Below are 458,525 nucleotides of genomic sequence, written 5' to 3'. Positions count from 1 at the left end.
GGGGTCGCGGATCGCGCGGGCGAGCGCCTGCTGCCAGGCCGGGGTGGTGTCCCCCGTGTGGGTTCGGTCGCTCGGCTGGGTTCCCCGCGGCGTGCGCGTTATCATGATGGGCTTTGTGGGCATGGCGGACTCGTTAGTGGGCGGTCATGTCCGCGCCACGCAATCGCTTGAGGACTGACGCGCAATGGCAACCTACAGTACCAACGAATTCAAGGCCGGTCTCAAACTCCTGCTGGATGGCGACCCGCAGGCCATCGTCGAGAACGAATTCGTCAAGCCAGGCAAGGGCCAGGCCTTCAACCGCGTCAAGCTGCGCAACCTGCGCACGGGGCGGGTGCTGGAAAAGACCTTCAAGTCCGGTGAGTCGGTCGAGGCGGCCGATGTCATGGATACCGAGATGCAGTACCTCTACAACGATGGCGAGTTCTGGCATTTCATGGTGCCGGACACCTTCGAGCAGTACGCGGTCGGCGAGGCCGCGCTCGGTGGCTGCGGTCAATGGCTGAAGGAGCAGGACGTCTGCACCGTAACCCTGTGGAACGGCGAACCGCTGTCGGTGGTGCCGCCGTCCTTTGTCGAGATGAAGATTACCCAGTGCGACCCGGGCGTGCGCGGTGATACCGCCCAGGGCGGCACCAAGCCCGCAACGCTCGAGAGCGGTGCGGTGGTCAAGGTCCCGCTGTTCGTCGAGGAAGGCGAGACGGTCAAGGTCGACACCCGCTCCGGCGAGTACGTCTCGCGCGTCTGATCGTCGCGGGCGGCCGGGCATGACTGACTGGCGACCGGGCGCCGCGGCGGCCCGGGAGGCGCGCGCGCGGCTGCTGGCCGGCCTGCGCGGGTTCTTTGCCGCACGCAATGTGCTCGAGGTGGAGACCCCGATACTGAGCCGTGGCGCGCCTCTGGATCCGATGGTCGAGAGCTGGACTGCAACCAGCCCGGACGGCGCCAGTGGCTATCTGCAGACCTCGCCGGAATACCCGATGAAACGCCTGCTGGCGGATGGCGCACCGGACATCTACCAGCTCGCGCGCGTCTTTCGCGGTGGCGAATCGGGGCCCCGTCACAATCCCGAATTCACACTGCTGGAATGGTACCGCCACGGGATGGATCATCACCGTCTGGCGCGCGAGGTGGTGGCCCTGATCATGAACCAGGCGGCGCTGGATACGCGCTGGAGGCGTCCGGCCCGCCTGCGCGAGATCTCGTATCAGGCGTTGTTTCAGGAGCATCTGGGTGTGGATCCGCTGGTGGCGGATGCCGACGAACTGCAGGCCGTCGCGGCACGGCAGGGGCTGGATATCGAGGGCGAGCTGGATCGTGATGCCTGGCTGGATCTCCTGATCAGTCTGGCGATTGCACCGGCGTTTCCGGGCGACCGGCTCACCGTGGTGCGCGACTACCCGGAGAGCCAGGCGGTGCTGGCTCGCCCCTGTGAACATGATGCCCGGCTCGCGGCGCGCTTCGAGGTGTACTGGGGTGCGCTGGAACTGGCCAACGGCTACCACGAGTTGAGCGACCTCGCCCAGTTTCGCGAACGTCGCGATCGCGACCAGGCGCTGCGCAGGCAGCGTGGCCAGGTCCTGCCCCAGCCCGATGCCCATCTGGAGGCCGCGCTGGCGTCGGGGCTGCCCGAGTGTGCCGGGGTGGCACTGGGGGTCGATCGTCTGCTGATGCGGCTGCTGGGGGTGGAGCGTATCGAGCAGGTGATCGATTTCCCGTTCGAGTCCGCCTGAGGCGGTTTGCGGGTTTGTCCGGCAGGGCCGGCGTTGCGCCGATCCGGGGCTTGTCAGTCCCCCCGTTGCGGGTGACTATTGTGGCGTCGATCCGGTGTCTGCTTCGGGATGGTAGCTTCGATGCGCAAGTGTTTTTTCTGGTTCTCCCGACGGTCGTTCCGCCGGGCCTTGTCTCCCTGGACGCTGTGTGTCGCGCTGTTGCTGGCCGTGCAGCCGGCGCAGGCGCAGTTCGAACACCTGCCTGCGCCACTACAGCGGGCAATCCAGGCCCAGGGGCTGTCCCCCGACTCAGTGGGTCTCTGGGTGCAGCGGGTCCCGGACGGGGCCGTGCTGGCCCGGCTGAATGCCGATACCCCCTATAACCCGGCCTCCACGGTCAAGCTGGCCACCTCGCTGGCGGCCCTGCACGAACTCGGCCCCAACTACACATGGACGACCGAGATCTGGGCCACCCGCCCGATCCAGGACGGTGTACTGCGTGGGGACCTGGTGATCCGCGGGACTGGCGATCCGGGTATGGTGAGCGAGGAGTACTGGCGCATGATCGGCGAGCTGCGCCGAACCGGGCTCAAGCGCATCGAGGGCGATGTGATCCTGGATGCCAGCCACTTCCAGCTCCCGAATGGGAACCCTGGAGACTTCAACCGTCAGCCACTGCGGGCGTACAACCAGCTGCCGTATGCCCTGCACGTGAATTCCAATTCCCAGCGCTTCCACGTGCGTCCCGAGCGCCGCGGCAACGGCATCGACGTGGTGGTCGATCCGCCGCTGCCCGGGCTCGAGGTCGTCAACCGTCTGCAGCCGACCCGAGGGGGGTGTGGCGAGTGGCAGCGGGGTATCCAGTTCAATGTCGATCAGGACGCCCAGCGGGTGACCTTTTCCGGTCAGTACCCGGTGAATTGTGGCAACTACGAGATGTTGCGCTCGGTACTCTCGCCGGAGGCCAATCATGCCGAGATGTTTCGCATGGCCTGGGATCAATGGGGCGGCGAACTGACGGGCAGGGTGCGTACCGGCGTGCTGCCCGTGCTGCATGACGAGCCGATTGTGCGCCATCGCTCGCGGCCCCTGTCCGATCTGATCCGGGTGTCCAACAAGTGGAGCTCGAATGTCATGAGCGATCACTTGCTGCTGACCCTGGGGGCGCGCAAGAACGGCCCGCCCGCGACGATGGATAAGGGGCGCGAGGCCCTGGTCGACTCACTGCGCGATCTGGGGGTGGATGTCGGCGGTATGGTGGTCGACAACGGTTCGGGCCTCAGCCGCGATGCCCGCATGACCGCGCGCCAGCTCGGCGAGATCCTCGAGGCGGGCTGGAAGCACCCGCATCGGCCCGAGTTCCAGTCGTCCCTGGCCCTGTCGGGGCTGGACGGTACCCTGCGCAACCGTTTCCGCAATGGCGACCTGCGCGGGCAGATGCACCTGAAGACCGGGCACATCAACGAGGTCTCGGCGGTGGCGGGCTATGTCCGCACGTCCAGCGGCGATGACGTGATCGTCACAGTGCTGGTGAATGGGCCGCGTGCGCATATCGGGCATGGGCGCAATCTCCAGGATGCGGTCCTGGAGTGGGCGCACGGGCTCTAGGGAAACACCGATCTCAGGGTTTCCCTGGTTTAGCGGGTTTCGACCTGCCAGTTCGAGAGCACCGGTTTCTTCGATACCTCGACGTCCAGGCTCTCCAGCCACTGGGCGACCACGCGGTTCGAGTTGTGGCGCAGGGTGTAGGCATCCGGATGGTGGACGAAGCTCATGCCCCAGGCCGCGGAGTCGACGCGCTCGTCGGCCCCTTCTTCCCATATGGCCTCCAGCTTTTCGATCAGCGCCTGCGCCCGCGAGGCGGGGACCTCGATGTGGTGGATGTCCTCCAGCGGGACCCGCAGACCCCCGCGCACGGCAGTGTTCAGGTCGGCGCCCTCAAGTTCCTGGCGCCCCAGTGCTGCACGGGTCGAGGCGAAGACGGCCGCGAGCATCGCGCCCGGTCCGGTATTGCGTTCGACATAGAACGACCAGTCGCCATAGGAATAGCGCAGCCAGTGCCCGGGCGGCTCGGTCGGCAGCACCAGGCTGGAGTGGCGGCCATGGTCGAGTACGGCCACGGTCACCGGGTCTTCGGGCTCCGCCGGGGCCTTGAGTGTGGTCGGGGCGCAGCCGGACAGCAGCCCGGCCAGGCCGATGCCCAGGATCAGGTATAGCCAGTGTGTGGTCTGCCTTGGGCGCATGGTTCGGGGGCCTTTGGCTGTGTGTGTCGACGATCGCGACAGCCGATCGCATCGTTGTCCGTCACCCGTTCGGGCGGGTTCCATTGACGCGGTTCGCGTTGAGCGAGATTAGCATGGCCGGGAATGGGGGCGGCGAGTGCGTTCGCGACGGTCGTACGGCACAATGGCGACCGTGTTTCCTCGCGGAAGGTGACAGTGGAAGATCAAACGGCAGTCGGGCTGTGGACGGCCCTCGGGATTCTGGCAATCGTGGTGGCCGGTCTGGTGGGCTTCTGGGTCGGCCGCGTGACCAGTGACGAACGCAAACTGATCCGCGAGCTGGAGGAAGAGCTGGATCGGCGCATGCAGGAGCTGACGCGCTATCGCGGTCAGGTCAACGATCACTTCGATCGCACCGCTACCCTGTTCGCCACCATGGCCGGTTCCTATCGCGACCTCTACCACCACCTCGCCCAGAGTGCGGAGGAGTTGGCGGACAAGCCGACCCGGGACCGTCTGGAGGATCGTGCAGGACGTCTGTTGTCGAACGTGCCGAATCGTGATTACGGCGACAGTCCGAGTGAGGGCCGCGGTCACCGTGAACGCGACTCGGAGCCGGAGGGCGATGCACCCGACCGGCGCTACGAGAGCGACTACCGCGAGTCCTCCGACACCGAGCAGTCGCCGTCGCGTCCGCGGGTCGATTAGGCGGGCGAATACTCCTTCCGCTGGCGAGGTGTAATCGCGGGAGCGGACGAAAGAAAGGCCGGGCGTATGCCCGGCCTTTCTGTTTGTCGGGGTGGCTATACGGGGGTAACGGGATTAGAGCGCCGAGATTTCCGCGCGGATCTGGTTGTCCAGATTCTGCACCCAGTTGTTGTAGTTCGGGTGAATGCGGCCATCCTCGTAGTCGAGGTTCGAGCTGTCCTTGTAGCGGATGCTGTACGCCCCGTCGCTGTAGGGGATCTCGACCACTGCAATATGGTCGCGCAGCGACAGCCGACCTTCGAGCAGGCCGGGCTCGGTTTCGCTCATCTGCCAGCCCAGTGCCGCGCCGGCATTGCGGATCGCCTGTTGCATCTGCTCAGCGTTCGGGCGCTCGCCGTGCACATCGGTGACTGTGGTGTCGCTGACATCATGCACCGGTGCGGTACCGCGGCAGCCCGCGAGTACGAGTACGCTGGCCACGAGCAGGATCAGCAGGAGTCTTGCAGACATTGGTGTCGTCCTTGATGGTGGATGATCACCTCGCAGTGTAGGCAGCGTGACCGCGAATTGCCATTCCCGCCCTGGAAAAAGGTTTGTGAATCCGACCCTTGCGGTGATTTTCAGGGTCTGCGCAGCAGTCCCAGGTGCCTCAATAGACCGAGCGGGTGCAGGCCACGTGCCAGCAGGCGCAGGGCGACCATCTGGATAATGCGCAGGGTGTCGGTGGCGGCCCGAAAATGGCTGGCGCGGTGCTGGTCCGGATAGATGCAGCGCACGGGCACCAGGGTGACCGGGAAGCCCAGGCGTTCGGCCTCGATCAGGGCCTCGCTCTCGAATACGAAGCTGCGGCGCGCGCCATGGGGTAGTTGCAGTTGCTGCAGCAGTGCTGCCGGATACAGACGAAAGCCGGACTGCGAATCGCGCAGGGGTTGCCCCGAGGCCCAGCCTATCCAGAAGTCGGCGGTGCGGTTGCCGAACAGGCGCAGAGGGGGCGTTGTTTCCCGGCCCTTGAGCCGTGCCCCGATCACCAGATGATGGGGATGAGCGTGCCCGGCGGCGATCAGGTTCGGGATCTCCGAGGCATCGTGCTGGCCGTCCGCATCCAGCGTGATGATGGCATCCGCTCCCTGTTCCAGGGCGTACTGCATGCCCGTCCACAGCGCGTTCGCCTTGCCACGGTTTTCCGGCAGCCGCAGGACTTCAATCACCCCGGGTTCGGTTGGGACGCGGTCGGCAGTGCCGTCTCGCGAGCCGTCGTCGACCACGATTACCCGGTCGACATGGGCTCGCGTGGCCGCGACGACCGCGGCGATCGTGGGGGCCTCGTTATGGGCCGGTATCAGTGCGTGGACGGCCGCCATCGTCTCGGGTCAGGCCAGCGCGCCATTGATGCCGATCACCTGGCCGGAGACATAGCCGGCCTGCTCGGAGGCCAGATACGCCACCAGTCCGGCGACCTCCTCGGGGCGTCCGGCGCGCTGCGCGGGCACCATGCGCCTGATCGTCTCGGCGTCGAAGCTGGACTCGCTCATCGCGGTCTCGATAATCCCCGGCGCGACCGCATTGGCCGTGATGCCGCGCGACCCGACCTCCTGCGCCAGCGAGCGGATGGCCCCGTGCAGTCCCGACTTGGCCGCGGCGTAGTTGGCCTGGCCGCGGTTGCCGACCACGCCGGCCACCGAGGAGATCGCAATCACGCGCCCCCAGCGGGTCGTGATCATCGGCAGCAGCAGTGGCTGGGCCACGTTATAGAACCCGTTCAGCGCGACATCGATCGGGCGGGCCCATTGTTCCGGGCTCATGCCGGCCAGCGGGGCGTCGTCGTGCACGCCCGCGTTGTGCACCAGGATCTGCACCGGCTGCGCAGCCGCGACGGGCTCCAGCTGCGCCCGCGCGGCATCGGCGTCGGTGATGTCGAAGACCAGGACATCCGCCTGACCGCCGTCGGAGTGAATCTGTTCGGCCAGATCCCAGGCGGGGCCCGGGTTGCGGTGTGCGTGCAGCAGGACCTCGCAGCCGCTATCGGCCAGAGCCCGCGCGATGGCCTGGCCGATGGCGCCGCTGGCGCCGGTGATCAGTGCGCGATGGCTCATGTCGGGGTGTCCTCGGTTTGCAGGATCACGGTCGCGCGCGCGGACAGGACGGGCTCGCCGTCGGCCGATACCTCGAGATCATAGATGGAGCTGTTGCGATCCGACATCACGCTGTGGGCTGTGATGTCGAGGTCCGCGTTCAGGTCGTCCAGCAGAGTCCGGTGCACGCGCAGGTTGCGGACCGCGGCCAGGAAGCCGGCCTTGGGTGGTCCGGCATCGGCCAGCAGGGCTCCATGCACGGCCATCGCCTGGGCGCCGTACTCCAGCGCCGACAGGGCCGGGAGCCCGGTGGTGTTGCGCAAGGGATTTTCGGGAGCGCGGTGGCTGATGGCGCGGCAACGGATCGCCTGTTCGTCCCATTCGACCACGGCCTCCAGCAGGCACATCGCGCCTGCATGCGGCAGCAGGCGGCAGATTGCCTCGTGGTTCAGTTGGGGGCTGGCGGCCTTCATGCGGGATCGTCCTGATCCGTTGTTAATGCGAGAGGCGAACCACCGGGAGATCAGGGCGTGACGCGGATCTCCAGTGATCGTCCCAGCGGCGCGGCAAGCGTAACATGACCGCCTTCGCCGCGCGCGAGCACCTCCAGCAGGGGCAGGGCGCGGGCGGCGGGGTTGGTGCCGCGCAGGGCCTCGAGTGAATCCTGGCGGCAGGGGGTGGGATCGCCGCCTTCTCCCAGCGCCAGCTCGAGTGTGGGCCGCCCGGCGCCCGCGGGACTCAGGCGCAGGCCGACGGCAAACGGCTCGGTGATGGGGCGTACACGCCGGAATGTGACCATGGATGCGACATCGTAGGCGGCCAGCAGGACGTCGCCACCCTCGGCCTGCAGTAGCGTGGCGGCCTCCAGCAGCCCTGCCGCCAGCGTCGCATTAAACCCGGAGATGGCCGTTGCCGGGGCCGGATTCGCGGTCGCGATCGACCAGTTGCCGGCCGGTGCGTTGTGGACCGAGTTATGGAACTGCACGGGCGAGACCATGGGCTCCGCCTGTGTCAGGGCCTCGCAGATACGGTCGATGATATCCATATCTCCAGAGGACGAGGCGAACACCGAGCGCAGCTGGCTGCGGTCGCAGTCGGTCGTGGCCTCCTCCGCGACCTTCAGCGCCAGGCGAATCGTGTCCGTCGTGCGGCGGCGCTCGTTGGCCGGCAGCAGGGTGGTCGGCGGGATGGCCACCGGCGCCCGCTCATGGGGTTCCTGCCCGGCGAGGATGTGGCGCGCCGAGGCGAAATCGGCCAGCCCCGGGCCCAGCAGGCCGATGGCCGCAATACCAACCTTCATGCGGCCTCCAGCAGCAGGCTGCAGTTGTTGCCGCCAAAGCCGAATGCGTTCACCAGTACGTGCCGGATGTCGCGTTCCTCAGCGGCCCCTCGGGCGTCCAGTTCAAGCCCCGGGTCCAGGTGGTCGAGCCCCGCCGTAGCGGGCACGAAGCCCCGCTCCAGGCTGGCCAGTGCCTGCGCGACCCCGACGGCGCCGGCCGCCCCGAGGGTATGGCCGGTCAGGCCCTTGGTGCCGGTGGCGCGGCTCTTTGCGCCAAACAGGCGCGCCAGGGCGCGCGCCTCGGAGCGGTCGTTGGCCGGGGTCGCGGTGGCATGCATGAGCACATAGTCGATGGCCTCGGCGGACCGCTGTGCCCGCGCGAGGGCCTGCTCCATCGCGCGCGCTGCACCGAGTCCTTCCGGATGCGGGGCAGACATATGGTGGGCATCGCTGGATTCGCCGTGGCCGACCAGTCGAGGGCCGGCGGCGTGGCTGTCGGCCCTCTCCAGCAGGAAGAATCCGGCGGCCTCGCCGATCGAGATGCCGGCGCGTTCGGCATGCAGCGGGCGGCAGGGTCCCGGTGCCACGAGTTGCAGCGCGTTGAACCCGTGCAGCGTCATCCCGCAGAGGGTGTCGACACCGCCGACCACCGCGGCATCGCAGAGCCCGGCCGCAATAAAGCGTTCGGCATCGGCAAAGACCTTGGCGCTGGACGAGCAGGCCGTGGAGACCACCATCGCTGGTCCCCGCAGTCCGAGCCGGGTGCCGACGAAATCGGTCAGCGAGAACATATTCTGGGTGTGCTGGTAGTCGTAGTCCGGTGGCAGGTCCCCGGTGTCCGGGTCGCGGCGGTGGTAGGCCTGCTCCGTCGCGGCGATCCCCGAGGTGCTGGTCCCCATCAAGACCGCAATGCGTCCGGCACCGTAGCGTTCGCGCGCGATCTCGACGGCCTCGATGAAGCCATCCTGGCGCAGCCCCAGCTCGGCCAGCTGGTGGTTGCGGCACTGGAATGGGGCCAGGTGATCCGTCAGCACGATGTCCTCCACACCCGCCACGCGCCCGATGTGGGTGTCCAGCTGTACGGAGTTCAGGTCGCAGGCGCGCAGCCCGCTATGCCCTTTTTGCAGTGCGTCGGCATTGGCCTGGCGGCCAGTTCCGGTGGCGGCGGTCAGGGTGTGGGCGGAGATTACGAGTGGATTCATTCGGCGGGCTGCGATTGGCGGGACTGTTGGCGGTGGGGTCAGGGATTGTTAGTGCCTACTGTACGGCGCGACAGGGGGGGCTGCGCCAGAAGCGCGGCTGCGAGAAAGGAAAATACCACGCCCAACACCACGGTGAGCCCCATGGCCCGCAATACCGGAAGACTGGAAAGGGCCAGCAGGCCAAACACGGCCACGGTGGACAATGCGCAGATGCTGACCGAAGCGGCCGTGTTCTGCCGTGCCTTCAGGTCTCTCAGCGGGCGGCTGAAAAATACGGCGTAGTCCAGGCACAGGCCAACGATCAGCAGCAGCGCGATCAGATGGAAAAGGGACAAGGGAATCCCGAGCAGGATCAGCGCAGCCACGGTCAGGACCAGCCCGCTCCCTACCGCGGTCAGGATGCGCAGGCTGCGCCCGGGTGCGCGGGTGACCAGCAGCAGCAACAGGGCGACGGCCACCACGCCGAGGGCCAGCCGCTCCAGTGCCTGATCGCGGAATCCGCTGACCAGGTCCTCCGAGGCGCGCAGGAAATCCACGTGCTGCACGCCCACATCGGCCAGGGCGGGCAGGTCCGCTAGCGGCTCCCGCTGCAGCCACTGCCTCACCGCGGTTGCATCCTCCATGCCGCTTAGCCGTACCCAGGCCATCCAGTCGCCGCGGGCCTCGTCCGGCATCAGCAGGGTGCCTGTCGTCTGACGCAGCGGGCCGTCGGGCAGTGTGCCCGGGCTCAGCGGCTCCAGGTCACGGGTCCGGGCTACATCCTCCAGAAAGGGATCGAAGGCATCCGTGCGAAAGCCCAGCCCGTCGACGGCGGTATCCAGCCGTTCGCGCAGGGTGTCCGTGGCGGGCAGGGAACCCTGGCGTGCGCGCTGCAGTGCCTGGCTCGGCAGGGCCTGGGCCGCATGGTCGTAGGCGGTCAGCGCCCCCTGGTTGCGCAGATCTTCAAGGCCCGGGGTCAGTGCCTCGGCGGCCTGCAGCGCCCGTTCGGGGTCGGGTGCGGTGATCAGCAGGGCATGGCGGATATCCGGAAGCCCCAGGGCGTGGCGCAGTTCGCGGTCGCGGTCGATGTGTTCCTGCGGCACCGGATGCAGTGCGCCCAGGTTGTCCTCCCAGGGGAACGGGTCGGCGCTGGCGATAACCACCAGGGCCCCCAGCACGGAGGCGGCCAGGAGCCAGCGCGCCGTCACTGGCGGCTGCGTCAGAGCGGTCGGTATCGGCAGGCGGGCCGGGGGTACCCCGTCACGCTGCAGCGCCTGCGGCATCAGGCGGGGCAGTACCCAGCGCGTGGTGATCGCGGCCACGCCGACGCCGGTCAGCACGAACAGCCCGAGCTGGGCCATGCCGGAAAACCCCGTGATCGCCATCAGCGCGTAGACCAGTGCCGTGCTCCCGGCACCCAGGCCAATCGCCGGCCACAGCTCGCGCGCCACGCCGCGCATCCCGTCACTCGGGGGCTGCCGGCTGTGCGCGAACAGGTGCAATGGGTAGTCGAGCGCGATGCCCAGCACGGTAATGCCGAACGCCAGTGCGATCCCGTGCAGGTGGCCGAATACCACGGTCACGACCGCCGCCCCGGCCAGGATGCCGGTGGCCAGCGGAACGGCCGCGAGCCAGACCGGGTGGGGGTGGCGGAATACGACCAGCAGGAGTGTGGCCAGGGCCAGGCTGGCGGCCAGGCTGAAGGTGGTGATCTCGCCGCGGATGCGCCCGCGTGATTCGACCGCAATCACCGCGGGCCCCGCGACGAGCAGGTCCAGATCGTCCGTGTAGTCGGCAAAGGCCTCGTCCAGTGCCTTCAGGAGCGACTCCTGACCGTCCAGGTCCATGCCTTCGGCCGCGCTGTGCAGGACCAGCAGGGCCCGATCGCGCTCGGGGTCGACCCAGACGCCGTGGCTGTCGCGTTCGCCCCCGCCACCGGCCTGTCCCAACTGCTCGAGCACCACCAGTGATTCGCCCGTGGGGTCGCGGCCGATCAGTTCCCGGGGCATCAGCGGGGCGGCACTACTGAGGTCCTCCCGGCGTTCCCCGAGCCGGTCGCGCAGGGTGTCGACCGAGAAGCGCTCCGGGGTGACCTCGGGGCTCAGGAGATAGCGGTGCTCAAGCAGGAAATCCAGGGCGGGGTCATCCGGGTCGAGACGCCCGTTGTGGATCTCCGCGACCGCGGGGTGGTCGCGCAGCGCCTGGACCAGATGGTCGCTGGCATCCGCGCGTGCCTGGCTGTTCCCGCCTTCGATGCCCAGCAGCAGGACCTGTCCGGCCGGGCCGCCCCCGGGGTCCAGCGCAATCCCGGTCTCGGTGACCGGCTCCGGGGTGAAGCCCTGGAGGTCGGTGACCAGTTCGCCCCGCCACAGCAGGATGCTGGCTGCCACCAGCAGCCCGATCAGCCAGAGTGCCGGTCCCGGTGACAGGGGGAAGCGATTCGGCACCAATCAGTCGCCGTCTTGCGGATCGAGCTGCATGCGGCTGTGGCGCCCTCCGGATTCCTCGGTGTCCAGACGCAGGAGGGCACCGCCCTCGCCCTGGAGGTCGAGTCCGAGGATCATGCGACGAAGGGCGCGGTCACGCGGGGTGAGTTCCAGCCTCCAGGCCTCCAGGTCGCCTTCGGTCTCGACCTCGAAGTGTTCTTCCAGTCCCTCGCGTTCCCCCTTGGCGAGGGAGCGGAACAAGGCGGCAAACGCGGCCAGGCCCGGCTGCTCGTCCAGGTCCACCTCGCGGCTGGAGCCTCGGCGCTCCACGATCACCTGGCGTCCCTCGATCCGCACGCGTTCGCCGCCGTCGCCATCCATCCGGCGCTCCAGGGTGTCCGGTGGCTCGAACACCAGCGTGCCGGTCCGGGTCTCCGGGAATTCGAGCAGGGGGTCCTGGCGGGTTTCGCGAAAGTCGATACGTGAAGGCGGATTGTCGGCCAGTGCCTCCAGGATCTGGTCCAGTGTGTCGCCGGAGGTCTCCGCCTGTGCGAACAGCGGGCAAGTCAGCAGGAGCACCGCCAGGGCCAGTGCCCGGACCCCGGGCAGTTGCCGGAAGCAAGGCTTAGCGAGACGAGTCATTCCAGAAATCATAGAAGTTGAACCAGTTGTACGGGGCCTCGCGCACGCGTGCCTCGAGGCGATCGGCGTAGCGTTGCACCCATTCGGCCAGGGCCTCTTCGCGTCGGCCGCGGGGCGCCTCGATGATGTCGGCAAAGCGTTCAAAGACGATATCGTAGCGATTGCCGCCGCGATAGAGGCCGAAGCACAGGATGACCGGGACCTTCAGAACGGCGGCCATTAGCAGGGGGCCCTGGGGAAAAAAGGCCCGTCCCCCGAGGAAACGACATTCGACCATCTTGTCGCTCTCGGCCACGCGATCGGCCAGGGTGGCCACAATCCCCCCTTGTTCCAGGCAGTCGCGTGCGTGCAGCAGGGTCTCGGTATCGCCCAGGGGGATGACCGTCGCGGCGATCTCGGGGTTGAGCGCCTCCAGCAGTTGGGTGATGCGCTGATTGTGATTGCGGTACATCAGCACGCGAACGGGAAAGTCGTTTTTGCCGACCGCGAGTACCCGCAGGGCTTCGAAACTGCCCAGGTGTGCCCCCAGCAGCAGGGCCCCGTGGCCACTTTCGACATGTTCGAGGAAGATCTCGCGATCGTGAACCTGAAGATCCAGGCACTCGTCCTTGCCGGCCAGCAGGAAGACGCGGTCCAGGATCACGGCCGCGAAGCTGTGGAAGTGCCGGGCAATCTCGCGCAGGCGCGGTTCGCGTCCGAGCACGCGGCGCAGGTAGTCCCGGCTGGACCCCCGGGACTTGGGAGCGAACAGAAGAAAATAGGCGGTTATCGGGTACAGCAGTACGCGCCCGGCCGGTCGCCCGAGATGCAAGGCAACCCACAAGATGATGCGCAGCGCCAGGGGGGACCCTCGCTCCCCCTGGCTGAACCACCCCCGGCTCACGCCGGTTGTCCGGCGTCGTGCAGTTTCAGTTGCCCGCTACACAGGAGTTCGGGGGGCTCCGTACCGTCGCGGATAACGCGGAATGCGCGCAGGCCGCTGGTACCAGGGGGGTCAATCTCCACCCGGAAATCGACCTCCGGGAGCAATGGCGCCAGGAACTTGGCCCGTGGCAGGGCGGCCACCGGCCCCAGGCCGCTTGCGCGCGCGACGGCGACCACTGTGTCCAGGATGACCACGCCCGGTACGACCGGCTGACCGGGGAAATGCCCGGGCAGTGAGGGGTGGCTGGCCGGGATGCGGCGCGTGGCAATGATTGGGGCCATTGTTCAGGCGCACTGACCGTGCTGATCCAGCAGGTCCAGCAGGACCTGGCGCGGGAGCTTGCCCGTCGCGCTGCGGGGGAGGGCATCCACCATCACCAGGGGGCGCGGAAGGAACAGCGGGTCCGTGGTTTCGGCCAGGGCCGCCAGGATCTCGGCCTCGGAGCGCTCCGGGGCGACCACGATCGCAGCCAGACGGGCAGTCCCGCTGTCCTGTCCGGGGTTGGGCGGGATGAACACGCCGTCCAGTACGCCGGGGATGGCGTTCAGGCGCCGGTTCAGCTCGGCAAGAGAGGCGCGCTTGCCGGCGATATTAAGCTGATCCGCCAGGCGCCCGCGCATGCGGAAGCGCCGGGCATCTTCCCGTTCGATGCGGTCGGGCAGGGGGACTGGTGCCGGGTGCTGGGGCCCCTGTACTGCCACCCGGTCGCTGTCCTGGGTTGTCAGGGCAATCCCGTCATAGACCGTCCACAGGGGCTCCCGGGCCGTCTCGCGGCTGGCGATGGCCCCGGCCTCGGTGCAGCCGTAGATCTCGCGGACGGTCGTGCCAAACAGTGTTTCCGCGGCCCGTGCCCGGTCTTGTTCCAGTGGGGCGGTGGCGCTGAGGATGCGCGCCGCTCTGGGCCAGGTCAGCCCCGCCCGCAGGCAGGCGTCCAGGTGAAACGGGGTCGTGACGAGGTTTGCCGGGGCATGCTCGGCCAGGGCCTGGCGGATATCGTCCGGGAAGAACGGGCGCTCGGCCAGCAGCGTGCAGGGGCCGAGCAGGGCATACAGCACCGTGGACTCCAGGCCGTACATGTGTTGTGCGGGGACCGTTCCCACCAGTGTTCCCCCGTCGGCATCCAGTCCGAAGCGGCGCAGGGCCTGTGCGGTCACGACGTGAAGGCTGTTCCAGCTCCTGCTGTGGGCAGTGGGCTGTCCGGTGCTGCCCGAGGTATAGGCATGCACCGCCATCTGATTCGACGGGATCTCGGGGGTCGCACCCGCATTGTGGGCGTGCCCTGTCCCGTCCGCGGTGACGGGAATGACGGGGATGGTGACACTGAGGTCGCGCTCGTCCACCAGTGCGTGCGCGCCGGGATGACGCTCGGCGATCTCGCTCAGGGTCGTCCGGGCGCGGTTCGGGGGGAGGATGTTAGTGCCCCCGCGCAGCAGGATCGCGGCAAACGCGACGGCAAAGCGATAGCGATCCTCGCACAGGTTGAAGTGGGCTCCACCGGCCGGGATTCGCCGGGCGAGGGCGCGGACATCCGCCAGAAACGCGGTCCGCGAGACACAGCGTCCTGCCACCCAGGCCAGTGGCGTTGGGTGGTCGGCAATCAGCGCTTGCGTGTTCGAGTCCCTCATCGTTGTCTCAGGATGTGGCGGTGGTCGGCGCGTGCCAGCGCGGCGAGGTAGGGCAGGAAACCCGCCCGTGGTTCGTCGCACAGGAGCCAGCGCCGTAACGGATATTCCAGCATGAACAGCGCCGCCAGGAACAGATAGTTGATCCCATTTGCGAACAAGGCCCAGGTGGTGGTGGATACCGCCACCGCCAGTACCGCCGACAACAGGGCGAGTCCACCGCACAGCAGGGCCCAGGCGGCCGTCAGCCGCCGCGTATAGCGATGCACCGGCGTGCTGTCGGAGGCGCCCATGGCCAGCGCATACCGGGTGATCAGGGGTGTGGAACCCGGGCGCAGAGAGCGGGCAAACAGCCATGCCAGGCCCCCCTGGATAAGCACCGGTACTGCATAGATCAGCCATTTTCCGGCCGGCTCGGTACCCAGAAGCAACACTAGCACGGCCAGCACCAGGGCTATCACCCCCCGGCCGAGCACGGGCAGGGCCGGCCAGGCGAGGACCAGTATGAGCAGCGCCAGCCACGCCAGTGGCAGTCGCGGCAGCTCCAGGAAGCTGCCCGCGATCACGGCCACCGGGTAGCCCAGGGCTACCACGGCGGCGAGACGGGTACTCACGACGTGGCTCGGTGCGCCTCGATATGGGCGGTCAGGGCCCGCAAGGATGCGAAGATCTGGCGGTTGTTCTCGTCATCGGAGCGGATCTGCACGCCATAGGCACGCGAGATGGCCAGCGCCAGCTCCAGTGCATCGATCGAGTCCAGCCCAAGCCCCTCGCGGAACAAGGGGGCCTCCGGCTCGATGTCCTCGGGGCTGACCTCTTCGAGATTCAGACTGTCGACGATCAGCCTGGCGACTTCCTGTTCCATTGCGGTTTGTGCTGCCACGTCTCTCCCCTAAATAGCGGCGTAATCCGAAATCGGCTCTCCCTGTGCGAAGGTGCTGGGCTTCCCGCGCACCTTCCAGCCCGGGGCCGATGATACGCAACCCCAAGGGGGCGTGGTACCCTCCAAATGCAGGGAACAAGCGGTTTTGCGGGGCGGGCCGGCAGAGTGGGCGCTCTCATGGGATGAGACGACTCGGCCGCCAGCGAGCCGCCAGGGGGGGATATGGAGGGCAAGTCGTGATCGGCGGCCGAGTAGGACTGCGGCGCGTCGGGCCGGATGGGCTGCTGACGTTTGGGTTGTCCAATCTGGTCATTGTGCTGACGGCGGGGCTTAGCTGGCTCGCGCTGTGGGGTCGCATGCAGCTCTGGGTGCGCGGTCTGCACTGTCCGGGGCGGGCACCCTGGATCATTGTCTTGGGGCAGCAGTTACAAGAGGGGCGTCCTGGGCCGGGTTACCGGCTGCGCCTGTTGCGGGCCCTGCGCTTGCTGCGGCGCGACCCGGAGGCCCGCGTTCTGCTGTTGGGGGGGTATACCTCGCCGGAGGGGCCCAGCGAGTCAGCCGCAGGGGCGGCCTTCCTGCGCCAGCGCGGCATCCGGGCCTCTCGCATCTTCTGTGAAGAGGACTCGCGGCACACCCTGGAGAACCTGCAAAACGCCCGCGACCTGCTCGCCCAGCGTACCGGCGGCAGCCTGCCGAGCTGCGTGCTCGTGACCAGTCGCTTCCATCTGCCCCGGGCGGTGGCCATCGCGCGCGGGGTGGGACTCGAGGTCTGTCCCTGCCCTGCCGAGCACTCGCCGCGAGTGCCGCAGCTGCGGCTGGCACGCGAGATCTGGATGTTGCACTGGTACCACACCGGGCGGCTGTTCGCCCGGCTGATCCGCCATCAGGGGATGCTCGACCGGATCAGCTGACCCGCCCTTTGCAGTAGCGGTCGCAGCCGCTACATCGCGCGGATGCGTTCGCGCTGGGCGGCGAGCTGGTCGCGGGTGGCCTGCATCTCGGCGACGCGGTCGCGTTCCTTCTGCACGACCTCGGCCGGGGCGCGGTCGACGAAGCTCGCGTTGGCAAGGCGCTTTTCGCTCTGCTCGAGGTTCTTGTCGAGCTTGCCGATCTCCTTGTCCAGGCGGGCCAGCTCGGCATCCTTGTCGATCAGCCCGGCCAGCGGGATCAGCAGCTGCATCTCGTCGACTAGGGCCATCGCCGATTCCGGGGCCTCGTCGGCGGCGTCCAGCCAGGTGACGCTCTCGGGTTTCGCGAGGAACTCCAGCAGGCCGCGGTGGCGCGTGTAGCGCTCCTGGTCGGCCTCGCTCCAGTTCTTCACCAGCACCGGCAGCGGCTTGCCCGGGGCGATGTCCATCTCCGCGCGGATGCGGCGCAGCCCGGTGATGAAGTCCTTGACCCAGTCGAGCTCGGCGGTGGCGGTGGCGTCATTCGGGAAGCCGTCCTGCGCCGGCCAGCGGCACTGCACCAGGAACTCGATGTCATCGCCGATCCCCGCATGCGGCTTTACATTGGTCCAGATCGACTCGGTGATGAACGGCATAACCGGGTGCAGCAGGCGCAACAGGGCCTCGAGCACAGTGACCAGCGTATTGCGCGTGGCGCGCTTGACTGCATCCGGGGTGGTGTCGTCGTTCAGTACCGGCTTGGTCAGCTCCAGGTACCAGTCGCAGTAGTCGTGCCAGGTGAATTCGTACAGCGTCTGCGCGGCGAGGTCGAAGCGGTAGGCATCGAGCTGCTGCGTGGCGGTCGCGGCGGTGGCGGCCAGGCGGTCGAGGATCCAGCGATCGGCCAGGGTGCGGTGTTCCGCCGTGTCGGTGGCCGCCGAGCAGTCGTGGCCCTCGACGTTCATCAGCACGAAGCGCGAGGCGTTCCACAGCTTGTTGCAGAAGTTGCGGTAGCCCTCGATGCGGCCGAGGTCGAACTTGATGTCGCGCCCGGTGGTGGCCAGTGCCGCCAGGGTGAAACGCAGGGCGTCGGTGCCGAAGGCGGGGAAGCCGTCGGGGAAGGCCTTGCGCGTGGTCTTCTCGATCTTCGCGGCCATCTGCGGCTGCATCAGGCCCCGGGTGCGCTTGGCCACCAGGTCGTCGGCGCTGATGCCGTCGATCAGGTCAATCGGGTCGATCACGTTACCCTTGGACTTGGACATCTTCTGGCCTTCCGAGTCACGGATCAGGCCGGTGACGTAGACCTCGCGGAAGGGCACGTCGCCCATGAAGTGCTCGCCCATCATGATCATGCGGGCGACCCAGAAGAAGATGATGTCGAAGCCGGTGACCAGCACGCTGGTCGGGTAGAAGGCGCGCAGCTCCGGCGTCTCCTGCGGCCAGCCGAGGGTGGAGAACGGCCACAGCGCGGAGGAGAACCAGGTGTCCAGTACGTCCTCGTCCTGTTCCAGCGCCACCTCGGCGCCCAGGCCGTGCTTCTCGCGCACCTCGTCCTCGGAACGCCCGACGTACACGTTGCCATCGCTGTCGTACCAGGCCGGGATGCGGTGGCCCCACCAGATCTGGCGCGAGATGCACCAGTCCTCGATGTTGCGCATCCACTCGAAGTAGGTCTTCGACCAGTTCTCCGGCACGAAGCGGATGCGCCCGTCTTCCACCGCCTTGATCGCCGGCGCGGCCAGCGGGCCGGCCTTCACGTACCACTGGTCGGTCAGATAGGGCTCGACCACGGTGCCGGAGCGGTCGCCGCGCGGGACCATCAGCTTGTGGTCGTCGATCTTCTCCAGCAGCCCCAGGGCGTCCAGGTCGTCGACGACCTTCTGCCGCGCCTGGTAGCGGTCCAGGCCGCGATAGGCCTCGGGTACGTTGTCGTTCAGGCAGGCGTCGATGGTCAGGATGTTGATCACCGGCAGGTCGTGACGCTGGCCCATCGCGTAGTCGTTGAAGTCATGCGCCGGGGTGATCTTTACGCAGCCGGAGCCGAACTCGGCCTCGACGTAGTCATCGGCGATGATCGGGATCTCGCGCCCGACCAGCGGCAGCTTGATCGTCTGGCCGATCAGGTGGCGGTAGCGCTCGTCCTCCGGGTGCACCGCGACGGCGGTATCGCCCAGCATCGTCTCGGGGCGCGTGGTCGCGACGGTCAGGTGCCCGGAGCCGTCGGCCAGCGGGTAGCGGAAGTGCCACAGGTGGCCGTTTTCCTCCTCCGACAGCACCTCGAGGTCGGACAGCGCGGTGTGCAGCACCGGGTCCCAGTTGACCAGGCGCTTGCCGCGGTAGATCAGGCCCTCTTCATGCAGGCGCACGAAGACCTCGCGCACCGCCGCGGACAGCCCGTCGTCCATGGTGAAGCGCTCGCGCGACCAGTCCACCGAGTCGCCCAGGCGACGCATCTGGCGGGTGATGGTGCCGCCGGACTGGTCCTTCCAGTCCCAGACCGCCTCGAGAAACTTCTCGCGTCCGAGGTCGTGGCGGCCCTTGCCGTCGGCGGAGAGCTGGCGCTCGACCACCATCTGGGTGGCGATCCCGGCGTGGTCGGTGCCGCCCTGCCACAGCGTTCGGTCGCCGTGCATGCGCCGATAGCGGATCAGGGTGTCCATCAGGGTGTGCTGGAACGCATGCCCCATGTGCAGGGTGCCAGTCACGTTCGGCGGCGGCAGCAGGATGCAGTAGCTGGCTTCGCCCGATTCCGGCGGCGCGAAGATGTTCGCGGCCTCCCAGCGTTCGTACTGGGTCTGCTCGATGCTTTTGGGGTCGAAGCTCTTGTCCATGATCGCGGGCGCGCTCGGGTCGGAATGGGCGAAAGCCGCGCATTATAACGGCGCGGCGCGCGCGCCGCCCGGTGCCCGCTCATGTGTTTACATTGGTTTTGTCTGGCCGCCTGCCCAGTAGTGGCTGGGCCTGGTTCGGCCTCGGGTGTTTACGGTGCTTTCGTCCGGCCGCCTGCCTGCGCTGTCTCGGCAGCGCGCCCCGAGTTACTTCTTTGCTCGTGCAAAGAAGTAACCAAGAAACACGCCCGGGATTCGCCCGGGAACCTTGCTCCGGACGCGTCAGGCCGGCGGCGCTGAAACTCGCTACGCTCAGACAGTCAGCGCCTTCTCCCGGCCTGTCACGCCCTCCACAAGGGGCTCATATCGGGAGGGAAGGTCAAAACCGACGGTGTTCCCGCACCTGTCATGAGCCCAAGGCTGTAGGGTGCGTTGAGCGCAGCGAAACGCACCATGCCAACGTCGGGGCAACCCTGATGCGATTCGCTGCGCTCATCAGCATCCTACCTGCCCCCTGGCGCCCGCTCGCGGGCGCGGCACGCCAGGGCCGTAGGCCGCGCGTGCCAAGATGTTGGAACATCTTGCCTCCATCCACTCGCACGAACCTCTGGATCGCCGTTGTCTTGACCTTCTCCCCCCGTATGAAGCCCCTTGCGGAAGGGTCCTCGGGACGGACGATTCAAAATAGAAACGGGGGCGCTGACTGTCTGAGCGAAGCGAGTTTCAGCGCCGCCGGCCCGAGGGCCCTGGAGCAAGGTCCCCGGGCGGAATCCGGGTGCCCTTCTTTGGGTACTTTCTTGGGCAAGCAAGAAAGTACCTCGGGGTGCGCTGCCGAGACAGCGCTTGGCAGGCGGCCGGACGAAGGCACTCGGAACACCCGAGGGCGAACCAGGCCCAGCCTGAAAGCGGTGAGAGCTTGGCTCAGGTGGTGGCGAGCCGGTGGAGCAGCTCGCGATAGCCGGTGCGGTAGTCGGGGTAGCGCAGGCGATACCCGCTGGCATGCAGTCGCCCGTTGCGGCAGCGCTTGCCGCGGACGTCGCCGGCCGGCATCGGCGGCGTCCCCGGCGGATCGAGCTCCATCTCCTGCGCCAGCCAGCCGAGCAGCTCGTGGCGCAGGGCCGGTTCGTCATCGACGCCCAGATAAAGCGGCTCGGGGTCGTCCAGATGAAACAGGTGGGTCAGCAGGCCCACGCAGTCCTCACGGTGGATGCGGTTGGTCCAGACCGGTGCTTCGTGCTGGCCACGCACGCCCTCGCGGACCTTGCGCAGGTGGTACTCGCGCCCCGGACCATAGATGCCGCCAAAGCGCACGACCACGCCGGCAAACGGGCTGTCGGCCAGCAACTGCTCGGCCTCCAGCAGGCAGTGCCCGGAGAAACGGGTGGGCTCGGCCGGGCTGGTCTCGTCCACCCAGCGCCCGTCGTCGGCGCCAAAGACCGAGGTGCTGGAGACGAACGCGATGCGGCGCGGATTTTGTTTGGCCTGCTCCAGAGCGGCCAGAGTGTTGCGCAGGCCGTCGACATAGGCGCGGCGGTATGCGGCCTCGGTGAACTCGCCCGGGGTGGCGATGAAATAGACGGTGTCCAGAGCCGCGGGGAGCGGCGGCAGCGCGTCCGCGCGGGCGAAGTCGCCGGCCAGCGGCTGGATCGGTTCCGGGATGCGCTCTGGCTGACGGCGCAGGCCCCAGACCGCGTGCCCGGCTGCGGCGAGCTGTTCTCCGACGCCGCCGCCGAGATCGCCGCAGCCCATGATCAGGATGTTGGCCATGAATCAGCATCTCTCTGGGTGCTTTCGCAACCTAACGTTTCGGCGTACGGAAGACCAGTCCCAAAGTATGGGTTCGACCCGGGGCAATGGCTCGTGCATGCTGGCGGCGACGTCGATCAGGGGAGGTATCGCTTGGGCAAGGCCAGCCGCAGGAAGGGGAATATATGCGCCTGTGGATCCGGGCTGGACCGGGCGGCCTGCTGCGGGCAGTACCTGGACGGCGCGGCTGCGGCCCCGACGGCGCAGGCGCTGATGCGCTCGCGCTATGCCGCCTTCGTGGAGGGGCGCGAGGACTATCTGCTGGCCACCTGGGCCGCCGCGACGCGACCGGAATCCCTGGTGCTGGAGCCGGGCCAGCGCTGGCTCGGTCTGGCGATCCGCGCGACCGAGGCGGGCGGGCCGGAGGATCAGGAGGGCTGGGTCGAGTTCGTCGCCCGCTCGCGGGTACGCGGCCAGGGGGTGCGCCTGCACGAGCGCAGCCGCTTTCGCCGCGAGGACGGGCGCTGGGTCTATGTGGACGGCGAGTTCCCGGGCGCATGATCGATGGGGATCGCCCAGCCGGTTCGCCGGTGGATACGGCACTGCTGGAGCGGGTGCTGGAGGCGCTGCGCGGACATCCGTGCGGATGTACGGAGCATGCGCTGATTGCGCAGCTGCGCGATCTGGAAGTGGAGCCGTTCGCCGCGGCGCGCCTGCAGGAGCCGTTGAGCCTGTTCCAGACCCACTTTGTGCTGTTCCACTGTCTTTACCGGCTGCGCGACATGCTCGCGGGGCAGGGCGAGTGGCTGCGTATCCATTGCCTGGGTATCGGGATCGAGCCGCTACAGGCGGCGGACATGGGGTCGGACCTGCCGGCGCGGGGTGATCCACTGCGGGCCTACTACCTGGATCTGACGCGGCTGGAGGGGATGGATGCGGCCGCGGTGGAGGCGCTACTGGGCGAGTTCTGGGCGCATCTGGCGCGTGACGAGCGGCGCGAGCAGGCGCTCGAGGTGCTGGGGCTGGAGGATCCGGTTGATGCGGCGGCGATCCGGCAGCAGTACCGGCGTCTGGCGCAGCGTCACCACCCCGACCGGGGTGGTGACACAGCCGTCCTGCAGCGGATCAACGCGGCCCGCTGGGTGCTGCTGGCTCAGGGCAGTTAGTCGTCCGAGTCGGACATCGTGGTCACGAAGGCCTGTTCCACGGTGAAGTTGCCGACCCCCTTGTAGTTGGTCTGGGTCCAGCCGTGGTCGACCAGCCACTCGCTCATCTCGCGGTTCATCGCCGGATTGCCGCAGAGCATCACGCGGTCGTGCTCCGGATCCGCCGGGGGCAGGTTCAGGATCTGAAACAGCTCGCCGGAGCGGAACATGTCGGCGCCGCGCTGGTTGTTGTCGTACGGCTGCTGCGCGATCGGGCAGGCGAAGTCGTGGTTCTCGCGGGTCACCGTCGGCACGTAGCGCAAGCGATTGCTGATGCGCGACTCGATCTCCTGGCGGTAGGCCAGCTCCTCGACGGTGCGCACGCTGTGCACCAGTACCGCGTTCTCGAAGTGCTCGAACAGCTCCGGGCTGCGGATCAGCGAGATGAACGGGGCCAGACCCGTGCCGGTGGCCAGCATGTACAGGGTCCGCCCGGGCTGCACGTAGTCGAAGGTCAGTGAACCGGTGACCTTGGTGTTGATCCAGATCGAGTCGCCGGGGCCGACCTGGGCCAGGCGACTGGTCAGCGCGCCGTCGGGAACGTGGATGCTCAGGAACTCCAGTTCCTCGGCCTCGGGTTCGGAGACGATCGAGTAGGCGCGCGGGATCAGTTTGCCCTCGGGGCGCAGACCCAGCGTGACGAACTGCCCGTTCTTGAACTGCAGGCCTTCGGGGCGCGTGGTCTTGAAGCTGAAGGTCTTGTCCGACCAGCGATGGGTCGAGGTGATCTGTTCTTCCGAATACGGCATGGGGTCCCACGGTTGATCAGTTGAGATGGGCCGCACGCTAACAGCTTGCCGCTGGCAAGGCGAAAGCGTCGGCTATCTCAAGGGTTGAGGCGCGCGAGCCGGGATTCAAGCCTGATCAGCGGCCGGCAATTTCCGCGAGGTAGTCGGCCAGCGGAATCGGCCTGGCCAGGTGATAGCCCTGGACGAAGTCGAGCCCGATCTCGCGCAGGTGGTGCATGGTCTCCTCGGATTCCACGCACTCGGCGATGGTGCGCAGCCCGAGCACATGGCCGACGCGGTGGATCGCGGTGACCATCGCCGCATCGACCGCGTTGGTCGCGATGTCGCGCACGAAACTGCCGTCCACCTTGAGGAAGTCGACCGGCAGGTTCTTCAGGTAGCCGAACGAGGACAGCCCGCTGCCGAAGTCGTCCAGGGAGAAGCGGCAGCCCATGTAGCGCAGCGCGCGGATCAGGCCCTGTGCGCGGTCGTGATGACTGATCGCGGCGGTCTCGGTGATCTCGAAAATGATCTGCTGCGCCTGAATGCGGAACTGGCTCATGCGGCTGGTGATGAATTCGAGCATCCCGTCCTGCGCCAGCGACTGCCCGGACAGATTGATCGACACCACGACTGGGGCATGATCCGGGTTCTGGTCCCGGTGATCGGCCAGCTGGCGGAACACGAGTTCGACCACATGGCGATCGATCTCGGGCATCAGGTGGTAGCGTTCGGCAGCCGGGATAAAGGCGCCCGGGGTGATCAGGGTTCCGTCTTCCCCGTGCAGGCGCAGCAGGATCTCGACATGGTCCAGCGGCAGATCGGCGCCGTTCAGGGGCTTGACCGGCTGGGCATAGGCGACAAAACGGGCATCCTCCAGGGCCGCACGCAGACGGCCGACCCATTCCATCTCGCCATGGCGTCGGCGCAGGATCTGGTCGGAGGGCTTCCAGGTATAGAGCCGGTTGCGCCCGAGATCCTTGGCCACGTAGCAAGCGGAATCCGCCTGGCTGAGGACCTCCGGAAGGTTCCGGCCAGGGCCCTCGATCGGGACCAGGCCGATGCTCATGCCCACATCAAAGCGGCGGCCCTCCCAGGAGAAGCGCAGACCCTGGGCCGTGGCCAGTAGTTTCTTGCCGATGGCCTCCGCGCGTTCCACCGGGCAATGCGTCAGTAGCAGGCCGAACTCGTCACCACCGAGACGCGCCAGGGTGTCGCTGTCGCGAATATGGGCGGGCAGCAGGTCGGCCAGTTCGCGCAGTAGCGCGTCCCCGGCCTGATGGCCGCAGGTATCGTTGATGATCTTGAACTGGTCCAGGTCCATATAGAACAGCGCGTGGGGCGTGTCGCCCTCCTCCAGGGTGCGCAGGGCCTCGTCCAGGCGCCGTTCGAACTCGCGGCGGTTGCACAGGCCGGTGAGCTCGTCGTGGGTGGCCTGGTGGTTCAGTTGCTGGGTCATGCGCCACAGCTCGGTGTGGTCATGCAGCACGACCACGACCCCCTCGCTGTGGTGGTCCGGTCGCCGCAGGGGCGAGACCAGCAGGCGGACCACGCGGGCCGCACCGTCCGGGCGGCGCAGCACGCGCTCCGGCGACTCCAGCGTCATACCCGTCTCCAGGCACTGCGTGACCGGGTTCATGACCCGGTGGCCGGTATGCGTGTCCTCGAGCTCTAGCACCTCGTCGAGACGCTGGCCCTGGACCGCCGTGGCGTCCACGCCCAGCAGGTCGCGCGCCGACGGGTTGAGATAGGTCAGGCGCCCGGTGGTGTCCGCGGTCAGCACGCCGTCGCTGATGGAGTGCAGCGTGGTCAGGAGTCGGTCGCGCTCCGAGGCCGTGGTCGCCTCGGCCGCGCGCAGCGATGTGATGTCCCAGGCGACGCCGAGCACGCCCGGCTGAAGTGACTGGGCAATCTCCGACGGCATCCATGAGATGGAGAAGTGGCTGTCGCCGACCTTGACCTCGGTTTGAAAGCGCTCTCCGGCGAGTGCGCGATCGATTGCAGACAGGATGGCCGGGTGGTCGGCGTACAGCCGGCGTGCGTCCTGCCCGACGACCTCGCCGGGTTGCAGCCCCAGGCTGTGCAGTGCAGCCCCCTCGGACAGGGTGAAAACACCATCCGGCCCCAGCCCGAACAGGATCAGCGGCGCGTGGCGGATCGTGGCCGAGAGCTGGGTCTCCAGCTCGTGCAGGGCCTGCTCGGATTGCTGCTGTCGGGTGATGTCGCGGACCGTAGTCAGGACCTCGATATCCTCCCCGGTATGAATCGCGTTGATATTGATCTCGGCCGGAAATTCGCCCCCGTCTCGTCGGCGGTAGCGCGTTTCAAAGCGGGCCGGCAGGCGCTCGTCGGGCTGGCCGTGAGCATGGTCGACGTCGGCTTGCGTGGCCTCGAGGTCGATCGCGGTGATGTGGATGCCGTCGGTCAGTTCGCCTTGGGCGTAGCCGAGCAGGCGCGATGCGGCTTGGTTTGCCGCGACGACATGGCCCGCTCGATTGAGCACCAGCTGCGCCTCCGGTGCCTGGTCAAACAGGCGCTGAAAGCGGGTGCTGTCCGGATGATCGGGCATGGCGACAGGATGAGTCCTTTCTTAGGGTGCCGGGGTCGCAAGTGGGTCCGCTCCCGAGTGTCACCTGTCGCGTGGGTGCTGGCAAGCGCTGGTCGCCGGTTATTGTCCGGGGGCCTGTGTGAGACGGGAGGTGTGGTCCGCGGGCGGCGATGACGCGGGACTGCGCAATCGTTCGAGGGCCCAGCCGACGTGTTCGCGTACCAGGGCGGAGGGGTGGTCGGCGCGGGCGCGAAGGGCCGTCTCGGCCTCCGCGGAAGCCGGGCCATTGCCCAGGGCGACCGCCAGATTGCGCAGCCACTGCTCGTGGCCGATACGGCGGATGGCCATGCCCTCGGTGCGTTGCAGGAAGGTGGTCTCGTCCCAGCCGAACAGTTCCACCAGACTAGCGGCATCCAGTCCGTGGCGGGCGACGAAGTCGGGTTCCGCGGAGACCTCGGCAAAGCGATTCCACGGGCAGACCAGCTGGCAGTCGTCGCAGCCGTAAATACGGTTGCCGATCAGCGGGCGCAGCTCTTCGGGGATCGACCCCTTCAGCTCGATGGTCAGGTAGGAGATGCAGCGCCGGGCATCCAGGTCGTAGGGCCCGCGAAAGGCCTGCGTCGGGCAGATGTCGAGGCAGGCGGTACATGCCCCGCAGTGTTCGCCAACCGGGTCGTCCATCGGTAGCGGCAGGTCCGTAAACAGCTCGCCCAGAAAGAACCAGGATCCACTCTCGCGGGCGAGCAGGTTGGTGTTCTTGCCGATCCAGCCGAGCCCGGCACGGGCGGCCAGGGCCTTTTCCAGAATGGGTGCGCTGTCGGTGAAGGCACGATAGCCGTGCGGTCCTGCTGCGGCCTCGATGCGCCGGCCCAGTTCGGTCAGGCGCTTGCGGATCAGCTTGTGGTAGTCGCGGCCGAGGGCGTAGCGGGAGACATAGGCGCGGTCCCGTTCGGCCAGCTGGATCGCCGGGCGCCGGGTGCGCGGAGGAAAGTAGTCCATGCGCACGCTGATCACGCGTTGTACGCCCGGCATCAGTTGTGCGGGATCGTGGCGCAGTGCGGCGCGTTCGGCCATCCAGCCCATCTCGCCGTGCGAGCCTTTCTGCAGCCAGCGGTCCAGGTGCTGGCGGTCCACCTCCGGGACCGTGGCCGGCGCGATGCGCAGGGCCTGGAAGCCCAGCTCGCGGCCCCAGGCCCGAATCTGTTCGGCCAGCGCGTCACATTGGCGTGGATCGAGAGGCTCAGGCACGATTTCGGCAATCATACGATCGGGGCAAGAAACGTGAATGATGGACCCGGGGTGATCCCCCTGACCAGCGCGCTCTACGACAGCGAGGGCATGCGGGCCCTGGATGCGGCCGGCATGGCCCTGCCGGAGATCGCGCCCGGGGAATTGATGGAGCGCGCCGGGGCGGCCCTGCTGGCGGCTGTCAGGGCCCACTGGCCCGAGGTGCGCCGGCTCGGCATCCTCTGCGGCCCCGGCAACAACGGGGGCGACGGCTATGTGCTGGCGCGACTGGCGGCACAGGCCGGCCTCGATGTGCGGCTCCACGGCGGCCCGTCGCGCGCGCGCCCGGAGTCGGACGGCCGTCAGGCGCATCGACGCTGGATCGAGCACGGGGGGGCGATGGCGCCGCTCGAGGCCTTCGACCCGGCGGACGCCGAGCTGTGGGTCGACTGCCTGTTCGGTATCGGGCTGGAGCGCCCGCTGCACGATGCCTATGGCGAGGTGGTTGAACGCCTGAATGCCTCCGGGCGGCCCGTGCTGGCCGCGGACATCCCCTCGGGCGTCAATGCCGATACCGGCGCGGTGCCGGGACCCGCGGTGCGCGCCCGGCATACCGTGACCATGATTGCCGACAAGCTGGGGCTGCACACCGGCGCGGGCGTGGACTACGCGGGCACCGTCGAGGTGGCGCGGCTGGATCTGCCCGAGCAGATTGCCCGGGGCGTGATGCCGCGGGCCCGGCATCTGGGCCCGGAGGACTGGCAGGATCGTCTTCCGGCCCGCCGGCCGGGGGCGCACAAGGGTAACGCCGGACATGTGCTGGTCGTCGGGGGCGCGCCGGGATTCTCCGGGGCGGCCCGCCTGACGGCGCTCGCGGCCCTGCGTGCCGGGGCCGGGCGGGTGACGCTGGCCACGCACGAGGACCATGCGGCCTGGGCCAATGCCGACCGGCCCGAGATCATGGTGCGGGCGGTGCGCGAGCCGACCGATCTGTTACGCCTGGCCCGTCAGGTGGATGTGATCGCGGCAGGCCCGGGTCTGGGCACGGAGGAGTGGGGGCGCCGCCTGTGGCACGCGGTCGCGGATGCGGGGGTGCCCCTGGTGGTGGATGCCGATGCCCTGAACCTGCTGGCCGCGACGCCCCGTCAGATGGATTCCTGGATCCTGACTCCGCATCCAGGCGAGGCCGGCCGCCTGCTGAATCGTCCGGCGGCGGAGGTGGAGGCAAATCGACCGGCGGCCGTGCTCGAGCTGGCGCAGCGCTTCGGCGGCGTGTCGCTGCTCAAGGGGGCCGGGACGCTGGTCGCCGACGCCGATCCCGGTGTTGAGGTCGGGCCACTGACCTGTGTGACCGGGGGCCACGCCGGCATGGCGGTCCCCGGGAGCGGGGACGTGCTTACGGGGATTATCGTCGCGCTGCGGGCGCAGGGGCTCGAGGCACGCGCCGCGGCCGAGATCGGGGCAGCCTGGCATTGTGCCGCTGGTCGGGTCCTGCGCGCGCGGCTCGGCAGCTGGCGCGGGCTGCTGGCGGGCGAGCTGGCGGATGTGCTGCCGGCCGCCGCCGGGGAGGAGGGGGTGTGAACGAGGGGATCCGGCTACCGGACGCCGCGGCTACAGAGCGGGCCGGTGCGGCCCTTGCGGGGATGGAAGGCCTGCAGATCGTCTCCCTGGAGGGGGATCTCGGCGCGGGCAAGACGACCTGGGCGCGTGGCCTCCTGCAGGCGCTGGGTCATGCGGGCAACGTGCGCAGCCCCACTTACACGCTGGTGGAGTCCTACGAACTCCAGGGACGCAGCGTGCTGCACTTCGATCTGTATCGCCTGGCGGACCCGGAGGAGCTGGAGTATCTGGGGGTGCGCGAGGCCTTTGGCGGGCAAGCGCTCTGGCTGGTGGAGTGGCCGGAGCGCGGGGCCGGCTGGCTGCCGGAGCCGGATCTTCGGGTGCGGCTGGAGCCGTGCGAGCCGGACGGGCGCATGCTCTACGTGTCCGGGCCGGCCGCCGGCGACTATCGCACGCGCCTCCAGCGAAACGCCCCACCCTGATAACCCAATGAAAAGCCGGAATAAATCCAGCCCCCAAGAGGGATTGCGGTTCTTGTGGGGCGAGGTATCAGTTGCAATGCCACACACAAAAACCTCGATATCTCGCTCATAAAGAAAGAATTTTGCTATTGCTTTTCCAGAAAAAGCGTCCACAATGGAGTCAGACCCCCTGAATTAAAAGGGATTCGCCGTGGGCCAAAGCACGATTCCGGATATGCGCCGCCGCCAGGTGCTGCGCGCTCTGACTGCCCTGGGGCTGGTCGGGCTGCCGCTGCCCGCACTGGCGCGCACGGGTGTCGAGCGGGTGCGCATGTCCGTGGATGGTGACACCACGCGCCTGGTCTTCGACATGGATGGCGATGCCGAGTACTCGATGTTCAAGCTCGAGTCGCCCGATCGCCTGGTGGTGGATATCAAGAACGCTCGCGCGGTGGACGAGCTGAAGCTCAGCTCCAATCCGCGTTCGGTCGTGGAGTCGATCCGTCACGCCCCGCGCGACGGCGGTGATCTGCGCGTGGTGTTCGACCTGCGCAAGCCGATCGAGCCGCGCAGCTTCAAGTTGATGCCGGCCCAGGATTCCCCGCATCGTCTGGTGCTCGACCTGACCAGCCGCGAGGGTGCCCCCACGCAGTCGGCCCGGGAGGAATCCCGCGACAACGGCGAACCTCGCCGAGGCCGCTCGCAGGAGGATCTGCGTGATGTGGTGGTGGCCATCGACGCTGGCCATGGCGGGCATGACCCGGGCGCGATTGGCCCTGGTGGTACCCGCGAGAAGGACGTGGTCCTGCAGATCTCCAAGCGGCTGGCCGAGCGCGTCGACAACGAGCGCGGCATGAAGGCGGTGATGATCCGCACCGGCGATTACTTCCTGCCCCTGCGCGAGCGCATCGAGCGTGCCCGCGAGGCGGACGCTGACGTCTTTGTGTCGATTCACGCCGACGCGATCGCCAACCGCAACGTGCAGGGTTCCTCGGTATACATGCTCTCCGAACGCGGGGCCTCCAGCGAGGCCGCCCGTTTTCTGGCGCAGCGAGAGAACCAGGCCGACCTGCGGCTGGGCGGTGTACCGATCAACGGCAAGGATGACTCCCTGACCAACGTGCTGCTGGATCTGGCTCAGAGCGGCAGTCTCGAGGCGAGCAACACCCTGGCCGAGCGCATGATTTCCGAACTGCACCGGGTGGGCAAGGTGCGCAAGCCGGAGGTCGAGCGGGCGAACTTCGCGGTGCTGCGCTCGCCCGATGTCCCGTCCATCCTGGTCGAGGCCGCGTTCATCTCCAACCCGTCCGAGGAGCGCAAGCTGCGCAGCACGGACTTCCAGAATTCTCTTGCGGATGCCCTGCTGACCGGGCTGCGGTCCTATTTCTCGACGCATGCCCGCCCGGGCACGCTGATCGCCGATGGTCAGCCGGACCAGCACATTATTCGCCCCGGCGAGACCTTGTCCGGGATCGCCGATCGTTACAGCCTGTCGCTGGCCGATCTGCGCTCGGCGAACGATGTCAGCGACGATCGCATCTACGCCGGCCAGGTCCTGCGCATCCCGCGCGATTCCTGACGCCCATCGGCGCCTGCCCGTCCCGGAACGGGTGCCCGTCACGGATTCGGACTTTGTACCCACCGCGGTCTGTGCAGGGGCGCCCACCGGCGCGTGCAAATCGAGCTGCGTTTCCCTAGGCTTGTGGACCCATTCCGGCCCATGGATTCGCGTGTGTCCATCGAGAAACTCTCCGAGCAACTGATCAACCAGATCGCAGCAGGCGAGGTGGTCGAGCGCCCGGCCTCGGTGGTCAAGGAGCTGGTGGAGAATGCCCTGGACGCGGGTTCGACCCGCATCGAGATCCGTCTGGAGCAGGGCGGCATCCGTCTGATCCAGATCAGCGACAATGGTTGCGGCATCCATCGCGACGAGCTCCCGCTGGCACTGTCACGCCACGCGACCAGCAAGATCCGCTCGATGGAGGACCTCGAGGCCCTGCACACCCTCGGCTTTCGTGGCGAGGCACTGCCGTCGATCGCATCCGTCTCGCGCCTGTCCATGACCTCGGCGGTGGAGGGCGAGCGCAATGGCTGGCGTCTGACCGGGGATGGTTCGGATGTCTTTCGCGAGGCGGCCCCTGCCGCGCACCCGGTGGGCACGACGGTCGAGGTGCGGGACCTGTTCTTCAATGTCCCCGCAAGGCGCAAGTTCGTGCGCACCGAGCGCACCGAGTTCAACCACTGCGAGACCGTCATCCGTACCCAGGCGGCGGCCTGCCCGGAGGTCGCCTTCATCCTGCGCCACAACGATCGTGTGGTGTTGGACCTGCCCGCCGCAGCGGACCCTGCCCAGCGCGTGCGTGCCCTGCTGGGCGAGGCCTTTATGGACGCGGCGACGCCGGTGGACGAGCAGCGCGCCGGCCTCAAGCTTTCGGGCTGGCTGGGCGCCCCGACCCAGTCCCGGGCCCAGCCCGATCAGCAGTTCTTCTTCGTTAATGGCCGCGCGATTCGCGACCGCGTGCTGGCGGCAGCCGTGCGCAAGGCCTATCAGGACGTGCTCTACCACGGGCGTCACCCGATGTTCGTGCTGGAGCTCGAACTGGACCCCGTGCAGGTCGACGTGAACGCCCACCCCACCAAGCAGGAGGTGCGTTTTCGCGAGTCGCGGATGGTGCACGACTTCATCTTTCATGCCCTGCACAAGGCGCTGGCGGATGTGCGTCCCGGGGATGGCGGGATGCCCGGGCATCTGCCGCCCGTGACCGGGGCCGCGCGGCCGTCACAGGAGCAGGCTGCGCCGGGGTTCCCACGCGAGCGGGCGCTGAGCGGACTGGGGGTGCCCGAGTACCGCGCCGAAGCCCGGTCGCCTGCGGCCGGGTCGGGTGACCGCCGCGAGTATGCGTCTGGAACATCATCGGAGTATGCGGCAGCCTGGGCCGAGTTCCGCGGGCCAGCCGCGGTGGCCGAGCCCGCGCCCCGGGCATTCGAGGCGGCCGCCCGCGCGGATGAGGACGCTGGCACGGAAGGCACGCCCCCGCTGGGCTTCGCGCTGGGGCAGGTCGCGGAGACCTTTATCCTCGCGGAGAATGCAAGCGGCCTGATCGTGGTCGACATGCATGCGGCCCACGAGCGCATTACCTACGAGCGGCTCAAGCGCGAATGGGGTTCGCAGGGCATTACCTCGCAACCCCTGCTGGTACCGGAGACGCTGGACGTGACGCCCACCGAGGCCGCGCTGGCCGAAGAGCATGCCGGTGTGCTGGGTGCTTTGGGTTTCGAACTGGATCGGTCGGGGCCGGAGGCGCTGACCCTGCGCGCGGCCCCGGCGCTGCTGCGCGGGCGTGACACGGCCCAGCTGGTGCGCGATGTGCTCGCGGACCTCGCGGCCGTCGGCTACAGCCACCGCGCCGAGGGCGAGATGAATGCCGTGCTCGGCACCATGGCCTGCCACGGCTCGGTGCGCGCCGGGCGTCGTCTGACGCTCCCGGAGATGAACCAGCTGCTGCGCGACATGGAGGCGACCGAACGCTCCGGGCAATGCAATCATGGCCGCCCGACCTGGGTGGAGCTCGATCACCAGGCGCTGGATCGCTTGTTTCTGCGAGGCCGCTAGCGATCAATGGACGCATTCGGACCCGGCCGCCCGCCGGTGGTGATCCTGGCCGGACCGACGGCCTCGGGCAAGACCGCTTTGTCGCTGGCGCTTGCCGAGGCGCTGGAGGGCGAGATCGTCAGCGTCGACTCCGCGCTGGTCTATCGCGGCATGGATATCGGCACCGCGAAACCGACTGCGGAGGAGCGCGCCCGCGTGCCGCACCATCTGCTGGATATCCGCGATCCGGAGGACACTTACAGTGCCGCCGACTTCGCGCGCGACGCCCGGGAGGCGATCGCCGGGATCCACGCGCGTGGCCGGGTGGCGCTGCTGGTGGGTGGCACGCTGTTGTACCTGCGTGCTCTGCTGGATGGTTTCGACGAGATCCCCGAGGTACCGGATGCGGTGCGCGAACGGGTGCGGGCGCGCCTGGACGTGGAGGGTGGCCTGGCCTTGCATCGCGAACTCGTCAAGGTGGATCCCGAGGCGGCGGCGCGTATTCACCCGAACGACCCGCAGCGCATCCTGCGGGCACTGGAGGTCTTTGAGGCGACCGGGCGGCCGTTGTCCAGCTTCCAGCAGGGTGCGGCGGCCCGCGTGCCGGATGGCTGGGTATCGCTGGCCCTGTGGCCGGAGGATCGCGACGTCCTGCGCGACCGGATCGCCCGTCGCTTCGACGCGATGCTGGAGGCCGGGTTTGTCGACGAACTGATGGCCCTGCAGCAGCGCCCCGGGCTGACGGCGGAGCATCCCTCCCAGCGCGCGGTGGGCTACCGTCAGGGCTGGCAGTGGCTGGCGGGAGAGCTCGACTTTGCGCAGTTCCGCGAGCGGGCGATCGCTGCGACGCGGCAACTGGCCAAGCGCCAGCTGACGGGCTTGCGGCGATTCCCGCTGCATGCGCGATTGAACGCGGCCACGATCGATCGGTCGGAAGTGTTGAACGTGATTCGCCGCGCAGACTTCCAGTAGTGATGTGCTACTCTCTGAGAAGGCGCCGCCGGGGCTTGGTGGAGGAGCTTTTGGCGTGTGGCGAGATGAAGAATAACAACCAAGGAACGCACTGATGGCCAAAGGGCAAATGCTGCAGGAACCCTTCCTGAACGCGCTGCGTCGGGACCGTGTGCCGGTCTCGATCTATCTGGTCAACGGCATCAAGCTGCAGGGGCAGATCGAGTCCTTCGATCAGTTCGTGGTGCTGCTGCGCAGTACCGTTTCGCAGATGGTGTACAAGCATGCGATCTCGACCATCGTCCCGTCCCGCCAGGTGCGCATGAATACCGAGGGCGAAGAGGTCACCACCGCTGAGGCGGAGGCTTGAGCGTGCGCGGGAGGTTCGTCTTTTTTGTTTGAGCGTCCCGACAGCGCCGGCGATCGCGCCGTGCTGGTGGCACTGGCCATCGGCGAAAACCCCGATATCGAGGCCCAGGTCCAGGAGTTCGACGAACTGGTCCGCTCCGCCGGCGCGGATGTCCTGGAACTCGTCCGTGGTTCACGCGACCGCCCGCATCCCCGCTTGTTCGTAGGCGCCGGCAAGGCCGACGAGATTCGTGCCGCGGTCGAGGCCCATGGCGCCGATGTGGTGATCTTCAACCACGCCCTCTCGCCCAGTCAGGAACGTAACCTCGAACGTCAGCTGCAATGCCGTGTGCTGGACCGTGCGGGGCTGATCCTCGACATCTTCGCCCAGCGCGCGCGTTCGCACGAAGGCAAGCTGCAGGTCGAGCTGGCCCAGTTGCGGCACATGGCCACGCGGCTGGTGCGCGGCTGGACTCACCTGGAACGGCAGAAGGGCGGGATTGGTCTGCGCGGCCCGGGGGAAACCCAGCTCGAAACCGACCGCCGCTTGCTGGCGGCGCGCATCAAGCACATCGAACGGCGTCTGGAGAAGGTCGAGCGCACCCGCGAGCAGGGGCGTCAGGCGCGCCTGCGCAACGAGATCCCGACCGTGTCCCTGGTGGGCTATACCAACGCCGGCAAGTCCACGCTGTTTAACCGCCTGACGCACTCGGATGTGTACGAGGCGGATCAGCTGTTCGCGACCCTGGACCCGACCCTGCGGCGGCTGGACCTGGCCCCGCACCAGTCGCTGATCCTGGCGGACACGGTCGGGTTCGTGCGCGACCTGCCGCACGAACTGGTGGCGGCCTTTAAAGCGACCCTGACCGAGACCCGCGAGGCCGCGCTGCTGCTGCACGTGATCGACGCCGCCGATCCCGAACGCGAGGCGCGCATCCGCCAGGTCGATGCGGTGCTGGAGGAGATCGGCGCGCAGGATGTCCCCTGCTGGCGGGTCTACAACAAGATCGACCGACTGGAGTCGGCCCCGGATGCCGCCGAGGCCCGCTTCGGCTCCGGCGATGACGTCTTCTGGGTGTCCGCGTATACGGGCGAGGGGATCGCCACGCTGGAAGAGCGCCTGGCCGAGACCTTTACCGAGTCGATGATGCGGGGCTGGGTGGAACTGCCGGCCAGTGCCGGCCGTTTGCGCGCCCAGCTGTACGAGGAGAAGGCCGTGGAGGCGGAGCAGACCACCGCGGACGGTCAGATCCAGCTGCGCTTGAGTCTGCCGCAACGGCGCTTCCAGCAACTGGTGCGCGATGCCGGTCTGAATCCGGAGCAGATCGAGGTCGTATTCGACGCGCCCTCATCGGCCGCGGTGGGACAGTAGGTACCCGGACGGGCGCGCGGCATCAGGGGCCGCGAGCGCCGGCGCGTCAGGCGTCGCGGGCTCGCGCAATGGCCTCTTCGTCGGCCTCGGCCACGTAGAGCGTCAGGGTCTCCCCCGCGCGGATGCCGTCGCCATTGAGCGAGTTCCAGCGGCGCAGGTCGCTTACCGAGACCTGGAACTGACGGGCAATGCTGGACAGGGAATCCCCAGGCTGGACTTCGTAGGCCACGCTGCGGCCGCTATCCGACGCGCTCCCCCCATTGGCTTGGGCGACCTGCAACGTGTCGCCCGGACGCAGGATGGCGTCGCGCTCCAGCTCGTTCGCCGCGCGCAGTTCGCTGATGGTCATGCCCGTACGTTCGCTGATGGTCCACAGGCTGTCGCCTTCCTGGATCTCGTAGGTGTCGAGCTCGCCCGCCTCGGCAGCGGCCGCGACCTGGATCTCGGCGTCTTCCTGTCCGGTTACCGGCAGTTTCAGCGTCTGTCCGGCGCGGATGTTGTCGCCGTTGAGACCATTCATTTCGCGCAGCACGGCCACGCGGGTACCGGCGCGCTGGGCGATGGAACCGAGGTTGTCACCACTGGCCACGGTGTATTCGCGGAAGCGGATCAGCGGGTCGTCGCCGTGTTCGGCCAGGGCGACTTCCAGGGTCTCGGCCGCATCGTGCGGAATGAACAGGTGCTGGGCATGAGCCGGATGGGTGGCGTGGCGCTGATACCCCGGGTTCAGGCGCTTCAGGTCATCCGCCTCGAGCCCGATCATCTCGGCGATCAGGGCGAGATCGGCCTGGCGACCGGGCTCGATCCGCTCCAGCGCCGGTTCGTTGGCGATCGGGGTGATCTGTGTCCCGTGTTCGTCGGGCTTCAGAAACAGCTCGCGCAGGGCCAGGAGACGGGGCACGTAGGCGGTCGCCTCGGCCGAGAGTTCGAGGCTCCAGTAGTCGGTCGGCTCCCCGCGCGCGGCGTTGCGTTCCATTGCCCGCGTCACGTTGCCCTGGCCGAAGTTGTAGGCGGCCAGGGCCAGGTACCAGTCATCGAAGCGCTGATACAGCGCCTCCAGGTAGTCCAGCGCGGCGAGGGTGGACTGATAGACATCGCGGCGCCCGTCGTACCAGTGGTCGCGCGTCAGGTCGAAATGGTCGCCAGTCGCCGGGATGAACTGCCAGATGCCGGCTGCACGACCGCTGGAGGTCGCCTCGGCGGCAAAGCCACTCTCCACGATCGGCAGCAGTAGCAGCTCGGTTGGCATGTCGCGCTGTTCGATCTCCGAGAGGATGAAGTACGCAAACGGCTCGGCGCGCTCGGTCGAGAGCTGGATGATGCGCGGGTTGGCGCGGTAGTGCTCGATGTACTGCTCCACGCGCTCGTGGTGCAGGTCATCTTCAAAGCCGAAGCCCAAGCGGGTGCGCTCCCACAGGTCGTCGGTCTCCGCGGCCTGGTCGGCGGCCTCGAGGGCCTGCCGCTCCATGGCGGCCTGGACGTCGGCCTGGGTCGGACCCTCCACCACGGGCTTGTCGACCTGGGAGGTATCCAGTGCGCGTTCGGAGTCGTGTAGGCTACAGGCAGAGGCCAGCAGGGTCGCCAGGCCCAGGATAATGCCAAGCGGCAGTCGGGAGCGGGGTCGGATCATCATGGCGCTGAAGGATAAACCACACTCGGAGTATCACCAAGACCCTTTTTTGCGCTGGCTTTCTCACTGGTACGAGAAGCCGCAGGGCCGGCGCGTTCGCGAGCGGCTTTTGCAACGGATTCGACAGCACGCCGCCCCCGGCCCGGGGGAGGTCGCGATCGAGCTCTCCCCGGTCCCGATGCTGGAAGATTCCGACACCCTGGGCGGTCCAGTCGTGCGCATGGACTCCTCGCGTCCAGGCCTGTTGATGGAGCCGGAATCCTGGCCACTGGAGTCGGATTGCGCGCGCCGCATCGTGCTGGCCCATCCCTGCTCTTACAGCGATCTGCCCGCCGCCGTGGTCGCCGAGGCCGCGCGCGTGCTGGAGCCGGAGGGCATGGTCTTCATGCTCGAGGGCAACCGCCTGCAACTGGGCGATCAGGGTGGGGTGCGCGTGTCTCCGCTGCCGGAGGGGCTCCGGCGTCGCCAGTACCGCGAGTTCATGGAATCGGCCGACCTGGAGGTGCTGGAGCAGTGGAGCCTCAGCCTGCTGCCGCCCGGACTGTCCGAGGCCTGGCAGCAAAGGTTGGCCCCGGTGGACGCCTGGACCCGCCGGGGGCTGCCGCCGCTGGCCAGCGTGATCCTGACCGTTGCCCACAAGCGCGTGGATCTGCCCTTGCGCCCGGCGCCGCAATATCGCTTCGCCACCCCGGGTCCCCGCCTGCGGCCCGGACTGGTATCCTCGCGCTCCCCTCATTCCGGAGTCCGCCGAGCGCATGGCTGACGAACGCGTGTACATCTATACCGACGGCGCCTGTCGCGGTAACCCGGGCCCTGGTGGCTGGGGCGCAATCCTGCGTTACCAGGGCACTGAGCGGGAGTTGTACGGGGCAGAGGCCGAGACCACCAATAACCGCATGGAGATGACCGCCGCAATCCGCGCCCTGGAGACGCTCAAACGCCCCTGCAAAGTGGAACTGGTCACGGATTCGAAATACGTCAAGCAGGGGGTGACCGACTGGCTGCCCGGCTGGAAACGGCGTAACTGGAAATCCGCCAGCGGCTCCCCGGTGAAGAACCGCGACCTGTGGGAGGCCCTGGACGCCCAGGCCGCGCGTCACGACATCGAGTGGTACTGGGTGCGTGGGCACAGCGGTCACCCGGAGAACGAGCGCGCCGACCAGCTGGCCAATGCGGGGATCGACGCCCTGCTGGCGGGCGAGCTGACGGAGAACTGAAATGCGACAGATCGTGCTGGATACCGAGACCACCGGCCTGGAGCCGGCCGAGGGGCACCGCATCATCGAGATCGGTTGCCTGGAGCTGGATAACCGCCGGCCGACCGGACGCAAGCTGCACGAGTACCTGCAGCCGGATCGCGAGATCGATGCCGGCGCGATCGAGGTCCATGGAATTACCAACGATTTCCTCGCGGACAAGCCGCGTTTCGCCGATGTGGTCGGCCAATTCATCGAGTTCGTGCGCGGCGCCGAGCTGATCATCCACAATGCCCCGTTCGATGTCGGCTTCATCAATCATGAGTTGCGTCTGCTGGGTGCCGCCGCGCCGGTGACGGAGCTGGCGGAGGCCTGCACCGTGCTGGATTCGCTGGTGATGGCGCGGCGCATGCACCCGGGGACACGCAATTCGCTGGACGCGCTGTGCAAGCGCTACGAGATCGATGCCTCCGGGCGCACGCTGCACGGCGCGCTGCTCGATGCCGAGCTGCTGGCGGATGTCTATCTGGCGATGACCGGTGGTCAGGTTGCCCTGGGCCTGGACGCCGAGGGCGAGGGCGGTGCCGAGGCCGGTGCCCCGGTGCGCGCGCAGCGCTCCGGCAAGCCCCTGCCGGTGATCGAACCGAATGCCGACGAACAGGCCGCGCACGAGACCCTGTTGCGCACGCTGGACGAGGCCGCGGGCGGGGCCTGTCGCTGGCGCGCGACCTCGTCCTGACGTAGGGAAACACTGATCAATGTACACACTCGCGTTGGCACCCCAGGTTTTCCGAGACAAGGCGCGTCGTGCAGCGGGTAGTGGTTCTACCCGCAAGGGGCGCAACGCAGAATCGGGGAACCTGGGGTGCCAACCCCTACAAGCTACTGAGAGACGGGGCTCGGCCGCTTTTGCGCGCGCACGGCGTTGCGGTTCCCTTGTGCAGAATGACTGCACGGCAGTCACCGCGCCTTGTTCGCACGCAAAAGCGACTCGAGCGCGAGCGTGTACATTGATCCGTGTTTCCCTTTGGCCTTCCGGCGCGGCCGGTCGCGGTCAGAAGATCAGATTGATCACCACCAGCGAGACGACCATGAACAGCAGGGTCATCAGCGCGCCGGCGCGCAGGTAGTCGGCTACGCGGTAGCCGCCCGGGTCCATGATCAGGGCATTCACCTGGTGGGTGGGTAGCAGGAACGAGTTGGACGCGGCAATCGCGACGATCAGGGCGAATACCCGCGGGTCGGCGTCGATGCCCACGCCCTGGGCGACGGTGGCGAAGCTGACGGCCAGTGGCACCAGCAGCACGGTGGCCCCCACGTTCGACATCACCAGTGTGAAGAAGGTGGTCAGCAGGAACACCGCGACCTGCAGGACCCAGACCGGCATCCCCTCCAGCTGCGCCATGCCGTTGGCCGCGATCCACTCGCCGGCCCCGGAGTTCTCCACCGCGAGCCCCAGCGGGATCAGCGAGGCCAGCAGAAACACCGTCTTCCAGCTGATGCCCCGGTAGGCCTCGTCCATCGCGATCACGCCGGTCAAGATCATCCCCAGCGCGCCCCCCAGCAAGGCCAGCGCCAGTGGCAGATCGGTGAACAGCACCAGCCCCAGGCCCAGCGCCAGCGAGCCGAGGGCCGCCAGTGGCCGGTGAGTCGCGGGCTCCTCGCGCCGGCGGCGCGGGTAGCGGCTGGTGACCACCACGAAGTCGCGGTCGTCCTCCAGCGCCTGCAGGTTCTCCCATGGGGTGTGCACGACCAGGGTGTCGCCGGCCTTGAGTGGGGTCTCCGGGACCTCGTCGACGATGCGGTCGTCCCCGCGCTGGATACGCAGCACCGAGATCCCGTAGGTACGGCGCATGCCCTTGTCGCGCACGGTCTGGCCGATCAGGTCGGAGCCGGGTGGGATGATCACCTCGGCAATCCCGCCGTAACGGGCCGACATCGCACGCGCGAACACGTCCAGTTCGTCCTTGAGGATCGTGCCGGTGCCGTCGCAGGTCTTCTCGATGGTGGTGACCGGACCGAGGATCGCCAGATGCGCGCCGCGTTCCAGTTCGATCTCGCGGTTCGGTTCGATGCGCGTCTCGTCACCGGTGGTCACCCCCACCACATGCACCCCGAAGGCCGCCTCGAAATCCCCCACCCGCATACCGGCCAGAGAGCTGTCCTCGCCCAGGCGCGCCTCGCGCACGCCGAAATCCATGCCGTATACATCACGAAACCAGGCCGAGGTGGTCTGCACCCGGCTCTCGTCCGGGTCCTCGGCCTGTGGATCGCGGGCCGGCAGGACCCAGTGCCCGAGAATCGCGAAGTAGAGGATCAGGGTGGCCAGCAGCGCCAGCCCGATCGGGGTCACGTCGAACAGCCCGAAGTCGTCCAGATGCCCGGGCATCAGGTCATTGAGCAGGATCAGCGGGCTGGAGGCGACCAGCGTCAGGGTGCCGCCGACGATCGCGGCAAAGCCCATGGGCATCAGCAGCCGCGAGCGCGGGATGCGCGCGGCCGCGCCGATGCGGTTAATCACGGGCATGAACAGGGCGGCGGCCCCGATGTTCTGCATGAAGCTGGTGATCACCCCCACCGCGCCGGAGGTTGTGGCCATCACCCGGCGTTCGGTCTGACCGCCAAAGCGCAGGATCAGGTCCGCCAGGCGGTTCATGACGCCGGAACGGTCGAGGCCCGCGCCGATGATCATCACCGCGATGATCGCGATCACCGCGTTCGAGGCAAAGCCCGAGAACAGTTCGTCGCCCTCGACGATCGGGGCCACGCCCGGTACCAGCGCCACCATGCCGAGCAGGAACAGCACGCTCAGCGCCGCCAGGTCGATCCGGATGATCTCGGTGACGAACAGCAGGATCGTCAGGCCAAGCAGGCCGAACACGATCCCCATCTCCAGGGTGAAGGCGACCTCGTCCATCGTGGTCGCCCGGGTTCAGCCGAGCAAGCGCTCGCGCAGGGCGTCGAGCAGGCCGTCCATCGGGAGGTGTTCGGCTTCGCTGGAGGTGCGCGCCTGGTATTCGAGTTCGCCGGCGTCGAGGCCGCGTTCGCCGATGACCAGGCGGTGCGGGATGCCGATCAGCTCCATGTCGGCGAACATCACGCCGGGGCGCTGTTCGCGATCATCCAGCAGGACCTGGAAGCCGGCGGCCTCCAGCTCGTCGTGCAGTCTCTCCGCGGCCTCGCGCACGCGCTGAGACTTCTTTGCGCCGATCGGGCACAGGGCGATGTCGAAGGGGGCGATCGCCGTGGGCCAGCAGATGCCGCGCTCGTCGGAGTTCTGCTCGATTGCGGCCGCGACCACGCGCGAGACGCCAATGCCGTAGCAGCCCATCGTTACCACCTGTTCGCGGCCGTCCTCGTCCAGTACGCGGGCGCCCAGGGCCTGCGAATACTTGTCGCCGAGCTGGAAGATGTGGCCGACCTCGATACCGCGGCGGATCTCGATCGGGCCGGAGCCGTCCGGGGCCGGTTCGCCCTCGGTGATGTTGCGCAGGTCGGCGCTCTCCGGCTGCGGCAGGTCGCGTTCCCAGTTCACGTGCTTCAGGTGGTGGCCGTCCTCGTTGGCCCCGACCACCATGTCCGCCATGCCCAGCACGGCCTGATCGGCCAGCACGGGAATCGGGCTGTCCACCGGCCCCAGCGAGCCGGGCTCGGCGCCGAAGGCGGTACGGATCTCGGCCGCCTCGGCCATGCGCAGGGGGTCGGCTACCCATGGGTGCTTCTCGGCCTTCACCGCATTGAGTTCGTGGTCCCCGCGCAGGACCAGCGCGACCAGATCGGCATCGATCGCGTCGGAGGCGGCCACGACCAGGGTCTTGACGGTCTGTGGGGCCGGGATGTCGAGGAAGTTCGCCAGATCCTCGATGGTATGCACCCCGGGGGTGGCAATTTTTTCCATGGCACCGCTGGGGGGCGGGGCCTGGGCCGGCTGCGGACACATGGCCAGCTCGACATTGGCGGCATAGCCGCCCGGGGAGAAGGCGATCGCGTCCTCGCCGGAGCTCGCGAGCACGTGGAACTCGTGCGAGGCGTTGCCGCCGATCGCGCCGGTGTCGGCCTCCACCGCGCGGAAGTCCAGGCCGCAGCGCTCGAAGATGCGGCAGTAGGCGTCGTGCATTTGCTGGTAGGTCTGCCCCAGCGACTCGGCATCCAGGTGGAAGGAGTAGGCATCCTTCATCAGGAACTCGCGGGCGCGCATCACGCCGAAGCGCGGGCGGCGCTCGTCCCGGAATTTGGTCTGGATCTGGTAGTAGTTGACCGGCAGTTGGCGGTAGCTACGGATCTCGCGGCGCACGAGATCCGTGATGACCTCCTCGTGGGTCGGGCCGAAGCAGAAGTCGCGTTCGTGGCGATCCTTCAGGCGCAGCAGCTCGGCCCCGTAGAAGTCCCAGCGACCGGACTCCTGCCACAACTCGGCCGGCTGCACTGCCGGCATCAGCACCTCCAGCGCTCCGGCACGGTTCATCTCTTCGCGAACGATGTTTTCCACCCGGCGCAGCACACGCAGCCCCAGCGGCAGCCAGGTGTACAGCCCGGCGGCCAGGCGCCGGACATAGCCGGCGCGCAGCATCAGCTGGTGGGAGATGATCTCGGCGTCGGCCGGGGTTTCTTTCAGGGTGTTCAGCGGGAATTGCGAGACGCGCATCGGGGCAGTCCGTTATCAAGTGCGTGAGAGAAGTGACGGCCCACCGGGCCGCGATGATTCAGAACGTCGTGCTGTTGGTGCCCCAGAAGTGGCGCGGGGCGTCGGAGAATTCGATATAGACCCGGGCTGGGTCCAGGCCCAGCTCGGTTTGCAGGGCGTCGCAGAGTTTGCGTGACAGCTCGCGGGTCAGCCCCTCGGGCAGGTCGATGCTTTTCAACTCGCAGTAGGCGAGTGGGTCGGTGCTGCCGGCGAAGCACATCGCCGGGTTGTGCGTGCAGGTGACCATCACGTAGCCCTCGGACTTGCCCAGCCAGTCGGCCACCTGTGCGGACAGGTGCTGGCACAGCCCCGAAGGATCGTCGGGCAGGACGGTGTTGGTCTCGACTCGCAGCAGCGGCATCTCGGTTCCCCATCGGTTAGCTACGGCGCCACATGATACGGCCAGCGGACGGACCGTGCAGTCCGGGGTGCGTTGGCTGACGATATAGCTATACTCACCGCAAGGTATTTCCGGGCGTCGGCGTTGCCGTCGGCGCGCAATCGGCGTATAAATTAGAAAACGCTAATATATGTCGAACCCGCTTGATCCCGACCCAATGGGCTCGATAGCACGCAAGGAACCGAAGCCGATGACACTCAAGTGGATGCGCCCGGCCCTCTGGGGTCTGTTGTTGTTGCCATTTTCCGCCCAGGCGGACTTCCCGTTCGACACGGCGACCGCGGAGCGACAGACGCTCGCGCAGGAGCGCATCCTGGATGGCCGAGTCGAGGCCGTTCAGCGTTCCACGATCTCGGCGCAGACCTCCGGCCGGGTGCGCGAGATCTACGTCGACGTAGACGACTTCGTCGAGGCGGACGAGCTGCTGTTGCGCATTAGCGATTCGGAGCAGCAGGCGCGTGTGAGTCAGGCCGAGGGCGATCTGGCCGAGGCCCGTGCCCGCTTTGGCGAAGCACGCTCCGAGTTCAATCGTATCCAGGACGTATTCGATCGCGGCGTGGTATCGCGTTCGGAGTTCGAGCGCGCGGAGGCCGAGCTGGAATCGGCCCGGGCGCGTTTGCGCTCGGCCGAGGCCCGCGTCGAGGAGGCTCGCGAGCAGCTCGGTTACACCGAGGTGTTCGCGCCGTTTTCCGGAATCGTTACCGAGCGCCACGTGGAGTTCGGGGAGTCGGTCAGCCCCGGCTCGCCGCTGCTCTCGGGGATTAGCCTGGACCGTCTGCGCGTAGAGGTGGATATCCCGCAGCGGCTGATCCACGCGGTACGCGAGCGCCGCGAGGCCGAGGTGCTGCTGAATGACGACCGTCGCCTGGCGGCCGAGAGCCTGACCATCTTCCCCTATGCCGATCCGGCGAGCTCCACCTTCCGTATCCGCGTGAATCTGCCGGAGCAGGAGGACCTGGGGCTGTTCCCCGGCATGTTCGTGAAGACGGCGTTCTTCCTGGATGACGTCGAGCGCCTGACGGTCCCGCGCGAGGCCGTCGTCTATCGCAGTGAGGTCACCGCTGTGTACGTGATCGACGACGAGGACCGGGTACGTTTCCGTCAGGTCCGTGTCGGGCGCACGCATGACGGATACATTGAGATCCTCGGTGGCCTGAGCGAGGGCGAGCGCGTGGCGCTGGACCCGGTGCATGCGGCGATCTACCTGAAGGAACATCAGCAGGTGGGCGCCGATGAGTGATGCCAGCACGGACGCGGCATCCGGCCGCATGGGGATCTCCGGGCGTATCGCCAAGGCTTTTCTGACCACCCAGATCACGCCGCTGCTGGCCCTGGTGGGGCTTCTGCTGGGGCTGTTCGCGATCCTCGTGACCCCACGCGAGGAAGAGCCGCAGATCAACGTGACCATGGCGGATGTGTTCATCCCGTTCCCCGGGGCGAGCGCCGAGGAGGTCGCGCAACTGGTGGCGACACCGGCCGAGCAGGTGCTCTCGGAGATCGAGGGCATCGACGACATCTATTCCACCTCGCGCCCGAACATGGCGCAGGTCACCATCCAGTTCGAGGTCGGCGAGGACCGCACCGCGGCGCTCGTGCGCCTGTACAACCAGGTGTTCTCCAACCAGGACTGGTTGCCCGAGGGCCTGGGGGTCGGCGAGCCGATCATCAAGCCGATGGGCATCGACGACGTGCCGATCGTCAACGTGACGCTGTGGACCGAGGACGGGGATCGCGGCGGTCATGACCTGCTGCGCGTGGCACATGCGCTGGAATCGGAACTCAAGCGCGTCCCCGGGACCCGTGATATCTATACCGTCGGTGGTCCGGATCATGTAGTGCACGTACGCTTCAAGCCGGAGACGCTGGCGGCCTACAACCTGTCGGTGGACGACCTGCGCGACAGCCTGCAGGCCTCGAATTTCTCGCGCGATGCCGGCCGGCTCTACCAGGACGACCAGGAGATCCTGATCCAGGCCGGCGATTTCATCACCGAACCAGAGGCCTTCGCTGGCCTGGTGGTCGGGATGCACGACGACCGCCCGGTCTACCTGTCCGATGTCGCCGAGGTGATACAGGGCCCGGCATATGCGACCGAGCATGTGCGCTTTGCCCATGGCGCGGCGGCCGGGGATCACGCGCGTGTCGGCGAGAGCCACCCGGCGGTCACCGTGGCGATCGCCAAGCAGCCGGGCACCAACGCCCCGGACATCGCCGATGCCCTGATCGAGCGGCTCGAGCAGCTGCGCGGGACGTACATCCCCGACGGCATCGAGACCACGATCACCCGCAACTATGGCGCGACCGCCGACGACAAGGCGAACACCCTGATCCAGAAGCTGATCCTCGCGACGGCCTCGGTCGTGATCCTGGTCTGGATCGCGCTCGGCTGGCGCGAGGCCTTCATCGTTGGCGTGGCGGTGGTGATCACGCTGGCGATCACGCTGTTCGCCTCCTGGGCCTACGGCTTCACGCTCAACCGCGTGTCGCTGTTCGCGCTGATCTTCTCCATCGGGATCCTCGTGGACGACGCGATAGTGGTGGTGGAGAACATCCACCGGCACATGGTCCAGGGCGGCAAGAAGTTCCTCGAGGCGATCCCCCATGCGGTCGACGAGGTGGGCGGGCCGACGATCCTCGCCACCTTCACCGTGATCGCGGCGCTGTTGCCGATGGCCTTCGTCACCGGTCTGATGGGGCCGTACATGAGCCCGATCCCGATCAACGCCTCGATGGGGATGATCATCTCGCTGGCCGTGGCTTATGTGGTCACGCCGTGGCTAACCTACAAGGTCTTGCGGCGCCAGGCCGAGCAGTATGAACACGCGGCCCCGGCCGCCGGCGGCCACGCCGCGCAGGGCGAGAGCGCCTCCGCCGGGCTAATGAAGATCTTCAACACCCTGCTGCTGCCGTTCCTGGGGACCGGTGGGCGCAAGAAGGCCAATCGTCTCGCGCTGTGGGTCGGCACGCTGGTGCTGATCCTGGGCTCCGTCTCGCTGGCGTACTTCCAGCTGGTGGTGATGAAGATGCTGCCCTTCGACGACAAGTCGGAGTTCCAGGTGGTGCTGGACATGCCGGAAGGGACCAGCCTGGAGCGCACCTCCATGGTGCTGTCCGAGATGGCCGACTACCTCAAGACCGTGCCCGAGGTCGACAACGTGCAGACCTATGCGGGTACGGCCGCACCGATCAACTTCAACGGCCTGGTACGGCAGTACTACCTGCGCGAGGGTTCACATGTCGGGGACATCCAGGTGAACCTGACCCATGAGTCCGAGCGCTCGCGCAAGAGCCACGACATTGCTCTCGGCGTGCGCGAGGCGATCAACGCGATCGCCGACCGCCACGACGCGGCGGTGAAGGTGGTCGAGGTGCCGCCGGGGCCACCGGTGATGTCGCCGATCGTGGCCGAGATCTACGGCCCGGACTATGCGGGCCAGATCGAGGTCGCCAAAAAGGTGCGCGAGTTATTCGAGAACACCGAGGGCATCACCGACATCGACGACTCGGTGGAATACCCGGGGCCGAAGAAGATCCTGCAGGTGGACCGCGAGCGGGCTGCACGCCTGGGCGTGTCGCAGCAGGCGGTGGTCAAGGCGATCGAGACTGCGCTGTCCGGCGAGGACGTGACCTACCTCTACGGTTCCAACGTGAAGTACGCGGTCCCCGTGCGGCTCGAGTTCGAGCAGGCCGAGAAGGGCAGCCTGGACCCGGTGCTGGGGCTCAAGGTGCGCTCGCGCGACGGCGCCCTGGTGCCACTGTCCGAGGTCGTCAACGTGGTGGACTCGACCCTCGAGCACTCGATCCACCACAAGAACCTGCTGCCGGTGGTCTACGTGATGGGCGACCTGGCCGGCGGGCTGGACAGCCCGTTGTACGGCATGTTCGACATGTTCTTCGGCCTGCGCGACACGCCGATGGCCTACGACGAGCCGCTGGAACAGCTGTTCATCAACCAGCCGGACAACCCGTACAACTTTTCGCTGAAGTGGGATGGCGAGTGGCAGGTGACCTACGAGACCTTCCGCGACATGGGTATCGCCTACTCGGTGGGTCTGATCCTGATCTACCTGCTGGTGGTCGCGCAGTTCCGTTCGTACATGGTGCCGCTGATCATCATGGCGCCGATCCCGCTGACGGTGATCGGGGTGATGCCGGGCCATGCGTTCATGGATGCCTTCTTCATGGACGCCAAGTTCACCGCGACCTCGATGATCGGGATGATTGCGCTGGCCGGGATCATTGTGCGCAACTCGATCCTGCTGGTGGACTTCATCAACGACGAGATCCGCCGTGGCGTGGAGGTGATCGAGGCGGTGGTGCACGCGGGTGCGGTGCGCGCCAAGCCGATCATCCTGACCGGGCTGGCGGCGATGGTCGGCGCCGGGTTTATCCTCGACGACCCGATCTTCTCGGGCCTGGCGATCTCGCTGATCTTCGGCGTGTTCGTCTCGACCCTGCTGACGCTGGTGATCATCCCGGTGCTGTACTACCTGTACGTGCGCAACCGGGTCGATCTGATCCGCGCCCAGACGGCGTAGGCCAAACCTGTCATTGCGAGGAGCCGAAGGCGACGAAGCAATCGCTGTCCAGAACCAGCGGATGTGACCGGGTTCGACGTCGCGATGGCCCTGCGAGATTGCTTCGTCGCTACGCTCCTCGCAATGACGGGGTTCCGGTCCGGTGTTTTCGCCGTGCGCCGGCGTGCGGCTACAATCGGTGCCACTTGAACGAATCGGAGACGCTCGATGGATGTCGAGATGGGAGAAGAGGGCCTGAACGTCCTCGGGATCAGCCGCGAGCAATGCGCAACGCTGGTCGAGGTGCTGAAGGCCAGCGAGGACCAGCGCTTCATGGACGATCCGGAGCTGCGCAAGCTGTTCAAGCTGCTGGCCGTGCTGCAGAGCGACCTGTGGGACGACATGACCGCCGGGCAGTTCGACTTCGCCCCCTACAAGAAACAGTAGCGACTCGCGCGCTGCCCCCTCAGGAGCCTCGAATGTCCGACAACGGATCCCGCCGTCCCTCGAACTTCGTAATCGGCAATATCTTCCTCGGCGCGGCCGCGCTGATGCTGTTCTTCTTCGTCACCCTGTGGGAGATCCTGGGCGTGGTGGCCCTGGTCCTGTGGATGGCGCTGGCGGCCATCGGGGTCTACTTCATCGTGAAGGACAAGGACATCAATCCCGGCGGCCCGCCCAATTAGGGAAACACTGATTTCAGTGTTTCCCAAGGGGAACCTGCTTCCCTGGGAAGGTGACCGCCATGCCCGTCCGTTTCGGTACGGGATGTGATTCGGCCGGTGGCTGTGCCCGGCGTCCGACCTCCCGTCAACCGGGTATGTGACCCGACCACCGAGGACAGCCGCCATGAACCTGCGTGAGCAGCACCCGACCGGCGCGCGCCTGCAGGCCGAGTTTTTGCAATCCCTTCCGGAACACGTCACCCGCCTGCGCGAACTTGCCCGGAACCTGGAGGAAGCCGCTTCGCCGGCCCAGGCACGCGACCTACTGGGGCAGCGGATCAGCGAGCTCCGGCACTCGGCCGAGGTGTTCGGGATTCCGGTGGTCGGGGCAGCGGTGGCAACCCTGGCCGACTCGCTCGATGCCTCCACCGGAGACTCGGATCTGGTCGATCGTGACCAATGGGACAACGCCCTGGACCGGCTCGCGGCGATTGCCGCCCAGCATGCGCGTGGCGACGCCCTCGCCATCGCCAGCCGGGTGCAGCCGTTGTCCGGCGCGCGTGCGGACGGGCGGGTGCTGGTCGTCGTGGATGATGACGCCCTGGCGCGCGATATCGTGCTGATGCTCCAGGACCACGGGTTCCGGACGGACCAGATCCCGGTCCGTGATTCGCAGGCCCCGCAGCCCCCCGACGACGACCCCTACACCGCGGTCGTCCTCTGCGCCGGTGTGGTGATGCCCGGCACCGTGATTACGAATGATTTTGCTGGGTGCCTGGCGCCGGGGCACGCGCGCCTTCCGGTGCTGGCGGTAGCGCGGGAATGGAATCCCGGTGCACGGCTGGATGCCGTGCGCCAGGGGGTGGCCCGCTGCCTGGATTATCCACTCGACGGGGATACCCTGATCGAGCAGTTGGTCCAGATCGGGGGTGTGATAACCGAGAGCGACTACCGGGTCCTGTTAATCGCCGGTGCCGAACAAGAAGGCGTGGAGCGCACGCTGCTCGATGCAGGCTATCGTGTGGAGCGGGCGGAAGAGCCGGACCGCCTGGTGGAGGTCATGGACGAGCTCGACCCCGAGGTGGCCATCCTTGATGTCGAATCCCTGGACTGCTCGGCGCTCGAGGTGGCCGCGGTTCTGCGGACCCGGCAGAGCGGGGGCTCGATTCCACTGGTGATCCTGACCGCGGATGCCTCGCGTACCAATGCCCTGATGACGCTTCATCCGGGCGTGTGCGGTGTACTCCTGAAGCCGCTGGAGGCCAGTCGGGTCCTCGCGGTGGTGACCAATCGGGCGCGCCAGTTGCGCGAGATGGACAGTGTCAGCCGTTCCTACCGCGAAACCCTCTACGAGCGCGAACGGGAGCATCTCGCCGTCAACGAGCATGCCCTCGTCAGCATTGCCGATGCCCGGGGCGACATCATTTATGCCAACAGGCGGTTCGCCGAGGTCAGCGGATACATGGTCGAAGAGCTGCTCGGGCAAAATCATCGAGTGGTGAAGTCCGGGCAGCATCCGCCGCACTTCTACACCCGCATGTGGGAGACCATCACGGCGGGCCAGGTCTGGCAGGACGAGATCTGCAATCGGGCACGTGACGGTTCGCTGTACTGGGTCGACACCACGATCGTGCCGTACCTGGATGCCGAAGGCGTGCCCTATCAGTTCGTGTCCATCCGCACGGAGATCACCACGGTCAAGCGCCAGGAACAGCGCCAACGCTCGAGCCAGATCTTCGCCAATATGGGCACTTGGGAATGGACGCCCGACCAGGAGCGCCTCGAATGGTCCGAGCGGATTCCACCGCTGCTGGGTTACCGCGACGGTGCGGTCGAACCGACGGTTACCAACTTCATGCACGCCGTGCATCCGGAGGATCGCGATCGGATGCGCAACGCCATCTCGAGCAGCCTGCGTCGGGGCGCGCACTTCGAACTGGAGCACCGGGTGCTGTGGCCCGACGGCTCCGAACACTGGCTGCTACAACGGGGCGACGCCGTTCGGGACGCCGATGGCAGCGTGCTGTACATGCTGGGCGTGATGCAGGACATCACCAAACGCAAGCACTCCGAGCTGGCGCTGTCGGAGCTGTCGACACGGTTGCTGGAGGCACAGCGACTGGCCCGGCTCGGTCACTGGGAATACGAAGTGCGCAGCGACCGACTGACCTGGTCGAAGGTGATTTACGAGATGTTCGAGATGATCGCCGGGAACGGCCATCTCGCCCGGGATGACTATCAACGCCTAGTGCATCCGGACGACCGCGAGCGGGTGCAGGCATTCGAGGCCGGTCTGGCCGACTCCGGACACGGCGAGATCACCCATCGCGTGCAGCTCCCGGACGGCATGGTCCGCTACGTTCATCAGATCGCTACGGCTACGTTCGACGACGGCGGTGAGGTGGTCCGCCTCTCGGGCACGCTCCAGGATCTGACCGAATTGCACGAGGCTCAGGATCGGCTGACCCTGTTCGGGCGAATCATCGAATCAGCCGAACAGGGCGTTGCGGTGGTGGACCGGGAAGGTTGTTTCGTGTACGTCAATCCGGCAGCGCTGGATCTGGTCGGTTATCGCCTGGATGAGATGGTCGGCCGCAGCTTCCGCGCAATGGGCATTATCCCCGAGGAGGCGCGCGAGGAGGCTCAGGAGATCGATCGGGTGCTGGCGGAGGGCGGGGTATGGACTGGGCTGTTGCCTCACCGCTGCGCCAACGGGGCCGTATTCGTCACCGCAAGCACCATCAGTGTTGTGCGCGACGAGCACGGTGATCCGCAGTATGGCTTCAATATCTTCAGTGATTACACCGATGAGTTGCGGCGGCGCGAAGAGCTCCGTCAGGCGCGTGATGCCTCAGAGCGTGCGAACCGGGCGAAGTCGGAATTCCTGTCCAGCATGAGTCACGAGCTGCGCACGCCAATGAATGCCGTGCTCGGCTTCGCCCAGTTGCTGGAGCGCGACCCCGGACTGGGCGAGCGCCAGCATTCGCATGCGACCGAGATCCGCCGCGCCGGCTCGCACCTGCTGGACCTGATCAACGAGGTCCTGGATCTGGCCCGGATCGAGGCCGGGCGGCTGAAGATCGACCTGCAGCCGGTCTTCGTGGCGCCGGTGGTCACCGACTGCCTGTCCCTGACCCGTGCCCTGGTCGATGAACATGCGGTGCACTGCGAGGCCGAAGTGGCTGATGATGTGCAGGTGCAGGCGGACCCCCTGCGCCTGAAGCAGGTCCTGCTGAACCTGGTGGGCAACGCGATCAAGTACAACCGCCGCGGCGGCGAAGTCCGTGTCGGTGTCACGCCGCAGCGGGATGTCGTCGAGATCGCGGTAAGCGATAGCGGACCCGGGATCGCGCTGGAGGATCAGGCGCGGCTGTTCGAACCCTTTGAGCGGCTGCATGCCGATGGCGGTCGCGTCGAGGGTGCGGGCGTCGGACTCGCGGTCTCGAACAGCCTGGTCAAAATGATGGGGGGCGAGCTTGCGGTGGAATCGGAGCCGGGTGTCGGCAGCCGCTTCTGGTTCCGGCTGCCGCGTGCCGGGGCGGAGCCCCACGTGATGGATGACTCAACCGTCGAGTCCGGCGTGGACAAGGACCCGCATGTCCTGTTGATCGAGGCCGACCCCGAACACCTCGCGAGGCTCCAGACCATGTTCGAGGGGCAGGTGGGGCTGCAGCCGTTGTGCGCGACCTCGGCGGTGGAGGGTCTGGACCTGGCGCTGCGCCATGTGCCGGCCCTGGTGGTGCTGGCACTGGACCTGCCGGTGATGGATGGCTTCCAGGTCCTGCGCGCGCTGCAGGCGGACCCCGCCCTGGCGCCAATCCCTGTAGTTGCGGTCGGGGGGGGCGAGGATTCAGAGAGGACTGAACGCGCCCGCCATGCACCCTTCCGGCGCGTGCTGACCCGGCCGGTGTCGGCGGACGATCTGGCCGCGTTGCTGGACGATCTCGCGATCTGTCAGAGGTAGAGGAAGCCGACGATCGCGACCGCCGCGATCACGGCCACCGCATCGGCGCTCAGCGCCGCGGCCAGGGTGTGGCGTACGCGCTTGACGCCGATCGCGCCGAAGTACACGGCGAGCACGTAGAAGGTCGTCTCGGTCGAGCCCTGCAGGGTGGAGACCAGGATGCCGACATGGGTGTCCGGGCCGGTGGCCGGGTCCTGCATGATGCCGGCCATGATGCCGTAGGCGCCGGAGCCGGACAGCGGACGCAGCAGGGCCATCGGCAGGGCCTCGGCCGGCAGGCCGAACGGGGTCGTCAGTGGCCCGACCAGCCCGACGAACATGCCCAGCGCACCACTCTCGCGCAGCATCCCCACCGCGACCAGGATCGCCACCAGATAGGGGATGATGCGCAGGGCCACGTTGAAGCCCTCCTTGGCCCCCTCGACGAAGACCTCGTAGACCGGCACCCCGCGGATCACCCCGTAGGACAGGAACCCCACCACCAGCCCGGGGATGATCCAGGGGGCGATTGCCTGGCCGTACACGATCGTCAGCGGGATGATCGCCAGCACCCCCAGCAGGACCAGGATCGAGACCCAGGCCGGGTAGCCCTCGGTGGGGACCTCGATGTTCATCGGCTGCTGATCGGGCTGGGCGCTGTCCTGCTCGCGATTCTCGGCCTTCGCCGGTTCGGTGCTGTCCTGGCTCGCTTCCCGGATCGTGTCTTCCAGTTCGTCGGAGCCGGCGGAGGCATCCGCGTCGATCGAGCGGGTGGGGGCCGGGCTGCGGAAATAGCGCTGCAGGATCAGGGCACTGGTGATGCCGGCGATGGTCGCGAACAGCGTGGCGAACAGCGTGGTCGGCAGGATCGCCGCCGGGGCCTCGGAGCCGAGCGAGGCACGCAGCGCGATCACCCCGGTGGGCAGCAGCGTAATGCTGGAGGTGTTGATTGCCAGGAACAGCGCCATCGCATTGGTCGCGGTGCCCGGGTGCGGATTCAGCTTCTCCAGCTCCTGCATCGCGCGGATGCCGAACGGGGTCGCGGCGTTGCCCAGCCCCAGGATGTTGGCGGAGAAGTTCAGGATCATCGCGCCCATCGCCGGGTGCTCCGGCGGGACCGACGGAAACAGGCGGGTCATCAGCGGGCGCAGCAGGCGGGCGAGCACGGTCAGCAGGCCGCCGGCCTCGGCGATCTTCATCAGCCCGAGGAACAGCGCCATTACCCCGACCAGCCCCAGCGCCAGTTCGACCGCCGAGCCGGCGGCATCGATCGCGCCCTCGGACAGGGCCTGCATCGGCTGTTCGTCGGGGTCGGTGGACTGGAACTCGCGGATCGCGGCCGTAGCCACGGCGATCACGATCAGCGCGAGAAAGATCAGATTCATGCGGCGCCCGCCCCTGGCCGCGCGCGCATCAGCGGTTCTCCCCGCGCGATACCCCGCGCAGCACGGCGTCCATCGCGCGCGCCGGCAGCAGCCACTTCAGGAAGGCGAACAACTTGGTCGGGAAGGTGATGCGGTAGCGCACCCGCGGGCGGCGGGCCTCCAGGGCATGCATCACGCAGCGGGTGACGGCCTCCGGGCCGAGGGTGAACGGGGCATCGGACTCGGCATTGGCCATGCGCGCCTCGGCCGCGCGGTAGGTCTCGGCCCAGGGGCTGTGCTCGCGGTGGATGTGGCGGCGGAAGGCCTTCAGGGCGTTGGCGCGGAAGGCACTGCGGATCGGGCCGGGCTCGACCAGGCTCACATGGATGCCCGTGCCGTGCAGCTCCTGGCGCAGGGTGTCGCTCATGCCCTCGATCGCGAACTTGGACGTCACATAGGCCCCGCGCAGGCGCAGGGCGGCAAAGCCCAGCACCGAGGAGTTCTGGATGATTCGTCCCTCCCCGGCACGGCGCATCGCGGGCAGTACCGCATTGGTCAGCTCCAGCCAGCCGAGTACGTTGGTCTCGAGTTGGGCGCGCAGGGTGGCGCGCGAGAGGTCCTCCACCGCGCCGGGCTGGCCATAGGCGCCGTTGTTGAACAGGCCGTAGAGATGCCCGTCGGTGCGGTGCAGGATCTCGGTGACCGCGCTGTGGATGCTGGCGGAGTCGTCCAGATCCAGCTGCAGGGCCTCGAAGCCCTCCTTCTTCAGGCGCGCAACATCCTCGCCGCGACGGGCGGTAGGGAACACGCGGTAGCCGCGCTCGCGCAGCGCACGGGCGGCGTGCAGCCCGATCCCGCTGGAGCAGCCGGTAATCAGGACGGCACGGGGCCAGGACTCGCTCACCGGTCGCGGCTCAGTAGGTCAGGGTGGCCACATCGTCCTCGACCACCTCGCCGATAAAGGCGCCTCCGCCGCGCATGCCGTCCAGTTCGGGGATCGCGTTGTCCAGGGTCAGGCCGTTCTCGTCCATCGCCCCGGCGCAGGCGTAGAAGCGGCAGCCGGCCTCGTGGGCATCCTGCATGAAGCTGTAGACCGATTTCTCCTTCGCCTCGCCGGGGTAGATCTTGTCCGCCACGCCCTGGCGCAACAGGCGCGTGGTGCCGGCGGCGAAGTACATCTCGACTTCCAGATCCATCGCGGCGGCGACGGTCGCCTGGAAGAACGGGGCCCCCAGCGTGCCGGGGCGGTCCAGGTCCAGGTTCAGCAGCATGATCACGATCTTTTCGGCCATGACGGGTCCTTGCGGGCAGTACGTTCGGGTATGGGGCGAATGATCGGCGCTGCGGCCTCGCGGCGCAAACACGGATTGCCACCGGGGAAAGCCTTTTATTCCCGGGAAACGCCCGCATAATACGCCTCGAACCGTTTTGTTGCGGCCGTTGTCGCGGACGCGAAGCCTGAGGAATACACGCATGCCCATTTACGAGTATCAGTGCAAGGACTGTGGCGAGATTTCCGAGATCCTGCAGAAGATCTCCGATCCGCCGGCCACCACCTGTCCCGAATGTGGCGCCGAGGCCCTGACCAAGCAGGTCTCCGCTGCCGGCTTTCGCCTGGCGGGGGGCGGCTGGTACGAGACTGACTTCAAGAAAGACGGCAAGCGCAATCTGAAGGATGGCGGTGGTGCTGGCAGCGGTTCCGGCAAGGGCGATTCCACGGCGACCTCGAAAGCGGCAGCGACCGGAACCTGATCGATGCTGGTCTCCCTGCGCCGCTACCTGATTGCAGGGCTGCTGGTCTGGCTGCCGCTGATCGTCACCGGCTTCGTTATCAAGCTGCTGGTCGATCTGCTGGACTTCACCATTCTCCTCCTGCCGCCGGCCTGGCGGCCGGAGGCCTTGCTTGGCTTTTCGATCCCCGGTGCCGGGATCGTGGTCGCGATCGTGGTTGTGTTCGTCACCGGCGTGATCGTGGCCAATATTGTCGGGCGCAAGCTGGTCTCGGTGGGCGAATCCATCGTGCACCGCATCCCGCTGGTCAGCTCGATCTACGGGGCGGTGAAGAAGGTCACCGAGACGGTGCTGACCGATGGTGGCCAGGCCTTTCGCAAGGTCGTGATGATCGAGTACCCGCGTCGCGGGCTGTGGTCGGTCGGTTTCATGACCGGCGTTGGTTACGGCGAGGTGCAGGAGCGTACCGAGCGCGAGGTGATTACCGTGTTCGTCCCCACCACCCCCAACCCTACCTCCGGCTTTGTGCTGCTGGTTCCGCGCGACGAGGCGGTCGAGCTCGACATGACGGTGGAGGACGGGCTCAAGTTCGTGATGTCCATGGGCGTGGTCACGCCGCTGTCGAGCCCGTCCGAGGCCCCGGCTCCGGTTGCGCGAGAGCAGGGCAAATCGTAAGATTTCCGGCCTTTTCGCGGGCGCAGGCGCGACGTTTGCCCCGTTTTCCCGACTAACCGTGCAGGCCCTTTCGGGCGTGCCCTTCGGCTGGAACAGCGTAATGCGAACTCATCTGTGTGGACGTGTCACCGAGAACGAACTCGACTCGGAGGTGACCCTTTGCGGCTGGGTGAATCGCCGGCGTGACCACGGGGGCGTGATATTCGTCGACCTGCGCGACCACACGGGGCGGGTGCAGGTGGTGTTCGACCCCGACCGCGAGGACGTCTTCGCCCGCGCCGAGCAGCTGCGTAGCGAGTTCGTGATCCGCATGACCGGCCGCGTGCGCCGCCGCCCCGAGGGCACCGAGAACCCCGACCTGTCCACCGGCGCGGTGGAGATCCTGGGTCTGGAGCTCGAGGTCCTGAACGCCGCGAAGACCCCGCCGTTCCCGTTGGACGACGAGGACGTCGGCGAGGACACCCGCCTGCGCTATCGCTACGTGGACCTGCGCCGCCCGGTTATGCAGGAGCGCCTGCGCCTGCGTGCGAAGGTCTCCGCGGCCATGCGCCGCTTCCTCGAGGAGCGCGACTTCCTCGACCTCGAAACCCCGATGCTGACCAAGGCCACGCCGGAGGGCGCACGCGACTACCTGGTGCCCAGCCGTACGCATCCGGGCAGCTTCTTTGCCCTGCCGCAGTCGCCGCAGCTGTTCAAGCAGCTGCTGATGATGTCCGGCATGGACCGCTACTACCAGATCACCCGCTGCTTCCGCGACGAGGACCTGCGCGCCGATCGCCAGCCGGAGTTCACCCAGCTGGATATGGAGATGGCCTTTGTCGACGAGGCCGACGTGATGGACGTGACCGAGGGCCTGATCCGCCACCTGTTCCGCGAGGTGCAGGGTGTCGAGTTGCCCGATCCGTTCCCGCGCATGGCCTACGCCGAGGCGATGGCCCGCTTCGGGTCGGACAAGCCCGATCTGCGCATCCCGCTGGAGTTCACCGAGCTGACCGAGGTGATGCAGGCGGTGGAGTTCAAGGTGTTCAACGGCCCGGCGAACGACCCCGAGGGCCGCGTGGCCGCGCTGCGCGTGCCGGGCGGGGCGAAACTGACGCGCAAGGAGATTGACGTCTACACCGAGTACGTCGGTCGCTACGGCGCGAAGGGCCTGGCCTACATCAAGGTCAACGACCCGGCGGACCTCGAGGGCGGGCTGCAGTCGCCGATCCTGAAATTCCTGCCGGAGGATGTGACCCGGCAGATCCTGGAGAAGACCGCGGCCGCCGCCGGCGACCTGATCTTCTTCGGTGCGGACAAGGCCTCGGTGGTCAACGAGGCGATCGGCGCGCTGCGTGTGAAGCTCGGCCACGACCTCGAGCTGGTCGAGGCGGGCTGGCAGCCGCTGTGGGTGGTCGACTTCCCGATGTTCGAGTACGACGACGAGGACAAGCGCCTGTACGCCCTGCATCACCCGTTCACCGCCCCGGCGGTGGACAGCCCGGACGCGCTGCGCAATAACCCGCGCGAGGCCCTGTCCCGTGCCTACGACATGGTGCTCAACGGCACCGAGGTGGGCGGTGGCTCCATCCGTATCCACAACCCCGAGATGCAGCAGGCCGCGTTTGAGGCCCTGGGCATCGGCGAGGACGAGGCGCGCGAGAAGTTCGGCTTCCTGCTGGATGCGCTGGAGTTCGGTGCCCCGCCGCACGGTGGCCTGGCCTTTGGCCTGGACCGCCTGGTGATGCTGATGAGCGGCGCCCACTCCATTCGCGACGTAATGGCCTTCCCCAAGACCCAGACGGCCGCCTGCCTGCTGACCGACGCCCCGGCGCCGGTCGGCGAGAAGCAGCTGCGCGAGCTGGGCATCCGTCTGCGCGCCAGCGCCACACAACAGGCCGGGTAGGCAACGGGCCGGTCGTTCACCATGGCCGGCATGCGCGCCAGCGTTGTTACGGTCCATGGCTGGCATATGCCGGGCCTGGAGCTGGCGCTGCTGGAACGCCGGCTGCGTGCGGCCGGGCTGGAGGTCTATCGCTTCCACTATGCCTCGCGCCGCCAGACCCCGGAACAGGCGGCGCGCGCCCTGGCCGCCTTCATTGAGGCAGTGCCCGGCGACCTGGTGCACCTTGTGGCCCACAGCCTCGGCGGCATCATCGTCCGCCATCTGTTCACCGTGGCCCCGGTCCAGCGCCCCGGTCGGATCGTGATGCTGGGTTCGCCGCTGGCGGGCAGCCGGGTGGCCGCGCGCCTGGCACGCAACCGGCTTGGCCGCTGGTGGTTGGGGGCCGCGCTGGACCGCGGTCTGCTGGGGGGCAGCCCCGTCTTGCGCGGACGCGAAATCGGGATGATCGCCGGCAGCCGCCCACTGGGTCCGGCACCGCTGTTCGCGCAGATGCCGCCCCCGCATGACGGTTTCGTCGCCGTCGACGAGACACGCGGCCCGGATGTCACGCGCCACCTGACACTGCCGATCTCGCATACGGGGATGCTGTTCGATGCCACGGTGGCCCGCGAGACCCTGCACTTCCTCGATCGCGGCGACTTCCTTCCCTGAGCGGCCCCGTTCAGCGTTTCCCTCAGGCGGCGCCTCGCCGGGTCTCCAGCAGTTCTTCGATCTGACGCCGCCATTGCGGTTCCACCCTCTTGCTGTGCCACTGGCCGATATCGGGGACGGGCGGTCGCGCGCCGGTCAGCCATGCGCCGAGACGCGTGGCCAGTGCTTGGGTATCACCGGCGGGGTAACGGCAGGTGGCCGGGTATTGCTCGGGGTATACCAGGGCATCCGGCACCAGTGGCAGTACGCCCGCGCGGGTGGCCTCCAGCAGCGAAAGACCCTGGAACTCGTGGCGGGCAGTGCTGACCACGATCCCCGCCCGGCACAGCCAGTATTCGTATTCCTCGCGCGAGCACTTGGCGTCCACGATGATGCGGTCAGCCAGATGCGTGCGGAGTCGTGTGAGGGCGTCCGGAATCCTGGCGGGCCGAGGGCCGAGCAGGGCCAGTCGGAAATCGATTCCCTCACGGGCCAGTTGCAGCAAGGCTTCCGCGAAGTCGTCCGGGGCCTTGTCGTACTCCCAGCGGTGATTCCACAAAATCAGGTTCGGGTCGCGCTCTGCGTGGTCGGTGGTGGTGATGGCCTGGATCGGAACCGGCAGGATCTCGCTGCGCTCGTCGAGCGTCGTGCGCAGACCCGGGGGTACCTTGTCTGGCATACGTGCAAGCAGGCGGTCGACGCCGTCGAGAAAGGTATCGCGGTTGTAGTGCGAGTTGAACGCGATGCGGTCGGCCGCCAGGGCGCCGTAGAGCTGGACCATCTGCGGATCCACCGAGGGGTTCTGGCCGGGGCTGGTCGGGTAGGCGAACTGGTTTTCGTGGAAGTAGTACAGCGCAGGTGATTGCGCGAGTGCCGGGTGCAGGCCGCGCAGTGTGGCGAGATCGACCATGGAGGTCGCAACCATGGCGTCGGGTTGGGCGTCGCCGAGGCTGCGGAGCCAGGAGAGCGGGTTGCCCCGTATGCGCCAGCGGAAGTGGCGCCCCGGTAATTCCCGGCGATCCCAGTCGAACTCGGGGAATTGCCGGGTCAGCCAGTCGGCCCAGGCGGCATGGCTGTCCGCACGGTAGGCGGACAGTAGCAGGATGCGGGGTGCCGCGGGCTGCACACCTACGGGGCCCGGTCCGGCGGGAAGTCCGGCGAGGGGCGATTCAGATGGTAGCCCTGGACCATGTCGACCCCCAGGTCGGCCAGCATCGCAAGGGTGTCGCCGTCTTCGACGCACTCGGCCACGGTCCATTTTTCCAGTCCGCGAGCGACGTCGACCATCGCGCGGATGAATGCCTGGTTGTCGCGGTTGTTCGGCAGATCCCGCACGAACATGCCGTCGATTTTGAGCACCTGTACGCCCAGGTACTTGAGGTAGGCAAAGGTGGAGAAGCCGGAGCCAAAATCGTCCAGGCAGACGAGGCAGCCGGCCTGCTGCAACGCTTCGATGAAGCGCTGGGCGTCCTGCATCTCGGAGACGGCTGCCGTTTCGGTCAGTTCGATGATCAGCCGCCGGGGATTGACACCCTGCTGGCTCAGCTCGTTGGTGATGTATTGCGGCAGCCCGGGTTCGTCGAAGCTGCGACCGGAGATGTTGATCGCGATCCCCGGGAGTTCAGGGTGGCCGGCCAGGTGCGCGATGCTCTCGCGGATCACCCAGCGGTCGATATCGAGGATCTGCCCGGTCTTCTCGGCCACAGGGATGAACTGCCCTGGCATCACGACCTCGTCGGACGTCAGCGGGTCGCGCATGCGGACCAGGGCCTCCATGTGATTGAGCGCCCCGCTGTCCAACTGGTAGATCCCCTGGAAATGCAGCTCGAACTGCCCGCCCTCCAGCGCGTTGCCAATGCGCTGGCTCCAGCTCATTCGCTCGAGCATGCGTTCGGCGGTGTTGCGGCTGGCGTCGAATACCGCCCAGGTGTTTTTGCCCGAGTCCTTGGCCTGGTACATCGCGGCATCGGCATGCGCCACCAGGTCTTCGACGTTGTCACCGTGCTCGGGGTAGCGCGCGATCCCGATGCTCGCGGTCAGGCGGTAGTTTTGGCCGCGGAAGCGGAACGGAATCGCGGAGATCGCGCGGGCCACGCGTTCAGCCAGCCCTTCAGGTTCCCGTTCGGATGCCTGGTCGACGAGGATCGCGAACTCGTCGCCGCCAAGGCGGGCAAAGATCTCCTCCTCGCGTACGAGGCTTGCGATCTCGCCCGCCGCGCGTACCAGGACCGTGTCCCCGGCGCGGTGGCCGAAGGTGTCGTTGATGGTCTTGAACTCATCGAGGTCGAAGTAGATCAACGCGAGCTGGGTCTCGCGGCGGCGGGCGTTGTGGATCGCATGCTCCAGCTGGCGCTGGAAGCGGTGGCGGTTGTACAGGCCCGTGAGCGGGTCGTGCTCGGCCAGATAGACCAGCTGCTGGGCGGTCTGGCGCTCGTGGGTGACGTCCTCGTACAGCCACAGCCGACCAATAGAGCGCTCGTCGGCATCGTGTACCGGATAGGACAGCTGCGTGAGGATCCGGCCGTCGTAGAGATCCACCTCGAAGCGTTCGCTGATCTCGTGGGTGTCGAGGACGTGCAGCACGTGCCTCGAGGCATGGTCGGGCCGGGCAAAGCGGTGAGTGGAATGTTCCAGCACGGCACGTGAGGGCTGGCCGACCAGGTCGATTTCGTCGGCGATCGCCCACATGCGGCGAAATGCCGGGTTCACGTACTCGATGTACCCCTCGCGATCCTCGAACAGGATGCCGATGCTCATGGCCGACAGCAGCGAGGCCATGCGTCCCTGCTCGCGCCGCGTAAGTTCCAGCAGCCGGGCCTGCTCGTCGCGCGAGGTCTCCAGGCTTTCCAGTGCCTCCAGAAGTGCTTCTTCATTGCGCCTGCGCTGGCTGATGTCGTGCACGATGGCGACATAGCGCGGGCGTTCACCCCGGGGGGCGACCAGCTGCAGGGAGATGTGTACGGGGATCAGATGGCCGGCGATGTGCTGGTGCGTGGTCTCGAACAGCAACTGGTCGCGCTCCCCTCGCCGCAGGGGTTCCAGCATGCTGCGGAAACGGGTCTCGGGGAACTCCGGTTTGATGTCGTAAGGGTGCAGTTGCAAGAGCTCGTCGCGAGTACGCCCGGTCTGGTCCATTGCGCCCTGGTTGACATAGATGAACTGCAGGCTGTCCACGTCGAACAGGAAGACGCCATCCAGCGTCAGGTCCAGCGTGCTGCGAAAGGCCTCGAGCTCCTCGCTGCGGCGTTCGAGTTCGTGGGAGGTGGTGACCAGCTCGTGGGCGTCGATCACGTGACCCTGAAGATAGATGAGCCGCCCGTGTGCGTCGTACACGCCGGTCCCGCGTTCGAAGACCCAGCGCAAAGATCCGTCCCGGTTTACCGCTCGATACTGGATCTGATAACTGCCGTCTCGCTTGAGCCCTTCCTGCACGCCCTCCCAGGTATAGTCGGTATCGTCCGGGTGGACCCAGGCGGCGAAGGTGATGTCGCCACGATAGAAGTCGCGGGCCTCGTAGCCGGTCAGCTCATGCACCCCACCGTCGACGAAGATCACGTCCCACTGCGGGTTGTTGCGGCAGCGGTAGACAAAGCCATTGACCGTGTCCAGCACCCGTAGCAGGTCGTCGCTGTGCTGCGCGCCGAGACTGCGTGCGAGGCTGATCAGCGCCAGGGTGAAGAGCATCGCGGCACCGGTGCGCAGTGACTGGATCGGGACCCCGGTTGCGGCCAGGAAATCGCCCTGCGTGGGCAGCCATGGGGGGAGGCCGAAATCAACCTGTGCCGGGAAAGGCAGAAACGCGGCATAGGCCAGGAACGCGAAGGCTGCGATCCCCAGCGCCGGGATATGCCGCTGCATCTCCGGCTGCGCCTCCGGGGGGCGAACGTGCAGCAGGAACGCGAGCCCTGTGAGGAGCGCGCCGGGGAATCCGATCAGGTAGCGGGCGCCATTGGCGAGGCCCGTTGCCGGCTCAACGACGACCAGGAGCATTGTGCTCAGGCCGATAGCGAGACCCCCGTATATCCCCCAGGCTGGCAGGTGCAGGCCGGGGCGGATATCGAGCAGCGCGCGCCGACCGAACTCCAGCAGGGGCAGATAGGAGATCGCGAGCCAGGTGGCCATGAACCAGCGATCGGACACTATGCCCAGTTCGTGATGCAGGCCGATCGCGTTGAGGAAACCATAGGTCCCGTGCAGAAGACCGAACGGCACCAGCCACCCGACATGAGCGGCGAAAGGTACAAACCGTTCGCGGCGCGGCAGCATCAGCGCCACGATGCCGAGGGTGAAGAACGCGAGCCCGTTGAGCGCGTACAGCAGCGTCAGTGGCGTGGTGTCCAGGCCCACTGGCTAGAGGGGGGCTCTGATTGGAGAACGATGTTGCTCGGGGCCGGGGCAGGCGCTCGAACGGGAGTGGGGCACGCGGAGCTCCTTAAACGGGCGGTTCATCGTCCGATAACGTCCAGAAGGCCAAAAATTTGAGGCGCTGCGGCGTAAGCGTGACCGGTTTGTGACCCAGTCCGCAAGTCGTACCGTTCAATTGCGGAGGCCATAAACGCGAACACCGCCCGGAGGCGGTGTTCGCAGGTGCCGTCAGGCGGAGTGGTGATCAGCCGCCACGGACATGGGCATCGCACCAGCCGTCGGCGTTGACCAGGACGTCCTGGAAGGCCTGGTGGTGGCAGCCACCCCAGCCGTTGTCCTCTTCGCCCGCCCAGAAGGCGCAGTTGTCGCACACGGCACCGTCTTCGTAGGCGTCGTGGCCGGATGCGTCGGACGCATCGTTCACGTAGTCATGGGCGTGACCGTCTTCGGCCTTCGGCTTGGCATAGGCAACGCCGAAGGTGGTCAGACTTGCGAGCGGGACGGCTGCCACAGCCATGGAGGCGCGGCGGAGAAAGGCTCGGCGGTTCGCGTTCGGTTGATCGGACATGGAGTGACCTCCGTAGATCATATGAATTTTTTAGCGCTTAATTTGACCCGAGGCATGGTTGAAGCATGCCGGACGGATCGCTGGATTAGAGCGAGGGAATATCCAGATGTTCCCGTGGTGGGCAACTTCTGCCTGATTCAAAGACACGCTCCGCACCCTTCGATGCATCGGGCGGCGAAAAAATTCCGTTCCCTGGTGGCCCGCCCCGGTTTCTATGGGCTCGGGGATCAACTAATATCAGTAGGTGCTGAAGTTCCTGCTGGCGGTGGCGGCACGACGCGCCAGCGGGGCTTCAGGTCCCCGTCAATGACTCACTGGAGGTGTCCCATGCTCAAGCTACGTACGTCCCTTGCTATGTTGGCCGCTGGTTCTCTTGCGCTGGCCGGAACGACGGTCCAGGCGCAGGAACGCGTGGGCATGGAACCCAGTATCGCCGTCATGCTCGGCTCGGTCTCGCCGGACGCGTCGGGGGCCTCGACGGACTGGGGCTATGGCATCGAGCTGGGTGCAAATTGCCAGCTGCTCCAGCCGCGCACCGGTGTCCTGCGCCACCAGCTGAGCGTTTCCCGATACTCCGAGAGCCCGCTGCGCATGACCAGCACCGAGCTGAATACCCACTGGATGTTCGAGACCGCACCGAACCTCGAGCTGGGTTTCGGTCCCGGCCTGGGCTATGTGCGTGCGGAATTGGGTGATGACACCAACGGCCTGTGGGCGGCTCAGTTCGGCGGCAGCCTGAAGTACACGATGGACAACAATATGTTTCTTGGCGTCGAGGCCCGCTATCAGTTCACGGAGAGTGATCGCTTCCGTAGCGGCCGCGGTCGCGAGGACGTCGACAATCTGCGGGTGATGGCCAAGCTGGGCGTGCATTTCTAGCCGGCCACAGGCTAGCCGACCATCGGCTGAACGGCGGGGCTGAATCAGGCCCCGCGACCTGCCCGCCGAGGCTTGCCGGTCGCGGGGTCTTGTTCGAGGATGGGGGTTCATCTCTCGGCACCGATACCGAATGGACGAATCGCAAAACGCGCAGTCCCCCAGGGACGAGACCATCGCCTGGCATGCCTTTGATCCCGATGCCGCCCTGAGCGAGCGCAACAGTCGCCGCGAGGGGCTGTCCACTGACGCGGCCCGGGAACGCCTGGACCAGTACGGCAGGAACCAGCTGCGCCCGCCGGAGCAGGCGGGCCTGATCCGGCGTTTCTTTCGCCATTTCCACAACATCCTGATTTACATTCTGCTGGCCGCGGCGGCCGGTACGGCCCTGCTCGGTCACTGGGTCGACACCGGCGTGATCCTGGCCGTGGTCCTGATCAACACGCTGATCGGCTTTGTCCAGGAGGGCAAGGCGGAAAAGGCGCTGGATGCGATCCGCAAGATGCTCTCGCCGCACGCGCTGGCCCTGCGCGATGGGCACCGGCGCGAGATTCCGGCCGAGGAGCTGGTCCCGGGCGATATCGTCTATCTGCAGGCGGGCGACCGTGTGCCGGCGGACCTGCGCCTGCTCGAGGTCAAGAACCTGCGGGTCGAGGAGGCGGTGCTGACCGGGGAGTCGGTCGCGGTGGAAAAATCCCCCGAAGCCGTGGACCGCGAGGCGGACCTGGGGGACCGCACCGGCATGGCCTTTTCCGGCACGCTGGTCGCCTTCGGGCGCGGGCACGGCGTGGTGGTGGCCACCGGCGAGCACACCGAGATCGGTCGCATATCTTCGATGCTGGGCGAGGTCGAAAGCCTGCAGACGCCGCTGGTACGCCAGATGGAGCAGTTCGGCCGCTGGCTGGCCGGCGTCGTCGTGGTTATCTCCGCTGCGACGTTCGCCTTTGGCTACTGGGTGCGCAGTTACCCGCTGGACGAGATGTTCCTGGCAGCGGCCAGTCTGGCGGTCTCCTCCATCCCCGAGGGTCTGCCGGCGATCATGACCATCGCCCTGGCGATCGGCGTGCAGAAGATGGCGCGGCGCAATGCCATCATCCGTCGCCTGCCGGCGGTGGAGACGCTGGGCTCGGTCTCCACGATCTGCTCCGACAAGACCGGCACGCTGACCCGCAACGAGATGACGGTGCAGACCGTGTGCACGGCGGGCGAAGAGTACGGCGTCTCCGGCGTGGGCTATGCCCCGCACGGGCATTTCTCCGTGGGCCAGCAGGAAGTGGAGGCCGACGAGCAGCCGGCGCTGCTGGAGGTGCTGCGCGCGGGCCTTTTGTGCAACGACGCCCAGGTGTTCGAACGCGAGGGCGAGTGGGTGATGGAGGGCGACCCGACCGAGGGGGCGCTGGTGGTGGCCGCGCGCAAGGCGGGGCTCGACCCGCACCTGGAGGCGGAGCGGCTTCCGCGTGCCGATGTGATCCCGTTCGAGTCCGATCATCGCTACATGGCGACCCTGCACCATGATCACGACGGGCATGCGCAGATCTTTCTGAAGGGGGCCCCGGAGCGGGTGCTGGAGCTGTGCGACCGGGTGCGTGCGGGTGAGGATACCGATGACCTTGACCGCGAAGCCTGGCACCAGTCGCTGGAAGCCATCGCGGCTCGCGGCCAGCGCCTGCTGGCCATTGCGACCCGCGAGGTGGAGCCTGATCAGCGCGAACTGAATTTCGATCATGTCGAGCAGGGCGGGTTCGCCCTGCTCGCCCTGGTGGGGATTATCGACCCGCCGCGGGAAGAGGCAATTCAGGCCGTGGCCGAGTGCCGGGAGGCCGGTATTCGCGTGAAGATGATCACCGGGGACCACCTGGCGACCGCGCGGGCCATCGGCGAGCAACTGGGACTGGGGCGCGATGCCGAGGCGCACGCGGGACACGAGCTGGATGATGTAGACGACGAGCGCCTGGCGCAGATGGCCGAGGCCACCGATGTGTTCGCACGCACCTCGCCCGAGCACAAGCTGCGTCTGGTGCGGGCCCTGCAGGGCCGCGGTCGGATCGTTGCCATGACCGGGGACGGGGTGAACGACGCCCCGGCACTCAAGCGCGCGGATGTCGGCGTCGCGATGGGCGGCAAGGGCACGGAGGCCGCCAAGGAGGCGTCGGAGATGGTGCTCGCGGACGACAACTTCGCCTCGATCGCCCACGCGGTCGAGGAGGGGCGCACGGTCTACGACAACATCCGCAAGGCCATCCTGCACATGCTGCCGACCAACGCCGGGCAGTCGCTGACTATCATGATGGCGATCCTGATGGGGCTGGCCCTGCCGCTGACACCGGTGCAGGTACTGTGGGTGAACATGGTGACCTCGGTGACCCTGGCGATGGCGCTGGCCTTCGAACGTGCCGAGCCGGGGGTGATGCAGCGTCCGCCGCGTGCCCCGGATCAGCCGCTCCTGTCCGGGTTCCTGTTGTGGCGCATCCCGTTTGTTGCGGTCCTGCTGTGGCTCGGGACCTTCGGACATTTCGTCTACATGGAGACGGTGGTCGGCGTAAACGAGGAGCTGGCGCGTACCATTGCGATCAATACCCTGGTGGCCGGGCAGGCCTTTTATCTCCTGAATCTGCGCCTGATCCACCAGCCGGTGCTGCCGGGATTCGAGCTGTTTCGCTCGCACAGCATGTGGATCGCGATTGGGGTCCTGATCCTGCTTCAACTGGCCTTCACCTATGCCCCGGTGATGCACACCCTGTTCGGCACGACCACGATCGGCCTGGGCGACTGGCTGCGCATCCTGGCCTTCGGCCTTGCGGTGTTCGTGATCGTGGAGCTGGAGAAACTGGTGGTGCGCCAGGTGCTGGCCCGCCGTCGAGGAATTGCCCCGACGGCGGTGTAGCCTCCAGGCCGGCCGCTGGGCTCAGGTGGTGACCAGCGGGAGCTGATCGGCAACCAGGAGGTCGCCGGCCCGGTCGGCGGGTACGGGGCGGGAGTAGTAGTACCCTTGGGCTCGGGTGCACCCCAGTGCGCGCAAGGTGGCCGCGTGGGTATTGCTCTCGACGCCCTCGGCGACCGCCTCCAGGCCGAGGTTGCGCGCCATGTTGATCACGGTCTGCACCAGGCGCTGGCTGTATTCGTCGCGGTCCAGCCCGGCCACGAAGGCGCGATCGATCTTCAGGATATCCAGCGGCAGGCGGTGAAGATAACTGAGCGACGAGTAGCCCGTGCCGAAGTCATCCATCGCCAGACTGACGCCGAGGGCCTTCAGTCCCTTCAGGGTGGCGATCAGTTCTTCGAGGTTGCCCAGCGTTGCGGTCTCGGTGATCTCCAGGCGCAGTTGTTCCGGCGGGGTGTCGGTACCGCACAGGATCGTGGCGACCTCGTCCACCAGCTCGGGGCGGGTGAGCTGCCGCGCGGAGAGGTTGGTGCTGATCGTCAGCGGCGGGCCGCTGCGTTGTGCATTCCAGGCTTGTAGCTGGCAGCACGCGGTATACAGCACCTGCATGTCGATCAGGTGGACCAGCCCGGCATCCTCCGCGATCGGGATGAAGCGATCCGGGGGCAGGAGTTCGCCTTCCCGTTCCCAGCGCACCAGGGCCTCGAACCCGGTAATGCGATTGTCCGCCAGGGACATGATCGGCTGGTAATGCACGACAAAGGCATTGCGCTCCACCGACTCGCGCAGGCTGGTCTCCAGACGCAGGCTCTCGAGCGCCTGCGTCTGCATGCCCGGGTCGCAGAACTCGCAGCGGGCCTTGCCGAGCGATTTGGCGCGATACATCGCCATATCCGCCTCGCGCATCAGATCCTCGGCACAGCTCGGGCCGTCCTGATCGGCACTGGCGACTGGGCAGGCCTGGCCATCGGGGCGCGTGGCGATGCCGATACTGACCGTGACATACACCGTCTGGCCGGCGACCGCGAAGGGCTCGTGCAGGACGGCCTGCAGGCGCTCGGCGACGCGCAGCGCATCCACCGGTTCGTGCAGGCCCTCCAGCAGGATCGTGAATTCGTCACCGCCCAGTCGGGCGAGGGTGTCGTCCGGTCGCGCATTGTGGTCAACGCCGGGACGAGAAACCGTGTCGTTCTGGCGTAGCGTCGTCAGCAGACGCTGGCCGACCTGGGCCAGCAGCTCGTCCCCGGCCGTGTGGCCGAGGCTGTCGTTGACGAGCTTGAAGCGGTCGAGATCGACGAACAGCACGGCGAACAGTGACTCCGGCTCGCGCGCATAGCGCGCGATCGCGTGCTCCAGGCGGTCGTGAAAGAGCCGCCGGTTCGGCAGGCCCGTCAGCGGATCATGGGAGGCGTGGTGGATCAGCCGTTCGGCGTGGCGGTTGCGCTCGACCACGCGCCCCAGTTGCACACCGGCCTGTGCCAGCAGGGCCAGTACCTCCGGCTGCTCGGGCGTGGTCTCGGCGGCGAAAAATTCCAGTACGCAGGCGACCTCGTGCCCGACCATGACCGGGAAGGCGAAGCCCGAGCGCAGGCCGCTCAAGGCCGCTGCCGCGCGCCGGGGGAAATGGGGGTCCTGATCCAGGTGCTCGATCCACACCGGGGCACGCTGTTCGAGAACGCGGCCGGGCAGGCCCTGGCCGGAACGGAAGATCGTGTCTTCCGTACATTCACGAAAGGCCTCGACCGGGTCGAGTGTCCGCAGGTGCCAGATGCCCGTCGGGCCCAGCTCCAGTTCGCCATCTGAACTCTTGCGCGCAAGGTAGGCATGGCCGACCGGCCAGTCGAGAAACTCCCCGATGGCATTCAGGGCCGTGCGCAGGACTTCGGCGATGGAGTCGGACTGATTGGCTGCGAAGGCAATCGTGTTGAGCAGTTCGATCTGCTGCTGCTTCGCGTAGAGGTCCTGCAGGCGGGTGTCGGCCAGGGATTCTGCATGTCGTCGGGCCTCGCGTTCCTCGCGAATCAGGCCCTCGAGGCGCGCGCGCTCCTCGTCCGGGAGGACGTCGCTACGGCGGCGATTCATTGGTGGTTTCCGTGTTCGCGGCGACCACTGGCTGCGTCATGCATGGGCTTCCCCGGTCTTCCATACCCTGGGTGTGAACGCGGCGGATCATAACCCGTTTGAGGCTTGCTATCTCGGCAGACGCCGTGGCGCTAGCGGCTATTCCCGCGTGGGCGTAATTCCTGGGGGCGGTGTGGCTTGCGTGAGGTCCCGGTTGAGCACTGTTTAGTGATGTTCGTGCCCGGTCGAAGGGTTGCGCGGATCGGATACGTGAGTGACCCAGGGCTCGCCCATCGCTTCCTCCCAGGCCTCCTGGGTCGGGTGGTTCTGGTCGTAGCGGATCCATGCCTCGAAGATCTCGTCGGGCCACTGCGCCTGTATGAAGGCGATGATCGCTTCTACGTCGTCGTAGGACAGGGTGTCCTCGAAACTGGGCATGGCCCCGCCGCGCGCTTCGGCGCCGTAGCGGATCATGTCCTTGAGCTGCCAGTAGGGGTGGTGCCAGGTGTGGGCGCTGCCATCCAGGGGCGGGGGCGGCATGTAGCCGTCCGCGTCGCGCTGGCGCCAGTTCTCCGCGCCCTCGCGATTCTCGCCGTGGCATACCGCGCAGTTCTGCATGTACAGCCGTTCGCCGTATTGCAGGGTCTCGTTGTCCCAGTCGCGCTGGTGGTGTTCCGGGGTCGCGTCCAGGCCTGGCAGACCGTCGCAACCGACCAGGACCGCGCCGGCGAGCAGCGCGGCCAGGGCCGGAAGGAACATGACGGGCCGGCGTCCGTGTCGGCTTGGCTTCATTCAACCCTCATTGTGACGAGTACCATTTCAGTCCGTCCGTTGGTTCAATCCGTCTGCATGGCCGGGTCGTCCGGGTCCGCGGGATTTTCCTGCGTGCCCGGTTCGCCTTGCTCGGCCGGCGGGCGATCCCCGCGGACGGCATCACGAACGGAGCCCCAGGCCTTGCGCGAGCCATCGCGAACGCCACCCCAGGCATCGCGGGCGCCTTCGCGCACACCCTGCCAGGCACCGGAGGAACGTTCGCGGGTCTCGGCGGACCATTCGGCCAGGTTGTCGCGTTCGCGTACCAGTCCGTCGTAGGCCCGTTCTCGGCGCTCGCGGGTGGCATCGCTCAGGTCATCCCAGCCCTCGCGCGTGCGTTCGCGCAGGGTGGTGAGCTGCTGGTCCATTGCATCCAGGGTTTCGCGGGTGCGCGAGCGGGTTGCTTCGTCGTCGCGTTCGGCATCGGCCTGGATTTCTTCGCGGGTCTGCGCCCAGTCGTCGCGCAGCTCTTCCATTTCGGTTGCGGTTTCGTCCTCGGCGGCCTGCTCCTCGGCCAGCACGAGCGGCGCACTGAGTGCCAGCGCGGCCGCGGCCACCAGGGCGAGTCCTGTCGTGCGGATGTGGTCCATCATCGTATCCCCCGTGGGAATGGGCTTGTGGTCATGTGATGATAAGACGTTCGTGCGGTGGAATTTGTTGCAGTGGATGATGGATTTGCGACGCGAGACACGTGATGGGGTACCAGCCATGATAGACAGACGACTAATCGGGGCGCTTCTGCTGGGCGGGCTGCTGGCGGGTTGTGCGCCATTCCCCTCTGAGCAAAAGCGAGCGACGGACGTGTTCCAGCCGCAGCCGACCGAGCGCAAGACGCTCGAGATCCCGGAGCTCGAACCGGCCGCCACGCCGGGGGGCGCGGTGATGGACTGGGTGGAGGCCAGCGGCTGGCGCGAGGGCCTGGGTACGGACTACTCCAGTCTGGAGATCCACCATCAGCGCCGCGAGCGGGCCGAGGTCTTCGTCAAGAACCTGCGCGATGACGCCGTGCGCGACCATGAATACCGGCTGACACTTCGTGAACGCGACGATGGCTGGGCGGTGACCGGGGTGGAGCGGCGCGTGATCTGTCGCCGGGGGTTGTCTGGCGACGGGCTTTGTCGCTGATCGCCTGATTCGCGCGCGGCCTGACGATCAGCGGCGGCGCGCCAGGGACAGGCCGTCACCAATCGGTACCAGCGAGAGGTCGATGCGCTCGTCGCGATGCAGCGCCTGGTTGAAGTCGCGGATGGCCCGGGTGTCTTCGTCATCGCAGTCGCGGTCGGCCACCTGACCATGCCAGAGGGTGTTGTCCACCATGATCAGTCCGCCCGGGCGGACCAGGCGCAGGCAGGCCTCGAAGTACTCCGGGTAACCGGTCTTGTCGGCGTCGATGAACGCAAGATCGAAGCGATCGCTCTGTCCTTCAGCCTCCAGCTGGCGCAGGCTGGCGCGCGCATCGCCCAGGCGCAGGTTCATGCGCGCGGCCAGACCGGCCCGGTCCCAGTAGCGCCTGGCGATCGCGGTCCAGGCCTCGCTGTGATCCAGGCAGACCACCTCGCCGTCGTCGGGGAGAGCTTGCCCCACCGCCAGCGCGCTGTAGCCGGTAAAGGTGCCGACTTCCAGGTAGCGCCGGGCCCCGACCAGGCGCGCCAGCAGGGCCATGAACTGTCCCTGTTCGGGGGCGATCTGCATGTTGTGCTCCGGCAGCCCCGCGGTCTCGGCGCGCAGCTCCGCAAGCAGGCTGGACTCGCGCAGCGAGCGATCCAGTACATAGGCCTGAAGGCGGTCATCGAGCCCGATTGAACGGTTGGACATCACGGCTCCTTAGGCATGGGCAGGCAGGCGCCAGCGTAGCGGATGCAGGGCGAGCACCACCAGCACGGCCAGCGCCACCCATTCGACGGTGGGCGGTATCCATTCGGTGGCCTTGCCCGGGGTGATCGCGGGGCTCAACCCGCTCATGCCCAGTCCGGCATCCAGTGCCAGCCCGAGCGCCACGGTGCTGGCGCCGATCCCCAATAGATAAAGACTCAGGGCCGCGTTGCCCAGTTCCCGCCGGAACACCCCCAGGGTCGCCAGGCTGGTGATCGGGGCGGCCAGCAGGAACACCAGCACGGCGCCAGGAGAAACTCCAGCCGCCAGCAGGGCGACCGCGATGGGGGTGGCCGCGGTCGCACACAGGTACATCGGGATGCCGATCACGGCGAGCAGCAGCATTGCCGGCAGCCCGCTGCCATATTCCGCCAGTGCGGCCGGTGGCACCAGGGCCAGCAGCGCCCCGGCAACGAACAGTCCGATCACCAGCCAGAGACGGATGTCATCCAGCACGTCGCCGAATGCGTAGCGCTGGCCCTCCAGCAGGCGCGTCCATGGGCCCGGCGCCGTGGCGGATGGTGAGCCCCCTCCATCGCAGGAAGCCGCGGTGCAGCAGTCTTGTGACGTCCGCGTATTGTCCGCATGCGCCGCGGGAGCGCGCGTGCGCCCGACCAGCAGGCCCGTGGCGATGGCCGTCACCACGGCGCCGGCGACCCGGGCGACGGTCATCAGGGGGCCGAGCAGGGCATAGCTGATCGCCACCGAGTCGACGCCCACGCCCGGGGTACCGATCAGGAACGCCGTGGTCGGGCCCCGTCCGGCGCCGCCCCGGTGCAGTGCCAGGGCGGTCGGGATCGCCCCGCAGGAGCAAAGCGGCAAGGGTGCCCCGGCAATGGCGGCGCGGGCGGTCGGTGCCAGACCCGTGCCGCCCAGCCAGCGCTGCAGCACCGCCTCTGGCAGGAAGGCCTTGACCAGTCCGGCCGCGGCCAGGCCCAGCAGCAGCCACGGGGCGGCCGTCAGGGCGAGTTCCAGCGTAGCGCTCAGGATCGCGGCGATCATTGGTCGATCGTCGTCTTGGGACGTCGCCGCTGCAAGAGTCCGCGAGGGCAGCGCCGGATGGTGACTGGCGAGACAGGGGTCGGCAGAGTCCGCTGTGCCCGGCTACACTGCGCCACGGAATCATCCGAAACGGACAAGGAGCGGAATATGGAAGGGTATGCACTGGCCACCGTGGTGCACGTGCTGGCGGTCGTGATCTGGGTTGGCGGGATGTTCTTCGCCTGGATGTTCCTGCGGCCGACGGCGGCACGGCAGCTCGACGGCATGGCGCGGCTGCGCCTGTGGGAAGAGGTGTTCCAGCGCTTCTTCCCCTGGGTATGGGCGGCCGTCGTGGCGCTGCTGATCACCGGCTTCCACATGATCTTCCTGGTGTTTGGCGGCATGGACAGCGTGCATCCCAGTGTGCACACGATGCTGGCGCTGGGCCTCATCATGATGGCGATCTTCGCCCATGTGGTATTCGCCCCGTACCGCCGTATGCGCCAGGCGATCGCGGCCAGTGATACCGCGGAAGGCCTGCGCCGTCTGGGCCAGATCCGCCGGCTGGTGGGTATCAACACCCTGATCGGGCTGGTCACCATCATCGTGGCCTCCGGTGGTCCGCTGATGCCGCAGTAGGGTCATTGCCGGTCGGGCAGTCGGGAGCGGCCGGGGCTCAGCCGGCCGATCGCAGGGCCGGGTGCCAGACCAGACGCGACGTGCCGGGAGGTTCGATTACCACAGCCGCGTTCTGGTCGAACCCGACCATCCAGGTATCCAGCTCGGCGGCGCCCATCCCCAGCACACAGCAGCCGGGTTCGTCGGGCCAGCGGCCGGCCGGGTCCCGGTGGACCGTGGGCCAGCAGCGCCAGCCGGCCTGCGCCAGCTCGCGCTCGAGACGGGCCTGGCGTGCGCGGTTCTCCGGTTCCGGCAGGGGGTCGCTGCGCGGGTTCCATGCGGTCAGCAAGCTGGCCTGCTTCACCCCCTGTGCCTGCACGGCGGCCTCGAGACGCGGATCGCGCTGACCGATGCGCAGGAGCAACGTCTGCCCGGGGGCCTCGATGCAATAGTGCGTGGCAGTGTAGGCCCGGGACAGCGCCGCCCGGGTCTCGGGGTTATCGATGGGTGTCCCGTCCCCTCTTGAGTTTGGCGCCATCCCGGGGCACTCTCGCGTGTGGTCGTGCGGACTCACGATCACACAGGGAGACAGCATGCGCGTCAAGGACTGGACTCAGACCTGCCGGACGGTCGGTGACGATCCGACGATCACGCGGGCGAAGGCACTGGCAGCCGGAAGGTCGGTGGGCTGATCGTGTCCGTCGATCGCCCGCGTGTCCCGGGAATCACCAGCGTGTTTGCGCTGGTGATTCTGCTGGTCGCGGCGATCGCGGTGTTCAGTTGGCTGCGGGTGCAACACCTGCAGCAGGATATCCAGAACCTCACCGAAGAACACATCCAGAGGGTTGATCATGTCCACCGCATGCGCAGCCTGGTGCGCGAGCGTGTGCTGCGCGCATCGCTGGTGGTGAGCGCGGAGGACACCGCCCTGCAGGAGCGCTATCACCGGGAGTTTCGCGACCTCGCGCCCCAGTTCGTGGAGACACTGGCGGCGGCGGAGGCCCAGACCACCGAGACCGCGGAGCGCCAGCGCATGCAGGAATTGCGCGAGCTGACTTCCATCGGCGCCCCGCTTCTGGAAGACATCGTCGATCTCGCCCTGGTCGGGGACCGTAACGAGGCCCTGGGCATGCTGTATGCCGACTTGATGCCGGTGCAGGAAGAAGTCCTGGGTCAGATGGAGCGCATACTGGAGGCTTTCCACCGGGACAATACGCGTGCGATCGAGGTCATGGCGCAACGCCATGAACAAAGCCAGGAATGGATGCTGTGGGCCACCGGTCTGGCGGCGTTGCTGATCATGCTGCTGGGGGCTCGCGTACGCCACCGCCTGCAGCGCAATCACCAGGCACTACAGGACGAGTTGCGCGAGCGCGAACGAGTGGAGGCGCGCCTGCGCGAGACCCAGGGGGGTCTCGAGGCCGCCGTGGCGCGTCGAACGGCGGAGCTCGAGGAGACCACGGCGCGCCTGGAGGAGGCGCAGCGCAGTGCGGGCGCAGGGTTCTGGGACTGGGACATACGCAATGGGCAGCTGAACTGGTCCGCTCATGTGTTCGAGCTGTTCGGGCTGGACCCCGGGTTGGACGAGGCGGGTTTCGAGTCCTACATCCACGCCGTGCACCCGGATGACCGCACCCGCGTGCGCCGGACCATCAACCAGGCCCTTGCCAGCGAAGCGGTCTATCGTGTCGATCACCGGGTCGTGCGGCCGGATGGCGGGGTGCGCCATGTGCGCGTGGAAGGCGAGATCGCCCGTGACGACACCGGCCGCCCCCTGCAGGTCCTGGGGATGGTGCGGGATGTCACCCTGGAAAAGGCCTCGGAGGAGCGCCTGTGGCATCAGGCCCATCATGACTCGCTGACCGGGCTGGCCAATCGCAGTCTCTTTAACGAGCACCTGTGCCATGCGCTGCGCCGTGCCCAGCGCAACAACACGGGGCTGGCCCTGGTGGTCTGCGATCTGGACGGGTTCAAGCCAATCAATGACCGGCTTGGCCATGACGCGGGCGATGTGGTGCTGGTGACGGTGGCCGGGCGTCTGCGCGAGGGGGTGCGCGAGTGCGATGTGGTCGCCCGCATGGGGGGAGACGAGTTCGTGATTCTGCTGGAAAACATGGATGGCCCGGATGCCTTGCTCGGGGTCGGTCTGAAGCTGATCGAACGCTTTGCCGAGCCCATCGAGGTCAACCACGAGGCCGTGCAGGTGGGCTTGAGCATGGGAGCAGCTCTGTACCCGCATGACAGTGCCGACGCGGAAGGTCTGCTGCTGCAGGCGGATCGTGCGATGTATGCGGCCAAGGAGGCCGGGGGCGGCGGGATCGTGTTGTACGAGCAGGTCGATACCAGCCTCGCCAGCCGGTCGAACACACGGCATCGGCGGCGCGGGCCGCTGGGCTGCGGTCTTGGGCTGGAAGCCCCGTAGTCAGCGCTGGGTCAGCTCTGGCGTTGCGCTGCCGGGCTGGAGTTTCGTTCCAGCCAGGCCGGGAACTCGTCTTCCGCGATCGGCTGGCCGTAGAGAAATCCCTGGAAATGCGTGCAACCCAGTGCCAGGAGCCGCTGGCGCTGGGTCTGTTGGGCCACGCCCTCGGCGATCACGCGCAGGCCCATGTTGTGGCCGATATCGAGGATGTTCTCGATGAGCATCTGCTCGCCCTTGTCCACGAGTTCATCGATGAACGACTTGTCGATCTTGAGTTCGTCCAGTGGCAGATCGCGCAGGTAGGCCAGAGACGAATACCCCGTGCCGAAGTCATCCAGTGCCACCTGGACGCCGAACTCGCGCAGCACCCGAAGTTTCCCAATGGCATCGGACAGGTCACGCAGCAGTCCCGACTCGGTCACTTCCAGGGTGATGCGGCTGGGTTCCAGGTCGGCGGCCTGCACGCGCTCCCTGAGCTGCTCGACGAAATCGGGGCGGGCCAGCTGCCAGGGCGAGATATTGATGGCCACGTGGGGCGGAAGCGGCAGACCCCGCGCGCGCCAGTCCCGCAGATTTTCCAGTACATGTTCGACCACCCAGGTCCCGATAGGGTGGATCAGCCCGGTCTCCTCGGCGATCGGGATGAACAGCGCCGGCCCGACCGAGCCCAGCTCGGGGTGTGTCCAGCGCAGCAGCGCCTCGGCACCGATCATGTTCTCCTGGGCATCGAACTGCGGCTGGTAACTCAGGTGCATCTCGTGATTCGCCAGGGCCTGGCGCAGCCCCTCCTCGATCTGCAGCCGTGCACGGGCCTCGTCCTGCAGGGCATGGCGGTAGAACTGCACCCCGCCGCGTCCGGCCCGTTTCGCCTGGTACAGCGCGATGTCGGCATGGCGCAAGGCATCCGATGAGGTCTGCCCCGCGTCCGGGAACAGCACGCAGCCCAGGCTGGCGCCGACACTGAAGGTGCGCTCTCCCACCACGATCGGGTGCTGCAGGGCATCCAGCAGCCGTTGGGCCGCGTCGTTGACCGTCGCCTCGATCGCCTGGCGCGATGCGCGCCGGGGATGGATCAGGGTGGCGAACTCGTCCCCGCCCAGGCGCACCACCAGGGCCTGGACGGGCGCGTTCTGTCGCAGGCGGTCGGCGACCGCGGCCAGCACGGTGTCACCGACCGCGTGCCCCAGGGCATCGTTGATCGTCTTGAAATGGTCCAGGTCGATCAGGATGAGCCCGCCATGCTGGCCCCCGTAATGTGCCAGGTCCAGATCCTGGGTTAGGGCGTCGTGCAACTGGATCCGATTGGCCAGTCCGGTCAGCGGATCGTGATAGGCGAGCCGCCGGATGTGCTCCTCACCTTCCAGTCGCTCGAGTTCGGCCGCTGCCCGGTCGGCAAAGATCTCGAGGATGCCTGCTGCCTGTTCGGTTTCGTCCAGCGGGTAGCGGTTCAGGACCGCGATGTGTCCGAGTTCGCGTCCCTGACTGTCGAGCATGGGGGCCCCGAGATAGCTGCGTGCCTCCATCTCGACGAGGAGGTGGTCGTGTGGGAACAGTTCCTGAACGCCATCCGGGTAGACGCACAGACCGCTCGTTAGTGTTTCATCGCAAGGGGTGTTGGCCAGGGCATAGTGGATGTTCTGCCCGAGTTCTCCATCTTGGGAAAGCGCGACGGTTTCGACGTAACCGGGCCTGTCCGCCATGTTGATGCCCACCAGGGCATAGTTGGCGCGAAAGACCTCGCTTAGCCGAAGCACAAGGTTCTGGAAGAAGCTCTCCCGGTCGTGGGCGCGAAAACCCTGAGCGATCACGCGCAGGGCATCTTCGCTGCGGCGCGCCAGTGTGATGTCTTCCTGCATCACCACGATGTCCTGTACCTCACCCCGGTGATTCTTCAGGGGATACACGCACCCCTTCAGCCAGCGGCTGCCCGCCTGCTTCGTCGCGGGATCGGCCCCCATGTAGCAGGCGAAGGGTTCGATCAACTGACGCTGGCCCTGTGCAGCCGCCCTGATGGCATCGGTGATGCGTCCATCGATGGGGTCGGGACGGTGCAGCACGCTGGAATCGCGCACGCGCTCGCCGTCACGTCTATGAAGAGATTCCCAGGCGGCGTTCACCTGGCGCACCCGGCCCTCGGGCGTGAGAACCGCCACGGCCATCGGGGCCTGTTGCACCAGATCACGAAAGCGGTGTTCGGACTCGCGGATGCGCTCCTGGGTTTCCCGGTGCAGTACCAGGCTCATCACCAGGATCATGCCCAGATAACCGAATACCGACAGTGGAACCGAGTCGAGTACGCCGAGGCGCACCAGTGCGCCCTGGGCGGTGGCTGCGAGGAAGACCGCCATGGCGGCGAAAAGGACCAGCGGGCCGCTGCCACCTTCGCGACGCCACTGGCGTAGCAGGGCCCAAATCGCGAAGCCGAACACCAGTAGCAGTCCGGCCAGGCCCAGCAGAAACCATGGGCTGGGGGTTCCCGTCGCGAGCGCCAGCGTCTCGCCCCAGGGAAGGGTCACCGTGCGCAGTTCGGTGACCTCGCCCAGTTGCAGCCCGTGTGGTTGCTGCGCATTGGCAACCCACATGGCAACCGTCAATATCGCCAGTGCCGCGAGCAGGCCCCGGGCAGGCGTTTGGGTATAGCGGGCGATGAACGCCGCGAACAGCAAATAGAGGGGGGCGATCAGGGCGTAGTACGCCTTGATGGGACCGGTATAGGCCTCGAGGGACGGTGCCTGATAGGAAAGGGCAATGCTGATCGCGGCGCCCGTTATCAGCAGGCACATGGCGGCGAACAACAGATGTTCCATGCGCCTCAGGCTATGGGTGGCATACAACAGGTGGCTGGCTGTGGCGTACACACACAGCCCGGCAAGCAAGTAGAGCGCTGCGATCAGTGGACCATTCACCATCGACCCCCTGAAATGGCGGAAATCCCTTTCTCTGTGTTCGAGTTAAGCACAAGCAGCGTCGGGTTGCGCGCGCTGGGGCATCTAGAGGTACGGCGTCAGCAGCCGCGCGGCCCCGTCGCGCAGACGAGCGGGCAAGGGGCGGGCGTGGACATCCTCCAGGGTCAGTCGATGGGAGCGCGAGCGCAGATCCTCGGCCCAGTCGGCCAGCTGTTGCCCCAGGTCGCGGTCCACGCATTCCAGGTTGCACTCGAAGTTGAGGCGCAGGCTGCGCGGGTCCCAGTTGGCCGATCCCACCAGGGCCCATTCCCCGTCGACGAGCATCAGCTTGGAGTGATTGAACGGGGGCGGCGTCAACCAGATGCGGCAGCCGCGGGTCAGGAGTTCGCCGTGCAGCGGACGGGCGGCCCACTCGACCAGGCGCAGGTTGTTGCGTTCCGGCAGCAGTAGATCGACCTCGATGCCGCGCAGGGCCGCGGCCTTGAGCGCCCCCAGCAGTTCCAGGTCAGGCAGGAAGTAGGGCGTGACCACGGTAACGTGCTCGCGCGCCTCCGCGATCGCGGCCAGCAGGGTGAACTTGAGCACCTCGAAGTCTTCATCGGGGCCGTCCGGCAGGGCGCGGCACAACTGGGCACCTGCCAGGCGCGTCTCCTCCGGGAACCAGGGCGGGCCCTCCAGCGCCTCCTGCGTGCTGAACTGCCAGTCTTCCGCGAACACCCGCTGCAACTGCAGGCAGATCGGACCGCGGACCTCGAAGTGCAGGTCCTGAATCGGGTGTGGGCCCGGGTCGCTCGCGCTGTGGCCGCGACGGATATTCATGCCCCCGGTAAAGCCGTGCTCGCCATCCACCAGCAGCATCTTGCGGTGATTGCGCAGATTGAATGCCGCGAGCGTCCGCGGCAGGTGGTGTACGGGCATGAAGGCGGCGGCCGGGATGCCGGCCCGCTTGAGGAAGCGCAGGGTGTTGCGGCGGCTGTAGCGGGCGCCGATCCCATCGATCAGGACGCGCACCTCGACGCCGCGGTCGCGGGCGGCGTTCAGGTGGCGCACGAATCGCTGCCCGACCACGTCGTAGTCAAAGATATAGGTCGCCAGGGTGATGCTGCGGGACGCGCGGTCGATTGCCTCGAGCATCGCCGCATAGGCCTGGTCCCCATCGGTCAGCGGTCGGACCGAATTGCCGGCGCTGGCGCGAAACGGCGCGAGCCGGTCGCCACAGCCCAGCAGGCGACTCCAGCGGGGCGGAATGCCCGGGCCGTCGGCGTCGCGCGCCGCGGGGTCGACCAGCAGATGGCCCTCGCGCAGGGCGTGGGCGCGGCGGCGGATGCGGTTGACCCCGAACATCCAGTACAGGATCGAGCCCCCCACCGGCAGCAGTACGATCAGCCCGACCCAGGCGATCACGGTCCCGGTCTCGCGGCGCTGGAGCAATGCGTGCATCACACTGGCGGCGGCCAGTGCAAAGGCGGCGACGGCAGTGATACTGGCAATCCAGCCGGTACCCAGCACGGCATTCTCCCCGGGAATGGAATGGTGGCGGTGTGATCGCTACAGTACGCGGGCCGGGCGAGCGGTAAAAGGCCGCCATGGTGATCCATTCGCCCTTCGAGAGAGCCGATGACCGATATCGAGACCCCCAGCCTGTTCGCCAACAGTGGCGAGCAGCTGCCGCTGAAGGACTTCACCGAGAAGGCGTACCTGGACTACTCCATGTACGTGATCCTGGACCGTGCGCTACCGCACATCGGCGATGGGCTCAAGCCCGTGCAGCGCCGCATCATCTACGCGATGAGCGAGCTGGGGCTCTCGGCCACGGCCAAATACAAGAAGTCCGCGCGCACCGTAGGTGACGTCCTCGGCAAGTTCCATCCGCACGGCGACTCGGCCTGCTATGAGGCGATGGTGCTGATGGCGCAGCCCTTCTCCTACCGCTACCCGTTCGTCGACGGGCAGGGCAACTGGGGCTCGCCGGACGATCCCAAGTCCTTCGCCGCGATGCGTTACACCGAATCGCGCCTGTCGCGCTATGCGCAGCTGCTGCTCTCGGAGCTGGGGCAGGGCACGGTGGACTGGGTGCCGAACTTCGACGGCGCGCTGGACGAGCCGAAGGTGCTGCCGGCCCGGCTGCCCAACGTGCTGCTCAATGGCGGCTCCGGGATCGCCGTGGGCATGGCCACCGACATCCCGCCGCACAACCTGCGCGAGGTGGCCGCGGCCTGCGTGCATCTGCTGGAGCACCCGAAGGCGACTGTCGCGGAGCTGTGCGAGCATCTGCCGGCGCCGGACTTTCCCACCGAGGCCGAGATCATCTCCCCGCCCGCCGAACTGAGCCGGGTCTACGAGACCGGCCAGGGCTCGATCCGCGCGCGGGCGCGCTATGAACGCGAAGGTGACGACATCGTGGTGACCGCGCTGCCGCATCAGGTCTCCGGGGCCAAGCTGCTGGAGCAGATCGCCAGCCAGATCCGCGCGAAGAAGCTGCCGATGGTCGAGGACCTGCGAGACGAGTCCGACCACGAGCACCCGACCCGCCTGGTGATCACCCCGCGCTCGAACCGCGTGGACGTCGAGGCGCTGATGGCGCATCTGTTCGCGACCACGGACCTGGAAAAGACCTACCGCGTAAACATGAACGTGATCGGCCTCGACGGGCGCCCGCAGGTGCGCGACCTGGCCGGGCTGCTGGGCGAATGGCTGACCTTCCGCATCGAGACCGTGCGCCGGCGCCTGCAGTGGCGCCTGGAAAAGGTGCAGGTGCGGCTGCATGTGCTGGAAGGCCTGCTGATCGCGTATCTCAATATCGACGAGGTGATCGCGATCATCCGCGAGTACGACCAGCCCAAGCCCGAGCTGATGAGCCGCTTTGGCCTGTCGGACATCCAGGCCGAGGCGATCCTGGAGCTGAAGCTGCGCCACCTGGCCAAGCTCGAGGAGATGAAGATCCGCGGCGAGCAGGACGAACTGGCGAAGGAGCGCGACCAGCTGGAGAAGACCCTCGGGTCCGAGCGCCGCCTGCGCACCCAGGTGCGCCGCGAGATTGAGAAGGACGCCGCGGACTACGGCGACGAGCGTCGCTCGCCGCTGGTTCAGCGCGCCGCCGCGCAGGCCCTGGACGAGTCCGCGCTGGTGCCCACCGAGCCGCTGACCATTGTGCTGTCGGAGAAGGGCTGGGCACGCGCGGCCAAGGGTCACGACGTGGATGCCCAGGGGCTCAGCTACAAGGCCGGGGATGCCTTCCAGGCCGCGGTCACCGGGCGCAGCAACCAGCCGGTCGCGTTCATCGACTCCACCGGCCGCACCTATACCATCCCCGCTCACACCCTGCCGTCCGCGCGCGGGCGGGGCGAGCCGCTGTCCGGCCGTGTGAACCCGCCGGAGGGCGCGCGCTTTGTCGGCCTGGCCACCGGGGCGGAGGAAGATCGCTGGCTGCTGGGTTCGGATCACGGCTACGGCTTCGTCGCGAAGCTGGGTGATCTGCTGGGCCGGCAGAAGGCGGGCAAGAACGTGCTGACCGTGCCTGACGGGGCCGCCGTGCTGCAGCCGGCCTCGGTGCGCAACCCGCACGAGGATCACATCGCCGTCGTCACCACGCGTGGCTACCTGCTGCTGTTCCCGGCCACCGAGCTGCCGGAACTGGCGCGCGGCAAGGGCAACAAGCTGATTGGCATCCCGTCCGCCGCCCTCAAGGACGGCTCCGAGCGGGTGCTCGGCGTGGCCGTGCTGGGCCCGCAGGACACCCTGGTCGTGCATGCCGGCAAGCGCTTCAAGGCGCTGGCCCCGACGGAGTGGGCGGAGTACGTGGGCGAGCGCGCCCGGCGCGGGCGCCAGCTGCCGCGCGGCTACCAGAACGCCGATCGCCTGGAAGTGCGCAGCGCCTGATTGGCAAGCGTGGCCGTCTACCGCCAAGCGCGGGGGAGCGGCTGGATGTCAGGCGCAGGCTCGGCCCAGCAGACCGCTTGCGTCCGTCTCGGCGAGCGGGCGGTGGTAGAGATATCCTTGGCCAATCGGGCATCCGAGCTTCGCCAGGTGTCGTGCGTCGGCCTCGGTCTCGATGCCCTCGGCGACGGTGGTCAGGCCGAACCCGCGCCCCACCGACAGGATGGCGCGGGCCAGAGTGTCCATGCTCGGGTTCGCGGATACGCCGTCTATCAGGCTGCGGTCGATCTTGATGGCCGTAACCGGCAGGCGACGCAGGTACGCCAGCGATGAGTAGCCGGTACCGAAGTCATCAATCGCGATCGATACCCCGAGGGCCCTAAGGGCCCGAAGTTCCTCTACTGCCGCGTCCACGTCGTGCATTACCGCAGTCTCGGTAATCTCGATCTCCAGTGCGCTGCCGTTCAGGCCGTTGGCCTTCAGCGCGCTTTCCACTGCATCCACCAGCGATCTGCCGGATCGGGTCAGGGCGGCGAATTGCTGGGTGGAGACATTGACCGCGATCGGCGGGCAGTGCCCGCTGGCCTCGCGCCAGCGGCGGGCGGCGGCCAGTGCCTCGTGCAGGGCCCATTCTCCCAGCTCGGCGATACGCCCGGTGTTCTCCGCCAGCGGGATGAACTCCGCCGGCGAGATGAGCCCAAGACGCGGATGCTCCCAGCGCATCAGGGCCTCGAACCCGACCAGGCAGCCGCTGGCGAGCTCGATCTTTGGCTGGTAAAGCAGGTGGAACTGGTCTTGCTCGCGGGCGACCGTCAGACCGTATTCCAGTTGGTGGCGTCGGCGTGCAGCCTGCTCCAGTACGGGGTCGAAGCTGAGCCACTCGCTCCCGCGGCGTTCGCCCTTGGCCAGGGTCAGCGAGACCCGGCGGATCAGTTCCTCAGTGTCGCGACCATGATCGGGGGCCCGGACGTGTCCGGCGGAGGCACTGGGGGTGATCTCGTAGCGCCCCAGGCGCAGGTGCGCCATCGAGGCATCCAGGCAGTCCTGCAGGGTGCTGGTGGCAATGCTCTCGCTGCTGGCCACGGCGAGCAGCAATGTGGAACTGCCCCAGATGCCGCACAGTACTCGCCCCGGGGTCTGATCTTCCAGGGCCAGGCGCAGCCGCTGGCCGATCTCGCGCAGCATCAGGTCGGCCGCGGCATAGCCCTCAAGACGTTCCACTGCCTCGTGACCACGGACGTGCACCATGACCAGGTCCAGGGCGCTGCCGGTCTCGATGGTCCCGTCAATGAAACGCAGCAGTGAATGCCGGTTTGGCAGGCCGGTAGCCGGGTCGTGGTGGGCCAGGTGCTCGAGGTCCTGTTCGGTGCGTTGCAGGGTGCGCACACGGTCGGCCAGGCTGCGCGACAGGTCTTCGGCGCGATCGTGGGCGGCGTTGTGCAGCGCCCGGACCCGCAGGAGATTGTCGATCCGCTGCACCACCTCGGTGGTGTTGAACGGCTTGGTAATGAAATCCAGCGCCCCGGCGGCGAGGGCCTGTTCCCGGGTCTGGGGGTCGATCTGCGCGGTCAGGACGATGACCGGCAGCCAGTCGCCCTCCGCCAGGTCGCCGTTCAGTTGGCGCATCACCTCGTGGCCGTCGATACCGGGCATGCGGATGTCCAGCAGCACCAGGTCGAAGGGTTCTTCGCGCCAGCGCTCCACCGCGCGTTCCCCGCTGGTTTCGCTGGCGACATCCCGGAACCCGGCCCCCTCGAGGATGGCCCCGAGCAGATCCACGTTCATCCGGTTGTCGTCCACGATCAGAATGCGGGCATCGCGGGGGCTGTCAGCGGGTGTAATCATCGGCGTCCGTGCGACTCGCGGAAGGCTCGAGCAGTGGGTCGAGGGCCGCGAGGAACCGCGCTATATCCAAGGGCTTCGTGAAGTAAGTCACAAAATCCGGGTTTTGGTTCCCGTCATCGACGGCCTCACGCGTGGCATCGGCACTCAGGGCGATGATCGGGACCTCCCGGGTCTCCGGACGCGCGCGCAGGAGGCGGGCGGCCGCGGTCCCGCTCATCCCGGGCAGGTGGATGTCCATGATCACCAGATCCGGGGGGTTCTCCCGGGCGAGCATCAGGCCCTCCTCAGCGCTTCCCGCCGTCTGTAGTTCGATCCCGTCGCGAAGCGCCAGGATCTCTTGCATCAGGCTGACATTGGCTGGATTGTCCTCGACATACAGCACCCGCCGGCACAAGTCCGTTCTCGGTGCATCGTCGAGCGACCGGGTTGTGTGTTCCTGGGTCGCTGGACGCTCGGCGGCGCTGGTCATGGGCAGGGTGAAGAAGAATTCCGTGCCTTCGCCCTCCTGGCTTCGGTATTCGAGTTCGCCACCCATGTGTCGCACCAGCTCCCGAGTGATGACCAGTCCGATTCCGGAGCCCTGGATGGCGCCGGTCTCGTGCCCGAGGCGGCTGAAGGGCCGGAACAGTTCGGCGCGGCGGTCTTCGGGGATCCCCAGGCCGGTGTCCCGGACACGGAATTCCACGCGTCCGTCGGGCATGGGGGTCACGTGGACGCGCACGATGCCCTCGTCGCGGTTGTACTTGATCGCATTGCTGAACAGGTTCAGCAGTACCTGCTTGAGCCGTGTGCGGTCGGCCTGTACGGCGGGCAGGGCGGGTTCCGGAGGCGGAAAGTCCAGCTGGATGCCCCGTTCGCTGGCCGCGCCCTCGATCATGCCGCGGCACTCCGCGAGGGTCATGGCGGGATCCGTAGGCTCCAGTGACAACGCGATTTGCCCGGCCTCGATGCGGGACAGGTCCAGGATGTCATTGATAAGGGCCAGAAGGTGGTGTCCGCTGCGCTCGATGTGCTCGACCTGGCGCTGCTGGCGCTCGGGCAGTGGGTGGGCCCGGTCGGCCCGCATCAGCTGGGAGAACCCCAGGATGGAGTTCAGTGGGGTGCGCAGCTCGTGGGACATGTTTGAGAGAAACTCGGACTTGGCACGATTGGCCCGTTCGGCCTCCGCCAGTTCGCGGCGCTGGCTCTCGCGCAGGTCGGTGAGGTCCGTGACGATACCGATGTAGTGGGGCTGCTCTTCGATTCGAACCTCGCTGACCGCGAGCTGCATCGGAAAGGTGGAACCGTCGCGGCGCAGCCCTTCGACCTCGCGCCCGCTGCCGATCACCCGCGCTTGCCCCGTTTCGCGGTAGTGACGCAGGTAGTCGTCGTGTTCGTGGGCCCAGCGTGACGGCATCAGCATGGATACGTTGTGCCCGAGGACTTGATCCGCCGGGTAATCGAACAGTCGTTCGGCCGCCGAATTGAACTGCTCGATATGGCCAGTGTGGTCGATCTGGATGATGCCGGCCGCGGCCGTTTCGAGTACGGCGGCGAGACGCTGGCCCTGAGCATCCAGTGCGCTGCGGCTGTGCCCCAGGTCGCGGCGCGCGAGGTACTCGCGCAGCAACGAGGTGGCGATTTCGCCGAATTCGCGCAGATCCGTCGCCTCCTCTGAACGGAAGCGGCGTGGTTGCGTGTCGATGATGCACAGATTGCCGACTGCAAGCCCGGGCTCGGGTGTCAGCGGGATCCCGGCGTAGAAGCGGATGCCGGGCTCGTCGAGGACCAGCGGGTTGTCGGTAAAACGCGGGTCTGCGGTGGCATCCTCGATGATCAGCAGTTCATCCGGCCGGGCCAGAGCGTGTGCACAAAAGGAGATGCTGCGCTCCGTGCCGGCCCCGAGCGGACCCTGTGGCGCGATGAAGCACTGGCATTGCTCGTCGACCAGCGTGACCGTGGCCATGGGGACGTCGAAGTGGCGCGCGACGAGCCGCGTCAGCGGCCGAAACAGGTCGTGGTCGCTGGTTTCCAGGGGCAGGCGGTGCACTGCCTCCAGACGTGCCTGCTCGTTTTCGGGCAAGGGTGCGGAGGGCATCGGCCGGGACCGTAGGAATGGCCTGGCAGTATGCGGGAAGAATGGCGTTGATGGGAGGGGGCCGGCAGGGTTGGGGGCTGGGAACCGCAGCGCCGGAATGTGGTCCTTAAGGAAATACTGATGAATATACACGCTCGCTGCTTCGTCGCTTTTGCGTGCGAACAAGGCGCGGTGACTGCCGTGCAGTCATTCTGCACAAAGGAGGCGCAACGCCGCTGTTCCCACGCTTCGGGGTTGGCACCCCAGGTTCCCCGATCCTGCGTTGCGCCCCGAATCAATCAAAAGCGGGCGGGTAGAACCACTACCCGCTGCACGACGCGCCTTGTCTCGGAAAACCTGGGGTACCAACGCGAGCGTGTATATTCATCAGTGTTTCCTTAAAGCGGCGCGGTATCCCGCCGGTGGTGATGAAATACCGCCGGCGAGCCTTGAATTCCGGCGCGTGGCAACCATTTAATACGCATCCACCGATTCCGACTGATGGGGTACAGGAAGGCTTCATGAAACGTATTGCGCTGTTTCTGGCGACAAACTTCGCCATCATCATCGTGCTCAGTATCACCCTGCGCCTGCTGGGTGTGGAGCGCATTCTCGACGAGGAGGGGGTCCACCTCGACCTCAATGCGCTTCTGATCTTTGCCGCGGTGTTCGGCTTTGGCGGGTCCTTTATCTCGCTGGCCATCTCCAAGTGGATGGCCAAGAAGACCATGAAGGTCCACGTCATCGACAAGCCGCGCAATGCCACCGAGCAGTGGTTGCTGGAGACCGTTCAGCGCCAGGCCCGTGAGGCCGGGATCGGCATGCCGGAGGTGGGCATCTATGACTCGCCGGACCCGAATGCCTTCGCCACTGGCATGAGCAAGAACAATGCGCTGGTTGCGGTCAGCACCGGGCTGATGCAAAGCATGGGTCAGGGCGAGGTCGAGGCGGTGCTGGGCCACGAGGTCGGGCACGTGGCCAACGGCGACATGGTCACGCTGGCGCTGATCCAGGGCGTGGTGAATACCTTCGTGATCTTCCTGGCGCGTGTGGCTGGGCATTTCGTCGACCGCGTGGTTTTCAAGAACGAGTCCGGTCATGGCCCGGCGTTCTGGATTACCACCATCGTGACGGAGATCATCCTGGCGATCCTGGCCTCGATCATCGTCATGTGGTTCTCGCGCCAGCGCGAGTTCCGGGCCGACGAGGCGGGAGCGAAGCTGGCCGGACGCGAAAAAATGATCGGTGCACTGGAGTCGCTGGCGCGCGCCTCCGGGCGCCAGGTGGACATGCCCGATCAGATGGCGGCCTTTGGCATTCGCGGGGGCATGGCCCAGGGGCTGAAGAAGCTGTTCATGAGCCACCCGCCGATCGAGGAGCGCATCGCGTCGCTGCGTGCGAACAGCTGATTCACCTCCAGCACCAGGGGCAGGAACGCGGAAGGCCGCCGACAGGGCGGCCTTCTTCGTTGGGAGGCTGGTTACTCGTAGGATGCGTTGAGCGCAGCGAGACGCATCAATAATAGCGTCCGCGCCCGGGCTGACCGCCAGCAGCGAGAGCGGCATCGCCCACAAAAGGGTTGCTGCGGCGCTCTTCCCCGAACGTTGACTCCGGGCCGTGGCCGGGCACAAAGCGCACATCGTCGCCCAGCGGCCAGAGGCGCCGGGTGATGGATTCGATCAGTTGCGGCCCGTTGCCGCGCGGGAAGTCGCTGCGGCCGATGGCGCCATGGAACAGGACATCGCCCACCAGGGCGAGGCGGCTCTCGCGGTCGAAGAACACGATATGACCCGGGGTGTGCCCCGGGCAGTGCAGCACCTCGAGCGTGACCTCGCCCAGCTGCAGATTCTCGCCGTCGTGCAGCCAGCGATCCGGAACCAGCGCAGGCATCTCGGGAAAACCGAACATCTGGCACTGCATCGGCAGCTGATCGAGCCAGAAGGCATCTTCAACCTGAGGGCCCAGGATCGGGATATTGCAGCGGCGCGCCATCTCGGCGGCGGCCCCGACATGATCGAGGTGGCCATGGGTCAGCAGGATGCAGTCCAGCCGGACATCCTGCCGTCGTGCGATCTCGATCAGCGTGTCGGCCTCGGCGCCGGGGTCTACCCAGGCGGCGGCGCGGGTCTGGTCGCACCAGATCAAGGTGGCGTTCTGCGCGAGTGCGGTAATGGGGTGGCTCAGGTGCTGGAGCATATGGGCTGTGAAGATCGGTGACGAGAACGCGGATTGTGCCCGTTTTTGATTCGTGACGGGAATTCGGGAATAGAACGCGCGCGCCTGCGTCTTAAAGGGTGTGCAGATCTTTAGAAAAAGCGGTCGAGCGGAGCAGCCCAAGAGTACGACCCCCTGCGTACGAGGCTGCTTGACAAGAAGATCGCTATATTAGAAGATTTGCATATGCTGATTGCTACCCCCCCTGGTAGCGTCAGCAGACTCCTCCATCCTCCTTTGGTGGTTTTCTTGGCGCGGGCTTCGACCCGCGCTTTTTTTTGCCCGGAATTCGCATCCCGACAAAGCCCTGCCTAACATGACGGCGATGTCCGGATCCCCGAACGCCTGATGCCCACACGTCTGAACAGTTTGCGCAATGCGGTGTTGCTGTTTGTCCTGCTGCCCCTGTTGCTGGTGGTCGGCGGCACGGTGACGCTCGGGCTGCAGGAGTTCCAGACGCAGATGGAAAATCGCATGCAGGCCGATATCGAGCTGGTTGCGCGTTCCATTCGCCTGCCTGTGGCCACCGCGATGATTGACCAGGACGTGACCACGGTGCAGCAGTCGCTGGACTCGTTGTTCCAGATCGATCAGGTGTTCGGCGTCTACGTCTACGACGCCCAGGGCGACATGGTCGCCACCAGCGGGCCGCCCAGCCCCACCATTCGCCACCCGGGCGAGGCCCAGGCGATCAGCGAGACGGGCAGCCTTGGCGCCTTCGACGAACATCAGGGGCGCGAGGTCTTCTCGTTCTTCCTGCCACTGTCGGATTCCGCCGGGCGGATCGTCGGCCTGTTGCAGGTGACGCGTGACGTCTCGCCGTTCCGGGCCTATGTGTCGCAGCTGCGCTGGCAGGGGGGCATGGTGATGCTGGCGGTCAGCGTGCTGTTCTTGCTGGTGGTCCTGATTGGTCACCATCGAGCGGTCGGGCGTCATGTGGCGCGCCTGATCGGTGCCATGCGAGATATTGGCGACGGGCAGCGGGGGCTGCGCGCCCCGGAGAAGGGACCCTGGGAACTGCGCCGTCTGGCGATCACGATGAACGGGATGCTGGAGCGCCGCGAGGCCTCAGAGGCGGCATTGCAGGCGCAGCGCGAGGAGCAGGCACGGCTCGAGGAAAAGCTGCGCCACTCGGAAAAGCTGGCTGCCATTGGTCAACTGGCGGCCGGGGTCGCGCATGAGCTGGGGACACCTCTGGGTATTATCGCCGGCCGGGCCCAGCGTGCCGCGCGGCGCTTGCCCGCGGACGACCCCGCGCACAAGGAGATGAAGGAGCTGCAGGCGGAGCTCGAGCGCGTGGAGACCATCGTCCGCCAGCTCCTGGATTTCGCGCGCCGGAATCCGTTGCAGCAGCGCCCGCTGGAGCTGCAGGGCCTGGTCCGCGAGATCGTGGCGCGCGTACAGGAACGTGGCAAAGGGCGCGAACAGGTGCGCTTTGATCTGGATGGCGGGGCGTTGACGGTGGCGGCGGACCGGTTGCGTCTGGGGCAGGCGCTGGAGAATCTGATCGACAACGCTGCGCAGGCTGCTGCCGAATGTGTGCGGGTGAGTTGGCGCTGCCAGGGCGACACGCTCGAATGTGTGATTGCGGACGATGCCCCGCGCGCGGGGCGCGGAATCTCCGATGAGCAGGCTGAGCGCCTGTTCGAGCCCTTTTTTACGACCAAGCCGACGGGCGAGGGGACCGGCCTGGGGCTGGCGGTCGCACAAGTGGCGCTGGAGGACCATGGTGGCCAGGTAAGGCTGGATCGCAACGATCCGCAGCTCACGCGTTTTGTGGTCACGCTCCCGCTCGCGTCCGGCGCCTGTCGCGACAGGCAATCGGAACCGTCCGGGGCGGAGTCGGTCCAGGACGGGCACGCAACAGGTGGAGGAGCGGAATGAGCATGGCCCGGGGTGACGAGCTGAACAATCGCGTGCTGGTCGTCGAAGACGACCGGGGCCATCGCGAGCTCCTGGCCGAAGAACTGGCCGAAGTGGGCTACGCGGTCACTGCGGTGGAGACGGCCGAGGAGGCCGAGCAGGTCCTGCGGCAGCAAACGGTTTCCCTGGTGGTCAGCGATCTGCGACTGCCCGGTGCCGATGGCTTCCATGTGCTGGAGGTGGCGCGCGACACGGTGCCGGTGCCCGGGTTCATCATGCTCACGGGCTTCGGCACGATCGATCAGGCCGTGACGGCGCTGAAGGCGGGTGCGGACGACTTCCTGACCAAGCCCGTCGATCTGGAGCATCTGCGTCTGGCGGCCGAACGGGTGGCCGAGGCCCGCCGCCTTCGGGCCGAGGTACGCCAGTATCGCGAGGTCCTTGCGGGCGACGAGAGCTTTCATGGCATGCAGGGCAAGAGCCCGGCGATGCTCAAGCTGCATGACCTGATCCGTCGGATCGCCGCGGCCGATGGCAGCGTACTCATCACCGGCGAATCGGGGACGGGCAAGGAGCTGGTGGCCCGCGCGCTGCATGCGGAGAGTGCCCGCGCCGATGGCCCATTCATCGCGCTGAACTGTGCGGGCATCCCGGAGACCTTGCTGGAGTCGGAGTTGTTGGGGCATGTCGCCGGGGCGTTCAGTGGCGCCAAGGGCGCGCGGCGTGGCCTGTTTACCGAGGCCGACGGCGGCACACTGTTCCTCGACGAGATCGCCGAGATGCCGGTGGCCATGCAGAGCAAGCTGCTGCGTTTGCTGCAGGACGGGCGTGTCCGGCCGGTGGGTTCCAACGAGGAGATCGAGACGGACGTGCGCATCGTGGCCGCCACCCACCAGGATCTGCAGGAGCGTATTCGTCACGAGCAGTTCCGCGAGGACCTCTATTACCGTCTCGAGACCTTTCGTATCGAGATCCCGCCCCTGCGCGATCGCGGTGATGACATCGAGCGCCTGGCGCAGCAGTTCCTGCGCGAGCAGGCGCTGGCGCGCGGGCTGCCCGTGCGCGAACTCAGCCCGGAGGCCATGCGTGCCCTGCTGCGCTACGGCTTCCCCGGGAACGTCCGCGAACTGGCCAGCCTGATGGAACGCGCGGCGACGCTCGCATCCGGGGAGGTGATCGAGCTACGCGATCTGCCCGAGCGTGTGCGCCAGTCCGGGGCCGCTAGCGGCTCGGGTGAATCGTCCGGGAATGTCTCTGGAGCCGACCTGCCGATACCCGGCACCGGTGATGACAGCCACTGGCCCAGCCTCGCCGAGGTGGAGCAGGCCTATCTGCATCGGGTCCTGGAGCATGTCGAGGGCAACAAGCAGCGCGCCGCGCGTATCCTGGGGATCGGCCGCAAGACGCTTTATCGCAAGCTGGGCGAGAGCGAGTCGGATTCCTGACCGGCGTTATCTGCTGCGCACCGCGCCTGGTCTCGGAAAACCTGGGGTACCAACGCGAGTGTGTACATTAATCAGTGTTTGCCGAGTCCCTCTGCTCGGCGCCTCTCCACCGTTCACGGTCGGCTGTATCGTGACCCATTTCACCCCTCTCAGCCCCTGATGGGCCGTACTGACCCGGGTCGCCCTGACCCATGTGTCGTTTTGACCCGCATCTCATTGTGACCCAGGCCCACCTGCAGGCCCTTTGGGTATTCGTAAAGCCTTGATTATTAGTTTGTTGTTCTTTTTGGGTCGTTTTTGGCACGGCTTCTGCTAACTCCTTGGGTGCAGTCAACCGAAAGCCAATCGAGCCGTTCCGTTGACTGTGCTGAAACCTTAAATGAAGGAGAGAAGCACAATGTCGACTTTTCGTAAATCTGCTCTAGCAATCGCGATGAGTTCCCTTTTTGCCCTCGGTGGTCTGAGCGCCGCCCAAGCCATGGGCGAAGGTGCCGAGGCGCCGGATGAAGAAGAGGCGCAGGAAGAACAGGGTGGTATGCCGCCCCAGATGATGGTCCAGGCGGGTGAGCCTGCCGCGCCGCCGGCCGATGATGACGACGAGGATCGTGAGGGTGGTGGCATGCCTCCGCAAATGGCCCAGGCCGGTGAGCCGGCTGCTCCGCCCGCGGATGACGACGAGGACGAGGGCAACGGCGGTATGCCTCCGCAGATGACTCAGGCCGGTGAGCCGGCTGCCCCGCCCGCGGACGATGATGATGACGACCGCGAAGGCGGTATGCCGCAGATGGCCCAGGCGGGCGGCGCTGAAGCCCCGGCTGGCGATGATGACGACGACGAAGACGACGCCCCGGATTGGTAATAAGGGGCTAACGGGCAAGCCGGGCAGTGTTCGTCTGCCCGGCCCCCATCTCTGAGGCAGGAGCCTCGAGTTTTTTCACCCAGAGGAAGAGGTAGACATTATGAGCTTTCGCAAGACCGCACTCGCATTTGCTTTGACTTCCATGTTCGCGATCGGTGGCGTGGCGACCGCGCAGACCGGCGACATGGGTGGTGGTGCCCAGGGTGGCGCCGAAGGTGCCCCGCCGCAGGGTGGTGCCGAAGGTGCGCCTCCGCAGGGTGGCCAGCCGCCGGAAGGTGGTGCCCAGGGTGGTCAGCCGCCTGAAGGTGGCGCTCCGCCGGAAGGTGGTGCTGCTGGTGCGCCGCCCGCTCAGCAGGCCCCTGAAGTGGACCTGAGCGAAGAAGATATCGACACGTTCGTGGGTGCCTTTGTGGCCGTCCAGGAAGTGCGCGAAGACTTCGCCAACCGCCTGCAGGAAGCCGAGGATGAAACCGAGGCCCAGTCCATGCAGCAGGAAGCCCAGGACGAAATGGTCAGCGCTGTTGAAGACGCCGGCATGTCCGTCGAGGAATACAACGAAGTGGCCATGGCTCTGCAGAACGATCCCGAGTTGATGCAGGAAGTCCAGGAGCGCGCCGAAGCGGAGATGTAATCCATCCCCGCTCCGGACCCCGGGCCTCGCGCCCGGGTCCAGAAAGGGCCGGCCTTCGTGCCGGCCTTTTTATTGTTTTCTATTACGGGATATCTCATGGGTGTGATCGCGCACAGGTTCTCGTGGGGCGTGCAGATTAATCCGCGCGCCGCTTGAATCAGACGCCGGGAAGCGCTATTCTTGCGCGCTTTCTGAATCGCCCCGACATCGGAGCATCAAGACATGAGCACCATCAGCGCCAAGCCGGCTGAAGTCGAACGCGACTGGTTCCTGGTCGACGCCGCGGACAAGACCCTCGGCCGCCTCGCCACGGAAATCGCGCGTCGCCTGCGCGGGAAGCACAAGCCCGTCTACACGCCGCACGTGGACACTGGCGATTACATCGTCGTGATCAACGCGGAAAAAATTCGCGTGTCCGGCAACAAGGCCAGCGACAAAATGTACTTCCGCCATACCGGCTACCCGGGTGGTATCAAGGAAGCCAATTTCAACCAGATGATTGACCGTCATCCGGAGAAGGTGCTCGAGCTCGCCGTGAAGGGCATGCTGCCGCGCAACCCGCTGGGCCGCGCCATGTTCAAGAAGCTCAAGGTGTACTCCGGTACCGAGCATCGCCACACCGCGCAGCAGCCGCAGCCGCTCGACATCTGACGGCTCAACAGCAAGGGAAATCGATCCGTATGGCTACCAATCAATACTACGGCACTGGCCGTCGCAAGACCTCCTCGGCCCGCGTGTTCCTGCGCCCGGGTACGGGCAACATCACGGTCAACGACAAGCCGCTGGACGAGTTCTTCGGCCGTCAGACCTCGCGCATGGTCGTGCGTCAGCCGCTGGAGGCCACCGAGTCCACCGAGAACTTCGACGTGATCGCGACCGTGGAAGGCGGGGGTGGCAACGGCCAGGCCGGCGCCATTCGTCTGGGCATCGCTCGTGCGCTGGTGCAGTACAACGAAGAGATGCGCCCGTCGCTGCGTCGTGGGGGTCATCTGACCCGTGACGCCCGCGAGGTCGAGCGCAAGAAGGTCGGCCTGCGCAAGGCTCGCCGCGCGACCCAGTACTCGAAGCGCTAAACTGCGCTCGAGTGCCGGCGCGTACGGCACCCGGTTCACTGGGGGATCGTCTAGCGGTAGGACTACGGACTCTGACTCCGTCAACCCAGGTTCGAATCCTGGTCCCCCAGCCATCCATAGAGAAGGGCCCCCTCGCGGGGCCCTTTTCTATGGATATTTGAGCGAGTCCAGGGTTCGAACCTGGAAGGTTCGGCGCAGCGAAGCGGAGCACTGCACGCGCGCTGCGCGTGCAGCCCCGAAGGGGTGAGGCGGCGCAGCCGCCGAATCATCCTGGTCCCCCAGCCATGGCGGTGTGCCCCTCGACGGGGCTCACCGCCATTTGCTTTGGACTGGTCGTTACTTCAGGGAAGGGCCCCCTCGCGGGGCCCTTTTCTATGGATATTTGAGCGAGTCCAGGGTTCGAACCTGGAAGGTTCGGCGCAGCGAAGCGGAGCACTGCACGCGCGCTGCGCGTGCAGCCCCGAAGGGGTGAGGCGGCGTAGCCGCCGAATCATCCTGGTCCCCCAGCCATCCCCGCCTGGATCCGCAATGGGCCCTTGCGGGGCGAGCATGGCGATGCGGCGATCTCTGCCGCTGGCTTTCCCTCCCCGCGTCCCAAACTCGCTACACTCCCCTGATCGGCGCCCCGCCACCCGCATCCAGCGGGAATTCTTGCGGCCCCTCTGCGTCGAACCCTTCAGGAATGGCGCGAACGTCGACTCGATGTGCGCCAGACAAAACCAAAAAAACAGGAGAGGAGAGAGTCCATGTCGGTACCTGACAACCCCTACGAGCCGGTCAGCGTCGATACCACCGCCCACGAGGTCGAGGGCGCGGATACCTGGTACATGATCGGGATATCCGGAATCCCGGACCCGGACAACGAGGGGCATACCTCGAACGCCGGCTTTGTGGTGACGGACGAGGGTGTGGTGGTCTACGACGCCCTGGGGACGCCGCCGCTCGGGTTCGAGATGATCCGGCGGATCAAGGAGGTAACGGATCAGCCGATCAAGTACGTGATTGCCGGGCATTACCACGCGGATCACATCTATGGCCTGCAGGCCTTCGCCGATCACACGGACGCGAAGATCATCGGCCAGTCGCGCGCGCAGGACTATCTTGACAGCCCCGGGGCCTCCGCACGGCTCGAGCAGCGCCGAGGTGTGCTGGCTCCCTGGGTCGACGAGGACACCCAGATCATCCCGCCGGACGAGTTCTTCGATGACGAGTACGTGATCAAGCTGGGCGGCAAGACGTTTCGTTGCGTGCACGCAGGCCCGGCCCATTCGCCGGATGACATCATCATGGTGGTGGAGGAGACCGGCGTGGTCTTTGCCGGCGATATCGTGTTCGACGGCCGCATCCCGTTCATGGGTGATGACGCGCTGGACTCGGAAAACTGGGTCAAACGTCTGGAAGAACTGATGGAGATGGACCTGAAGTTCCTGGTCCCGGGGCATGGCGACGCCACCGACGAGGCAGCTCGCGCGGTGAAGTTCACCCGTGACTATATCGCGTATCTGCGTGAACACATGGGCGCGGCAGTCGAGAATATGGATTCCTTCGACGAGGCCTATGCGGCGATGGACTGGTCCGACTATGAGGACCTGCCGGCCTTCGAGCAGACCAATCGCAGCAACGCCAATGCCGTTTATCTGGAGATGGAAGAAAAACTCTTCTGATCTCGATCACTCGCGGTATGCCGGGCCGTCGAGCCCGGCAAAGGAGCATCCGCATGACGCTGCATATTGACCCCGGCCTGCTGACGGCCATCCTCTCGCTGGGTGCGGGCATCCTGATTCTGGTTTGGCCCCGGCTGCTGAACTATATCGTGGCGATCTACCTGATCGTAATCGGTGCGGTGGGGCTGCTGACCTACCTGTAACGCCGGGTAACCAGAAGCCGGGTACCGAACGGCGCGGGGATCGGCAGGTACTTTGGTGCCCAAAAGCATGGACGAAGAGTGCGACTTCGTGCGCATCCCGCACGGAGCCGTTACTCTTTGCGCTCATTCTGATCGGGGGGCCAAGCCTCAATGACCGCCGAACGCGTTCGAGAAATACCCTATAACTACACTTCATTCTCCGACCGCGAAATTGTCATCCGCTTCCTGGGTTCCGATACCTGGGACCTCCTCAACGAACTGCGTGGGGAACGCCAGACGGGTGTCTCTGCGCGCATGCTGTTCGAGGTGCTCGGCGACATGTGGGTGGTCGCCCGCAACCCGTATATCCAGGACGACCTGCTGGACGACAAGAAGCGCCGCAAGTCGCTGATCGATGCGATGCAGCATCGCCTGGACCAGATTCGCAAGCGTGCCGACGGCAACGAGAAGGCGCTGACGCTGGCGCGCCGTGCCCAGGCCGCGGTCACCGCATTTGCCGACGAGTTCCAGCAGACGCTGGAGCTGCGCGAGCGTGTGCGCAAACGCCTGAAGGGCCTGACGCACAAGGACAACATCCAGTTCGGTGGTCTGGCCCGCGTCTCCCACGTCACCGACGCCACCGACTGGCGCGTGGAACTGCCGTTCGTCGTGCTGACGCCGGATTCCGAGGACGAAATGGGGCCGCTGGTCGCCGCCTGTATCGAACTCGGCCTGACCGTGATCCCGCGTGGTGGTGGTACCGGCTATACCGGCAGTGCGGTGCCGCTGTCCAAGCGTTCCGCCGTGATCAATACCGAAAAGCTCGAAGGGATCGGTCCGGTCGAGCGACGTCCGCTCCCGGGTGTCGATCAGGACGTGGCTGTCGTGCGTGTGGAGGCCGGCGTGGTGACCAAGCGCGTCTCCGAGCTGGCCGCCGAGAATGGACTCGTGTTCGCGGTGGATCCCACTTCGCAGGACGCCTCCACCATCGGCGGCAACGTCGCCATGAACGCGGGGGGCAAGAAGGCCGTGCTCTGGGGGACCGCGCTGGACAACCTCGCCTCCTGGACGATGGTCACCCCCGAGGCCGACTGGATGCGGGTCGAGCGCCTGGACCACAACCTCGGCAAGATCCATGATGCCGAGACCGTGCGCTTTCGCATTACACGTTTTGGCCCCGACGGTCGCACCCCCAGGGGCGAACCCGAGACGCTGGAGATGCCGGGTGCACGCTTCCGCAAGCTCGGTCTGGGCAAGGACGTGACCGACAAGACCCTGATGGGCGTGCCGGGCATCCAGAAGGAGGGCTGTGACGGCCTGATCACCTCGGCCGAGTTCATCCTGCACCGGATGCCGGACAACATCCGCACCGTCTGCCTGGAGTTCTACGGGACCGACCTGCATCAGGCGGTTCCGGCGATCGTCGAAATCAAGGATGCGGTGGATGCCGAGGACGACGTCCTGCTGGCGGGACTGGAACACCTGGACGAGCGCTATGTGCGCGCCGTCAAGTACACCCCCAAGGGCGCCCGTGGCGAGCAGCCGAAGATGGTGCTGATCGCCGACATCGTCTCCGACAACGAGGATGCCCTGGGCAAGCTCGCCGCCAAGATGGTGCGCGCGGCCAACGCCCGCAACGGCGAGGGCTTCATCGCCGTGAGCCCGGAGGCACGCAAGCGTTTCTGGGCCGATCGCGCGCGCACTGCCGCGATCGCCCACCACACCAACGCGTTCAAGATCAACGAGGACGTGGTGATCCCGCTGGAGCGGCTCGCCGAGTACACCGAGGGGATCGAGACCCTGAACGTGCGCGAATCGCTGAAGAACAAGCTGGCGATGATCGACGAGGTGCTGGAGTGCATGCGCGGCGACCACCCCGAGCTGCGCGAGCTACTGGAGGACACCGGTGGCGAAGGGCAGCAGTGGTTCGAGGCCAAGCGCGAACGCGCGGTCGAGAAGCTCGAGGCGGTGCAGAAGCGCTGGAAGGCGATCGCGGACAACTACTTTACGCTGGCCTCCGAGTGCGACGAGCTGCTGGACGAACCCGCCCGCGCCGATCGCCGTGACCACGACAAGCTGATCAACCTGCTACTGCGACGCAGCCTGCGCATCTCCTATCGTGCGGAGGTGGAGCGCCCGCTGTTCGAGATCTTCGACGGTCACCAGATGGAGTCGGTGCGCAAGCGCCTGGGCGCGATCCACGACCGCGTGCTGACCAGCCGGTTGTTCATCGCCCTGCACATGCACGCCGGGGATGGCAACGTGCACACCAACATCCCGGTCAACTCCAACGACTACCAGATGATGCACCAGGCCGAGCGTCTGGTGGATGACGTGATGCGCCTGGCGCGCGAGCTGAATGGCGTGATCTCCGGCGAGCACGGGATCGGGCTGACCAAAATGCAGTATCTCGAGCCCGAACGCATCGAGTCGTTCGCGAAGTACAAAAAGCAGGTCGACCCCAATGGCGTGTTCAACGCCGGCAAGCTGCTCGAGGGCTCCGGGCTGTCCAACGCCTATACGCCGTCCCTGCGCCTGGTGAAGCAGGAGGCACTGATCCTGGAGCAGAGCGAGCTGGGCGATCTCAATGACGAGATCAAGGACTGCCTGCGCTGCGGCAAGTGCAAGCCGGAGTGCAACACGCATGTCCCGCGCGCGAACCTGCTCTACTCGCCGCGCAACAAGATCCTGGCCACCGGGCTGATCGTCGAGGCCTTCCTCTACGAGGAGCAGACCCGGCGCGGGCTGTCGCTGCACCACTTCGACGAGATGAACGATGTGGCCGACCACTGCACGATCTGCCACAAGTGCCTGAATCCGTGCCCGGTCGACATCGACTTCGGCGACGTGACCATGCACATGCGCTCGATCCTGAAGAAGAAGGGCAAGCGCAAGGCCACGCCGGCGACGATGATGTCCATGGCCTTCCTGAACACCAAGGATCCGTCCAAGATCAAGGGCATCCGCAAGGGGGCGATCCAGATGGGCTATGCCGCCCAGCGCCTCGGCCACTACGCGTTCAAGAAGCTCAACCTGACCGGCGAGGGCAAGCGCCCGCGCTCGACCACCGGCAAGGCCCCGATGCACGAACAGGTCGTGCACTTCGTGAAAAAGCCGATGCCGGCCGGTCTGCCGAGCCAGACCACCCGCCAGATGCTCGGGCTCGAGGATTCGCGCTATGTGCCAATCCTGCGCGACCCGGTGAAGACCGATCTCGATTCCGACGCGGTGTTCTATTTCCCCGGCTGTGGGTCCGAGCGCCTGTTCAGTCAGGTCGGGCTGGCGACCCTGGCTATGCTCTACGACGTCGGCGCACAGACCGTGCTGCCACCGGGCTACCTGTGCTGCGGCTATCCGCAGAACTCCAATGGCGACTTCGACAAGGGCTCGCAGATCACCACCGAAAACCGGGTGCTGTTCCACCGCGTGGCGACCACGCTGAACTACCTGGACATCAAGACCGTGGTGGTCTCCTGCGGCACCTGCATGGATCAGCTGCTCAAATACGAGTTCGAGCGCATCTTCCCGGGCTGCCGACTGCTCGACATCCACGAATACCTGATGGAGAAGGGCGTGAAGCTGGAGGGGCTCAACGGGGTGCAGTACATGTACCACGACCCCTGCCACTCGCCGATGAAGTCGCACAAGCCGACCGATGTGGCCGCCAAGCTGCTGGGGCAGGAGGTGCTGCAGTCCAACCGCTGCTGCGGCGAGGCGGGCACGTTCGCGGTCAGCCGTCCGGATATCGCGACCCAGGTACGCTTCCGCAAGCAGGAAGAACTGCACAAGGGGATTCGCCAGCTTACCGGCGAGGACAAGGCCGAAAACGGCAACGTGAAGCTGCTGACCTCCTGCCCGGCCTGCCAGCAGGGCCTGTCGCGCTACCGCGAGGACACCGGCATGGATACCGACTACATCGTGGTCGAGATGGCCAATCGCCTGATGGGCGACGGCTGGCAGAAGGACTTCATCGACCGGGCGCGCGAGGGCGGCATCGAGAAGGTTCTCCTGTAGGGGCGACGCTGCGGCGCCAGGACGGGCGGCAAGGCCCGCGCCTGGAAAGCCGCGTATGGTTGGCTACAATCGGGGCAACCGGGTACCCTGCCAAAACGTGCATCGTGCGATGTGCGTTCCGGGTCGGGACCCGGAGGGCTAAAGGGGCGATTCGTGGGCCGCAGTTCGCGGACGCCCATCGTCAACCAAGGGAGTTCGCATGATCGTTCGTTTCGCTCGCCCCCGAGTGGCCCTGGTGGCCCTGTGCCTGAGTCTGGCCGGAGCGCCCATCGTGGCCTCGGCCCAGCAACCTTTTGTGGAATTCCCTGGCCGCCCGCTCTATGAGCGCTTTGGGGTCGAGGCGGTGGATCTGTTCGACCTGCGCGGCCAGTTGTCGGGGTCCACCGTGGTCGACGTTCGCCCCCGGCTGGAATACGACATCCTGCATATCGAGGGCGCTCATCACGTCGATCTCGACAGCGAAGACTTCGATCAGCAGATCCTGGCGCTGGAAGAGGAACATGGCAGCCCACTGGTGTTCTACTGCAACGGACGCCAGAGCTACGCCGGCTATCGTGCCGCCGCGCGCGCCAACGAGCTCGGCGTGGCTTCGGCCCAGGCCTATGACGCCGGGATGCAGGACTGGGTCGAGCGCTACCCAGGGCTGGCTCGTTTCCGTGGTGAGCCGGCCAACGAGGCCGAGGACGAACTGATCAGCGGGGACGACTTCGAGGCCCGCGTGCTGGCGGCCGACGCCTTCTCCCGGCGCGCCCGCCAGGGTGAGGATGTCGTGGTCGTGGATATCCGCAGCCGCGGCGAACGCGACGAGATCTCGCTGTTTGGTGGCCGCGAGGTCGGCGCGCCCTTGTCGGACATCAGCGCCCTGGACCGTATCGTGGACCAGGCCCGGCGCAACGAGCAGACCCTGCTGATCTTCGACCAGTACGGGCAGCAGGCTCGCTGGCTGCAGTACCACCTGGAAGAACGCGGGGTGGATGACTACTACTTCCTGGAAGGCGGCCTGCAGCGCTTCTACGACGAGGTCATGGCGCGCTAGCGACTGTGGCCGAGAGCCGCTTTGCATGGCTCTCACAAACAAAAGGGCCGGGGACATCCCCGGCCTTTTTGTTGCGTGGCTAACGCCGAAACAGTGCGAGAATAATCGAGATCACCACGCTTACGATGATCATCGTCGTGATCGGGAAATAGAAGCGGGCATTTTCGCGTTCGATCACGATGTCGCCCGGCAGACGACCCCAGGGGACCTTGCCCAGCCAGGGCCACAGCAGGCCGATCAGAACGATCAGCCCGCCGATGACGATCAGCCACTTGCCGGTTTCGCTCACTAGGCGGTCATTTCCTCGACGCCAGAGGGCGAGCCGACCAGCATCACGTCCGCCGGGCGGCGGGCGAACAGGCCGTTGGTGACCACGCCGGCGATGTGGTCCAGCTCGGACTCCAGTTCCACCGGGTTCATGATGCGCAGGTTGTGCACGTCCAGGATGACGTTGCCGTTATCGGTCTTGAAGCCCTCGCGCAGCTCCGGATTGCCGCCCAGCTTCGAAAGCGCACGGGCCACGTGGCTGCGCGCCATCGGAATCACCTCGACCGGCAGCGGGAATGCGCCGAGGTAATCCACGACCTTCGTCTCGTCGACGACGCAGACGAAGGTCTTCGAGGCCGCCGCGACGATCTTCTCGCGGGTCAGCGCGCCGCCCCCACCCTTGGTCAGGTGCAGGTGGCGCGTCGCCTCGTCGGCCCCGTCGACGTAGATGGGCAGCGGGCCGGCGGAGTTCAGATCCAGGACCTCGATCCCGTGGCCGCGCAGGCGCTCTGCACTGGCCTCGCTGGAGGCTACAGCGCCGTCGATCTTGCCCTTGATACCGGCCAGGGCATCGATGAAGTAATTCGCGGTCGAGCCGGTGCCGACCCCCACGATCCAGCCACTTTCGATGCGCTCGAGCGCGGCCTCGGCGACCGCCTTCTTCATTTCGTCCTGAGTCATTACGCTGTCTCGTCTTTGATGTCTATAACCCGCCGAGGATACCGACTGGCGCGCAAGCGAGACAAGCATGATTCGCGCCGTGCTATCGTTCCGGCCATGACAGTCCCCTACCTCGAGAAGATCCTCACGGCGCGTGTCTACGATGTCGCGCGCGAGACGCCGCTGGAGCCGATGCCGACGCTGTCGCAGCGCCTGGGGTCCAGCATCTGGCTCAAGCGCGAGGACCTGCAGCCGGTGTTCTCGTTCAAGCTGCGCGGGGCCTACAACAAGATCGCGCAGCTTACGCCCGAGCAGCGCAAGAAAGGCGTGATTGCCGCCTCCGCAGGTAACCATGCCCAGGGGGTGGCGTTGGGCGCGGCCCATCTGGGGATCAAGGCGGTGATCGTGATGCCGGTGACCACGCCGTCGATCAAGATCGCGGCCGTGCGCCGTTATGGCGGGAAGGCGGTATTGCACGGCGATTCTTTCGACGAGGCGGCCGCGCATGCGCGGACCTTGCAGGAAAAGCACGGCTATACGTTTATCCACCCGTTCGACGATCCGGACGTAATCGCCGGCCAGGGTACCGTGGCGATGGAACTGTTGCGCCAGCACTCCGCGCCGCTGGATGCGGTGTTCGTCTGCATCGGTGGCGGAGGTCTGGCGGCGGGCATGGCCGCCTACATCAAGCGCCTGCGTCCGGAGATCAAGGTAATCGGGGTCGAGCCGGACGACGCCCCGTCCATGTACAAGGCGCTGCAGCAGAATCGTCGCGTCACGCTGAAGCAGGTCGGGATCTTTGCCGACGGCGCCGCCGTGCGCCAGGTGGGCAAGGAGACCTTTCGCCTGGTGCGCGAGCTGGTCGACGAGGTCCTGCTGGTGGATACCGACTCGATCTGCGCCGCGATCAAGGATGTGTTCGACGACACCCGCGTACTGGCGGAGCCGGCGGGCGCGCTGGCGGTGGCCGGGATGAAGCAGTACATCGCGCGCGAAGGGATCACGGGGGGCGACTTCGCCGCCGTGCTGAGCGGTGCCAACATCAATTTCGACCGTCTGCGCCACGTGGCCGAGCGCGCCGAGATCGGCGAGCACCGCGAGGCCCTGTTCGCGGTGACCATCCCCGAGCGCCCGGGGAGCTTTCGCCAGTTCTGCCAGGCCATCGGCAAGCGGGGCATCACGGAGTTCAACTACCGCTACGCGGACGACGAGCGTGCGCACGTGTTTGCCGGCATCAAGCTGGAAGGCGGCGACAGCGAACGTCAGGCGATCCGCGAGACGCTGGAGGCGCAGGGCTACGAGGTCATGGACATGACCGAGAACGAGGTGGCCAAACTGCACCTGCGGCACATGGTCGGTGGTCATGGCGGCGAGGTCCGCAACGAACGCCTGTACCGCTTCGAGTTTCCCGAGCGCCCCGGGGCGTTGCTGAACTTCCTGACCCACATGGGCCAGACCTGGAACATCAGCCTGTTCCACTACCGCAACCACGGGGCCGCCTACGGGCGCGTGCTGGTGGGGATGCAGATCCCGGCCGAGGATCGCGCGCGCTTTCGCGATTTTCTGAAGGAAGTCGGCTACCCCTGGCACGAGGAGACGGCCAACCCGGCCTACTCGCTGTTTCTGCGCTGATTGCGTTCCCGGCTAAGGCGGCTATGGGGGCACATCCTTGTGCCGCCCGTGTCCACTAAAGCCCGAAGATCTCGGACTTCAGGTTCCACTTCGAGGCGAGGGTTTCCGTTGCGTTGAGGAATTCCTCGGCGCGGGCCGGGTGGTTCCACTGGCCGCGGGCGAGCCAGGCCAGTGCGGTGTCGCGGTCGGGGGCCAGCGAAAGGATGTGAATCAGTTCGCCGGCGTCGCTGCCGATGACCTCGCCGCCCAGCAGGGCGCCGGTGTCCATGTCGCCGATCAGGCGTACGAAGCCCTCCGGCTCGTCCTGGCCCAGCGCGCGCGGGGAGGTCTCGAACGCGGCGAAGCCGACCGCCGGCTCCAGCTCATCGTCCTCGGCGTCGTCCTCGTCCATCCCCAGGCGCGCCATCTCCACCGCGGAGTAGATCGCGATCGGCACGAAGCGCTCGTCCTGCTCGCGGGAATTGCCGTTCTGGATGTTTTCCACCGCGATGGTGGCGTCCGCCAGCGCGTGGTTCGCGGTCTGCCATTCGCTCGCGACATCGCCGATGGCGTAGATGTTGTCGACATCGGTCTGCAGGGTGGGGCGGCGCTTCACGAAGCCGCGGGCATCGATCTTCACCCCGATTTCGTCGAGGTTCAGGCCCTCGGTATGCGGGGTGCGCCCGGTGCCGAGCAGGACCCAGTCGACCTCGAAGCTGTTGCCCTCGCTGTCGGTGATGGTGACGCCGTTATCGGAGGTCTCGACCTGGTCATATCCCTTGACCCGCACCGGCTCGATGCCGTCCGCGGCCAGCTGTTCCTTCAGCGTACCCAGCGCCTGAGGGCTGAATTTCTGGGTGGACAGGGGCTTGGAGCGCGACAGCCAGGTCACCTTCTTGCCGAGGTGATGGAAGATCCAGGCGAACTCGGTGGCGACCACGCCGGAGCCGATGATCGCGACGCGCTTGCCTGCCGGCGGCTTGTCGTCGAACAGCATGTCGGTGGTCAGTACGCGCCCGGGTTCGGTCGTGAACGGGGCCGGGACAGTAGCGGTGGCACCGGTGGCGATAATGGTATGGCGGGCCTGGATGGTCTCGGTTCCATCCTCCGTCGCGACCTCGAGGGTTTCGGCATCGCGGAAGCGGGCAGTGCCGTGACGGTACTGGATCTTCAGGTGCTTCATGTAGCCGAGGTAGGAGTTGCGGACCTCGGTGACCACGTCCTTCTGGTGGTCCCAGGCGCGGTCCATGTCGGCCGTGAGGCTGCCGCTGATGCCGCGGCCCTCGAAGTGGCGCTGCGCGGCGACGGTGCGTGCGGTGTGGTACCAGTCCTTTTTCGGCACGCAGCCGCGGTTCAGGCAGCAGCCGCCCCAGTCGCCCTTTTCGACGATGACGACGTTGAGCCCGCGCAGGGCGCCCAGAACGGCGGCACGATAGCCCCCGGGGCCACTTCCGATGATGGCCAGGTCAAAGGTCTCGCTCATGGTGTCTACTCGGTCAGGTCAATGATCGGGTCGTGCCACTCCAGCCGGGTCAGCTTCAGTTCGAACACGCGGCCGTCGGCCTCGTAATCGAACCTTACCGGCAGGTGGCTGAGGTCGGGGGCGAACCAGGCAGAGAGTTCGATGTCACTGTCCTGGCTCTTGCGCACGACGCGCACCGTCTCGATACGCCCCATCGGGGATTCGATCGTCTCCGTATCGGCGTACTCGAAGCGATACTCGCGCAGGCGGTCGCGTTCCAGGGTCTGTACCGTTTCGCCGTCGCCCTCTCTGGCGAGGTCGCCCGCTTCCAGGCGCTGCATCATGAAGTACAGCGAGCCGAGGAAGTCGAGGGTATGCGGGGGAACCTCGATATCGAATCGCTCGTTGTCTACGTGTCCGATCGCACGGTCTTCTTCCCAGTCGAAGCGCGTCTCGACCTTGCGTTCGCGGCGGGGTGTCACCTCGCGGCTGCGCGAGGTGACCAGTTGAAGCCCGACGTCGTTGGCGTTCATCAGGGCCTCGCGGCTCAGCTCGAAGCGCCCGAGGATCCGCAGGAAGCCGGATACATGGGCATCCATGGCCATGCGTGTTTGTACGTCTTCGTGGTTCAGGGTGATCCTGGCATTCAGGGTGTTGCCCATGGCCTGGGCCTCGTAGCTGGCCGTGAATGGCGGCAGGCGCGGACCCTCCTGGGGCTCATTGGCGGCAGCGGACGCCAGCAGGACCTGTCCCAGCAGGAGCAGGGCGGTCAGCAGGCTAGTCCGCGTCGCGCGGCACAGGGCTCCGTTCCTCGGGAGCTTCAACATCGGGTACTACCTCATTGGTTTCGAGCTGCAGCGGGACCGTCAACGGGGTGTTGTCCCCGGTCACGATGCGGTCGCGCCACTGAATTTCCCCTGAACACAGGCGCCGCACGACCTCGGGATACAGCCGGTGTTCGGCGCGCTGGACGCGGGTGGCGAGGCTCTCGGGCGTGTCATCGGGCAGGACCGGCACGCGGGCCTGCATGATCACCGGGCCGCCGTCCAGTTCGGGGGTGACAAAATGCACGCTGGCGCCGTGTTCGTCCTCCCCGTCGGCCAGCGCGCGGGCATGTGTGTCCAGCCCACGGTACTTCGGCAACAGGGAGGGGTGAATGTTCAACAGCCTTCCCGTGAAGCGATCGACGAAACCGGGGGTCAGGATGCGCATGAAGCCGGCCAGGATCACGAGATCGGGGTCAAAGGCCTCGATCGCCTCGGCCAGATCTGCATCGAAGGCCTCGCGCGAGGGGTAGTCGCGGTGGTTCAGAACACGTGCGGGGATCGCGTGCTCTTCCGCGTAGGCCAGCCCCCCTGCATCGGGGCGATTGCTGATGATGCCGACGATCCGGGCCGGGATGTGGCCAGTGTTGCAGGCCTCGATCATGGCGCCCAGATTGCTGCCGCGCCCCGAGATCAGGACGACCAGGCGTGGCAGGGAATCCGGGCTGGAGGGGCCGGCGTTGCTGCTCATCGTGCGGCGTAGACCACCCCGGGGGCCGTGTCTTCGCAGTTCACGATCACGCCGATCGGCCAGCTCGGGATGCCCGCCCGGGCCAGTGCCGAGCTGGCGGCCTCGACACGGTCTTCGGGCAGGATCACGGTCATGCCGATCCCGCAGTTGAACGTGCGCAGCATCTCTTCAGGCGCGATGTCGCCGGCCTGTTGCAGCCAGTCGAACACGGGTGGCCATTGCCAGGCCTGCGGATCAATGCGGGCGCACAGCTGCTCCGGCAGCACTCGCGGGAGGTTTTCGGTCAGGCCGCCACCGGTGATGTGGGCCGCCGCGTGTACCGGAAACTGCTGCATCAGATCCAGCAGCGGGCGCACGTAGATCGTGGTCGGGGCCATCAGGGCGTCGCCCAATGTGGTGCCGTCGGCTCCGGGAAGCGGGGCATCCAGGGCCGCGCCGGAGTGTTCCAGGACGCGCCGGATTAGAGAATAGCCATTGGAGTGCGGGCCGCTGGCGGCCAGCCCGAGCACGACATCGCCCGCGCTGACCCGGGTGCCGTCGATCAGGGCCTCCTTTTCGGCAATGCCGACCGCGAAGCCCGCGACGTCGTAGTCCTCGCCCTGGTACATGCCCGGCATCTCGGCCGTTTCGCCCCCGATCAGGGCGCAGCCGGCCTGTTCGCAGCCGGTGGCGATACCGGTGACGACATCCGCGGCGATATCGACGTCCAGGTGTCCGGTGGCGTAGTAGTCGAGGAAGAACAGCGGCTCGGCTCCCTGCACCACGATGTCATTCACGCACATCGCCACCAGATCGATGCCGATGCTGTCATGGCGCCCCGTCTCCTGGGCCAGGCGCAGCTTGGTGCCTACGCCGTCGGTGCCGGAGACCAGCACAGGCTGCTTGTAGCGGTCCATCGGGAGCTCAAACAGGGCACCAAAGCCGCCCAGCCCGGCCATGACGCCAGGGCGCTGCGTGCGGGCGGCATGCGGTTTGATGCGTTCGACCAGCTCGGCGCCGGCCTCGATGTCGACACCTGCCTCGCGGTAGGTCAGGCCTGAACGGGTTTCGGACATGGGTACCCTGGGTGGTTGATGGCCGCATCCGGTATCCGGCGGCGCTCGCGGAATCCGGCATGGTAGCGAGGCGCCGGGGGGCGTGCAAAAAGCCGGGCGCTGCAGGGCGGGGCGCTGTGGTATTTTGGGCGCCTGTCGAAAACGCCATTCAACCCTATGCTGCGCCTCTTTCGCCCGTCCCGCGCCCTGGCTGCGTGCCTACTCCTGTGTCTGCTGTTGTTGGTCTCTCCATTGCTGGCGGATGATGCCGTGGTGGTGAACGTCCATGCGGAGGACGAAACGACCGCGCTGGCGCAGGGCCTGGAACAGGCGCTGGTGCGCGTGGCCGGGCAGCGTTCGCCGGAGCTGAGCGAACTGGCGCAGCTCCTGTTGCTGGAACTGGACGAGGAGGGGCGTATTGAGGCCCTGCGTCGGCGGCAGGAGGTGGATAACGGCGAATATCGCCTGGAGTTCGATCGGGGCCGCCTGCGCAACGCTCTAAATGCCGCCGAGGTGCCCGTGGTGCTGGGCGCGCGCCCGCAACTGCTGGTCTGGGCGGTGTACGAGGCGGACGGGCGCCGCCACCTGCTGGGCTCCACCCAGGACGAGGCCGATGTGCTGGCCGGGATTGACGCGCTGGGGCGCGATCGCGGGATGCCTTTCGTGCTGCCACTGGGGGATCTGGAGGATCGCCGGGCCGCGCAGGCGGGGGATGTGATTGGTGGCGTGACCGAGCCGCTGCAGGAAGCGGCCGGGCGCTACGGGCCGACGGGTATCGTGGCGCTGCATGTACGCTCGGTTGGGGGTGGCGCCGAGGCGCGTGCCATTACCGTGCATGGTGGGCGCGAGTACCGTAGTGAGGGCCGCGGTGAATCTCCGGCCGCCGCGGCGCGCGCGGCGGTCGAGGATGGCCTTGACCAGGTCGTGGCACCGCTGGCCCGCGTCGCCGCCGAGCCCGAGTGGGTGAAGCTGGGCTTTGTCGGGATCGAGGGCTTTCCCGCGTTCGAGGCGTTGCGGCGGGAGCTGGCGCAGATCGAGGCTATTGAGAGCGCAAGGCTGGATTCGCTGGGTGGTAACGCGGTGACCCTCGAGGTGCGCACGGGTTTGGCCCCGGATGACCTGGTAGACCTGCTGCACGCCAGCGGCTATGGCGCGGCGGAGGATCCGCGCGGTGACTCCGAGGCGAAGGCCTGGCTGCGCCGCGAGTGAACCCGCTGGCGCCATTCTCTGCTGCCACGCTGGCGGCCCTGGTCGGGCTGGTGGTCCTGGGCGTGGCGCTCTATCTGCTAGCGCCGATTCTTACGCCGTTTCTGATCGCGCTGCTGATCGGCTACCTGTTCAACCCCCTGGTGACGCGCCTGGCGGTACGCATGGGCGGTTCGCGCACCTTGGCCACGCTGGTGATCTTCGTGCTGGTGATGCTGGGAATGGCGGGGCTGGTGCTGGTCCTGATCCCGCTGGCCATGGCCCAGTTCGAACGCCTGATGCTGCTGTTGCCCGAGGTGATCGCCTGGTTCGACGAGCGGGTTCGTCCCTGGATCGAGCAGCAGGCGGGCGATCGCCTGCCGGCTCTGGAGCCGGCGGCACTGCAGGAACTGCTGGCCGAGCACTGGCGCGAGGCCGGCGGTCTGGCGGGCGGGTTGCTGCACTGGCTGGGCAGCTCGACCGGCGCCCTGGTCCTGGGCGTGCTCAATCTGGTGCTGATCCCGGTGGTCAGTTTCTATCTGCTGCGGGACTGGCCGCGGCTGGTCGCGGGTCTGCATGACCTGCTGCCGCGAGCCTGGCGTGACCCGGTCAGCCGTTTTGCGGTGGAATCGGACCATACCCTGGGGGCGTTCCTGCGCGGGCAGCTACTGGTAATGCTGGCGCTGGGGCTGTTCTACGCGATCACCCTGAGTGTGGCGGGCGTACAGATGGGGCTGGCCATCGGCCTGATTGCCGGACTGGTCAGTTTCATCCCCTATGTGGGCGTGATCGTGGGCATCGTGCTGGCCACGGCGGCCGTGCTGTTCCAGGGCGATGGCTGGACGCTGTTGCTGGTGGTGCTGGTGATCTTCGCGGTGGCGCAGGTGCTGGAGTCGGTGGTGCTGACCCCGTGGCTGGTGGGGGACCGGACCGGGCTGCATCCGGTGGCGGTGATCTTTGCCGTGCTCGCCGGCGGTCAGCTGTTCGGGTTCTTCGGGGTCCTGCTTGCGTTGCCGGTGGCGGCGGTGCTCGCAGTTGCGGTGCGTCAGGCAATGGCGCGCTATCGGGACATGAACGCAGCCGGGGCCGATGTCCCGTGAGACCCGAAGGCAACAGCCCGCTGGAGCGCCAGATGCCGCTGGACCTGCGCCTGCGCGACGCCTCGCGTTTTTCCGGTTTTTGCGTGGCAGGCAATGCCCTGGCGCGGGATGCCGTGCGGGCCTTGAGCGTCGGGACCGGGATACAGGAGCCGCAGATCCTGCTGCACGGGCCGCCCGGCTCCGGCAAGACGCACCTGCTGCAGGCTGCCTGTCACCAGGGACACGAGCGCGGGGAACCGGTCAGCTACCTGCCGCTTGGCGAGGTACGTGATGCGCCACCGATGGCCGTGCTCGATGGTCTGGAGCGCTCGCGTCTGGTGGCGCTGGATGATCTGGAGGCCGTGGTGGGCCGCGGGGACTGGGACGAGGCCCTGTTCGGGCTGATCAACCGGCTGCGTGATGCCGGCTGCCGCGTGCTGCTGGCGGCCGCGGCACCGCCCGAGGGGCTACCGGTCCAGTTGCCGGATCTGGCCTCGCGCCTGGCCTGGGGCCCGGTGTTCCGCATGCAGCGGCCGGATGATGCGGCCTGCAAGGAGATCCTGGCACAGCGTGCGGCCCTGCGCGGGCTGGAGCTGCCGGAGCCGGTGGCGGATTACCTGCTGCGCCGCTGCTCGCGTGACCTGTCCACGCTGCTGGCGCTGCTGGACCGCCTGGATCTGGCTGCGCTAGCCCAGCAGCGGCGCCTGACCATCCCGTTCGTGCGCGAACAGCTGGCCCGTATGGGCTGAACCCGGGGTTGCTTGAGGTTACTCGGCCGCCGCGCGGGCCCGCCGGGCGTCCAGTTTCACGAACAGCAGGCTGCCCGCGAACCAGGCGAGGCTGGCTCCGGTCATCAGGAGGCCATAGAGCCGGTCCTCCGCGGCCGCGCCGATGGTGATCCCGAGCGTGATGTAGGCGAGCGCCAGCAGGCTGGACCAGGCGTGGGTGTAGCGCCTTCCGTGCAGCATCCCGCGCAGCGGAAACAGCAGCGGCATGACCAGTACGATCAACGCCAGCCAGACCGGGACGATCTCCGGTGGGGCGATCCAGGTGGTCCAGACCAGGATTAGCAGCAGCAGTCCAAGAAAGCCGGCCAGAGCCAGGGCACGGGACAGCGCGATCATGCCGGGGCGCCAGGTGCTGCTTCGAGGCGCAAGGCGATGCGCGCGACGCGTTCCCCAAGGGCTGCTGCGATGCGCTGTTCGTCGCGGGTGACCGCCTGCTCGCCCTGGGTGCCGGCCACATGGCTGGCGCCGTAGGGCGTGCCGCCGCTGGTGGTGCTGTTCAGCTCCGGCACGGTATAGGGCACGCCGACCCACAGCATGCCCTGATGGATCAGCGGCAGGGCCATGCTGAGCAGGGTGGTCTCCTGCCCGCCATGCTGGGTGGCCGTGCTGGTGAAGACGCCGAAGGGCCGGTCCACCAGCCCGCCGCTGGCCCACAGCCCGCTGGTGCCGTCGAGGAAGTATTTCAGCGGCGCGGCCATGTTGCCGAAGCGGGTCGGCGAACCCATGACCAGCCCCGCGCATTCCTCGAGATCGCGCAGTTCGGCATAGGGTGGCCCGTCCTCGGGTACTGCCGGGCGGTCCTCGTCGATATTCGTGGAGACTGGGGGTACGGTGCGCACCCGCGCGGTGGCGCCAGCCTTTTCGACGCCGGTTGCGACCTGGCGGGCCAGCTCGGCGGTCGCCCCGTAGCGGCTGTAGTACAGCACCAGGATCTCCGGTGCCGTGCTCACGACACGATCTCCAGCACCTGTTCCGGCGGGCGCCCGATGCGGGCCGCGCCCCCGACGATCAGGATCGGTCGCTCGATCAGTTTCGGGTGCTGGACCATGGTCTGGATCAGCGCCTCGTCATCCATCTCCGCGTCTTTCAGGCCCAGCTCGCGGTACTCCGCCTCGCCGGTGCGCAGCAGGTCGCGGGGGCGGATGCCCAGCTTCTCGATCACGCCCTTCAACGTCGCGGCATCCGGTGGCGTCTTCAGATACTCCACGATCTCGGGCTCTACACCTTGCTCCCGCAGCAGGGCGAGGGTCGCGCGCGACTTGCTGCAGCGCGGGTTGTGATACAGCGTAGGGGCGTCGGACATGAATCGACTCCGGAGGTCATCGATGGCAAAGGCCCATGATACCCATGCCCGCCGCTGGCATGTCAGGGGGCGTGTGCAGGGCGTGTTCTTTCGCGCCTCGACCCGGGAACAGGCGCAGGCGCTCGGGCTGACGGGGTATGCGCGCAACCTGCCGGACGGCCGCGTGGAGGTGCTGGCGGTCGGCGACCCGGATGCCCTGGAGCGGCTGGAGGCATGGCTTTGGGAGGGACCGCGCATGGCGCACGTGGAGGAACTGGATAGGGAGGTTGTGAGCCCGCCGGAGCCGTTGCCCGCAGGCTTTGATACGGGTTGAATCGGGAGCTTTTGAGACGCTTCCTTTAAAGTTGTACGGGGGTCTATAAACGCCATCGCGACGGATGCATACTGCGGGGTCATGGAATCACGCCTGGTCGATATGCAGAGTCAGTCGGAGGACACGCGGGTGGAGGTCAGCCTGCGTCCCAAGCGGCTGGACGACTACACCGGACAGCCCCGGGTGGTTGAACAACTGGGCCTGTTTATCGAGGCGGCGCGCGGGCGCGGGGAGGCCCTGGACCATACGCTGGTGGCCGGCCCCCCGGGGCTGGGCAAGACGACCCTGGCCCATATCGTGGCGAACGAACTCGGGGTGGGGCTGCGCCAGACCTCGGGCCCGGTACTGGAGCGCGCTGGCGACCTGGCCGCGATCCTGACCGCGTTGGAGCCCCAGGACGTCCTGTTCGTTGACGAGATCCACCGCCTGCCGACCGTGGTCGAGGAGATCCTGTATCCGGCGCTGGAAGACGGTCAGCTCGACATCGTGATTGGCGAGGGACCGGCGGCGCGCTCGATCAAGGTGGACTTGCCCCCGTTCACACTAGTGGGCGCGACTACGCGCGCGGGCCTGCTTTCGGCGCCGTTGCGTGACCGGTTCGGCATCGTTCAGCGACTCGATCATTACACTGTCACAGATCTCGCCCATATTGTCGGGCGCGCCGCCGGATTGCTGGGTGTCGGGATCGAGCCTGAAGGGGCGGCGGAGATCGCGCGCCGCGGGCGGGGCACGCCGCGCCTGGCGAATCGCCTGCTGCGGCGGGTTCGCGACTATGCCGAGGTCCGTGCCTCCGGCGTGATTACCGCCGAGGTCGCGGGTCAGGCGCTGGACCTGCTGGCGATCGATGCCTCGGGCCTGGATGCCCAGGACCGCCGGTTGCTGGAGGTGCTGGTCGAGAAATTCGACGGCGGGCCGGTCGGCGTGGAAAGCCTGGCGACGGCGCTGAACGAGGATCGCGGTACCCTGGAGGATGTGGTCGAGCCGTTTCTGATCCAGCAGGGGTACCTGCAGCGAACCCCGCGCGGGCGTCAGGCCACGCGGCGGACGCTGGCGATGTTCGGCCTGACCGGGTCGGTGGAACCCGACCTGCTGGCGCCGGTCGACAGCCAGGGCGGAGGCCGTCCGTGACGGAAGGCGACGCCCCGTTCGAGTGGCCGGTGCGAGTCTATTACGAAGACACTGACGCCGGCGGCGTGGTCTACCACGCGAACTACCTCAAGTTCATGGAGCGCGCGCGCACCGAGTGGTTGCGCGCGCTGGGGTTCGAGCAGGATGCATTGCGCGAGGAATACGGGATCGTTTTTGCGGTGCGCCGCTGCTGTCTGGATATGCGGCGCCCGGCGCGCTTCAACGATGCCCTGACGGTGACCTGCCGGCTGCACTCGTTGCGCCGGGCGAGCCTGGAGTTCCATCAGGGTGTGGAGCACGACGGCGAGACCCTGGCCAGCGGCGAGGTGGGGATTGCCTGCGTCGAGGTGGCGCGCCAGGCGCCCGCCGCGATCCCCGGTCCGGTACTGGAGGCCCTGCGCCGACATCATGATCATGGGCCGGCTGACCGCGTAGCCGGAACCAAGTAACGCTGTAACGGGAGACGGACAAGTGGCAGTCGACTTTTCAATGTACCAGCTGGTGATGGAGGCGACCCTGGTGGTCCAGCTGGTGATGGTGATTCTGGTGCTCGCCTCCGTACTCTCCTGGTTGGCGATCGTCGTCAAGGCCAGGTCCCTGAATGCGGCGCACCGCGCCTGCGACGATTTCGAGGAGCGCTTCTGGTCGGGGGCCGACCTGTCCCATCTCTACGAAGGGGTGCGGCGCAAGCAGGAAATGACGGGCATGGAGCACGTCTTCTCCTCTGGGTTCAAGGAATTTCTGCGTGCGCGCCAGCATGGCATCCCGGCCGGTGAGCCCGCCCAGCGTGCCATGCGTGTGGCGATCGCGCGCGAGATTGACGAGATGGAGCGTTATCTGCAGTTCCTCGCCACGGTGGGGTCAACCAGCCCGTATATCGGCCTGTTCGGCACGGTCTGGGGCATCATGCATGCCTTCCTGGGGCTGTCTGGGGTGCAGCAGGCGACCCTGGCGATGGTCGCTCCCGGGATCGCCGAGGCCCTGATCGCGACCGCGCTGGGTCTGTTTGCCGCGATCCCGGCCGTGATCGCCTACAACCGCTTTGCGGGGGATGTCGACCGCGTGGCCGTGCGCCTGGAGAACTTCAATGACGAGTTCGTGGCTCTGCTCAACCGGCAGGTTCACGCCAAGTCCACGGATACGGCCTCCGAGGCCACGGCCTGACCCATGTCCGAGCAGCGCCGCAACAGTCGCCGCCTGCGGCGGCCCATGTCCCAGATCAACGTCGTGCCGTTTATCGACGTGATGCTGGTGCTTTTGATCATCTTCATGATCACCGCGCCCATGCTGCAGCAGGGCGTGGAAGTCGACCTGCCGGAGGCGGACGCCGAGGCCCTGGACCGGGACGAACAGGCGGCCGAGCCGCTGGTGGTGACCGTGGACGCCAGTGGGGCCATGAGCCTGAACCAGGGGCCAATCATCGATGAGCCGCTGGCGCCGCAGGAGATGACCGAGATCGTGCGCGAGTTCCTGGCGGAGCATCCGGGCACCCAGACCTTCGTGCGTGGCGACCGTAATGTGGACTACGGGCGTGTGATCGACGCCATGATCGCCCTGCAGCGCGCGGGCGGCGGGCGTGTCGGACTGATCACCGAGCCGCCGCGCGAAACCGGCGACTGACGCACGCTGCCGTGTTCGAGCTTGTCCGCCGCCACCCTGTCAGCTTCCTCCTCGTGCTCCTGTTGCACGGGGCGCTGTTTGCGGCGTTGATGTTCAATATCAGCCTGATATCCCCCACCTCCTCGCAGGCCGCGGTGGAGATCTCGGTGCAGGAGGATATTGAGGTGATCGACGCGGTGGCCGTGGATGCCGAGGCGTTCGATCAGGTCGAGCACCAACGCGAGGTTGCCCGTCAGGAAGAAGTCGCCGAGCAGCTGCGCGAGGAAGAGGAGCAACGGCGCGCCGAAGAAGAGGCCCGCCGCGAGGAAGAGCGCCGACAGGCCGAAGAGCAACGCCGCCTGGAAGAGGAAGAACGGGCGCGGCAGCAGGCGATCGAGGAAGCCGAGCAGGCACGCCGAGAGGCCGAAGAGGAGCGTCAGCGCGCACAGGAAGAGGCCGAGGCCGAGCGTGAACGGATCCGCGCCGAACGCGAGGCGGCGGAGCGTGAACGACAGGAGGCCGAGGAGGCCCGCGAGCGCGAAGAGGCGGAGCGGCGCGAGCGTGAAGAGGCCGAACGCCAGGCCCGCGAAGAGCAGGAGCGCCGCGAGCAGGAAGAGGCCGAGCGTCGTGCGCAGGAAGAGGCCGAGCGCCGGGCCGAGCAGGAGCGCGAACTGGAGGAGCAGCGCCGCCGCGAGGCAATGGAGCGCGAGCAGGAGCGCCTGGCGGAGGCGCGCGAACGGCGCGAGGCCGCCGAGCGCCAGGCGCAGATGGATCGCGAAGTGGATGAGTGGCGTGCCCAGGTGCAGTCGGTGGTCCAGCGGCGCTGGCGTCAGCCGTCGGATATTGACTCCTCGGACCGTGCCATTGTTCTCGTGCGCGTAAACGAGACCGGGCGTATCATCGACTTCGATATCGAAAGCTGTTCCGGCGACAGCCGGTTCTGCGACTCCGTGCGCCAGACCATGGACCGTCTGAGTTCGCTGCCACGCCCGCCGGATGCGAGCGCGGTGCGGGGCGGGGTGCGGATCCGATTTGAACCGGACTGATTCGCGGGCCACGCCCGCTTGACGAGGAGCTCATGCGACGACTGATTCACTGGATGCTGCCGGCCATGCTGCTGCTGTGGGCAGCGCAGGCACAGGCCGTACTGGAAGTCACGGTCACCGAGGGGGTCACCGGGGCGATACCGGTGGCCGTTGCGCCGTTTACCTACGAGGGGGAGGGTGAGCTCGACGAGGACATCTCCCAGATCGTCGCGGCCAACCTGGCCCGCAGCGGGCTGTTCAATGTCGAACAGGATGATCTGCCTTCGGCCCCGTCCGGACCGGCCGACTTTCTTGCCGAGCCCTGGGCCGACACCGGGGTCGAGTACCTGGTCGTGGGCAATCAGCGCCGCGATGGCGATGACGTCCTCGTGGAGTTTCACGTATTCGATGTGCTGTCCGAGGAACGCCTGGGCGGCTGGCGCATTCCGGTGCCCGGCGACATGCTCCGGCGCGGGGCGCATCGTATCTCGGACATCATCTACGAACAGATCACGGGTGACCCGGGGGCATTCAGTGCGCGCATCGCGTTCGTGAGCGTGGAGCGTAATGGCGACGAGCGCCGCTTTGCCCTTGAGGTCGCCGATTCCGACGGGGCCAATCCGCGCACCCTGTTTCGTTCCGCGAAGCCGATCATGTCGCCGGACTGGTCGCCGGATGGACGCGAACTGGTGTACGTCTCGTTCGAGAACCGCCGTTCCGAGGTCTATCGCCAGAATGTCGAGACCGGCAGTCGGGAACGGGTGGCCAGCTTCACGGGTATCAACAGCGCGCCCGCCTGGTCGCCCGATGGCCGCTATCTCGCGCTGAGCCTGTCACGCGATGGGGCGCCGAATATCTACCTGATGGAGCTGGAGACGGGCGAGATGCGCCAGATGACCCAGACCAGCTCGATCGAGACCGAGCCGGTCTGGTCGCCCGATGGCGAAACCCTCTACTTTACGTCCGACCGCGCAGGCGCGCCGCAGATCTATGCGCTGCCGCGAGAGGGGGGCAGCCCCCGGCGTCTGACATTCGAGAGCGGCTATGCGGCCGCGGCGACGGTGTCCCCGGATGGGCGTTATCTGGTCTACGTGCACGGTGGTGATGGCGGATTTCAACTGGCCCGTCTCGATTTGAACGACCGCCGTGTGACCCGCCTCACGGATGGGCGGGATGCGGAATCGCCAAGCTTTGCCCCGAATGGCAGCATGATTATCTATGCGATGACAGATGGCGGGCGTGGCGTGCTGGGCTCGGTGAGCCAGGATGGGCAGGTCCATCAGCGTCTCGCTGCCAGGGAGGGCGAGGTCCGTGAGCCGGCCTGGTCACCCTTGAATTGATCTTCCTAATAACAACCGCTTTTCGAGGATAATGACGTGATGAGCACGATCTTTCGCTGGTTTTTTGTGGCCATGGTGATTGGGGCGCTGTCGGCATGTGCGACGCCGACGCGTGATGCCGAGGATGCCGAACGCGAGGCCGAGCGGGCTGCGGCCGAGCAAGCGGAGCGCGAACGCGCCGAAGCCGAGGCCCGCGAGGCCGAGGCCCGCGCGCTGGGCCGCGATCGGCAGTTCGATGCCGATGCGCTGGATGATCCGGACAGCCCGCTGGCCGAGCGCCTGGTCTATTTCGAGTTCGACCGTGACGAGGTGCAGTCGCAGTACATGGATATGCTCGAGGCGCATGCGGCCTATCTGTCGCAGAACTCCGGGGCCCGCCTGCGGCTGGAGGGCCATACCGACGAGCGGGGTACTCGCGAGTACAACCTGGGGCTGGGCGAGCGCCGCGCACAGTCGGTGCGCCGTATCCTGACCCTGAACGGGGCCTCGGATGACCAGATCGAGGTCATCAGTTATGGTGAAGAAATGCCGGTCGCCTTTGAGCAGAACGAGGAGGCTTGGGCCAAGAATCGCCGGGTCGAATTGGTCTACGAATCCCGGCGCTAGACGACGGGAGGCGCCATGCGGCGTTTGACAGGTAGCAGTAACCGAAATGCCCCCCCGGGGGCATTTCTCTTTCCACGGGTGGGTGTGGCGGTCGCCGCCGGGGTGTTGGTCCTGGCGATGGGGTCGTGGGGCCCGCTTGCCAGCGAAGCCGTCGCCCAGGACGACGTGTTCGCGACCCAGTCGCAGATCCGCGACCTCTCGCGGAGGCTGGACCGCATCGAGCGGACGCTGGACTCCAGCGCCATGCAGGAACTCCTGCGGGGTGCGGAAACCATGAACCGGGAGATGCGCGAGCTGCGGGGCGAAGTGGAGACGCTGCGCCACGAGCTGGAGCGTCTGAACGCCCGTCAGCGCGATCAGTTCCGTAACCTGGACGAGCGTGTGGCCACGTTCGAGACCGGCGCGGCCGCGCCCGCGGATACCGCTGCCCCGGCGGACGAGGTCATTGAGTTCGACCTTCCCGAGGCGGACGAGCAGGCGGCCTACCAGGAGGCCTTCGAGCAGTTGATGGCGGGTGACTACAACGCCGCGATGAGCGGCCTTGAACGCTTCATCGAGAGCTATCCCGACAGCGACTATTCCGCCAATGCCTGGTACTGGCTGGCCGAGGCCAAGTATGCCAGTGGCGACTTCGAGGCGGCCCTGGAGGATTTCGAGCATTTGCGCGAGCAGTACCCGGAGAGCGACAAGTCCGGGGATGCCCTGCTCAAGATCGGCTATGCGCATTACGAGCTGGGCAACGAGGACGAGGCCCGCGAGGCGCTGGAGGCGGTGCGCGCCGATTACGGCGGCACGACGCTGGACCGCCTGGCACGCGAGCGGTTGCGGCGGCTCGACGGGCAATGACCGAGATCCCCGTGCGTGCCCGGCGCGCACCGACCACGGGCGATTCGCATGGCCCGACCCAGGTCCGTATCACCGAGATGTTCGTTTCGCTGCAGGGCGAGGCGGCGGATTCCGGCTGGCCCACCGCATTTGTGCGGCTGACCGGGTGCCCGCTGCGTTGCCGCTGGTGCGACAGTGCTTACGCCTTCGAGGGTGGCGAGGCACGCGCGCTGGACACGATCCTCGCGTGGGTCGGTCAGACGGGCGTCCGTCATGTCTGTGTCACGGGTGGGGAGCCACTGGCCCAGCCCGGTTGTCGCGACCTGCTGGCGCGGCTGTGTGATGCAGGCTATCGGGTGTCGTTGGAAACCAGCGGCGCCCTCGACATCGGCGGGCTCGATTCGCGCGTCACGGTCGTGATGGACTGGAAGGCGCCGGGCTCCGACGAGCAGGACCGCAACCTGGAGGCCAATATCCCTCACCTTGCTGCCGGCGATCAGCTGAAGTTCGTACTCGCGAACCGAGCGGATTTCGATTGGGCCCGCGCGGAACTCGGGCGCCTGGATCTTGCGCCCGAGGTCGAGGTCCTGTTCTCGCCGGTATTCGGCGAGCTCGCCCCGCGCGAGCTGGCCGACTGGATCGTGGCCGAACGGCTGCCCGTGCGGTTTCAGCTTCAGCTCCACAAGCTCCTGTGGGGCGATCAACCAGGTCGTTAGTCGATGTCGCAACCGGAAAAGGCGGTGGTGTTACTCTCGGGCGGGCTGGATTCTGCAACCTGCCTGGCAATGGCGCTGGCCGACGGGCTCGACTGTCATGCCCTGTCGATCGACTATGGCCAGCGACACCGTACCGAGCTCGACGCGGCGCGCCGCGTGGCTGCCGCCCAGGGCGTGCAGGACCACCGAGTGGTCCGGGTCGACCTGACCGCGATCGGCGGCTCCGCGCTCACCGATGACGCGATCGCGGTCCCCACCGAGTCGAGCGAAGGCATCCCGGTGACCTATGTGCCCGCCCGTAATACGGTGTTCCTGTCTCTGGCGCTGGGGCTGGCCGAAACGCTTGATGCCCGGCTGCTCTATGTCGGTGCGAATGCGGTCGACTACTCCGGGTACCCGGATTGTCGCCCGGCCTTTATCGACGCCTTCCGCGACCTTGCGCAGGTCGCTACCCGTGCCGGGGTGGAGGGCGTACGCTGGGAGGTGCGTGCACCCTTGATGCACATGAGCAAGGCCGAGATCATCCGTGCCGGCGCGCGCCTGGGGGTCGATTACGCCCAGACGGTGAGCTGCTATCAGGCCGACCCCGAGGGCCGGGCCTGCGGGCGATGCGACAGCTGCCGTATCCGTCGCGAGGGTTTTGCGGCCGCTGGTGTCCCCGACCCGACTCTCTACCGGACGGCCTGACGGCGGACGGTTCGCCCTCGTCAGACAGCCCCGGGTCCGGAATGAATTGGGGGTCGATCTCGTCTTGCGTCCGATGTATGCTGCGCACCCCATGGGTGCAGGCGTGCCCGACAACCGATCAGTGAGAGGATACGTTGATGGAATTCTCCAGCTTTTCAACCGCCGCAATGATGTTCCTGGGCGGCACGTTCGTCCTCGCCTTCATCATGGGTGCGGTCGCGAACAAGACCAACTTCTGCACCATGGGAGCCGTCTCCGACTGGGTGAACATGGGTGATACCGGGCGCATGCGCTCCTGGCTGCTGGCGATTGCCGTGGCGATGCTGGGTGTGGCGGCGCTCGAATTCTTCGGGGTGCTGAGCGCCGAGGGTTCCTTCCCTCCCTACCGCGGCGAAAACTTCAACTGGCTCGGGCACGTCCTGGGTGGCTTCCTGTTCGGCATCGGCATGACCTATGCGTCCGGCTGCGGTAACAAGACGCTGGTGCGTGTGGGTGGCGGCAACATCAAGTCGGTGATGGTGATGATCATCATCGGTGTGATCGCCTTCTGGCTGACCAGCCGCGCCACTGTCTTCGGCACCGGCCAGACGCTGTTCCAGCTGCTGTTTGGCTGGATGGACGCGGTGTCCATCCAGATGGAAGGCGGCCAGGATCTTGGCTCCATTATCGCTGGCGAGAACGCCTTGGGCGCCCGCCTGGTGATGGGTCTGGTGATCGGTGTGCTGCTGCTGGCCCTGATCTTCAAGGCCGCGGATTTCCGCAAGAGTTTCGACAACATCCTGGGCGGTCTGGTGATCGGCCTGGTGGTGATCGGGGCCTGGTGGCTGACCAGCAACATCCAGATCGACGACGGCATGGGCGGCGTGTACAGCGCCCAGGAATACATCCAGGAATGGGATTTCGTCGCCGATGACGACGATGGCGAGCGTCCGGCGCTGTCCGGTCCCTGGGCCAACCAGTCGTTTACCTTTATCAACCCGATGGGCCAGAGCGTGGGCTACGTGTCCAGCGGCTTTGACCGCACCATGCTCTACTTCGGTGTGCTGGCGCTGGCCGGCGTGATCCTGGGTTCGTTCTTCTGGGCTCTGGTGTCGCGCAGCTTCCGAATCGAGTGGTTCTCGTCCTTCCGTGACTTCGTGAACCACTTCATCGGCGGCATCCTGATGGGTGTCGGCGGCATCCTGGCGCTGGGTTGCACCATCGGTCAGGCGGTCACCGGGATTTCCACGCTGGCGCTGGGTGGCTTCTTTACCTTTGCGTTCATCGTGTTCGGGTCCGCGCTGACCATGAAGATCCAGTACTACAAGATGGTCTATGAAGACGAGGCGACCTTCGGCAAGGCCCTGGTCACCTCGCTGGTGGACATGAAGCTGCTGCCGGGTGGCATGCGCAAGCTCGAGGCCATCTGATCGCCGGCCGCCGGGGGAGCCTTGCGTTTTCCCCGGCGGGCCGTAAACTACGCGGCGCGGTGATTCAGGTGCTGCCGCGTAATGACAAGGCCGGCGGACCCCTGCGGGGGTGCCATGCGGGCCTCAGACATGGGTCGTTAGCTCAGTTGGTAGAGCAGTTGGCTTTTAACCAATTGGTCGTAGGTTCGAATCCTACACGACCCACCATTATTCCCGGGCGCGTGCGAGCGCGGCCGGCACAAGGGCCCGCCTACGCGGGCTTTTTGTGTTTATGGGGCGCGAACAGGCTAGAATGCGCGCCTTTATCGAACCATTGAATGCACACGCGAAAGTGGCGGAACTGGTAGACGCGCTGGGTTTAGGTCCCAGTGGGGTAAAACCCGTGAGAGTTCGAGTCTCTCCTTTCGCACCAATGTCCCGTGAACGCCCAGGCAGGCAGCCGGCGAGTGCTGCGGTCGGCAGGGATGACCGATTTTTGAACTATTGCGAGGCCCTTCATGCAAGTTTCCGTTGAAGCCACCGGCAACCTGGAACGCAAGATGACCATCCAGGTCCCCCCCGAGCGCGTCGAGACCGAAGTCGACAACCGTCTGAAATCGCTGGCCAAGCGCGTCCGGCTCGACGGCTTTCGCCCGGGCAAGGTCCCGCTGAAGGTCGTGCGCCAGCGTTACGGCGCCGGGGTCTATCAGGAGGTGCTGAGCGAAGTCCTGCAGGAGAGTTACCGCGAGGCCGTGCAGCAGGAAGGGCTGGAGCCTGCGGGGAACCCGAGTATCGAGCCGCAGAGTGTGGAAAGCGGGCAGCCGATCGAGTTCGTTGCGAGCTTTCAGGTCTTTCCCGAGGTCGAGGTGGCCGATTTCTCCGATGCCGAGATCGAACGCCCGGTGGCCGAGATTGGCGACGAGGACATCGATCGCGTGATCGACTCCCTGCGCGAGCAGAACAAGGAATGGGCGGAGGTCAAGCGCAAGGCGAAGAAGGGCGATCGCATCACGCTGGACTTCGTCGGCAGCATCGATGGCGAGGAGTTCGAGGGTGGTAAGGCCGAAGACTTCCAGGTGGAAGTGGGTGCCGGCCGTCTGATCGAAGACTTCGAGAAGCAGCTCAAGGGCGTGAAGACCGGCGAAGAGCCGACCATCGACGTCACCTTCCCCGATGACTACCCGGCCGAGAACCTGAAGGGCAAGACCGCGCAGTTCGCCCTGACCATCAAGAAGGTCGAGGGGCCCAAGCTGCCTGAGGTGGACGAAGAGTTCGCGAAGAAATTCGGCATCGAAGACGGCTCGGTCGAGAAACTTCGCGCCGACGTGCGGTCCAATATGGAGCGCGAGTTGAACCAGGCGCTGAAAGGCAAGGTCAAGAATCAGGTCATGGAGCTGATTATCGAGCGCCATGGGTTCGACCTGCCGGATGCCCTGGTGAAGTCCGAGATCAATCGCCTGCGCGAGGAGGCCGAGAAGCGCTTCGGTGGTGCCCAGCAGACCCAGCCGCTCCCCGACAGTCTGTTCGAGGAGGAGGCCAAGCGCCGCGTGCGCCTGGGTCTGTCCCTGCGCGCCATCATCGACCAGAAGGGGTTCGAGGTGGACGCGGAGCGGGTCGAGCGTGACCTGGAAGACATGGCGGCCACCTACGAGGACCCGGAAGAGGTCAAGCAGTACTACCGCTCCAACCCGCAGGCGAAGAGCAACCTGGAGTCGCTGGTGCTCGAGGACCAGGTGGTCGACTGGATCGTCGATCAGGCCAAGGTCACCGAGAAAAAGACCAGCTTCCAGGACGTCATGAATCCGAATAAGGAGTCGACTGAATGAGCCACGACATGGCCGGTCAGGGGGCGCAGCATGCCCAGGGGCTGAATCTGGTCCCGATGGTGGTCGAGCAGACCGCCCGCGGCGAGCGCGCCTATGACATCTACTCCCGGTTGCTGAAGGACCGGGTCATCTTCTGTGTGGGTCCGGTCGAGGACTACATGGCCAACGTGATCGTGGCCCAGCTGTTGTTCCTCGAATCGGAAAACCCGGACAAGGAGATCAGCCTGTACATCAACTCCCCGGGCGGGGCCGTGACCGCGGGCATGGCGATCTACGACACCATGCAGTTCATCAAGCCCCAGGTGAGCACCCTGTGTGTCGGCCAGGCCGCGAGCATGGGCGCGGTGCTGTTGGCCGGTGGTGCCCCGGGCAAGCGTTACTCCCTGCCGCACTCGCGGGTCATGATCCACCAGCCGCTGGGCGGGTTCCAGGGGCAGGCATCGGATATCGACATCCACGCCCGCGAGATCCTGAAGATCCGCGAGGAGCTCAACCGCGTACTCGCTCACCACACCGGGCAGACCGTGGAGCAGGTGGAGCAGGACACGGATCGTGACCGTTTCATGACCGCAGTGGAGGCTAAGGACTACGGCCTGGTGGACAACGTCCTCTCCAGCCGCGGCGCGCCGGACACCGGCGACAAGGAAGCCGGCAAGAAGGACAAGTCCTGATCGAAGCCAGGCTGGGTGCGAGCGGGATATACCGGACTCGCGCCCGGTCCGTTTGCAACGTGGCTGCAAACGGGGCATGTTCTGATAAACCCTGATAGCGCAACCGAGGCATACGGATGAGCGACGACAAGACCCCCTCCGCCGACGGCAAGCTTCTGTACTGCTCTTTCTGCGGGAAGAGTCAGCACGAAGTGCGCAAGCTGATCGCGGGTCCCTCCGTGTTTATCTGCGACGAGTGTGTCGAGCTTTGCAACGACATCATTCGCGAGGAGATGCAGGAGGCGGGGCATACCGAGCGCGATTCGCTGCCCAAGCCGCGCGAGATCCGCGAGATCCTCGACGACTACGTGATCGGGCAGAACTCCGCGAAGAAGATCCTCTCGGTCGCGGTGTACAACCACTACAAGCGCCTCGAGGCCCGAGCCGGCAAGGACGACGTCGAGTTGTCCAAGTCCAACATCATGCTGATCGGCCCGACCGGTTCCGGCAAGACGCTGCTGGCCGAGACGCTGGCGCGGGTGCTCAACGTCCCGTTCACCATCGCCGACGCGACCACGCTGACCGAGGCCGGTTACGTGGGCGAGGACGTCGAGAACATCATCCAGAAGCTGCTGCAGAAGTGCGACTACGATGTGGAGAAGGCCGAAAACGGCATCGTCTACATCGACGAGATCGACAAGGTCTCGCGCAAATCGGACAATCCCTCGATCACCCGCGATGTCTCGGGCGAGGGTGTGCAGCAGGCCCTGCTGAAGCTGATCGAGGGCACCACGGCCTCCGTGCCGCCGCAGGGCGGGCGCAAGCATCCACAGCAGGAGTTCCTGCAGGTCGATACCCGCAACATCCTGTTCATCTGCGGCGGTGCCTTCTCCGGCCTGGAGAAAATCATCCAGCAGCGCGCGGAGAAGGGTGGTATCGGTTTCTCTGCCGAGGTCAGCTCCAAGGACGAGAGCAAGAGCGGCGGCCAGTGGCTGAAACAGCTGGAGGCCGACGACCTGGTGCGCTATGGCCTGATCCCCGAGTTCGTCGGTCGTCTGCCGGTGCAGGCGACGCTGGACGAACTGGACGAGGATGCGCTGATCACCATCCTGACCCAGCCGAAGAACGCGCTGGTCAAGCAATACGCCCGTCTGTTCGATATGGAAGGCGTGGAGCTCGAGTTCCGGGACGATGCCCTGGCCGCGATCGCCCACAAGGCGATGGAGCGCAAGACCGGCGCCCGGGGCCTGCGCACCATCATGGAGAACATCCTGCTCGACACCATGTACGAGCTGCCCTCGATGGAGGGCGTCAGCAAGGTGGTGATCGACGAAGCCGTGATCCGCGGAGACGCCGAGCCCTACCTCATCTACGAGAACGCATCGTTCTCCAAGCAGGCCGCTGCCGATTCCTGAAGCTTCGCGGTCATGCACAGGGGGCGGGCATGGGGCTGGCCCCGGCTTGAAAAACGGTCAGGGCGCCCCCATCTCTCCCGTACATTCGTCAAGCCCTGAGGGGGCCACATGACCGACCAACACTCCTCCCAGAACGAGGTGGATTCCCCCGTGAAGCGCGTCGCGGTCCTGCCGCTGCGCGATGTCGTGGTGTATCCGCACATGGTCATCCCGCTGTTTGTGGGTCGCGAGAAGTCGATCCGCGCGCTGGATTCCGCCATGGCCCAGAACAAGCAGGTCCTGCTGGTGGCGCAGAAGAGCGCCGAGGTGGACGAGCCCGAGGCCGGCGATCTGCACGAGATCGGTACCCTCGGCAACATCCTGCAATTGCTGCGCCTGCCCGATGGCACGATCAAGGTGCTGGTCGAGGGCGCCCAGCGCGCGCGCGTGATGGATGTCTCCACGACCGGCAATGCCGAGAAGGAAGAGGACTACTTCACCGCCGATATCCGCATGATCGAGGAGGAGTACGACACCGAGGAGAAGGAACTCGAGGTCCTCGGCCGCTCCGCGCTCAATCAGTTCGAGCAGTACATCAAGCTGAACAAGAAGGTCCCGCCGGAGATCCTGACCTCGCTGGCCGGGATCGACGACACCTCGCGTCTGGCTGACACCATTGCTGCGCACATGTCGCTGAAGCTCGAGGAGAAGCAGCAGGTCCTCGAGATCGCCAACGTGCGTGCGCGTCTGGAGCACCTGGTCGCCAAGATCGAGGGCGAGATGGACGTGCTGCAGATCGAGAAGAAGATCCGCGGCCGCGTGAAGCAGCAGATGGAGAAGTCCCAGCGCGAGTACTACCTGAATGAGCAGATGAAGGCCATTCAGAAGGAGCTGGGCGATCTCGAGGATGCGCCAAACGAACAGGAAGACCTGGCCGAGAAGATCGAGCAGGCCGGCATGCCGGCGGAGGCCAAGAAGAAGGCCACCGCCGAGCTGAACAAGCTGAAGATGATGTCGCCGATGTCGGCCGAGGCCACCGTCGTGCGCAGCTACATCGACTGGCTGGTCAATGTCCCGTGGAAGAAGAAGACCCGGGTCAGCAAGGACTTGGCCCGTGCCGAGAAGATCCTCAACGAGGACCACTACGGCCTGGAAGAGGTCAAGGAGCGCATCCTTGAATACCTCGCCGTGCAGTCGCGTGTGCGCAAGCTGAAGGGCCCGATCCTCTGCCTGGTCGGTCCCCCGGGGGTCGGCAAAACCTCGCTGGGCCAGTCCATCGCGCGCGCAACCAACCGCAAGTTCTCGCGCATGGCCCTTGGCGGTGTCCGTGACGAAGCCGAGATCCGCGGTCACCGCCGGACCTATATCGGCTCCCTCCCGGGCAAGATTGTCCAGAACCTGTCCAAGGTCGGGGTGCGCAACCCGCTGTTTTTGCTCGACGAGATCGACAAGATGGCGATGGATTTCCGCGGCGATCCGGCCTCGGCGATGCTCGAGGTCCTGGACCCGGAGCAGAACCATACCTTCAGCGACCACTACCTGGAGGTCGATTACGACCTCTCCGACGTGATGTTCGTGGCCACGGCCAATTCGATGAACATCCCCGGTCCGCTGCTGGATCGTATGGAGGTCATCCGCTTGTCCGGCTACACCGAGGACGAGAAGGTCAACATCGCCCATACCTACCTGGTACCGAAGCAGATCAAGACCAACGGCCTGAAGCCGGACGAGATCAATATCTCCGATGCCGCGGTGCGCGACGTCGTGCGCTACTACACCCGCGAGGCGGGTGTGCGCGCCCTGGAGCGCGAGATCGCCAAGATCTGCCGCAAGGTGGTCAAGCAGCGTCTCCTGGCCAAGGGCAAGGAGCGTGACCGCACCACGTCGGTCACCCCGAAGACCCTGGACAAGTACCTGGGTGTGCGGCGCTTCCGCTTCGGCCTGGCCGAGGAGAACGATCAGATCGGCCAGGTGACTGGCCTGGCGTGGACCGAGGTTGGTGGCGAACTGTTGACCATCGAGGCGACGGTCGTCCCGGGCAAGGGCAAGACCCAGCAGACCGGCAAGCTCGGCGACGTGATGCAGGAGTCGATCCATGCGGCCCTGACCGTCGTGCGCTCGCGTGCCGAGTCCCTGGGGGTCGAGGAGAACTTCCACGAGAAGAAAGACCTGCACATCCATGTCCCCGAGGGCGCCACGCCCAAGGACGGCCCCTCGGCCGGTATCGCGATGTGCACGGCCATCGTCTCGGCGCTGACCGGCATCCCGGTACGTGCCGACGTGGCGATGACCGGCGAGATCACCCTGCGGGGTCAGGTGCTGCCGATCGGCGGGCTCAAGGAGAAGCTGCTGGCGGCCCATCGTGGCGGGATCCGCACGGTGCTGATCCCCGAGGAGAACGAAAAGGACCTGGTGGACATCCCGAAGAACATCAAGAACAAGCTCGATATCCGCCCGGTACGCTGGATCGACGAGGTGTTCGAGGTGGCGCTCACGCACCTGCCGGAGGCCAAGGGCGGCGAGACACCGGCCAAGGTCGAGGAGGCCGTGAAGCCGGCCAAGGAATCGGGCCGACGCCGGGTCCGGCACCACTAAGCAACGGATTTGCAATCAGAACCGCGGCTTCGGCCGCGGTTTTTTTGCGCCGTGGCGTACAGTGAACCGCAGGGGTTGTGTAACGCTTGTTTGACACTTTTTCGAGCCCCTTGATATAACCCCAATCGCATTATTTGATTCCCGGCTGGGCAAGCCCGCGACAGGATGGAGAACCCTCCCCGCGCTGGTGTAAGCTTGGCCTTCATCGGGCCGTAAGCCTGAGTCACCACTGAGATAAGGAAGCGCTTCATGAATAAATCCGAACTGATCGACGCGATCGCCGCAGAAGCCGATGTCCCGAAGGCCCAGGCCGGCCGCATGCTGGACGCCATGGTGACCGTGGTGGGCGATACTCTGGCCAAGGGCGACCAGGTCTCCCTGGTGGGCTTTGGCACCTTCCTCGTCCGCGAGCGCGAAGCCCGCACCGGCCGTAACCCGCGTACTGGCCAGTCCATCCAGATCGCTGCCTCCAAAACGCCTTCTTTCAAGGCTGGTAAAGCGCTCAAGGATCGCGTAAACTAGTGCGCTTTATCGGGTGCTTAGCTCAGTTGGTAGAGCGTCGCCCTTACAAGGCGAATGTCGGCGGTTCGAACCCGTCAGCACCCACCATGCAGCCTGACTGGCTGCATGAAGAAAATTTGGAGCGGTAGTTCAGTTGGTTAGAATACCGGCCTGTCACGCCGGGGGTCGCGGGTTCGAGTCCCGTCCGCTCCGCCATATCTGAGAAAGGCGCCTTCGGGCGCCTTTTTCTTTGCCTGTCGTACAGCCCAGGCCGCCCCCCCCCACCCGTTCCCGAGAAGCGACCCTTTGTCTTTTGGTGCACGGGAAAGAGGGGCTGCCGCGGCGCATACGGCCTGGCTTGAGCTCGGTACGCGGTCGGCGCTGGTTGCTGCGAGCGCACCTTGGGGCGCGCGCGAGAGGGAGCCGTAGCGCTCAGGTGTCGCTTGGGCGAGTTTCGTCGATGGGCGCTTGGGGATCGATCGGTGTGCCCGGGCCGTTCTCGCTCTCAGGGGAGGAGGTGGATTCTGGTGCGTAGGTCTCGCCCTCAAGGCTCTTGCGCATCGCTTCTTCGGCCTCCTGGTTGAGCACGATGATGGAGATGCGTCGGTTGATGGCCGCCTCCGGGTCGTCGCGGGTGAACGGTACGCTGTCGGCCAGGCCCACGACCCGCGCGACCTGTCCCGATTCGGCCCCGCCCGCAATCAGCGCACGGCGTGCGGCATTGGCGCGGTCGGTCGAAAGCTCCCAGTTGGAGTAGTCCGGACGCAGCAAGGGGCGGGCATCGGTGTGGCCGGTGATCGAGATGCGATTCGGCACCTTATTGATCAGGCTTGCGAGCTCGCGCAGGATCGCGTCGGCGTGCGGAAGAGGAGTGGAGCTGGCGGTGTCGAACATCGGGCGATTCTCGCGGTCGATGATCTGGATGCGCAGTCCCTCGGGAGTGATATCCAGCAGCAACTGGTCCTTGTAGGGCTCCAGGGCCTGGCTCTGGCCCAGGGCTTCCTCCAAGGCTTCCTGAAGTGCCTCCAGGGCCTCGCGGTCGCGGGCTTCGGCCAGCTCGTCCAACGCCTCTCCATCCAGCCCCATGGGTGCCTCCATGGCCTCGGGGTCCTGGATCAGCTCGGGCATGCCCTCGAAGTCGATCAGCGATGGATCGACCCCGGTCCCATCGCCCGGTGCCTGGCCGGGCGCGGCGGCCTCGCCGACGAATGCGGAAGGGTTCTGGAAGTACTCGGATATGCCGGCGCGTTGTTCGTCGTCCAGCGCCACGAGCAGCCATAACACCAGGAAGAAACCCATCATCGCGAGGGTGAAGTCGGCAAACGCGATCTTCCACGCGCCACCGTGGTGGCCGCCCTTGACCACCTTCTTTTTGACGATGATCGGCTGGGTCTTGTCCTCGACGCCCATGTGGCTGATCCGGAGGCGGTCAGGCCCCCTTCACGTGCTCCTCGAGCTCGGTAAAGCTCGGGCGCATGGCGCCTTCCATGGTCTTGCGGCCAAACTCGACGGCGACCTGCGGGCTGTAGCCCTGGACATTGGCCAGGATGCAGGCCTTGATGCACTGCAGGAACTTGGCTTCTTCCTGGGCGCGGGTCTCGAGCGCCGTCGAGGTCGGTCCGGCAAAGCCGTAAGCCAGCAGGATCCCGAGGAATGAGCCGACCAGCGCGGCCGCCACGCTCGAGCCGATCTCCTCGATCGAGCCGTCGAGCCTGCCCATGGTCATTACGATCCCCAGCACCGCGGCGACGATCCCGAAGCCGGGCAGGGCCTCCGCAACGCGGTGCACGGCGTGGGCGGGCTTGTGGGATTCCTCGTGATGGGTCTCGAGGTCCAGATCCATCAGGGCATCGAGTTCATGCGGGTTCATGCTGCCGGAGATGATCAGGCGCATGTAATCGGTGATGAACTCCATCGCGTGGTGATCCTGCAGGATCCGCGGGTGGGCCTGAAAGATCTCGCTGTTCTCCGGCTCCTCGATGTCATTCTCCACCCCCATCAGCCCTTCCTTGCGGGCCTTGGTGAAGAGCTTGTACATCAGTGCGAGCAGGTCGAGGTAGTCGTCCGACTTGTACTTGCTACCCTTCATCAGGCTGGGGATGGACTTGAAGACGGTGATGACGACTCGAGGCGGATTGGCGATCAGGAATGCGCCCAGCGCTGCACCCCCGATGATCCAGTATTCGTATGGCTGCCACATGACCCGAAGGTCGCCGCCATGAAAGTAGTACCCCCCGAAGACCGACGAGAATACGACGACGATGCCAAGAAAATACTTCACGAAACGGGAACCCCGAGCTGGTCGATGGGCGAAAGTGACGCCGGTCACGCTTTCGCTGTTGATATAGTGACGGCCATAACGATAACGACTCCCCCGCGCGAGGTACAGCATGGCCCAGGATGAGGGCGCGCCCTATAGCGACCAGGCACGTCGCCTGGCTGGACTCGACTGGCCGATTCTGGAAGCCAGTGCAGTCGCCTTTTCCCAGCCGGACGCGCTGGTGCAGCGCTCCTTGCGGGATTTGGGCCAGTGGGCGGAGCGCGACCCCGGCCTTGCACTGCGTCTGGTCCTGCGGGCGAACGGCTCGCGCCGCGGTATGCGCCAGGAGGTGCATTCGGTGCCCGATGCCATCGCCATGCTCGGTCTGCAGAACGTCTGCGATGAAGTCCGCACGGCCCCGCCGGTTGGTGAGGTCGTGCGTGAACCGCAGCGATATCGGCAGGTGGCGGCCCAGTCGCGGCTGGCGGCGATGATCGCGGCCGACGTGGCCCAGCGTCGACGCGACTCCGAGCCGGCGGAAGTCGGTCTGGCCGCCCTGCTGAATCAGCTGGGCCTGCTCGGTCTCCTGGTGGCTGGTGAGCCACGCCTGGGCCGCCTGCTTGCCATGCTGGAGCTCAACGCCCTTCCCGACGAGGCCAGCTATACCGCGCTGGGCTACGCGACCGACGACCTGTCGCGTGCGATGACCGAGGCGATGGAGCTGCCCGAACTGGTCGTGGGGACTCAGCGCGCGGTCAACGCCGCGCATCCGCGCGCCTTTGAGGTCATGGTCGCCAGTGCGGTGGCCTGGCAGATCATGCGCGGGATGGACACGGTGCGGGGCGATCGCGATCTGCGCCTGTTGGCCGGCCTGACCGGAGTCAACGAGAAGGTCGTCGCGGACCGGCTGTCGGAGATCATCGATCGCTTCAATGAAGACGTCGACCTGTATCACATCGAGCCCCTGAATCCCGCGACACCCGGGTCGGTCTGGCTCGGCGCGCGCCACCGCACGCGCCTCGCGCTTTGCCCACGTGCGGATGTGCTGGAGGAGGGGCTGGCGCGACTACAACAGGACACCAACCGCGTGTCGCGGCTGCGGCGCATATTGCGCGTGATGCAGTTCGGGCTGGGACTGAACCGGGTGGTGTTCGCCCGGCTTGCGCGTGATGGCGAATCACTGCGAGCCGAGCACATGGTCGGGACCCTGCACGAGCCGGAATTTAGTCACTTCGTGATCCATCGTTCGGCCCTGGGCCCGCTGGAGGCCGTGCTGGAGGATGACATGCCGACCTGGTGGGGGCGCCACTACCCGGGCGTGGCGCTGCCGGAGGCGGTCCAGGCCCTGACAGGAGGGGTCGATGCCTTTTATGCGCCGGTGCGGGACCAGGGGCAGGTGGTCGGTCTGGTGTATGCCGATCGCCGCAGTCGCCAGCATGCCCTCGACGACCGCGCGTTCAAGGGTTTTTGCCGCGTGGTGCAGGCAGCCTCGAGCGCCGGTTAGTCTTTTCTCGCACACGATCAATTGGCCCGTGCCTCAAGCTACGACGGCCCTGGCCGTTATATCGGGTGGTGCATATATGGTCGCGCATGAAGGCGAGGCCATGTGTCTGCCACTTCGGCTCCACCCCGACACTGCAACAACAGGACATCGTCCCTTATGCGCAAGAACCTTCCCGTTACTCAGACCGAATATTCCCTGGAGGCCCACGGAGACCTGATCTCGGCCACCGACGAGAAGGGCCGGATTCGCTATGCCAATGACGATTTCGTGACGGTCAGCGGTTTCGGCTGTGAGGAGCTGGAGCATTCGCCGCACAACATCGTGCGCCACCCGGACATGCCGGAGGCCGCCTACGTGAACATGTGGGAGACCCTGAAGGCGGATCACCCGTGGATGGGTATCGTCAAGAACCGGCGCAAGGACGGTGACCACTACTGGGTGGATGCCTTTGTAACACCCGCCTACGAGCATGGTCGCAAGACCGGTTACGAGTCGGTGCGGGCCATCCCGGAGCGCGAGCATGTCGCCCGCGCGGAGCAGGTTTATGCCGCGCTCAACCGGGGCCGGAGTTTTGCGCGGCGCTGGTATCACGGCCTCACCTGGCGTCTTGCGGGGACGTGGATCGCGGGCTTTCTGCTGGCGCTGGCCGCTGTGTCCCTGGCACCCCCGCCACTGGTCCTGGCCGGCCTGCTGGCGCTGGTCTTCGTCGCCGGTGGGGTGGTGTCGCTGGCGTTGACCTCGGGTATCCGGCAGGCGGTTAACCGCGCCCGCGAACAGTTCGACAACCCCGTGATGGAGGCGATCTATACCGGGCGTCGCGACGACAGCGCGTCGCTGGAGCTAATCCAGCATTTCAACGAGGCGAAGCTGCGCACGGTGCTGGGCCGTATCGAGGACAAGGCCGATGCGGTGGCCGGTGACGCGCAGGCGATGGCCAGCAGCGTCGATCAGACGGCCTCGGGCGTGGAGCGCCAGCAAAACGAGATCGACCAGGTCGCCACTGCGATGAACGAGATGAGCTCGACTATCCAGGAGATGGCCGGCAATTCCGCGCGCGCGGCCGAGGCCGCGAACCACGCCGAGAAGGAGACCGGGGCCGGCCAGGAGGTCGTGAACGATACGGTTGCCGTGATCAACCGCATGGCAGCCGAGGTCGAATCCACTGCCGAGAAGCTGGGCAAACTGGAGGCGAGCACCGAGGAGATCGACAAGATCCTGGGCGTGATCCGCGAGATTGCCGAACAGACCAACCTGCTGGCGCTGAACGCCGCGATCGAGGCCGCGCGCGCGGGCGAGCACGGCCGTGGCTTTGCGGTGGTGGCCGACGAGGTGCGCTCATTGTCGCAGCGCACCGACGAGTCCACGGTGACCATCCGCAACATGATCGAGAGCCTGCAAAACGGTGCGCGCGAGGCGATGTCCGCCATGCGCGCCAGCCAGGAACAGGCGGCCGACGGGGTGGAAAAGGCCCGAGCGGCGGGGGATTCGTTGACCACGATCCGCGAGGCCGTCGCCCAGATCACCGAGATGAACACCCAGATCGCCACGGCGGTCGAGGAACAAAGCGCGGTCTCCGAGGAGATCAACCGCAACGTGACCTCCATCCGCGATGTCGCCAGCCAAACCGGTTCGGTCTCCGCACATGCGCGCGACGCGAGCGCGCGCATGCTGGCCGAGGCCGCCGAACTCAAGGCGCTGATCCAGCGTTTTGAACAAAAGGCCGTATAAGAATTTTATTTTCGGGGTTGCGAAAGTGAATGGTCGTCACTACAATCGCGCTCATCTTGAGTAGCAGAGGTCTGTCAATGGACTGTTGTCGATGGATGCATGAGCGTCGGGCCGGTAGCCGGTACGAGCGTGCATATCGTTGCCAGCGGGGTCCCGCCACCCGGTAGTGCGGTGGTGTCCCCCGGTGTCAGCGATATGCGTGACTCCGGGGGGTGGCAGAAAGCCTTTCCCCTTGCGCCCCTCGCGGGTGCCCCCCAGCCCCTCAGCCCGTATTGCGCCCGCCCTTGCGCGTGGCGCGCTGCCCCATGCCATTCGATGATATTCCGCCTCTGCCCGGATTCCGGGCCGATGCGCACGTTGCCGTGCGCGTAACGGATTGGACTGTATCCATGAATAACCAGCAGGAGGCCGCCATGCCAGCGCCTGAAGACGACGACCCCGGTTCTAGACCCGGAACATCACTGCGGGGCAGTGATAAAAGTAAAAGTGTGTTCGTCTCGCTGATGGGGGTTTTGTAAAAGACCGCCACCTGCGGTCACGGGATTCTTTTTTCTTTTGTAATGCCCCGCGTGCGTTTTTTATTTTCTAAGCACAAGGAGTATTGCAATGAACGACAAGATTCTGGAAATGATTCATGCCGGTGACGTGGGTGCTGCCCGCGACGAGGTGATCCATCCGGTCCCGGCCATCACCGCCAACCGCCTGTCGGAACTGGACCCGCGTTCCCGCTGGGTGATCCTCGAGGGTGTGGACACCAATGAGCGTCGCGCCATCTTCCTGGCGATGGACGACGAAGAACAGGCGATCCTGTTCGAGCATATGCCCGAGCCGGAGGCCCGCGAGCTGGTGCAGGCCCTGCCGGCCTACACCCTGGCGCGGTCTCTGACGCTGGTGGGCAAGTCCCTGGCGGACGATCTCCTGGATGCCCTCCCCGGAGCGAAGCGCGATAAGGTGCGTGCTCTGTGGCGGCAGGACGAGGACACCGTGGCCCGTGTGATGCGTCGCCCGGTGTTCTGGGTGACCCCGGAAGAGACCGTCGGCGAGGTCACTGCCCGCCTGCGCGACGATCGCAATATGCCGGACGATGTCGGGGCCGCACTGCTGATTACCGATCGCGACCACCACTACAAGGGGCTGGTGCGCCTGGGCCGGATGTTCCGCGCGGAGTCCGGCCAGACGGTTGGGGATCTGACCGAACTGGAGGACTTCTGCACCACGCCCGACGGCGACAAGGTCGAGGCCGCCCGCCTGCTGCAGCGCACGGATCTGCCGTATCTGCCGGTGGTGGATGCCGACGGCGTGCTGGTGGGGGTGCTGCGCATCGATGACGCGATGGACGTGCTCGAGGAAGACACCTCGGAGGACTTCTACAAGAAGGCCGGGATCGGCGACCTGCTGCACCAGAAGGATGTCGTGCGCTCGGAGAAGCTGACCTCCGGCGGGATCGGCTATGCGGTCAAGGTGCGCATGGCCTTCCTGATGGTGACGCTGGCGGGTGGTCTGGCCGTGGGCGGGGTGATCGACTTCTTCGAGGACACGCTGGCGGCAGTGGTCGCGCTGGCCATCTTCATCCCGCTGGTGATGGACATGGGCGGCAACGTCGGCACGCAGTCGACCACGATCTTCGCCCGCGGGCTCGCCCTGGGGCATATCAACCTGGGCCGCTTCTTCCGCGCGCATCTGGTCCGAGAGGGGGGCGTAGGCCTGGCCATGGGGGTTGTGATGGCCGTCATCGCCGGTACCATCGCCCACTTCTGGCAGGGTGCGCCGAACGGCATCCCGGAGCTGGGCATCGTGGTTGGCGTGGCGCTGTTCGTCTCGGTATTCACCGCCTCGATCCTGGGCTTCCTGCTGCCCTGGGTACTGCTGAAGATCGGTGTGGACCATGCGCCGGGCGCGGATCCGTTCATCACCACCATCAAGGACTTCACCGGTCTGGCCGTGTACTTCGGCATGGCTGCCTGGCTGCTGAGTGCGCACATGCCGGCCTGAATGCCGGGGAATCTGAACCGTGTTGCCGGAGACAGAATCCGGCAACACGCCCGTAACGAACGTTTGATAGAAGAGGAATTGACATGAGCCATCGAAACTTCCATCGCGGCGTGCTGGCCGCAGCCGTGGCCAGTGTATTCGCCTTCGGCATCTCGGCGGCCCAGGCCGCCGAGGCCGAATTCAACATCGGCGTGTTCACCGACTACATCGACGACGGTGCCTCCAAGTCCGACAACGACCCGGTGGTGCAGGGCGGCTTCGAGCTGGGCTTCCCCACCGGCGTGTTCACCGGTGTGCAGGCCTCCAGCCTGGGCAGTGGCCGTGGCACCGAGATCGTCCCGTTCGTCGGCTATGGCTTCGACGCTGGCCCGATCGGCATCGAATTCGGCTACGAGTACTCCCATTACTCCAGCCTGGATGACGAAGACGAGGGTGAGCTGTTCCTGGGCGCCGATTGGGGGCCGCTTTTCGCCGAGGTGGCGTATGTCGCGCACGCCGACGATCGCGATGCCGAGGGCAGCCGCGTCTGGTTCGTCGGGGCCGGGCACGAGGTGGCCCCGCGTACCGAGCTCTTCGGCGGGCTCGGCTATGACGATCCGGCCGATGACAACGGCGCGAAGTTCTGGGAACTGGGCGCGGCGCACGCGACCGACTTCGGCACCTTCTCGCTCACCTACGCCTCGCGCGACGAGAGCGGCGCTCAGCACCTGCTGGTCGGCGGCTACAGCGTCCACTTCTGACGCTCGCGTTGAGGGTCGGGCTTACGAGGTCATCCCGGACGCCGCGCAGTGGTGATCCGGGACCTTGCGGCAGGGTCTAAACGCCGGAGATCCCGATACTTCGCTTCGCTGCGGCTGGGGGAGCGCGTCAGGCGGTCTGGCCGTAGCGGCGTTCGATGTAGGCCTCGACGCGGGCCTGGAATTCCTCGGCGATGCGTTCGCCCTTGAGCGTCACGGTCTTCTCGCCGTCCTCGTAGACCGGGGCCACGGGTTGCTCGCCGGTGCCGGGGAGGGAGATGCCGATGTTGGCGTGCTTGCTCTCGCCGGGGCCGTTGACCACGCAGCCCATTACCGCGACGGTCATCTCCTCCACGCCCGGGTACTGTTGCTTCCAGTTGGGCATCTGCTGGCGGATGTAGGACTGGATGTCCTGTGCCAGGTGCTGGAAATACTCGCTGGAGGTGCGGCCGCAGCCGGGGCAGGCCACCACCGACGGCAGGAAGCTGCGCAGCCCCATGCTCTGCAGGATCTCCTGGGCGACCAGGACCTCCTTGGTTCGGTCGCCGCCGGGCTCCGGGGTCAGCGAAATACGGATGGTGTCGCCGATGCCCTGCTGCAGCAGCACGGCCAGGGCGGCGGTGGAGGCGACGATGCCCTTCGTGCCCATGCCGGCCTCGGTCAGCCCGAGGTGCAATGGGTAGTCGCAGCGCGCGGCCAGGTCCTGGTAGACGCTGATCAGCGGCTGCACGCCACTGACCTTGGCCGAGAGGATGATGCGGTCATGGGCCAGACCGATGCGTTCGGCCTCGGCCGCGCTCTCCAGTGCCGAGGCGATCAGCGCCTCCTGCATCACCGCCTCGGGTGCCGCCGGCTCGGCGCGCTGGCTGTTCTCGTCCATCATGCGTGCGAGCAGGGCCTGGTCCAGACTGCCCCAGTTCACGCCGATCCGCACCGGCTTGTCATAGCGGATCGCGGCCTCGATCATCGCGGCGTACTGGGCGTCGCGCTTCGAGCCGCGGCCGACATTCCCGGGATTGATGCGCAGCTTGGCCAGCGCCTCGGCGCACTCCGGGTACTTCGTCAGCAGCTTGTGCCCGTTGAAGTGGAAGTCCCCGACTAGCGGCACGTCCAGCCCCATGGCCTCCAGCCGCTCGCGGATCTCCGGCACCGCCTTCGCCGCGTCCTCGGAGTTCACCGTTATGCGCACGACCTCGGAGCCGGCGCGTGCCAGTTCCGCCACCTGCACGGCGGTGCGCAGGGCGTCGGCAGTATCGGTGTTGGTCATCGACTGCACCATCACCGGGGCATCGCCACCGACGGTGACGTGGCCAATGCGAACGGGGACGGTCTTGCGGCGGGTGGGGGTCGTGTTCATGTTGAGCTATGCGGGGGCGGTATAACGGTGCGCGGAGTGTAACGCAGGCCCCGCCCGCTGCCGAGACGCCGCAGGCGGCACGGGGTTGCCGTAGCTGCTGCAGTTCACGGATTCAGGGCCGCCTTCCACGGCTGGAAGGTCCGGTCGATTGCCTCGCGGCTGGCCGTGTGGCGTGCCTCGACATGCTCGGCGATGGCCTGTTGCCAGGTCATGCGGGTCTCGGTGTGCAGGGCGTCCAGGGCCTTGTGCAGGGCGGCCTCGAGATCCTCGCGGTGGCGCGCCTCGTCGATCCGCAGCAGCACCCAGTCGGTCCCGACCCAGGCCGCGCCGGCGGCCGCGATCCCGCAGCCGAGCGAGACTGGGCCGCTCCAGGCGCAGACCCCCGCGCCCAGGGCCCCCGCACGCCCGGCCCGGGTCAGTGCCGCGCCGCCACTGCGCGCCGCCTGGGCCGCCAGACGGGCCTGGACCGCACGGGCGATCAGCGGGGTGGCCAGCCCCGTCCCGGCGGCGGCCGTGGCTGCCAGGCCCGCGCGCTGTTCCAGCCGGGCGAGATCCGCATCCATTGCACTGGCCAGTTGCTGGGCGCGTTCGATGCGTGCGTGCTGTTCGATCGGCGACTGCAGGGCCGCCGGCGTGGCGGGTACGCGGGCGTCGGCCATCTCGCGCGTCAGGGCGATGCGCCAGGCATCCCGGACCTTGCGCTGATCCTCGTCCAGGCCCCATTGCGCCCGTTCGGCAAGCGCCTGCAGGGGGCCGTCCCAGAGGTCTTCCGGCAGGAGCCGGTCGCGCAGGGCCCGCGTGGCTGCGTCTTCTTCGGCCGTGCCCAGCCACTGGGCGCCGCGGAGCAACAGGCGCTGATACTCCGCACCCAGCGAGAAGTACCAGTCCGCGACCTCTGGCACGCGGTCGTGCAAGGTCTGGAAGTGCTGGTCCAACTCGTGATCAATCCGAGTCTGCCACTGGGCTCGGACCTGCTCGTCACCGGCCTCCAGCCACTCCAGCGAGAAGCGCTCCAGGCGGCTCAGCCGGTCGCGGTCGAGCCGATAGCGCTCGCCCTCGAACTTCAGTTCGACATGCGCCTGGTCATCCCACTGGCGCGGTTCGTGGCGATCGACCTGGGCCAGGAACGCGGCCGCCGCAAGGGCGGTCAGCGCGAACCAGACCAGGGTCCGCAGGAGTCTACGGTTGCGCGGGGTCATCGCCGGGATCACGGGGCGGGAGCAGTCCGTTGGCCAGCAGCAGGAAGCCGGCGGCCAAAAATGCCTGTTCGATCAATAGCAGCGACCAGGCCACCAGCACCGGCAGGGGCTGGGCGCCGGGCGGCAGCCACTGCTGGCCAAGCCACAGGCGCAGCCCGTCCTGGGCCGCGGCCAGTTGCAGCCCGATCTCCAGCACGGCGCTTCGGGCCCCTTCGTGCTCCACCATGAACCATATCACCTGTTCCAGCGAGGCGCCGGAAAGGTCCGGATACCAGCCACGCAGGGCCAGCATCAGCAACGCCAGTGTCAGCCCGCCGCCGGTGATCCACAAGGCGCCGCGCCGGGCCAGCTCCGGGGCCAACCGCGGGTGCGCATGACCGGCGATCAGCCGGGCAAAGGCGGCCTCCAGCACGACCAGTGCCAGCGCGCCCGCGACCAGGACCGCCCACACCGCCGGGGTCTGGATGCGGGCCAAGGCCAGGACCAGCAGCCCGCCCAACAGAGCCCCCACGACCAGGTGGCGCAATGCCATCAGCGGGCCCCCGCGCAGGCGTTCGCTCCACGGGCTGCCCGCATCCAGATAGCCGCGCAGGAACGCCGCCCGGCGCAACCGGTGGCGGCGAAAGCCGCCGTAGCCGATCAGCAGGGTCGCCCCGATCCACAGGGCCAGGATCACCGCTTCGGGCGCCACGCGCAGGTTCAGGTGGAGCAGCCACAGCCCCATCAGCAGGAGCACCAGCGTGAACAGCTGGCGGGCGGCATTGGCCGGCGCCCGGGTGGGCACCGCGGCGGCGGGGGCAGTGGCGGACATGCGTGACTCCGCAAGGGATGTCTCCCGATGGTAGCAAGCGCGGGCGTCGCGCGATGCAGGAAGAAGCCGTTCTGGTGCGGTTCAGGTGGTCAGGGTATAACCGGGGCATGCCACGCATCGCCGTCATTATTCTCCTTTGTCTGCTCGCTGTGCCGATATCGGCGGAGGACTGGCAACTGCATGCCGTGTTCGGCAATCAGGTCGTGCTGTCGGTCGACGGCGAGCGCGCGCTGGTCGGCGAGGGCGAGACCGGGCCGGGCGGGGTGCGGGTACTGCGCATCTCCGGCAGTGGCGCGGTGGTCGAGCGCGCCGGCGAGCGTCGCGAACTTCAGGTGGAAAGACGCCCCCGCGGCGCCGGTGCGCCCCAGGTCGACCGGCGTGGCGCCGGGGTCAGCGTACATCGGGATTCGGCGGGCGAGCACGCGGTTACCGGCGGGGTCAACGGTCAGGCGGTGACCTTCGTGATTGATCCCGAGGCCGAGTGGGTGCTGCTGCGCGAACGCGATGCCCGGCGCGCGGGTCTCGATCCGGATCGCGGGGAGTCGGTCCGTGTCGAACGCGCCCGCGGAAGGATCGAGGGTCGTTCGCTGCGTGTTGATCGCCTGCAACTGGGGCACCTGGCCCGTGATGACGTCCCGGTGATCGTCTTGCCCGACGAGGACCTGCCGCGCTCGCGTCTGGGTCAGGCGTTCCTGGATGCCTTCGAGGTCGAGTTCGACGGCGGGGCCTACACCATCCGGCCGTAAGCTCCCTGCCAGGTGGATTCGCGTTAGGATGCCGCAAGTCCACCACTGCTGATCCCCTATGCCGCTGATCCGGCGTCACCCCGTCGATGCCCCCGCCCCGCGCCGCGAGATCTTTGGCTGGGCGATGTTCGACTTCGCCAACCAGGCCTACACGCTGCTGATCATCACGGTGATCTTCGGCGATCTGTTCACCCGCATCATCGTCGGTGACGGGCCGGACTACCGGCTGGGCAATCTGCTGTGGAGCCTGGCCCTGGCGATCAGCTACGGGATGGTGGTGATCGCTGCCCCGTTCGCCGGTGCGATCATGGATGCCACGGCCTCGCGCAAGCGCTTCCTGATGGCCTCCTGGATGCTGACCGTGATCGCCACGGCGATGCTCTACTTCGTCGAGCCGGGGCTGGTGGTCTTCGGCATGGCGCTGATCATCGCCTCCAACTTTGGCTACGCGATTGGAGAGTCCTTTATCGCCAGCTTCCTGCCCAGTCTCGGGCCGCCGGAGAAGCTTGGCTGGATCTCCGGGCTCGGCTGGGGCATGGGCTATGTCGGCGGGCTGATTGCCACCGCCTTTGCCCTGGGTCTGCTGGGTGACGTCAGCGAGGAGAACTTCGAGCGCATCCGCTGGGTGGGACCGTTCGCCGCGGCCTTCTTCCTGATCTCCGCGATCCCGACCTTCCTGTTCCTGAAAGAGCGTGGTACGCGTCGGCGCATGCGCCGACGGCTGCAACTGGGGCTTGGCTGGCGCCGCGTGCGCGAGGCGCTGGTGACCCTGGGGCAGCGCCGCGAGCTGCGCGCGCTGTATGTGTCCATCTTCTTCATGATGGCCGGGATTTACATCATCATCTCCTTCACCTTCATCTACGGCTCGCAGGTGATCCAGTGGGAGGAGTCGGTGCGCATCGCGATGTTCGTGATCACCCAGGTCACGGCGATCATTGGGGCGATCGGGTTTGGCTTCCTGATGGACCGCGTCGGACCGGTGCGTATCTACCGCATCACCCTCGCGCTGTGGGCGCTGGCGGTGCTGGCGATCTTCGGCACCTCGGCCATTGCGCAGTGGCTGAGCGCGTTGCTGGGCCAGCCGGTCGAGGCGCAGATGGTGTTTCTCGGGGTCGGGATCATTGCCGGGCTGTGTCTTGGGGCTGCACAGTCGGCCGGGCGCGCTCTGGTGGGCATGATGGTGCCGGTACGCGAGGCGGGGCGCTGGTTTGGCTTCTGGGCGCTGTCGGCGCGGGCGGCCGCGATCTTTGGCCTGGTCGGGATTGGCCTGTTGCAGGCCTGGCTGGGGCTGGCCAATGCGATCCTGTTCTGTCTGTTCTTGTTCGTGGCCGCGCTGCTGGCCTCGATTCCGTTGCATCTCGCCCGGCGCAACCGCGAGCCCGATACGGCCTGACTCGAAGGGCAGTCGCGCTGCCCTAATCGTGGTCACGGGCCGGGATGCGCGGGTCCTCCACCTCGTTTTCGTCCAGCATTTCGGTGTCCAGCATGAAGCCGATTGCGGCGTCGCTGATGCCGTTGATCACGAATTGCACGGCCAGTACCGCCAGGATCAGGCCGAAGACCTTGGTCAGGATGTCCTTCCCGGTGTCGCCCAGGTACTGGACGATGTAGCGCGAATAGATCATCGCGTAGTAGCAGGCCACCATGCAGGCCAGTACGCCGAGGAACACGAGCCCCGTGTGATAGACCGTCGGGGCCTCGCTGGTCAGGATCATCACCGTGGCGATCGCACCCGGACCGCTCATGAACGGGATCGCCAGCGGGATCACCGAGATATCCTCGGTCACGTGCCCCTTGTCGGCCTTCACCTCTTCGGCGGTCTCCTTTTCGGTCGCTCCCTTCTGCCGAATCATGCCGATCGCGATGCCGAACAGGATGATGCCGCCGGCGATGCGAAACGCGGCCAGGGTGATTCCGAACAACTGGAAGATCACCCCGCCCAGCAGGGCGAAGGCGAACAGCAGGGAGGTGGCTACCTTCACCGAACGCAGCGCGATCGCGCGCCGTTTCTCCTCGGAGGCGCGTGGCAGCATCGCCGTGAAGATGAACGCTGTGGTCAGCGGGTTCACGATCACGAACACCGCCAGGAAGGTGACGACGAGGTATTCCAGCAGTACGAGCATGACTGGATCTTAGGCCGGAAGCCGGAAGGTTGCGAGATAAGCTTGCGCAGGCGGCCTGATCACACCGATCGCCACGGCACTGCGCGCCTCGCGATGACGGTGCCCTTTTGGTGTCATTGCGAGGAGCCAAGCGACGAAGCAATCACCTGACGCTTGCGGGGCGCCCGAAATTCGGTTCCGGTGGTTCCGGACGGAAGTTGCCGCGCCCCCGGCGGAATCTCGCGATGACGGTGCCCCCTTCGCGTCATTGCGAGGAGCACCGCGACGAAGCAATCTCCATGGGAAGCCCCGACGCCGGACCGTCGCGTGCATGGGCAGGGACAGGGCCCGGTCGTTATACTCTGCGCGCATGAAGAAACGCCTGCACCCTGAATCCTTCCCGACCCTCGAGCATTTTGTCGGCAATACGCCGCTGGTGCGCCTGCAGCGCATGGCGGCGGATCTGCCGTCCACCGTGCTGGTGAAGCTCGAGGGCAACAATCCCGCCGGTTCGGTCAAGGACCGGCCCGCACTGAACATGATCCAGGCAGCCGAGCGCCGCGGCGACATCCAGCCCGGCGATACCCTGATCGAGGCGACCAGCGGCAATACCGGCATCGCGCTGGCGATGGTCGCGGCGATGAAGGGCTATCGCATGATCCTGGTGATGCCGGACAACATGTCCGCCGAGCGCCGCGCCTCGATGAAGGCCTTTGGCGCCGAGCTGGTGCTGGTCTCGCGCGAGGAGAGCATGGAGGGCGCGCGCGATCTGGCCGACCGCATGGAGGCCGAGGGCAAGGGCCGAGTGCTGAACCAGTTCGGCAACCCGGACAACCCCGAGGCCCACTACATCGGCACCGGGCCGGAGATCTGGCGCGACACCGAGGGCACGGTGACCCATTTTGTTTCCGCTATGGGGACCACCGGCACCATCATGGGCGTGTCGCGCTATCTGAAGGAGCGCGACCCCAGTGTGCAGATCGTCGGCGTGCAGCCCACTGAGGGATCGTCGATCCCCGGTATCCGGCGCTGGCCGGAGGCGTACCTGCCGACGATCTTCGAGGCCTCGCGGGTGGACCAGACCGTGGACGTGACCCAGGAGGAGGCCGAGGACACCATGCGCCGGCTGGCCGCCGAGGAGGGCATCTTCGCGGGTGTCTCCTCCGGGGGTTCCGTGGCCGCGGCCCTGAAGCTTGCGGCCGCGACCGAGGGCGGCACCTTCGTCGCGATCATCTGTGACCGCGGCGACCGCTACATCTCCACCGGCGTGTTTCCGTCATGAGTGCCCCGGTCCTGATCTTCGACCTCGAGACCGTCCCCGACATCGACGGCGCCCGGCGCCTGCACGACTTCGAGGGCCTGAGCGATCACGAGGTGGCGGAGGCGCTGTTCGCCCTGCGCCGCGCGCAGGCCGGCACGGAGTTCCTCAAGCACCCGCTGCACCGCATCGTCTCCATCGGCGTGCTCTATCAGGGCGGCGACGCGCTGAAGCTCTCCGCCTTCGGGCGCGAAGGCGAGGACGGACAGGCGCCCAGCGAGGCCGATCTCCTGCGCCAGTTCTTCGACGTGATCGACAAGCGTACGCCTCAGCTGGTGAGCTGGAACGGCGGTGGCTTCGACCTGCCGGTGCTGCACTACCGCGCGCTGGTCAACGGCGTGCAGGCCCCGCGCTACTGGGAGCAGGGCGACGACGACCGCGAGTTTCGCTACAACAACTACCTGTCGCGCTTCCACTGGCGACACGTGGATCTGATGGACGTGCTCGCGGGCTTTCAGGGCCGCGCGGTTACCAGCTTGGACATGATGGCTAGCCTGCTGGGCTTCCCCGGCAAGCTGGGCATGGATGGCTCGAAGGTCTGGCCGGCCTGGCGTGACGGTCGCCAGGCCGAGATCCACGACTACGTGGAGCACGACGTGCTGAACACCTATCTGGTCTGGCTGCGCTTCGAGTACATGCGCGGCAACCTGACCGACGCCGCGCTGGCCAGCCGTCAGCAGCAGCTGGCCGAGTACCTGGGTAGCACCGATACCGCACACCACCACGAATTCCTCGACGCCTGGCAGCCGGCCGGACGCGCGGACTGATGGCGCGCATCGACAAGACCCCGTTCGAGGCCACCATCGAGGAGGTCACGCTGGACGGTCAGGGCGTGATCCGCCGTGATGGCAAAGCCTGCTTCATCCACGGGGCGCTGAAGGGCGAGCGGGTGATGGCCGTGCAGACCGGGCGCAAGCGCCGTTTCGATTCCGCCGAGGTGGTCGAGGTGCTGGAGCCGGCCCCGGGCCGGGTCGAGCCGCCCTGCGAGTTCTTCGGCCTGTGCGGCGGCTGCAAGCTGCAGCATGCGTCGATCGAGACGCAGCGTGCGATCAAGGAGCAGGCCCTGTTCGATGCCCTGGAGCGTATCGGCCACGTGACTGCCGAGGCCCGCTTCGAGCCGCTGACCGACACGACCCTCGGCTACCGGCGCACCGCGCGGCTGGGGGCGAAGTACGTGCCGAAGAAGGGCGGGGTGCTGGTCGGCTTTCGCGAGCGCGGCAGCCCGTATCTGGCCGAGATGACCCACTGCGAGGTGCTGCACCCGGCGGTGGGGCAGCGCATCCGGGCCCTGCGGGAGCTGATCGGTGGTCTGGAGGCACGCGATCGTCTGCCGCAGATCGAGGTCGCGGTGGACGATGACGAGCGCGTGGCGCTGATCTTCCGCAACCTGGATCCGCTGTCGGAGGCGGACAGCGCGCGCCTGTCCGCCTGGGCGGAGGCCGAGGGCATTCAGGTGTATCTGCAGCCCGGCGGCCCGGACACGGTGGAACCGCTGGCCGGGCCGATCGAGCCGCTGGTCTATCGCCACCCGGACTACGACGTTTCGGTCCCGTTCATGCCGACGGACTTCATCCAGGTGCATGCCGGGATCAACCGCAAGATGGTTCCGCAGGCGCTGGCCGCGCTGGACCTGCATCCGGGCCAGCGGGTGCTGGATCTGTTCTGCGGGCTGGGCAACTTCACTCTGCCGCTGGCGCGCAGCGTGTTGGGTGGCGAGGTGGCCGGCGAAGTAGTTGGCGTCGAGGTGGACGACGCGATGCTGGCACGGGCGCGCGCCAATGCCCGCGACCAGGGCATCGCCAACACCCGCTACGAACGCGCCGACCTGGACGACGTGGAGGCCCTGAAGAACGCCGCATGGCTGCACGAGCGCGCCGACCGCGTGCTGCTGGACCCGCCGCGCACCGGCGCGGCTGCGGCGATCGAGGCGCTGGCGCCGCAGGGCATCGAGCGCATGGTCTATGTTTCCTGCAACCCGGCCACGCTCGCCCGTGACGCCGAGCGCCTGGTGCATCATCATGGCTATCGCCTGGAGCGGGCCGGGATCATGGATATGTTCCCGCATACCGCCCATGTGGAATCCATGGCCGTGTTCCGGCGCGACTGACGCGCCGGCCCGACGAGCCAAGAGGGAGAGACTGAATGCTGGAGATCGTACAGGCGGGCGGCTGGCTGATGCTGCCGATCCTGCTGTGTTCCGTACTCGCGGTGGCCATCGTGCTGGAGCGGCTGTGGACGCTGCGCCGCTCGCGCGTGGTCCCGCCGCGCCTGCTGACCTCGGTGTGGGAGCAGATGCGCACGCAGGGCCTCAAGCTCGACGACATCCAGCGCCTGCGCGCGGGTTCGCCGCTGGGCGCGATCCTGGCCGCCGGTCTTGCCACCCATGACCGTGCGCGCCAGATCACCCAGGAGAGCATCGAGGAGGCCGGCCGTCGGGTGGCCCACGAACTCGAGCGCTACATGAATACGCTGGGCACCATCGCGATGATCACCCCGCTGCTGGGCCTGCTCGGCACCGTGGTCGGGATGATCGAGGTCTTCACCGTGATCACCGAGATCGGCGTGGGCAGCCCGCGTGATCTGGCCGGGGGCATCTCCCAGGCCCTTATCACCACCGCCGCCGGCATCGGCGTGGCGATCCCGGCACTGGCCTTCCATCGCTACTTCCGGGGCCGCATTGACGAGCTGGTGCTGGAGATGGAGCAGGAGGCGACCAAGCTGGTCGAGGTGATCCACGGCGAGCGGGACGCAACCGCCGCCACGCCGGAAGGCGGAGTCACCGCGTGAACTTTCGCAGGCCGCACCATGACGAGCCGGGCGTCAATCTGACGCCGCTGATCGATGTGGTGTTTCTGCTGCTGATCTTCTTCATGGTCTCGACCACCTTCGATCAGCACGCGGACCTCGAACTGACCTTGCCCTCGGCCGACCGCGAGGCCGAAGTGGTCGAGCGGGCCTGGCTGGATATCGTGGTGGATGCCGACGGCAACTACTTCGTCAACGGCCAGGAGCTGGTCAACCGCCGCGCCGAGACCCTGGAACGCGTGCTGTCCGAGGCGCGCGAGGGGCGCGAGGATGATCCCGTGCTGATCCGCGCCGACGCCAATACCTCGCATCAGTCGGTGGTGCGCGCGCTCGACGTGGTCGGGCGCCTGGGCATTACCTCGGTCTCGATCGCGACCCTGGGTGAACGCGACGACGATGACTGAGGGGCCACGCGAAGATGCCGCCTTCGGGGCTGCGCATGGGAGATGAGGCGGCGGGCTACGGTGATCGCCCGCTGCCGGTCTGGCGTGCCGTCTGGCGCGATTATCGCCAGGGCAACGGAGCGCGGGCGCGGGCGCGCCGCGGTTTTCTGAGCCCGCCCGCCGAGCGGGGGCGTCTGGTCTGGATCAAGGCTGGTGGCACCGCCGAGGATGTACGTCTGGGCATCGAGCTGCTGGGTGCGGTGCGCGACAAGCGTCAGGACGTGCGCATCGTGCTGACCTTCGAGCAGGACTACCCCGAGCTGTTCGAGCGCCACATGCAGCCATTCAAGAAGGTCGGCGTGGGCTATGGGCCCAGCGATCGCCCGCGCGTGGTGCGCCGTGTCCTGGATCGCTTCCAGCCCCACGGCATCCTCCTGGCCGGGGGCGGTGCCCCGCGCAGCCTGCTGGCACAGGCCCAATGCCCGGTGGTTGCGGTCAATACCCGTACCCCCACGTGGAAACCTGTGCGGCCAGTGGACCAGTGTTGGCCCCTGAACACATCCACGAGCTGGGCGGACGGTGCGGCGGCCGATGTCCTGCCGGTCGCCGACCCCCAGGCGCGTTTTGTCGAGGCCCAGGCGGACGTGGTCCTGCGCGCCCTGGTCGGCGGGGAGGTGCAGCGGCTTTGGTGGTGGCATGGACGTGACGACCAGTGGTCGGCATGGCACGCGGCCTGGGAGGCATCCGGCATGGGGGCGACCGATATCCTGCTGGCCAGCCGCCGGGGTGGGGCGGCGGCGACCGCGCGCGATCTCCCGGGTGCCGGGCTGCGGGTCTCGGATTGGGATCGCTCGGCTCTGGCGCCGGGGACCATCTTGCATCTGGATGACCGGCGCTGGTTTGCGGCAGCGGCCAGCGCCGCGCATGCGATACACCTGGCCGCCCCCGACCGTCAGGCCCTCTGGCAGGGACTGGCGGGGGGTGCGGCCGTGAGTCTGGGAGAGGAACCGGCCGCCGAGGTTCCATGCCCGGTGCTGGAGGATGTCTCCGCCGTGCTGGAGGCCTGGGCGCGACTGTGGGACGACCCCGCCGCCCGGCGCCAGCAGGGCGACGCGGCCCGGCGGCGCTTCTGGGAGGAGCGCCGGCAGGTGGACGCCAACTTCGATGCCGTGCTGCGGCGGGTCTGGGACTGGTAGCTATGGGCCGGTTCAAGGCGTGGCTGGGCGCCCGCATCTGGGATCAGTGGTGTCATCGCGGGCCGTTCGCGGCGGCGATGTATCCGCTGTCGCTGGCCTATGCCGGAGCGGTGGAGTGGAATCGCCATCGGCTGGAGCAGGCCCGGCGGGGCATCACGATCCCGGCCAAGGCCGTGATCGTGGTCGGCAACCTGACGGTGGGTGGCAGCGGCAAGACCCCGATGACCATCTGGCTGGCGAAACGGCTGGCGGATGCCGGGTATCGGCCGGGGATCGTCAGCCGGGGCTACGGCGGGCGCGGGGACGTCGCAGGGATTCGCGTGACCCCGCTTTCCGACCCCGTGGTGGTCGGGGACGAGCCCCTGCTGATCGCACAGCGCACCGGGGTTCCGGTACAGGTCGACCGCGATCGCGTGCGCGGGGCTCAGGCGCTGACCGACCAGGGCGTGGATGTGGTGATCGCGGACGACGGGATGCAGCATCACCGTCTGCCGCGTGACATTACCATCCTGATGATCGACGGCAAGCGCCGGCTGGGCAACGGTCTGTGCCTGCCCTCCGGGCCGTTGCGCGAGCCGAAGACCGCACGGGAGCGGGCGGACTTTGTGCTGGTGACCAGTGGCGAGCCTGGCCCCGGCGAGTTTGCGATGGAGCTGGTGCCGTCCAGTCGCCTGCAGCGCGTGGATGGCCAGGGCGAGGGCTACAAGCCGCACCGCTTTGCCCGTCGCGATGCCCATGCGATTGCCGGCATCGCCGACCCGGAGCGTTTCTTTCGCATGCTCGAGGCGGCCCATATCGACATCATCCGCCACCCGTTTCCGGATCATCACCGCTTTCGTCCGCACCAGATCCGCTTCGGTGACGGGCTGCCGGTTCTGATGACCGAGAAGGATGCCGTAAAATGCCGGGCGTTCGCGCAGGAGAATCACTGGTACTGGCCGATTGCGGCCCGCGTGCCGTCCGCCTTCGAGTCGGCTTTGCTGGCCCGTCTGGAGACGGTCGCCCGAATCAAGAAGACGCTGATCTGACCGCGTCGCAACTACTATTGGGGTATTACATGGACAAGCGTCTGCTCGATATTCTCGTCTGCCCGGTGACCAAGGGCCCGCTCAAGTACGACCGCGAGAACCAGGAACTGATCTCCGTCTCCGCCGGTCTTGCCTATCCGATCCGCGACGAGATCCCGGTGATGCTGGAGGACGAGGCCCGCGCGCTGTCGGACGAGGAAAAGGAACGCTGGCGCGCCGCCTGAGCGTTCCGTGGCCGCCTTCCACGTCGTGATCCCGGCCCGGATGGCCTCCAGCCGGCTGCCGGGCAAGCCGCTGGCAGCCGTCGCCGGGCGCCCCCTGATCGCCCATGTGATCGCCCGGGCGAAGGAGAGCCGGGCCTCGCGGGTGATCGTCGCGGCGGACGACGAGCTTATCCTCGATGTCGCGCGCCAGTGCGGGGTCGAGGCGTTTGCCACCGAGGCGGATCTGCCCTCCGGTACCGACCGCATCGCGGCAGTGGCGGCCGCCGAGGGCTGGGGCGACGAGTCCATCGTGGTCAATCTGCAGGGTGACGAGCCGCTGACCCCGGGGCCGCTGCTGGATGACCTGGCCCGCCTGCTGGCCGACACACCGGACGCGGATATGGCAACCTTCGGAGTCCCTATCCGCCGCCCCGAGGACCTGGCCGACCCGAACCAGGTGAAGCTGGTCACCGATGCATCGGGACGCGCCCTGTATTTCTCGCGCGCCCCGATCCCCTGGGATCGCGAGGCCCATCGGGAAGGCCGTGCCCCGGCGCTGGATCAGGCGACCCGGCATCTCGGCGTCTATGCCTACCGTGCCGGCTTTTTGCGCCGAATGAGTGCGGAGCCACCCGCTGCACTCGAGCAGCTCGAGCAACTCGAGCAACTGCGGGCCCTGGCCATGGGTGCCTGGATCCAGGTCGGCCGTCGCGGCGAGGCGCATCCGCCGGGTGTCGATACCCCGGAGGACTTGGACCGGGTAGATGCCCTGCTGTCGGGGCGGGCGCGTGTCTGACCACGGATTCTCCGGGTTTCCGCAGACTTGGGGCGCCGCTCCTGCTACCATCGTTGATTGATTCTGAAACCCCCGGCACCAAGCGTCGGGGCGACCCCGGAGCACGCAGAGACCACCATGCTGCAAGCAATTCGCGACCGGGCGAGCGGCTGGCTCGCCTATGTGATTATCGGCCTGATTACCATCCCCTTTGCTGTCTGGGGGCTTGGGGAATATTTCGGTGGCTCCGGCCCGCTCGTCGCGGCCGAGGTCAACGGGACCGATATTCAGGTGCGTGACGTGCACAACGAGGCGCGCGCACAGCGGGACCAGATGGCCCGCATGTTCGGTGGCCAGATCCCGGATGACCTGCTCGACGAGGAGGGCATCCGCATGCAGGCGCTGGAGACCCTGATTCGCCAGGAACTGCTGCGCCAGGCAGCCGATTCGGCGGGCTTCAAGGCCGCAGGGGACAGCATCTTGCGCGAGATTCGCGGGATGCCGGTGTTCCAGGAAGGTGGCCAGTTCAGTCGCGAGCGCTATGCCCAGTTGCTCAATGCCCAGCGCCTGAGCCCGTCGGACTTCGAGCGCGACATCGGCCGGTCGATCATCCTGTCGCAGCTCCAGGGTGGCATCCAGGCCACCGGCTTCCCGGCCGATGCAGTGGTGGACGACTTCAGCCGCTTGCGCAACCAGACGCGTGTGGCCAGCTGGCGCGTCTTCCCGGTCGATGACTTCGACCAGCCGGACGTGGTCGACGACGAGGCGATCGAGGCCTATTACGAGGCCAACCAGGACGATTTCACCACCGAAGAGCGCGTGCGCATCGCCTACCTGCAGCTCGACCCCGAGTCCCTGGAAGACGCGGTGGATGTGTCCGAGGACGATATTCGCCAGCACTACGAGGTGAACCGCAGCCGCTACGAAGAACCGGAGCTGCGTGCGGTGCGCCAGATCCGGATTCAGGACACCGGCGAGGAAGGCGAGGCGAAGATCAACGAATTGCGCGATCGCCTGGACGACGGCGAGGACTTTTCCGAGCTGGCCGAAGCGTATTCCGAGGACAGCCTCAGTGCCGACCGAGGCGGCAGCCTTGGCGAGATCGCCCGGGGCGACCTGGATCGCACGCTCGAGACCATCATCTTTACACTGCCCGAGGGGCTGATCAGCCGCCCGGTGCGTACCGACCGGGGCTGGTTCATCCTCGAGGTGACCTCGATTCAGGAGGCCCGCCCGCAACCGTTCGAGGACGTGCGGGACGAGGTTGAACGCGATCTGCGCGACCGCAGCGCCGAACAGATGCAGATCGACGCCCTGGATGACCTGATGGGACAGGCCGCCGAATATCCGGACAGCCTGGAGCCGGCCGCCGAGGCGACCCGTCTGGAGATCCAGACCAGCGACTGGTTTACCCGCGGCTCCGGCGACGGTATCGCTCAGCACCGTTCGATCCGCAATGCGGCCTTCGATCCCCGCGTGCTGGAGGATGGTCACAACAGCGAGGCGATCGACCTGCAGGATGGTTCGACCATCGTGCTGCGCATCGAGGAGCACGAGCCGTCCGAGGTCCGTCCGCTGGCCGAGGTCGAGGACGAGATCCGCGAGCGTCTGCGGCGGGAGGCGGCCGCCGATGCCGCCCGCGAAGCGGGTGAGGAGCTGATCGCACGGCTGCGCGACGCCGACGACTGGGCGGATGCCATCGAGGACGACGACGCCTGGCAGATGGAGCGCGAGGTGCGCCGGGATTCGCCGGTAGATGGCGATAACGGCGTGCCCGGTGGCTTGCAGCAGCACCTGTTCCGCCTGTCGGCTCCGGGCGAGGACGCCGTCGAGATCAGCGGCACGAGGCTGGGGAGTGGCGACTTTGCCGTCGCGATCCTGCATGAAGTCCGGCTGGACGAGCAGGAGGCGGACGAGGCGATGCGCCAGCAGGCCCGCGAGCTGATGCGCAATGCCTATGCCAGCGCCGAGTTCCGCGCCTATCTGGCCTGGCTGGAGTCCGAGGCGGATATCAAGCGTTATCCGGAGAACCTGGACTAGTCGCGCCCAGCGGGCGGTTCACCGGAACCGCCGAACGTAAAAAGGCCCGGTCCGCGAAAGCGGGCCGGGCCTTTTTCGTGGGTCGCGTACCCCGCCAGCCGGCCGGGGCGGGAGCTTAACTGTCCTTGTCGAGTCCGATCTCGGCGGCGCCCAGGCCGACGGTGTTGTAGCCCGAGTCGACGTACATCACCTCGCCGGTGATGCCGGAGGCCAGGTCGGAGCAGAGGAAGGCCCCGGCATTGCCGACCTGCTCGGTGGTCACGTTGCGGCGCAGCGGCGCGTTCGCCTCGACGTGGTCGAGGATGCGCTTGAATTCGCCGATGCCCGAGGCGGCCAGCGTGCGGATCGGGCCGGCGGAGATCGCATTCACGCGCGTGGTTTCCGGGCCCAGGGTGTAGGCGAGATAGCGGACATTGGCCTCGAGGCTGGCCTTGGCCAGGCCCATCACGTTGTAGTTGGGCATGGAGCGTTCGGCGCCGAGGTAGCTCAGGGTCAGGATGGAGGCGTCGCGGTCCTTCATCATGCCGCGTCCGGCCTTGGCCAGGGCCGCGAGGCTGTAGGAGCTGACGTCGTGGGCGATGCGGAAGCCGTCGCGGGTCATGTTGTCGAGGAAGTCGCCGTCCAGTTGCTCCTTCGGGGCGAAGGCGACCGAGTGCACCAGGATATCGACGCCATCCCAGTAGTCGTCCAGGCGCTCGAAGACCTGTTCGATCTCGCGGTCGTCCTCGACGTTGCAGGGCACGAGGATGTCGGAGTCGAAATCGGCGACCAGCTTCTCCACACGGTCGCGCAGCCGCTCGTTCTGATAGGTGAACGCGAGCTCGGCGCCCTCGCGATGCATGGCCGACGCAATGCCGTAGGCGATGGAGCGGTTACTGGCTACGCCGACAATCAGCGCGCGCTTGCCCTTCAGAAAACCCATGTGAATCTCCTTGAATCTGGTTCGTGCCGGCGCCCTTGAAAAGGACCGCCCCGTGGCGGCCGGACCGGGCGGGAACCCAGTGCCGACGCGACTGTCTCGGGATCATACCGATGTGCCGCGGGTCGGGCCAGCAAGAATGGGACAACGCCGGTGAGACCGGCTGACGGGATTGCTATAGTGCGCGAAGTGCGGTCTGCATCGGTTGTCCCTGGGGGAGTGCGGACGTCGGTGCCACTCAAGAGCGGAGGCCTTGTGAGTCGTCATTTTGGTTGGATTGTCACCCTGATCGTGCTGGGCATCCTGCTGTTGCTGGTCATGGTGCAGGTGGATCGCCAGTGGCAGCGCATGGCCGCCATGCAGAACATGATGAGCGAGCAGGCGCGCGACCTGCGCGCTCTCCGCCGCAGTCTGCAGAGCCTGGAATCGGATCTGGCCGAGGGACGTTTTGCGACCGGCGACGGCGAACGCGCACCTCGGGTTACGGAAGTGCCCTCGGCATTCGAGCGGGCGGCCGAGGTGGCGGGGCGCGAGGATTACGCGGAGGGCGACTGGCTGGTGCAGGCCTTCGGTACCGGGCTGGCGACGATCACGCCCTACGTCTCAAGCGACGCCTATGCCTCCGAGGTCCAGAACTACGTTCTGGAGTCGCTGGTGCAACGCCATCCGGAGACACTGGAATGGCAGGGCCTGCTGGCCGCGTCCTGGGACTTCGATGAATCCGGTCAGGAGCTGACCTTCCAGCTGCGCTCGGGCCTGCAGTTCTCCGACGGAGAGCCGCTGACTGCCGAGGATGTGGAGTTCACCTTCAACTTCCTGATGACCGATGCAATTGCGGTGCCGCGCGCGCGGGCGTTTCTGGAGAAGGTCGAGAAGGTGGAAGCGGTGGACGAGCGCACCGTCGTATTTACCTTCGAGGAACCGTACTTCGACGCCCTGCGAGTCGCCGGTGGCCTGGATGTCCTGCCGAAGCATTTCTACGAGCGCTATCTTGACGAGCCCGAGACCTTCAACGAGTCGCGCGGGATCCTGCTGGGTTCCGGCCCCTACCGGCTAGAGGACCCGACCGGCTGGACGCCGGATGCCGGGCGGATCGAACTGGAGCGCAATCCGCGCTACTGGGGGCCGGTGGAGCCCTCGTTCGACCGGCTCGTCTGGCGCGTGATCCAGAATGACTCGGCGCGCCTGACGACCTTTCGCAACCGCGATATCGATGTCTACGGCGCCCGGCCGCGCGAATATGCCCGGTTGCGTGATGACGAGGCCCTGCGCGAGCGGGCGGATACCCATGAGTACATGAGCCCCACCGCCGGGTATTCCTACATCGGCTGGAACCAGAAGCGCAATGGCGAGCCGACCCGCTTTGCCGATCCCCGTGTGCGCCGGGCGATGAGCTATCTGACGGATGTCGATCGCCTGATCGAGCAGGTGATGCTGGGGTATGCCGAGCGCGCGATCAGCCCGTTCAGCCCGCGCAGTGACCAGCACAACCCCGACCTCGAGCACATCCCCTTTGACGTCGATCGCGCGCTGGAGCTGCTGGCCGAGGCCGGCTACTCCGAGAAGAACCGCGACGGGGTGCTGGTCAACGAGGAGGGTGAGCCGTTCTCGTTCGACCTCGTGTACTTCCAGGACAACGAGGACACCCGCCGCATCGCCTTGTTCCTGCGCGATCTGTACGCGCGCGCAGGGGTCCATATGCGGCCGCAGCCGACCGAGTGGTCGGTGATGCTGGAGAAGCTCAGCCGCCAGGACTTCGATGCCATTACCCTGGGCTGGACCAGCGGCGTGGAGGTGGATATCTACCAGATGTTCCACTCCAGTCAGACGGTCTCAGGTGGTGACAACTTCATCAACTACGAAAACCCCGAGCTGGATGCCGTGATCGAGGCCGCGCGCGGCGAGGTGGACGAGGACGCGCGCATGGAACACTGGCGCGAGGCCGAGCGGATTCTGGTGGAGGATCAGCCGTATACCTTCCTGATGCGGCGCCAGACCCTCGCCTTCATCGACCGACGCATCCAGAACCTGGAGCAGACGGCGCTCGGCCTGAACCTCGGGTTTGTGCCGGTGGAGATCTACGTCCCGTTCGACCAGCAGCGGTACGGGCAGTAGCCGCATGCCAACCGGGGCCGGAGTGCCAGAGAACCCGCGCACGCCATGCTGACCTACATCCTGCGCCGCCTGATGCTGATGGTGCCGACGCTGTTCGGCATCACGATCGTGGTCTTTGCCGTGATGGCGGCCGCGCCCGGTGGCATCAGCGCGCTGACCCTGATCGAGGGGCAGGGCCTGGAGCCGCAGGCGCAAAAGGCGATGGAGGAGTACTACAACCGCCTCTATGGCCTGGACCAGCCACCGCCGGTGCAGTACGGGCGCTGGTTGAACAACATCTCGCCGGTCGGCTTTGCCCAGGATGAGGACGGCTCGCTGACCGGCTGGCCCAAGCTGAAGGCCCCCAATCTCGGAACCAGCTTTCGCTTTGGCCGGCCGGTGTCCGACCTGATTGCCGAACGTCTGCCGATCACCCTGCTGTTGAATGTGCTGTCGATACCACTGATCTACATCGTGGCGGTGGCTGTCGGGGTGCGGGCGGCCACCCAGCAGGGACAGGCCTTCGATTCCCAGTCCGGGGTGGTGCTGCTGGCCCTGTGGTCGGTGCCCACGATGCTGGCGGGCGTTCTGCTGATCGGTTTCTTCGCCTCCGATCAGTTCTGGCAATGGTTCCCGACCGGGGGGTTGAGCCAGCGTGCGGCGCTGGACATGACCTTCCTGCCAACGGTGGAGGTGGCCTGGGCCATACCGCTGCTGCTGGTGCTGCCGTTTCTGGGGGCGGCGCTCGGCATTTATCTGGCGCGCTACCTGCCGGCGCTGATCCGGGGCGGGCTCGGTGCGGCTGTCGGGGCCTTCTGCGGCTGGCTGATGTTCAGTGACCTGGCGCCTGCGGGCTGGATCAGCACGACGGTTGCCATGGCGATCGGTGTGGTGCTGGGCTGGCTGATGGCGCACAGTGACTGGGGCGTGCTGCGTGGCTTCTACCTGGGCACGGTGGGCCTGGCCGCGGGGTTCGCGATAGCGCTGGGCCTGGCGCCGGGCAGCATGGTCCCGGGTTTCCTGCTCGATCGCGCCTGGCACCTGGTGCTGCCGGTGCTGTGCCTGTCCTATGGGGGGCTCGCCTTCCTGGCCAAACTCTCGCGTTCGTCGGTGCTGGAAAACCTGAACTCGGACTACGCCCGCACCGCGCGTGCCAAGGGCGTGCCCGAGCACGAGGTGCTGTGGCGGCATGTGTTCCGCAACAGTCTGTTACCGCTGATCACCGTCTCGGCCACCCTGCTGCCGTCGCTGCTGGCCGGCTCGGTGATCGTGGAGGCAATCTTCTCGATCGACGGGATGGGCAAGCTCGCGGTGGAGGCGGTGCAGACCCGCGACCGTGAACTGGTGCTGTCGATCACCCTGATCTCCGGCGTGCTGACCCTGGTTGGCTATCTACTGGCGGACCTGGCCTATGCCATTGTCGACCCGCGGGTGAGCTATGACTGAGTCGGTGCAGCAGGTCGAGGGCCGTCGCAGCCGCTCCTGGGCACGCCGCGTGGTCGGAGAGGTACTGCTGCGCTGGGGGGCGCGGCTGGGGATCGGCTGGATCGCGCTGCTGACGCTGGTCGCGATCCTGGCGCCCGTGCTGGCCAGCTCGCACCCGCTGCTGGTACAGACGGCGGACGGCTGGTCCATGCCCTTTCTGCGCTACCTGACCGCGGCGGATGTCACGCTGTTCGGGATGCTGGTACTGGCGGGCGTGTTCTGGCTGTTGCCCGGCCGGCCCTGGCGGCGCTTTGTGCTCTGGGGGGTGCTGAGTGCGATTCTGGGGGCGGTGGCCTGGCAGACGGTCTCGTCCCCCTCGCTGGTGATCTACGAGCAGTACCGCGAGGCCGAGGCGCAGGGCGAATACCAGACCGTGATCCGGGCGCCGATCCCGTATTCGCCGCGCGACTACCTGCGGGATTACGCGGACACCGGGCTCGAGGCCCCGCGCGAGGCCCCCGATCGCGTGCACTGGTTCGGTACCGACGACAATGGCGCGGATGCCCTTTCGCGCATGATCCATGCCTCGCGCATCGCCCTGTCCATCGGCTTCATCGCCACCGGGATCGCACTGGGGATCGGGGTGATCCTGGGCGGGTTGATGGGCTATTTCTCGGGAATCGTGGACATCATCGGCATGCGCCTGGTGGAGATCTTCGAGGCCATCCCGACGCTGTTCCTGCTGCTGACCTTTGTCGCCTTCTTCGGGCGATCGCTGTACCTGATGATGCTGATCATCGGCCTGACGTCGTGGTCCGGCTATGCGCGCTATGTGCGCGCGGAGTTCCTGCGCCTGCGCCAGCAGGACTTCGTGCAGGGGGCGATCGCCTCCGGGCTGTCGCTGCCCTCGATCCTGTTCCGCCATATGCTGCCGAACGGGATCGCGCCGATCCTGGTGGCGGCCAGCTTTGGCGTGGCCTCCGCGATCCTCGCCGAGGCCACGCTGTCGTTCCTGGGCCTGGGGCTGGTGGACGAGCCCTCCTGGGGGCAGATGCTGAACCAGGCGGTGCAGAGCTCGACCTTCAATTGGTGGATGGCGGCCTTCCCGGGGGGCGCGATCTTCCTGACCGTGTTTGCCTACAACCTGATTGGCGAGGCCCTGCGCGATGCGGTGGATCCGCACTCGCGCTCGGCTGCCAAGGCGGCCAGCCATGCCGCGCCAGCCCGCCCGGCCGCCTCGGGCGCCACCAGCGGGGGGGTGCGCTAGGCCATGCTCGAGGTACGCAACCTCCGCATTCGGCATCGCGACAGCGAGGCACCGCTGGTCGAGGACATCAGCTTCTCGATCCGCGCGGGCGAGCTGTTCGCGCTGGTGGGCGAGTCGGGGTCCGGCAAGTCGATCACCGCGCTGGCGATCATGCGGCTGCTGGACGGGGGCTTCGAGCCTTCCACGGGGGAGGTCTGGCTGGCCGGCCACGGCACTCGTCAGGAACTGCTGGGCCTGCCGGACCGCGTGATGCAGCAGGTCCGTGGGGACCGGGTAGGCATGATCTTCCAGGAGCCGATGACTTCGCTGAATCCGGTGCTGACCGTGGGCGACCAGATCGACGAGGTCCTGCGCCTGCACCGTCCGCAGATGACCCCGGCCGAGCGCGAGGCGCGGGTGCTTGAAGTGCTGCGCGAGGTCCAGCTTCCGAACCCGGAACAGCGGCGTCACGACTATCCGCACAAGCTCTCCGGGGGTCAACGTCAGCGCGTGATGATCGCGATGGCGCTGGTGGCGGAGCCGGATCTGCTGATTGCCGACGAGCCGACCACCGCGCTGGACGTGACCATCCAGGCCGAGATCCTGAAGCTGATCGATCAGCTGCGCGAGAAGAACGGGATGGCCGTGCTGCTGATCACTCATGACTTCGGCGTGGTCGCCTCGGTGGCGGATCGCGTGGCGGTCATGCACAAGGGCCGGCTGGTGGAGCAGGGCGAGTGTCATCCCTTGTTACGCGATCCACAGGATGCTTACACACGCAAGCTGATCGGGGCGCTGCCGGAGAATCTGCCCGCCTTACCCTCCGTGCCGGGGGCCGGGCGCGAGACACTACTGGACGTGCGCGATCTGCAGGTGCACTTCCCGGTGCTGAAGGGCCTGATGCGCCGTCAGGTGGATGTCGTGCGTGCAGTGGACGGCGTGTCGTTTCAGCTCGAAAACGGCGAGGTGCTGGCCGTCGTGGGGGAGTCCGGCTGCGGCAAGACCACACTGGGCCGCGCCATCCTGCGCCTGATCGAACCCACCGGCGGCGAGATCCGCTATCGCGACCAGCCGCTGACCGGGATGCCGCGCAAGCCCTTGCGGCGGCTGCGCCGTCATTTGCAGGTGGTATTCCAGGACCCGGCCTCGTCGCTGAACCCACGCCTGAATGTGATGACCCTGCTGACCGAACCGATGGCCGTCCACGGGATCGGCGAGGATCAGGAAGATCGCATCGAACGTGCCCGGGCGACCCTGGACCAGGTCGCGCTGCCGCCGGATACGCTGTGGCGCTATCCGCACGAGTTCTCGGGCGGTCAGCGTCAGCGTATCGGCATCGCCCGGGCCCTGGTGCTGGACCCGGACGTGATTATCTGCGACGAGGTGACCAGTGCGCTGGATGTCTCGGTGCAGGCGGAGGTCCTGCAGATCCTCGGACGGCTGCGGGTCGAGCGCCGCCTGGCGCTGATCTTTATCACCCACGACATGGGCGTGGTCGAGTATTTTTCCGACCGCATGCTGGTGATGCACGATGGCCGCATGGAGGAGATCGGCAACACCGCCGAGGTGCTGGCCAATCCGCGTGCCGATTACACCCGGCACCTGCTGGAGGCCGTCCCCCGGGTCTCGCGCTACGTGCAGTAACCTGCGCCGAGTCGGAGGGCGCTTAACTCGCCTCGTGGGTGCCGAAGGCGCGGGCGCGCAGGGTGTTGTCCAGCAGCATCGCCACGGTCATCGGCCCGACCCCGCCGGGGACCGGCGTAATCCAGTCAGCCTTTTCCGCAGCCGCATCGAACTCCACATCACCGCACAGGGTGCCGTCCTCGCGGCGGTTGATGCCAATGTCGATCACCGTGGCCCCGGGCTTGACCCAGTCGCCCTTGACTAGGCCCGGCTTGCCGGCCGCCGCGATCAGGATGTCGGACTGGCGCGCGATACCCGCGGTATCCGGTGTGAAGCGGTGGCAGATGGTCGGGGTCGCGCCGGCCAGCAGGAGTTCCAGCGCCATCGGGCGGCCCACGATATTGGAGGCGCCGATCACGCAGGCGGTGCGGCCCTTGAACGGTTCGTCCAGGTGGCGCAGCAGCTGGATCACGCCCCAGGGGGTGCAGGGACGCAGGCGCGGGATCCGGGCGACGAGCCGGCCGACGTTGTAGGGGTGGAACCCGTCGACGTCCTTGGCGGGCGAGATGCGCTCGATCACCGTCTCCGGATCGATATGGCTGGGCAGGGGGAGCTGCACCAGGATGCCGTCGATGGTGCGGTCGGCATTGAGCTGATCGATCAGGGCCAGCAGATCGGTTTGCGGTGTGCCCGAGGGCAGATCATAGGAGTGCGAGACCACGCCCACCTGTTCGCAGGCCTTGCGCTTGTTGCGCACATAGACCTGGGAGGCGGGATCGGAACCGACCAGCACCACGGCCAGACCCGGCGGACGCAGGTCGCGGGCGGTCATGGATTCGATCTCGGTGGCAATGCGGGCGCGATGGGTCTGAGCAATCGCGCGGCCGTCGATGAGCTGGGCGGTCATGGGAGGCTCTGTCTCGGAAACTGGCCGCGATCATCCCACGCGCGCGGGAGCGCCTCAAGCCGAGCCGTTTGCGCGGAGATCAGATGCTGCCGCCAGGCTGGCACGCTCCTGCCCTGGTTCACAGCGATTACGACCGCCGGCCTTGGCACGGTAGAGGGCATCGTCCGCCCGCTGGATCAGGAAATCCGCGTTGTCGCGGGAGTCGGGCGCTGTATCGAGACTGGCGGTCCCCACCGAAACCGTTACGTACAGTTCGTCCGGGGCGCAGGGCGGTACATGTTCATGGCCCTTGAGTACGACCGGAGTCCGGGCGATCTCGTTGCGCAGCTTCTCGGCCAGTTGCAGCGCAGCATCCAGGTGGGTGTGTGGGGCGATGACGACGAATTCCTCGCCGCCGAAGCGTGCTGCCAGGTCTACGCGGCGCAGGTTTTGCTGCAGGCGCAGGGCGATCGACTGGAGGATGTAGTCGCCCGCCAAGTGCCCCAGGCGGTCGTTGATGGCCTTGAAATGGTCGATGTCCAGCATTATCACCGATAGTGGCTGGCCGTAGCGCCGCGCACGCGCGACTTCGTCGTCCAGGCGCCGGTCCATTTGGCGGCGGTTGCACAGGCCGGTCAGGGGGTCGGTAATCGACTCGTGCTCGAGTCGGGTGATGCGGCGGATACTCTCGACCGAGCTGTAGGACAGACGCACCACGCTGCAGACGAAACAGCCCCCGAGGAGGAAGATGATCGGCACCAGCAGGTCGGGGATGGCCTGGTACATCCCCCAGTTCAGCGGGATGTACCCGAGATAGCCGAGGGTGAAGACGGGGATCAGCAGGAACATCAGCAGCCAGCCCGTACGGACGCGGCTCTCTGGCAGCTCGCGCAGCAGGCGGGCGAGGTTCCACTGGGCATAGATCAGCCCCGCTGCACCCAGCACGATGGCCCCGTTGGCGATCCAGTTGAGCATCTCCCTGTCCCCCGCGCGCAATCCCAGCTTGCGTGCGTCAACGTACCACGGAAACGTGTATGAAAGAACAACGTTTCTAACCCCTTGTACCTTGACCGCGGGCGGTGGCAGCGCTACCATCCTGCGCTCGCTGTGTAGGCCCTTTAGCGGGGACGGCTCGACGGGGTATAGCGCAGTCTGGTAGCGCGCCTGCTTTGGGAGCAGGATGTCGGGGGTTCGAATCCCTCTACCCCGACCACCCCTCCCGGCCAATGGTTTGCAGGCAGGCTCGAGATCAGGCGTGGCACCTCGACGTTCGGCGGTAACGCGCTCGTAGCTCAACCGGATAGAGCATCGGCCTTCTAAGCCGACGGTTGCAGGTTCGAGTCCTGCCGGGCGCGCCAGAGCCGCCCTGTGGCAGTTGCCTGGACAGTGACACGGTGGTGACCGTAGCTCAGTTGGTAGAGTCCCGGATTGTGACTCCGGTTGTCGTGGGTTCGAGTCCCATCGGTCACCCCATCCCCTTTTTCTTGGGGGCCGTTAGCTCAATTGGTAGAGCAGTGGACTCTTAATCCATTGGTTGTAGGTTCGATTCCTACACGGCCCACCATCTCCAAGTCTGACCTTCCGCGTTTGGTCCGTATTTTGTGTTCCCTCGGGCGGTCTCGTCTGTTTGGGTCCGGCTGTGCCTGTCGGTGCTGACCCGCACTCGATTGTCGGGTGTATCGGGCGGTATTCGGTCAACCTTTTTCGGCTGATTTCGTAGCGATCTACCGACAGCGTGATTTCCCCCCCAATTAGCCTGCCATTCAGGTGCTAGCCTCCCCACACGTTTGCGGTGCAAGGCGAGCCGAAAGGTTCGGCAAGTACACCGCGCCCGGTTGCTGACACATTGGAGGCCTGAATCATGGCGGTACTGGATCGTAGTCTGGAGAACTTGCTGCGACTGCCGCGCGGCAAGAAGCAGGGATTGATGGTGCTGGCGGACATCGTAATGCTGCCGCTGGCGCTGTGGCTGGCCTTTGTGATTCGCACGGGACAGCCGCTGCCGCCCATGATGGTCGAGGCCTGGTGGCTGTTTGCCCTGGTCCCGGCGGTTGGTGTGCTGGTGTTTGCGCGCCTCGGCCTGTATCGAACGGTCGTGCGTTTCATGGGGGCCCGGGCGGTACGTGCGGTGATCGTCGGGGTCTCCGCGCTGGCGCTGATGATCTGGGCCTCCGCCGAGCTGACGCAGACGCCCGGATTCTTCGGGGCGGTCGCGGTGAACTTCGCCCTGCTGGCCTTTGCCCTGGTGGCGGCGGGCCGATTTGCGGTGCGCAGCTGGTACCAGGCCGTGTCCGATGCGCGTACCGGCAGTGAGCGCGTGGTCATCTTTGGCGCCGGCGAGGCAGGAGTTCAGCTGGCCTCCGGGCTGCAGTCCAGCGGGCGTTTCCGGGTGATGGCCTTCATCGACGAGGACCCGGCGGTCCAGGGCCGCTCGATCGATGACATCCCGGTCTGTGGCCGCGAATCCCTGGGTACTCTGGTGGAGCAGTGTGGCGTGGGCCGGGTGTTGCTGGCGGTGCCGTCGGCGAGCCGTGCCGACCGCCGGCGCATCCTCGAATGGCTGGAGCCCTATCCGCTGCATGTGCAGTCGGTGCCCTCGCTGGAGGCAGTCGTCTCGGGCCGGGCCCCGCTGGATCAGCTGGAGGACCTGGATGTCGCCGACCTGCTGGGCCGCGATCCGGTGCCGCCCAACGAGGCCCTGCTGGCGCGGAGCATTCGCGGACGCGTGGTGATGGTCACCGGGGCCGGGGGTTCTATTGGTTCGGAGCTCTGCCGCCGCATCCTCAGTCTCGAGCCGGCCGCCCTGGTACTGTTCGAGCGTAACGAGTTCGCGCTCTACCGGATCGAACAGGAGATCACGCAGCGCCGGTCGTCCATGCAGTCGGGTGTCGAGGTGCACGCGGTGCTGGGCTCGGTCGCCAACCAGGCGCGAGTCGAAGAGGTCCTGCACCAGTATGGCGTGCAGACGCTCTACCACGCGGCGGCCTACAAGCATGTGCCGCTGGTCGAGGGCAATCTGCTGGAAGGCCTGCGCAACAACAGCCTGGGTACCGCCGTGGTGGCCGATGCGGCGATCGCGGCCGGCGTCGAGCGCTTTATCCTGGTGAGCACGGACAAGGCTGTGCGGCCCACGAATGTGATGGGCGCGAGCAAGCGCCTGGCCGAGATGGTGCTGCAGGACCGCGCACGCCGTCAGAACACAACGGTGTTCAGCATGGTGCGCTTTGGCAACGTCCTGGGTTCTTCCGGATCCGTTGTGCCCCTGTTCCATCGCCAGATTCGCGAAGGCGGGCCGGTCACGGTGACTCACCCGGAGATTACCCGCTACTTCATGTCGATCCCGGAGGCCGCCGAGCTGGTGATTCAGGCCGGGGCGATGGCGCAGGGGGGCGAGGTCTATGTGCTCGACATGGGCGAACCCGTGCGCATCATCGACCTGGCCCGGCGCATGATCCGTCTGCATGGCCATCAGGTCCGGGAGGACGAGGCCGAAGGGGAAGGCATCGCCATCACCTGTACCGGCCTGCGTCCCGGCGAGAAACTCTACGAGGAACTGCTGATCGGGGATAACGTGGAAGAGACCCCGCACAGCAAGATTATGCGTGCACGCGAAACCTGTGCGGAGCCGGCGGTTCTCGCCCGCGCCCTGCGCACGCTGGAGAAGGCCGACCGCGAGCGCAATGCCCAGGCCGCGTTCGAGGTGCTTCGCGAGATCGTCGATGGTTACGAGCCGGGCCGCGACGAAGAGGCCACGCATAGTACCCCCGCACCGGTCGGTCGGCCCCGTCCGGCTCCGGCCCCGACCGTGCGTCCGGCGGCAGTCGCCTATGCACGGGTGGCCGATTCGGTTCCACGCTAGGGCAAGCGAAGCCCTCTGGAGGAGGGGAGGATGATCCGGGTTTCCCTGGGCGAAACCCGGATCAGTCGCGTCCGGCGCGCAGGGCGATGGCCAGCAGGAGCAGGGGCAGGTAGCCGATCACGACACCGGCGGCACCCGGTAGCTGGTTGGCAACGACCAGGACCGCAATGGGGAGTAACCAAAGCAGGTTGATCGCGGCGACACCCAGGGCCACCGGGATATGGGACCCGAACCGGTGGGCGGCATGCTGGTAGGCATGGCTGCGATGGGCCTCGTAGACCCGCATTCCCCGAAACAGGCGTACGGCCAGTGTCGTGGTGGCGTCGACAATGAACACGCCCAGCAGGATCAGCCAGGCGGCCAGGAAGTTCGTGTCCAGCCCCGCTGCTTGCATCGACAGCAGACCCAGCAGCAATCCGAGTGTGCCACTCCCGACATCCCCCATGAAGATCCGCGCCCGCGGAAAGTTCCAGACGAGGAATCCCGTACTTGCCGCGGCCAGCAGCGCCGGCAGCCACCATGCGTGCGCATCCCCCCACCCAAAGAGCAGGCCGGCCATGGCCAGACAGGCCGTGATCGCCTGAATGCCGGCCAGACCGTCGATGCCGTCCATGAAGTTGTAGAGGTTCAGCAGCCAGACAACGTAGAAAAGCGCGAGTATATGGCCGATCCATCCGGCGTCGATTTGGACACCGGCAATCGCCACGGGTGGCAGCCCGCCCAGCCAGGCCAGGCCCCAGGAGGCCGCAAGAAAATGCACCAGCAGTCGCCAGCGTGCGGCCAGGTGACCGTGGTCGTCCAGCCAGCCGACCCAGGCGACGGCGCCCGCAGCCCCGATCAGGGCGGCGGCGGTCGGCAGGTCGACCCAGCCGATCCCGGCGGAGAGCAGGATTCCGAGCAGAAAGACCAGTACCAGTGCCAGGCCGGCACCGCGTGGTGTGGGGGTCTGGTGAGAGCTGCGTGCGCCGGGGATGTCGACCAGCTGCTGCGCCAGGGCGTAGCGGCGAATCCAGCCCGTGATTACCACCACCAGCGCGAAGGCGGTCAGCAATCCGATGGTCTCGATCACGTAAGGCATCCCCCATGGGTCCCGGCTGGCGGCCCCGGGCAGGCAATCGGATTGATGCCGCCCCGGGCCGGATGCCGCGCATTGTGGGGGAAGGGGAGATGGGACTCCAGCGCTTGGCTGGTAGCCGTCGAGCCAGGAACCGTCGAGCTGGTAACCGCCGACCTAGTAACCAGCGACCGGGTCGAGCGGAGTCACCGGGGGCTCGCCTTGCGCCATCGCGCGGGCATTGCGGATGAAGATCTCCAGCGCACGTTCCATATAGTGCGGCGAGGTGCCCGAGACATGGGGTGTGACGAGGACGTTCTCCCGGTTCCACAGCGGTGACTGGGCGTGAAGAGGCTGCTGCTCGAAGACATCCACCGCCGCACCGCGCAGGCGTCCGGCATCCAGCGCCCGGATCAGCGCCTGCTGATCCACAACGCCGCCGCGCGAGATGTCCACCAGCACGGCCCCCGGCTGGAGCCGCTGGAACTGGGCTTCGCCGATCCGGTGCCGGGTGTCCCGGGTAAGCGGCAGGCATACGATCAGGTCGTCCACCTCCGGCAGGCGGTCCTCCACGCTATCCAGGGCAATGACCTCGTCGGCGCAGTCATGGGGGCGCGGGTTGCGCTGGACACCGATCACGCGCATGTCGAACGCCCGGGCCCGGCGCGCCACCTGGGTACCGATATGCCCCATGCCAAGCACCATGGCGGTGCGCCCGGTCAGCTCCCCGAGCCAGCAGCGCTCCCAGCGCTTCTCGCGGCTTTGTGCGTTGAAGCGGTCGAAGTGCTTGGCGAAATAGAGCATGGCCCCGATCGCATACTCGCTCATCGGGGCGCCGTGGACGCCACTGCTCTTGGTCATCAGCAGGCCGTCCTTGGGGAATGGCATGTCCCAGATCTTCTCGACCCCGGCGGACAGAAAGTGCACCCAGTCATAGCGCGACAGGCGGTCCAGGGCGTCGGGCAGCCAGGGCAGGGTGGGGGCGATCACGGCATCGACCTCAAGCCCCTCGGGGATGGCCTCGGGCTGGCCGGCGAAGGTCAGCGTGGTGCCGGGCAACGCCTGCTGCAGGCGGGCCTCGATCGTGTCCTGCTGCTTCTCCAGAACCTCCGGTTTCTGCAGGAACAGGGTGTGGCTCAGGCGCATGCACGGCTCCGGTTGTGCATGCGGGCCGCCAGCCGGAAGATGCGGGTGCGGACCTCGTCGCGGTTCTTCAGCAGTGCTTCCGCGGGGGCTGCGCGAAACTGCTGTTCCGCGGCCTGTAGCCGCTCCAGCTCGCCGCGCAGGCGCGCCGTCCCGGTGGCCGGGTCTTCCTGGCTGACCACCTCGCGGAAGGCGCGCGAAAGGATGACCCATTCGGATCCAAGGCGCACGTGTTCGCCCAGGATGGACTCGGCCGGGACCTCGCCCTTGCCCACCGCGCCGACACCCCCGAACCCGAACGCGATGCCCGCCTCGCGGCACAGGGCGGCCGGCACCTCCAGCATGCCGCCGGCCAGCGGTTCGAACAGGAAATCGAGCCCGGACGCCAGGCTGAGATCGTTCAGGCCGATATGAATCTGGTCCTGTGGCCCGAGCAGGGGCAGGTAGGACGGCAGTCGGATCAGGGCCTGCGGGGTCTCGACCAGCAGGGTCACCGGCACCTGTCCGCCGACGGCGTCGAGAAAATGCTGCACCTCGTCGATGCGGGTGAACATCGGCAGCATCAGCCGGTCGGCGCCGGCCTCGATCGCCTGACGGACCTCGGAGGGCGTTTGTGGTGCCGGCGGATTGATGCGGACCATCAGCTCTGCGCTCGTGAGCACGCTGGAGATGCGCCGGACATCGTCGAGCGTGTGGCGCGCCTTGTGGGTATCCAGATGGCCCTGGCGTTCGGCCTTCCCGCGGGTCTCCATGTCGACAAAGATCCGTGCGATCCCCGCTGCCTCGGCCTGCCGGGCCACATCGGCGGAGGCCGTAATGAACATGTGTTTCAGGGTGGAAGTCATTCCATGTTCCCTTGCTGTCGGTTACGCAACGAATCGCGATAGGTACGCCAGTTGATCCCGGCCTCGCCGTAGATCCCCTGGCCGGTCAGGACGACGTAGACCGTCTTGATGATGAGCCCCAGGTCGTACAGCAGGTTGTGCTGCGCGGCGTATTCGGTGTCGGCCTCGAGCTGCTGGATCCAGCCCAGCGTGCGGCGACCGCGGACCTGGGCCAGTCCGGTCAGGCCGGGACGCACCGAAAACCGGGAGGCGTAGGAGGGGGGCACGACCTCTACCTGTTCCGGCAGGATCGGGCGGGGACCGACCACGCTCATGTCGCCGCGCAGGATGTTCCACAGCTGCGGCAGTTCGTCGAGACTGGTCGCCCGCAGCCAGCGCCCTACGCGGGTAATGCGCGGGTCGACCCCGGTGCTGACCACCTGTTCCTGGTGCTGGTCGATCGCGTCCGGATCGCGATCCACCATGGTGCGGAACTTCAGTACCCGAAACGGCTGTCCGTTGAAGCCGATGCGTCGCTGGCGGAAGAGGATCGACCCGGAGCTGTCGAGGCGAATCGCAATGGCGATCAGCAGCAGCAACGGGGCCAGCACGAGCAGCACCGCCATGCTGGACAGGATGTCGAACAGGCGTTTGAGGGTGGCGTTCATGCGAGCTCCATCGTTCGAAGAATGACGCGGTTGACCTGCCCCACCTCGTACTTTGCCTCCACCCGATCGCGCGAGGCCCGGGCCATGCGGGGCAGCAGCTCAGGGTGGTCGAGGAGCCTCTGCATGGCATCCGCCAGGGGCGCGGAGGTCCGGGGCGGGACGAGGAGGCCGTTCTCGCCGTCGACGACGGTCTCGCGGCAGCCCGGGGCATCTGTGGTGATAATCGGGCGGCCCACGCTCATCGCCTCCAGCACCGAACGCGGGGTGCCTTCGCGGTAGGAGGGCAGGACGAACACGGAGGCCTTCTGAAGCCAGGGTCGAACATCGGCCACACCACCGACGAACTCGACAATGCCCTCGCGCTTCCAGGCCTCGACCTGCTCCGCCGAGATCGTGTGCGGCAGGTCCGGGTTATGGGGGCCGACCACCACGAAGCGGGCATTGGGGTGTTGCGCGTGAACCTGGCGCGCGGCCTCCACGAACTCGAGGATGCCTTTCTCGGTGAGCAGACGGCCGACAAACAGGAACAGCGGGTCGCCTTCGGGAAGGGGATGCTGGGCGAAGCGGTCCACGTCCACCCCGGATCCGTTAATGCGAACGACTCGCTCGGTATCCGGCAGCACACCCCGATCGAGAAAATCCTGGAGGTCATCCGGGTTCTGGAAGAACACTCGATCGCAGCGGGCCAGCGCCTGGCGATACAGGCCGGAACTGATCGTGCGCAGGATGCGCGTGCGCCAGGACTCGGTGGTAAAGGCATGCCCGAGACCGGTAATCATCGCGTAGACCCGCGGGACCCCGGCCCAGCGGGCGGCCAGAGAACCGTACACCACGGGCTTCACGGTATAGCTGAACACGGCCTCCGGTCGCAGGCGCCGCATCAGCTGGGTCAGGGCGAAGGTCGTGCGCAGGTCTTCAATCGGGTTGACACCGGTACGGCCCAGGTCGAACGGGTAGATCGGGATGCCCAGCTCCTCGACCTCGGGCAGGTAGTCCTTGCGCGGGACGGCGGCGGCCACCGTTTGGCCGCGGCGGCGGATCTCGCGGATCAGGTCCCCGCGGTTGGCGATCAGCGATCGGGCATTGGCCGCCACGATCAGGAGATCGATCCCGCTGTGTTCCCGCGACTCGCTTTCCCGGTCGGCCTGTGCCGTGCTGGTGGCATCCCCGCGCAGGGTGGTGGCCACCCTGCGGTGCTCGGTGTTCTGCATGTCTGTTGCTCCTGTTCCCAAGAGGTGCCGGGTGGTCTCCGCCTACGCTGGAGAGGTCTCTCGGAAGTCCTTGTGCATGGGTACAAAAGGTAAACAGGACAATGATTTATCGCTATGTTTCGGGGTGCTCAAAGTGTGCGAGACACCCCGAAAAGGCAGACCGGCTCAAGGGGGATGGCCGGTTTATAGACGCAGGTCACTCGCCTCGGGTGGGAGGACGGATTTCACGTCGAAGATGACCGCGCGCTCGCGCCCGAACTTCTGCAGGCCCTGGGCCCCGAGTTCGACGAACTCGTGGTGCGGGACCGCAAGGATGATGGCGTCGTACTCGCCCTGCTTCGGCGACTCGCTCAGCAGGTCCAGGCCATACTCGTGACGGGCCTCGGCGGTATCCACCCAGGGGTCCCAGACATCGACTTCGGCGTTGTAGCCGTGCAGGTCATGGATGATGTCCACGACGCGCGTATTGCGCAGATCCGGGCAGTTCTCCTTGAACGCCAGTCCCATCACTAGGACGCGCGATCCCACGACCGGGAATCCCTTGCGGATCATGGCCTTGATCGTGCGGTCCGCGATGTAGCCGCCCATGCCGTCGTTGGTGCGGCGTCCGGCAAGGATCATCTCCGGGTGGTAGTTGGCGGCCTGTGCCTTGTGCGTCAGGTAGTACGGGTCGACGCCGATGCAGTGCCCGCCCACCAGGCCGGGTCGAAACGGCAGGAAGTTCCACTTGGTCCCGGCTGCGGCCAGCACGGCCTCGGTATCGAGGTCGAGTCGTTCGAACAGCATCGCGAGTTCGTTGATCAGCGCGATATTCACGTCGCGCTGGGTGTTCTCGATCACCTTGGCCGCCTCGGCCACGCGAATGCTGGGGGCCGGATGGGTGCCGGCACGGATGATGCGGGCGTACAGCGCGTTGACGAAGGTCGCGACCTCGGGGGTCGAGCCCGAGGTGACCTTGACGATATCGGGGATGCGATGTTCCTTGTCGCCGGGGTTGACCCGCTCCGGGCTGTAGCCGAGGAAGAAATCCTGGTTCAGTTCCAGGCCGGATTCGCGGGCCAGCACCGGGGCACAGTCTTCCTCGGTCGCGCCGGGGTAGACGGTGGACTCGTAGATCACCACGTCCCCTGGTTTAAGGGCGCGACCCACCGTGCGGCTGGCCGCCAGCAGCGGGCCCAGGTCCGGGCGCCGGTGGGCATCGATCGGGGTGGGCACCGTCACGATGAACACGTTGCAGTCCTGCAGTCGCTCCAGGTCGGCGGTCAGTTCCAGATGCTCGGCGGCGGCGAGTTCCTCGCGGGAGACCTCGCGTGTGCGGTCGTGTCCCTCGCGCAGTTCCTCGACGCGGCCCGTATCGATATCGAAGCCCAGCGTGGGCAGGACCCGTCCGAACTCGGCTGCCAGGGGCAGGCCGACATAACCCAGACCAATTATGGCCAGACGCGGGGCGTCCGGTGCCGCAAATTCCGCCATCTTCCAATCTCCTGTGTGAATGTTGGTAATGGCCCCGGGAACGGGGCAGGTGCGCGCGCGTCGCGCGCGGCCGATCAGGGCGCGGCACGCCGCGGTTGCGGCAACTCCGCGCCGGAAGTCTCCGGTGGGTCCGTGGTGCTGTTCGGGCCTGACGAGCGACTGGCGCCAAGGCGTCGCAGTCGTTCCCAGCGCCACAGGCGGCGCCCGGCCAGGCCCGCCGCCAGGGCGATCAGGATCCCGAGGAACTTGGCGCGATGGCGGGCAGCGGTCCCGAAGTTGCTGGTGCCCCAGGCGAAGATGATCGCCAGCACGATGAACACCACGACCAGCACGCGGAAGTCCGAGCGATGCCACCAGTGCCGGCGATACACCGCCAGCAGCAGGACCAGCGCCAGATAGAACAGACCCTCTGCCATGCCGATCAGATGGACGGGCGAGCGCACCTCCCACAGCGGAGGGCCGAACAGCAAATAGCCCACCCGGACCGGGGTCAGGAGCAGTGCCTGTAGGTCATTGGACGGGATCAAAAAGGACGGGTAGGCCGCCCCGCCGCGGGCGCTGCGCTCGGCCCGCTGGTCCAGCGTCTCGGTCTGTTCCATCACGTCGCCCAGCTGCCCGATCGACGAGAAGCGCATCTCGTCCATCACCACGAATCCGAGGACCCCGGCTGTGCCGAGCAGCATGCCGCCGAGCAGCAGGCCGGGGCGCAGGTGGCCCAGATCCGAGCCGCGCAGGAATTCCTTGATCGACCAGCCGACCAGCACGACCGCGATGCCCGCGATCGCAAACACCGCCGCGCCATGCACGACCGCCGCACCCAGCAGGACCCCGACGGCGGCCACCAGGAAACCGGTGCGCTGACTCTGAACCCAGCGCACCAGCCAGAGCACGCCCAGCAGGAAGAAGGCGGTGAACCAGACCTCGCGTAGTGGCACGGCCGCGTTCACGATCAGGATCGGGAACAAAGCAGCGATCCAGGCCGCACGCACGGCGGCCTGGCGGTCCCAGAGCTGCTCGGCGATGCGCGCAATCAGATAGACCGTCAGCATGCCCAGGGCGATGTTCACGGCCTGGAAGGCCAGGGGGGCGCGGTCGGCACATGCGTAGACGTTCGCGATCAGCCAGCTGTGCAGGTACGAGCTGCCCATGCTGAAGTGGTCGCCGAGATTGCCGCAGCCACTCTGGGCCCAGAACCAGGCCCGGCGCTCGAAGCTGATCGCATCGGCTCCACCCTGAGGCAGGGGAAACAGGAAGCGCTGTACCAGCGCCGCCCCGATGCGGGCCAGCAGGGCCGCCAACAGCGGCCACAGATAGCCCTCGCGTCTTGCCCCGGTCCACAGCACGGCGACCAGCACCACCATCAGGAAGCTGGCCGACAGGAGCAGCTCCATCGTCGTGAACGGGATCGAGGTGTAGCTCATGGCGAGACGGGCGCGGTATCGACCATCGCATCCTGGAACAGGGTCTGGTAGTGCGCGGCCACGGCCTCGAGGGCGTAATGCGATTCCATGCGTGCGCGCGCCTCGTCGCCCAGTTCGCGCAGGCGTTCACGGCCCTGGCCGATGGCCCGGGCAATGGCGTCGGCCAGATCCAGCGGCTCGGGGCTTGTGGCGACAAAGCCGGTGGACCCGACCACGCGGGCGGCATCACCGATATCCGTTACCACGGCTGGTCTGCCGCAGGCCATGGCCTCGCCCACGACATTGGGGAAGCCTTCGCCCCAGCGCGAGGGCAGCACTAGCAGGTCCAGGCCCGGGTAGAGGGCCTCGGGTTCGGGGGTGGGCGGCAGCAGCGTGACATGCCGGTCCATTCCGTGTTCGCGGATGGCCCGGTCCAGCGGGTTGTCATCCGCGGATACCCCGGTGCCTACCATTACGCAGTGAACGTCGGCTCCACCCCGGACCAGATGCGCCAGCGCGGCCACCAGTCCGGCATGGTTCTTCATCGGGTGAGCGCGTCCGACCATGCCCAGCAGCCAGGTATCCGCGCCAATACCCAGTTGGGTGCGCAGCCCGGGGGCGGCGTCCGGTGCCGGATGGAAGCGCGCCAGATCAAAGCCGTTGGGCAGGACCACGCGGCGATCCGCGGAGAATCCCAGTGCCTCGTGCTGGGCGGCCGCGGTTGCGCTGTTGTAGACGATGCGGGTCGGATACCGCGACAGCCAGGCGCCGCTGCGGATCACCCAGCGGGTCCCGCGTTTCTCGTGCGCCAGGTCATGCACCGAGTGGCGCACGTTCCAGAACACCGGTCCCTGATGCCCGAGGCGTCGGGTCAGCGAGGCCGCCAGATTGCCGTGGTACATCCAGCCCATCACGCCATCGGGCTGATAGGCGGCCAGCGCGCGGCGCAGGGCGACAATCCACCCCGTGGAGAGCGGGTTGCGCAGTCGTCCGGTATAGACCGGGATGCCCTGCGCGCGGATGTCGCCGGCCATCACGCCGGGCTCCTTGAGCGCGAACACGGCGCCGGCGTCCGGTGCCGCGTGCAGCAGGTTGCCCAGCTGGCGCTCCGCGCCGCCCTGGCCGAGCCCGTTGATCACGTGCAGGATCTTCACTGCCGGTTCTCCTGCAACTCGCTGATCACATGCAGGTGCTTGCCGCTGGGCGATGGCGGGATCTCGTTTACACGATCAATATCCAGGCGTGTGCCCGCGCCGAGTTGCTCGCGGATCTCGGGCGCCAGACGTGCCTGCAGGCGCTGTTCGCGTTCTCCCTGCGGGGCACGGTCGATGGGGATCAGGCGCAGGCGGATATGATCTGCCGCGTGCTGGACCCACTGGTACTGTCCGATCCAGTCTTCCGGGTACAGCAACTGGCGCAGCCACCCGCCGAACACGACGGCACCGTTGGCGCCGCGGATGTGGTCGGTCACGCGTCCCCATACCCCCTCCAGCAGCGGCCATTCCCGGCCGCAATCGCAGGTCTGGCCGGACCAGCTGGCCAGGTCGCCGATTGCATAGCGCAACAGGGGCATGCTGTGGTTCGTCAGCGAGGTGACCACGACCCGCCCGGGGGTTCCGGGTGGCGTCGGACGGCCGTCGTCGTCGAGGATCTCCAGGTACTGGGTCAGCGGATTCACGTGCAGCCCGCGGTGGTGCTCGCATTCGCAGGCGATGTCCCCAACCTCGCGCGAGCCGTAGCGGTTGAACACGGGGGCATCGAATGCCTTCTCGATGGTCTCGCGCATATCGGGAAAGAGGGTGCCGGCCGAGCTCAGGACACTGCCGATACCCGGCACACGGACCCCCCGGCGCAGGGCGTGCCGGGCGAGTTCGTGGCCACTCTCCGCGTAGATCTGCAACTGTCTGGGCGGTGCGGCGCGCAGCTGCTCGAGGTGCGCGTCCATCGTCTCCGGATCCATGCGGTAGGCGTTCAGCAGGGTGCGATTCTTCAGGCGTTCGGCGAGGCGGCGGGTGCCCCGGGGTGCGGTCAGGTCGCGCGAAGCCGCCCACAGCACGGCCTTGGGCTGACCCGGGCGGTAGCCGGTCCAGCCGTCGAACAGGGCCTTGGTGGCGCGACCCCAGCGGCGATAGGCGGTGTCCTGGTAGAACGTGGCGGGCTCGCCGGTGGAGCCCCCCGAGGTGTTGCGCCGCAGCCCGGGGCGGGGTTGCTGTGCGCACAGGCGCTCGCCTTCGCGACGGATGGTGTCCTTGTCGAGGATGGGCAGCGACAGCAGCGTGGCCAGCGGATCGGCGGCGATGGTGTCCGCATCTGGCAGGATTTCGCGGTAGTACGGCACGTCGTCGCGCGCCTGTACCAGCAGGCTTGCGAGCCGCTCGGCCTGCAGGCGCTGCAAGGCGGGCAGGGACAGCCGCTCGGCACGGCGCAGCGCGGCATATTCGCGCGGGCCGGAGAGCCAGGGGAGGAGGGCACCAAAGGCCAGGGACATGACGGTTGTGCCTCAGGCGCTGGCGGTGCGCGTCGAGCGCAGGCTGGAGCGCGCCCGGCGGGCCAGCTCCAGGAACGGACCCAGACGCGAGTACTGGATCGTGCGTCGCGACTCGCGCGAGAAGCGGCAGGGCTGGCAGTGACCACAGGGCTGTCCGAGGATCGGCGAATGACAGAACCACGACTGTTCGAGCAGCGGCAGGAAGCCCTTGGCCTCGGCGTCGTACTTCATCGCCTCCTTCGTCACCGACAGCAACGGGAAGCGGTAGTACTGGAACAGCTCCCAGGCGAAGTCGTCCTCGCGGAAGCGGAAGTCCCCGTACTGCGGGTTGCGGAACAGACGTTCCTGCAACTCGGTGCCGGCCTCGTGGCCGGTGAGCGACAGTTCCAGGTCGCGCAGGACTTCCTGTTCGCACAGGCGGGCGAGCCAGTCGTACTGGGTACCCACATGCACCTCGCTCGCCAGGCGCTGGTAGAGCTCGGTGATGTTCGGGTCCTCGAGGATGTCGCTGCGCAGATAGACACGAACCGGCGCTACGCGCCCGCGGGCCTCCGCCCGCGCCTCGATGCCCGCGCGGATATTGGCCATGGCCCGGAGCTCGTACACATAGGATTTCCGGCGCGGGTCCAGCACGTAGATTGGCTGCACCTTGCGGTTGCGATAAAGCGCCAGGTCCAGCAGGCGGTAGCTGGAGTCCCAGCCACCGGTCCACAGCAGTTTGATCGTGTTCATGTCGTTCTCCTGATGGCAGTGGCGGATCAACGCGGATAGCCGCGCGGGACCGAGGGCAGCAAGGGTCCGAAGCAGGACTCGTTGCGCGACCAGGCCACCTGCTCCGCATTCCACTCGAGGATTACGGGCTCGCTGTTGGCCTGAATGCAGACGTCCCAGCCAATGAAGCGCAGATAGGGGATGCGGCGATGGGCGTTCAGGCACAGCTCGCGTACCGCCCCGAAGTTGGGGATCCGGCAGTCCTTCACGTCCACGCCGCTGTCCGGGTGGACCGAGCCGATGCTGACGCAGACCGGGTCGCGCAGATGGCCGTCCAGCCAGCCCTCGCCATCGACACCGACGAAGTAACCACCGGTGGAGACGTTGTCGGTGCGCTGCCCCTCGCGGCCCAGGCGGAGGAAATGGTTCAGGATGCGCAGCTCGCCGGATTCCGGATCGAGGAAGGTCAGAACCCGCAGCGTATTGACCGAGCTGGCGTTGATCCGCGCGATATCCGGATGCTGCTCGATCAGGGGCTGTACGATGCAGTTTCCGGGGACCTTGCCGAGTTCCTCGGCCACCTGTTCGGCGGTGGTGAAGGTCACGCCGAGGCCCTGGCGACCCTCGTCGGGCTTGATCACATAGCTCTTGCCGGACTCGAGTCGGGAGAGGGCGGTTTCCAGTGGTTCCGGCGTCCCCTGGGCATCCAGGTACTGGCCGCCCACGCGCACGAAGACCGGGGGCACGACGCTGTCCGGGAACAGGCGCGAATCCATGGTCTTGAGCCCGCTCAGGCGGCGGATGTCCTGCCGGTTCCAGAGCGGGTTCAGGGACTCGGTGTAGTAGTCGTCGCCGATCCATCCCTCGACAAACTCGCGCCGCACCTCGGTGTAGGCGGCCAGCCACGGCCACCAGGACTCGCTCCCGTAGGTGTCGGTCGCATAGCGCTTGATCCGCTGCAGGACCGGGCGCGTGACCGCGGACTCGCCGTGGGCGCGGATCAGCTTCTCGCGCCACTGGATGGCGATCTTGCGCGACTTTTGCAGGTGGCGCAGATGGACCGCGCGCGCAATGGTGCGGGCGATGCGGCCGCTGTTCTTGATCTGCAGCGGCTGGGATTGAACGTGCGTCACGGGCAACTCCTCGTGTGGTGTCGGCATGGCGGGTTCAGCCATGGGTGCCGGAGGCCGCGGGGCCGGGGACGGACTGGACCTGGGGGTTATCTGCCTCGGTGTGAGTGACCAGCTCGTCGAAGCGGCCAACGGAGGCGAACGATCCCCGTTCCAGGTGGGCGACCTGATCGCAGGCGCGCACGGTACTCAGGCGGTGCGCGATCAGGATGATGGTCTTGCTGCGTGACAGGGACTCGATCGCCTCCATCACGGCGCGTTCGGTTGCGGTGTCCAGGGCACTGGTGGCCTCGTCGAACACCAGGGCGTCGGGGTCGTGGTAGAGGGCGCGGGCGATCCCGATGCGCTGGCGCTGGCCCCCGGACAGGCGCACGCCACGCTCGCCTACCATCGTGGCGTACTGCTCCGGCATGTCCTGAACGATGAAGTCATGCACCTGTGCCATGCGCGCGCAGCGCTCGACGCGATCGTGGTCGATCTGCGCGGCGGGAATCCCCAGCGCGATGTTTTCGGCCACGGTCGAGTCGGTCAGGAAGATGTCCTGGGGGACGTAGCCCAGGGACTGCTGCCAGGCGCGCAGGTTGGCATCCGTGACCGGCTGGCCATCCACCAGGATGGCGCCCTCGGTCGGGCGCAACAGGCCCAGCAGGACGTCGACCAGCGTGGTCTTGCCGGAGCCGGTGGTGCCGATGATCCCGACCGATGTGCCGACCGGGATCTCCAGGTTGATGGACTGCAGCGCGGGGCGGTGGCCGCCTGGATAGGTGAACTCGATGCCCTTGAGCGCGATGGTCTTCTGCGGGACCAGCGGCTGGGGGGCCTGGCGATGCAGCTCCGCCAGGGCCTCGCGTTCGCGCAGGTCCTCGGTCACGCTCTCCACGGCGGCGGCGCCGAAGCGAAGCTTCGCAAGGCCCGCGTAGATGTGCTGCGCGGCGGGCAGCAGGCGGTAGCCGGCAAAGGCGTACAGCCCGAGGATCGGCAGGATCTCGCCCAGCGCATCCGTACCGGTGCCGCCCTGGGTATGCAGCAGGATCAGGGTGAGCCCGATGATGCCGCCGAAGCCGATCGCCTCGATCAGGAATTTGGGGACCTGGGAGATGGTCTGGTTGGTCGCCTGGTGCCGGGCCTGGCGCTTGGAGGGGGCATCGAAGCGCGACAGGTATGCGTGTTCGCGACCCAGCAGCTTGATGTCCTTGATGCCGCCGAGGGCCTCGCCGGCGGCGGTGAAGCGTTCCTTGTTGGCGAGCGAGCGATCACGGCCGATGCGCCCGAGCAGGCCGCGCACGAACACGAAGATCGTCCCGTATACCCCACCGATCACGACCGCGACCCCCAGCGCGAGCCACGGATCCACAACGATCAGCAGTGCCACGATGGCGATGGTTACGACCAGGTAGGCGATCATCGTGATCCCGGGACGGAAGACGTTCAGCACCAGCTGGTCGACCTCGGACAGGATGCTCTTGGCCATGTCGCCGCTATGACGGTTCAGGAAGAACGCATACGGCTGGCGCAGGTAGGTCTCCAGCAGACGCTTGCCAAGGCTGTGACGGCGCATCTCGATGAAGCGGTTCATCGCGTAGTGCGTGAGCGTGCGGAATACCGCCGAGAACAGGATCAGCGCGAAGGCCGCCGCACCCAGGGCGAAGATGAACTGATCCACCGAGTTGAATCCCAGCCCCGTATAGAGCTGGTTCAGTACGGGGTTCGTGTTGACCAACTCCGGGTTACCCAGTACGGACAGGAACGGCATGATCGATGCGACCCCGGCGGTCTCCAGTACCGCCATGATCATCATCAGCCCCAGCACGAGCCCACCCCGGCGCTTTTCCGCCGGGGTGAGCAGCTGCAGCGTCTTGCGGTAGACCCCCATCAGGCGGCCGCCCGGTAATACCCCAGATACCACTCGACGAAGCGGGCGACGCCCTCCTCGACCGATGTGGTGGGTTCATAGCCGGTGTCGGCGCGCAGTGCCTCGACGTCGGCGTAGGTGTCCGGCACATCACCCGGCTGCAGCGGCAGGAGATTTTTCTCCGCCTTGCAGCCCAGGCAGTCCTCCAGCACCTCGATGTAGTGCATCAGCTCCACCGGGCGATGGGCCCCGATGTTGTACAGCCGGTAGGGTGCCGCACTGGTGGCCGAGTCGGGCTCGGCGCCGGTCCAGTCGAGGTTGGGCTGCGCCGGACGATCCAGCGTGCGGATCACGCCCTCGACGATGTCGTCGATGTAGGTGAAGTCACGGCGGTGGTGGCCGTAGTTGAAGACGTCGATCGGCTCGCCCGCCAGGATCTTCTTCGTGAACAGGAACAGCGCCATGTCCGGCCGGCCCCAGGGGCCGTAGACGGTAAAGAAGCGCAGGCCCGTCACCGGGAGCTGGTAGAGGTGCGCATAGGTATGCGCCATCAGCTCGTTGGCCTTCTTGCTCGCCGCGTAGAGGCTCAGCGGGTGGTCGACGTTGTCGTGCACCGAGAACGGCATCGTGGTGTTGGCGCCGTAGACGGAGCTGGAGCTGGCGTAGACCAGGTGCTCCACACCGTTGTGCCGGCAGCCCTCCAGGATATTGCCGAAGCCGACCAGGTTGGTGTCGACATAGGCCGCCGGGTTTTCCAGCGAGTAGCGCACCCCGGCCTGAGCCGCCAGGTTGACCACCCGCTCCGGGCGATGCTCGCGGAACACCCGCTCCATCGCCGCGCGGTCGGCGATGTCTTCGTGTTCGAACACGAAGCGCTGGCGGGATGCCGGCAGGGCGCGGATGCGGTCCAGCCGGGCCCGCTTCAGGCTCGGGTCGTAGTAGTCGTTCATGTCGTCGACACCGATCACGGTGTCGCCACGCTCCAGCAGGCGCAGGGCCAGATGGGAGCCGATAAAACCTGCCGCGCCGGTGATCAAGACTTTCATGTCGCCTCTTCCTTGTCGGATGGATGGGACCAGTGTGTCCGGACGTTTCGCTTGCCCGCGGGCGTTGTGACGAGGGTCCGGGTCACTCGTTCATGGGGTGAACGCGATGGATTCAAGCATCGGCCGGAATGGCCCCGCAACGCCGGTTCCGGGAAACGTGAGGTCGATCCGTCGAAGCTGTGACCAGCCCCGTAAGTTTCGGGTCGCGGCATTGCCCGCAAGGGGTTGGCTGCCGATATTTTGCGCCAGTTCGACGACGATCCGGCCCATTCGTGACATGGTCGGCCCGCTTGAGGCGGACCCGGTGGGGCTCGCCAGGATGAATCGCAAGGTGACGACGCGGCCGTGGGCGCCAGGGGCGTTGCGGCCGCGCAAAAGAGGAAGATCCATGAACGTGATCCCCCCCGTACGCTGGGTCCTGTTACTGAGCCTGCTGGTGATATTGGGTGGGTGTGCCTGGGCCCCTGGCGGGCACATTGCCGAGCGCACCTCCAGTGCCCCGGTCGAGGACCTGGTCGATATCGAGCCCATAACCTTCGGTCTGATCCGGGCCCAGGAGACGCGCTCGGTCCCGCCGGACCTTCGCCGTGTAAGCGACGAGATGGCACAGGACGTCGCTGAATACGATTACCGCATCGGTCGCGGCGACGTGCTGGCGGTCATCGTGTACGAACACCCCGAGTTGACCATCCCCGCCGGTAGCGAGCGATCGGCCGTGGAGTCGGGAAATACCGTGCACCCGGACGGCACGATCTTTTACCCCTATATCGGGCGCGTGGAAGTCGAGGGGTACACGGTGTCGCAGGTGCGCGACCGGATTGCGCGCGATCTCGCCACCTTCGTGAACGAGCCCCAGGTCGAGGTACGCGTGGCGGCCTTCAACTCGCAGAAGGTCCAGGTGACGGGCTCGGTACGCGAGCCCGGTGTGCAGCCGGTGACCAATGTCCCGCTGACGGTGCTGGATGCGATCCATCACTCGGGTGGGCTTTCCGACGATGCCAACTGGCACGAGGTGATCCTCACGCGGGAAGGCGAGGAGATCGTCATCTCGCTCTACGACATGCTGCGCTATGGCGACATGTCGCAAAACCGGCTCCTGCGTGACGGCGACGTGCTGCATGTCCCGGATACCGCCGGCCAGCAGGTCTACGTGATGGGCGAGGTAGGCGACCCGCAACGGCTGCCCCTGGGCCGCGGTCAGCTGACACTGATGGATGCGCTCAGCCAGGCCGGAGGGTTTAACGAGAACCGGGCGGACGCCAGCGGCATCTTCGTGATCCGCCGTGCGCCACCGGAGAGCGACAAGCTTGCGACCGTCTACCAGCTGGATGCGCGCAATTCCGCAGCGCTGATGCTGGGAGCCGAGTTCGAGCTGGAGCCGCTGGACATCGTGTATGTGACGACGACGTCGCTGGGCCGCTGGAATCGTGTGATCAGCCAGCTGCTGCCCACGGTCAGTGCCGTTTATCAATCCTCCCGTACCACGCGCGACGTGCGTCGCCTGTCGGATGACTTCTAGCCATGTTTAACCGGATTCTGGTGGTTTGTACCGGCAATATCTGCCGCAGTCCCGTGGGCGAGGCACTGCTGCGCGAGCGCCTGCCCGATCGCTCGGTGGAATCCGCGGGCCTTGGGGCGGTGGTCGGGGAGGGCGTCCACCCCGAGGCACGGCGCCTGGCCGAGGCCGACGGTCTGGACGTTACGGCGCACAAGGCCCGCCAGATCGAGGCGGACTGGCTGCATCACGCCGATCTGGTGCTGGTGATGAGCGAGGGCCAGCGCCAGGCTGTCGGCGGGCGCCACCCCGAAGTGCTCGGCAAGACGATGCGATTTGGTCACTGGCTGGAAGGCGGCCGTGGCCGAGATATTCCCGATCCCTATGGCAAGAGCCCCGAGGTCTTTGCGCAGGCTCATGCCCTACTCGTGGAGGCTGCCGATGCCTGGGCACGGCGGCTGAACCGATGATCTCCGACACAGGTAAGTCCCGATGACAAAGAACCATTCCCCCGGGGTGCCGGAAGGCGAACTGGATATTGGCCGACTGCTCGGCCAGTTGCTGGACCACAAGTGGCTGATCATTTTCATAACGGCACTGTTTGCCATTGCGGGCGCGGTATACGCCACGGTGTCCACCCCGATCTACCGCGCCGATGCACTGGTGCAGGTGGAGGACATGGGACGCTTCAGCAGCCCGTTGTCCAGTGTGCGCGAGATGCTGGGGCAGGAGCCGCGCGTCGAGGCCGAGCTGCAGATCCTGCGTTCACGCATGGTCCTCGGGCGCACGGTCGATCAGGAGGCACTGGATCTGGTGGTACGCCCGCACCGTATGCCGGTGGTGGGCGATTACCTCGTTCGCCGGGGCATGGAGCGCCCCGCCTTTGCTCAGTCCAGTGTCTGGGCGGGCGAGTCGATCAACGTGGGCGAGTTCCAGGTGGCCCGAGCCTACGAGGGGCGCACCTTTACGCTGGAGGTCCTGGATGACGATCGTTATCGCCTGATCAACGGGGATCACGAACTGGGCGAGGGGCGTATTGGCGAGGACGTGGAGTTCTTCGAGGGTGACGTGCGCCTGCGTGTGGCCGAAATGGATGCGGGGCCGGGTGCGCGTTTTGATATCCAGCGGCGTTCGCGCCTGGCGGCGATCAACAGCCTGCGTGGGCAGTTCGAGGTGGGGCAGCAGGGCCGCGAGAGTGGCGTGTTCAGCCTGACCCTGACCGATCCGGACCCGCAGCACGCCCAGCGCATCCTGAACACCATCAGCCAGATCTATCTGACGCAGAATGTTCAGCGCAAGGCCGCCGAGGCCGAGAAGAGCCTCGAGTTCCTCGAGGAGAAGGTCCCGGATGTGCGCGATCAGCTGCAAACCGCCGAGGATGCGCTGAACGAGTACCGCACGGAGCGCGACAGCGTGGATCTCTCGCAGGAGACCCGTGCCGTGCTCGACCGCCTGGTCAACCTGGAACGTCAGCTCAACGAGCTGGAGTTCGAGGAGGCCGAGATCTCCCGGCGGTACACGGCCAGCCATCCGACCTATGCGGCCCTGATCGACAAACGCCAGAAGCTGCAGGAGGAGCGCAACCGGCTGAACCAGGAGGTCAGCGCGCTGCCGGAGACCCAGCAGCAGATCCTGCGTCTCAGCCGGGATGTGGAGGTCAACCAGGACATCTATGTCCAGCTGCTCAATCGCATGCAGGAGATGGATATTGCCCGCGCCAGTACGGTGGGGAACGTCCGCATCCTGGACGACGCCCAGGCGGGGCTGTCCGCGGTCGAACCGCAGCGCAACCTGATCGTGATGCTGTCCACGGTATTTGGTGGTGGCCTGGCGATCGCGCTGGTGCTGGTGCGCGGGATGTTCAACCGCGGGGTGGAATCGCAGGAGGAAATCGAGGCGATCGACCTGCCGGTGTATGCCAGCGTGCCGCGTTCCAGGGCGCAGGAGAACCTGCTGCGCCGCGTGAAACGGAGCAACCAGCCGCGCGGCTACGATGTCCCGGGGGGCGTGCTGGCCTCGATCGATCCGGCCGACGATTCAATCGAGGCACTGCGTGGCCTGCGCAGCAGCCTGCATTTCGCGATGCTGGAGGCCGAAAACAACCGCCTGGTGATTACCGGTCCGAGCCCGAATGTGGGCAAGAGCTTTGTCTCGGTTAACCTGGCGACCGTCTGTGCCCAGGCGGGGCAGCGCGTGCTGATCATCGACGCCGATCTGCGCAAGGGGCATGTACACCACGCCTTCGGTCAGCGCAGCGACGGGGGACTCTCGGAGTTTCTGGCGGGCCAGGAATCCCTGGAAGGCGTGCTGCGCCGCACGGACATCCAGGGGCTGGACTACATCGCCCGTGGCAGCGCGCCACCGAACCCGTCGGAGTTGCTGATGAGCGACCGTTTCAGCCGCATGCTGGAACAGCTCAGCCGGGATTACGACCTGGTGCTGATCGACACGCCGCCGATCCTGGCGGTCACCGATGCGGCCGTGGTCGCACGCCAGTGCTCGACCACCTTGATGGTGGTGCGCTTCCAGTTGAACCCGCTGCGCGAGATCGAATCGGCACGGCGCCGTCTCGATGCGGCGGGGATCGATGTGCGTGGCTGTATCCTGAACTCGATCGAGTACAAGGCCTCGACCAGCTACGGCTACGGCTACTACCACTACTCCTACAAGTAGCGGATCGCGGGGCCGCGAAGCGGCGGCCCCGATTGATTCCTTCGTGGCCCCGGCGATTGCCGGGGCTTTTTTTGGTTTGTGGCACATCACCCATCGGGGAATGCGGCGTGGATCGCGAGCCATGAGTGTTCGTGGTCGCGATGGCCGCAGGCGCGGCGGGCTAGTGCAGCGAACGTGATGGTGCCGGTTGTCGGTCAGGTTTGGGCCAGGCAGGCGCGTACCCCCGGACATGGCGTTGCGGCTCCCTTGGGCAGAATGACGGTACGGCCGTCACCGTGGCTTGTTCGTACGCAAACGCGAGTAGAGCGCGGACGCGCGATTCAATCAGCGCCTCGCCTGGCAGGAGGCCGAACAGGCGGGTGTGACCGAGGGTCGTCGGACGATCAACACGCACGCGTCTGCCTGCGGAGCGTGGTGGAGCGCCGAGGCGAGAGGGCGTAACCAGTATGTCGCCATCGACATTCCCTGGGAGGTGCGGCTGGTGCCGGGCTGTCCTGTCATGGATTCGCGCCCGGCGCGAATGCGCAGGTGTGCCGGGATTGTCCCAACTGCGTCGGAGGTGGCAAGGGGGAGGGAAGCCGGGGGGCGCGAGTGCGAACGCACACGCGCCTGACTCGGCGTCTCGTCAATCGGAGGGAAGGGGTGTCCGGGGCGCGACGCCCCGGACACCGGGGGATTAACGCCAGGTGGCGTCGGGCTCGTCCCAGTAGCGGCCGACCTGACGTTCTTCGGTGATGTCGAACAGCTGATGACGCCGGTTCAGGCGCGCACCACCGTCGCGGGTCAGCGGCTGCCAGGCGATGTTGGCCCGGTTGCGGCTGGAGGTGGAGAAGAAGGAGTCGTAGGGGACCGACAGGTACAGGCCCTTGTCGAAGCTGCCTTCGCCGAAATCGTCACCAGCATCGGTGAAGGTCGACCAGGCGCCGACCCGCACGCCATTGGCGAATTCGCGCGAGAAGTCGAGGGTGGTCCCGAGGTCGCCCGCCAGATAGCGGCCTACGCTCACCCGTGCATGGATGTCCTGCACGCCGGTGTCGATGTAGGTGGTCACATGCCCAGTCACCTGCTCGTAGTCCCGCAGGCCGAACTGCTGGTTAAACTCGCGCTGGCGTACCCAGTTGGCATCGACGCCGATGGCCCAGCGGCTGTTGAACGGCCGGTACAAGACCTCGGCCCCGACACCCGCGTACATCATCTCCAGAAGGCCACCGTAGCCCATCGCGTACCAGTTCTTGCCCAGTCGCTTGGTGTGGGTGGCCTGCAGGTTGGAGATGCCTACGCTGGTCTCGGCGAGATAGTCGCCGATGTGGGTGCGCACGCGGGGCAACTCGGAATCGGCGATGTATTCGTAGTTCTCGAGGTTGTCGGCCAGGGTTGTCGTGAGCATGGACGAGATCCAGGTGCCCTGGGCGAGGTGATAGCTGGCATCGAGATAGGCGGACAGCCGGTACAGATAGCCGTCGGGGCCGCCAAAGTTCTGTTCCAGAGAGGGGCCTGCGCCCCATTCGAAGCGCCGGGGTTCGGCCTCGTAAAGGACCTCGCCGCGATCATTGTTCGTCGTAGGTTCGATATCGCGTACCCGCACGCTGTGCCGGTAGTCGGTCTCGTGATCCGCGGAGGCCAGTGCGCGGCCAAAGGCCTCCCGGTCGTGCAGGCTCTCGCGCAGGTCGAGCCCCAGTGTCTGCCAGCGGTACTGGAAGGTGTGGATGCCGGCATCGGCCTGCGCCTCAAGCAGACGGTTGGCCCGCCCTTCGGACTGCTTCAGGTTGCGGTAACGGGCCGGTTCGCCCGTGACCTCGATGGTGTCGCCGACCTGGCGGATCTCGGTCACGTAGATCCCGGCATTGGTATTGAGGTCCGTGGCCACCGCATCCCAGTCGCGGCGCTCCACATGGGCGGGGTCGACTGGGGCCGGGTCGTCGGCCTTGGGCTGCGAGAGCCGCGCCAGGTTGGTCGTGAAATGGAGGCCCACCATCGCGGTATTGCCGCGCTGCCAGCCGGTATGCAGCTCAATGCTGTTGGTCAGTTTCAGCCGCGCGCCGAAATTAAAGCGGGAATCCTGTTCCTGGGCGTTGTCCTGAGGTTCTTGCTGATAGGTGTTGCCCTCGTATTCGACTTGAAGCAGCAGGCGGTCCCAGGGCGTCTGGTACTCGACCCCCCCGAACAGGGCCGCCGGGCCACGGAACATCTGGTGCGTGGCGACCTCGCCGCCTTGACCACCCCCGGCGGACCGTGGGCGTTCGTCAAAGCTGTCGTCAATCCAGCCAAGCGGTGATTCGATATCGCCGTGATTGCCCAGGTAACCCCAGCCAATCCCCAGGGAGAAGTCGAAGTTGTTCCAGCGCTTGTTGGCAACCAGGTACTCGCCACCGAACAGGGTCGTGCCGCCCAGGTCCTGAAAACCGACGGCCACTTCCGGGATATAGCGGCTCTCCTCGACCAGGCGGAGTTTGATGTCCGCGCCTTTGTCGATGTTGTAACGGTCGTCATCGCCGGCGGCCAGATATGGTCGGTTCTCGACCTGTATATAGCGAAAGCCGAGTTCCATCCAGTCGAGCGGCTGTACGAACACGCTCCAGCGACGGTAGGGGTAGGTGCGGTTCCAGCCGGCGGCGAAGTGACCGGCATCACCGGTGCGGGCCGTGGGGGTCTGCATCAGACCGATCCCGCCGGTATCCCGCTGGCCCTGGCCGAGTCCGAATTCCTCGGCCTGTGCCGTGGGCAGGCCCAGGCCGAGGAGCACGGCGACCACCAGGCTGCGGCGGCGCATGCGCAAAGGTGTAGCGTTCATGGCAGTTTCCGAAGTGTGCAGTTGTCGCCCGGCAAACGGGTCGCAAGAAAGCGGGGTAGGCGCTGGTTGAGCAGGTCACCCTCTACCGACCCCCCCAGGTCACGGACATGGAGGTGCGTCATCACCCGGGTCCCGGGGGCGATCGCGGTGTCCTCACGGTTCCAGGGCGCGGCGCCGAATACGTGGACCTCGCCGACCGGCGAAACCACGGCGGCCGTGTCCGTGCCGCGCAGCGCCGTGCGCGAGGGCTTGGCGAGCAGGTCCTGCAGGGTCATCCCCGGGGTCCATTCATGGCGGTCCACACCATCCAGGGACCACAGCTCCACCCAGTCGGGCGGGGTGCAGTAGCCAATGTGCTCCATGCCGGACGGGTCGGGCGCGTGGCGCAGATTGGCCAGGAGCCAGGGCAGGTCGAGGCGCTCGGCACTGCGTACATTGGGAGCCGCCTCCATCGCCTCGACGGTTTCGCTCCAGGAATCGAGTGCCCGGGCCACCTCGGGGCGTCCGCCGATGTCCATCGTCTGTCCGATCAGTTCGATTTCGGCCAGGAGCCGTCGGCGTTCGTGGTCGATGGGGCGTACATCGCGGCTACGCAGGGCGAAACCGTAGGCCCAGTCGATGGGTTCGGACAGTTCTTCCTGCCAGGTCACCCAGGTTTCGGCGAGCGAGGGCGGGACCGGCGTGTCGTCGGTCGAGCCCACCGTTGGGGCCAGGGCCAGCAAGCCCACGGCCAGCCACATGGGATGAAAATGGCGTTGCATCATGCCTCCTGCGAGGGCTACCACCAGGGGCGAGCCACCTGCCAGGCGATCGAGGGACCATCCGGCCAGGCCTGGCCGTCGTATGCCCATAGATCGCGGGTTTCGGGGTCACGCCAGAAATCGGCGCGAGTCGTTCCGGCACCTTCCCAGTCGATACGCTCGCGGCAGCGCTCGAGTTCCAGAGTCACGAGGGGGAGGTCCCGCGATGTGCGAGTCCCGCAGTCCAGGGTGCCCTCGCCGACATGGCGGACAATGGCGCCGGAGGGTGCGCGGACATGCCGTTCGACCTGGTAGGTGGCGGGGCTTGCCTGGCGCCAGGGGGGGGCATCGGCATCGGGGTGGTGGGTTCCCAGAAGGTCCTGTTCGAGACCGGACGTGGCAAACAGCCCCCCGTCGCGCAGCTGCAGCGAAAGGCCCTCGGCACTCGGCCAGAAGGTGTGTTCGTCGGAGAGGGCCCCAAGGATCAGCAACCCCTGATGGTGTTCGGTGCGAACCGCGAGCGACGCATAGGGAATCTCCTCTGCCCGGGAGCTCACATCCGGCCCGCCCGTGACCATGCCTTGCAGGGATGCCCCCAGCGGCGTGGGCCCCCCGCTACCGCAGCCCGTGACCAGGCTCACGAAAACTCCAAGGCCCAGACATGCGAAAGCCGCCCGGAGGCGGCCTTCGCGAAGGAAGTGCGAATTGGTTCGCATGGGCGTTCGTTACCGAGTGCCGGTAGCGGGGGTGGTACCCGTGCCCGGGGTGGTACCGGTACCCGGAGTCGTACCGGTGGAGGCAATCAGGCCCACCAGGCGACCGGAGCGGGTCGCAATACGCGACACCGCGCCCGGTTCCGAACGCGCGGCTGCGGAGATGCCACCCGAGGGGGTGCCACCGGCGACCGGCGAGCTGGGGTTCCCCTGCGGGGCACTGGCGCTGGCGCCCGCGCCGGCGGACTGCGCCATCACCGGGCCGGCTACGAACACACTGGCAACAATGGCTGTGGCGAATATCTTCTTGATCATGGTCACGTTCCTCACTTCACCGGGGGGTGTCTTTTACCGGAGGACAGTCTAGGAAGGGATGCCTGAAAGCGACAGCGGAGGGGGGCGATTCTGAGACATGAATACGAGGTTTCTCATACGTGTTTTGAACGGCTTGGAAGTTTTGCGGCCTGGAGGTCACATTCAGCCGCCGGCTTTGCGTGCCCGGATTTTCACGCAGCGTTCAGGTCTTCGCCGCTAACTTGAATGATGCAGTTGTGCAGTGCGGTCCGGTGGCCGCGCAACGGAGGCAGAGATGAAGAAGACAGTGTTGTTAGCGGCGGTGGCGAGCGTGACCTTTCTGCTCGCCGGTTGCCAGACGCCGCCCACCAAACAGCAGACCGGTGCAGTGATCGGTGGTGCGGCCGGCGGCGTCATTGGTTCCCAGATCGGCGGTGGTCGGGGGCGGACCGCAGCGATCATCGCGGGTACGCTGGCCGGCGCAGCGATCGGCGGCTCCGTTGGGCGCACCATGGACCAGGTCGATCGCCAGCAGGTCTCGCATGCCCTGGAACACAATCCGGATCATCGGGCATCCACCTGGCAGAACCCCAATACCGGGTACCAGTATCAGGCCACCCCCACGCGCACCTATCAGGCGTCCGGGCAGGACTGCCGCGAGTACCAGGTGCAGACGACGATGAACGGACAGCCGGAAACGGTGAACGGTACGGCGTGCAGGGATGCGCAGGGACGCTGGGTCAATCAGTAAGACCGGCAATCTCCCACAAAAAAGCCCCGCGATCGCGGGGCTTTCTCGTTCCTGGACCTGCGGCAGGATCAGGAGGGACGGTACATGTCCTCGGTCGTCGGGACATAGCCGAGGTTGTCCTCGCCGATGCCCTTGACCTTCGGCTCGTTGAGTTTGCTGATGCGAACACCGTCGGACTGGTTGCGCAGGTACTCGGCGACGTTGTCCCAGATCATCGTGCCGGTACCGCCCGCCGGCTCCTGCTGGACGCTGGCCCAGCCGGCGACGACGTATTCCTTGTCCGGATCGATCTTCTCGCCGCCCAGCTCCATCTCGGAGATGCGGCTACCGATCTCGGCTTCCGGATCGATCGCATAGCGGAGGCCGCCCACGCGCACCATGTCGCCCCCCTGCTGGTAGAACGGGTCGGCGTTGAACAGGTTGTCGGCGACGTCTTCCAGGATGTCCTTGATCTGCGCGCCGGTCATGGCGTTGCGGGTCGTCTCCGGATAGGTCAGGCCGGTCTGGTCCATGATGTGCTCGAAGGTGATCGGCATGCCCGGGAGTACGGTAGTGCCCCAGCGGAAGCCCGGCGAGAACGCGATCTGGGCATCGTGGACCTCCATCAGCGCATCACAGATCAGCTGGTCGAAGGTGCCGTTGAAATTGCCGCGACGGAACAGCAGGTCCTCGGCCACGGCCAGCTCTTCGGAGAGCTTCTCTTCCATGTTGAAGGTGTCGCCGTCGTAGGTGACTTCCTGGCTGCGCATGTTGTCGACGAACTCGGCCATCTCCGGATCTTCGTCCAGGAGGTTGGCGAACACCGGGACCAGGCGGTATTCCCAGTCCTTGATCTCGCCGTCGCGGAAATCGAAGTCCAGCACGCCAACGAACTTGGCATTGGAGCCGGCGTTGGTCACCAGGCAGGTGCCACCATCGGGGCGTTCTACCGGCAGCGGCTGCGGGACGGCATCGTGCGTGTGACCGCCCATGATCGCGTCGAGACCCTCGACCATGCCCGCCATCTTGATGTCCACGTCCATGCCGTTATGCGACAGCGCGACCACGATCTCGGCGCCTTCTTCGCGCGCGGCGTTGACCTGGCGTTGCATGTCGTCCGGACGAATGCCGAACGACCACTGCTCGACCATCCAGCGCGGGTTGGCGATCGGGGTGTAGGGGAACGCCTGGCCGATCACGGCGACGTTGACACCGTTCAACTCGCGGATCACGTACGGCTTGAAGATCAGGTCCCCCCAGTCCACGTCGCGCACGTTCTGGGCGACGAAGTCGATCCCGGCATCGGCGAAATCGCCGTTGACGACTTCTTCCACACGGTCGGCTCCGTAGGTGAATTCCCAGTGGCCGGTCATGATGTCGATGCCCAGCAGCTTCTGTGCATCGACCATGTCCTGGGCATTGGTCCACAGCGCGGTGCCCGAGCCGCCACCCCAGGTGTCGCCACCGTCCAGCAACAGCGAGTTCGGGCGCGAGTCGCGCAGCTTCTTGACCAGTGTCTTCAGCTGCGGGAAGCCGCCGACACGACCGTACTGTTCGGCCGCCTCCATGAAGTTCAGGTTGGTGTAGGCGTGGGCAAAGATGCTGTCGCGTTCGACGTCATAGTGCTTGAGGAAGTGCTCGCCGACGATGTGCGGCGGGCGGTTGCGCATATCGGCTACGCCCAGGTTCACGTTGGGCTCGCGGAAATAGATCGGCTTGAGCTGCGCATGGCAGTCGGTGTAGTGCAGCAGATGCACATTGCCGAAGCGATCCAGCATGTCGTACGGGTCTCCCGAGGTGCCGTACTTGCCATTGGTGGCCTTGGCGCAGCCCGCCAGGGGGAAGCCGGCCACGCTGGCGGCGGCCAGCAGCTGCATGAATTCGCGGCGTGAGATATGCATGAGGGTCCTACCTCTCTCTACAGTAGTTTATTGTGATTTTTGGGTTTCTCGAAGCAGCAATCTAGACGCTATTTCTTTGTGGAACATTCCCTGGGTATGGAGCTTCCTTGCCGACCGGCGCGACGCCCGGCTGGTATGAAGCCGTAGTCAGCCCGCAGCGCCTCAAGAACCGGATTCCCCGGTTTCTGGCCGTGACGGATGCTGATGTCTGCCCTTGACCGAGCCCCGAATCTTCGTGGGGGGCGGCGTCACCCTAGCGGCGCTGTTCGCGCGCCTGCCGCGCGGTTTCCTTGGCCGTGTCGCGCTTGTCCTCGATCCGCTGGATATCGCGCTCGCTGGCATCGCGTGCGTCGATGGCGGCCTCGAACTGGCGTACTGACTCTTCGTATTGCGCGCGGTGGAAGAAATATTCCGCCATGGCCTCGCGGCTGACCGCAATATAGCCGGCCCCATCCGCGATGTCTGCCTTCAGTCGCAGCAACTCGGGGTTGGGCGCGCGTTCATTGCGGATCATCTCGTTGACGATGCGGATGGCGCGGTCGGGGTTGTCGAGATCTCGGTGCACGCGGGCCAGCACTTCGCGGATGACCGGGTGCCCGGGGTAGACCGCGTCCAGGTCATTCAGGATCTCGAGCGCCGCTTCGTGGTTGCCGCGTTCGCGCTCCAGTGCGACGCGCGCCAGCTCCAGCGTCATCCCGGGGGCCTCCTCGACCGGGATTTCCTCCAGCCGTTCGGCGGCGCGGTCCAGTTCGCCGCGCTCCAGGTGAGCCACCATTGCGCCGTAGATCTGGTGCGGGGCCGGGTCCGAGGCCCCGCGATGGATCTCGATCGCACGGCGCGGGTCCTTCAGGGCCCGGGTGCGGGCCTGCATCCACTGGAACTCGGGGCCGCGGTTGCGCGTATCGACCGCCGGCAGGCCGGCCGCGCGATTGCGGGCGTCGGTGATGCGGTCGAGCGTGACCGGGTGGGTGCGCAGGTACTCGGGCACCGCGTCGCCAACGCCGCGCGAGAGTTCCTGTAGACGCTCGAAGAAATCCGCCATCGCGTTCGGGTCGAAGTCGGCGCTGGCCAGTATGCGCATGCCGGCGCGGTCGGCCTCGGCCTCGTTGGCGCGGGTGAAGTTGATCTGTTGCTGGATACCGCCCGCGACACCGCCGGTGATGATGGCCGAGCCCAAGGTGGGATCCGCCATCGATGCCAGGACCCCGGCGAGGATGGCCAGGCCGGTGGTGAAGTTGACCTCGCGCCCGCGCGCGAACATTCGGGCCAGGTGGCGTTGGGTGACGTGCGCGATTTCGTGGGCCATGACGGCCGCCAGTTCGGCCTCGTCGCGCACCTCGAGCATCAGTCCGGAGTGCACCCCGATGATTCCGCCGGGCATCGCAAAGGCGTTGACCTGACCGTTGTCGATCGTCAGGAAGTAGAACGGGCCATCTGCGTCAGGGGCATTGGCGAGCAGCTGCCGGCCAAGGGAGTCGACGTAGAAGGAAACTTCCGGATCGGTCACCAGTGGCAGGGACCGTCGGATCTCTCGAAGCAGGGAGCGGCCGAGCTCGCGCTCTTCCGCGGGGGTCAGTACGCCACCGGAGGCCTCGCCCAGATCGGGCAGGGCGGTCCCGGAGGCCGAAACCGTTGGAGCCCCCAGCGTGAGTACCAGGAGCAGGGTCGAAAGTAGCGTGAGAAGCCGTGTCTTCATACGACGGAGGCCGGCCGTTGGGGCCGGCCTCCGAAGGGTCTTGGCATCGCGGGGTCGGTTACTTGCCGAGGCCCGGAGCCGAAGAGTAGGTGCGCATGCTGTCACGGGTTTCCCAGAGCTTCGGCTTGAGCATCGCTTCCGGAATCATGAACTTCTTGCGGTCCAGCACCTTGTGGGTGCGCACGATCTTGACCACGTCGTCGTACTTCAGCTTGAACAGGAGACCCACGTCACCGCCGGAGGTGCGGCGCACGATCATATATTCGTCTTCCATGCTGTGCACGTAGATGTTGGCCGGGCGCAGCTTGCCGTTTTCGTCCTTCATGGTCACGGCGTAGTGGCCGTTGACCTGGAATTCGCTCTTGTCCACCGCAAAGTCCTCCGCGAATGAATCAGGGGGTTGATCGTCTGGACGAGCCCGCCCGAGAGTCGGGTGCGTCCATCAGTCTTTCCTTCAACTCGGAACGATAGCACGACTTCTGTGCGCGAGAGAACAAACCACCTGCCGACCGTCGGACAAGTTTGCATTTGTGGTCCGTTTCGCTATTCTCCGCGCCCATCCTTCGTGACCGGTGCCATCTGTCGAGGCCCGCGAGCGAGGCAGGCAGATGCGGTTCAGCACACTTGGAGTGGGACGCATGTACGGATTCTCGGAGATTACGGCCGACGAACTCGAGCAGTGGCGAACGGAAGGCAAGTCCTTTCGGCTCGTCGATGTACGCTCCCCTGGCGAGACGTCCCGCGGCGTGATTCCTGGCGCCGAGCTGGTGCCGCTGACGGTTCTGCCATTGCGCAAGGACGAGTTTCTGGGAGGCGACACGCCGCTGGTCCTGTACTGCCAGAGTGGCGCTCGTTCCGCCCAGGCTTGCGCGTTTCTTGCGCAGCAAGGGCTGGAGACCGCAAACAGCCTGCGTGGCGGTATCGTGGCGTGGGCTCAGGCCGGCAAGTCGGTCGTCACCCCGGATTAGAATTCGGTTGTATTCCGATCCCGTTTCCCCTATAAGGGTGAATTCGGCTGGCAAGGGTTCGATCGTCGTGGTCCCCGAACCGCCACGATTGGTACCTCAGCACCCAACTGATTTTGGTAACGCACTAAAGGAGACACACCATGGCCAACTTTGACCAAGAACTCGACGCTTCCGGCCTGAACTGCCCGCTGCCCATCCTGCGCGCCAAGAAGGCCCTGGCGGCCATGGAATCCGGTCAGGTTCTGCACATCATCGCCACCGATCCGGGTGCCGTGAAGGACTTCCAGGCCTTCGCCAAGCAGACCGGCAACGAGCTGATGGAACACAAGGAAGAAGGCGGCAAGTTCTACTTCCTCGTGAAGAAGTCCTAAGGCGTCTCTAAGTGCCTGAAACGGGGCGGCGATCCGCAAGGATCGACCGCCCCGATTCCTGAAAAACGACGGTTGCCATGCGGTAACTGGATAGGTGCCTGGACGAGGTCTAGGCTGGCTGAGCAAGGTTCTCAAAGAAACCTGCCTCGCCAACAGCGAAGAGGTGACATATGGCGACATACGCTGAGATGCAGCAAATCTTCGACGACATCCGCGGAGATTTTCGCTACGACCACGAACTCAACGGCTGTCTGAACTGCGGCATCTGCACGGCGACGTGCCCCTCTGCTCAGTTCTATGACTACTCCCCGCGCGAGATCGTCCAGCTGCTGTGGACCGAAAACGTCGAGCAGATCTACGACGCGATGCAGGAAAAGATCTGGGCCTGCGCTCAGTGCATGACCTGCGCCGCTCGCTGTCCGTTCAAGAATTCCCCTGGTGGCCTGGTCGCGATCATGCGCGAAGTGGCCATCAAGCACGAAATGCAATCCGCGAAGGACGTGCTCCGCCCGTTCGGTCGCGTGATGCTGAAGCTGATCACCACGGGTAACCAGCTGTCGCCCGACATGATCCAGCCCGACCACTTCCCCGACTGGGGCCCCAATATCCAGAAGGTGGAAGGTGACCTGCGCATCCTGCGCAAGGCGATTCCGGTGAAGACGCTGCAGACGGTCGAGACCGCCTGGGAAGTGTCCCTGAAGACTTCGGTCGAGATGTACACCATCTGGGAAATGACCGGGGTGCTGAAGTCCCTCGAGCTGATGGACGAGAACCTCTTCGACGTGATCGAAGACTTCATCGACGAGAAGCGCGAGGACTACGAAGACTGGCTCGAGGAGCAGGAAGAGGAAGACGACGAATAAGTCGTCCCGTTTCCGACTCCACTCCAGGACATCAGGAGAAGCGTTATGAGTGAACAGACCCCAGGCAATCACAACCAGAACGGCGAAGGTGCCGGTGCTGGCACCATGAAGCCCGGCTTCCACAATACCGACGGTCAGGGTATCGCCGGTCACGGTTCCTTCTTCCAGGCGACCGACCTGTCCAAAGAAGATGCCATCAAGGCGACCGACTGGGTGCGCAAGCACGTTGACCGCCGTACGGTCGACCTCGGTGACCGCATGGATGACGTCCGCGAGCACATGTACGAGCTCGAAAAAGACGGCCAGATCATCATCCACCGCATCGAGGACCAACACGAGCCGATCTCGGTGAACACCCTGTTCGGCTGGGAGAAGAAGGTCCCGACCAAGCAGCTGTGGCACCACAAGTCCTGTGGCCAGTGCGGGAACATCCCGGGCTACCCGACCTCGCTGCTGTGGTTCATGAACAAGTTCGGCTTCGAGCCGGGCAAGGACTACCTCGACGAGACCGACCAGACCTCCTGCACCGCGTGGAACTACCACGGCTCCGGTATCGGGAACGTCGAATCGCTGGCCGCGGTGTTCCTGCGTAACTTCCACCAGTCTTATGTATCCGGCAAGCAGCACGGCCACGAGCTGGGCCACTTCTTCCCGCTCGTCCACTGTGGCACCTCCTTCGGTAACTACAAGGAGATCCGCAAGTATCTGGTCGAGTCTGCCGAGCTGCGCGAGAAGGTCACCAAGATCCTTGGGAAGCTGGGTCGCCTGGTCGACGGCAAGCTGGTCATCCCGGAAGAGATCATCCACTACTCCGAGTGGGTGCACGTGATGCGTAACCGTATCGCCTCCGAGCTCCAGACCATCGACGTCTCGAATATCCGCACCACGTCCCACGTGGCTTGCCATTACTACAAGATGGTCCACGAAGACGCGGTCTACGACCCGTCCGTGCTGGGGGGCAACCGTACCGCGATCATCACCTCAACGGCGCAGGCCCTGGGTGCGCAGGTGATCGACTACTCCACCTGGTACGACTGCTGCGGCTTCGGCTTCCGCCACATCATCTCCGAGCGCGAGTTCACCCGCTCGTTCACGATGGATCGCAAGATCCGCGTGGCCCGCGAGGAAGCCAATGCCGACGTGATGCTGGCCAACGACACCGGTTGCGTCACGACCATGGACAAGAACCAGTGGATCGGCAAGGCCCACAACCAGAACTTCCAGATTCCGATCATGGCGGAAGTCCAGTTCGCAGCCCTGGCCTGCGGCGCGGATCCGTTCAAGATCGTCCAGCTGCAGTGGCACGCATCGCCCTGCGAAGACCTGGTCGAGAAGATGGGAATCTCCTGGGACGAGGCCAAGAAGACCTTCCAGGAATACCTGAAGGAAGTCGAGGCCGGCAATATCGAATACCTCTACAATCCTGAGCTCGCTTACGGGGGCAAAGTCTGATGCAGCAAGATACTGTTCTAGTAGTGGGTGGTGGCCCGGCTGGGCTGGCCGCCGCCGCCAATGTCACCTCGGCCGGCTTCAAGGCCGTGATGGTCGAGAAGGAAGACGTCCTGGGCGGTGCCCCGATCCTGTCGGGTTACGCCAAGCTGGTCCCCTCTGGCGAGTGGGCCAAGGACGCCATTGGCCGCATGGTCAAGCGCGTGGAAGACGATTCCAACTCGACCGTGCACAAGGGTGCCAAGGTCGAGAAGCTGGAAGGCGAGGCCGGTAACTTCACCGCCACGCTGACCAACGGCGAATCGGTCCAGGCCGGTGCCGTCGTGCTGGCCACGGGCTTTACCCATTTCGATTCCATCAACAAGCCGGAGTGGGGCTTTGGCACGTACGAAGACGTGCTGACCACCACCCAGATGGAACAGATGGTCGCCTCCGGCAAGATCGCCTGCCCGTCCGACGGCCGTGTGCCGGAGCGGGTCTGCATCCTGCTCTGCGTGGGCTCGCGTGATCGCCAGATCGGTCGTGAGTGGTGCTCCAAGATCTGCTGCACCGTCTCCGCCAACCTGGCCATGGAGATCAAGGAACTGTCGCCGGAAACGGACGTGTTCATCTACTACATGGACATCCGCACCTTCGGCCTGTACGAAGACAAGTTCTACTGGAAGTCCCAGGAAGAGTTCAAAACCAAGTTCGTCAAAGCCCGTATCGCGGAAGTGACGGCCTCTGGCGACGGCCGGCTGCTGGTCAAGGGCGAGGACACCCTGGTCAAGCGTCCGATCGTGATCCCGTTCGACATCGTCGTGCACGCCATTGGCATGGATCCGAACGCCGACAACCCGGAAATCTCCCAGGTCTTCGGTGTCGGTCTCGAGAAGCACGGCTTTATCGAGAAGGCCGAGCAGTACACCAACACCTGTGGCACCACCCGCAAGGGCGTTTACTCCTGCGGTGCGGCCTATGGCCCCGAGACGATCGATGATTCGATCGCGCAGGGTGCTGCTGCTGGTGGCCGCGCGGTTGCGGACCTGCATGCGCTGGTTTCGAAAGCCGGCTGAGGTCGTCAGCGACGCAGCGGCTTCGGGGCTGGCCCCGGAGCCGCTGGAGGTCAGCTTCGACAAGGATATCCTTGCGACGAAGCTGAACAGTCTGAATGAGGCCATCGCCGAGGCGGGTGGAGTCGACGGGCTGGGGACTTTCATCGAGGCCCTGCGGTCGAAACACGAAGTGTTTGCCGCGATTGTCGCGAAAGGGGACGAGATCGATGCCGAGGATGTTCGCACCCTCGGCGGTCTGGTTTTCTCGGTTCGGCGCAAGCTTGGCTCGTTGATGGCCGAGCGTCAGGGCGCCCTGGTGGACGGTGTGCGCACTCTGGTTCGCCCGGATGTTGGGGTGAACGAGCGGCTCGCGAACTTTGCGGATCTTGCGGCTGACGACAAGAAGCTTCGGCGGGCGATCTGGGATTTTGGCGCCGAGATCCTGCACTTCGCGGATCCGGACGCGGTGCCTCTGGCCTGCCGCTGGGTGTGGGATACGTCGACCACGACGGGCGCGTTGCGCGAGTTCATCCGCGGCAATGACACCCTCCGGTCGATCCCCATTGGGGATACGGTCGGCTCGATCGAGGGGGCGCGGCGCTGGTTTTTCGATGCGCTGGCCGAGGAAGGCTTTTATCGAGACCTGCCGTTTGTGACGGACCTGGTCTGGGTGCAAGCCTATTCCGACTATGCCCGAGCGCTCTCGATGAGTCTGGGGATGATCGACAACCAGTTCGGCGCCAAGCAGGATCCGCTGGAACTGGCGGTGAAGATGCTGGGGATCGACTCCCCGGAAGGTCGCCTGAAAGGAACCGATGCGTCGCTGCATTAAATAACGGAACGAACTTGAGCCTGGCTACACAGGTTTTCGGAGAGACGTCATGGCAATACATGAAAAGGCACTAATCGAGGACGAGCGCCTCCAGCAACACGACGAGCTGGTGGTCGACGGCGTGGACGTGTCCGGACACTGGAACACGATGATCGCCCCGCGCACTGTTCGCGATTACGACGACGATTTCGAGACGAAGATCCAGAGCTTTGCGGGTGGCGAGAACGTCCATCGTTGCTGGCAGTGCGGGTCCTGCACCAACTCGTGCACCATGTATGCGCAGAACGTGCAGTTCAATCCGCGTTACTGGATCTACCTCACCCGCCTGGGCATGAAGGAAGAGCTGGTCAAGGACAAGGACATCATCTGGCAGTGCGTCTCCTGCAACAAGTGCACGAACATCTGCCCGAAGGACGTGAAGCCGGAAGGCGTGATGAAGGCTCTGGCGCACTGGATGGAAGAGGAAGGGATCACCGAAAAGGCTCCGTCCACGATCTTCGACGAAGAGTTTGCCGATCAGATCTACAAGACTGGCCGCATCGAAGACTCCAAGGTGATGCAGAACTTCTTCAAGAAGACCGGCCAGCCTCTGGTGCAAGAATGGATGAAGATCTTCATCTTCCGGATGATGAAGCACCTGCCGGTGAAGCATCTGATGGCGATGGGCATCAACACCGTACATACGCCGCGCACCAAGTCCTGGGGCAAGACCGGGGACGTGCTGAAGAATTACGTGCGCGAACAGAAGGAGGCCGCTCATGGCTAAGGTTGCTTACTATCCGGGTTGCGCGCTCGAGGGCTCTGGTGGTCCGTACGACCGCTCGACCCGCGTGCTGGTCAAGGCGCTGGGACTCGAGATGGAAAACCTGCGCGACTACAACTGCTGCGGCGCGATGGAGGTGAAGAACATTCACCCGATGCTGCAGACCTATCTGTCCGCGCGGAACATGGCGATTGCCTCCGAACAGATGGGCATGGACACCGTGATGGCGCCGTGCAACGGCTGCTACCACAACCTGAAGAAGGCCGAGTACGAGACCGCGACCTCCCAGGATGCGATGGACACCGTCCAGGATCTGGCGCGCAAGTCCGACGACCCGGTCTACACCGGTGACGTCCGCACCCTGCATCTGCTCGAGTGGCTGATGGAAGAGCTGGGGCCCGAGGGCATCAAGCAGAAGATGACCAAGAGCCTGAATGGCATCAAGATCGCCAACTACTACGGCTGCATGTACACCCGTCCGCGCCAGATTTTCCCCGAGAAGGACAATGGCCCGGGTTCGGATTCCAGTTACCAGCCGCATTTCATGGATGATCTGCTGGGTGCCGCCGGCGCCGTGAACGTGGACTTTCCGCTGAAGACCTCCTGCTGCGGCGGTGCGCATACGCTGTCGGATTCTGACACCTCGACCCAGCTGGTGCTGAACCTGCTGCAGTCGGCGGAGGATTCCGGTGCCGAGGTGATCGCTACCGAATGCCCGACCTGCCACTCCGGTCTGGAGATGCACCAGGTGCGGGCCGAGACCGAGTTCGGCATCAAGACCGACGTGAAGGTGGTGTACTTCACGCAGCTGCTGGGCCTGGCGATGGGGCTGTCCCCGCGCAAGCTGGGTATCCACGAGAACGTAAGTGACTCCATCGGGCTGCTGAAGGAGAAGGGGGTCATCTGATCCCCTGATTCGAGGCCCGAATGGCCCAGTAGTACTTTCAGAAGACGGGCGCCTGGCGCCCGTTTTTTGTGTCGATGCCAGGAACGAGGCGAAACATGGACTGCAACGGTTGCGAGTTTCATCCCGAACTGTTCTACGACGACGAATTTCAGATCTGGCTGCGCCGCGAGGATGACGACACCCTGACCGTGGGGATGACCGACCTTTCGCAGACCATCGCGGGAAAGATCATTCACGTACGAGTGCGTCGCCCCGGTACCCGGCGTCCGCCCGGGAAGCCGGTCGCCACGATCGAAAGCGGGAAATGGGCCGGTCCGATCCCGAACTTCATCGACTGCAAGATCGTCGAGGGCAACGAGGAGGTGCTGGAAAACCCAGTGCTGCTGAACTCGGATCCCTACAATGCGTGGATTGCGCGTGTCGAAGCCACCGACGGTGTGGATGTGGCGCTGGAGCAGTTTCTGACCGGCGACAAGGCCGAGGAAGGCTACTGCAAGCGCGCCAAAGATGAAGACATCGAGTGTCAGCGGAAACTGCGATAGAGAGAACGATGGCGGAACTGGGCGACGATTACTATCTGGACAACGACGAGCAGACGGTCGTGTTCATCATGACCTCGGGGCCGTCGACGCCGCATCGTTGTGCGACGCCGTTCTACCTTGGGGCGGTGATGGCCTCGATGGACGTGGACGTCTATATCTTCTTCACCATGGAGGGCGTTCGCCTGATGGAGAAGGGGGTCGCCGACGACCTGCGGGCCATGGAAGATGGCAAGTTGATCAAGGATTTCATCCAGGACGCAAAACGCGCAGGTGTGCGCCTGCACGTTTGCCAGCCCGCTTTACCGGGGTATAGAATCGACGCGTCTTCGGATCTCATCGACGAGGTCGATGAAGTGAATCGGGCGAGCGAACTGGCGGACCTGATTCTGCGTAGCGATAAAACGATAACGTTTTAATTTTCCCGCATTATTACTTTCACGCTTGGAGGAAAACATGGGCGCAGTACGGGGTTGTGATATTCCGGAAGATCTGATGTACAACGTTGAAAACAACGTGTGGGTGCGCAAGGAAAGCGACGGCACCGCGACCGTGGGCCTGACCTCCTACGCGTGCTCGCTGGCCGGCACCATCGTGTCCTTCACTCCCAAGAAGGTCGGCAAGACCGTGAAGAAGGACAAGTCCTGCACCACCGTTGAATCTGGCAAGTGGGTGGGTCCGGCGAAGACCCCGGTGACCGGTGAAGTGACCGAAACCAACGACAAGGTTGCGGCCAACCCGGGTCTGATCAACGAAGACCCGTACGGCGAAGGCTGGCTGATCAAGCTGAAGCCTGAAGACTGGGACGGCGAAGTCGGCGACCTGAAGACCGGTTCCGACGCCCTGGCGGCGTTCGAAGCCAAGATGGAAGCAGACGGTTTCGGCGGCTGCTAAGCCCCTACCGAGCCTCGGGCCGCCGTTCCCCAGTGTTCGGCGGCCTTTTTTGATTCTGTGGTATCCGGAGCAAGCTGATGACGACCTGGAACGAGGTGATCCAGCGGGTCGAACCCCTGGAAGACATCCCTGTCGATGCGGCGTTGGTGAATGACCTTCAGCACAGCGTTCAGCGGGGCTCCGATCCCGGATCGGTGCATTTCTATACCCCGACGTTCAAGTCGTATCAGTCCAGCGAACTCGCGGACTGCGGCAAGAGCGCCTGGCCGGCGATGTCGATCACCGGTGGCGACTGCAAGCTCGCCTGTGACCATTGCAAGGCCAAGATCCTGGACCCGATGATCCCGGTGCGCACGCCGGAGGACCTATGGGCTCAGGTGAACAACGTGATCGAGTCCGGTGCCCAGGGCATGCTCCTGACCGGTGGCTCGAACCACCGTAACGAGGTCGAGTACGACCCGTACTATTCCACGATTCGTCGCATCAAGGACGAATTTCCCGAATTCCGCATCGCGCTGCATACGGCGCTGGTCGACGACGACATCGCAACGTCGATGGAGCAGGCCGGTATCGACGCGGCGATGATGGACGTGATCGGCGCGCAGGACACGATCACGCAGGTCTACCATCTGCGCCGCAGCGTGGATGACTTCGAGCAGACACTCGAGAGCCTGGTGAACACCAACATGAAGGTGGTCCCGCACATCGTGATCGGTCTGCACTACGGCAAGCTGCTGGGTGAGTGGAACGCGCTGGAGATGCTCGCGCGCCACCTGCCCGATGCCGTGGTGCTGGTGGTCGTGATGCCGTTTTACGCCCCGGCGAGCCGCCCATTCGAGACGCCGGATGTGCATGCGGTCGGGCGCTTCTTCCACGACGCCCGCGAGCGCCTGGGTGACACGCCGCTGCTGCTCGGCTGCGCGCGCCCACCAGGCGAGGCCAAGAGCCAGATCGATAGTTATGCGGTGATGGCCGGCCTGTCCGGTATTGCGCACCCGGCCGAGGGTGTGGTCGAACTGGCCGCGCGTCTGGGCAAGAAGGTCCGCGTGACTCCGGCCTGCTGCTCGATCGCCGTGGGCGACGAGGTGATGGCGGACGGGACCACGGTCGAGAGCGGTGTCGAGATCGACCTGGACACGATCGTCGCCGAAGAGGCGCGGCGTCGCGAGCAGGAACGCAAGGCGCGCCAGGGCCTCGGCGGGATCCGCATCGTGACCGAGGGCAATGTCGCGGCCGGAGGCGGTTGCCATGTCTGAGCGCGATCAGAAGACCCTGCGCGTCCTGGACACTGGCCTGCGCCCGGCGGCGGAGAACATGGCCTTCAACCGGGCCCTGCTCGAGTGCCACCAGGAGGGCGTGTCGCCGCACACCCTGCGTTTCCTGCAGTTCGAACCCTGCGCGCTGGTGGGTTTCCACCAAAATGTGGACCAGGAGATCAGCACCGAGTACTGCAAGGAAAACGGTATTGCGATCCAGCGCCGGATTACCGGTGGCGGCGCGATCTATTTTGATTCCACCCAGCTGGGCTGGGAGCTGTACCTCGACAAGCGCTTTCTCGGGACGGCCGACATGGGGCAGATCGCCGCGCGCATCTGCAATGCCGCGGCCGCCGGGATCCGCACGCTGGGGGTCGACGCGCAGTTCCGCCCGCGCAACGACATCGAGGTCGAAGGCCGCAAGATCTCCGGCACGGGTGGCGCATTCGATGGCGACTCGATCATGTATCAGGGCACGCTGCTGATCGAGTTCGATGTCGAGGACATGTTGCGCATTCTGCGGATTCCGGCCGAGAAGCTCTCCAACAAGGCGATCGAGTCGGCGCGCGATCGTGTGGTCAATCTGGCGACCCTGCTGGGCGAACGCCCGAATCTGGACCATGTGAAGGACGCGATTGCCAAGGCCTTTGCGGAAGAGTTCGCGGTTGAGCTGGCCCCCTTGGATCTGCTGCCCGAGGAGCAGAAGTCCTTCGAAGAGGCCCTGGCCGAGATCGACACCGAAGAATGGGTCTACCAGCGCAACCGTCCGGCCACCGATGCCCCGCTGTTCGAGAGCATCTTCAAGTGTGACGGCGGGCTAATGCGCGTCGGTGTGGCCCTGGACCCGGAGCGCAAGCGCCTGAAGCAGCTCTGGCTGACAGGCGATATCTTCGTGAAGCCCGCGCGTACCATCGCCGACCTGGAAGCGGCCCTGCGGGACACGCCGCAGGCCGAGATGGAAGAGCGTGTGCGCGCATTCTTTGCCGAGCGCGACGTCGAGATGCTGCAGTTGACGGTCGATGACGTAATCGCGGCGATTCAGTCGGCTCTGGCCATGGCCGAGACCGAGGAATCGGCGGGATGAAGGTCCTTTGCGCGGTACTTGCCGGGAGGCAGCAGTAATGCTTCCCGAAAAGGTCGATGTCCTGGTGGTCGGGCTGGGGCCGGGTGGCGCCTCGGCGGCGCGCGTGTGCGCGGCGGCCGGGCTGTCCGTGCTGGCGGTCGAGCGCAACAAGGCCTTCGGCGAGCCGGTGCAGTGTGCCGAGTTCATCCCGAACCCGATGGGCGCCTATGCCAAGGCGGATGGAGTCCTACTGCAGCGCATCGACTCGATGCAGAGCTTCCTGCCCTCCGGGGCCGTGGAGCACTCCGATTTCCCTGGCTTGATGGTGGACCGCGGCGAGTTCGACCGCGCGATCATCCAGGCGGCGAAGGCCAACGGCGCGCAGCTGGTGACTTCGACCCCGCTGCAGCGCGTGGATGCCGACCGGCATGTGGCGACCGTCAAGCACCAGGGGCAGGAACACGCGGTCGAGTACCGTGTTCTGATCGCCGCCGATGGCCCGCATTCCCCGGTGGCCGAGTCCCTGGGTCTGTCCGCGCTGCCGGTCGTGCAGACCCGGCAGTACACGGTACCACTGAAAAAACCGTATACCGCGACGGACGTCTGGCTGTCGGACGACTACCCGGGTGGATACGCCTGGCTGTTCCCCAAGGGCGAATGGGCGAACCTGGGGCTGGGTGCGGACAAGCGCATCGACAACGACATGAAGACGCCGCTGGAATCCCTGCATGCCCAGCTCGTCGAGCAGGGGCTGCTGGGCGAGGAGATCCGTCACCGTACGGGTGGCGCGATCCCGGTCGGCGGCCTGCGTGATTCGCTGTACGACGGCGATGTCCTGTTCGTGGGCGATGCCGGTGGATTTACCCATCCGATTACCGGGGCCGGGATTGCCGCGGCGGTGGTGTCGGGGGAGGCGGCGGGCGAGGCCGCGATTGCGCATCTCGAGGGTGACGCCGAGGCTTTCGACGATTACGATGAAGAGATGCGCGATCAGTACGGTCCGGCCCTGGAGCGCGCCTGCAAGCGCCGCGCGTTCCTGAATGAACACTGGCGTACGCCGCGGGCGCAGGAAGACGCCACGCAGCGCCGCGGATGGATTGCTTTTTCCGAGTATTTCAACGATGGTGACCAGGCCGCGTAGGCCCGGTTGGCGGGTGCCCCGCACCCGGTGAACAACGCTGGAGGAATTCCATGAGTGCAAGTGCAGAGGAGATGGTCGCGCCGATCAACTTTTACCGGCCCGATTATCACATCAAGACCCCGGACATGCGTTCGCCGGAGTACGTGCAGATGTCCACGGCGGCTGCGATCACGCTGGGCCTGGTGCCGGGCACTATGCACCGTACGTCCTGCACCCACTGCCTGAACCTGCTGGTCACCTACCCGGAAGGCTGCCGTGCGAACTGCTCCTACTGCGGTTTGGCGCGCCACCGCGAGGAATCGCGTGACTACGCCGATCGCAACTTCATCCGCGTCGACTGGCCGACCGCCAAGTACGACGAGGTGATCGAGCGCGTGAAGAATCACGCCGACGCCGGGCAGTTCGAGCGCATGTGCATCTCCATGATCACGCACCCGAACTCCGACGCCGACACCGTCGAGCTACTCGAACGCTGGGTCGCCGAGGTCAACCACATCCCGGTGTCGATCCTTTCCAACCCGACCACCATGAGCTACGAAGATCTCCAGCTCCTGCGGGACAAGGGCGCCGATATCTTCACTGTCGCGCTGGACGCGGTCACGCCGGAGATCTTCGAGCGCACCCGTGGCAAGGCGGTTGAGAGCCCTCACAGCTGGGACAAATACTGGCAGTCCATCGAGTGGGCCGCCGAGATCTTCGGGCCGGAGAAGTTCGGCGCCCACCTGATCTGCGGCATGGGCGAGACCGAGGAAGAGATCTTGCAGGTCTGCCAGCGCATCCGCGACCTAGGCGGCCACAACCACATGTTCGCCTTCTTCCCGGAAGAGGGCTCGCTGATGGAAGACTGGAACCCGGTGCCGCGCGACCAGTGGCGGCGCGTGCAGCTGGGCCGCTTCGTGATCGACTACGCCGGTGGCCGCATCGACGACATGAAGTTCAACGCCGATGGTCAGGTGGTGGATTTCGGCCTGCCGCAGTCCGAGGTCGACGAACTGATCGCCTCCGGCAAGCCGTTCCAGACCTCCGGCTGCCCTGGCAAGTCGGATGAGGAAGTCTCGGCCTGCAACCGTCCCTACGGCGATTCCAGCCCGACGGACATCCTGTCCTTCCCGTTTGCCCTCAACTCGACGGACGTCGGGTTCGTCCAGCGGCAGATGGCCGGGGAGGATGTCGGCACCTTCGACTTCGACGCCGACGAGGCCGAGGACGAAAAGTCCGCATAAAACTCGATGCATGCTGAAAGCCCCGGTCTCCGGGGCTTTCGCACGTCAGGGGGGTTGATTAGACGTTTTGAATATTCAGGTTTCGAGCGGGGATATTTCAGGGGCCCCGTCGAAAGAACTCCCGGGGGGATGGGTCGTCCACCCGCGAGCGGTCACTTCACCACATAACTGGACCGGCGGCATACAAGGGGGCCGCTGGTAACCGGGGTGCCGGGCCATACAACAAGAAGACCACCAAAGGAGAACAACATGGAAGCACGCATCATTCGCCGCAGTCTGGTGACGGTCGCGGTTGGCCTTGCAATGGGCAGCGTCGGCGTCGCCAATGCCACCAACGGCTATTTCGCGCACGGCTATGGCACCAAGGCCAAGGGCATGGGTGGGGTCGGCATGGCCATCTCCCAGGACGCCTACGCACCCGGCACCAACCCCGCCGGTATCGCCGGCATGGAAACCCGCTTCGACGCATCGGTCGCCTACTTCCGCCCAGAGCGTTCATATGAAGTGTCTGGGATGCCATCAGGGCAAGGATTCGGACTCGCCCCAGGGAGCGTGGATAGCGACAGCAACAACTTCTTCATTCCGTCAATCGCTTTTGTTCAACAGATCGACCAGGATCGTTCTTGGGGCATTGCGCTCCTGGGGAACGGTGGGATGAATACGGACTACCCGGCATTCCAGAACGATTTCTGTCCAGGTCCTACGGGCGCGGGGGGGCAGACCCCTCCGACGGGTACGACGGGCCCGTTCTGTGACGGCTCGGCCGGGGTCAACCTTGAACAGCTCGCGATCATCCCTACCTACGCGCAAAAATTCGCGGATGGGCGAGTCAGTGTAGGTTTCAGTCCGATTATCAGCTATCAGCGGTTTAGTGCCGAGGGTCTTGGGACGTTCGGTGACTTCGGAATGAGCGAAGACCCGGAGAATCTTAGCAGTGGCCGTACCGATTCAAGCTGGGGTTATGGGGCCCAGATCGGTTTTCAGGCGGAACTGGCGGAGGGTGCGCGCGTGGGTGCGAGTTACCGCTCGAAGATTCGCGCTGGTGATTTCGACAAGTACGCCGGCCTCTTTGCCAATGGGGGCGAGTTTGATGTCCCGTCTACCTACGGGCTTGGCTTCTCAGTCGACGTTACGCCCGCTGTCACCCTGTCCGCCGACTATCAGAAGATCCGGTATTCGGAGATCGATGCAATCTCCAATCCAAGTACGAACCAGGCCCAATTTGGTGCAGATGGTGGTCCCGGATTTGGTTGGGATGACGTCAACATCTTCAAGTTTGGTGCCCAGATTGATGGCGGTAATGGCTGGACCTGGCGTGTTGGCTACAACCGTGGTGAGAATCCGATCCAGTCTCGAGATGTCACACTCAACATCCTTGCTCCGGCCGTGATGGAAGATCACTTCACCTTCGGCTTCACCCGCGAATTCGGGCAGCATGAGGTCAACTTCGCGGCGATGTACGCCCCTCGTCAAAGGGTCCGGGGAGCGAACTCGTTTGATCCGGCGCAAGACGTAGAGATCGAGATGCGGCAGTACGAGCTCGAGATCGGGTACGCGTACCGCTTCTGATCGATGGCGCCCGGGCGGTCGTGAGCGGCCGCACCGGTGCCCGGCGCGGGCTTCGGGATGAGCTGCCGACCCTGGAGGAGGGGGCGGTACCGCCATGGAGTGCGGACGGTGCCGGACACCGGGACCCATCGGGGGGTGGGGCCCGGGCCCTTTCGTCGGAAGGCATCCTGATCGAGCCTGTGCTCGAACTAGCAAAATCAAAAGGAGAATCCCATGCGAGCAATCCACGCATTGCGCGGAGGCATTCGCGTGCCTGCCGTTCTCGCGTTCTTCGGCGCGTGTCTGCTGACCCTTGGCGCGGCCGCCACGGCGCTGGCGGACGATGTCTATCGGCCCCTGGTACTGGCCTACACCACGTCCGGCTCCGATGTCAGCGGTGAGGTGGAGACGGTCCGCGAGCGACTGGAAGAGGCCGATTTCCAGACCCTCGGCGAGTACCCGGTCAGTGACGACCGGCACGTGATCGTGGTGACCCACGACGACCTGCTGGCGGTGGCGGGCTCCCAGGATCGGGCGGCGTACATCGCACCTATACGCGTCGCCGTGACCGCGACCAACGGCGGGGTTCAGGTCAGCTACAACAACCTCGAGTACTTTCGACATGCCTATCGCATTGATGACTCGGTGAACGCTGTGAGTTCGCGGCTGGCGGAGGTGCTGGGCGACGAGCAGCACTTCGGGTCGGAGGACGGCATGACCCCGCGGGAGCTGCAGCGTTACCGCTATACGTTTGGTATGGAGCGCTTCAACGCCCCGTATGACCTGGGTAGCCACGGCTCGCGGAGCGCCGCCCTGGAAGAGCTGGATGCCGGTCTGGGCGATCGGCGTGGGGGCGTGTCGGAGATCTACCGGCTGGATATCCCGGGAACGGACGCTACGCTGATCGGCGTGGCGATTCGGGCCGATGATGGCGCCGATTCCGAGGCCACCGACCTCAACACCCTGGAGACGATCGACGTGCGCGAGCTTCGCCACACCGCCTACGTGCCGTACGAGATCCTGGTAGAAGGGGGCGATATCGAGGCGCTGCACATGCGTTTCCGTGCGGCGCTGCACTGGCCGGACCTGCGTATGCTCGGCGATCACAGCTTCATGCAGCTTCGCCGCGTCCCGGGTGCGCTGGAGGATACCCTTCGCGAGGTGGCCGGCTTTGAGGAGCCCGCAGACGACGGTTTCGACTGGTAGAAGCATAACGCCAGGGATGGCGAACGAACCCAGCTAATAGCCCAGGGTTCCTCTCAAGAACCCCGGTCCGCCGGGGTTTTTTTACGGCCGGGGGCTGGACTTGTTTATGCTCCCGGTTCATTCGCGGCAGGACGCACGCCCCATGAAATCGATGAAGATCGCCAACATCGGCGAGATCCGTAACGAACTCAACAAGTACAAGAAGGGCAAGAAGCTCGATATTCACCAGTTCAACCAGGTCGCGCGCCTGGCCTGGCTGGGCAAGATCGTGATGCAGCCCCTGGATCTCGAGGACCCCGATTGCCAGTCGTTCCTGGTGTATATCCAGGAGCCGGAAGAGCTGGCCGCGCATTTCCTGAACACCGATCAGGAGCTGACCGGCGGGATCCATATCATCGACGGCGAGCAGGCCATGGCCATGGTCGAGATCATGCGCGGGGGTGTCGAGGAACGTGCCAAGCTGTACGAGGACCTCTCGCGCAGCGACTTCTACTTCCGCTACTTCTACAAGCCCGGCAAGGACGACGAGGCCCCGTCCGAGCAGGACAAACCCGAGGACTGATCCTTGGTCGCATCCACGGTCACCCCGGAATGGATTGATGCCGGGGCCCGCTCCGCGGAAGAACTCCACGCCCTCTATACCGGTCTGGCGAGCAGCACGCCGCCGGAGTCGCCGTTGCGCGTGCTGTGGGTGCATTCGCGAGAGGCGCACATCTCCGTGGGCGCCAGCCAGGACCCGGCCATGGATCTGGACCTGGTCGCCTGCAAGGCCAATAGCGTGCCGGTCGTGCGCCGCCCGCTCGGGGGCGGCTCCGTCTGGGTGGATGCCGACCAGGCCTGTTTCTTCCTGATTCAGCCCCGCCAGGTCCTCGCCCGTGGCCATCGCCACCTGTTCGCGCTGGGGCTGGGCATCGCGATGGATGTACTGCGCGAGCTGGGGCTGGAAGGCGTCGAGGCGCGCGGTCAGGACGTCTGGGTTCAGGGGCGCAAGATCATGGGTACTGGTGCGGCCACGCTGAACGAGGGTTGTGTGTTCGGCGCTAGCTTCCTGCGCCGCTTCCCGGTGGAACGCTTTCTATCGTGTGTAAATGCCCCAAGCGACGGCTACCGCGAATGGCTGCGCCCGGCACTGGAAGAGGGCATGACCGATTGTGCGGAGCAGTGCCCCGAGGCGGCGCCGACGCCGGAACGTCTGGAGGCGGCCCTGAGCGAGGTGCTGGAGCGCCGCTTCAGTACCCCCGCGCGGTGTTACCGTCCGAGTTCCGCAGAATGGGACGAGTGGCTGGCGGCCGGGCGCGAGGAACTCGCCGACCTGGCCGACAGCCAGGGCGGGCCGGCCGTGCGCGACGGTATCCGTGTGAATCGGGAGAACCATGTCTTCGAGACGCGCGGCCACTGTGGCCGCCTGCGCTTGCATATCGCCGGGACACACATTGCACGCATTTGGTGCGAGGACCCGAGCGTGGATCGCGTACTGCGCGAGACCCTGGTGGGCGAGTCGCCGGAGCGCCTGCGTGTGCGCTCGCGCCTGAACGGCCAGCTCGACGCGGTGATCGTCGACGAGGTCAGCGCACGCATCGACGGTCTCTACCGAGGGATCGCCGCCGCCTGATCCTGCTTTGCACGCCGCTGGATACTTCCCCAAAAAGCTTTACGAGGCGAACCGATGTCCGAACCGACCATTCAGCGCCGGCTGGAGAAACGCCTGATCCTGATGAGCCAGGATCAGGCGATGATCGAGCAGATTCGCACCGCATTGCCGGATGACTGGCATCTGTACCCGGTGACCGATCTGGAAGAATTGGGCGCCTGGAACGAGGTGCTGCTCTACCGCTTCCTGCTGCTGGATCTGGACGAGATCGAGGTGTTCGACCCGCTGGACGTAATCCGCATCCTGCGCATGGAGTATCAGATCAACCTGCCCGTGTTCTGTTTTGGCGGGGACCAGGACATCCGCGACGAGATGCGCCTGGCGCGGGCCGATCGCTTCTTCAATCGCGAGGAGATGGTCGAAAAGCTCCCCGAGTTCATCCGCATGTACGACTGGGGCTGAGCGCCCCATCAAAAAGGCCCCGGGCGTTAGCCACGGGGCCTTTTTGATTCGCGGATCCGCATGATGCGGATCGCGGGGCATCGCACGGCCTTAGCCGATCCAGGCGTGCTCCAGCACGTCGATGCGGATCTTCTCGTGGTAGGTCTCGCCGTTGGCCTCGATCACCAGGTCGCCCACGCGGGTGCCGGCGGTATCAAAGCTGAATTTGCAGTCGAAGGTGCCCGGCAGGGACACGCTGCTCTCGCACAGGGCCTCGCCTTCCACCGAGAACTTGCACTGGGCGGTGCCGGAGCCGTTCAGCAGGGCCTGAACCCGGAATTCCTCGTTGATCGGGCGCCGGTAGACTTCCGGATCGCGATTCGGGTTGTACTGCAGGTTGTTCAGCTTGACGAGTTTGACAAGTTTCATACCGGGTCCTCTATTGACGCGCTGAATCCGAGTTGCGGGCGCCTTCACCTGCCCGATCCCGTACCGGGAAGGGCGTTTGGTTCATGGAAGTGCGCAGGTTCGATAGAATATAAACAGCCAATGATACAACAAAGCCTGCGGGAACACGACGGGATGCCACGGGGCATGCCGCCAGCCCGGCGGAGGGTAACGCCGCTCCCGCGCATACACCAGCCCCGGCCCCCGCGGTCGGCATCGGAGACCCCATGAAGAACCTGATTAACCGTATCCGCGGTGTGGAACGCGACGTGATCGAGAAGCCCGGCGACGCGGGCGATGCCCCGTTCTACAAGGCCCAGGGCGACGAGATCGAGATCTTTCAGGCCGCGTACTCGAAGCGCCTGCCGGTGATGCTCAAGGGCCCGACCGGCTGCGGCAAGACCCGCTTCCTGGAACACGTGGCGCATACCCTCGGGCAGCCGCTGGTCACCGTCTCCTGCCATGAGGACCTGACCAGCTCCGACCTGGTCGGCCGCTTCCTGCTGGAGGGCGAGGAGACCGTCTGGCAGGACGGCCCGCTGACCCGCTCGGTCAAGGAGGGCGCGATCTGCTACCTCGACGAGATCGTCGAGGCGCGTACCGACACCACCGTGGTCATTCACCCGCTGACCGACCACCGCCGCCAGCTCCCGCTGGACAAGAAGTCCCAGATCATCGACGCGCACGAGGACTTCATGCTGGTGATCTCCTACAACCCCGGCTACCAGACGGTGCTGAAGGACCTGAAGCCCTCGACCAAGCAGCGCTTTGTCGGTATCCACTTCGACTATCCGGCCGAGGATGTCGAGCGCGAGATCGTGGCCAAGGAATCCGGCGGCCTGGATGCCGATCGCGTCGAGAAGCTGGTGGCTGCCGGGCGCAAGGCGCGGGCCCTGAAGGACCACGGACTGGAAGAGGCGACCTCCACCCGGGCGCTCGCCTATGCCGGCGAGCTGATGCAGGCGGGTCTGAGCCCGCGCGTGGCCTGCCGCGCCGCGATGATCGCCCCGATCACCGATGACCCCGAGCTGATCCAGGCGCTGGAAGAGATCTTCGACGCCCACTTCCCCGAGTCCGAAGCCGCGTGAGCGACCAGGCCCGCAACAGCGGCGGGGCGAACACGGAAGCCGAAGATCTCGTCGAGATCGAGGAGGTCCTCCAGCATCTGGAGGACATCAGCTTCGTCGCCCACCGCGACACCAAGGAAGCCCTCCCGGCCATCCGCGCGTTCGGTGCCGCCACCGCGCGGCGCTGGATCGAGACCGTGCGCGAGCTGTTCTTCCACGACCGCGAGGCCGGCAAGAGCTTCATGCGCAATTCCGCGCGGCTCGCGGAGCACATGCAGACGGTGGACCTGTGGCTGGACCAGGCCGCCCGCTTCAAGCAGTGGGTCAACTCCGCCGATGCCCTGGAAGGTTTCATGGCTCAGGCCGATCGCGTGTACGACGCCTGGGGCGAGGCCGGCGAGCGCGAGTGGGCCGAGATCGGCCTGCGCTGGTGCGAACGCAGCCTGCCCGATGCCCGCGCCTATTTCGAGACGCCGTTCGACAAGCTCTCCGCCGGCCGAGGTATCGAGGGCCTGCGCGCGCTGATCGAGCCGGCCGAGACGCTGTTCGACGAACGCGGCCTGACCCTGGATGCCTATCTTGAGGGTGCCCCGATCGCCCGCAACCTGGTCGGCGACCAGGGCCTGCTGTCCTGGGCCCGGCGCGGAGCGGACCTGCTGAAGGCCGGGCGCTCGCGCGGTGAGGCCTATTTTCGCCTGGAGAGCGACGAGAGCCTGAAGCTGCTCCTGGAGGCGCTGCCGGGCTTTCGCCCGCGCATGCACGGGCGCTTCCTGCGCCTGGTGCTGCTGGCCTGGCTGGATGCCGATATCCCGCTGGCCGATTCCAGCTGGAAGCCGGGCGAGGGCCGCCCGATGCTCGAGACCGACGGCCGGCGGCTGTTTATGCCGGCGGTGATGGACTCGCGCGAGGAGGCGATCGTCGCCACCCAGCACGCGGCCGCGCATCTGGCCTTCGATACGTATGCGCAGTCCGATGTCGAGCGGCTGTTCGAGCGTGCCGGGGTCGAGCACCCGCCGCTGGATGACCGCTCGCGCATCACCTGGCGCCCGCTGTTCGCGCCATTCGAGGCGCGCATGTTCCGCTTCCAGGTGCTGTTCGACCTGGCCGAGGACCTGCGCGTGAACGCGCGCCTGGCCCCGCGCATCCCGAACTTCCTGCCGCGCCTGGTGGCGCTGGCCGAGGACCATGAGCGCCCGGAGGGCGCGGCCGGCGTCTACTTCGATTTCGCGCTGAAGGCCCACCAGGCCCTGCTGCGCGACGAGGCGCAGGACCCGCGTCTGGCGCGCGTGCTGGAGCCGGACGCGGATGTGGTCACCGCCTGGGCAGTCGGCGAGGAGCTGTTCGCCGACGAGGCCTTCCCCGAGATCACCATCGAGGAGCGCGCCGAGGCCTATCTGCCCGGGCTGTCGCTGAACCAGTCGCTGCCGGTGTATCCGCAGCGGAAACGCGACGGCAGCCTGGCCGACTTCCGCGACCACGAGGCGCACGACGAACACAAGTTCGAGCGCGAGAAGCAGGAAGAGCAGCCGCAGCAGGCCCCGGAGCAGGCGCAGAAAGACCCGGACGCCGACATCCAGACCCCGCAGCAGGAGACCTCTGGCACCGGCGGGCGCATCGGCACGGGTATCCCGCAGCCGGCCCAGGTGGCCAAGCGCGCCGCTCCCTACACCCCGAAGAAGGACGGCATCCCGTATCCCGAGTGGGACTACCGCGAGCAGCGCTATATCTCCGACTGGGTGAATCTCTACGAGCGCGTGCTGGACGACGAAAACCCGGAGCTGGCGGCCACGATCCTGTCGGAGAACGCCGACACCCTGAAACGCCTGACCCGCGGTCTCGAGATGCAGCGTCCGATGCGCCTGGCGCCGCAGCGCAAGCAGATGGACGGCGACGAGCTCGACACCGAGGCAGTAATCGACTTCATCGCCGACAAGAAGGCGGGGCTGTCGCCGAAGGCCTTCATCTACCGCCGCCGTGCGGTGCAGCACCGTGATACCGGCGTCATGATGCTGGCGGACATGTCCACCTCGATCATGGCGCGCCACCCGGGCGGGCAGGGCAAGATCGTCGACCGCGTGCGCGAGGGGATGATGCTGTTCGCCGAGGCGATCGAGAAGGTCGGCGATCCCTACGCGATCTCCGGCTTCGCCTCCAAGCAGCGCGACCAGGTCAACTACTACTGGCTGAAGGATTTCAACGAGGACCTGAACGACACCGTCCGCGCCCGCATCGCCGCGGTCTCCGGGCGCCTGGCCTCGCGTATGGGCGCGGGCATCCGCCACTCGCTGGAGGCATTCAAGCGCTGTTCGGCCCAGCGCCGGCTGCTGCTGATCCTGTCCGACGGCCGCCCGGCCGACTACGACGACGGCGGTGACCAGCGCTACCTGCACGAGGACACGCGCATGGCGATGAAGGAGGCGGTGGACGCCGGCGTGCACCCGTTCTGCATCACCCTGGACCCGTCCGGTTCGGAATACCTGCCGGCGATCTTCGGTCCCGGTCACTACACCATCATCGACCACGTGGACGAGCTGCCGCGCCGTCTGCCCGAGATCTATCTGAGGCTGCGCCAGTGAGTGCTACCCCCGAAGCCATCGACGCCTCCACCGGCGCTACGGCTCGGCACCCGGAGCCGGCCCGCCGTCATGCCACGCTGCTGCATGCCCCGCGCTATCGCGGGCACAGCTACGGCGACAACCACCCGCTCGGGATCCCGCGCGTCTCGCTGACCATCGACCTGATCGAGGCCTATGACGCGATCACGCCGCAGGAGATGGCCGTATCGCGCAAGGCACAGCCGGCCGAGCTCGAGTGGTTCCACACCCGCGAGTACGTGGCCGCGATGCAGCGCGCCGAGGCGTTGGGCAAGGTCTTCCAGCGCTACCGCGACCGCCACAACATCGGCAACTTCGAGAACCCGTTCTTCGCCGGGTTCTTCGCGACCCCGGCGACCGCCACCTGGGGCTCCATCCAGGGCGCCGAGGTGGTGCTGGACGGGCGTATGGCCTTCAACCCGGCCGGTGGCATGCACCACGCCGCCCCCGACCAGGCCCGTGGATTCTGCTACTTCAACGACCCGGCGCTGGCGATCCTGCGCCTGCGTCAGGCCGGGCAGCGCGTGCTCTATCTGGATATCGACGCCCACCATGGCGACGGGGTCGAGGCCGCGTTCAGCGACGACCCGGACGTGCTCACCGTCTCCCTGCACATGGACACCGAGTACGGCTACCCCTTCGAGGGCGGGCGCATCGAGGACACCGGACCGCTTGGCAACGCCGTGAACCTGCCGCTGCCCAAGGAGACCAACGACAGCGAGTTTCGCGCCGCCTTCGCGGCCGTCTGGGAGGCCGTGCGCACCCGCTGGCAGCCGGATGCGGTCGTCGTTCAGGCCGGTACCGATGCGCTGCTGCCGGACCCGCTCGGCAAGTTCGGCATCTCCACCCAGTGCTTCCTCGCCTGCGTCGACGACGTGATCGAGACCAGCCCGCGGCACGCCGACGGCACACCGAGGCTGCTGGTCCTGGGCGGTGGCGGCTATCACCCGCTGGCGCTGGCACGCTGCTGGACCGGGGTCTGGGCCCTGCTGACCGGTCGCGAGCTCCCCGCTGCGATCCCGGAGGCCGGCCAGGCCCTGCTGCGCGAGGTTGACTGGGACATGGACGAAGAAGAGGAATGGTACGAGTCCCTCTTTACCTCCCGTCTCGATGCGGATCGCGCCGGTCCGGTGCGCGACGAACTGCGCAATCGCCTTGAACGGCTGCTGGCAGGGCACCCGTTGTTCAGTTGCTCGTAGAGAGCCTGCGCGTCAGCGGCTGGCGCGGTAGTCGCGTTCGATGTAGCGCAGCAGCTCGGTCGTCTCCCGCAGGGTCGCGCGCTGGATGCGGGTCTTGCCGATAAAGCCGGGTACCCAGAAGTCCGGTTCCACATGCATCTGGATCGTCAGGTGCGTGCCGCCGGCATCGGGCTGCAGCTCCCAGCGGGTCGAGCCTGCACGCAGATTGCTGTGCTCCGGATCGACCTCGGCATCAATGCGTTCGGGGTAGTACTCGGTCACCCGTTCGTGCCTGCGGATGGTCCGGCAGAACACGAACACGCAGCTGTGCACGACGCTTGCGACCTCCACCTCGTCATCCGATCGGGAGACGATCCGGCTCTCGCGGATGGATTCCGAGTAACGGTTCAGCGCGTCGTAATCGGTCAGGTATGACCACAGGGCCTCGGGTGGGACTTCGACCCGGAAGGTCACCTCCAGCTCGTGCTGGTCACCGTCGGTATCAAAATGCCGCTCGACCACCTCCACCGCGAGTGCGGCACCGGGGGCCCAGCCGACCAAGGCAGCCAGGAGGAGGGCGGGCAACGTTCGCATCGCGGGTACCTCCTGGGCTTCGGTTCGGGGCCTGGCTGCTGCAGCTTTATGAAGAATTCGATCCCCGGATGCGGCCGGGGTTCAGGTTGCCCTACGACGGGCGGTTGGACTGTGATGATAGACAAAGACCTCAGGGGTCACTGTCGCGCTGGGGATGCGTGGTCCCCGTGACGGGCTCGTCGCGGATCGGCAGGGTGGCGAGAACGGCCAGAAGGCCGACGAGGTGGAGCGCGATCAGGATCATGAGATAGCCGCCTGTCAGGTCGACCCCGAGGCCGGTGAGGACCGGACCCAGCGCGGCGCCGAGGGCCACGGCGGTGTAGGTCATGCCCAGCAGGCGGCCCAGGCTGTACAGGCCGAACAGGCGGGCCAGGATCGCCGGTGTCAGGGCGATGTACCCGCCGTACCCGAAACCAAGTACCACCGCGAACAGCATAAGGGCGGCGTAGCTGCCTGCGGTGCCCCAGATCAGAAAGCTCAGCGTGATCAGGGCGAAGCACCCGCGATAGAGATGCATCAGGGAATAGCGATCGCCCAGCATGCCGATCGCCAGCCGCCCGACCACGCTCGCCAGCCCGATAATCCCGACCAGGCCCGCCGCGCGCAGCGGATCGATGCCGCCCGCCTCGGCCGCGGGCGGCAGGTGCACGAACGGTACGTACAGGATCGTATTCAGCAGAAAGGTCGCCAGATAAAGCTGGGCGAAGCGGCGCCCACCCCAGCGGGTGGTGGCGGCGTGGGTGCCATCCGGGGCGCGCCCGGGCCGTGGAAACAGGATGCCGGCGAGCGGCAGGATGACGGCTGCCGCGAGCGCGTAGAAATAGTACGTCGAGCGCCAGCCGTGGAGCTCGATCAGCCAGGCGGACAGCGGCGCGAAGCCAAGTACGCCCAACCCGATCCCGGATACCGCGATGCCCAGGGCCATGGAGCGTCTGCGGGCAAACCAGCGCCCGACCGCGGCCACGACGGGCACGAATACGCAGCTCGCCCCGATACCCACGCCCAGGCCATAGGCCAGGTAGGCCTGCCAGAGTTCGCCGGCACGCGCCGTCCCGACCAGCCCCGCCGCGATGAACAGGCCACCCGCAACGAGCAGCGGCCCTGGGCCGATGCGGTCGGACAGGGGGCCGGTCACACCGCTCAGGCCGAAGAACAACAGAGCGGTGGCGGAAAAGAACAGCGCGGACCCGCCGTGCCGTGTACCGAACTCCTGCGCCATGGAGGAGAAGAACGCCCCGTAGCTGTACGCGATGCCAAAGGCCACGAACAGCGCCACAAGGGAGAGCCCGCAGGCGAGCCAGGCGGTCGGGGAGTCCAGGGAGGGGGCGTCCTGGTGCTGGCGTGGACGCAGGGTCATCTAGCGCGGTCGACCCAGCAGGCGACCGGCCCCCTTGCGGGTCTGACGCCAGATCTGGCGCAGGCTTCGGGATGACGGGTGGCGCAGCAGCCGGGTCTTGCGGGTTTGCTGCATGGCCGGGATCAGCGTCTCCAGTTCGGCCGTCAGGGCGTCGATGTTGTAGGGCGTTGCGCCATCGAGCCGGGCGGGAATCACCTCCTGTTCGGGCAGGCCGAAGTCCGCGGCGATCGCCTGGCGGGCGGCGGCGATGTTCTGCGCCTTGGGCCGTTCTTCCGGCGGGTCGAGCGTATACGGCGGCGCCCATTCGCGGGCGGGCGACAGGCGATCGATGTGGCTGGCCACGATGCGAATGGGCGGCTGGCGTCGATCCGGGCGCTCTGCAAAGAAGCGCCGTACGGCTTGCAGCGCCTCGTGGTCCGGGGAGCGGTCGGCCTGGTGCGCCGGCGCGACCCATAGCACCAGATCCGCCGTCTGGGCGGCATCAACCAGGGTATCCACGTCCATGCGGTCACCAAGCCCCGGGGTGTCCACCAAAAGCAGTTCCTGGCCGTCCGCGAGGGTCAGCAGGTAGCCCTCCTGCTCGGCGGTCAGCGGCAGCACGTCCGTGGCTGCGCGGTATTCCCCCAGCAGCGCGTTGACCAGCGTGGATTTCCCAGCCTGTGGCTGGCCCACGACCAGTATCTTCGGCCGGCCCGGGAATGCCTCCTCCGCGGGGCCGCTCGCCTGTGCTTCCTGGTCGGCGATCTCGGCCAGGGCGTCGGCATCGTGCTGCAGGCGGCCGGAGTAGAGCTCGATCGCGGCGCGGCCGACTTCCTCGATCCAGATGCGTGCGACCCGTCGCAGCAGGTATTCGCGTGCGCTGCCGGAGAGCTCGTTGAAGAAGCGATCACGCAGCTCCGCGGCCAGGGCGTGGAGGGGATTGGCCAGCCGCGCGATACGGTAGGCCTTGTAGGCCGTGCGCCCGTAGGACAGCCCCGATGCCACCATGGGCCGGTAGCCCCAGACGCGCAGGATCTGGCCCATGCGCAGGCGATCCGACAGCGGTACCTCCTCCAGCAGGATCTTGCGCAGCCGGGCGCTGACCCGCTCGCTGAGCAGCAGGGCCTCGGGCACGGTGAACTCCCAGATGGGGTCTTCCTGTTCCGGGTGATAGTGCGCGGCCACGGTACGCAGGGTCTCTTCGCCCGCTTCCCGCAGGCGGTCGTAGTCGGTGACGATCTCGCCGCTGGCCTGCTCGCTCAGGCGCATCACCTCGGCCCAGGCGGCGTGTTCCAGTGGCGCCCAGTCGCCATCGGCGGGGCGCACGGGCTCGGTCGTCCGTTCGCGGGTGTGGACCTTGATCCGGTGGCGCGCCCACAGCGTCATGCCCCATACGCTTCCGGCGGCGATGGCGGCCGCGGCGATCCAGATCAGCAGGGCATTGTGTTCGTAGAGCCAGAGCAGACCCAGGACGAAGGCCACCACAAAGGGCGACAGCAGCAGGAACGCGGCGAAGGTCACGCCCGTGACCTGCAGACGGGTGAGCCAGCGGCGTTTCATCGCGTGTCGTTCCCCGAGGGCTCGGTCTGGCGGTGCCGGGCGAGGTTCAGGGCCTCGCGCAGGGCGTCGCGATAGGCCTGCTCCACCCCGGCCGTGGCCTCGCGCCCGTCATGTCGCCGGGCCAGGTAGTGGCGTGCGGCATAGCCCAGCGCATAGGTGGTGGCAAAGCTGGTGGCGGCCGCCGCTGCAGCACCTGCAGTCTGACCGTAGACGGGGACCAGCTTGCCGACCTGCCGGGCCCCGTGGCTGAGGCCGAGGCCGAGCAGGGTGCTGGAACCGAGCGCCGCGGAGAACTCGCTCATACTGCGAGAATCCCAGGTGACCCCGTAGATGCTGGCCAGGCTGTGCAGCAGTTTCCCCTGGACCGCCGGAACGGAGAACAGGCCCAGCAGGGGGACGGCATCGGTGGTCGCGGCGACGCTGGCGTAGCCGAGGATGTGTGATCGGGCGCGCAGCCGACGGGCATCACCGCCTGCGGACTGGCGCAGCCCCTGCAGGATCACCCCCATGCGTTCCGGAGCCAGGTTCTCCAGGGCATCGAGCAGGGCGTCCAGGCCGTAGTGGGTCGGGGTGAAGCCCTCGTCCTCGGGCGTGATATCGACGGGCACGACCTGCACCGGGCCGGTCCCGGGCAGGTTGCGAAAGGCCTCGGTCTGGGTACGCCGCGCGCGGGCCAGTTCCTCCAGCCCGGGGCTGCGGTCCAGTTCGGCGTAGGGCGGATGATCGCGCCCGTCGGGATAGCCGTCGTGCAGGCAGGTCTGGACCAGCAGGACCGGCCAGTTCGGATGCCGGCGGCGAATGTCCCGCAGGGCATTCAGCACGGGTTCCTGCTGCAGATCCATCGCGCGCGCCACGGCGACCACCATGTGCGCGTGGCCCGCGAGCTCGGCGAGATCCTCGCTGGGGTCGTAGGCGACCTCGCCCAGTCCCCGCGTGTCCAGAAAGCGCAGCACCGGCGCTTCGGCCGGGAAGTCATAGGCGCGTGCCGTCCGGGTGCAGCTCCTGAAACCGGTCCCGATCGCCACGTCGGAGTCGCCGGTGATCGCGCGCACCAGCGTGCTCTTGCCGGACTGCACCTTGCCCAGCAGCCACAGCACGGGGGCCTGCTCGCGCGCCCGCTCGGCCACGACGTCGGCATCGGGGGCCTCCGCCTCGGGCCGCAGGACGGCCTGCATGACTTTGCGCCAGCCGAGGCCCTTCGGCAGGCGCAGGGATTGCCAGGGCAGCTTCATGCTGTGATTCCGTTTCGCGGCATGGAAACCTTTCATCAGTGAAGAAGGCGCAACTGTGCAGGGCTTGTGAGCCAGCCCGCCGCTCAGTGTGCCATGTCTCGGCCAATGTTCGCGGCGGGCGCGGTACACTGAAATGATGAGCGATATCTCCGAAGGCGACCTGTTCGGCCCGGATGCGGGTGGACTGCCCCCCGAGCCCGAACCGGCCGCACAGGGCCCGGACCCGAATGCACCGCTGGCCGAGCGCATGCGCCCGGCGCGGCTGGACGAGATGGTGGGCCAGGATCACCTGGTCGGCCCGGATGCCGCCCTGCGCCAGGCGATCGAGCAGGGGCAGACCCCGTCGATGATCCTGTGGGGCCCGCCGGGTTGCGGCAAGACCACGCTGGCCCGCCTGGTGGCGGCGGCCGGGGCACAGCGTCTGGTGACGCTGTCGGCGGTGCTGGCCGGGGTCAAGGACGTGCGCGCGGTGGTGGACGCGGCCAAGGCCCGGCGACGCAACGGGGTCGGCACGCTGCTGTTCATCGACGAGATCCATCGCTTCAACAAGGGGCAGCAGGATGCCCTGCTGCCGCACATCGAGGACGGGACACTGACCTTCGTGGGGGCCACGACCGAGAACCCCTCATTTGCGCTCAACAGTGCGTTGCTGTCGCGGGCGCGTGTCTATCGCATGGAGTCCGTCGGCGCCGAGGCGATCGAGGCGCTGATTGACCGGGCGCTGAGCGATCCCGAGCGCGGACTCGGGGGGCGCGGGCTGCGGCTGGAGCCCACCGAACGCCAGCGGCTGGCCCGTGCGGCGGACGGCGATGCCCGGCGGGCACTGAACTGGCTGGAGACCGCCTCGGATCTGGCACGTGACGGCGAGATCACCGCCGACGCCCTGCGCGCGGTGATGGGGGCGCAGAGCCTGGCCTTCGATCGCCAGGGCGATGCCTTCTATGACCAGATCTCCGCCCTGCACAAGTCGGTGCGCGGATCCGATCCTGGTGCGGCGGTGTACTGGCTGACGCGCATGCTGGATGCCGGCTGTGACCCGGATTATCTCGGCCGGCGCCTGCTGCGCATGGCCTACGAGGACATCGGGCTGGCGGCCGTAGGGCTGGGTGCTCGGGTGCTGGCGGCCTGGCAGACGATGGAGCGGCTTGGGCGGCCGGAAGGCGATCTCGCGCTGATCCAGGCGGCGATCGAGCTGGCCGCCGCCCCCAAGAGCAACAGCGCCTACACCGCGTTGAACGAGGTCCGCGCCAGCATTCGCGAAACGGGCAGCCCCGGCGTGCCCCTGCATCTGCGCAATGCCCCCACGGAGCTGATGCGTGACGAGGGGTTCGGCGCCGGATACCGCTATGATCATGATGAACCGGACGGTTTCGCGCGCGGGCAGGTCTATCTGCCCGAAGGGCTGGAAGATCAGCGCTTCTATCGGGCGAAACGCGAGGGCACGGAGCGCGCGCTGGCCGAACGGCTGGAGCGACTGCGCGGCGACGGCAAAGAATAGAGACATATGCAGATACATCATCCCGAACGCTGGTGGCTGTTGGCCGCGGTCCTGCTGGCAGGGTCGCTGGTCTGGGTAGCACTGACCACCGAGTGGCCTGATCTGCTGCCGCTGCAGGACGTCGAGGCGTGGCTCGCCAGCTGGGGGATGGGCGCCTACATGATGTTTGTGCTGGCCTTTGTCGTCCTTGCGCTGTTTCCGTTGCCCAGCACCTTCTGGATCCTGCTGGGAGGGGCGCTGTTCGGGCCGTTCACCGGCGGGGCCCTGAGCCTGCTGGCGGCGACCATCGCTGCGATTATCGCGTTCATGCTGGCGCGCACCCTGCTGCAACCCTGGCTGGAACCGCGTCTGGGTCCGCGCAGCGCACGGCTGCGCGAGGATGTGGAGGCCGAGGGCTGGCGCGTGGTCGCACTGACACGGCTGGTGCCGGTCTTCCCGTTCGCCCCGACCAACTACGCCCTGGGCCTGGTGCGTATGCCGCTGACCGTGTTCACGATCACGACCCTGGTCGCATTGATCCCCAGCCTGTTCGCCTATGCCTGGCTGGGCCACGCTACGCGCGAGATGGTGGCGGGTGATACGGACAACCGGGTCCAGCTGGGGCTGGCGATTCTCGCCGTGCTGGCCCTGCTGCTGTTGCTGCCTCGGCTGTTGCGCCGGATCTGGCAGGGGCAGAAAGCCGTCCAGTCGCCAGCCTGAGTCCCGTAGCAACCATGTCGCGGGAGTCACCCTTCCTGTCCGTGATCATCCCGGTACTGAACGAAGCCGAATCTCTCCCGCCCTTGCTGGATACCCTGGGCGAGATCCTCGACTGCGAGGTGATCGTGGTCGACGGCAGGAGCACGGACGGGACTCTCCAGCAGGCAGGGCAATGCGGTGTGACTGTGCTGTCCAGCGCCCCGGGGCGCGCACGGCAGATGAATGCCGGCGCCGAGCGCGCCCGAGGCGAGGCGCTCTGGTTTCTGCATGCCGACACCACGTTTCCGGACGGAGCCGGGGTGGCGGTGCATGCCCTGCGCGACGCGGTGGCCCGGGACGATCGCGCCTGGGGACGTTTCGACGTCCGCCTGTCGGGCGGTCGCGGAATATTCGCGCTGATCGCCGCGATGATGAACCTGCGCTCGCGTCTGAGCGGGATCGCGACCGGGGATCAGGGCATATTCATTACACGCTCGGCGTTCGATGCCGTAGGCGGCTGGCCGGACCAGCCGCTGATGGAGGACATCGAGCTCTCGCGGCGGCTGAAGCGATCGGTGGGGCGCCCAAGGTGCCTGCGCACGTGGCTGGTCACGTCGTCCCGGCGCTGGGAGCGGCAGGGCGCATGGCGCACGATCTGGCTGATGTGGCGGTTGCGCCTGGCCTACTGGCTGGGTGCAAACCCGGACGGGCTGGCGCGACTTTATCGTGGTGATGCCTGAACGTCGGCCGACGGATGCGCCGCGCGTGCTGGTCTTTGCCCGCGCGCCCGAGCCGGGCCGGACCAAGACGCGGCTGATTCCCGCGCTGGGTGCCAAGGGCGCCGCACGGCTGCACGAGCGGCTGCTGGAGCACGCGCTGGACGCGGCCCGTCAGGTGGCACCGGACCATGTGGAGCTGTGGTGCACCCCGGATGCCGATCATCCGTTCCTCGAGCGTTGTGCGGAACGCTTTGGCTGTTCCCTGCACAGCCAGGTGGGTGATGACCTCGGGGCCCGCATGCGCCATGCACTGGAGGTGGGGCCGTTTCCGGCACTGGTGATGGGGTCCGATGCCCCGACGCTGGGTGTCGGGGACCTGGTCGCTGCACGTAAGGCGCTGGCTGAAGGGACGGATGTGGCACTGATCCCGGCGCTGGATGGTGGCTATGTGCTGCTGGCCGCCGCGCGGCCCGTCCCCGGGCTGTTCGAGGCCGTCGAGTGGGGCAGCGATCGGGTGCTGGAACAGACCCGTGAGCGGGCCCAGGCGCAGGGTCTTGTCTGGGCGGAGCTGGAAGCGCGGGCGGACATCGACCGACCGGAGGACCTGGTGCACTGTCCGCCGGTGCTCCTGCGTGGCATTGGGGCACCTCGAGAGTCCCCGATCCCAGAGCAGTCGCAAGTCGGCCCAGGCTTCGGGTAGGATGCGCGCCATGAAAGCCTTTGTTGCCTGGGTCGACCGTTCCCCACTGTGGTTGTTTGCACTGTTCGTGGCCACCCTGGGGCTGTCGCCCTATGTCCCCGAACCGCACATCGTCGAGAAGATCCGCTGGCTCTTCCAGGGCGAGCTGACCCGTCCGATCGATATCCTCGACCTGATCATGCACGCCATTCCCTGGCTGCTGATGGCCTTCAAGCTCTATCGCATGAGCATTACGTCGAAAGGCGTTTCCTGACTCGGCGTCTCCTTGAGGCTTGTGGGAACTCGACGGTCCCGACTTGGGTCGCTACGGTGCCTGCCACTTTGACGTGACCAAGGAGAGTCCCATGCGTTTTATTGTTGCTGTTACCGCCGGTACTGACGACCCGACCCGCGCCACTCTCGGCATGATTGCCGCGAACGTGGCCAAGCAGCAGGGCCATGACGTGACCGTCTGGCTGCAGGGCGAGGCCGTGAACATCGCCAACCGGAATGTCTACGACAAGATCGTCGGCCACAACATGCCGGCGATGAAGGACATCGTGGATTCGCTGGTCGAGGAAGGCGTCCCGTTCTGGGCCTGCGAGGCCTGCGCCAAGGGCCGCGACGTCGGCGAGCACAACTTCCTGCCGAACGCCGAGATGGCCGGCATGGGTCAGTACGTCCAGGCCGTTGCCGATTTCGACCGCTCCATGAGCTTCTGATCGAGCGGGCCGGTCCGCGGGCGGGGGCGTGAGCCCCCGCCCGCTTCTAGAATGGTTTTTCGGCGGGTACTGCACGTGGTGGTTGGCTGTTCAGTGAGGTCGTTTCAGACGGACAGCGGCCACATCACTCGCTATCCATTCCTTTCTCGAAGTCATTGCTGAGCTTTTCGACGTCTCGCGACTGCGCGAGACATGAGCGGTGAGTGGGGCTCAATCTGTGCTCGGGTCTCAGTGACCGTCGTGGCCGGCGTACATCGCCTCGATGGCCTCGTTGTAGTGCTCGACGATCACCGGGCGCTTGAGCTTCATGGTCGGCGTCAGCATGCCGTTGTCTACGGACCAGGCCTCGTGGGTCACATGCACATGGCGGATCTTGGCGTAGCCGGGGAAGTCGCGTAGCTGGTACTGGATGCGCTGCAGCAGGGCGCGTTCGGCCTTGCGCGGCAGCCGCCCGTCGGCCTCGGCGTCGAGGCCGTGGTCGCTGGCGAACGAGGCCCAGGCCTCCGGTTCCGGAACGACCAGGGCGGTCAGGAAGGAGCGGTTGTCGCCGACGATCATCACCTGGTCGAACAGCGCATCCAGCGCGATCGCCATCTCCATGTCGGCCGGCGGGACCTTCTCGCCGTTGGTCAGCACCAGGATGTCCTTGATGCGACCGGTGATGAAGACATGCCCGCTGTCGTCGATGCGGGCCTGGTCACCACTGTGCAGCCAGCCGTCCTCGTCGATGGTCTCGCGGGTGGCCTCCTCGTTCTTCCAGTAGCCGAGCATTACGCAGGGGCTGCGGGTGAGCAGTTCGTCCATCTCGCCAATCTTCACCTCCACCCCGGGCAGCGGCTTGCCGATCGAGGCGGGCAGGTTGTTGTCCGGGGTATTCACGGTGACCACCGGACTGGCCTCGGTCATCCCGTAGCCGTGCAGGACCGGCAGGCCCAGGCCGATGAAGAACTGGGCGATCGGCGGTGGGAGCGGCGCGCCGCCACAGACCGCGAAGCGCAGCTCGCCGCCCAGGCGGTCCAGCACCTTGCGCGCGACGATGCGCTCCAGCAGGGGCCAGAGCAGAAAGCCGGGGGACCAGCCGCCGCGGCCCTGCTGGTGCTCGAAGCGCTTCCAGCCGATGTTGACGGTCGCCTTGAACAGGGCGCGGCCGAGGCCCGATTTCTGTTTCAGGCCGGCCTGGATGCGGCCGTGCACGCGTTCGTAGATGCGCGGCACCGAGATCAGCACGGTGGGGCGCACGTTGACCAGGTCTTCGCCCAGGGCCTGAATGGAGCGCGCGAAGGCGACCTCGGCACCGATCAGCATGGGCATGTACAGCCCGGCGGTGCGCTCCAGCATGTGCGACAGCGGCAGGAACGAGAGAAACCGGTCGGCGGGCGACAGCGGGCCGGCCTGCGAGGAGGCCCAGGCGTTCTCCAGGATGTTGCGGTGCGAGAGGATTACGCCCTTGGGGCGCCCGGTGGTGCCGGAGGTATAGACGATCGTGGCCATGGCCTCCGGGTCAAGATCCGGATAGTGGACATCCGTACCCTCGTGCTGTGCGAGCCAGTCTTCCAGCTCGACTACGCGGTCGTCTTCCGGCTCCGTGTCCTCGCCGCCGATGTTTACGATGCGCCGCAGCGACGGCATGTTCTCGAAGTGCTCGGACAGCCGGCGGCTGTGGGCGCTCTCGCCCAGCAGCAGGATGCGCGCCTGCGTCTGGCCGATGATGTAGGCGACGTTGTCCGGACGGTCATCGGTGTACAGCGGGACCGGGACCAGACCCAGCCCCATCGCCGCTTGGTCAAACGCGACCCACTCGCGTGAGTTGCCGAGCATCAGTGCAACGCGTTCGCCAGGCTTGAGGCCCTCCGCAGCCAGCGCGGCCTGCCAGCGATCCACCATCGTTCCCATCTCGCGCCAGGAGGTCTGCTGCCACCCTCCGCTTTCGCTGTTGTACTGGCGATAGGCCGGGGCATCCGGCGTCTGCTCGACGCGGACACGGAACAGCGAGGGGAGGGTCGGGGCCTGGTCGGGACGGATCGCGGAATCGGACATCGGCGCGTCTCGCAGCTTGGAGTATGTTCGGGACGTTAGAGGACCCGGACCTGTGCGGCAACCTTGGCGTCTGTGGCGTTCTACAGTCCCAGCGGGTGGGCGGCGGGCCGGTAGGCGACCGCACCAATCACCAGGCTGATACCGATCAGCGCGATGATGCCGCCACCGGCAAGCCCGAAGGCCGGGCCTACGTAGGTCAGGCGGCCGACGCGCGTCGGGCCTAGCCAGCGGCGGGTCCAGTCGCGTGCGGAGACGGCCAGTGTGGCCAGAACGGATACCGTGGCCGCGGTTCCCAGCGACATCGCCAATACGGCCAGCACGCCAGCCCAGGCCAGACCCAGGGCCGCCGAGACCGCCATGATCAGCACCGCGCCGGAGCAGGGGCGGATACCCACAGCCGCGACCGTACCCCACCAGGTCCCGCTGTGGTTCGGGTCGACATGATGCGGGGTGCCGCAGCCGCAGTGATCGTCGTGGGTGTGGTGGTCATGGTGATGATGGTCTGCGTGCTCATGACGGGCCTCCGCACGTGCCTGGGCATGGGCCTTGTGCAGGCGCCAGGCGTGGCTCAGGGCACGCAGCATCAGCCAGACCCCCAGCAGGGCGACCAGCGCGAAACTGGCGATCTCCAGGGTGCGCACCTGGCCCAGCGTATCGCGCGCCAGCCAGCCGAGCAGGCCGATCAGCACCCCGACCAGCACAATGGCCGTGACCCCCTGGGCCAGTGCCGAGACGGTGGAGAGCAGGATGCCGCGTTTCAGGTTCTGGGGCTGGGTCAGCAGATAGGCGCTGATGACCGCCTTGCCATGGCCGGGGCCGGCCGCGTGGAAGACGCCGTACAGCAGGCTGACCAGGATCAGGGCGCCGGCCGTCTGGGCGGTGGGGGCGTCGCGCAGGGCGTGCAGTCCCTGAGTGAGGTCGCGATGCAACTGGCGCTGCGTCTGCAGCATCCAGGCGGTGACGCGCTCCAGTGCCCCGGGTGGATCGGCAAGTGTCTCGGGTACCGGTGCGGTGGCGGTATCCGGCATGGCCGAGCGTTCCTCGGCCTCGGTTTCGCCCGCAGGGGTGCCGCCGCCCAGCGGATGGGCCGATTCGCCGGCGTGGGCGCTGAAAGCGCCCAGCAACAAGAAGAGCCCCAGGACCAGGAGGACCAGGGGGCCAGTGAGGCCGTGAAGTCGATGGGCGGGGGCGACGATCATATCGTTACACTATAACGCTGTCCTGCGGATTCATCGAACGGTTTTCGTTCTAATCCTGTGTGGTCGCGCTCAGTCCGAACGGTTCCGGCATTGCAGGGTGGCGGTCTCGGCAAAGTGGCGTCCGAGATTGTCGACAGGACTGCGGTCCTGACGTTCCAGGGTGGCGGCATAGCGCATCAGTTGCGGGTCCGGGCGCGCCTCTTCGATCTGTACCTCGCAGCCCTGGCGATTCTCGATATGCACCACGTCGTCCGCGTCGTGCAGGACCTCGATCCAGTAGGTCGGGTCGAATACGCGATAGGTGAAGCCGCTGGCATCCTCGAGGGCGTGCTCGGCCAGCGGCAGGTCGAAGCGCAGATAGAGCCGCCGGTCCTCCAGCGAGAGCCGGGCGTTTTCCGCCCGAGGTACCGCGATCTCCGCGTCGTCGTGGCGCAGCTCGGTGAAGTAGTCGTAGGCGGCCAGGTTTTCCAGCATGCGCTCGGCGACCCGATCCAGCGCCTCGTCGATGCCGATATCGCCTTCCAGGTCCCGGGTCATCTCTTCCAGCAGCATGTGGCTGTAGGTCGGATCGATCAGCCAGGCCTGCTGCATGCGCTCCAGCTGGCCGTTGTCGTCGAACACCAGCCCCACGCGCAGGTCGATCCAGGCGTGGGGGTGTGCCAGCGCAAGGCCCGGGATCAGTAGCGCCAGGCCCAGCAGGAGTCGCCGGATGAGGCGTCGGGCCATGTTCAGGCGACGCTCCCGCTGCGCTGCCAGCGTGTCCCCTCCGGGGTGTCCTCGAGTTCGATCCCGCGGGCGGTGAGCTCGTCGCGGATGGCGTCGGCGGTGGCGAAGTCGCGGTTCTGGCGCGCGGCCTGGCGGGCGGCGATGCGTTCCTCCACCCAGGCGGCGAGTTCGTGGTCCTCGCCATCCCCCTGGAACCAGGCCGTCGGGTCCTGCTGCAGCAGTCCGAGCAGCCCGGCGCCGGCCATCAGTTCGCCCTTCAGGCGGGCCCGTTCGGCCGCGTCGCCAGCCGCGGCCAGGGCATCCGCCAGGCGGTGCAGGGCGGTGATGCCGCCGGGGGTGTTCAGGTCATCCAGCAGCGCCGTGAACACCGGGGTCTCGGCGGCGTTCACGGGGGCCGGTTCGACATCGGCGTGGTCGCGCAGCACGCGGTAGAGCCCGTTCAGGGCATTGCGCGACTGGTTCAGCGTGTCCTCGGAGAAGTTCAGCGGCGCGCGGTAGTGGCGCGACAGCAGCGCCATGCGCAGGACCTCGCCCGGATAGGCCTGCAGCAGGTCGTGCAACAGCTGGAAGTTGCCCAGCGACTTGGACATCTTCTCGCCGTCGATGGTCACGTGCCCGTTGTGCACCCAGTAGCGGGCGTAATGCGTGCCGTGCTCCGCGCAGCCTTCCGCCGCGCAGCCCTGGGCGATCTCGTTCTCGTGGTGGGGGAAGACCAGGTCGTGCCCACCACCGTGGATGTCGATCATCGCGCCCAGGTGGCTGCGGATCATCGCGGTGCATTCGAGATGCCAGCCGGGGCGGCCATAGCCCCAGGGGCTGTCCCAGCCCGGTTCGCCTTCGGCGGCCGGCTTCCACAGCACGAAGTCGCCGGGGTGGCGTTTGTAGCTGGCGACCTCGACCCGGGCGCCGGCCTGCATGTCCTCCAGCGTGCGCCCGGACAGCGCGCCATAGTCTGGATAGGAGGTGACGTCGAATAGCACGTGCCCCTCGGCCGGGTAGGCATGGCCGCGCTCGATCAGCCGTTCGATCAGCTCGACCATCGGCTGGATGTGATCCGTGGCGCGCGGCTCGAGGGTCGGCGGTAGCGTGCCCAGCTCGGCGATGTCCTCGTGGAAGGCTCGGGTGAAGCGCTCGGTCAGCGCGGCGATCGGTTCGCCGTTCTCCGCCGCGGCCTTGTTGATCTTGTCGTCGACGTCGGTGATGTTGCGCGCGTAGATCACGTGCTCCGGGCCGTACAGCTCGCGCAATACGCGAAACAGCACGTCGAACACCACCACCGGGCGGCCGTTGCCCACGTGTACCCGGTTGTAGACGGTGGGGCCGCAGACATAGAGCGTGACGCGTTCGGGGTCCTGCGGACGAAAGGGCTCGTCGCGCCCGCCGAGCGTGTTGTGCAGGATCAGCTCGCGGCCGGGGTTGGCGCTCATTTCGTGTCGTCCTTGTGGCCGTACAGGGTCTCGGGGGCTATCTCCGGGTCGCTGGTGATCACGGCCTCGTCGTTGTCGATCTGCACGTAGAAGCAGCTGCGCCGGCCGGTATGGCAGGCGGGGCCGGTCTGGTCGACCTTCAGCAGGATGGTGTCGCCGTCGCAGTCCAGGTGCAGCGATTGCAGCTGCTGCACCTGACCCGACTGCTCGCCCTTGCGCCACAGCGCCTGGCGCGAGCGCGAGTAGTAGCACACGCGCCCGGTGCGCAGGGTCTCGTCCAGCGCCTCGCGGTTCATCCAGGCCATCATCAGGACCTCGCCGCTGTCGAACTGCTGGGCGATCGCGGGGATCAGGCCGTCCGAATTCAGCTTGAGTTTTTCCAGCACCTCGGCGGCTGGCTGGCGGGTGCTGCGCGAGGCTTTTTCCAGTGTCTTGAACATGTACGCCGGCATAGCGGAAACCAGCGCCAAGGGTACCATTCTGCGCCCGTGATGAGCAGAACGGGACGCGCATCCCGATGCGACTTCCGGGAAAACCGTTGTGGCCCGATATCGAATGCAAACAGCGAGCACGGGCCGTTGGCAGCCTGTGCCTTGGAAGCCCTTGCATCCCCGGGCCGGCTGGTCGATCCTCAAACGAAATTAGCAACACGCAGGCGGATTTCTGCGCGGGCTGGGGAACGGGATTGAGGCGCGACACGAGGGACAAGGCCGGTATTCCCGACAGAGGAGTGAGTGCCTGGCGTACCGCCAGCTGGGTGGCACTGGTCTATCTGGCGCTCGGGCTGCTGTGGATTGGGCTGTCCGACAAGGCGTTGCTGTGGCTGGTGGACGATATCCAGTTGCTGGGCTGGTTGCAGACGGTCAAGGGCTTTTTCTATGTCACTGTGACCGCACTGGTCCTCTTTCTGCTGTTGTACTGGGTGCTCGCGGCCCGTGACCAGGCCTCGGCCGAAGCCCGTTATCTGACCGAAGTGGTCAATCGCTCGCCGGTAGTCGCCATCGAGTGGGCCGCGCGTCCCGGCTGGCCGGTGGTGTATGTGTCCCCGAATGTGCGGCGCTGGGGCCTCGAGCCGGAGGATTTGCTGTCCGGTGCGGCGGACTATGCGCAACGGATTCACCCGGACGACCGGGAGGCCATCATCAAGGACGTGCACCGGCATATGGAACGCGGGCCGGACGAGTATGTGCAGTACTACCGCCTGGATGTCGGGGAGACGCGCTGGATCTGGGTCGAGGATCGGACCTGGCTGGAGCGGGACTCCGGTGGCGAGATCCTCGGCTTTCACGGCCTGCTGACGGATGTAACCGAACGGGTCGAGGCCGAGCGTGGCCTGCGCGACAGCGAGAAGCGCTTTCGGGCCATCTTCGACAACGTGCAGGAGGGTATTCTGCTGCAGGACTTCGAGACGGGTGCCTTTGTCGGAGCGAATGCCGCGTCGCTGGCCATGTATGGCTACGAGCACGAGGCGATTCTGCGTTGCACGGTCAGCGATCTTAGCGCCCAGGAGCCCGGCTACGAGGTCGAACGCCAGCAGGCCTTGATCAACCGCGCGCGACATGGCGAACAACTGTCGTTCGAGTGGCGCGCTCGCCACCGTGACGGCCATGTCTTCTGGGTGGAAGCGAATCTGCAGGCAACCGAGATCGCCAACGAACGTCTGCTGCTGGTGACCCTGCGCAATATCGAATCACGCAAGAAGGCCGAGCAGGCGTTGAATCGCCAGGTGGATCGCCTGGCACGCGCCGAGCGTCATGCGGGCCTCGGTTCATGGGAGTACGTGGTCGAGACTGGTCGCCTGTGGTGGTCCGATCACCTGTATGACCTGATGGGGCTGGATTCTCGCCACCATACGCCCAGTCTGAGCGAAGTCTGGAATGTGCAGTTCGACCCGGATGCCGGAGATGCGGAAGAACTGCGAGAGGTCTTGCGTAAGCTGGCCCCCGGTCAGGAGGGTGTTGGGCGGCGGTTCCGGCTGCGGCGGCATCCCTCGCGCGGCGAAGAGCGCTGGTTCAGCCTGGTGGTGGACTCGGTGGTCCAGGGCGACGACGGTCTGCACGCGGTCCAGGGGACGATGCTGGATATCACGGATCTGTAGCGGGAAGAGTCGTTATGTCGGGGGGTGACAGCGGAAGGGCCCAAATACGGTCCCGCTGTGACCGAAACAGCGGTTTGACCTCTTCCGCTTGAAGTAGTCGCCCGTTCGCGCTCACGGGGTGCGAGCGTACAATGGCGAGCTGATTCCCCGTTCGCCGGAGCTCTCGATATGTCGTCCCAGCCGCACCCCACCGCCATGCGTTCCCTGACCTTCCACGGCCTGACCCCGGGGCCGCGGCTGATCGTGCTGGGTGCGGTGCATGGCAACGAAACCTGCGGCACGCAGGCGGCCGAGCGGTTGCATGACGAGCTGGAGAGCGGCGAGCGTCGCCTGCAGTGCGGGACGCTGACGCTGGTCCCGCGCACGAATCCGCTGGCCTACGAGCTGGGGCAGCGCATGGGCGAGCGCAACCTGAACCGCAACTTGCGCGTGACCGAGGACCCGCAGGACTTCGAGGACCGCATCGCCAACGTACTGTGCCCGCTGCTGGCGGCGCACGACGTCCTGCTGGATCTGCACTCGTTTCATACCGGCGGTCAGCCGTTCATCATGCTGGGCCCGCGGAACAACGAGGGCGGACTGGAGGACTTTGCCCGTGCCCGCGAGGAGGAGGCCCTGGCCGCCTGCCTCGGCCCGCGGCGCATGGTCGAGGGCTGGCTGGATACCTACGCGCGCGGGGTCGCCCGGCGCATGAAGAACCCGAACGCCAGTCACCGCGCGCAGATGCTGTCCACCGACCCCAGCTACGGCATCGGCACCACCGAGTACATGCGCTCGCAGGGCGGCTACGGCGTGACGCTGGAATGCGGCCAGCACGACGACCCGCAGGCCCCGGTGGTCGCCTATAACGCGATCCTCAATACCCTGGCCCACCTCGGCATGATCGAGGCCCCGGCCACGCCCGGGCAGGACGACCCGGAGGTCCTGCGCCTGGTCGAGGTGATCGACCGCGACCACCCCGATGACCGGTTCGTGCGCGAGTGGAAGAGCTTCGACCCCCTGCACGAGGGTGATGTGATCGGAGTTCGCGCGGACGGGACCGAGGTGAAGGCCCCGGCCGACGGCTTTATCGTGTTTCCCAACCCCAGCTCGCTGCCGGGCAACGAGTGGTTTTATCGCGCCGAGTTCAGTGACCGCCGCGTGATCTAACGTCCCGTGGAGTTCGCCTTCTCCGGCGTTGCCGTATTGCTGCTTGCCGCCGGGTTCTTCGCTGGTGCCTTGAATGCCCTGGCCGGGGGCGGCAGCTTTCTTACGCTGCCGGCCCTGATGGCCGTGGGGGTCCCGCCGGTGGCGGCCAATGCCACCGGGACCGCCGCATTGCTGCCCGGGTACGCCGCCAGCCTGCTGGTGGACCATCGACGCCTGCGTACCCTCTGGCGGGATCTGAGAATGCGCCTGCTGGCGCTGTTCCTGATCGTGGGTGTGCTGGGCGGGGCGCTGGGTGCGGCCCTGCTCCTGCTGACGGGGGATGCGCGTTTTCGGGCCTTCATCCCCTGGCTGCTGTTGCTGGCGACCCTGCTGTTCGCGTTGGGTCCGTGGCTGCAGCGTCGCGCGGCCCATGCGGCCCGCCCGGCACTGGCCCGGGTGGCGGGCGCGGGGCTTGGCTGCGTCTACGGTGGCTATTTCAACGGCGGGGTCGGCATCCTGCTGCTGGCGATCCTGCGGGGGCAGGGGATGGCCGACCTGGCACAGGCTAATGCCCTGAAGAACCTGCTCTCCACGGTGCTGACGCTGATTGCCGTCGTGGTCTTTGTCGTGGGTGGACAGGTGGTTGCGACCGGGCTGCTGGCCGTCGGGGCCGGGGCCATTCTCGGCGCCCGGGTCGGGATTGGGCTACTGGGGGTTCTGCCCGAACCGTGGTACCGGCATCTGGTTACGCTGGTGGGTGCCGGTACTACGGTGCTCTTCTTCGTCGATCCGGTCTGGCTGGGGTAGTGCTCTGGCGTTGGGTTGATGCAATTCGCGGGGCTCATTGCATCCTACGGTCATCTCGGAGGGGAGCTCGGGCGCGTAGGATGCGATGAGCGTAGCGAATCGCATCGGTTGCCCGGGCCGTCCCCCTGACTTATTGCGCGATACGCTGAGGGCCGGTGCGAGCCTGCTGCAGGGCCTGGTCGAAGTTGTCCAGCGCCTGGGCGTCGGTCTCCGGAAGGATGGCCTCGATGCGCGGGCGGGTGCCGGCGGCGGGCGCTTCCATGGCCTCGAGTCCGCCGTCGCCCGTCACGCGGTTGATGCGCTGCCAGCCCTGATCGGTCAGCACCAGACCCTTGAGGCGTTCTCCGGTGAAGCCGCTCACCAGCGTCTCCAGGACCGTGTGGTCGAACGCCTGCCCCTCGGGCAGCAGCCAGCTGCGGCCCAGGTAGCCATCGCCCCGGGTGTCGATGGTCACGGGTTCGTACCCGTGCTCGTTGGGTGCATGACCATGACCATGGTCGTGGTCGTGGTCGTGGTCGTGGTCGTGGTCGGGCGTGTCACCCGCGGATAGAAACGCCCGAGCCTCCGGGAACAGGGCCCCGCCGCGTTCCAGCCGGGGGTGCTCCAGCCACGCCGGTTCCACACATCCCTGGGTCGTCTCGACCACCAGCGGACGTGGTGGCGGCATGGCAGCGACAAACGCCTGCAGGGCCTCGCGATCCGCCTCGCTGTAGAGGTCCGCCTTGTTGGCCAGCAGGACATCGGCCAGTGCGATCTGGTCGTTCCAGTTCGGGTGTTCGCGGTGGCGGGGCGAGGATAGGTGGCGGGCGTCCATGACCGTGATCGTAGCGCGCAGGTCCAGCACGCCATCGTAGGGGGGCTGGGTGAGGGTGCGGATGATCTCGGCCGGGTGCCCGAGCCCGGTGGGCTCGATCAGGATGCGGTCGGGGTGCTGCGAGCGGATCAGCCGGTTCAGGCCGACGGTGAACATCTGCGCGGAGACGCAGCAAAGGCAGCCGCCGGGGATCTCCTCCAGCGCGACGCCGGTATCCGCGAGCAGGCCGCCGTCTACGCCGATCTCGCCGAATTCGTTGACCAGCACGGCCCAGTGCTCGCCCTCGGGGCGCAGTGCGAGCAACTGGCGGATGGTGGTCGTCTTGCCCACCCCCAGAAAGCCGGTAACCAGGTGGGTGGGGATGTCGTGGTGGGTGGTCATGTGGTGTTGGCCAGGTTGGCGGGCGGACCCGGGCAGCGGGCACGCCACGCGATTGGTTTCGGTTCAGTCGTCGGCGCGCAGTTCGCCCTGATAGAACGCCTCGGCGTCGTTGAACAGGGCTTCGTTGGTGTCCGCCCGCATGTACAGCATGTGCCCGCCCGGGTAGGCGCGCGGGATGATGCGCGAGTCGGCCTCGTCGCCGGCGGCGAACGCGATCTGGCCCAGCAGCCACTCGGTGGTGAAGTAGGGCGTGATCAGATCTGCCTCACCATGCACGCTGAAGATCCGGAAGTCGCGGTTGAGCGAGAGGGCGGTGGCCAGCTCGTCCATCGCGGTGAAGTGTCCCTCGCGGCCGCTGGCCTCCCAGTCCCAGGCCCGGAACACGTCGCGACTGAGCAGGCGGTACTGGTGCCCGTGTTCCCAGTCCAGGGTGTTGCGCAGGTGGTCCAGCATTGCGGTGGACAGCGGGGCGGTCAGGCCGTCCAGGATCGCATCGGCTTGCGGCATGATGTTGGTGGGCACCGGGTCGAGGTTGTCGATGCCGCCGTCGTACAGGCTGACCAGCCGGCCTTCGTCCATCAGCAGGCCGCGCTGGGTCATGTCCAGCGTGATGCGTCCCCGTGTGGCCTTCAGGCGATCGCGCGACAGTCCGGTAAAGCGGGCGACCTCGCCGATCCAGTCGTCGTCGATCTGCCCGGGGTGGATCAGACCCTGCAGGTAGTCGCCCAGGGCGAAGGCCTCGGCCTCTTCCAGGCTGGGCGGGTCATCGCCCAGGCGACCCTGTGCCTTCGCGGCGGCGGTGATCGCCGGCAGGCTCAGGGCCCAGCCGATCGGGCGGGCGGTGCCGTGTTCCAGCATGCCGTAATCCAGCGCGGGCGAGATCAGCACTGTGCCGCTCAGGCTGATGCCGGAGCCCTTGGCAATGCGCGCCGGCAACGCGGCGGCGCGGTAGCCCCCGTAGCTTTCGCCTGCCAGGTACACCGCGTCGCCACGCCGGCCGTGTTCATCCAGCCAGCGTTCCAGCGTCTCCTCCATCGCGGCCAGGTCGCCGTCGCGGGAGAAGTACTGATCGGCTTCGCCGCCCATCACGCGCGAGAAGCCGGTCCCGACCGGGTCGATAAAGACCAGATCGGTAAACGCCAGCCAGGTCTTGGGATTGTCGACCAGCCGGGGCGGCGTGGAGGCGGCCAGACCCTGGTCGTCGGTCTCCAGTACCCGCGGCCCCAGGCCGCCCACGTTCAGGTAGGCCGAGGCCGCGCCGGGCCCGCCGTTGACCATGAAGGTGACCGGACGATCTTCGTCGCTGTCCACCGTGTAACTGACGGTAAAGACCCGGGCTTCGGGGTCGTCCATCGACTCGCCCAGCGGGACATAGCCGACCGTGGCCTGGTAGTCCAGCGTGCTGCCGTCGAGCAGTTCCAGCGAGTGCTCGGTGGTCACGGCCTCGGGCAGGGGGGGCGTCGGTTCAGTCTCGTTGGCCAGCAGGGGAGCGGACATCCCGGGACCGATCAGCAGGCCGAGCGCCAGCCCGTAGAACGGGCTGGCGACGGTACGCGATGCAGGTGTGGGTTTGAGCGGGCGTCGTTGCGGCGCCGTTATCAGCATTGAGCGGTCTCCTCGTGATCCGGGCAGTCATGGCGTACGACACGGTCATCGTCCAGCCATTCCATGATCCCGTCGGTCACGTTGTAGATCTTGTCGTAGCCGAGCCCCTCCGACAGGGCCTGGGCGAGTGCGCTGGTGCGGTTGCCGACGCGGCAGATCAGGATCACCTCGTCGTCGGAGTCGACCAGCGCGGTGAACTTGCTGCCGAACTCCGGGTTGAGGCTGCCGTCTTCCTCGAACGCGGTGATGCGATGGCTGCCTTCCACCACGCCCGTCTCGGCCCACTCGTCCGGGCGACGGATGTCGACGATGGTGACCCCCTCATCCAGCTTCTCGGCCAGTCCCTCGTTGTCCAGGCTGCTGAACGGGGCGCGCTGGACCTCGACGACCTCGAGTTCGAAGCGAAGGGTGGCGTTCGGCGGGATGATGTTGCCGGCGCCGCGCTCGCCGTAGGCCAGCTCCGGCGGGATGATCGCCTCGCGCTTGCCGCCCTCGCGCATGCCCTTCACCGCCTGCTCGAAGCCGGGGATCGTCTGGCCGGACCCGATGGTCACGGACAGGGGCTGGCCGCCGCGGCTGGAGTCGAACTCGGAGCCGTCTTCCTCGAGGCGTCCGACATAGTGGACCAGGGCCGTGTCGTGCCGTACGAGTTCGGGGCCCTCGCCCTCCTCGATGTCGCGAATCTCGATGCTGTCGGCCAGCGCGAAGGCCGGGGTCAGGAACAGGGCGAACAGAAACCAGGCTTTCATCATTTTATCCTTATAAATTGCAAGTTTTTGTTTTACATGCCGGCTTTTACCAGACCAGAAAACTCCTTCCAAAATTCCTTGGAAAAACTTTGAAATTCATTTGAACCTGATCTAAATGATTCAGGGATCCCTGAATCGACAAGGCCTTGTTGAGGGGGATCTTGACCGCAAGGATCCGTGTGACGGAGGAGCATATGACCAGGAAACAAGAAAACCAATTCTGGGATCGCCTGCGAGGCGTAACGGAAGACGCCGGGGCGGACCCGCAGACCCTCGAGATCTTTGACGAAGCCGTCTCCCGGCGTCGTTTCATGGGCCGCATGGGCGTGGGCGGCGCTGCCCTGACGCTGTTCGGCTTTGGTGCCGGCACCGACGCCGCGATGCGCGGCCTGTTCGGGCGTGGCCTGATCCCGGCTGCCTGGGCGGACGAAGCGAATGGCCTCGAGGACGAGCAGGCGAAGTCCGCGATGTCCGACGCCGGCAAGGAGGATGGCCTGATCGTCCATAACGATCGCCCGTTGAACGTCGAAACCCCGCCGCACCTGCTGGAAGACGAGGTTACCCCGGCCAGCCGTCATTTCATCCGCAACAACGACCTGATCCCGCAGCAGGCGCTGGATCGCGACCCGAATGGCTGGTCGCTGAAGATCGACGGCGAGGTGCATGAAGAGCTGGAGATCGGTCTCGACGACCTGAAGAGCATGGACAGCAAGGACCTGGTCCTGCACATCGAGTGTGGCGGCAACGGCCGTGCGAACTTCGACCCGCAGCCGCGCGGCAACCCCTGGGACCGCGGTGCGGTGGGTAACGCCAAGTGGACCGGCGTGCCGCTGAAGGACATCCTCGAGCGGGCCGGCGTGAAGGACAGCGCCGTCTACACCGCGCACGAGGGCTACGAGCCGATCCTCGGTGACCGCGGTCCGTTCTCCCGTGGCGTGCCGATCGACAAGGCGATGGAAGAGCACACCATCGTGGCCTATGCGATGAACGGAGAGGACATCCCTGCGACCCACGGCTTCCCCGTGCGTCTGGTGGTGCCGGGCTGGTACGGCTCCTGCTCGCACAAGTGGCTGAACAAGATCACGCTGCGCGATCAGGAACACGACGGCCGCGGCATGACTGGCTACTCCTACCGCATGCCCAAGTATCCGGTGGCCCCGGGCGAGCGCCCGCCGGAAGAGGACATGAAGGTCGGCGGCCCGTGGCTGATCAAGTCCGTGATCACCGGTCCGAAGAAGGACACCGGTCTGGAGCGTGGCGAGACCGTCAAGGTCACCGGCCATGCCTGGGCGGGCGAGGACGAGGTCGCGGAAGTCTGGATCTCCACCGACTTTGGTCTCAACTGGGAGAAGGCCGATCTCAAGGGCGACCCGGTCAACAAGTACGCCTGGGTGCACTTTGAGAAGGAGCTGTCCTTCGAGAATCGCGGCTACTACGAGATCTGGGCCCGCGCGGTGGACGACAAGGGCAATACTCAGCCCATCGTTCAGCCGTGGAACCCGCGTGGCTACGACGGCAACATCGTCCACAAGATCCCGGTCACGGTCGCTGCGTGACAAACCTCCATACCCGGGGCATCATTTCCCCGGGTTTCTCTTGAGCAGAACGGAGTACGCATGAAGCGTTTTGTAATGCTGTCGCTACTGGGGTTGGCGTGTGCGGCCCTGGCTTCGCCCGTTGTTGCCGAGGAGGCCATTCCCGAGGAAGAACAACAAGCCCAGGAAGAGAAGGCCGAAGAGGTCTCGGCGACCAAGGAATTGTTTGAACAGACCTGTGCGGCCTGCCACGGCATCCGTCAGGCGACCAACCAGAACCTGAATCGTGCTGACTGGAACTGGGTCATGGACGACATGGAAGACTACGGCATGACCTGGCTCACCGATGAGCAGCGTGACGACATCGTGGATTTCCTGGTGGAGAACTACGGTTACGGTGATTAAGGCTGTGCAGGAGAGCTCCGTTGTCAGGAGCCGTACTTCCAGGCGCCCCACGGGGCGCTTTTTTTGTGGTGGTCTCTGTGCAGCGCGGCAAGCCGTGTGCGCTTCGCGAGCCTGTCCGTCGCCCTTGCATGGCCGGTGGCGATGCCGGGTCTCGTGGTGGGTCAGTCCGCGGCGTGCGAGATGGCCCAGCAGCGATGGGGTGGGGGTGGGCGGCGGAAATCCTCGTCCAGCGTCTCGCGAGTGATCTCGCGGACTTCCAGGCCCGCGAGGGACTCAGTGTCGAGTTCGAAGCGGCGGCGGTTGGTCGAGAAGTACAGGATGCCGCCCTCGGTCAGCAGGCGCGCGGCGTCCCGGATCAGTTCGACATGGTCGCGTTGCACCTCGAAGTCCGCCTCGGTGCGTTTCGAGTTCGAGAAGGTCGGGGGATCGAGGAAGATCCGCTCGAAGCGCAGCGCCGGGTCGTCTGCGGCCTCCCGTACCCAGGTGATGCAGTCGGCACGCAGCAGCGCATGGGTGTCGGGGCGCCGCCGACTGCGCCCATCGCGCACGCTGGCCTCGAAGCCGTTGGCCGCGAGGTTGTCGGCGGCCCAGTCGAGGTAGGTGTTGGACAGGTCCACCGAGACGGTCTGGCGGGCACCCCCCATGGCGGCATGGGCACTGACCGCCGCGGTGTAACAGAACAGGTTCAGCAACCGAAGGCCCCTGCATTCTTCCTGCAGACGGCGCCGCATCGGGCGGTGGTCCAGGAACAGCCCGCTGTCCAGATAGGCATCCAGCTCCACCTTCAGCCGGCAGCCGTGTTCCTCGACCCAGAAGGGGGCGGGTTGGGCGGTCTCGGCGCGCTGGTACTGCGAGCGACCCTTCTGGGCGCGCCGCTGCTTGTAGTGCAGGTGGGCGGGCGCGACGCCGGTGACCTCCAGGGTCGCGGCCAGCGCCCCGCGCAGGCGTGCCTCGGCGCGCGCGGGTTCGACCGAGGCCGGGGCGGCGAACTCCTGCAGATGCAGGTGCACGGAGCCGTCGGTGGCCTGGTAGCGGTCGATCAGAAGCGGGTATTCGTCGAGGTCCGCGCTGTAGATGCGGTAGCAGGTCACGCCCTGGCGCCTCGCCCACCGATCCAGGTGCTTCAGGTTCTTGCGCAGGCGGTTGGCGAACTCGGGTGCAGGGGCTGCCGCCTCGGCCTGTCCCTCGCGGGCATGGATGTCGAACTCCAGCAGCTGGCAGTCGATCGGGCCGTTGTGTACGCGGTACTTGCGCGTGGCCCGCAGCCCGAGGCGGCGGGAGTCGGTGGTGTCCGCGACCAGCAGGGCCACCTGCCAGCCGCCAAAGGCCTGTTTGAGGTGCTCGCCCAGCAGGCTGTAGAGCTTGATCAGTTCGGGCTGGTCGCCGATGCGTTCGCCGTAGGGCGGGTTGCTGATCAGCAGCCCGTTCGGTGCGGGGGGCGTGAGGGTCAGCACGTCGGCGACCTCGAAGCGGGTGCAGGCGGCGACTCCGGCTGTGCGGGCCGCCTGGCGCGCGGCCTGCACCGCGCGCGGGTCGCGATCCGACCCCAGCAGCGTCGGGCCCTGCCAGGGGCGGACCGCCGCCTGGGCCGTATCCACACAGCGCTGCCACAGGGCGGCGTCGTGCCCGGCCCAGCCCTGCGGACGGAAGTCCTGGCGCAGCAGCCCGGGAGCGGTGTGCGTGGCGATCAGGGCGGCCTCGATCACCAGGGTGCCGCTGCCGCAGAACGGGTCCAGCAGCTGCGCCTGTTCCGGGTCGTCCTCGACGCGTGCGGGCCAGCCGGCACGGGCGAGCAGGGCCGCGGCGAGGTTCTCGCGCAGCGGGGCCGCCCCTCCGGCGCCGCGATAGCCGCGCCGGTGCAGGCCGCCATTGCCGATATCCACGGACAGCCGGGCGTGATCCCCCTGCAGCTGCAGCAGGATGCGGACGTCCGGGTGTTTCGGGTCCACGTCCGGGCGGGCGCCGGTTGCCTCGCGGAAGGCGTCGGCCACCGCGTCCTTGATGCGTACCCCGGCGAAGTGGGTATGGCGGATGTGGCGGCTCTTGCCGCCGACCTCGACCGCGAAGGTCGCACCGGGGTCCAGCAGCGCGGGCCAGTCGATCGCGCGGGCGGCGGTGTAGCAGCCATCCCCGTCCGGCTGCTCGAAGCGCGCCAGTGGCAGCAGGATACGGCTGGCGATGCGGCTGCCCAGCAGTACGCGGTACAGCGTCTCGAGATCGGCCGAGAAGTGCACCGCGCCGCCCTCCTCGCGCACGTCGGCGGCGCCGAGGGTAACCAGTTCCTCGGCCAGCAGGGGGCCGAGCCCGCGGGCGACTGTGGCGCGGTATTCCTGCGGGGTACTGGGATCGTTCTCGGGCGTGGCCATGCGGTGTCTTCCTGGGACGGGGGCCTATCTTGCCATAGCCGCCGTTGGGGTCAGCGCAGCAGGCGGCGTCGGATCAGCGCGGTCGCCAGGATGATAGCCGCCGCGCCGTAGCCCGTGATCACCGCCAGGTGCGGCCAGACGCTGGCGGGCCAGCTGCCGGTCATCAGCGGACGCACGATCTCGACCACGTGCGCCAGCGGCAGGGCCAGCGCCAGGGTCTGCACCCAGTTGGGCAGCTCCTGTAGCGGGAAGAACACTCCGGAGAGCAGGAGCATCGGGGTCACCGCCAGGGTGAAGTAGTACAGGAAGAAGTCGTAGCTGCGCGCCAGCGCGGTGATGACCAGGGCGAGCGCGCCGAAGGCGAACGCGGCGAGGAAGATCACCGGCAGGGCGAGCAGGGCGCGAGCGTCGCTCACCAGCCCCAGGACTGCGGCGACGACGAGGATGGTGGTGGCACTGATCAGGCCCTTGCTCGCGGCCCATATCGCCTCGGCGAAAACGATGTCGTCCAGCGTCAGCGGTGTGGCCAGCATCCCGAGCCAGGTGTTCTGCTCCGCCATGCGCGTGTAGGCGGAATACATGCCCTCAAAGCTGGCGGTGAACATCGCCGAGGAGCAGATGATCCCGGAGGCGATGAACACCATGTAGCTCATGCCGTCGAGGTCACCCACCAGGCGGCCGAAGCCGTAGCCAAATGCGAGCAGGTAGAGGATGGGTTCGCCGAAGTTGCCGAGCATCGACGGCACCAGGAGCTTGCGCCAGACCAGAAGGTTGCGGCGCCAGACCGCGACGAAGCGCAGGCTGGGCCGGGGGAGCCAGGTCGAGGTTGGGTCGGACATCAGTCGCGCAGCTCGTGGCCGGTGAGTTTCAGGAACACGTCTTCCAGGTCCGCCTCGCGCAGGGTCGGTTCGAGGCCCCGGGCGCGCAGGCGTTCGCGCAGCCGGTCCGCTTCGGCCGTGTAGACCAGCCAGGTATCCGCGACCTGATGGGCGCGATCCCGGGGGCCGATCTCCTGCTCGATCGCGGTGCCGGCATCGGGCCCGCCGACCGTGACCACCCAGGGTTCGATGTGCTCGGCGATCAGGCGGCTGGGTCGGTCACAGGCAATGATGCGGCCGTGGTCGATGATCGCGATGCGATCGCACAGCTCCTGGGCCTCCTCCATGTAATGCGTGGTCAGCACCAGCGTGACGCCGGAGGCGCGCAGCTGCCGGAGCTGGCGCCAGAGGTGGTGGCGCGCCTGTGGGTCCAGCCCGGTGGTCGGCTCGTCCAGCACCACGACCTCGGGTTCGTTGATCAGGGCGCGTGCGAGGGTCAGCCGGCGCTTCATGCCGCCGGACAGGGCATTGATGCGCGCGCCGCGCTTGTCGTTCAGGTTGACCTGCTCCAGCAGGTGATCGATGCGCGCCTGGACCGTTGCGCCGGAGAGACCGAAATACGCGGCATAGGTTCGCATGTTCTCGATCACGGTGAAGTCCGGGTCCAGCGTGTCGAACTGCGGCACGATGCCCAGGCGCTTGCGCACCTCGCGCTCGCCTTCCGGCATCGGAAGGCCCAGTACTTCGACCTGACCGCCGTCGATCGGGGTCATCCCCAGCAGCATGCGCAGGGTCGTCGTCTTGCCCGCGCCGTTGGGCCCAAGCAGCCCGAAGAACTCGCCGCGCGGGATCTCCAGGTTCACGCCATCGACAACGGCTACGCCGTCGTATCGTTTGTACAGGGACTGGATGCGGATTGCGGGCAAGCAGGCGGTTCGCGGAAGAAAGGAGTGCATACCTTACCGGTTTGCCGCGGATAGCCCAATATGATTCGCGCGTGTTCCAGGGCTCTGGCGCGGGCACAAAAAAGGCCCGGCAGCTGCCGGGCCTTCAGACGACAAACGTGCGTGTGATGGCAGGTGTCGCTTTACGGGCGCAGGTAGACGAAGCCCTGCTGCTGCAGATGGGCGATCTCGGCCACACCGCTGGGGACGATGTCGTCCTCGGAGGCATCGTAGAGCTCGTCGGCGATGCTGATGTTGCCGCGGGTGACGGTGACGTTGCAGATGTTGAAATCAACACCCTGCAGCTTCAGTTCGTCGATGCGGCCGGCCAGGTCCTCGCTCTCCTTGGCATTGCGCAGAAGGCCCAGGCCCGGACCATGCATGACCACGCGGATGTCCATCTTGTCGGCGCCCACGGCATTGATGTGGTTCTGGATGTTGCCCATGGCGGCCATGTGGCGGTCCATGTCGTTGTAGTTCACGTGGTAGACCACCTTCTGGTCGCCGTATTCCGCCAGCGCGGTCGCCGGGGCGATCAGCAGGAAGGAGACCAGAGCCAGGGCGATAATATGCAGGTGCTTCATGACGCGTTTTCCTCGTTCAAGGTCCCGGTTGGGATTTTCCTTTTATTTTGGATCCGGTGCTTCCCTTTGGGGCTGCTTTGTCCGGCTTTGATATGACGCGTTAACGGGGTGCTTATTCCAGCTGGTCCGGCTGATTTTTGCGGGAATTTCTATATTCAAATAAAGACTGGAATTTTGGTTGTGTATTTCCTTCGGGAAACCTGGTTCCGCTTAAGAAAAAGGCCCGGCCAAGGCCGAGCCCAAAGGGCCACCGGGAGAACACTCGGTGGCTTGGAGGAAATGTGGCGCTTACGGGCGCAGGTAAACGAAGCCCTGCGTCTGAAGGTGGCCGATCTCGCCGACCCCGCTAGGCACCAGGTCGTATTCGGTGGCATCGAAAAGCTCTTCCGAGATGTCCACGTTGCCCCGGGTGACGGTGACATTGCAGATATTGAAATCAACGTCTTGCATCTTCAGTTCTTCGATGCGGGCGGCCAGGTCTTCGTTCTCCTTGGCGTTACGCAGCAGGTGCAGGCCCGGGCCATGCATGACCACTCGGATCTCCATGTTTTCCGCGCCCACGGCATTGATGTGATTCTGTATGTTGCCCATGGCGGCCATGTGGCGGTCCATGTCGTTGTAGTTCACGTGATAGACGACTTTTTGTTCGCCGTAGTCGGCCATGGCGGCGCCGGGAAGGGTGAGCATGGCGGCGGCGGTCAGGGCCAGAGGCAGGATAAAAGCTTTCTTCATTGGTGGGCTCCTTGCGGTTTTCCCGTTCTTTTAAATATTCGGTGTGGCGTATGCCGAGCTTCTAGGAAGCACACTGGACCGTTTTGCTTCCGTGTCTTTTTGAATCCAGTTGTGGGTAGGACGGGAACGCGGGGTAATTATTCCGATCTAATTAAAGATAATCGCATCATGAAATACGGTAAATAATTAAATAATAAAAAACCGTTCGGAGGTCTCAGTGAAGCCATGGGCGGGGGATTGGGTTCAGGGCTGTCGCGGTGACTGGGTGGGCAGGGCGGGTAGGACGAGGCGGCCTGCGGTCAGGGCGAGCCGGGCGGGGGGGTTCGGCGAGAGTTCGCCAGACCCATGACGTTTACTTCGGAGAAATCCGTCAGCCGGACCAGCGGGCCGCCAAAACTGACGGTCATGACGTGAACAAACGCCAGAAGTCAGCCGACCAGGGGGTGTTCGCCGATGCCTCGCGGTCTCCACCCTCCGGTTGTGTAGGTTGCTAGAGTGTGGGGCTTTCGAATCCACTGGACGCCCATTCGATGGCCGTCCCTCGCCAGGAGTCCTCGCCATGACCACTGCATCCAGCCTCCCCGAAGCACTGCAGCCGATCGGCTGCGTGGGCCTGGGCATCATGGGGGCCCCCATGACCCGCAATCTGCTGCGTGCCGGGGCGGATATCCGGGTCTGGGCGCGTCGGGCGGAGGCGGCGGAGTCCCTGGTAGCCGAGGGTGCCGGGGCCGCCTCCAGTCTGGCGGAACTGGTCTCCAGCGTGCGCGTGCTGGTACTGAACGTCTCTGACACCCCGGATGTGGAGCAGCTGATGCTGGGCCCGGATGGGGTGCTCGAGCACGCCCGCCCGGGGCTGCTGGTGGTCGACCACAGCACGATCGACCCGATCCGCACCCGCGCGATTGCGCAGGCCGCGGCAGAACGGGAGGTGGTGTTTGTGGATGCGCCCGTGTCCGGCGGCGAGCCGGGGGCCCGCAGCGGCACGCTCAGCCTGATGGTTGGTGGCCCGGAGGAGGCGGTCGATCGGCTGCGGCCGATCTTCGACATCGTGGGTTCGACGCTGACGCATGTCGGGGCCAGCGGGGCCGGTCAGATCACCAAGGCCTGCAACCAGCTGGTGGTGGGCGAGACCCTGGTCGCCATTGGCGAGGCCTTCGCGCTGGCGGAGCAGACCGGGGTCGATCCGGCGCGGCTGCGCGAGGCGCTGATGGGTGGGTTTGCCGCTTCGCGTATCCTCGAGGTGCACGGCCAGCGCCTACTGGACGGTGACTTCGAACCCGGCTTTCAGGCTGGGCTCTACCACAAGGATCTGGGCATCGTGGCCGGTCTGGGCGAGCAGGTGGGCCTCAGCCTGGACGGCCTGGAGCCGGTGCGCCACGCGGTAGACAAGGCGCTGGCGGCCGGGCAGGCCGATCACGATGTCGCGATCCTGGCGCGTTTCTGCCTGCATGCCCGTGGCGAGGGCACCAGGGATTGAGGTGCGAGGTCAGCCGAACAGACGCCAGAGGATATACAGCAGCGAAAAGATCAGGCTGAACGCGATGCCGGCCCAGGCCAGACCGCGCAGGCCACGCCCCGGGCGGGCCGCCTCCGGCATGTCCGGCGACATGACCACCTTGAAGGTGATCCACGCGAGTATCGGTGCGGAGAGGAAGGACAGCAGCGTCGCGATATCCACCAGCCGCGTGAAGTGCTCCCCGGCCTGCGAGATCAGCAGCAACGCACCGCTGGCCACGGCCAGCAGCGCAATGCGATAGCCCCACCAGTCGAGTCCGCGCTCGCCCTTGCGCGACGGGTCCATAGTCTGCGGCGCGTGGCCGTCCTCGCGCAGGGTGCGGATGATCGCCACGATCACGCGTGGGTAGGCATCGGTGACGGCCAGTGTCGTCGAGAACATCGTGGTCAGGGCCGCCACTGCGATCAGGGTGCGGCTCCATTCGCCCAGGCTCTGGGCGTACAGGTCTACCAGCTGGGCCGAGAACGCGGCGGCCCCGGCGGCAAAGCCAATGCCGCTGCCGTACATCAGGACCGCGCCCAGCAGCATGAATGCGACGGCAATGACTACGGCCCCGAGATACCCCAGGCGGAAGTCGAAGATGGCCTCGCGCACGGTCGGCGCGTGGCCGGTCTGGCGGGCGCGTTCCTGGGTCCAGATCGAGTGCCAGGCGGCCACGTCCAGCGGGATGGGCATCCAGCCCAGAAGCGCGAGGATGAAGGCGAAGCCGGCCAGGGTCCAGAGGTTCGACCACTCCTGGGCACCGGACAGGGTGGCGAGGTCCGGGGCCTCGCGAAAGGCCAGCGCGACTGCGGCCACGGTGGATACGCTCAGCGCGGCCATGATGATCTTCATGCCCAGGTCCAGGCCGCGGTAGGCGCCGATCATCAGGAAGGTGATGCAGGCAGCGAGGACCAGCGCCGAGACCAGCGTGACCGAGAGGTCGAGGTCGAATACCAGTGTGACCAGCCCGGCAGTGGTCAGCGTGACTACCGCCTGGATGGCGAACAGCGTGCCCACGGTCACCGCGATGTAGAGACCCAGGGCCCAATTGCCCAGCCGGTGGTAGCCGGTCAGCAGGTGATGGCCGGTGGCGGCTGCATAGCGCGGGCCGAACTCCAGAAACGGGTACTTGAACAGGCAGGCCAGTAGCACGATCGGGATCAGCAGAAGCCCGTACTCCGCGCCGCCCCGGGTGGCCTGGACCAGATGCGAGACCCCCACGGCCGCACCGGCCATCAGCAGCCCCGGGCCAATGGCGGCCCGAAGCGAGGCGCGAGTGGACGGACTCATCCAGGTTCCTTTCGGTCGGGAATTCGGCCCGCGATTATAGGGGAATTGCCCGCGACCGCCATCCGGCGACGGCTATAGCCGTGAGCCCGCTGTTACGTCGTTAAAGTGCCAGCGGGGTTCGGCGGTAGAGCTCGGGGGCGGGCGGCTTGAGTTCTTCGGATTCCGGGAAGCGCTGCACCAGCTTGTCGTAGTAGCTGCGGATGTTCCGCACGTAGTGGACCGGCTCCCAGCCGCGGGCGTAGCCGTAGCGGGTCTGCTCGTACCATTCGGACTGCGCCAGACGCGGCAGCCATTGCATCACATCCAGCCAGCGATCCGGGTCGTCGCCGTTGGCGGCCGCCAGGCGCCGGGCATCGTGCAGATGACCCAGTCCCACGTTGTAGGCAGCCAGCGTCATCCAGGTGCGGTCGGGCTCGGAGATCGATTCCGGCAGCCGTTCCCGCAGGTCGATCAGGTACCGCGTGCCACCGTCGACGCTCGCGGCCGGATCGGTGCGGTCCTCGACGCCCAGCCCCTCGGCGGTAACCTGGGTCAGCATCATCAGTCCGCGCACGCCGGTGGGGGAAACTGCATCGGGATTCCAGTGGGATTCCTGGTAGGCCACCGCGGCGATGAAACGCCAATCGAGATCGTGGGTCTCTCCGGCCTCCTCGAACAGCGGACGAAACTGGTCCAGGCGATGCTCGACGCGGCGCGCGAAGGTCAGGGCATCCACCAGGTCGTGGGTGTCCAGATGGCCGAGATAGCGATCGAGTAGCAACTCCAGTTCACGGTTGTCGCGCAGCCTGGCGATGTACTCCTCGGTGGCGTCGATAAGGCTACGATCAAAGCCTGCCGGGAATAGCCAGCGGACCTCGGCGCTGCGTTCCAGTTCGTGTGCCTGACGCAGGTTCGGGTGCATGCGCCGCAGTCGACGGTACTCCAGGGAATTCATCACTGCGTAGTCGATCTCGCCACGCTCCAGGGCCTCGCGCAGGGCCTCGGCGTTGGTGTAGGGGATGAGTTCGCCATTGGGCTGGTCCGTTTCTTCGTCGCCGTCCGGGGGGGAGGCGCTCGGGTCGAATGCCCCCCCCTCGGGCGCTGGCTCGGCCTCGGTTGCTGGATCCGGTGACAACCCCGGCGGGGTTTCCGGTTCCATGCCGACCTCGGCCAGCAAGGGCTGGCTCAGGCTCTCGGGTACGGGGGCCTGTGCGGTCATGCCGACGCGCGCCCCGGCTGGTATGTCGGTCAGCGCCAGCAGCGGTGTAGCCCGTTCGTTCTCGTTCCAGAAGACCACGACATGCTTCACGCTCAGGATTTCCGGGCCGGCTTCGATCAACGGATCGTGTGGCGGCACGAGCAGGCCGGCGGCGATGTCGATGCGGCGTTGGCGCAAAAGGCGATGGGCGGTGGCGGCGTCGTCCACGCGGGTCACGCGCAGGCGCGTGTCGAGCTCCTCGGCCAGACCGTACAGCAGCTCCAGCTCGAGTTGGTCCCGCCCGGCGGTGGCGGCGAGCTCGGAGCGGCCCAGGGGGCGCTCGACCAGGGCCACTCGCAACTCGTCACGGAAGGTGAGCTGTTCCAGCGCCGCTGGCGGGTTGTAGTACACCCGCAGCACGATGGCCGTCAGCAGCACGATGAAGAGCCCCAGTTCGATCTGGCGCCAGGTGCTGCTTGGGGGGCGGAGTTTCAGATGCGTGCCCATGGCACTGGATCATACCCAATTGCCCCGGTGGTCACCGGGGATGGTAGGGAAACACGTTCGTGTTTCCCTAGCGCCAGTTCAGCACCAGACCCTGGTCGCGCAGGATCTTGAGCGCGGGGTCAACGCAGGTGTCGATGAAGGAGGCACGGCGCGGGTTCTCGCGGGCGATGCGGCGATAGTCCGGCCCCTCGGGCAGGCCGGCCAGTTCGTAGATGTCGCGGGTGGGGTAGTAGAACGCATGCACGAACTGGCGGAACACGCGGCGCATCAGCGGGCGGTAGGCCCATTTCTGCCAGGACGGGAGCGTATCCAGATAGGATTCCAGCGTGTCGCGGGCATGCGCCATGTGACGCGCCTCGTCGATCATGTGCCGGGTCACGATGTCGTCCACCGTCGGGCTGATCGAGTCCTTGTGCTGGCGGATCAGTCGGTTCATGCGATCCGGGACCTCTTCGCCGATCATCACCGCGATCCAGAAGATCGAGGACTCGAACGGAGAGAAACGACCGACCAGGGTGGCCAGCTTCGGCTTCGGGAACCGGCGTTCCGGCAGGGGCAGCCCGCTGCGGCGCATGAACTCGATGAACATCAGGCTGTGGCCGGCTTCCTCGCGCAGCTCGTGCAGGCGATAATTCAGCCGGTCCAGACGACCGGCCGAGTGCATGGATATGCGCGAGATGCGCTCCATGAAAAGGCCTTCCAGCCACAGCGCGCCACTGATGAAGTACAGGAACTCGTATTGCGACAGGCGCCGTTTGCAGGCATCGTCCAGCGCCGAGTATTCGGGGGTGCCGAAGAGCGAGACAGCCTCCTCCGGGATCCAGAAATCGTCCAGCGACAGCGCGTCCCAGCGCACGTGAGTGAGCGGGTCCTCGTACGGCTGGCTGTTGCGGCTCAATAGATCGAGCAGCTCCTGCGAGGGATTCATCGAAGGCGTACCGAAGGCGCTGGGCGGTTAAACGCCCGAATCATACCGGCATTGTCAGTCCGGACCAACGCCAACCCGTTGCAATCTGCGGTTGCTACCCCAATATGAGTCAAATGAATATGTCCGCCACCCGTTACCGCGTCAGCTTCCTCAACCAGGGCAAGGTCTACGAGATCTATGCCCGCGAGGTCTATCAGGACGAACTCTATGGCTTTGTCACTGTCGAGGATCTGCTGTTTGGCGAGCGCTCGCAGGTGGTAGTCGATCCCTCCGAGGAGCGCCTGCGCACCGAGTTCGAGGGGGTCGAACGCTTCCATGTGCCGATGCAGGCGCTGATCCGGATTGACGAGGTCGCGGCCGTCGGCACGCCCCGTATCCGGGACGCCAGCCAGGACAGTGGCAATGTCCACGCCTTCCCGTCGCTCCCCAGCCGCGGCCCGGGCAAGCCCTCGGACGGCTGATGGTGCCCGTGCCGGGTGTCCGCATTGCTAACCGACCGCCGCTGGTTTACCCTTTCGCGCTTCGCGTAGGCCAGTGCCTTCGCGGGACAAACCGGAGAGGTGGCCGAGCGGTCGAAGGCGCACGCCTGGAAAGTGTGTATACGGTAACCCCGTATCGAGGGTTCGAATCCCTCCCTCTCCGCCAGATTCAAGCAAAGGGGTCCAAGTGGCCCCTTTCGCATGTCTGGCCCCTGAGCTATCGGGATTCGAGCCCTCGATACATGAGAAAGCCGGGTTCGACGGGTGACGCGCAGCGGCACCCGAACGTCGCCGCAGGCGACGACCCGAAGGGCGAGGCGCGCAGCGCCGCGTAATCCCTCCCTCTCCGCCAGATTCAAGCAAGGGGGCCCGAGTGGCCCCTTTCGCATGTCTGGCCCCGGAGCTATCGGGATTCGAACCCTCGATACATGAGAAAGCCGGGTTCGACGGGTGACGCACAGCGGCACCCGAACGTCGCCGCAGGCGACGACCCGAAGGGCGAGGCACGCAGTGCCGCGTAATCCCTCCCTCTCCGCCAGATTCAAGCAAGGGGGCCCGAGTGGCCCCTTTCGCATGTCTGGCCCCGGAGCTATCGGGATTCGAACCCTCGATACATGAGAAAGCCGGGTTCGACGGGTGACGCGCCGCGGCACCCGAACGTCGCCGCAGGCGACGACCCGGAGGGCGAGGCACGCGGTGCCGAGTAGTCCCTCCCTCTCCGCCAGATTCAGCAAGGGGGCCCGGGTGGCCCCTTTCGCATGTCTGGCCCCGAGGTGCTGTGATGTGATCCTCCCGGACAGGGCCGTATTTGAAGGCGTTCCACGAGGGCGCAGCGGCCATTCTCGTTGGACGTCGTGCGCGGCGCTCGCGTACACTTGCAGGCGTAACCGCACCCGTCACTCAGCCGCCGAACCGTTGTCCGAATGCGGGGTCCAGCCCCGGTAGACGGTGCGGGCGAGGTCGGGTCAAAGATCCCGAATGAATCGCAGTATCGCCGCCGGCAAATGGCCTGGCGGCCTCGACCCAGACCATCCGGAGGTCCCCGTGTCCGCGCCCGCTCTGCTCGTCCTGGAAGATGGCACTGTGTTTCATGGTCAGGCGATTGGCGCCCTGGGCCAGACGGTCGGCGAGGTGGTATTCAACACCGCGATGACCGGTTATCAGGAGATCCTGACCGATCCCTCCTACCACCGGCAGATGGTCACGCTGACCTATCCGCATATCGGCAACACCGGTACCAACCCGGAGGATGACGAGTCGGCCCGCGCCCATGCCGCCGGTCTGATCATTCGCGACCTGCCGCCGCTGGTGTCGAACTGGCGTTCGCGCGAGTCGCTGCCGGATTACCTGCTGCGTCACGGCATCGTGGCGATCAGCGGGATCGATACCCGCAAGCTGACCCGCATCCTGCGCGAGAAGGGCGCGCTGAACGGCTGCATCCAGGCCGGCGATGTGGACGAGGCTGCGGCCCTGGCGGCCGCGCGCGAGTTCCCCGGCATCAAGGGTATGGACCTGGCGCGCGAGGTCACCACGCGCAGCCGTTATGAATGGCTGGAGGGCACCTGGCAGCTCGGCGAGGAACCGGCGCGGGTGAACCCGGAGCAGGCCGAGTTTCACGTGGTGGCCTACGACTTCGGCATGAAGCAGAACATCCTGCGCAAACTGGCAGACCGTGGCTGTCGCGTGACCGTGGTGCCGGCCGAGACGCCGGTGGACGAGGTGATGGAGCTGAAGCCCGACGGCGTGTTCCTGTCCAACGGCCCGGGTGACCCTGAGCCCTGCACCTACGCGATCGAGGCGATCCGCGACATCTGTGAGCGCAAGCTGCCGCTGTTCGGCATCTGCCTCGGGCATCAGCTGCTGGGGATCGCCAGCGGCGGCAAGAGCGTGAAGATGAAGTTCGGCCACCACGGGGCGAACCACCCGATCCGCCACGAGGAGAGCGGGCGGGTGATGATCTCGTCGCAGAATCACGGCTTTGCGATCGACGAGGACAACCTGCCCGATACGCTGACGCCGACCTACCGGTCGCTGTTCGACGGCACGCTGCAGGGCATCGCCCGCACCGACTGCCCGGCCTTCAGCCTGCAGGGGCACCCCGAGGCCAGCCCGGGCCCGCATGACGTGTCCCCGGCGTTCGATGACTTCGTCGAGATGATGCGCGCCGCGCGTAGTTAGGGAAACATTTGTTTCCCTAGAGACCGTCTTTCCCGATTTCCGATTTCGACAGCCTGCGAGAGCCGTCACATGCCCAAGCGTACCGACATCCAGAGCATCCTGATCCTCGGGGCCGGCCCGATCGTGATCGGTCAGGCCTGCGAGTTCGACTACTCCGGCGCCCAGGCCTGCAAGGCCCTGCGCGAAGAGGGTTACCGGGTGATCCTGGTGAACTCCAACCCGGCGACCATCATGACCGATCCGGAGATGGCGGATGCCACCTACATCGAGCCGGTGGAATGGGAGACGGTCGCCAAGATCATCGAGAAGGAGCGCCCGGATGCGGTCCTGCCGACCATGGGTGGTCAGACCGCGCTGAACTGCGCGCTGGACCTGTCGAAGGAAGGCGTGCTCGAGAAGTTTGGGGTGGAGATGATCGGCGCCAACGAGGCGGCGATCGACATGGCCGAGGATCGCGACCACTTCAAGGCGGCGATGGCCGATATCGGCCTGGATACCCCGACCGCGATGCTCGCGCATTCATGGGAGGAGGCGCAGGAGGTCCAGCCGAAGATCGGCTTCCCGGTGATCATTCGGCCGTCGTTCACCCTGGGCGGTTCGGGCGGCGGTATCGCCTACAACCGCGAGGAGTTCGAGTACATCGTCAAGAACGGGCTCGATCTCTCGCCGGTGAACCAGGTGCTGCTGGAGGAGTCCGCGCTGGGCTGGAAGGAGTTCGAGATGGAGGTGGTCCGCGACAAGGCGGACAACTGCATCATCATCTGCTCCATCGAGAACCTGGACCCGATGGGTATCCACACCGGGGACTCGATCACCGTGGCCCCGGCGCAGACCCTGACCGACAAGGAATACCAGATCATGCGCGACGCCTCGCTGGCGGTGCTGCGCAAGATCGGTGTGGAGACCGGCGGCTCCAACGTGCAGTTCGCGATCAACCCGGAGAACGGGCGCATGATCGTGATCGAGATGAACCCGCGGGTGTCGCGTTCCTCCGCGCTGGCCTCCAAGGCGACCGGCTTCCCGATCGCCAAGGTCGCGGCCAAGCTGGCGGTGGGCTATACCCTGGACGAGCTGAAGAACGATATCACCGGCGGACTGACCCCGGCCTCGTTCGAGCCGTCCATCGACTACGTGGTCACCAAGATCCCGCGCTTCACCTTCGAGAAGTTCCCGCAGGCCGAGGCGCGTCTGACCACGCAGATGAAGGCGGTGGGGGAGGCGATGGCCATCGGCCGCACCTTCCAGGAGTCGTTCCAGAAGGCGCTGCGCTCGATGGAGACCGACATGGACGGCCTTGACGAGCGGATTGATCTGACGGCCGAAGATGTCGTCGATCAGCTGCGCACGAAGCTCGCCAACCCCAGCCCCGACCAGGTGCTGTACGTGGCCGATGCCTTCCGCGCCGGCTTCTCGATCCAGGACATCTTCGAGCTGACCGCGATCGATCCCTGGTTCCTGGCCCAGATCCAGGAGCTGGTGGATGTCGAGAAGAGTCTCAAGGATCGCATCCTGAGCGACATCAAGGCCGAGGAGATGTACCGCCTGAAGCAGCGCGGCTTCTCCGACCTGCGCCTGGCCAAGCTCCTCAACGAGACCGAAAAGGCCGTGCGCAAGCACCGTCACGGCCTGGGCGTGCGCCCCGTGTACAAGCGGGTGGATACCTGTGCGGCCGAGTTCGCCACCACGACCGCGTACATGTACTCCTCCTATGAAGAGGAGAACGAGGCGGAGCCGACCGACAAGCAGAAGATCATGGTCCTGGGCGGCGGGCCGAACCGCATCGGCCAGGGTATCGAGTTCGACTACTGCTGTGTGCATGCCGCACTCGCGATGCGCGAAGACGGGTACGAGACCATCATGGTCAACTGCAACCCGGAGACTGTCTCCACCGACTATGACACCTCGGATCGGCTGTACTTCGAGCCGCTGACCCTGGAGGACGTGCTGGAGGTCGTGGCGACCGAACAGCCGGCCGGCGTGATCGTGCAGTACGGCGGCCAGACCCCGCTGAAGCTCGCGCGGGATCTCGAGGCGGCCGGCGTGCCGATCATCGGCACCAGCCCGGACTCGATCGACCTGGCCGAGGACCGCGAGCGCTTCCAGGCCCTGCTGAACAAGCTGGGACTCAAGCAGCCGCCGAACCGCACCGCGCGCAGCGAGGAAGAGGCGGAGAAGCTGGCCGACGAGATCGGCTACCCGCTGGTGGTGCGCCCGTCCTACGTGCTCGGTGGCCGCGCGATGGAGATCGTGCGCGACCGCGAAGACCTGCGCAGCTACATGCAGAACGCGGTGTCCGTCTCCAACGATGCCCCGGTGCTGCTGGACCGCTTTCTGGATGACGCGATCGAGGTCGATGTCGACGCGATCTCGGACGGCGAGAACGTGATCATCGGCGGGATCATGGAACACATCGAGCAGGCGGGCGTGCACTCCGGCGACTCGGCCTGCTCCCTGCCGCCGTTTTCGCTGTCGATGGCGCTGCAGGACGAGATGGTCGAGCAGGTGCGAAAGATGGCGCTGGGGCTCAAGGTCGTGGGTTTGATGAACACTCAGTTTGCGATCAAGGGCGACGACATCTACGTGCTGGAGGTCAACCCGCGCGCCTCGCGCACCGTGCCGTATGTCTCCAAGAGCGTCGGCCGGCCGCTGGCCAAGATCGCTGCCCGCTGCATGGCCGGGCAGACCCTGCCCGAGCAAGGCGTGGGTGACGCCGTCTACCCCGACTACTATTCGGTGAAGGAATCGGTGTTCCCGTTCGCCAAGTTCCAGGGCGTGGACCCGATCCTGGGGCCGGAGATGAAGTCCACCGGCGAGGTGATGGGGGTCGGCCGCAGCTTCGCCGAGGCCTTCGCCAAGAGCCAGCTGGGGGCGGGCGTGCTGTTGCCCTCCACCGGCAAGGCCTTCGTGTCGGTGCGCGAGATCGACAAGCCACATGTCGCCGAGGTAGCTCGGCGCCTGGTCGAGCTGGGATTTGAGGTCCTGGCGACCCGCGGTACGGCGAAGGTTCTGGAGGAGGCCGACATCACGGTCACGCGCGTGAACAAGGTGACCGAAGGCCGCCCGCATATTGTCGACATGATCAAGAACGACGAGATCAGCTTCATTATCAATACCGTGGAGGGCAAACAGTCGACCTCCGACTCCTACACCATTCGGCGCGAGGCGCTGATGCACAAGGTGGGCTATACCACGACCATCGCCGGTGCGCGTGCCACGGTGCAGGCCCTGGATCATCTGGGGGCGAACGATGTGTTCCGGCTGCAGGACCTCCATCAGGAGAATCTCGGAGGGAAGAGCGCATGAACAAGACCCCGTTGACCGTCACCGGCGCCGAGAAGATGAAGGCGGAGCTGAAGAAGCTGAAAGGCGAGGATCGCCCGCGGGTGGTGAATGCGATCGCCGATGCGCGCGAACACGGTGACCTGAAGGAAAACGCCGAATACCACGCTGCGCGCGAGCAGCAGAGCTTCATCGAGGGTCGCATCCGCGAGCTGGAGGGCAAGCTCTCCAATGCCCAGATCATCGACGTCACCGCCCTGCCGCAGACCGGCAAGGTCGTGTTCGGTGTGACCGTGGTGCTCGAGGCCACCGAGGACGGGCGCCAGGTGACCTACAAGATCGTTGGCGAGGACGAGGCCGACATCAAGCAGAACATGATTTCGGTGTCCTCGCCGATCGCGCGCGCGCTGATCGGCAAGGAAGAGGGCGATGTCGTGACCGTCCAGGCGCCGGGCGGCGAGACGGAGTACGAGATCCTCGAGGTGCGCTACGTCAACTGACGTAGCGGCCTGCGGCTGGGATCAGGCTGGGTCGAGGGTCACCTTGGGCTCGTCCGGATTGCGCCGGAACAGGGTCGCCACGTAGCCGATTCGCTGGACCAGGGCCGCACCCGTGCGTTCGCACAGGTCCTCGACCGTGCCATTGCGGGCCTCGCGGTCGCCGATATTGACCTTGATCTTGACCAGTTCGTGATGTGCCAGTGCCTGTTCCAGCTCCTTGACCACGGCGTCCGTCAGGCCATTGCGGCCGATGGTTACGATGGGCTTGCGCGGGTGGGCGAGGCTGCGCAGGTGGCGGCGTTGCGCGTCGGTCAGATTCACGTGGGATTCGATTCGGTATTGGAACACGGAAATTGTAGCACGCGGATCGCGTGCCTGAGCCAGGAGAACCTCGGTGCCCAAGCGTAGCCGTTCCAGTCAACGCTGGCTGAAGGAGCACTTTGACGACCCGTACGTGCAGCGGGCGCAGCAGGAGGGCTACCGCGGCCGCGCCGTGTACAAGCTGCAGGAGATCGACGAACGTGACCGGCTGCTCAAACCGGGCATGCGCGTGGTCGACCTGGGGGCGGCACCGGGCGGCTGGACGCAGTACGCCGCCCAGAAGATCGGTCGCAAGGGGGTGCTCGTGGCCTCCGACATCCTGCCGATGGACCCCGTGCCCGGTGCCACGATCATTACCGGTGACTTTCGCGAGGATGCGGTCCTGGGGGCGATCCTGGAGGCGCTGGACGGGCAGCGCGCGGACCTTGTGCTTTCCGATATGGCCCCCAACCTAACCGGTACGGATGCCATCGACCAGCCGCGGTCGATCCACTTGTGCGAGCTGGCGCTGGAGTTGGCCTGCGATGTGCTGAACCCTCGGGGTGCGATGCTGGTCAAGTTGTTTCAGGGTGAGGGATCGGACGCCTACCTGGCCGAGGTACGGCGCCGGTTCGAGAAGGTGCAGGTGCGCAAACCGCAAGCCTCGCGCCCACGGTCACGCGAAGTGTACGTATTGGCGCGCGGCCCTCGGGATGTGTAAAGCTCGCGAGAATCCACGTAGGTAAAAGTTTTTCGAGGTGGCGTTTTGAACGGTCTGGCCAAGAATTTGATCATCTGGGCGGTTATCGCAATCGTCCTGATGTCGGTATTCAACAACTTCAGCCCGCAACAGCAGCAGGATGTGCGGAGTATTACCTATTCCGAGTTCATCCGGGATGTGCAGGGCGGTCGGATCGACAGCGTCACCATCGAGGGCGACAAGATCCGTGGCCAGACCATCGAGGGTCAGCGCTTCACCACGGTCAATCCCAATGACACCGGCCTGATCGGTGATCTGCTGCAGAACAATGTGGAGATCAATGCACAGGAGGATGCCGAGCGTTCGCTGCTGATGAGCATCCTGATTTCCTGGTTCCCGATGCTGCTGCTGATTGCCGTGTGGATCTATTTCATGCGCCAGATGCAGGGTGGCGGTGGCGCCGGCCGTGGGGCGATGTCCTTCGGCAAGTCCAAGGCCAAGCTGATGTCCGAGGACCAGGTAAAGGTTACTTTCGGCGACGTGGCCGGCTGTGACGAGGCGAAGGAAGAGGTCTCCGAGCTGGTCGACTTCCTGCGTGACCCGTCCAAGTTCCAGAAGCTCGGTGGCCAGATCCCGCGTGGCGTCCTGATGGTCGGCTCGCCGGGTACCGGGAAGACCTTGCTGGCCAAGGCCATTGCCGGCGAGGCCAAGGTCCCGTTCTTCAGTATCTCCGGTTCAGACTTCGTGGAGATGTTCGTGGGTGTGGGCGCCTCGCGTGTGCGTGACATGTTCTCCGAGGCCAAGAAGCACGCCCCCTGCATCATCTTTATCGACGAGATCGACGCAGTCGGACGCCAGCGTGGCGCCGGCATGGGTGGCGGTCACGACGAGCGCGAGCAGACCCTGAACCAGCTCCTGGTCGAGATGGACGGCTTCGAGGGCACCGAGGGCATCATCGTGATCGCCGCGACCAACCGCCCGGACGTGCTCGACCCGGCGCTGCTGCGCCCGGGCCGCTTTGACCGCCAGGTAGTGGTGCCGCCGCCGGACGTGCGTGGCCGCGAGCAGATCCTCAAGGTCCACATGAAGAAGACGCCGATCGCCGAAGACGTGCGTCCGGACCTCATCGCGCGTGGCACGCCGGGCTTCTCCGGCGCGGACCTGGCGAACCTGGTCAACGAGGCGGCCCTGTTTGCGGCCCGGGCCGGCAAGCGCCTGGTCGACATGAGCGACTTCGAGCGCGCCAAGGACAAGATCATGATGGGCGCCGAGCGCAAGTCCATGGTGATGTCCGAGGACGAAAAGAAGCTGACGGCCTACCACGAGGCGGGGCACGCGATCGTCGGGCTCACGGTCCCCGAGCACGACCCGGTCTACAAGGTCAGCATCATTCCGCGTGGACGGGCCCTGGGTGTGACCATGTTCCTGCCCGAGGAGGATCGCTACAGCCACTCCAAGACCCGACTGGAGAGCCAGCTGGCGAGCCTTTTTGGGGGGCGTCTGGCGGAAGAAATCATCTTTGGCGACGACAAGGTGACCACCGGTGCCTCCAACGACATCGAGCGCGCCACACAGATTGCGCGCAACATGGTGACCAAGTGGGGTCTTTCCGAGAAGCTGGGTCCGCTGGACTACGGCGAAGAGGAAGGGCACCCGTTCCTCGGCGGGCAGATGGGGGCGAAGTCCAAGCCGATGTCCGACGAGACCGCGCGCCAGATCGACGCCGAGGTGCGCCGGATCATCGACACGAACTACCAGAATGCGAAGCAGATCCTGCTGGACAACCTCGACAGACTGCACGCGATGGCCAAGGCGCTGATGAAGTACGAGACCATCGATGACAAGCAGATCGAGGACATCATGGCCGGACGCGAGCCCCGAGAACCGGCGGACTGGGACAGCGATAGCGGATCCGGTGGGTCGGCGCAGGCGAGTGACGAGCCCGCTGGCGATTCCGACGACGGCCGCGAGGACGACGACAGCAAGGGTGTCGTCGGCGGGCCTGCCCCGCAGTCCTGATCGAGCGAGGTATCACTCCGGTGGCGAAAGGTCACCATGGGCCGCCAGGGACTCCTTGGCGGCCTTTTCATTTGGCGGGGAGGCAAAGACATGGGCATGGATGCGGAAGGCGCGCCTGCGGTCCTGCGCTGCGGAAGGCACCGGCTGGCGCTGGATCGCCCGCGGATCATGGGCATCCTGAATGTCACGCCCGATTCGTTCTCCGATGGCGGCGCACATCAGCGTGTGGAACAGGCCCTGGAACATGCCCGCACGATGGTGGAGCAGGGCGCTGACCTGATCGATATCGGGGGCGAGTCGACGCGTCCGGGGGCGCAGCCGGTCGCACTGGACGAGGAACGGCGACGGGTGTTGCCGGTGATCGAGGTCCTTGCCGCGGAACTGGATGTCCCGCTGTCGGTGGACACGATGAAGCCGGCCCTGATGCCCGAGGCCGTGGCGGCGGGGGCTACGCTGCTGAACGACGTTAACGGGTTTCGCGCCGAGGGGGCCTGGGAGGCTGCCGTGGCCGCCGCCCGCGAGCAGGGTGTAGCCCTGTGCGCGATGCACATGCAGGGGGAGCCGCAGTCCATGCAGCAGGCCCCGCACTACAATGACGTCGCGCGGGAGGTGGGCGCGTTTCTGCGCGATCGGCGCGAGGCGTTTGCGCGCGATGGCGTGCCAGCCGAGCAGTTGTTGCTGGACCCGGGGTTCGGATTCGGCAAGACGCTGGAGCACAATCTGGCACTCTTCCATGCGCTGCCCGCGCTGGCCGAGCTCGGGTCCCCGCTGCTGGTGGGGGTCTCGCGCAAGTCGATGATTGGTGCCCTGCTGGGGGGTTGCCCGGTGCAGGAACGTGACGCCGGTTCCGCGATTGCCGCGTTACTGGCGGCGCAGGCCGGCGCGCGTGTCCTGCGTGTGCACGATGTCGCAGGGACACACGATGCGCTGGCGCTATACTCCGCACTGACACCACAGGCGTGGCGGGGCTCCCGTCAGTCGTGATTCGTATTCAGTATTAAGGGAGAAGCAAGCGGCATGGGGCGTTATTTCGGCACCGACGGGATTCGTGGGCGTACAGGCGACTGGCCGATGACGCCCGAATTCGCGCTGCGTCTGGGCTATGCGGTAGGCGAGGTGCTGGGCGCGCGGGCCCAGCGTCAGGGTCCGGTGCTCGTGGGGAAGGACACCCGGGTCTCGGGCTACATGTTCGAGTCTGCCCTGCAGGCCGGGTTGTCGGCTGCGGGCCTGGATGTCGCCCTGCTGGGGCCGATGCCGACCCCCGCAGTGGCCTATCTCACGCGGACCTTCCGTGCGACCGCCGGTGTGGTGATCAGCGCCTCGCACAACCCGTTTCACGATAACGGCTTCAAGTTCTTCACCCCGGAGGGCGACAAGCTCGCGGATGCGGTGGAGGAGGCTATCGAGGCACGGCTGGAAGAGCCACAGCGCTCGGTGGACGGGGCCCACCTCGGCAAGGCCGTCCGTATCGCCGACGCCGCCGGCCGTTACATCGAGTTCTGCAAGAGCGCGATCCCGGCGCGCTCCGAGCTGCGCGGCCTGCGTGTTGTGGTCGATTGTGCCCACGGCGCGACCTACAACGTCGCCCCGCCGGTATTCGAGGAACTCGGGGCCGAGGTGGAAGTCCTGGGTGCCCGCCCGGATGGCTATAACATCAACGCCGGCGTGGGCGCGCTGTACCCGGAGGTCGTGGCCGAGCAGGTGAAGGCCTCCGGGGCTGACCTCGGGATCGCCCTCGATGGTGACGGTGACCGCGTGATCCTGGCCGATGCGAACGGCAACGTGGTCGATGGTGACCAGATCCTGGGGATTCTCGCCCTCGATCGCCAGCAGTCGGGCCTGCTCCAGGGCGGCGTGGTCGGTACGCTGATGACCAACCTTGGGCTCGAGAATGCCCTGGGCGAGCACGGGATCCCGTTTATTCGCGCCAAGGTGGGTGATCGCTACGTGCTCGAGGAGCTGCGTCAGCGCGCCTGGATGCTGGGCGGAGAGGGATCCGGGCACATCGTCTGCCTGGAGCACACGACGACCGGTGACGGGACCGTCGCGGCCTTGCAGGTGGCCCACCTGATGCATCGCACCGGCTGCTCGCTCGCGGAGCTCGCGGCGAAGATCCCGAAGCTCCCGCAGTGCCTCGTGAACGTCCCGGTCTCGGGCAAGGCCAATGGCTGTCTGGACGCGCCCGCCGTGCGCTCCGAGGTCGCCGCGGTCGAGGCCGAGCTGGGTGCGCACGGGCGTGTCCTGCTGCGCCCGTCCGGTACCGAGCCCCTGGTGCGCGTGATGGTCGAGGCCGAGGACGAAGTCATTACCCGTCAGGCCGCCGAGCGCATCGCCGACAGCATCCGCGCGGCTGTTTGATCCCGGTCTGCGGGCGTCGTCGGCCGATTGGTGATTCTTCACGGGACAGGCCGCCCGTTTGCCCGGACCTGGGCTCGGTTGATTTGCACCGGGTGCGCCGGTAACATCCCGCCGCTCTAATCATCATGATCGGACTCCGTGTATCCGCGCGGATCCGACCGTTCTCGCAGGAGGAAGATCCGCATGCGCAAGCCGCTGGTCGCCGGTAACTGGAAGATGAACGGTTCGCGCGAAGCGAACCGCGCCCTCCTGTCGGCCCTGAAGGGCAGTCTGGGTGACCTGCAGGGTGTCGACGTCGCGGTGTGTCCGCCCGCCGTCTACCTCGCCGAGATTGCCGAGACCCTGTCGGGTAGCGTGATCGAGGTCGGTGCACAGGATTGCTCGGACCAGGAAAAGGGCGCGTATACCGGTGAGCTGGCCGGCTCCATGCTGGCTGAGGCGGGCTGCCGTTACGTGATCGTTGGCCACTCCGAGCGGCGCGAGCGCCAGAACGAGACCAGCGAATGGGTGGCGGCCAAGTTCATCGCCGCCCAGGCCGCCGGCCTGACGCCGATCCTGTGTGTTGGCGAGCAGAAGAGTGACCGCGAAGGCGGGCGCACCGAATCCGTGGTGGCCGAGCAGCTGGATGCGGTGCTGGATGCCGCCGGCGTCGAGACCTTCGGTCGCGCCGTCATCGCCTACGAGCCCGTCTGGGCAATCGGAACCGGCCTGACCGCCACGCCCGAGCAGGCGCAGGAAGTGCACGCCTTTATCCGCAACCGAGTGGCGGGCCGCGACCCGCGTGTCGCTGCGGATCTACGCGTCCTATACGGCGGCAGCATGAAGGCGGACAACGCCGCGGGCCTGCTGGCGCTAGAAGACATCGACGGCGGGCTGATTGGTGGCGCCTCGCTGGACGCCGATGCCTTTACCGCGATCGCCCGCGCGGCGGCCGAGCGGGTCGCGGCATGATCTACGGGTTGCTCCTGGTCGTTCAGGTCTCGGTCTCGATCGCCCTGATCGCCCTCGTGCTGATGCAGCATGGCAAGGGTGCCGACGCGGGGGCGGCCTTTGGCAGTGGTGCGTCCGCGACCGTGTTCGGTGCGCGCGGGTCGGCCAATTTTCTGAGCCGCTCGACCGCGTTTCTGGCTGTTGTGTTCTTCGTGAACAGCTTGACGCTGGCCTATCTCGCCTCCTCGACGCCTCAGGCCGAAAGTCTGATGGATCAGCTCGAAGCGGAAGAGATGCGCGAGGAGGGTGATATTCCGGAAGGCATTCCCGGTACAGTACCCCGGGATGACGAATCGGATGCCCCGGCCTCCGACCGCCCGGCCGACGTACCTGAATAGGCCGGCGACCGCGGCCTCTTAGACAGGCAGATGTGGTGGAATTGGTAGACACGCTATCTTGAGGGGGTAGTGGCGAAAGCCGTGTGGGTTCGAGTCCCACCATCTGCACCATTTCGAAGGCCCCTGGCGACGTTCGAGAATCGGCGTCAGGAGTCAAAACAAAATAAAATCAGTAACTTATAAAATTACAAATACTTGACACCGTTTTCACGGTTCACCTAGACTCCGTGCCCGGTATGCGCCCTTGCCTTGTCCATCGAGGTGGCCACCAACCGGTGCATTCAACCAGCAACGCTAGAACGGCTCGCGGACGCGCCGGATCCACGCGGCACCCTGCGAACCGACCCGCCCGAGGGCGGTGTACGGGAGAGAGACATGCTGGAAGGTTATCTACCCATCCTGCTGTTCATCGCAGTGGGGATCGTGATCGGCATCGTGCCGCTGGTGGTCGGGATGGCCGTCGGGCCGCGCAAGCCCGACGCCGCGAAGAATTCGCCATACGAGTGCGGCTTTGAGGCCTTCGAGGACTCGCGGCTGAAGTTCGATGTGCGCTTCTACCTGGTCGCGATCCTCTTCATCATCTTCGATCTCGAGATCGCATTTCTCTTCCCGTGGGCGGTATCGCTGGATGCCATTGGCCTGTTCGGGCTTCTTGCGATGGCCGTGTTTTTGCTCATTCTGGTCGTCGGATTCATTTATGAGTGGAAGAAGGGGGCGCTGGAATGGGAATAGAAGGCGTTCTTGAAAAGGGCTTCGTCACCACCTCGGCTGACAAGCTCATCAACTGGGCCCGTACCGGCTCCCTGTGGCCGATGACCTTCGGGCTCGCCTGCTGTGCGGTCGAGATGATGCACGCCGGTGCCGCGCGCTATGACCTCGACCGCTTCGGGATCATCTTCCGGCCCAGCCCGCGCCAGTCCGACGTGATGATCGTCGCCGGCACGCTGGTCAACAAGATGGCGCCGGCGCTGCGCAAGGTGTACGACCAGATGCCTGAGCCGCGCTGGGTGATCTCCATGGGCTCCTGCGCCAATGGCGGCGGCTACTACCACTACTCCTATGCCGTGGTGCGCGGGTGCGACCGCATCGTGCCGGTGGATGTCTACGTGCCGGGCTGTCCGCCCACGGCCGAGGCACTGCTCTACGGCATCATCCAGCTGCAGAACAAGATCCGGCGCACGAACACCATCGCGCGCTGACGCACCCGGGGTTTCAGATGGCTGAACAAGACAACTGGATCGACGCCCTGCGGGCGGAACTGGGCGACGCCCTGGAGACGGTCACCGAGGCCTATGACGAGGTCACGGTCGATATCCGGCCGGAGTCCTGGCGCGAGGCCGCCGAGAAGCTGCGCGACGCGTTCGGCTTCGAGATGCTGATCGACCTGTGTGGAGTGGACTATCTCGAATACGGCCAGGACGAGTGGGGCACGGAGTCCGCGACCAACACCGGTTTCTCCCGCGGGGTCGAGGCGGCCACCTCCGGGCGCTTCACGTTCGACGACGCGCCGGAAGACAGCCTCTGGGACGGGCCACGCTTCACCGTGGCCGTGCAACTGCTGTCGATCCAGCACAATCGTCGCCTGCGTATGCGCGCCTGGCTGGCCGATGACGAATTCCCCGAGATCGAGTCGCTGGTGGAGGTCTGGGCCTCGGCCAACTGGTTCGAGCGCGAGGCCTTCGACCTGTTCGGGATCCTGTTCTCCGGGCACCCGGACCTGCGCCGCATCCTCACGGACTACGGCTTCGTCGGTCATCCGTTCCGCAAGGACTTCCCGCTGGTCGGTCATGTGGAGATGCGCTACGACGCCGAACAGGCGCGCGTGGTGTACCAGCCGGTGACCATCGAGCCGCGTGTGCTGGTGCCCAAGGTGATCCGCGACGACCATCGCTACAGCGAGGGCGAGAAGCCAGGCGAAGGAGCCGAGAATGCCTGAGATTCGCAACTTCACCCTGAACTTCGGGCCGCAGCATCCGTCCGCCCACGGCGTGCTGCGCCTGGTGCTGGAGATGGATGGCGAGGTCGTGCAGCGCGCCGACCCGCATATCGGCCTTCTTCACCGCGGGACCGAGAAGCTCGCCGAGAGCAAGCCGTACAACCAGTCGATCGGCTACATGGACCGCCTCGACTATGTGTCGATGATGGCCAACGAGCACGGCTACGTGCTGGCGATGGAAAAGCTGCTCCAGATCGAGGCCCCGCTGCGGGCACAGTACATCCGGGTAATGTTCGACGAGATTACCCGCATCCTGAATCACCTGATGTGGCTGGGCGCCCACGCGCTGGATATCGGCGCGATGGCGGTGTTCCTGTATGCCTTCCGCGAGCGCGAGGACCTGATGGACTGCTACGAGGCGGTCTCGGGTGCGCGCATGCACGCGACCTACTACCGTCCGGGTGGGGTCGCGCGCGACCTGCCGGGGACCATGCCGCAGTACCAGCCGTCCTCCTGGAAATCTCAGGAAGTGGTGGACGACCTGAACAAGGTTCGCCAGGGCTCGCTGCTGGACTTCATCGAGGCCTTTACCGAGCGCTTCCCGGGCTGCGTGGACGAGTACGAGACCCTCCTGACCGACAACCGTATCTGGAAGCAGCGCACCGTGGGTATTGGCGTGGTCGAGCCCGAACGTGCCCTGCAGCTGGGCTTTACCGGCCCGATGCTGCGCGGGTCCGGGATCGAGTGGGACCTGCGCAAGAAGCAGCCCTACGAGGTCTATGACCGCCTCGATTTCGACATCCCGGTGGGCGTCAACGGCGACTGCTACGACCGCTACCTGGTGCGCATCGAAGAGATGCGCCAGTCCAACCGCATCATCCGCCAGTGTGTGGACTGGCTGCGCCAGAATCCGGGCCCGGTGCTGCTCGAGGATCACAAGATCACCCCGCCGAAGCGCGAGGAGATGAAGGCCGACATGGAGGCCCTGATCCACCACTTCAAGCTGTTCACCGAGGGGATGTGCCTGCCGGAAGGCGAGGCCTATGCCGCGGTCGAGCATCCGAAGGGCGAGTTCGGCGTGTATCTGGTCTCGGATGGTTCCAACAAGCCCTATCGCCTGAAGGTCCGTCCGCCGGGCTTTGTGCACCTGTCCGCGCTGGACGAGATGGCGCGTGGCCACATGCTGGCCGACGTGGTCGCGATCATCGGGACCCAGGACATCGTATTCGGGGAGATCGACCGCTGATGGCTGCCGAACAGAAAACCGTCGCCTTCCACAAGCCCGCCGGCAAGAAGGTGGAGCTCAGCCACCACGAGCGCGAAGAGATCGACGCCTGGGTGGCGCGCTATCCGGACGACCAGAAGCGCTCCGCGGTTCTCGGCGCCCTGCGCGCAGTGCAGCACGAGGACGGCTATCTCTCTACCGCGAAGATGGACGCCGTGGCCGAGTACCTCGGCCTGCCGGCGATCGCGGTGTACGAGGTCGGCTCGTTCTACTCGATGTACGAGCTGGAGCCGGTTGGGAAGCACACCATCATGGTGTGCAACAACATCTCCTGCATGCTGCGCGGCTCGGAACAGATCATCGAGCACCTGGAGAATCGTCTCGGCATCAAGCTCGGCGAGAGCACGCCGGACGGCAAGTTCTACCTGAAGATGGAAGAGGAGTGCCTGGCGGCCTGCTGTGGTGCCCCGATGATGCAGGTAGACCACGTCTACTACGAGAATCTCACCCCCGAGAAGGTGGACGAGATTCTTGACGGTCTGGAGAAGTAGCATGGCCAACCAGATCTGCTTTGCGACCCGCTACCTGGACGACCCTGCCTCGCTCGAGACCTACAAGAGCGTCGGCGGCTACCAGGCGCTGGAGAAGGTCTACAAGGGCAAGATGGCCCCCGAGGACGTGATCGAGGAGGTCAAGGCCTCCAACCTGCGCGGCCGCGGCGGGGCGGGCTTCCCGACCGGGCTCAAGTGGTCGTTCATGCCGCGCAACACCCCGGGCCAGAAGTACATCGTCTGCAACTCGGACGAATCCGAGCCGGGCACCTGCAAGGACCGCGAGATCCTGATGTACAACCCGCATGCCCTGATCGAGGGCATGGCGATCGCCGGCTACGCGATCGGCGCGACCGTGGGCTACAACTACATGCGCGGCGAGTTCATGGACGAGGTGAACACGCGCTTTACGGCAGCCCTGAAAGAGGCCTACGACGCCGGTTATCTCGGTAAGGACATCTTCGGTTCCGGGGTCGATTTCGATCTCCACCCGTCGCTGGGCGCCGGCGCCTACATCTGCGGCGAGGAGACGGCTCTGCTTGAGTCGCTGGAAGGCAAGAAGGGCCAGCCGCGCTTCAAGCCGCCGTTCCCGGCCAACTACGGCCTGTACGGCAAGCCGACCACGATCAACAACACCGAGTCACTGGCCTCGATCCCGGCGATCATCCGCAACGGCGGGCAGTGGTTCGCCGATCTGGGGGTGCCCAAGTCCGGTGGCGAGAAGCTGTTCTCCGTCTCCGGACACGTGAACAAGCCAGGGAACTACGAGATCCCTCTGGGCACGCCTTTCAAGGACCTCCTGGAGATGGCCGGTGGCGTGCTGAACGGGCGCAAGCTGAAGGCCGTGATCCCCGGCGGATCGTCGGTTCCGGTGGTCCCGGGCGATGTGATGCTGAAGGCCAACATGGACTTCGACTCGATCGCCCAGGCCGGGTCCATGCTGGGCTCCGGCGCGGTGATCGTGATGGATGAGACCGCCGACATGGTCAAGGCCCTGCAGCGCATCTCGCGCTTCTACTTCTCCGAGTCCTGCGGCCAGTGCACGCCCTGCCGCGAGGGGACCGGCTGGCTCTATCGCATGCTGACCCGCATCGTGGAAGGGCAGGGCCGTCCCGAGGATCTGGAGCGCCTGGACGACGTGGCCAGCAAGATCGAGGGGCATACCATCTGCGCCCTGGGCGATGCCGCGGCGATGCCGGTGCGCAGCTTCATCAAGCACTTCCGCCACGAATTCGAATACTACATCCAGCACGGTCGGAGCCCGGTGGCAGACGCCGCCTGACGCCCCCCGCGCATCCGCAGCAGGAATCGAGCATGAGTCAGGATCAGAAGCAGGATCTGGTCAGCATCGAGATTGACGGCCGCACGATCGAGGCGCCCAAGGGCTCCATGCTGATCGACGTGGCGGACGATGCCGATATCCGCATTCCGCGGTTTTGCTACCACAAGAAGCTGTCGGTGGCGGCGAACTGCCGTATGTGCCTGGTCGAGGTGGAGAAGGCACCCAAGCCGCTGCCCGCCTGCGCGACCCCGGTCATGGACGGGATGAAGGTCTACACCCAGTCTCCACTGGCGCTGCGCGCGCAGAAGGGGACCATGGAGTTCCTGCTGATCAACCATCCACTGGACTGCCCGATCTGCGATCAGGGTGGTGAGTGCGAGCTGCAGGACGTGGCCATGGGCTACGGCGACAGTGTGTCCAAGTACACCGAAGCCAAGCGCGTGGTGAAGGACAAGGATATCGGTCCGCTGATCGAGACCGAGATGACCCGCTGCATCCATTGCACCCGCTGCGTGCGCTTTGGCGAGGAGATCGCCGGCGTGCGCGAACTGGGCGCGACCGGGCGTGGCGAGCATATGCGCATCGGCACCTACGTAGAGAAGACCGTGGCCCACGAACTGTCGGGCAACGTGATCGACCTGTGCCCGGTTGGCGCGCTGACCGCCAAGCCGTCGCGCTACACCGCGCGTGCCTGGGAGCTGTCGCAGGCCGCGACCATCGCCCCGCACGACGCGGTCGGTTCCAACCTCCACCTGCATACCCACGACGGGCGCGCAATGCGCGTGGTCCCGCGCGACAACGAGGCGGTCAACGAGACCTGGATCTCCGACCGCGACCGTTTCAGCTACACCGGCCTGTACGCCGAGGATCGCCTGACCCGCCCGCGCATGAAGGTGGACGGCCAGTGGCAGGACGTCTCCTGGGAGACCGCGCTGAGTTATGTCGTCGAGGGCCTGAAGGAGACTGCCCCCGACCGCATCGGTGCGCTGCTGTCGCCGTCGCTGTCGGTGGAAGAACACTACCTGGCGCAGAAGGTCCTGCGCGGCATGGGCGTCACCGATATCGATCATCGGCTGGACCAGGTGGATTTCTCCGACGAGGCGGCCGCGCCGCTGTTCCCGTACCTGGGCGCGGCCATTAGCGATCTGGATACGGCCGATGCCGTGCTGCTGGTGGGCTGCAATCCGCGCCGCGAACAGCCGCTGCTCGCCCATCGCCTGCGCAAGGCGGCCTCGCGCGGGGCGCGGGTCAGCCTGATCAATGACATGCTGCTGGATCTGACCTATCCGGTTCAGGCCCAGCTGGTCGGCCACGAGCGCGATCAGGTCATGGCCCTGGCGGGTGTGGCCGGGCAACTGGCCGCCGCCGGCAAGTCGCTGCCCAAGAAGCTGGAAAAGGTCGTCAAGGCCGCCGAGGCCGATGACGCCGATACGCGGGCCGCGTTCGAACACATTGCCAAGTCGCTGCTGGATGCCGAGCAGGGCCATGTCCTGCTGGGCCAGGTCGCGATCCACGGGCCGGCCTTTGCGACCCTGCGCGCCCTGGCCGGCTGGATCGCCAAGCACACCGACGCCCGTCTGGGATACCTGCCGGCCGGCGCCAGTGCCGCGGGTGCCTGGCTGGCCGGCGTGCTGCCGCACCGCGGCCCGGCCGGGGCCGAAGTCGAGGTCGCCGGCCGGAACGCGGCCGAGATGCTGGCCGAGGGTCGGGATGCCTTCGTGGTCGCCGGTATCGAACCCGGGCGTGACGGGGCCGATCCGGTTGCGCTGCGCGCCGCGCTCGAGAAAGCCGGCTTCGTGGTCGCACTGAGCGCCTATGCCAATACGGATCTGGAAGCCGTGGCCGATGTACTGCTCCCGGTTGCCACCAGCTTCGAGAACTCCGGGACCTTCGTGAACGCCGAGGGCCGTTGGCAGAGCTACCGTGCCGCGGCCCGCGCGCAGGAAGACACTCGCCCCGGCTGGAAGGTCTGGCGCGTGCTCGGGAATCTGCTGGAACAGCGCGGCATGGACTATCTCGACTCGCGCGCGGTGCGTGACGAGCTGAAGGGCCTTCTGGCGGATGCCAATTTCGATACTGCGGTCAACATGAACAAGGCGCAGATTTCCATTCCGGAGCCGGCGCAGGGCGACCTGTATCGCGTGCAGGCGGCGGGGCTCTACAGCACGGATGCTCTCGTGCGCCGTGCCGAGCCACTGCAGACCAGCCCCGAGGGCCAGCTGGCCGAGTGCGTGATCGTGCATCCCGAATCCGCCGGCGGGCTTGATACCGGCTCGCGCGTGAAGCTGCGCCAGGCCGGCGCCGAGACGGAGCTGACCCTGATCCTGGACGACGCCGTGCCGGTAGGCCTGGCGGTGACCTTTGCGGGCTCGACGGCCATGGGCCGATTGGGCGCCCCGAACGCCACGGTCACGCTCGCGCGTGCCTGAGGGAACGTAAGACATGTTCGACTGGATGATGAACCTCTACAGCAGCCTGCCGACGGTGATGCAGATCCTGATCGGCATTCAGCTGATCGTGATCCCGCTGATGCTGGCCGTGGCCTACACGACCTTCGCCGAACGCAAGGTGATCGGCTATGCGCATGTGCGCGTCGGGCCGAACCGGGTCGGGCCGCGCGGCTGGCTGCAGCCGATCGCGGATGCGCTGAAGCTGCTGACCAAGGAGGTCATCCTCCCGACCAATGCCAACCGCTTCCTGTTTCTGAGTGCCCCGGTGCTGACCATCGCCCCGGCGCTGGCCGCCTGGGCGGTAATCCCGTTCTTCGATGGCGGGGCGCTGGCCAACGTCAATGCCGGGCTGCTGTACCTGCTGGCGCTGACCTCGCTCGGCGTATACGGGATCATCATCGCCGGCTGGGCCTCGAACTCGAAGTATGCGCTGCTGGGGTCGCTGCGTTCGGCCGCGCAGCTGGTCTCCTACGAAATCGCGATGGGTTTTGCCCTGGTCGGCGTGCTGATGGCTGCCGGCACGCTGAACGTGGGCGGCATCATCGAGGCGCAGTCGGGCAGCATGTACCACTGGTTCCTGCTGCCGCTGCTGCCGCTGTTCTTTGTGTATTTCATCTCCGGGATTGCCGAGACCAACCGCGCGCCGTTCGACGTGGCCGAGGGCGAATCCGAGATCGTCGCGGGTTTCCACGTCGAGTACTCGGGCATGGCGTTCGCCGTGTTCTTCCTGGCCGAATACGCGAACATGATCCTGATCTCGGCCCTGACCGCGATCCTGTTCCTCGGCGGCTGGCTGTCGCCCTTCCAGGGCATCCTGCCGCAAGCGGCCTTTGACCTGCCGGTCATCGGTGCGTTGCTGGATCATGGCATCCACTGGTTCTTGTTCAAGACGGCGGTGTTCCTGTTCGCCTTCTTGTGGTTCCGTGCCACTTTCCCGCGCTATCGCTATGACCAGATCATGCGTCTTGGCTGGAAGGTGCTGATCCCGGTGACCATCCTCTGGCTGTTTGTCGAGGGCGTGCTGGTCGCGTTCAACGTCGGCCCGTGGTTCGCCTGAGGAGTTCGTGATGAAAGCGTTCCGCCGATACCTGAAGAGTTTTCTGTTCTTTGAACTGCTGCTGGGGTTGCGCCTGACCGGGCGTTACCTGCTGAGCCGCAAGTTCACCGTGCAGTACCCGGACGAGAAGACCCCGATGTCGCCGCGTTTCCGCGGGCTGCATGCGCTGCGCCGCTACCCGAACGGCGAGGAGCGCTGCATTGCCTGCAAACTGTGCGAGGCGGTCTGCCCGGCGCTGGCGATCACGATCGACTCCGAGGAGCGCGCGGACGGCACGCGCCGCACGACGCGCTACGACATCGACCTGTTCAAGTGCATCTTCTGCGGCTTCTGCGAAGAGGCCTGTCCGGTGGATTCCATCGTCGAGACGCACATCTTCGAGTACCACTTCGAGAACCGGGGCGAGCAGATCATGACCAAGGACAAGCTCCTGGCCATTGGTGACCGCTTCGAGAAAGAGATCGCCGAGGCCCGTGCGATCGACGCCCCGTACCGGTAACGCAGGGACCGCCCCATGACCTTCGAGTTGATCCTTTTCTATCTCTTCGGCGCGATCCTGCTGGGCGGTGCCCTGGCGATGATCAGTGTGCGCAACCCGGTGCACGCGGCCCTGTTCCTGGTGCTGTGCTTTGTCGCCGCGGCCGCGATCTGGCTGCTGGCGGAGGCGGAGTTCCTCGGCATCGTGCTGGTGCTCGTCTACGTTGGCGCGGTGATGGTGCTGTTCCTGTTCGTGGTGATGATGCTCGACATCAACCTCGCCAAGCTGCGCGAGGGCTTCACCGAATACCTGCCGGTGGGCATCGTGGTCGCGGTAGCGATGGCCACCGTGCTGGTGGCCGTGATTACCCGCTACATCACGATGGATGTGCCGGAGCGCGCAGGGCCGGAATACGCCAACACCGAGGCCCTGGGCGCGATCCTCTACACCGAATACGTCTATCCGTTCGAGATTGCGGCGGTGATCCTGCTGGTGGCGATCATCGCGGCGATCTCGCTGACCATGCGCAAGCGTCCGGACAACAAGTCGATCGATCCAGGCCAGCAGATGGCGGTCTCCCGCGAGGGTCGGGTCCGCATGGTCTCCATGGCCTCCGAGAAGAAGAAGTCCCCGCGTCGTGCTGCCCAGAGCAGCGATGCGGATGGACAGCAGGACGACTCGTCGAAATAGGCAATCCGAGTAACAAGGCATTCCGGCCAGAGGTCGGGACCCGGACACCGGGGGCGGATGCCGCCCCCGAAAGAACTCAGGGCTAGAACATGATTACGCTAGAGCACTACCTGGTGCTGGCCGCGCTGTTGTTTTCGATCAGTGTGGCCGGGATCTTCCTGAACCGGAAAAACGTGATCGTTCTGTTGATGTGCATCGAGCTGATGCTGCTCGCGGTGAACATCAATTTCATTGCCTTCTCGTTCTTCCTGCAGGACCTCGCGGGCCAGGTGTTCGTGTTCTTCATCCTGACCGTCGCCGCGGCCGAGGCGGCCATCGGCCTCGCCATCCTGGTGTTGCTGTTCCGGAATCGCGGAACCATCAACGTCCAGGACCTGGACGCAATGAAGGGATAACGGGCCATGGATACGATCTATCTACTTATCGTCCTGGCGCCGCTGTTCGGCGCGATCATCGCCGGCCTGTTCGGGCGTCAGATCGGCCGCACCGGGGCGCACAGCGTCACCATCCTCGGGGTGTCGATCTCGTTCATCCTGTCGGTGGTGGTCTTCTGGGCCCACGTGTTCGGTGACGCCGGGGTCTACAACGAAACCGTCTACACCTGGATGGTCTCCGACGGCATCCAGTTCGAGGTCGGGTTCCTGGTCGACAACCTGACCGCGATGATGATGCTGGTCGTCACCTTCGTCTCGCTGATGGTGCACATCTACACCATCGGCTACATGAAGGACGATCCGGGCTACCAGCGCTTCTTCGCCTACATCTCGCTGTTCACCTTCTCGATGCTGATGCTGGTGATGGCGAACAACTTCATGCAGCTGTTCTTTGGCTGGGAGGCCGTGGGCCTGGTCTCCTACCTGCTGATCGGCTTCTGGTACAAGCGGCCGACCGCGATCTACGCGAACATGAAGGCGTTCATCGTCAACCGGGTGGGGGACTTCGGGTTCCTGATCGGGATCGCCGCGCTGGTGTTCTACACCGGCAGCCTGAACTACACGGATGTGTTCGCCGAAGGTCAGTCGATGAGCGAGGCGACCATCACCATCTGGCCGGGCTGGACCTTCGGCCTGCTGGATCTGGCGCTGATCTTCCTGTTCATCGGTGCGATGGGTAAATCCGCCCAGGTGCCGCTGCATGTCTGGCTGCCGGACTCGATGGAAGGCCCGACCCCGATCTCCGCGCTGATCCACGCGGCGACCATGGTGACCGCGGGTATTTTCATGGTGGCGCGCATGTCGCCGCTGTACGAGTTCTCCGTCCCGGCGCTGTCGTTCATCCTGATCATCGGGGCGATCACCGCGTTCTTCATGGGCCTGATCGGGCTCGTCCAGAACGACATCAAGCGGGTGGTGGCGTATTCGACGCTGTCGCAGCTGGGCTACATGACCGTGGCGCTGGGCGCCTCCGCCTACGCCGCCGGCCTGTTCCACCTGATGACGCATGCCTTCTTCAAGGCGCTGCTGTTCCTGGCCGCGGGCTCGGTGATCATCGCGATGCACCACCTGCAGGACATGCGCGCGATGGGTGGGCTGCGCCGGCACATGCCGATCACCTACGTGACCGCGCTGATCGGCTCGCTGGCGCTGATCGGGTTCCCGTTCTTCTCCGGGTTCTTCTCCAAGGACGCGATCATCGAGGCGGTCGGCTACTCGCAGATCCCGGGGGCGACGTTTGCCTACTGGCTGGTGCTGGCCGGGGTGTTCGTGACCGCGTTGTACACCTTCCGCATGTTCTTCATGGTGTTCCATGGCGAGGAGCGCTATGACCAGGCGCACAAGTACATGCCCGACCATGGCGATGACCACGACGACGAACACGGCGATGATCATCACCATGGCCCGCTGCAGCCGAAGGAATCGCCGTGGGTAGTCACTCTGCCGCTGGTCCTGCTGGCGATCCCGTCGGTGGTGGCCGGCTACTTCATCGGCCCGATGCTGTTCGGCGACTTCTTTGCCGACAGCCTGTTCGTGCTGCCGGAGCAGGACGTGCTGGCGACCAAGGGCGAGACCTACACCGGCGTGATCGGCTTTGTGCTGCATGGGCTGATGCTGCCCGCGTTCTGGCTCGCGATGGCGGGTCTGGGCACGGCCTGGTACCTGTACATGAAGCGGCCCGAGCTGCCGAGCGTGATCGCCGAACGGCTGAAGCTGGGCGTGCGCATCCTCGAGGACAAGTACGGCTTCGACCGCTTCAATGACTGGTTCTTCGCCGGCGGCAGCGTCCGCCTGGGGCGTGCGCTGTGGCGCTACGGTGATGCTCTGATCATCGACGGGCTGCTGGTCAATGGTACCGCGCGCTCGGTCGGCTGGATTTCGGCGCGCATCCGCCACATGCAGTCCGGCTTCCTCTACCACTACGCGTTCGTGATGATCATCGGCCTGCTGGTCCTGATGTTCGCCTTCGTGATCTGAGCGGCTTCGACACCCATGCGCTCGAAGCCCATCGCTGTTTCAAGGAACGACCATGTTTGCTGACTGGCCTATCTTGAGTCTGTTGATCTGGCTGCCGATTCTCGGCGGCTTCCTGGTGCTTGCCGCCGGGCGCGACGCGCCCCATGTGGCGCGGCGGCTCGGGCTCGCGGTGGCCGTGGCGACCTTTGTGGCCAGTTTGCCGCTGTGGTTCACGTTCGAGCGTGGCACCGCGGACATGCAGTTCCAGGAACTGGCCTCGTGGATCCCGGCGTTCAACGTGAACTACCACCTCGGGGTGGACGGCATCTCCATGCCGTTGATTCTGCTGACCACACTGATCACCGTGATCGTGATCGTTGCGGCCTGGGAGTCGGTGAAGGACCGGATCGCCTACTACATGTCGGCCATGCTGGTGATGGAAGGCCTGATGATCGGCATGTTCGCGGCGATGGATGCGGTGTTGTTCTACGTGTTCTTCGAGGCGATGCTGATCCCGATGTTCCTGGTGATCGGGATCTGGGGCGGGCCGCGGCGCGTCTATGCGACCATCAAGTTCTTCCTCTATACCTTCCTGGGCTCGGTGTTCATGCTGGTTGCGCTGATCTGGATGTACATCCAGTCCGGCAGCTTCCTGATCCAGGACTTCCATGCCCTGCAGATCGGCATGACCGCGCAGATACTGATCTTCCTCGCGTTCTTTATGGCGTTCGCGGTGAAGATCCCGATGTTCCCGGTGCATACCTGGCTGCCGGATGCGCATGTGGAAGCGCCCACCGGCGGCTCGGTGATCCTGGCGGCGATCATGCTGAAGATTGGGGGCTACGGCTTCCTGCGCTTCTCGTTGCCGATCACGCCGGATGCCTCGGCGGTGCTGGATACGCTGATGATCGTGCTGTCGCTGATCGCGATCGTCTACATCGGCCTGGTGGCGCTGATTCAGAGCGACATGAAGAAGCTGATCGCCTATTCGTCGATCGCGCACATGGGCTTTGTGACCCTGGGCTTCTTCCTCGCCTTCTACATCTACCGCAACACCGGTGACTGGGAAGGGGCCTCGCTGGGTATTGCCGGCGGCATGGTGCAGATGATCTCGCACGGCTTTATCTCCGCGGCGATGTTCCTCGCGGTGGGCGTTCTGTACGACCGTCTGCACAGCCGACAGATCTCGGACTACGGCGGTGTGGTGAACACCATGCCCTGGTTCGCCGCGTTCTTCGTGCTGTTCGCGATGGCCAATACCGGCCTGCCGGGTACGTCCGGGTTCGTGGGCGAGTTCATGGTCATCCTGGCCGCGTTCAAGGCGGACTTCTGGATTGCCTTCCTCGCTGCGACCACGCTGATCCTGGCCGCCGGCTATACCCTGTGGCTGGTCAAGCGCGTGATCTTTGGCGCGGTGGCCAACGACAACGTGGCCGGTCTCTCCGACATGAACCGCCGCGAGTTCTTCCTGATGGGCGTGCTGGCCTTCTTCACCCTGCTGCTGGGTGTGTGGCCGGCGCCGCTGCTGGATGTGATGAACGCGACCATCGACCACCTCGTGGCGCATATCGCGCACTCGAAGCTCTGAACGGACGCCTGACATGACTTTCGAGATCCCCAACTTCCTCCCCGCCGTGCCCGAGATGTTCGTGCTCGGGATGGCGTGCCTGATCCTGGTGATCGACGCGTTCCTGCCGGATTCGCGGCGCGACATCACCTACGGCCTGGTGCAGGCGACCCTGGTCGCGGCTGCCGGCCTGACCCTGTGGATGATGGGTCCGGAGACGGTGCTGACCTTCTCGGATACCTTCGTGAAGGACCCGATGGCGGACGTCCTGAAAGTCGCGGTCTACGTGACCAGCTTCCTGGTGTTCCTGTATGCGCGTCCGTACCTGATGGAGCGCGGGATCCACAAGGGTGAGTTCTACATCCTGGGCCTGTTCGCGGTGCTCGGGATGATGATCATGATCTCCGGGCACAACCTGCTGACGCTGTACCTGGGGCTGGAGCTACTGTCGCTGTCGTCCTATGCACTGGTCGCGTTCTGGCGCGACAACACCCGCGCGACCGAGGCGGCGATGAAGTACTTCGTGCTGGGCGCGCTGGCCTCCGGTCTGCTGCTCTACGGCATGTCGATGATCTACGGCATGACCGGCTCGCTGGATATCGCGGTCATTGCCGCTGAGCTGACGGCGGCGGACGAGAGCCTGAACATCCCGCTGGTCTTCGGTCTGGTGTTCCTGGTGGTCGCGATCGCGTTCAAGCTGGGGGCGGTGCCGTTCCACATGTGGGTGCCGGATGTCTACGACGGTGCCCCGACCGCGGTGACGCTGTTCATCGCCACGGCGCCGAAGATCGCCGCGTTCGCCTTCCTGATGCGCCTGCTGGTGGAGGGTATGGGCCCGATGCATGCCGACTGGCAGGGCATGTTCGTGATCCTGGCCGTGCTGTCGCTGGCGGTGGGCAACGTGATCGCGATCGCGCAGACCAGCATCAAGCGCATGCTGGCCTACTCGACCATCGCCCATGTCGGCTTCGTGTTCATGGGCATCCTGGCCGGGACTGACAGCGGCTACGCCTCGGCGATGTTCTATGTGATCGTCTATGCGATCACCGCGGCCGGTGGCTTCGGCATGATCGTGTTCCTGTCGCGCAAGGGCTATGAGGCGGACCAGATCGATGACTTCAAGGGCCTGGCCAAGCGCAACCCGTGGTTCGCGTTCATCATGCTGCTGCTGCTGTTTTCGATGGCCGGGGTGCCGCCGACAGTCGGCTTCTACGCCAAGCTGGCGGTGATCCAGGCCGCGGTGGGCGCGGATCTGGTCTGGCTGGCGATTGTCGCCGTGATCTTCTCGATCATTGGGGCCTTCTACTACCTGCGCGTGGTCAAGATGATGTTCTTCGACGACCCCCGCGAAGACGCGCAAGAGCCGGTGCAGCCCTCGGGGGCGCTGGCCACCGCGCTCAGCATTAACGGATTGGCGGTACTGCTTCTTGGAATTTTTCCGGGGCTGCTGTTGTCTGTCACCCACTACGCAATCATGGGCTAAGTCGTGACACAGTGGATTCCATTTGAAGTTCTGGTCTGGGGTTTTGTCGTCGTTGCCTTTATTTCGGCAAACCTGCCCTGGCTGACCGAACGCATCGGCCTGATGGTCCTGCCGGCCAGTGGTGTGAAGGGCCCCTGGACCCGTATCTTCGAATGGGTCGGGCTTTATCTGCTGGTGGGGCTGATCGGCAAGGGCCTGGAGTTTCAGGCGACTGGAGGCATCCACACGCAGGGTTGGGAGTTCTACGTGATCACCCTGTCGTTGTTCGCGGTGTTCGCGCTGCCCGGATACATCTGGCGCTACGATCTCCGGCAGCATCTGCGGACTCGCGCGCACCGTTCGCGGTAAGGGGTACGGCCGGGTGCGAGGGGGCTTGGAATCAGGAAAAATCTCGCTCTTTTCCTTGCAGCCCCCAACCCGCTTTGTTATAGTTTCGCGTCTCGGATGCGGGGTGGAGCAGTCTGGCAGCTCGTCGGGCTCATAACCCGAAGGTCGCAGGTTCAAATCCTGCCCCCGCTACCATTTTTCAGAGAGGCCCCATATGGGGCCTTTTTGTTAGGCAGGTCCGTTGTGGCGGTCTTGCCGGGCTGCGCTCCCGCGCGCCAAGCAGTCAGTCTGACTGGCTGCGCTCATCGCTGAGGTGTTCGAGGGGCGTTTATCGCCCTTTTTTTGTTTCCGGGCCCAGGAAAGGGCCAGTTCGTGAATCGTTCCGAGTGGAGTCAGGTGGCGGAAAAGCCCGAACAACTGAAGGCACTGCTGGCCCCGGTGGTCGAGGGGCAGGGGTTTGTGTTCTGGGGATTGGAGTACCACCCCGGTTCCAAGCCCGTGATGCTGCGCATCTACATCGACAGCCCCGAAGGGGTCACGGTGGATGACTGCGCGCTGGTGAGCGACCAGGCCGGTGCCGTGCTCGAGGTCGAGCAGGCGCTGCGCGGCAACTACACCCTGGAGGTCTCCAGTCCGGGTATCGAGCGGCCGCTGTTCACGCCCGACCAGTACCGGGGATATATCGGACACCCGGTGAAGGTGCGGTTGAGTTGGCCGGAGCACGGGCGGCGGAATTACCGTGGCACGCTGATCGGCGTGGACGAGGAAATGATCGAAGTCGAGGTCGACGGCACGGGCTACGAACTGCCGTTGAACGCTATCCACAATGCGCGGGTCCTGGAACAGCTGTAGACCGGCGCGCGGTTTTTGTTGAATCGGCGGGTAACCGCCGAGGTGCGGAGAGACAAGAGATGAACAAGGAGATCCTGCTGGTCGCGGATGCCGTGGCGAACGAGAAGGGTGTCGACAAAGACATTATTTTCGATGCCCTGGAATCGGCATTGGCCATGGCGACCCGCAAGTATCACGGTGGCAAAATGGACGTGCGCGTGAGCATCGACCGTGAGGAAGGTGACTACGACGCGTTCCGTCGCTGGACCGTGGTCGATGACGAGGACCCCGAGTTCGAATCACCGGAGTACCAGATCCTCCTTTCGTATGCGCAGCAGAAGAACCCCGATGCGCAGGTCGGTGACGTGATCGAGGAGCCGGTGGAGGCCGTGGATTTCGGCCGTATCGCCGCGCAGACCGCGAAGCAGGTGATCGTGCAAAAGGTGCGCGAGGCCGAGCGCGCCAAGGTGGTCGAGGAGTACCAGGACCGCGTGGGTACGCTGGTAATGGGTATCGTCAAGCGCACCGACCGCAACGGCACTTACGTCGATCTCGGCAACAACGCCGAGGCCCTGATCCCGCGCGAACACATGATTCCGCGCGAGACCGTGCGCACCAATGACCGCCTGCGCGGCTATCTCAAGGAGATCCGTCCCGACGCGCGCGGGCCGCAGTTGATCCTGAGCCGGAGCGCGCCGGAGTTCCTGATCGAGCTGTTCAAGCTTGAGGTGCCGGAGGTTGGGCAGGAGATCATCGACATCATGGGCGCGGCGCGTGACCCGGGCCAGCGTGCGAAGATCGCCGTGCGCTCCAACGACCCGCGTCTGGATCCGGTCGGCGCCTGCGTCGGCATGCGCGGTTCGCGTGTGCAGTCGGTGTCCAACGAGTTGGCCGGCGAGCGCATCGACATCATCGTCTGGGACGAGAATCCGGCTCAGTTCGTGATCAACGCGATGTCCCCGGCCGAGGTCCTGTCGATCGTGGTGGACGAGGACAAGCAGTCGATGGACATCGCGGTCGAAGAAGACAAACTCTCCCTGGCCATCGGCCGTGGCGGACAGAATATCCGGCTGGCCTCCCAGCTGACTGGCTGGGAGCTGAACGTAATGACCGAGGAGCAGGCGGCCGAGAAGAGCGAGGCCGAGGCCCAGCAGCTAGTGACCTTCTTTATGGAGGCGCTGGATGTGGATGAGGAAGTGGCCGGCATCCTGGTGCAGGAGGGCTTCAGCACGCTGGACGAGGTGGCGTATGTCGATGAGGCCGAACTGCTGGCGATCGAGGAGTTCGACGAGGACATCGTGGGCGAGCTGCGCAGCCGCGCCAGCGACGCCCTGCTGACCCGAGCGATCGCGGGCGGCGAGAACTACCAGCCCGCGGAGGACCTGCTGAACATGGACGGCATGACCCAGGGCGTGGCCAACAAGCTGGCCTCGCATGGTGTCTGCACCATGGAGGACCTCGCGGAGCAGGCAGCCGACGACGTGGTCGAAATGACCGGATTGAGCACGGAAGAGGCGTCCGAGCTGATTATGACGGCGCGCGCCCCGTGGTTTGAAACCGGGGAATAACCCCGGACGAAGAATCGCGAAGCCCGTGTGACAGGCCGTCGGCTGGCCTGAAAAGAATATGGAATGGAGGTAAGGCGCCATGGCGCAAATGACAGTGCAGCAATTCGCGGAATCGGTTGGGAAGCCGGTAGACCGCCTCATGGAGCAGCTCAAGGAGGCGGGCGTCGAGGTGGATGGCCCGGAAGCGGCCATCACCGATGCCGAGAAGCGCAAGCTGCTCGATCACCTCCGGCAGTCGCACGGGGAGAGTGAGGGTGGCCGCGTGACGCTCAAACGGCGCGCCCAGGCCCAGACCCTGAAGGTGAGCTCCGGGCCCGGACGCTCCAAGACGGTCAATGTTGAGGTGCGAAAGAAGCGCACGATCAAGCGCAAGCCAGCCGAGGAGCCCGTCGAGGCCCCGACCGAAGCCCCGGTCGAGGTCGAAGCTGTGCCGACCCCGGAGCCGACCGCCGAACCGACCCCGACTCCGAAGGAAGTCCCGGCTGAGCCGGCGGCCGAGGAGCCCAAGCCGGAGGAAGTCGAGGTCGAGGAGCCCGCCGCCCCTGAAGTCGAGGCTGCTGCGGAAGAACCGGTTGAGGCTGAGGCCAGCGAAGAGGCCGAAGCACCGGAACCCGAGGCTGAGCCCGAACCCGAACCCGAACCCGAGCCGACCCCGGCTAAGCCGAAGCGCCCGCTGAGCCGGACCGAACAGCTTGCCTTGCAGGTCGAGGCCGAACGCGATGCCCAGCGCAAGGCGCTGGAGGCGCGCAAGCAGGAAGAGGTCGAACGTGGCGAACGCCAGAAGCGCCGCCAGAAGGAACTGGAGGCTCAGGAGGCCAAGCGCGAGAAAGAAGAACAGGCACGCCTCGAGCGCGAGGCGGCCCAGCGTCAGGCCACCGCCGAGGCCGAAGCCGGCAAGACCGCGGCCGGCGCCGGCAAGGGTCGCAAGACGCGCAAGGACGACCGCAAAGAGCTGCATGTCGCTGGGGATCGTCGTGGTCGGCGCAAGAAGGGCGAGGGCCGCAAGGCGCAGTCCGCCGCCGCGCAGGCCGTTGCGAGCAAGCATGGTTTTGCCAAGCCGACCGCGCCGGTTGTCCGCGAGGTCGAGGTGCCGGAGACGATCACGGTCTCCGAACTGGCCCAGGCGATGGCGATCAAGGCGCCACAGCTGATCAAGGCCCTGATGGGTATGGGCGTGATGGCGACCATCAACCAGTCCATTGACCAGGACACTGCGATGCTGGTGGTCGAGGAGATGGGCCACACGCCGGTCGCGGCGAAGGAGACCTCGGTCGAGGACGAGATCGACACCGGTCTGGAGCAGACGGCGGAGGCCAAGGCGCGCCCGCCGGTCGTCACCGTGATGGGTCACGTCGACCACGGCAAGACGTCTTTGCTGGACTACATCCGGAAGGAGAAGGTCGCCTCGGGCGAGGCTGGGGGTATTACCCAGCACATCGGTGCCTACCACGTGGACAATGGCCACGACGGCGTGACCTTCCTGGATACCCCGGGGCATGCCGCGTTTACCGCGATGCGTGCCCGTGGCGCGCAATCCACCGACATCGTGATCCTGGTAGTGGCAGCGGATGACGGCGTAATGCCGCAGACGCTCGAGGCGATCCAGCACGCGAAGGCGGCGGGCGTCCCGATCGTGGTCGCGGTCAACAAGATCGACAAGCCGGAGGCCGAACCCGAGCGCGTGATGAACGATCTCGCCCAGCACGAAGTGATCCCCGAGGCCTGGGGTGGCGATACGCAGTTCATCAACGTCTCGGCGCATACCGGCGAGGGCATCGACCAGCTGCTGGAGGCCCTGGGCCTGCAGGCCGAGGTGATGGAACTGAAGGCCCCGGCCGAGGGCCCTGCGCGGGGCGTGGTGATCGAGTCGCGCCTGGACAAGGGGCGTGGCCCGGTGGCGACCATCCTGGTCCAGTCCGGCAAGCTGAAGCATGGCGATATCCTGCTCTCGGGCAAGGAATACGGTCGCGTGCGGGCAATGTTCGACGACACCGGAAAGTCGGTGAAGGAGATCGGTCCGTCCATGCCGGTCGAGGTCCTGGGTCTGTCCGGTGTGCCGGAGGCCGGGGACGAGGTTCTGGTGGTTGCGGACGACAAGACCGCCCGCGAGGTCGCCGAGCACCGCGACGCCAAACAGCGCGAGCGCAAGCTGGCCGCGCAGCAGGCAGCCAAGCTGGAGAACATCTTCAACCAGATGCAGGAAGGCGAGATCGCGACCGTGAACATCCTGATCAAGGCGGATGTTCAGGGCTCGGCCGAGGCGCTGCGAGAGTCGCTGATCAAGCTGTCCACCGACGAGGTGCGCGTGAAGGTGGTCTCCGCCGGTGTCGGCGGGATCTCCGAGTCCGACCTCAACCTGGCGATGGCCTCCGAAGCGATCGTGATCGCGTTCAACGTGCGTGCCGATGCGGGCGCCAAGCGCCTGGCCGCCGAGAACGAGATCGACGTGCGTTATTACTCGGTGATCTACGAGGCGATCGACGACGTGAAGCAGGCGCTGTCGGGTCTGCTGTCGGCCGAGATCCGCGAAGAAGTCGTGGGCCTCGCCGAGGTGCGCGATGTGTTCAAGGCCTCCGGCTTTGGCCAGGTCGCCGGCTGTCTCGTGGTCGAGGGTGCGGTCAAGCGGGGCAACCCGATCCGCGTGCTGCGCGACAACGTGGTGATCTACGAAGGCGAACTCGAGAGCCTGCGTCGCTTCAAGGATGACGTGAACGAGGTCAAGGCCGGTACCGAGTGCGGTATCGCGGTGAAGAACTACAACGACGTGAAGGCCGGTGACCAGATCGAGGTCTTCCAGCGCGTCGAGGTGGCTCGGAGCCTCTGATGCCCGGGAATCGCGACTTCCATCGTTCCGATCGGGTCGGTGACCAGATCCAGCGCGAGCTGGCGGAACTGATCCGTCTGGAGGTCAAGGACCCGCGCGTGGGGATGATTACGCTGGCGGATGTCGAGGTCTCGCGGGATCTCGCCCATGCCAAGGTGTTCTTTACCCAGCTGGGTGGCGAGGAGAAAGGCCGCGAGGCACAGCAGGGACTGAATCACGCGGCAGGATTCCTGCGCCGTGCGCTCGGTCAGCGGATGCGGCTGCGTAGCGTGCCCCAGTTGCGGTTTGTCTACGACGACACGCCGGAGCGCGGGGCTCGTATGTCCTCTCTGATCGATCAGGCCCTGGCCGAGGATCGCGCGCATCATGCCGATTCGGATGGGGGCGACAGCGGTGACAATGGTGGGTCCGAGGACCCGAAGGACCCGGGCCGCGAGGCCTGATCCCGGCCGGTTTCCTTGATGGCGCGCGCACGTCGCGAGGTCGACGGTATTCTGCTGCTGGACAAGCCCCGCGGGCCGAGTTCTACCCAGATCCTGGGGCGCGTGAAGTACCTGTTGCAGGCCAAGAAGGCCGGTCATACCGGGGCGTTGGACCCGCGTGCGACCGGCCTTTTGCCGTTGTGTTTCGGTCAGGCGACCAAGGTCTCGGGCTGGCTGCTGGACGCCGACAAGCACTACATCGCGGAGGCGCAGCTGGGGGTCGAGACCGATAGTGCGGATCTCGATGGCGCGGTCATCCGCGAGGCGCCGGTGCCGGCCGTCGAGCCGGAGCAGCTGCGGGTGCTGGAGCGGCGGTTCAGCGGGGCGCAGGAGCAGGTGCCTCCGATGGTCTCGGCCCTCAAGCACGATGGCAAGCGGCTCTATGAGCTGGCGCGCAGGGGCGTGGAGGTGGAGCGTCCCCCGCGGCCCGTGCAGATCCATGCCCTGTCGATCGAAGTCATCTCGCCCGAGCGGCTGCGCATCGATGTGCGCTGCAGCAAGGGCACCTATGTGCGCTCTCTGGTGGCCGACATCGGGCATGCGCTGGGTTGCGGGGCGGCGGTCGACAGCCTGCGGCGCATCGGGCACGGCCCATTCGAGGCCGCCGCGATGGTAACGATGGAGCAGGTGGAGGCCGCATTCGAAGCGGGTGGTGCGGCCGCGATCGAGGCCATGCTGCAGGCCCCGGAAACGGCGCTAGGGCACTGGCCCTCGGTTTCCCTCAATGCACAGGCCAGCGCGGCCATGCGCCATGGCCACGCAGCGGGTGCCGAGGCGATCGAGTCCCAGACCCCGGGTGCAGAAGGCGCGCCGGCCGAGGCCGAAACTGGCTGGCCGCTGGTGCGGGTGTATGACGCCGAGGGCGGCTTTCTGGCGGTGGGGTCGCGCGAACCGGACGGCCGGGTGCGGCCCCGCCGCCTGTTTGTCGCGGCGTCCTGACGACGCCGCGGTTCTTTCTATTCAAGGCCGGTACGTCGTGCTAACATTGCGCGCCTATCGCCAGCGCCACTGGTCGATTAACGGTCAAGTAATCTCAGGAGTCAGGTTTTCATGTCGCTCACTACCGAAGAAAAATCGGCCATCGTCGAGAAGCACAAGCGCGATGCCAACGACACCGGTTCGCCGGAAGTCCAGGTCGCGCTGCTCACGGCCCGCATCCAGCATCTGATGGGGCATTTTGAAAAGCACAAGCAGGACCACCACTCGCGTCGCGGGCTGCTGAAGATGGTCAGCCAGCGGCGCAAGCTGCTGACCTATCTCAAGCGCAATGACCAGGACCGCTATCAGGCCCTGGTTCAGGAGCTTGGCCTGCGCCGCTAAGGCAGGCACAACGGGCCCGCGCCACTGGTGCGGGCCCGTTCAGTTTCAGGGGCGGCCGCGCAGGGGCGCTGGTCGGCCCATCGCAAGCAAGACCGATGCACGCATTACGGGAAACGGGATATAACGTGGCACACAAGAAGTCGTTCCAGTACGGAAACCATACCGTCACCTTCGAGACCGGTGACATCGCCCGCCAGGCCAGTGGCGCCGTCCTCGTCAACATGGCCGAGACCGTGGTCCTGGTGACCGCCGTCGCGCGCAAGGAGGCCGAGCCAGGTCGCGACTTCTTCCCGCTGACCGTGAATTATCAGGAACGGACCTACGCCGCCGGCAAGATCCCGGGTGGTTTCTTCAAGCGCGAAGGCCGTCCGAACGAAAAGGAGACGCTGACCTCGCGCCTGATTGATCGTCCGATCCGCCCGCTGTTCCCCGAGGGTTTCAAGAACGAGACCCAGATCGTGGCCACGGTCATGTCGATCAACCCCGAAGTCGATCCCGATATCCCCGCCCTGCTGGGCGCCTCCGCCGCGCTGGCGCTGTCCGGTGTCCCGTTCGCGGGCCCGATCGGGGCCGCGCGCGTCGGCTATCGTGCCGGTGAGTACCTGCTGAACCCGACCTACAGCGCCCTGGAAGACTCCGATCTCGACCTGGTCGTGGCGGGCACCGAGCATGCCGTGTTGATGGTCGAATCGGAGGCCAGCGAGCTCTCCGAGGAGGCGATGCTGGGCGCGGTGATGTTCGGCCACGAGCAGATGCAGGCCGCGATCCAGGCGATCAAGGAACTGGCGGCTGAGGCCGGGAAGCCGGCCTGGGACTGGCAGGCACCGCCGTCCGAGGCGTCGCTGGAAGACCGCGTCAAGGAGGCCGTGGGCAACGACCTCGTCGAGGCCTATCAGATCGCCGAGAAGCAGGCGCGTACCCAGCGCATTAGCGAGCTGCGCAGCCAGGCCGTCGACGCGATCGCCAGCGAAGACGAGTCCGGGCCGAGCGCGGAAGACGTGAAGACGGCATTCCACGATCTCGAGTACCGCCTGGTGCGCGACCGCATTCTGGATGGCAATCCGCGTATCGACGGACGCGACAACAAGACCGTACGCCCGATCGGCGTCCAGACCAGTGTGCTTCCGCGTACGCACGGCTCGGCGGTGTTTACCCGCGGCGAGACTCAGGCGCTGGTCGTGGCCACGCTGGGCACGGATCGCGACGCCCAGGTGATCGATGCGATCGAGGGCGAGCGCCGTGACCGCTTCATGCTGCACTACAACTTCCCGCCCTATTGCACCGGCGAGACCGGTTTCGTTGGCTCGCCCAAGCGCCGCGAGATCGGGCATGGGCGCCTGGCCAAGCGTGGGGTGGCGGCCGTAATGCCGAAGGTCGAAGAGTTCCCCTATGTGGTGCGCGTGGTCTCCGAGATCACCGAGTCCAATGGGTCCAGCTCCATGGCGTCCGTTTGTGGTACCTCGCTGGCACTGATGGATGCGGGCGTGCCGCTGAAGGCCCCGGTCGCGGGGATCGCGATGGGCCTGATCAAGGAAGGCGAGCGCTTCGCCGTGCTGTCGGACATCCTGGGCGACGAGGATCACCTCGGCGACATGGACTTCAAGGTGGCCGGTACCACCAATGGTGTGACCGCGCTGCAGATGGACATCAAGATCGACGGGATTACCCGCGAGATCATGGAGCAGGCGCTGGCGCAGGCGCGCGAGGGCCGGATGCACATCCTTGGCTGCATGAACGAGGTGCTGCCGAGCCACCGCGAGGAGATGTCGTCCCACGCGCCGCGCTTCATCACCATGAAGATCAACCCGGACAAGATCCGCGACGTGATCGGCAAGGGCGGGGCGACGATTCGTGCCCTGACCGAGGAGACCGGTGCGACGATCGACATCCAGGACGATGGCACGGTCAAGGTCGCCTCCACTGACCAGGCCGCCGGCCTCGAGGCCAAGCGCCGTATCGAGGAGCTGACCGCCGACATCGAGGTCGGCCGTCAGTACACCGGCAAGGTCGCGAAGATCATGGACTTCGGGGCGTTTGTCTCCATCCTGCCGGGCCGTGATGGCCTGGTGCACATCTCGCAGATCTCCGACGAGCGGGTGGAGAACGTGGCGGACTTCCTGTCCGAGGGCGACTCGGTCACCGTGAAGGTGCTGGAAGTAGACAAGCAGGGGCGCATCCGCCTGAGCATGAAAGCGGTCGAGTCCGAGGCCTGATCTGGGCTCCGTCACGCAACGGGCACCCTTGGGTGCCCGGCCATCGGTATTCGGGACGTAACGGCATGGATCTGGTCAGTATCCGCAAGAGCTACAAGCGCTACGCCCGCCACTACGACGCCACCTTCGGGCGGGTGTTCGCAACCGGTCGCGAACGCGCCCAGGAGACCCTGGCGCCGCTGTCCGGCAAGCGCATACTCGAGGTGGGTGTGGGTACCGGACTCTCGCTGCCGGACTATCCGGACGACTGCGAGATCGTCGGGATCGACGTCTCGCGCGAGATGCTGGATGTCGCACGGGGCCGCCTGAATGGTGGGCTCCCCGCGGTCTCCGGCCTGTGCGAGATGGACGCCGAGCAGCTTGCGTTCGCCGACAGCAGCTTTGATGCGGTGGTCGCGATGTATGTCGCCACCGTGGTGCCCAACCCGGATCGGCTGTTTGCCGAGATGTGGCGCGTTTGCCGTCCGGGCGGGCAGATCCTGGTGATCAACCACTTCGCGTCTAGGCAGTGGCTGCTGCGCGGGTTCGAGCGCTGTCTGCGCCCGTTGTCGCGCGCGGTCGGCTTCCGACCGGACATGGAGTTCGAGGACTTCGTGAGCGTGACCGGTCAGGAACCGGCGATGGTGGCCCCCGCCAGCCTGTTCGGATATTGGAAGCAGGTGGAGTTCCGCAAGCCCGCGCACGCCTGATGCTGGCGGCGGGCTCGGCCTGCGTGCATGCGGGCGCGAGTTTGCCTACACTACGCGCCGCACGCTGTTCCTGCCTGGAGCCCGCCGTCTGGCGGGTTCTCGCGTTTGCGACGCAGGATAGCCCCCGTTTATTCAACCTTACTCAGGAGAGCCAACATGGCCGCAGAACGTACCCTGTCCATTATCAAGCCGGATGCCGTTTCCAAGAATGTGATCGGCGAAATCTACAGCCGTTTCGAAAAAGCCGGCCTGCAAGTCGTAGCCGCGCGCATGATCCAGCTGAGCCGCGAGCAGGCCGAGGGCTTCTACGATGTGCACAAGGAGCGCCCGTTCTTCAACGATCTGGTGGAGTTCATGATCTCCGGTCCGGTGATGGTGCAGGTCCTCGAGGGCGAGGGCGCGATCGCCAAAAACCGTGAAATCATGGGTGCGACCAACCCGAAGGACGCGGCCCCGGGCACGATCCGTGCGGACTTCGCGACCTCGATCGACGAGAACGCCGTCCACGGCTCGGACGCCGCGGAAACCGCCGCGCGCGAGATCGAGTTCTTCTTCGGCAACGACGGCGTCTGTCCGCGCACCCGCTAAGCGCCGGTCGGGAAAGGGCGCGGTCCCCGTCGCGGCGGCGCCTTTTCTCCCTGCTACGGGGGCCCTCGCGGGTCCCGCCGGGCCCCGTAGGCAGGCATCCCCCTTGCGCAGTACACTAGGGGGTGTTTTTAACTGGTCGCGAGCATGGCAGCGGAAACCTCTACACCTCTGAATCTGCTGGGTTACAGCCGCAGTCAGCTCACCGAGCTGCTGGCGCAGTGGGGTGAGCCGCGTTTTCGTGCCACTCAGCTCGTCAAGTGGATGCATCAGCGCGGGGTCACCGACTTTGACGCGATGACGGATGTTTCGCGCAATCTGCGCGAGCGCTTGGCGCGCGAAACCGAGATCGCCCTGCCCGAGATCGCGCTGGAGAAGGCCTCCGGTGACGGCACCGTGAAATGGGTGCTGCGTCTGGCGGATGGCAACGCGATCGAGACCGTCTTCATTCCCGAATCCGGACGCGGCACCCTGTGCATCTCTTCGCAGGTCGGCTGCGCGCTGGACTGTACCTTCTGTTCGACCGCTCAGCAGGGCTTCAACCGCAACCTGACGGCCGCCGAGATCATCGGCCAGGTCTGGCTGGCGATGCAGCGCCTGCCGGCACCGGAGGGCCGCCAACGCGCGGTGAGCAATGTGGTGTTGATGGGCATGGGCGAGCCACTGGCCAACTACGATGCCGTTGTGGCGGCCTGTCAGTTGATGACCGACGACAACGCCTATGGCCTCAGCCGTCGGCGGGTGACGCTGTCGACCTCCGGGCTGGTGCCGGCGCTGGACCGCCTCAGCGAGGACACCGATGTCGCCCTGGCGGTCAGCCTGCATGCCCCGAACGACGAGCTGCGCGACCGCCTGGTCCCGATCAATCGCAAGTACCCGATCGCGCGCCTGATGGAGAGCTGCCGGCGCTATGTCGAGGCGACGGGCGCGCACAGTGGCGTGACCTTCGAATACGTGCTGCTGGCCGGCGTGAATGACCGCCCCGAACATGCCAATCAGCTGGCCGGCGTGCTGCGGGGCATCCCCGGCAAGATCAATCTGATCCCGTTCAATCCGTTTCCCGGTGCGCCTTTCGACCGTCCTGCGGAAGCGGATATCGAGCGTTTCGAGCGTCAGCTGCAGAAGGCGGGTTATGTCACCACGGTGCGACGCACGCGTGGCGATGACATCGATGCTGCCTGCGGACAGCTGGTGGGGCAGGTGGAAGACCGTACCAACCGGGGGATGCGCATGATTCGTCTGCACGCCGAACTGCCTGAGCGCCCGCGGAGGGCCTCTTGATGGGGCTTCGCTGGGGGCGCCCGGCCGTCGTGGTACTGCTGGGGCTGGCCCTCGGAGGATGCGCGGCGATGGCCGAGCGCGAGGTAACCGGAGAACGCGCAGAGGCCGCGGAGGTCAACGCCGAGCTGGGTATCGGTTATCTGCGCGAGGGGGAGGTCGACCAGGCCGAGCGCAATCTGAAGCGGGCGCTGGAGTTCGATCCGAACCATCCGCTCGCCAATCTGGGCATGGCCAATGTCTACGAACGCCGGGGTGCGCATGAGCGCGCGGAAGAGCACTACCGCCGGGCACTGCGCCGAGACGATGGCAACCCCTACGTGCAGACCAGCCTTGGGGCCCTGTTGTGCCGGCGCGAGGCCTTTGACGAGGCGCAGGAGCTGTTTGCCAAGGCGATCGACAATCCCGATTACGACCAGCGCGAGATTGCGTTGATGAACTCCGGGGTGTGCTTCGCCGATGCCGGGCAGACGGAACGCGCCGAGGAGAAGCTGCGCGAGGCGCTGCGGATCAACCCGCAGTACCCGCGTGCCCTCCTGGAAATGGCAAGCCTGACCTACGAAGACGACCGCCCGATGCAGACAAGGGCATTCCTGCAACGCCTGGAAGGGCTGGGTGTGGAAAGTTCCGAGACGCTGTTCCTCTGCTATCGGGCGGAACTGGCGCTCGGGAACCGGCGTGCGGCGAACGACTGCGCGGAACGCCTGCGGCGTCAGTACCCGGACAGCATGGAGCTGGTCCGCCTGGAAGACATGGAGCGCAATGGTGGCTGAGCCGCGTGATGACAAGGAGCCGGGTCTGGGCCGGGTCGAGGAAGTCGACGATTCCGTTTCCGAGATGGAACCGTTACGAACCACGGACGATGACCCCCATGCGGCCCCGGAGTTTCCCGCTGCAAGTGGGCTGACGACTCGGGATCAGCCCCCGCCTCCCGATCCCGAGGGTGGGGAGGGCGAGCCCGGCAATAGCCTGCGCCGCGCGCGCGAGGCCGCCGGTCTGGATACCGCCACGCTGGCACACCGGATCCACCTCGGTCGCGGGACGCTGGAAGACCTGGAGGCGAACCGGTTTGACCACATGGCCCCGGCCTATGTACGGGGCTATCTGCGGGCCTGTGCGCGCGAGTTGGGGGTGAACGCCGATCCCTGGCTGCGCGCCTTCGAGGGCCATGGCCTGACCGAGCCGGAGCTGCGGGCGGTGGCTACGGCCTCGGCCCGGAGCAAGAGGCGGCGGCGTTCCAGTGCGCCGTACTGGCTGACCTTTCTGCTCCTGCTGGCGCTACTGGGTCTGGGGGTTTACGCGTGGTCCGAGCGCGGCGGCGGTACGCCGTCATTCCCGTCTCTGGGATGGCTGGAAGACGATCGCAGTGTCCCGTCCGAGGATGCCGCCGCCCGCGCGCCGGATGATGAATTGAGTGCGCCGCCGTCGTTGATCGAGGAAGCGGAACCCGAGCCCGAGGCGCCGAGGGCTGCGGAGACGGATCCCGAGGTCAGTGAGGCTGGTGCAGAACAGGACCCGGAACCCGCGATGGACACGCTGGCCGAGCCGGTGCCCGCAGAGGACACGGCGACCGACGAGACCTCCACTGAAGAGGCGGCCGAATCCTCGACGTCCGGCCCGGTGTCGGAAATGACGTTACTGACCGGTGGTGCCGCCGTGGCCCAGGACCAGGACGAGGATGCGGCCGCACCGAATGGTGGAGAGGCCGATCGCGACGGCCTGTACCGACTGGTGCTGGAGGTCAGCGAGACTTCCTGGCTTGAGATTCGCAATGCGGACGACGAGGTCGTGTTTACCGGTGTGCTGAGCAGCGGCGACCGTGAGGAACTGGAACTCACGCTTCCCGGGCGTGTGGTCCTGGGGAATGCCCGGGGCGTCGAACTGACCCTGGATGGCGAGCTCTTTGACTTCGAGCCCCATGTCCGGGGAGACCGCACCGCACGCTTCGACCTCGAACCCTGATCTTTCGACGCCGGCTACGCGCCCTGGGCAGGCCGGTCCCGAGTCCACAAAGGCAACATGAAAGCGATCAAATCCATTCGCGGGATGCACGACATCCTGCCCGAGTCGATCCACGTCTGGCAGCACCTGGAAGACGGCCTGCGCGGCCTTCTGGATGGCTATGGCTATCAGGAGATCCGGATGCCGGTGGTCGAGGCGACGGAGCTCTTCAAGCGCTCGATCGGTGATGTCACGGACATCGTCGAAAAGGAGATGTATACCTTCGAGGACCGCAATGGCGACAGCCTCAGCCTGCGGCCCGAGGGCACCGCTTCCTGCGTGCGCGCCGGGATCCAGCACGGCCTGCTGCACAACCAGGTTCAGCGCCTTTGGTATTTGGGCCCGATGTTCCGGCACGAGCGCCCGCAAAAGGGTCGCTACCGGCAGTTTCACCAGGTGGGTGTCGAGGTGTTCGGGCTGCAGGGCCCGGATGTGGACGCCGAGATGATTGCCATGACCGCCCGGCTCTGGAAGCTGCTGGGCCTGGAAAATGTGCGCCTCGAGCTGAACACGCTGGGGACGCCGGCAAGCCGCGCCCAGTACCGGGACCAGCTGATCGCCTACTTTGAGCAGCATCGGGATTCGCTGGACGAGGAGGCGCTGCGGCGGCTGCACGACAACCCCATGCGCATCCTCGACAGCAAGCACCCGGAGACGCGCGCCGTGGTGGCGAACGCGCCGAGCCTGATGGATCACCTGGATGCCGAGTCGCGCACGCATTTCGACAGCCTGTGCGCGCACCTGGATGCATTGGGTATCGAGTACGTCCATAACCCGCGGCTGGTGCGCGGTCTGGACTACTATACGCACACCGTGTTCGAGTGGATTACCGACGACCTCGGGGCGCAAGGCACGGTCTGCGCCGGCGGGCGCTATGACGGCCTGGTGGAACAGCTGGGGGGGCGTGGCACCCCGGCCATTGGCATGGCCATGGGGCTGGAGCGCCTGGTCGCGCTGCTGGAGGCCCGGGAAGATGCACCGCAGCCGCCGGGGCCGGATGCCTACCTGGTCGTGGGCGGTGACGAGCTGGTGGGGCCCGCGCTGGAGCTGGCCGAGCGGCTGCGCAGCGAACTGCCCGGGCTGCGGCTGGTCCAGCACTGCGGGGGCGGCAGCTTCAAGTCGCAGATGAAACGGGCGGATCGGCTGGGCGCCCATTTTGCCCTGGTGCTCGGAACTGACGAACACGCCGCGGGCACCGTGACGGTGAAGCCGTTAAGATCGCCCGGAGCCGAACAAACTGCCGTACCGCGCGAGGAACTCGCGCGCCATCTGGAACAGGCCCTGCACGCGTCCGCCGCCTGACGAACGTCAAGGCGCGTACCGCAACCGAAGGATCAAGAGGACGATGAGCTACCTCACCGACGAAGAAAAAGCCGAACGCATCAAACAATGGTGGTCGGATAATGCCATCGCCATCATTGCCGGTCTGGTGCTGGGCATTGGCGGCCTGATCGGCTGGAACTGGTGGAGTGGCCACCAGGACGAGCGCGCGGCCGGCGCCTCCGACATGTATATCGCTATGCAGGGCGCGGCGCAGACCGGCAACAACGCCCGTGCGATGGAGCTGGCCGACCAGCTGATCGAGCAGGGCCGGGGTACGCCGTATCGCTCGCTGGCCTGGATCTTCCGCGCAGACCTGGCGGTCTCCGAGGGCGACCACGAGGCGGCCATAGAGGCCTTGCGCTCGGCGCGTGATGCTGCGCCGGATCGGGGTTACCGCGAACTGCTCACCCTGCGCATGGCGCGGCAGATGATTCTGGCGGAGCAGTATGACGATGCCGAATCGGCCCTTGGCGACGTGCGCCGCGATGCGTTTCGCGGCCTGCGCCTGGAACTGGAAGGCGACCTCGCGCGGGCGCGCGGGGATCGCGACCTGGCCCGCGAGCGCTATCGCGAAGCGCTTGACCATGGCCATACACCCGAATACCTGAGCCTGAAGTACGAAGAGCTCTCGGCCTAAAGGAACTGACCTCCCATGTCCGTGTCTGCCCCGACGAAGACCGCCGTGCGCCTGCTGATTGCCGGTGCGCTCATGCTGTCGCTGAGTGCCTGTGGCCTGTGGCAACGCGATACCACGGAGCCCCCGGCCGATCTGCCCGAATTCGAGGCGGAGGCGCAGCCGGAGCAGCTGTGGTCGCGCTCGGTCGGGAGCGGCGGTGAGCGCTTCCTCTGGCAGGTCTATCCGGGGGTGGTCGACGACATGCTGGTGATGGTCGATGCCGATGGCCGCGTCTCCGGGCTGAATCCGGAAACCGGGAGCCAGCGCTGGCGCGTACGCCTGGACGACGCCCGGGTGTCGGCGGGTGTTGGTGTGGGCGACGAGATCGCGGTGGTCGGCACTCTGGATGGCGAGGCTATCGCGGTGGATCTGCAGGGTGATGGCGAGCGTTGGCGCTCGCGTCTGTCCAGCGAGGTCGTGGCGATTTCGGACGTCGCCTCGGGTGTTGTGATTGCGCGCACCAACGATGGTCGCGTGCATGCCCTGGATGCGGCCTCCGGCGCCACGCAGTGGACCGCGCTGCGGACCACGCCCTCGCTGAGCCTGCGCGGTGCGCATCGGCCCCAGATGACGGCCGGGCGCGTACTTACCGGCTTCGATAACGGGCGTGTGGTAATGCTCGGGCGGGAGCGCGGCAACGTACTGTGGGAGACGACGCTCGGCATCCCGACCGGCCGCTCGGAGGTGGAGCGCATGGTCGATGTCGACGGTTACATGCCGATCTATCAGGGTGCGGCGATCGCATCCGGCTATCAGGGGCGTCTGGCCGCCATCGACCTGAATTCCGGCGAAATCTTCTGGGCCCGCGACTTCTCGTCCTATCAGGGTGGGGATGTGACGAACGAGGCGAACGTCCTCGCGGTCACCGATGCCGAGAGCCACCTGTGGGGGCTGGATCCGCGCAATGGCGCCGATCTCTGGCAGAGCGAGCAGCTGCGCCTGCGCGGCGTCACCGCCCCGGTTGTGGTCGGTGATTACGCCATCGTCGGCGACTACGAAGGCTACCTGCACTGGTTCCACCTCGAGGACGGCCGCATCGTGGCCCGTCTGCGGGCGAGCTCCGGCGCGGTCGTGAGCCGCCCTGTGCTGGTGGACGACATCCTCTACGTGGTGACCGACAACGGTCGGCTCACCGCGGTCAATCCGCGTCTGGACTCCGGGGAATGAGCGTCGCTGGCACGTACCCCCGGATCCAGCTGTTGCGGTAGCGTTGCCTGATGATCCCTGTCATTGCCCTGGTCGGCCGACCCAATGTCGGCAAGTCGACCCTGTTCAATCAGCTCACGCGCTCGCGTGATGCGCTGGTGGCCGATGTCGCCGGCCTGACCCGCGATCGCCAGTACGGCATCGGCAAGGTGGGCGACTTCCCCTACCTGGTGGTGGATACCGGTGGTCTGTCGGGCGAGGGTGCCGAGATGGACCGGGCGATGGCCGAGCAGACCCAGCGGGCCGTCGCGGAGGCGGACCATGTCCTGTTCCTGGTGGATGCGCGCGATGGCCTGACGCCGCAGGACCAGGCGATCGCCGACCAGTTGCGTTCGGCCGGGGTCAAGGCCCGGGTCGTGGTGAACAAGACCGACGGCCTGGATGCCGACGCCGTGAGCGCCGAGTTCTATACCCTGGGCATGGGCGAGATCACGTCGATCGCCGCGGCCCATGGTCGCGGCATCAAGGGCCTGATGCAGAAGGTCCGGCGGGCCGTGGCCGCCGAGCGGCGCGAGGCCGAAGCGGCCGAGGGTGCAGCGGAGGAGGTCGCGGAGGACGGACTGGACGAGGCCTCGCAGCAGGCCGCGCTGGACGACTGGCCGGGCATCCGCGTGGCCATTGTCGGGCGCCCGAATGTCGGCAAGTCCACGCTGGTCAATCGCATCCTCGGCGACGAGCGCGTGGTGGCCACGGATGTCGCCGGCACCACTCGTGATTCCATCTTTGTCCCATTCTCGCGCGATGGACAGGATTACACCCTGATCGACACTGCGGGGGTGCGGCGCCGGGCGCGTGTACACGAGGTCATCGAGAAGTTCAGCGTGATCAAGACGCTGCAGGCGATCGAGGCCGCGCATGTCGTGATCCTAGTGATGGATGCCCAGGCTGGGCTGTCGGAACAGGATGCCCACCTGCTGGGCCTGGTGATCGACTCCGGCCGCGCGCTGGTGCTCGCGGTGAACAAGTGGGACGGTATGGCGCCGGAGGAACGCGAGCGCGTGCGTGACGACCTGGACCGGCGTCTTGGCTTCGTCAACTTTGCCCGGCTGCGGCTGATCTCTGCCCTGCATGGCACCAATGTGGGCCACCTGCTCGAAGACGTGCAGGAGGCCCATACCAGTGCGTTTGCCAAGGTCTCGACCCCCGAGCTGACCCGCCTGCTGGAGAGTGCCGTCGCCGAGCATGCGCCACCCCTGGTCAGCGGTCGCCGGATCAAACTGCGCTATGCCCATCAGGGCGGGCAGAATCCCCCGGTCATCGTGATCCATGGCAACCAGACCGATGCCCTGCCGGGCAGCTACAAGCGCTTCCTGGAGAACTTCTTCCGCAAGCATCTGGGGCTGGTGGGTACACCGCTGCGCATGGAGTTTCGCTCGGGCCGCAACCCGTATGCCGGTCGCCGCAATACCCTCACGCCGCGCCAGCAGCGCAAACGAAAGCGCATGATGCGCCATGTCCGCCGCTGATCCGAGCCGGGCATCACTGGAGGGGCCGAGTGCCCCTGCGCTGTCCGCGTTCGGCCGAGCGGTCGAGCCCTTCCGGGTGATGGATATCCTGGCGCGCGCCCAGGCGGCCGAGCGTGCCGGGCGCGATATCATCCACCTGGAGGTGGGTGAACCGGACTTTCCCACGCCCCCCGCGGTGCTGCGCGCCGGGGAGCTTGCGCTGGCGGCCGGGGATACCCGCTATACCCCGGCGCATGGTACCCGCGAGCTGCGCGAGGCCATCGCGGCCGACTACCGCCGTCGCCATCAGGCCGAGATCGACCCCGAGCGCGTCGTGGTCACGGCGGGGGCCTCTGCCGCGATCCTGCTGGCGCTGGCCGCCGGAGTGAACCCCGGTGAGGAAGTGCTGCTCCCCGACCCGGGCTATGCCTGTAACCGTCAGTTTGTCGCGGCGCGCGGGGCGGTCCCGGTCGGGCTGCCGGTGGCCGCCAAGCACGCCTTCCAGCCGACTGCCGAGGCAGTAGCGCAGGCCTGGGGCGAGCGAACCCGGGCCATCCTGCTCGGTTCACCCGCGAATCCCACCGGTACCCGGTTGTCCGCCGATCGTCTGGCCGCCATCGTGGACGTCGTGCGCGCGCGGGGCGGTCTGGTAATCGTGGACGAGATCTATGGCCAGATCCTGTTCGACGAGCCGCAGCGCAGTGCCGCGGCCTTCCACCCCGATGTCATCGTGATCAACAGCTTTTCCAAGTACTTCGCGATGACCGGCTGGCGGCTGGGGTGGATGGTGGTCCCACAGATGTGGATCGACCCGGTTCGCAGGATCGCCCAGAACCTGTTCGTGGCCCCGGCCAGCATGGCGCAGACGGCCGCGGTCGAGGCCTTCGCCCCCGAGACCGAGGAGATCCTGCAACGCCAGGTGCGCGAACTGCAGACGCGGCGTGAGGTGCTGCTGGAGGCCCTGCCGGCGCTGGGCCTCGAGGTTCAGGCCCGCCCCGATGGGGCGTTCTACATCTACGCCGACTGCACGGCACACGGGGACGACTCCGAGGCGCTTTGCGCGCGCATCCTCGACGAGGCGGGCGTGGCGCTCACGCCGGGCACGGACTTCAGCCCCAGCGCGGGCCAGCGCTACCTGCGCATCGCCTACACCCAGCGCGAGCCACGCTTGCGCGAAGCACTGGACCGCCTCGCGTCGGTCCTCGCCTGACACTCACCTGTTTGAGGCTGGCCCTGGTTCGGCACCCGGTTTTACGGTGGCTTCGTCTTGCCGCCTGCCAAGCGCTGTTTCGCCAGCGCACCCCGAGTTACTTCTTTGCTCGTGCAAAGAAGTACCCAAGAAACACGCCCGGGATTCGCCCGGGAACCTTGCTCCGGACGCGCCAGGCCGGCGGCGCTGAAACTCGCTTCGCTCAGACAGTCAGCGCCTTCTCCCGGCCTGTCACGCCCTCCACAAGGGGCTCATATCGGGAGGGAAGGTCAAAAACCGCCGGTGTTCCCGCACCTGTCCTAAGCCCCGAGCTGTAGGGTGCGTTGAGCGCAGCGAAACGCACCGTTCCGACGCCGGAGAAACCCTGATGCGATTCGCTGCGCTCATCACATCCTACGATGGGGCCTGGCGCCCGCTCGCGGGCGCGGCACGCCAGGGCCGAAGGCCGCGCGTGCCCAGGATGTCGGAACACCTTGCCTCCAACCATTGGCACGAACGTCAGGACAGCCGTTGTTTTGACCTTATCCCCCCCGTATGAAGCCCCTTGCGGAAGGGTGCTCGGGCCGGAAGAGAGGCGCTGACTGTCTGAGCGGAGCGTAGCGCAGCGAGTTTCAGCGCCGCCGGCCCGAGGGCCCTGGAGCAAGGTTCCCGGGCGGAATCCGGGTGCCCTTCTTTGGGTACTTTCTTGGGCAAGCAAGAAAGTACCTCGCGGCGCGCTCGCGAGTGAGCGCTTGGCAGGTGGCGGACCGAAGGCACGTAAACATCGGATGACGAACCAGGCCTAGCCTCACGTGGCAACGAGCTTCGCCGTGTGATCAGGAATATAGCGTTAAGACTTGGTGGGGGCGGTGGCGGGGTCAGCCTCGTAGGAGGCCCCCTCCGGCGGCGTTAGCAGCAGCGCATAGCGCCGCAGTATCCAGATGCCCCGCTCGAACAGGCTAGTCGCGCCGAACACCGCTTCGCGTACGCTGCCGTCGAGATCACTGGAGGCGAGTAGGCGGCGACGGATGGAATCCATCAGCTCTGAGCGATCATGGGTCAGGGACTGCAGCAGGGCGATGTCGTCGGCATCCCCGCTGCGCGCCGCGTCGGTCAGCGTCAGCAGCATCATGTGCAGGGTCTCGACCAGGTTGTGGGTCAGGGCGCGGGCTTCGGCGGAGGCGTCGGCATTGAGCGAGCGCTCGATCTCCGTGGCGAGGTCGTTCAGCGTATCTTCCAGCTGCAGCAGCAGCTGATTGCGGTTCTTCAGCACGATCGCATGATCGAGGGTGGCCCCGCTCAGGGCACCGGAAAGGATCTCGTCGAGAAATTGCTCGATTGCCTCGGTGACCTGCAGGTTGCCGCGGTGCAGGGCCAGGCGCTCGTGGTGGGCACCGTCGCTGTCATCGCGCACGCTTTCGAGGTAGTCGGGCAGTCGCTTGAGCAGGCGCAACTGTTCCTTTTCCACCAGCACCAGCGCGGACCCGGCGTCGTTCTGTGCCCCGGCGTAGATGAAATGCGGCTTGCCCAGGGCCTCTTCCTCGGTTGGCGGTGCGGTGCGCTCCAGGAAGCGCGCGACGGGGCCGTGCACCGGGTGCATCGCCAGGTCGCAGACGACCTGGTAGAGGATGTAGGCCAGCGCGATCTGCAGGCTGATGCCGATCGCGAGCGCTTCCAGGCCCGAGGCGATCAGCGGGACGCCGCCGTAGAACTCGATCCAGAACAGCGGCAGCAGGAGGATCAGACCCAGTCCCTTCAGGATGAACTGATAAAGCGCCAGCTGGCGGCCCAGTCCCTTGTGCGAGGCGGCGAGGATCAGGGTCGACACACCGGTGCCGAAGCTCGCCCCGTAGACGACCATCAGGCCGTATTCGAGATCGATCACGCCGCTGGCGGCCAGGGCCATCGTCACGATGGTGATACTGGAGGCCGAATGCGCGATCACCGCAAACACCAGGCCGGTGGCGAATGCGATCAGCAAGGACTGCGCCGACAGCGACATCAGGCCGGTCATCCAGGTCAGCTCGCTGAGCGGTTTGGCGCCTTCCTTGATGAACATCAGCCCGAGGAACAGCAGGCCAATGCCGAGCATGGCTCGGATCAGGTGGCGCAGGCGTGCGGACTGGTCGCGGTCGAAGTAGAACAGCAGCCCCGTAACGCCGACCAGGATGAAGACCATCAGGGTCAGGTCGAGCGCGGCGATCAGGACCAGCAGCGAGGTGCCCAGGTTGGCGTAGTTGATCACCGGCTGGGCACGGCGGGCGTCGAGTACGCCGGCGGTGACCAGCGAGATCAGCACAAAGATGACCGCATGGATGCTTTGTGTAATCGCCCCGCCGACCAGGCCGAGGAACGCGGCCGCCCGGTTGGAGCCCGTGGCGCGCCCGACCAGTGCCCGCAGGCGCTGGTCCGCGAGCTGGCGCAGGTGCTCGCTGATCAGGCGTATGCCGACGAAGAACAGGCCGAGCCCGGCAAACAGCGTCGCCGCGATCTCGAAGGTGATCATCCACTCGCCATTCATCCGCGCATTCTAACGGGGCCTTTTGTGGTCTGCGTCCGCGTCCGTGAGGTGGTCGTGACAAGGAACGCCGGTAACGGCAAAGGGGAACACCCTCAGCCAGGCCGAGCAGTCCGATGGCGGTCCCCCATCCGGTGGCCCCGGTGCTCGGGGTGGCGGTGGTTCCAAGGGCGGCTCCGTAATCAGGGTTCCGCGCGGGGTGCCGGGACGTGGTCGTTTAGGTCAATGGCAGGTGGTTGACGATCACCGAGTTCTGCCAGAACAGGGTCAGCAGGACGATCGGCGCGATATAGCGCAGGATCAGACGCCAGATATGAAAGGCTAGTGGTGGCCGCCCCAGCTCGTCGCGTGTGATCCTCACCGGCAGGATCCAGCCGGCAAACAGTGCGATCAGTAGGCCGCTGACCGGCAGCAGGATGTTGATGGCCGTGTGTTCCAGCAGGTGGTAGAGCGTCGGCAACTCGCGCCCCAGCACGACCAGGTCGATCTGGGCCCAGCCGGCCCCGGTAAACGAGAACATGGTGATCAGGCTGAAAGCCCAGATGCCCAGCGCGCTGCCCAGGGCAGCCTTCAGGCAGGAGATGCCAAAGTGTTCGTGCAGCAGGTGCACGAATACCTGGACGTTCGCGATCATGGTGCTGAAGGCCGCGAGGCTTAGCGCCGCGAAGAACAGCGTCGTGAGCAGGACCCCCGCCGGGATCGCGGACAGGGCCAGCGGCAGGGCCTCGAACATCAGGCCGGGCCCGGCGGCGGGATCGAGGCCATAGCCAAAGACCACCGGGAAGATCGCGACCCCTGCGATCAGTGCGATCACGGTGTCGGCGATCGCAACCCCGATGGCCGTGCCGGCGATGGAGGTTTTCCTGGGAAGATAGGCGCCAAACATCATCAGCACGCCGGCTGCCAGGGTCATGGTAAAGAACGCGTGCCCGACCGCGATCAGCAGGCTGTGTCGGTCGAGGGCGGAGAAGTCCGGGCGGAACATGAAGTCCAGAGCGGTTTCGGCGTCGCCGACCCAGAGACCGCCAACCATGGCGGCCAGCAGCAGCCCGAACAGCAGCGGCATCACCAGTGCTACACCGCGTTCCAGCCCGTTGCGTAGCCCCAGGGCCACAATCGCGAAGGTCGCCGCAAGGACCAGTGTAGTCCACAGCAGCATCCCCTGAAGCGATGTCTGAACGCCTTCGAAGATCGCGATGACCTCGGGCGCGTCTACCCCGGCGAAGGCCCCGCTGGCGGCCCGTGGCACATAGGAGAAGACCCAGCCGGTGACCACGGCGTAGAAGGTCATGATCACGAACAGGGCGATGATCCCGACCCAGCCAACCATCTGCCAGGCGTCGCGGACGCGCGCCTCGCGGGCGACGGCCAGTGCCGCGTACCCCGGAGAACGGCGCCCGCGCCGTCCGATCATCACCTCGGCCATCATGATCGGGATTCCGATCAGGGCAATGGTCAGCAGGTACACGGCCAGAAAGGCGCCGCCGCCGTTCTGGCCGAGGATGTAGGGAAACTTCCAGATGTTGCCGAGCCCGACCGCCGAGGCGGTGGCGGCCAGCACGAACGCATAGCCATGCGTCCAGCGCTGCCGGGTGGCGACGATGTCCATCAGCGGTGGACTGAAGGTCGGGTCAGGTAATCACATCGGGTTGGTCGCGCCCGGTCAGGCCCGGCAGGTCACCCAGCCGCACGGCAGCCTCGATCAGCGGACGCAGCAGCTCCTGCGGCTCGCGGTCCAGGTGCTCCGGGTGGGTCTCGTACTGCTCGATGTAGATGCGCAGGGTCGCTCCTTCAGTGCCAGTCCCGGAGAGACGGAACACGATGCGCGCGCCGCCCTCGAACAGGACCCGCAGGCCCTGGTGCTCGGTCACGCTGCCATCCACCGGGTCGCGGTAGGCGAAGTCGTCCGCCTCCGTGACACGCATGCCGGCGAGCGACTGCCCCGGGAGGCTCGAGAGCTGTTCGCCGATGCGCGCCATCACCTGTTCGGCGCGGGCGGTGTCCAGCCCTTCGTAGTCATGCCGCGTGTAGTAGTGGCGACCGTAGTCGCGCCAGTGATCGCGCACGATCTCTTCCACCGACTGGCGGCGGGCGGCCAGCAGGTTCAGCCAGAACAGCACGGCCCACAGGCCATCCTTCTCGCGCACATGATCGGAGCTGGTGCCAAAGCTCTCCTCGCCGCACAGGCGGATGCGGCCGTCGTCCAGCAGGTTGCCGAAGAATTTCCAGCCGGTGGGTGTCTCGAAGCAGGGGATGCCGAGCGCCTCGGCGACCACGTCCACCGCCTGGCTAGTCGGCATGCTGCGCGCCACACCCTTCAGCCCGTTGGAGAACGCGGGGATCAGGTGGGCGTTGGCCGCCATGATGGCCAGGCTGTCGGACGGCGTGACGAAGAAATTCGGGCCCAGGATCAGATTGCGGTCGCCGTCGCCGTCGGAGGCCGCGCCAAAGTCCGGCGGGTTGCGCCCGTACAGGGCCTCGCACAGCTCGCGGGTATGGGCCAGGTTCGGGTCCGGGTGGCGTCCGCCGAAATCGGCCAGTGGTTCCGCACGCAGCAGGGTTTCGGCGGGGGCGCCCAGGCGGTTGATCAGGATTTCCTCGGCGTAGGGCCCCGTGACCGCATGCATCGCGTCGAAGCGCATGCGGAAAAAGTCCGAGCGCAGCAGTTCGCCGATGCGTTCGAGGTCGAACAGTGTCTCCATGTGGTCGGCGTAGGCACCCACGGGGTCGACGACCTCGATCGACATCTCGCCGAGATGGGTGGTGTGCAGATGATCGATATCGACGTGCGGCGTGCCGCTGGCGATGCGGTAATGGGTGAGCGACTTGCTGTGCTCGAAGATGGCATCGGTGACGCCGGGCGGTGCGGGCCCGCCGTTGGCCGTGTTCAGCTTGACACCGAAGTCTCCCTCCGGCCCTCCGGCGTTATGGGAGGCCGAGAGGATGATGGCGCCGGTGGCACCGCGCGAGCGGATCAGGTGGCTGGCGGCCGGGGTCGACAGGAGTCCGGCATAGCCGATCGCGACCTTCTTGACGTCGTTGGCCGCGGCCATGCGCAGGATGGTCTGGATCGCCTCGCGGTTGTGGAAGCGGCCATCCCCGCCGAGGATTAGCTCCCCTTCGCACAGGCTCGGGTGTGCCTCGAAGATGCTCTGGATGAAGTTTTCCAGATAGTGAGGCTGCCGGAACTGCCGTACCCGCTTGCGCAGGCCCGAGGTGCCGGGCTTCTGGTCGTTGAATGGCCGGGTCGTGACGACACTGATATCCATGAAGTCGTGAGTCCTTTTAGGTTGCACGCCGGGGATTCTCTTCTGGTTTGACGGTACCAAAAAGGGCTCGGGGTGTCCCGTGCCGGGCGAAGGGTTTGCGCATGGTTTTCGACACCCGCTGCGTGCCGCGCGCCTCGGAAGCGATGGATTCGGCTTGTATCGAGGCGGAAAGTCGATCGTGCAGAACCGGACATTATTCCTTGCGGGTACATTGGCCTGTGGTTGCCCGGGGGCTGTTAGACTGCGCGGCATGTTGCTGGATACCCGCACCCCCGCCCACCTCGAGCCGCGCCCGGTGACCTTCGCGGCGCTGATGGAGATGTACGAGGAGAACTACCTGTCCATACGGCGTCTGTGCCCCGAGTTGCACTGTCAGCCGGTGCACTCGGTCTCGCGGGTCGAGGGGGCGCTGGATCTGCATCTGGAGGTGCTGGAGCGCACGCGGTACACGACCACGCTGCGACTGACCTATGCCTTTGCCGGGCGCGATGAACCGCGCCTGCAGCCGGATGCCCGGGTGCGCCTGTTCCACGATGCGCGGCAGGCCGAGGTGCTGGGGCGTCACTGCCGGCGCAGCGGCGAGGACCTGGTGATCGACACGATCGCGGGGCACCCGGGGCTGGGCTGCCGCTGGCGGCACAACCGCTTTCTGTTCAAGTGGCTGCGCTACTGCCTGCGCCAGGGCCACCGCTTTCACCCGGACGCCACGCCCGCGCCGCTGGCGACGGACTAGTGCCCTGCCGGAGCAGGCTTGCCGGTCAGGTCAGAAGTTTTCGGTGGAGGTAAACAGGCCCACACGCAGGTCATGGGCCTCGTAGATCGGCCGGCCATCGACCTCGACGATGCCGTCGCCAATGCCGAGCACCAGCTTGCGCGAGATCACCCGCTTCATGTCGATGCGGTAGGTGACCTTCTTCGCGGTGGGCAGGACCTGACCGGTGAACTTCACTTCGCCCACACCCAGGGCGCGGCCGCGGCCGGGGTTGCCCAGCCAGGCCAGATAAAAGCCGACCAGCTGCCACATCGCGTCCAGCCCCAGGCAGCCGGGCATCACGGGATCACCAGGGAAGTGACAGGCGAAGAACCACAGGTCTGGATTGATATCCAGCTCGGCGATCATCTGGCCCTTGCCATGTTCGCCGCCATCGCTGTTGATCTCCAGGACACGATCCATCATCAGCATGTTGGGGACCGGCAACTGGGCGTTGCCCGGGCCAAACATGTCGCCGTAGCCGCAGGCCAGGAGTTCGTCGCGATCGTACTGATTTTTCTGCATGGGGGCGCCGCTCGGGGAAAAGCCCGGTATTGGACCGAAACCCGCGCCTAAAAGCAATTGTGCCGGGCGAGGGCGCTGGCCGCCGGGCGGCGCCAGAGACGCAAGAATCAGGCGTCGGACGGGTAGCGCAGCAGCTCGGCCAGGGTGTAGAAGCGCGACCCGCGCAGGTAGCCGGCCTGGATGTCGGCCACCAGGGCACCGGGGCGGCCCTCGGCGTCGCGCTCGGCGATCCAGGACGCGGGCAGGGTGTCTAGGATGTGCGTGCAGGCCAGTCGACCATCTTCCAGGTGGCTGGCATGCACCTCGCCCGTACCTCGATGACGGAACGCGGGCAGCCAGCCGGCGGTGAAGCCGGCATCCAGCCAGCCGGGTTGTTCCATGCGTTCTGGGCCGGCGATGGGAAGCAGGTCGGTCTGCAGCATTGGGATTCTCCGGAGATTTACCCTCCCTATCGGCGCGCTTGTCGCAAACTTGAGCCAGGGGGCGCGCACCGGATGGTTGGATCGGCCATAATCGCGGCGGGGAGAACCGGCGACAGGTGAGTGCCGGTTGCAAGCAGGGTAGGTGTGGGGCCCGGCGTGTCCGGGCGACAGGCAGGACCGACGAGGGGGTGGCGTGGCGATCACAATCCTGATGGTGACTCTGGCGATCGTGGTCGCCATCGTGCTGCTGGACTGGGCGCGGAATCCGGTGCGCACGGTGCTGCTTGCGATCACGGGCGGGCTGGTCCACCTGGTATGTGCGCTGCGCCGGCATCTCGTACATGTGCGGGATGCCGTGACCGGTTGGCATCGCCGGTATCTGGCACGGCTGGAGGCCGATCGTATCCACGGGGCGGTGGAGGCCCTGGAACGTCGGTATGCCCACCTGGTGGGGCATGACCTGGCGCAGATGCCGCAGCTTCGCCAGGAGTCCACCGAAACCTTGCGCGCCCTGCGCGAGGCCTACGAACGGGACGAGACCCGCCTGCTCGAGGAACCCGCCTGGGTAAGCCGTCTCGAGGCACTGGCCAGCACCCCCGTCAGTGATACCCCGCAGAGTCAGCGTCTCGCGCAGGATCTCCAGGAGACGATCCTGCGTATCGCGCGGCTGGGCATGGAGGAACACCGGCAGCTGGCGCAGGGCATGCTGGCCGCCCGGCGGCGGCTGGAGAGCCCGGTGGATCAGCTGGTCGGCCGTCTGGAGGGTCTGCAAAGGCGTCTGGGCGACCTGCAGCGTCAGGGGGGCCGCCTGGACCACGCCCTGACGCGCTGCGAGCAGACCGAGCCTTCGATCCGCCATCAGATGCCTTCGTATATCCAGGCCGTCAGCCAGGGTTTGCTGGGCCTGCTGGGGCTTGCGCTGACGGTGCTGGCGGTCACGGTGTACCACCAGCTCTTCGGGCCGCCGTTTGACGGGCAGTTCCCGGGTGCCGAGGACGCGGGGCCCGGGACGCTCTCGGATCGGATCATTGCGCTGCTGCTGGGGATTGCGCTGGTAAGCGGGTGGCTGCTGGCCGAGAGCCGCGGGGCGGTCCGGCTGCTGCCGCAGGCGGTGATGGAGCGCGACAACTGGGCCCGAATGGGCCTGGTGGTCACGGCATTGCTGGTGCTGGCCGCCGTGGTGGTGCTGTCGGGCCTGGCCGGTTATCACCTGGAGTGGGTCCGCTATCGCAACGATTTGCTGGAGACCCTGATGGCCGGGGAGGTCGCGCCACCGCCCACGCTGTACTGGACCGAGCAGATGGTTGGTGCGGCGGTCGGGCTGGTGGTGCCGCTGGTGGTGGCGCTTGCGCCGCTGTGGCTGGTCTCCCTCCTGCAGGCGATACGGGTGCTGGTCGGAGGGCTTCTTGGCATCCTGCTGGCGCTGCTGACGGGTGTGCTGCACCTGCTTGCCGTGATTGCATTGCAGCTGCGCAGGCTGCTGCCGGCCCTGTTCGAGCTGGTCACATTCCCGGCGCGCGCGGTGCGCGAACGGCTCGCGGACCGTTCGACGTCGGCCCGGGATGCGGATGCCGGAGTGTGACGCGGATCACCCCGCAGGCGGTGCGTTGCCGCGAGCCACGAATGCCACTGTAGAATGCGCCCCCGGCCATGCAGGCGACGTTGACTCCATGGTCGGATCAGGCAACCAGGCGAGAGGCAGGACATGGGCATGCAGATGCAGCGGGTGATGCGCGGACTTACGGTATCCGGGATTCTGATCCTGGGCGGCTTGACCGCGACGGCGGTGATGGCCGAGACCACGCGTTTCGTCAGCGACGAGCTGGAGGTCGGGGTGCGGAATGGCACCGGGCCGAACAGCCGCATTATCAGTTCAGTGCGCTCGGGTCAGGAGGTCACGGTGCTCGAGGAGAGCGGCGATGGCCATACCCGTATTCGCCTGCCCAGCGGCACCGAGGCCTGGATCCTGACCCGTTACCTGCAGGACGAGCCGCATTCCCGTGAGCGCCTGGAAGAGGTCGAGGCCGAGCTGGCCGAGATTCGCTCGGGTGCGGACGACCAGGAAGGCCGGATTGCCGAACTGCTGGATACCCGCCGCGAACTCGAAGCCGAGCGCGATGGCCTGGAGACGCAGGTGGCGGACATGGAGTCCGAGCTCGAGGAGCTGCGCGACGTCGCGGAACGGCCGCAGGAGATCCAGCGCGAAAACCGGCGCCTGGAAAGCGAGCTGGTAGAGGCCCGTGATTCCGCGGACGAGTATCGCCGCCAGGTGGAGGTGATGCAGGCCGACAGCCAGCGGCGGTGGTTCATGACGGGTGCGGCGGTGACGGTTGGCAGCCTGATTCTTGGCATTATCCTGACGCGCATCCCATTGCGCCGCCGCCGCAGCGACTGGTACTGATCCCCCCTTCCGTCTCCGGGGTTGCCCGGGGACGCGCGCCGAAACGTGCCCCCATACGCGTTTCTTGCGTGCCGGCGATCGAGCCATTAGGCTTTCGCAGCTGTTTTGAAGCCGTCGCCGGTGGTCCTTGGTGGCGGACGCAACTCCAGGAGCGTGATTCCGGGCAGGTCGTACGGGGTCACGCGGATAACGCCCGACGCAAAAGGACTCAGCTGGCCGGATGCTCTACGCAATTCTGTCAACATTCCTGGTGGCCGCGATCGCACCCGCGGTCCATCGTGTCACCGGTCGCGCCAGCGGCTGGGTGCTGGGGCTCCTCCCGGCGGCGCTGTTCCTCTATTTCCTGAGTTTCCTCCCTGCGGTCTCCGCCGGCGAGTCCATCGTGCTCAGCTGGCCCTGGCTGCCGGGGCTGGATATCCACCTGTCGTTCCTGGTGGACGGCCTGTCGCTGCTGTTCGCGCTGCTGATCTCGGGTATCGGGTTCTTCATCGTCACCTATGCCGGGCGCTATCTCGAGGGGCACCGCGACCTCGGGCGCTTCTACGTGATTATCCTGGCCTTCATGGGCTCCATGCTGGGGCTGGTGCTGGCGGACAACCTCATTGCGATGTTCGTGTTCTGGGAGCTGACCAGCATCACGTCCTATCTGCTGATCGGCTATAACCACGAGAACGCGGACGCCCGGAAGTACGCACTGCAGGGCCTGATTGTCACGGTCGGTGGCGGCCTGGCGCTGCTCGCCGGGATCATCATGCTGGCGATGGCCGGCGGCTCCTACGAGCTCTCCGAGATCCTGGCCAACGGCGATGTCGTCCGCGAACACGCGCTGTACCTGCCTTTACTGATTCTGATACTGATCGGGGCCTTTACCAAGTCGGCCCAGGTCCCGTTCCACTTCTGGCTGCCGCGTGCGATGGCCGCGCCGACGCCGGTCTCCGCCTATCTGCACTCGGCCACCATGGTGAAGGCCGGGGTGTACCTGATGGCGCGCCTGAATCCTTCGCTGGGTGGGACCGATATCTGGTTCACCACGCTCGCGCTGTTCGGCGCGATCACGATGTTCACGGGCGTCTTCCTGGCCTTCCGCAGCACGGGCGTGAAGCAGGTCCTGGCCTATTCCACCGTGATGGCGCTGGGCACGCTGACCATGCTGATTGGTATCGGCACCGAGACCGCGCTGATGGCCGCGATGGCCTTCCTGCTGGCGCATTCTCTGTACAAGGGCGCGCTGTTCATGGTCGCCGGCATCCTCGACCACGAGGCTGGGGCCAAGGACTTCCTGCAAACCGGGGGGCTGCGCACCGCGCTGCCGATCACGGCCGCCTTCGCGATTCTTGCAGCGTTGTCGCTGGGTGGGGTTATTCCGCTGTTCGGCTTTGTTGCCAAGGAGCTGATGCTGGAGTCGGTGCTCGAGGCACCGGGTCTGGTGGGTATCCTGACGCTGCTGGCGGTACTGACCGCGATCCTCGGGGTGGCGGTCGCCGCGATCGTCGGCATCCGGCCGTGGTTCGGGGCTCGGGTGGAAACACCCAAGACCCCGCACCACGAGGCACCGCCGGCGATGCTGGCCGGCCCGGTCGTGCTGGCGAGCCTGGGACTGATCTTTGGCCTTGGGCCGGGGCTGGCGGACGACGGGCTGGTCAACGCCGCGGCGGCGAGCGTGCAGGGCGCGCCGGTGGATGGTTACCTGGCGCTGTGGCACGGCATTAACTGGCCGCTGGCGATCTCCGCGTTCAGCCTGGTCGCGGGTGGTCTGCTCTACTGGCGCTGGGAGCAGGCGCGTCGGGCCCTGGCCTGGGTCGATCGGGCCGCTGAATACGGCCCGGAGAAGGGCTACTTCAAGATGATGGATGGCCTGGTCTGGATCTCCGAATGGCAGACCCGGGTCCTGCAGAACGGCTATCTGCGCTACTACGTGATCGTGATCGTCGCGATGACCGCGGGCCTGGTCGGAGTGACCGCGCAGCTGTTCAACGTGAGTGTCGGCACGGCGCACTTCGAGCGCCTGCAGATCCACGAGATGGCCATTATCGCCATCCTGGTGGCGTCGATGCTGTTCGCGGTGCTGACGCGCTCGCGTCTGGGCGCCGTGGCAGCGCTGGGCTCTCTGGGCTTTACGGTCGCCCTGGTGTACGTGCTGTACAGCGCGGCCGATGTGGGGATCACCCAGGTGCTGGTTGAGACCCTGACGGTAATCCTGCTGGTGCTGGTGCTGTTCCGCCTGCCGGGCTTCTTGAATCTGTCGTCTACCGCGCTGCGGCTGCGCGATGCCGGTATCGCGCTGGTCACCGGCGGCATGATCACGCTGCTGATGCTGAGCACAATGGATGCGCGCCTGTTCGACTCGATCTCGCAGTACTTCATCGAGGAGTCGGAGCCCTCGGGCTATGGCCGTAACATCGTGAACGTGGTGCTGGTGGACTTCCGGGCACTGGATACGCTGGGCGAGATCTTCGTGCTGGCCCTGGCCGCGATCGGGGTGTACGCGATGATTCGCTTCCGTGCGGAGGACCACCGCCGATGAACATGCACTCGCTGATCCTGCGCACGGCCGGGCACTTTCTGCTGCCGCTGCTGCTGCTGTTCTCCGTGTTCCTGCTGCTGCGCGGCCACGACGAGCCGGGTGGCGGGTTTATCGGTGGCCTGGTCGCGGCGGCGGCGATCGTGTTGTACCTGTTTTCCATGGACATCCGCTCCGCGCGCAAGGTGCTGCGCGTGGACCCGCGCGACCTGCTGGGTGCCGGCATGGTGCTGGCGGTCGTGAGCGCACTGCCCGCGGCCTTCCTGGGGCAGGCGTTCTTCACGGCCCAGTGGTGGGAATTCACGGCCCCGGTCTTCGGCGAGATCAAGCTCTCTACCGTGCTGATCTTCGATATCGGCGTCTATCTCGTCGTGATCGGGTCGGTGCTGACGATCATGCTCAACCTGGCGGAGGCAGAAGACTGATGGAAGTCGTCATGGCCTTCGTGGTCGGCGGTATGTACGCCGCGGCCATCTACATGATGCTCCGGCGCTCGATCGTCAAGCTGGTGATCGGCCTGGTGCTGCTGTCGAACGCGGCCAACCTGCTGATCTTTACGCTGGCCGGCATGCTGCCGGGCGCGCCGCCGCTGATCCCGCCGGGTGCCACGGTTCCTGAAGGGCTGTCGGCCGATCCGCTGGCGCAAGCCGTGGTGCTGACCGCGATCGTGATCGGCTTCGGCGTACTGGCATTCGCCGTAGTGTTGATACATCGCGCCTACGAGGTGGTGAAGGTCGATGATCTGGACCAGATGAAGGACACGGATCGATGAATATGTCCGTTGCCCTTCCGGTCATCATCCCGCTGCTCGCCGGCGCGCTGTCGGTGATGTTCTGGCGCTCGCATTTCGCGCAGCGTGCGCTGGGCGTGCTCGGCACTGGCGCCATGCTGGCGGCCACCGTCTGGCTGCTGATGGAGACCTGGGAGAACGGCCATGTCGTGATGGAGATGGGCTCCTGGCCGGCGCCGTTCGGGATCGTGCTGGTCTCCGACATGCTGGCGGCGATCATGGTGGTGCTGACTGGCATCATCGGCTTTGCGACCGCGATCTATTCGCTCTCGGGCATCGGCAAGATGTCGGAGAAGTTCGGCTACTACCCGTTGCTGCATCTGCTGCTGGCGGGCGTGAACGGCGCGTTCCTGACCGGCGACATCTTTAACCTCTATGTCTGGTTCGAGGTGATGCTGGTCGCGTCGTTTGCGCTGCTGATCCTGGGTGGCGAGCGCTCGCAGATGGAAGGGGCGATCAAGTACGTCACCCTGAACCTGCTGTCGTCGATGATCTTCCTGACTGCGATCGGCCTGACCTACGGCCTGACCGGCACGCTGAACATGGCGGATATCGGCGACAAGCTCTCCACGGTGGAGGACACCGGGCTGATCACCGTGATCGCGATGCTGTATCTGGTCGCGTTCGGGGTGAAGGCGGCGGCGTTCCCGTTCTTCTTCTGGCTGCCGGCCTCTTATCACACGCCGAAGGTCGCGGTCTCCGCGCTGTTCGCGGGCCTGCTGACCAAGGTTGGGGTGTACGCGCTGTACCGCGTGTTCACACTGATCTTCAACCAGGATGTGGACTACACCCACGAGATCCTCCTGTGGGTGGCCGCGGCCACGATGCTGACCGGCGTGCTTGGGGCGGCCGCCCACTACGAGTTCCGGCGCATTCTGTCGTTCCACATCATCAGCCAGATCGGTTACATGATCATGGGTCTGGCACTGTTCACACCGCTGGCACTGGTCGGTGGGGTGTTCTACATCATGCACCACATCATCGTGAAGGCGAATCTGTTCCTGATCAGCGGGATCACCTTCGTGATGAAGGGGACCCATGAGCTCAAACTGATGGGCGGGGTCTACCGGACGAACCCGATGCTGGGCGTGCTGTTCCTGATCCCGGCGCTGTCACTGGCGGGTCTGCCGCCACTGTCCGGGTTCTTCGCCAAGTTCATCATCATCCGCGCTGGTATCGAGGCCGAGGCCTACTGGGCGGTGGGCGTGGCTCTGCTGGTGGGTCTGCTGACGTTGTATTCGATGATCAAGATCTGGGCCGAGGTGTTCTGGAAGGCGCAGCCGGAGGGCGTCGAGGGCGAGCTCCGTGATGTCAGTTCGGGCCCGATGATCTGGATGTGGGTGCCGGTGATCATGCTGGCGCTGATGACCGTGGCCATTGGCCTGTACGGCGAGCCGATCTACCAGATGGCGGCGATGTCCGCCGAGCAGCTCCTGGATCCGTCGCAGTATATTGAGGCCGTGCTGGGAGAATCACGGCAATGATCGCGCTGACCTGGAATATCGCGCTGGCCCTGATCTGGGTGTTCCTGACCGGGAACTTCACAGGGGGCAATCTGCTGATCGGGTTCTTCCTCGGCTATGTCCTGCTGGCGTTCGCGCTGCGTGACAAGCCGGCCTTCGCGAGCTACGCGCGACGGGTGCCCAAGTTCATCGCCTTCATTGGGTTCTTCCTGTGGGAGCTGTTCCTGTCGAACCTGAAGGTCGCCTACGATGTGATGACGCCGACGCACCACATGGTGCCGGGCGTGATTGCCTTTCCGCTGGATGCGCAGACCGATGGCGAGATCACGATCGTCGCGAACCTGATCTCGCTGACACCGGGCACCCTGAGCCTGGACGTCTCGACCGACCGGAAGGTGCTCTACATCCATGTAATGTACCTGGAAGACCGCGATGCGGTGATTCGGTCGATCAAGTATCTGGAACACCGGGCCCTGGAGGTCCTGCGCTAGGCGCGGGGGACACAGATGTTCGAAATCGCCATCATCGTGGCCAATGTACTGCTCAGCATCTCCCTGGTGCTGGGGTTCTGGCGTCTCTATCTCGGGCCGACGCTGCCCGATCGCGTGGTGGCGCTGGAACTGATCGCGTCCCTGACCATTGGCTTTATCGCGGTGTACGTGATCTCCAGTGGCCGGACCCCGTTTATCGACGTGGCGATGGTGCTGGCCCTGACCGCCTTCCTCGCCGCGGTCGGATTTGCCCGCTATCTCGAGAAAGGGGGGCACCGCGAAGATGATTGAGCTACTGACGGCGTTGTTCCTGGTGTCCGGGGCCGCTTTCATGGTGGTGGCCGCGCTGGGGCTTGTCCGCATGCCGGATTTGCCGATGCGCCTGCACGCCACCACCAAGGCGGGTGTGCTTGGGGCCGGCCTGATGATGGTGGGGGTCGCCGTCTATTTCGGCGACGGGGGCGTGACCACCCGCGCCGTGGCAGTGATTGGTTTTCTGCTGCTGACGGCCCCGGTGGCCGCGCATGCGATCGGCCGTGCAGGGTATTTTGTCGGGGTGCCGTTGTGGGAACACACACGCTCCGACGAACTCAAGGGTCGCTACGACAACAAGACCCACACCCTTGCCTCGCCCCCGGAGATGAACGAGTCCTCCTCGGACGACGAACCCCGGCGCTAAGTCCGACCTGGCTGGCATCATGGTCGGTCAGCCATAAAAAAGCCGGGACGCAAGGTCCCGGCAATGGGCACAGTCGCAGGAGAGAAATACGACTGGAGGTCACTTAGCCATCAGTGCAGGTTCAGGCCGCCTGATGGGTTTCCTTCGCCTCGCGAGCGGCCTTGGCCTCTTCCGGCGAATAGGCCGCGCCAGACCAGAGCATTTCGTAGGCAATCTCTTCGTTACCGTTTTCGCACAGCTCCAGGACCTCCTGGAACAGCGGCTGGAAGGTCTCGCTGCGATGCGAGGCTTCGTGTTCTTCGAAGCTGCGCCAGAAGGTGATGATCAGCGCCTCCTTGTCCTTCATCGGGCTCTCCACTGCCTGGCCGATGGTCGAGCCCTCGTTGGAGACGGCGCCGGAATTCAGCGCGACAAAGCCGCCGACGAAGCCGGTGTCCGAGTGATAGGTCTTTACGTTCTCGCACAGCATGGCGACGCGCTCCTGCAGGTCGTCGATGCTGTACTCCGGCTTCAGGATCACGCGGTTGATGGTGACGACGCCGTCGGCCGGGAAGTTGTGGATCAGCTGGCTCATGGTTGTCCTCCTTTCGGGAACGGGTACCCCTCGGTTGGGGCACGGCTTGTTGGTTAGTTTGTTACCAACTGCTGATGAATAGTTCCTGAGTAATCTAGTCAAGAAAAAATTCGGTGCAACAAACCCGCGTTCCTGTTCAGGCCTTGCGCGTCAGGGCAGGGCGGTCTACCTTGCCGACTTCCCCATCAGGAATGCGTTCATGTCTGATCGCGAACTGAAAGATTTGCTCTATGACCAGGTCGCCCGGATCGGCAAGGCGGCGTCCAGCCCGAAGCGGCTGGAACTGATCGAGATCCTGGTGCAGGGGGAGAAGAGCGTCGATCAGCTCGCGGCGGATGCCCAGATCAGCGTCAAGCTGGCCAGTGCCCACCTGAAGGACCTCCGCCAGGCCTGCCTGGTGGAGTCCCGGCGCGATGGACGGCGTATCTTCTACCGGCTGGCAGACCCACGTGTGGCCGATTTCTGGGTCGTGCTGCGCGAGCTGGCCGAGAGCCGCTTGCTGGAGTTGCAGGGCGCTGTGCGCGACATGGCGGCCAGTGCCGGCGACATGGTGCCGCTAGGTGGCCAGGAGTTGCTGGAGCAGGCACGCAAGGGTGAGTTGATCGTGCTGGACGTTCGTCCGGACACCGAGTACGCCACTGCGCACCTGCCGCACGCCCGGTCCATTCCTTTGCGCGAGCTAAAGCAGCGCCTGGACGAGTTGGCGCCGGATGTCCCGGTCGTTGCCTACTGCCGGGGCCCGTACTGTCTGATGGCGCGCGACGCGGTCGCGATCCTGGGTGAGCATGGCTTCCGCGCCGTCCGTCTGGATGACGGTGTGGCCGAGTGGCGCCACCAGGGGCTCCCTCTGGAGCAAGGCCCCGTCGATCGTTAGCCCCTGCCGTCACTGGTGGCTGCGTACTGTGTGCCGGCACATCGCGCCGATCCCGAGTTGTGAGTGCCCCGGTGGTTGCCCAAGCCCCAGAGCCTTGAAGAACGACCCATCGGGTTTTGGATTCCCTCTCGAAGAAGGGGTCTCAAAATGGACTTCCGGACGGGCCGTGCTATTCAGCCGGATCCGTCGATATTCGACCTGCCGTATTTGACATCCCCCCCTCGCGCAGAATAACTTCGTTCTAACGAACATTAGAACGAAAGATGCTCGTGGTGCGCCAATCGGCCGTCTGGCACGTACGCCGACCTTGCTAGCCGGCACCAGCCCCGCCTCCATTAGGCAAGGAAGCCGGTCCTGCCGCGACTCTCACGGCCCGGGTGCGCCACAGAGGACCCCTTATGAGCGATCCATTCAGAGCCGCGCAGGCCTATGAACACCTGACCCACGGGATTCGCGAGAACCTCGGGCAGTTCGGGCAGCAACTGATCCAGGTCTTCTTTGTCGGTCTGACGATCGGGATGATGCGCACCGTCATCCCGGCGCTGGCCGAGGACGAGTTCGGCGTGGCCGAGGGCTCGTTCATGCTGCTGACTGCGTTCGTCGTCGCGTTCGGCGTGGTCAAGGGCGTGCTCAATTTCGTTGCCGGGCGGCTGTCCGAACGCATGGGGCGCAAGACCGTTCTGATGCTCGGCTGGATGGCGGCCATCCCGATCCCGTTCATGATCCTCTACGCGCCATCCTGGAGCTGGATTGTGGCCGCGACCGTCCTGTTAGGCGTGAATCAGGGGCTCGCCTGGTCGATGACCCAGACCGCGAAGATGGACATCACCCGGGGCGACGAACGCGGCTTCACGATGGGCATGAACGAGTTCTCCGGCTATGTCGGGGTGGCCGTGGCGGGGATCGTGACCGGCTATATGGCCGCTGCCCTCGGGCCGCGCATGGGGGTGTTCGTGTTCGGCATAGTCGTGATCGCGATCGCGGTCCTGATGACTGCACTGTGGGTGCGCGAGACCCTGGACTGGGCCAAGGCCGAGGGGGCCCGGCATGCGGCCGGGCAGTCCACCGGGCCACAACCGCGCTATCCCAAATCGATCGCCGATACGCCGACCACCTGGGAGGTGTTCACGCTGATGTCCTGGCGTGACCGGCGCATGGCCGCGTTCAGCCAGGCGGGCCTGGTGGAGAAGTTCGTCGATGCCCTGGTCTGGGTGTTCTATCCGGTGTTCCTGTATCAGCAGGGGCTGAGCCTGGCCGCGATCGGCTGGGTCGTGGGGATCTACGGCTTTGTCTGGGGTGGCTCGCAGTTCGCCACTGGCAAGCTCTCCGACCATGTGGGGCGGTTGCAGCCCATCGTTTGGGGTATGTGGATCTGTGGCGCGGGCGTGGCCCTGACGCTGCTCGGCGAGGGGGTCGTCTGGTGGTCGTTCGCGGCGGCCGTAACCGGCCTTGGCATGGCGCTTCTGTATCCCAATCTGAGCGCGGCGGTCGCCGATATCGCCCATCCGAACTGGCGCGGCTCGGCGATCGGGACCTACCGCTTCTGGCGGGACCTGGGCTATGGCATCGGTGCACTGGCCCTGGGGGTCGTCGCCCACATCGGCGGTTCAGTCACCTGGGGCTTCTGGTTCGTGGCCATCGCCATGTTCCTGTCCGGTGCGCTGGTACTGCTGTGGGGGGAGGAGACCCACCCGCGGCTGAATCCCGAGAAGGATTAGGCACCCGCCGCGCGCCTACCAGCGCGCCTTGTCCCACATGTCCGGGTTGGCCCAGAAGCGGGCATTCAGCCAGTCCGGCGTCAGCTTGTAGTCGTACAGGCTGGTGCGGTAGACCGCATGATCCGGCGCGGCCGATTCGGCGTCCGGGTCGCGGCGAAAACCCAGTGCCAGAAACTCGTTCAGTCCCCAGCGTTCATCGTCCAGCCGATGCAGGATCAGCACCTCGTCGGCCCAGCGATCCCGCAGCCCGCCGAGCAGATGCTGGCCGATCGGGATATCCAGGGCGCTGAGGGTGTCCAGTAGCAGGACCAATGGCACGCGGGATTCGGGTGGGTGTTCGAGAAAGGCCTCCACGGTGATCTGTTCCAGCCCCGGTGGGCTGTCCGGTGGCTGGGCCCCGGCCGCGAGCAGAAGGGCCCGACCTTCGCGCAGACGGCGCGGCAGATGTCGGCGCAGGGCATCAATGTCGATCAACGCAGGCCTCCTTGGTAATTCCCGTCGCCTGTGCCGACGGCGTGTTCGTTATACTCTAAATGACTCCCACTGCTACTGCGGACCCGTTAGAAGGAAGCCCCTCATGTCCAAGGAACTGCTGACCGAATTCCTCTCCAAGCACCCGATCTCCGCGTCCCTGACGCCTGCGGAGGTGGAAGTCCTGCTCGAATACCTGGAGGTGGTGGAGACCCACCACAAGCAGGTGATCGCGGATATCGGCGAGGTGGGCGAGTCGCTGTTTTTCGTGGTGAGCGGGACGGCCGCGTTGTACCACGACGACGGCAGCCAGGAGATCGAGGTGGGCCGCATGCAAACCGGCGAGCTGGCCGGGTCGATGTCGTTCTTTGACCGGGTGCCGCGCGGCGTGCGCATGCGTGCGCTGAGCGACAAGACGCGGCTGCTGCGCCTGTCGCGCTCGATGTACGACCGCCTGCGTGTGGAGAACCCGTATATCGCGGTGAACCTGCTGGAGTTCGCGATCATCAGCCTGGATCACCTGATCCGCCGTGTCTCGGAGGACGTGGCGACCTACGCCCACTACCTCTACTCCCCGGGCAAGAAGTAAGCCCCGCGGGACCGCCCATGCTCGCGTCCCTGCAAACCATTGCGGAACACCTGCTGTTGCCGCCGGGGCTGGGTATCGCCCTGACGGTGCTTGGCGTGCTGTTGTGGCGGGCCGACTGGCGTGGTGGCCGGCCGCTCCTGGCGCTGGGGCTGCTGGCGCTGGTGCTGCCCAGCCTGCAGGTCGTGGCACAGCCCCTGGCGGATACCCTCGAGCGCGAGGTGCGCGACAGCGTACTGGCGACCGGGCGGGCGGATGCGATCGTCATCCTGGGCGGTGGCCGCTGGGTGGGGCGCGCGGAGGACGCCGGACACGACGCCCTGAACCCCCGCACCCACGAGCGTGTGCGCGAGGGCGCGCGGCTGCATCGTGCCACCGATCTCCCCATTGTGGTCTCGGGCGGGGTACCGAGGGCCCTGCCCGGGCGGCGTTCGGAGGCCGAACTGATGGCCGCGACCCTGCAACAGGATCTCGGTGTCTCGGCACGCTGGCTCGAGAACACCTCGCGCAACACCTGCGAGAATGCCACGCATACACGCCAGCGCTTGCAGGGGCAGGGCGTGGATACCGTGCTGGTGGTGACCCAGGCGATGCATCTGCCGCGGGCCCTGGAGTGTTTCGAGCGCGCCGGGTTCGACGCCTACCCGGCGCCCGCCGGTTTCCGCGGTGCCACCGGTGACCCGCGTAGCCTGCGGGACTTCCTGCCCACGACCGAGTCTATCGAGACCTCGCGCTTTGCCCTGCGCGAGTGGCTGGCGCGGGCGGCGTTGCCCCTGCGCGAGCGTCAGCGCGGCAGTTCGGGAGACTGAGGCCCGTGCCCCGTCCGGTGCGCTGGATACTGGCGGGGCTTTGCGCGGGCGGCATCGTGGCGATGCCGTTTCCAGTGCTGGCCGAGTCCGATGTGTCTTTTGGGGCCGATCTGAACATCGAATCGCTGATGCACGAGGCCCTAAGCGCCGAGGGGCTGAGCTCCCGCATTGGCTGGCGTGACGGGCGCCTGAGCCTCGAGCTGCGTGCCGAGCGCATCGAGCTGCCGGAGCCGGTGGGCACCCTGACGGCCGCGCGGGTGGAATGTACCGAGCTGCGCCTGACCCGGCGCGAGGTGGTCTGTGACGACGCGCGTCTGTGGGGACGCTCGGGCGACCTGCGACTGGACGGGCACCCCCTGTCGCTGGCCTGGGGCCGCGACAGCGGCGATCTCCGACTGGCTGGGGACTGGCCCGGTTGGTTCGGCGGGCGCGGGAGCCTGCGCGCGGATTTCGCCCCCGAACGCGGCTGGGATGTCGATGCCCGGTTGCGAGGATTGGATCTCCAGGCGCTGGCCGCATTCGACCGCTTGCCTCTGGAACTCCCCGTCGCCGTCGACGGGGGACGGGCGGACCTCGATCTGCGGTTGCGTCCGGATGGCCGGCTCACCGCACGTCTGGGGTTGGAAGATGTTGCGTTCAGCGATCCGCTGGGCCTGCAGGCCGGCGAGGAACTGCGCGGCCAGGCGCAGTTGTCCGGGGACGGCACGCGCTGGGACCTGGATCTCGCCCTGGAGGGTGGCGTGATCTACATCGACCCGTGGTTTGTGGACCTGGACGACGAGGGGCCGGTGGAGATTTCCCTCAATGGGTTGGAGGGAGACCCCGGGCCCCTGACGTTCCGGATGGATGTCCTGGGTCTGCGCTACGGCGCTGCGCTGGAGGCTCGCGGCGAGGCGGTGGCCTACGATCCGGAGGGGGGGCTGGATGGCGTATTTCACGGGCGGGTCCATGCGCTCGCCCCAGTCTACGATTCCTTGTTGGCGCCCTGGCTGGCCGGGACGGTACTCGGCGATCTGGCCACCGGGGGGCAGATCGCAGGGCATGTGGAGCTGGCGGGCTCGCAGCCCCGGCGCGCGGATCTCGAGTGGGCGGAACTGGATGCCAGCGACCGGCGGGGGCGTTTCGGCCTGGCCGGTGCGCGCGGGGCACTTGACTGGTCGGCGGACGAGGCGGGCAGCCCCGGGACCTTCGCGTTGGATGCCGCGCACCTGTATGGGCTGCCGTTCGATGCGTTCGAGGCGCAGGTCCGGGCCCTGCCAGCCGGCATGGAGCTGCTGGCCGAAACCGAGATCCCGATCTTCGATGGCGGGTTGCGGGTCGGGGCCTTCGAGTTGCGCCAGACCGACGCAGGACCGGATGTGCGCTTCGAGGGTGGTATCCGCGCGATCAGTCTGGAGCCACTGACCGAGGTGCTGGGCTGGCCGCGATTCTCCGGGCGGTTGGCCGGCATGATCCCCCGGGTGCGCTACGAGCGGGGGGATCTGAACGTCGATGGCCGTTTGCTGGTCCAGGTGTTCAACGGCGAGGTGGTGTTGCGCGATGTGTATATCCACGACCTGCTGGGCTATGCCCCGGAGCTGGGCCTGTCGGCCGAGATCCAGCGGCTGGATCTGGATCCGTTGACGCAGGCGTTCGACTTCGGTCGCGTCCAGGGCCGTATCTCCGGGCATGTGCGCGATCTGGTGATGGTGGACTGGTCGCCGGTGCGCATGGATCTGGAGTTGATGACGCCGGAGCGTGATCGCGGGCGCCGACGGATCAGCCAGCGGGCGGTGGAGAACATCACCGAGCTGGGCGGAGGGCTGCAGGCCGCGGCTTCGTCGGTCTTCCTGCGGGTGTTCGAGAACTTCAGCTACCGCCGTCTCGGGTTTCGCTGCGAGTTGCGTGGCGAGGTCTGCACCGCCTCCGGCGTGGCCGACCGTCCGGATAGCGGCTTCGTGCTGGTGCAGGGCGGGGGCATCCCGCAGATTCAGGTGATTGGCTACAACCGCCGGGTCGACTGGCCCGAACTAATCAACCGCCTGGCGACCATCCAGGCCGGAGATGGCCCGGTGGTGCAATAAGCGGCTTGGCGTTTGGTTACCGTTCAGGGTGTTGGTGTAGATTGGGCATCATGCGGGTTGAACCGCCTCGACAAGGGAAGTACGGCATGAAGGCTTTATGGAGTGTTCCGGGATTGGCGCTGGTGTTCGCTCTGATGGCGGGCTGCGTGACCATCAATATCTATTTCCCGACGGCCGCGGCCGAGGAGGCGGCGCGCGCGATCGTGCGCGACGCGCTGCAGGTCGAGGAGGGTACCCGGGAGCCGGAAGCGTCGTCTGAAGCCGAGCCCGGTGCGATGCTGATGCCGCGCAACAACCCGGCGAACGCCAACCTGCCGGTGCTGGCCTGGGTGCTGGATCGACTGGTGAGCCCGGCCTCCGCGCAGAGCCCCGATCTGCAGATCCAGACCCCCGCGATCAACCGTATCCGCGCCTCCATGCGCGAGCGGGCGCCGCAGCTCGCGCCGCATTTTCGCAGCGGGGCAATCGGCTTTGGGCGCAACGCCGATGTGGTGATCCGTGATTTGTCCGAGGTTCCGCTGCGCGATCGCAGTACCGTGCAGCGGCTGGTGAGCGAGGAAAACTCGGACCGCGACTCGCTTTACCGCGAGATCGCGCGCGCGAACGACCGCCCGGACTGGGAAGACCGGATTCGCGAGACCTTCGCCCGGGTCTGGGTGGAAGAGGCGCCCTCCGGTTACTGGTACCAGGACCGCAACGGCCAGTGGCAGCAAAAATAGCCCGCTCATGAGCCTGCCAGGCACAGGGAGTGGTTCGTGCCGGCGCTGACGCTGGCCGAACGCATCGAGGCCCAGCGCCAGCGTCTGGTATCGCTGGTGCAGGATACCGACCTGACGCGGCTCCCGCGCTGGAAGGCCCTGCTGCTCGGGATCGTGCGGGGTGCGGGCGCGATCGTGCACGAGGCCAAGGAAGGCCAGCTCACGCTGCGCGCGATGAGTCTGGTCTATACCACGCTGCTGTCCATCGTCCCGCTGATCGCGTTGTCGTTCTCCGTACTCAAGGCCTTCGGCGCGCACAACGCAGTCGAGCCGGTGGTGCTCGGGTTTCTCGAGCCGCTGGGGGAGCAGGGGGTCGAGATCGCGAACAACGTGATCGAATTCGTCGACAACATGCGGGTCGGCGTCCTCGGTTTTGTCGGTCTGCTGTTCCTCGTCTACACCGTGATCGCGCTGGTGCAGAAGATTGAACTGGCGTTCAACACCATCTGGCGGGTCGAGAACAGTCGCAACTTCGCCCAGCGCTTCTCCAACTACCTGTCGGTGATCCTGATTGGTCCGCTCCTGGTGGTCTCCGCCCTGGGTATCACCGCGACGGTGATGTCCACCACGGCCATGCAGACTCTGGCCGGGATCGAGCCGTTCGGCACGCTGATCACTGGCGCCTCGCGCATGGTTCCGTATCTATTGATCATGGCCGCGTTCACTTTCATCTACGTGTTTGTGCCAAACACTCGAGTACGGTTGTTCCCGGCCCTGGTTGGGGCTGTTGTGGCCGGCTTGCTGTGGCAGAGCGTGGGCTGGGGGTTCGCGACCATGGTGGCCGGCTCCACTCGCTATGACGCGATCTATTCGGGCTTCGCGATCATGATCCTGTTGCTGATCTGGATCTATCTGGCCTGGCTGATCCTGCTGATCGGGGCCAATGTGGCCTTCTACGTACAGCACCCCGAGTACATGACGGTGCGCGGCCTGCGCCTGCGCCTGTCCGGCGCGGCGCGTGAACGCATGGGCCTGCATCTGATGCAGCAGGTGGGTCAGCGTTTCCTCGACGGCCGCTCGCCGCCAACACTGGACCATGTGGCGCATGACCTGTCAGTGCCGGGCAATGCCCTGGGCGAGGTCGCGCAGGCGCTCGAGTCGGCGGGCCTGCTGGTGCGGGCCGGCACCGATGCCACCTGTTATGTGCCAGGCCGTGATCTCGAGCGGATCCGGGTGGACGAGATCCTGGAGGCCCTGCGCCAGGATGCAGATGCCCGCGCCCTGCGCCGTTTGCAGGGCGACCCGGCAGTCGAGGCCACGCTGGAGGAACTGGAGACCGCACGCCGTGACCGTCTGGACGGGCGTACGCTGCGCGACCTGTTGAAAAGCGAGGGGGCCGCGGCGGCGGCCACCTGATTCCCGGCGCCGGGCTTACTGGCGCTGGGCCTCGAATTCGATGATCAGTTCGATCTCGTCACCCACGATGTCGCGCGTCAGGCCATAGGTCATGCCGAAGTCCGAGCGGTCGAAGCTGCCGCGCATCGAGGCGCCCAGCACGTAGGGCCGTCCGAACACCCCACCGAGCGGAAACGGATAGCGACCGACCTTGTTGATCGTGACGTCCAGGGTCACCGGGCGGGTCTCGCCCAGCAGCTCCAGGTCGCCGGTCAGGCGTCCGGTGTCGTCGCCGGTGGGCTCGTACTGGGTCGCGGTGAAGCGCATCTCCGGGTATTCCGCGACGTTCAGGAAGTCGTCGCTGCGCAGGTGGTCGTCGCGTTCCTCGTGGTTGGTAAACACGCTGTCGGTCTGCACGACGAAATACCCTTCGCGCAGCTCCCGCGTCTGCGGATCGAAGGTGAATTCGCCCTCGGCCTCCAGAAACATGCCCAGAACCTTGGCGTAGCCGGCGTGATCCACCAGAAAGCCGACCGCGAAGTGTTCCGGGTCGATCTCCCAGCGATCGGCCTGGGCCAGCGCGGAAACGGGGAGGGCCAGGGCCAGCAGACCGGCCAGGAGCAGGGAGCGTGGGGTGCGGGCGTGGATCATGTCGAACCTCCGGGACGATGACGGTGTAGCCAGTGGATGTCGGTGGCGAACGAGCTGGTCAGGGCCGCAAGCCCCGCCAGGGCGACGGCGATCGCCGCCATCGGGGGCAGGCTCGGGAGCAGGGCGACCAGGAGTACGCCGGTCTGTAGTACGCAGACCGTCTGGCGCCGCCGGCTCGGGGGCAGGTCCGCGCCCAGCCAGGGCCAGATGCGCTGCGCACCCAGGAACAGATAGCGCATGGCACCGATCAGCACGACCCAGGCCCCGACCGCGGTCATCCACCAGACCAGAATCGAGAGGACGAGGATGATGGCCGCGTCCAGTTCCATGTCAAAGCGGGCGCCGAAGGCCGTGCGACTGTTTGTGCGGCGGGCAACGGCACCATCCACGCCGTCCAGGATCAGGGCCGCTCCGGCCAGGCCCAGGATCCACAGCATGACAGTGGTACCGGGGACCGCGCCCGAGGTCAGGACGAGCGCCCCTAGGGGCGTGGCGATGGCAGCACGGGCCAGCGTTACACGGTTGGCCGGGCCGGGTCCGCGGTGCGCATCGGTCAGACCGCCCTGCGGAGTGTTCAGGACCAGCATCAGCCCCAGCAGGATCCAGATCCCTGCGTGTGCGACCAGCAGGGCGGCCACGGCACCGATCTGCCAGCCCAGCAGTGCGGAGAGTACGAGCCCGCCCGCGCCGGCCAGCGCCCAGTCCCGCGCCCAGGTGCGCAGGCCCGTGCGCGCGCGTTCCGGCCAGCGGTTGGAGCTCAGCGTGGAATCCATGGCTCGAGTGTAGTCGCCTCGGGGAAACACGGTGGAAACGCCCGCGAGTTGCCGGGAATCACGACCATCGACCACACTGGCCCTATGTTTGACGATGATCGAACCGCTCCGTGAGCGCTCCCTCTGCCACCGCCTTCTGGGTCATCGGACCGGGCCAGGGCGAGCTGCGTGATGAGCCCCTGGAGGCACCCGGTGTCGACGAGGTGCGGGTGCGCAGCCGCTATTCCGCGATCAGCCGCGGGACCGAGTCTCTGGTGTTTCATGGCCGCGTCCCCCCCAGCCAGTACGCCGCGATGCGCGCGCCTTTTCAGGGGGGCGAATTCCCGGCGCCGGTCAAGTACGGCTATATCAGTGTCGGCGACGTCGTCGAGGGCCCCGGGGCGGGGCAGATGGTGTTCTGCCTGCACCCGCACCAGTCCGACTATGTTGTTCCGACCCAGGCTGTAGTGCCGGTGCCGGCGGGCGTCCCGGCCGAGCGTGCCGTGCTGGCGGCCAACATGGAGACGGCGATCAACGCGGTCTGGGACAGCGCCGCCGGCCCCGGGGATCGCATCGCCGTGATCGGCGCGGGTGTGGTGGGCCTGCTCGCCGCCTGGTTGTTGCGAAGGATTCCCGGAACCGAGGTCTCCGTGATCGACCCCAACCCTGCGCGCGAAGACATCTGTGCCGCACTGGGCCTGGCCCTTCTGACCCCGGAGCAGGCCGCCTCCTTGCAGGACCTGGACCTCGTGGTGCATGCCAGTGGAAACCCGGCTGGCCTGCGCCAGGCGCTGACCTTGGCGGGTGTCGAGGCGCGGGTGGTGGAGATGAGCTGGTACGGTGACGCAGGCGTGGATCTGCCGCTGGGGGAGGGCTTTCACGCGCGTCGCTTGACCTTGCGCAGCTCGCAGGTCGGGCGCATCCCGCCCGAGCGGTCGTCGCGCTGGGATTACCGTCGCCGGCTGGCGCTCGCACTCGCACTGCTCGATGACCCGGCACTGGACGGCCTGATTACCGGTGAGGATGCGTTTGCCAATCTCCCGGCCGTGATGCAGCGGGTGACAGGGCCAGAGGCGGACCGTACGCTGTGCCACCGAATTCGCTACTGATCCTGCTCACCCAAACGCGCAAGGAAACCGCATGTACAGCCTGAATGTCCGTGACCACTTCATGATCGCCCATAGTTTCTCCGGCGACACGTTTGGTCCGGCGCAGAACCTGCACGGCGCCACCTATGTGGTGGACGTGACCTTCCGCCGCGTGGCACTGGATGCCGATGGGCTGGTGGTGGATATCGGCCGGGCAAGCGAGGTCCTGCGGGCCATCCTGGCCGAGCTCAATTACCAGAACCTCGACGATCGTGAAGACTTCCGTGGTCAGAACACGACCACCGAATTTCTCGCTCATGCGATCCACCAGCGCGTGGCGCAGGCCATCGCCCAGGGGGAACTCGGCGAGTCGGCCCGGGGACTGGACGCCGTCGCGGTGACGCTGCACGAGTCCCATGTGGCCTGGGCGAGCTACGAGGGCGCTCCCTGAGATATGCCCGAGCTTGGTTTCGTGGTCCCGGGGGCACTGGACCAGCCCACGGGCGGGTACCGCTACGACGCGCGCATGATCTCCGGGCTGCGCGAGCAGGGCTGGCGGGTCGAGCTGCGCGAGCTGGAGGGCGAGTTCCCCGGGCCTGATGCGCGCGCGGAACGGGCCCTCGAAGAGGCCCTGGCGAGCTTTCCGGATGGCATGCGGGTGCTGGTCGACGGACTGGCCGCGGGTGCGCATCCCGCCACCTTGCGGCGTCACGCAGGGCGCCTGCGGCTCGTCTACCTGATGCATCACCCGCTGGGCCTGGAGGCGGGGCTTGCGTCTGCGCGCTCCCAGGAACTCCTCGAGTCGGAACGTGCGGCCGTGGCCCTCGCCTCGCGGGCGGTCGTGACCAGTGACTACACGCGGGCGCAGGTGGCCGACTGGGGTGTGCCGTCCGAACGCCTTTGCAGCATCCCGCCTGGCGTGGAACCGGCGCCGCTGGCCCGTGGCCCGGAGGATGAGGTGCCGGTGCTGTTGTGCGTGGCCGCCTGGGTGCCCCGCAAGGGACAGCTCGAGCTGGTGCGCGCGCTGTCCGGCCTGCGCGATCGGTCCTGGCGGGCCGAGCTGGCTGGTGCCATGGATCGCGATCCGGACTACACGGCCGCTGTGCGTGCTGCCATTGCCGAGAGTGGTCTGGATGCGCGAATCTCGGCCCCGGGAGTGCTGACACACGAGGGCTTGGCGGAGCTCTATGACCAGGCCTCGATCTTCGTGCTGCCGAGCGCCTACGAGGGTTTCGGCATGGCCTTTACCGAAGCAATGATGCGCGGCCTGCCGGTCGTTGGGACCACGGGGGGCGCCATCCCCCAGACCGTGCCGGAGACTGCGGGCCTGCTGGTGCCGCCCGGGGACGTGGAGGCCTTGCGCCGGGCACTGGGGAGTCTGCTGTGCGACGCCGAACAGCGTCGGGGCATGGGCCGCGCGGGTCGCGCGCATGCCGAGTCTCTACCGGGCTGGACGGAGGGTGCCCGTCGTCTGGCTCTGTGGCTGGAGGTGGCCTGAGATGGCCGAGCGCTTTGCCGGAGACTGGCTGGCTCTGCGCGAACCGGCGGATCATGCGGCCCGGCCGGAATCCCTGCTCGGGCCCTTAAACGACGCGCTTGCGGGGTGCAAGACACCCCTGCAGGTCTTGGATCTAGGTAGCGGGGCCGGTTCCAACCTGCGCTATCTGGCACCGCGCCTGACCGGGCCGCAGAACTGGACCCTGGTGGATCACGACGCCGACTTGCTGGCGACGATCTCAGCGCCGGACGGGGCCGTTACCGTCACCCCGCAGGTGCTCGATTTCTCGGGTGCCCCACCCCCGGTCCCGCCGGATGCAGGTTTGGTGACGGCCTCCGCCCTGCTGGATCTGGTCTCGGCGAACTGGCTCGACCGCCTGGTGATGACGCTGACCGAATGGCCGGTCCCGGCGCTGTTCGCGCTCAGCTACGATGGGCGTATCGAGTGGAGTCACCCGCATGCGGCCGACGAGCGCGTGCGTAATGCGGTGAATCGCCATCAGCGCACGGACAAGGGCTTTGGCCCGGCCCTGGGGCCCGAGGCTGCGGCTTATTGTGCTCGAGCCTTGACCGCCAACGGCCTTCGCGTGATCACCGAGACCAGTGACTGGCAGCTGGGGCAGGGCCAGGCGGCGCTTGCGGCTGCCCTGATCGGAGGCTGGGCGGAGGCGGCGGCCGAGATGGAGCCGCAGGGTCGTCCATTGTTCCAGGACTGGGCGCGTTCCCGAGTCAGGGATATCGCGGACGGGCGGGTGCATCTGAGCGTTGGGCACTGCGATATGCTGGTGTTAGGGAAACACTGATCTGCCCTCGTGTAATTGGCGGGAGTAACTGCGGCGATTGTGTTGTCACACGCCTTGAGGAGAACGTGCAGTTCGCCGGAATCCCGCATGGCGGTTGAATCTGGCGGCGCCTGGAGAAGGAGCCCAAAACATGAAACGACCACAACACTTTTTTTGGGGTTTTGCATGCGTTGCCGGCCTGCTACTGGCGGGGCCGGCGCTGGCCCAGGATGCAGATTCCGCGTCTGACAGGCCGGGTGCCATGCACGCGCCCACTATCCCCGGTCCCTATGGCTACCCGGGAATGCACGGTCAGGGTGGACATCCTGGCGGGCCGGGCATGATGCATCGAGAGGCGGTCCCGGGGCCGTATGGTCAAGGCCCCCGGGGGGCTGGCCATAGAGGCATGATGTACGGGCCCATGGGTTCGGGCCCCCATGGTTCCGGGCATGGCTACGGGCCTGGTTACGGCTATGGCTACGGGTACGGCTATGGTCCCGGTTACGGCCAGCGGCCACATCACGGTCCCTATCACGGCGGGCCGATGCAGTACGGCATGCCGTATGGCCCCGGCGGGAAGGAGCGCATGCGCGACTTTGACCCGGACTTCGATCCCGAGGACCGCGAGGCGATGCGCGAGCACATGCGCGAACGCCAGGCCGAGCACGAAAAAATGCGCGAAGCACACCGCCAGGCTGCGGAGCGCGCGCGCGAGGTCTATCGCGAGGAAATGCGCCGTCACCGCGAGGCCATGCAAGAGCAGCAAGACGACGCCAACGGATCCTGAACCCTGGCGCGACCTACGGGGGCCGGGCGTTCGTCCAGCCCCGAATTCACATAGTCAGCTCCGACGGAGGTTTCGTCATGAGCCAGTCACGCAGTCTTCTCAAGGCCGGGGTCTTTGGCGCCCTGATGGCCGTCCCCTTCGCCGTTTCCGCGCAGTACGCACCTGGCGACAACTCTGGCCTTGCGCCTTACTCCGGGCCTGCCGGTCTGGGTGAGCGCCCCGCCTTTGAGAGCGAGCGGGGCCACGGTCTGGATCAAGCCCAGGCACCTGGTGGTGGTTCGGGTGGCGACCCGGGTGGCCCGGCTGGCGGTGCCCCTCCGGGTGGCGAGCCAGGGGGTCCCCCGGGTGGAGCGCCTCCGGGCGGTACCCCGGGCGGTGCACCGCCGCCTGGGCAGGACCGAGGCGGAATGCCGGGGCAGGGCGAACCGCCGCAGCAACGAGACCCGCAGCAGCGCGATGTCGAGCCGGGCGAGCCCCCGGGCGCGCGTGATCCCCAAGGTCGTGACCCGCAGGGCGCGCCGCCAGGACAAGGGCCGCAGGGCCAGCCGCCCCAAGGGCAACCGCCTCAGGGCCAGCCTCCGCAGGGTCAGCCACCTCAGGGCCAGCCTCCGCAAGGGCAACCGCCCCAGGGCCAGCCGCCGGGTGGTCAGGGCATGCCCCCTCGTGATGCCGAGCCCCCGGGTGGGGCCAGCGGGGATGGCCCCGGCGATCCTCCCCCGACCGAGGGTGGTATGGGTGATGAACCGTCCTTTGACGACGACACTGACCTGACCCCGGAGATGAACGATTGACCGTTCCGGGCGAATAACGCGCGGTGCGGACCGGCCGCTACAGAGGATGTAGGATTGAACTGGAAGGTAAATCGAAAGGTGACGCATGGATAACGCAGACAAGCCGCGCAGCTTTATCAATCGCTACTTCATCGTGATCGTGATCGTGCTCTGGTTCATCGCCTGGTCGGCACGGGACGTGCTGGCCCCGAGCGCCGAGGCGGTCCCCGAGGACGAGACCGCCGAGCAGGCCGACGCAGTGCCCGCCGACGATGCCGATGCGCAGGACGAGGCAGCCGCGAAGGATGAAGCCACGGAGGACGATGTTCGCCCTGGCCCGGCCCGTGAACTCGATGACGAGGGGGACCCCGATCCCATGACCGGGGCTGCGCATGATCAGCCGTACGTTCAGGAGGACGCGGAGGATGAGGCGGCTGCCGACCTGGCTACCGAGCGCGAGCCCGCGTTCGAAGGTGATGCAGCGGTCGAGGTGGACGCCGAGCGTGCCGCGCAGTCTGCCCAGGCGGCTCTGCAGGCTGGGCGTGATGCCTACTGGCGTGCGGGACCGCGCGCGGCGGTAGCGGTACTGCGCGAGGGGCTGGAGGCGCTGCCTAAGGATTCGGTGCAACGTGCGGATCTGTATGGCGAGCTCGGCAACGCGTTGTTTGCCATGCGCGATTTCGGGGCCGCGATGGATGCCTGGGAAGGTGCCCTCAAGGTGCTGCCCGAGAGCGAGCGGCAGCGTATGATCGAGCGCCTCGCCCCGGTTTACGACCGTCATCATGAGGAGGGTGCGGCGCACCTGGATGAGTATCGATAGAAAAGCGTGAGCCAGTAAGCGTTTCTTCGGCGTTTTCGAACCTTTGTGAGGGAAACGCTGGATCGCCAGCGTTTCCCGGGGTCGTAACCCATACCGCGAACCACACAGGCGTGGGCGCAATGGGTATGATGAATGGAGCCAATTCACATCGCGGAGGCGTCCGGGCACGGAGTAGCTGTGTCTGCCGGGTGGCCGCCGCCGCAACGGAGTCCCCATGTTTAATCGTCCTGGTCGCCGCGTGCGCAAGCAGCTCAAGCTGCTGAGCGATCGCCTCGCCGAAGAAAATCCAGTCCTCAAAGGGGTTGTCGACCCCTTCCGTGATCTGGATCGAGTCGGCTATGCCTCGGGACTGTTGAATCCTCAGGAGGATTCTTACGCCTTTACGATCTCCTGGTGGCCGATGATTGCGGTGCTCGGGACGTTCTCGTCGGGCAAGTCGACGTTCATCAACGAGTACGTCGGGACCACTGTTCAACGCAGTGGTTCGCAGGCGGTGGACGACAAGTTCACCGTCATCAGCTATGGCGGCAGCGAGCGGGTGCAGGAGCTTCCGGGGTTGGCGCTGGATGGTGATCCGCGCTTCCCGTTCTACCGCGTGTCCGACGAGATCGAGCGCATTACCGATGGTGGTGGCCGCACCGTGGACCATTTCCTGGCGATGAAGACCGCCAATTCCGAGCGCCTGCGCGGCCGAATCCTGATCGACTCGCCCGGGTTCGACGCCGACGAGCAGCGTGCGACGATCCTGCAACTGACCGACCACATCATCGATCTGTCGGACCTGGTGGTTGTCTTCTTCGATGCGCGGCACCCGGAGCCGGGCGCGATGCGCGATACGCTGGAGCACCTGGTTAATCGGGTTGCCGAGCGCAACGACTTCAACAAACTGGTGTTTGTGCTCAACCAAATCGACACCACCTGGCGCGAAGACAACCTGGAAGAGGTCGTCTCCGCCTGGCAACGTGCGGTCGTGCGCCAGGGCAATGCCACCGGGCGTTTCTACTGCATGTTCAACGAGAGCGCCGGGGTCGAGATCGGCGACGAGCAGGTGCGCGAACGCTACGAGGAAAAGTCGCAGCGTGATCGCGCGGAGATCCACGAGAAGATCCAGGAAATCAGCTCGTCACGCTCGTATCGTATCCTCGGCTCGCTGCAGGCGATCGCCGAATCCATCGAAATGGATGCGTTGCCTGCACTGCGAAGGGCACTGGAGCGGTGGCGGCGGCGGGTGTTTCAGTTCGACGCCGCCATGTTCGCGGTGATTGCCGTGATCCTGGGTGTGATCGGGTACAACACGGCGGGCGGATTCGGGCCCTGGATGGACGGTTCGGCCTGGGCGTCGATGGGCGAGCACCCGATCTGGACGTCGACCGGCATTGTTGTATTGGTCCTTGTGCTGGCTGGGCTCCACTTCTTCAACCGCCGCTGGGTCGCCCGGCGCATCGCGCGCACGCTGCCGACCGAGTCGGCCGCCGGTAACTGGCGGGCGGCTTTCGAAAAGAACACGCGCCCGTGGCGCTGGATGCTGCGTCGCGCACCGCTGGGCCTGGGACGGCGCAAAATTGGCCGCCTGCATGCGTTGCGTGATCGCGCCGAGGCCTATATCCAGCGCCTGAACAACCAGTTCGTCGATGCCCGGCCCGTATCGCGTACGGGGGGGCGGGCCTCGGCTGCCGATGTGCATCGCTCGGCAGAACAGGCACAATCGGATACTGTATCGGAGTCGACCGGTGATGCTGTACAGCAATCACCGGCCGCCGAGACGCCAGGGGACGTGACCGCGGAGCGCCCCGAAGCGCGTTAGTCAGGAACACGCCGAGCGGCGTTTTCTTGTTTAGTCCGCGATGCGTGGTTTCCTCGTCGGGGGGCGGGGGCCATGACGGAGTATCACCATGACGGTTGTCGCCTGGATGCTCTTCGCGCTGGCCATGATTCTGGTCCCGATCTCGGTCTGGGGCAGTTAGGCAGCGCTCGGGGTATGTGCTGGGTGTGCATTGATCCGGGATTGGCGCAAGGGGCGTCTGGCCTCGAAATAGCCAACCGGCACTAGATCCAAGTATTGGGGTCGCACGGGGCGGCCCCGATCCACAGGGGGGTGGGGTTACGCGCAGGGGGCTGTGGCGGACCATCCTCCACCACCAAGGAGGAGTGAATGAGCGATACCAAGAAATTGGCCATCATTGCGACCAAGGGCAGTCTGGACTGGGGCTATCCCCCGTTCATCCTGGCCTCGACCGCGGCCGCGCTCGGCTATGAAGTCGAAGTGTTCTTCACCTTTTACGGGCTGCAGCTGCTGCGCAAGAAGATGGATTTGCAGGTCACGTCGCTGGGTAACCCGGGGATGCCCATGCCTATGCCCATGCCGGTCATGCTCCAGGGGCTGCCGGGCATGCAGCGCATGATGACGACGATGATGAAAAAGAAGATGAAGGCGAAAGGCGTCTCCGATCTCGAGGATTTGCGGGAACTGTGTCAGGAGGCCGAGGTGCGCATGATCGCCTGCCAGATGACGGTGGATCTGTTCGATATGGACACCAGCGAGTTCATTGACGGCATTGAGTATGCCGGCGCCGCCGCGTTCTTCGAGTTCGCCGGCGAGTCGGACATCTGTCTGTTCATCTAGGCGGATGTGAAGCCCCGGGCGGCCCGTCCGCCTGTCCCGGCCCCGCGGCATCTGCCCGGGGCCGTTTTCGTTCTGGCAGGCCAAAATACTCCCGTGCCGGAACTTCTGGCGCGTTCGGCGGGACCACGTGGGTAAGGTTCCGAAGGATAGCCGTCGCATGGCGAGAGTCCCGAATCAGCGTTCGCGCCGGTCGTTTCTGCAGTGGATGGCCGGTTCGGCCATTGCCGCCGGTACCGGCTGGCCGCTCGCAGGCGCGGCCGGCGAGGGACGCGAACCGAACAGGAAGGCGATTCCCTCCTCGGGCGAGGAGATCCCCGTGATCGGCATGGGCACCTGGATCACCTTCAACGTCGCGGATGACCCGGATGCCCTCGCGCTGCGCACCGAGATTGTCGATACCTTCTTCCGGCGCGGCGGCGGCATGATCGACTCCTCGCCGATGTACGGGCGCGCGGAGGCGGTAGTGGGGCACTGCCTGCAGGAGCTGGGCCACCCCGAAGGGCTGATTTCGGCGACCAAGATCTGGACAGGTAGCACCGGCACCGGGCGCAACCAGCATGCGAAGTCGCTGGACCTGTGGGGCGTGGATACCCTGGATGTGCAGCAGGTGCACAACCTGCAGAACTGGGAGGCGCATCTGGAGACGATGCGCGAGAAGCGCGAGGCGGGCGAGATCCGCTATATCGGGGTGACCACCTCCCACGGGCGCCGCCACAACCAGCTGGAGCGCATCCTGGAACGCGAGGACCTGGACTTCGTACAGCTGACCTACAACATCCTCGACCGCGAGGCGGAGGAACGCCTGCTGCCGCTGGCCCGAGAACGCGAGGTGGCGGTCATCGCCAATCGCCCGTTCCGCCGCAAGGAGCTGATCAAGCGCTTCGAGAGCGAACCACTGCCCTATTGGGCGGGGGAGATCGACTGCGAGAACTGGCCGCAACTCCTGCTCAAGTTCATCGTCTCGCACCCCGATGTCACCTGTGCGATCCCGGCGACCTCGGTCGTGGAGCACATGCGGGAGAATATGGGAGCCCTCTACGGCCCGATGCCGGATGACGACATGCGCCAGCGCATGATCGAATACGTCGAAGCACTTTAAGTCTCAAAGTTTACCGGGAGTGCGGATGCTGCCATTTGCCGCCGAAACCCTGCTGTCGATCTTCGGGCAATACAATCGCGCCATCTGGCCGCTGCACGGGGTCGCGGCCCTGATGGTGCTCGTCACACTGGCGCTAGCCCTTGTAGGCGGGCGCGGGGCCGGACGCGTCGTGGGCCTGCTGCTCGCTGTGATGTGGGTCTGGATCGGGGTCGTGTTCATCGGGGGTGTGCTTGCCGAATTCCATTTCTGGGCGGGCCGGCTGGCGGGCGTGTTCGTCGCGCAGGGCCTGATGCTCCTGTTCGCCCTCACGCTGCTGGGGCGCCACGGCTTTGGCTGGCCGGGTGGTGTGGCCGGCCTTGTCGCGATCGTGGTGATGGCCTATGCCATGGTCGGCCATGCCCTGCTGGAGGTCCTGCTCCTGGGGGTGTCCTGGGCCCAGGCCCAGTACGTGGGTGTCGCGCCGGGACCCACCATGCTGTTCACCCTCGGCATCCTGCTGCTGGCGCAGCCGCGCCCGTCGTTGATCCTGGCAATCATTCCCTTCCTCTGGGCCCTGGTGACCGCCTACATCGCCTGGGAGCTGGGTATCTGGCTGGAGTATCTACCGGCCGCGCTGGGACTGATCGCTTTCGTATTGTTGCTCGTTCGCCGGCTTTACCCGGGCGAGAGGGGCCTGTTTCGCTCCGATACTTTTGGCGCCCGGTCGCGGTCCCGTTAGGCTTGCCATTTCCCCCAGACAGAGGAGCCCGTCATGTCCATCGAAGTGATCCATCGGCCGGAGCAGGACCATCTGGAACGCCTCGGCGTATTCGACTGGCCGGTCTGGGAAAAGGAGGTCTCGACCTTCCCCTGGCACTACGACGAGCGCGAGGTCTGCTACATCCTGGAGGGGCAGGTGACGGTCACCCCGGACGGTGGTGGCGAGCCGGTGACGGTCGGTGAGGGCGACCTGGTGACCTTCCCCGAGGGCATGGACTGCACCTGGGAGATCCACCGCGACATCCGCAAGCACTACCGCTTCGGCTGAGTGTATCGTCGCAGGTCCGACACGGACGCTACGACGTGGTGTGTCCGGTGGAGCGTGCTTGCGCACGAATGCAGGGCCTTTTCCAAACGGCGTAGGGTGCCGTTGAGCGTAGCGAAACGCGCCATTCCCCACGCCTTGTCTGACCCCTGATGCGTTTCGCTGCGCTCAACGCATCCTACGAGTAGGCGGTTGGTCGAACAGCGTTGCGAATCAGGTCGGTCAGTGCGTCTTGCCGGCCTTTGTGGGGTTCGCCTGAATCTGGAGATGCGCCGGTGGTGAAATCAGGTTTCGTGTTCGCGGCCGAGGCCGCTCCCACAGAGCCTCAGCGGGCGAGCCACTGGGTGTCGAGGCGGGTGCTGAAGGTTTCTTCGACACGGCGCAGGTAGTAGAGCATGTCGACGGGCAGGTTGATGCCGTCGTGCATTTGCAGGGGGTAGAGGTCGGCGGCGATTACGCAGTCGGCGATGGAAGGGTGGCCGAGATAGAAGCGACTGGCCGCCAGGTGCTTCGCCAGTTCCGGCAGGCGGCTCAGTTTCGCGAGCTGGTTGTAGCCGTCGTAGCGGTCGTTGGCGAGTTCTTCCAGCGACAGGCCGAAGCGGTGCTGCACCTGGGCCTTGTAGTCGGCCAGGGCCTCGGCGCTCTCGCCGATGCCGTGGAAGCCCGGCGCCAGCGGGGCGTACAGTCGATCGAGCACGACATCGACCTTGCTGCGCCAGTCCACCAGGGCCTGCCAGGCATCCTCGGGGATTACGCCTTCCGCCAGGGGCTCGCCGGTCGGGAACAGGTGGTCGATGTCGCGCAGCGCCGTGAGCGTGTCGGTGACCAGGGTACCGTCATCCATCTGCAGGACCGGCGACTGGCGGGCCACGCCCAGCTCGAAGAAGGTCTCGTCGTCGAACCAGTCCAGCGCGACGGTTTCCAGCTCCACACCCTTGTAGCCACAGGCCAGGCGCAGGCGGTCGGCCTTTGCGTCGTGCGGGAAGTGGTAGAGCGTGGCCACGCGGCTACTTTCCGCGCTGGGCGTGGCTCAGGATGAAGTCCCACTGCTCCTGGGTGATGGGCATGACCGACAGGCGGTTGCCGCGGCGGACCAGCGGGCAGTCCTCGAGCTGCGGCTGCTGCTTTAGCCAGTCGAGGGTGATGATGTCGCCGAACTTTTCCTCGAAGGCGACGTCGACGCGCAGCCAGCGCGGGTTGTCCGGGTCGCTCTTCGGATCGTAGTGCGGGTCCTCGGGGTCGAAGGCGCAGGAGTCCGGATAGGCCTCTTTCTCGATGCGCAGGATGCCGACAATGCCCGGCGGCTTGGCGTTGGAGTGGTAGAAGAAGGCCAGATCACCCTTCTTCATTTCGTCGCGCATCATGTTGCGCACCTGGTAGTTGCGGATGCCGTCCCAGGGCTCCACGCCCACGCGTTCCAGGTCATCGATGCTGAACTCGTCGGGCTCGGATTTCATCAGCCAGTAGGCCATGCGGGCTCCTCGTGCCGGATCGGGCGTGTGGGTCAGGTGTGCGTATTGTGCCGCGCGCGGCGGGGCAGCGCATGCCAGCCGTCCTCGGTGACCACGCCGTCCAGCGGGACGTCCCATGGCTGGCTGGGCAGGGCCTCGACCCCCTGCAGGGCATGGGCCACGCCGATCAGCTTCGGGCGGTGGATGCCGAAGCGGCGACGGGCGAAGTAGCGGTCGTAATAGCCCGCGCCCATGCCCATGCGGTTGCCGGCATGGTCGAAGGCGACCAGCGGCAGCAGGACCACCTGCATCTCGCGGCGCCAGATGCGCGGGGCATCGGGGCAGGGCTCGGCAATGCCGAAGCCGTTCTGGCAAAGCGGCACGTCTGGCCCCCAGGCGTGAAAGTGCATGCGCCCGGGGCGTTTGGCATCCATCACCGGCAGGGCGATGCGGGTGCCGCGCCGGGCCAGGGACACGGTCAGGGGGGTCAGATCCACCTCGCCGCGCAGGCCCCGATAGGCACCGATGCAATGCGGTTGCCAGCGCTGGAACCAGCGCAGCAGGTGATCGCAGATCAGGGCGGAATGAATCTCGAGCCGCTCGTCGGACAGCGCGGCGCGCTCGCGGCGCAGGCGCAGTCGTAGCTGGCGCAGTTCGTCAGGCGTGAAGGAGGTCTCGTCCCTGGACATACGATCCGCAAAATAATGAGGTGGACGCGCCCCGCGGGCGCCGAAGTGACCATCGACCTTGAACCAGAGGTTCAGGTGGGAGAAGCCTCCGAATCTTAAGGCTTTCCGCTCGATGACGGACATGCGCAACGAAACGGAAGTGCTCGGTCCCGTGGTGAAGAATTAAGGCTCAAGGGTACCACCAGGCCACTTTCGCACGCCGCAGCGACGCGTCCGCCACCATTATGAACCAATCCCCCGGGGGTGTGCGCAACCATGATCACATCAGGGTTGCACGATCCACCCAGGACGGAATCCGGCCGCTTGGGAGACTCGCCGGTTTGGATGGGTTTTAGCAATCACGCTCGGGTGACGTAGGATTCGCGTTTTCCGGATGGATGCGAGCGGGCGGTGCGCGATCGAGTACCGGCCTTCTCCGGACTGTGCAGAGGAGCTCTATGGAATCGCCGCAGAAACTGATCCCGGGATACGCCAACGCCAAGGCGACGCGCCGGTATGCGGAGCACTACATCGCCGAGGGCAAGGCCGCCGAGGGCCACTACAGCGAGTTCTCGCGCGCCAAGATGCGCCTGTCCAGCCTGGGCATTGGCACCTTTGGCGGCGCCGCCACAGCCGAGGTGGATGCCGCGATCTCCGCCATCGTCGCCCGCGGGCTGACCGAAGGCATCAATGTCGTCGACACCGGTGCCCACTACCGCTATGGTCGTTCGCTGGCGGCCGTTGGGGCAGGCGTGCGTACGGCCCTGGAGGCTGGGGTCCCGCGCGAGGCGATGTTCCTGATCTCCAAGGGCGGATTCATGACGCTGCGCGGCGGGCCGCCGGACGACATGGATGCCTGGTTCCAGCGGGAGATCGAGTCCCAGGGCATGGGTACCCGGGACGATCTCGCCAAGGGCGCGCACCTGCTGACGCCAGAGTACATCCACTATCAGATGGAGCTGTCGCGCTCGCTGATGGGGGTCGAGACGCTGGATGCCTTCGTCATTGATCAGCCCGAGGTCCATATCCACGAGATTGGCAAGGAGGCGACCAACCGCAAGCTGGAGCCAGTGTTCCAGATGCTGGAGCGGGCGGCGCGGGAAAAGAAGATCCGCGCCTACGGGATCTCCACGTTCGAGGGCTTCCGCGAGGAGACCGATGCCGCCGTGTTTCAGTCGCTGACCTCCATGCAGGGGCTGGCCGAACGTGCGGCCCAGACCGTGACCGGCGACGACCACGCCCGGCACCACTTCAAGATCGGGATGCTCCCGTTCAACCAGGTGATGCTGGAAGGCTTTACCCGCTTCAACACCGCGACCGGGCAGGGCAATGTGGCCAGCCCGTTGCAGGCCGCGCACCAGCTGGAGGTGTACATGTTCGCCTCCCACTCCATGCTGAAGGGACACCTCGCCCAGCAGTCGGTGGAGGTGGTCGAACAGCAGCTGGCGAACCTGCCCAATCCGGCGCAGCGCGCGATGCAGTTCAACCGCTCCACGCCGGGCTTGGGCACCTCCCTGGTTGGTATGAGCACGCCGGAACACCTGGACGACATGCTGGCGGTGATGCGCGAACCGCTGCTGGAGAAGAAGGCCTACCTCGGGATGTTCAAGAAGGCCGAGGAGTGAGCCGAAGCCTGGTCTCCCCCCTTGTGGGAGCCGGCTTGCCGGCGAAGCCCCTGCCTGCATCCGGCTTTGGCAGGAGCTTCGCGTGCAAGCACGCTCCCACAGGGTCCCGAGCTCCGGCCATGGTAGAGAATTCATGCACAAGGGTATGTCATGCAGGTTGATCTGAAGGCCCTCGAATTCCCCGCGATCCAGCGTCTGCTGGAGCGCCTGACCGCGACGCCCTACGGCGCGGATGCCGCGCGCGGGCTGGAGCCGGCACCGAATCTGGATGCGGCGCGCGCACTGCAGACCGCGGTGACCGTTGCGCGCCAGCGTCTGGATGCCGGGACCCTGCCGCGTCTGGGGCAACTGCCGGACGTGCGCGCGGCGCTGCGCCAGGCGTCCAACCCCGGGGCTGCGCTGCCGGTGCAGGCCCTGCACAACCTCCAGACAATCATGCGTCAGGCCCGCGAGCTGGCGGATCAACTGGCGGACACCCCCGAGATCTATCCGGCGGACCTGAACAAGCTGTATCCGCCCGAGGGGCTGGAAGAGCGCCTGTCGGCGTGCCTGAACCCCGGCGGGTCGCTGCGCGAGGACGCGAGCCCCGCGTTGATCGAGGCCTTCGAGCAGCGTGGGCGCCTGCGCTACGAGGTCGAGGCGGTGGTGAAAAAGCGCCTGGCGGCCTCCGATGTCGCGCAAAAGGGCGAGGACGCGCTGAAGGTGCAGTGGCACCAGGAACGCGCGGTGATGGTGCTGCGTGGCGAGGCGGCCAATGCGGTCAAGGGTGTGCGTCGCGGCACCGCGATGGGCGGGCGCGACCAGATCGTCGAGCCGATCGAGGCGGTGCCGCTGAACAACCAGTTGGATACGGTCAACAGCCAGATCAATACCGAGCAGCAGCGCCTGCTGCGCGAGCTGACCGACGTGGTGCGCCAGTATGGCGAGCCGCTGGAACTGATGCTGACCGCACTGACCTGGATCGACCTGGCATCCGCCGCCGCGCAGCTATCCGCACAGATGAATGCCCATGCCCCGCGGTTGGAGGCGGAGGCCGGGGTGGAACTGATCGAGGCCTACCACCCGCTGCTGTTGTTGCAGTTCGCCGAGGGCAACGGGCCGCAGCCGGTGCCGCTGTCGATCCGGCTGGATGGCGAGCAGCCCCTGTTGCTGATCACCGGGCCGAATACCGGCGGCAAGACGGTCGCGCTGAAGACGCTCGGGCTGCTGGTCACCATGGCCTGGTGCGGGCTGCATATCCCGGCCGAGCAGGACTGCCGCATCGGGCGCTTCGATCAGGTGATGGTCGATGTCGGCGACCATCAAAGCCTGTTCCACCACCTGTCCACGTTTGCCGGCCATGTGGAGGTTCTGAAGCGGATTCTTGATCACGCGGGGTCGGAGACCCTGATCCTGCTGGACGAGCTGGGTACGGGCACCGACCCCGACGAGGGCGCGGCACTGGCGATGGCGATGCTGGACGAGTTGCGTGCGCGTGGCACGCGCGGGATTGTGAATACCCACCTGGCGCCCCTGAAGGACTATGCCGCCCAGCACGCGGGCATCGTGAACGCCTCGATGCAGTTCGATGCCGAGACGCTGTCCCCGACCTACCGGCTGCTGATTGGCGAGCCGGGTGTGTCCTTTGGTCTTACGATTGCCGAGAAGAACGGGCTGCCGGCCCAGCTGGTTGCCCGTGCGCGCGAGCATTTCGCCGAACTCCCCACCGCCCAGGCCGGGGGCGATGCCGGCAAGGCGTGAGCCCCGAGCGAGGCGTTACCACATGAGGTCGTCGGGGACGACGTAGTCCTTGTACGGGTCGTCGGGACCGGGCTCGGAACCGCCGCTTTCCTCGGCCGGGATAACCAGCGGCCATTCGGCATCCCGCTCGCGGATCTTGTCCGCTATATCGCGCGGGATTACGCGGAACCCCTTGCTCGGGTGCAGCTCCAGGCCGGCCAGCGCCGCGCGGCCGTCGACCAGGCGCTTGCGGGTGTCCTCGGTCACCGGCAGGTGGCGGACCTGTCCGTCGAACTGGAAGTGATAGTCGATCGCGGCGTCGCCAGTGGGGATCGGGGCCAGGTGCTGGTTCACCAGCTCGCGAATCTGCGCCCGGCGCGCGCGGCGTTCGGCCTTTTCCTGCCGTTCCTGGTTCTTCTCCCGCGAGCGTTGGGCCTGCTCGGCTTGACGAGCCGCAGCGGCGCTAGCCTCGGCGTCGGCGGGCTTGCCCTTTTTCTTTTTCGGTTGTGTCTTCTGGGCCTTGTGCTTCTGGCTCTTGGCCTTGCGCACCTGTTTTTCGTCCACCAGTCCGGCCTTCAGGAGCTGATTGCGCAGATCGTCCGACATGCCGCTTGCCTGTAGAAAATGTGTCGGGAGGATAGCCCGAACCTCTGCTATGTGCAGCCGACGTGTGTAAGTTCGGGTAATCCGTCCAGGATCTCGGTCATGGGAAGGGTGGGAAACAGCAGGTGTAAACGCCGCGCAAGATCGGGGGTCGCAGCGGGATTGCCCAGCGCCTGCGTGCGCTGACACAGTCGCATCGCAGCCGTGCGCTCGCAAGCCAGCTCCAGCCCTTTCACGGCGTCGTACAGGGCTTGGCGTTGTCGCTCATCGGGGCTGTTGGGCTTGAGACGGCGGCGCAGGGCGCGCACGCGCGAGGTGGTTTGCTCGCGCCAGCGCGCGGCGGCCTGCATCAGCGCCTGCCAGTCGTGTGTGTGTACTCGCCGTGGGTACCACAGGGCGAACAGGGCGAGGATGGCATCGACCTCATGGGCGTCCTGCCAGTTCAGCAGGCGTTTCCGTGCGGGGGCGCAGGCCCATATCCGCAGGGCGAAATCCCAGAAGCAGTCGAAGTCGTGTGGCCGGGCGGCCTCAGGCACTACTGGCGGCGGGCGTAAAGGTCACGCCGGCGGTGCTGCGCAGGGTCGTCGGCTCGAGGATCTCGAGATCCCGGGTGTGCAGGTTGATTACCCCCTGGTTGCGCAGCTGTGTGAACAGGCGGCTGATGGTCTCCTGAGTCAGCCCCAGGTGGTTCGCGATGTCGGCGCGCGACATCGGGAGGTAGAAGCGCTCGGTGGACAGGCCCCGTGCACGATGCCGCTCCGACAGGGTGACGAGGAATGTGGCCAGGCGCTGCTCCGCCGTGCGCTGCCCGAGCAGGGCATGCAGGCTTTCGTCCTGAGCCAGCCCCTGGCTCATCACGTTCATCATGTGCTGGCGGAATGTCGGAAGCCTGCCGGCGAGGTCGTCCACATGGGTGTACGGGACTGCGCAGACACTGGTGGATTCGAGGGCGACCGCGCTGACCGGATGTTTTCTGGAGTGGATCGCATCCAGCCCCAGCAGATCGCCTGCGAGGGCGAAGCCGGTGATTTGCTCGGTACCGTCGTCGCCGATCAGAACGGTCTTCAACGCCCCGGTGCGTACGGCAAACAGGGTGTCGAAGCGCTCGCCCATGCCGAACAGCAAGGCCCCCTTTTCGATCGGACGGCGTTGCTGCACGATCTCGTCGAGTTGCCAGAGTTCGTTTTGTGGCAGCCCCATCGGCAGACAGAGCTGGCGCAGGGTGCAGTGTTCGCAGGCTTGGGTCGGGCGCAGTGTCATGTGCTCAGGTTAGCGGTTTTGCCATCGGTGAGGGAAGGTGTGTGAGGCCCCCGTGAGGGAAGGTGTGTGAGGCCCCCGTGAGGGAAGGTGTGTGAGGCCCCCGTATAGAGGTTGCCCGTATGAGGAATTCCGGTATTGTGAGTGTGGAACCTTTTGGAGTGGCAGGGATCAGCCAATTCAGAGGCTTGCGGCGGAGCGAGTGCGATATCTAGACTCTGTTTAATATAGCAGGCGATTCGCATGGGAAGGGACGCAATGATCGAACGGATGCTGAACGAATACATGCACCACGGCACGCTGATCCTGCGCGAGCCGGACGGGAGCGAGCGCCGTTTCGGGCAGGGGGCACCCGAGATCACGCTGCAGGTCCATGATCGGGCGGCCCTCAAGCGCATCGCGCGAGATCCCGGGTTTCAGCTGGGCGAAACCTATATGGACGGGCTCTGGTCGCCGGGTCCCGAGGGCATCCGGGTGTTTCTGGATGTGGCCATGCGCAACTTCGCGCCCAGATTCCAGCGTCGTGTGCACCCGCTGGTGTGCATGTTTCGCGCGGTCCTCGAGCAGGGCAACCGTATCGCGCGCAGCTACCAGAACATCTCCCATCATTACGACGTGGACGAGTGGCTGTTCCGCCGTTTTCTCGACGAAGGCATGTTCTACAGCTGTGCCTATTTCGAGCGCCCGGACATGACCCTGGAGGAGGCCCAGCAGGCCAAGTGCGCGATGCTGCGCAAGAAGCTGGTGCTGGAGCCCGGTCAGCGGGTGCTGGATATCGGCTGCGGCTGGGGTGGGCTGGCCTTTCACCTGGCCGAGAACGCCGATGTCCAGGTGGACGGAATCACCCTGTCCCGGGAGCAGCTGCGAGTGGCCCAGGCCGAGGCGAAGCGCCGCGGGCTGGACGATCGCGTGCGCTTTTTCTATCAGGACTACCGCGAACACGACGACCAGTACGACCGGATCGTCAGTGTCGGCATGTTTGAGCATGTCGGCGTGCCCAATTACGGCACGTTCTTCCAGCGGGTGAACGACCTGCTCAAGGACGATGGCGTGGCCGTCCTGCACACGATTGGCCGCCAGGGGCCTCCGGGGACCACCAACCCCTGGCTGAGCAAGTACATCTTCCCTGGCGGTTATACCCCGGCACTGTCCGAGGTGATGGAGGCGTTGGAGCCGACCCCGCTGCATACCACCGATATCGAGTTCTGGCGGCTGCACTATGCGGAGACGCTCGCCGAGTGGTATCGGCGGTTCCAGAACATCCGTGCCGAGGCAGTGGGCCACTTCGACGAGCGCTTCTGCCGCATGTGGGAGTTCTATCTGGCCAGTTGCGAGGCGACCTTCCGCTGGTGGCGCCAGGTGGTGTTCCACATCCAGGTGGCCAAACAGCAGGATGCCGTGCCGCTCACCCGCGACTATCTGTATGCCGACGAGGCGCCCAAGGTGGTTTCGACGCCGCCGGGGGAGGCGGCAGTCCGGGGTCGCAGTGCTGCGTAGGGATTGCGGACTACTTCCTGGCTCCCTGAACATTTTTTCCTGACCGGGCACCCGCAACCGGTCTGTTTTCCCTACACTTCACGGAAACGCTGAGGGGGCAGGGACGACGCGTGTTTGGCAGGTTTCGCAAGCGGCAACAGCGGCAGGAGGCCCCCCAGGCCGCCAGTCCGAGCCAGGACCATGTGCTGATCGAGGCGGCCGGACGCAGCCGGATCACCGAGGTCGCGGCGACCGCGCGCAAGGTGCCCTGGTCGCTCAACATGCTGCAGCTGCTGTGGGCGGCCGGCCCGGTGACCTTCCTCGCGATGCAGGGGGGCTATTTCCTGGGCTTTGGCCACGCCGCCCCGGCCCAGAATTTCATCTTTTTTGCCGTCTACACGCTGCTGTTCGGGGTGATTGGCCTGCTGGCGCGGTTTATTGCCGATGCCACGCGGGGCAAGCGGCAGGAGCGCTCACGCGATCAGCTGCGCAATACGATCGACTTTTTGCCGGACCTGCTGTTCGTGACCCGCGACCTGGCGATGGCCGAGATGGCGCCGGACATGCGGCGACGCAAGGCCGCCGAGGTTCTGCTTCATGAGGTGGATATCTCGCCGGAAGGCGTCGCGGTCGCGGTGCGCGAGATGACCGGCGATACCAGCCTCGCAGCAGCGGCCGAGCAGATCGAGATCTACCGTCGGCTGGGGCTGCGCTCGCGCGTCGCGGATCTGGTGGATGCCACTGCGGATGCTCGTCTGGCCGCGCTGGAAAAACTGCACCACGATGCCTCCGAACTGGCGGATCCGCTGCGCGACCGGCTTCAGGGCGTCGCGCCAACCCGTGAGGATGGCGTCCGGCGGATCGATCAATTTCTGGACCGCCTGTTTTCAGCGGCGGACTCGGATGACCTGTCGCGCTGCACACTGGATGATACGCAGGCCATGTTTGTACTGGCCTTCGAGATGGTCAACGGGCGGCAGATCCGGCGGCTGAGTTTCGAATGGTCGGGTGGTTGGCGGTTGGGGCATGCGCTGGATCGGCTGGAGTATCAGGGCAACCGTTTCCGCGTCGCTCAGGCGGGTGTGGTCAGTCGCCTGCGCTCGCTCGCGATGTTGCTGGCGCAAAGCCCGGCCAGTGGCCTGGATCCGCAGGTCCTGCGTTCGCCGACTCTGGGTATCGGGCGCGAGGTGCTGGATGCACTTTCGCAACTGGAACAGTCCCGCCCCGCTGTGAATTCGCCGGAAGGCCGCCTGCTGGGGCGGGCGCTGCGTCATGTCGAAGACCTGCGCGCGGCGCGGGACCAGCTCATGCAGGCGCAGAGTCGCTATACCGCCGCGGTCGAGCGCTGGGAGGCGCTGCGACGACAGCAGGTCGAGAGAAAGGGGCAGCAGAGCTGGTTCAAGCGCAGTGCGCGCGGTATCCGCGTGAGCGAGGAGGTGATCGAGCTGGCGGACGACCAGAAGCTGCGCCTGGCCGACCGGTTCTGTGAGTACCTGTCCGAGCTCGGCATCCGGCGCGAGGGCGACCTGTTCTACTTTGGTGGGCACCCACTGGATGCGGACACCGCCAAGCGCATCGGCATCCAGCTCGCACTGATTCTGGAGCCTCTGGTCGACCTGACCAACCCGAGTATCCAGCGCGCGATCTATGCGAATCCCGCCGCCTATCTCGGAGGCCTGTACGTCGGCATGAGTGCGGATGCCAAGGCGGGGTTGGGTTCGGCGATGGTGCGTATGGTGCGTCAGGATCTCAGCCGTATGGCGGAATGGCTGGCCCTGCGTCTGACGCGCATCTACCATCTGCCGCTGTCCGACTCCATGCGTGATTTCCTGGTACGGCAATATGGCGCCAATCCCGACCGCCTGGAGATGCTGGCCGCCCATCCGGTGGAGGAGGGCGCGCAGGCGGCGCCGGTGGCTTTGCGTGCCGAACGGTCGCCGGAATTTGACGCCATGCTGCAGGACAAGTCCTGGGGGCGGTTGCTCAAGAGCGGCGCACGTTATGTGCAGGCTGAGGCCCAGCGATCCTGACGCCGCGCATTTCCCGGGTCTGGTAATTTCTTGACCAACTGTGTAGGCTTTCGTGCGTTTTCTGGTGCCCCTCGGCGTGTCTCGCCGAGGGGTTAAACGGGAAGTTCGGTGAGCCCGCTACAGGTATCTGGATGCCTGCGGACGAATCCGACGCTGCCCCCGCAACGGTAATCGAGCGAGAGGCCATGACGGCCTCTGATGGTCGCGGCACACGCCACTGAACGGAATCGTTCGGGAAGGCGCCGCACCGGAACGCTCGTCAGCCCGGAGACCGGCCAGGGAATGATCGCGCGGCATGCGGCGGGCATGCGAGGCGGATGATCGGGCCTGGTCGCATAGCGGCTGTGCCCGGTCCCCCTCGTGTCTCTCTCCCCCTGCCTGCGTGGTCCCGACGAATTTACGGCGTGCGGGCGGCTCGCCGGGAGACACGGACGACATGAAACGCACAGCACTTTCCACGGCCATCCTGCTGGCCACCACCCCGGTCCTCGCCGAGACGCCGGACGCCGATTCCGAAGCGCACACCCTCGACGTGGTCCAGGTCACGGCCGCGCGCGTCGCGCAGACCGTCGACGAGACCCTGTCCTCGGTCACCGTCATCGACCGCGAAGAGATCGAGCGCCTGCAACCGCAGCAGTTCACCGACCTGCTGGAGGGCCGCGCCGGGATCGAGACCTCCCAGAACAGTGCCTTCGGCAAGACCACCTCGGTCTACACGCGTGGCACGAGTTCCGACCACACCCTGCTCCTGATCGACGGCGTGCGCATGGGGTCGGCCACCAGTGGCGGGGCAAGCTGGCAGTTCCTGCCACCGGAGGAGATCGAGCGCGTCGAAGTGGTGCGCGGACCGCGTACCAGCATCTACGGCTCCGACGCCATTGGCGGCGTGGTGCAGGTCTTTACCCGCGAGGGCCAGAAGGGGCCGCCCAGGGTCAACGCGTTTGTCGGGGGCGGCAGCTTCAACACCTGGGAAACGGGTGTGGGCGTCGCCGGCGGAACCGAGAACACGAACTACAGCTTCTCGCTCAGCCATTTCGAGACCGACGGCATCAATGTGCAGGATGACGTTGGAGACGATGACCGTGACGGCTACGACAACACCTCGCTTGCGACCAAGGTGACCCATCGTCTTGATAACGGTGCGGAGGTCTTTGGGAATGTCTTGTATTCGGAAGGCTCAACCGAATTTGACACTGATTCCCAGTTCTCGCCGGACTCCTCGGACTTTGTGCACGCGGCTTTGCGGGCTGGCTTCCGTATTCCGGTTACACGGCAGTGGGAGACTGAACTGTCGGTCGGCCACAGCCGGGACGAGTCGGAGAATTTTCTCGACGGTGAATTTTTCTCCCAGTTCGATACCCGTCGCGACACGATCGACTGGCGCAATGATATCGATATAGGGGATCGCGTGTACCTCGTGACTGGCATTGATGCGCACGAGGACCGCGTCGAGAGCGACACCGATTACGATGAAGGGTCGCGTTACAACGTTGGAGCTTACTCCGTGGTGCAGGTGGATCTTGGGCGCCACGATCTCGAAGGCAGCCTGCGCTACGACGACAACGAGCAGTTCGGAGACAAGACGACCGGCCAGGTCGCATGGGGTTTGCAGGCTTCGGAAACGGTTCGGTTGCGAGCTTCCTACGGAACGGCATTCAAGGCACCGACGTTCAATGATCTCTACTTCCCGGGCTTCGGGAACTCCGATCTTGATCCGGAGACTTCCCGCACGTTTGAACTCGGCGCGCGCTATTCCAGTGGTCCGTACTATGCCGATGCCGCCGTCTTCCGGACTGATCTCGACCAGATGATCACCTTCGATCCCGTCGCATTTCGGGCAGAAAACGTGGACGAAGCCCGGATTCGCGGCATCGAACTGGAAGGCGGTTACGAGGGAGCCCAATGGGTCTCTCGCGCCTCCCTGACCTTCCTGGACGCCGAAGACCGGGAGACCGGAAACGAATTGCGCCGCCGCTCGCCCGTGACAGCGCGGGTGGATCTCGATCGCCAGTTCCAGCGTTTCTCCGTAGGGGGATCGGCTATCGCCAAGAGTCGCGCCTATGACGATCGCGACAATCAGGAGCGACTTGCCGGCTACGGCCTGCTCAATCTGCGTGCGAGCTATCAGATTGCGCCGGAATGGCAGATTCAGGCGACGGTCAATAACGTGTTCGACAAGGACTACGAGACCGCCGGAGGGTACAACCAGCCGGGTCGGGCCGCTTTCGTCAAGCTGCGCTACCAGCAGAGGTGATGCATGGGTAATCGACTGTCAAAGATTGCGACCCGCACGGGTGACGAAGGCCGGACTGGCCTGGGGGATGGCTCGCGGGTGGATAAGGACAGCCACCGCGTCGAGGCGTTTGGTGACGTGGACGAGCTGAACAGTGTCGTGGGCCGGGTCCTGGTCCACGATCTCCCGGAAGAGGTTCGGCGCGTGCTGGCCCTGGTTCAGCACGAGCTGTTCGACCTGGGGGCGGAGCTGGCGGTGCCGGGGCATCAGGCGCTACCGGATGCCTCTGTCGAGCGGCTCGATGTCGAGCTGGAAAGCTTCAACGCCGATCTGCCGCCGCTCGAGGAGTTCATCCTGCCGGGCGGTGGCCCGGCCACGGCCGACTGCCATATCGCCCGTACGGTATGCCGCCGTGCGGAACGTCGTCTGGTGGCGGTGAATCACCATGAGGCGCTGCGGCCGAGTTCACTGGCCTACATCAACCGCCTGTCGGATCTTCTGTTCGTGCTCTGCCGTGTGCTTGCACGTCACGAGAACGGCGCGGAAGTCCTCTGGCAGCCGGCCAACAAACGCGGCTGATTGCATCTGCCGTTGCTGGTTTTCGGGTGCCGTTTCCGCGGCACCTTCCTGCGTATAACGGATTGGCGACGCCACCATTGCACCGGTGGCGTCGCCCCATCGAATTTTCTTCGGGGTTTATCGCATGTCCTTCTGGAAACGCAGCCTGGTCCTGCTGATCGTCGGCCTGTGGAGCACGCCCGTATGGGCAGGGCCCCAGATCGTCGGCATCGTCTCCGAGCGCTCGGCCCCCGAGGTGGCCGCCGGTGCGCATCGATTCCTGGAGGCCGTGCCGGATGCCGAGGTGGTGCTGCGCACGCCTGAGCAGCTGGCGGACAAGTCGGACTCGTCAATCCGGGCGTTGTGGCGCGATGCCGACGCGGTGCTCGTGGCAGCGGTGTTCGGGGACCAGGCCGGTCGTCTCGAACGTCTGCTGCGCGAAGAGGCACCGGCCGAGTCAGCGCCGATCCTTGCAATCAACAGCGAACGGCGCCTGACCGCGCTGTCCCGCATCGACGGCCAGGCGGTGCTGGAGGAGCTGGACGAGGAGGCCCGGACCGAACTGACCGAGAACCCTGAAGCGGGCGAGGATCCGCGCGAGCACCTGGCCCGGCAGCAGGAGCGCTTCTCAAACCAGGCCGACTGGCTAACCGGACGTGCGTTCTATCAGGGCCGCACACCGGAGAACATGGAGGGTCTGATGCGCTGGCTGGCCGCTCGGGGCGGGCACTCGATTGACGTGCCGGAACCGGATCCGCGCGAGACCATCCGCTATTACCGGGATGGCCAGTCGGTGGCCGACCCGGGGGATCTTGGCCTGGATGCCAGGCCGGCCGTGGCCGTGCTGGACCTGGATACCGGTGACCGTCCCGGTGACCGCGAGCTTCTGGATGCGACCTGCGAGGCGCTGGAGGCCCGGGATACCCAGTGCTTCGCGGTCCTCGCGCGCTGGGGTGGGGCCAGCCGCGAGGCAGTCGAGAACCTCGCCGCATCGGCGGCACCCGCCGAGCTGAGCGGGATCGTCAGCCTGCAGGACTTCGTAGTGGGCGGCGGTGGCAACCGCGAGGCGGTGGCCGAGGCCTTCGCCGAGCTGGATGTCCCTGTGGTCAAGGGGATTCGTCTGGCGGACGTGAGTGAGACCGAGTGGCGGCTCTCGCACGAGGGCATCCCCTGGGACAAGGTCCACTATCACGTGGCCATGCCGGAATTGCAGGGCGCCAGTCAGCCGATGGTGCTGGCGACCGCGGGCGAGCCCACGCAGGACGAACGCACTGGCGTGCGATTGGCGCTGCCCGAACCGGTGGGCGAGCGGGTGGAGGCCCTGGCCGACCGGATGCAGCGCTGGAACCGGCTGCGCCAGCTGGACAACACAGACAAGCGGGTCGCGGTCGTGTACTACAACCATCCGCCCGGTCGCCAGAACATTGGCGCCGACAAGCTGGATGTCCCGGAATCACTGCTGGAGATCCTGCAACGGCTGGAGGCCGCCGGGTATGACCTCGGGGACGAGGTGCCGGAGGATGCCGAGGCCCTGCTGGACATGATCCAGGACCGGGCGGTGAATCTGCCGGAACAGGCGGACGCGCTGGACGCGATCGCCGGCCGGGTCGCCTCGCTGGATCGAGATCAGTACCAGGCGTATTTCGACGGCTTGCCTGCCGCGGTGCAGGCGGAGCTGGTCGACGGACCGATCGGCTACCTGCAGGCGCGTCTGGAGGCGGCCAGGGACGCGGACAAGCACGAACTGGCGGAGGCCGCGCTGGACAGCGGTGTCGGCGATCTACGGCATATGCTCGAGAGCTACCCGCACGACGCCCAGGAACGGGCGCTGGACCTGCTCGCCCAATACGAGGCCGCCTGGGAGGCCACGCTGGCCGGTGAAGACGAACACGAAACCACCGAACAGCTGCGCAAGGCCCTGGTGCGTACCGGCATCCCGGGTCTGACCGGATGGGGCGAGCCACCGGGCGAGGCCATGACGCGCAACGGCGAGATGCTCTTCCCGGGCATCGAGTTCGGCAACGTGTTCATCGGCCCGCAGCCGCCGCGCGGGTGGGAGGTCAGCGAGCGTTTGCTGCATGCGAACACGACCTTCCCGCCGACTCACCAGTACGCCGGTTTCTATCACTGGATTCGCGAGCACTTCGAGGCGGATGCGCTGGTCTACGTCGGCCGTCATTCCACCCGCGAGTTTCTGCCGCGCCGCCGCGCGGGGCTGGCCCCAGACGACTACCCCGAGATCCTCGGCGGCGACCTGCCGATCATCTATCCCTACATCGTCGATGGCGTCGGCGAAGGCATCCAAGCCAAGCGCCGCTCGATGGGCGTGATGATCAGCCACCTGACCCCGCCACTGGCGGCCACCGAGCTCTACGACAGCCTGCTGGAACTGCGCCAGCTGGTAGAGACCTACGAGGCCGCCGCCCAGCCCGATGCGGCCACCCGCTCGCGCGCCGCCCAGACCCTGCGCGAGCGCATCGACGAGCTGGGCCTGACCGAGACCATCGAACGCGAACTGGCGCGGGGCCATCACCATCACGGCCACGACGACGGGGATGGGCACCACGATGACCACTCCGACGGGCATGAGCACGATGACGGCCATGACCACGACCATGGCCAAGACGATGATCGTTGGCACGACCACGACCACGACCACGGGCACGACCACGGGCACGACCACGGGCACGACCACGATCACGGTGACACGCCCCTGGCGGAGATGGACGAAGAACTGCTCGTGCACGAGATCGGTCACTACCTGACCGACATGCAGGAGGAGCAGATGCCGCTGGGGCTGCATGTGTTCGGTCGCGACTGGTCGGACGAGGCCGTCGACACCATGCTCGAGTCGATGGTCGGTGACGGCGAGGCCGGTGACGACTGGGACGCCAGGCTGCGGGGTTCGCCCGCCAGCGAACGCGCCCATCTGCTAGCCGCCCTGGAGGGTCGGTTCGTACCGCCGGGGCAGGGCAACGATCCGATCCGCACGCCGGATGTACTGCCCACCGGGACAAACTTCCATGCCCTGTCGGCGGACCTGGTGCCAACACGAATCGCCTGGGGCATCGGTCAGGAACTCGCCGCGGATGCCCGCGAGCACGGTGATCCGGAGGCGGATGGCAGCGAGGCCATCATCCTCTGGGCCTCCGACACCGTGCGTGACGAGGGGGTGATGATCGCCTTCGGCATGGACATGCTTGGAATCCGGCCGGCCTGGAACAGTCGCGGGATCGTCGAGGGCCTGGAGCGCATGGATCTCGACGAGGCCGGGCGCGACCGTCGTCGGGATGCCCTGTTTACCACCTCCGGGCTGTTCCGCGACCTCTACGAGGACCAGCTCGTGTGGCTGGACCGGGCCGCGCGGCTGGCGCTGGATGGCGCCTCGGAGACCATCCTCGAGGAGCACCCGGAACTGGAAGAGGCACTGGAAGCAGCCCTGGCTCCGCTGGCGGAGGATCTGCGCGATCCCGGCGGCGAGTCGTTGGCGCGTAATGATGTCGCCGCGCAGTGGGTGGAGGACACCGAGGCCTTGCGTGCGGCCGGACTGGACGGTGCCGCCGCCGGGGAGCAGGCCGCGTTGCGCGTGTTCGGCACCGCACCGGGGGCGTACGGCGCCGGGGTCAACCGCCTGGCGGACCGTTCCGGCGCCTGGGAGGATCGCGCCGAACTGGGCGCGGCCTACCTGCGCCGCATGGGGCATGCCTACGGCACGACGGCATCCGGCGATGCGGCACATGATGCGTTCGAGTCGCGCGTGGCCGGGGTCGGGCGCACCTATCTGGGCCGCGCCTCGCACCTGTACGGGCTGCTGGACAACGACGACGGCTTCGATTTCCAGGGTGGGCTGTCCACTGCCGTGGAAAGCCTGCGCGGCGAGGTGCCGGACAACCGCGTGCTGCAGCATGCCGACCCGGACAACCCGCAGGTGGAGACGCTGGGGCGCGCGCTGATGCGCGAGCTGCAGGGGCAGAACCTGAACCCGCAGTGGATCGAGCCGCTGATGGATCACGGTTATGCCGGGGCCCGCACCATGGCCCGCGACTTCGTCGACAACCTTTGGGGCTGGCAGGCCACCAACCCCGAGATCGTGCGCTCCTGGGTCTGGGACGAGGTGCACGACATCTACCTGCAGGACCGGCACGGACTGGGCGTGGACGAATTTCTCGCCGACGGCCACAACGTGCATGTGAAGACCCACCTGCAGGCCGTGCATCTGGTGGCTGCCAGTCGCGGGTTCTGGGAGGCCGAGCCCGAGGTACTGGACGCCCTGTCCGAACGCTTTGCCGAACTGGTGGCGGAACATGGCCTGCCGGGCAGCGGGCACACGCGCCCCGACCACCCGATGCTGGACGAGGTGGCCGAACGCCTGGAGGACCCCGAACTGCGCGAGGCCTTCGAGGCCGTGCGCGCGTCCGCGCAGATCGATCGTGCACAGGCGGAGGCCGACCCCAGTCGTGTCACCGAGATCCAGCCGCTGGAGGACCCGGACGCCCGGGAGATGCAGGAGATGCCGGAAGCGGCCGAGGCCGAGAGTGGCCAGGAGACCGGCGACGAGGCAGCCGGCATGCCCTGGCTTCCCTGGCTAGTCGCCGCCGCGCTGTTCCTGCTGCTGATCGGCGGTATCGCCGCAGGCCGCCGCCGATAGCCACCGCTTGGGTATCTCCTGTAGGAGGCCAGCCCCCTGGCCGATGCGCCGCCGGTTAACCCCATCGGCCAGGGGGCTGGCCTCCTACGCACGAACGTGGGAAGCGCCGAACAAAGGTTAGTGAGGTAAACGCGAATGCCGTTCTCGATCACGATGGAACTGATGGACACCGTAGTGCGCTGGCTGCTGGAGCCGGTGATTGTCGGCCTGCTGGTGCTGGTGGCGGTCGCCGTCTGGGAGCTTGGGCTCGCACTGGGCGAACGCTCCGGCGGGGTGCGCCGGCTGGAGGCCACCGGCGATGCCGAGCGCCTGGCCTACCGCGCACGGCGCCGCATTGACCGCGCGGATCTGCTGGCACGCATCGGTCCGATGCTCGGGCTGATGGGTACGCTGATCCCGCTGGGGCCGGGGCTGGCCGCGATGGGCCGGGGCGAACTGGAAATCCTCGCTCAGGCCGTTACGGTGGCGTTCAACACCACGGTGCTGGGGCTGCTGGTTGGCATCCTCGGTTTCCTGCTCGGACGCCTCCGGCGGCGCTGGTATGACGCCGCGATGGAGCGCCTGGAGGCAGCGGCATGAGGGTCCCGCACTACCGCGCCAGCCGCTTCGATGCCCCTGACGAAGAGCCGATGGGGCCACTGGCCAACCTGGCCGACATCATGCTGGTGTTCGCCGTCGGCCTGATGGTGGTGATGGCCGCCTCGGGGAGCGGCCTGGAACCGGCCAGCGGCGGCGCCGAGATCGAGCCCGGGCGTGAGATCCCGGACCCGCCCGAGGGTGCCGGCGAGGCCGGCTCGGGCTTCGAATCCATGGGGCAGGTCTACCGCGATCCGGAGACCGGCCGGATGATCCTGATCGGCGAATAGCTATATCTCGGGGCCGTCCGTACGTGCCTATACAAACAAATCAAGGAGTCACCAGAACATGAGCGACGACACCGAAGCCGCACGCGCCGAACGCCACGCCCAGCGCATGGCGCGCAAGAAGGAGATTGTGGATCGCAAGATTGCCGAGGCCCAGGAAGAAAAGGGCGTGTTCCTGATCCTGACCGGAAACGGCAAGGGCAAGAGCTCCTCCGGCTTCGGCATGGTCGCGCGCGCCCTGGGGCACGGCATGCAGGTCGGCATCGTGCAGTTCATCAAGGGTCAGTTCGCCACCGGCGAGGAAGCCTTTTTCCGGGGGCAGGACAACGTGCAGTACCACGTGATGGGCGAGGGCTACACCTGGGAGACCCAGGACCGCGAGAAGGACGTGGCGGCGGCCCGCGAGGCCTGGGCGCATGCCCGCGACATGCTGCGCGACCCGAACGTCGACCTGGTGCTGCTCGACGAGCTGCACATCGCGCTGAAATATCAGTACCTGGATGTGGACGAGGTGCTCGCGGATCTCGCCAATCGGCCGCCGATGCAACACGTGATCACCACCGGTCGCGCCGCGCCCAAGGCCCTGATCGAGGCGGCCGATACCGTCAGCGAGATCGGTGTGGTCAAGCACGCCTTCCAGGCCGGAATCAAGGCGCAGAAGGGGATCGAGCTGTGAGTGTGAGCTGCCCCGCCGCATTCGTGGCGGCCCCGGCCTCGGGCCAGGGCAAGACCACGATCACCGCCGCCATCGCCCGCTACCACCGCAACCAGGGACGCCGGGTACGAGTGTTCAAGACCGGTCCGGATTTCCTCGACCCGATGATCCTGGAACAGGCCTCCGGCCATCCGGTCGACGCCCTGCATCTGTGGATGGTCGGGGAAGAAGCCTGTCGAGCGATGCTGTACGAGGCGGCCCAGGGATCCGACCTGATCCTGGTGGAAGGCTCGATGGGGCTGTTTGACGGGGATCCGTCCGGTGCAGATCTGGCCCAGGCCTTCGGCTTGCCGATCCTGGCCATGGTCGATGCCAGCGGCATGGGCCAGACCTTCGGGGCGCTGGTGCATGGCTTGTCGACCTACCGTCCGGGCCTGTCGTTTGCCGGCGTGATTGCCAACCGGGTGGGCAGTCCCGGCCATGCGCGGATGCTGGAGGACTGCACCCCGGAAGCGATCCGTTTCTTTGGTGCCGTGCAGCGTAACGAGACGCTAAGTGTCCCGGATCGTCACCTGGGTCTGGTGCAGGCAGGCGAGATCGCCGATCTGGATGCGCGGCTGGAGGCGGCAGCGGCCGCGATTGAAGAGGCTGGGGTGACCGGGCTCCCGGAGCCGGTGACCTTTCATCCGGAAACAATTGCGCCGATCGAGGCGGCGCTGTCCGGCGTGCGCATTGCGATCGCGCGGGATGCGGCTTTTGCTTTCATGTATCCGGCCAACCTGCGCCTGCTGGAGAAGATGGGCGCCGAACTGCGGTTCTTTTCCCCGCTTGCGGGGGACGGTTTGCCAGAGGCCGATGCCGTCTGGCTGCCGGGTGGCTACCCCGAGTTGTATCTGGATCAGCTGTCCGCCAATGCTGCCCTGAAGTCGGACCTGGAGGCCCATCATGCGGCGGGCCGCCCCATCCTGGCGGAGTGCGGGGGCTTTCTCTACCTGCTGGACGAACTGGCCGACCGCGAGGGCCATGCCGCGGCTATGGCCGGGCTGGTGCCGGGCAAGGCCCAACTGGCGGACCGCCTGCAAGGTCTGGGTCTTCAGGCGGCCCCGCTGCCGGAGGGCGAGCTGCGCGGGCACACCTTCCATCACACTCACTCCGAGGTCGGGCTCGAGCCCTATGGCCATTGCTGGCGCGCGCGCGGGACGGGGTCGCAGGGCGAGGCGATCTATCGCGACGGCCGCCTGACTGCGACCTATCTGCATGCCTGGTTCCCCTCCAACCCGGAGGCCACGGCCCAGCTGTTTCGAGCATGAGTGATCGACCGCGGGACAATGTGACGCGGATCGAGCCCGGGGCGCGCGCCGGGGCCCGCCTCCCGTTGTGCGGCGAGCGAAAGCCCGGTTGCGTGGATCTGGTCGGGGCAGGGCCGGGCGATCCGGGCCTGCTGACACTGGACGCCGCCGCAGCGATGCAGCACGCCGATGTCCTGCTGCATGACCGCCTGATCCCGGAGGCGATCCTCGAGCTGGCCAACCCGGAGGCGCAACGCCTGTATGTGGGCAAGGCCCGCTCACGGCACAGCTGCGATCAGGGGGATCTGAACGATCGCATGGTTGCACTGGCCCGGGAGGGGCACTACGTGGTGCGCCTGAAGGGCGGCGACCCGTTTGTCTACGGGCGGGGTGGCGAGGAGGCTGCCGCGATTGCCGCTGCCGGGGTGCCCGTGCGCATCGTGCCGGGGATTACCGCAGCCGGTGGCTGTGCAGCCTATGCCGGGATCCCGCTGACCCATCGCGATCACGCCTATCGCTGCCAGTTCGTGACCGCCCACCGGCGTGCCGGCGAGACCGATCTGGACTGGGCCTCGCTGGTCCATCCGCAGCAGACCCTGGTTGTCTACATGGGGCTGCATACCCTGGCCGAGGTCTGCGGCGAGATGATGGCGGCGGGTGCGGATGGCGCGATGCCGGCCGCGCTGGTTGAACAGGGGACGCGACCGGGCCAGCGTGTCATCGAAGGCGTTCTGGCCGATCTCCCCGCGCGGGTGGCGGATCTGGATATCCAGTCGCCGGCGCTGCTGATCGTGGGCGAGGTCGTGCGTCTGCGCGAGACGATCGCCATGCAGGGTGCCGAGTCCGTCCCGGGAGCGCATGAAACCGGCTGAGCAGAACAGCTCGGCGGGCGCCATGCGCCCGGAGACTCCCGAGACCAGCGGGCGTCTGCGCACGGGGCTGACCACCGGTGTGTGTGCGACCGCCGCCGCCGTTGCCGGCGCACGCTGGCTGCTGGAGGGGCGGCGGCTCGAGATGGTGGAAGTCATCCTGCCGAAGGGGCAGGTGGTGAGCCTGACACTGAACGACCTCGAACCCACTCCGGGTGGCGCGGTTGCCGGGGTCATCAAGGATGCCGGCGACGACCCGGATGCCACCCACGGGGCCCGAGTTTGGGTGGAGATAAACCTGTGCGGTGCGCCCGGTGTCGAGTTCGTGGCGGGTGCCGGGGTCGGGACGGTTACACGCCCGGGCCTGGTGCTGGAGCCGGGCGAGGCCGCCATTAATCCGGTCCCACGACGCATGATCCAGGGGCATCTGGAGACATTCGCTGCAGCCGCCGGGTACAGCGGGGGCTTCAGGGTTACGGTTGGCGTGGACGGTGGCGAGCGCATTGCCGGGCGGACCATGAACGCTCGCCTGGGGATCCTCGGGGGGCTCTCGATCCTGGGCACGACCGGCATCGTCCGGCCATTCTCCTGCGCCGCCTATATCGCATCCATCCATCAGGCCATAGACGTGGCCCGCGCCAACGGTTGTCCGCGCGTGGCCTGCTGCACCGGGGGTACCAGCGAGGCCGCGATGCGTGAACAGTACGGTCTGGACGACATGGCGCTGATCGAGATGGGGGATCTGTTCGGGGCGGCACTGAAGTATCTGAGGCGTCACCCCCTGCCCGCGGTGGTGCTGGCCGCGGGGTTCGGCAAGCTCAGCAAATTCGCGGCCGGGCACCTGGATGCCCACAGCCGCAAGTCACGCATCGATCTCGACGCGCTGGCGGAGGAGGCGGCGGATCTGGGAGGCAGCCAGGCACTGGTCGCGCGCATCCGCGCGGCCAATACCAGCGCCCAGGCGCTTGCGGATTGCCTGGAGCAGGGTGTGGAGCTGGCCGACCGTATCAGTGCGCGCGCCTGGCGGCGGGCGCGCGGGATGCTGCCGGAGACCACGGCGCTGGAGGTCTGCGCGGTGGATCGGGCCGGACGCATCGTCGGGTTTGCCGATGGTGCCGGGGGGCTCGCGCCATGACGGCCGCCGCGATTGCCCTGCAGTCGGTGGCCAAGCGCTACGCCGGTGGCCGGGTTGGGCTGGCGAACGTGGATCTGGAGGTGCCGGCGGGCAGCTTTTTCGGCCTGCTGGGGCCGAACGGGGCTGGCAAGACCACGCTGGTGGGGTTGTTGACCACGCTGGTGCGGGCGGATCGGGGCTCGATCCGCGTCTGCGGGTACGACGTGGCCACGCAGGCGGTTGCGGCGAAGGCGTGCATGGGCGTGGTACCGCAGGAGGTCAACTTCAACAGCTTCGAACCGGTGGGCGAGATCGTCGAGGCCCAGGCGGCTTACTACGGGCTGTCCCCAAGGCGGGCGCGCGAGCGAACCGGCGAGGTGCTGGAACAGGCGGGGCTGCTGGACCGGCGCGAACAGTCGGCCTGGGGCCTGTCGGGTGGCATGAAGCGGCGGCTGATGATTGCCCGGGCCCTGGTGCACCGCCCCCGCGTCCTGCTCCTGGACGAGCCGACGGCGGGGGTGGACCTGGAGGGGCGCCATGCCACCTGGGAGCTGTTGCGTGGCTTGAACGCGGACGGCGTGACGATCCTGCTGACCACCCATTACCTGGAGGAGGCAGAGACCCTGTGCGACACCCTGGCGATCCTCGATCAAGGCGAGATCGTCGCGCGCGGTGATACGGGCGAACTGCTGCACGGGCTGAACGTGCAGACCCTGGTGCTGGAACTGAGCATGCCGCTGGACGCGGCCCCGGCGCTGGACGGGTTGGCGATTCGTTTGAGTGATCGCTGGACCCTGGAGGTCGACCTGCCGCAGGGCATGGAGGTGAATGACCTGTTCGACCGCCTGGGCGCAAGCGGGGTGCGTGTCGCGGGAGTCCGCAACAAGCGCAACCGGCTCGAGTCGCTGTTCCTGCAGCGCATCGCGGAACGCGCTGCCGCCCCGCCGGGGAGGGAGACATGAGGCTCGCGGCGTACGGATTTGCCTATCGCGGGATGGTGGTCAAACAGGTGCGGCGTTTCCTGCGCGCCTGGGTGCAGAACCTCCTGCCATCGGTGGTGACGACGGTCCTGTTCCTGGTGATCTTCGGTCACCTGATCGGGCGCGAGCTCGGCACCATGCGAGGGGTCGATTACGCTGATTTTATCCTGCCCGGCCTGATCATCCTGGCGGTGGCCACCAATGCCTACAGCAATGTGACACTGGCGTTCTACGGGGCGCGGCTGCAGCGACATATCGAGGAGCTGCTGGTCGCGCCGCTGCCCGCCTGGCTGATTGTGGCCGGCTTCGCCACCGGTGGTGTCATCCGAGGCCTGCTGGCCGGGGCGCTGGTCGCGCTGGTCGCGATTCCGTTTACCAATCTCCAGTTGCACCACCTGGCGGCCACGCTGGGGATCGCGCTGATCAGCGCCTTGCTGTTCGCCCTGGCCGGGCTCCTGAACGGCCTGTATGCGCGCAGCTTCGACCATACCTCCGTGGTGGCCACGTTCGTGCTGACCCCGCTGATCTACCTGGGCGGCCTGTTCTACCCGGTAGAACGGATGCCCGAGCCCTGGCAGTCCCTGGCCGTACTCAACCCGCTTTATTACATGATCGAGGGCTTTCGCTACGGCCTGCTGGGGACCGGCTCCTTTGCCTGGGCCGCGACCTTCTGGGTCCTCGCAGGGGCAACCCTCGTCGTTGGCGTGCTGGCCTGGGCCCTGGTCGCCCGCGGCGTGCGGATCCGGACATGAGTGGAGGCGGGGTGCAGCGATGAGTGCCGATCATTCGCGGGTGCGCCGGGCCTGTCCGGGGGTGGCCGCGCCGATGGCCACAGGGGACGGTCTGTTGATGCGGGTGCGTCACCCGATCGGGGGGCTGGATGCGAGGCAGGCGGAGACCATTGCGGAGGTGGCGCGGCGTTTTGGGTCCGGTGTCCTGGAGCTGACCAGCCGCGGCAATCTGCAGCTGCGTGGTTTGGACGCGGCGGGCCTGGAGCTGGCGCGCGCCGAGCTGGAGGGTGCGGGGTTGGCAGATCGCGACCCTGCGGCGGAGGCGGTGCGTAATGTCCTGGCGGCCCCGCTGACGGATATCGACCCGGAGGCGGCCATGGATGTGCAGCCGGTCGCGCGGGATCTCGTGCGAGCACTGGGGGAGCACCCGCGCCTGAGGGCATTGCCCCCGAAGGTGGGGGTGGTGGTGGAGGCGGGTGGCGGTTTGCCGCTGGATGGGGTGCCGGCGGATTTGCGACTGGAGGCCTGTACGGCGCTCGGAGGGGTGTGGTTCCGAGTGGCCTTGGGGGCGTCCAGTCGCACGGCCACGGTGCTGGGCTGGACACGCGCGGAGAATGTGGTGGACGTTGCCCTCGCGGTGTTCGAACGCTTCGTTGCGTTGCGCGAGGGCGATGTGGATCCGCCGGGACGGCTCGCGGGTGCCGTAGCCCGATGGGGCCCGGAGGCGTTGACGCCGCCCGGGCTGGAGCGGGTGCTCCCGGGCGGGGACTGGGTCGCGGCGCGGATCCCCGAATACGCGGATGCCGGGATGGGGACGTGCCTGAACGGGCGCGCCTTCGGGATCGCGTTTCCGTTCGGTGCCCTGCGCGCCGAGGCGCTGCAGGGGCTGGCCGAGCATATTCGGGCGCACGACGGACGCCTGCGCCTGACACCGTGGCGCAGCCTGCTTCTGACCGGGGTACCTCCTGTGGAGCCGGACCGTGTCGCCGAGTGGGGTGGCGTGACCGATCCGGACGACCCGCGCCTGGCGGTGAGTGCCTGTATCGGGCAGATGGGTTGCTCCGCGGGCAGTACCGCCACGCGGGCGGATGCCGAGAGGGCCGGGGTCGCTGCCTGCGGGTTGCTTGCGGGGGGCGGGCAAGTACATGTGAGTGGCTGCGACAAGCACTGTGGGCGTCCCGCGAATGCGCAGGTCCTGCTCACGGCGTGGGAAGGCCGCTATGAGCTCTCGCTGCAACGCGCCCCCGCGCGATGGGAGACCGTGCTGACGAGGCTGGCGCCGGGGCAGGTCGAGCCGGCCCTGGCAGCCCTCGATGCCATCGCCCGCGAAGAGGGTGGCGGGCATGAGTCGGGGCTCGAGGCCCTGCAACGGTTGGAGGGAACAGCGCTGACGAGACGTATGAACGCGATGATGAACAACGGAGATCCAGCATGACGCAGAGCGATACGGCCGGGGCCATACCCGACTATATCCGCGACGGGGCGGCCATCTATCGGGAGTCGTTTGCGATTATCCGATCCGAGGCGGAACTGGACCGCTTTCCGCAGGAGCTGGTGCCCGCGGTGGTGCGCATGATCCACGCCTGCGGCATGACCGACCTGCCACGGGACGTCGGGTTTTCGGCCGGCGTGGCCCGGGCGGCCACTGATGCGCTGGCCGCCGGCGCGCCGATCCTGTGCGACAGCAACATGGTGGCGCACGGGATCACTCGGACCCGGCTACCGGCGGACAACCCGGTGATCTGCAGCCTGCGGGAGGAGGGTGTGGCGGCGGCCGCCGAACGCCTGGGTACCACGCGATCGGCGGCTGCCCTGGAATGGTGGCGACCGCATCTGGAGGGTGCGGTCGTGGCCATCGGGAATGCACCCACGGCCCTGTTTCACCTGCTGGAGATGCTGCACCAGGGCGCGCCACGTCCGGCCGCGGTACTCGGTATCCCGGTGGGCTTTGTCGGTGCGGTGGAGAGCAAGGAGGCGCTGGCCGCCAGCCCGCTGGACCTCGAGTACCTGACCATCTTCGGACGCCGCGGTGGCAGCGCCATGGCCGCGGCGGCCATCAATGCCTTTGCGAGTGACCGGATATGACGACTTCTTCCCCTGTGAATGCATCCCCGGAGGCGGGCTGCCTGTATGGAGTCGGCACCGGGCCTGGCGATCCCGAGCTGCTGACGTTGAAGGCCGCGCGTCTGATCGCACAGAGTCCGGTAGTGGCCTATTTCTGCCGCCGTGGCGGGCGCGGTCAGGCCCGTGCGATCGTGGACGCCCACCTGGGTACCGGCCAGTGCGAGATGCCGCTGGAGTACCCGGTGACCAACGAGATTCCGCACGGCTCCGAGGAATACCGCCGCCGCATCGAACAGTTCTTCGACGCCTGTGCCGAGCAGCTGGCGGCCGAACTGGAAGCCGGGCGCTCGGTCGTGGTGCTGAACGAGGGCGACCCGTTCTTCTACGGCTCCTTCATGCACGTATACCTGCGGCTCAAGGAGCGCTTTCGCACGAGTATTGTGCCCGGAGTGACTTCGATGATGGCCTCTGCCGCCCAACTGCCAACTCCGTTGACCATGCGCGATGACCTGCTGACGGTGATCCCGGGCACGATGCCGATCGACGATCTGCGCCAGGCCCTGCAGGGGACGGATGCAGCGGTCATCATGAAAGTGGGGACCCATCGCGATGCGGTGGTCGGTGTCCTGCAGGAGCTGGGGCTGAGTGAGCGCGCCTGGTACGTGGAACGCGCGAGCACTGCCGAGGAGCGGGTCCTGCCGCTGTCCGAGATCCCGGAACGGGTGCCCTATTTCTCGATGATCGTGATTCCCGGGCGCGGGGTTCGGCGATGAGCGGGGATGGCGGTCCGGTGGTCGGTCGGTTGAGTGTGGTCGGGGTGGGTCCGGCGGGGCCGGAATGGATCACACCGGAGGTCGCTGCCCGTCTCGAAGCGGCCACCGATCTGGTGGGGTACGGGCCGTACCTGGAACGGATTGCGGGCCCTCATCACCGTGTTCACGCCTCGGATAACCGCGAGGAACTGGCGCGTGCGATGCACGCCCTGGACATGGCCGCCGAGGGGCGGGACGTGGTCGTGGTCTCGGGGGGCGACCCGGGTGTATTCGCCATGGCGGCGGCGATCTTCGAGGCGCTGGAAGGGGCGCAGGCACAACGCTGGGCGGGAGTCGAGGTGGACGTGACTCCCGGGGTCTCGGCGATGCAGGCCGCCGCCGCGCGGCTGGGTGCGCCGCTGGGCAACGATTTCTGCGTGATTTCGCTGTCGGACAACCTCAAGCCCTGGTCGCTGATCCAGCGCCGGGTGCGGCTGGCGGCCGAGGCCGACTTCGCCATGGCGTTCTATAACCCGATCTCGCGCGCGCGACCATGGCAGCTTGGGGAGGCCCTGGGCATCGTGCGCGAGGCCCAGGGTCCGGACACTCTGGTCATGCTGGCCACCGCGGTGGGACGCGGCGAACGCGAAGACGTGCAGATCTCCACTCTCGGCGAGGTGGACCCGACGATGGCGAACATGAGCACGCTGGTGATCGTGGGCGCCGCCTCCACCCGGGTGCTGGAGCGCCCCTCCGGCCGGCGCCACGTGTACACCCCGCGTTATGTCGAGTCCGCGGAATGAGGCGGGAGCCGCGTTAGCCGTGCGCGTCCGGGAGATCCTCCAGCCAGCCGAGTACCGCCTGCGGGGCGTGGAATCGCGGTACCCCGGGGGCGTCCGGCGGGCGCTCCACCATCACAACCGGCATACCCCGTTCGCGGGCCGCCTGCAGCTTGGCGGCTGTGGCATCGCCGCCGCTGTCCTTGGTCACCAGCACGTCAATCGTGTTTTCCCGCAAAAGGCGCGCCTCGTCTTCGGCCGTGAACGGACCCCGGGCGTGGATCCAGGTGACCCGCGGCAGCGCCGGCGGCGGTTCGGGCGGGTCGATGGTGCGGATCACGTAGTCCAGTTCGGGCGCGGCCTCGAAGGCCTCCAGGTGCTGGCGGCCGGTGGTCAGCAGCACGCGTCGGCCGAGTTCCGGAAGGGCGCGGGCGGCGGCCGCGAGGTCGGGCACGCGGATCCAGCGGTCCTCCGGTCCGGCCTCCCACGACGGTCGGGTCAGGCGGGCCAGCGGGATGCCGGTGTTGCGTGCGGCCGTGACGGCGTTGGCCGAGATCTGCCGTGCGAAGGGGTGGGTCGCGTCCACCAGGGCGTCGACCGCGTGTTCGTGCAGCCAGGCGGCAAGGCCCTCGGCACCGCCGAACCCGCCCGTGCGCCGCGGCAGTCGCGAGGGTGCGGGCCTGCGCGTGCGTCCGGCCAGCGACACGGTGGCGTACAGCCGAGGGTGCCCGTCCAGCAGCGGCTCCAGCGCCGCGGCCTCGGTGGTGCCGCCCAGCAGCAGGATCTGCCGCGGGCGCGCCGCCCGGGGGCCGGTATCGGTGGATGAACGGGAGCTCATGAGGATGACCAGTCTAGCCACCAACGAGGAGCGAGCGCCATGGCTGAATATCGTCGGCGTGGGCGCGGGGGGACTCGCCGGGCTGGCCCCGGATGCCCGCATGGTGCTGGACACGGCGGCGACGGTGATCGGCGGCGCCAGGCATCTGGAGATGCTGCCGGAGCGGCCGGGGCAGGAGCGCCTGGTGTGGCCGTCGCCGCTGGAGACCGCGCTGGACTGGATCGAGGCGCGCGCCGGGCAGCCGCTGTGCGTGCTCGCCAGCGGTGACCCCTTCTGGTTCGGGGTGGGCGCGACCCTGATGCGGCGTTTTCCGGTCGCGCAGACCTGCGTCTGGCCGGCGCCCTCGGCGTTCAGCCTGGCCGCCGCGCGCATGGGCTGGCCGCTGCAGCAGACCCGCTGCCTGTCGGTGCACGGCCGGCCGATGGAGGCGCTGCGGCCCTGGCTGCATGACGGCGCGCGACTGCTGATCCTGAGCCGCGACGGGGATACCCCGGCGGAACTGGCGCACTGGCTGACCGGGCTCGGCTTCGGCGATTCCACCCTGACCGTATTGCAGTCCCTGGGTGCGGACCGCGAGGCGGCGGTCCGCGCGCGCGCCGGGGCCTGGCCGGAGGTCGCGATCGAGGCGCTGAACACGGTGGCGCTGGAGTGCCGGGCCGATCCGGCGGCGCAGGTGCTGGCGGCCAGTGCCGGCCGGCCGGAGGCGCAGTTCGAGCAGGACGGCCAGATCACCAAGCGCGAGGTGCGGGCGGTGGCGCTGGCCCTGCTGGCGCCCGGACGCGGCGAGCGGCTGTGGGACGTGGGCGCCGGCTCCGGAGCCATCGGCATCGAGTGGATGCTGACGGATCCGGCCAACACCGCCGTGGCCATCGAGCCGCGCGCGGAGCGCCTGGAACGCATCGCGCGCAACGCGAGCACGCTGGGGGTGCCGGCGCTCCGTCCCATCCACGGGCGGGCGCCGGAGGCACTGGGAGACCTGCCGCCACCCGACGCGATCTTCATCGGTGGTGGGCTGACGACGCCCGGGCTGGTGGAACACTGCGTGGAGCGTTTGCGCCCGGGGGGGCGGCTGGTCGCCAGCAGCGTGACGGTGGAGGGTGATGCGGTGCTGGCGGCGGCGCACGAGCGCCACGGCGGCGAGCTCACGCGGATCAACGTCAGTCGCTCGGAGCCGCTGGGCGGCATGGCCGGCTGGCAGCCGCTGCGGCCGGTGACCCTGTGGTCGCTGCGCCGGAGCTGAGGGAAACGCCGAGCGGGGCGCATGTCCGGGTGACCCCTGGCGTCGGCTTCGCCTCGGCCTGCACGGCCGGCGAGCTGGAGGCACTGGTCCGCGAGGTGCTGGCCGAGGCGCACGCCGGGTTGCGGGCGGGGGGCGGCGAGGCGATCGAGATCCGGCAGCTGGCGGCCCCGGCGCACAAGGGCGACAGCCCGGTGCTGTGGACGGCCGCGCGCGACCTGGAGCTGGAGCCGGTGTTCGCGTCGGCGGCCGCGCTGGCCGAGCACGACGCTGCCCTGTCCACGGACTCCTCGCGCTCGCGTGCCGCCGCCGGGGTCGGTTCGGTGGCGGAGGCGGCGGCGCTGGCGGTGGCCGGCGACGGGGCGCGCCTGCTGCTGCCGCGGCGGCTCTCGGCACGGGCGAGCTGCGCGGTGGCCGTGCGGACGGTGAACGGGACAGACGGGAATTTCGAGGAGTTTTGATGACGGTTCATTTTGTCGGAGCGGGGCCCGGTGCGGCCGATCTGCTGACTTTGCGCGGGCGCGATCGTATCGCGGCCTGCCCGGTATGCCTGTATGCCGGTTCGCTGGTGCCGGAGGTGGTGCTGGAACATGCCCCGGAGGGGGCGCGCGTGGTCAACACCGCGCCACTGACGCTGGACGCGATCATGGAGGAGATCGAACGCGCCCACGCGGCGGGCCAGGACGTGGCGCGCCTGCACTCCGGCGATCTTTCGGTCTACAGCGCGCTGGGCGAGCAGATCCGCCGGCTGGAGGCGGCCGGGATCGACTACAGCATCACGCCTGGAGTGCCGGCGTTCTCTGCCGCCGCGGCGACCCTGGGGCGGGAACTGACGGTGCCGGAGGTGGCGCAGTCGTTGGTGCTGACGCGCACGCCGGGGCGGGCGTCCTCCATGCCGGAGCGCGAACGGCTGGCGAGCTTTGCCGCCACCGGGGCGACCCTGGCGATCCACCTGTCGCTGCACAATATCGAGACCGTGGTCGAAGACCTGCGGCCGCACTATGGCTGCGACTGCCCGGTGGCGATCGTGTTTCGCGCCAGCTGGCCGGACGAGACCGTGGTGCGCGGTTCGCTGGGGAATATCGCGGAGCGGGCGCAGGCCCTGACCACGCGGCGCTCGGCGCTGATCCTGGTGGGGCCGGCGCTGGACCCGGGGGATTTTCGCGACAGTGCGCTGTACGACCCGTCGCACGTGCGCCGTTACCGCGGCATGGACGGGGACTAAGCGGTGGCGCCCCTGATCTTCCGCAGGCAGGGATAACGCCGGTGGGTGTTGTGGGATACGGGGCTTTTCGCCTGCAAGCAGGCTCCCACATCGCCAGGAACCTGTAGGAGTCTGCTTGCAGGCGAAGGCGGTTTCTTCCCGATCAGGGTCATGGCAAGGGGCCGCCATGCGGCGGCCCCTTGGTTCCCGGCCGGTTTAGCGGCGGCGGTAGTTGTCGTGGCAGGCCAGACAATGGTGGCGCACGCCGTTCAGGGCCTCGGTGGCGCGAAGCTGGAAGTCTTCGTTCTCCAGGTCGTCGGCCGACTCCACCTTGCGCTGCAGTCGTTCGGCGGCCTCGCGGTAGGCTGCCTTGTACTCGGAGAACTCCGGGTCCTCCCAGGCCGCGGGCAGGGCCCCGGGTTCGCCGTCCCGCGCTGGTGTCTCGCGTGCGAACCAGGTTTCGATGTCGTCGGCGCGGCGCGCCAGTTCCTCGGCCAGACCGGGCAGACGTTCGGCGAATGGTGCGTCATAACGCAGGATCTGCTCGATGCTGCGGTAGGTGGCCGAGGTGCCCTGCATGCTCTGCTGACGGAAGCGCTGGAAGGCCTCGGTCGCATCCACTTTGGCCGGATCGTCCAGGGTCTTGTCATAGTCGCCCCAGGGGCCCGGCATTGTGACAGTGACCTCCGCGGTGGCCGGGCTGCCGGTGGCAGCCAGCAACAGGATCGCAAAGAGGGTGGTTCTCAACGGGTGGTGGATCGGTTGCATCCAGTTCATGTCGATTCTCCCGGTCATTTCTCAGAAGCGGAACTGGTGCTGCAGGTGCAGCTCCCAGTCCGAGGTGTCGGTGTCGCGGTCCAGCCACATCAGTTGGGTCTTGTGCCGCTGGCCACGGTGATACCAGTTGAGGCCGGCACCCCATTCACGCTGCCAGCGCTCGTCAGTGCCAAGATCGTCGCCTGCGTCGTGGCGCAATACGGCGTGGCGCGCGGCGAACTCCAGTCCCTCCACCGGCAGCGACTGCGCCAGTTCCAGTTCGGCCCCCAGGTCGTGGTAGCTCGCGGTGCGGTCGGGGGAGACATCGCGGCGGAAGGCCGCCAGCGACAGCGAGGTATGGGCGAACTTGACCACCGCGTCGGCGGTGGCGGTGATCCAGTCGGCGCGTTGGTTGGCCACCGTGTCTTCGATGCCGCGGCTCCAGTCGCGCAGGTGGTTGCGGCTGGCGGCCTGTACGCCGGCGCCCAGGGCGACGGTGCGCTCCACGGCCTGGCCTAACGTGGTGTTGTCACGTGGGACTGCGCCGACCGGGGCCCACGCGCCGCGCGCGCTGAACAGGTGGCCGGATGTGGAGGGGCGATCGTCGCGCTGATCCAGACGCCCGCGACCGTCAAACACGCCGATGGCCCATGCCCGGTTGTCGCCGGCGCCGCCCAGCAGGGCGATACCGGTGTCGCGGCCGGCCGGAACCTCGAACTGGTTGCCGGCGATGCTCAGTTCGGTGAACAGGCGGTTGGGTCCGCCGATATCCCGCGACAGGCCGAAGGGGACCGTAAACTGGCCAGCCCGCAGGCCCAGGTGTTCACCCAGTGCGTACTGCAACCAGATGTCGCGCATGGACAGCTCGCCGCTGCTGAAATCCGGCTGCAGGCGGAAGCTCAGATCGGGGTGGAACAGGGTGCCCGAGGTGTCCAGCCAGGCACGACGGAAGTCGAATTCGCTGCTGGAGCCATCCGGGTCTCGTTCGTAGCTGTAGCGGCCCTGGATCAGCGGATCCAGGGTGACCTGCAGGCCGTCTTCCGCGTCGCCGAATTCGAAGCCGGCTTGTGCCGGCGCGATGCCCGCGGCCGTCATCAGGCACAGGGTGGCCAGGGCCGGGACGGCATGCTGTCCCGGTCGGAGATGGGTATGGTTCATTGTTGGGTTGCTCCCTTGGACGCGCGACCCCGCACGCCGTGGATGAAACGACGCCGGAAGCTGGACAGGGAGCAGGGGAGGCCGGGCGATGCGAGCACGCCGGACTGGCCCGCTCGGCCGCCCACCGCGGCGTCGGGTGTCGTCCAGGCCGGTCTCCGGACTCGCGAAGTGGATGCGCGATGCATCCAGGGCGGATCGCCTTCCCGCGGGCATCCCGGGGATGCGCCGCAGTGGCATTGGATCCGCCCGTCTCCGCCTACCGTTGCGGGGGCAGTGCCGGCCTTGCGAATGTCGATTCGCGCACCGGCTTCCCGATTATCCCCGGCGGCTGAGCGCCGGGGCACCTAGAGAGGGGCGAACCGTAATGGAGGGAAAAGGGGGGGTCAAGTTTGTCCGGGTATCCCGGGAAACGGTGTAGTGGGGGCGAACCCGGCTCCCCTGGAGGCTGATAATTGATGCAGATCATCTCCGGGGCGGATTTTGATCGCGACCAGTTTTCCGCGTCTGTAGGGTGGGTTTTAAGTGGTTTGGACCGAGTCTATTTCGGTTCGCGCCGATATCCGCTTCTCAGATGTCTGTTACTCATCTGTTACTCAAGGGAGACCTGTATGAAAACGCTTTCCGGATTCCGCATGACGGCGCTGGCGGCTTGTGCAGCCGTCGCGTTCGGGGCCGCAGCCCCGTCCGTGGCCGATACCGACTATTCCGAATACCGCGACGTGTTCGAGCCGCTGCCGGCGCTGCCGCCGATCCCGGCGGACAACTCGATGACCAAGGAGAAGATCGAGCTGGGCAAGATGCTGTTCTTCGAGCCGCGCATCTCCAGCTCCGGCGTGATCTCCTGCGCCACCTGCCACAACCCGGCGCTGGGCTGGGCGGACCGCATCCCGCGCGCGGTGGGCCATGACGGCCAGGTTGGCGAGCGCAATACCCCGACCGTGCTGAATTCCGGCTTCTTCACGGCCCAGTTCTGGGATGGCCGCGAGGACGATCTGGAAGGCCAGGCCCTGGGCCCGATCCAGGACGCGATCGAGATGGCGATGCCGCTGGAGGAGGCGATCGCGCGCCTGGAGGAGTTCAACGAGTACCAGGAGAAGTTCGAGGCCGCCTATCCCGATTATGACGGCGACAACGTGATCAATACCGACCACGTGGCCAAGGCCCTGGCGACGTTCCAGCGCACGCTGAACACCCCGAATTCGCCGCTGGATCGCTGGCTGGTCGGGGACGAGGGTGCGATGAGCGAGCAGCAGATGCGCGGGATGAAGCTGTTCGCCGATAACGGCTGCGTGGCCTGCCACAGCGGACCGGCGTTGACCGACAGCAACTTCCATCGCATCCAGGTGCCGGGCTCGGAAGACAAGGGCCGCTATCTGGTCACGGGCGATGAGGCCGACAAGTTCGCGTTCAAGACCCCGACGCTGCGCAATGTGGCGCTGACCTACCCCTACATGAACAACGGCGAGACCGCGACGCTGGACGAGGCGATCCGCATCATGGGGCAGGAGATGCTGGGCATGGAGTTCAGCGATGACGAGGTCGCGGACATCGAGGCCTTCATGCACGCACTGACCGGCGAGATGCCGCGCTTCGATATCCCCGCGCTGCCGTAACTGGCCGCACTGGGATCGGGTGTTACAAGCCCCCTCCGGAGACGGAGGGGGCTTTTTCGTGGGTGCGTTTATTCGACCGTGATAGTGATCTTTTCGGACACAACCGGTGGGTCGAAGCTAATGTGGCGGTAGTCCATGAACAGCAACTGCAGGGTGTACTCGCCGGGTTCCAGTTCCAGCTCGCCCTCGGTCTGTCCACCACCGAAATGACGCTTGTGGTCGGAGAAGGGCAGCGAGGCATCCAGGTCCACCTCGTCGAGTGGCTTGTTCACCAGCAGGTGGTGGTGGCCGGTGTTGTCCATCTCCACGCCGGCCGGCGCGACACCCATGCCGCGCAGGCCCATCTGGACACGCACTGGACTTTCGAGCGTTTCGCCATCCTGTGGACTGATGAAATAAACCTCGGCCCCGTCCGGTGGCGCAATGCGGTCGGTCGCCATGGCATTCCCGGCCAGCGCCAGGCCGCCGGTCAGTGCCAGTAACGTGGAAAGTCGGGTGAGCGTGGGATTCATGAAGGCTCCTTTGGCCCGCGTTCGGGCATCCGTGTGGTCCCAACTCCAGTATAGACCGCGGTCCCTGCGGCAGCCCCGCGGCGTTCTGCTACCCTAGGCGCCTTCAAATTCCACCTTCCTCAGGAACGAGTGCTTCGCATGACTTTTCGTACCCGTTTTGCCCCCAGTCCGACCGGCTATCTGCATATTGGCGGTGCCCGCACCGCGCTGTTCTCCTGGCTGTATGCGCGTCACCACGGTGGCGAGTTCGTGCTGCGCATCGAAGACACCGATCTGGAGCGCAGCAATGCGGAATCGGTCAACGCGATCCTTGAGGGGATGAACTGGCTGGGGCTGACTTACGATCACGGGCCGTTCTATCAGACGGAGCGTTTTGATCGGTACAAGGAGGTAATCGACCAGCTGATGGCCGCAGGTCACGCCTATCGCTGCTACTGCACGAAGGAAGAGTTGGATGCGATGCGCGAGGAGCAGAAGGCGCGCAAGGAAAAGCCGCGCTACGACGGTCGCTGCCGGGCGCGCACCGAGCCGCGCGAGGGCGTGGAGCCGGTAATCCGTTTTCGCACGCCGGACGAGGGGGTGACCATCGTCGACGACATGGTGCGCGGCAAGGTCGCGTTCCAGAACAGCGAGCTGGACGACCTGATCATCGCCCGCTCCGACGGCTCGCCAACCTACAACCTGACGGTGGTGGTCGACGACATGGATATGGGGATCACCCATGTGGTCCGTGGCGATGACCACTTGAACAACACCCCGCGCCAGATCAACATCCTGAAGGCGCTGGACGTGGAACCGCCGCGCTACGGCCACCTGCCGATGATCATGGGCCCGGACGGCGCCAAGCTATCCAAGCGCCATGGCGCGGTCTCGGTGATGCAGTACCGCGACGAGGGCTATCTGCCGGAGGCGCTACTGAACTACCTGGTGCGCCTGGGCTGGGCCCATGGCGATCAGGAAATTTTCTCGGTCGACGAGCTGGTGCGCCTGTTCGATATCCAGGACGTGAACCAGTCTGCTTCCGCGATCAACCCGGACAAGCTCCTGTGGTTGAACCAGCACTACATCAAGTCGCTGGACCCGGATCATGTGGCGCTGGAGTTCGGCTGGCACCTGGGTCAGTTGGGTATCGATCCGTCCAGCGGCCCGGCGATGCGCGACGTGGTGATCGCTCAGCGCGAGCGGGCGCGTACCCTTTGCGAGATGGCCGAGAACAGCGTGTACTTCTATCGCGAGTTCGAGGGCTACGACGAGAAGGCCGCGCGCAAGCAGCTCACCGCCGAAGCACTCCCGGTGCTGCAGACGCTGTATGACGGTTTCAGTGCGCTGGGTGCCTGGGAGAAGGAGCCGCTGCACGAGGTCGTGGTGCACACCGGCGAGCGGCTGGATCTCAAGCTGGGCAAGGTCGCGCAGCCGCTGCGTGTGGCCCTGACCGGCGGCACAGTATCGCCGCCGATCGACGACACCCTGGTGCTGATTGGGCGTGAGCGATCACTGGCTCGGATCGAGCGGGCGCTGAAGAAAATTTCGGCGGAAGCGGGTTGACACTCCAGGGGGTGCTGGCTACAGTACGCGCTCGCCTGACACGGGGCCATAGCTCAGCTGGGAGAGCGCCTGCATGGCATGCAGGAGGTCGGCGGTTCGATCCCGCCTGGCTCCACCAAATTCGGGTGTAAGCGAGTTCACCGATGCATCGTTTTGGGGTTATATCCATCTGGGTGGGTCTGGTGATTGCAGTGGTTGGGCTGTTCGGCGGTTTCGGGCTGATGTTCACCGGGGAGCAAACCTGGTCCAAGCCCCTGATTGCGGCGGTTCCGATCGGATTTCTTCTGGTGTTTACCGGTGTTGTAACCACGATCATTTATCGTGAGACCGCCGGAGGTCACAGAAGCGGCCGGCCCCAGGGCCCGCCAAACTAGCAACAAGACGTTGCCTCTGCGTCCCCATCGTCTAGAGGCCTAGGACACCGCCCTTTCACGGCGGCGACCGGGGTTCGAATCCCCGTGGGGACGCCATTATTCCGAGAAGGCCCGAATCGAAAGGTTCGGGCCTTTTCTTTTGTGCGCGCCGGTACCCGTGCTGGCGCGGGACCGGTTCAGGCGAGCTGCGGGTTTTGCTGCAGCGCCTGCTCGGATGGGTGTCGTCGGGGGATGATGCAGTGGTTGATGCGCAGGAGTTCGCGTTCGCTCCACTGGCGCCAGACGTCATCGCGAGCAAAGCGGGCATAGTCGAGCAGGGTTAATCGTTCGATATTCGGGTTGCCGTGGTCGTGGGCCAGACGTCGTGCCCGCTCCAGCTCCTGCCAGCCCTCGTTGTCGGTGCCGTCGCTGCGTTCCAGTAGCGCATGCGCCCGCAGTCGCCGGATGGCGGGTTCGAAGCCGTGATCCCCTCGTTTCAGGCAGTTGGTCAGTGTATCGGTGGCGATCTGCAGGCGTTCCGAGGGCTTGGCGCCGGTTGCATGCAGGGCGTCGAGCAGGAAGAGCTGAAAGATGGTGCTGACGCCATCCATGATGTGGCGCAATGCATCTGCCTGTTCCCGGAGTGGAGCCACAGCCGAGGGGTCGCCTTGGCGCGCGAGAGCCCAGTGCTGTAGTGCCAGGCCTGAGGCCCGCCAGAGGGGATAGTCATAGTCCTCGGCAATCGCGAGCGCGCGGCGGGCGGAGGTCAGGGCTTCGTCAGGGTCGTCGGCGAAGAAGCCAAGCGCTGCCCGGAAGGCGTAGACAAAGGCCTCGGTGGGGCGGTGTTCCAGCGCTGTGGCCTCGGCGCAGGCCGCATCCATTTCATCCCACGCGCGAGCGTGGTTGCCGAAGAAGAGGAGCGTCCAGGCCATGAAGCCGCGTGAGCTGATCGCAGGGTTTTCGGTGTGGCGCGCGACCAGGTGTGGGTGGTCGTCTTCGCGGTACAGGGCGAGCGCCTGGGTCTGGTGTTCCAGCGCCAGCGGCAGCTGGCCACTCCAGAAGTGCGTGTTGCCTTGTACATAGTGAGCGGCGATCCGTAGCAGGCGGTCGTTCGACTGCTCTGCGACCTGTTCCATGTCGTTGGCCAGGCGGTGGGCTTCATCAAAGCCATGCCAGGATCCGGCACCGTGCCAAAGTCCCCAGAGCACACGGAAGTACTGCACCGCGTCTCGCTGGGGCGCGGTGATGCCCAGCGTACGCTCAAAGATCGCGTGCACTGTGCGCGAGCCGTATCCCAGCAAGGCGAGGTTTGAGGCACCCAGTCCGCCCAGGGCTCGCTGGGTCTGCGCATCGCGTTCTTCCGACGGTTCCCGCTCACCCAGCTCGCGATCGAGGCAGCTGAGCGCGTCTTCGAAGTAGTGCGAGGCCTCCAGCAGCATGCCCCGGGCGAACGCCGCCTCTCCCGCCTCGAGCCAGGCGGGCACCGCCTCCTCCACACGCCCGGCGTGATAGAGATGGCTGGCCACCTGGCCCCAGTCGATACTGCTTGTGCCTCCATCGTCACGCAGGAGATCGGCCAGGCGGCCGTGAAGACGCGTTCGTTCGGCCACCAGCATGGATTCGTAGGCGGCCTGCTGAAACAGCGCGTGACGGAACCGGTAGCGCACACCGTCCAGGACGCCGACCGGCTCGATGAATCCGCGGCCGGTGAGGCGGCTGAGCTGGCGGCGGATCACGTCGGCCGGCTGCTCCAGGAGGTGACTCAGGATGCGCGTATCAAAATCGCGTCCGATTACGGCCGCGGCGTGGGCCAGGTCACGCGCGGTCCCGGTTTGTTCCAGACGTGCCACCAGCAGATTAGCCAGCCCGGGCGGCAAGGTGTCGGGCAGGGTCCCGGTGCGCGCCGCTTCGAGGGTGTAGCGCGTCAGCTCCTCGAGAAAAAGCGGGACGCCCTCGCCGCGCTCGATGAGTTGTTCGCGCAGGTGCGTCGTCAGGCGATGCTGGGTGTCGCAACGCTCGATGAGTTCATGTGCAGCCTGGTCGGGCAGGGCGTGCAGTCGCAGGTGCTCGAGCGGGATATCGCGCCAGTTGGAGCGAAAACTCATGCGGGCCGTGAGCAGGGTCAGCAACGGGCGGTCATGCAGGCGCTGATACAGGCGTCGGAGGAATTCGGCCGTGCCGGAATCCATCCAGTGCAGGTCGTCGCAGATCAGCAGGATGGGGCCTCGTTGGGCTCGGCGTCGGGCGAGTTCGACGAGGACGTCAATGATGTGATCCCGGTCGAGACCCTGCGCGGCCAGTGCTTCGAGGCCGTTGCTGTCCGGGTGTGTGAGCCAGTGCGCCAGGGCGTCGGCGATGTCCGCATCGAGTGATCGAGCGGTGCCGAGGGCACGTGCCAGTCGGCGCTGGCGGCTGGCATTCATGCTGCCGAGCCCAAGCCAGGTGGCGAACGCTTGACGCACGGGCGTCAACAAGTGCCGCGCGCGGTCCTCGCGGCACTTCAGCAGGAAGCGCGAGCGCGCCTGGCCGCGGATGCGCTCGTCGAGGTGTCGTGCGAGACGGCTCTTGCCCAGGCCGGCTTCACCCTGAATCAGTACATAGTGTGGTTTGTGATGTTCGAGTGTCTGGCGCCAGATCATGTGCAGGCGCTCAAGCTCCTCTGTGCGTCCTGCCAGAGGAGTGAGGCCACCTCGGGCGTGCTGGGCATCGACGCGATCCAGGGGGCCGGGGTCGCCGGTGACGCGCTGGCTTCCTTCGAGTACTCCCGTGCCTGCGTGAGGGCTGAACAGAAAATACCCCGAGACGCGCTGGTGCACGGATGGCGAGACCACGAGCGTCCCCGTGTCGGTCGAACGTGCCAGAGCCTGTGCGCGCTGGCTGAGCAGGCCAGCGGGGTCGGGGGTGTCCGGGTCTACCCCGGTTACGATGAGGTCGGTATCGACGCTTATGCGCAGCTCGCAGTCGCTCGGGGCTGTTTGCAGGACTTGCCAGGCGGCGTGGACGGCATCGACGGTGGCCTGCTCGCGACCTGCAGGATAGCCAAAATAGGCGAGGAGGCCGCTGCCAGGGGCCCGAACCACATGCCCCCGATGGTTCAACAGGACCAGGTCCAGTTGCTCCAGGGTGTGTTGCATGCGTTCATTCTGCAGCTCGACGTCAAGCTCGGCGTCCGCCTGGACCAGGCAGGCCACAACGGTGACCCGGCGGCGCTCGGCACGCAGAGAGGCTGTTTCGGGTGTGGCAGTAGAAGACACCGTTGCCGGTGTCTTTGGTGTTGGGGCCAGGATTTCGTCGCGGGTTCGCACCAGCAGGTGGCCAGGGCCATCGACCGCCTGGCGCTCCAGGCGGCCAAAGTGTTCCAGCGCCCGCTCGCGGTTACCCATGCCGGCCAAGGTCAGCATGACCAGGCGGTGCAGGGCCTCTTCATGGGGCTCCATCGCCAGCAGTCGCTGGAGTTCGGTGAGCAGGGCTTCGGCGTCTGCGGAGTGGCAGAGATCGTCGAGATTTTCCTCGATCAGGAGGAGCAGCTGGGACCAGTAGTGGTCGCGCTGTGTCTGTGCCCAGGCGGCGAGCTCGGGGAGATCCTGGAGTGCGCGCACGGGATCAAGAAAGGGGCCATGGTAGTGGCGGATACTCGCGAGAGTTTGTGCGGCCAGTTCGTTGCAGCTCAGGTGGCTGCGGTCGGCCCGCAGGCGGTGCAGGGCGAGGAAATCGATCTCGGTGCCGGGCTGAAGCTGGAAGTGGACGTAGCGCGGTGTGGCCTCGAGCAGGGCGGCGGGCGGATCCGGCAGTTGCCGCCGCAGTTGAAATAGCCCCTGGCGCAGGTTGACACGTGCGCTGTCGCTGTCCAGCTCGGGCCAGAACAGGTGCGCCAGTTCCTGGCGTGGCACGCGCCGTGGGCATTCGGCCGCCAGGTAGGTCAGCAACAGCCCCAGCTTGGTGCCGGACAGGGCGGGCACATCACGGCCCTCGACCCGCACGCCGACTGTGCCGAAGGTCGTGATCTCCAGATGAGCCAACCATCCCCCCTGTCGCAAACGCCGGGCGCATGCCAACGGGCGTCGTCGCCGCTGTTGCCGGTGCCCGGGTGGTTATTGCGTGTCTTGCCCGCGCTGTCTGGCCGCGAGACGAAATCACCCGGATTGTACCGGGATTTGAGGTGCTGGGTCAGTCGATCCGGATAGTGGTGTATCCCTGCTGCTCGTAGCCCATGATGGACAGGAAGGTGTTGCCCACCAGATTGACGCCCGGGATCAGGTCGTCCTGGCCGAGATCGAAGCGACGGGTGGCGATGTAGCAGGCCTCCATGTGGACACCATCCAGCTCCTGGATGTCGGCCAGGCGGTCATGGATGTGGCGTACCGCCGATACGTCCTCGATCTCCAGGTGGTCGGTGTCGCGTGCAATCAGCGCGGCGGCACCACCGCGAAACGCGAACACCATGTTCGGTTCCAGACCCTGGCGCACCATGTCCTCGTGGGTCTCCTCGATAACGCTCAGCCGGGCAATCAGGCGTTCGGGATCGCCAATGGTGATGTCCCAGAGGATCTGGCCGTGTTCGATGCCTGCGAGTGCACGCTCGTCGGAGGGCTTTTCCGCCGCCACCGGACCCGTGAGCAGGAAGGCCAGCAGGACAGTTCCGATCATGCCGATCAGCCGGTATTTCATGGCGAGCTCCTTGCCGACCCAGAGCCGGTTTCTGCGGTGACTATGCCTCAAGTTTAGGGCATGGGGACCCGTGTGCACACGAGTTCCCATGCCCAGCCTGCTTCGGGGGGCCGGTTGGATGGCCCCCGCGCGGGCGATTTAGTGCCCGTGGTAGCCCTTGTGCAGGTACTCGACACCCTCGAGGTTTTGCACCTGGATCTCGCGCACCGGGATGAAGCGTGCAGTGCCGGGCCCGACGATCTCCTCGGTCACTCGGATGCGGTACGGGGCTTTCGAATTCAGGACCTGCCCGACGTATTGCTTGCCCTCGTGGGTCACGCGTACCGGGGTCGTCTTGTCGTGGCGGCTGAAGTTGTAGCTAACGCCTTTGGGGTAGTTCAGGTTGCGTTCGGAAAAGGTCATGTCTGGGCCTTGCTGGATGACTTGGTTTGACTGGTTGATGTGTTCTTGATGGCCTCGAAGGCCTCCAATGCGGCCTGGCGGCTGGCTTTCAGGTCGACGATCGGGGCGGGATAGCCCAGGGTGCCGCCGGCGCCCGGGGCGTGAATATACCGTGTTTCGGTCTTCTTGAGCACCGGCAAAAAGCGTCGCACGAATCGGCCGTCCGGGTCGTATTGTTCCCCTTGGCGTTGTGGGTTGAAGATTCGGAAATACGGTGCGGCATCGGCGCCGCAGCCACCGGCCCACTGCCAGCCCAGAGTGTTGGAGGCAAGATCGGCGTCGACCAGGGTGTCCCAGAACCAGCGGGCGCCGTGCACCCAGTGCAGGCGCAGGTTTTTGGTCAGGAAGGATCCTACGACCATGCGCAGGCGGTTGTGCATCCAGCCGGTTTCCCACAGCTGGCGCATCGCCGCGTCCACGATCGGGATTCCGGTGCGGCCCTGTTGCCAGGCGGCGAGGTCGGCCTCCGATTCGCGCCACGGGAAATCCTCGAAGCGCGGGTTCAGGGGCTGTTCCGGCGTGTGCGGGAAGTGATAGAGCACATGGTGCGCAAAGTCGCGCCAGCCGAGTTCGCGCACGAAAGACTCGGGCCCCTTGTGCTCCAGGCTGATGTTGGCATCGCGCAGGGCGCGCAACACTTGCCGCGGCGAAACCTCGCCAAAATGCAGATGCGGTGACAGCCCGGAGGTGCCGTCCTGGTCGGGGCGGTCGCGGCTGTCGGCATAGCCTGTGATCGACTGCCCGAGGAACCGCTCCAGGCGTGCCTGGGCGCCGCGTTCGCCGGGTGCCCAGGTGGCGCGCAGGCCGGCGGCCCAGTCGATTCGGGGCAGCAGTGCCAAGTCGTCGAGCGTCAGGGAGGCCGGTGGTTTTTCGGGCCCCGGCAGGCGAGAAGGGGCGGGGAGCGGGTCCTGTTCAATCCCGCGCTGCAGGCAGGCGCGCCAGAACGGGGTGAAGACCCTGTACGGGCCGCCCTGGCCGGTCTCGACGTCCCAGGGCTCGATCAGCAAGGCCGCGTTGAAGCTGCGAACCTCCAGGCCGTCGGCACGCAGCCCGGCCTTGATCCCCTGATCGCGCAGGACGCGGGCCGGTTCGTATACGCGGTTCCAGTACACGGCCTCGGCGCCCGTCTCGACGACCAGCTCGCGCAGGGTGTCGAGGCTCGGGCCGGCGCGAACGACCAGAGGGCTGCCGGCCTTGTTCAGCGCCTCGTTGAGCGACTGCAGGCTGTGGTGCAGCCACCAGTTGGAGGCGGCCCCGGGGGCCCACTGCAGGTCCTCGTCCGGGGCATGGATGAACACCGGGATCACGGCTCCCCCGCGCTCGACGGCGGCGTGCAGTGCGGGCTGGTCGGCCAGGCGCAGGTCCTGGCGCAGCCAGACGAGGGTGGGTCCGGGCATCAGAGTCGCTCCCCCTGCTGCAGCCGTTCGCGGATCGCGGCGGCCTGTGTGCGAATGGCCTGAAGGCGTTCGGTGTCCATCTTCTCGATGTGCTTCCACTGCAGCGCGGTGCGCGGATGATTCGCGAAGCGTTCGCGGTGGCGATCGAGGAAGTCCCAGTAGAGGGTTGTGAACGGGCAGGCGTCGTCGCCGAGCGCCTCGGTCGGGCGGTAGCGACACTGTGTGCAGTAGTTGCTCATGCGCTGGATGTAGCGCCCGGTGGCGACATAGGGCTTGGAGGCCATGCGGCCGTCATCGGCGTATTGCGACATGCCGATTACGTTCGGCATCTCCACCCATTCCACCGCATCGACGTAGATGCCCAGATACCACCCGTGAATGGCGGTCGGTTGTACCCCCAGCAGCTGCGCGAACAGGCCGGTGACCATCAGGCGCTGGATATGGTGGGCATAGCCAAGACGCAGGGTCTGTCCGACGGCTTCGCGCAGGCAGCGCATCTCGGTGTCGGCATCCCAGTACAGCGCCGGCAGGGGTTCCCCGGCTTCGAGCGCGTTCCAATCGTGCCAGCGCTCGCCGAAATGGAAATACAGGCCGCGCACGTATTCGCGCCAGCCCAGGATCTGGCGGACAAAGCCTTCCACTGCGGCCAGCGGGGCATGGCCACGGCGCCAGGCGTCCTCCGCTGCAGCGATTACCTCGCGCGGGCTGAGCAGGTGCAGATTCAGGGCGGCGGACAGGCGGGCGTGGTACAGCCAGGGCTCGCTGCTCCACATCGCGTCCTGGTACTGACCGAAGTGTGGCAGCCGGTGGGCGATGAAATCGTCCAGCGCCTCGCGCGCATGCGCGGGTGTGACTGGCCAGTCGAAGTCCTCGCAGCGGCCGGGGAGGTCGGGCAACTGCTCGGCGACGATCTGGATGACCTCGCGCGTGACGGCGTCGGGCGGGAAGCGTCTCGGTGCGGGCAGTAGGCCGGGACCTTCGCGGCCGAAATGCCCCCGGTTCTCGGCGTCGAAGTTCCACTGGCCGCCGGCGGGCTCGCCGTCATCCATCAGCACATCAAGACGGCGGCGCTGGTCGCGGTAGAAATACTCCATGCGCAGTTGCTTGCGGGTCCCGGCCCACTCGGAAAATGCCTCGAGCGATACCAGGAACAGCGGGTCGGGCAGGATGGTGAGCGTGACCCCGGCTCTGCGGCAGGCCGTCTCCAGCTCGCGCTGTACGCGAACTTCGCCGGGTTGCAGGACCTGAACTTCGCGTGGACGCAGGCGGCGCAGATCGGCCTCCAGGGCGGACTCGAGCGTGTGATGCCCGTGGTCGCCCAGGGCATGGTAGTGCAGCGCCCATCCGTCCTCGCGCTGGCGCCGGGCGAAGTGGCGCATCGCCGAGAGAAACATTACGGTACGGGCGGCGTGCGACGGGACATGCAGCGATTCGCCCGGCACCTCGGCCATCCAAAGGGCGTCGCGGGAGGGGTGCAGGGTTTCCTGCACGGGGTGAGGCTGGGCGAGCTGGTCGCCGAGTACCACCAGCAATTTCGTCGGGTGGTCGTTCGCGCTCGGAGGTTGGCCGGAGTCCACGAGCCGTGGTGGACCGGCTCAGTGAGGCAGTTGTCGGCTGAGGAGTTCGGCCGCTTCGAGCGGCGCGCCGGGCAACACTTCGATTTCGCGCTGGTGATTCACCTGGGAGAGTTCGAGCGCCGCGGAACCCGCCAGATAGCAGCGAGGCCCGGGGCGATTCAGGATAGCCTCGATGCGCGGCAGTTCGGGGGAGCGCATCAGCTGCGAGGAGCCGTGGATTATCACGGCAGGCGCGGACTGGCGTTTCACCAGCGCCTCAAGGGCCTCGGGGCTGGTCGCGTCAAACAGGGGCAGTGTTTTGAGGCCTCGCCGGGCGCAGGCCAGTTGCAGGAGCATGCCGCCAACCTGCTGGTGCCCGCCGCCCAGGACCAGGCAAGGAATGGCGGGACCTTCGCAGGCCCGGATCGCTGCGCGCAGCTGATCGGCAAAGGCCGCGGTGGCCCAGGCCGCGAAAACCGCCAGGCGAACCTCGCCTTCGGGCGAGTGCCGCGATTCTTCCCGCAGGCGCCGATAGACCTCGAGAAAGGCGCTTTCATGCACGCCGTTCCAGCCGTGGCGCATAACCAGGCGCGCGTAGGTCCTCTCCAGCTGAGCCGTGTCCAGTTCCGCGGCAGAGGAATAGAGCGCCTCGGCCAGTGGGTCGAGCGTGTGAGGGGCGATACCGGGTTTGCTGGTGCCCGTGCGATTGCGGCTGGCGGATGCTTCGGATTGGGTATGCGACGAGGGGGGCGGTTCCACCGTTGCGCTTTCGCTGGCCAGGACACGATGGACCTGGGAGACCGGAATCCCCTGATCGAGCAGCTCCAGGATGCGCTTGATGCGGGCAATGTCGTCTGCGCTGTATAGCCGATGACCCTTGGGGGTGCGCATCGGGCGAATCAGCCCGTAGCGACGCTCCCAGGCGCGCAGAGTGACGTCATTGATCCCGGTCTCCGCGCACACGTGGCGGATGGGATAAAGACCTTCCTGTTCGGATGTGCCCAATTGTGTCGCGCTGGCCATAGGTTAATTGTACAGCATCTGTACGGATCATGTACTGCGTATTCGGGCCGAGCATCGGCCGTACTGATGGTTGCCGTCAACCCCGGCCTCGACCGCTCCCCCCGCGATTGGCCACCAGGCCTTCATGGGGGGTTCTGTTGGAATGAACCCGAACGGGGTTTAGTCCCCTAATAGGGCAAAGGATCCCATACGGAGGCGAACAATGCCGCAGGACGGACACAGAGCGCGACATCCGGTCATTCGGGGAGGTTCTATGCTGGCCGTGATTACAGCCCTGTCCTGGGCTGTGGCCATGCCGGTGCAGGCCAATCCCGAAATGGCAGAAAGTATTTCCCCGTACCTCAGATTGCATGTCGACGACCCGGTAAAGTGGCGTGCCTGGGATCCTGCGCTGCTGGAGAAAGCCCGCGAGGAACAGCGCCCGTTATTGATCTCGAGTGGGTATTACTCCTGCTATTACTGCCACGTCATGCAGGAGGAGAGCTTCCAGGACGAAGGCATCGCCGAGCGCCTGAACGAGCATTTCATCCCGGTCAAGGTCGATCGCGAGGTGAACGGTGCGCTCGATACCTATCTGCTCGAGTTTCAGCGCGCCACCGCCGGGGCGACTGGCTGGCCCCTGAACGTGGTGGTCACGCCCGAGGGGTACGCGCTGACCGGTGTGGTGTATGCCCCGCGTGATCAGTTCGCGGAGTTCCTGGATGGCATTGCCGACCGCCTCGAGGCCGACTATGACCGGCTTCTGGATCTCGCCCGACGCGGCAGTGACGAGCTCTCCGAGCAGCTGCGCAAGGGCGAAGAGCCCATGTCCGACAGCCGGGCGGCGCGTCTGCCGCAGGTCCTCTGGAACGCGATGGAACGCGAGGCCGATGACCTCCAGGGTGGGTTCGGGAGTTCAACCAAGTTTCCGCACTCGCCGTGGCTGCGCGCGATGCTCGAAGCCGAGCAGGCCGGCAAGGCGCCGAACTGGGTCCCGGAGTTTCTCGAGATCACCCTGGACGAGATGGGCGGGTCCGGATTGCGTGACGTACTGGGTGGCGGGTTCTTTCGTTATTCCGAGTCGCCGGACTGGGACGAGCCACATTTCGAGGTGATGCTGGAGGACCAGGCCCAGCTGGCCTGGCTTTACCTCAAGGCGGGTACGCATTTCGATCGTGACGACTGGATCGATATCGGCCTGGAGAATCTCGATTTCGTGAAGCGCGACATGGCCCTGCGCGAGGATGATCTGGGCGAACAGGCCGACGTCGGTCCCGATGGCTTTCGTGGGTTCGCCGCCAGTCTTTCGGCTATCGACGAGCAGGGGCGCGAGGGCGGCGCATACCTGTGGCCGGAGGAGGATCTCGACGCTGCGCTGGCGGATCACGAGAACCCGGAACTGGTGCGGGCCTATTTCGGGATGGAAGGCGCCTCGGTGTTCGACCTCGGATACCTGCCGCGTGGAGGCGATTCCATCACGCAACTGGCCGAGCGCTTCGAGCTCGACGAGGAGGTGGTGCAGGAGCAGGTGGACAGAGGCCGCGAGGCCCTGATCCAGGCTCGCGAGGAGCGCGGTCTGCCGCGCGATGAAAAGGTCCTGACCGGGGCGCACGGGCTCCTGCTGTCCGCGCTGGCGCTGGCGGCGGACCACGACGAGCGCTTCGAGGAGGCCGGAAAGGCCGTGCGCTCGTGGTTGCTGGAGGTGGCCGAGTCGCCTGATGAGTTGCCGACGCTGATGGGCCTCCCGAGCGAGGATGCCGGTGAGGCGACGCTGAACGATTACGCCTATGTTGCCCAGGGGCTGCGTGACTGGGATTCGACGCGCGACAGTGGTGATCGCGACAACGCAATCGCCTTGCTGGAGACGGCCTGGGAGCGTTTCCGCGACGACGACGGCTTTCGGTCCGAGCCGGAACCCCCGCTGCCCGGGATGATCTCGCAACGCTTCCATCCAGCGGTTCACCGGCCGTCGCCGACCACTCTGATCCTGCGGATGACCGAAGAGTGGCTGGAGGAGAGCGAGACGCTCAAGACGGCCTTCGAGGAGTACGACCTGCGCCCGGGGCGCGGAGTCGAGGGGCAGCCGAAGCATCATGCGCGGCTGATCCTCTGGTTCGAGGAACGCGACTGATCGCCAGCGCCCGGCGTGCGGCGCACCTGTCCGGCGCCGTGGAGGCTGGGTCTGGTTCGACCCCCGGTGTTTACGGTGCCTTCGGCCGGCCGCCTGCCAAGCGCTGTCTCGCCAGCGCGCCGCGAGGTACTTCTTTGCTCGTGCAAAGAAGTACCCAAGAAACACGCCCGACTGCCGCGACCTCGGCCCGCTGTGCCGGGGTTTCCCTCGCTCCGAGGGTTTTCGCGGACGGCGCTGAAACTCGCTGCGCCTTCGGCTTCGCTCAGACAGTCAGCGCCCCCGTTTCTATTTTGAATCGTCCCGCGAAAACCCTCTCCACTCGGCGCGACGACAACGGGGGTGAAGGTCAAGACAACGGCTGTCCCGGCGATTGTGCTTATGGACGGAGGCTAGGTCTTCGGACAGCTTGGGCACGCGCGGCCTACGGCCATGGCGTTCCGCGCCCGCAAGCGGGCGCTAAGGGTAGGATGCCGATGAGCGCAGCGAATCGCATCAGGGTTGCCCCGACGCCGGAACGGTGCGTTTCGCTACGCTCAACCGCACCCTACGAAGGCTAGATTGACTGCAGGCATGGGGATACCTTCTGTTTTGACCTTCGTCCCCCGTATGAAGCCCCTTGCGGAAGGGTTCTCGGGACGGAAGATTCAAAATAAAAACGGGGGCGCTGACTGTCTGAGCGAAGCCGAAGGCGTAGCGAGTTTCAGCGCCGCCGGCCCGAGGGCCCTGGAGCAAGGTTCCCGGGCGGAATCCGGGTGCCCTTCTTTGGGTACTTTCTTGGGCTAGCAAGAAAGTACCTCGCGGCGCGCTCGCGAGTGAGCGCACGGCAGTATGCGGACCGAAGGCACGTATACACCGGGTGCCGAACCGGGCCGGCCACAATATGGTAGGCGGTCGGACGAAGCCACGGTAAACGCCAGAGGACGAAACAGGCTCAGCCTAAACGGCGCGGAAGGTGGTCGGGGTGCGCGCCTACCGGGGCGTTAGCCCGGCAGGGCGCGAAGGGGAGGGTTTAGTCGTTCGCTTGGGCGGCGCGTTCTTTTTCGGCCTGGTGCAGGCGCTGCAGCATGGCCTTGAGCACCTTCGGGTTGCCGGCGACGACATCGCCGCGGCGAAGCACGTCCGGGTTGCCGGCCCAGTCGCTGACAACGCCACCCGCCTCCTGCACCAGCAGCAGGCCTGCCGCGATGTCCCAGGCCTGCAGGCCCATCTCCCAGAAGCCATCGAAGCGTCCGCAAGCGACCCAGGCCAGATCCAGCGCGGCAGAGCCCGGGCGGCGTACACCGGCGGTGCCGGGCACCAGGTGGCGCAGGCTGCTCAGGTAGCGCTCCAGATCCTGGCCTTCGCGGAAGGGGATGCCGGTGCCCAGCAGGGCGCCGTTGAGGTCCTTGCGGTCGGACACGCGGATCCGGCGGCTGTTGAGAAACGCCCCGGCACCCCGCGTCGCGGTGAACAGCTCTTCCTTCAGCGGGTCGTAGACCACCGCCTGCTCCAGCCGCCCCTTGTGCTTGAGTGCGATGGAGATGCCGTACTGGGGGATCTGGCGCAGGTAGTTGGTGGTGCCGTCCAGCGGGTCGATGATCCAGACGTATTCGCCGTCGGCTCCGTCCTGCTGCCCGCCTTCTTCCGCCATGATGGTGTGGTCGGGATAGGCGCGGCGCAACGTCTGCACAATGGCCTGCTCGGCGGAGAGGTCGACATCCGACACCCAGTCGTTGCGGGCCTTCTCGCGCGTGTTCATGCGATCCGGTCGTCCCCAGGCGCGGGTGGTGATGCGTCCGGCTTCGCGAGCCGCCGATACCGCCGTGTTCAGCATGGGGTGCATGGGGTGTCTCCTGGTGTTCTGAGGGGTGTCCAGCGGGCGCGCGCACGCGCCGCGGAAAGGCCGCGAACAATACACAAGCGGCTCTTTTTTGGGAAGTCGCAGGCACCGGTGTGTACAATCCGACGCCTTGAACGAAGGGGGTTCCGCATATGGAGCAACGCCTGGGCCGGGTGCGGGTCGTGCTGGTCGGTACGACGCATCCGGGCAACATCGGCTCCGCCGCGCGTGCAATGAAGGCCATGGGGGTTACCGATCTGGTGCTGGTGGCGCCGGAGCGGTTCCCGCATGCCGATGCCACGGCGCTGGCCTCCGGGGCCGATGACCTGCTGGCGCGGGCACGGGTGGTGGACGACCTGGCGGCTGCGGTCGCGGACTGTGTGTGGGTGATCGGGACCAGCGCCCGGCTGCGCACGCACTCTGTGCCCGTGCTGGGCCCGGATATTGCGGCCGAACAGGTGCTGACGCATGCGTCCGAGGGGCCGGTCGCGCTGGTGTTCGGGCGCGAGCACAGCGGGCTGACCAATACCGAGCTGGATCACTGCAACGCCTTTGTCCAGATCCCGACCGTCCCGGATTTCAGCTCCCTGAACCTCGCCGGCAGCGTGCAGGTGATGACCTATGCGCTGCGCATGGCCGCCCTGGCCGGGGAGTCGGTTGGGGCCGCGGCTGCGGCCGAGCCCGAGGATGCGCGCGACCCGCTGGCGACCCAGGCGGAGATGGAGGGCCTGTTCAGTCATTTCGAGCAGGCGCTGACGACCATCGAGGTGCTGGATCCCGAGAACCCGCGCCATTTGATGCGGCGCCTGCGCCACCTCTACATGCGCGCGGGGCTCAGTGCCAGCGAGGTGCGCATGCTGCGCGGCATATTGACGCACACGGAGCGTGGCCGCTGAGACGGGTCGCGCGCGGAAGTGATACCTTAGTAAATGACTCAGGAATGAGGCCCGGCCATGTTTGACAGGATGCGCGAGGACATTCGCTGCGTGTTCGCACGCGACCCCGCCGCCCGCAACGCCTTCGAGGTGGTGACGGCGTATCCCGGTCTGCATGCGCTCTGGTATCACCGGCTGGCGCACTGGCTGTGGAACCATCGCATGCGCTGGCTGGGGCGGGTGATTGCCAACTTCAGTCGCTGGGTGACCGGGATCGAGATCCACCCGGGCGCGAAGATCGGGCGGCGCTTCTTTATCGACCACGGTATGGGCGTGGTGATCGGCGAAACCGCCGAGGTCGGCGATGACTGCACGATCTACCACCAGGTGACCCTCGGCGGTACCAGTTGGGAGGGCGGCAAACGCCACCCGACGCTGGGCGACGAGGTGGTCATCGGTGCGGGGGCCAAACTGCTGGGCCCGATCCACGTGGGTGACCGCGCGCGCATCGGTTCGAATGCAGTGGTGCTGAAGGATGTCCCGGCGGATGCGACGGCGGTCGGGATCCCGGCGCGGGTCATCGGTCCGCGGCCGGAGCCGGACCCGCGGTTTCAGCAGATGGCCGACCGCCTGGGTTTCGATGCCTACGGTGTTGCGCGCGATATGCCCGACCCGGTGGCCAACGCGATTCATCGGATCGTGCACCGAGTGCATGAGCTGGACGAGCGCATGGACAAGGCCTGCCAGGCCCTGAAGCGTGCGGGGATCGACCCCGGCGAGGTGGTGGGCGATGCGGATTCGAGGCCGATCGAGCCGTGCGATCTGGAGGGGCTGGAGCCGGACGAATGCGAAGTGCCTCGGCCTGCGGAAAGCCAACAAGAACGTAAACAGCAGGGGAATACTTGATCGTTTTGGTCGGTTATTCTAAGCTGCACGTCAAATGAGCAGGAAGCAGACACAGCCATGAAACTGACGACCAAAGGGCGCTACGCCGTCACTGCCATGCTGGACGTGGCGATGCACACCGAGAACGGCCCGGTATCGCTGGCCGAGGTGGCGCGACGCCAGAAACTGTCATTGTCCTATCTGGAGCAGCTTTTTTCCAGGCTGCGCCGGCAGGGGCTGGTGAACAGCAGTCGCGGCCCGGGCGGTGGTTATGCGCTGAGTCGGGAGCCCGAGGGTATCTCGGTGGCCGATATCATCGTCGCGGTCGACGAGCCCGTGGATGTCACGCGCTGTGGCGGCAAGGCCAACTGCAATTCCGAATCGCGCTGTCTGACGCACGATCTGTGGACGGATCTCAGCCAGCAGCTCTACGACTTTCTCAGCAACCGGACGCTGGCGGATGTGCTGGAACGGCATCGGGCACAGAAGGAGCAGGATGGCGTGAAGGAAGTGGTCGTGCATGGCAACGCCCTGAAGGGCGATGCAACCAAATCGAGCAATGCGACCGCCTGAGGCGGCTGCGTAAGGAGTGAACGCATAATGAGTGACCTGAAACTGCCCATCTACCTGGACTACTCCGCGACCACGCCGGTCGACGAGCGTGTGGCCGAGAAGATGACCGGCTGCCTGACCAAGGACGGCCTGTTCGGCAACCCGGCATCGCGCAGCCACAGCTTCGGCTGGGGTGCGGAAAAAGCCGTGGAGAATGCCCGTGAGCAGGTTGCTGCGCTGGTTGGCGCCGACCCGAAGGAGATCATCTGGACCTCCGGCGCCACCGAGTCCGACAACCTGGCGATCAAGGGTGCCGCGAATTTCTACCAGCGCAAGGGCAAGCACATCATCACGGTCAAGACCGAGCACAAGGCCGTGCTGGACACCGCGCGCCAGCTGGAACGCGAGGGCTTCGAGGTCACCTATCTGGGCGTGAAGGAGAACGGCCTGGTGGACCTGCAGGAACTCAAGGATGCGATCCGGGACGACACGATCGTCGTCTCCGTGATGCACGTGAACAACGAGATCGGCGTGATCCAGGACATCGAGGCGATTGGCAATCTGTGCCGCGAGCACGGGATCGTCTTCCACGTGGACGCGGCCCAGTCCGCCGGCAAGGTCGCGGTCGATCTGTCCAAACTCCCGGTAGACCTGATGAGCTTCTCCGCGCACAAGGCCTACGGGCCGAAGGGCATCGGTGCCCTGTATGTGCGCCGCAAGCCGCGGGTGCGCATCGAGGCGCAGATGCACGGTGGTGGGCACGAACGCGGTATGCGCTCTGGCACGCTGGCGACTCACCAGATCGTCGGCATGGGCGAGGCCTTCCGAATTGCCGGCGCGGAAATGGGTACCGAACTCGAGCGCATCCGCATGCTGCGCGACCGCCTGTGGGCGGGCCTCGACGGCATGGAAGAGGTCTACCTGAACGGCGACGCCGAACAGCGGGTCGCGCACAACCTGAATGTCTCTTTCAACTTCGTCGAGGGCGAGAGCCTGATCATGGCGCTGCGCGACATCGCCGTGTCCTCCGGATCGGCGTGTACCTCGGCGAGCCTGGAGCCGTCCTACGTGCTGCGAGCACTGGGTCGCGACGACGAGCTGGCGCACAGCTCGATCCGCTTCTCCATCGGTCGCTACACGACCGTCGAGGAGGTCGACCATACGGTCGAGATCGTGCGCGCCGCAGTCGCCAAGCTGCGCGAGCTCTCCCCACTGTGGGAGATGTATCAGGACGGCATCGATCTGAGCACCGTCGAGTGGGCGGCCCACTAGGCCACCGGCTCGGCACCACGAACGCAACGCGTACTACGCAATAGGAGAACGGTCATGGCTTACAGTGACAAGGTTCTGGACCACTACGAAAATCCGCGCAACGTCGGCAGCTTCGACAAGAACGATGACTCCGTCGGTACCGGCATGGTCGGCGCCCCGGCCTGCGGCGATGTGATGAAGCTGCAGATCAAGGTCAACGACGAAGGCGTGATCGAAGACGCCAAGTTCAAGACCTACGGCTGTGGCTCCGCCATCGCCTCCAGTTCGCTGCTCACCGAATGGGTGCGCGGCAAGACCCTGGACGAGGCCAGCCAGATCAAGAATACGCAGATTGCGGAAGAACTGGCCCTGCCGCCGGTGAAGATCCATTGCTCCGTGCTGGCCGAGGACGCGATCAAGGCAGCCATCTCCAACTATCAGGAGCGGCACGGTCAGGACGAGCAGGCCGAGCAGAAGACCGCCTGAGGTGTCTATGGCGATTACACTGACCGAACCGGCAGCCGAGCGCATCCAGAGCTTTCTTGCCCAGCGTGGCAAGGGTGTGGGCGTGCGCCTCGGGGTCAGGACGACCGGCTGCTCGGGCATGGCCTACGTGGTCGAGTTCGCCGACGATATCGAGGACACCGACACGGTGTTCGAGGATCGTGGCATCAAGTTGGTGGTCAACCCGAAGTCGCTCGTCTATCTGGATGGCACCGAGCTGGATTTCGGCAAGGAAGGCCTGAACGAGGGTTTCAGGTTCAATAACCCGAACGAGAAGGCCCGGTGCGGCTGCGGTGAAAGCTTCAGCATCTGACTGATGCACGCATCCGGGGTGGTGCATGGTGGTTGCCTGGCAGCCACTGTCCCACCCCGTTTTGCGTTGGGCGCCCGTGCCCGATGCCAGCCTCTTGTTGCGAGGACCACAGGACGTCATGACCGACCCCTTCGAGCAGTTCGACTTGCCGGTCGCTTTCGAGATCGACCGTCAGCAGCTGGCCGAGCGCTTCAAGCGCCTGCAGGCCGAGCTGCACCCCGACCGCTTCGTGCGTCAGGGCGACCAGGCGCGGCGCATGGCTGCGGCGATGGCGGCCGATGTCAACGAGGCCTATGCCATTCTCGACGACGACTACCGCCGTGCGGTGGCCTTGCTGGAGCGCGGTGGGATTGCGTTCGATGCAGAACGCGATACCAGCCAGAACATCGAGTTCATCGAGGCCCAGATCGAGTGGCGTGAACGCCTGGAAGATGCCGAATCCGCCGGCGACCGCGAGGAACTGGACGCGGTGGGGATGGAGCTGGAAAAGGCCCGCGACGAAACGCGCTCGAAGGTCGCCGAGGCCCTGGCCGATCCGACATCGCCCGCGGCGCAGGCCAAAGATCGCGTACTCGAGCTGCGCTTTTTCGACCGCTTGCTGGCGGAGCTGAAACGAACCCGACAGAACCTGGCGCGCGGCTGAGCCGCCGCCGTGTGAAGGAGCCGAATTTCGATGGCGTTACTGCAGATCACCGAACCCGGAGCCGACTCCGCCCCGCACCGGCGGCACCTGGCGGCCGGGATCGACCTCGGCACCACGCATTCGCTGGTCGCCACCGTGCGCAGTGGCGTGGCCGACACCCTGCCGGACGAGCAGGGCCGGCATATCCTGCCTTCTGTGGTGCACTACGCGCCGGATGCGGTAAGCGTCGGGCACGCGGCGGCCGAGCATGCGGCGGATGATCCGCACAACACCATTGCCTCGGTCAAGCGCCTGATCGGTCGAGGCGTGGCGGATGTGGCCACGCTGTCGGGCGAATTGCCGTTTCGGCTGAAAACCGGGGACTCCAGCGTTCCGCGGATCGAGACGGCGGCCGGCGACAAGACGGCGGTGGAGGTCTCGGCCGACATCCTCAATACTCTGCGCGAACGCGCCGAAGCCACGCTTGGCGACGAGCTGGAAGGCGTGGTTATTACCGTGCCGGCGTACTTCGACGATCCGCAACGCCAGGCGACGCGCGACGCGGCGCAACTGGCGGGCCTGAACGTCCTGCGGCTGATTAGCGAGCCGACCGCCGCGGCTGTGGCCTACGGCCTGGACCAGGGCGAAGAGAGCACCATTGCGGTCTATGACCTGGGTGGCGGGACCTTCGATATCTCCATCCTGCAGCTGCGCCGGGGTGTGTTCGAGGTGCTGGCCACCGGGGGCGATTCCGCCCTGGGCGGCGATGACATCGACCGCGCGATCGCGGACTGGCTGCTGAATCAGGCCGGAATGACCGGCGAAACCGACCCGCAGCGTCTGCGCCGCGTGCTGCTGGCCGCGCGCGAGGCCAAGGAGGCCCTGACCGACGCCGACAGCACTCGCGTCGAGGTCGTGCGCGCCGATGGCTCGACTTATACGGCGGAGCTCGACCGCGCGACGCTGGTGGAGCTGGCCCGGCCGCTGCTGGACCGGACGATGGCCGCCTGCCGCCAGGTGCTGGAAGATGCCGACCTGGCGCCGGACGCGATCGACGAGGTCGTGCTGGTCGGTGGTTCCACGCGCATGCCGGCGGTCCGCGAGGCGGTGGAAGCGTTCTTTGGCCGCGCGCCGCACGCCGGGATCGATCCCGATCGTGTGGTGGCCATCGGGGCGGCCCAGCAGGCGGACATCCTGGCCGGCAACAAGCCCGATACCGAGCTCCTGCTGCTGGACGTGATCCCGCTGTCGCTGGGGCTGGAGACGATGGGGGGACTGGTCGAGTTCATCATCCCGCGCAACACCACGATCCCGGCCACCCGCGCGCAGGACTTCACCACCTTCAAGGACGGCCAGACCGCGATGTCGCTGCACGTGGTGCAGGGCGAGCGTGATGTGGTCGATGCCAACCGCTCGCTGGCGCGTTTCACCCTGTCCGGTATCCCGCCGATGGTGGCCGGGGCCGCGCGTATCCGCGTGACCTTCCAGGTCGATGCCGACGGGCTGCTGAACGTGACCGCGCGCGAGCAGACCCAGGGCGTGGAGGCGCATATCGAGGTCAAGCCCAGCTATGGCCTGACCGACAGCGAGATCGAGCAGATGCTGCGCGATTCCGCCTCCTCCGCGCGCGAGGACATGGAGGCGCGGCGCTTGCGCGAGGAGCAGGTCGAGGCCGACCGCGTGCTCGAGGCGCTGGATGCCGCGCTGGAGACGGACGGCGATCGCTACCTCGAGGCCGAGGAGCGCCAGACCATCGAGCAGGCGCGCGATGCGCTGCGCGCCGAACGCGAGAAGGGTGCCGATCCCGACGCCATCGAGGCAGCGCGCAAGCGCGTGGAACAGGCCTCCGAGGCCTTTGTCGCGCGGCGCATGAATGACAGCATCCGGCGCGCGCTCGCCGGACACAACGTTAGCGAATACGACGCAGGGAACTGACAACATGCCCCAGGTAATCTTTCTGCCCCACGAGGAAATCTGCCCGGAGGGGGCCTCCATCGAGGCCGAGCCGGGGATCAGCATCTGCGATCTCGCCCTGAAAAACGGGATCGAGATCGAGCATGCCTGCGAGAAGTCCTGCGCCTGTACCACCTGTCACGTCTATGTACGCGAGGGCTTCGACACCCTCGAGGAGCCGACCGAGGACGAGGAAGACATGCTGGACAAGGCCTGGGGTCTGGAGCCGGACTCCCGACTGTCCTGTCAGGCGATCGTGGCCGACACCGATCTGGTGGTCGAGCTGCCGAAATACACCATCAACCAGGTCTCCGAGAACCACTGAGGGCACGGCTATGAAGTGGACCGATACCCAGGAAATCGCGATCCAGCTGGCGGACGAACACCCGGACGTGGACCCGCGCAACATCAACTTCATGGACCTGCGCCAGTGGGTCATGGAGCTGCCGGAGTTCGACGACGACCCGAACCGTTCCGGCGAGCGCATCCTCGAGGCGATCCAGGCCGCCTGGATGGAAGAGGCCGACGTCGACGACTGAGCTATTCGCCAGGCGTCGCCGGATGGGGCTGTTCGGCCTCTTCCTGCTGGTGGCGCCATAGCCGCGCGTAGGCACCTTTGAGGGCCAGCAACTCGCGGTGTGTGCCGCGTTCGACCACGTGGCCGTGCTCCATGACCGCGATCTGTTCGGCGTCGATCACCGTCGACAGCCGATGCGCGATCACGAGCGTGGTGCGCCGTGCCGAGACCTCGTTCAGCGCGCGCAGGATCGCCTTCTCCGAGCCCGAATCCAGCGACGAGGTCGCCTCGTCGAAGACCAGGATCGGTGGGTCCTTCAGCAGCATGCGGGCGATCGCGATCCGCTGTTTCTCCCCGCCCGAGACCTTCAGCCCCCGTTCCCCGACAACCGTATCCAGCCCGTCCGGCAGTTGTGCGATGAAGTCGTCCAGGTGTGCGAGGCGCACTGCGCGACGAATCGCCTCCTCGTCCGCGCCTGGCTGGCCGTAGGCGACGTTGTAGCGGATGGTGTCGTTGAACAGCACGGTGTCCTGCGGCACCACGCCGATGGCCCGGCGCAGACTAGCCTGCGTCACCTCGCGGATGTCCTGCCCGTCGATCGTGATGCGCCCGCCGTCCACGTCGTAGAAGCGGAACAGCAGGCGCGCCAGGGTGGATTTGCCGGCGCCGCTGGGGCCGACGACGGCCAGCTTGTGACCGGCCGGGATCTCCAGCGAGACGTCCTCGAGGATGCGCCGGTTGGCGTGATAGCCGAATTCCACATGCTCGAAGCGCACCGTGCCCGCCCGGACTTCTAGATCGGGGGCATCCGGGCGGTCCTCCACCTGAACCGGTTTTTCCAGCAGGCCGAACAGCCGCTCGATGTTGGCCAGTGACTGGCGAATCTCGCGATAGACGAAGCCGAGGAAGTTCAGCGGCATGAACAGCTGGATCATGTAGGCGTTGACCATCACCAGATCCCCCAGTGACATCTCGCCGGCGGCTACCTGGCGCGTGGCCAGCAGCATGATCACGGTGATCGCGGCGGCGATGATCAGGGCCTGCCCGGAGTTCAGCAGCACCAGCGACAGGACGTTCTTGGTGCGCGCCTGCTCCCAGGCGGCCAGCCCGCGGTCGTAGCGCGCGGCCTCAAAGGACTCGTTGCCGAAGTACTTGACCGTCTCGTAGTTCAACAGGCTGTCGATCGCGCGGGTGTTGGACTCGTTGTCGCGCAGATTGGCCTCGCGCACGAAGCGCGTGCGCCATTCGGTGATCCAGATCGAGAACGCGATGTAGACCGCGACCGCCACCAGCACCGTGACCATGAATACCGGCCCCACGGCGATCAGCAGGATCACCGCGACCAGCGCGATCTCGATCAGGGTCGGCAGGATGTTGAATACGGTAAAGCGCAGCAGGAAGCTCATGCCGCTGGTGCCGCGCTCGATGTCGCGCGCCAGACCACCCGTCTCGCGCGCGAGGTGAAAACCCAGCTCCAGCCGGTGCAGGTGCTGGAACACGCGCAGCGAGGCGCGGCGCATCGCGCGCTCCGCCACGCGCACGAATACCGCGTCGCGCAGCTCGCCGAACAGCGTGCTGCCAAAGCGCAACAGACCGTAGCCGATCACCAGGGCCACCGGTACGGCGACCAGTGCCTCGGTACCGGCGTCCTCGAAGTGCTCGACGATGTACTTCAGCGCCAGCGGGATCGCGACCGTGGCCAGCTTGGCCAGGCCCATCAGCACAAGCGCCAGGATCAGCCGTCCGCGAAACTTCGCCAGATAGGGGAGCAGGCTCTTGAGGATGCGCCAGTTCACCGCCCCGGGGGGCGGTGCATCCGGATGCGCCGTGTGCCCACGCATTCAGGCGGTTTCGACGCGGTTGCGGTTGGCGCGCTTGGCCGCGTACAGCGCCTCGTCCGCGCGCGCGATCAGGTTCTCGGCCGACTCCCCCGGCTGGTGGCCGGTAACCCCGAAGCTCGCGGTCAGCGGTGGGGCGGTCCCGAAGTCATGTGCCTCGATCGCATGGCGCAGGGCCTCGGCGAGATTCGCGGCCTGTTCGGCTGTGGTGTTCGGGCAGAGGATCAGGAACTCCTCGCCACCCCAGCGTGCGGCAGTATCGGAGCTGCGAATGCGGTCGCGCAGCAGGTGTCCGGTCTCGCGCAGGACATGGTCGCCGCGAGCGTGCCCCTGCTGGTCATTGATGGTCTTGAAGTGATCCAGGTCCATCAGGATCGCGGTCAGAGGGCTCGCGTCCCGGCGGGCCTGCAGGATCGCTTCCTCGAGGGCATGGTTACCCTTCAGGCGGTTGTGCAGCCCCGTCAGGGGGTCGGTGGTGGCCAGGCGCTCCAGGTGCTCCTGAGCGGCCTCGAGATCCCGCGTGCGTTCGCTGACCATGCGATCAAGGACCTGGGCGCGGTCCTCCAGTTCCTTGATCGGGTAGGGCTCGTCGGCCCCGTGGACAGTGGTGGGGAACGAGCCGTGCAGGTGCGCCAGACGCCAGCCGTCGTCGGTGCGTCGAAAAACCAGGCTGCCCCTCAACTCGTTGAGCCTGATCTGTTGTCCGTGGATCCGGGTGTGCATCGCGAACGTGATCATCGCGATCGCGACCTCCGGATGCGGAAAGGTCACGTGCTCGTGCTGGATCATGTAGTCGAAGGGCTCCGGGGCCTGCTCGATATCGCGCCGAATGATCGAAGCGGCCTCGTCGGGCGAGAACGCCGCCTCGTCCATGCCGGTTCCGAAACCACAGACGGTTTCGGCGTTAAGTGCCATCACCTCGTTTGCATCCCGGTGCCGCAACCAGGCATCCAGGTACTCGCGGACCGCGCTGCGGACTTCCTCGTCAACCGAATTGCGCATGCTTTCGGACCATCACGTCTGGTGGTGGATACGGGTCGGGCGGGGTGATGCCCAATGTACACGGTGGCAGTTGATTCGTACCAGTCGCGACGGAAGAGAGCGCCCCGGCGGGTCGGGCAGTTTCGAGGCTTGCAGCTTCCGCTGGCATTCGGCAGGCTTCGGAGTTTGCCAGTCCCTGGAGTTTCTTTTGGAACCGACACGTCTCGCCGCCGGGCACGCGCAGGGAAGCGCCCCGGCCATTGCGCCGCTGGACATCCTGCGCGAGACCTTCGGCTATTCCGATTTTCGTGGCCAGCAACAGGCGGTCATCGAGCATGTGATCGCCGGTGGCGATGCCGTGGTGCTGATGCCCACTGGTGGTGGCAAGTCGCTTTGCTACCAGGTGCCGGCGCTGGCCCGCCCGGGCTGTGCGGTCGTGATTTCGCCGCTGATTGCGCTGATGCAGGATCAGGTGGCGGCCTTGCGCCAGAACGGGGTGGCCGCGGCCAGCCTGGATTCCGGTCAGGACGCCGAGACCGCGCGCGGTGTGCTGGCCGCACTCCATGCGGGCGAACTGGATCTCCTGTACCTGTCCCCAGAACGGCTGTTTGCCTCGGGCATGCTGGAGCGTTTGCAGGGGATCGAGCTGGCCCTGTTCGCGATCGACGAGGCGCACTGCGTTTCCCAGTGGGGTCACGACTTCCGCCCGGAATACGGCCAGCTCGCGGTGCTGGCCGAACACTTCCCGGATGTCCCGCGCATGGCGCTGACCGCCACGGCCGACGGGCCGACTCGCCAGGAGATCCGCGAACGGCTAAGGCTGGAACAGGCCCGCGCGTTCATCAGTTCCTTCGACCGCCCCAACATCCGCTATCGTGTGGCTCAGGCCGATGGCGGGCGCGGGGGCACGCCGCGCGACCGCCTGCTGCGCTTTATCCGTGAGGAGCACGCCGGCGAGGCGGGCATCGTCTATTGCCTGTCGCGCAAGAAGGTCGACGCCCTGGCCGAGTGGCTGGCGGAGCAGGGGATTCCCGCGCTGCCCTACCATGCGGGCCTCTCGGCGCGGACCCGCGCGGAAAACCAGACCCGCTTCCTGCGCGAAGAGGGCGTGATCATGGTGGCCACGATCGCGTTCGGCATGGGGATCGACAAACCCAACGTGCGGTTCGTCGCGCACATGAACCTGCCCAAGAGCCTGGAGGGGTACTACCAGGAGACCGGGCGCGCGGGGCGCGACGGGCTGCCGGCCAATGCCTGGATGGTCTACGGCCTGCAGGACGTGGTCACCCTGCGCCAGATGCTGGAGGGCTCGCAGGCCGGCCCGGAGCGCCAGCGCATCGAGCAGCAGAAACTGGACGCGATGCTGGGGTTCTGCGAGATCACCAGCTGCCGCCGCCAGGCTCTGCTGGCGTACTTCGACGAACACATGCCGGAACCCTGCGGGACCTGCGACAACTGCACGGATCCGCCCGCGACCTGGGATGCCACTGTGCCGGTTCAGAAGCTTTTGTCCTGCATCTACCGCACCGGCGAGCGCTTCGGGGCCGGGCATGTGATCGACGTGCTGCGGGGGTCTTCGAGCGAGCGCCTGCAGCGGCTCGGGCACGACCGGCTGAGTACCTACGGGATCGGCACCGAACTGGACAAGATGCAGTGGCGCGGGGTAGTGCGCCAGCTATTGGCCCGAGGTCTGCTGCGGCTGGATGACGAGGGCCACGGCGGCTTGCGCCTGGATCCGGCCTGCCGGGGCGTGCTGCGCGGGGAGGAGTCCATCCACCTGCGCGAGGAGCAGGCCCGTCCGGCGCGGCAGGCCCGGCCCGCACGCCGCGACACAGCGCGCAGCGTATCCGCGATGGACCCGGAAGACCGGGGTCTGTGGGAGCGCCTGCGGGCGCTGCGCACGGACCTGGCGCGCGAGCAGGGGGTGCCGCCGTATGTGATCTTCTCCGACGCCACACTGCTGGAGATGGTGGCCAGCGCGCCGCGTACGCCCGAGGAGATGGCCGGGATTACCGGGGTGGGGCAGCACAAGCTCGAGCGCTACGGCGACGCGTTCATCCGGGCCATCGAGGGGCATTTCGGGCTATAGTGGTGCAAACGCCGGGACAGGCCCGATAACAAGACAACAACAGCCGGGGAGACCGCGTGAGCCATACCCCTTTTCTGAAAGATTTCTACGAACTCCGGGATGGCCAGGTGGTGGTTACCCCCGAGCAGGGTAGCGACTTCGCCAAGACGCTGGCGGGCGACTTCAACCCGATCCATGATGCCGACAACCGGCGTTTCTGTGTGCCCGGCGATCTGCTGTTTGCCCTGGTGCTGGATACCTTCGGCGCGAGCGCGAACATGCATTTTCGCTTCACCAGTATGGTGGGCGGACATGTGCCGCTGATCTTCCCGGACACCCCGGGCGATGCCTTCGCCATTACGGCAGACGGCGGCAAGAGCGTGATCGAGGTCGAGCGCTCCGGGCGTGTGATCGATGATCCGGATGTGATCGAATCGCTGATCCGCAGTTACGTCAGCTTCTCCGGGCAGAATTTCCCGCATGTGCTCGTGCCGCTGATGGAGGAGCACGGGGTGATGGTGAACCCCAAGCGCCCGCTGGTGATGTACGAGCGCATGGGCTTCAGCCTGCCGGAGCCGCTGGCCGCAACGGCCGGTGTCCCGGAACCGCGGCTCAAGGATGCGGTGATGACCGTCAACGGCAAGCGCGGCGAGATCCGCCTCGACTACGAGCTGGTGATCGACCAGGCCGTCGTGGCCGAAGGCAGCAAGCATCTGGTGCTGAGCGGCCTGCGCCCGTACGACGCCGCGGACGTCGAACAACTGGTGGCCGACTACGAGAGCTGGAAGGCCGCCTACAGCGGCGAGAGCCGTGCACGGCGGGTGGCCGGCTAGCTCCGCCGACTCCGCATCCTTCGGAGTCGCTATCTACTCGGCCGTATCGCGCGCGTGTTCGGCCAGGAGATCGCGCGGGATGATCGCCAGCGTCTCCTCGTGCGTGGCGCGCAGGAATACCCCGGGCGCACAGCCGGCCTTGTAGGCCTCCAGCCAGCGCCCCGCACAAAGACACCAGCGATCCCCGGCCTTCAGACCCGGAAATCCAAATGCCGGGTTGGGGGTGCTCAGGTCGTTCCCTCTGGCGCGCGAGTACTCCAGAAAATCCTCGGTCATCTCGGCACAGACGGTGTGAATGCCCTGGTCGTCATGGCCGGTCGCGCAGTCACCGTCGCGATAAAAGCCGGTGACGGGATCGGTGCCGCAGGGTTCCAGCGGGCGACCAAAGACGTTGCGGGACTCGAAGCGCTGCATCAGTCAGCATCTCCTGGTGAATGATCTACCTTGGCAGGATATCGAAGTCGTCAGCGTACCGAGTGGTTCCTGCACAGGGGATGAGAGTTCATCCTGGAACGACGGCGTAAGGTCTCGCGAAGCGACTGCATAGTGTGAAGGGATTGGCAGTTTTTCGGGTGTGCCGGAACGCCCGGGCCTTTCGCGCGGACTCACGGGCAGGAATCCACACAAGGAGTAGGTGACATGATGTCGACGAAACGTTGGGTATTGGCGGCGGCGCTGGGCGCCTTGTTCACGGTCGGCACCGCTCAGGCGCAACCGGGCCCCGGTGGCCCGCCGGGGGGCTCGCCCGGGGCCAGTGGTGGTACCCCGGCCGGAGGCAATCCGCCCCCGGGCCATGGCGGAACACCCCCGGGACAGCAGCGCGGTGGCAGCAGCCCGGACCTGCCCAAGCCGCCGCGTTCGTCCAGCCCGCCCTCGCCGGGGGATGGCCCGTTGCCGGATCCGTCCGACCTGCCGGAGCCGCCGACCCCGCCGACGCCTGATCTCTGATCAACCTTCCCGGATGGTTTAGCGATTCTCTGCCCGTCGCGCCCGCAGCGCGGCGGGTAGGGCCGGGTTCATCAGAACCGCATAGGCCGCGGTGGCGGCCACCACACCAACTAGTGGCGGCACGACGGGCGAGTAGTACGCGGCCGCCGAGCCGGCGGCGTAGGCCAGCAGCCCCGGCCAGTGAAAGCTCGGGAGCCGGGTGTTGGCCAGTTGTGGATACTGCCCCCGGTGGCGCAGCCAGTAATCGGCCATGATTACACCCCCCAGCGGCGGGATGAAGGTCCCCAGCAGGATCAGGAACGGCACCAGGTAGTCATACATCCCGGCCACCGCCAGTGCCGTGCCGATAGCGGCCCCGAGTACCGTCACCAGGCGCCTGCGTTGGGTGCGCAGCAGATTGCAACCGGCCACGCCGAAGTTGTAGATGGTGTTGTCCTGAGTACTCCAGATGTTCAGCAGCAGCATCAGCAGCGTGAAGGTCACGAACCCCTGCGCCAGCATCACGTGGACGATGTCCGCCTCGTGATAGATCAGCGCGCCCAGTGCGCCGGTCAGTACCATCAACCCATTTCCCAAGACGAAGGCCGCCAGGGTGGCGATCACCGCAATGCGGGGTGTGCGCGCGAAGCGGGTCCAGTTGGTCGCCAGTGTTGCGCCGCCGACAAACGTCCCGATCACGATGGTGAGCGCGGAGCCGAAGCCCATCTCTGTTTCCGGATCCTGCCCCAGCAGACCGCCGGGGCCGCCGACCTCGCCCACGCCAATGAACAGCGTGAACAGGATAAACAGCAGCATTACCGGCACGGCGACGCGGGAGAGCCAGTCGAGACCACGGTAGCCGATCATCGCGGTGATGCAGAAGGCGAAGCCGAACAGCACCATCAGTCCGACCTCCATGGGTTCGGGGAGGGCGGTGGTCTCGACCAGTATGATCGCAACCGTTGCGGTACCCCAGGCGTACCAGCCGATCTGGGTGAACGCGAGGATCACGTCGGAGAGCTTGCTGCCCCACTCGCCGAAGCAGAAGCGCCCCATCAGCACTGTGTGCAGCCCGCTCTTGCAGCCGATGTAGGCGAGTGTGGCCGCATAGGCTCCGAGCAGGAGATTCCCAAGCGCAATCACCACCATCAGTTCGCCGAAGCTGAAGGCGGTGCCGAGCGAGCCGCCGGCCCAGAGGGTCGAGGTGAAAAAAGTGAACCCGAACAGGACCACGGTCATGGACCAGAACCCCTTGCGGGCGTGGTCCGGTACTTCGCTCAGGGGGTGATCGTTGTGGTTCACACGCGTCCGTTGGCTGGGGGTCCGGGGGAGTGTACCGATGGTCGTGCTACTTCGCCTGACCTCCCAGCTCCCTCATTTTTTCCAGCCAGCGTTCGCGGCTAGCGGCATTGCCCCCGGACTGCCCGATCAGGGTGTGGCGCACGGGGCTGAAGCCGCAGAAAAGGAAGACGTTGCGCTCCAGGCTCCTCAGGCTGTGCGCGCGATAGAACCAGCGGTAGATCGGTGCCGGCATGCCCATGGTGACGACGATACGCACCGAGCGGCCCCTCAGCCGGGTATGGCGCAACTGGTTCATGTCGCCGTCACCCACAAAGGATGGCCGAAAGACCTGCTCCAGGAAGCCCTTGACCAGCGCCGGCATATCGCCCATCCACAGGGGGTAGACGAGCACCAGGTGGTTGGCGACCTCGATCAACTCCTGTGCCTCGAGGATCGCCGGGGGCACGGCCTCCTCCAGGAACTCGGCCTGGCTGCGCAGCAGCGGGAAGTCACGCTGGGCGATCGGGAACGCATCCACTGCGAGACCTGCACGCTCGGCACCCTCGCGGTAGGCGTCCGCCAGCGCATGGTCGAAGTGGCCTTCGGCCGGGTCCGGGTGGCCCTGCAGGATCAGGATGCGTGTCATCGGCCAGCCTCCGGCAGCTCGGGAACAAACCACTCATTACGAGCGTAGCCCATCACTGAAGCCGTCTGGCTTTACTGCCAGTAGCAGCGGCGGATCGATGCACATTGATTCGAGTTTGCCCTACGATATTCCGGGTGCTGCAGCGCAGTAACGGAGACGGGTGGAAATGGCTTTTGATCCGGTAGTTTTGTTCTTCCTGCTCGGGGCAATTGCCGGGCTGGCCAAGTCGGATCTCAAGATCCCGATGGCGATCTACGAGGCGCTGTCGATCTATCTGTTGCTGGCCATCGGGTTGCATGGCGGCGTGAAACTGGCCGAGAGCGAGTTGGTGCCGCTGATTCTGCCCGGCCTTGCGGTGCTGACGGTCGGGGCCCTGATCCCGCTGCTGGCGTTCCCAGTGCTGCGCTGGCTGGGGCATATGCCGCGCGCGGATTCGGCCTCCATCGCCGCACACTACGGCTCGGTCAGCGTGGTGACGTTCTCGGTAGCGGTCGCCTTTCTCGCAGCCCGCGGGATCGACTACGAGGGTCACATGGTGGTCTTCCTCGTGCTGCTGGAGATGCCGGCGCTGGTGATCGGCATCCTGCTGGCACGCATGGGCACGAAGGGACCGGTGCAATGGGGCAAGACCATGCACGAGGTCTTTTTCGGCAAGAGCATCTTCCTGCTCGCCGGTGGGCTGGTGATCGGCTTCGTGGCCGGTCCCGAATTGATGGACCCACTGGAGCCGATGTTCTTCGATCTGTTCAAGGGCGTACTGGCCCTGTTTCTGCTGGAGATGGGGCTGGTCGCCTCCAGCCGGATCGCCGAGGTGCGCCAGTACGGGCTGTTCCTGGTGGTGTTCGCGATCGTGATGCCGGTGGTCTCGGCGATCCTCGGGATCCTGCTGGGCTGGGGCCTGGGCATGAGCCTGGGTGGTACGCTGCTGCTGGCTACCCTGTACGCGAGTGCGTCCTACATCGCCGCACCCGCGGCCATGCGCATCGCGGTACCCAAGGCCAACCCCGCGCTGTCGATCGGGGCCTCGCTGGGGGTCACCTTCCCGTTCAATATCTTCCTGGGCGTCCCGCTGTACTTCTGGATGACCCAGTGGCTCTACTCGCTGGGAGGCTAGGACAATGCAATCGGAGGAGATGCTGCTGTTGACGGTGGTGGCCGAGGCCATCCTCGAGGATATTCTGATCGAGGAGGTGCGCCGCCAGGGCGCGGCTGGCTACACCGTGTCCGACACCCGGGGCTGGGGCAAACATGGCAAGCGCCGGGGCAACTGGCGCCAGGGCGGCAACATCAAGCTTGAAGTGGTCGGTTCCCCGGACCTGTGCGACCGCATTGCCAAACAGTTCAAGGAGCAGTACGAGGCGGACTATGGCCTGTTGATGTTCACATCCCCGGTCACGCTCAAGAACTGAGCCGGACCCGCGCGAGGACCTTGTAGGGGCCGGGGTTGCCACCCTGGCCGGATTCGATCAGCACGACCTCCGTCGCGTTCCAGTGGATCGCGTGCTCGGGCGTCTCGCGTTCGGGCGGACGCGCGAAGCGGCGCAGGGTCACGTGCGGCCGGAACGAGTGATCCTCTGGCGTGGCGCCGCAGGCTCGGGTGAGGTCGCGCGCCCGGGCCGCGAGCGTGTCGAGCGCGGCCGGTGTCGCGGAGGGCCCGATCCAGCTGACGTGCGCCCGCTCGAAATGGCCGAGCCGGTCCAGTGTGAGCGGAAAGGCCTCCTGCCCCAGCGTACCCATCTCCCGGGCGATACAGTCGGCCTGGGTGGCCGGGATGGTGCCGGCAAAGGCCAGCGTCAGGTGCAGGTGGCCCCGGGGGACGGGCCGTCCCGGGCCAATCAGGCGTTGCGCTTCGTCATCCAGCATCCCGCGCGTGGTGTCGTCGGGCCACAGCGCGAGGAACACGCGGCGTGCGTCGCTCAAGGCGTCTCTCCTCGACCCGGTCAGGCCGCCCGGCCAGGCCGCTTAAGGGCGGGGCAGGCCCTCGCGCTGGCGGCGTTCCCACAGGGTCTTGCGGCTGATACCCAGGGCGCGCGCGAGTTCGGTCTCGGTCATCTGGGCCTGGTTCTGTTGTACGAAGCGGCGGAAATAGTCATTGAGGCTCGAGCCTCCGGGAGTCGTGTCGCCATTGCCCGTAGCCGGGGCCAGTCCCAGGTGGTCCGGTTCGATCCGGCTGTCCGGGCTCAGCACCCAGCCGCGCTCGAGGGCATTCGCCAGTTCGCGCACGTTGCCCGGCCAGTCGTGGGACTCGAGTGTTTTCTGCGCGGCCTGGGTGAGTTCGGCGGGTGGTCCGCCATTCCCTGCCAGATCGGAGAGGAAATGCCGGGCCAGTGCCGGGATATCCTCGCGGCGCTCGCGCAGCGGCGGGATGGACAGCTCCAGTACGCGCAGGCGGTAGTACAGGTCGGCACGAAAGGCCTGTTCGCCGATCATCGCCTCCAGGTCGCGATGCGTGGCCGCCAGCAGGCGGACATCGACCTTCAGGTTTTCGTTCGCGCCGACCGGGCGGATCTCGCCGTCCTGCAGCACGCGCAGCAGGCGCGCCTGCGCGGCCGGGGCCAGTTCGCCAATCTCGTCCAGGAACAGCGTGCCGCCGTGGGCCGCCTGGATCAGGCCGGTGCGCGCCTTGACGGCGCCGGTATAGGCGCCCTGGGCATGGCCGAACAGCTCGGCTTCGACCAGTCCCTCGGGGATGGTCGCGCAGTTGACCGCAATAAACGGCCCGGTTGCGCGCGAGCTGAGCCGATGCAGGGCCCGTGCAGCCAGCTCCTTGCCGGTGCCCGACTCGCCGCGCAGCAGTACGGTGGACTGAGTGGTCGCGACCCGGCGGATCTGGTCACGCAGGCGCTGGATGGCCACGCTGTCGCCCACCAGGCCCAGACTGTCGTCGTCGGCATCGCGGTCGCTGCCCGCCGTCGTTGCGGCGGGGACCCCCCGCAGCGCCGCGCGCAGGGTGAGCAACAGGGCGTCGTGATCGAATGGCTTGGCGATGTAGTCGGCCGCGCCTTCCTTCATCGCGGTGACGGCCGAGGGGACCGAGGCGTAGCTCGTCATGATCACGGTGGGGGTATGGCCGGCCTCGGCCAGTAGCTCGATGCCCTCGCCGTCGGGCAGGCGCAGGTCTACCAGCATCAGGTCCGGCAGTTCCTCCCGCAGGGCGGTGCGGGCGCTGGCGAGGTCTTCGGCCAGCCGCACCTGGAACCCGTGATGCTCCAGGAACCGGCGCACGGCACGGCGGATCGGGGCTTCGTCGTCAACCAGAAGGATGCGCGTCATGCGTGGTCGCCATCGGGGTTGTGTCGCGGCAGGATCAGGATAAAGCGCGCACCGCCGTCCGGGCGGTTCGCGGCCATCAGGGTACCACCGTGGTCGCGCACAATGCTGTAGGCCACCGGCAGGCCGAGCCCGGTGCCGTGGCCGGCGGGCTTGGTGGTAAAGAATGGCTCGAACAGCCGCTCCAGGCTGGATTCCTCGATGCCCGGTCCGCGGTCGTCGATGATCAGGTGGATGTTGCGACCGCGAGCGCTGGCGCTGATCGCTACCGTCGCATTCTCGGGTGAGGCCTGTTCGGCATTGGTCAGCAGGTTGATGAACACCTGCAGCAGGGTCGCGTGCGAGCCGCGCAGATAGAGGCCTTCGAGGCCGTCCAGCTCGAAGCGCAGGTCCTTGCGCCCGGCGAGGCGAGTGAGGCGGATCGCCTCGTTGACGATGGCATCCAGCGCGATGGTCTCGAAATGCCCGGCGGAGGGGCCCTCGTCGGCATGGGCGAAGGTGACCAGCGACTGCACGATCGCATTGATGCGCCGCGTCTGCGCGAGGATGTCCTCGGCGGTGCCCCGGACCTCTTCGGGGTCCTCCTCCAGCGGGAGGTTCTGCGCCAGCGAGGCGATGCCCGTCAGCGGGTTGCCGATCTCGTGCGCGACCCCGGCGGCAAAGCGCCCGATGGAGGCCAGGCGATCACCGTGGGCTATTTCGGACTCCAGCTGGGCGCGCTCGGTGATGTCCTCGATCAGGACGATGCGACCCTCCAGCCGGCCATGCTCGTCCTGGAGTGCGGACTTGTGGAGGTTCAGCCGCCGGTTGCCATCGGGCAGATCGACGTTGAGCTTGTACCACTGGCGATCCGGGCTCTCGATAAAGGCGGTCAGCAGCCCCGCCCAGGGACTCTCGAGCTGCTGCAGATTGCATCCGATGGCCTGGTCAGTGTTGATCGCGGTCAGTTTGGCCAGGGCCTGGTTCCAGCCGGTGATCTCGCCGGTGGTGCCAAGGCTTGCTACCCCCAGCGGCAGTTCGTGAAGGATCTGGCGGTGGAAGCGGCGCAGGGCGTCCAGCTCGGCCGCCAGACCCGACAGGGGCAGGGCGCGCGTCTCGAGTTGCTCTTCCACCCGGCGCAGGCTCTCGCTCAGAGTGTGGCGCCCGGCGGCGTCGAGACGCAGGTGCTGGTCGACGATCATGCGGGCGAGCACCGGGCCCAGCAGGCCCGAAAGGTTGCGCTCGATGCGCTCGCGCAGCGTGCGCAGGTCGCCGCGCGAACGGGTGTGGCGCGGCAGGCCGAGATCGTCGAGGGCCCGCTGGACCTCGTGACGGGCAGCGCTGGCACCGAGCGTGGCGGCCAGTGCGGTCTCCATCTCGGCGACATCGCCGGCCAGCGGCAGGCCGCCGCCGGTCCCGGCCGATTCGTTGGGGCAGCAGGCGCGCCCGGCCTCGGTCTCCTCGCGGTTGGGGCGGGTCAGCAGCGAGCCGAGCACAAACAGCACGGCATTGATGCCGAGGCTGCACATCAGGGCGAAGGTCCACGGGTCCAGGGCCTCGGCCCGAAGCATTCCCTGTGGGTCCGGGTAGCCAGCAACGATCCCCGCCTTGGCCATCAGCGGCAGCACCAGCGTCAACAGCCAGCCTGCGATGCCCGCACAGAGTCCCAGCAGGAAGCCGACGCGGTTGGCCTGTTTCCACAGCATCAGCCCGATCAGCCCCGGTAGCAGTTGGGCCACGGCGGCAAACGAGATCAGGCCCAGCTGGGCCAGGCCTTCGACCACCTGCAGCAGGCCGTAGAACGCGTAGCCCAGACCGATGATGAACACGATCCACAGGCGTCGACCCCAGAGGAGCCGGGAATAGAGGTTGGCGGCGGCGCTGTCCTCGTCGTGCAGGCGCGTCAGTGGCGACAGGTAGTTGGTCCCCATGTGGGCCAGGGCCAGCGTGGTCACGATCATCATTGCGCTGGCGGCCGAGAGACCACCAATGAACACCAGCAAGGCCAGCGAGGGCGAGTCGACCATGCCGGCGATGCCGATTGCGTAGTAGTTGGTGTCGATGCCGAGCTCGGCCGCCTCTCCGGCCCAGTAGAGCACCGGCATCGGCAGGTTCAGCAGGAGCAGGAAGGCGGGAAAGGCCCAGGCAGCCCGGTTGAGCGCCGCCGGGTTGATGTTCTCGGTAAAGAGCATGTGGAACTGGCGCGGCAGCAGGAAGGCGGCGGCAAACGCCAGGATCATCATCGCGAACCAGCCGCCCTCGCGTACCGGCGCGTACAGCGCATCCACGGCCTCGGGATTCTCGGTCAGCCAGGTGTCCAGGCCGGAAAACCCGCCGAAGACCGCGTACAGCGCGACTGCGGTGATGCCGAGGATCGCCACCAGCTTCACGATGGACTCGAACGCGATGGCCAGCACCAGGCCGGCGTGTTTCTCGCGCGGTGCGATATGGCGGGCGCCGAACAGGATCGCGAACAACGCGATGGTGGCGCTGAAGGTCAGGGCCAGCAGGTGCGGTGGCGTCTCGGCCGTCAGGACGCCGGCGGATTCCGCGACCGCCTTGATCTGCAGCGCGATGTACGGGAGTACCCCGGCCAGCATGAACAGCGCGACGATGGGGCCGGTCCAGCGGCTGCGATAGCGAAATGCGAACAGATCCGCCAGGGATGTGAGCTGCTGCTCGCGGGTCAGGCGCAGGATCGGGCGCAGCAGCCACGGGGTAGCGGCGAAGGCCAGCGTCACGCCCAGGTAGATCGTCAGGTACAGGTAGCCATGGTCCGCGAGGAAGCCGAGGTTGCCGTAGAAGGTCCAGGACGTGGCATAGACGCCGAGCGACAGGCTGAATACCCAGCCGTTGGCCGCGATGCGCCCGACGCGCGGAACGCGATCGGCCAGGAAGGCGATCCCGAACAACAGCGCCAGATAGGCCACGCCGACGGCGTAGATCAGGCCCAGGCTAAGGGTCACGGCGACCCCCGGCAAAGACAACGGCAACCAGGACGATGAATGCCGCCCAGCCAGCGAATGGCCACCACCAGGCCGGCGTCAGGTGCGCGACCCAGATGACCAGTGGGCTGAGGAACAGCAAGGCGCCCAGCAGGGCGACGAGGATTGCGCGTGAAGACTGCAAGGTCAGCGCCCCGGAGTGTGCCGATCCGGCCTGTGACGGGCCGCAGGCCGTGGCGCGAATGTGGGGGTGGACAGGCGCAGCATGGCCGCAGTCTACCCCCTAGGGAAACACTGATGAATGTACACGTTCGCGCTCGAGTCACTTTTTTCGTGTGAACAAGGCGCGGTGACTGCCGTGCAGTCATTCTGCACAAGGGAGCCGCAACGCAGTTCCCACGCCCGTTTTTGATAACAACCGGCGGCCGAGCCCTTTTGGGGTTGGCACCCCAGGTTCCCCGATCCTGCGTTGCGCCCCGAATTGATCAAAAACGGGCGGGTAGAACCACTACCCGCTGCACGACGCGCCTTGTCTCGGAAAACCTGGGGTGCCAACGCGAGCGTGTACATTCATCAGTGTTTCCCTGGCTCGCGGACGGGCACGCCGGTAGTGAGTGGCAGGCGAGTGGCCAGGGGACGGTCGGTCAGGCGCTCCAGTGCCTCGGCCAGCTGGGCAGCGGGCCGGTCGGGGCAGTCGGGGTCGCTGGGTGCCAGCCCGATGCAGGTCAGCACTGAGGCGAGCTGGGCGCGTGTGGTGTCCTCGCGCAGACCCTCGGCGCCTGCCGCCTTGGACAGCTTCTGGCCACCCGCGCCGATCAGCACGGGGTGGTGCGCGTAACGCGGCCAGGGCGTGGTCAACGATTGATACAGCTGCATCTGACGGGGGGTGGAGCCCAGCAGATCGACTCCGCGCACCACGTCGGTCACGCCCAACCCGAGATCATCCACGACGGTGGCCAGCTGGTAGGCGAACAGGCCATCCGCGCGGCGGATGACGAAGTCGCTGCCGAGGGCCTCGAGGTCGAAGGCGACGGGGCCCAGGAAACGGTCTTCCACGTCCCAGTGTGACTGCGCCGCACGGGCACGGAAGGCCCGCGGCGGGTGTCCGGCCGGCGGACCCTGACGACAAGTTCCGGGGTAGATCGGGCCTTCCCAGCCCGGTTTGCCGTTGTGAGCAAGGTCGCGCCGGGTGCAGGCGCAGCCAAAGGCGAGGTCCCGGGCTAGCAAGTGCTCAAGCGCGGCCTGGTATGTCGGGGTGCGGTTGCTCTGGCGGGTGGGCGGGCCGTCCCAGTCCAGGGCGAAGGCCTCGAGTGCCGAAAGGATCGCGGACTCCGCGCCCGTCTGGACGCGCGGGGTGTCGATGTCGTCGATACGCAGGTGCCAACGGCCGTGGTGACTGCGGGCGTCCAGCCACGAGATAACGGCGGCGAACAGGGAACCCGCATGCAGCGGGCCGGAGGGGGTAGGGGCAAAGCGCCCCACATAGGGGGCGCCTTGATTCGAGCTGGCGGTAGTCATGGCACAGCCATCCTGCCGCCGGATGACCTGCTAGGGAGACGCTGATTTAATCGCACGTCCGCGTTGGTGCCCCCTGTTTTCCGAGACAAGGCGCGTCGTACAGCGGGTAGTGGTTCTACCCGCCCGTTTTTGATGAATGCGGGGCGCAACGCAGGATCGGGGAACAGGGGGCACCAACCCCGCAAGCCATTGAAAGCAGGGGCTCGGCCGCTTTTGCGTGGGAACGGCGTTGCGGTTCCCTTGTGCAGAATGACTGCACGGCAGTCACCGCGCCTTGTTCCCACGCAAAAGCGACTCGAGCGCGGACGTGCGATTAAATCAGCGTCTCCCTAGGCCATCTGCTTTTCCTTGATCTCCGCCAGCTGCTTGCAGTCGATGCACATCGTGGCGGTCGGGCGTGCCTCGAGGCGGCGGATGCCGATCTCGACGCCGCAGGTCTCGCAGTAGCCGTAGTCCCCGGTGTCGATCTTGCGCAGGGCCTCGTCGATCTTCTTCGACAGCTTGCGCTCGCGATCGCGGGCACGCAGCTCCAGGCCAAACTCCTCTTCCTGGGTCGCGCGGTCGGCCGGGTCCGCGAAGTTCGCGGCGTCCTGACGCATGTGGCCCACGGTACGGTCGACCTCTTCGGCCAGCTCCTGGCGCCATGCCCGCAGCAGGCTGCGGAAATGATCGAGCTGATCCGGATTCATGTACTCTTCGCCGGACTTCGGCTCGTAGGGCGCGATGCCTCCGGCAACCATGTGCTTGGTGGAGGGGTGGTCCTGATTCTTGTCAGCAGCCATGCGGGCATTCTCTCCGGCTGGAAAAATAAGGCGCACTTAGTATCAGAGACAGCCCGGCTGGGCAAGTCCCGTGCCAGTATTTTTTGTGTGGGGCCCGGAGCGAATCCCACTTTATCAGCCACATATCCAGAGGAACCCGGATGCAGGAACTGAAGGCCTTGATCTTCGATGTCGACGGCACACTGGCCGATACCGAGCGCGACGGGCATCGCGTCGCATTCAACCAGGCGTTTGCCGAGGCCGGGCTGGACTGGGAGTGGAGCGTCGAGCGCTACGGACAGTTGTTGCGCGTGACGGGTGGCAAGGAACGCATCCGCCAGTACCTCTCGGAGGATCATCCCGACATCCTGGACGAGCCCGAAATCGATCAGCGTATCCGGGACCTGCATGCGGCCAAGACAAGGCACTACGTGGCGCTGCTGGAGACCGGCGCGATCCCGCTGCGGCCGGGGGTCGAACGTCTGCTCGACGAGGCGTCGGCGGCAGGACTGCGCCTGGCGATTGCTACCACCACGACGCCCGAGAACGTCACCGCGTTGCTGGAGGCGACGCTGGGCGAAGAGGGTCCGGACCGCTTCGAGGTGATCTCTGCCGGTGACGTCGTCCCGGAGAAAAAGCCCGCCCCGGATATCTTCCAGCACGCCCTGGAGGCGATGGATCTGCCGCCACAGGCCTGCTTGGCCCTCGAGGACTCGGACAACGGCGTGCGCGCAGCCCGGGGGGCGGGGCTGAATGTGGTGGTCACGACGAACGACTACACGCGCGAGCAGGACTTCACCGGCGCCCTGGTTGTCCTGGATGGATTTGGCGAGCCGCAGTGTCCGGCAACGGTGTTCCGGGGGCCGGATTTGCCGGGCCCCTGTGTCGATGTTGCCGCGCTCCGCGAGTGGGCCGCGGCAGCGCAAGGCGGGCGTTGAGCCCGGTCCGTGTTTCCCTAAGCAGTAGTAACCGAATCAGAACCCGTCCGGGGCAGCGCGGGGCGCGGTAGCAGCAGACGTGTCCAGTCCGGCGGCAGCGCGTCCGGGGCATGGGTCACGAGGATGCATTGGCGCCGAGCCAGCCAGGGCCGGAGGCGCTGCAGGATCCGCTGGATGGTGGCGGCATCGAGACCGGAAAAGGGTTCGTCCAGCAGCACGATCGGACGGTTCTGCAGGAGTATGGCGGCGAGCGCCAGGCGCTGACGCTGGCCACCGGACAGGTGCTGCCCGCCCTCGCCGATGCGGGCGTCCAGTCCATCCGCATCGGCGCCAACCCGGTCGGCCAGGTCGACCTGCCGAAGCGCATCCCACAGGGCCTCGTCCTGGTGGTCGTCATGCGGACCGGGCGCGAGGATGTTGCGGATGCGGGTGTCCGGCAGGTGCGGGGTCTGCGGCAGATAGCTGATCCGGGCATAGCGGGCATCGACCGACAGGGCCTCGATGGGTGTCGACCCGATCCGGACCGACCCGGCCAGGGGCGCCTGTTCGCCGGCGAGGGTGTCCAGCAGGGTGCTCTTGCCGTGTCCGCTCGGGGCGGTCACGACCAGCGGCGTCCCGGGTTCGGGTGCCAGGTCCAGCGGTGCCGACAGCGGGCGGCCGGCCTCGAATCCCGTCACCAGGCCCTGCGCGGACAGGCGCGGGTGTCCCTGCCGTTCACCCCCTTCGGGCAAATCGGCCGGGAGGGGCTTCCGCGCGACCACATGCCGTATGCGGCGCGCGGCGGCCAGGCTCTCGCCGGCCCGCCACCAGGCGCCCGGCAGGCTGCCCAGGACCTCGCCCAGGCCCAGGGTCATCAGGGGCAGCAGGACTGCCACAGGTGCTGAAATCAGCCCCTGCGTGTACCAGTGCAGGGCCAGCAGGAGCATCAGCAGTGCCGAGACGGCGACCACCGCCTGCACCACGGGCTCGGTCAGTGTGCCCACCGACTCCTGTCGGGTCAGTCGCCGGGCATGGTCGCGGTTCTGCCGCGCCAGCGCCTGTTCGGTATCGCCCGCCCGCTGGAAGGCGATCAGTTCGGCCAGGCCCCCGATGTAGTCGGCCAGGGCGATACGCTCATGAGCCCGGGCGCGTACCAACTGGCGGCTGTCACGTTGCCCGACCCATGCGAGCAGCAGCGAGACCAGCATGGTCAGGGTGCCGGCCACCAGCAGGAGCGCCGCCGCCGGCCATGGCGCCAGCCAGAATGCAATGACCAGTGTGACCAGCAGGCTCAGCAGAGCGGCGATGATCGGGCCCGCGACCCGCAGCGGCATCGCGTCCAGGGTGTCGATGTCCCCGGTCAGCCGGGTCTGCAGGTCGCCGCTGCGATAGGCGCGGACCCAGCCGGCGGGACGGGCCGCCAGGCCCCGGAAGGTCCGGCCCCGCAGGTCGGCGAGGCTGCGCAGCACCGCCTCGTGGCTGACCAGCCGCTCGGAATACCGCGCCAGCGTGCGCGCGATGGCCGCGGTACGGATGCCGCCCGAGGGGATGTAGACGTCGAGGGTGGCCAGTAGGCCGACCCCGGCCAGGGCCGTGGCCGTAATAAACCAGCCGGACAGCGCCAGCAACGCGATCCCGGCGACCCAGGTCAGGGCCAGCAGGGCCCAGGCGCCCCAGTACCACAGCCGCCGTTGCCGGAAGACCGCGTGCAGGAAGCGCAGATCCCGGAAGCCGTCCCTACGCATCCCGATCCCCCACGAGATTCAGGGTCCGCTGGCAACGGGCCTGCACCGTCGTGTGGTGCGTGGCCACGACCAGCGTGAGCCCATGTTCCCGGGCCAGCCCGAACAGGGTGTCCAGCAATGCGCGCTCGGTCGCCGCGTCGAGTGCGCTGGTGGGCTCGTCCAGCAGCCATAGCCGGTAGCCGGAGAGCAGGCCGCGGGCAAGGGCGACACGCTGGGCCTGGCCGCCGGAGAGGCCGCGGCGCTGCTCGCCAATCGCCGTATCCAGCCCGTCCGGCAGCTCCGCCGCCTGCAGCGGCAGGCCGGCCTGCGCCAGCGCCGAGCCCATCTCCTCATCGGAGAGGGGCTCGCGGCGGGCCAGCTGCAGGTTCTCGCGCAGGGTCCCGTGGAACAGGTGGGCCTGTTGTCCGATCCACACGAACGATTGCGCATCACCATGGCGCCGTACGCGTCCCTCGTCCGGTTGCAGGAACCCCGCACACAGGGCGAGCAGGGTGGATTTTCCCGCGCCACTGGGCCCGGTGATCGCGATGGATTCGCCGGGCTGGACGGTCAGCGTGGTCCGGGGCAGGGCGAGTGCGTCCTGGCCGGGATAGCGCAGGCTGACGGCCTCCAGTGCGAGCATCGCGCCGGTCGGGTCGGTCTCGGGCGGCTCGATGGCCGGAGCGGCGCTGGCGGCGGGGTGTTCGGCGGGCGCGGTCAGCGGGGCCAGAGCCTCGGCTGCCGCGAGCGCACCGGCGCGGTCGTGATAGCTCTGTGCGAACTGCCGCAGCGGCAGGAAGTATTCCGGCGCCAGCAGCAGCACGAACAGACCGGTGAACAGCGTCAGCTCCGCGGCCGGGCCGTAGTCCAGCGCCCCGAACAGGGCAAAGCCGACATAGATCGCGACCATGCCGATGGCCACGGCGCTGAAGAACTCCATGACGGCCGAGGACAGGAAGGCCACCCGCAGCGTACGCATGGTAAGTCGGCGCTGATGGTGGCTGCGCTCCACCACCTCGGACTGGGTGGCCTCGATTGCGCGTGCCCGGCGCAGCCAGTCGAGGGCGCGGATGCGGTCCAGGAAGTGCCCGGCGAGACGGTCCTGCTCGGCCTGCTGCTGGCGATGGATCTGTTCGGCCCCCATGCCGACGATAGCCATGAAGGCCGGAATCAGCGGGGCGGCGAACAGCAGCAGCAGGCCGGCCAGCCAGTCCAGCCAGAACACCGTGATCAGGATCGCCAGCGGGATCAGGATGACCGCCTGCAGCGCGGGCAGGTAACGCGCGTAGTAGCCGGTCAGGTCCTCGCCGCGGGCCTGGAAGCGTTCGATCCATTCGCCGGTGGTGGCCTGTGCCGCGAGCCGCGCCGGACCGGCCTCGCGGGCGCGATGCAGCAGCTCGCCGCGCAGGCGGCCCTTGACCGCGTGGGCCAGCCGCTGGCCGGCCAGGTCACGCAGTCCCTGTGCGCTGTAGCGCAGCACGATCAGTACGAGCCCGGCCGCCAGCACCGCTGCCCAGTCCAGGCGCTCGGGCGCGAACAGGGCCTGGTACACGGCCTGGGCGATGATGCCGGCCACGCCGATCGTCGCGCCGGCCGCGATCAGGGAGCCGGCCGCGGACATCCACAGCCAGCGGCGATGGGGGCGGGCACGCTGGCGCAGCCACTCCCTGGCGGTAGCATTCATCGCGTGCGGACGACGGGCATCCGGGCTCGACGCAGCGCGAGCGGACCGATTGGGCGTGCGGACATCAGTCAGGCTCCCCCTAGCGCAGGTAGCGCCCACGCAGCATGTTGAAGTACAGCGGCTTGATCATGTGCACCTTCAGACGCCACCACATCCAGCTGGGTTCGCCCTGATCGATGAAGCCGAAGGTCGGGACCTCCTGCAGGCTGTAGTCGAACTCCACCAGGGCGGCCTTGCCGACCTCGGTGATCAGCGGGCAGGAGGTGTAGCCGTCGAACTCGCGCGATGGCTCGCGATCCTGCAGTACATCCACCAGGTTGTCCGGCATCACCGCGCCGTGGGAGCGCACGGTGGAGGCGGTCTTGCCGATCGCGGTGGCGACCACATCGCCGGCGCCGAAGATGTTCGGATAGCGGGTGTGCTGGAGGGTGCGATCATCCACCGCCAGCCAGCCGCCATCGGCCAGCGCGCCATCCTCCACGGCAAGCCCGGCCTCGCGCACGAACCCGTGGGCCCGCATCGGCGGCGTCACATGGAGGTAGTCGTAGTCGACCGTCTCCTCGTTGCCGTTCGTCCCGCGGAAGGTGGCCTGCCGGGCGTCGATATCGACCGCGGCGAGAAACCCATCCTCGTTCACGGCGATGTCACGCTCGGCATACAGGTCGCGCACCATCGTGTCGAAGCGCGCGACGCTGAACAGGCGGTCTGCCCCGGTGTGGTAGTGGAACTCCGCATCTCCGCGCTGGCCGGCGCTCTGTAGCAGGCTCTCGGCGATGAAGGTGGCCTTGATCGGGGCGCCGGCACACTTGATCGGCGTCCCCGGGATGGTGAAGCGGGCCACGCCGCCGCGCTCGCCAAAGGTGCGTACCTGTTCGTAGGCATCGCGCGCGGCCTCGGCGCTGGCGTAGATGCTGGTCAGGCCCGGGCGGCCGATGTCCTCGCGGCGCAGGCCGTCGATGGCCTCGAAGTCCAGGTGCAGGCCGGTTGCGACCACCAGGAAGTCGTAGTCCAGGTGGTCGCCATCGACCGTCTCCACCCGCTGCGACTCCGGGTCGATCGCGGCGACGGCGGAACGCACCCAGTCCACCCCGCGCGGGATATAGCGCTCGTTGCGCCGCTGGACCTCGCCGACCGAATAGACGCCCGCCGCTACCAGGGTCCAGCCGGGCTGGTAGTCGTGGATCTCGCTCGGTTCCACCACGGTAATACGGGCGCCATCGAGCAGGGCGCGCAGGCGCGCGGCCATGGTCAGGCCGGCCGCGCCTCCACCCAGCACGACGATACGTGCCCGTGTCGAGACCGCGGCCTGAGCCGGGGCGGCCTGTACGCCGGTCGCCGAGGCCAGGCCGGCCGCACCGGCGATCTTCAGGAAGTCGCGGCGGGACAGGCCGCTGCGGTCCATGGCGGCAGCCAGGGCCTCGGTCGACTGCTGCTGGCGGCTGCGATTTTCGCGCTGTTCGGGCTGGGACATGCTGGATCTCCGTCGTCCGGCACCGCGGTTCCTGCGGTGCACTCTTGTTATGAAAGGCGGGCGTCTGACGCGCCCTGCTTGCCGTTTTCTTACAAGTTGCGTGCCAGATCGCAGAGCCCGCTCGCGCCTGCCGCTGGCGGCGGGTTGTGCCACGACAGGACTGCCACAAATGGCAGTTGTGGGGTTTTTGCTGCCATGAATGGCAGTCACAGCGGCGCTGTGGCGAGCGGGTGCGGGCGGTTGTCTTCGAGGCCGGTTGCCGCCTGCCGGGCCCGCGAGCGGGAGGCGGGCTTGCTGGCACGGTACTTGTAAGGACGCGGTAGCTGCGTCCGGACGGCGCACCCTGACAATGGAGGAACGCCATGGAGCTCGACCCCATACTGCTATCACGAATCCAGTTTGCATTCGTGGTCTCGTTTCACGCCATCTTCCCGGTCTTTACCATCGGGCTGGCGTCGTTCATCGCCTTCCTGGAGTTTCGCGCCTGGAAGACCGGCGATGCGATCTACACCCAGATCTCGAAGTTCTGGATCAAGATCTTCGCGGTCGTGTTCGGGATGGGGGTGGTCTCCGGGCTGGTGATGTCGTTCCAGTTCGGGACCAACTGGAGTGCGTTCTCCTATGCGACCGCCAACTTCCTCGGGCCGGTGCTCTCCTACGAGGTGCTGACGGCCTTCTTCCTCGAGGCGGCCTTCCTGGGCGTGCTGCTGTTCGGCCGTGACCGGGTACCGCAGGGCGTGCACCTGTTCGCGGCGCTGATGGTGGCGCTGGGTACCTTCATTTCCTCGTTCTGGATCCTGGTCGCCAACAGCTGGATGCAGACCCCGGTGGGCTTCGAGTTGCAGGACGGTGTCTTCCACGTGACCTCCTGGATCACCGCGATCTTCAACCCGAGCTTCTGGCCGCGCTTCTTCCATATGGGCCTGGCCTCGCTGCTGACCGCGGGTTTCGTGGTCGCCGGCGTCTCGGCCTGGTACCTGCTGCGCCAGCGCGATGTGCTGGTCAACCGCAAGGCGCTGGGCACCACGATGTGGGTGTTGCTGCTGGCGGCCCCGGCCCAGCTGGTGGTGGGCGACATCCATGGCCTGAATACCTTTGAACATCAGCCGACCAAGGTCGCGGCGATGGAGGGCGTCTGGGAGACCGAACGCGGGGCACCGCTGCTGCTGTTCGCGATCCCGGATTCGGCCAACGAGACCAACCACTTCGAGATCGGTATCCCGAAGATGGCCAGTTTCATCCTGACCCACGAGCTGGATGGCGAGGTCCCTGGCCTGCTGGAGGTACCCGCCGAGGAACGCCCGCCGGTGGGAATCACCTTCTGGTCGTTCCGCATCATGGTCGCGATCGGGATGGTGATGATCCTGTTCGTGCTGGCCGGTGCCTGGCTGCGCTTCCGGCGCCGCATGTTCGCCTCGCCGCGTTTCCTGCGGGGTCTGACCTGGATGATCCCGGCCCCGTTCATCGCGGTGGTCGCCGGCTGGTTCGTGACCGAGACCGGGCGCGCACCCTGGCTGGTCTACGGCGTGATGACCCATGCCGAGGGCGTCACCCCGGCGCTGACGGGAGGCATGGCCCTGTTCACGCTGATCGGCTACGTGCTGGTCTACGCCGCCGTGTTCACGGCTGGCGTCTACTACCTGGTGCGTATCGTGCAGAAGGGACCGGAGACCACCGAGGTCCGGCAGGCCCCGGCCCACGCGAAACGGCCCTGGTCCGCGGCCGATACCTCGATCGACGACGCCGCTACCGGCGCTGCAAGGAGCTGATCCATGGAAACCACGCTTGATATCACGCTGATCTGGGTGGTCATCATTGCCGTCGGCATCATCGCCTACGTGCTGATGGACGGGTTTGATCTGGGGGTCGGGATCCTGTTCCCGTTCGCCCCGGGCGAGACCTCGCGCGATGTGATGATGAACTCGGTCGCCCCGGTCTGGGACGGCAACGAGACCTGGCTAATCCTCGGCGGGGCGGGGCTGCTGGCGGCCTTCCCGCTGGTGTACTCGGTGTTCCTGCCGGCCCTGTATATCGGCGTCTTCCTGATGCTGGCGGGGCTGATCTTCCGCGGGGTGGCGTTCGAGTTCCGGTTCAAGGCCAATACCTCCAAGGGGTTGTGGAACGTGGCCTTTGCCGCGGGGTCGGCGGTGGCGGCGTTTGCCCAGGGGGCCGTGGTGGGCGCCTACATCCAGGGCTTCGAGATGGAGGGTCTGAGCTTTGCCGGCGGGCCGCTGGACTGGCTGACGCCGTTCACCGTGCTGACCGGTATCGGTCTGCTGGCGGGCTATGCGCTGCTGGGCGCGACCTGGCTGATCGTCAAGACCGATGGCGAGACCCAGGCCTTTGCCTATCGCGTGGTGCCTGGCCTGCTGGCCCTGGTCCTGGTGGTGTTCGCGGCGGTGAGCCTGATCACGCCGTTTATTGACCCGAAGGTGATGGAACGCTGGATGGGCACCTGGCAGTACCTGTGGGTCCTGCCGGCGCTGGCCCTGTTGTCCGCCTGGATACTGATCCGGGCGGTGCGGCGGCGTGACGAGGGGATCCCGTTCGTAGCGACGATCGCCCTGTTCATTACGACCTATCTGGGGCTTCTGGTCAGCAAGTGGCCGTATGTGGTGCCGCCGGACCACACCTTCTGGGATGCGGCGTCGTCCCCGGATGCACAGTTGTTTATCCTGGTCGGGGCGCTGTTCGTGATCCCCATCATCCTGGGGTACACGGCCTGGACGTACTGGGTCTTCCGCGGCAAGGTGACGCCCGAGACCGGGTACCACTAAGCGGGATCCGTAGAGACCGGCCGTGATGCCACTGAACGTACCTCGGTTGAGCGTGTCTATTGGGCAGAGTCATCGGAGGACCACCGCCGCGGCGCCTCCCCTGGATACCTGGCCCATGCGAGAAGACGTGACGATTAGCCGACTGGCGATTCCGTGTGGCAACGAGACGGACCTCTCGGCGATGCGACAGATGATGGAGGCCTTTCGCGAGCCCTCCATCCTGTTGTCGCCCGATTACCGGATCCTGGCCGCGAATACGGCCTACCAGAGGGTCTACGGCACGGATGCCGATGGCTCTTCCCGGGCCTGCTATGAGGCCTCGCACGGCTATCAGCGTCCGTGCGACGAGGCCGGGGAAGCCTGTCCGCTCCAGGCTGCGCTCGCCAGCCGCCGCCGGGAACGTGTCCTGCATGTGCATCACACGGCGCAGGGCCGCGAGCACGTGGACGTCGAGCTGACTCCGATCCTGGGGGCGGAGGGGGAGGTTCGCTATTTCGTCGAGCGCCTCCATCATCTGCCCGTATCCAGCCCGCAGAACGGGGCCACCGGGCTGGTCGGGCGTTCGCGGGCGTTCAATACCATGCTGGGCTTGATCAGTCGCGTGGCACCCAGCAATGCCTCGGCGCTGCTGCTGGGTGAGTCCGGTACCGGCAAGGAGTTGATCGCCCGGGCGATCCACGAAGAGAGCCCGCGCCGCGACAAGCCGTTTGTCGCGGTTGAGTGCTCCGGACTGACCGAGACCTTGTTCGAGAGCGAGTTGTTCGGCCACGAGAAGGGGGCCTTCACGGGTGCGGCCTCGGCCAAGGTCGGGCTGGTCGAGGCCGCGTCCGGCGGCACGCTGTTCCTGGACGAGGTGGGCGATATCCCATTGGGCCAGCAGGTGAAGCTGCTGCGCCTGCTGGAGACGCACGCCTACCGCCGGGTCGGCGGAATCGAGTCTCGGAGTGCGGATTTTCGACTGGTTTGTGCCACCCACCGGGATCTGGAGGCGATGGTGCGGGCCGGCGAGTTTCGCGAAGACCTGTTCTACCGGATCAATACCTTCCCCATCGAGGTGCCGCCGCTGCGCCAGCGCAGCGGCGATATCCCGCTGCTCGTCGAGGCCATGCTGGATCGCTCCGAGCTGGTGCCGCGTCCGACGATGGAGGACGACGCGATCCGGGTTTTGGAGGGATATGCCTTCCCCGGCAACGTGCGTGAACTGCGCAACATCCTGGAACGCGCGGCCCTGCTGGCGGATGGCGGTCCGATTCGGCCGGAGCACCTGCCAGGCCCGGTGCGCCAGCAGGCCACGCGCGCCGAATCGGGTGCGGCCGGAGAAGGTTACGCGGAGTTGGTCCATCCGCGGGAACTGCGTCCGCTGGATCAGATCGAGCGCGAGTATCTGCGTCACGCCCTGGCGGTACACCAGGGTGATCGGCGGAGCCTCGCGCGCCGGCTGGGCCTGAGCGAGCGCAGCCTGTACCGGCGCTTGCGGGAACTGGATCGAGACGGCTGATCCGGCGGCCCCAGGTACGGGTTCTGACGGGCCGCCTGCGGCGAGTGTTCCCGTCTGCGCAGTATGCCGCGGTCGGAGAAACCTGAATCGCGCGTGGTGCTGCAGGGTCCCAGGAGCTGCATAGCCACAACTCCCGAACACCAGAAGGGCCGCGCCCGGCCGGCCGATGGTGATGTGATGCCCCAGGCATCAGAAATACCGAATATTCCCAACCACCAACACGAGGTGAACTGATGAAAAAGACGACCATTGCACTGTCTCTCTCGGCTGCGCTGCTGGCCGCACCGCTCACGGCGGCAGCCGAGTCGCTTTCGTTTGGCGAGGAGCAGACCGTTCGCGCCATGGCGGGCGGCAATGTCGGACAGGCCATTGCGAGCATGATGGAGGCCGAGTCGCTGGCCGTGGTCAACAACCGTTCCGCGATCTGTGGCGCGCTGACCGGCGGTCTCGGGGCCGGGATGCTGGCCGCCAACCCGGAGGCCGGGTTCAGCATCGCGGGCATGGAAGGGCCCGAGGATGCCGCCGACGCAGTAGCGGCGATCGGTGACGCCGAGGTGACCTATCTCGCCTTTGGCGCCGGTGCCAGCCGTGACGACAACGTGGCCCTGGCCCACGCCCTGCTCGGCGAGCTCGCGAAGGCCGAGTGGGACGGCACGTTGATGCTGCATATCTCCACCTGGATGCAGCAGCAGGTACAGGCCGCGGCGGAGATGGACGAGGCGGTTGCCGAATACCTGACCGGGCGCCCGATGGTTGCGCTGATGCCCGATGTGGAGGCCGGCGAGGCCGTGATGCTGCGCGTGTCCTTCGACGGCTCGGAATTTACCACCGAGGAGATGGGGCGCCAGCCGATGCGTGACGACCTGGCCGAGCTCTTTCGCCGCATGTAGTGACGGGTGGGCCGCTCGGGGCGGGGTGCCCTTGTTGCGGCTCGTCTTAGGTGCCGGCTATCGAGGCCTTAGAGAATTAGTAATAGCTAATGCAGTGGGGTCGCGATACCTTGGTTTCCACGGGGAGCCGAGACGGCCCCGAAACTTGCAAACCATTGATTATCAAGAAAGGAGTACATCATGGCACTTCGACTGGGTGATACCGCCCCGAACTTCCAGATTGACACCACCAAGGGCAAGATCGATTTCCACGAGTGGATCGGCGATTCCTGGTGCTTCTTCTTCAGCCATCCGGCCGACTTCACGCCGGTGTGCACCACCGAGATGGGCCGCACTGCCCAGCTCGCGCAGCAGTTCGCGGATCGCAACGTGAAGCCGCTGGGCCTGTCCACGGATACCGTCGACGAGCACAACAAGTGGATCGAGGACGTCAACGACACCCAGAACACCACGCTGGAGTTCCCGATCGTTGCCGACGCCGACAAGAAGATCTCCGAGCTCTACGAGATGATCCACCCGGGCGAGAGCGAGACTGCCGCGGTGCGTTCGGTCTACATTATCGACCCGAACAAGAAGATCCGGCTGATGATGACCTACCCGATGTCGGTGGGCCGCAACTTCGACGAGATCCTGCGCGTGATCGATGCGCTGCAGACCGGAGACCAGCACGGCATCGCTACGCCGGCCGACTGGACCCCGGGCGATCGCGTGATCATCCCGCCGACGGTCAGCAACGAGGATGCGCAGAAGAAGTTCCCGCAGGGCTTCGAGGAGATCCGCTCCTACCTGCGCTACACCCAGGTCTGACTCCGACCTGAAGCCTTGGCGTCCGCCCGGCATTGCCGGTCGGACGTCATTGACCAAGCTGTCAGAGGCCCCATTACGGGGCCTTTCTTGGTTGGGGAGAGTGATACGCGTTCGGTCGACTGTCCCTGCTCCTCGGACCGTTCAGAAAGCTGTCCCGCCAATACCGACAAGACGCAAGGGATCGGCTTCTCGAATTCGGGCCCCGGCCCCTTGATTCCTGTGCGCAGCGGAACCCTGTCCCGGACCACCGAGTCCACGGACATGTATGGATGCAACAGGAGTTCGCGGGATGAGCAAGACGATACTGATGGTGGTGACCAGTCACGGCGAGATCGGCGACGGCCACGCGACCGGCGTGTGGTTTGACGAGTTCTCGGTGCCCTATGACCGCTTCCGCAAGGCCGGTTTCGAGATCAAGGTGGCCAGTCCCAAGGGCGGGCCCGTCCCTCTGGATCCCAAGAGCCTGGAGTCGAATCATCCCGGACCGGCGGCCGTCGCCGCGCAGGAGGCCCTGGACGACACGATCCATCTCGATGAAGGCATGCACCACGATGCCTACGCGGCAATCTTCTTCCCCGGTGGGCACGGCACGATGTTCGATCTGCCGGAGAATCCGCATGTGCAGCGTCTGGTCGGCGAGTTTCTGGAGAACGACAAGGTCGTGGGCGCGGTGTGTCACGGGCCGGCCTGTCTGGTCGGCGCGATGCTGAAAGACGGCAGTCCGGCAGTGAAGGGGCGCAAGGTGGCCGCGTTCACCAACAGCGAAGAGAAGGCGGTACAGCTCGATCAGGCCGTGCCGTTTCTGCTGCAGGACCGCCTGGCCGAACTGGGTGGGGAGGTCGAGACCGCCGAGGACTGGGCCGACCATGTCGTGGTGGATGGCAAACTGGTGACGGGGCAGAACCCGCAGTCCAGCAAGAGCGTGGCCGACGCGATCGTGCGCCTACTGCGTGAAGCCGGCTGATTGGGCGCCGATGACAAGCGGACCGGGGCCTTCTGGGCCCCGTTTTTTTGCTTGTTGAGTGAACGAGGTTCAAATCTTGGTTCCGATTCGGTAGTCTGCGCCGATGGGCACCGAGAATCGAAAGCAGCGCGAGCGCGAGGCGCGCGAGACCCTCTTTGTCGAAAAGGCCCACGAGCTGATCCGCTCGGAGGGCCTTTTGGCGTTGCAGATGTCGCGTCTGGCGGCCGCCTGCGAGTACGCGACCGGCACGCTGTACCAGCATTTCAACTCGAAGGAAGATCTGCTGGCGGCCGTCGCGACCCGGGCAACGCGTCAGCGTGCGGAGCTGTTTCGGTGCATTCCTCGGCTGCCGCTGGGAACCCGTTCACGAATGCTGGCGATGGTGCTGGCCGATATCGATTTCGCGCAGGCGAATCCGGACTACTATCGATTGACCCAATTCGTGACGACAGAGGTGGTCTGGGCGAGCACGTCGGAGGCGCGGCGGCAGGAGTTGCTTGATGCGGCTCAACCGATCAGCCAGGCGATCAACGCCATCGTGGCCGAGGCGCGGGCGAACAAGGACCTGCCACCGGCCCAGGAGATGGGCGAGGAAGAGATGGGGCTGGGGCCGTGGGCGCTGAATACCGGGATGCAGGCGCTCGCGAATGCCCAGGGGCTGCTGGATGCCTACGATATCCACCGCCCGTATGAACACTTGATCCGCCATACCCATGCGCTGCTGACCGGCTGGCGCTGGGAGCCGCGAATCGATCCAGACGAACCCTCGGTCGTGCGCGCCGAGACGGAGCGGGTGCGCGCGATCGTGCGCGAGCACATTCCTGAGGCAAATTCATGAGCAAGCGATTCTTCCTGATGCTGCTGGGCGTAGCCCTGGTCCTGGGTGGCATCTTTGGTTTCAAGGCCTTCGTGGATCAGCAGATCGCGGAGTTCTTTGACGAGATGCCGGAGCCGACTGCGACCATCAACGCGGCGACCGTGGAGACCGATCGCTGGGCCCCGCAGCTGCGTGCGGTGGGGGACCTGGAGGCGGTGCAGGGGGCCACGCTGAGTTTCGAGGCACAGGGCATTGTTGACCGCATCCATTTTGCCAATGGGGCCTTCGCCGAGGCGGGCGAGACGCTGGTCGAACTCGACACCGAGCTGGACGAGGCGGAGCTGGAAAGCCTGCGCGCCGAGGCGCAGCTCGCGGCGCGCGAGCTGGAACGGGCGCGGGGCCTGGTGCAGCGCAACGATATTTCCGACTCGGAGTTCCAGCGCCGCGCGACCGAGGCGCAACAGGCCGAGGCGGCGGTCAAGGCACAGGATGCCCGTATTCGCCAGAAGCGTCTGCGGGCGCCCTTTGACGGGCAGCTGGGTATCCGTCAGGTGAACGAGGGCCAGTTTGTCGGCCCGGGCGACCCGATTGTGGTGCTGGAGTCCCTGGACCCGCTGTATGTGAACTTCACGTTGCCCGAACGCCGGCTGGCGAATGTCGAGCTGGGGCAGTCGGTCGAGGTCACCGTCGATGCCTATGGCGAGACCTTCGAGGGGCAGATTACCGCGATCGAGCCGCGTGTCCGTGCTGCCTCGCGGATGTTCCGCGTGCAGGCGATGATCACCAACGAGGACCATCGGCTGCGCCCCGGTCAGTTCGCCCGCGTCACGCTGCAGCGTGGCGAGCCGGAGGAGGGGCTGGTGGTCCCGCAGACGGCCATCCGTTTCGCACCCTGGGGCAACTCGGTGTTCGTGATCTTGGAAGACGATGACGGCGACAAGCGTGTGGAGCAGCGCCTGGTGGAGATCGGTGAGCGACGCGGTGACCTGGTGCGCATCGTGGATGGCCTGGAAGAGGGCGACGAGATTGCGGTCAGCGGTCTGCTGAAGCTCCAGAACGATACCCCCGTGAAGATCACGGAGGATGCCCAGCCCGATGCCGAACGCGATCCGCGGCCGGCGAATCGCTGAGCGGGCCCGCGACGATGCGCTTTACCGATATCTTTATTCAGAAGCCCGTGCTGGCCACTGTGGTCAGCCTGTTCATCCTGCTGTTCGGGGTGCGGGCGGTGTTCGACCTGAACGTGCGCCAGTTCCCCGAGGTGCAGAACGCGGTGGTCACGGTCAGCACCGCCTATATCGGCGCGGATGCGGACCTGGTACAGGGATTCATCACCACACCGATGGAGCGCGAGATCGCCGAGGCGGAGGGGATCGACTACATCGTGTCCAACAGCCTGCCGGGGATAAGCACGGTGCAGGCGTTCCTGGAGCTGGACTACGATCCGAACCAGGCGCTGACGCAGATCTCCGCCCAGGTGGACAAGATTCGCAGCGATCTGCCATCGGAGGCCGAGGACCCGGTGGTGGATCTATCCGTGGGTCAGGATGTGGCGGCGATGTACCTGTCGTTCTATTCCGAGCGCCTCTCCAACAATCAGACCACCGACTACCTGATTCGCGAGGTGCAACCGGAGCTGGCCACCGTCAACGGCGTTCAGCGGGCCGAGATCCTCGGCGATCAGAGCTTTGCGATGCGCGCCTGGCTGGACGCCAATCGCATGGCGGCCTATGGCGTAACCGGGCGCGACGTTCGGTCGGCGCTGGAGGGCAACAATGTCCTCTCCGCGGTGGGGCAGACCAAGGGCTCGATGGTGAGCCTGGACCTGACCGCGGATACCGACCTGCAGACCCCGGAGGCGTTCGAGCAGCTGATCCTGTTCGAGCAGGAGGGCGACCTGGTGCGTCTTGGCGATATCGCCGAGGTGGAGCTGGGGTCGGAGAACTACGACACCTCGGTGCGCTTCAACGGTCAGGCGGCGACGTTCATCGGCATCGAGCTGGCGCCGGATGCCAATGCCCTGGAGGTGATCGCGGATGTACGCGAGATCTTCGAGGAGCGCATCGAGCCGCGCCTGCCCTCCGGGCTGGAGGGCGAGATCGTTTATGACTCCACCGAATACATCGAGAGCGCGATCGACGAGGTGTTGACGACCATCGTGCTGGCGCTGCTGATCGTGCTGGTCGTGATTTATCTGTTTCTTGGCTCGTGGCGCAGTGTGCTGATCCCGGCGGTGGCGGTACCGCTGTCCCTGATCGGGACCTTCATGCTGATGCTCCTGATGGGGTTCTCGCTGAACCTGCTGACGCTGCTGGCGATGGTGCTGGCCATCGGCATCGTGGTCGATGACGCGATCATCATGCTGGAGAACATCTCGCGGCATATCGAGGAGGGCATGTCGCGCATGGACGCGGCGATCCAGGGGGCGCGCGAGCTCGCGTGGCCGATTGTCGCGATGTCGACCACGCTGGTGGCGGTCTTCCTGCCGCTGGGGTTCATCGGCGGCCTGACCGGCACGCTCTTCATCGAGTTTGCGTTTACCCTGGCGGCGACGGTCGTGATCTCGGGGATTGTCGCGATCACGCTGTCGCCAATGATGTGTTCGAAAATCCTGCGCGATGGTTCGGTCGAGCGGCGCGGGCGCATCGAGTCGTGGCTGGACGCGCGCTTTGACAGCCTGCGCGAGCGCTATCGCCGACGGCTGCACGGGGCACTGAATGACCGCTTCACCGTCGCCGCCTTCGGCGCCATCGTGCTGGTGTCCTGCTACTTCCTGTTCGTGACTTCGCAGACCGAGCTGGAGCCGCAGGAGGACCAGGGTTTCGCCTTCTCGATCATGGAAGGCGATGCCTACATGGGGATCGATTACCTGGAGCGCAACACCGCGCTGACCGACGGCTTTTTCGACCGCATCCCCGAGCTCGACAACATCTTTATCGTGAACGGCTTTGGCGGCGGGCCCGGTATGGCCGGGGCGACCAACCAGGCCCTGGGCGGTTTCGTTATGGCGCCCTGGGATCAGCGTGACCGAACGACCGCCAAGATCCTGGAAGAGGACCTGCAGCCGGCGCTGGAAGGGCTGCCAGGGCTCGAGGTGTTCGCGATCCAGCCGCCGCAGCTGCCGACCCCGGGGCAGGGCGCGCCGGTCAGCGTTGTGTTCGGCTCCACCAGCTCGTTCGAGGAGTTGAACGAGCTGAGTCAGGAGATCAAGGACCGGGCGATGGAGACGGGTCGGTTCATCTTCCTCGATACCGATCTCAACTTCGACCAGCCACGGGTGGATCTGAAGATTGACCGCGAGCGTGCCTCGCAGCTTGGCATCGACATGGCGACGCTGAATGCCGATCTGGCGACGTATCTCTCCGGCGGGTTCGCCGGGCGGTTTGCGATGGAGAACCGCAGTTATCGCGTGATCCCGCAGGTCCAGCGTTCCGACCGCCTGACGCCGGAGCAGCTTGAGGAGCTGTACACGCGCACCGCGGACGGCGAGCCGATACCGTTGTCCAGCATCGTGACGCTGGAAGAGACGGTCACGCCGCGCCAGCTCAACCGCTTCCAGCAGCTGAACGCGGTGACCCTGCAGGGGGTGCCACGGCCCGGCGTCACCCTCGGGGAGGCGCTGGACATCATCGACCGGATTGCCGCCGAGGTGCTGCCGCCCGATGTGAACGTGGACTATGCCGGCGAGTCGCGGCAGCTGAAGGCCGAGGGTGGGGATCTGGTCGTCACGTTCTTCTTCGCGCTGGTCGTGATCTTCCTGGTGCTGGCCGCGCAGTTCGAGTCGTTCCGTGATCCCTTGATCATTCTGACCACGGTGCCGATGTCGATCGCCGGCGCCCTGATCTTCATCAGCCTGGGTGTGACCTCGCTGAACATCTATACACAGGTGGGTCTGCTGACCCTGATCGGGCTGATCGCCAAGCACGGCATCCTGATCGTGGAGTTCGCCAACCAGTTGCAGCGTCAGGGGCGCCCCTTGCGCGATGCGATCGAGGAGGCGGCCAGCCTGCGTCTGCGGCCCATCCTGATGACGACCACGGCGACCGTGGTGGCGATGGTGCCGCTGCTGATGGCGACCGGTGCTGGTGCCGGCTCGCGCTTCGCAATGGGCCTGGTGATTGCGGCGGGCATGGCGATCGGCACGTTGTTCACGCTCTTCGTGGTCCCGGCCATCTATACCTATGTGGCGCGCGATCACTACGCCGACACGCTGGAGGCGCAGGAGGCCGATGCGGGTCCTGCCTGATCGTCGGTGCGCGCGCCCCGGCAGAGGGGCGCGGGCTCCGATCACGCTGTGGTCTAAAGAGCATGCATTGACTGCGGTCATGGACTACAATCAGCGACCGCATTCCCCGCTGAGGCTGCCGAGCAGGCGCCGGGCGCTGATGCGAACAGAACCCCCATGCCGCTCCGCGGAACTCTGCGGACCGGTCTTTCTATAAACGAAAGTCTATTGGTCGTATCTAGATTATTTATTTGTTATTAGCAGTGCACCTTCCTAATCTAGGCGACCGTCACGATTAACCAACGCGTAGGAGAAAGCCACATGGCCGCCAAGAAGTACTCCGCGGGCGTCAAGGATTACCGCGAAACCTACTGGATGCCGGAATACATGCCGCTGGATACCGATCTGCTGGCATGTTTCAAGATCACCCCGCAGCCGGGCATCGACCGCGAAGAAGCCGCGGCCGCCGTGGCCGCCGAGTCCTCCACCGGTACCTGGACCACGGTGTGGACCGACCTCCTGACGGATATGGACTACTACAAGGGCCGTGCCTACTCCATTGAGGACGTGCCGGGTGACGACGAGTCCTTCTACGCGTTCATCGCCTACCCGATCGACCTGTTCGAAGAAGGTTCGATGGTGAACGTGTTCACCTCCCTGGTCGGTAACGTGTTCGGCTTCAAGGCCATCCGTGCCCTGCGTCTGGAAGACGTGCGCTTCCCGATGGCCTACGTGAAGACCTGCGGTGGTCCGCCCTCCGGTATCCAGGTTGAGCGTGACAAGCTGAACAAGTACGGCCGTCCGATGCTGGGCTGCACCATCAAGCCGAAGCTGGGTCTGTCCGCGAAGAACTACGGCCGCGCCGTGTACGAGTGCCTGCGTGGCGGCCTCGACTTCACCAAGGACGACGAGAACATCAACTCGCAGCCGTTCATGCGCTGGCGTGACCGCTTCGAGTTCGTGCAGGAAGCGACCGAAAAGGCCGAGGCCGAAACCGGCGAGCGCAAGGGTCACTACCTGAACGTCACCGCGCCGACCCCGGAAGAGATGTACAAGCGTGCCGAGTTCGCCAAGGAAATTGGCGCGCCGATCATCATGCACGACTACATCACCGGCGGCTTCTGCGCCAACACGGGTCTGGCCAACTGGTGCCGCGACAACGGCGTGCTGCTGCACATCCACCGTGCGATGCATGCGGTGCTCGACCGTCATCCGAAGCACGGTATCCACTTCCGTGTGCTGGCGAAGATCCTGCGTCTGTCCGGTGGTGACCACCTGCACACCGGCACCGTGGTCGGCAAGCTGGAAGGCGACCGTGCCGCGACCCTGGGCTGGATCGACCTGCTGCGTGAATCCTTCATCCCGGAAGACCGCTCGCGCGGCATCTTCTTTGATCAGGATTGGGGCTCCATGCCGGGCGTGTTCGCCGTGGCCTCTGGTGGTATCCACGTCTGGCACATGCCGGCCCTGGTCTCCATCTTCGGCGACGACTCCGTGCTCCAGTTCGGCGGCGGTACGCTGGGCCATCCGTGGGGTAACGCCCCGGGTGCGGCGGCCAACCGTGTGGCGCTGGAAGCCTGTGTCCAGGCGCGTAACGAAGGTCGGGACATCGAGAAGGAAGGCAAGGACATCCTGACTCAGGCGGCGCAGCACAGCCCCGAACTGAAGATCGCCATGGAAACGTGGAAAGAGATCAAGTTCGAGTTCGACACCGTCGACAAGCTGGATACCCAGCACAAGTGATCGTCCGAGCGCGGGCGGCGCTAGTGCGCCGTCCGTGCCCAGAAAGAACCAGAGCACAGGATTACCGACATGTCTGATATCCAGAACTTCAAGCAGTCGCAGAAGTACGAGACCTTCTCCTATCTGCCGGAGATGAATGCCGACCAGGTGCGCAAGCAGATCGAATACTGCCTCGCGCAGGGCTGGAACCCGGCGATCGAGTACAGCGAAAAAGAAAACGCCATGGCCCACTACTGGTACATGTGGAAGCTGCCCTTCTTTGGCGAGCAGTCCGTGGAAGCGGTGCTGTCCGAGATTGAAGAATGCCGCCGTGCCAACCCGGGCATGATGGTGCGCTTCATTGCGTACGATAACTACGCCCAGAGTCAGGGCATGGCCTTCGTGGTCGACCGCGGTCGCTAAGACCCCGGTTCGGTGGAGGCCGGGTGCCTGTGGCACCCGGCCCGTCCATCAAGCGTTATTACCGTTGCTGCCGCCAACTGTAAGGAAGTGCCATGAGTAATCCGACATCCGCGTCTGAAGGTCTCTCGGGTCGCGAACTCGCCCGGGAACGGCGCAAGGCCATGTCTCATAATGGCAAGGCTGCCGTGAAGCCGACCGGCCAAACCAGGGGAACGTCGCGTTCTGCCGCGGCCGCGCAAAAGGCGCGCCAGGCTCAGCGTGTTTCCGAACCGGCCCCCCAGGCGCGGGAGCCGGAGTCGCACTCCAGCGAATCTCAGCCGTCGACCTCGTTCGAGGTCGGCAGCAGCGCACCTGCGCGCCGTCCGGAACCGGGCGCGCACGCCGGTGCGTCGAACGGCCGCCAGGCCGCTCTTGAGCGCCGCCAGAAGATGGCGCGCCAGGGCAAGAAGGCGGTCGGTCGCTCCAATACCCGGGCGCGGGCCCTCGGCGGTTTGGCCCGTGGCGGTTCCGACCGGTCGCGTCAGCTTGAAGCGCTGTCGCAGAACCAGGGTATGGAAATCGACTGTTCCAACATGAGCGGGCGCGAAATCTGCCGCCTGCGCCGTCAGGCCCTGGCGACCGATGGCAAAAAGGCCATGGCGGCCGAGCCGCGCCGTGAAGACCTGTTGAAAGGCCAGGGTTCCTTCGCGCCGTCTGCACAGGAAGAGAAAAAGGGCTGTGGCTGTGGCTGCAAGGACGAGAAGTCCGAGCACAACGACACCTATAGCGCGGTGACCCCCGAAAGCGACACCGTCGTGGAAAGTGGCCTTGACCAGTTGTGCGACAAGGTGGAGTCCGGTGGCGAGTCCGCGGGTCCGCATCCGGTGATCTCCGAGGTCCGCGCGATCTGCATGGCGCGCCGCGAGGCGATGGCACAGAACGGCAAGCGTGCGACCAAGCGCCGTTTCAACGGCTCCAAGGGCCGCGGTGCCATGCCGCAGGAAGGCGCGTGGAAGGCTGCGAAACGCAAGGGTATGTCCACTCGCGAGGTAGCACGCCAGCGTCGTGAAGAGCTGTGCACGATTGGTCGCGGTTCTTCGGATCCGGGTCGTCCCTGTGGTCGTCCCCGTGGTCAGACGAGCGAAGCACCGCCGAAGGTGGAAGAGGGCACGACCCTCGCCGGTGGTCACATTAGCGGCACGCAAGTCGAGTCGACGCGCAGCGTCACCGGCGCCGAAGCGGGCAGCTGCTCCAACATTACCGGGACCGAGTACCTGGGCCTCGAGCACTACGAGCGCTACTGCGATGTGCGCCCGAGTGCCAACCCGGCCAAGGTGGGGCACTCCCACACCAGCCGCGGCCAGGAAGTCAGTGGTACCGAGGTCGGGCGCTCTGCCCGTGTAACGGGGGACGAGTCCGGCTCTTGCGAAGCGATCACCGGCACCGAGTACCTGAGCAGCGAGCAGTACGAAGGCTTCTGCGGCACCCGTGCGCCGAACAGCGCGCCGCGCACCAGCGTGATGGTGACCCGTCATGGCGAGGGTGTGTCGGGTACGAGCGTCGGCCGTAGCCCGCGTGTCACCGGTGACGAGTCGGGCTCCTGCCGCGACATCACCGGTACCGAGTACCTGAATACGCAGGCGAGCGAGGTTCCGTGTAACACGGGAAAGTCCAACGGAGCGCCGATGAAGGTCGGCGTCATGCATACGCTTCGCGGTCGTGAATTGACCGGGACCGAAGTCGGGCGCTCCTCGCGTGTCACCGGTGACGAGTACGGCAGCTGCAAGCCGGTCACCGGGACCGAATACATCGGTACGGAACAGTTCAAGGGCATGTGCGGTACCCGCCCGGAGCCGACGCCGGCCAAGGTGCAGGAGCTGCACACGATGGAAGACCAGAGCGTGACGGGTACGGCCGTGGGTCGCAGCTCGAAGGTGACGGGTGACGAGTCCGGATCCTGCCGCCCCCTGACGGGTACCCCGTACTACAACCAGGCGGATTTCGGTGACCTGTGTGACCGTCCGGCCGCCGGTGGTGTGCCGAAGGTGGGCGTGATGCACACGCTGCGGGGTCGGGAAGTCTCCGGCACGCAGGTGGATAGCTCGCTGCGCGTGACCGGTGACGAATACGGGGGCTGCAAGCCGATCACCGGTACCGAGTATGTCGGGTCCGAGCATTACGACGCCTTCTGTGGCTCCCGTCCGCAGGCCGGCCCGGAAAAAGTCTCCGTGAGCCGCACCTGGAACCAGCAGAACGTCTCGGGTACGTCCGTGGGCCGCTCGGCACGGGTCACCGGTGACGAGTACGGTGCGTGCAAACCGGTTTCTGGCACGCCCTACATCGGCGCTGACCAGTACGAGGCTTATTGCGAGCCGCGTGATATGCAGACGGCGCACACCCGCGTGGCCGAACGCCATGCGACGCCGGGGCATCCGGTTTCCGGGAGCCAGCCGGGTTATGACGAGCGCGTGACGGGCACCGAACGCGGTGCATGTCAGGACGTGTCCGGTGCGCCGTATGTCGGGGCGAACGAATTTGCCGCGACCTGTCCGACGGCCGCTGGCAGCTTGCACCCGCGTCTGCGTCCGGAAGGCCAGGCCGCAGTAGCCGCACCGGTGGCCGACGTGCCGGCGCAGGCGATGCCGAATGACGGCTTCAGTGTTCAAAGCCCGGCCCGCGAAGCCTTGGCGCGCCGCGAGCGTCGTGTGACCGGTACTGCATACGGTGCCTCGGGTGGCATTACCGGGCCGATCAACAAGGCGACGGGCCTGGTGTCCGGGACCGAGGAGTTCCGCTATCAGCCGGATCGTCACCAGCCGGTACCGGCTCAGGCTGAAGATGTGGCCAAGATTGGTGCCGAACGTGTGACCGTTAACGGGAGCAGCAACGGTGTGACCATCACGGGCGATGACTGGGCCCGTGGAAGCAGCGTCACCGGCACCGAAGGGTTCGCCACGCGTCGTAACGCGACGCAAAAGGGCAACCCGCGTGGTGAAGGCCGTAGTGCCTATGCCAATCGTGAGCTCGAGCGCAAGGAAGTGCCGATGAGCAAGATCACCGGTTCCTCCGGGAATAGTGGCAGCGGTTCGCTGGTGACCCTGTCCGGCGGTGCCCGCGGCTAAGCGGCGAGTAAGGAGGCAATACGACCACGATGGTGCGCCGAGGCCGCCGCAAGACATCCGCCTTTGGCACGCGTTACGCGACGCCACGGGGAAGTGCCGTCCGGTCGCCGGTGGCACAAGGGGCGAATTCGGCTGCTGCGCAACCTCTGGTTAGCGCAGTGCCGCCGAAGGCGCCGGCGCCGATGGACGTGCCTTCTGTGCTGAAGCCCGGGCATCCGCTGGCGGATGTCGCCGACAACGAACGGCTGTACGCGTTCGAGAGTGGGTTTCGCGATCGCTTCGCGAATCTGGTGCCAGTACTGAAAGAGGTCCATGCGCTGCAACACGAGCGGGACTTCGAGGAAAAGGCGCAACGGATTGTCGAGGATAACCTCGGGTATCGGTTGCCGGAACGCGTCCTGGAGGATGCGTGGATCAACGATCTGGACACGCGCGAACTGTACCTGCACGGCACGTTCGAGCTGTTTGATCAGCTGGTCAATGAATACTGGGCGGGTCGGGATGACCTGGTGGACGAGGCGGAACGCGCGATTGCGTACTTCCTCGACTGCGATTTCCACGAAGTGGACATCTCGCCCTGTTCCGACGGGCGGCTGTTGAGCCTGCGGCGTTTTATTCTGCGCCTGCCGGATCTGGCTGTTCGGGTTAAGAGTTATGCCGGTGCGCAGTTCGACATCGAAGAGGATGTCCGCCACTGGACGAAACGCGAGCTGTTGCGGTTCCGCGAAGGACGGCCGACCACGGCGGATGTGCCGAGTCGATACCTGAAGATCGCGGCGTACCACTACAGCAGTGCGGACCCGCACCATCAGGGGTGCGCGGCGCACGGCAACAGTGAGCGGGACGCGGCGGATGCCGCTCTCCGGCAGCTGCGGGCGTTTCGTCAGGCGATCGAGAACACCTACTGCTGTGGGGCCTCGGTCGATACGCTGCTGATTGGCGTGGATACGGATACGGATGCCGTGAAGATCCATATCCCGGACGCCGACACGCGGATGAGTCTGTACCGCTTCGTGGATAGCGCGAAGGTGTACCGGGAGACGCAGGACCTGGATGGCCGTGACGCGGAACTGCGCGTATATCAGGCGATCCAGGACGCGATCCACCAGCAAGGCTGGGGTCACGGCAACGGTGGGCCGCACGAGGGGATGCTTCGGCTGATCTCGCGGCTGTTGCTGAACAATATTTCGCAGCTCGATTACGTGGCGCGCTACCACAACGGGCATTACGCCGATGTGGGGCACCGCGAGCGGGTGATCATCGTCGGCCAGGAAGTCGAGGAGATGCAGGTACGCAACTTTGCCTACTTCGCGCACCTGGAAACGATGGAAGAAGGCGCCCACGGGATGGATGTGGGGGTGAACAAGATCTTTCGGCAGCTGAATGTCGAGCGGGGCCTGCCGGTACCGGTGGTGATCCATTACCGCTACGACCGCAAGGTGCCGGGATCGCGCGAGCGGGTCGAGGCCCGCTGCCGGCGGATCCGCGACCAGATCATGGCGCGCTATCGCGAACTGGCCGAAAAGGGCCTAATCGGGTGCCACATGGTGATTCGCGACAAGCGCAGCGGCAGCCAGTTGGAACCGCTCGCCGGTTGAGCTAACGGGACACGGAATGAAGATCTGCAAGGTAGAGAAGACGCTGGTTTCGACCAACCGGATCCGGGATCTGGGTCACCGTCCCTTGCTGGTGGTCCAGGAGAAGGCCGGGGGTCCGCGCACGGTCGCGGTGGACGCGGTCGGTTGTGTGCCCGGGGACTGGGTGATCGTGGTCGGATCGTCCGCGGCGCGCGAGGCGGCCGGCAGCAAGGAATACCCCAGTGACGCGACGATCGTCGGGATCATCGATTACTGGGAGGAGCAGTAGCTCCATGGAAATTATGCAGGTGCAGGACGAACTGGTGGTCACGCGTCGTGTGGACGGCCTTCAGACCATGTCGCTGCGCGTGCTGGTGGATCAAAAGGGTGCGCTCAGCGTCGCCGTGGATCCAGTGGGTGCGCACCCGGGCAATTGGGTGTTCACGATCTCTGGATCGGCCGCGCGCTACGCGCTCGATGACCCCAAGGTGACAACCGATCTGACGATCGGCGGCATCATCGACCAGTGGGACGATGGTGGCAGGAAAGCGGAAGGGTCGACGAACAAGGCTGGACAAGACCAGACCGATGCACAGCGCTCTGCTGGTACCCACAAGGCGGCTTGAGCGTCATTTTAATTGGAAAAACTGTAACTCCAGGAGAAAGAGAAATGGCAACTGAACGTTTTGGTGTGGCGCTGGGCATGATCGAGACCCGTGGTCTGGTGCCGGCGATTGAAGCCGCTGATGCAATGACCAAGGCCTCTGAAGTGCGCCTGATTGGTCGCCAGTTTGTCGGTGGTGGCTACGTGACCGTGCTGGTCCGTGGCGAGACCGGTGCCGTGAACGCCGCCGTGCGTGCCGGTGCGGATTCCTGCGAGCGTGTGGGTGACGGCCTGGTGGCTGCGCACATCATTGCCCGCGTGCATTCCGAAGTGGAAAGCATCCTGCCCGAGCAGGTTGAAAAGTAATTCATCAGTAACGCTTGATAGGAGTTAAGTAATGGCTAGCGAAAACTTTGGTGTGGCCCTCGGCATGATCGAGACCCGTGGTCTGGTCCCGGCGATTGAAGCTGCCGATGCGATGACCAAGGCCTCGGAAGTGCGCCTGATCGGTCGTCAGTTCGTCGGTGGCGGTTACGTGACCGTTCTGGTGCGTGGCGAGACCGGCGCTGTGAACGCTGCGGTGCGTGCCGGCGCGGATTCCTGCGAGCGTGTGGGTGACGGCCTGGTGGCTGCGCACATCATTGCCCGTGTGCATTCCGAGGTGGAAAACATCCTCCCGGAAAAGCCGTAATTCCCTGCGGCGGATAAACGCCGCCGTGGCTGATCGGCCCGGCGGCCCGTTTGTAAAAGAGGTTAGCAATGGCGAGCGAAATTTCTGGTGTGGCCCTGGGCATGATCGAGACCCGTGGTCTGGTGCCGGCAATTGAAGCGGCGGATGCGATGACCAAGGCCTCGGAAGTGCGCCTGATCGGTCGTCAGTTCGTCGGTGGTGGCTACGTGACGGTTCTGGTGCGTGGCGAGACCGGTGCCGTGAATGCGGCGGTGCGTGCCGGTGCGGATTCCTGCGAGCGTGTGGGCGACGGCCTGGTGGCTGCGCACATCATTGCCCGTGTCCACTCCGAAGTGGAAAGCATCCTGCCGAAGGCCCCGACGGCCGACGGCTCGGCCAGCTGAGGCAACCTCGATGGCGGATCCGCGGATCGTGGGTTACCTGAACCGCGCGGTGGCGCATGAGCTGTCCGCGGTTCAGCAGTATCTGGCCCAGGCGCGATTGACCGCGATGTGGGGCATGAGCGATGTCAGCGAATGCCTGCGTCGGGACGCCCAGGAGGAACTGGACCATGCGGATCGATTCATGACCCGCATGTTTCACCATGGGGTTGCCCCCAACGGGAGCCAGCTGGCACCCGTGCGGCTGGGGCGCTCGATGGCCGAATTGCTGGAGCGCAACCGCGAACTGGAGATGGAAGCCGTGCGCCTGTATGACGAGGCGGCGGTCTACTGTCGGCGCGTGGGTGCGGTGGCCGATGCCGAGTTGTTCGAGAGGATCCTCGAGGAAGAACTCGAACATGTGCGCGAGATCGACGCACAGGAAGTCGCGGCCCGCTAGGGGTACGCCTGTCCAACGTTCTGGAGTAGTACATGGCGGATAGCGATCTCGTGGTGCCGGCCGGCTGGGAGCCGGGCAAGGGCTCCTCGGCGACCATCAGCAAGCAGTTCACCTTCGACCGTTACGGCATCACGCGCGAGTTTCTCGATCGGGTAGCCGAGTTGTCGGAGGAGGATGGCTATCATCCCAATATCAGTTTCGGTACGACGTATGTGAACATCACCATTGATGCGCGCGACGGCGACCGGATTGGCGAGGCGGATCAGCGTTTCGCGCAAGAGGTGGATCGGCTGGCCAGCGAAACGACTGGCTGACCGACCATCACGTCAGAGTCCACGAACTGGACCCGTCCGGTTCCTGGCCCTAGGAGGCTGATACGTGGGTTCCCGGGTATTCGCGGTAGTCAATCAGAAGGGGGGTACCGGCAAGACCACCCTCTCCATGAACCTCGCCGCCGGTCTGGCGCGCCGAGGACGCACCCTGGTGGTCGATGCGGATCCGCAGGGATCGGCCGGCCAGTGGGCGCGCATGTCCTCGGACGACCGTCCCTTTCCGGCCTCCGTGTTCGCCGTCGCGGGTCCGCTGGATCGCGAACTCAAGGCGCTGCGCAAGGATTACGATCACATCGTGGTGGACTGCCCGCCGACCCTGGAGGGTGGTGCGGTGACTGCCGCGCTCGCGGGCTCGGATGTCGTGTTGATCCCTGTTCTGCCATCCCCCGTTGATCTTTGGGGCAGTGTGCGGATGGGGCGCGGTCTGGAGGAGGCGCAGATGAAGAACCGGTCGCTGCGCCCCTATGTCGTGATCAACCAGCTCGAGGTCCGCAGTGCGCTGTCGCGTGCGATGAAGCATGCACTGATGGAGATCGACATCCCCGCCCTGGAGCAGTCGCTCCGCCGGCGGGCCATCTACCGGCGTTCCGCGCTGGAAGGCTGTTCCGTGTACGACCTGGGCAAACCGGGCGAACCGGCGGCCGAGGAGATCGAAGCCATCATCGAGGAGGTGTCGCAATGAGCAATCTGCAAGACAAGCTGGCGGCCGGTGTGCGCAGCGCCCGGGAAGACCAGAACAAGGACAGCAATGCTGCGTCGGATAACGCGCTGAAGAAAGACACCAGCACGACCCCTGCGAGCGCGCAAACGCATCAGGCGGCCAGCACCAAGGCAGCCGCAACGAAAAAGGCCGCGACGCCCAAAAGCACGGCGCGCAAGACGGCGACCCGCAAGGCCTCTACGACCAAGCGCAAGGCCCCGGCCAAAAAGCCGGCCGCACAGGCCACACGCAAGACGTCCGCCACGAAGCCGGCGGCCAAGAAGTCCAGCGGCTCTGGCGCCAGCCGCGGAGGTCGCACCACCGCCGAGCTCAATCCGGGCAAGGCGAAGGCGACGGCCGACGAGCCGTGGAAGAACCTGCACCCGAATCGTATCTGGCCGGACTGAGTCAGGGCGTTTCGGGGCCGGGGCTGGGCGGGGTGCTGGGCATCCCGTCCCCCGGCCTTTTTTGATTGAGGAGTCTGGGCAATGCAAGACGATCTGCGCGATCACCTGATCACGGAAGAGCCGTATTACCAGCCGGTCGCGGACGAGATCGAGCTGTACGAGGCGGCGTATTCGGTGCGCATGCCGATGATGCTGAAGGGGCCGACGGGCTGCGGGAAGACCCGCTTCGTCGAGCACATGGCCTGGAAGCTCGGCAAGCCGCTGATTACGGTCGCCTGTAACGAGGACATGACGGCTTCCGATCTGGTCGGGCGTTATCTGCTCGATGCCGATGGCACGCGCTGGCAGGACGGTCCGTTGACCCTGGCCGCGCGCCACGGGGCGATCTGCTACCTCGACGAGATTGTCGAGGCCCGGCAGGACACCACGGTAGTGATCCACCCGTTGACCGACAATCGCCGCGTGCTGCCGCTGGAAAAGAAGGGCGAGATGGTCCAGGCGCACGCGGATTTCCAGGTCGTCATTTCCTACAACCCGGGTTATCAGAGCCTGATGAAGGATCTGAAGCAGTCGACCAAGCAGCGCTTCGGCGCGCTGGATTTCGACTACCCGGATCACGAGACCGAGGCGAAGATCGTCGCTCACGAGGGCAAGATCAACGAGGAGATGGCCGGCAAGCTGGTCAGCGTGGCCGAGCGCGCGCGCAACCTGAAGGGCCATGGCCTGGACGAGGGCATCTCCACCCGCATGCTGGTCTACGCCGGCTCGCTGATCGCCAAGGGCGTGGAGCCGCTAGGCGCCTGCCGCATGGCACTCGTGCGGCCGATCACCGACGATCCGGACATGCGCGACGCGCTGGATTCGGCCGTCACCACGTTCTTCTAGCGCACCGCGCGGCGTACCCGTACCGATGAGCGTTCATCTGGAGGACTACCAGGACCTCCTCGACGATCTGGGAAACCACGCCACCGAGGTGCTGGAAAGTTCCTGGCAGGAGGCCAGCCGTGCCTTCAGCGCCAGTGGGCTTAAGCGTTACTACCTTGAAGGGGCCCGCAGTCTCCAGGCCCTGGGGCGCGGTTCCGAGATGGTCGTGGCCTTCGTGCAGGAGGCGCCTGCACTGGCCCAGGAACTGGGCGAGGATGCCGTTGCGGAACTGCTCGGTTCCGCGATCAAGATGTACTCCAAGACCTCCGCGGCGGTCATCACCCTGGTGATCGAGACTAGCCCGGTCGCGGCCCAGCGGCTTGGCGACTATTCGCTGTTCGAGGGGTATCTGCGCCTGCTGGATAACCTGCTGGGGCAGGCGCCGCGTGGTGTGCGGCCGATGCTGGAACACCTGGATGAGCTGCTGACCCACCTGACGCTGGGCGGTCTTCGGCGCTGGGCGACGTGGGGCGCGCAGGCGCACCGCACGGACCTGGAGGGCCAGATTGCCTACTTCGGTCTGGAGTCGCCGGAGTCACGCTCGGTGTTCCAGAAGGAGCGCCGCGGCACCCTGTTCGTGGACGTGCAGCGGCGTATCAACCTCTACTTGCGCTCGCTGTGGGCACGCGATTTCTTCATGCGCCCGACCAGTGGCGACTTCGAGTCGCGCGAGGGGTATCGCCCCTACATCGAGGGCTTCACGATCTTCCTGCCGGACGCCTACGACGATGTCGAGGGCCTCACCGGGCTGGATCTGTATCGCGCGGCGGCCGCGCACGCGGCATCCCATGTGGTGCATACCCGCGAGATGCAGCCGGACGAGGGGCCTCGGGGCGTGGTCGGCATCCTGACCGAGCTGTTCGAGGACGCGCGTATTGAGGCCCTGGCGATCGCGGCGTTCCCGGGCCTGCGCCAGATCTGGGTCCCGCTGCATACCGCCACGGCGGAGGATGGGGACACGGCGCAGGCAGTGCTGGCGCGCACCGCGCGCGCCTTGCTCGATCCGCAATACCACGACCCGCATGCATTCGTGCAGAAGGCGGTGAGCGCGTTTGCGGAACGCGTGGACGACCTTGAGGCCGCAGGGCTGGCCCGCGAGCTGGCCGAGGTGCTGGCACCCGAGTTTCCCGAGCAGGGCTACATGAACCCGGCCAAGGTCGCGCCGGATGTCCTCTATCGCGACGACAACCGCTATCTCTGGAACTTCGGGCGCGAAGAGGAAGAGGCGGAGGTCCTGGCCGCGCATGGCTCCGGGCAGGAGCGTTTCTACGTCACCCCGATGCAGATGATCAATACGTTGGACGTGCCGAACGCCGGCGACGACGCCCAGCAGATCCTGGTGCTGGCGACCGAGTGGTTCCGCGACGGCGAAAACGAAAGCATCAACCAGCAGGAGGGCAAGGAGCCGATCTCGCTGCCGTTCCACTATCACGAGTGGGACTACCAGATGCAGCTGGAGCGGCCGCACTGGGTCACACTGCTGGAGCGGCGCCCGAAGAAGGGCGACATCGAGGAAATCGAGGCCATCTACGACAAGCACAAGCCGCTGGTCTCGCGCCTGAAATTCCTGATCGAGGCGATGCAGCCCCAGGGCGTTCAGCGCATGCGCAAGCAGCCGGAGGGCGACGAGCTGGACGTGAACGCGCTGGTCGAGGCCCAGATTGACGTCCGCATGCGGCGCCAGCCCGACGAGCGCATCTATGTGCGCAATCTGCGTCATGTGCGCGATCTCTCCGTGCTGGTGCTGCTGGATCTGTCGGAGTCGACCAACGAGACGATCGGCGACGGCGAGACAACCGTGGTGCAACTGGCGCGCGAAGCGGCCACGCTGCTGTCCGGCGCGATCTCGCGCATTGGCGACCCGTTCGCGATCCATGGCTTCGCCTCCGACGGGCGCCACGACGTCGAGTACTACCGCTTCAAGGATTTCGACGCCCCGTTCGACGATACCGCGAAGGCCCGCCTCGCCGGGATGCAGGGCCAGCTCTCCACCCGCATGGGGGCGGCCATTCGCCACGCCGGCCAGCAGCTGCACAACCAGGGCACGGCGAAGAAGCTGTTGCTGATCATCACCGACGGCGAGCCGGCGGATACCGATGTGCGCGACCCGCAGTACCTGCGTCAGGATGCGAAGCGGGCGGTGGAGGAGGTTGGGCGCAAGGGGGTGTACACCTTCTGCATGAGCCTGGATCCGAACGCCGACGAGTACGTCGAGCGCATCTTCGGGGCCCAGCACTTCATGGTGCTGGACCAGATCGACCGGCTGCCGGAGAAGCTGCCGATGCTGTACGCGGGTCTCACGCGGTAAACGATACGTCGCGTATGACTCAGTCCCCTACGCCAAAGGAGTCCGGTCTCCCGCAGGTGATGCTCAAGTCGGAGCTGCCGGCGCACCTGATCCGGCATGCCACGCTGCGTCAGCTGCAGGTGTTCGAGGCGATCGTGCGCCTGGGGAGCTTTACCCGCGCGGCGGAAGAGCTGCATCTGACCCAGCCGACCGTCTCGATCCAGATCAAGAAGCTCTCCACGGCACTGGGGCTCCCGCTGTTTGAATACGTGGGGCGCAAGGCCTTCCCGACCGAGGTCGGGCTGCTGCTGTACGACACCTGCCGCGAGATGCTCGGCGCGCTGACCAACCTCGAGATGAAGCTGGCCGAGATGCACGGCCTCAAGCGCGGGCGTCTGCGTCTCGCGGTGATCACCACGGCGCAGTACTTCGCGCCCAGCATCCTCGGTCAGTTCGCCCGGCGGTATCCCGATATCGAGCTGTCGCTGGAGGTCAGCAACTTTGACCGGGTGCTGGAGCGGCTGTCGAACAACGACGACGACCTCTACATCATTGGGCATGTCCCCGAGCGGCTGACTGATGTCGCGGTGCACCCGTTCGCGCCCAATCCGCTGGTGGTGATGGCCAGCCGCGACCACCCGCTGGTCGGCCGGCGCAATATCCCGCTCAAGGAGCTGGAGCAGGAGACGTTCCTGATGCGCGAACCCGGCTCGGGTATCCGCGAGGCGACGCTCAAGCTGTTCCAGGAGCACGGGATCAGCCCGCCCGTGCGCATGGAACTGGGCAGTAACGAGGCGATCAAGCAGGCGGTGATCGGTGGTCTGGGGATTGCCGTGCTGTCGCTGCACACCCTGAGTGCCGAGGGGGCCGAGGGCCCGGTGGCGCTGCTGGATGTCGAGCACTTCCCGATCCATCGCCAGTGGCACATCGTCTACCCGAAGAAGAAGGTCCTGTCCGTCGTCGCCCAGACCTTTCTCGACTTCGCCATCCAGGACGAGGCCCGGGTGCGCGGGCAGGTCGAGGACCTGCTGGCCGCGTTCAAGGCCCAGGCCGGCTGAGTGGCGGCCATGACAGGCCCTGAGGGGTCCCTTGGGAAACGCTGATTGATCGGCGTTTCCCTGCGGCACAGGGACGTGCCGCCGGAATCGACCGCCGTAGGCGGTTGATTCCGGAGCAAGCTGCAAACCCCTTTGCCCGTGCAAAGAGATGCAAGACGATGCAGCGCCGCGTGCGCTGAGAAAGCCGGGATGGCTTTATTCAGCGCTTTCTTTAAAATTCACGTTTTACCCGGCCGCCATCGGCCCGAGTGGGAGAACGCGCAGTGAGCACCGTGACCCGTCCGCGTATCAGCGGTACCCAGTTCATCAACGCCGACGAGGCCCCGCGTTCGCGGCTGAGCCTGAGCGCCTCGCACCGCGACCAGCATCACCCGGTGACCGGGACGGGCAGCGATATGCTCGCCGCCGCGATCGATACCCCGCCGAACGAGAGCTGCGTGGTCTGCGCACCCGCCACGCGCCGTCTGGCCGAGGAGTTGTTCGACGCCTGGAATGAAGCCCTGCAGACGGGCGATGCCCGTCGTGTGACCGAGCTGTACGCCAATGACGCGGTGCTGCTGCCGACCGTGTCGAACGTCCCGCGTACCAATCACGCCGAGATCCAGGACTACTTCGAGCATTTCCTCGAGAAGAAGCCCTTCGGCACCATCAACACGCGCAACGTGAAGCTCGGCTGCAACAAGCTGACCGACGCCGGCACCTATACCTTCCGCGTGACCGACGGCAACGAGACGCAGGAAGTCCCCGCGCGCTACACCTTCGTCTACGAGAACCGCGACGGCAAGTGGCTGATCGTGCACCATCACTCGTCGATGATGCCGACCGCCTGAACAGGGTGCGGAGCCGCCCGGACCGCGTTCGGGCTGGATCCCCTGATTCCCGGGTTTAGCGGTCTTGTTGCAGGGCCCGAGCGAGCTTGATGCCGCTCGAGATCAGCCCTACATGACTGAATGCCTGCGGGAAATTGCCGAGGAAGGCGCCGGTGGCCGGGTCAATCTGTTCGGGGAGCAGGCCGAGGGGATTGGTGCGGGCGCACAGCGAGTCGTACAGGGCCTGGGCCTCTTCCAGGCGGCCCTGTCCCAGCAGGTTGTCGACCAGCCAGAAGCTGCACAGGACAAATGCACCCTCGTGCCCGGGCAGACCGTCCGGGGACTCTTCCGGAAGATAGCGGTACAGCAGGCCGTTGCCCGCGCCCAGGCGCCGGATAACGGCCTCTGTGGTGGCGATCATCTTCGGGTGATCGGCCGGGATTACACCGCGTCCCGGCAGGGCCAGCAGGCTCGCGTCGATGCCACCGCCGCCCAGGTGCTCGGTGAGACTGCGAAGCTCGGGGTCCCAGGCCTGGTCCAGGATTGCCTTGCGGATTTGTCCTGCCTCGGAACGCCACAGGTCGCTGTTGCCTGCCATGCCATTGTTATCGGCCAGGGCCGCTCCACGCTCCAGGGCGACCGCACACAGGGCGGCGGAGTAGGTAAAGGGACGGCCGGCGGTGCGGACTTCCCAGATGCCATGATCGGGGTTCTTCCACTCCTTCTCGGCGGCTTCGACCAGTCGCCGCAGGCGGCTCCACAGGTGCTCATCCAGCGTCCCGCCCCAGCGCTCCCACCGATAGGCGCAATCGAGGATCTCTCCGAATACGTCGTGCTGGCGCTGCTCCACCGCACCGTTGCCCCAGCGTACAGGCGCTGAGCCTCGGTAGCCCTCCAGTTCGGGATCGATTCGCTCCGGCTGCGGCAGGTGCCCGTCTACGTCATACAGCACCCGTGGCCAGCCCGCGCGATCCACCGCGTCCAGGGCCCAGCCGATAAAGCCCGCGGCCTCGTGGGTCATGCCGATATCGCTCATGGCATACACGGAAAATGCCGCATCGCGTATCCATGCGTAGCGGTAATCCCAGTTGCGCGGGCCGCCTATTGCTTCCGGCAGGGACGAGGTCGGCGCGGCGATCATCGCTCCGGTCGCGGTGTAGTCCATCAACTTGAGCGTGACGGCCGAGCGCCGGACGAGGTCCTCGCAGGGGCCTTCATAGTGGAAATGGGTCATCCAGCGCCGCCAGACCTCCAGCGTGGCCTCGAGCAGTTCCTCGGGTGTGCGGGCCTGGAAACGGTGCGTGTGCGGGCCCCAGCCCAGGATCAGGTAGTGCTGGTCTCCGGCCTCGAGTTCGTGTTCGCTGTCGGTGTCCTCCAAGGGCAGCGACGAGCTCAGCGACAGCTCCAGTTCCGGCTGGCGGTACAGCGACAGGCCCAGGCCGGCACCGTGTGGATACGCCTTCGCACCTCCCCTGGGTGCGATCCTGACCCGCAGCCGCACGCGGCCTTCCAGCACCTCGATCCGCCGGAGCAGTTCGTTGCGCCCTGCCGGCGCATCCTCGGACAAGTCGGCCCCGGCGCGCAGGGGCAGACAATCAGTGACCCGGATGCGTCCTTCGGGGCCGGTCATCTCCGTGATCAGGACCGCAGTGTCGGGCATATAGCGCTGGTGCGAGGCGACCAGGGGCTCCGGGGCCACGGTGAAGTCACCGCCTCGCTGGTGATCGAGCAGAGCGCAGAACAGGGGCTCGGAATCGAAGCGAGGCGCGCACATCCAGGGGATGGACCCGTCGCGCCCCACCAGGGCGGCAGTCGTGCAATTGCCTATCAGGCCGTGTTCTTCGATGGGCAGGTAGCCCTCGACACGGGATATGGGGCGGTCGGATACCGTCACGGGCTCACTCCCTCGACATGGGATGTTGGCAAGACATACCGGGCGGATCGCCCGGTTCCATAATCACGACGGAGGCGCCGGGCAGGTCCAGGTTCTCCTGCCCGATCACGATCTCCGCTTCGGATCGCAGCAGCAGGCGTGATCGTGCGGTCCCGGGGCATGCCAGGCGTTGCGCATCGGGGTGCAGGTTGCACGCGACCAGCAGTCCCGGCCGGTGCATCACGAACCATCGGGCTGTCTCGTCGAAGTATGCGTCGATGGCATCCAGGCGATCATCGCTGAAGGCCGGGTGGGTGCGGCGCAGGGCGATCAGCGCCTGGTACCAGCGCAGGATCGCGGCATGTCGCGGCTGTTCGCGTTCGTCCCAGTCCAGTCTCGATCGTTCGAAGGTCTCGCGGGCCTGCGGGTCCGGGATGTCGCCCGGATCCCCGACGAAGGCGGCGAACTCGCGCCGCCGACCCTCGGTGACTGCCTGGCCCAGTTCCGGGTCGGTGTGATCCGTGAAGTACAGAAAGTGGCTCGAGGCGCCCCATTCTTCGCCCTGGAACAGCATTGGTACGAAGGGGCTGGTCATGACCAGGGCCGCTCCGACCTTGAGCAGGCCGGGGGAGACCAGTTCGCTGATGCGTTCTCCGTTGGCGCGGTTGCCGATCTGGTCGTGGTTCTGCAGGCAACCGACGAAGCGCCGTCCCGGCTGGTCCGCCGCGGGGCGGCCGTGCCGCCGGCGGCGGAAGGGCGAATAGCGGCCGTCGTTGGCGAGGCCGCGGGTCAGCACCCGGGCCAGGTCGGCCAGCCCGCGAAAGTCCATGTAGTAGCCGTCGGACTCGCCGGTCAGTGCGGTGTGCAGCGCGTGATGGAAATCCTCGTTCCACTGGGCGTCCAGCCCGTAGCCGCCGGCCTCGACCGGCCACGCCACGCGCGGGTCGTTGCGGTCGTTCTCGGCGATCACCACCAGGTGCCGGCCGAGCTGCCGCCCGAGGCGCTGCACCTCGCCGGCGAGCTGCTCGAGGAAATGGGTGGCCGAGGTGTCGACGATCGCGTGCACCGCGTCGATGCGCAGGCCGTCGATGTGATAGTCGCGCAGCCACATCAGGGCATTGTCGATGAAGAACCGGCGCACGCTGTCGCTGTCCGCGCCGTCGAGGTTGACCGCGTCGCCCCACGGGGTGTGGTAGCGGTCGGTGAAGTAGGGGCTGAACTGCGCCAGGTAGTTGCCGTCCGGCCCGAGGTGGTTATAGACCACGTCCAGCAGCACCGCGATGCCGCGGCGGTGGCAGGCGTCGACCAGGCGTTTCAGGCCGTCGGGACCCCCGTAGGCATGGTGCGGGGCATACAGGTCGACCCCGTCGTAGCCCCAGCCGCGGGCGCCGGGAAACGCGGCCACCGGCATCAGCTCCAGGTGGGTGATGCCGAGTTCGGCCAGATGGCCGAGGCGGTCGATCACGCCGTCGAAGCTGCCCTCCGGGGTGAAGGTGCCGACGTGGATCTCCTGGATCACCGCCGCGGCCAGCGGCGGCGCCTGCCAGCCGGCATCGTTCCAGACGAAGCGGGAATGGTCCAGCCAGCGCGACGGGCCGTGCACCCCCTGCGGCTGCCAGGCGGAACGCGGGTCGGGGAACGGCCCGTTGCCGTCGACGCGAAAGGCGTAGTCGCTGCCATGCACCAGCCGCGAGGTCTGCAGCGACCACCAGCCCTCGCCCTGGCGGTCCATCGGCATGCGGCTGCCGCCGCACTCGAGCTCGACCTGGTTCGCCTGCGGGGCCCAGACGCGCACGCGGGTCATGCGGTCTCTTCCTCGCGTTCGAGCAGTGCCACCGGAAACGCATCGAGGAGCTCGGCCACCAACCGGTCGCCGCCCTCGAAGGTCTCGCCCGAGAGGCGGTTGTGCCAGACGCCGGGCGGCAGCCCGAGCCGGGTGTCGCGCCAGTCGCCCCCCAGCCCGAGCACCAGGCGCGGCACCAGCACCAGCGCGCCTTCCCCGCGCAGGTAGGCCACTGCATGCCCGGCGCGCTCGCCGGTGACCCGCAGCGGGGTGTAGGCCGCATCCGGCCGGAACCATTCCGGATGGCGGTGGCGCAGGGTCAGCGCCTGGTGCACCACCCACTGCTTGGGCAGGCCCTCGTCGGCACGGGCACTGATCTGCGCCGGGGTCAGGTGACCGAGTTCCTCCAGCAGTCGGGCCCGGGTCACGAAGTCCACCGGGCGGCGGTTGTCCGGATCGACCAGGCTCAGGTCCCACAGCTCACTGCCCTGGTAGAGGTCCGGAACCCCTGGCGCGGTGAGCTTGATCAGGGTCTGCGCCAGGCTGTTGGTGCGACCGGGGCCGATCAGCGGTTGCAGGAACGACTCCAGCGCGTTGCGAAATCCTGCATCCTCCAGCGTCCCGCTCACGAAGTCGCGCAATGCCTGCTCGTAGTCCTCTTGGGGGTGGGTCCAGCTGCTGTACTGCTTGGCCTCGCGCGCGGCCTTTTCCATGTAGGCGGTCATGCGCTGGGCATCAATCGGCCAGGCGCCGACCAGCGTCTGGTAGTACAGGTATTCGGTGGCCGGTTCCGGCCAATCGCCGCTGCGGTAGCGGGCGTTGTGTCGCATCCAGCTGCGCGTGGCTTTTGCCCACGCATCCGGGATCTCGGAGAGCAGCACCAGGCGCGCGCGCACGTCTTCACTGCGTTTGGTGTCGTGGGTGGAGGTGGTAAGCATGGTCTCCGGGTGACGCGCGTGTACCAGGGCGCAGGCCTCGTGGAATGCATCGACCGATATGCCGAAACGTTCCGGGTCGCCACCGACCTCGTTGAGCGCCGTCAGGCGGTGGAAGCGGTACAGCGCGGTGTCCTCGACCCCCTTGGCCATCGCCGGCCCGGTCAACTGCTGGAAGCGCAGGGCGAGTTCGTTCTCGCGCTCGCCGGGGATGCGCAGCAGGAGCAGGTCGCGCAGGAACTGCAGCAGCTCGCTGTCCAGCTCCGGACGGCGTTCGCCCGCCTGGTGGATCGCGGCGTCTACATAGTCGACGTCGGTCGCCGCCACTGAGCCTTCACGCGGGCTCACGTAGGTGCGGTAGACGGGGAAGCAGGAGGCTGTCTCCAGCAGGGCCAGGTGCAGCTCGTGGCGCGTATAGTCGCGGTGTCGGCGGTGCAGTTCGCAGATGTCCACGAACAGCGAACTCAGCCGGTTCAGCTCGCTGCCGAGCAGGTCCTTCAGTACCTGCCGCTTGGACTCGTAGACCAGCCCGGCGTAGTCGGCGTGCTCGCCGGTGAGTTCCTCGAACAGCCGCGTCAGCGGGGCCTCGCCCGCCGGGTCCACGAACAGCCCCTGTACGCGGTTGAGAAAGTCGTAGCCGGTGGTGCCGGCGATCGGCCAGTCTCCGGGCAGCTGTTCGCCGGGCTCGAGGATCTTTTCGGCGACGATCCAGGCGCCCGGGCAGGCCCGGCTCAGCTGACTGAAGTACTGCCCCGGGTCGCGCATGCCGTCGGGGTGGTCGATCCGCAGGCCATGCACCGAGCCTTCCTCTACCCAGCGGAGCGGTAGTGCATGTACTGCCTCGAAGACCTCTTCCTGCTCCTGGCGCAGGCCGGCCAGGTCGTTGATGTCGAAGAACCGCCGATAACCGAGATCGCGTCCGGCGGTACGCCACCAGGCCAGGCGGTAGTTCTGTTTCTCGATCAGTGCATCCAGGGCATCGGGCCGCGTATTGATCTGGTCCACCTCGGCCTCGATGGCCGCAGCGGCCGCCGGATCCTGCCGGGTGGTGTTGTCGAGGAGTTGACGGATGACGTCCTGATCCCGATGGCGCCGAGACGCCGCGTCGCGGGCGGTCAGCCATGGCTGCGGCAGGCGCGCGCAAGACTCCGCGAGAAAGCCCAGCAATTCGATACCCGTGGCGCGGTACGCGCGGTGGAGCAGGTCGTTCAGCGAGGACGGGTCCAGCGGGAAGCGGTGTTCGTGACAGGCGAGCTCGAACAGGCCGTCGCCATACTGGAGACGGATCTCGCCAGCCTCCAGGATGCGCCCGTAATGATCGCCCAGCACCGGCAGGAGCACCTTGTTCGGCCAGCGCTCCTCCGATGATTCCCAGTCCACATCGAAATACATCGCAAACGGGCTGGAGGGGCCATTCTCCAGTACATTCCACCACCACGGGTTCTGGGCTCCGGCCACCGCCATGTGGTTCGGTACGATGTCCAGCACCAGGCCCATACCGGCCTGCTCCAGTGCCGCGCACAGGCGCTGGCGCGCCGGCTCGCCGCCGAGCTCGTCGTTCACCCGCGAGGGGTCGACCACGTCATAGCCATGGGTGCTGCCGTGCACCGCCTGCAGGATCGGAGAAAGGTAGAGATGCGATACGCCCAGCCGGGCGAGGTAGGGGGTCACGCGCGCGGCATCATCCAGTGTGAAGCCGGCGTGCAACTGCAAGCGGCAGGTGGCGGTCCGTTCAGGCTGCACGGGCTGTTCTCCGGGACCGGTTCCGGCAAGGAGAAGCGCCGGGCCGGATTCCGGAACCACCCCTTATAGCGCTACCGAAGGATCTTCGCATCGCCCTCCGCCTCGAGGATCAACCAGCCTCCACTCTGAATATGGACCACATCGCGGTCGAAAGGAACGTATGTCCTGTGTGTTGCGCCCCCCGTTCCACTGGTACGGCCGCTGGCATGAGGACGAGGCGGGCAGAATTCGCTCCGGCATGCAGGTGCAAACGCATCAGCGCCAACCCCGGCTTGCCCGTTGGTACAACCCGGGATACTGTCGGGTTCGGATCAAGAGCAGGGGACACACATGAACCCGAATCGCATCAGGAGCCTGACGGCTGCCACCATTGTGTTCGCCGTGGCCGGCAGCGCCCACGCCGCGGGCACCGCGCAGCTCGAGCTGGATGGGCAGTCCCATGATCTCGACGTTCAGGTCTGTGATTTCTCAGGCGAGTCCGACGAAGGTGACCTGCAGACACTCGTTGGCGATGCCGAGACTGAAGATGGCCCGATGCGGGTGTTTGTCTCGCGCAATGAGGTCAGCGGCATGCTGATGCATACGGTCAGCGTGCAGATCGGGGATGTAATGTCGCCGGAGGGCGAGGTGCTGGAGGCCAACCGCAGCCGTTCCGGCGATCAGTGGTTCTCCGCTGCGGACGGTCCCTCCGAACCCCTGATCCGGATCGACGGCGCGGAACTGGTCGCCGAGGGGCTGTTTTCCGATACCGGGATGACGCGGGATCCAGTCGAGGGGCGCCTGACCGCGACCTGCAACGACCCGGGTGTCTGAGCCAGGCCGCGACGGATCGCAGGCGGCGGTCGCCGCTGCAGTATGCGCAGCCACGGGCGCCCGCCGCGCGATCCCCATCGAGCATGTCCAGACGCTCTGGAGCGGCTACGGCGAGATCGTCCGCTATCGTCTGGAGGGGGCGTCCGTTCCCACCGTTATCGCCAAGCACATTGTGTTTCCGGCCAATCGCCGCCACCCGCGCGGCTGGTCAGGGGCGCGGGGGCATGAGCGCAAGCGGCACTCCTATCAGGTCGAGATGCACTGGTATCGCGACTGGGCGGGGCGCTGCCGCGACGCCTGTCGTGTCCCGCGATGCCACCTCGCGCAGGACCTGGGCGATTCCCACCTGATTGTGCTGGAGGACCTGGATGCCGCCGGTTTTCCGCTTCGGCACGATGACCTGTCGGTGGAGCAGGCCGGCGTTTGCCTGGGATGGCTTGCGGCCTTTCACGCGACCTTTCTCGGTGCCAGGCCCTTGGGACTCTGGACTACGGGTACCTACTGGCACCTCGCGACCCGGCCGGACGAATGGGCGGCCATCGCTGATCCCCAACTGCGCGAAGCAGCCCCGAAGCTCGATCAGCGACTCAGTTCGGCGCGCTTTCAGACGCTGGTGCATGGCGATGCCAAGGTCGCGAACTTCTGTTTCAGCGAACGTGGCGATCGGGTGGCCGCGGTGGATTTCCAGTATGTCGGGGGTGGCTGCGGGATGAAGGACGTTGCGTACTTCATCGGCAGCTGTCTGGACGAGGCTGATCAGGAACGCTTCGAGAAGGAACTGCTGGAGGGGTATTTCGCTGCACTGCGCTCGGAGGTTGTCGCCACGCACGGAGGGGGTGTGGACCTGGACGCACTGGAGCAGGAATGGCGCGAGCTGTTCCTGCTGGCCCAGGCGGATTTCCAGCGTTTTCTGGCCGGCTGGAGTCCGGAGCACTGGAAACGCAACGACTACGCCGAGCGCGTGACGCGCAGTGTGTTGGAACGGCTGTAAGGCCAACCGTCCGGACGCGGAGAGCGCCCGGACGGGTTCGCGTCAGGAAGCGAGTCGCTTGTACTTGACCCGATGGGGCTGGTCGGCCTCAGCGCCCAGGCGCTTGTGGCGGTCTTCCTCGTATTCCTGGTAGTTGCCGTCGAAGAACACCACGTTGCCATCCTCCTCGAACGCGAGGATGTGCGTGGCGATGCGGTCGAGGAACCAGCGGTCATGCGATATCACGATCGCGGAGCCGGGGAAGTCCAGCAGGGCCTCTTCCAGCGCGCGCAGGGTCTCGACGTCCAGATCGTTCGTCGGTTCGTCGAGCAGCAGGAAGTTGCCACCGCTCTGGAGCAGCTTGGCCAGGTGTACGCGGTTGCGTTCCCCGCCGGACAGCTCCTTCATGCGTTTCTGCTGGTCGGTGCCCTTGAAGTTGAAGCGGCCGACGTAGGCGCGTGACGGCATCTGGAAATTGCCGACCTGGATGATGTCCTGGCCGTTGGAGATCTCCTCCCAGACGGTTTTCTCGTCCTGCAGCGCGTCGCGGCTCTGGTCCACATAGGCCAGCTGCACGGTCTCGCCCAGTTCGATCGTGCCTTCGTCCGGCTGTTCCTGTTCGGCGATCATGCGGAACAGGGTGGTCTTGCCGACGCCGTTCGGGCCGATCACGCCGATCAGCGCGCCGCGTGGCACGGAGAACGACAGACCCTGGTAGAGCACGCGGTCGCCGAAGTTCTTGGACAGGCCGTCCACCTCCAGCACCTTGTCGCCCAGGCGCGGGCCTGGCGGGATGTAGATTTCCTTGGTCTCGGAGCGCTTCTGGTAGTCGGTGGAGGCGATCTCCTCGAAGCGCTTCAGGCGCGCCTTGCTCTTGGCGCCGCGGCCCTTCGGGTTGGAACGCACCCACTCGAGCTCCGACTCCATCGCCTTCACGCGGGCGGCCTCGGCCTTTTCTTCCTGCTTCAGGCGCTTTTCCTTCTGCTCCAGCCACTGCGAGTAGTTGCCCTGGAACGGAATGCCCTGGCCGCGGTCGAGCTCGAGAATCCAGCCGGCCACGTTGTCGAGGAAGTAACGGTCATGGGTGACCGCGACCACGGTGCCCTGGAACTCCTGCAGGAAGCGTTCCAGCCAGGCCACGGATTCGGCGTCCAGGTGGTTGGTCGGCTCGTCGAGGATCAGCATGTCCGGGCTGGACAGCAGCAGGCGGCACAGGGCCACGCGGCGGCGTTCCCCCCCGGACAGGGTCTTCACGTCCGCATCCCACGGCGGCAGGCGCAGGGCGTCTGCGGCGACCTCCAGCTTGCGCTCGAGGTTGTGGCCGTCGGCCGCTTCGATCTTCGCCTCCAGCTCGCCCTGCTTGGCGGCCAGGGCATCGAAGTCGGCATCGGCCTCGGCATAGGCGGCATACACCTGATCCAGCTCGGCCAGCGCCTCCTTGATCGGGGCCACGGCCTCCTCGACATTGCCGCGCACGTCCTTGCTCTCGTCGAGCTGCGGCTCCTGCGGCAGGTAGCCGATATTGATGCCCGGCTGCGGCCGCGCCTCGCCGACGATCTCGGTGTCCACGCCCGCCATGATGCGCAGCAGTGTGGATTTCCCCGCACCGTTGTAACCCAGCACGCCGATCTTGGCGCCCGGGAAGAAGTTCAGGTTGATGTCCTTGAGGATGTACTTCTTCGGCGGGACGATCTTGCCCACACCGTTCATCGTGAAGATGTACTGCGCCATGATGCTCCTGCGACCAATGCGGTTTGAATGAGGGACAGGCCCTTTACGGCCCTTTCTGGGCCCGCACTTTACCATCCCGGCAATCCGGAGGCGCATGTCCCCGGTGATCCCGGAGCTTGTGAACGCCTCCAGGGCGTCAGGTCGTGATGAAAACGGCAAAGGGCGGGCGCCGCGATGGCCGCCCGCCCCGATAGCTCATGGCTCAGGCGTTACGTGCGAAGTAGCTGGTCATCAGGTTGCGGTAGTTGGGGATGTGCTCGGAGAGCAGCGATCCCAGGCCTTCGACATCATTGCGCCAGTCGCGGTGCAGTTCGCAGGCCATCGCAAACCAGCCCATCAGCTGGACGCCGGCGGCCTCCATGCGGGACCAGGCGGAATCGCGGGTGGTCTTGTTGAAGGTGCCCGAGGCGTCGGTCACCACGAACACGTCGTAGCCCTCCTCGATGGCGGACAGCGCAGGGAAGGCCACGCACACCTCCGTGACGACACCGGCGATGATTAGCTGCTTCTTGCCGGTGGCCTTCACGGCAGCCAGGAATTCCTCGTTGTCCCAGGCGTTGATGTTGCCCGGACGCGCGATATAGGGGGCGTCGGGGAACATCTCCTTCAGTTCCGGCACCAGTGGTCCATTGGGGCCGGCCTCGAAGCTGGTGGTCAGGATGGTGGGCAACCCGAAGTACCGGCCGCAGGCCGCCGTGGCCAGCACGTTGTTCTTGAATTCGCTGGGTTCGAAGTCCTGGACCAGCGAGATCAGACCGGACTGGTGATCGACCAGCAGCAGCGCGGCATCGTCCTTGTCGAGGCGGCGGTAGGTGTAGTCGTGATTCATGTCGTTCTCCTTGTGAAGGCCTGCCGGGCAGGCATGAAAGTCCGCGACGCGGGTGCGCCGCGGGGTGGGGTCAAGTGGATGGGGCGGAGTGCTGCAGGCGGCCCTCGCGATAGTCGCGGATGGCCTGGCGGATCTCCTCCGGCGTATTCATGACGAAGGGCCCCTGGCCGACGACGGGCTCGTCGATGGGTTCGCCGGACAGGACCAGTACGGTGGCCTCGTTGTTGGATTCGACGATCACCCCCTCGTGCTCCGCGCTCAGCATCACCAGCTGGCCGCCGCGCGCGATCTCGCTGCCGTTCACCTGAACGGTGCCGTGCAGTACCACCAGCATGGAGTTCCAGCCGTGCGGCAGGTCCAGGCGGACCTCGCCGTCGCGCTCCAGGCGCAGGTCCCATACCTGCATCGGGCTGAAGGTGCGGGCCGGCCCTCGCTGCCCGGCATACTCGCCGGCAATGACTCGCAGCCGCCCCGCGGCGTCCGGCAGTGCGATCTCCGGGATGTCGGTGACGCCCAGGTGCTGATAGCCCGGTGCCGTCATCTTGTATCGGGACGGCAGGTTGACCCAGAGCTGCACCATCTCCAGCCGCCCGCCGGTGCGGGTGAAGCGCCGGGAATGGAACTCCTCGTGCAGGATGCCGGCACCGGCGGTCATCCACTGCACGTCGCCCGGTCCGATAATGCCGCCGGCCCCGGTGGAGTCGGCATGCTCTACCTCGCCATCCAGCACGATGGTGACGGTCTCGAACCCCCGGTGCGGATGTTCTCCGACGCCGCGCGGCCGGGCCGCGGGTTCGAAATCCATGGGGCCGGCATGGTCGAGCAACAGGAACGGGCTCACGTGGCGGCCGTGAGTCTGGTAGGAAAACAGCGAACGCACGGGAAAGCCGTTGCCGACCCAGTGGCGGGGTGGGGCGCTGTATGTACCCAGGATGGTCTTCATGTCGTCCTCCTCGAAAGGCCGTGGTTGGTGGCCTGACGAGAATCCTGGCAGCAGGACGGTGGCGCGGGTAGTGCCGGAAAATTACACTCACCGTTCCATAATCGGAACGATGAAGATGCAGGACCTCAACGATCTCTACTATTTCGCCCGCGTGGTCGAGCACGGCGGGTTTGCCCCCGCTGCACGGGCACTGGGCGAGCCCAAGTCCAAGCTCAGTCGCCGGATCGCGGCGCTGGAAGAACGCCTGGGGGTGCGCCTGTTGCATCGCTCCACCCGGCAGGTCGGCGTCACCGAGATCGGGCGCGTCTACCATGGCTTCTGCAAGGCCATGCTGGTGCAGGCGGAGGCCGCGCAGGACGCCATCGACGGCCTGCGCGACGAGCCCTGTGGCACGGTCAAGCTGAGCTGTCCGGTCGCGCTGCTGGATGCCCGGGTGGCGACCATGCTGGCGGAATACCAGCGCCGTTACCCGCGGGTGCAGCTGCACCTGGACGCGACCAACCGCCGCGTGGACGTCATCGAGGAAGGTTTCGATATCGCCATCCGCGTGGAGCCGCCGCCGCTGGAGGACAGCGAGCTTGTCCTGCGCGTCCTGGCCGACCGGGCCCAGCGGCTGGTGGCGAGCCCGGACCTGCTCCAGCGCGAGGGCTCGCCGCAGGTGCCCGCGGATCTCGCAGACCTCCCCAGCCTCGCACTGAGCCGGCCGCAGGCACGCTATCAGTGGCATCTTGTCGGGCCCGACGGTGGCGAGGCCTGGATTGCCCACCAGCCGCGGCTGGTCACGCGCAGCATGACGGCCCTGCGGATTGCCGCCTGCCACGGGGTCGGTATCGTGCAGTTGCCGACCATGATGATGACCACGGAGCTGGAGGATGGCCGTCTGCTGCCGGTGCTGGACGGCTGGGCCCCGCCGCGCGAGATCGTGCATGCGGTGTTCCCGTCGCGGCGCGGTCAGCTGCCGGCCGTGCGTGGCCTGATCGATCATCTGGCCGAAGGCTTTGCCGCTCTCGACGAGGATTGAGGTCCACAGACCGGTCAAGCCATCGTGCGAGCGGCTGTATCGTTCGCTTGTCGCGAGTTATCAGTGCATGGGGTTACCGCCTGGCTGGCAGGCGCGATGCGGCTGAAACGGCCCGGTAGTATCCCTGTTGGTGGGGGTTGAAGCCGCGCCGGCGCAGCTCTGTTTTCTCGAGCCCGACTAGTGTTTCGGGGATCGCAGCGATGATCATGATCAGTATTCGGCCGTTGTCGATAAGGCTCCGGATCCTGGGCACGCTGTCGATGGCTCCGCGTGCGTGTGCGAACGCGGCTCGGTGAGGGTCAGCGGGCAATTGGGTCGGAGTGGGGCAAGCCGTTGCAAAGTACGGTCTGCGCGGGCAAGCCAATCGCGGCCCGTGCTGGGCGTCCCGTTGGGGCCAACCGCTGAGCGAGACATGCTGAAGACTGCCAGCTTTGCGATGGAATACTGGTGGCGACAGCCCGACGGGAATTCGGTAGAGGGACGAGGTCTGGACCGCTGGTCAGTGTTTCAGGTTCATCCCGGTGGTGGCGTCAGGGGCCGTTCTTGTGGGGGGCGACCTTGCCGCCTGTTCGGCAATGACTGACAGCTTCATCCAGCGCCCGATGCTGCGTTCCAGCTCCAGTCTTCCGAGAACCCGAATATCCCTGCGTTCGATGGCCGGCGCGAGGGGACGCTGGCCGATCCAGACCGGGCCCAGCACCCGCACGGTTGTGGCGATGTACAGGTCGACCTCGAATCCGGGGTCGGACTGGCAGAGGTCGACATCATCGTCTTCGATCAGTAGCCACCAGCGTCGAAGTTCGGGTGGTGCGTCGCTGTAGTCGAACTGGATGACGGTTCGCCCCGAGGGAAGAGCCGCGGTATCGATGCGCCGGCGCATGTCCCACATGAGTACGCCTGCGTCCCAGTCGGGGCCGTCGGCTGCGCTTTCCACCCAGCGTCGCCCCC

The 458,525-nt window shown here is 66.3% G+C and carries 415 protein-coding genes, 14 tRNA genes, 2 other RNA genes and 2 riboswitches (2 of these 433 only partly in view); of the genes, 280 read left to right on the top strand and 151 right to left on the bottom strand.

From position 1 onward, the window contains the following. On the bottom strand, positions 1–123 hold the beginning of the coding sequence (gene epmB, locus F466_RS0107610; RefSeq protein WP_018174588.1) for an EF-P beta-lysylation protein EpmB. It extends 942 nt beyond the left edge of the window; only the first 123 of its 1,065 coding nucleotides appear in the window; its start codon is at positions 121–123; its stop codon lies off the left edge, out of view. Positions 124–184: 61 nt separating this feature from the next. Here epmB and efp point away from each other — a divergent pair, with 61 nt between their 5' ends. The 3 genes from efp to dacB all read left to right on the top strand — a co-directional run bounded on the left by efp (position 185) and on the right by dacB (position 3,320). Further along, positions 185–748, top strand: a complete 564-nt coding sequence (efp, locus tag F466_RS0107605; protein WP_018137742.1) for an elongation factor P — start codon at positions 185–187, stop codon at positions 746–748. A gap of 19 nt (positions 749–767) precedes the next feature. Beyond that, positions 768–1,733, top strand: coding sequence for an EF-P lysine aminoacylase EpmA (gene epmA, locus F466_RS0107600; protein WP_018993776.1), 966 nt, complete (start codon positions 768–770; stop codon positions 1,731–1,733). A 120-nt stretch (positions 1,734–1,853) separates the two neighbouring features. Next, on the top strand, positions 1,854–3,320 hold the full coding sequence (gene dacB, locus F466_RS0107595) for a D-alanyl-D-alanine carboxypeptidase/D-alanyl-D-alanine-endopeptidase (protein WP_018993775.1): 1,467 nt from the start codon (positions 1,854–1,856) through the stop codon (positions 3,318–3,320). 29 nt (positions 3,321–3,349) lie between these two features. On the opposite strand, the gene F466_RS0107590 is transcribed toward dacB, so the two are convergent. Beyond that, complete coding sequence (locus F466_RS0107590) at positions 3,350–3,955, bottom strand: DUF2459 domain-containing protein (RefSeq protein WP_018993774.1); 606 nt, start codon at positions 3,953–3,955, stop codon at positions 3,350–3,352. A gap of 195 nt (positions 3,956–4,150) precedes the next feature. On the opposite strand from F466_RS0107590, the gene F466_RS0107585 reads away from it, so the two are divergent. Next, positions 4,151–4,642: a YhcB family protein gene (locus tag F466_RS0107585; protein ID WP_018137738.1), complete on the top strand. Its 492-nt coding sequence runs from the start codon at positions 4,151–4,153 to the stop codon at positions 4,640–4,642. Between the two features lie 114 nt (positions 4,643–4,756). On the opposite strand, the gene F466_RS0107580 is transcribed toward F466_RS0107585, so the two are convergent. The 13 genes from F466_RS0107580 to F466_RS0107520 all read right to left on the bottom strand — a co-directional run bounded on the left by F466_RS0107580 (position 4,757) and on the right by F466_RS0107520 (position 15,672). Further along, a complete protein-coding gene (locus F466_RS0107580) occupies positions 4,757–5,152 on the bottom strand; it encodes a hypothetical protein (RefSeq protein ID WP_018137737.1) in 396 nt (131 codons plus the stop codon). 110 nt (positions 5,153–5,262) lie between these two features. Continuing rightward, on the bottom strand, positions 5,263–6,003 hold the full coding sequence (locus tag F466_RS0107575; protein ID WP_018174592.1) for a glycosyltransferase family 2 protein: 741 nt from the start codon (positions 6,001–6,003) through the stop codon (positions 5,263–5,265). 9 nt (positions 6,004–6,012) lie between these two features. Beyond that, entirely contained in the window at positions 6,013–6,735 is a 723-nt protein-coding gene (gene fabG / locus F466_RS0107570) for a 3-oxoacyl-ACP reductase FabG (RefSeq protein WP_018137735.1), read from the bottom strand. Next, positions 6,732–7,187 (bottom strand): hypothetical protein, encoded by a 456-nt coding sequence (locus F466_RS0107565; protein WP_018993773.1) that lies wholly within the window; start codon positions 7,185–7,187, stop codon positions 6,732–6,734. The genes fabG and F466_RS0107565 overlap by 4 nt, the downstream gene beginning before the upstream one ends. A 50-nt stretch (positions 7,188–7,237) precedes the next feature. Further along, entirely contained in the window at positions 7,238–8,014 is a 777-nt protein-coding gene (locus F466_RS0107560) for a beta-ketoacyl synthase chain length factor (RefSeq protein ID WP_018993772.1), read from the bottom strand. Beyond that, positions 8,011–9,195 (bottom strand): beta-ketoacyl-[acyl-carrier-protein] synthase family protein, encoded by a 1,185-nt coding sequence (locus tag F466_RS0107555; protein ID WP_018993771.1) that lies wholly within the window; start codon positions 9,193–9,195, stop codon positions 8,011–8,013. The genes F466_RS0107560 and F466_RS0107555 overlap by 4 nt, the downstream gene beginning before the upstream one ends. 38 nt (positions 9,196–9,233) lie before the next feature. Continuing rightward, on the bottom strand, positions 9,234–11,624 hold the full coding sequence (locus tag F466_RS0107550; RefSeq protein WP_018993770.1) for an MMPL family transporter: 2,391 nt from the start codon (positions 11,622–11,624) through the stop codon (positions 9,234–9,236). Beyond that, positions 11,625–12,179, bottom strand: a complete 555-nt coding sequence (locus tag F466_RS0107545; protein ID WP_018649061.1) for a LolA-related protein — start codon at positions 12,177–12,179, stop codon at positions 11,625–11,627. Between the two features lie 46 nt (positions 12,180–12,225). Beyond that, positions 12,226–13,125 carry a lipid A biosynthesis acyltransferase gene (locus F466_RS0107540; protein WP_018993769.1) on the bottom strand — a complete coding sequence of 300 codons (900 nt, stop codon included), beginning with the start codon at positions 13,123–13,125 and terminating at the stop codon, positions 12,226–12,228. Beyond that, a complete protein-coding gene (locus F466_RS0107535; RefSeq protein ID WP_018174596.1) occupies positions 13,122–13,448 on the bottom strand; it encodes a hypothetical protein in 327 nt (108 codons plus the stop codon). The genes F466_RS0107540 and F466_RS0107535 overlap by 4 nt, the downstream gene beginning before the upstream one ends. Positions 13,449–13,451: 3 nt before the next feature. After that, positions 13,452–14,792, bottom strand: a complete 1,341-nt coding sequence (locus F466_RS0107530) for an AMP-binding protein (RefSeq protein WP_018993768.1) — start codon at positions 14,790–14,792, stop codon at positions 13,452–13,454. Then, complete coding sequence (locus F466_RS0107525) at positions 14,789–15,403, bottom strand: hypothetical protein (protein ID WP_018993767.1); 615 nt, start codon at positions 15,401–15,403, stop codon at positions 14,789–14,791. Before F466_RS0107525 ends, F466_RS0107530 begins: the two co-directional genes overlap by 4 nt. Further along, on the bottom strand, positions 15,400–15,672 hold the full coding sequence (locus F466_RS0107520) for a phosphopantetheine-binding protein (protein WP_012981895.1): 273 nt from the start codon (positions 15,670–15,672) through the stop codon (positions 15,400–15,402). Before F466_RS0107520 ends, F466_RS0107525 begins: the two co-directional genes overlap by 4 nt. A gap of 236 nt (positions 15,673–15,908) precedes the next feature. Here F466_RS0107520 and F466_RS0107515 point away from each other — a divergent pair, with 236 nt between their 5' ends. Next, positions 15,909–16,583 (top strand): YdcF family protein, encoded by a 675-nt coding sequence (locus F466_RS0107515; protein ID WP_018137725.1) that lies wholly within the window; start codon positions 15,909–15,911, stop codon positions 16,581–16,583. A gap of 29 nt (positions 16,584–16,612) precedes the next feature. On the opposite strand, the gene F466_RS0107510 is transcribed toward F466_RS0107515, so the two are convergent. Together F466_RS0107510 and F466_RS0107505 are read right to left on the bottom strand one after the other, a co-directional pair. Next, positions 16,613–19,390 carry a valine--tRNA ligase gene (locus tag F466_RS0107510; protein WP_018993766.1) on the bottom strand — a complete coding sequence of 926 codons (2,778 nt, stop codon included), beginning with the start codon at positions 19,388–19,390 and terminating at the stop codon, positions 16,613–16,615. Positions 19,391–20,308: 918 nt separating this feature from the next. Continuing rightward, complete coding sequence (locus tag F466_RS0107505) at positions 20,309–21,154, bottom strand: NAD-dependent epimerase/dehydratase family protein (RefSeq protein WP_018174600.1); 846 nt, start codon at positions 21,152–21,154, stop codon at positions 20,309–20,311. Positions 21,155–21,286: 132 nt separating this feature from the next. Between F466_RS0107505 and F466_RS0107500 the strand changes: the two genes are divergently transcribed. Both F466_RS0107500 and F466_RS0107495 read left to right on the top strand, forming a co-directional pair. Beyond that, complete coding sequence (locus F466_RS0107500; RefSeq protein WP_018174601.1) at positions 21,287–21,694, top strand: YchJ family protein; 408 nt, start codon at positions 21,287–21,289, stop codon at positions 21,692–21,694. Next, positions 21,691–22,299, top strand: coding sequence for a DNA-J related domain-containing protein (locus F466_RS0107495; protein ID WP_018138601.1), 609 nt, complete (start codon positions 21,691–21,693; stop codon positions 22,297–22,299). Before F466_RS0107500 ends, F466_RS0107495 begins: the two co-directional genes overlap by 4 nt. Here F466_RS0107495 and F466_RS0107490 read toward each other — a convergent pair. From F466_RS0107490 to queG, 3 genes are all read right to left on the bottom strand, one after another. After that, positions 22,296–23,087: a ferredoxin--NADP reductase gene (locus F466_RS0107490; RefSeq protein ID WP_018138600.1), complete on the bottom strand. Its 792-nt coding sequence runs from the start codon at positions 23,085–23,087 to the stop codon at positions 22,296–22,298. The two genes, F466_RS0107495 and F466_RS0107490, sit on opposite strands and share 4 nt — an antisense overlap. A gap of 115 nt (positions 23,088–23,202) precedes the next feature. Further along, complete coding sequence (locus F466_RS0107485; RefSeq protein ID WP_018138599.1) at positions 23,203–25,635, bottom strand: EAL domain-containing protein; 2,433 nt, start codon at positions 25,633–25,635, stop codon at positions 23,203–23,205. Between the two features lie 99 nt (positions 25,636–25,734). Next, a complete protein-coding gene (gene queG, locus F466_RS0107480) occupies positions 25,735–26,877 on the bottom strand; it encodes a tRNA epoxyqueuosine(34) reductase QueG (RefSeq protein WP_018138598.1) in 1,143 nt (380 codons plus the stop codon). Between the two features lie 18 nt (positions 26,878–26,895). Between queG and F466_RS0107475 the strand changes: the two genes are divergently transcribed. The 7 genes from F466_RS0107475 to hflX all read left to right on the top strand — a co-directional run bounded on the left by F466_RS0107475 (position 26,896) and on the right by hflX (position 35,125). After that, entirely contained in the window at positions 26,896–28,422 is a 1,527-nt protein-coding gene (locus tag F466_RS0107475; RefSeq protein WP_018993765.1) for a bifunctional ADP-dependent NAD(P)H-hydrate dehydratase/NAD(P)H-hydrate epimerase, read from the top strand. Then, the gene (gene tsaE / locus F466_RS0107470; RefSeq protein WP_018138596.1) at positions 28,419–28,883 is read left to right on the top strand and encodes a tRNA (adenosine(37)-N6)-threonylcarbamoyltransferase complex ATPase subunit type 1 TsaE; all 465 of its coding nucleotides are present in this window, start codon (positions 28,419–28,421) and stop codon (positions 28,881–28,883) included. Before F466_RS0107475 ends, tsaE begins: the two co-directional genes overlap by 4 nt. A 214-nt stretch (positions 28,884–29,097) precedes the next feature. After that, on the top strand, positions 29,098–30,441 hold the full coding sequence (locus tag F466_RS0107465; protein ID WP_018138595.1) for an N-acetylmuramoyl-L-alanine amidase: 1,344 nt from the start codon (positions 29,098–29,100) through the stop codon (positions 30,439–30,441). 153 nt (positions 30,442–30,594) lie between these two features. Continuing rightward, positions 30,595–32,475, top strand: a complete 1,881-nt coding sequence (mutL, locus tag F466_RS0107460; protein ID WP_018138594.1) for a DNA mismatch repair endonuclease MutL — start codon at positions 30,595–30,597, stop codon at positions 32,473–32,475. A 6-nt stretch (positions 32,476–32,481) separates the two neighbouring features. Continuing rightward, the gene (miaA, locus tag F466_RS0107455) at positions 32,482–33,426 is read left to right on the top strand and encodes a tRNA (adenosine(37)-N6)-dimethylallyltransferase MiaA (RefSeq protein WP_018138593.1); all 945 of its coding nucleotides are present in this window, start codon (positions 32,482–32,484) and stop codon (positions 33,424–33,426) included. A 94-nt stretch (positions 33,427–33,520) separates the two neighbouring features. Further along, a complete protein-coding gene (gene hfq, locus F466_RS0107450; protein WP_018138592.1) occupies positions 33,521–33,775 on the top strand; it encodes an RNA chaperone Hfq in 255 nt (84 codons plus the stop codon). Positions 33,776–33,799: 24 nt separating this feature from the next. Then, the gene (hflX, locus tag F466_RS0107445) at positions 33,800–35,125 is read left to right on the top strand and encodes a ribosome rescue GTPase HflX (RefSeq protein WP_018174607.1); all 1,326 of its coding nucleotides are present in this window, start codon (positions 33,800–33,802) and stop codon (positions 35,123–35,125) included. A gap of 46 nt (positions 35,126–35,171) precedes the next feature. On the opposite strand, the gene F466_RS0107440 is transcribed toward hflX, so the two are convergent. Beyond that, a complete protein-coding gene (locus tag F466_RS0107440) occupies positions 35,172–36,758 on the bottom strand; it encodes a LysM peptidoglycan-binding domain-containing protein (RefSeq protein WP_018993763.1) in 1,587 nt (528 codons plus the stop codon). Between F466_RS0107440 and F466_RS0107435 the strand changes: the two genes are divergently transcribed. The 3 genes from F466_RS0107435 to dnaQ are packed head-to-tail and all read left to right on the top strand — an operon-like array spanning position 36,757 to position 38,690. Then, a complete protein-coding gene (locus F466_RS0107435; protein ID WP_018138589.1) occupies positions 36,757–37,518 on the top strand; it encodes a hypothetical protein in 762 nt (253 codons plus the stop codon). The two genes, F466_RS0107440 and F466_RS0107435, sit on opposite strands and share 2 nt — an antisense overlap. After that, positions 37,511–37,972 carry a ribonuclease HI gene (rnhA, locus tag F466_RS0107430; RefSeq protein ID WP_018993761.1) on the top strand — a complete coding sequence of 154 codons (462 nt, stop codon included), beginning with the start codon at positions 37,511–37,513 and terminating at the stop codon, positions 37,970–37,972. The genes F466_RS0107435 and rnhA overlap by 8 nt, the downstream gene beginning before the upstream one ends. A 1-nt stretch (position 37,973) precedes the next feature. Further along, positions 37,974–38,690, top strand: coding sequence for a DNA polymerase III subunit epsilon (dnaQ, locus tag F466_RS0107425; RefSeq protein ID WP_018174608.1), 717 nt, complete (start codon positions 37,974–37,976; stop codon positions 38,688–38,690). A gap of 315 nt (positions 38,691–39,005) precedes the next feature. On the opposite strand, the gene F466_RS0107420 is transcribed toward dnaQ, so the two are convergent. Genes F466_RS0107420 through F466_RS0107410 form a run of 3 tightly spaced genes read right to left on the bottom strand, consistent with a single transcriptional unit; the run spans position 39,006 to position 42,996 of the window. After that, positions 39,006–40,868, bottom strand: coding sequence for an SLC13 family permease (locus F466_RS0107420; protein ID WP_018174609.1), 1,863 nt, complete (start codon positions 40,866–40,868; stop codon positions 39,006–39,008). Positions 40,869–40,883: 15 nt separating this feature from the next. After that, on the bottom strand, positions 40,884–42,596 hold the full coding sequence (locus F466_RS0107415) for a proline--tRNA ligase (protein ID WP_018993760.1): 1,713 nt from the start codon (positions 42,594–42,596) through the stop codon (positions 40,884–40,886). Positions 42,597–42,654: 58 nt separating this feature from the next. Beyond that, on the bottom strand, positions 42,655–42,996 hold the full coding sequence (locus tag F466_RS0107410) for a phenylpyruvate tautomerase MIF-related protein (protein ID WP_018993759.1): 342 nt from the start codon (positions 42,994–42,996) through the stop codon (positions 42,655–42,657). 229 nt (positions 42,997–43,225) lie between these two features. Here F466_RS0107410 and F466_RS0107405 point away from each other — a divergent pair, with 229 nt between their 5' ends. The 5 genes from F466_RS0107405 (at position 43,226) to F466_RS0107385 (ending at position 52,181) form a co-directional block, all read left to right on the top strand. Further along, a complete protein-coding gene (locus tag F466_RS0107405) occupies positions 43,226–44,275 on the top strand; it encodes an efflux RND transporter periplasmic adaptor subunit (RefSeq protein WP_018138583.1) in 1,050 nt (349 codons plus the stop codon). Then, entirely contained in the window at positions 44,268–47,573 is a 3,306-nt protein-coding gene (locus F466_RS0107400; protein ID WP_018138582.1) for an efflux RND transporter permease subunit, read from the top strand. Before F466_RS0107405 ends, F466_RS0107400 begins: the two co-directional genes overlap by 8 nt. 207 nt (positions 47,574–47,780) lie before the next feature. Next, complete coding sequence (locus F466_RS0107395; RefSeq protein WP_012981920.1) at positions 47,781–47,999, top strand: hypothetical protein; 219 nt, start codon at positions 47,781–47,783, stop codon at positions 47,997–47,999. 32 nt (positions 48,000–48,031) lie between these two features. Further along, complete coding sequence (locus F466_RS0107390) at positions 48,032–48,238, top strand: hypothetical protein (RefSeq protein ID WP_012981921.1); 207 nt, start codon at positions 48,032–48,034, stop codon at positions 48,236–48,238. 163 nt (positions 48,239–48,401) lie between these two features. Further along, positions 48,402–52,181 (top strand): PAS domain-containing protein, encoded by a 3,780-nt coding sequence (locus F466_RS0107385; protein ID WP_018138580.1) that lies wholly within the window; start codon positions 48,402–48,404, stop codon positions 52,179–52,181. Here F466_RS0107385 and F466_RS0107380 read toward each other — a convergent pair. From F466_RS0107380 to F466_RS0107370, 3 genes are read right to left on the bottom strand one after another with little or no spacing between them, the layout of a single operon-like run. Further along, entirely contained in the window at positions 52,172–53,545 is a 1,374-nt protein-coding gene (locus F466_RS0107380) for a nucleoside recognition domain-containing protein (RefSeq protein WP_018138579.1), read from the bottom strand. The genes F466_RS0107385 and F466_RS0107380 overlap by 10 nt on opposite strands. A gap of 28 nt (positions 53,546–53,573) precedes the next feature. Continuing rightward, positions 53,574–54,428 carry an SDR family oxidoreductase gene (locus F466_RS0107375; RefSeq protein WP_018138578.1) on the bottom strand — a complete coding sequence of 285 codons (855 nt, stop codon included), beginning with the start codon at positions 54,426–54,428 and terminating at the stop codon, positions 53,574–53,576. Positions 54,429–54,438: 10 nt separating this feature from the next. Next, the gene (locus F466_RS0107370) at positions 54,439–54,816 is read right to left on the bottom strand and encodes a DsrE family protein (RefSeq protein ID WP_018138577.1); all 378 of its coding nucleotides are present in this window, start codon (positions 54,814–54,816) and stop codon (positions 54,439–54,441) included. A gap of 181 nt (positions 54,817–54,997) precedes the next feature. Between F466_RS0107370 and F466_RS0107365 the strand changes: the two genes are divergently transcribed. From F466_RS0107365 to F466_RS0107350, 4 genes are all read left to right on the top strand, one after another. Then, positions 54,998–55,276 carry an FmdB family zinc ribbon protein gene (locus F466_RS0107365; RefSeq protein ID WP_018138576.1) on the top strand — a complete coding sequence of 93 codons (279 nt, stop codon included), beginning with the start codon at positions 54,998–55,000 and terminating at the stop codon, positions 55,274–55,276. A gap of 3 nt (positions 55,277–55,279) precedes the next feature. Beyond that, positions 55,280–55,930 carry a DUF502 domain-containing protein gene (locus F466_RS0107360; RefSeq protein WP_018138575.1) on the top strand — a complete coding sequence of 217 codons (651 nt, stop codon included), beginning with the start codon at positions 55,280–55,282 and terminating at the stop codon, positions 55,928–55,930. Positions 55,931–56,030: 100 nt separating this feature from the next. Then, positions 56,031–57,815, top strand: a complete 1,785-nt coding sequence (gene aspS / locus F466_RS0107355) for an aspartate--tRNA ligase (protein ID WP_018138574.1) — start codon at positions 56,031–56,033, stop codon at positions 57,813–57,815. Positions 57,816–57,836: 21 nt separating this feature from the next. Next, positions 57,837–58,466, top strand: a complete 630-nt coding sequence (locus F466_RS0107350) for a triacylglycerol lipase (RefSeq protein WP_018993758.1) — start codon at positions 57,837–57,839, stop codon at positions 58,464–58,466. Between the two features lie 22 nt (positions 58,467–58,488). Here F466_RS0107350 and F466_RS0107345 read toward each other — a convergent pair whose 3' ends face one another. From F466_RS0107345 to F466_RS0107335, 3 genes are all read right to left on the bottom strand, one after another. Beyond that, entirely contained in the window at positions 58,489–59,571 is a 1,083-nt protein-coding gene (locus tag F466_RS0107345) for a DUF3524 domain-containing protein (protein WP_018993757.1), read from the bottom strand. Between the two features lie 2 nt (positions 59,572–59,573). Next, entirely contained in the window at positions 59,574–62,792 is a 3,219-nt protein-coding gene (locus F466_RS0107340) for an EAL domain-containing protein (protein WP_018993756.1), read from the bottom strand. A gap of 262 nt (positions 62,793–63,054) precedes the next feature. After that, complete coding sequence (locus tag F466_RS0107335; RefSeq protein ID WP_018138570.1) at positions 63,055–63,378, bottom strand: high-potential iron-sulfur protein; 324 nt, start codon at positions 63,376–63,378, stop codon at positions 63,055–63,057. A 327-nt stretch (positions 63,379–63,705) separates the two neighbouring features. On the opposite strand from F466_RS0107335, the gene F466_RS0107330 reads away from it, so the two are divergent. Beyond that, positions 63,706–64,257 (top strand): outer membrane beta-barrel protein, encoded by a 552-nt coding sequence (locus F466_RS0107330; RefSeq protein WP_038038639.1) that lies wholly within the window; start codon positions 63,706–63,708, stop codon positions 64,255–64,257. 130 nt (positions 64,258–64,387) lie between these two features. Beyond that, positions 64,388–67,138: a cation-transporting P-type ATPase gene (locus F466_RS0107325; RefSeq protein ID WP_018993755.1), complete on the top strand. Its 2,751-nt coding sequence runs from the start codon at positions 64,388–64,390 to the stop codon at positions 67,136–67,138. 21 nt (positions 67,139–67,159) lie between these two features. Here F466_RS0107325 and F466_RS0107320 read toward each other — a convergent pair whose 3' ends face one another. The 3 genes from F466_RS0107320 to F466_RS0107310 form a co-directional block, all read right to left on the bottom strand. Next, the gene (locus F466_RS0107320) at positions 67,160–69,217 is read right to left on the bottom strand and encodes a bifunctional diguanylate cyclase/phosphodiesterase (protein WP_018993754.1); all 2,058 of its coding nucleotides are present in this window, start codon (positions 69,215–69,217) and stop codon (positions 67,160–67,162) included. Between the two features lie 204 nt (positions 69,218–69,421). Beyond that, positions 69,422–69,955, bottom strand: a complete 534-nt coding sequence (locus tag F466_RS0107315) for a cytochrome c (protein WP_018993753.1) — start codon at positions 69,953–69,955, stop codon at positions 69,422–69,424. 77 nt (positions 69,956–70,032) lie between these two features. Next, complete coding sequence (locus F466_RS0107310; protein WP_018993752.1) at positions 70,033–70,602, bottom strand: hypothetical protein; 570 nt, start codon at positions 70,600–70,602, stop codon at positions 70,033–70,035. 115 nt (positions 70,603–70,717) lie between these two features. Between F466_RS0107310 and F466_RS13140 the strand changes: the two genes are divergently transcribed. Continuing rightward, the gene (locus F466_RS13140) at positions 70,718–71,134 is read left to right on the top strand and encodes a hypothetical protein (RefSeq protein ID WP_038038635.1); all 417 of its coding nucleotides are present in this window, start codon (positions 70,718–70,720) and stop codon (positions 71,132–71,134) included. A gap of 27 nt (positions 71,135–71,161) precedes the next feature. On the opposite strand, the gene F466_RS0107300 is transcribed toward F466_RS13140, so the two are convergent. Beyond that, positions 71,162–71,824 carry an O-methyltransferase gene (locus F466_RS0107300; protein WP_018993751.1) on the bottom strand — a complete coding sequence of 221 codons (663 nt, stop codon included), beginning with the start codon at positions 71,822–71,824 and terminating at the stop codon, positions 71,162–71,164. Positions 71,825–71,833: 9 nt separating this feature from the next. Further along, the gene (locus F466_RS0107295) at positions 71,834–72,883 is read right to left on the bottom strand and encodes an SO_0444 family Cu/Zn efflux transporter (RefSeq protein ID WP_018138562.1); all 1,050 of its coding nucleotides are present in this window, start codon (positions 72,881–72,883) and stop codon (positions 71,834–71,836) included. A gap of 147 nt (positions 72,884–73,030) precedes the next feature. On the opposite strand from F466_RS0107295, the gene F466_RS0107290 reads away from it, so the two are divergent. Then, on the top strand, positions 73,031–73,501 hold the full coding sequence (locus tag F466_RS0107290) for a CopD family protein (RefSeq protein WP_018993750.1): 471 nt from the start codon (positions 73,031–73,033) through the stop codon (positions 73,499–73,501). A 37-nt stretch (positions 73,502–73,538) separates the two neighbouring features. On the opposite strand, the gene F466_RS0107285 is transcribed toward F466_RS0107290, so the two are convergent. Beyond that, positions 73,539–73,904, bottom strand: coding sequence for a DUF3293 domain-containing protein (locus F466_RS0107285; RefSeq protein WP_018993749.1), 366 nt, complete (start codon positions 73,902–73,904; stop codon positions 73,539–73,541). Between the two features lie 270 nt (positions 73,905–74,174). Here F466_RS0107285 and F466_RS0107280 point away from each other — a divergent pair, with 270 nt between their 5' ends. After that, a complete protein-coding gene (locus F466_RS0107280; RefSeq protein WP_018993748.1) occupies positions 74,175–75,902 on the top strand; it encodes a diguanylate cyclase domain-containing protein in 1,728 nt (575 codons plus the stop codon). A gap of 11 nt (positions 75,903–75,913) precedes the next feature. Here F466_RS0107280 and F466_RS0107275 read toward each other — a convergent pair whose 3' ends face one another. Next, complete coding sequence (locus F466_RS0107275) at positions 75,914–78,808, bottom strand: EAL domain-containing protein (RefSeq protein ID WP_018993747.1); 2,895 nt, start codon at positions 78,806–78,808, stop codon at positions 75,914–75,916. Between the two features lie 81 nt (positions 78,809–78,889). After that, positions 78,890–80,314 (bottom strand): phospholipase D-like domain-containing protein, encoded by a 1,425-nt coding sequence (locus F466_RS0107270; RefSeq protein ID WP_018993746.1) that lies wholly within the window; start codon positions 80,312–80,314, stop codon positions 78,890–78,892. 108 nt (positions 80,315–80,422) lie between these two features. Here F466_RS0107270 and parC point away from each other — a divergent pair, with 108 nt between their 5' ends. After that, a complete protein-coding gene (parC, locus tag F466_RS0107265) occupies positions 80,423–82,684 on the top strand; it encodes a DNA topoisomerase IV subunit A (protein ID WP_018993745.1) in 2,262 nt (753 codons plus the stop codon). Between the two features lie 48 nt (positions 82,685–82,732). Here parC and F466_RS0107260 read toward each other — a convergent pair whose 3' ends face one another. Both F466_RS0107260 and F466_RS0107255 read right to left on the bottom strand, forming a co-directional pair. Further along, positions 82,733–84,526, bottom strand: a complete 1,794-nt coding sequence (locus F466_RS0107260) for a bifunctional diguanylate cyclase/phosphodiesterase (RefSeq protein ID WP_018138555.1) — start codon at positions 84,524–84,526, stop codon at positions 82,733–82,735. Beyond that, on the bottom strand, positions 84,510–86,603 hold the full coding sequence (locus F466_RS0107255; protein ID WP_018138554.1) for an ATP-binding protein: 2,094 nt from the start codon (positions 86,601–86,603) through the stop codon (positions 84,510–84,512). Before F466_RS0107255 ends, F466_RS0107260 begins: the two co-directional genes overlap by 17 nt. 500 nt (positions 86,604–87,103) lie before the next feature. On the opposite strand from F466_RS0107255, the gene htpX reads away from it, so the two are divergent. Further along, on the top strand, positions 87,104–87,991 hold the full coding sequence (gene htpX / locus F466_RS0107250; RefSeq protein WP_018174629.1) for a protease HtpX: 888 nt from the start codon (positions 87,104–87,106) through the stop codon (positions 87,989–87,991). 106 nt (positions 87,992–88,097) lie between these two features. On the opposite strand, the gene F466_RS0107245 is transcribed toward htpX, so the two are convergent. Beyond that, positions 88,098–88,778 (bottom strand): MBL fold metallo-hydrolase, encoded by a 681-nt coding sequence (locus tag F466_RS0107245; RefSeq protein ID WP_018993744.1) that lies wholly within the window; start codon positions 88,776–88,778, stop codon positions 88,098–88,100. Positions 88,779–89,144: 366 nt separating this feature from the next. Here F466_RS0107245 and F466_RS0107240 point away from each other — a divergent pair, with 366 nt between their 5' ends. The 11 genes from F466_RS0107240 to F466_RS0107190 all read left to right on the top strand — a co-directional run bounded on the left by F466_RS0107240 (position 89,145) and on the right by F466_RS0107190 (position 101,563). After that, the gene (locus F466_RS0107240) at positions 89,145–90,680 is read left to right on the top strand and encodes an ATP-binding protein (RefSeq protein WP_018174631.1); all 1,536 of its coding nucleotides are present in this window, start codon (positions 89,145–89,147) and stop codon (positions 90,678–90,680) included. Beyond that, a complete protein-coding gene (locus F466_RS0107235) occupies positions 90,677–92,104 on the top strand; it encodes a sigma-54 dependent transcriptional regulator (protein ID WP_018993743.1) in 1,428 nt (475 codons plus the stop codon). The genes F466_RS0107240 and F466_RS0107235 overlap by 4 nt, the downstream gene beginning before the upstream one ends. Positions 92,105–92,501: 397 nt before the next feature. Beyond that, a complete protein-coding gene (locus F466_RS0107230) occupies positions 92,502–92,963 on the top strand; it encodes a hypothetical protein (protein WP_018174633.1) in 462 nt (153 codons plus the stop codon). A 100-nt stretch (positions 92,964–93,063) separates the two neighbouring features. After that, positions 93,064–93,594 (top strand): DUF4168 domain-containing protein, encoded by a 531-nt coding sequence (locus F466_RS0107225; protein WP_018993742.1) that lies wholly within the window; start codon positions 93,064–93,066, stop codon positions 93,592–93,594. Positions 93,595–93,816: 222 nt separating this feature from the next. Beyond that, complete coding sequence (rplM, locus tag F466_RS0107220) at positions 93,817–94,245, top strand: 50S ribosomal protein L13 (protein ID WP_018138548.1); 429 nt, start codon at positions 93,817–93,819, stop codon at positions 94,243–94,245. Between the two features lie 29 nt (positions 94,246–94,274). Then, entirely contained in the window at positions 94,275–94,667 is a 393-nt protein-coding gene (gene rpsI, locus F466_RS0107215; protein WP_018138547.1) for a 30S ribosomal protein S9, read from the top strand. Positions 94,668–94,706: 39 nt separating this feature from the next. Next, positions 94,707–94,780, top strand: a tRNA-Gln gene (locus F466_RS0107210). Positions 94,781–95,413: 633 nt separating this feature from the next. After that, positions 95,414–96,331: an MBL fold metallo-hydrolase gene (locus F466_RS0107205; protein ID WP_018138816.1), complete on the top strand. Its 918-nt coding sequence runs from the start codon at positions 95,414–95,416 to the stop codon at positions 96,329–96,331. 53 nt (positions 96,332–96,384) lie between these two features. Beyond that, positions 96,385–96,534 (top strand): DUF3096 domain-containing protein, encoded by a 150-nt coding sequence (locus F466_RS13415; protein WP_018138815.1) that lies wholly within the window; start codon positions 96,385–96,387, stop codon positions 96,532–96,534. A 150-nt stretch (positions 96,535–96,684) separates the two neighbouring features. Next, on the top strand, positions 96,685–100,527 hold the full coding sequence (locus F466_RS0107195) for a DUF3683 domain-containing protein (RefSeq protein ID WP_018993741.1): 3,843 nt from the start codon (positions 96,685–96,687) through the stop codon (positions 100,525–100,527). Positions 100,528–100,726: 199 nt separating this feature from the next. Continuing rightward, positions 100,727–101,563: a rhodanese-like domain-containing protein gene (locus F466_RS0107190; protein WP_018993740.1), complete on the top strand. Its 837-nt coding sequence runs from the start codon at positions 100,727–100,729 to the stop codon at positions 101,561–101,563. Between the two features lie 79 nt (positions 101,564–101,642). On the opposite strand, the gene F466_RS0107185 is transcribed toward F466_RS0107190, so the two are convergent. After that, positions 101,643–101,852 (bottom strand): DUF2905 domain-containing protein, encoded by a 210-nt coding sequence (locus F466_RS0107185; protein ID WP_018138812.1) that lies wholly within the window; start codon positions 101,850–101,852, stop codon positions 101,643–101,645. Next, positions 101,852–102,511 (bottom strand): ribose-5-phosphate isomerase RpiA, encoded by a 660-nt coding sequence (gene rpiA, locus F466_RS0107180; protein ID WP_018138811.1) that lies wholly within the window; start codon positions 102,509–102,511, stop codon positions 101,852–101,854. The genes F466_RS0107185 and rpiA overlap by 1 nt, the downstream gene beginning before the upstream one ends. A 96-nt stretch (positions 102,512–102,607) precedes the next feature. Here rpiA and ilvA point away from each other — a divergent pair, with 96 nt between their 5' ends. After that, positions 102,608–104,122, top strand: coding sequence for a threonine ammonia-lyase, biosynthetic (gene ilvA / locus F466_RS0107175; RefSeq protein WP_018138810.1), 1,515 nt, complete (start codon positions 102,608–102,610; stop codon positions 104,120–104,122). Between the two features lie 55 nt (positions 104,123–104,177). Here ilvA and F466_RS0107170 read toward each other — a convergent pair whose 3' ends face one another. From F466_RS0107170 to purM, 4 genes are read right to left on the bottom strand one after another with little or no spacing between them, the layout of a single operon-like run. Beyond that, a complete protein-coding gene (locus F466_RS0107170) occupies positions 104,178–105,584 on the bottom strand; it encodes an NAD(P)/FAD-dependent oxidoreductase (RefSeq protein ID WP_018138809.1) in 1,407 nt (468 codons plus the stop codon). Between the two features lie 5 nt (positions 105,585–105,589). After that, positions 105,590–106,390: a DUF3108 domain-containing protein gene (locus F466_RS0107165; RefSeq protein WP_018138808.1), complete on the bottom strand. Its 801-nt coding sequence runs from the start codon at positions 106,388–106,390 to the stop codon at positions 105,590–105,592. Next, positions 106,341–107,078: a phosphoribosylglycinamide formyltransferase gene (gene purN / locus F466_RS0107160; protein WP_018138807.1), complete on the bottom strand. Its 738-nt coding sequence runs from the start codon at positions 107,076–107,078 to the stop codon at positions 106,341–106,343. The genes F466_RS0107165 and purN overlap by 50 nt, the downstream gene beginning before the upstream one ends. Beyond that, a complete protein-coding gene (purM, locus tag F466_RS0107155; RefSeq protein WP_018138806.1) occupies positions 107,075–108,133 on the bottom strand; it encodes a phosphoribosylformylglycinamidine cyclo-ligase in 1,059 nt (352 codons plus the stop codon). The genes purN and purM overlap by 4 nt, the downstream gene beginning before the upstream one ends. 156 nt (positions 108,134–108,289) lie before the next feature. Between purM and F466_RS0107150 the strand changes: the two genes are divergently transcribed. From F466_RS0107150 to hda, 3 genes are read left to right on the top strand one after another with little or no spacing between them, the layout of a single operon-like run. Further along, positions 108,290–109,321 carry a DUF2066 domain-containing protein gene (locus F466_RS0107150; RefSeq protein ID WP_018993739.1) on the top strand — a complete coding sequence of 344 codons (1,032 nt, stop codon included), beginning with the start codon at positions 108,290–108,292 and terminating at the stop codon, positions 109,319–109,321. Continuing rightward, the gene (locus F466_RS0107145) at positions 109,318–110,397 is read left to right on the top strand and encodes an AI-2E family transporter (RefSeq protein WP_018174643.1); all 1,080 of its coding nucleotides are present in this window, start codon (positions 109,318–109,320) and stop codon (positions 110,395–110,397) included. The genes F466_RS0107150 and F466_RS0107145 overlap by 4 nt, the downstream gene beginning before the upstream one ends. Before the next feature lie 32 nt (positions 110,398–110,429). Then, entirely contained in the window at positions 110,430–111,125 is a 696-nt protein-coding gene (hda, locus tag F466_RS0107140; RefSeq protein ID WP_018174644.1) for a DnaA regulatory inactivator Hda, read from the top strand. 18 nt (positions 111,126–111,143) lie between these two features. Here hda and F466_RS0107135 read toward each other — a convergent pair whose 3' ends face one another. The 3 genes from F466_RS0107135 to arsC are packed head-to-tail and all read right to left on the bottom strand — an operon-like array spanning position 111,144 to position 112,467. Further along, positions 111,144–111,500 (bottom strand): DUF2069 domain-containing protein, encoded by a 357-nt coding sequence (locus tag F466_RS0107135; RefSeq protein ID WP_018138802.1) that lies wholly within the window; start codon positions 111,498–111,500, stop codon positions 111,144–111,146. Beyond that, positions 111,497–112,114 carry an NAD(P)H:quinone oxidoreductase gene (gene wrbA, locus F466_RS0107130; RefSeq protein WP_018138801.1) on the bottom strand — a complete coding sequence of 206 codons (618 nt, stop codon included), beginning with the start codon at positions 112,112–112,114 and terminating at the stop codon, positions 111,497–111,499. Before wrbA ends, F466_RS0107135 begins: the two co-directional genes overlap by 4 nt. After that, on the bottom strand, positions 112,111–112,467 hold the full coding sequence (gene arsC / locus F466_RS0107125; protein ID WP_018138800.1) for an arsenate reductase (glutaredoxin): 357 nt from the start codon (positions 112,465–112,467) through the stop codon (positions 112,111–112,113). The genes wrbA and arsC overlap by 4 nt, the downstream gene beginning before the upstream one ends. Before the next feature lie 22 nt (positions 112,468–112,489). Between arsC and F466_RS0107120 the strand changes: the two genes are divergently transcribed. The 21 genes from F466_RS0107120 to F466_RS0107020 all read left to right on the top strand — a co-directional run bounded on the left by F466_RS0107120 (position 112,490) and on the right by F466_RS0107020 (position 129,276). Then, positions 112,490–112,780: an acylphosphatase gene (locus F466_RS0107120; RefSeq protein WP_018993738.1), complete on the top strand. Its 291-nt coding sequence runs from the start codon at positions 112,490–112,492 to the stop codon at positions 112,778–112,780. 81 nt (positions 112,781–112,861) lie between these two features. Then, positions 112,862–113,908, top strand: coding sequence for a Holliday junction branch migration DNA helicase RuvB (gene ruvB / locus F466_RS0107115; RefSeq protein ID WP_018138798.1), 1,047 nt, complete (start codon positions 112,862–112,864; stop codon positions 113,906–113,908). Then, positions 113,905–114,357, top strand: coding sequence for a tol-pal system-associated acyl-CoA thioesterase (ybgC, locus tag F466_RS0107110; protein WP_018993737.1), 453 nt, complete (start codon positions 113,905–113,907; stop codon positions 114,355–114,357). Before ruvB ends, ybgC begins: the two co-directional genes overlap by 4 nt. Before the next feature lie 40 nt (positions 114,358–114,397). Further along, on the top strand, positions 114,398–115,072 hold the full coding sequence (tolQ, locus tag F466_RS0107105) for a protein TolQ (RefSeq protein ID WP_018138796.1): 675 nt from the start codon (positions 114,398–114,400) through the stop codon (positions 115,070–115,072). A gap of 3 nt (positions 115,073–115,075) precedes the next feature. Then, the gene (gene tolR / locus F466_RS0107100) at positions 115,076–115,528 is read left to right on the top strand and encodes a protein TolR (protein ID WP_018138795.1); all 453 of its coding nucleotides are present in this window, start codon (positions 115,076–115,078) and stop codon (positions 115,526–115,528) included. 11 nt (positions 115,529–115,539) lie between these two features. Further along, positions 115,540–116,553, top strand: a complete 1,014-nt coding sequence (gene tolA, locus F466_RS0107095) for a cell envelope integrity protein TolA (RefSeq protein WP_018993736.1) — start codon at positions 115,540–115,542, stop codon at positions 116,551–116,553. Positions 116,554–116,585: 32 nt separating this feature from the next. Further along, positions 116,586–117,872 carry a Tol-Pal system beta propeller repeat protein TolB gene (tolB, locus tag F466_RS0107090; RefSeq protein WP_018993735.1) on the top strand — a complete coding sequence of 429 codons (1,287 nt, stop codon included), beginning with the start codon at positions 116,586–116,588 and terminating at the stop codon, positions 117,870–117,872. Positions 117,873–117,911: 39 nt separating this feature from the next. Then, on the top strand, positions 117,912–118,478 hold the full coding sequence (gene pal, locus F466_RS0107085) for a peptidoglycan-associated lipoprotein Pal (protein ID WP_018138792.1): 567 nt from the start codon (positions 117,912–117,914) through the stop codon (positions 118,476–118,478). Between the two features lie 78 nt (positions 118,479–118,556). Beyond that, positions 118,557–119,324, top strand: a complete 768-nt coding sequence (gene ybgF, locus F466_RS0107080; protein ID WP_018138791.1) for a tol-pal system protein YbgF — start codon at positions 118,557–118,559, stop codon at positions 119,322–119,324. Next, complete coding sequence (gene queE, locus F466_RS0107075; protein ID WP_018993734.1) at positions 119,321–120,019, top strand: 7-carboxy-7-deazaguanine synthase QueE; 699 nt, start codon at positions 119,321–119,323, stop codon at positions 120,017–120,019. Before ybgF ends, queE begins: the two co-directional genes overlap by 4 nt. A gap of 3 nt (positions 120,020–120,022) precedes the next feature. Beyond that, on the top strand, positions 120,023–120,706 hold the full coding sequence (gene queC / locus F466_RS0107070) for a 7-cyano-7-deazaguanine synthase QueC (RefSeq protein ID WP_038048905.1): 684 nt from the start codon (positions 120,023–120,025) through the stop codon (positions 120,704–120,706). Between the two features lie 137 nt (positions 120,707–120,843). Then, complete coding sequence (locus F466_RS0107065) at positions 120,844–122,115, top strand: YeeE/YedE family protein (RefSeq protein ID WP_018138788.1); 1,272 nt, start codon at positions 120,844–120,846, stop codon at positions 122,113–122,115. A 131-nt stretch (positions 122,116–122,246) separates the two neighbouring features. After that, a tRNA-Lys gene (locus F466_RS0107060) sits at positions 122,247–122,322 on the top strand. Positions 122,323–122,440: 118 nt separating this feature from the next. Then, positions 122,441–122,527, top strand: a tRNA-Leu gene (locus F466_RS0107055). A gap of 85 nt (positions 122,528–122,612) precedes the next feature. Continuing rightward, positions 122,613–123,920 (top strand): trigger factor, encoded by a 1,308-nt coding sequence (tig, locus tag F466_RS0107050; RefSeq protein ID WP_018174653.1) that lies wholly within the window; start codon positions 122,613–122,615, stop codon positions 123,918–123,920. Further along, complete coding sequence (clpP, locus tag F466_RS0107045; protein ID WP_018138786.1) at positions 123,917–124,591, top strand: ATP-dependent Clp endopeptidase proteolytic subunit ClpP; 675 nt, start codon at positions 123,917–123,919, stop codon at positions 124,589–124,591. Before tig ends, clpP begins: the two co-directional genes overlap by 4 nt. 116 nt (positions 124,592–124,707) lie before the next feature. After that, a complete protein-coding gene (gene clpX, locus F466_RS0107040) occupies positions 124,708–125,985 on the top strand; it encodes an ATP-dependent Clp protease ATP-binding subunit ClpX (RefSeq protein WP_018138785.1) in 1,278 nt (425 codons plus the stop codon). A gap of 108 nt (positions 125,986–126,093) precedes the next feature. Then, positions 126,094–128,559, top strand: a complete 2,466-nt coding sequence (lon, locus tag F466_RS0107035) for an endopeptidase La (protein WP_018138784.1) — start codon at positions 126,094–126,096, stop codon at positions 128,557–128,559. A 249-nt stretch (positions 128,560–128,808) separates the two neighbouring features. Then, positions 128,809–129,081: an HU family DNA-binding protein gene (locus F466_RS0107030; protein WP_012981989.1), complete on the top strand. Its 273-nt coding sequence runs from the start codon at positions 128,809–128,811 to the stop codon at positions 129,079–129,081. An 11-nt stretch (positions 129,082–129,092) separates the two neighbouring features. Next, a tRNA-Val gene (locus F466_RS0107025) sits at positions 129,093–129,168 on the top strand. A gap of 31 nt (positions 129,169–129,199) precedes the next feature. Next, a tRNA-Asp gene (locus F466_RS0107020) sits at positions 129,200–129,276 on the top strand. Between the two features lie 216 nt (positions 129,277–129,492). On the opposite strand, the gene motB is transcribed toward F466_RS0107020, so the two are convergent. Together motB and motA are read right to left on the bottom strand one after the other, a co-directional pair. Continuing rightward, positions 129,493–130,470, bottom strand: a complete 978-nt coding sequence (gene motB, locus F466_RS0107015; protein ID WP_018993732.1) for a flagellar motor protein MotB — start codon at positions 130,468–130,470, stop codon at positions 129,493–129,495. Between the two features lie 19 nt (positions 130,471–130,489). Then, a complete protein-coding gene (gene motA / locus F466_RS0107010; protein ID WP_018138782.1) occupies positions 130,490–131,341 on the bottom strand; it encodes a flagellar motor stator protein MotA in 852 nt (283 codons plus the stop codon). 109 nt (positions 131,342–131,450) lie between these two features. Between motA and F466_RS0107005 the strand changes: the two genes are divergently transcribed. The 4 genes from F466_RS0107005 to F466_RS0106990 all read left to right on the top strand — a co-directional run bounded on the left by F466_RS0107005 (position 131,451) and on the right by F466_RS0106990 (position 137,284). After that, complete coding sequence (locus F466_RS0107005) at positions 131,451–132,824, top strand: HDOD domain-containing protein (RefSeq protein ID WP_018993731.1); 1,374 nt, start codon at positions 131,451–131,453, stop codon at positions 132,822–132,824. 156 nt (positions 132,825–132,980) lie between these two features. After that, positions 132,981–134,552: a PAS domain-containing methyl-accepting chemotaxis protein gene (locus tag F466_RS0107000; RefSeq protein ID WP_018993730.1), complete on the top strand. Its 1,572-nt coding sequence runs from the start codon at positions 132,981–132,983 to the stop codon at positions 134,550–134,552. Positions 134,553–135,158: 606 nt separating this feature from the next. After that, complete coding sequence (gene mgtE, locus F466_RS0106995) at positions 135,159–136,544, top strand: magnesium transporter (RefSeq protein ID WP_018993729.1); 1,386 nt, start codon at positions 135,159–135,161, stop codon at positions 136,542–136,544. Positions 136,545–136,627: 83 nt separating this feature from the next. Next, a complete protein-coding gene (locus F466_RS0106990) occupies positions 136,628–137,284 on the top strand; it encodes a TorF family putative porin (protein WP_018993728.1) in 657 nt (218 codons plus the stop codon). Between the two features lie 127 nt (positions 137,285–137,411). Here the strand turns inward: F466_RS0106990 and ispG are convergent, their stop codons facing one another. The 3 genes from ispG to F466_RS0106975 all read right to left on the bottom strand — a co-directional run bounded on the left by ispG (position 137,412) and on the right by F466_RS0106975 (position 140,648). Further along, entirely contained in the window at positions 137,412–138,638 is a 1,227-nt protein-coding gene (gene ispG, locus F466_RS0106985) for a flavodoxin-dependent (E)-4-hydroxy-3-methylbut-2-enyl-diphosphate synthase (RefSeq protein WP_018138775.1), read from the bottom strand. Between the two features lie 104 nt (positions 138,639–138,742). Further along, entirely contained in the window at positions 138,743–139,837 is a 1,095-nt protein-coding gene (locus F466_RS0106980) for a hypothetical protein (RefSeq protein ID WP_038082622.1), read from the bottom strand. After that, the gene (locus F466_RS0106975) at positions 139,818–140,648 is read right to left on the bottom strand and encodes a hypothetical protein (RefSeq protein ID WP_018138773.1); all 831 of its coding nucleotides are present in this window, start codon (positions 140,646–140,648) and stop codon (positions 139,818–139,820) included. The genes F466_RS0106980 and F466_RS0106975 overlap by 20 nt, the downstream gene beginning before the upstream one ends. A 107-nt stretch (positions 140,649–140,755) precedes the next feature. On the opposite strand from F466_RS0106975, the gene F466_RS0106970 reads away from it, so the two are divergent. Then, a complete protein-coding gene (locus tag F466_RS0106970) occupies positions 140,756–141,394 on the top strand; it encodes a TIGR02281 family clan AA aspartic protease (protein WP_018993726.1) in 639 nt (212 codons plus the stop codon). A gap of 58 nt (positions 141,395–141,452) precedes the next feature. Beyond that, entirely contained in the window at positions 141,453–142,787 is a 1,335-nt protein-coding gene (locus tag F466_RS0106965) for an MFS transporter (protein ID WP_018993725.1), read from the top strand. A gap of 22 nt (positions 142,788–142,809) precedes the next feature. Here F466_RS0106965 and F466_RS0106960 read toward each other — a convergent pair whose 3' ends face one another. After that, positions 142,810–143,517: a MarC family protein gene (locus F466_RS0106960; RefSeq protein ID WP_018138770.1), complete on the bottom strand. Its 708-nt coding sequence runs from the start codon at positions 143,515–143,517 to the stop codon at positions 142,810–142,812. 349 nt (positions 143,518–143,866) lie between these two features. On the opposite strand from F466_RS0106960, the gene cysM reads away from it, so the two are divergent. The 10 genes from cysM to F466_RS0106910 all read left to right on the top strand — a co-directional run bounded on the left by cysM (position 143,867) and on the right by F466_RS0106910 (position 153,244). After that, positions 143,867–144,778: a cysteine synthase CysM gene (cysM, locus tag F466_RS0106955; protein ID WP_018866926.1), complete on the top strand. Its 912-nt coding sequence runs from the start codon at positions 143,867–143,869 to the stop codon at positions 144,776–144,778. Then, complete coding sequence (locus F466_RS0106950) at positions 144,775–145,581, top strand: 3'-5' exonuclease (protein ID WP_018138768.1); 807 nt, start codon at positions 144,775–144,777, stop codon at positions 145,579–145,581. Before cysM ends, F466_RS0106950 begins: the two co-directional genes overlap by 4 nt. Continuing rightward, on the top strand, positions 145,581–146,921 hold the full coding sequence (gene rlmD / locus F466_RS0106945; protein WP_018993724.1) for a 23S rRNA (uracil(1939)-C(5))-methyltransferase RlmD: 1,341 nt from the start codon (positions 145,581–145,583) through the stop codon (positions 146,919–146,921). The genes F466_RS0106950 and rlmD overlap by 1 nt, the downstream gene beginning before the upstream one ends. Positions 146,922–146,956: 35 nt before the next feature. Next, positions 146,957–147,601 carry a MotA/TolQ/ExbB proton channel family protein gene (locus F466_RS0106940; RefSeq protein ID WP_018138766.1) on the top strand — a complete coding sequence of 215 codons (645 nt, stop codon included), beginning with the start codon at positions 146,957–146,959 and terminating at the stop codon, positions 147,599–147,601. Continuing rightward, on the top strand, positions 147,598–148,023 hold the full coding sequence (locus tag F466_RS0106935; protein WP_018993723.1) for a biopolymer transporter ExbD: 426 nt from the start codon (positions 147,598–147,600) through the stop codon (positions 148,021–148,023). The genes F466_RS0106940 and F466_RS0106935 overlap by 4 nt, the downstream gene beginning before the upstream one ends. Before the next feature lie 35 nt (positions 148,024–148,058). Further along, the gene (locus F466_RS0106930; protein ID WP_026296427.1) at positions 148,059–149,198 is read left to right on the top strand and encodes a glycosyltransferase N-terminal domain-containing protein; all 1,140 of its coding nucleotides are present in this window, start codon (positions 148,059–148,061) and stop codon (positions 149,196–149,198) included. A 2-nt stretch (positions 149,199–149,200) separates the two neighbouring features. Further along, positions 149,201–150,226, top strand: coding sequence for a tetraacyldisaccharide 4'-kinase (lpxK, locus tag F466_RS0106925; RefSeq protein WP_018174670.1), 1,026 nt, complete (start codon positions 149,201–149,203; stop codon positions 150,224–150,226). 29 nt (positions 150,227–150,255) lie between these two features. After that, positions 150,256–150,450: a Trm112 family protein gene (locus F466_RS0106920; protein WP_018174671.1), complete on the top strand. Its 195-nt coding sequence runs from the start codon at positions 150,256–150,258 to the stop codon at positions 150,448–150,450. Between the two features lie 7 nt (positions 150,451–150,457). Continuing rightward, entirely contained in the window at positions 150,458–151,225 is a 768-nt protein-coding gene (kdsB, locus tag F466_RS0106915; RefSeq protein ID WP_018993721.1) for a 3-deoxy-manno-octulosonate cytidylyltransferase, read from the top strand. 117 nt (positions 151,226–151,342) lie between these two features. After that, entirely contained in the window at positions 151,343–153,244 is a 1,902-nt protein-coding gene (locus F466_RS0106910; RefSeq protein WP_018993720.1) for a SurA N-terminal domain-containing protein, read from the top strand. Positions 153,245–153,359: 115 nt separating this feature from the next. On the opposite strand, the gene F466_RS0106905 is transcribed toward F466_RS0106910, so the two are convergent. Then, a complete protein-coding gene (locus F466_RS0106905; protein WP_018138759.1) occupies positions 153,360–154,166 on the bottom strand; it encodes an enoyl-ACP reductase in 807 nt (268 codons plus the stop codon). A 252-nt stretch (positions 154,167–154,418) separates the two neighbouring features. On the opposite strand from F466_RS0106905, the gene F466_RS0106900 reads away from it, so the two are divergent. Genes F466_RS0106900 through F466_RS0106885 form a run of 4 tightly spaced genes read left to right on the top strand, consistent with a single transcriptional unit; the run spans position 154,419 to position 160,572 of the window. Beyond that, positions 154,419–156,278, top strand: coding sequence for a peptide-binding protein (locus F466_RS0106900; protein ID WP_018174674.1), 1,860 nt, complete (start codon positions 154,419–154,421; stop codon positions 156,276–156,278). Positions 156,279–156,323: 45 nt separating this feature from the next. Next, positions 156,324–157,703 carry an ABC transporter permease gene (locus F466_RS0106895; protein ID WP_018138757.1) on the top strand — a complete coding sequence of 460 codons (1,380 nt, stop codon included), beginning with the start codon at positions 156,324–156,326 and terminating at the stop codon, positions 157,701–157,703. Next, complete coding sequence (locus F466_RS0106890) at positions 157,696–158,949, top strand: ABC transporter permease (RefSeq protein ID WP_018649049.1); 1,254 nt, start codon at positions 157,696–157,698, stop codon at positions 158,947–158,949. Before F466_RS0106895 ends, F466_RS0106890 begins: the two co-directional genes overlap by 8 nt. A 3-nt stretch (positions 158,950–158,952) precedes the next feature. Then, on the top strand, positions 158,953–160,572 hold the full coding sequence (locus F466_RS0106885; RefSeq protein ID WP_018993719.1) for an ABC transporter ATP-binding protein: 1,620 nt from the start codon (positions 158,953–158,955) through the stop codon (positions 160,570–160,572). 22 nt (positions 160,573–160,594) lie between these two features. On the opposite strand, the gene folD is transcribed toward F466_RS0106885, so the two are convergent. Both folD and F466_RS0106875 read right to left on the bottom strand, forming a co-directional pair. Next, the gene (folD, locus tag F466_RS0106880; protein ID WP_018860488.1) at positions 160,595–161,458 is read right to left on the bottom strand and encodes a bifunctional methylenetetrahydrofolate dehydrogenase/methenyltetrahydrofolate cyclohydrolase FolD; all 864 of its coding nucleotides are present in this window, start codon (positions 161,456–161,458) and stop codon (positions 160,595–160,597) included. 54 nt (positions 161,459–161,512) lie between these two features. Further along, positions 161,513–162,412, bottom strand: a complete 900-nt coding sequence (locus tag F466_RS0106875; RefSeq protein ID WP_018993718.1) for a GGDEF domain-containing protein — start codon at positions 162,410–162,412, stop codon at positions 161,513–161,515. Positions 162,413–162,573: 161 nt separating this feature from the next. Here F466_RS0106875 and F466_RS0106870 point away from each other — a divergent pair. From F466_RS0106870 to F466_RS0106850, 5 genes are all read left to right on the top strand, one after another. Continuing rightward, positions 162,574–162,650 (top strand) — tRNA-Pro (locus F466_RS0106870). A 68-nt stretch (positions 162,651–162,718) separates the two neighbouring features. Next, positions 162,719–162,795 (top strand) — tRNA-Arg (locus F466_RS0106865). A gap of 39 nt (positions 162,796–162,834) precedes the next feature. After that, positions 162,835–162,910: transfer RNA gene (locus tag F466_RS0106860), tRNA-His, on the top strand. Between the two features lie 15 nt (positions 162,911–162,925). Next, a tRNA-Lys gene (locus F466_RS0106855) sits at positions 162,926–163,001 on the top strand. A 297-nt stretch (positions 163,002–163,298) separates the two neighbouring features. Beyond that, positions 163,299–165,296, top strand: a complete 1,998-nt coding sequence (locus tag F466_RS0106850) for a nucleoside-diphosphate sugar epimerase/dehydratase (RefSeq protein WP_018993717.1) — start codon at positions 163,299–163,301, stop codon at positions 165,294–165,296. Positions 165,297–165,357: 61 nt separating this feature from the next. Here the strand turns inward: F466_RS0106850 and F466_RS0106845 are convergent, their stop codons facing one another. From F466_RS0106845 to F466_RS13645, 14 genes are all read right to left on the bottom strand, one after another. Next, complete coding sequence (locus tag F466_RS0106845; RefSeq protein WP_018993716.1) at positions 165,358–166,374, bottom strand: glycosyltransferase family 4 protein; 1,017 nt, start codon at positions 166,372–166,374, stop codon at positions 165,358–165,360. A gap of 153 nt (positions 166,375–166,527) precedes the next feature. Beyond that, on the bottom strand, positions 166,528–167,496 hold the full coding sequence (locus F466_RS0106840; RefSeq protein WP_018993715.1) for a D-2-hydroxyacid dehydrogenase: 969 nt from the start codon (positions 167,494–167,496) through the stop codon (positions 166,528–166,530). Continuing rightward, a complete protein-coding gene (locus F466_RS0106835) occupies positions 167,487–168,338 on the bottom strand; it encodes an aldolase/citrate lyase family protein (protein WP_018993714.1) in 852 nt (283 codons plus the stop codon). Before F466_RS0106835 ends, F466_RS0106840 begins: the two co-directional genes overlap by 10 nt. After that, positions 168,335–168,985: a sugar transferase gene (locus tag F466_RS0106830; RefSeq protein WP_018993713.1), complete on the bottom strand. Its 651-nt coding sequence runs from the start codon at positions 168,983–168,985 to the stop codon at positions 168,335–168,337. Before F466_RS0106830 ends, F466_RS0106835 begins: the two co-directional genes overlap by 4 nt. Then, positions 168,982–170,196 carry a glycosyltransferase family 4 protein gene (locus F466_RS0106825; RefSeq protein ID WP_018993712.1) on the bottom strand — a complete coding sequence of 405 codons (1,215 nt, stop codon included), beginning with the start codon at positions 170,194–170,196 and terminating at the stop codon, positions 168,982–168,984. The genes F466_RS0106830 and F466_RS0106825 overlap by 4 nt, the downstream gene beginning before the upstream one ends. Before the next feature lie 183 nt (positions 170,197–170,379). Further along, on the bottom strand, positions 170,380–171,669 hold the full coding sequence (tviB, locus tag F466_RS0106820) for a Vi polysaccharide biosynthesis UDP-N-acetylglucosamine C-6 dehydrogenase TviB (RefSeq protein ID WP_018993711.1): 1,290 nt from the start codon (positions 171,667–171,669) through the stop codon (positions 170,380–170,382). A gap of 74 nt (positions 171,670–171,743) precedes the next feature. Beyond that, positions 171,744–173,090: a glycosyltransferase family 39 protein gene (locus tag F466_RS0106815; protein ID WP_018993710.1), complete on the bottom strand. Its 1,347-nt coding sequence runs from the start codon at positions 173,088–173,090 to the stop codon at positions 171,744–171,746. Further along, complete coding sequence (locus F466_RS0106810; RefSeq protein ID WP_018993709.1) at positions 173,087–174,223, bottom strand: glycosyltransferase; 1,137 nt, start codon at positions 174,221–174,223, stop codon at positions 173,087–173,089. The genes F466_RS0106815 and F466_RS0106810 overlap by 4 nt, the downstream gene beginning before the upstream one ends. Further along, complete coding sequence (locus F466_RS0106805) at positions 174,220–175,557, bottom strand: phenylacetate--CoA ligase family protein (RefSeq protein WP_018993708.1); 1,338 nt, start codon at positions 175,555–175,557, stop codon at positions 174,220–174,222. The genes F466_RS0106810 and F466_RS0106805 overlap by 4 nt, the downstream gene beginning before the upstream one ends. Positions 175,558–175,569: 12 nt before the next feature. Next, positions 175,570–176,289 (bottom strand): hypothetical protein, encoded by a 720-nt coding sequence (locus tag F466_RS0106800; RefSeq protein WP_018138743.1) that lies wholly within the window; start codon positions 176,287–176,289, stop codon positions 175,570–175,572. Between the two features lie 26 nt (positions 176,290–176,315). Further along, entirely contained in the window at positions 176,316–177,401 is a 1,086-nt protein-coding gene (locus F466_RS0106795) for a sugar-transfer associated ATP-grasp domain-containing protein (protein WP_018993707.1), read from the bottom strand. Between the two features lie 34 nt (positions 177,402–177,435). Beyond that, positions 177,436–179,271 carry an ABC transporter ATP-binding protein gene (locus tag F466_RS0106790; protein ID WP_018993706.1) on the bottom strand — a complete coding sequence of 612 codons (1,836 nt, stop codon included), beginning with the start codon at positions 179,269–179,271 and terminating at the stop codon, positions 177,436–177,438. After that, positions 179,271–180,296, bottom strand: a complete 1,026-nt coding sequence (locus F466_RS0106785; protein WP_018875225.1) for an NAD-dependent epimerase — start codon at positions 180,294–180,296, stop codon at positions 179,271–179,273. Before F466_RS0106785 ends, F466_RS0106790 begins: the two co-directional genes overlap by 1 nt. A 90-nt stretch (positions 180,297–180,386) precedes the next feature. Next, positions 180,387–180,686, bottom strand: coding sequence for a hypothetical protein (locus F466_RS13645; RefSeq protein ID WP_156820963.1), 300 nt, complete (start codon positions 180,684–180,686; stop codon positions 180,387–180,389). Between F466_RS13645 and F466_RS0106780 the strand changes: the two genes are divergently transcribed. The 3 genes from F466_RS0106780 to F466_RS0106770 are packed head-to-tail and all read left to right on the top strand — an operon-like array spanning position 180,685 to position 184,464. Then, the gene (locus tag F466_RS0106780; protein ID WP_018174688.1) at positions 180,685–181,815 is read left to right on the top strand and encodes a polysaccharide export protein; all 1,131 of its coding nucleotides are present in this window, start codon (positions 180,685–180,687) and stop codon (positions 181,813–181,815) included. The genes F466_RS13645 and F466_RS0106780 overlap by 2 nt on opposite strands. Before the next feature lie 2 nt (positions 181,816–181,817). Continuing rightward, complete coding sequence (locus tag F466_RS0106775) at positions 181,818–182,261, top strand: low molecular weight protein-tyrosine-phosphatase (protein WP_018138353.1); 444 nt, start codon at positions 181,818–181,820, stop codon at positions 182,259–182,261. Positions 182,262–182,283: 22 nt separating this feature from the next. Then, complete coding sequence (locus tag F466_RS0106770) at positions 182,284–184,464, top strand: polysaccharide biosynthesis tyrosine autokinase (protein ID WP_018993705.1); 2,181 nt, start codon at positions 182,284–182,286, stop codon at positions 184,462–184,464. 676 nt (positions 184,465–185,140) lie between these two features. On the opposite strand, the gene F466_RS0106765 is transcribed toward F466_RS0106770, so the two are convergent. The 4 genes from F466_RS0106765 to F466_RS0106750 all read right to left on the bottom strand — a co-directional run bounded on the left by F466_RS0106765 (position 185,141) and on the right by F466_RS0106750 (position 189,023). Continuing rightward, positions 185,141–187,234 (bottom strand): YjbH domain-containing protein, encoded by a 2,094-nt coding sequence (locus tag F466_RS0106765; protein WP_018138351.1) that lies wholly within the window; start codon positions 187,232–187,234, stop codon positions 185,141–185,143. 17 nt (positions 187,235–187,251) lie between these two features. Next, positions 187,252–187,995: a capsule biosynthesis GfcC family protein gene (locus tag F466_RS0106760; protein ID WP_018649039.1), complete on the bottom strand. Its 744-nt coding sequence runs from the start codon at positions 187,993–187,995 to the stop codon at positions 187,252–187,254. Positions 187,996–188,033: 38 nt separating this feature from the next. Next, positions 188,034–188,573: a YjbF family lipoprotein gene (locus tag F466_RS0106755; RefSeq protein WP_018138349.1), complete on the bottom strand. Its 540-nt coding sequence runs from the start codon at positions 188,571–188,573 to the stop codon at positions 188,034–188,036. Between the two features lie 147 nt (positions 188,574–188,720). Continuing rightward, complete coding sequence (locus F466_RS0106750; protein ID WP_018138348.1) at positions 188,721–189,023, bottom strand: hypothetical protein; 303 nt, start codon at positions 189,021–189,023, stop codon at positions 188,721–188,723. Between the two features lie 274 nt (positions 189,024–189,297). Between F466_RS0106750 and F466_RS0106745 the strand changes: the two genes are divergently transcribed. Next, positions 189,298–189,753 carry an RT0821/Lpp0805 family surface protein gene (locus tag F466_RS0106745; RefSeq protein ID WP_018138347.1) on the top strand — a complete coding sequence of 152 codons (456 nt, stop codon included), beginning with the start codon at positions 189,298–189,300 and terminating at the stop codon, positions 189,751–189,753. 68 nt (positions 189,754–189,821) lie between these two features. On the opposite strand, the gene soxB is transcribed toward F466_RS0106745, so the two are convergent. The 3 genes from soxB to F466_RS0106730 all read right to left on the bottom strand — a co-directional run bounded on the left by soxB (position 189,822) and on the right by F466_RS0106730 (position 193,699). Continuing rightward, positions 189,822–191,633: a thiosulfohydrolase SoxB gene (gene soxB, locus F466_RS0106740; protein WP_018138346.1), complete on the bottom strand. Its 1,812-nt coding sequence runs from the start codon at positions 191,631–191,633 to the stop codon at positions 189,822–189,824. A 253-nt stretch (positions 191,634–191,886) separates the two neighbouring features. Further along, positions 191,887–193,329, bottom strand: a complete 1,443-nt coding sequence (locus tag F466_RS0106735; RefSeq protein ID WP_018174693.1) for a M48 family metalloprotease — start codon at positions 193,327–193,329, stop codon at positions 191,887–191,889. Between the two features lie 58 nt (positions 193,330–193,387). Then, a complete protein-coding gene (locus F466_RS0106730; RefSeq protein WP_012982042.1) occupies positions 193,388–193,699 on the bottom strand; it encodes a hypothetical protein in 312 nt (103 codons plus the stop codon). 268 nt (positions 193,700–193,967) lie between these two features. On the opposite strand from F466_RS0106730, the gene F466_RS0106725 reads away from it, so the two are divergent. From F466_RS0106725 to F466_RS0106630, 20 genes are all read left to right on the top strand, one after another. Further along, positions 193,968–194,297, top strand: coding sequence for a rhodanese-like domain-containing protein (locus F466_RS0106725; RefSeq protein WP_018649036.1), 330 nt, complete (start codon positions 193,968–193,970; stop codon positions 194,295–194,297). A 140-nt stretch (positions 194,298–194,437) separates the two neighbouring features. Next, complete coding sequence (locus F466_RS0106720) at positions 194,438–194,668, top strand: sulfurtransferase TusA family protein (protein WP_012982044.1); 231 nt, start codon at positions 194,438–194,440, stop codon at positions 194,666–194,668. A 188-nt stretch (positions 194,669–194,856) separates the two neighbouring features. Further along, positions 194,857–195,531 carry a 4Fe-4S dicluster domain-containing protein gene (locus tag F466_RS0106715; RefSeq protein ID WP_017941141.1) on the top strand — a complete coding sequence of 225 codons (675 nt, stop codon included), beginning with the start codon at positions 194,857–194,859 and terminating at the stop codon, positions 195,529–195,531. Positions 195,532–195,576: 45 nt separating this feature from the next. Further along, entirely contained in the window at positions 195,577–196,983 is a 1,407-nt protein-coding gene (locus tag F466_RS0106710) for a heterodisulfide reductase-related iron-sulfur binding cluster (RefSeq protein WP_018138343.1), read from the top strand. A gap of 23 nt (positions 196,984–197,006) precedes the next feature. Then, entirely contained in the window at positions 197,007–198,035 is a 1,029-nt protein-coding gene (locus F466_RS0106705; protein ID WP_018138342.1) for an FAD-dependent oxidoreductase, read from the top strand. Then, positions 198,010–198,846, top strand: coding sequence for a hypothetical protein (locus F466_RS0106700; protein ID WP_038038661.1), 837 nt, complete (start codon positions 198,010–198,012; stop codon positions 198,844–198,846). Before F466_RS0106705 ends, F466_RS0106700 begins: the two co-directional genes overlap by 26 nt. 49 nt (positions 198,847–198,895) lie before the next feature. Further along, entirely contained in the window at positions 198,896–199,612 is a 717-nt protein-coding gene (locus F466_RS0106695; protein ID WP_018138340.1) for a 4Fe-4S dicluster domain-containing protein, read from the top strand. Next, a complete protein-coding gene (locus tag F466_RS0106690) occupies positions 199,605–200,516 on the top strand; it encodes a CoB--CoM heterodisulfide reductase iron-sulfur subunit B family protein (protein WP_018138339.1) in 912 nt (303 codons plus the stop codon). Before F466_RS0106695 ends, F466_RS0106690 begins: the two co-directional genes overlap by 8 nt. A 95-nt stretch (positions 200,517–200,611) precedes the next feature. Next, positions 200,612–201,058, top strand: coding sequence for a glycine cleavage system protein H (locus F466_RS0106685; protein WP_018138338.1), 447 nt, complete (start codon positions 200,612–200,614; stop codon positions 201,056–201,058). Between the two features lie 8 nt (positions 201,059–201,066). Continuing rightward, the gene (locus F466_RS0106680; RefSeq protein ID WP_018993704.1) at positions 201,067–201,474 is read left to right on the top strand and encodes a DsrE family protein; all 408 of its coding nucleotides are present in this window, start codon (positions 201,067–201,069) and stop codon (positions 201,472–201,474) included. Between the two features lie 37 nt (positions 201,475–201,511). Further along, positions 201,512–201,949: a glycine cleavage system protein H gene (locus tag F466_RS0106675; RefSeq protein WP_081601199.1), complete on the top strand. Its 438-nt coding sequence runs from the start codon at positions 201,512–201,514 to the stop codon at positions 201,947–201,949. A 77-nt stretch (positions 201,950–202,026) separates the two neighbouring features. Continuing rightward, entirely contained in the window at positions 202,027–203,205 is a 1,179-nt protein-coding gene (locus F466_RS0106670; RefSeq protein ID WP_018138335.1) for a radical SAM protein, read from the top strand. Beyond that, positions 203,198–204,289 carry a biotin/lipoate A/B protein ligase family protein gene (locus F466_RS0106665; RefSeq protein WP_038038659.1) on the top strand — a complete coding sequence of 364 codons (1,092 nt, stop codon included), beginning with the start codon at positions 203,198–203,200 and terminating at the stop codon, positions 204,287–204,289. The genes F466_RS0106670 and F466_RS0106665 overlap by 8 nt, the downstream gene beginning before the upstream one ends. A 37-nt stretch (positions 204,290–204,326) precedes the next feature. Beyond that, the gene (locus F466_RS0106660; RefSeq protein WP_018993703.1) at positions 204,327–205,409 is read left to right on the top strand and encodes an NAD(P)/FAD-dependent oxidoreductase; all 1,083 of its coding nucleotides are present in this window, start codon (positions 204,327–204,329) and stop codon (positions 205,407–205,409) included. A 50-nt stretch (positions 205,410–205,459) separates the two neighbouring features. Further along, the gene (locus F466_RS0106655; RefSeq protein ID WP_018174695.1) at positions 205,460–206,632 is read left to right on the top strand and encodes a radical SAM protein; all 1,173 of its coding nucleotides are present in this window, start codon (positions 205,460–205,462) and stop codon (positions 206,630–206,632) included. Between the two features lie 249 nt (positions 206,633–206,881). Continuing rightward, on the top strand, positions 206,882–208,201 hold the full coding sequence (locus tag F466_RS0106650) for an OmpP1/FadL family transporter (RefSeq protein WP_018993701.1): 1,320 nt from the start codon (positions 206,882–206,884) through the stop codon (positions 208,199–208,201). A gap of 213 nt (positions 208,202–208,414) precedes the next feature. Then, complete coding sequence (locus F466_RS0106645; RefSeq protein WP_018138330.1) at positions 208,415–209,386, top strand: hypothetical protein; 972 nt, start codon at positions 208,415–208,417, stop codon at positions 209,384–209,386. Positions 209,387–209,528: 142 nt separating this feature from the next. Next, entirely contained in the window at positions 209,529–209,948 is a 420-nt protein-coding gene (locus F466_RS0106640; RefSeq protein WP_012982060.1) for a hypothetical protein, read from the top strand. 3 nt (positions 209,949–209,951) lie between these two features. Continuing rightward, the gene (locus F466_RS0106635) at positions 209,952–210,998 is read left to right on the top strand and encodes a lipoate--protein ligase family protein (protein ID WP_012982061.1); all 1,047 of its coding nucleotides are present in this window, start codon (positions 209,952–209,954) and stop codon (positions 210,996–210,998) included. A 54-nt stretch (positions 210,999–211,052) separates the two neighbouring features. Further along, complete coding sequence (locus tag F466_RS0106630) at positions 211,053–211,439, top strand: hypothetical protein (protein WP_018993700.1); 387 nt, start codon at positions 211,053–211,055, stop codon at positions 211,437–211,439. A gap of 90 nt (positions 211,440–211,529) precedes the next feature. On the opposite strand, the gene F466_RS0106625 is transcribed toward F466_RS0106630, so the two are convergent. Further along, positions 211,530–211,847, bottom strand: coding sequence for a hypothetical protein (locus F466_RS0106625; protein WP_012982063.1), 318 nt, complete (start codon positions 211,845–211,847; stop codon positions 211,530–211,532). Between the two features lie 245 nt (positions 211,848–212,092). Here F466_RS0106625 and F466_RS0106620 point away from each other — a divergent pair, with 245 nt between their 5' ends. From F466_RS0106620 to F466_RS0106610, 3 genes are read left to right on the top strand one after another with little or no spacing between them, the layout of a single operon-like run. Beyond that, positions 212,093–212,953 (top strand): CbbQ/NirQ/NorQ/GpvN family protein, encoded by an 861-nt coding sequence (locus F466_RS0106620; RefSeq protein WP_012982064.1) that lies wholly within the window; start codon positions 212,093–212,095, stop codon positions 212,951–212,953. Next, complete coding sequence (locus F466_RS0106615) at positions 212,950–215,508, top strand: nitric oxide reductase activation protein NorD (RefSeq protein WP_018993699.1); 2,559 nt, start codon at positions 212,950–212,952, stop codon at positions 215,506–215,508. Before F466_RS0106620 ends, F466_RS0106615 begins: the two co-directional genes overlap by 4 nt. Next, complete coding sequence (locus tag F466_RS0106610) at positions 215,505–216,725, top strand: acetoin utilization protein AcuC (protein ID WP_018138328.1); 1,221 nt, start codon at positions 215,505–215,507, stop codon at positions 216,723–216,725. Before F466_RS0106615 ends, F466_RS0106610 begins: the two co-directional genes overlap by 4 nt. 12 nt (positions 216,726–216,737) lie before the next feature. Here the strand turns inward: F466_RS0106610 and F466_RS0106605 are convergent, their stop codons facing one another. The 4 genes from F466_RS0106605 to F466_RS0106590 all read right to left on the bottom strand — a co-directional run bounded on the left by F466_RS0106605 (position 216,738) and on the right by F466_RS0106590 (position 221,426). Next, positions 216,738–217,298, bottom strand: coding sequence for an SRPBCC family protein (locus tag F466_RS0106605; RefSeq protein WP_018138327.1), 561 nt, complete (start codon positions 217,296–217,298; stop codon positions 216,738–216,740). 130 nt (positions 217,299–217,428) lie between these two features. Further along, complete coding sequence (locus F466_RS0106600) at positions 217,429–218,655, bottom strand: MFS transporter (protein ID WP_018138326.1); 1,227 nt, start codon at positions 218,653–218,655, stop codon at positions 217,429–217,431. Further along, a complete protein-coding gene (locus F466_RS0106595; RefSeq protein ID WP_018993698.1) occupies positions 218,656–220,194 on the bottom strand; it encodes a GTPase family protein in 1,539 nt (512 codons plus the stop codon). Next, a complete protein-coding gene (locus F466_RS0106590) occupies positions 220,191–221,426 on the bottom strand; it encodes a GTPase family protein (protein ID WP_018993697.1) in 1,236 nt (411 codons plus the stop codon). The genes F466_RS0106595 and F466_RS0106590 overlap by 4 nt, the downstream gene beginning before the upstream one ends. 133 nt (positions 221,427–221,559) lie before the next feature. On the opposite strand from F466_RS0106590, the gene F466_RS0106585 reads away from it, so the two are divergent. The 6 genes from F466_RS0106585 to F466_RS0106560 all read left to right on the top strand — a co-directional run bounded on the left by F466_RS0106585 (position 221,560) and on the right by F466_RS0106560 (position 225,722). Then, the gene (locus tag F466_RS0106585) at positions 221,560–222,924 is read left to right on the top strand and encodes a replication-associated recombination protein A (RefSeq protein WP_018993696.1); all 1,365 of its coding nucleotides are present in this window, start codon (positions 221,560–221,562) and stop codon (positions 222,922–222,924) included. 6 nt (positions 222,925–222,930) lie between these two features. After that, positions 222,931–223,623 (top strand): TVP38/TMEM64 family protein, encoded by a 693-nt coding sequence (locus F466_RS0106580; protein WP_012982072.1) that lies wholly within the window; start codon positions 222,931–222,933, stop codon positions 223,621–223,623. A gap of 14 nt (positions 223,624–223,637) precedes the next feature. Next, positions 223,638–224,342, top strand: coding sequence for a TIGR04283 family arsenosugar biosynthesis glycosyltransferase (locus F466_RS0106575; protein ID WP_018993695.1), 705 nt, complete (start codon positions 223,638–223,640; stop codon positions 224,340–224,342). Continuing rightward, positions 224,335–225,021, top strand: a complete 687-nt coding sequence (locus F466_RS0106570) for a TIGR04282 family arsenosugar biosynthesis glycosyltransferase (protein ID WP_026296426.1) — start codon at positions 224,335–224,337, stop codon at positions 225,019–225,021. Before F466_RS0106575 ends, F466_RS0106570 begins: the two co-directional genes overlap by 8 nt. 10 nt (positions 225,022–225,031) lie before the next feature. Beyond that, positions 225,032–225,274 (top strand): hypothetical protein, encoded by a 243-nt coding sequence (locus tag F466_RS0106565; protein ID WP_018993693.1) that lies wholly within the window; start codon positions 225,032–225,034, stop codon positions 225,272–225,274. A gap of 91 nt (positions 225,275–225,365) precedes the next feature. Further along, a complete protein-coding gene (locus F466_RS0106560; RefSeq protein WP_012982076.1) occupies positions 225,366–225,722 on the top strand; it encodes a DsrE family protein in 357 nt (118 codons plus the stop codon). A gap of 228 nt (positions 225,723–225,950) precedes the next feature. Here F466_RS0106560 and F466_RS0106555 read toward each other — a convergent pair whose 3' ends face one another. The 5 genes from F466_RS0106555 to hisI form a co-directional block, all read right to left on the bottom strand. Further along, positions 225,951–227,759, bottom strand: coding sequence for a long-chain fatty acid--CoA ligase (locus tag F466_RS0106555; RefSeq protein WP_018993692.1), 1,809 nt, complete (start codon positions 227,757–227,759; stop codon positions 225,951–225,953). An 80-nt stretch (positions 227,760–227,839) separates the two neighbouring features. Next, positions 227,840–228,958 (bottom strand): nickel/cobalt transporter, encoded by a 1,119-nt coding sequence (locus F466_RS0106550; protein WP_018138309.1) that lies wholly within the window; start codon positions 228,956–228,958, stop codon positions 227,840–227,842. Positions 228,959–229,027: 69 nt separating this feature from the next. Next, a complete protein-coding gene (locus F466_RS0106545) occupies positions 229,028–229,684 on the bottom strand; it encodes a DUF1007 family protein (protein ID WP_018138308.1) in 657 nt (218 codons plus the stop codon). A gap of 2 nt (positions 229,685–229,686) precedes the next feature. Beyond that, complete coding sequence (gene cysS, locus F466_RS0106540) at positions 229,687–231,111, bottom strand: cysteine--tRNA ligase (protein WP_018138307.1); 1,425 nt, start codon at positions 231,109–231,111, stop codon at positions 229,687–229,689. Continuing rightward, positions 231,108–231,551, bottom strand: coding sequence for a phosphoribosyl-AMP cyclohydrolase (hisI, locus tag F466_RS0106535; RefSeq protein WP_026182199.1), 444 nt, complete (start codon positions 231,549–231,551; stop codon positions 231,108–231,110). Before hisI ends, cysS begins: the two co-directional genes overlap by 4 nt. A 290-nt stretch (positions 231,552–231,841) precedes the next feature. Here hisI and F466_RS0106530 point away from each other — a divergent pair, with 290 nt between their 5' ends. The 3 genes from F466_RS0106530 to F466_RS0106520 all read left to right on the top strand — a co-directional run bounded on the left by F466_RS0106530 (position 231,842) and on the right by F466_RS0106520 (position 235,144). After that, positions 231,842–233,209 carry a PAS domain S-box protein gene (locus tag F466_RS0106530; protein ID WP_018174720.1) on the top strand — a complete coding sequence of 456 codons (1,368 nt, stop codon included), beginning with the start codon at positions 231,842–231,844 and terminating at the stop codon, positions 233,207–233,209. A gap of 168 nt (positions 233,210–233,377) precedes the next feature. After that, positions 233,378–234,358: a M14 family metallopeptidase gene (locus F466_RS0106525; protein WP_018993691.1), complete on the top strand. Its 981-nt coding sequence runs from the start codon at positions 233,378–233,380 to the stop codon at positions 234,356–234,358. A 6-nt stretch (positions 234,359–234,364) separates the two neighbouring features. Further along, a complete protein-coding gene (locus tag F466_RS0106520) occupies positions 234,365–235,144 on the top strand; it encodes a sulfite exporter TauE/SafE family protein (protein ID WP_018993690.1) in 780 nt (259 codons plus the stop codon). A 130-nt stretch (positions 235,145–235,274) separates the two neighbouring features. Here the strand turns inward: F466_RS0106520 and F466_RS0106515 are convergent, their stop codons facing one another. The 3 genes from F466_RS0106515 to F466_RS0106505 all read right to left on the bottom strand — a co-directional run bounded on the left by F466_RS0106515 (position 235,275) and on the right by F466_RS0106505 (position 238,693). After that, complete coding sequence (locus tag F466_RS0106515) at positions 235,275–236,339, bottom strand: GTP-binding protein (RefSeq protein ID WP_018993689.1); 1,065 nt, start codon at positions 236,337–236,339, stop codon at positions 235,275–235,277. Between the two features lie 63 nt (positions 236,340–236,402). Then, on the bottom strand, positions 236,403–237,944 hold the full coding sequence (locus F466_RS0106510) for a S10 family peptidase (protein ID WP_018993688.1): 1,542 nt from the start codon (positions 237,942–237,944) through the stop codon (positions 236,403–236,405). Continuing rightward, positions 237,938–238,693, bottom strand: coding sequence for an FKBP-type peptidyl-prolyl cis-trans isomerase (locus F466_RS0106505; protein ID WP_018138299.1), 756 nt, complete (start codon positions 238,691–238,693; stop codon positions 237,938–237,940). Before F466_RS0106505 ends, F466_RS0106510 begins: the two co-directional genes overlap by 7 nt. Positions 238,694–238,887: 194 nt before the next feature. On the opposite strand from F466_RS0106505, the gene F466_RS0106500 reads away from it, so the two are divergent. Both F466_RS0106500 and F466_RS0106495 read left to right on the top strand, forming a co-directional pair. Then, positions 238,888–240,249 (top strand): sulfite oxidase, encoded by a 1,362-nt coding sequence (locus F466_RS0106500; protein WP_018138298.1) that lies wholly within the window; start codon positions 238,888–238,890, stop codon positions 240,247–240,249. A gap of 60 nt (positions 240,250–240,309) precedes the next feature. Continuing rightward, the gene (locus F466_RS0106495) at positions 240,310–240,633 is read left to right on the top strand and encodes a cytochrome c (RefSeq protein ID WP_018138297.1); all 324 of its coding nucleotides are present in this window, start codon (positions 240,310–240,312) and stop codon (positions 240,631–240,633) included. A gap of 161 nt (positions 240,634–240,794) precedes the next feature. Here the strand turns inward: F466_RS0106495 and rlmKL are convergent, their stop codons facing one another. The 5 genes from rlmKL to F466_RS0106470 form a co-directional block, all read right to left on the bottom strand. Further along, the gene (gene rlmKL / locus F466_RS0106490) at positions 240,795–242,999 is read right to left on the bottom strand and encodes a bifunctional 23S rRNA (guanine(2069)-N(7))-methyltransferase RlmK/23S rRNA (guanine(2445)-N(2))-methyltransferase RlmL (RefSeq protein WP_018993687.1); all 2,205 of its coding nucleotides are present in this window, start codon (positions 242,997–242,999) and stop codon (positions 240,795–240,797) included. 50 nt (positions 243,000–243,049) lie between these two features. Further along, positions 243,050–243,838 (bottom strand): ABC transporter permease, encoded by a 789-nt coding sequence (locus tag F466_RS0106485; protein WP_018993686.1) that lies wholly within the window; start codon positions 243,836–243,838, stop codon positions 243,050–243,052. Then, on the bottom strand, positions 243,838–244,743 hold the full coding sequence (locus tag F466_RS0106480; protein WP_026296425.1) for an ABC transporter ATP-binding protein: 906 nt from the start codon (positions 244,741–244,743) through the stop codon (positions 243,838–243,840). Before F466_RS0106480 ends, F466_RS0106485 begins: the two co-directional genes overlap by 1 nt. Positions 244,744–244,904: 161 nt before the next feature. Further along, positions 244,905–245,345 (bottom strand): DsrE family protein, encoded by a 441-nt coding sequence (locus tag F466_RS0106475; RefSeq protein WP_018993684.1) that lies wholly within the window; start codon positions 245,343–245,345, stop codon positions 244,905–244,907. Positions 245,346–245,633: 288 nt separating this feature from the next. Next, positions 245,634–246,077 carry a DsrE family protein gene (locus F466_RS0106470; protein WP_018993683.1) on the bottom strand — a complete coding sequence of 148 codons (444 nt, stop codon included), beginning with the start codon at positions 246,075–246,077 and terminating at the stop codon, positions 245,634–245,636. 559 nt (positions 246,078–246,636) lie between these two features. Between F466_RS0106470 and F466_RS0106465 the strand changes: the two genes are divergently transcribed. Beyond that, positions 246,637–247,554, top strand: coding sequence for an NAD(P)-dependent oxidoreductase (locus F466_RS0106465; RefSeq protein WP_018138292.1), 918 nt, complete (start codon positions 246,637–246,639; stop codon positions 247,552–247,554). A 9-nt stretch (positions 247,555–247,563) separates the two neighbouring features. Here F466_RS0106465 and F466_RS0106460 read toward each other — a convergent pair whose 3' ends face one another. The 3 genes from F466_RS0106460 to F466_RS0106450 form a co-directional block, all read right to left on the bottom strand. After that, positions 247,564–248,865, bottom strand: a complete 1,302-nt coding sequence (locus F466_RS0106460; protein ID WP_018138291.1) for an NRAMP family divalent metal transporter — start codon at positions 248,863–248,865, stop codon at positions 247,564–247,566. A gap of 100 nt (positions 248,866–248,965) precedes the next feature. Beyond that, positions 248,966–250,549, bottom strand: a complete 1,584-nt coding sequence (gene mltF, locus F466_RS0106455; RefSeq protein ID WP_018138290.1) for a membrane-bound lytic murein transglycosylase MltF — start codon at positions 250,547–250,549, stop codon at positions 248,966–248,968. A gap of 67 nt (positions 250,550–250,616) precedes the next feature. After that, positions 250,617–251,477, bottom strand: coding sequence for a diiron oxygenase (locus F466_RS0106450; RefSeq protein ID WP_018174730.1), 861 nt, complete (start codon positions 251,475–251,477; stop codon positions 250,617–250,619). Between the two features lie 119 nt (positions 251,478–251,596). Here F466_RS0106450 and F466_RS0106445 point away from each other — a divergent pair, with 119 nt between their 5' ends. The 6 genes from F466_RS0106445 to greA all read left to right on the top strand — a co-directional run bounded on the left by F466_RS0106445 (position 251,597) and on the right by greA (position 257,913). Further along, positions 251,597–251,938: a DUF1820 family protein gene (locus tag F466_RS0106445; RefSeq protein ID WP_018993682.1), complete on the top strand. Its 342-nt coding sequence runs from the start codon at positions 251,597–251,599 to the stop codon at positions 251,936–251,938. 93 nt (positions 251,939–252,031) lie between these two features. After that, positions 252,032–252,122, top strand: a tRNA-Ser gene (locus tag F466_RS0106440). A gap of 220 nt (positions 252,123–252,342) precedes the next feature. Next, positions 252,343–252,494: non-coding RNA, RtT sRNA (locus F466_RS13405), on the top strand. 506 nt (positions 252,495–253,000) lie between these two features. Beyond that, a complete protein-coding gene (carA, locus tag F466_RS0106435) occupies positions 253,001–254,134 on the top strand; it encodes a glutamine-hydrolyzing carbamoyl-phosphate synthase small subunit (RefSeq protein ID WP_026182198.1) in 1,134 nt (377 codons plus the stop codon). A 69-nt stretch (positions 254,135–254,203) separates the two neighbouring features. Then, a complete protein-coding gene (gene carB, locus F466_RS0106430; protein ID WP_018993681.1) occupies positions 254,204–257,437 on the top strand; it encodes a carbamoyl-phosphate synthase large subunit in 3,234 nt (1,077 codons plus the stop codon). After that, on the top strand, positions 257,434–257,913 hold the full coding sequence (gene greA / locus F466_RS0106425; protein WP_018993680.1) for a transcription elongation factor GreA: 480 nt from the start codon (positions 257,434–257,436) through the stop codon (positions 257,911–257,913). The genes carB and greA overlap by 4 nt, the downstream gene beginning before the upstream one ends. A 21-nt stretch (positions 257,914–257,934) precedes the next feature. On the opposite strand, the gene yhbY is transcribed toward greA, so the two are convergent. Further along, positions 257,935–258,234, bottom strand: a complete 300-nt coding sequence (yhbY, locus tag F466_RS0106420; RefSeq protein ID WP_017925966.1) for a ribosome assembly RNA-binding protein YhbY — start codon at positions 258,232–258,234, stop codon at positions 257,935–257,937. Positions 258,235–258,307: 73 nt separating this feature from the next. Here yhbY and rlmE point away from each other — a divergent pair, with 73 nt between their 5' ends. From rlmE to F466_RS0106220, 40 genes are all read left to right on the top strand, one after another. Beyond that, positions 258,308–258,934, top strand: a complete 627-nt coding sequence (gene rlmE, locus F466_RS0106415; RefSeq protein ID WP_018138283.1) for a 23S rRNA (uridine(2552)-2'-O)-methyltransferase RlmE — start codon at positions 258,308–258,310, stop codon at positions 258,932–258,934. 45 nt (positions 258,935–258,979) lie between these two features. Then, complete coding sequence (gene ftsH, locus F466_RS0106410) at positions 258,980–260,932, top strand: ATP-dependent zinc metalloprotease FtsH (RefSeq protein ID WP_018138282.1); 1,953 nt, start codon at positions 258,980–258,982, stop codon at positions 260,930–260,932. Between the two features lie 90 nt (positions 260,933–261,022). Beyond that, positions 261,023–261,916: a dihydropteroate synthase gene (gene folP, locus F466_RS0106405; RefSeq protein WP_018993679.1), complete on the top strand. Its 894-nt coding sequence runs from the start codon at positions 261,023–261,025 to the stop codon at positions 261,914–261,916. Positions 261,917–261,949: 33 nt separating this feature from the next. Further along, on the top strand, positions 261,950–263,290 hold the full coding sequence (glmM, locus tag F466_RS0106400) for a phosphoglucosamine mutase (protein WP_018993678.1): 1,341 nt from the start codon (positions 261,950–261,952) through the stop codon (positions 263,288–263,290). 183 nt (positions 263,291–263,473) lie between these two features. After that, positions 263,474–264,241: a triose-phosphate isomerase gene (tpiA, locus tag F466_RS0106395; protein WP_018993677.1), complete on the top strand. Its 768-nt coding sequence runs from the start codon at positions 263,474–263,476 to the stop codon at positions 264,239–264,241. After that, positions 264,238–264,618, top strand: a complete 381-nt coding sequence (secG, locus tag F466_RS0106390; RefSeq protein WP_018138278.1) for a preprotein translocase subunit SecG — start codon at positions 264,238–264,240, stop codon at positions 264,616–264,618. Before tpiA ends, secG begins: the two co-directional genes overlap by 4 nt. 26 nt (positions 264,619–264,644) lie before the next feature. Next, positions 264,645–264,729: transfer RNA gene (locus tag F466_RS0106385), tRNA-Leu, on the top strand. A gap of 264 nt (positions 264,730–264,993) precedes the next feature. Further along, positions 264,994–265,350, top strand: coding sequence for an NADH-quinone oxidoreductase subunit A (locus F466_RS0106380; protein WP_012982121.1), 357 nt, complete (start codon positions 264,994–264,996; stop codon positions 265,348–265,350). Continuing rightward, positions 265,341–265,817, top strand: coding sequence for an NADH-quinone oxidoreductase subunit B family protein (locus F466_RS0106375; protein ID WP_012982122.1), 477 nt, complete (start codon positions 265,341–265,343; stop codon positions 265,815–265,817). Before F466_RS0106380 ends, F466_RS0106375 begins: the two co-directional genes overlap by 10 nt. 17 nt (positions 265,818–265,834) lie before the next feature. Continuing rightward, on the top strand, positions 265,835–266,554 hold the full coding sequence (locus F466_RS0106370) for an NADH-quinone oxidoreductase subunit C (RefSeq protein WP_018138277.1): 720 nt from the start codon (positions 265,835–265,837) through the stop codon (positions 266,552–266,554). Continuing rightward, positions 266,547–267,800, top strand: a complete 1,254-nt coding sequence (locus F466_RS0106365; RefSeq protein WP_018993676.1) for an NADH-quinone oxidoreductase subunit D — start codon at positions 266,547–266,549, stop codon at positions 267,798–267,800. Before F466_RS0106370 ends, F466_RS0106365 begins: the two co-directional genes overlap by 8 nt. Then, the gene (gene nuoE, locus F466_RS0106360; RefSeq protein ID WP_018138275.1) at positions 267,800–268,330 is read left to right on the top strand and encodes an NAD(P)H-dependent oxidoreductase subunit E; all 531 of its coding nucleotides are present in this window, start codon (positions 267,800–267,802) and stop codon (positions 268,328–268,330) included. Before F466_RS0106365 ends, nuoE begins: the two co-directional genes overlap by 1 nt. 1 nt (position 268,331) lies before the next feature. Beyond that, entirely contained in the window at positions 268,332–269,612 is a 1,281-nt protein-coding gene (nuoF, locus tag F466_RS0106355) for an NADH-quinone oxidoreductase subunit NuoF (RefSeq protein ID WP_018138274.1), read from the top strand. 32 nt (positions 269,613–269,644) lie between these two features. Next, positions 269,645–272,041, top strand: coding sequence for an NADH-quinone oxidoreductase subunit NuoG (gene nuoG, locus F466_RS0106350; RefSeq protein ID WP_018138273.1), 2,397 nt, complete (start codon positions 269,645–269,647; stop codon positions 272,039–272,041). A gap of 13 nt (positions 272,042–272,054) precedes the next feature. Then, the gene (gene nuoH, locus F466_RS0106345) at positions 272,055–273,119 is read left to right on the top strand and encodes an NADH-quinone oxidoreductase subunit NuoH (protein ID WP_018138272.1); all 1,065 of its coding nucleotides are present in this window, start codon (positions 272,055–272,057) and stop codon (positions 273,117–273,119) included. A 10-nt stretch (positions 273,120–273,129) separates the two neighbouring features. After that, positions 273,130–273,618, top strand: a complete 489-nt coding sequence (gene nuoI, locus F466_RS0106340; RefSeq protein WP_018138271.1) for an NADH-quinone oxidoreductase subunit NuoI — start codon at positions 273,130–273,132, stop codon at positions 273,616–273,618. 15 nt (positions 273,619–273,633) lie between these two features. Continuing rightward, complete coding sequence (locus F466_RS0106335; protein ID WP_018138270.1) at positions 273,634–274,287, top strand: NADH-quinone oxidoreductase subunit J; 654 nt, start codon at positions 273,634–273,636, stop codon at positions 274,285–274,287. Between the two features lie 89 nt (positions 274,288–274,376). Beyond that, the gene (gene nuoK, locus F466_RS0106330) at positions 274,377–274,682 is read left to right on the top strand and encodes an NADH-quinone oxidoreductase subunit NuoK (protein ID WP_012982131.1); all 306 of its coding nucleotides are present in this window, start codon (positions 274,377–274,379) and stop codon (positions 274,680–274,682) included. A 6-nt stretch (positions 274,683–274,688) separates the two neighbouring features. Further along, entirely contained in the window at positions 274,689–276,698 is a 2,010-nt protein-coding gene (gene nuoL / locus F466_RS0106325; RefSeq protein ID WP_018993675.1) for an NADH-quinone oxidoreductase subunit L, read from the top strand. Between the two features lie 52 nt (positions 276,699–276,750). Beyond that, positions 276,751–278,265: an NADH-quinone oxidoreductase subunit M gene (locus F466_RS0106320; protein WP_018174736.1), complete on the top strand. Its 1,515-nt coding sequence runs from the start codon at positions 276,751–276,753 to the stop codon at positions 278,263–278,265. Between the two features lie 13 nt (positions 278,266–278,278). Next, on the top strand, positions 278,279–279,727 hold the full coding sequence (nuoN, locus tag F466_RS0106315; RefSeq protein ID WP_018138267.1) for an NADH-quinone oxidoreductase subunit NuoN: 1,449 nt from the start codon (positions 278,279–278,281) through the stop codon (positions 279,725–279,727). A gap of 3 nt (positions 279,728–279,730) precedes the next feature. Then, positions 279,731–280,075, top strand: coding sequence for a DUF2818 family protein (locus F466_RS0106310; RefSeq protein WP_018138266.1), 345 nt, complete (start codon positions 279,731–279,733; stop codon positions 280,073–280,075). A 97-nt stretch (positions 280,076–280,172) separates the two neighbouring features. Beyond that, positions 280,173–280,249, top strand: a tRNA-Met gene (locus F466_RS0106305). A 201-nt stretch (positions 280,250–280,450) separates the two neighbouring features. Beyond that, positions 280,451–280,906, top strand: coding sequence for a ribosome maturation factor RimP (gene rimP / locus F466_RS0106300; RefSeq protein ID WP_026182197.1), 456 nt, complete (start codon positions 280,451–280,453; stop codon positions 280,904–280,906). 59 nt (positions 280,907–280,965) lie between these two features. After that, complete coding sequence (gene nusA, locus F466_RS0106295; RefSeq protein ID WP_018174738.1) at positions 280,966–282,453, top strand: transcription termination factor NusA; 1,488 nt, start codon at positions 280,966–280,968, stop codon at positions 282,451–282,453. Positions 282,454–282,532: 79 nt separating this feature from the next. Beyond that, positions 282,533–285,277: a translation initiation factor IF-2 gene (gene infB, locus F466_RS0106290; protein ID WP_026296423.1), complete on the top strand. Its 2,745-nt coding sequence runs from the start codon at positions 282,533–282,535 to the stop codon at positions 285,275–285,277. Beyond that, positions 285,277–285,720, top strand: a complete 444-nt coding sequence (gene rbfA, locus F466_RS0106285; protein ID WP_018138262.1) for a 30S ribosome-binding factor RbfA — start codon at positions 285,277–285,279, stop codon at positions 285,718–285,720. The genes infB and rbfA overlap by 1 nt, the downstream gene beginning before the upstream one ends. An 18-nt stretch (positions 285,721–285,738) precedes the next feature. Then, the gene (truB, locus tag F466_RS0106280) at positions 285,739–286,698 is read left to right on the top strand and encodes a tRNA pseudouridine(55) synthase TruB (protein WP_018993673.1); all 960 of its coding nucleotides are present in this window, start codon (positions 285,739–285,741) and stop codon (positions 286,696–286,698) included. A gap of 111 nt (positions 286,699–286,809) precedes the next feature. Next, on the top strand, positions 286,810–287,079 hold the full coding sequence (gene rpsO / locus F466_RS0106275) for a 30S ribosomal protein S15 (protein ID WP_012982141.1): 270 nt from the start codon (positions 286,810–286,812) through the stop codon (positions 287,077–287,079). Between the two features lie 125 nt (positions 287,080–287,204). Then, on the top strand, positions 287,205–289,292 hold the full coding sequence (pnp, locus tag F466_RS0106270) for a polyribonucleotide nucleotidyltransferase (RefSeq protein ID WP_018138260.1): 2,088 nt from the start codon (positions 287,205–287,207) through the stop codon (positions 289,290–289,292). A gap of 65 nt (positions 289,293–289,357) precedes the next feature. Next, positions 289,358–289,981 (top strand): class I SAM-dependent methyltransferase, encoded by a 624-nt coding sequence (locus F466_RS0106265; protein ID WP_018649005.1) that lies wholly within the window; start codon positions 289,358–289,360, stop codon positions 289,979–289,981. Positions 289,982–290,137: 156 nt separating this feature from the next. Beyond that, on the top strand, positions 290,138–290,569 hold the full coding sequence (gene ndk, locus F466_RS0106260) for a nucleoside-diphosphate kinase (RefSeq protein WP_018649004.1): 432 nt from the start codon (positions 290,138–290,140) through the stop codon (positions 290,567–290,569). Between the two features lie 144 nt (positions 290,570–290,713). Next, on the top strand, positions 290,714–291,847 hold the full coding sequence (locus tag F466_RS0106255) for a bifunctional tRNA (adenosine(37)-C2)-methyltransferase TrmG/ribosomal RNA large subunit methyltransferase RlmN (RefSeq protein ID WP_018138257.1): 1,134 nt from the start codon (positions 290,714–290,716) through the stop codon (positions 291,845–291,847). Further along, the gene (gene pilW / locus F466_RS0106250) at positions 291,847–292,617 is read left to right on the top strand and encodes a type IV pilus biogenesis/stability protein PilW (protein WP_018138256.1); all 771 of its coding nucleotides are present in this window, start codon (positions 291,847–291,849) and stop codon (positions 292,615–292,617) included. Before F466_RS0106255 ends, pilW begins: the two co-directional genes overlap by 1 nt. Then, a complete protein-coding gene (locus F466_RS0106245; RefSeq protein ID WP_018993672.1) occupies positions 292,607–293,806 on the top strand; it encodes a RodZ domain-containing protein in 1,200 nt (399 codons plus the stop codon). Before pilW ends, F466_RS0106245 begins: the two co-directional genes overlap by 11 nt. A 57-nt stretch (positions 293,807–293,863) precedes the next feature. Beyond that, complete coding sequence (hisS, locus tag F466_RS0106240; protein ID WP_018174745.1) at positions 293,864–295,147, top strand: histidine--tRNA ligase; 1,284 nt, start codon at positions 293,864–293,866, stop codon at positions 295,145–295,147. 43 nt (positions 295,148–295,190) lie between these two features. Continuing rightward, on the top strand, positions 295,191–295,805 hold the full coding sequence (locus F466_RS0106235; RefSeq protein WP_018138253.1) for a tetratricopeptide repeat protein: 615 nt from the start codon (positions 295,191–295,193) through the stop codon (positions 295,803–295,805). A gap of 15 nt (positions 295,806–295,820) precedes the next feature. Continuing rightward, a complete protein-coding gene (gene bamB / locus F466_RS0106230) occupies positions 295,821–297,011 on the top strand; it encodes an outer membrane protein assembly factor BamB (RefSeq protein WP_018174746.1) in 1,191 nt (396 codons plus the stop codon). Positions 297,012–297,061: 50 nt separating this feature from the next. Continuing rightward, entirely contained in the window at positions 297,062–298,516 is a 1,455-nt protein-coding gene (der, locus tag F466_RS0106225; RefSeq protein WP_018993671.1) for a ribosome biogenesis GTPase Der, read from the top strand. Further along, positions 298,503–299,705, top strand: coding sequence for an aminotransferase class I/II-fold pyridoxal phosphate-dependent enzyme (locus tag F466_RS0106220; RefSeq protein WP_026296422.1), 1,203 nt, complete (start codon positions 298,503–298,505; stop codon positions 299,703–299,705). Before der ends, F466_RS0106220 begins: the two co-directional genes overlap by 14 nt. Positions 299,706–300,534: 829 nt before the next feature. Here the strand turns inward: F466_RS0106220 and F466_RS0106215 are convergent. From F466_RS0106215 to F466_RS0106205, 3 genes are all read right to left on the bottom strand, one after another. Then, positions 300,535–302,205, bottom strand: a complete 1,671-nt coding sequence (locus F466_RS0106215) for a Na/Pi symporter (protein WP_018993669.1) — start codon at positions 302,203–302,205, stop codon at positions 300,535–300,537. Between the two features lie 214 nt (positions 302,206–302,419). Then, entirely contained in the window at positions 302,420–303,811 is a 1,392-nt protein-coding gene (locus F466_RS0106210) for a sodium-dependent transporter (protein WP_018993668.1), read from the bottom strand. Between the two features lie 22 nt (positions 303,812–303,833). Beyond that, a complete protein-coding gene (locus F466_RS0106205; protein ID WP_012982155.1) occupies positions 303,834–305,471 on the bottom strand; it encodes an alpha-D-glucose phosphate-specific phosphoglucomutase in 1,638 nt (545 codons plus the stop codon). A gap of 250 nt (positions 305,472–305,721) precedes the next feature. On the opposite strand from F466_RS0106205, the gene F466_RS0106200 reads away from it, so the two are divergent. After that, positions 305,722–306,204, top strand: a complete 483-nt coding sequence (locus F466_RS0106200; protein WP_018993667.1) for a DUF1249 domain-containing protein — start codon at positions 305,722–305,724, stop codon at positions 306,202–306,204. A gap of 30 nt (positions 306,205–306,234) precedes the next feature. Here F466_RS0106200 and fabA read toward each other — a convergent pair whose 3' ends face one another. Together fabA and F466_RS0106190 are read right to left on the bottom strand one after the other, a co-directional pair. Next, the gene (gene fabA / locus F466_RS0106195) at positions 306,235–306,747 is read right to left on the bottom strand and encodes a 3-hydroxyacyl-[acyl-carrier-protein] dehydratase FabA (RefSeq protein ID WP_012982157.1); all 513 of its coding nucleotides are present in this window, start codon (positions 306,745–306,747) and stop codon (positions 306,235–306,237) included. A gap of 107 nt (positions 306,748–306,854) precedes the next feature. Further along, on the bottom strand, positions 306,855–307,169 hold the full coding sequence (locus F466_RS0106190) for a hypothetical protein (RefSeq protein ID WP_012982158.1): 315 nt from the start codon (positions 307,167–307,169) through the stop codon (positions 306,855–306,857). A gap of 193 nt (positions 307,170–307,362) precedes the next feature. Here F466_RS0106190 and F466_RS0106185 point away from each other — a divergent pair, with 193 nt between their 5' ends. The 9 genes from F466_RS0106185 (at position 307,363) to mnhG (ending at position 315,514) form a co-directional block, all read left to right on the top strand. Then, positions 307,363–308,751 carry a hypothetical protein gene (locus F466_RS0106185; RefSeq protein WP_012982159.1) on the top strand — a complete coding sequence of 463 codons (1,389 nt, stop codon included), beginning with the start codon at positions 307,363–307,365 and terminating at the stop codon, positions 308,749–308,751. A 129-nt stretch (positions 308,752–308,880) separates the two neighbouring features. Then, positions 308,881–309,570: a TIGR04211 family SH3 domain-containing protein gene (locus tag F466_RS0106180; RefSeq protein WP_018138673.1), complete on the top strand. Its 690-nt coding sequence runs from the start codon at positions 308,881–308,883 to the stop codon at positions 309,568–309,570. Between the two features lie 220 nt (positions 309,571–309,790). Next, positions 309,791–312,094: a putative monovalent cation/H+ antiporter subunit A gene (locus tag F466_RS0106175; RefSeq protein WP_018138674.1), complete on the top strand. Its 2,304-nt coding sequence runs from the start codon at positions 309,791–309,793 to the stop codon at positions 312,092–312,094. Continuing rightward, positions 312,091–312,516, top strand: a complete 426-nt coding sequence (locus tag F466_RS0106170) for a Na+/H+ antiporter subunit B (protein WP_012982162.1) — start codon at positions 312,091–312,093, stop codon at positions 312,514–312,516. Before F466_RS0106175 ends, F466_RS0106170 begins: the two co-directional genes overlap by 4 nt. Further along, entirely contained in the window at positions 312,516–312,863 is a 348-nt protein-coding gene (locus tag F466_RS0106165) for a Na+/H+ antiporter subunit C (RefSeq protein WP_012982163.1), read from the top strand. The genes F466_RS0106170 and F466_RS0106165 overlap by 1 nt, the downstream gene beginning before the upstream one ends. Further along, entirely contained in the window at positions 312,860–314,365 is a 1,506-nt protein-coding gene (locus tag F466_RS0106160; RefSeq protein WP_018649001.1) for a Na+/H+ antiporter subunit D, read from the top strand. Before F466_RS0106165 ends, F466_RS0106160 begins: the two co-directional genes overlap by 4 nt. After that, the gene (locus F466_RS0106155; protein ID WP_012982165.1) at positions 314,362–314,835 is read left to right on the top strand and encodes a Na+/H+ antiporter subunit E; all 474 of its coding nucleotides are present in this window, start codon (positions 314,362–314,364) and stop codon (positions 314,833–314,835) included. The genes F466_RS0106160 and F466_RS0106155 overlap by 4 nt, the downstream gene beginning before the upstream one ends. Positions 314,836–314,850: 15 nt before the next feature. After that, on the top strand, positions 314,851–315,126 hold the full coding sequence (locus tag F466_RS0106150; RefSeq protein WP_018138677.1) for a cation:proton antiporter: 276 nt from the start codon (positions 314,851–314,853) through the stop codon (positions 315,124–315,126). Continuing rightward, positions 315,119–315,514, top strand: a complete 396-nt coding sequence (gene mnhG / locus F466_RS0106145) for a monovalent cation/H(+) antiporter subunit G (RefSeq protein ID WP_018138678.1) — start codon at positions 315,119–315,121, stop codon at positions 315,512–315,514. Before F466_RS0106150 ends, mnhG begins: the two co-directional genes overlap by 8 nt. A 121-nt stretch (positions 315,515–315,635) precedes the next feature. Here mnhG and F466_RS0106140 read toward each other — a convergent pair whose 3' ends face one another. Beyond that, positions 315,636–316,088, bottom strand: a complete 453-nt coding sequence (locus tag F466_RS0106140; protein ID WP_017925939.1) for a hypothetical protein — start codon at positions 316,086–316,088, stop codon at positions 315,636–315,638. A gap of 199 nt (positions 316,089–316,287) precedes the next feature. Between F466_RS0106140 and F466_RS0106135 the strand changes: the two genes are divergently transcribed. Beyond that, positions 316,288–316,962 (top strand): metalloregulator ArsR/SmtB family transcription factor, encoded by a 675-nt coding sequence (locus F466_RS0106135; RefSeq protein ID WP_018993666.1) that lies wholly within the window; start codon positions 316,288–316,290, stop codon positions 316,960–316,962. Between the two features lie 398 nt (positions 316,963–317,360). Then, positions 317,361–318,680 carry an MFS transporter gene (locus tag F466_RS0106130; protein ID WP_018993665.1) on the top strand — a complete coding sequence of 440 codons (1,320 nt, stop codon included), beginning with the start codon at positions 317,361–317,363 and terminating at the stop codon, positions 318,678–318,680. A gap of 15 nt (positions 318,681–318,695) precedes the next feature. On the opposite strand, the gene F466_RS0106125 is transcribed toward F466_RS0106130, so the two are convergent. Continuing rightward, on the bottom strand, positions 318,696–319,154 hold the full coding sequence (locus F466_RS0106125; RefSeq protein ID WP_018993664.1) for a DUF6231 family protein: 459 nt from the start codon (positions 319,152–319,154) through the stop codon (positions 318,696–318,698). Positions 319,155–319,257: 103 nt separating this feature from the next. On the opposite strand from F466_RS0106125, the gene F466_RS0106120 reads away from it, so the two are divergent. The 5 genes from F466_RS0106120 to F466_RS0106100 all read left to right on the top strand — a co-directional run bounded on the left by F466_RS0106120 (position 319,258) and on the right by F466_RS0106100 (position 324,723). Beyond that, positions 319,258–319,740: a Crp/Fnr family transcriptional regulator gene (locus F466_RS0106120; RefSeq protein WP_012982173.1), complete on the top strand. Its 483-nt coding sequence runs from the start codon at positions 319,258–319,260 to the stop codon at positions 319,738–319,740. A 17-nt stretch (positions 319,741–319,757) separates the two neighbouring features. Continuing rightward, complete coding sequence (locus tag F466_RS0106115; RefSeq protein WP_018138682.1) at positions 319,758–320,546, top strand: YdcF family protein; 789 nt, start codon at positions 319,758–319,760, stop codon at positions 320,544–320,546. 62 nt (positions 320,547–320,608) lie between these two features. Further along, the gene (locus F466_RS0106110; protein ID WP_018993663.1) at positions 320,609–322,609 is read left to right on the top strand and encodes a hypothetical protein; all 2,001 of its coding nucleotides are present in this window, start codon (positions 320,609–320,611) and stop codon (positions 322,607–322,609) included. A gap of 86 nt (positions 322,610–322,695) precedes the next feature. Beyond that, positions 322,696–323,328: a YdbL family protein gene (locus F466_RS0106105; RefSeq protein WP_038038620.1), complete on the top strand. Its 633-nt coding sequence runs from the start codon at positions 322,696–322,698 to the stop codon at positions 323,326–323,328. 36 nt (positions 323,329–323,364) lie between these two features. Further along, the gene (locus tag F466_RS0106100; RefSeq protein WP_018138685.1) at positions 323,365–324,723 is read left to right on the top strand and encodes a YhjD/YihY/BrkB family envelope integrity protein; all 1,359 of its coding nucleotides are present in this window, start codon (positions 323,365–323,367) and stop codon (positions 324,721–324,723) included. 15 nt (positions 324,724–324,738) lie between these two features. Here the strand turns inward: F466_RS0106100 and F466_RS0106095 are convergent, their stop codons facing one another. Then, positions 324,739–325,353, bottom strand: coding sequence for a YceI family protein (locus tag F466_RS0106095; RefSeq protein WP_018993662.1), 615 nt, complete (start codon positions 325,351–325,353; stop codon positions 324,739–324,741). Beyond that, the gene (locus F466_RS0106090) at positions 325,350–326,126 is read right to left on the bottom strand and encodes a CDP-alcohol phosphatidyltransferase family protein (RefSeq protein ID WP_018138687.1); all 777 of its coding nucleotides are present in this window, start codon (positions 326,124–326,126) and stop codon (positions 325,350–325,352) included. Before F466_RS0106090 ends, F466_RS0106095 begins: the two co-directional genes overlap by 4 nt. A gap of 110 nt (positions 326,127–326,236) precedes the next feature. Here F466_RS0106090 and F466_RS0106085 point away from each other — a divergent pair, with 110 nt between their 5' ends. The 5 genes from F466_RS0106085 (at position 326,237) to F466_RS0106065 (ending at position 330,259) form a co-directional block, all read left to right on the top strand. Further along, positions 326,237–327,214 (top strand): zinc-binding alcohol dehydrogenase, encoded by a 978-nt coding sequence (locus F466_RS0106085; protein WP_018993661.1) that lies wholly within the window; start codon positions 326,237–326,239, stop codon positions 327,212–327,214. A gap of 31 nt (positions 327,215–327,245) precedes the next feature. Then, positions 327,246–327,644 carry a 6-carboxytetrahydropterin synthase gene (locus tag F466_RS0106080; RefSeq protein WP_018138689.1) on the top strand — a complete coding sequence of 133 codons (399 nt, stop codon included), beginning with the start codon at positions 327,246–327,248 and terminating at the stop codon, positions 327,642–327,644. A gap of 3 nt (positions 327,645–327,647) precedes the next feature. After that, positions 327,648–328,691: a glycosyltransferase family 4 protein gene (locus tag F466_RS0106075; RefSeq protein WP_018993660.1), complete on the top strand. Its 1,044-nt coding sequence runs from the start codon at positions 327,648–327,650 to the stop codon at positions 328,689–328,691. A 1-nt stretch (position 328,692) separates the two neighbouring features. Continuing rightward, entirely contained in the window at positions 328,693–329,493 is an 801-nt protein-coding gene (locus tag F466_RS0106070) for a hypothetical protein (RefSeq protein WP_018174763.1), read from the top strand. Between the two features lie 523 nt (positions 329,494–330,016). Further along, positions 330,017–330,259 carry a hypothetical protein gene (locus F466_RS0106065; protein ID WP_017925927.1) on the top strand — a complete coding sequence of 81 codons (243 nt, stop codon included), beginning with the start codon at positions 330,017–330,019 and terminating at the stop codon, positions 330,257–330,259. Between the two features lie 86 nt (positions 330,260–330,345). Here the strand turns inward: F466_RS0106065 and F466_RS13850 are convergent, their stop codons facing one another. Continuing rightward, positions 330,346–331,137 carry a hypothetical protein gene (locus F466_RS13850; protein WP_018138693.1) on the bottom strand — a complete coding sequence of 264 codons (792 nt, stop codon included), beginning with the start codon at positions 331,135–331,137 and terminating at the stop codon, positions 330,346–330,348. Between F466_RS13850 and F466_RS0106055 the strand changes: the two genes are divergently transcribed. The 6 genes from F466_RS0106055 (at position 331,136) to F466_RS0106025 (ending at position 336,598) form a co-directional block, all read left to right on the top strand. Then, a complete protein-coding gene (locus tag F466_RS0106055; protein WP_018138694.1) occupies positions 331,136–331,849 on the top strand; it encodes a hypothetical protein in 714 nt (237 codons plus the stop codon). The genes F466_RS13850 and F466_RS0106055 overlap by 2 nt on opposite strands. 214 nt (positions 331,850–332,063) lie before the next feature. Further along, positions 332,064–333,653 (top strand): dynamin family protein, encoded by a 1,590-nt coding sequence (locus F466_RS0106050; RefSeq protein ID WP_018993659.1) that lies wholly within the window; start codon positions 332,064–332,066, stop codon positions 333,651–333,653. A gap of 348 nt (positions 333,654–334,001) precedes the next feature. Continuing rightward, a complete protein-coding gene (locus F466_RS0106040) occupies positions 334,002–334,472 on the top strand; it encodes a DsrE/DsrF/DrsH-like family protein (RefSeq protein ID WP_018138697.1) in 471 nt (156 codons plus the stop codon). 205 nt (positions 334,473–334,677) lie between these two features. After that, positions 334,678–335,571 carry an aldo/keto reductase gene (locus F466_RS0106035; RefSeq protein WP_026296421.1) on the top strand — a complete coding sequence of 298 codons (894 nt, stop codon included), beginning with the start codon at positions 334,678–334,680 and terminating at the stop codon, positions 335,569–335,571. A gap of 25 nt (positions 335,572–335,596) precedes the next feature. Next, on the top strand, positions 335,597–336,289 hold the full coding sequence (locus F466_RS0106030; RefSeq protein WP_018993657.1) for a DUF6064 family protein: 693 nt from the start codon (positions 335,597–335,599) through the stop codon (positions 336,287–336,289). A gap of 33 nt (positions 336,290–336,322) precedes the next feature. Continuing rightward, a complete protein-coding gene (locus tag F466_RS0106025; protein ID WP_018138700.1) occupies positions 336,323–336,598 on the top strand; it encodes a cupin domain-containing protein in 276 nt (91 codons plus the stop codon). 322 nt (positions 336,599–336,920) lie between these two features. Here F466_RS0106025 and F466_RS0106020 read toward each other — a convergent pair whose 3' ends face one another. The 4 genes from F466_RS0106020 to ssrS form a co-directional block, all read right to left on the bottom strand. Next, complete coding sequence (locus tag F466_RS0106020; RefSeq protein ID WP_018993656.1) at positions 336,921–337,598, bottom strand: glutathione S-transferase family protein; 678 nt, start codon at positions 337,596–337,598, stop codon at positions 336,921–336,923. 4 nt (positions 337,599–337,602) lie between these two features. Next, positions 337,603–338,067, bottom strand: coding sequence for an EVE domain-containing protein (locus tag F466_RS0106015; RefSeq protein WP_018876953.1), 465 nt, complete (start codon positions 338,065–338,067; stop codon positions 337,603–337,605). A 32-nt stretch (positions 338,068–338,099) separates the two neighbouring features. Then, complete coding sequence (locus F466_RS0106010; protein WP_038038657.1) at positions 338,100–338,735, bottom strand: 5-formyltetrahydrofolate cyclo-ligase; 636 nt, start codon at positions 338,733–338,735, stop codon at positions 338,100–338,102. Between the two features lie 25 nt (positions 338,736–338,760). Next, positions 338,761–338,946: non-coding RNA, 6S RNA (gene ssrS / locus F466_RS13390), on the bottom strand. Between the two features lie 226 nt (positions 338,947–339,172). Here ssrS and F466_RS0106005 point away from each other — a divergent pair. Together F466_RS0106005 and F466_RS0106000 are read left to right on the top strand one after the other, a co-directional pair. Further along, complete coding sequence (locus tag F466_RS0106005; RefSeq protein WP_018138704.1) at positions 339,173–340,339, top strand: aldo/keto reductase; 1,167 nt, start codon at positions 339,173–339,175, stop codon at positions 340,337–340,339. A gap of 150 nt (positions 340,340–340,489) precedes the next feature. Further along, entirely contained in the window at positions 340,490–342,079 is a 1,590-nt protein-coding gene (locus tag F466_RS0106000; RefSeq protein ID WP_018138705.1) for a DNA mismatch repair protein MutS, read from the top strand. A 15-nt stretch (positions 342,080–342,094) separates the two neighbouring features. Here F466_RS0106000 and F466_RS0105995 read toward each other — a convergent pair whose 3' ends face one another. The 3 genes from F466_RS0105995 to fnr are packed head-to-tail and all read right to left on the bottom strand — an operon-like array spanning position 342,095 to position 343,921. Then, a complete protein-coding gene (locus F466_RS0105995) occupies positions 342,095–342,664 on the bottom strand; it encodes a DUF2058 domain-containing protein (RefSeq protein ID WP_018993655.1) in 570 nt (189 codons plus the stop codon). A gap of 47 nt (positions 342,665–342,711) precedes the next feature. After that, positions 342,712–343,197: a TIGR02444 family protein gene (locus tag F466_RS0105990; protein WP_018648993.1), complete on the bottom strand. Its 486-nt coding sequence runs from the start codon at positions 343,195–343,197 to the stop codon at positions 342,712–342,714. Then, complete coding sequence (fnr, locus tag F466_RS0105985; RefSeq protein ID WP_018138708.1) at positions 343,190–343,921, bottom strand: fumarate/nitrate reduction transcriptional regulator Fnr; 732 nt, start codon at positions 343,919–343,921, stop codon at positions 343,190–343,192. Before fnr ends, F466_RS0105990 begins: the two co-directional genes overlap by 8 nt. A 255-nt stretch (positions 343,922–344,176) precedes the next feature. On the opposite strand from fnr, the gene F466_RS0105980 reads away from it, so the two are divergent. The 17 genes from F466_RS0105980 to cobJ all read left to right on the top strand — a co-directional run bounded on the left by F466_RS0105980 (position 344,177) and on the right by cobJ (position 364,983). Next, positions 344,177–345,415: a cyclopropane-fatty-acyl-phospholipid synthase family protein gene (locus F466_RS0105980; protein WP_018138709.1), complete on the top strand. Its 1,239-nt coding sequence runs from the start codon at positions 344,177–344,179 to the stop codon at positions 345,413–345,415. 110 nt (positions 345,416–345,525) lie between these two features. After that, positions 345,526–347,424: a hypothetical protein gene (locus F466_RS0105975; RefSeq protein WP_018138710.1), complete on the top strand. Its 1,899-nt coding sequence runs from the start codon at positions 345,526–345,528 to the stop codon at positions 347,422–347,424. A 45-nt stretch (positions 347,425–347,469) separates the two neighbouring features. Further along, a riboswitch (cobalamin riboswitch) is annotated at positions 347,470–347,719 on the top strand. Between the two features lie 141 nt (positions 347,720–347,860). Further along, on the top strand, positions 347,861–349,678 hold the full coding sequence (locus F466_RS0105970; protein ID WP_018174772.1) for a TonB-dependent receptor domain-containing protein: 1,818 nt from the start codon (positions 347,861–347,863) through the stop codon (positions 349,676–349,678). Between the two features lie 3 nt (positions 349,679–349,681). Further along, positions 349,682–350,236 (top strand): cob(I)yrinic acid a,c-diamide adenosyltransferase, encoded by a 555-nt coding sequence (locus tag F466_RS0105965; RefSeq protein WP_018174773.1) that lies wholly within the window; start codon positions 349,682–349,684, stop codon positions 350,234–350,236. Positions 350,237–350,360: 124 nt separating this feature from the next. Then, entirely contained in the window at positions 350,361–354,863 is a 4,503-nt protein-coding gene (locus F466_RS0105960) for a cobaltochelatase subunit CobN (protein ID WP_018993654.1), read from the top strand. A gap of 135 nt (positions 354,864–354,998) precedes the next feature. Further along, positions 354,999–355,442 (top strand): MotA/TolQ/ExbB proton channel family protein, encoded by a 444-nt coding sequence (locus F466_RS0105955; protein WP_018174775.1) that lies wholly within the window; start codon positions 354,999–355,001, stop codon positions 355,440–355,442. Next, positions 355,439–355,729, top strand: coding sequence for a DUF2149 domain-containing protein (locus F466_RS0105950; protein WP_018138715.1), 291 nt, complete (start codon positions 355,439–355,441; stop codon positions 355,727–355,729). Before F466_RS0105955 ends, F466_RS0105950 begins: the two co-directional genes overlap by 4 nt. A gap of 58 nt (positions 355,730–355,787) precedes the next feature. Beyond that, on the top strand, positions 355,788–356,402 hold the full coding sequence (gene cobO / locus F466_RS0105945; RefSeq protein ID WP_018993653.1) for a cob(I)yrinic acid a,c-diamide adenosyltransferase: 615 nt from the start codon (positions 355,788–355,790) through the stop codon (positions 356,400–356,402). Then, positions 356,399–357,691, top strand: coding sequence for a cobyrinate a,c-diamide synthase (locus F466_RS0105940; RefSeq protein ID WP_018993652.1), 1,293 nt, complete (start codon positions 356,399–356,401; stop codon positions 357,689–357,691). The genes cobO and F466_RS0105940 overlap by 4 nt, the downstream gene beginning before the upstream one ends. After that, positions 357,688–358,542, top strand: a complete 855-nt coding sequence (gene cobA, locus F466_RS0105935) for a uroporphyrinogen-III C-methyltransferase (protein ID WP_020146252.1) — start codon at positions 357,688–357,690, stop codon at positions 358,540–358,542. Before F466_RS0105940 ends, cobA begins: the two co-directional genes overlap by 4 nt. Before the next feature lie 22 nt (positions 358,543–358,564). After that, on the top strand, positions 358,565–359,674 hold the full coding sequence (locus F466_RS0105930) for a cobalt-precorrin-5B (C(1))-methyltransferase (protein WP_026296420.1): 1,110 nt from the start codon (positions 358,565–358,567) through the stop codon (positions 359,672–359,674). Next, on the top strand, positions 359,671–360,615 hold the full coding sequence (locus F466_RS0105925; protein WP_018993649.1) for an ABC transporter ATP-binding protein: 945 nt from the start codon (positions 359,671–359,673) through the stop codon (positions 360,613–360,615). The genes F466_RS0105930 and F466_RS0105925 overlap by 4 nt, the downstream gene beginning before the upstream one ends. Continuing rightward, complete coding sequence (locus F466_RS0105920) at positions 360,612–361,385, top strand: ABC transporter permease (RefSeq protein ID WP_018993136.1); 774 nt, start codon at positions 360,612–360,614, stop codon at positions 361,383–361,385. Before F466_RS0105925 ends, F466_RS0105920 begins: the two co-directional genes overlap by 4 nt. 19 nt (positions 361,386–361,404) lie before the next feature. Further along, complete coding sequence (gene cobG, locus F466_RS0105915) at positions 361,405–362,799, top strand: precorrin-3B synthase (RefSeq protein ID WP_018993648.1); 1,395 nt, start codon at positions 361,405–361,407, stop codon at positions 362,797–362,799. Beyond that, positions 362,796–363,449: a precorrin-8X methylmutase gene (locus tag F466_RS0105910; protein ID WP_018648985.1), complete on the top strand. Its 654-nt coding sequence runs from the start codon at positions 362,796–362,798 to the stop codon at positions 363,447–363,449. Before cobG ends, F466_RS0105910 begins: the two co-directional genes overlap by 4 nt. After that, the gene (locus F466_RS0105905) at positions 363,446–364,201 is read left to right on the top strand and encodes a precorrin-2 C(20)-methyltransferase (RefSeq protein ID WP_038038619.1); all 756 of its coding nucleotides are present in this window, start codon (positions 363,446–363,448) and stop codon (positions 364,199–364,201) included. Before F466_RS0105910 ends, F466_RS0105905 begins: the two co-directional genes overlap by 4 nt. Then, positions 364,198–364,983 (top strand): precorrin-3B C(17)-methyltransferase, encoded by a 786-nt coding sequence (cobJ, locus tag F466_RS0105900; RefSeq protein WP_018174783.1) that lies wholly within the window; start codon positions 364,198–364,200, stop codon positions 364,981–364,983. Before F466_RS0105905 ends, cobJ begins: the two co-directional genes overlap by 4 nt. A 13-nt stretch (positions 364,984–364,996) precedes the next feature. Here cobJ and F466_RS0105895 read toward each other — a convergent pair whose 3' ends face one another. After that, positions 364,997–365,797: a cobalt-precorrin-6A reductase gene (locus F466_RS0105895; protein WP_018993647.1), complete on the bottom strand. Its 801-nt coding sequence runs from the start codon at positions 365,795–365,797 to the stop codon at positions 364,997–364,999. Positions 365,798–365,801: 4 nt separating this feature from the next. Between F466_RS0105895 and F466_RS0105890 the strand changes: the two genes are divergently transcribed. The 3 genes from F466_RS0105890 to cobM are packed head-to-tail and all read left to right on the top strand — an operon-like array spanning position 365,802 to position 368,259. Then, complete coding sequence (locus tag F466_RS0105890) at positions 365,802–367,037, top strand: bifunctional cobalt-precorrin-7 (C(5))-methyltransferase/cobalt-precorrin-6B (C(15))-methyltransferase (RefSeq protein ID WP_018993646.1); 1,236 nt, start codon at positions 365,802–365,804, stop codon at positions 367,035–367,037. A gap of 29 nt (positions 367,038–367,066) precedes the next feature. Beyond that, positions 367,067–367,495 carry a cobalamin biosynthesis protein gene (locus F466_RS0105885; RefSeq protein WP_018174786.1) on the top strand — a complete coding sequence of 143 codons (429 nt, stop codon included), beginning with the start codon at positions 367,067–367,069 and terminating at the stop codon, positions 367,493–367,495. Further along, positions 367,495–368,259: a precorrin-4 C(11)-methyltransferase gene (gene cobM, locus F466_RS0105880; protein WP_018174787.1), complete on the top strand. Its 765-nt coding sequence runs from the start codon at positions 367,495–367,497 to the stop codon at positions 368,257–368,259. The genes F466_RS0105885 and cobM overlap by 1 nt, the downstream gene beginning before the upstream one ends. Before the next feature lie 195 nt (positions 368,260–368,454). On the opposite strand, the gene F466_RS0105875 is transcribed toward cobM, so the two are convergent. Both F466_RS0105875 and F466_RS0105870 read right to left on the bottom strand, forming a co-directional pair. Beyond that, positions 368,455–369,015, bottom strand: a complete 561-nt coding sequence (locus F466_RS0105875; protein WP_018993645.1) for a cytochrome c — start codon at positions 369,013–369,015, stop codon at positions 368,455–368,457. Between the two features lie 21 nt (positions 369,016–369,036). Further along, positions 369,037–370,152 carry a porin gene (locus F466_RS0105870; RefSeq protein WP_012982223.1) on the bottom strand — a complete coding sequence of 372 codons (1,116 nt, stop codon included), beginning with the start codon at positions 370,150–370,152 and terminating at the stop codon, positions 369,037–369,039. Between the two features lie 128 nt (positions 370,153–370,280). Next, positions 370,281–370,515, bottom strand: a riboswitch (cobalamin riboswitch). A 269-nt stretch (positions 370,516–370,784) separates the two neighbouring features. Here F466_RS0105870 and F466_RS0105865 point away from each other — a divergent pair. Further along, positions 370,785–371,765: a cytochrome-c peroxidase gene (locus F466_RS0105865; protein ID WP_018993644.1), complete on the top strand. Its 981-nt coding sequence runs from the start codon at positions 370,785–370,787 to the stop codon at positions 371,763–371,765. Between the two features lie 68 nt (positions 371,766–371,833). Here F466_RS0105865 and F466_RS0105860 read toward each other — a convergent pair whose 3' ends face one another. Further along, the gene (locus F466_RS0105860) at positions 371,834–372,277 is read right to left on the bottom strand and encodes a DUF4399 domain-containing protein (protein ID WP_018138731.1); all 444 of its coding nucleotides are present in this window, start codon (positions 372,275–372,277) and stop codon (positions 371,834–371,836) included. Positions 372,278–372,415: 138 nt separating this feature from the next. Between F466_RS0105860 and gltX the strand changes: the two genes are divergently transcribed. From gltX to F466_RS0105840, 4 genes are all read left to right on the top strand, one after another. Beyond that, on the top strand, positions 372,416–373,822 hold the full coding sequence (gltX, locus tag F466_RS0105855; RefSeq protein WP_018993643.1) for a glutamate--tRNA ligase: 1,407 nt from the start codon (positions 372,416–372,418) through the stop codon (positions 373,820–373,822). A 42-nt stretch (positions 373,823–373,864) separates the two neighbouring features. Further along, a tRNA-Ala gene (locus F466_RS0105850) sits at positions 373,865–373,940 on the top strand. Positions 373,941–373,965: 25 nt separating this feature from the next. Further along, a complete protein-coding gene (locus tag F466_RS0105845) occupies positions 373,966–374,196 on the top strand; it encodes a hypothetical protein (protein WP_012982227.1) in 231 nt (76 codons plus the stop codon). A 20-nt stretch (positions 374,197–374,216) separates the two neighbouring features. After that, positions 374,217–374,292: transfer RNA gene (locus F466_RS0105840), tRNA-Glu, on the top strand. An 80-nt stretch (positions 374,293–374,372) separates the two neighbouring features. On the opposite strand, the gene F466_RS0105835 is transcribed toward F466_RS0105840, so the two are convergent. From F466_RS0105835 to F466_RS0105810, 6 genes are all read right to left on the bottom strand, one after another. Beyond that, positions 374,373–378,194 (bottom strand): AAA family ATPase, encoded by a 3,822-nt coding sequence (locus F466_RS0105835; RefSeq protein ID WP_018138733.1) that lies wholly within the window; start codon positions 378,192–378,194, stop codon positions 374,373–374,375. A 148-nt stretch (positions 378,195–378,342) separates the two neighbouring features. Continuing rightward, entirely contained in the window at positions 378,343–378,843 is a 501-nt protein-coding gene (locus tag F466_RS0105830; protein WP_018138734.1) for a hypothetical protein, read from the bottom strand. Positions 378,844–378,981: 138 nt separating this feature from the next. Next, positions 378,982–379,245, bottom strand: a complete 264-nt coding sequence (locus F466_RS0105825; RefSeq protein WP_018138735.1) for a hypothetical protein — start codon at positions 379,243–379,245, stop codon at positions 378,982–378,984. Continuing rightward, on the bottom strand, positions 379,242–380,681 hold the full coding sequence (locus tag F466_RS0105820) for a deoxyribodipyrimidine photo-lyase (RefSeq protein WP_018993642.1): 1,440 nt from the start codon (positions 380,679–380,681) through the stop codon (positions 379,242–379,244). The genes F466_RS0105825 and F466_RS0105820 overlap by 4 nt, the downstream gene beginning before the upstream one ends. Beyond that, positions 380,681–382,213, bottom strand: coding sequence for a cryptochrome/photolyase family protein (locus F466_RS0105815; protein WP_018138737.1), 1,533 nt, complete (start codon positions 382,211–382,213; stop codon positions 380,681–380,683). Before F466_RS0105815 ends, F466_RS0105820 begins: the two co-directional genes overlap by 1 nt. Positions 382,214–382,276: 63 nt before the next feature. Next, entirely contained in the window at positions 382,277–383,260 is a 984-nt protein-coding gene (locus tag F466_RS0105810; RefSeq protein ID WP_038038618.1) for a MerR family transcriptional regulator, read from the bottom strand. A 253-nt stretch (positions 383,261–383,513) separates the two neighbouring features. On the opposite strand from F466_RS0105810, the gene F466_RS0105805 reads away from it, so the two are divergent. Further along, positions 383,514–385,370 carry a thioredoxin domain-containing protein gene (locus F466_RS0105805; protein WP_018993640.1) on the top strand — a complete coding sequence of 619 codons (1,857 nt, stop codon included), beginning with the start codon at positions 383,514–383,516 and terminating at the stop codon, positions 385,368–385,370. A 1,009-nt stretch (positions 385,371–386,379) separates the two neighbouring features. Here the strand turns inward: F466_RS0105805 and F466_RS0105800 are convergent. Further along, a complete protein-coding gene (locus F466_RS0105800; RefSeq protein WP_018138889.1) occupies positions 386,380–387,192 on the bottom strand; it encodes an inositol monophosphatase family protein in 813 nt (270 codons plus the stop codon). A 149-nt stretch (positions 387,193–387,341) separates the two neighbouring features. Between F466_RS0105800 and F466_RS0105795 the strand changes: the two genes are divergently transcribed. The 10 genes from F466_RS0105795 to iscX all read left to right on the top strand — a co-directional run bounded on the left by F466_RS0105795 (position 387,342) and on the right by iscX (position 394,683). Continuing rightward, complete coding sequence (locus F466_RS0105795; protein WP_018138888.1) at positions 387,342–388,085, top strand: RNA methyltransferase; 744 nt, start codon at positions 387,342–387,344, stop codon at positions 388,083–388,085. A 57-nt stretch (positions 388,086–388,142) separates the two neighbouring features. Beyond that, positions 388,143–388,970: a serine O-acetyltransferase gene (gene cysE, locus F466_RS0105790; protein ID WP_018174409.1), complete on the top strand. Its 828-nt coding sequence runs from the start codon at positions 388,143–388,145 to the stop codon at positions 388,968–388,970. Between the two features lie 57 nt (positions 388,971–389,027). Then, entirely contained in the window at positions 389,028–389,522 is a 495-nt protein-coding gene (locus F466_RS0105785; protein ID WP_018138886.1) for an Rrf2 family transcriptional regulator, read from the top strand. A 27-nt stretch (positions 389,523–389,549) separates the two neighbouring features. Then, the gene (locus F466_RS0105780) at positions 389,550–390,773 is read left to right on the top strand and encodes an IscS subfamily cysteine desulfurase (RefSeq protein WP_018138885.1); all 1,224 of its coding nucleotides are present in this window, start codon (positions 389,550–389,552) and stop codon (positions 390,771–390,773) included. 54 nt (positions 390,774–390,827) lie between these two features. Further along, on the top strand, positions 390,828–391,238 hold the full coding sequence (gene iscU, locus F466_RS0105775; RefSeq protein ID WP_018138884.1) for a Fe-S cluster assembly scaffold IscU: 411 nt from the start codon (positions 390,828–390,830) through the stop codon (positions 391,236–391,238). 7 nt (positions 391,239–391,245) lie between these two features. Then, a complete protein-coding gene (gene iscA / locus F466_RS0105770) occupies positions 391,246–391,569 on the top strand; it encodes an iron-sulfur cluster assembly protein IscA (protein ID WP_018138883.1) in 324 nt (107 codons plus the stop codon). Between the two features lie 118 nt (positions 391,570–391,687). Next, positions 391,688–392,212 (top strand): Fe-S protein assembly co-chaperone HscB, encoded by a 525-nt coding sequence (gene hscB / locus F466_RS0105765; RefSeq protein ID WP_018993639.1) that lies wholly within the window; start codon positions 391,688–391,690, stop codon positions 392,210–392,212. Positions 392,213–392,242: 30 nt separating this feature from the next. Further along, positions 392,243–394,126 (top strand): Fe-S protein assembly chaperone HscA, encoded by a 1,884-nt coding sequence (gene hscA, locus F466_RS0105760; RefSeq protein ID WP_018138881.1) that lies wholly within the window; start codon positions 392,243–392,245, stop codon positions 394,124–394,126. Positions 394,127–394,130: 4 nt separating this feature from the next. Beyond that, positions 394,131–394,469, top strand: a complete 339-nt coding sequence (fdx, locus tag F466_RS0105755; RefSeq protein WP_018138880.1) for an ISC system 2Fe-2S type ferredoxin — start codon at positions 394,131–394,133, stop codon at positions 394,467–394,469. 10 nt (positions 394,470–394,479) lie between these two features. Then, entirely contained in the window at positions 394,480–394,683 is a 204-nt protein-coding gene (gene iscX / locus F466_RS0105750) for a Fe-S cluster assembly protein IscX (protein ID WP_018138879.1), read from the top strand. Position 394,684: 1 nt separating this feature from the next. Here the strand turns inward: iscX and F466_RS0105745 are convergent, their stop codons facing one another. Further along, positions 394,685–396,502: an ABC transporter ATP-binding protein/permease gene (locus tag F466_RS0105745; RefSeq protein ID WP_018993638.1), complete on the bottom strand. Its 1,818-nt coding sequence runs from the start codon at positions 396,500–396,502 to the stop codon at positions 394,685–394,687. After that, the gene (locus tag F466_RS0105740; protein WP_018138877.1) at positions 396,503–397,501 is read right to left on the bottom strand and encodes a diguanylate cyclase; all 999 of its coding nucleotides are present in this window, start codon (positions 397,499–397,501) and stop codon (positions 396,503–396,505) included. 187 nt (positions 397,502–397,688) lie between these two features. Between F466_RS0105740 and recQ the strand changes: the two genes are divergently transcribed. Together recQ and F466_RS0105730 are read left to right on the top strand one after the other, a co-directional pair. Next, positions 397,689–399,569 (top strand): DNA helicase RecQ, encoded by a 1,881-nt coding sequence (recQ, locus tag F466_RS0105735; RefSeq protein ID WP_018649344.1) that lies wholly within the window; start codon positions 397,689–397,691, stop codon positions 399,567–399,569. A 56-nt stretch (positions 399,570–399,625) separates the two neighbouring features. Continuing rightward, a complete protein-coding gene (locus tag F466_RS0105730) occupies positions 399,626–400,381 on the top strand; it encodes a DUF3581 family protein (RefSeq protein WP_018138875.1) in 756 nt (251 codons plus the stop codon). Between the two features lie 33 nt (positions 400,382–400,414). On the opposite strand, the gene F466_RS0105725 is transcribed toward F466_RS0105730, so the two are convergent. Beyond that, the gene (locus F466_RS0105725; protein WP_018138874.1) at positions 400,415–400,795 is read right to left on the bottom strand and encodes a DUF2237 family protein; all 381 of its coding nucleotides are present in this window, start codon (positions 400,793–400,795) and stop codon (positions 400,415–400,417) included. Positions 400,796–401,023: 228 nt separating this feature from the next. Here F466_RS0105725 and F466_RS13385 point away from each other — a divergent pair, with 228 nt between their 5' ends. Further along, on the top strand, positions 401,024–401,329 hold the full coding sequence (locus tag F466_RS13385; protein ID WP_081601208.1) for a hypothetical protein: 306 nt from the start codon (positions 401,024–401,026) through the stop codon (positions 401,327–401,329). Between the two features lie 18 nt (positions 401,330–401,347). On the opposite strand, the gene codB is transcribed toward F466_RS13385, so the two are convergent. Both codB and F466_RS0105715 read right to left on the bottom strand, forming a co-directional pair. After that, positions 401,348–402,610: a cytosine permease gene (gene codB / locus F466_RS0105720; RefSeq protein WP_018174415.1), complete on the bottom strand. Its 1,263-nt coding sequence runs from the start codon at positions 402,608–402,610 to the stop codon at positions 401,348–401,350. 46 nt (positions 402,611–402,656) lie between these two features. Beyond that, positions 402,657–403,235 (bottom strand): NAD(P)H-dependent oxidoreductase, encoded by a 579-nt coding sequence (locus F466_RS0105715; protein ID WP_018174416.1) that lies wholly within the window; start codon positions 403,233–403,235, stop codon positions 402,657–402,659. A 166-nt stretch (positions 403,236–403,401) separates the two neighbouring features. Here F466_RS0105715 and F466_RS0105710 point away from each other — a divergent pair, with 166 nt between their 5' ends. Together F466_RS0105710 and F466_RS0105705 are read left to right on the top strand one after the other, a co-directional pair. Then, entirely contained in the window at positions 403,402–404,349 is a 948-nt protein-coding gene (locus F466_RS0105710; protein ID WP_018138871.1) for a sodium-dependent bicarbonate transport family permease, read from the top strand. Between the two features lie 4 nt (positions 404,350–404,353). Beyond that, a complete protein-coding gene (locus tag F466_RS0105705) occupies positions 404,354–404,644 on the top strand; it encodes a hypothetical protein (RefSeq protein WP_018138870.1) in 291 nt (96 codons plus the stop codon). Here F466_RS0105705 and thpR read toward each other — a convergent pair. From thpR to dksA, 6 genes are all read right to left on the bottom strand, one after another. After that, positions 404,634–405,155, bottom strand: coding sequence for an RNA 2',3'-cyclic phosphodiesterase (gene thpR, locus F466_RS0105700; protein ID WP_018138869.1), 522 nt, complete (start codon positions 405,153–405,155; stop codon positions 404,634–404,636). The two genes, F466_RS0105705 and thpR, sit on opposite strands and share 11 nt — an antisense overlap. 42 nt (positions 405,156–405,197) lie before the next feature. Continuing rightward, the gene (locus F466_RS0105695; protein ID WP_018174417.1) at positions 405,198–406,508 is read right to left on the bottom strand and encodes a sigma-54 dependent transcriptional regulator; all 1,311 of its coding nucleotides are present in this window, start codon (positions 406,506–406,508) and stop codon (positions 405,198–405,200) included. Beyond that, the gene (locus F466_RS0105690; protein ID WP_018174418.1) at positions 406,505–409,450 is read right to left on the bottom strand and encodes a sensor histidine kinase; all 2,946 of its coding nucleotides are present in this window, start codon (positions 409,448–409,450) and stop codon (positions 406,505–406,507) included. The genes F466_RS0105695 and F466_RS0105690 overlap by 4 nt, the downstream gene beginning before the upstream one ends. Beyond that, positions 409,440–409,613 carry a hypothetical protein gene (locus tag F466_RS13715; RefSeq protein WP_019592028.1) on the bottom strand — a complete coding sequence of 58 codons (174 nt, stop codon included), beginning with the start codon at positions 409,611–409,613 and terminating at the stop codon, positions 409,440–409,442. The genes F466_RS0105690 and F466_RS13715 overlap by 11 nt, the downstream gene beginning before the upstream one ends. A gap of 389 nt (positions 409,614–410,002) precedes the next feature. After that, entirely contained in the window at positions 410,003–410,947 is a 945-nt protein-coding gene (gluQRS, locus tag F466_RS0105680) for a tRNA glutamyl-Q(34) synthetase GluQRS (RefSeq protein WP_018993637.1), read from the bottom strand. Positions 410,948–411,276: 329 nt separating this feature from the next. Then, positions 411,277–411,729, bottom strand: coding sequence for an RNA polymerase-binding protein DksA (dksA, locus tag F466_RS0105675; protein ID WP_018138864.1), 453 nt, complete (start codon positions 411,727–411,729; stop codon positions 411,277–411,279). Between the two features lie 140 nt (positions 411,730–411,869). Between dksA and F466_RS0105670 the strand changes: the two genes are divergently transcribed. Beyond that, the gene (locus F466_RS0105670; RefSeq protein WP_018138863.1) at positions 411,870–412,646 is read left to right on the top strand and encodes an HAD family hydrolase; all 777 of its coding nucleotides are present in this window, start codon (positions 411,870–411,872) and stop codon (positions 412,644–412,646) included. A 17-nt stretch (positions 412,647–412,663) separates the two neighbouring features. Here the strand turns inward: F466_RS0105670 and cydC are convergent, their stop codons facing one another. The 3 genes from cydC to F466_RS0105655 form a co-directional block, all read right to left on the bottom strand. Next, a complete protein-coding gene (gene cydC / locus F466_RS0105665) occupies positions 412,664–414,370 on the bottom strand; it encodes a thiol reductant ABC exporter subunit CydC (RefSeq protein ID WP_018993636.1) in 1,707 nt (568 codons plus the stop codon). Further along, complete coding sequence (gene cydD / locus F466_RS0105660) at positions 414,363–416,033, bottom strand: thiol reductant ABC exporter subunit CydD (protein WP_018993635.1); 1,671 nt, start codon at positions 416,031–416,033, stop codon at positions 414,363–414,365. The genes cydC and cydD overlap by 8 nt, the downstream gene beginning before the upstream one ends. A gap of 79 nt (positions 416,034–416,112) precedes the next feature. Continuing rightward, positions 416,113–417,504, bottom strand: a complete 1,392-nt coding sequence (locus tag F466_RS0105655; protein ID WP_018138860.1) for an FAD-dependent oxidoreductase — start codon at positions 417,502–417,504, stop codon at positions 416,113–416,115. A gap of 362 nt (positions 417,505–417,866) precedes the next feature. Here F466_RS0105655 and F466_RS0105650 point away from each other — a divergent pair, with 362 nt between their 5' ends. The 26 genes from F466_RS0105650 (at position 417,867) to F466_RS0105525 (ending at position 444,957) form a co-directional block, all read left to right on the top strand. After that, positions 417,867–419,273 carry a cytochrome ubiquinol oxidase subunit I gene (locus F466_RS0105650; RefSeq protein ID WP_018993634.1) on the top strand — a complete coding sequence of 469 codons (1,407 nt, stop codon included), beginning with the start codon at positions 417,867–417,869 and terminating at the stop codon, positions 419,271–419,273. Between the two features lie 3 nt (positions 419,274–419,276). Next, entirely contained in the window at positions 419,277–420,281 is a 1,005-nt protein-coding gene (gene cydB, locus F466_RS0105645; RefSeq protein WP_018138858.1) for a cytochrome d ubiquinol oxidase subunit II, read from the top strand. Positions 420,282–420,396: 115 nt separating this feature from the next. Beyond that, a complete protein-coding gene (locus F466_RS0105640; RefSeq protein ID WP_018993633.1) occupies positions 420,397–421,779 on the top strand; it encodes a sigma-54-dependent Fis family transcriptional regulator in 1,383 nt (460 codons plus the stop codon). 233 nt (positions 421,780–422,012) lie between these two features. Further along, a complete protein-coding gene (locus F466_RS0105635) occupies positions 422,013–422,669 on the top strand; it encodes a hypothetical protein (protein ID WP_018138856.1) in 657 nt (218 codons plus the stop codon). Between the two features lie 180 nt (positions 422,670–422,849). Next, positions 422,850–423,476 carry a peroxiredoxin gene (locus F466_RS0105630; protein WP_018138855.1) on the top strand — a complete coding sequence of 209 codons (627 nt, stop codon included), beginning with the start codon at positions 422,850–422,852 and terminating at the stop codon, positions 423,474–423,476. 289 nt (positions 423,477–423,765) lie between these two features. Further along, a complete protein-coding gene (locus tag F466_RS0105625) occupies positions 423,766–424,440 on the top strand; it encodes a type 1 glutamine amidotransferase domain-containing protein (RefSeq protein ID WP_018174421.1) in 675 nt (224 codons plus the stop codon). A gap of 103 nt (positions 424,441–424,543) precedes the next feature. Then, positions 424,544–425,278 carry a TetR/AcrR family transcriptional regulator gene (locus tag F466_RS0105620; RefSeq protein WP_018138853.1) on the top strand — a complete coding sequence of 245 codons (735 nt, stop codon included), beginning with the start codon at positions 424,544–424,546 and terminating at the stop codon, positions 425,276–425,278. Further along, complete coding sequence (locus F466_RS0105615) at positions 425,275–426,387, top strand: efflux RND transporter periplasmic adaptor subunit (protein WP_018993632.1); 1,113 nt, start codon at positions 425,275–425,277, stop codon at positions 426,385–426,387. The genes F466_RS0105620 and F466_RS0105615 overlap by 4 nt, the downstream gene beginning before the upstream one ends. A 14-nt stretch (positions 426,388–426,401) precedes the next feature. After that, entirely contained in the window at positions 426,402–429,503 is a 3,102-nt protein-coding gene (locus F466_RS0105610; RefSeq protein ID WP_018993631.1) for an efflux RND transporter permease subunit, read from the top strand. 300 nt (positions 429,504–429,803) lie between these two features. After that, the gene (locus F466_RS0105605; RefSeq protein ID WP_012982269.1) at positions 429,804–431,225 is read left to right on the top strand and encodes a form I ribulose bisphosphate carboxylase large subunit; all 1,422 of its coding nucleotides are present in this window, start codon (positions 429,804–429,806) and stop codon (positions 431,223–431,225) included. A 69-nt stretch (positions 431,226–431,294) separates the two neighbouring features. Then, a complete protein-coding gene (locus F466_RS0105600; protein WP_018138850.1) occupies positions 431,295–431,627 on the top strand; it encodes a ribulose bisphosphate carboxylase small subunit in 333 nt (110 codons plus the stop codon). A 161-nt stretch (positions 431,628–431,788) separates the two neighbouring features. Continuing rightward, positions 431,789–434,728, top strand: coding sequence for a CsoS2 family carboxysome shell protein (locus F466_RS0105595; RefSeq protein ID WP_026296419.1), 2,940 nt, complete (start codon positions 431,789–431,791; stop codon positions 434,726–434,728). Between the two features lie 182 nt (positions 434,729–434,910). Continuing rightward, positions 434,911–436,326: a carboxysome shell carbonic anhydrase gene (locus F466_RS0105590; RefSeq protein WP_018138848.1), complete on the top strand. Its 1,416-nt coding sequence runs from the start codon at positions 434,911–434,913 to the stop codon at positions 436,324–436,326. A 16-nt stretch (positions 436,327–436,342) separates the two neighbouring features. After that, positions 436,343–436,594: a carboxysome peptide A gene (locus F466_RS0105585; protein WP_012982273.1), complete on the top strand. Its 252-nt coding sequence runs from the start codon at positions 436,343–436,345 to the stop codon at positions 436,592–436,594. Positions 436,595–436,598: 4 nt separating this feature from the next. After that, positions 436,599–436,931 carry a carboxysome peptide B gene (locus tag F466_RS0105580; RefSeq protein ID WP_018138847.1) on the top strand — a complete coding sequence of 111 codons (333 nt, stop codon included), beginning with the start codon at positions 436,599–436,601 and terminating at the stop codon, positions 436,929–436,931. 44 nt (positions 436,932–436,975) lie between these two features. Continuing rightward, complete coding sequence (locus tag F466_RS0105575; protein ID WP_012982275.1) at positions 436,976–437,275, top strand: BMC domain-containing protein; 300 nt, start codon at positions 436,976–436,978, stop codon at positions 437,273–437,275. 31 nt (positions 437,276–437,306) lie between these two features. Then, positions 437,307–437,600 carry a BMC domain-containing protein gene (locus F466_RS0105570; protein WP_012982276.1) on the top strand — a complete coding sequence of 98 codons (294 nt, stop codon included), beginning with the start codon at positions 437,307–437,309 and terminating at the stop codon, positions 437,598–437,600. 68 nt (positions 437,601–437,668) lie between these two features. Continuing rightward, positions 437,669–437,983, top strand: a complete 315-nt coding sequence (locus F466_RS0105565) for a BMC domain-containing protein (protein ID WP_012982277.1) — start codon at positions 437,669–437,671, stop codon at positions 437,981–437,983. A 10-nt stretch (positions 437,984–437,993) separates the two neighbouring features. Further along, on the top strand, positions 437,994–438,419 hold the full coding sequence (locus F466_RS0105560) for a bacterioferritin (RefSeq protein ID WP_018138846.1): 426 nt from the start codon (positions 437,994–437,996) through the stop codon (positions 438,417–438,419). Positions 438,420–438,451: 32 nt separating this feature from the next. Continuing rightward, positions 438,452–438,733 carry a 4a-hydroxytetrahydrobiopterin dehydratase gene (locus tag F466_RS0105555; protein ID WP_012982279.1) on the top strand — a complete coding sequence of 94 codons (282 nt, stop codon included), beginning with the start codon at positions 438,452–438,454 and terminating at the stop codon, positions 438,731–438,733. Positions 438,734–438,797: 64 nt separating this feature from the next. Beyond that, the gene (gene parA / locus F466_RS0105550; protein ID WP_018138845.1) at positions 438,798–439,433 is read left to right on the top strand and encodes a ParA family partition ATPase; all 636 of its coding nucleotides are present in this window, start codon (positions 438,798–438,800) and stop codon (positions 439,431–439,433) included. Then, entirely contained in the window at positions 439,430–439,858 is a 429-nt protein-coding gene (locus F466_RS0105545; RefSeq protein ID WP_018138844.1) for a hypothetical protein, read from the top strand. Before parA ends, F466_RS0105545 begins: the two co-directional genes overlap by 4 nt. Before the next feature lie 81 nt (positions 439,859–439,939). Further along, the gene (locus F466_RS0105540) at positions 439,940–440,743 is read left to right on the top strand and encodes a CbbQ/NirQ/NorQ/GpvN family protein (protein ID WP_018174426.1); all 804 of its coding nucleotides are present in this window, start codon (positions 439,940–439,942) and stop codon (positions 440,741–440,743) included. A gap of 25 nt (positions 440,744–440,768) precedes the next feature. Then, positions 440,769–443,090, top strand: coding sequence for a nitric oxide reductase activation protein NorD (locus F466_RS0105535; RefSeq protein WP_018138842.1), 2,322 nt, complete (start codon positions 440,769–440,771; stop codon positions 443,088–443,090). Between the two features lie 59 nt (positions 443,091–443,149). Next, positions 443,150–444,127: a LysR family transcriptional regulator gene (locus F466_RS0105530; RefSeq protein WP_018138841.1), complete on the top strand. Its 978-nt coding sequence runs from the start codon at positions 443,150–443,152 to the stop codon at positions 444,125–444,127. 263 nt (positions 444,128–444,390) lie between these two features. After that, entirely contained in the window at positions 444,391–444,957 is a 567-nt protein-coding gene (locus F466_RS0105525) for an SgcJ/EcaC family oxidoreductase (RefSeq protein WP_018138840.1), read from the top strand. Positions 444,958–445,012: 55 nt separating this feature from the next. Here F466_RS0105525 and F466_RS0105520 read toward each other — a convergent pair whose 3' ends face one another. Genes F466_RS0105520 through treY form a run of 3 tightly spaced genes read right to left on the bottom strand, consistent with a single transcriptional unit; the run spans position 445,013 to position 451,270 of the window. Beyond that, entirely contained in the window at positions 445,013–446,830 is a 1,818-nt protein-coding gene (locus F466_RS0105520) for a glycoside hydrolase family 15 protein (RefSeq protein ID WP_018993629.1), read from the bottom strand. Positions 446,831–446,834: 4 nt separating this feature from the next. After that, positions 446,835–448,613 (bottom strand): malto-oligosyltrehalose trehalohydrolase, encoded by a 1,779-nt coding sequence (gene treZ, locus F466_RS0105515; protein ID WP_018993628.1) that lies wholly within the window; start codon positions 448,611–448,613, stop codon positions 446,835–446,837. Then, positions 448,610–451,270: a malto-oligosyltrehalose synthase gene (gene treY / locus F466_RS0105510; protein ID WP_018993627.1), complete on the bottom strand. Its 2,661-nt coding sequence runs from the start codon at positions 451,268–451,270 to the stop codon at positions 448,610–448,612. The genes treZ and treY overlap by 4 nt, the downstream gene beginning before the upstream one ends. A 330-nt stretch (positions 451,271–451,600) precedes the next feature. Between treY and F466_RS0105505 the strand changes: the two genes are divergently transcribed. Then, a complete protein-coding gene (locus F466_RS0105505) occupies positions 451,601–452,083 on the top strand; it encodes a hypothetical protein (protein ID WP_018993626.1) in 483 nt (160 codons plus the stop codon). Continuing rightward, complete coding sequence (locus tag F466_RS0105500; RefSeq protein WP_018993625.1) at positions 452,076–453,074, top strand: phosphotransferase; 999 nt, start codon at positions 452,076–452,078, stop codon at positions 453,072–453,074. The genes F466_RS0105505 and F466_RS0105500 overlap by 8 nt, the downstream gene beginning before the upstream one ends. Positions 453,075–453,116: 42 nt before the next feature. Here the strand turns inward: F466_RS0105500 and ettA are convergent, their stop codons facing one another. From ettA to F466_RS0105485, 3 genes are all read right to left on the bottom strand, one after another. Then, complete coding sequence (gene ettA, locus F466_RS0105495; protein WP_018174432.1) at positions 453,117–454,784, bottom strand: energy-dependent translational throttle protein EttA; 1,668 nt, start codon at positions 454,782–454,784, stop codon at positions 453,117–453,119. Between the two features lie 202 nt (positions 454,785–454,986). Beyond that, entirely contained in the window at positions 454,987–455,613 is a 627-nt protein-coding gene (ycaC, locus tag F466_RS0105490; RefSeq protein WP_018174436.1) for an isochorismate family cysteine hydrolase YcaC, read from the bottom strand. Between the two features lie 70 nt (positions 455,614–455,683). Next, complete coding sequence (locus F466_RS0105485; RefSeq protein ID WP_018993624.1) at positions 455,684–456,556, bottom strand: pirin family protein; 873 nt, start codon at positions 456,554–456,556, stop codon at positions 455,684–455,686. A gap of 109 nt (positions 456,557–456,665) precedes the next feature. On the opposite strand from F466_RS0105485, the gene F466_RS0105480 reads away from it, so the two are divergent. Beyond that, entirely contained in the window at positions 456,666–457,577 is a 912-nt protein-coding gene (locus F466_RS0105480; protein WP_018138828.1) for a LysR family transcriptional regulator, read from the top strand. A 499-nt stretch (positions 457,578–458,076) separates the two neighbouring features. Here the strand turns inward: F466_RS0105480 and F466_RS0105475 are convergent, their stop codons facing one another. Then, positions 458,077–458,525, bottom strand: the 3' portion of a protein-coding gene (locus F466_RS0105475) for a helix-turn-helix domain-containing protein (RefSeq protein WP_018993623.1). The gene runs 277 nt beyond the window's last position; the window shows 449 of its 726 coding nt (coding positions 278–726); the start codon falls outside the window, past its right edge; its stop codon occupies positions 458,077–458,079.

It is taken from the genome of Thioalkalivibrio sp. ALgr1 (genome assembly GCF_000378285.1).
Taxonomy (GTDB): Bacteria; Pseudomonadota; Gammaproteobacteria; order Ectothiorhodospirales; family Ectothiorhodospiraceae; genus Thioalkalivibrio.
The sequence above is the reverse complement of the archived record's forward strand: the minus strand, read 5'-3'. Positions and strand labels throughout refer to the sequence as shown.

Coding starts and splice junctions, on each gene's coding strand:
- F466_RS0106940 (WP_018138766.1), top strand. CDS start 146,957: ATGCTGGAGATCGTACAGGCGGGCGGCTGGCTGATGCTGCCGATCCTG.
- F466_RS0106050 (WP_018993659.1), top strand. CDS start 332,064: ATGTTTAATCGTCCTGGTCGCCGCGTGCGCAAGCAGCTCAAGCTGCTG.
- F466_RS0105865 (WP_018993644.1), top strand. CDS start 370,785: ATGACGGCGCTGGCGGCTTGTGCAGCCGTCGCGTTCGGGGCCGCAGCC.
- F466_RS0106015 (WP_018876953.1), bottom strand. CDS start 338,067: ATGGCCTACTGGCTGATGAAATCCGAGCCCGACGAGTTCAGCATCGAT.
- F466_RS0106565 (WP_018993693.1), top strand. CDS start 225,032: ATGAAAGCCTTTGTTGCCTGGGTCGACCGTTCCCCACTGTGGTTGTTT.
- gltX (WP_018993643.1), top strand. CDS start 372,416: ATGACTTTTCGTACCCGTTTTGCCCCCAGTCCGACCGGCTATCTGCAT.
- gluQRS (WP_018993637.1), bottom strand. CDS start 410,947: ATGACTACCGCCAGCTCGAATCAAGGCGCCCCCTATGTGGGGCGCTTT.
- nuoL (WP_018993675.1), top strand. CDS start 274,689: ATGGATACGATCTATCTACTTATCGTCCTGGCGCCGCTGTTCGGCGCG.
- F466_RS0106320 (WP_018174736.1), top strand. CDS start 276,751: ATGTTTGCTGACTGGCCTATCTTGAGTCTGTTGATCTGGCTGCCGATT.
- ettA (WP_018174432.1), bottom strand. CDS start 454,784: ATGGCGCAGTACATCTTCACGATGAACGGTGTGGGCAAGATCGTCCCG.
- F466_RS0106655 (WP_018174695.1), top strand. CDS start 205,460: ATGAGTGCAAGTGCAGAGGAGATGGTCGCGCCGATCAACTTTTACCGG.
- F466_RS0107295 (WP_018138562.1), bottom strand. CDS start 72,883: ATGATCGCCGCGATCCTGAGCGCTACGCTGGAACTCGCCCTGACGGCC.
- nuoH (WP_018138272.1), top strand. CDS start 272,055: ATGTTCGACTGGATGATGAACCTCTACAGCAGCCTGCCGACGGTGATG.
- F466_RS0107205 (WP_018138816.1), top strand. CDS start 95,414: ATGTCGGTACCTGACAACCCCTACGAGCCGGTCAGCGTCGATACCACC.
- F466_RS0106830 (WP_018993713.1), bottom strand. CDS start 168,985: ATGAACGCCACCCTCAAACGCCTGTTCGACATCCTGTCCAGCATGGCG.
- F466_RS0105605 (WP_012982269.1), top strand. CDS start 429,804: ATGGCCGCCAAGAAGTACTCCGCGGGCGTCAAGGATTACCGCGAAACC.
- F466_RS0106670 (WP_018138335.1), top strand. CDS start 202,027: ATGACGACCTGGAACGAGGTGATCCAGCGGGTCGAACCCCTGGAAGAC.
- F466_RS0106460 (WP_018138291.1), bottom strand. CDS start 248,865: ATGAGTCCGTCCACTCGCGCCTCGCTTCGGGCCGCCATTGGCCCGGGG.
- F466_RS0106650 (WP_018993701.1), top strand. CDS start 206,882: ATGGAAGCACGCATCATTCGCCGCAGTCTGGTGACGGTCGCGGTTGGC.
- F466_RS0106510 (WP_018993688.1), bottom strand. CDS start 237,944: ATGCTGATAACGGCGCCGCAACGACGCCCGCTCAAACCCACACCTGCA.
- F466_RS0106835 (WP_018993714.1), bottom strand. CDS start 168,338: ATGACTTCCACCCTGAAACACATGTTCATTACGGCCTCCGCCGATGTG.
- F466_RS0106055 (WP_018138694.1), top strand. CDS start 331,136: ATGGATAACGCAGACAAGCCGCGCAGCTTTATCAATCGCTACTTCATC.
- F466_RS0106845 (WP_018993716.1), bottom strand. CDS start 166,374: ATGCCTTACGTGATCGAGACCATCGGATTGCTGACCGCCTTCGCGCTG.
- iscX (WP_018138879.1), top strand. CDS start 394,480: ATGAAGTGGACCGATACCCAGGAAATCGCGATCCAGCTGGCGGACGAA.
- F466_RS0107530 (WP_018993768.1), bottom strand. CDS start 14,792: ATGAGGGACTCGAACACGCAAGCGCTGATTGCCGACCACCCAACGCCA.
- soxB (WP_018138346.1), bottom strand. CDS start 191,633: ATGCATATCTCACGCCGCGAATTCATGCAGCTGCTGGCCGCCGCCAGC.
- purM (WP_018138806.1), bottom strand. CDS start 108,133: ATGTCCGAAACCCGTTCAGGCCTGACCTACCGCGAGGCAGGTGTCGAC.
- F466_RS0106570 (WP_026296426.1), top strand. CDS start 224,335: ATGCCTGAACGTCGGCCGACGGATGCGCCGCGCGTGCTGGTCTTTGCC.
- rlmKL (WP_018993687.1), bottom strand. CDS start 242,999: ATGGCCACGCCCGAGAACGATCCCAGTACCCCGCAGGAATACCGCGCC.
- F466_RS0107495 (WP_018138601.1), top strand. CDS start 21,691: ATGATCGATGGGGATCGCCCAGCCGGTTCGCCGGTGGATACGGCACTG.
- F466_RS0106030 (WP_018993657.1), top strand. CDS start 335,597: ATGCTGCCATTTGCCGCCGAAACCCTGCTGTCGATCTTCGGGCAATAC.
- pilW (WP_018138256.1), top strand. CDS start 291,847: ATGGGGCTTCGCTGGGGGCGCCCGGCCGTCGTGGTACTGCTGGGGCTG.
- queG (WP_018138598.1), bottom strand. CDS start 26,877: ATGATTGCCGAAATCGTGCCTGAGCCTCTCGATCCACGCCAATGTGAC.
- F466_RS0106370 (WP_018138277.1), top strand. CDS start 265,835: ATGGCTGAACAAGACAACTGGATCGACGCCCTGCGGGCGGAACTGGGC.
- F466_RS0107320 (WP_018993754.1), bottom strand. CDS start 69,217: ATGAATCGCCGCCGTAGCGACGTCCTCCCGGACGAGGAGCGCGCGCGC.
- F466_RS0107150 (WP_018993739.1), top strand. CDS start 108,290: ATGCTGCGCCTCTTTCGCCCGTCCCGCGCCCTGGCTGCGTGCCTACTC.
- F466_RS0106805 (WP_018993708.1), bottom strand. CDS start 175,557: ATGTCCCTGGCCTTTGGTGCCCTCCTCCCCTGGCTCTCCGGCCCGCGC.
- queE (WP_018993734.1), top strand. CDS start 119,321: ATGACCGAGATCCCCGTGCGTGCCCGGCGCGCACCGACCACGGGCGAT.
- ilvA (WP_018138810.1), top strand. CDS start 102,608: ATGACAGTCCCCTACCTCGAGAAGATCCTCACGGCGCGTGTCTACGAT.
- cobA (WP_020146252.1), top strand. CDS start 357,688: ATGAGTGATCGACCGCGGGACAATGTGACGCGGATCGAGCCCGGGGCG.
- F466_RS0107255 (WP_018138554.1), bottom strand. CDS start 86,603: ATGCCCTCCGCACCCTTGCCCGAAAACGAGCAGGCACGTCTGGAGGCA.
- F466_RS0106895 (WP_018138757.1), top strand. CDS start 156,324: ATGCTGACCTACATCCTGCGCCGCCTGATGCTGATGGTGCCGACGCTG.
- F466_RS0107260 (WP_018138555.1), bottom strand. CDS start 84,526: ATGATTACACCCGCTGACAGCCCCCGCGATGCCCGCATTCTGATCGTG.
- dksA (WP_018138864.1), bottom strand. CDS start 411,729: ATGGCTGCTGACAAGAATCAGGACCACCCCTCCACCAAGCACATGGTT.
- F466_RS0106590 (WP_018993697.1), bottom strand. CDS start 221,426: ATGAAGCTGCCCTGGCAATCCCTGCGCCTGCCGAAGGGCCTCGGCTGG.
- F466_RS0106700 (WP_038038661.1), top strand. CDS start 198,010: ATGCGCTGGTTTCGAAAGCCGGCTGAGGTCGTCAGCGACGCAGCGGCT.
- F466_RS0107310 (WP_018993752.1), bottom strand. CDS start 70,602: ATGATGGACCACATCCGCACGACAGGACTCGCCCTGGTGGCCGCGGCC.
- F466_RS0106105 (WP_038038620.1), top strand. CDS start 322,696: ATGAAGGCTTTATGGAGTGTTCCGGGATTGGCGCTGGTGTTCGCTCTG.
- F466_RS0106875 (WP_018993718.1), bottom strand. CDS start 162,412: ATGCTCAACTGGATCGCCAACGGGGCCATCGTGCTGGGTGCAGCGGGG.
- F466_RS0106770 (WP_018993705.1), top strand. CDS start 182,284: ATGACAAAGAACCATTCCCCCGGGGTGCCGGAAGGCGAACTGGATATT.
- F466_RS0105485 (WP_018993624.1), bottom strand. CDS start 456,556: ATGAAGACCATCCTGGGTACATACAGCGCCCCACCCCGCCACTGGGTC.
- cysM (WP_018866926.1), top strand. CDS start 143,867: ATGAAGAAACGCCTGCACCCTGAATCCTTCCCGACCCTCGAGCATTTT.
- ycaC (WP_018174436.1), bottom strand. CDS start 455,613: ATGAATCACGACTACACCTACCGCCGCCTCGACAAGGACGATGCCGCG.
- secG (WP_018138278.1), top strand. CDS start 264,238: ATGATCTACGGGTTGCTCCTGGTCGTTCAGGTCTCGGTCTCGATCGCC.
- F466_RS0106160 (WP_018649001.1), top strand. CDS start 312,860: ATGAATATGTCCGTTGCCCTTCCGGTCATCATCCCGCTGCTCGCCGGC.
- F466_RS0106130 (WP_018993665.1), top strand. CDS start 317,361: ATGAGCGATCCATTCAGAGCCGCGCAGGCCTATGAACACCTGACCCAC.
- F466_RS0107380 (WP_018138579.1), bottom strand. CDS start 53,545: ATGAATCTGATCTTTCTCGCGCTGATCGTGATCGCCGTGGCTACGGCC.
- F466_RS0106750 (WP_018138348.1), bottom strand. CDS start 189,023: ATGATCAAGAAGATATTCGCCACAGCCATTGTTGCCAGTGTGTTCGTA.
- F466_RS0105535 (WP_018138842.1), top strand. CDS start 440,769: ATGAGCGTTCATCTGGAGGACTACCAGGACCTCCTCGACGATCTGGGA.
- F466_RS0106140 (WP_017925939.1), bottom strand. CDS start 316,088: ATGAGCCAGCTGATCCACAACTTCCCGGCCGACGGCGTCGTCACCATC.
- F466_RS0107195 (WP_018993741.1), top strand. CDS start 96,685: ATGACCGCCGAACGCGTTCGAGAAATACCCTATAACTACACTTCATTC.
- F466_RS0106550 (WP_018138309.1), bottom strand. CDS start 228,958: ATGATCGTCGCCCCCGCCCATCGACTTCACGGCCTCACTGGCCCCCTG.
- tolR (WP_018138795.1), top strand. CDS start 115,076: ATGTCCGAGCAGCGCCGCAACAGTCGCCGCCTGCGGCGGCCCATGTCC.
- F466_RS0107335 (WP_018138570.1), bottom strand. CDS start 63,378: ATGTCCGATCAACCGAACGCGAACCGCCGAGCCTTTCTCCGCCGCGCC.
- hscA (WP_018138881.1), top strand. CDS start 392,243: ATGGCGTTACTGCAGATCACCGAACCCGGAGCCGACTCCGCCCCGCAC.
- F466_RS0106660 (WP_018993703.1), top strand. CDS start 204,327: ATGCTTCCCGAAAAGGTCGATGTCCTGGTGGTCGGGCTGGGGCCGGGT.
- F466_RS0106175 (WP_018138674.1), top strand. CDS start 309,791: ATGCTCTACGCAATTCTGTCAACATTCCTGGTGGCCGCGATCGCACCC.
- F466_RS0106780 (WP_018174688.1), top strand. CDS start 180,685: ATGAACGTGATCCCCCCCGTACGCTGGGTCCTGTTACTGAGCCTGCTG.
- hisI (WP_026182199.1), bottom strand. CDS start 231,551: ATGTTCAAGACACTGGAAAAAGCCTCGCGCAGCACCCGCCAGCCAGCC.
- F466_RS0106960 (WP_018138770.1), bottom strand. CDS start 143,517: ATGCTCGTACTGCTGGAATACCTCGTCGTCACCTTCCTGGCGGTGTTC.
- dacB (WP_018993775.1), top strand. CDS start 1,854: ATGCGCAAGTGTTTTTTCTGGTTCTCCCGACGGTCGTTCCGCCGGGCC.
- F466_RS0106890 (WP_018649049.1), top strand. CDS start 157,696: ATGACTGAGTCGGTGCAGCAGGTCGAGGGCCGTCGCAGCCGCTCCTGG.
- F466_RS0107135 (WP_018138802.1), bottom strand. CDS start 111,500: ATGATCGCGCTGTCCCGTGCCCTGGCTCTGGCCGGCTTTCTTGGACTG.
- F466_RS0106470 (WP_018993683.1), bottom strand. CDS start 246,077: ATGAAGAAAGCTTTTATCCTGCCTCTGGCCCTGACCGCCGCCGCCATG.
- F466_RS0105630 (WP_018138855.1), top strand. CDS start 422,850: ATGGCACTTCGACTGGGTGATACCGCCCCGAACTTCCAGATTGACACC.
- F466_RS0106600 (WP_018138326.1), bottom strand. CDS start 218,655: ATGACCCTGCGTCCACGCCAGCACCAGGACGCCCCCTCCCTGGACTCC.
- F466_RS0105670 (WP_018138863.1), top strand. CDS start 411,870: ATGCAGGAACTGAAGGCCTTGATCTTCGATGTCGACGGCACACTGGCC.
- cysS (WP_018138307.1), bottom strand. CDS start 231,111: ATGAGCGCCAACCCCGGCCGCGAGCTGATCCTGCACAACACGCTCGGC.
- F466_RS0105595 (WP_026296419.1), top strand. CDS start 431,789: ATGTCTCATAATGGCAAGGCTGCCGTGAAGCCGACCGGCCAAACCAGG.
- F466_RS0105710 (WP_018138871.1), top strand. CDS start 403,402: ATGGCTTTTGATCCGGTAGTTTTGTTCTTCCTGCTCGGGGCAATTGCC.
- F466_RS0106580 (WP_012982072.1), top strand. CDS start 222,931: ATGCAGATACATCATCCCGAACGCTGGTGGCTGTTGGCCGCGGTCCTG.
- cysE (WP_018174409.1), top strand. CDS start 388,143: ATGTTTGACAGGATGCGCGAGGACATTCGCTGCGTGTTCGCACGCGAC.
- bamB (WP_018174746.1), top strand. CDS start 295,821: ATGTCCGTGTCTGCCCCGACGAAGACCGCCGTGCGCCTGCTGATTGCC.
- F466_RS0106025 (WP_018138700.1), top strand. CDS start 336,323: ATGTCCATCGAAGTGATCCATCGGCCGGAGCAGGACCATCTGGAACGC.
- F466_RS0105530 (WP_018138841.1), top strand. CDS start 443,150: ATGCTCAAGTCGGAGCTGCCGGCGCACCTGATCCGGCATGCCACGCTG.
- tolB (WP_018993735.1), top strand. CDS start 116,586: ATGCGACGACTGATTCACTGGATGCTGCCGGCCATGCTGCTGCTGTGG.
- F466_RS0107225 (WP_018993742.1), top strand. CDS start 93,064: ATGAGCTTTCGCAAGACCGCACTCGCATTTGCTTTGACTTCCATGTTC.
- rpsI (WP_018138547.1), top strand. CDS start 94,275: ATGGCTACCAATCAATACTACGGCACTGGCCGTCGCAAGACCTCCTCG.
- F466_RS0105955 (WP_018174775.1), top strand. CDS start 354,999: ATGCCGTTCTCGATCACGATGGAACTGATGGACACCGTAGTGCGCTGG.
- folD (WP_018860488.1), bottom strand. CDS start 161,458: ATGACCGCCCAGCTCATCGACGGCCGCGCGATTGCTCAGACCCATCGC.
- F466_RS0106675 (WP_081601199.1), top strand. CDS start 201,512: ATGGGCGCAGTACGGGGTTGTGATATTCCGGAAGATCTGATGTACAAC.
- F466_RS0107565 (WP_018993773.1), bottom strand. CDS start 7,187: ATGAAGGCCGCCAGCCCCCAACTGAACCACGAGGCAATCTGCCGCCTG.
- F466_RS0107510 (WP_018993766.1), bottom strand. CDS start 19,390: ATGGACAAGAGCTTCGACCCCAAAAGCATCGAGCAGACCCAGTACGAA.
- F466_RS0107395 (WP_012981920.1), top strand. CDS start 47,781: ATGGATGTCGAGATGGGAGAAGAGGGCCTGAACGTCCTCGGGATCAGC.
- F466_RS0105810 (WP_038038618.1), bottom strand. CDS start 383,260: ATGGCCAGCGCGACACAATTGGGCACATCCGAACAGGAAGGTCTTTAT.
- F466_RS0107435 (WP_018138589.1), top strand. CDS start 36,757: ATGGCGCTGAAGGATAAACCACACTCGGAGTATCACCAAGACCCTTTT.
- F466_RS0105780 (WP_018138885.1), top strand. CDS start 389,550: ATGAGTGACCTGAAACTGCCCATCTACCTGGACTACTCCGCGACCACG.
- F466_RS0105745 (WP_018993638.1), bottom strand. CDS start 396,502: ATGCGTGGGCACACGGCGCATCCGGATGCACCGCCCCCCGGGGCGGTG.
- F466_RS0107235 (WP_018993743.1), top strand. CDS start 90,677: ATGAGCATGGCCCGGGGTGACGAGCTGAACAATCGCGTGCTGGTCGTC.
- F466_RS0105785 (WP_018138886.1), top strand. CDS start 389,028: ATGAAACTGACGACCAAAGGGCGCTACGCCGTCACTGCCATGCTGGAC.
- F466_RS0105695 (WP_018174417.1), bottom strand. CDS start 406,508: ATGACGCGCATCCTTCTGGTTGACGACGAAGCCCCGATCCGCCGTGCC.
- ispG (WP_018138775.1), bottom strand. CDS start 138,638: ATGAACACGACCCCCACCCGCCGCAAGACCGTCCCCGTTCGCATTGGC.
- F466_RS0106515 (WP_018993689.1), bottom strand. CDS start 236,339: ATGACCACCCACCACGACATCCCCACCCACCTGGTTACCGGCTTTCTG.
- mnhG (WP_018138678.1), top strand. CDS start 315,119: ATGATTGAGCTACTGACGGCGTTGTTCCTGGTGTCCGGGGCCGCTTTC.
- F466_RS0107465 (WP_018138595.1), top strand. CDS start 29,098: ATGCGCCGCCGCCAGGTGCTGCGCGCTCTGACTGCCCTGGGGCTGGTC.
- F466_RS0107065 (WP_018138788.1), top strand. CDS start 120,844: ATGGAATTCTCCAGCTTTTCAACCGCCGCAATGATGTTCCTGGGCGGC.
- F466_RS0107240 (WP_018174631.1), top strand. CDS start 89,145: ATGCCCACACGTCTGAACAGTTTGCGCAATGCGGTGTTGCTGTTTGTC.
- F466_RS0106380 (WP_012982121.1), top strand. CDS start 264,994: ATGCTGGAAGGTTATCTACCCATCCTGCTGTTCATCGCAGTGGGGATC.
- F466_RS0107315 (WP_018993753.1), bottom strand. CDS start 69,955: ATGTTCCTTCCGGCCCTGGCCGCGCTGCTCGCCGGCGCGGTCCTGGTC.
- F466_RS0106010 (WP_038038657.1), bottom strand. CDS start 338,735: ATGTCCAGGGACGAGACCTCCTTCACGCCTGACGAACTGCGCCAGCTA.
- F466_RS0106840 (WP_018993715.1), bottom strand. CDS start 167,496: ATGCGCCTGAGCCACACCCTGTTCCTGCAGAAACCGGAGGTTCTGGAG.
- F466_RS0107405 (WP_018138583.1), top strand. CDS start 43,226: ATGACACTCAAGTGGATGCGCCCGGCCCTCTGGGGTCTGTTGTTGTTG.
- F466_RS0106200 (WP_018993667.1), top strand. CDS start 305,722: ATGTTGCTGGATACCCGCACCCCCGCCCACCTCGAGCCGCGCCCGGTG.
- F466_RS0106885 (WP_018993719.1), top strand. CDS start 158,953: ATGCTCGAGGTACGCAACCTCCGCATTCGGCATCGCGACAGCGAGGCA.
- F466_RS0107390 (WP_012981921.1), top strand. CDS start 48,032: ATGTCCGACAACGGATCCCGCCGTCCCTCGAACTTCGTAATCGGCAAT.
- F466_RS0106745 (WP_018138347.1), top strand. CDS start 189,298: ATGAAGAAGACAGTGTTGTTAGCGGCGGTGGCGAGCGTGACCTTTCTG.
- F466_RS0106710 (WP_018138343.1), top strand. CDS start 195,577: ATGAGTGAACAGACCCCAGGCAATCACAACCAGAACGGCGAAGGTGCC.
- cobM (WP_018174787.1), top strand. CDS start 367,495: ATGACGGTTCATTTTGTCGGAGCGGGGCCCGGTGCGGCCGATCTGCTG.
- cobG (WP_018993648.1), top strand. CDS start 361,405: ATGAGTGCCGATCATTCGCGGGTGCGCCGGGCCTGTCCGGGGGTGGCC.
- F466_RS0107410 (WP_018993759.1), bottom strand. CDS start 42,996: ATGCCGCTGCTGCGAGTCGAGACCAACACCGTCCTGCCCGACGATCCT.
- clpP (WP_018138786.1), top strand. CDS start 123,917: ATGAGCCACGACATGGCCGGTCAGGGGGCGCAGCATGCCCAGGGGCTG.
- F466_RS0106720 (WP_012982044.1), top strand. CDS start 194,438: ATGGCCAACTTTGACCAAGAACTCGACGCTTCCGGCCTGAACTGCCCG.
- F466_RS0106595 (WP_018993698.1), bottom strand. CDS start 220,194: ATGAAACGCCGCTGGCTCACCCGTCTGCAGGTCACGGGCGTGACCTTC.
- F466_RS0105860 (WP_018138731.1), bottom strand. CDS start 372,277: ATGAATCCCACGCTCACCCGACTTTCCACGTTACTGGCACTGACCGGC.
- F466_RS0106930 (WP_026296427.1), top strand. CDS start 148,059: ATGGGAGATGAGGCGGCGGGCTACGGTGATCGCCCGCTGCCGGTCTGG.
- F466_RS0106115 (WP_018138682.1), top strand. CDS start 319,758: ATGCTCGCGTCCCTGCAAACCATTGCGGAACACCTGCTGTTGCCGCCG.
- F466_RS0106135 (WP_018993666.1), top strand. CDS start 316,288: ATGTCTGATCGCGAACTGAAAGATTTGCTCTATGACCAGGTCGCCCGG.
- F466_RS0106525 (WP_018993691.1), top strand. CDS start 233,378: ATGTCGTCCCAGCCGCACCCCACCGCCATGCGTTCCCTGACCTTCCAC.
- F466_RS0107505 (WP_018174600.1), bottom strand. CDS start 21,154: ATGGCCAACATCCTGATCATGGGCTGCGGCGATCTCGGCGGCGGCGTC.
- F466_RS0106505 (WP_018138299.1), bottom strand. CDS start 238,693: ATGAAAGCCTGGTTTCTGTTCGCCCTGTTCCTGACCCCGGCCTTCGCG.
- F466_RS0106090 (WP_018138687.1), bottom strand. CDS start 326,126: ATGGATTCCACGCTGAGCTCCAACCGCTGGCCGGAACGCGCGCGCACG.
- mgtE (WP_018993729.1), top strand. CDS start 135,159: ATGAACGACAAGATTCTGGAAATGATTCATGCCGGTGACGTGGGTGCT.
- F466_RS0106120 (WP_012982173.1), top strand. CDS start 319,258: ATGTCCAAGGAACTGCTGACCGAATTCCTCTCCAAGCACCCGATCTCC.
- F466_RS0106585 (WP_018993696.1), top strand. CDS start 221,560: ATGATGAGCGATATCTCCGAAGGCGACCTGTTCGGCCCGGATGCGGGT.
- F466_RS0105625 (WP_018174421.1), top strand. CDS start 423,766: ATGAGCAAGACGATACTGATGGTGGTGACCAGTCACGGCGAGATCGGC.
- F466_RS0105650 (WP_018993634.1), top strand. CDS start 417,867: ATGGAGCTCGACCCCATACTGCTATCACGAATCCAGTTTGCATTCGTG.
- rplM (WP_018138548.1), top strand. CDS start 93,817: ATGAGCACCATCAGCGCCAAGCCGGCTGAAGTCGAACGCGACTGGTTC.
- F466_RS0105820 (WP_018993642.1), bottom strand. CDS start 380,681: ATGCCCGGACCCACCCTCGTCTGGCTGCGCCAGGACCTGCGCCTGGCC.
- F466_RS0105555 (WP_012982279.1), top strand. CDS start 438,452: ATGGCGGATAGCGATCTCGTGGTGCCGGCCGGCTGGGAGCCGGGCAAG.
- F466_RS0105980 (WP_018138709.1), top strand. CDS start 344,177: ATGATCGAACGGATGCTGAACGAATACATGCACCACGGCACGCTGATC.
- F466_RS0106760 (WP_018649039.1), bottom strand. CDS start 187,995: ATGTGGCTGGCCGTGGGCTTGCTGGCCCTGGCCCCAACGGTGGGCTCG.
- F466_RS0105565 (WP_012982277.1), top strand. CDS start 437,669: ATGGCGAGCGAAATTTCTGGTGTGGCCCTGGGCATGATCGAGACCCGT.
- F466_RS0106725 (WP_018649036.1), top strand. CDS start 193,968: ATGTACGGATTCTCGGAGATTACGGCCGACGAACTCGAGCAGTGGCGA.
- tig (WP_018174653.1), top strand. CDS start 122,613: ATGCAAGTTTCCGTTGAAGCCACCGGCAACCTGGAACGCAAGATGACC.
- tviB (WP_018993711.1), bottom strand. CDS start 171,669: ATGGCGGAATTTGCGGCACCGGACGCCCCGCGTCTGGCCATAATTGGT.
- F466_RS0106495 (WP_018138297.1), top strand. CDS start 240,310: ATGAAGCGTTTTGTAATGCTGTCGCTACTGGGGTTGGCGTGTGCGGCC.
- F466_RS13645 (WP_156820963.1), bottom strand. CDS start 180,686: ATGGATCTTCCTCTTTTGCGCGGCCGCAACGCCCCTGGCGCCCACGGC.
- nusA (WP_018174738.1), top strand. CDS start 280,966: ATGAACAAGGAGATCCTGCTGGTCGCGGATGCCGTGGCGAACGAGAAG.
- F466_RS0105635 (WP_018138856.1), top strand. CDS start 422,013: ATGAAAAAGACGACCATTGCACTGTCTCTCTCGGCTGCGCTGCTGGCC.
- truB (WP_018993673.1), top strand. CDS start 285,739: ATGGCGCGCGCACGTCGCGAGGTCGACGGTATTCTGCTGCTGGACAAG.
- F466_RS0106625 (WP_012982063.1), bottom strand. CDS start 211,847: ATGAAACTTGTCAAACTCGTCAAGCTGAACAACCTGCAGTACAACCCG.
- F466_RS0107230 (WP_018174633.1), top strand. CDS start 92,502: ATGTCGACTTTTCGTAAATCTGCTCTAGCAATCGCGATGAGTTCCCTT.
- F466_RS0106765 (WP_018138351.1), bottom strand. CDS start 187,234: ATGCGCCGCCGCAGCCTGGTGGTCGCCGTGCTCCTCGGCCTGGGCCTG.
- F466_RS13850 (WP_018138693.1), bottom strand. CDS start 331,137: ATGCGTCACCTTTCGATTTACCTTCCAGTTCAATCCTACATCCTCTGT.
- F466_RS0106245 (WP_018993672.1), top strand. CDS start 292,607: ATGGTGGCTGAGCCGCGTGATGACAAGGAGCCGGGTCTGGGCCGGGTC.
- F466_RS0106975 (WP_018138773.1), bottom strand. CDS start 140,648: ATGTCCGCCACTGCCCCCGCCGCCGCGGTGCCCACCCGGGCGCCGGCC.
- queC (WP_038048905.1), top strand. CDS start 120,023: ATGTCGCAACCGGAAAAGGCGGTGGTGTTACTCTCGGGCGGGCTGGAT.
- aspS (WP_018138574.1), top strand. CDS start 56,031: ATGCGAACTCATCTGTGTGGACGTGTCACCGAGAACGAACTCGACTCG.
- nuoF (WP_018138274.1), top strand. CDS start 268,332: ATGGCCAACCAGATCTGCTTTGCGACCCGCTACCTGGACGACCCTGCC.
- F466_RS0106905 (WP_018138759.1), bottom strand. CDS start 154,166: ATGGGTTTTCTGAAGGGCAAGCGCGCGCTGATTGTCGGCGTAGCCAGT.
- F466_RS0107415 (WP_018993760.1), bottom strand. CDS start 42,596: ATGCGCGTCTCGCAATTCCCGCTGAACACCCTGAAAGAAACCCCGGCC.
- F466_RS0106215 (WP_018993669.1), bottom strand. CDS start 302,205: ATGAATGGCGAGTGGATGATCACCTTCGAGATCGCGGCGACGCTGTTT.
- F466_RS0107485 (WP_018138599.1), bottom strand. CDS start 25,635: ATGCCCGATCATCCGGACAGCACCCGCTTTCAGCGCCTGTTTGACCAG.
- F466_RS0105960 (WP_018993654.1), top strand. CDS start 350,361: ATGTCCTTCTGGAAACGCAGCCTGGTCCTGCTGATCGTCGGCCTGTGG.
- F466_RS0106220 (WP_026296422.1), top strand. CDS start 298,503: ATGTCCGCCGCTGATCCGAGCCGGGCATCACTGGAGGGGCCGAGTGCC.
- tolQ (WP_018138796.1), top strand. CDS start 114,398: ATGTACCAGCTGGTGATGGAGGCGACCCTGGTGGTCCAGCTGGTGATG.
- F466_RS0105970 (WP_018174772.1), top strand. CDS start 347,861: ATGAAACGCACAGCACTTTCCACGGCCATCCTGCTGGCCACCACCCCG.
- F466_RS0106465 (WP_018138292.1), top strand. CDS start 246,637: ATGACCACTGCATCCAGCCTCCCCGAAGCACTGCAGCCGATCGGCTGC.
- F466_RS0106790 (WP_018993706.1), bottom strand. CDS start 179,271: ATGGGGGTCTACCGCAAGACGCTGCAGCTGCTCACCCCGGCGGAAAAG.
- F466_RS0105950 (WP_018138715.1), top strand. CDS start 355,439: ATGAGGGTCCCGCACTACCGCGCCAGCCGCTTCGATGCCCCTGACGAA.
- F466_RS0107120 (WP_018993738.1), top strand. CDS start 112,490: ATGGCAAAGGCCCATGATACCCATGCCCGCCGCTGGCATGTCAGGGGG.
- F466_RS0106630 (WP_018993700.1), top strand. CDS start 211,053: ATGTCCGAACCGACCATTCAGCGCCGGCTGGAGAAACGCCTGATCCTG.
- F466_RS0106680 (WP_018993704.1), top strand. CDS start 201,067: ATGGCGGAACTGGGCGACGATTACTATCTGGACAACGACGAGCAGACG.
- F466_RS0107580 (WP_018137737.1), bottom strand. CDS start 5,152: ATGTCTGCAAGACTCCTGCTGATCCTGCTCGTGGCCAGCGTACTCGTA.
- F466_RS0106815 (WP_018993710.1), bottom strand. CDS start 173,090: ATGAGCTACACCTCGATCCCGTTCACGACGATGGAGCTGCTCCTGTCG.
- F466_RS0107325 (WP_018993755.1), top strand. CDS start 64,388: ATGGACGAATCGCAAAACGCGCAGTCCCCCAGGGACGAGACCATCGCC.
- F466_RS0107330 (WP_038038639.1), top strand. CDS start 63,706: ATGCTCAAGCTACGTACGTCCCTTGCTATGTTGGCCGCTGGTTCTCTT.
- ruvB (WP_018138798.1), top strand. CDS start 112,862: ATGGAATCACGCCTGGTCGATATGCAGAGTCAGTCGGAGGACACGCGG.
- F466_RS0107490 (WP_018138600.1), bottom strand. CDS start 23,087: ATGCCGTATTCGGAAGAACAGATCACCTCGACCCATCGCTGGTCGGAC.
- F466_RS0105590 (WP_018138848.1), top strand. CDS start 434,911: ATGGACGTGCCTTCTGTGCTGAAGCCCGGGCATCCGCTGGCGGATGTC.
- F466_RS0107300 (WP_018993751.1), bottom strand. CDS start 71,824: ATGTCCAACCGTTCAATCGGGCTCGATGACCGCCTTCAGGCCTATGTA.
- fabG (WP_018137735.1), bottom strand. CDS start 6,735: ATGAGCCATCGCGCACTGATCACCGGCGCCAGCGGCGCCATCGGCCAG.
- F466_RS0106205 (WP_012982155.1), bottom strand. CDS start 305,471: ATGGATATCAGTGTCGTCACGACCCGGCCATTCAACGACCAGAAGCCC.
- F466_RS0106990 (WP_018993728.1), top strand. CDS start 136,628: ATGAGCCATCGAAACTTCCATCGCGGCGTGCTGGCCGCAGCCGTGGCC.
- F466_RS0105795 (WP_018138888.1), top strand. CDS start 387,342: ATGGAGCAACGCCTGGGCCGGGTGCGGGTCGTGCTGGTCGGTACGACG.
- F466_RS0105640 (WP_018993633.1), top strand. CDS start 420,397: ATGCGAGAAGACGTGACGATTAGCCGACTGGCGATTCCGTGTGGCAAC.
- F466_RS0105995 (WP_018993655.1), bottom strand. CDS start 342,664: ATGTCGGACGATCTGCGCAATCAGCTCCTGAAGGCCGGACTGGTGGAC.
- rlmD (WP_018993724.1), top strand. CDS start 145,581: ATGGCGCGCATCGACAAGACCCCGTTCGAGGCCACCATCGAGGAGGTC.
- F466_RS0107350 (WP_018993758.1), top strand. CDS start 57,837: ATGGCCGGCATGCGCGCCAGCGTTGTTACGGTCCATGGCTGGCATATG.
- parC (WP_018993745.1), top strand. CDS start 80,423: ATGACCGATATCGAGACCCCCAGCCTGTTCGCCAACAGTGGCGAGCAG.
- lon (WP_018138784.1), top strand. CDS start 126,094: ATGACCGACCAACACTCCTCCCAGAACGAGGTGGATTCCCCCGTGAAG.
- F466_RS0105610 (WP_018993631.1), top strand. CDS start 426,402: ATGCGCTTTACCGATATCTTTATTCAGAAGCCCGTGCTGGCCACTGTG.
- F466_RS0105715 (WP_018174416.1), bottom strand. CDS start 403,235: ATGACACGCATCCTGATCCTGCAGGGCCACCCGGACCCGGCCGAAGGC.
- hscB (WP_018993639.1), top strand. CDS start 391,688: ATGACCGACCCCTTCGAGCAGTTCGACTTGCCGGTCGCTTTCGAGATC.
- F466_RS0107535 (WP_018174596.1), bottom strand. CDS start 13,448: ATGGCCCCAATCATTGCCACGCGCCGCATCCCGGCCAGCCACCCCTCA.
- nuoI (WP_018138271.1), top strand. CDS start 273,130: ATGAAAGCGTTCCGCCGATACCTGAAGAGTTTTCTGTTCTTTGAACTG.
- F466_RS0106180 (WP_018138673.1), top strand. CDS start 308,881: ATGCAGATGCAGCGGGTGATGCGCGGACTTACGGTATCCGGGATTCTG.
- epmA (WP_018993776.1), top strand. CDS start 768: ATGACTGACTGGCGACCGGGCGCCGCGGCGGCCCGGGAGGCGCGCGCG.
- F466_RS0107400 (WP_018138582.1), top strand. CDS start 44,268: ATGAGTGATGCCAGCACGGACGCGGCATCCGGCCGCATGGGGATCTCC.
- F466_RS0107165 (WP_018138808.1), bottom strand. CDS start 106,390: ATGTTGAAGCTCCCGAGGAACGGAGCCCTGTGCCGCGCGACGCGGACT.
- arsC (WP_018138800.1), bottom strand. CDS start 112,467: ATGTCCGACGCCCCTACGCTGTATCACAACCCGCGCTGCAGCAAGTCG.
- F466_RS0105615 (WP_018993632.1), top strand. CDS start 425,275: ATGAGCAAGCGATTCTTCCTGATGCTGCTGGGCGTAGCCCTGGTCCTG.
- F466_RS0106155 (WP_012982165.1), top strand. CDS start 314,362: ATGATCGCGCTGACCTGGAATATCGCGCTGGCCCTGATCTGGGTGTTC.
- treZ (WP_018993628.1), bottom strand. CDS start 448,613: ATGACCCGCGTGCGCGTCTGGGCCCCGCAGGCGAACCAGGTCGAGCTC.
- F466_RS0105620 (WP_018138853.1), top strand. CDS start 424,544: ATGGGCACCGAGAATCGAAAGCAGCGCGAGCGCGAGGCGCGCGAGACC.
- F466_RS0106235 (WP_018138253.1), top strand. CDS start 295,191: ATGAGCTACCTCACCGACGAAGAAAAAGCCGAACGCATCAAACAATGG.
- greA (WP_018993680.1), top strand. CDS start 257,434: ATGAACAAGACCCCGTTGACCGTCACCGGCGCCGAGAAGATGAAGGCG.
- F466_RS0106665 (WP_038038659.1), top strand. CDS start 203,198: ATGTCTGAGCGCGATCAGAAGACCCTGCGCGTCCTGGACACTGGCCTG.
- F466_RS0106775 (WP_018138353.1), top strand. CDS start 181,818: ATGTTTAACCGGATTCTGGTGGTTTGTACCGGCAATATCTGCCGCAGT.
- F466_RS0105545 (WP_018138844.1), top strand. CDS start 439,430: ATGAGCAATCTGCAAGACAAGCTGGCGGCCGGTGTGCGCAGCGCCCGG.
- cydD (WP_018993635.1), bottom strand. CDS start 416,033: ATGAATGCTACCGCCAGGGAGTGGCTGCGCCAGCGTGCCCGCCCCCAT.
- motB (WP_018993732.1), bottom strand. CDS start 130,470: ATGGGCGTCGAGGACAAGACCCAGCCGATCATCGTCAAAAAGAAGGTG.
- F466_RS0106375 (WP_012982122.1), top strand. CDS start 265,341: ATGGGAATAGAAGGCGTTCTTGAAAAGGGCTTCGTCACCACCTCGGCT.
- cydC (WP_018993636.1), bottom strand. CDS start 414,370: ATGCGTAGGGACGGCTTCCGGGATCTGCGCTTCCTGCACGCGGTCTTC.
- F466_RS0105600 (WP_018138850.1), top strand. CDS start 431,295: ATGTCTGATATCCAGAACTTCAAGCAGTCGCAGAAGTACGAGACCTTC.
- efp (WP_018137742.1), top strand. CDS start 185: ATGGCAACCTACAGTACCAACGAATTCAAGGCCGGTCTCAAACTCCTG.
- fdx (WP_018138880.1), top strand. CDS start 394,131: ATGCCCCAGGTAATCTTTCTGCCCCACGAGGAAATCTGCCCGGAGGGG.
- F466_RS0106095 (WP_018993662.1), bottom strand. CDS start 325,353: ATGATCCACGCCCGCACCCCACGCTCCCTGCTCCTGGCCGGTCTGCTG.
- F466_RS0107560 (WP_018993772.1), bottom strand. CDS start 8,014: ATGAAGGTTGGTATTGCGGCCATCGGCCTGCTGGGCCCGGGGCTGGCC.
- F466_RS0106075 (WP_018993660.1), top strand. CDS start 327,648: ATGCCCGAGCTTGGTTTCGTGGTCCCGGGGGCACTGGACCAGCCCACG.
- F466_RS0105540 (WP_018174426.1), top strand. CDS start 439,940: ATGCAAGACGATCTGCGCGATCACCTGATCACGGAAGAGCCGTATTAC.
- der (WP_018993671.1), top strand. CDS start 297,062: ATGATCCCTGTCATTGCCCTGGTCGGCCGACCCAATGTCGGCAAGTCG.
- purN (WP_018138807.1), bottom strand. CDS start 107,078: ATGAGCAGCAACGCCGGCCCCTCCAGCCCGGATTCCCTGCCACGCCTG.
- F466_RS0105505 (WP_018993626.1), top strand. CDS start 451,601: ATGAACCCGAATCGCATCAGGAGCCTGACGGCTGCCACCATTGTGTTC.
- folP (WP_018993679.1), top strand. CDS start 261,023: ATGGGCATGGATGCGGAAGGCGCGCCTGCGGTCCTGCGCTGCGGAAGG.
- F466_RS0106005 (WP_018138704.1), top strand. CDS start 339,173: ATGGAATCGCCGCAGAAACTGATCCCGGGATACGCCAACGCCAAGGCG.
- F466_RS0106040 (WP_018138697.1), top strand. CDS start 334,002: ATGAGCGATACCAAGAAATTGGCCATCATTGCGACCAAGGGCAGTCTG.
- tpiA (WP_018993677.1), top strand. CDS start 263,474: ATGCGCAAGCCGCTGGTCGCCGGTAACTGGAAGATGAACGGTTCGCGC.
- F466_RS0106165 (WP_012982163.1), top strand. CDS start 312,516: ATGGAAGTCGTCATGGCCTTCGTGGTCGGCGGTATGTACGCCGCGGCC.
- F466_RS0105575 (WP_012982275.1), top strand. CDS start 436,976: ATGGCAACTGAACGTTTTGGTGTGGCGCTGGGCATGATCGAGACCCGT.
- F466_RS0105845 (WP_012982227.1), top strand. CDS start 373,966: ATGCATCGTTTTGGGGTTATATCCATCTGGGTGGGTCTGGTGATTGCA.
- F466_RS0105825 (WP_018138735.1), bottom strand. CDS start 379,245: ATGACCTTTTCCGAACGCAACCTGAACTACCCCAAAGGCGTTAGCTAC.
- F466_RS0106445 (WP_018993682.1), top strand. CDS start 251,597: ATGTCCGCCACCCGTTACCGCGTCAGCTTCCTCAACCAGGGCAAGGTC.
- infB (WP_026296423.1), top strand. CDS start 282,533: ATGGCGCAAATGACAGTGCAGCAATTCGCGGAATCGGTTGGGAAGCCG.
- fabA (WP_012982157.1), bottom strand. CDS start 306,747: ATGCAGAAAAATCAGTACGATCGCGACGAACTCCTGGCCTGCGGCTAC.
- hda (WP_018174644.1), top strand. CDS start 110,430: ATGCCGCTGGACCTGCGCCTGCGCGACGCCTCGCGTTTTTCCGGTTTT.
- nuoK (WP_012982131.1), top strand. CDS start 274,377: ATGATTACGCTAGAGCACTACCTGGTGCTGGCCGCGCTGTTGTTTTCG.
- F466_RS0106255 (WP_018138257.1), top strand. CDS start 290,714: ATGGCAGCGGAAACCTCTACACCTCTGAATCTGCTGGGTTACAGCCGC.
- F466_RS0107000 (WP_018993730.1), top strand. CDS start 132,981: ATGCGCAAGAACCTTCCCGTTACTCAGACCGAATATTCCCTGGAGGCC.
- F466_RS0106335 (WP_018138270.1), top strand. CDS start 273,634: ATGACCTTCGAGTTGATCCTTTTCTATCTCTTCGGCGCGATCCTGCTG.
- F466_RS0105920 (WP_018993136.1), top strand. CDS start 360,612: ATGAGGCTCGCGGCGTACGGATTTGCCTATCGCGGGATGGTGGTCAAA.
- F466_RS0105910 (WP_018648985.1), top strand. CDS start 362,796: ATGACGCAGAGCGATACGGCCGGGGCCATACCCGACTATATCCGCGAC.
- miaA (WP_018138593.1), top strand. CDS start 32,482: ATGGACGCATTCGGACCCGGCCGCCCGCCGGTGGTGATCCTGGCCGGA.
- F466_RS0106545 (WP_018138308.1), bottom strand. CDS start 229,684: ATGGCCCGACGCCTCATCCGGCGACTCCTGCTGGGCCTGGCGCTACTG.
- F466_RS0107290 (WP_018993750.1), top strand. CDS start 73,031: ATGGAAGGGTATGCACTGGCCACCGTGGTGCACGTGCTGGCGGTCGTG.
- ndk (WP_018649004.1), top strand. CDS start 290,138: ATGGCCGCAGAACGTACCCTGTCCATTATCAAGCCGGATGCCGTTTCC.
- dnaQ (WP_018174608.1), top strand. CDS start 37,974: ATGCGACAGATCGTGCTGGATACCGAGACCACCGGCCTGGAGCCGGCC.
- glmM (WP_018993678.1), top strand. CDS start 261,950: ATGGGGCGTTATTTCGGCACCGACGGGATTCGTGGGCGTACAGGCGAC.
- F466_RS0106365 (WP_018993676.1), top strand. CDS start 266,547: ATGCCTGAGATTCGCAACTTCACCCTGAACTTCGGGCCGCAGCATCCG.
- iscA (WP_018138883.1), top strand. CDS start 391,246: ATGGCGATTACACTGACCGAACCGGCAGCCGAGCGCATCCAGAGCTTT.
- iscU (WP_018138884.1), top strand. CDS start 390,828: ATGGCTTACAGTGACAAGGTTCTGGACCACTACGAAAATCCGCGCAAC.
- F466_RS0105890 (WP_018993646.1), top strand. CDS start 365,802: ATGACCAGTCTAGCCACCAACGAGGAGCGAGCGCCATGGCTGAATATC.
- F466_RS0106910 (WP_018993720.1), top strand. CDS start 151,343: ATGCTGCAAGCAATTCGCGACCGGGCGAGCGGCTGGCTCGCCTATGTG.
- F466_RS0106500 (WP_018138298.1), top strand. CDS start 238,888: ATGACCAGGAAACAAGAAAACCAATTCTGGGATCGCCTGCGAGGCGTA.
- F466_RS0107385 (WP_018138580.1), top strand. CDS start 48,402: ATGAACCTGCGTGAGCAGCACCCGACCGGCGCGCGCCTGCAGGCCGAG.
- F466_RS0106150 (WP_018138677.1), top strand. CDS start 314,851: ATGTTCGAAATCGCCATCATCGTGGCCAATGTACTGCTCAGCATCTCC.
- rnhA (WP_018993761.1), top strand. CDS start 37,511: ATGGCTGACGAACGCGTGTACATCTATACCGACGGCGCCTGTCGCGGT.
- F466_RS0107440 (WP_018993763.1), bottom strand. CDS start 36,758: ATGATGATCCGACCCCGCTCCCGACTGCCGCTTGGCATTATCCTGGGC.
- F466_RS0106850 (WP_018993717.1), top strand. CDS start 163,299: ATGGCGGTACTGGATCGTAGTCTGGAGAACTTGCTGCGACTGCCGCGC.
- F466_RS0106715 (WP_017941141.1), top strand. CDS start 194,857: ATGCAGCAAATCTTCGACGACATCCGCGGAGATTTTCGCTACGACCAC.
- F466_RS0105705 (WP_018138870.1), top strand. CDS start 404,354: ATGCAATCGGAGGAGATGCTGCTGTTGACGGTGGTGGCCGAGGCCATC.
- rpsO (WP_012982141.1), top strand. CDS start 286,810: ATGTCGCTCACTACCGAAGAAAAATCGGCCATCGTCGAGAAGCACAAG.
- F466_RS0105925 (WP_018993649.1), top strand. CDS start 359,671: ATGACGGCCGCCGCGATTGCCCTGCAGTCGGTGGCCAAGCGCTACGCC.
- F466_RS0106210 (WP_018993668.1), bottom strand. CDS start 303,811: ATGGACATCGTCGCCACCCGGCAGCGCTGGACGCATGGCTATGCGTTC.
- F466_RS0107365 (WP_018138576.1), top strand. CDS start 54,998: ATGCCCATTTACGAGTATCAGTGCAAGGACTGTGGCGAGATTTCCGAG.
- F466_RS0106070 (WP_018174763.1), top strand. CDS start 328,693: ATGGCCGAGCGCTTTGCCGGAGACTGGCTGGCTCTGCGCGAACCGGCG.
- F466_RS0106825 (WP_018993712.1), bottom strand. CDS start 170,196: ATGCAGAACACCGAGCACCGCAGGGTGGCCACCACCCTGCGCGGGGAT.
- cobJ (WP_018174783.1), top strand. CDS start 364,198: ATGAGCGGGGATGGCGGTCCGGTGGTCGGTCGGTTGAGTGTGGTCGGG.
- F466_RS0105580 (WP_018138847.1), top strand. CDS start 436,599: ATGGAAATTATGCAGGTGCAGGACGAACTGGTGGTCACGCGTCGTGTG.
- rpiA (WP_018138811.1), bottom strand. CDS start 102,511: ATGACTCAGGACGAAATGAAGAAGGCGGTCGCCGAGGCCGCGCTCGAG.
- F466_RS0107575 (WP_018174592.1), bottom strand. CDS start 6,003: ATGGCGGCCGTCCACGCACTGATACCGGCCCATAACGAGGCCCCCACG.
- F466_RS0106690 (WP_018138339.1), top strand. CDS start 199,605: ATGGCTAAGGTTGCTTACTATCCGGGTTGCGCGCTCGAGGGCTCTGGT.
- F466_RS0106980 (WP_038082622.1), bottom strand. CDS start 139,837: ATGACCCCGCGCAACCGTAGACTCCTGCGGACCCTGGTCTGGTTCGCG.
- F466_RS0106965 (WP_018993725.1), top strand. CDS start 141,453: ATGCCGCTGATCCGGCGTCACCCCGTCGATGCCCCCGCCCCGCGCCGC.
- nuoG (WP_018138273.1), top strand. CDS start 269,645: ATGAGTCAGGATCAGAAGCAGGATCTGGTCAGCATCGAGATTGACGGC.
- lpxK (WP_018174670.1), top strand. CDS start 149,201: ATGGGCCGGTTCAAGGCGTGGCTGGGCGCCCGCATCTGGGATCAGTGG.
- pal (WP_018138792.1), top strand. CDS start 117,912: ATGAGCACGATCTTTCGCTGGTTTTTTGTGGCCATGGTGATTGGGGCG.
- F466_RS0106785 (WP_018875225.1), bottom strand. CDS start 180,296: ATGAAAGTCTTGATCACCGGCGCGGCAGGTTTTATCGGCTCCCATCTG.
- F466_RS0105655 (WP_018138860.1), bottom strand. CDS start 417,504: ATGTCCCAGCCCGAACAGCGCGAAAATCGCAGCCGCCAGCAGCAGTCG.
- F466_RS0107370 (WP_018138577.1), bottom strand. CDS start 54,816: ATGGCCGAAAAGATCGTGATCATGCTGCTGAACCTGGACCTGGACCGC.
- hisS (WP_018174745.1), top strand. CDS start 293,864: ATGAAAGCGATCAAATCCATTCGCGGGATGCACGACATCCTGCCCGAG.
- F466_RS0107245 (WP_018993744.1), bottom strand. CDS start 88,778: ATGCTCCAGCACCTGAGCCACCCCATTACCGCACTCGCGCAGAACGCC.
- F466_RS0106575 (WP_018993695.1), top strand. CDS start 223,638: ATGTCGCGGGAGTCACCCTTCCTGTCCGTGATCATCCCGGTACTGAAC.
- F466_RS0107275 (WP_018993747.1), bottom strand. CDS start 78,808: ATGGTGAATGGTCCACTGATCGCAGCGCTCTACTTGCTTGCCGGGCTG.
- F466_RS0105930 (WP_026296420.1), top strand. CDS start 358,565: ATGCGCCCGGAGACTCCCGAGACCAGCGGGCGTCTGCGCACGGGGCTG.
- F466_RS0106035 (WP_026296421.1), top strand. CDS start 334,678: ATGGCCGGTTCGGCCATTGCCGCCGGTACCGGCTGGCCGCTCGCAGGC.
- F466_RS0106645 (WP_018138330.1), top strand. CDS start 208,415: ATGCGAGCAATCCACGCATTGCGCGGAGGCATTCGCGTGCCTGCCGTT.
- F466_RS0105800 (WP_018138889.1), bottom strand. CDS start 387,192: ATGCACCCCATGCTGAACACGGCGGTATCGGCGGCTCGCGAAGCCGGA.
- nuoE (WP_018138275.1), top strand. CDS start 267,800: ATGGCTGCCGAACAGAAAACCGTCGCCTTCCACAAGCCCGCCGGCAAG.
- F466_RS13415 (WP_018138815.1), top strand. CDS start 96,385: ATGACGCTGCATATTGACCCCGGCCTGCTGACGGCCATCCTCTCGCTG.
- F466_RS0106110 (WP_018993663.1), top strand. CDS start 320,609: ATGCCGTTTCCAGTGCTGGCCGAGTCCGATGTGTCTTTTGGGGCCGAT.
- F466_RS0105570 (WP_012982276.1), top strand. CDS start 437,307: ATGGCTAGCGAAAACTTTGGTGTGGCCCTCGGCATGATCGAGACCCGT.
- rbfA (WP_018138262.1), top strand. CDS start 285,277: ATGCCCGGGAATCGCGACTTCCATCGTTCCGATCGGGTCGGTGACCAG.
- F466_RS0106695 (WP_018138340.1), top strand. CDS start 198,896: ATGGCAATACATGAAAAGGCACTAATCGAGGACGAGCGCCTCCAGCAA.
- hfq (WP_018138592.1), top strand. CDS start 33,521: ATGGCCAAAGGGCAAATGCTGCAGGAACCCTTCCTGAACGCGCTGCGT.
- F466_RS0105585 (WP_012982273.1), top strand. CDS start 436,343: ATGAAGATCTGCAAGGTAGAGAAGACGCTGGTTTCGACCAACCGGATC.
- cydB (WP_018138858.1), top strand. CDS start 419,277: ATGGAAACCACGCTTGATATCACGCTGATCTGGGTGGTCATCATTGCC.
- F466_RS13140 (WP_038038635.1), top strand. CDS start 70,718: ATGATAGACAGACGACTAATCGGGGCGCTTCTGCTGGGCGGGCTGCTG.
- F466_RS0106685 (WP_018138338.1), top strand. CDS start 200,612: ATGGACTGCAACGGTTGCGAGTTTCATCCCGAACTGTTCTACGACGAC.
- F466_RS0106920 (WP_018174671.1), top strand. CDS start 150,256: ATGGACAAGCGTCTGCTCGATATTCTCGTCTGCCCGGTGACCAAGGGC.
- F466_RS0106555 (WP_018993692.1), bottom strand. CDS start 227,759: ATGTCCGATTCCGCGATCCGTCCCGACCAGGCCCCGACCCTCCCCTCG.
- F466_RS0105905 (WP_038038619.1), top strand. CDS start 363,446: ATGACGACTTCTTCCCCTGTGAATGCATCCCCGGAGGCGGGCTGCCTG.
- F466_RS0107170 (WP_018138809.1), bottom strand. CDS start 105,584: ATGAGCGAGACCTTTGACCTGGCCATCATCGGAAGTGGCCCCGGGGGC.
- F466_RS0105740 (WP_018138877.1), bottom strand. CDS start 397,501: ATGCGCAATTCGGTTGACGAGGAAGTCCGCAGCGCGGTCCGCGAGTAC.
- F466_RS0106080 (WP_018138689.1), top strand. CDS start 327,246: ATGTACAGCCTGAATGTCCGTGACCACTTCATGATCGCCCATAGTTTC.
- F466_RS0106170 (WP_012982162.1), top strand. CDS start 312,091: ATGAACATGCACTCGCTGATCCTGCGCACGGCCGGGCACTTTCTGCTG.
- F466_RS0107190 (WP_018993740.1), top strand. CDS start 100,727: ATGATCGTTCGTTTCGCTCGCCCCCGAGTGGCCCTGGTGGCCCTGTGC.
- htpX (WP_018174629.1), top strand. CDS start 87,104: ATGAAACGTATTGCGCTGTTTCTGGCGACAAACTTCGCCATCATCATC.
- F466_RS0106265 (WP_018649005.1), top strand. CDS start 289,358: ATGGATCTGGTCAGTATCCGCAAGAGCTACAAGCGCTACGCCCGCCAC.
- F466_RS0107005 (WP_018993731.1), top strand. CDS start 131,451: ATGGCCCAGGATGAGGGCGCGCCCTATAGCGACCAGGCACGTCGCCTG.
- F466_RS0107555 (WP_018993771.1), bottom strand. CDS start 9,195: ATGAATCCACTCGTAATCTCCGCCCACACCCTGACCGCCGCCACCGGA.
- F466_RS0107360 (WP_018138575.1), top strand. CDS start 55,280: ATGCTGGTCTCCCTGCGCCGCTACCTGATTGCAGGGCTGCTGGTCTGG.
- F466_RS0106475 (WP_018993684.1), bottom strand. CDS start 245,345: ATGAAGCACCTGCATATTATCGCCCTGGCTCTGGTCTCCTTCCTGCTG.
- F466_RS0105875 (WP_018993645.1), bottom strand. CDS start 369,015: ATGAACTGGATGCAACCGATCCACCACCCGTTGAGAACCACCCTCTTT.
- F466_RS0106970 (WP_018993726.1), top strand. CDS start 140,756: ATGCCACGCATCGCCGTCATTATTCTCCTTTGTCTGCTCGCTGTGCCG.
- F466_RS0105870 (WP_012982223.1), bottom strand. CDS start 370,152: ATGAACCATACCCATCTCCGACCGGGACAGCATGCCGTCCCGGCCCTG.
- F466_RS0105805 (WP_018993640.1), top strand. CDS start 383,514: ATGCTGGCCGTGATTACAGCCCTGTCCTGGGCTGTGGCCATGCCGGTG.
- F466_RS13385 (WP_081601208.1), top strand. CDS start 401,024: ATGTCGACGAAACGTTGGGTATTGGCGGCGGCGCTGGGCGCCTTGTTC.
- fnr (WP_018138708.1), bottom strand. CDS start 343,921: ATGACACTGCGCCCGACCCAAGCCTGCGAACACTGCACCCTGCGCCAG.
- F466_RS0106605 (WP_018138327.1), bottom strand. CDS start 217,298: ATGCGAACGTTGCCCGCCCTCCTCCTGGCTGCCTTGGTCGGCTGGGCC.
- F466_RS0106950 (WP_018138768.1), top strand. CDS start 144,775: ATGAGTGCCCCGGTCCTGATCTTCGACCTCGAGACCGTCCCCGACATC.
- F466_RS0106560 (WP_012982076.1), top strand. CDS start 225,366: ATGCGTTTTATTGTTGCTGTTACCGCCGGTACTGACGACCCGACCCGC.
- clpX (WP_018138785.1), top strand. CDS start 124,708: ATGAGCGACGACAAGACCCCCTCCGCCGACGGCAAGCTTCTGTACTGC.
- cobO (WP_018993653.1), top strand. CDS start 355,788: ATGAGCGACGACACCGAAGCCGCACGCGCCGAACGCCACGCCCAGCGC.
- F466_RS0105965 (WP_018174773.1), top strand. CDS start 349,682: ATGGGTAATCGACTGTCAAAGATTGCGACCCGCACGGGTGACGAAGGC.
- F466_RS0106640 (WP_012982060.1), top strand. CDS start 209,529: ATGAAATCGATGAAGATCGCCAACATCGGCGAGATCCGTAACGAACTC.
- F466_RS0106800 (WP_018138743.1), bottom strand. CDS start 176,289: ATGAACACGATCAAACTGCTGTGGACCGGTGGCTGGGACTCCAGCTAC.
- F466_RS0106065 (WP_017925927.1), top strand. CDS start 330,017: ATGCAGTACGGCATGCCGTATGGCCCCGGCGGGAAGGAGCGCATGCGC.
- F466_RS0105480 (WP_018138828.1), top strand. CDS start 456,666: ATGAAGATGCAGGACCTCAACGATCTCTACTATTTCGCCCGCGTGGTC.
- F466_RS0107590 (WP_018993774.1), bottom strand. CDS start 3,955: ATGCGCCCAAGGCAGACCACACACTGGCTATACCTGATCCTGGGCATC.
- carB (WP_018993681.1), top strand. CDS start 254,204: ATGCCCAAGCGTACCGACATCCAGAGCATCCTGATCCTCGGGGCCGGC.
- F466_RS0106485 (WP_018993686.1), bottom strand. CDS start 243,838: ATGTCCGACCCAACCTCGACCTGGCTCCCCCGGCCCAGCCTGCGCTTC.
- F466_RS0105830 (WP_018138734.1), bottom strand. CDS start 378,843: ATGAAATACCGGCTGATCGGCATGATCGGAACTGTCCTGCTGGCCTTC.
- F466_RS0106620 (WP_012982064.1), top strand. CDS start 212,093: ATGAAGAACCTGATTAACCGTATCCGCGGTGTGGAACGCGACGTGATC.
- nuoN (WP_018138267.1), top strand. CDS start 278,279: ATGACTTTCGAGATCCCCAACTTCCTCCCCGCCGTGCCCGAGATGTTC.
- F466_RS0105895 (WP_018993647.1), bottom strand. CDS start 365,797: ATGAGCTCCCGTTCATCCACCGATACCGGCCCCCGGGCGGCGCGCCCG.
- F466_RS0106735 (WP_018174693.1), bottom strand. CDS start 193,329: ATGAAGACACGGCTTCTCACGCTACTTTCGACCCTGCTCCTGGTACTC.
- F466_RS0105725 (WP_018138874.1), bottom strand. CDS start 400,795: ATGCAGCGCTTCGAGTCCCGCAACGTCTTTGGTCGCCCGCTGGAACCC.
- F466_RS0106000 (WP_018138705.1), top strand. CDS start 340,490: ATGCAGGTTGATCTGAAGGCCCTCGAATTCCCCGCGATCCAGCGTCTG.
- F466_RS0106190 (WP_012982158.1), bottom strand. CDS start 307,169: ATGCTGCAGACCGACCTGCTTCCCATCGCCGGCCCAGAACGCATGGAA.
- F466_RS0106755 (WP_018138349.1), bottom strand. CDS start 188,573: ATGGTCACGGGCGGGCCGGATGTGAGCTCCCGGGCAGAGGAGATTCCC.
- F466_RS0106450 (WP_018174730.1), bottom strand. CDS start 251,477: ATGAATCCCTCGCAGGAGCTGCTCGATCTATTGAGCCGCAACAGCCAG.
- F466_RS0107420 (WP_018174609.1), bottom strand. CDS start 40,868: ATGGACGAGGTCGCCTTCACCCTGGAGATGGGGATCGTGTTCGGCCTG.
- F466_RS0107030 (WP_012981989.1), top strand. CDS start 128,809: ATGAATAAATCCGAACTGATCGACGCGATCGCCGCAGAAGCCGATGTC.
- mltF (WP_018138290.1), bottom strand. CDS start 250,549: ATGGGCACGCATCTGAAACTCCGCCCCCCAAGCAGCACCTGGCGCCAG.
- F466_RS0105560 (WP_018138846.1), top strand. CDS start 437,994: ATGGCGGATCCGCGGATCGTGGGTTACCTGAACCGCGCGGTGGCGCAT.